The organism is Nocardia sp. NPDC056100, from assembly GCF_042266325.1.
GTDB lineage: Bacteria > Actinomycetota > Actinomycetes > Mycobacteriales > Mycobacteriaceae > Nocardia.
This window is the reverse complement of sequence record NZ_JBHJVY010000001.1, coordinates 1827101-2280377: the sequence shown is the minus strand read 5'-3', so window position 1 is coordinate 2280377 and position 453277 is coordinate 1827101. Positions and strand designations below refer to the sequence as shown.

Here is a 453277-nt window from a genome sequence, read left to right as displayed (position 1 = left end):
ATCCTCGATGGCCCTGGCCAATTCGGCGAAGAACGGATTCGAGTTGTCCGGCACCACCAGCCCCAGCGTCATGGTGCGCGAGGTCTTGAGCGAGCGGGCAACCGCATTGGGCCGGTATCCGAGTTCCTTGACCGCGGCCAGGATTCGCTCCCGCGTCGCCGGGGCGACCCCGCGCGGACCATCGTTCAGGACGTAACTGACCATGGCTTCCGACGTTCCCGCCAGCCGCGCCACATCCCGCCGCGTGACCATATGACCCCGATCAACTCGTGTTGATTGAGGAGTATGCAGCGAATCGGACGCCGCCGGAGCGGATTCGGGAAAACGTTTCAGCAGCGCGGCACGTGGCTAACCGAGCCGGTGGAATCGCGCCTCGAACGGCCGATCAGTTGGGCCGCAGCACCACGAGACCGGGTGTGGTGCCCAGATATTCGCGCAACGGGGTGTCGACCACCTGATACGCGGCGAGCGAGGTGGCATTGCGGAAGACCGGACCATTGGGCGTCGATACGAAGATGCCGACGTGCGTCACATCCAGGCCGGGCTGATCGGCGTAGGCGGCCAGATAATCGCCGGTGCGCAGCTGCGAGATCACCGAATCGGTGACGGCCCCGGCCGGAATGTAGGTGATATTGCGATCGACCGTGGGCAGCCCGGGCAGATACACGCTGCCGTCCGACTTCAGATTGAGGTGCTTGGGAACCGTCACCGCCGCGGGTGTGAGCCCCGCGGTGATATCCGTGGCCGCCGTGCGCGGGGTGTTCGCCCAGTCGGTGAAGAAGTGCTTGCGATTCGCGAAGGCGACCGTGCCATTGGTGTAGCGGGTCTCGGTCAGATTGGTCAGGAAGTCGGCCCGGTTGCTGGAGCGAGTGAGGGCTTCGACGTAGTCGAGGAAGGTGAAGCAGTCCACGCGACGCAGGTCGACAATCAGTTCCTCGGGCTGGGTGGCCGACCCGACCAGCATGTTCGCGCCGTACGGGGTGCCCAGGAAGCGCGCCGACAGCAGATTGATCAGATCACCCTTGGTGGCTCCCGAAGCGGCGGAATTGCGCAGCGCCAGCAGCTCGTCCAGCTTGCTCGCGGAGGCGTCGTCGATGGTCGCGGCGGGCGTGGCCAGGGCGGCGGGACTCAGCAGTCCGGCGCCACCGGCGAGCACCAGAAGGACGAACAGTATGCGGGTGAGGGTGCGCACGTCGCCTCCGGGAAACAGTCGATCGGTGAACGGGTTCGCTCCCCACCGTAGCCGGGTCCGGACCGGTCAGGAATCGAGAAGCGCCGGAACCCGCCTCCGACCTAGCGTTATTCACATGTGCAGCATCTATTTACAGGGCCCGGGCCTGCGGGCCGATGGGGTGCGACGGGTGAGCGTCGCGGTCATCGGAACGGGGCGGGTGGGTCGCGCGGTGGGTTACGCGCTCGCATCCGCCGGGCATTGCGTCGGCTACGGCTCACGCACGCCGGGGCGGGACAGTTTCAGCGTCGCCGATGCGGTGGCGGGCGGTGACGCGGTGCTGGTGGCGATTCCACCGCGGGCCGTCGCCGATTTCGCCCGCGAGCACGCATCGGCGCTGGCGGGCAAGCTGGTGCTCGACGCCACCAATGACGTCATGGGCACCCCCGCCAATGCCGCCGCGATATTCGCCGAATACGCGCCGGACTGCCGATACGTCCGCGCGTTCAACAGCCTCGGCGCGGAGCTCTTCGAGAACCCGATCATCGACGGCGCTCCGGCGGATCTGTTCTTCTCCTGTGCGGAATCGGATCGACCGGAGGTCGAAACGTTGATCACCGCGGTCGGCCTGCATCCGGTCTACGTCGGCGAGAACCATGAATTGGTCGACGGTGTCATGCGGCTGTGGCTCACCCTCGCCATGGGCCGAAACCTGGGCCGCGATATGGCATTCCGCATGGTGACCCGCTGACCTGCGATTGTTCGGCGGCGATTCGGCTCGGCGTGCGCTCCCAGCCAGGCCGGACATAATGCGGCAATGGGTATTTTCAGGCCGACCTGCCCGGTGGGGGAGCTGGAACGGCTCTGGGTCGAGGAAATGCTGAGCTGGTGCGCGGCGCAATTCGGCCCGCGCACCCTGCGCACGCCCGTCGTACTGCCGACCTCGGAATGGTTCCCGGACCCGTACTCCGGGACCGAACCGCAGGTCCGCGCCCTGGTGGACAGCGTCGGCGAGTTCATGGGCGTCCACGGCGATCGCCTTGTGGTGGAGGTCAATTCGGGCCGCGACCCGCTGCCCGAGGGGATGAGCTTCCTGGAGGGCACCGCGAACGGCGAGGCGGGCCACTACCGGCTGGAGCACGGGCGCGCGGTGGTCTCCCTCGATATGGGACGGCTGCGCTCCCAGCTCACCCTGGTCGCGGCGATCGCGCACGAACTCGCCCACGAACGATTGCTGGGTGAGCGGCGCATCGACCGCGACCGCCGCGACGGTGAACAGCTCACCGATCTGGTGACCGTCTACCTGGGCCTGGGTGTCTTCAATGCCAATGCGGCCCTGCAATTCTCCCAGAATCAGCGGGGTTGGCGGTCGCAGCGGCTCGGGTATCTGTCGCAGCCGATGTTCGGCTACGCACTGGCCTGCTGGACGCTGATGCGCGGCGATCCGAAACCCGTCTGGGCCCGGCATCTGGACACCAATCCGCGGGTGTACATGAAACAGGGGCTCAGATATCTGCGCTCCAATCCGGACGCGCTGCCCGATTGGCGCGAGACCCATTGAGCCGCTTGGGCGATGATGGATATGCGCCGCTTGGGCGATGATGGATCGGTGCAGACTATCTTCGATGCGGAATTCGCGCGCGAACCCTGGCCGGTGCTGCGTTCGCTGCGGGACGACGGGGGCGTGCACCGGGTGGCGACGCCGGACGGTCCGCCCGCCTGGCTGATCACCCGCTACGCCGATGTCCGCGCGGGATTGCTCGACGATCGGCTCTCGACGAATCTGCGGTACAGCCGCGGTGACGACTATCGGGGCTTCGCGGTGCCGGAACCGCTGGATGTCTTCCAATCCAGTGAGCCCGGCGATTTGGCGCGGCTGCGCAGCCTGGTCGTCGGCGAACTGCGCCTGGCCGGGGACTGGTCCGAGCGGGCCGCGGAGCTGGTCGGCAAATGCGTGGCGGAGGTGAACGGGGCAGCCGAATTCGACTTCGTGGCGCGGGTGGCGCTGCCGCTGCCCGCCGTGATTCTGGGTGAACTGCTGGGATTGCCCGAGTCCGAACGGGATTCGCTCGCGGCGTGGGCCGAAGCCACCATGGCCCCGGACGCCCGGCCGCGTGCGCGAGACACCCTGTCCGCCATGCAGCGGATTATCTCGGCGGTCATCGCACGCGGTCGCGACGGTGCGGACGACACCATGCTCGGCCGCCTGGTGCGCTCCGGAATCGGCGGTACGGCAGGCGATTCCGGTGAACTGCCAGGATTGCTGTTCTACCTGCTGTTCGTCTGGTACGAGGTGCTGATGGATGTGCTCGCCGGTGCGGTGCTCACCCTGTCCACCCGGCCCGAGCAACTCGCCGAACTGCTGTCGGCCGCGGATCGATCGGTCGCGGTGGATGAGCTGCTGCGCTTCCTGTCCCCGCAGGTGCTGGCGAGTCCTCGTTTCGCGACAACCGATCTGGTGATCGCGGGGCGGTCGATCGCGGCGGGCGAGACGGTGCTGCTCTGCCTGGCCTCGGCGAATCACGATCCCGAACGATTCACCGGCACAGTGGAATCGAACGGTGCGGTGGCCCTGGATGTGCGCCGCGCTCCCAATCCGCATGTGGCGCTGGGGCATGGCGCGCACGCCTGTGTCGGTACGGCGCTGCTGCGCCCGGTGCTGGCCTCGATACTCGGCGAGTTGTATCTGCACCTGCCGCGGCTCCGAGCGGCCGATACCGAACAGAATGTGCCGTGGCGCAGCGGGTTCCGGCATCGCGGCCCACTCACATTGCCGGTGCTGGCCCGATGAGGTGATCGGCGATGAATGGGGCGAGCAACTCTGGTCGCCCCATTCGACTTCGCGTACGAACCGCACGGGAGTCGATGCCCTCCCCTTCGGGGGCAGCGGCTCGTGCGCGATCACGAAGTAGGCATGAGTATATGATCAGGGTCACCGCGACTGTCAACTGCAGGAGACAAGATCAGAATGGTTGCCGCGCAACAGCATCCGTTCACCCGCGCGCTCAATGCGCTGATCGCCGGTATGCATCCGCCCGTGACCGGCCAGGGACGGGACGGGGAGATCACCCATCGGGCACTGGCGGAGAATATCCAGCACACCACCGGCGTCAGTCTGTCGGCGAACTATCTGTGGAAACTGCGCACCGGTCAGACGGTCAATCCGTCCTTCGAAACGCTCGAGGCGCTGCGCGGGTACTTCGGCCTGGACAGCCTCGATCCGCTGACCAATCCAGAACTCGCCGTCGCACGCGCCCGCGAACTCGCATTGATCAACGCGCTCAAGGGAACCGCCGATGCGGCGGCCCTGGAACTGGTGCTGCGGGACGGGCTGGCGCACGGTACCGTCCGAGCCGAGACGGTCGCGGCCATGCTCGATATGCTGCGGCGGATCGAGGCCGAAAACTACGGGGAAGACTTGTGAGCCATGCGGATCGCGGTCTGGGAGGGCGCTGAGCATCCGATGATGGAGCACCGGCGGCTGCGGCGTGAACTGCGCGGGCTGGGACTACCCGGCCGCTTCACGGTGGCGGAACTGGCCGAGGCGCTCGCCCGGCGACGCGGACGGCCACTGCGGTTGCGGCCGGAACCCTTTCCGGTGGCCGGACTTTCGGGCGGACTGCTGGTGACCCGGGATATCGACTTCCTGGCCTATCAGAGCAATACCAGCGAACTGCATCAGGATCACATCGTTTGCCATGAGTTCGGGCATCTGCTCGCCGGGCACGAACCGGTGACGGTGACCGGACAGGACGCGCTGCGCCTGCTCGCACCCAATATCGATCCCGCCGTGGTGCGGCGCATGCTCGGGCGCAGCTGTTCGGCCGAACATGAGGAACGCGAGGCCGAGCACATCGCGGATCTGCTGATGGCACACCACATCACCCGCTGGACGCCGCGCGCGGAATGGGTGCTGCCCGAGAACGCGCCCGCCGATATTCGCGGCCTGCTCGATACGCTCGGACCGGGAATCGACTGATCGCAATGCATTTCGCCCTGGTGTACGGCAGTGTCGGCGTATTGGCGGTACTGGTCTTCGGCTGGCGATTGATGCTGGCGCTGCGCGGCACCCGCTTCGCCTCGCGCTGGGCGGTCGCCGTGGCCATCGCCTGCGCGGCACTGGGTTTCGAGGCGGCGGTACCGCAGACCTACGAGTGGATCGGCCGGATCAGCGGTATCCCGAATCTGGCGACGCTGATCGTGTACTCGGCCATCGCCACCGCGACGCTGGCGCAGTTGGTCTGGACGACCTATCTGGTCGCACCGGACGCCGTCGCGGGATCGGAGGCCGAATCCGCACCGGACACGGCGGTGGCCGGGCCGATCGCGGGGCGAAATGTCAATGCGCGCAGGGTGATTCTGGTCAATGTGGTGGTCGTGCTCGCGATGGTCGCGCTGTTCTGCGCCGCCCCGGTGCACGATGAGCCGCACGCGACCGACTTCGACTATCACTACGCGACCGTTCCGCTGGTCGACGTCTTCCTGGGCATCTACCTGTGCGCCTACACCCTGTCGCTGCTGCGCATCGTGCTGCTGTGCCGCACCTGGCTGCCGCTGGTGCGCGAACAGCCCTGGCTGCGACGCGGTTTGGTGCTGCTGGTGACCGGATCCGCGATCGCCATCGGTTACAGCGTCGGCAAGATCGCCGCGCTGATCTCGGCCTGGGCCGGAGTCGACGCCCGCCGGTTGAATATCGAGATCGCGCCCGCCTTCGCCAGTGTCGGCGCGGCGATCATGCTGCTCGGTTATCTATGCCCCTCACTGCTGCCGCAGGCGATGGCGGCGATCCAGCGGGCGCGGGCGCTGCCCCGGCTGCGTCCGCTGTGGCTGGCATTGCGGGCGGCGGCCCCCGAGGTGGCGGCGGCCGCACCGGTGACCCGGCGCGCGGCGCGGGACCGGCTGTACCGCCGGGTCATCGAGATCCGGGACGGCCTGCTGCTGTTGCAACCGCACCTGAGTCCCGAAATCACCGCGCGCGCAATCGAAATCGTGGACGGCCTGCACGTGCGAAGCGCGGATCGCGAGGCGGTCGTCGAGGCGGCGCGCATCGCCCTCGCGCTCGATGCGTTCGGGCGTGGGGATACCCCGATCGATCGCGGTGAGATCTTTCGCCGGCCCGCCAAGCCCACCTTCCTGGGGGAAATCACCTGGTTGGGGGCGGTTTCGGAGGCATACCGCAAATATCCTGTCGCCGCAGCGGCCGTGGGCGACGCAACTCGCACCTGACGAAATCGCCTGTTACCGCTATCCTTTCCGGTGCGGGCGTGATGTTCGGTATCCCCTTCTCGAACATCACGCCCGTCCAAATGCTTTGACCCGCAGTGTGTTCCGAATATTCGACCGTCACCGCCGAGTTCTCGTAGCCGGGCTGCGGGCCGGTTGCGGCGCTGTGCCCGCATTTGTGCACGGGCACGGTAGCGCACCTGTTCTCCTGGCAATCTGCCCGATGACCGTGCACTCGGGGCCTGGAAGTGTGCAGTGCAATACCGCGCCACACCACCGGAGCACAATGAAGAATCGCACCCCCGCTCGCATCTGCGCGCTCGCCCTGCTCGCCTGTGCGCCGCACGTGGCGGGAATCGCTCAGGCGCAACCGGATTCGGCGACATGGTACGTCAGCGCGGCCGCCGCACCGGGCGGCAACGGCACGGTGGACGCGCCGTTCGATTCGCTGGCGGGCGTCGAGGCGGCTGCGGGGCCCGGGGACACCATTGTCGTACAGCCGGTCGCCACCGGCGTGCGTCCGCTGGACGGCGGTATCGCGCTGAAACCCGCTCAGCGGCTCATCGGCGGCGGTGACGCGGTCATCGGCGCGGCGAATGACGCTCCGCTGCCGCGCATTACGAACAGCACCGGCGTGCATGACGGTGACGCGGTGCGCCTGGCTTCCGGTGCACAGGTGCGCAACCTCGTCATCGACGGCGCGCGGCGGGGCGGTATCTACGGCAGCGATGCCGCCGATGTGGTGATCAGCGGCAACAGCGTGTCCGCCACCAATCAGCAGTGCGCGGACGGGTTCATGATCGGCCCGTTCAGTCTGCCGCCGACCATTCCGCTCGGGGTCGCCATCGATCCGCTGCCGGACTTCATCACGCTGAACAACGGCTGGGCGGGCATCATGACCGATTTCGCCACGGCGGCGGGCACCGTGCGCATCGAGGGAAATACCGTGCACGACACCGCCTGCGGGGACGGCATCGATATTCGCGCCCACGGCGTCAGCCGGGTGACCGCACAGGTCATCGGCAATACCACCCGCGATATCAACCTCGGGTTGGCGAAACTGTCCGTCCTCGCGCTGGGGTTGCAGGCCGATGATGACGCGCGGCTCACGGCCGAACTGTCGGGGAACAGACAGCTCGATATCGCGCCGCCGAGTTCACCGCTCAACCACCTCGCCGACAGCGAAGGGGTGTTCATCAATCCGCTCGGCCGCGCGCGGCTGGATGTCACCGTCGACCGCAACGAGTTCCGCGATGGCGACGGTAATTTCTCCGCCAACGGACTCGAATACGTCACCACGAGCGGTACGCCCGAGAGCCGGGTGACCGTCACCGACAGCACTTTCGACAATGTCAGCGGTGACGTGATCGAGAACTACAACCTCAGCCCGGGCGGCGCTCGCCAATCGCTGACCCTCGACGGTGTGCGCGCCCGGCACTCGTCATTTCCGGGGGCGGCGCTCAATCCGCTGATTCCCGCCAATCTCGGCACCTGCCTGGTGACCACCAACTTCGGCCGCACCGCGCACACCGACCTCACCGTCACCGATTCCGAATTCGGTCAGTGCAGCGCCGACGGGATCGGCCTGATCGGCTACACCCCGACCGGTCCCGGCCCGGCCACCGCCGAACTGGTCTTCGATATTCGGGACAGTTCCATCACCGGTACGGCGGCCAATGGCCTCGCCATCATCAATATCGGTGACACCGATATGCGCGGCAGCGTCACCCGCACCGCCATCGCCGGGGCGGGCGGCTCGCTCATCCACGCCCGCAACAGCGGCGGAAACACCCTTCCGGCGGTGCGGTTCGGGCCGGGCACGCTCGACGGCATCGCCCAGCCCTGCCTCGCCGCCGGCGGTCCCCGCATCGATCTCGCCGCCATCCCGGTGAACTGTCAGCCCTGAGACCTCCGCGCGTCCCCTGCGCGACAGCCCTCCGAAACCTGCCGTTGGCCACGGGGTGCCAGACTCGCCGCGCCACCGCCCGTACCGCTCCCATCGCGGTGCGGGCGGCGGCGGCAATCGGTGGTTTCACCGCGGCGCTTCCGAGTGCGGCGGCGCAGTAGAAATAGGGCTCGAACGTGCGTATTCGCTGGATAATTCGGGGCGCGGCCGTACTCCTGGCCGTAGCCGTCGCCGCGATGACGCCGCAGTCGATCACACCGCTGCCCGTGGCCGCCGCCGATCCGGAAACGAACGCGCCCGGTGATTCGCACGTGGTGAGCATTCACGTCGACGATGTCCGGCACTGGGTCATCACCGTCTTCTCCGCCTCGATGGACAGTGAATTCACCGTCGAGGTGCAGCGCCCCTCCGATACCTCCGTACCGCGCCCGGTGCTGTATCTGCTCAGTGGCGGCAGCGGCGGTGTCGGGCCCGGCTCCTGGGATCGGCAGACCCACGCGACGGATTTCCTGGCCGATAAGCAGGTCAATGTCGTGCAGCCCATCGGCGGCGCGGCGTCCTATTACGCGGACTGGCGGAATCCGGATCCTCGGCTGGGCATCGTCAAATGGAAAACCTTCCTCACCGATGAACTCCCGCCCCTGCTCGATACCGCCCTGGGCGCGAACGGCCGCAATGCCATTGCGGGCGTATCGATGTCGGGCACCTCGGTGCTGCAACTCCCCATCGCCCGCCCCGGTCTCTATCGGGCCGTCGCCGCCTACAGCGGCTGCGCCCAGATCTCCGACCCCCTCGGCCAGGCGTACGTCCGCCTCACCGTCGCCTACAGCGCCGGTGACGCCGCGAACATGTACGGCCCGCCCGGCGACCCCATGTGGGCCGCCAACGACCCCTACCTCAACGCCGAATCCCTGCGCGGCCTCGATCTCTACCTCTCCAGCGGCAACGGCCTGCCCGGCCCCTACGACAAATCCGGCGGACGCGGCCTGGTCGGCGCGGGCCCGGGCGCGCTGGTGAACCAGGTCCTGGTCGGCGGCATCATCGAAGCCGCCACCGACCAGTGCACCCGAATCCTCGCCGACCGCCTCACCTCCCTGAACATCCCCGCCACCGTCAACCTCCGCCCCTACGGCACCCACTCCTGGGGCTACTGGGACGACGAGTTGAAGGCATCCTGGCCGGTGCTGGCCCACGGCCTCGGCCTCTAGCTGAAGGTCTGCCGCATCTTGCGTGAAATCCACTGTCCGGCAGTGGATGTTCCGTGCAGCTCGGGAGCCTCGCCCGCGGCGAAGCCCGAGACGGCATCGAGCGGGGCGTCGTGGTTGGGGAGGTAGAAGAACGGAATCGACAGGCGGGCAGCGGTATTGCCGGATTCGGGGTTGACGACCCGATGCATACTGGAGACCCAGTGACCCGCGGTCCACAGTGACATCAGGTCACCGATATTGACGATGAAGCCGCCGGGAATCATCGGTACGTCCCGCCAGTCGCCGGTTTCGGTCTGTACCTGCAGGCCGCCGATATCGGTGTCCTGGTACAGGATGGTGAGGCTGCCCCAATCGGTGTGCGCGCCGCGGCGGAGCTGACCGGGCAGCGGGGTGCGGTGCTGAGGGTAGTAGTGGTTTACCGCGATCGATGAGACGTGACGATCGAATTTGTCCTCGAAGAATTGCTCGGGGAGGTCCAAAGCCAATGCGAACAGGCGCATTACGTCGGCTGACAGGTCGGTGAGGGCCGCCATGTAGTCGTGCCAGATCGCCTCGAACGCGGGTGGATTGTGCGGCCAGATATTGGCCAGCTTCCAGGACGCCCAATAGTCGCCCAGCAGAGCGCGTTCGGGTTCGGTCAGATCGCCGGTCACATGCGCGGAGAAGACCTCGCAGAGATCCGGCGGGGTCTGGTGGCCGAGGCTTTGCGCGGTCGCGCCGCCCATGCGCCGGAAGCCGGAGACGCCGGGCCGGTGCGCCACCAGGTCTTTCTCGTGATCGGGCAGGCGGAAGAATTCGCGGGTGGTGGTGACCATTCGGTCGATGAGGTCGGCGGGGATGCCGTGGCCGACGATGCTGAAGAATCCCGAGGTTCGGCAGGCTCGGTCGATGGCGGTGGCGATGGCTCGCCGGCCGGGTTCGGTATGCCGGTTCGAGAGATCGATGACCGGGACGAAACCGGCTGCCGGGGTGACGGTTCGGTTCATAGTGGGAATCCCTACTGTGCGTCGGCGAGTTCGGTTGCGGTGCTGGCGGATTCGTTTGCCGGGCGGCGCATCAGGAAAGGGACCAGGAGTGCGCCGAGTAGAGCGATCGCGCCGCTGACCGCGAGGGTGAGTTGGACTCCGGCGGCGGTGGTGGCGGGGTTGTCCAGGATGTGGTGGGTGCGGTGGGTGAAGAGGCCGCCGAGGGCCGCTATGCCTAGGGCGAAGCTGAGTTGCTGTGCGGTATTGAGTGCGCCCGTTGCCATTCCGGCGCGGTGCCAGGGGACCGCGGACATGGCTGCCGAGCTGAGGGTGGCGGTGGCGAGGCCGACGCCCGCGCCTACCAGCAGGGAGCCGGGGATGAGAGCGGGCCAGCTCGCATTGCCGTGCACGAGCAGGGCACCGATCGCGCCGCCGAGGGCGATCAGGGCCAGGCCCGCGCCGATGATCCGGCCGGGATTGTCGCCGTGCAGGTATTTGCCGAGGGAGCCCGAGACCAGGAATGCCATGAGGGACAGGGGGAGTCCCACCGCGCCCGCGGCGATGGGGGTCAGGCCGAGGCTGGATTGCATCCAGATCTGGGTGTACATCAGGGCGGCGAAGGCGGCGAAATAGAGGGTCGCGCCCGCGATGAGCACGCCGGTGAAGAAGCGGTCGCGGAGCAGGGTGAGATTCAATATCGGTTGCTCCGTGCGGATTTCGATCACAACGAAGGCCGCGAGGGCGATGGCCGAGCCGAGCAGCAGCCACCAGGTGAGCGCGTTGGTCCAGCCGTGCTCATTGGCGCGGATGAGGGCGTAGGTCGCGGTGGCGGCGCTCGCGGTGAAGATCGCCATACCGGCCAGGTCGATCCGGTTGCGCTGTGCGCGTTCACCTTCGGTGAGCACCAGCAGGCACAGCGCGATGGCGAGCACGCTGAACGGCAGGTTCACGAAGAAGATCCAGCGCCAGGACGCGATCTCGGTGAGCAGACCGCCTATGATCGGGCCGATGGCCGAGGACGCGCCCGCCACCGCACCCCACATGCCATATGCCGCACCGCGATCCCGGCCCGCGTAAGCGGCGTTCAACAGCGCGAACGTGGTGCAGGACATGGTGGCCGCGCCGATGCCCTGCACGATCCGCGCGGCGATGAGCACCGTGGGATTCGGGGCCAGCCCGCAGATCAGGGACGCCGCGGCGAACAGGGCCAGCCCGGCCAGATAGGTGCGGCGATGTCCGGCCAGATCGGCGATCGCACCCGCGCCGAGCATGAGCGCGGCCATGGCGAGGGCGTAACCGTCCACCACCCATTGCAGTGCACCGAAGGAGGCGTCCAGATCGGTCCGCATATCGGGGAGTGCGACGTTCACGATGGTGACGTCGATCAGCAGCATGAAGGTGCCCAGACACACCGTCAGCAGCGGTAACCATTTACGCAATGTCGTTGTCCTCTCGAAGCATTGATGAGGCGTCGAGTATCGGAATCGAGGACGCATTCGGTCGCCCGGCAGTGGATTCGGCGTACATTTCGTGCTGTGACAGCCGCTCCGATGCCTGAAACCGCCATGCTGGACACGCTGGATGCGCGAATCGTGCATGCCCTGCAGCTGGAACCCCGTATCCCGTTCGCGCATATCGCCGCCGGGCTGGGCGTTGCCGAACAGACCGTCGCCCGGCGCTACCGGCGGCTGCGCCGGGACGGCGTAGTCCGGGTGATCGGTGCGGTCGACGCCCGTGCGCTCGGCGAGAGCGACTGGATCATTCGCCTGCATTGCCGTCCGGACGGCGCGCTCGCGGTGGCCGAGGCACTCGCCCAACGCGATGACGCGGCCTGGATCAGCATCGCCGACGCGGGCGCGGAGATCGTCTTCTCATTGCACCCGCGCAGTCAGCGGGACCGTGACGATCTCCTGGTGCAGCGGTTGCAGCGCAGCGCCCCGGTGCACGACATCACCGCCGCGATGATCCTGCACCGCTTCGTGCGCGGTGATGTAATCGACTGGCGTGGCCGCCAATTCGCCGCGAACGCTGGCGTGGGCGGCGAGTCGATTCCAGGCACTGACGGCGAATCCAGTTCCGGCGCAGCGGAATACGCCGAGGCCGAACTCCGTATCGGAGAGTCGGATCGCGTCCTGCTCGAACTGCTGGCCCGCGACGGCCGCACCAGCTACACCGTGCTGGCCCGGGCCACCGGGATGAGCATCGGCCGCGTCACCCGCCGCATAGCCGCGCTGCGGGCGGGCGGCGTGCTGTACTTCGACCTCGATATCGCGCCCGCCGTGGCCGGTTCGGGCACCGCGGCGTTCCTGTGGCTGCGCGTCGCGCCCGCGCACCTCGAGGCGGTCGGCCGCGCCATCGCCGAACACGACGAAATCACCTATGCCGCGGCCATATCCGGGTCGTTCAATATCTTCGCCGTACTCCAGACGGACAGCACCACCGCGCTCTACCGGTACGTGACCACCGAAATGTCAGCGCTGGAGGGCATTCACGGTTTCGAGCTCTCCCCGGTCCTGCACCGCCTGAAGCAGGCCGGGGCCCGCACCACCGGCGGCAAGCTGGCGCATCCGAAACCACTTGCCGCTCGCCCGGCTCGCACCCGTTCCGCCGCGAAATGATCGACGTACGAAAAACGCTGCGCCTCAACACAGTCCGGCGAGTTTGTAGAGCACCAGTGACCCCGCCACCGCCACATTGAGACTCGATCCGGTGCCCACCATCGGAATCTCCACCGCCACGTGCAGCAGCTCCAAACCCTCGGGCGGAATCCCGTCTCCCTCATTGCCAAGCACCATCACGGTCCGCCGCTTCGCCACCGGCAGATCCGCCAGCCGAATCGATTCATCGGTGAGCTCCACCCCGACCACCGCGGACCCGGCCCGCTGCCGTTCCAGCCAGCGGTCCACCCGGCCGTCGACCCAGTGCACACACTGGTGATGCCGCAGGGTGTTGCCGCGGCTCAAAGCCTCGGGCACCCAGGGCAATCGGGGCACCGCCAAACAGGCTCCCACCGCATCGCAGGTGCGCAGCAGCGTGCCCAGGTTCACCCCGTGTTTGGGCCAGAGCGGGGCGGCGATCAGATGATTCCAGCAACCGTGCGCACCCGGCCGCCGCTGTCTGCGCAACTCACCTCGCGACCGCAGTCGCGCGGCGGTCATCGGCGGGAGGGAACGCTCTTCCCCTGGGAGAAAACAAGTTTCATAGGAACGATGCTTGGCGGCGCATCGGGGCCATCGTCGAGAACAATCGGTGCGTCCACGATACCTCAGGAACCGGCGCGGGCCGCCGCGACGAATTCGCGCATGCGGCCGTGATCCTTCACACCGCGACTGGACTCGACACCGCTCGACACATCCACACCCCAGGGTTGTGCGGCGGCGATGGCCTCGGCCACATTCGACGGGGACAGTCCGCCCGCGAGCAGCCATTGCCCGCTGGGCCGGGTCCGCTCCAGCGCGCCGAGATCCCAGCGCTCGCCGGAACCCGCCTGCGGGGAGTCCAGCAGCAGCCACTCCTCGCCGAACGCGCCGGTGCGCACATCGGTATCGGCGGTCAGCGCGGTCGCGCGCAACAGCCGGAAATCGGAGAGTTCGGCGAAGGCGGCCGCATCGTACGACCCGTGCAGTTGCAGGGCGTCCACACCCGCCGAACGCGCCAGCTCGCCCGCCTCCGCCGCCGAGATACCGTGCACGACACCGACGGACAGCACATGCGCGGGCACCCCGGTCAGCAGCTTGCGCACCTGCTCCACCTCGACCTGGCGCGGGCTCGCGGTGAAGACGAACCCCACCGCATCGGCTCCGGCCGTCACGGCGGTGGCCACATCGGCCTCGGTGCGCAGACCACACAGCTTCACGAACATGCCGAAAACCGTATCCCGGCGCGAGTTGGGCACTGTGCCGGGTGCCGCGGGGTGTTTCTCGGGGGATTCCCCATGGCGGCCGCCCGAATTCGTTGGCAGCGTGCAACACATGAACAAAGTTGTTCGGCGCGTGCGTATTTCGGCGGGCGCGCTGATGGCGGTGCTGCTGGCGGCGGGCGGGGTCACCGGCGTGGCCGCCGCCGATCCGGAACCGGTGAGCGCGGCGATCGATCGGCAGGAACAGGAGCTGTCCACGCGGGACGGCATCGTCACCTCCTACGTCAGCTTCGCGCTCCCGCTGCCCGCCGACGCGCCCGCGCATCCGGCGAGCTGTGACCGGGTCGGATTCCTGCGCTATCGCCCGGCGGACGGTTCTGCGGACCCGGTCGACGCCGCGCACGTGGTGATCCAGCAGCAGGGGTTGCACGGCGGTGCGGTCAATTCCGACAGCGTGGCCTTCAACACCGTGCATTCGGCGATCGCGCAGGGGCAGCGCATCGAATACTGGGCGCTGGCCCGGCGCAGCGCCTGCCTCGACGAAACCCGCGGCTTCGATTACGCGCTGCGCACCGGCAACTACCTCGACGCCGTCGACTACTACTTCAACGGCCTGCCCATCGACGGTGAACGCTTCGCGGGCTTCCGCACCTCCGCGGATCTGCCCGTGCTCGACTACATGGGCTTGGACCGCGTCCTGCGTGACCAGTACGAGGTGATGCTGCACGAGATTCCCGCCCTAGCCGATCGGCAGCGCAAATTCGTCTGCACCGGAATCTCACTGGGCGGCTTGGTCACCGGCTTCTTCTCCGATTGGGATTTCGACGGCCGTCCCGGCGCGGATCAATGCGCCGCCTTCGCCGCGCAGGACTCCATGGTCTCCTCGGACCCGGTCGCGCTGCAGAACACCCCGATACTGCACGACATCACCAATGCCCTTGTCGGCCCACTGGATTCGGTCCTACAGGGCGGATTCAAGGTCAATGTCCTGCCCCGCGTCTTCGGCCCGGTCCCCGGCCTGGGCACCCGCGCCTTCTTCCTGCTGCGCCTGGCCGGACTCGCCGCGCACCTGGACCCCGACGGCGAAAGCCAACTGCTGTCCCATCTTCCGCACGATGCGGATATCGACGGCACCTTGAATCTGCTCGGTGCTCCCACCTGGTCGGCCTTCGCCACCGGCGGTGCGGACGGCTCCGGCACCCTGCGCGACTACCGCTTCACCAATACCGCACTGCTCGGCGTGCTGATCGACAACAACTCTTCCAACTTCTCCCTCTTCCAACAGGGCGTGGGCGCACTGGCGGGCGGGCCGGTTCAGGACAAGACGTTCCCGAATCCGGGTGAGCTGACCCAACTTCCGTTGCTGGGCAACTACCTGCGCATCACCGCCGGAATCCAGCGTCGCGTCGCCCCCACCGACCGCAGTGCTCTCTACACCTGGCGCAACTACAACGACGTCACCGGCGTGCCCTACACCGCTCCCGGCCATGAAGTGGCCGATATCCGTGACGTGGCAAGGCAATTGGCCTCCGGCTCCCCGGGCGGCTATTGGGAGACCTACTTCCCGCTGCGCGTGATCACCGATATCGCTGCCGGTTACGGTGGCGCTCGCAGCGGCGACCGCGCCGTCCTGCGGTACCACGGCATGAGCCGCCTCAAGCCCAATTTCGTTGCCTGGGCGGGCGACAGCCCGGTCCCGCCCGCCACCGGAACCCTCTTTCCCACCCCGGCCCTGGCCACCGTGGTAACCCTCCCCGGCTACAACCACGTCGACACCATCGGCGCGGCCCTCACCCAGAACGACGGCCAACCCGATCACAGCGCCTGGCAGCTGGCCCTGTTCATCCGCGGCCTCGGCTGACCCGGTTTCAGGGCTCGACGGTGACCTTGATGGCCGCGCCGCTCTCGACGATCGTGAACGCGTCGAGCACCTCGGCGAGCGGGATGCGATCGGTGATGAGGTCCGCGACCGGCACCTGACCCGTGGAGATATAGGTGAGCGCGCGCCGATTGTGCTCTGGCGCGGATCCATTGGCCCCGTGGATGTGCAGCTGGCGGTAGTGCACCACATTGGAATCGCAGCTGATGACCGGATTGGTCTTGGGCAGCCCGCCGAAGAAGGAGATGCGGCCATTGCGCGCGGCCATGGCGATGGCCTGCTCCTGCGTGATGTTGGCGGCGGTCGCGGTGATGATGACATCCGCGCCGCGGCCGCCGGTCAGTTCCATGACCCGGGAGACGGGGTCCACGTCGGCGGCGTTGATCACCTCGTCGGGCCGCACCGCGGCCGCTGACAGGGCCAGTCGCTGCGCGTTCACATCGACCAGATAGACCGGGCCGCAACGATGTACGCCGCGCGCGATGCGAATGTGCATACAGCCGATCGGACCCGCGCCGAAGACCACGACGGTATCGCCCGGTTCGATGCCGAGCAGTTCCTGCGCGTTGATCGCACAGGCCAGCGGTTCGGCCGCGGACGCCTCCGGGAATCCGACGTTCTCCGGAATGCGGTTGAGACCGTCGACCCGCAGCACCTGGCTGGGCACGATCATGAACTCGGCGAATCCGCCGTCGTACTGGTAACCGACCGAGGTCTGGTTCTGGCAGACCGCCATCCAGCCCTTCTCGCATTCGTGGCACTTACCGCACGGCACGGCCGCGATGACCTGCGCGCGATCGCCGATCCGCCATTCGGTTCCGTACAGCTCGTTCACCGCCGCGCCCACCTCGACGATCTCGCCCGCGATCTCATGTCCGAGAGTGCGTGGGGGAGTGAGGTTCTGGTGCCCGTTGTGCCGGATCTTCACATCGGTTCCGCAGGTCGAACAGTTGCGCACCCGGAGTTTGATCTCGTCCGGACCGCATTCGGGCTCGGCGATGTCCTCGAGGCGGATGTCCTCGGGTGCGTAAAAGCGCAGGGCCTTCATGAGGCTCTCTTCCTTCCCACCATTGCTGTGAGCTGACCGCTCGAGTCCACCGTAACGGTCATGCGGGCGTAAAGCCACACGGATTTGTGCCCATTTATGCCCGTTCTCTTGTCATTGTGTCCGATTATGCGGTCTACTACCACAAGAGATGTGGCCCGGGTCACATGCTCGGTCGAGTTGTTCAGAGGAAGTCTTATGTCTATCTCCCCACCGGCCACCCGCGGCGGCGCCCGAGTGCGCGTGCAGCGGGTCGGCACATTCCTGTCCAGCATGGTGATGCCGAATATCGGCGCCTTCATCGCCTGGGGCCTGCTCACCGCCCTGTTCATCGAGAAGGGCTGGATCCGGTCCATCACCGATCAGTGGGGCGCGGGCAGCTGGGTCGCGCATATCGGCGGCTGGGGCGACTACGCCAGCGGCGGCATAGTCGCTCCCACCATCACCTATCTGCTGCCGATCCTGATCGGCGCGACCGGCGGCCGCATCGTCTACGACACCCGGGGCGCGGTGGTCGGCGCGATCGCCACCATGGGCGTGATCGCGGGCGCGGATGTGCCCATGTTCATGGGCGCGATGATCATGGGGCCGTTCGGCGGCTGGGTCATCAAGAAGCTGGATGCGCTGTGGGAGGGCAAGATTCGCCCTGGCTTCGAGATGCTGGTGAACAATTTCTCGGCGGGCATCGCGGGTGCGGCGCTGGCGGTCGTCGGCTTCTTCGGCATCGGCCCGCTGGTATCCGCGTTCAGCCGGCTGGCCAGCAATGTCGTGAACTTCCTGGTGAATCACGATCTGCTGCCGCTGACTTCGCTGTTCATCGAACCGGCGAAGGTGCTGTTCCTCAATAACGCGGTCAATCACGGCATCCTGACACCGCTGGGCACCAGCCAGGCCGCCGCCAACGGCAAATCGATCCTCTTTCTGCTGGAAGCCAATCCGGGTCCGGGCCTCGGACTGCTGGTGGCCTTCGCGCTGTTCGGCAAGGGTGCGGCGAAACTGTCCGCGCCCGGCGCGATCATCATTCACTTCCTCGGCGGCATCCACGAGATCTACTTCCCGTACGTGCTGATGAAGCCGAAACTCATCCTCGCCACCATCGCGGGCGGTATGACCGGTGTGCTGATCAATGTGGTGTTCAGCTCCGGACTGCGCGCCCCGGCCGCGCCGGGATCGATCATCGCGGTGTACGCGCAGACCGCCAGCGACAGCTATCTCGGCGTGACGCTGTCCGTACTCGGCGCCGCCGGAGTGTCTTTCGCGGTCGCGGCGCTGCTACTGCGGACCGACCGCGGCGACAGTGATCAGGATCTGGCCGGAGCCACCGCCGCCATGGAGGCGCTCAAGGGTAAGCGCTCCATCGCCTCCGCCGTCCTGACGGCACCCGACAGGATCTCCACCATCGTGTTCGCCTGCGATGCGGGCATGGGGTCCTCCGCCATGGGAGCCTCGGTGCTGCGCAAAAAGATTCGGGACGCGGGGTTCGCCGAAGTCAGCGTCGTCAACCAGGCGATCGCGAATCTCACCGACAGCTACGATCTCGTCGTCACCCATACCGATCTGGCCGCGCGGGCGCGCGAGCGGACACCGTCCGCCATCCACGTGGCCGTGGACGATTTCATGAACAGTCCGGAGTACGACGAGATCGTCGGATTGGTCAGCCGGGCCGGGAAATCCGCCGCCCCGCAGCCACCGGAACCGGCTGCGCCGGAAGCCGATTCGAACGGTGAGATGCTCGCCCTCGATTCCATCGTGCTGTCCGGTGTCGCCCGCACCGGTGCCGAGGCCATCGACGAAGCCGGTGGACTGCTGGTCGCGGCGGGCGCGGTCGACGCGACGTATATCGCGGCCATGCACGAGCGGGAACGTTCCGTATCGACCTTCATGGGCAACGGTCTCGCCATTCCGCACGGCACCAACGAGGCGAAGACGGGTATCCGGCACACCGGGATCTCGGTGGTGCGCTATCCGCAGCCCATCGATTGGAACGGTAAGCCGGTCGAATTCGTCATCGGCATCGCCGGGGCCGGGGACGATCATCTTGCGCTGCTCACCCGCATCGCCCAGGTATTCGTGAACAAGGAACAGATCGAGCGGCTGCGGACGGCGAGCACACCCGCCGAGATCCAGGCGGTGCTCGGCAGCGTGCGCGTCTGAGCGCGCCCACTGTGGCCGGTGGCAGTCGCCACCGGCCACAGTCGTTCAGAGCGGAATGATCGCGGCGGCGGCCGCGCGGGCGGCCCGCGGATCGGACGCAGAGAGCACGGCCGCGGCGGCGCGGCGGCAGTCGTCCATGGTGACCGCCGCCAGCGCGGCCCCCACGGCACCGACCGCCGAAGCCGCCGCCGACAGCGAGGTGATGCCGAAACCCGCCAGCACACCGGCCAGCAGCGGATCGGCCGCGGCCTCACCGCAGACGCCCACCGGCTTGCCGAGCCGCTGACCGGCGGCCGCGGTCTGCGCGACCAGGCGCAGCACCGCGGGCTGCCAGGGATCGGTGAATCCGGCCAGCTGCGGGGACATGCGGTCGGCGGCCATGGTGTACTGCGCCAGGTCATTGGTGCCGATCGAGGCGAAGTCGACCTCGGCGAGGATCGCCTCGGCCAGCAGCGCGGCGGCCGGGACCTCGATCATCACCCCGGGGATCAGGCCGCGGTCCCGGACCTGGGCCGCGAATGATTTCGCCTCCGCCACGGTCGAGATCATCGGGGCCATCACCCACGGGATACGGTCACGCCCCTGCGCCGCCACCGCGATGGCATCGAGCTGGCGATCCATGATGCCGCTGTCCCGCACCGTGATTCGAATGCCGCGCACGCCAAGCGCGGGGTTGGCCTCCGCCGGATGGGTGACGAAGCGCAGTGGCTTGTCCGAACCCGCGTCGAGGGTGCGGACCACCACCTTGCCGTTCGGATAGGCGTCCAGGACCTGCCGGTACAGCTCCGCCTGCTCGGTCACCGACGGCTCGGATTCCCGGTCCAGGAAACACAATTCGGTGCGGAACAGGCCGATGCCCTCGGCCGGGCTGCCGGTGGCGGCGCGCGCTCCGGCACCGTCCTGCACATTCGCCAGCACCTCGACGCGCTGTCCGTCCGCGGTCGCGCCGGGGCCGGACCACTGCGCGGCGCGGGCCGTCGCGACCTGATATTCGGCGACGGCCGTGGCGACCTGCTCGGCATCGGGATGCAGGATGACCCGGCCCTGGGTGCCGTCGACCAGCATGTCGGTCCCGGCGGGCACCTCATCGAGGCCCTCGACCGCGACCACGCACGGAATCCCCAATTGACGGGCGATGATGGCGGTGTGGCCGGTCGGCCCGCCAAGCGACATGGCAAGTCCGACAATCAGTTTCGGGTCGAGCCCGGCGGTATCGGCGGGTGCGAGGTCGGTGGCCAGCAGAATCGCGGGCTCGGCCGGGGTGGGAATTCCGGGTTCGGGCGTGCCCAGCAGTTCGGCCACCACGCGGTCGCGGACATCGCGCAGATCCGTCACCCGCTCCGCCATCAGACCGCCGAGCTTGGTGAACAGCGCCGCGAATTGTTCGGTCGCGGTGATCGCGGCAGCGGCGGCGGGCGTGCCCGTGGCGATCAGTTTCTCGGCCGCGCCCAGCCAGCCGCGGTCGGTGGCCATGGCGGCATTCGCGCTCAGCACCTCCGCGGCCGCACCCGAGGCCGCGCCCGCGCGCAGTCGCAGGCGCTCGGCGACGGTGTCGGCGGCCTGCCGCAGGGTTTCGGCCTGTGCTGCCCGTTCGGACTCCGCCAGCGGTTCGGACCCGATCTCCGGGCGCACCCGGGGCGTGGGCCGTACCGCGAGCCCCGCGACCACCCCGGGCACCGCCGGTGTGCCGTGCAACACCGTCGAACCGTCGTTTTCCTGCAATGATCGCGTCATGATCGGTCTCCTCCACGCCATTCGCGAGCCCGATCCGGCCACGTCATCGGCCCGATCGGTGTGACCCAGGTTACTCGCGGCACTTGACAAAGCAACACGTTCGGGCATAAAACAACACTAAACAACAACGCCATCGGAGGTTCGGATGTACGCCGAGGAGCGGCAGGAGGCGATCGCCGCGCTGGTCGTCCAGCGCGGCCGGGTATCGGTCACCGAACTCTCGGAACAGTTCGACGTGACCACCGAAACCGTGCGCCGCGATCTGGCCGCACTCGACCGCGCGGGCGTGCTCCGCCGCGTGCACGGCGGGGCCATGCCGGCCGCCGCGCTCACCGCCGTCGAGCTCGGCACCGGCGAGCGCGAGCACACCCGCGCGGCCGAGAAGGACCGGATCGCCAAGGCCGCCTTGGCTTTCCTGCCGCCCACCGGCGGCAGCATCCTGCTCGACGCGGGCACCACGACCTCCCGGATCGCCGCCCAGCTGCCCGCCGATCGCGAACTCGTCGCGGTCACCAATTGCGTTCCCATCGCCGCGCGGCTGTGCGGCTACCCGGGCGTCCGGCTGCATCTGCTCGGCGGGCGGGTGCGCGGGGTCACCCAGGCCGCGGTCGGCGCGGAAACCCTGCGCGCGCTCGGCGATCTGCGGGTCGATGTGGCGTTCATCGGCGCCAACGCGTTCACCATCGCCCACGGGCTATCCACCCCCGATCCGGACGAGGCGGCGGTCAAGCGCGCCATGGTGGCCGGTGCGCACCGGGTGGTGGTGGTCGCCGACTCCGCCAAGGCCGGGCGCGAGGACCTGATGCGGTTCGCGCCCATCACCGATATCGACGTGCTGATCACCGATGACGAACTGCGGCCCGCGCTGCGCGATGGACTGTCCGAGAGCGGGATCGAAGTGGTGATCGCATGATCGTCACGCTCACCGCCAATCCCAGCATCGACCACACCGTCGCACTGGCGGAGCCGCTGCGCCGCGGTGACCTGCAGCGCGCCCGCGCGGCCACCTCGTATCCGGGTGGCAAGGGCGTCAACGTCTCTCGCGTGGTCGCCGCGGCCGGGGTGGCCACCATCGCGGTGCTGCCCGGCAGTCCCGGCGATCCGCTGCTGCGGGCGCTGACCGAGACCGGACTCGACTTCCGCGCGGTGCCGTGCGGCGGCCCGGCCCGCACCAATCTGACCCTCACCGAAACCGACGGCACCACAACGAAAATCAACGAACCGGGCACCCCGCTGGCCGAGGACGAGCGGAATGCCCTGGCCGATACGCTCATCGGCCTGGCTCACGATGCCGACTGGGTCGTGCTGTCCGGCTCGCTGCCGCCGCTGGTGCCGCCGGACTGGTACGTCGAACTGCTGCGGCGGCTGCCCGGAACCCGGGTCGCCGTGGATACCTCGGACGCGCCGCTGCTGGCCCTGGCCGAGCATTTCGATTCCGCCGCACCGCGATTGCTCAAGCCCAATGCCGAGGAACTGGCCCAGCTCACCGGGGCCGACCCCGGCGAACTGCACGATCCGGCGGCCGCCGCCCGCGCGGCCGGGGCGCTGGTGGCGCGCGGTGTGGACGCCGTGCTCGCCACGCTCGGCGCGGCCGGAGCCGTCCTGGTCACCGTCGAAGGGGCCTGGTACGCAACCGCTCCCGCGATCACCGCCCGCAGCACCGTCGGCGCGGGTGACTCCGCCCTCGCGGGATACCTGCTCGCGGATCTCGACGGCGCGACCCCCGCGGATCGCCTGCGCCGCGCCGTGGCCTGCGGCACCGCCGCCGCGGCCCTGCCCGGCACCGGCCTGCCCGGCCCGCACCACCTCGATCCGGCCGCCGTGACCGTCACGGCCCTGAACCTCCAGCCACATCGCTGACAGACGCCGTAATCACCTGTCACACAAAGGAGTCGAAATGCCCAGCAAAACCGTCGAGGTAGGTTCCGCGGTCGGCCTGCACGCCCGCCCGGCCAATATCATCGCCGAAACCGTCCAGGCCACGGGCATTCCCGTCACCCTCGCCGTGGCCGGGGGCGACCCGGTGGACGCGGGCTCCGCCCTCATGATCATGACCCTGGGCGCGGCCAAGGGCACCGCCGTCACCGTCGCCAGTGACGACGAGCCCACCCTGGACCGCATCGCCGAACTGGTCGCCACCGACCTCGACGCCTGACCGAATCGTCCGATACCCAAAGCGAAGTCGCATTTGCCTGAAGATTGCAGGCGGGCGTCGAGGGCGGCTGGCAACCGGTCTGAAATGGGAAATCCCGGCTACTGCCCGATGGGCGGTATGCCGGGATTTCTTGTGCGCGAGGCGGGACTTGAACCCGCACGTCCGTGGACACCAGAACCTAAATCTGGCGCGTATGCCAATTTCGCCACTCGCGCTAACGGTACGACCGTCCAAACTTTACCGGGCGAAACGAGGATCGCGAAGCATCGGGTCGGTGTGGCGTACTGGTCGGTAACCCTACCAGGGATTATAACGATTTGATAAATGGCAATGTGAGGAGCCCTCATATTTCCTACACGGGTGTAACCGGCCTCACCAGCGGGTTCAAACATGAGGGAGGGTCATGTTTGCGGGCGTTCTGGTACGGCCGTGCCGAAATACTCGAGGGTAGGTCTTGGGGTGGTAACCAAACATGAGGAGAACCTCATGATTTTGTGGAATCCTCGGCGTCTACCAGGGCCAGTTGGCCGGAGGAACACCTGCGCACCGTGAGCGCGGCCCAGTCCTGTGGGGACGGGGACGCCAGGAGAAGGAAGTCGAAGTCTTGACGATCAACGAGAGCACCGGAACCGGATCGAAGGCCGAACGGGCCCGACAGAACCGGGATAGTGGAGTCAGGTCGTCGCTGCTCGATCGGTTGCTGGGGGGTGCGCCCTACGCGCTGGCCTTCGGTGGACAGGGCGCCGCCTGGCTCACCGAGCTCGAGGAAATCGGGCGGGACAGTGCGCTCGAGCCCGAATTGACCGCACTGGTCAACGAGGCCGCCGCCAAACTGGAACCGGTTGCCGCGCAACTGCTCGTGGTGCGCCCGGTCGGGTTCGACCCCGTCGGCTGGATGCTCGAGGAAGAGCTCGCCGACCCGGATCAGGGGGAGGTGTCGGCGGCGCCCTCCGCGCAGGTGTTGCGTTCCGCCGCGGTCTCCATGCCGGGTGTGTTCCTCACCCAGATCGCCGCACTGCGGGCGCTGCGCCTGCAGGGCCTCGATATCGTCACCCAGGCTCCGGCCGCGGTCATCGGGCACTCACAGGGCCGGATCGCCGCCACCGCCGCGCAGGCGCACGGACAGCGCGATGCCGAACTGCTGGCCATCGCCCAATTGATCGGTGCCGCAGCCGGACTGGTTGCCCGCCGCCGCGGCCTCATGCCGATCGGCGACCGCTCGCCCATGATCGCGGTCTCCAATGTCGACCCCGAGCGTTTGCAGGCCGTCGTCGACGAGGTCTCGCGCGGTGTGGACGCCGAGAAGGCCGCCGTGCTCTCCATCCGCAACGGCCGTCGCCGCGCCGTGCTGAGCGGCCCGGTCGCACAGCTGGATCGAGTTCGCCGCCGCGCCGCCGAGATTCACGATGAGCAGTCCGCCGAGCGCGATGCCAAGAAGCGCGGCGGTTCGGTCTTCGCCCCGGTCTTCGAGGACATTCCGGTCGAGGTCGCCTTCCATCACCCCGCGCTCGCCGAGACCGTCGATCTGGTCACCGGCTGGGCCGGGCAGTGCGGCCTGGACGCCGAACTGGCCGGTGCCCTCGCGCAGGAAGTGCTCGTCGATCCCATCGACTGGGTCGCCATCGTCGATGACACCGTCGCCCAGGGCGCGCAGTGGATCCTGGACCTCGGCCCGGGCGATCTGCTCACCCGCCTCACCGCCGGATCGCTCAAGGGCACCGGCGTCGGCGTGCTCGCCGCCTCCACCCGCCCGGGCCAGCGCAGCCTGTTCACCCCCGGCGCGGCCCCCGAAATCGCCCCCGCCTGGGCCGAATTCGCGCCCAAGCCGGTGCGCCTGCCCAATGGCCGGGTGGTCGTGGAGACCGCGTTCACCAAGCTCACCGGTCGCTCGCCGATCCTGCTCGCGGGCATGACCCCCACCACCGTCGACGCGAAAATCGTTGCGGCGGCGGCCAATGCGGGCCACTGGGCCGAGCTGGCCGGTGGCGGTCAGGTCACCGAGCAGATCTTCGCCGACCGCGTGGCCGAACTGAAGACGCTGCTGCACCCGGGCCGTTCGGTGCAGTTCAACTCGCTGTTCCTGGACCCGTACCTGTGGAAGCTGCAGCTCGGCGGAAAGCGCCTGGTGCAGAAGGCCCGTAGCGCGGGCGCGCCGTTCGACGGCGTTATCGTCACCGCCGGTATTCCGGAGCTGGACGAGGCTGTTGCCCTCATCGAGGAGCTGACCGAGGTCGGCATCACGCACGTCGCGTTCAAGCCGGGCACCGTGGCGCAGATCCGCGCCGTGCTCCGAATCGCCGACGCCGCACCGGATTACGCGGTCATCATGCATATCGAGGGCGGCCGCGCCGGTGGCCACCACTCCTGGGAGGACCTCGACGACCTCCTGCTCGAGACCTACGGCGAACTGCGCGGCCGCGCCAATGTGATCGTCTGCGTCGGCGGCGGCATCGGCACCCCCGAGCGCGCCACCCAGTACCTCACCGGCTCCTGGTCGCAGGGCTACGGCTACCCGGTCATGCCGCTGGACGGCGTGCTGGTCGGCACCGCCGCCATGGCCGCCCTGGAAGCCACCACCACCCCCGAGGTCAAGCAGCTGCTGGTCGATACGCCCGGCACCCCCGACTGGGTCGGCGCGGGCACCGCCATCGGCGGAATGGCTTCCGGCCGCAGCCAATTGGGCGCGGACATCCACGAGATCGACAACTCCGCCTCGCGCACCGGCCGCCTGCTGGACGAGGTCGCCGGTGACGCCGACGCCGTGGCCGCGCGCCGCGACGAGATCATCACCGCTCTCAACGGCACCGCCAAGCCGTACTTCGGCGATGTCGCCACCATGACCTACCTGGAATGGCTGGAGCGCTACGTCGAGCTCGCCGTCGGCCTGGACCGGCGCAGGGATTTCGACTGCGGCGGCGATTTCGCCTCCGCCATCGCCGACGCCACCGCCTCGGTCTGGCTGGACATCACCTGGCGCGACCGGTTCGCGGAAATGGTGCGCCGCACCGAATCCCGGCTCAACCCGGCCGACCGCGGGCAGATCGACACCCTCTTCGCGGACGACGCGGATTTCGAGACCCCGGTCAAGGCCATCTGCACCCTGAAGGAGCAGTACCCGGCCATCGCCGAGGCCGTGCTGCACCCCGCGGATGTCCCGTTCTTCACCAGCCTGTGCAAGACCCCCGGCAAGCCGGTCAACTTCGTACCGGTCGTCGACGGCGATGTGCGCCGCTGGTGGCGCTCGGATTCGCTGTGGCAGGCCCATGATCCGCGCTACAGCGCCGATCAGGTGTGCGTCATCCCCGGCACCGTCGCCGTCGCGGGCATCACCCGCGTGGACGAGCCGGTCGGTGAACTGCTGGACCGCTTCGAACAGGACACCGCCTACTCGCTGGTGCGCGCGGGCGTCGTCCCGGCCGCCGTGGACGGCCGCCGCCGCGCCGCCGTCACCGCCGGTGCCATCGATATCGTGCTGGCCGCACCGGATGTGCAGTGGTCGGGTCGCACCACCGTCAACCCGGTGCACCGCCTCGGTGATCTCGGCGAGTGGACCCTGAACGGACAGGGCGCGATTCACCCGCCGACGGGCGCCACCCTGACCCCGATCGCCGGTCCCGAGGACGATCACGCCTACGTCGAGCTGGCCGTCCCGCTGCTCGGCCGCGACGCCGTGCGCATCCGCGTCACCGTGCCCGTGAGCGTGTACAACGGTGGCGCACCGGTCATCACCGAGGACGATGCCACCACCGCCATGTCGGCGCTGCTGGCCGTGGCCGCCGGGCAGTCGCTGCCCGAGGTCAAGAATGTCGACGGCGCGAAGGTCGCGCACTTCAATGTCGCGTGGAGCCCGGACCTGATCGCCGATCACGCCGGCGTCACCGGTTCCGGCCTGCCGGACAGCCTCAGCACCCTCGGCCGCACCGTGCCCGATGTGCTCGTGGGCGCTTGCTGGCCGGCCGTTTTCGCGGTGCTCGGCGCGACCCGCACCGCCGATGACCGCAGCGTCATCGAGGGCATGCTGGACCTGGTGCACCTGGATCACCAGATCCAGCTCATCGGCGAACTGCCTTCCGCCGCAAGCGTTCTCGCCGTCCGCGCGGAAGCGGGCGAGACCATCGACACCGATATGGGCCGCGTCGTCGAGGTGCGCGTGCGCATCTCCGGCATGCTCGACAAGCCGGAGACCGGCATGTCCATGCCGACCGTCGCCACCCTCACCGAGCGCTTCGCCATTCGCGGCCGCACCGGTGCCGGCGAACTCTCCGATCCGCCGCGCGCCGGTGGCTCGCTGTCGGACAAGACCTCCGACACCCCGCGTCGCCGCCGCCGCGATGTCACCCTGACCGCACCGCGCGCCATGGCCGCGTTCGCTCAGGTCTCCGGCGACCACAACCCGATCCACACCTCCGACGCCGCCGCCAAGCTGGCCGGTCTCGGCAGCCCGATCGTGCACGGCATGTGGCTGTCCGCCGCCGCGCAGCATGCTGTTTCGGCGATCGACTCCGGTGACAAGGTGCCGCCGCGCACCCTCACCGCCTGGACCACCCGCTTCCTCGGCATGGTGCGCCCCGGTGCGCAGATCGATGTGCGCGTGGAGCGCGTCGCGGTGGATCAGGGCACCGAGATCATCGAGGTCTCCTGCCGCATCGAGGGCGATCTCGTCATGACCGGCACCGGCCGCGTCGCACCGCCCAAGACCGTCTACGCCTTCCCGGGCCAGGGCATTCAGACCAAGGGGATGGGTCTGGACGCGCGCACCCGCTCGAAGGCCGCCAAGGAGGTCTGGGACGAGGCGGACAAGCACACCCGCGAGGCCCTGGGCTTCTCCATTCTCGCCGTGGTGCGCGATAACCCGACCTACCTCAAGGCGCGGGGCGTGGAATACCGCCACCCACAGGGCGTCCTGCACCTGACCCAGTTCACCCAGGTCGCCATGGCGACCCTCGGCGTGGCCCAGGTCGCGGAACTGCGCGAGGCCGGTGCCTTCATCGAAGGGGCAATGCTCGCCGGGCATTCCGTCGGTGAGTACAACGCACTCTCGGCCGTGGCCGGGGTGCTGCCGCTGCACGCCGTACTCGAGGTGGTGTTCCAGCGCGGCTCCGCCATGCACGAGCTGGTGCCGCGTAATGCCCAGGGCCTGAGCGACTATCGGATGGCCGCCATCCGCCCGTCGCAGATCGGCATCGCCGATCACGAGGTCATCCCGTTCGTGAACCGCATCGGCGAGCAGGCCGGTGAGTTCCTCGAGGTGGTGAACCTCAACCTGCGCGGTTCGCAGTACGCCATCGCGGGCACCGTCGCCGGACTCGAGGCCCTCGAAACCGAAATCGAGCGGCTGCGTGCCGAAACCGGCGGTAAGCGCGCGTTCGTGGTGATCCCGGGCATCGATGTGCCGTTCCACTCCACCGTGCTGCGCGCCGGTGTGCCGGAATTCCGGATCAAGCTGGAGGGCCTGCTGCCCGCCGACCTGCACCCGGAACTCCTTGTCGGACGCTACATTCCGAACCTGGTGCCGCGACTGTTCAACCTGGAGCGCGATTTCATCCAGGAGATCGCCGATCTGGTGCCGTCCGAACCGCTCGCCGAAGTGCTTGCGAATTGGGATGATTGGGCCGCCCGGCCGACCGAGCTGTGCCGCGTGGTGCTGGTCGAGCTGCTGGCCTGGCAGTTCGCCAGCCCGGTGCGCTGGATCGAGACCCAGGATCTGCTGTTCACCGATGCCGAGCACGGTGGCCTCGGCGTCGAGCGGTTCGTCGAGGTCGGTTTGGCCGCGACGCCCACCGTCGCGAACCTGGCCTCGAACACCCTCAAGCTGCCCGCGTTCTCGGACACCACGGTCGAGGTGCTCAATATCGAGCGCGAAGCCGCCATCGTGTACTCGACCGACACCGATCCCGCACCGGTGGACGAGCCGGAGGACACCCCGGCCGAGACCGCTTCCGCCGCAACGGCTCCGGCCGCTGCCGCCGCCCCCGCTGCCGCCCCGGTCGCCACCGGCGGCCCGCGTCCGGACGACATCGGCTTCGCCGCCGCCGACGCCACCCGCGTGCTCATCGCGCTGTGGACCAAGCTGCGGATGGATCAGATCGGCCCGGTCGACACCATCGAGGGCCTGTGCGACGGCGTCTCCTCGCGCCGCAATCAGCTGCTCGTCGACCTCGGCGCGGAACTCTCGCTGGGCGCGATCGACGGTGCGGCCGATGCCGATATGGGTGCGCTGGCCAATACGGTCGACCGCCTGGCCCGCACCTACAAGCCGTTCGGTTCGGTGCTCTCCGATTCCATCGGCGATCACCTGCGCAAGGTCTTCGGCCCGTCCGGTAAGCGGCCCGCCGCCATCGCCGAACGCGTCAAGAAGGTCTGGGAACTGGGCGACGGCTGGGCCAGCCATGTCACCGCCGAGGTGTCGCTCGGCACCCGCGAAGGCGCTTCCGTACGCGGTGGCGATCTGGGCGGACTGGTCTCCGGTGGCCTCAATGACGGTGCGGCCGTTGACGCCGCCATCGATGCCGCCGTGCAGGCCGTGGCCGCGCGCCGGGGTGTCGCGGTATCCATGCCGTCCGCCGGTGGCGGTGGCGGTGCGACCGTCGACGCCGCCGCGCTCGGCGAATTCACCGAGCAGATCACCGGTTCGAACGGTGTGCTGGCCACCGCCGCCCGCGTGGTGCTGGAGCAGCTGGGCCTGAGCGAGCAGGTGTCCGCGCCGGAAGCCTCCGACGATTCGCTCGTCGATCTGGTCTCCGCCGAACTCGGCACCGACTGGCCGCGCCTGGTCGCTCCCGCGTTCGACGCCCGCAAGGCGCTGCTCATCGACGACCGCTGGGCCAGTGCGCGTGAGGATCTCGCGCGCCTGTGGTTCGGCAGCGATGGCGAGCATGACGTCGACGGTTACATCGGCGCCGGGGAAGCCGTTGCGGCACAGGCCACCTGGTGGCGCACCCGCGCCATGGGCGAGGCCCGCTCGGTACTGGCCGGGCTCTACGGCAAGATCGCCGAGGCCGCGCTGACCAAGGCCGATCCGGGCGTCTGGTCCGATGACATCGCCGTGATCACCGGCGCGAGCAAGGGTTCCATCGCGGCCGCCGCGACCGGACGCCTGCTCGCCGGCGGCGCGACCGTCGTCGTCACCACGTCCTCGCTGAACGACGATCGCATCGCCTTCTACAAGAAGCTGTACCGCGAGAACGCTCGCAACGGCGCGGCCCTCTGGGTGGTGCCCGCGAATATGGCCTCCTACGCCGATATCGACGCCCTCATGGACTGGGTCGGCAATGAGCAGGTCGACAATGCCGGTGGCGCGAAGGTTCTGGTCAAGGAGGCCATGATCCCGACGCTGCTGCTGCCGTTCGCCGCACCTCGCGTCGCCGGTGATCTGGCCGACGCCGGGGCCCGCGCCGAAATGGAGATGCGCGTTCTGCTCTGGTCGGTGGAGCGCCTCATCGGCGGTCTGTCCAAGCTCGGCGCGGATCACAATGTCGAAGCCAAACTGCATGTGGTGCTGCCGGGTTCGCCCAACCGCGGCATGTTCGGCGGCGACGGCGCGTACGGCGAATCCAAGGCCGCGCTCGATGCCGTGGTCGCCAAGTGGCGCGCGGAGAAGACCTGGTCCGAGCGGGTCACCCTGGTGCACGCGCTCATCGGCTGGGTGCGCGGCACCGGACTCATGGGCGGTAACGATCCGCTGGTCGAGGCCGTGGAAGCGGCGGGCGTGCACACCTGGTCCACCCTGGAGATGGCCGATGAGCTGCTCAAGTGGTGCACCTCGCGGGCTCGCATCGTCACCGCGTCCGGACCGCAGCAGATCGATCTGACCGGCGGCCTGGCGCGCGCCAAGCTGGACCTGCCCGCGCTCGCCAAGCAGGCGCGCGAACAGGCCGAGGCGGCCGAGGATGCCGAAGCCGTTGCCGCCAAGACGATTTCGGCGCTGCCCGCACCGCCGACGCTGTCCTCCAAGCTGCCCGTCCCCGAATGGGGTTCGGTCACAGCCGATCTCGATGACATGGTCGTCATCGTCGGCGCGGGCGAGCTGGGCCCCTACGGCTCGGCGCGCACCCGCTTCGAGATGGAGGTCTCCGATCAGCTCTCCGCCGCGGGCGTGCTGGAGCTGGCCTGGACCACCGGCCTGGTCACCTGGGAGAACGATCCCAAGCCGGGCTGGTACGACGTCGAATCCGGTGACTACGTTGACGAATCCGAGCTCGCCGAGCGCTACCACGACACCGTGGTGGAGCGCTGCGGCGTGCGCCGGTACGCCGACGACGGTCAGATGCTGGACAACACCGCGCCGCTGCTCACCTCGGTGTTCCTGGACAAGGACCTGTCCTTCGTGGTGAACAGCGAGTCCGAGGCGCGTTCCTTCTACGCCGCCAACCCGGAGCAGACGGTCGTCACACCCGTCGAGGGCACCGGCGACTGGCAGGTGACGCGCAAGGCGGGCACCGAGATCCGGGTGCCGCGCAAGGCCAAGCTGTCCCGCGTGGTCGGCGGCCAGATCCCGACCGGCTGGGATCCGACCCGCTTCGGCATCTCCGCCGATATGGCGAATTCGGTTGACCGGGTGGCGCTGTGGAACATCGTCTGCACCGTGGACGCGTTCCTGGGCTCGGGCTTCAGCCCCGCCGAGCTGATGCAGTGGGTGCACCCGTCGCTGGTGGCCAACACCCAGGGCACCGGTATGGGCGGCATGTCCTCCATGCGCTCGCTGTACATCGACAACCTGCTCGGTGAGCCGCACGCCAACGACATCCTGCAGGAGGCGCTGCCGAACGTCGCTCTGGCGCATGTGGTTCAGAGCTACGTGGGCTCCTACGGCGGCATGATCCACCCGGTCGCCGCCTGCGCCACCGCGGCGGTCTCCGTCGAGGAGGGTGTGGACAAGATCAAGCTGGGCAAGGCCGATCTGGTCGTGGCCGGTGGTTACGACGATCTCGGCATCGAGGGCATAGTCGGCTTCGGTGATATGTCCGCCACCGCCGATTCGGCCGTCATGTCCGCCAAGGGCATCAGCGATCGCTACTTCTCCCGGGCCAACGATCGCCGTCGCGGCGGCTTCGTCGAATCCATGGGCGGCGGAACGGTATTGCTCGCTCGCGGCACCGTCGCGCTGGAGATGGGCTTGCCGGTGCTCGGTGTGGTCGCGTACGCCCAGTCCTTCGCGGACGGCGTGCACACCTCCATCCCGGCCCCCGGACTGGGTGCGCTCGGCGCGGGTCGCGGCGGCGCGGAATCCAAGCTGGCCAAGGAACTTCGCAAGCTCGGCGTCGCGCCGGACGAGATCGCGGTGATCTCCAAGCACGACACCTCCACCGCGGCAAACGATCCCAACGAGTCCGAGCTGCACGAGCGCCTCGCCGATGCCATCGGCCGCTCGGAAGGCGCTCCGCTGTTCGTGATTTCGCAGAAGACCCTCACCGGTCACGCGAAGGGCGGCGCGGCCTCCTTCCAGATGATCGGCCTGTGCCAGGTGCTGGAACAGGGCGTCATCCCGCCCAACCGCAGCCTGGACTGCGTGGACGAGAAGATGCGGGCGTACCCGCACCTGGTGTGGGTCCGCGAGGCCATGGAGATGGGAGATCGCTTCCCGCTCAAGGCCGGTCTGGTCACCTCGCTCGGCTTCGGCCACGTATCGGGACTGGTGGCCATCGTGCATCCGCAGGCGTTCATCGCGGCGCTGGATCCGGATAAGCGCGAGGCGTACCAGCGTCAGGCGCAGGAGCGTCAGCTCGCCGGACGTCAGCGCCTGACCGAGGCCATGTGCGGCGGCGCGCCGCTGTACGAGCGCCCGGCGGATCGCCGCCTCGGCGGAGACGGCACCCCGGCCAAGAAGTCGCGTCAGCTCGAAGCGGATCTGCTGCTCTCGCCGCAGGCCCGATTGGGTTCGGACGCAACCTATGTCGCGGTCCCGCCGGGACCGGCCTGCCGGTAATCCGGTAATACTCAGCCCGCATAGCTGAACATCCCAACCAGCGGAGCTTACGGAACCGTAGGCTCCGCTGTTATGTATGTTGCAGGAATCTGCACTCATCAGGAATCGAGGAGTCCCGCGCTGTGACAATCCTTGGCATCGGCCTGGATTTGGTTTGCATCTCCGAATTCGCCGAACAGCTGGAACGCACCGGCACCACCATGATCCGGGAGAGTTTCACCGCAGGCGAGCGGCGCTATTGCCAGAGCAAAGGCACCGATCCGGCCCGCAGCTACGCCGCCCGCTGGGCCGCGAAGGAAGCGGTCATCAAGGCGTGGGCGTCATCTCGCTTCGCGCGCAGTCCGCAGATCGGTGACAATCCCTACCCGTTGATCGAGGTGGTGAATGACGCCTGGGGCCGCCCCAGCATCAAATTGCACGGCCTCGCAGCGGAATTCCTGCCCCGGGTGCGAGTTCACCTCTCGCTCACCCACGATGGCGATACCGCCGCCGCCATGGTGGTGCTGGAGGATCCGGGCGAACTAGCCGACCTCATCCAGGGGTGAGGGTGTGCGCTGACCGCCGCTGCGGGATTCCTTCTCGGCGATCAGCAGATACGCGACCATGAGGCGCTTGAGCTCGGCGACGGCGTCCTCATGGCTGAGTCCGTCCTGCACCGAGAAATTCAGCATCGAATAGACCACGTGCACCAGCACCTGCGCCATCATCGAACGGCGGATGCGGGGGGTGCGCGGCATCAGCGAGCGCAGCATCTGCGCCACCGCCTCGGCGAATTCCTTCTCGTGGATCGCCCCGGTGGCCCGCGTCGACGGCGTCGACTGCATGGCCAGCCACACCTCGCGGCGGGACGGATCGGTCATCCACAGATCCGCCAGATGATCGACCAGCGAATTCATATGGCGTAGCCAGTCCATGGACGGGATCTCGCCGTGGAAGTCCTTGAGCTCCTGCGAAACCGCGACCAGGTCCTGGCGATTCAGCTCGCAGACGATCACGTACTTGTTGGCGAAGAACTGGTAGAGGGTGCCGATGGGGACTTCCGCGCGGGCCGCGACTTCCTCACAGGTGAACGACTCGAAGCCGACCTCGACGAGCAATTCGCGCGAGGACTGCAACAGCGCGTCGAACTTGCGTTTGCTCCGTTCCTGCGTCGGGCGGCGACGGGGCATCAGCTCTTGCGGGTCGTCCTGCAACTCCAACGCAGGGTCCGGTCGTCGAGTCGACCTGGTTCCCGTGCGTGCTTCCACGTTCAACAGCCTAGAGGTAGCGACACTCCGATGACACGCTGCGGTAGTTCGTGTGTCCCTCTGTCGGTCCGGAAACTCACCAATCCGCAACCGGGAACGGCGACGAACATTCATCGCAGCTGCCTCCCGGCCGCGTGCTCGCACACTCCTCGGGGGCTTTATCCGAACGCTGTTTTCGTCTCGAGAACCGTGTCCCGGCAAAGGGGACACGACGACGTTGGAAGGCTGATCTGTGGTTGCTTCTGCTGTTGTCCGATCCACGGTGACCATCGGTGTCGCCACCGAGCGCGGCATCGTGCGTGCGGTGGCCCTCGCCGACGACGGCGACAGGCTGCCGGAACGCGTGGTGATGGAACGCGTCGAGCGGATCACCGGCGATACGAAGGCCGATCTGGCCGCGGCGGTCGAGCTGGTGCTGGAGGAGATCGCGGGCAAGCTCAGCCCCGATCGCGATATCGTCGGCGCGGCCGTCGCCTACCGGGACGCCGCCGAGCGCCGGGCCATCGTGACCCGCCTGGCATCGGGCGCGTGGCATGAGGCCTCGCTGGTATCCGCCAAGGCCGCGCACCTGTCCGTGGCCCGCGCCATGACCTGGGTCGACGAATTCGAGGATCTCGCCATCTGCGAGGTGGTGCCGGGTTCGCAGGCCTTCTCGCTCATCGATTCCGAGCGCAACCGGGTGCTGGCCGCGGTCAGCCTGACCGGCGGCGCGACCAATGACGAGGCCATGAGCGCCGCCGTCACCGCCGCCTGGGATCAGTTCGACGCGGCCGGGGTGAAGCCGGACGCGGTGGTGCTGATCGGTTCCGCCGCAACCGAACCCGCCGTCGTCGCCGCGCTCGAAGCGGGCTTCGGCGCACCGGTGATCCCGTGCTCGGTGGCCGCGAACGCACCCGCCATCGGTGCGGCGCTGTCCGCCATGCCGGAGGCCGAATACGCGGGCGAGGCCGCCGAGCGGATTCGCCGGGCGCGCGGCACTGCCGCGCTGTTCGCGGCGGCCAGTGTGCTCGCGGGTGGTCTGGTCGCGGGTGGCGTGTACGCGGCGAGCAATAACTCCAAGTCCGTGCCCGAGCCCATGCTCACCGATGCCCGGGTGTCCGCCGACGCGCGCACCCAGGGCGTCGAACATCCGATCGGCGAGCCGGGTCTCGATACCGGATCCGCGTCACCTGTGGAAGGCGTTCCGGGCGATGCGCCCATGACGACCGAAGCCGCCGCGCCGCTGTCGGCCGAGCCCGCACCGGAGCCGCCCGCGCCGGATGTGGTGACCATCGATCCAGCGACCCTCAACTGGGGTCCGAAGAATCCCGAAGCGAAGCAGATGCGGCCGTCCAAGCCGCTGCTGATGGCGCAGCCGGAGACCGAACCCGCGGCGCTGCAAGCGGATTCCATCATTCCGGCGCCGGCGCATTCGGCCGCGCTCACCGATACCGGTCTCTTCGCGGGCGAGCAAGCACCGCCCGCGCTGGATTCCCCGGAATTCGGGAAATGGTGGGATAACCACTTCCGCATGATGATGCAGTGGGCGGCAGCGCAATTGGTGCCGCGCGGGGTCTAGAGCTGGCCGCCGTCCCCCGCCGCCGCCTGCGCGGGGGACAGGTCCAGGTTCGAGTCCCGGCCCGTTGGGGGCCGGGGCTCTTCCTATTTTCCGGGCTCTATACCGACAGGTCGCGGCGCAACTTCGCCACGTGCCCGGTGGCGCGCACGTTGTACTGCGCGACCTCGATCTTGCCGCTCTCGTCCACCAGGAAGGTGGACCGAATGACGCCGGTGACGGTCTTGCCGTACATGGTCTTCTCGCCGAATGCCCCGTACGCCTGCAATGTGGCCTTGTCCGGATCGGACAGCAGCGGGAAGGTGAGCGCTTCCGCATCGCGGAACTTGGCCAGCTTCGCGGGCTTATCGGGGGAGATGCCGATGACTTCCAGTCCGGCTTCGTTCAATTCGGCCAGGCTGTCCCGGAAATCGCAGGCCTGCTTGGTGCAGCCGGGCGTACTCGCGGCCGGATAGAAGTAGATGATCACCTTGCGTCCGCGGTAATCGCTCAGCGACACCTCCTTGCCATCGGCATCGGGAAGTGTGAAGGCGGGCGCGGCGTCGCCGGGACTGAGTCGATGGTTCTCGGTCATGCGTACTCCTGCGTGAGGTCCCTGCCCCGCAGGGCGGGAGAGCGATGCGGATCTCCGAAATCAAGGATCCGTTCGAACAAATGTGCTAGTTTCTGGCTATGGTCTCCGCTGTAGTGAAGCGGGCATTCCGATTCCGCTTCTATCCAACCGATGCGCAAGCCGCAGAGCTGACGCGCACCTTCGGCTGTGTACGCAAGGTATACAACCTGGCTTTGGCCGCACGCATCGAGGCATGGGATGTGCGTGGTGAAAGGCTTGGCTACAACGCGACTTCGGCGCTGTTGACCACATGGAAGAAGTCCGAAGAACTCGCCTACCTCAACGATGTGTCCTGCGTCCCGCTGCAGCAGGCGCTTCGGCATTTGCAGACGGGCTATGCCACGTTCTGGGACAAGCGCACCCGGCGCCCGCGGTTCAAGTCTCGCAAGAAGTCTCGTGCGAGCGCGGAATACACGAGAAGCGCATTTCGCTACCGCGAAGGACGCCTCATCCTGGCCAAGATGACCGAACCGCTTAACGTGATCTGGTCCCGATCGTTACCTGAAGGTGCAGAGCCCTCAACGGTCACCGTCAGTTGTGATCAGGCAGGTCGATGGTTCGTATCTCTACTGTGCGAAGACCGCAGTGTGCAGCCACTTCCATGTATCGAGAAGGTTGTCGGGATCGACATGGGTCTCGACTCTCTTGTGACGCTGTCGACAGGCGAGAAGTTTCCGAACCCTCGATATGAACGGACTGATCGGATACAACTTGCCCGGGCGCAACGTGCCCACGCGCGCAAGATCCCGGGATCGTCCAATCGAAACAAGGCCCGCCGGAAGGTGGCGCGAATCCATGCGCGCATCGCCGACCGACGTCGCAATCATCTGCATGAAGTGACCACTCGGCTCGTGCGTGAGAACCAAACGCTCGTGATCGAGGATCTCGCGGTACGGAATCTGATCAAGGGTCGTGCGTTGGCCAGGGTCATCTCGGACGCGGGATGGCGTGAGTTTCGGACCATGTTGGAGTACAAGGCGAACTGGTACGGGCGCGAGTTGATTGTGATCGACCGCTGGTTCCCCTCGTCGAAGCTCTGCTCATCATGTGGAGCACTTGCATCCTCGATGCCACTCCATGTTCGAGTGTGGATTTGCGACGAGTGCGGCGTCTCTCATGACCGGGATGTCAACGCCGCGAAGAATTTGCTGGCCGCTGGGTGAGCGGTGACAGTCTGTGGAGAGGGTGTAAGACCTCAACGGAGCACCCCGGGCGGGCAATCGTCGCAGAAGCAGAAATTCGAATCGCGAGGTTCGGAACCCCTTGCCTAAAAAAGGGGGACACCAAGCCGCCACCGTAGTAGACGGGTCGGACGGCATGCGGGCGATACACTCCAGAGCAGGTCGGCAGCCCGGCGTGGCTTGCCGCCTCGAGACAACGGTGCCGCCGGTGCGCGGCTTTCAGACAGGAGTGTGACGTGGCGAGAGATACCGAGGCCATCGAGCGTGAGATCGAGGCCGCCCGGAGCAGGCTCGCGAACACCCTCGACGAACTCGCGGTGCGGGCCGATCCGCAGCGGTTGGCGGACAACACCAAGCAGGCGCTGGTCGCCAAGGTGAACGAGCCGAAGATCAAGTACAGCCTGATCGGCGCGGGCGTGGTCGTGGTCGGCCTGATCCTGATCAAGGTGTTCCGCTGAATCCAGCGAGTTGAGTTCGAATGAAAAAACACCCGGTGCGCTGGCACCGGGTGTTTCTCGTTATCGGGGCGAATCAGACCGTGGGGCAGGCCATTCCGTCGCCGTCGGGGTCCAGGTGCGGGCCGTAACCGGGCTCGCCGCGGAAGAGCGGAGCGTGCCCGGCGGCGCGGGCCTCATCGCAGTTCTTGTAAGCGCCACCGGCGGAACCGGTCTGCGCGAGATTGGCCGAGCCGGTCGCGCCGGAACCGGTGTCGATGGCGGAGGAGCCGGTACCGGAGGAGCCGGTCGGCACATCGGCGAGGGCAAGGGCGGAGGGGGCTGCAAGAATCGTCAGTCCCGCGACGCTGGCGGTGACGAGAAGCCGGCGAACGTTCATGTATTCCTCAATGTCGGCGCAATAGGGTTGGCAGCGGCCCGATTCGGCGCGGATGCCACCGCCGTCGCGTGGGGTGCGACTCGGTGGCCGGTTCGGGTCCGGCGTCTACAGTTCCGGCGCAACGTTGCATTGTCAACCGGATGAGCTATTCATCCAGGTAAATGACTATGCGCCGGGTGTCTGCCGGGAGATGTTCTGCCAGAACATGTCCCATTCGTCCTACTCGGAAATCAACTACGCGCTCGTTGATCTCCGCCCTCGCATTACGACGAACGGACGGTACCGCACTCCGGTTCCCGAATCGCGCGGCGCGTTCGGCAATAGCATTTCTCTAATGCGCGACGGCTGTTAGTGTCCATGTCAACCAAGAGGGGATACTATGTATTCATGACCCGCTGGTTGAGCGAAGAGGAACAGGCGACCTGGCAGTCCTATATCCGTATGCGGCAGCGGCTCGAAGCCGCCATCGCCGCCGGGCTTTCCAAGGACGGCTTGTCCACCTCGGACTATGAAGTACTGGTCGCGCTGTCCGGGGCGGGCGGACAACTGCGCGCCAAGGAATTGGGCGCGGAGATCTGCTGGGACAAGAGCAGGCTGTCCAAGCATTTATCGCGGATGGCCGCGCGCGGCCTGGTCGATCGGTGTCAGGCCGTCGACGATGCCCGCGGCCGCGAGGTCCGATTGACCGAGCAGGGGCGGCGGGCGCTGGAAACCGCCGCACCCAATCACGTGGAATTGGTGCGGCAGTTGTTCATCGACGATATGGGTCCGGCCGAAGCCGCCGCGCTGCGCTCACTGTCCGAGCGAGTGGTTTTGCGCGCCGAGCGCACGGACGTACCCGGAATCGGCTGAGCTACAGCCTCATTTGGATTGGCCCTTCCAATCGCCGAACGGCTCGTCGCGTTCCCGGACCGCTTCGCGGAAACCGGCGGTGGCGGCGCGCAATTGGAAGGCATAACCCTCGCGGGTATGCCGGGAAACACCGTCGAATACGGTGCTGACCATGCCGGAATTCGCCACGCCCTGATTGAGCAGTGCGCTGTTGAGCGCCAGCTTGGCCATGATGAGCTGATTGATCGGCACCAGTGAAATACGGTGCAGCAGTTCCTCGGTGCGCGCGTCGAGTTCGTCGGCGGGCGCGGATTCCACGGCCAGTCCCCACTCCCGCGCCTGCGTGCCGGTGAGGCTGTCACCGGTGAAGAGCAGGCGTTTGGCGCGCTGATCGCCGATGCGATGCGCCCACATACCCGCGGCGGGAATGCCCCAGGTGCGGGTGGGCGGATAACCGATGCGGGCGTCATCGGCGCAGATGATCTGATCGGCGTACAGCGCGATATCGGTGCCGCCCGCGATGGCGAAGCCGTGCACCTTGGCGACCGTCGGCTTATTGGCGTACAGCAGGCTGGCGAAACCGCGGTTGAACCGCGACATCATGGCGTAGTCGACCATGGGATCCCAAGTGCCCCAAGGATTGTGGTTGCTCGCCTGTACGACCGGATCGAGCACGGTGCCCTCGACCGGCTGCGCGCCCTCGGCGGGGGCGAAGCTGTTCTCGGCGAAGATCGACAGGTCGTAGCCGCCGCAGAAGCCCTTACCGCGCCCGCTCACCACCATGACGTGCACGCGCGGATCCAGATCGGCGCGCTCGACGGCGGCCGCCAATTCGATCGGGGTGTCCGCGGTGATGGCATTGCCGTGCTCGGGGCGATTGAAGGTGATCCGCGCGATCCGCCCGGTCACCTCGTAAGTCAGTGTGCGACCGGCGATTTCGCCCTCGGGCTGGGGGCGGCCGGTGAACAGGGAATCGTCGCCGCCGGTCAGATCGTCGCGCCAGGCGGCGGGGCGGGTTCCGGCGTGCTCGGCGGTCGGTCCGGGGCGCTGCGCCGCGGGGCCGGGATGCTGCTCGTGATCGGGGGACACGCAAGCAGTGAACCCCCGTTCATTTCTTGCTGTCAAGGGGTGACCGGCGGCGCGCGGTGTTCGGATGGTCAGTCGGTCCAAGGGCGGACCGGGGGTTTCACCCACAGGATCTTCTCGTCGGCGTGCGCGCGGGCGGCGGCCGGATGGCCGGGATGGCGTGCGGCCCAGGCGTCCTTCTCGGCCAGTAGTTGCGCCACCACCTGCCAGGTCTCATCGGTGCTCGGGGGATTGGTGTCGGCCGCCCGGGCGAGCTTGCGCTGCTGCGCCTGGGGGAGATCCAGCAATTCCGGTCCGGTGATGGCGCGAGCCCAGATGTACGCCGCCAATCGCCGGGCCTTGTCCTCCCGGCTGCGGCTCGCATGATCAGAGTGCGCGTAGTCGGCCATATCGCAACTCCGCAGGTAGTCCACTATGTCGAGCCCGACCCTACCGCAGCGCGCCGACAGTCTTGCCGGGTGATCCGGCGCAACACCGGTGAGCCGCGGGCGGTGTGCGGTTACCGTGGATCGCATGCCGGATGCCGCCGATCTCGTCATCGACCGCGCCACCCTCGCCGATTGGGCGACCGTCACCGCCTGGGCCGATGCCGAGGGCTGGAATCCGGGGCTACGCGACGGCGTGCCGTTCTTCGCGCAGGATCGCGACGGATTCTTCCTCGGGCGGCTGGACGGCGAACCCGTCAGCGCGGTCTCGGTTGTCAACTACGGCAGTGAATTCGCGTTTCTGGGGTTCTACCTCGTCCGGCCGGATATGCGCGGCGCAGGATTGGGCCTGGCCACCTGGAAGGCGGGGCTGGCGCACGCGGGGGAGCGGGTGGTCGGACTGGACGGGGTGCCCGATCAACAGGACAACTACCGGCGCAGCGGGTTCGAACTCGCCTATCGCACTGCGCGTTTCACCGGGATCCCGGCATTGCCCGCACCGGATTCGAGTGTGCGGGTGCTCGCCGAGCGTGATGTGCCGGAACTGCGCGGCTACGATTCCGCCTGTCTCCCAGCCGATCGCCCGGATTTCCTCACCGCCTGGCTGAGCAATCCCGGCCATCGCACGGTGGTGCGGATCGTCGACGGCGTCCTCACCGGCTACGGAACCATTCGTCCCGCACGGGATTCGCATCGCATCGGGCCGCTGTTCGCCGATACCGAGACCGACGCGCGGCACCTGCTGGCCGCATTGGCCGTCGAGGCGCAGGGCGGGCCGGTGGCGATCGATGTCCCGCTGCACAATGCCGCCGCGGTGCTGCTGGCGGAGGAGGCGGGTCTGAAGCCGAGCTTCGAGACCGCCCGCATGTACACCGGTGCGCCCCGAACCCATTCCGGTGACAAGGTTTTCGGCACCACCACGCTCGAACTCGGCTGATCAGATGGGCCGCAGCGAGGCGGCCAGTCGCTGTGCGGCGGCGCGATCGACGGGTGCTTTCGCGCTGCCGAGCCAGCAGACCCACCAGCGCCGGGTATCGGACTGCACGACTGCGGCGTAGACCTCGGCTGCGGGGGTGCCGGGATCATTGAAGTCGACCCGGTAGAAGCACGACTTGCCGGTCACCTCACCGCCTTTCACGTCCAGGACCTCCTGGTCGACGCGGGTGCCGCTGTCCGGGAAGAAGAATTCCCCCATCCCCGATCCCAATGAGCAGGCGGCGCGGGTGTCATCGGGTTCGGCTGCGGCGAACAGTGATTCGTCGAGTTTGCCGAGCAGGATCATGCCGTCCCCGCCGCCCTGCTTCTCCAGTGCGGCCTGTCCGAAGATCAGGTGGTCGTCGCCCTGCTCGGGCATCTGCTGCCAGCCGTCCGGTGCGACGAAACTCATGCCCGCCGCGCTGCTGCGGATCCGATCGGCCTCATCGTGCCTGCGGTGCACCTGATCGACGATCGAATATCCGATCCCGGCCAGCGATGCCACCAATCCCAGTACGCACAGCGCGATCACCCAGCGCGCGGTGCGCGCGGACACCGGCCGCTCGGCGTCGATCTGGTTCGGTTCCACCCCGCGACGCTAACAACAGTGCTGGTCAGGGGCTTTGTGGCGGGTGACGCGGCGCGCCGGACGGGTTTATCACGATCGGGCCACCCGATCACCAGGCCGAGGGTCGCACCCGGCCGGGCGTCACCACGTGGGCGAGCATATTGCGCAGTTCGACGGTCGCGCCCGGCCCGAGCGCCCGCGCCCACCGCTCGGTGAACCGGGCGGCGGCGGTATCGGCGGCGCGGGTGCAGGCCCAGCCGCGCTCGGTCAGCGTGATCACCTTCGCGCGGGCGTCCGAAGGATGCGGATTGCGTTCGGCGTAACCCTTTTTCACGAGTTCCTCGACCAGCTGGCTGGCCGCCTGCTTGGTCACTCCGAGATGTTCGGCCAGCTCTCCGACGGTGGCCCCGTTCGGAGCCATGCGCACGAACGCGAATCCGTGCGTGGGCCGGATATCGGTGAACCCGGCCGCGACGGTGCCGTCGTGAATGGCATCGGTGACCTCGGCCGCCGCCGCGAGCAAGAGCATCGGCAAATCCTGAGCGGGCATGCATGCATCTTGGCACTTGACAAGAAAGACAACAAGCTTGACTATATAGTCAATCTTCTTGACCAAAAGGAGTCATCGAAATGCCAGTCGTCCGCACCGCAGACATCCAGTCCCACCAACTGCACGGCTCCACCTTCACCCCGCTGATCCGCCCCGCCACCGGCAGCGCCGAACTCTGTATCTGGCGGCTGGAAGTGGGCCCCGCCACCACCGGCGTCAGCCACCGCATTCTTCGTGAGGAAGCCTTCGTCCTGCTCTCCGGCTCCATCGCCCTCACCATCGAAGGCGAATCCCACACCCTCACCCCCGGCGACGCCGCCGTGGCCCCCGCCGGCTCCACCATCAGCCTCACCACCACCGACCTCCCCGCCACCGTAATGGTCACCGCCCCAGTCGGTTTCACCGGCGAACTCCCCGACGGCGCCATCGTCGACCCACCCTGGGTCAACTGAACGGGCCGCGATCGGAACTCAGGGTGTGGCGAAGCGGTCCGATGCGCGTTCGATCACGTCGTTCAGTACTTCGCGGGAGCGCATCAGGTCGGTGATGGTGCGGTCGATGCGGGTGCGTTCGGATTCGAGTTCGGTGACCAGTTCGGGGGTCGCGAATTCGTTCGCGCCGCCGTCCGCGTCACGCATACAGGGGAGGATCTGGGCGATCTTCCTACTGGACAGGCCCGCGGCGAAGAGTTCCTGGATGTGGATGACGCGGTCGACCGCCCATTCCGGGTAGTCGCGGTGGCCGCCGGGCGTGCGATTCGCGGCCAGCAGGGTCTGCTCTTCGTAGTAGCGCAGCGAGCGTTCGCTGACCCCGGTGCGTTGCGCCAATTCGCCAATTCGCATCTACTACCTCGTATTTCGCCGAAAGGCTTGCATCTCACATCGGTGTCAGGTTTTACGGTACCGGCATGATCACCGCAGCAGCCACCCGCAGCCTCTTCGAACCGGCCGAGCTGGGCTCGCTCCGGCTACCGCATCGGCTGGCCATGGCCCCGATGACCCGTAATCGCGCGGCGGCCGACGGCACCCCGACCGACCTCATGACCACCTACTACACGCAGCGCGCCGGAGCGGGCCTGATCATCGCCGAGGCCGCCACCCCGAGCCGGGTCGGCCAGACCTACGCCAACATCCCCGCGATCTACACCGGTGAGCAGGTGGCGGGCTGGCGCCGGGTGACCGATGCCGTACACGCCGCCGACGGGCACATCTTCCTGCAATTGCAGCATGGCGGCCGGGTGGGGCATCCCGATAACAGCGGCCTGACTCCCGTTGCGCCGTCGCCCATCCCGCTCACCGATGCCATCCACACCCCGGGCGGCAGTAAGCCCGCCGTGGTGCCCAAGGAACTGACCGTCGACGAAATCCACGCCACCGTAGCGGATTTCGCCGCAACCGCCCGCAATGCCATCGCCGCCGGATTCGACGGTGTGGAAGTGCACAGCGCCAATGGCTATCTGCTGCACCAGTTCCTGTCCCGGAACACCAATCACCGCACCGACGCGTACGGCGGTTCCATCGCCAACCGCATTCGCTTCACCCTCGAGGTCGTCGATGCCGTGGCCGCCGCCATCGGCCCCGATAAGGTCGGCGTCCGAATCTCTCCCGCGGTGACCGCCAACAATATCGAGGAGGGCGATACCGAGACCCTCTACCCGCCCCTGATCGCCGCGCTCGCCGAGAAGCGCCTCGCCTACCTGCATGTGGTCTTCGCCGATCCGGATCAGCCACTCTTCCAGCACATTCGGCAATCCTGGCCCGGCGTTCTCATCGCCAACCCCAATCTGGGCTGGGGTGTCCCGCTTCCGGCTGACGGCGGCAAACACGCCGCGGAACGCCTGCTGGCCGCCGGAGCCGATATCGTGTCGCTGGGTCGCGCCTTCCTGGCCAATCCGGATCTGGTCGATCGGCTGCGCGCCGGAGCTCCCATCAACCAGGTGCGCGATTCCCACCTCATGTATGTCGGCGGCTCGGAGGGTTACACCGATTACCCCACGCTGGCGGAACAACTCCGTGCCGCCTGATTACGCGCCGCGCCGGGCGGGGAAACCGTGCGCCCGTGCCGAGATGACCACCGCGGCAACGGGAGCCAGCAGTAGCAGGACGCTCCAGGGCAGTGCGGTGGCGGAGATCCGGTCGAGCAGCACACCGCCGATCACCCCGCCCAGGGCCATGGCGACATTCCAGAGGGTAACGAGCATGGCCTGGGCCGAATCGGCGGCGGGGCCACCGGCGTCGGCGGCGGCCGTCTGCAACAGGGTGGGGAGGCCGCCCCAGCCCAGGCCCCACAGGGCGGCCGCAAGGTAGACGAGAGCGGGGTGGTGGGCGAGGGTGGCGAGGGTGGTTGCCGCGAGGGCGACCAGGAGCACGCTTGCGATGGTGAGGGTGCGGAGGCGGCGGTCGATGTGTGCGCCGACTAGCCAGATGCCGGCCAGTGAGGCCGCGCCGAAGACGAGGAGTATCGCGCCGGTGGCGTCGGTCATGCCCGCGTGGTCCAGGAATGCGGCGATGTAGGTGTACAGAATCGTGTGCGCCAGTACGAAAGTCAGGGTTACGAAGAGCACCGCGGCTACGCCGGGGACGGTCAGGGCGCGGGTCATCGGCGGGCGTTCGCCGGACGGTTGGCCCGGCTGGTCGGGGACGCCGAGGCCGATCCAGCCGAGCAGGATGACGGTGAGGCCGGTCATGATCAGGAACGCCACCCGCCAGCCGACCGCCTGTCCGATGAAGGTGCCAGCGGGGACGCCCAGGGAGAGCGCGACCGGGATTCCCGCCATCGCGATCGCAACCGCCTTGCCCTGCAGGTGATCTGGGGCCAGCCGACGGGCGTAACCGGCCAGCAGCGCCCAGGCCAATCCGGCCGCCACCCCGGCCAGGAAGCGGGCGGTCATGGTCACGCTGTAGTTCGAGGACAGCGCGGTGACGGTATTGGCGGCCGCGAATCCCGCCATCGCGGTGAGCAGCAGCCGTTTACGGCTCCAGCTCGCGGTGGCGGCGGTCAGCGGAATCGCGGTGAGCGCCGTCCCCAGCGCGTAGACGGTCACCGACTGTCCCGCCGCGGATTCACCGACCCCGAGATCCGCGCTCAGCGCGGGCAATACGCCCGCTGGGAGAGTTTCGGTGAGGCTGGTGATGAACACCGCCTGCGCCAATGCCAGCAGGGCGAACGTATTGAGTTTCGTGACCCGTTGCGGCGCAGCGGATGCGGTGCGCGGGGCCGTATTCGGTGTTGTCATGAACCGAATGCTCGAACCCTCACACGTATGTGAGGGTCAACCCGGATCGCTGTGAGCTACACCATATTCGCGCGGACCCTAGCGTGCGCGCTGTACCCGGGTCTCGTTCCACACCGGCGTGCTGGACTCGTAAACGACTCCGTCGGAGCCGAATACGAGGAAGCGATCGAATTCGCGCGCGAACCAGCGGTCGTGGGTGACGGTGACGACCGTCCCCGCGAATTCGGCGATGGCCTGTTCCAGCGCGTCGGCGGAGGCCAGGTCCAGGTTATCGGTCGGCTCATCGAGCAAAAGCATGGTGACGCCGGACAATTCGAGCAGCAGGATCTGCACGCGGGCCTGCTGCCCGCCGGACAGATCGTCGAAGAGGTTCTCGGCGGCCCGCGCCAGCCCGTACCGATCCAGCACCCGGCTGGCGGCCTCGCGTCCCATCCCGTCGCGATGTTCATCGCCGCTGTGCAGGATCTCGAGCAGGGTGCGCCCGGAAAGATCGGGGCGGGAATGGGTTTGCGCGAAATACCCGGGACGCACCCGGGCGCCCAGCGCGGCGGTGCCGGTGTGCGGCACCGGCGCGATCTCACGATCACTCACCGGGCGATGCTCGATATCGGGATCGGAGCCACCGGCGGCCAGCAGCCGGAGGAAGTGTGATTTCCCGGATCCATTGGCGCCCAATACCGCAACGCGATCGCCGAACCAGATCTCGGTATCGAACGGCCGCATCAGACCGGTCAGCTCCAGCTGCTCGCACACCAGCGCGCGCTTACCGGTCTGCCCGCCGCGCAGGCGCACCGAAATGCGCTGCCGGATCGGGGTGGCCTCGGGCGGCCCGGCGGCCTCGAATTTGGCGAGCCGGGTCTGGGCGGCGTGATACCGCGCCGCGATACCGTCATTGAACTTCGCCTTCTCCCGCAGGCGCAGTACCAGTGCGCGCAGTTTGGCGTTGTCCTCCTCCCAGCGGCGGCGCAGTTCCGCCAGCCGTGCGGTGCGGTCCTCGCGGGCCTGCTGGTACCCGGCGAAGCCGCCGCCGTGTATCCAGGCCGTCGCGCCGTTCACACCGGGTTCGAGGGTGACGATGCGCGTTGCCGCGTTCGCGATCAGCTCGCGGTCGTGGCTGATGAACAGGACCGACTTACTCGATTCGGCGATCGTGCGTTCCAGCCACTGCTTGCCCGGGACGTCCAGATAGTTGTCGGGCTCATCGAGCAGCAGCACTTCATCGGGACCCGCGAACAGGGCCTCGAGAACGACGCGCTTCTGCTCACCGCCGCTCAGGCTGCGCACCGAGCGCCATTTGGCGCGGTCGAAGTCGACGCCGAGGGCGGCCATGGTGACCTTGTCCCAGAACCCCTCGATCTCGTATCCGCCGACGTCGCCCCACCCGGTGAGGGCGTGCGCGTACGCCAATTGGGTTGTCTCGTTGTCGGTTTCGATCATGGCGTCCTCGGCCGCGTCCAGCGCCCGCGCGGCCGCCCCGACGGCGGGGTCCGCCACCGACAGCAGCAGATCGCGCACCGTCGACTCGTCATCGATCTGACCGATGAACTGCCGCATGATGCCCAGTGATCCGGAACGCGTCACCGCGCCCTCATCGGCGGTGAGGTCCCCGGCGATGATCTTCATCAGGGTCGTCTTACCGGTGCCGTTGGGCCCGATGAGCGCGGCCTTCACCCCGTCACCGATGCGGAAGCTCACTCCGCTGAGCAGCTGTCGTCCATCGGCGAGGAAATACTCGATCTCGGAAACGTTCACGTGGGCCACGGGACCCCAGGCAACCGCAAACGCTCAGGTAAAGCAACCCGATTCCGCCGCGAGCGCCGGTACTGCTGGCCGGGCCGCCGCGTTGACGCCGATCGGCGCGGCGAATTAGGTTCGGCATATGCGGGTCTATGCGGACGGTGGCGAGTATCGCTGGAGTGATGTGCCCGCCGACCAGCTGCGCGCGGCGATATCCGGCGCGCTGGACGGGTTCGGGCGCCGCGCCGCCGAACTCGACGGCCGCAAAGCCGCCGCGGTCCTGATCGCGGTCGCCGAATACGCCGGGGGACAGGGTATCTGGCTGACCGAACGATCCCCGGGCCTGCGCGCCCACGCCGGACAGCTGGCCCTGCCCGGCGGCAAATTGGATCCCGGCGAGGACGCGGAAACCGCGGCCCTGCGCGAACTGCACGAAGAACTGAGCATCGCCGTCCCGCGCGATGCCGTGCTCGGGCTGCTCGACGACTATCCCACCCGCTCGGGCTATGTGATGACCCCCGTCGTGGCCTGGCTCGGCGACGCACCCGCACCGACCCCGAATCCCGCCGAAGTGGCTGCGGTGCACTGGATTCCGCTGTCGGAACTGGATGTCGAACCTCGCTTCGTCCCCGTTCCCGGCTCCGATCGCCCCGCGATCCAGCTCCCTCTTCTCGGCGGTCATCTGCACGCCCCCACCGCCGCGATCCTGCACCAGTTCCGCGAGGTGGCGCTGCATCGCCGCCCCACCCGGGTCGATCAGATGGACCAACCACGGTTCGCCTGGGAGTAATCTGCCGCCGGTAACGCCCCGTTCCACGGGCACGACAGTCCCAAGACCGCGTTTGAGGCATCTCGACCGAGAGGGATTCGAATGAGGAAATCGATAGTCGTCAGCACCCGGGTCCTGGCCGCCGCGACGGTGGGTCTGGGTTTCGCCGCCGTAATCGGCTCCGGCACGGCGCAGGCCGCGCCGCAGGATTGCCAGATCACCCGGGATCTGACCGGGGCCACGGCGATCTGCCATGACGACGACGCGCCCGCCGGGCGTGAATACGCTTTGATCGTCGACTGTTTCGGCCTGCACGGTGTGCCCAATGCCTTCCCGTTGATGGCCATCGGCCCGTACAGCGGGTCGTGGAGCGGCTCCTTCAGCCCGTCGGGTCAGGGCACGGCCTCCTGCCTGGGGCCCTACAGCGTGGGGACCGCCACCGGCGCTCACGTGGCCATTTATCGCGACTGACCGGGTGCGCTGACCGTCCGGGTTATTCGACCGGCTCGCGCGGATCCTGTGTCCGGAGCGTGTAGCCTGGACGTCAGCGACGTATATCTACAGTGTAGGTCTACGGAAGGGAGCCGAAATGTCCTCGAACGAGAGCGCCACTTCCGTGGCCGCCGATTCGACCGAATTCTCCTGTGCGGTATGTCCGCACGATCAGGAAGCCCACGGCCGGATCGGACTTCGGTACTGCTCCGCGACCCTGGCGAGCGGACTGGAACGCGCATGCGCCTGTGCTCGCCCGGCCGATCACCAGGACACCTACTACCGTCGATAGGAAGCATGACCATGGCAGTGCAAACGCCCTACGAGCGTCGAGTGATTCGAGTCCGGGATGTGGTGCGGGCCAACTCGGGGCTCGATGAAGAATCCGCGACCGCACTCGCGGTGCGGGTATTGCACGAACTCGACACGATCCCCGAGAAGATTCGCTGATCGGCCGTCCCCGGGGCCGGTGTTTCGGACTCGGGGACGACGGAGGCCGGATCGCGGTCCGGCAACGCGAGCTCGTTGATCAGCCGCCAGGTCTGAAAGTATTGGCGCGGTAGGGAACCCGTGGTGTACGGGATGTCGTACTTATCGCACAGCGCCCGCACCCGCACCGCGATTTCGGCATAGCGATTACTGGGCAGATCCGGGAACAGGTGATGCTCGATCTGGTAGCAGAGGTTGCCGCTGAGGAATGCCAGCGTCGGCCCCGCGTCGAAGTTCGCGCTCCCCAGCATCTGCCGCAGATACCAGTCCGCCTTGGTCTCGTGCTCCAGCGCCTCGGGGGTGAACTTCTCCGCGCCGTCGGGGAAGTGGCCGCAGAAGATCACCAGGTAGGCCCATAGATTGCGGGCGAGATTGGCGGTCACGTTCGCCGTCAGGGTGCGTCGCCAGCGGCGTCCGCTCAGGACCGGCAGCAGTACGTAGTCCTTACCGGTCTGCCGGACCACCTTGCGGATCAGCGCCCTGGTCTCGGCGGTCCGCGCGGCGGGGGTTTCGGCGCGGTCCTGTTCGGAGTAGAGATCGTGCAGGGCGATGCCCCATTCGAAAGTGGCTGCCAGGAAAAGGTTTTGCAGCGGTTGCAGCAGGAAGCGCGGCCGCCACGGCTGGTCGGTGGTGACCCGGATGACGCCGAAGCCGATGTCATCGTCCATGCCGAGTACATTGGTGTAGAAGTGATGCCGGAAGTTGTGCGAGTACCGCCACTGTGAGGACAGTCCGGCCATATCCCATTCCCAAGTGCTGGAACGGATTTCGGGATCGTTCATCCAATCCCATTGGCCGTGGCCGACATTGTGGCCGATCTCCATGTTCTCGATGCTCTTGGCCGTCGCCAGACCCGCCGTCCCGAGGAGCCAGCCGAGCCTGCCCCGGCTGAGGGCGATGGTCAGCCGGGAGGCGGCGTCGAGGGTGCGCTGCAATGCGATGGTGCGGCGGATATAGCGCGCATCGCGGGTGCCGCGCCGCTCCTCGATATCGCCGCGGATCTCATCGAGCTCCCGTCCGAGCGATTCGATATCGGAGGGGCTCAGATGCGCGTACACGGCGACATTGGTGATGGCCATTCTTCAGCCTATGCCGGAAGACAGCGTCTGTCTACATCGTAGAGTTACAACGTAGAATCAGTGCTGACCGGCACCGTTATCGCGCGGCAGGGTTGCGGCGAGACCGGTCAGCAGGATATCGAGCCCGCGTTCGAGTTCGGCCCCGCCGTCATAGGCCGCCAGCGCCGGTGCGAGCCCGCGTAGCAGCGGGAACTCCGCGATCGGCAGCCGATACAGGCCCAGGCGCAGCAGATCATCGGTCTCATCGGGATTCTCCACGATTTCCTGGAGCTCGTTGAGCACATGCCCGTACAGGAAGCCGAATACGGCCCGATAGATGTGCAGGGCGTCCGGACCGGAGAATCCGGCATGCGTCAGCAGCGCCAGGATGTCCTCCAGCGGCCGCAGCACCGCCTGCGGCCGCAATCCCAGCGGCGTCGCCAGCGGCCGGGTCACCAGCAGCGGCACCACGCGCGGATGCTCCAGCGCGAGCTTGCGGAAATCCCTTGCCACCGAACGCAATTGCGACATCCAGTCCGGATCCGTCGCATCCACCGACAACTCCGCGAAGACGACCTCGGCTACACCGTCCAGCACCGCGGCCTTATTCGGCACATGCCGGTAGATCACCATCGGATCCCGTCGCACCGCCTCCGCGAGCCGCCGCATCGACAGTCCGTCCACCCCGTCCCGATCGACAATCCGCAGCGCCGCGTCCAATACCGCCGCCCGGGTGATCGGTCCCTCCACCGGCCCGTCCCCGGTGGAGCCGGATCGGCCGCGGTTGGTCGGCTTGTCAGCCATATCGGATGCCTCCTGCTTCGGAAGTTGGCCACTGTACCTATGCATCGTAGACCTACACCGTTGACAGACCGTTCATGTGACGTTCACCGGCGTCGCGGTGTCGGATCAGCGTCGGAGAATACGTCATTCGACGCTCGCGGCCGGCGCTCGGCCGTCCCTAGCGTCGGAGTCATGGAAGACCCCATTCCCGCTCGGAGCGGACGAATGATCACCTACGACCGCCTCTATATCGGCGGTTCGTGGACCGAGCCCAGCGAACCGGCGCTGCTGGAGATTCTCTCGCCGCACGATCGGTCGCGCATCGGCCAGGCGGCGCAGGCGCATCCGGCCGATGTGGATCGCGCGGTGGCGGCTGCGCACGCCAGCTTCGAGAGCCGGGTGTGGCGCGATACCGCACCCGCCGAGCGAATCACGGTGCTGCGCAAGTTCAATGAGCTGCGTGAAGAGCAAGCCGATCGGATCGCCGAACTCATCACCGCCGAAAACGGTTCCGCCGCATGGTTCACCGGGGCGGGTCAGGCCGCGCTGACCCGGCAGGCGAACGCCTACTTCGCGGCGGCCGAGCAGTTCGACTGGGAGCGCACCCTCACCCCGTCGGATCCGGACGCGCTGGTGCGCAGCGTGGTTCGGCGCGAGCCGGTGGGCGTGGTGGCCGCGGTGATTCCGTGGAACTCGCCGTTCTCCTCCGCGACCTCGAAGATCCTGCCCGCCCTGCTCGCCGGAAATTCGGTGGTGCTGAAGGTATCCCCGGAGAATTCCCTGAGCATGGGCCTGCTGGCCGAGTTGATCGATCGCGTCGAGCTGCCCGCGGGCGTGCTCAGTGTGCTTCCCGCGGAACGGGAAACGAGCGAATATCTGATCTCGCATCCGCTGGTGGACAAGATCGCGTTCACCGGCTCGACTGCCGCCGGTCGGCGGATCGCGTCCATCGCGGGCGCGCAGCTCAAACGGGTCAGTCTCGAACTCGGCGGCAAATCGGCGGCGGTGATCCTGCCCGATGCCGAGCTGAGTGCGGTGATGAACGGCCTGAAGTTCGGTTCGCTGTTGAACAATGGCGAATCCTGTATCGCGCAGACCAGGATCCTCGCGCCGAATTCCCGCTATGCGGAGGTGGTCGCGGCGCTGGCCGCACTGGTCGGCTCGCTGCCGGTCGGTGATCCGCGCGATCCGGGCACCTTCATCGGGCCGATGGTGCGCGGCGATCAGCAGCAGCGGGTTCGCGACTACATCGAGATCGGGATCGGTGAAGGCGCTAGCGCGGTCTGCGGCGGCCCGCACCTGCCGCCCGGCCTGCACGACGGCTTCTATGTCACGCCAACGGTTTTCGCCGATGTGACCCCGGATATGCGGATCGCCCGGGAGGAGATCTTCGGCCCGGTGCTGGTCGTCATCGGCTACGACGATATCGACGACGCCATTCGCATCGCCAACGATTCCGACTACGGGCTCTCCGGCGGCGTGTGGTCGGCGGACCGGGACGCGGCCATCGCCGTCGCGCGCCGGATTCGGGCCGGGACGGTCACGATCAACGGCGCACCCGTCGGATTCGACGGTCCCTTCGGCGGATTCAAGGCCAGCGGGATCGGCCGCGAATACGGCGCGGTCGGCCTGGGGCAGTACACCGAATACCAGACGATCACCGTCCCGGACCGCGGGTAGAGTGGCCGGGTGCTGATCGAGGAAGTCGACAGAATCCAGCCGCCCAGTCGAAGGCGGCGCTTCTCTCACGCATTCGCCCGGTAGTTCACACCGGGATCTTCGCCTTCGTCTGGCTCCGCCACGTCCGAAATCACGTGCGGCCGCTCTCACGAGCAGGAACGAGTCGACGATCATGTCCACATCCCTATCCCCATCCGCTGCCGTTACCCTGCGGAAACTGTCCTTCGAATGGCCCGACGGCACCGTCGCCCTGGCGGGGCTCAACGGCACGCTGGGCACCGGGCGCACCGGTCTGGTCGGTCGCAACGGCGCCGGGAAATCAACGCTGTTGCGCTTGATCGCCGGACTGCTGACCCCGACCTCCGGCAGCGTCGAAACCACCGGCGCGGTGGGCTATCTCCCGCAGACGCTCACCCTCGGCCGCGACACCACCGTCGCGGGTCTACTCGGGATCGCGGACAAGCTCGCGGCATTGCGCGCGATCGAATCCGGCGACACCGCGGACGAACACTTCGAGACGATCGGCGACGATTGGGACATCGAAGCCCGGGCAGATGAATCACTGCACGAAATCGGCTTCAGCGCGGCGGATCTGGACCGCCGCGTCGGGGAGCTGTCCGGCGGTGAGGCCGTGCTGGTGGCGATCACCGGGCTGCGCATCCAGCGCACGCCCATCACACTGCTCGATGAGCCGACCAATAACCTCGATCGCGAAACCCGTGCCAAGCTGGCGGGATTCGTGGATTCCTGGCCCGGCGCCCTCATCGTGGTGAGCCACGATCTCGAACTGCTCGAACGCATGGACGCCACCGCGGAACTGCACGGCGCGGCTCTGGATGTGTTCGGCGGGCCGTACAGCGCCTGGAAGGCGTACGTCGACCAGGAGCAGGCGGCTGCCGTTCAAGCGGCCCGAACCGCCGAACAGGCGTTGAAGGTCGAGAAACGGCAGCGCATCGAGGCCGAGACCAAACTCGCCAGACGCGAGCGCACCGCCCGCGCGACACAGCGGGACGGCGGAATCCCGCGGATTCTCGCGGGCAACCGGGCCAGCCGGGCGCAGGGGTCGGCGGGCGCGCTGCGCGGCACCCTCGATGCCAAAGTGCAAGCGGCCCAGAGCATTCTGGATACCGCGGCAGTGCGGGTGCGCCAGGACGAGCATATCCGTCTCGAACTGCCCGATCCGGAGGTGCCGCGCAGCCGCCGCATCGCGGAATTGGCGGACGGCGACCATCGCATCGTCATTCAGGGACCGGAACGCGTCGCCCTGATCGGCCCCAATGGGGCGGGCAAATCGACGCTGCTCGAGCAGTTGCGTGCGGGGAGCCATCCGGAACGCGGTGTGCTGCTCACCGATCGGGTGGGATATCTGCCGCAACGCCTGGACAATCTGGACGAGCGGGCCGGTGCCCTCGACAATGTGCGCGCGGTGGCGACCACCGTCGCGCCGGGCACGATCCGAAATCAGCTGGCCCGCCTGCTACTTCGCGGCAGCGGTGTGGATCGGCCGGTGTCGACGCTGTCGGGCGGTGAGCGTTTCCGGGTATCGCTGGCGCGCTTGCTGTTCGCCGATCCGCCGCCGCAACTGCTGATGCTCGACGAACCGACCAACAACCTCGACATCGCCAGTGTTGATCAGCTGGTCGAGGCTCTGGCCGACTACCGCGGCGCGATACTCGTTGTCAGCCATGACTTTCCGTTCCTGCGCCGGATCGGCATAGCGACGGTGGTCGAGCTCGATTCCGGCGGTGGTATGCGGCGTCGCGATTCGCTGTAGACGACAGCGCAGGGCCCGGCTGTATCGCGGGGCCCGGCGCTCGCCGTCAGAGGTGGTCGGCGTCGATGATCGCCTGGGCGAACGGCTGCGGCGCTTCCTGCGGCACGTTGTGCCCGATGCCGTCGAGGACGCGGTGTTCGTACTTCCCGGTGAACTTGGCGCGGTACGCCTTTCCGTCCTTGGCCGCACCGTCGAAGTCGCTCGCGATCGTGATGGCGGGCACCGATATCGCCGGTCCGGTGGCGAGCCGCTGTTCGTAGGCGTCGTACTGCGGTTCGCCCGGGGCCAGGCTCAAACGCCACCGGTAGTTGGAGATGACGACGTCCACCTGATCGGGGTTGTCGAAGGCGGCGGCACTGCGGTTGTAGGTGGCGTCGTCGAAATTCCATGTCGGAGAGGCACGTTGCCAGATCAGCCGGTTGAAATCGCGGCGATTGCGTTCATAGCCCAGGCGGCCGCGCTCGGTCGAGAAGTAATACTGGTACCACCAGCCCAATTCGGCCTCGGGCGGCAACGGCTGCTGCTGGGCCGCCTGCTGGGTGATGAGGTATCCGCTCACCGCGACCATGGCCTTGACCCGTTCCGGCCACAGCGCCGCGATGATATCGACCGTCCTTGCGCCCCAATCGAATCCGCCGAGCACGGCCCGGTCGATATGCAGCGCGTCCATGAAGTCGACGATGTCGCGCGCGATGGCCGACTGCTGCCCGTTGCGCACGCTCTGCGCGGAGCGGAAGGTGGTTTCGCCGTAACCGCGCAGGTACGGCACCAGCACCCGGTAGCCGGACGCGGCCAGCAGCGGTGCCACATCGGCGTAGCTGTACGCGTCATAGGGCCAGCCGTGCAACAGGATCACCGGCTGTCCGGTGGCGGGCCCGAATTCGGCGTACGCCACATTCAGCGCCCCGGCATCGATCTTCTTGATCGGACCGAGGCTGGTATTCGCGCCCGATCCGGCCCGCAGGGCCGCACCCGGAACGGTGGTCGCGGGTGCGGGGTCGGTGGAGCAGGCGGTGAGCGAGGCCGCGGCCAGGCCCGCCGCCAGCGCTCCGGTGAAAAGTCCGCGTCGGTTGATGTTCATGGCGGCAACGCTAGGGAGCGCACCGGCCCCGCCGCGTGCGTCGGATGACGTAATCGGTGTCGGTCCGGACGATCAACCGGCGGTTTCGGCCAGGGTGGGCAGCAGCGCCGCCAGATCCCCGCGCGAACTGATGCCGAGCTTGGGGAAGATGCGGTGCAGATGGGTGCTGACGGTCCGATGCGACAGGTACAGCCGCTGCCCGATCTCCCGATTGGTCAGCCCCTGCGCCGCCAATTGCGCGATGCTCAGCTCATGCGGGGTGAGCCGCTCCCGTGCGTCCGGATCGCGGTTCGGGCTGGATTCGCCCGCGCTGCGCAGTTCCAGGCGAGCCCGCTCACTCCACGCGGTGAAGCCCAGGGCGTCGAAAATCTCACGGGCGGTGCGCAAATGCGTGCGGGACTCCACGACCCGGCGCTGTCGCCGCAGCCATTCGCCGTACGCCAGATGCAGGCGGCCGCGTTCGGCGGGCCAGCCGGTGAGATCGGCCGCCAAGGCCGCGGTGAACAGTTCCGCGGCCGACTCCCCGGCCAGAACCGCACGGGCATAGCGCATTCCGATATGCAGGGCGGGCGCGGAGGTGGCCGCCGCCACCGGTTCCAGATCGCGCAGCAGGGCGGTCGCGGCCTCGGTCTGCCCGGCGCGGACCGCGGCCTCGGCGAGTTCGGTGAGGAAGCACGCGCGCAGCGATAGCGAATACGACGGGTCGAGGGGGTCGTGGATGCGGGCCAGATCGGTGAAGGCGTCATCGAATCGGCCCTCGCCGAGTGCGATGAGCCCCCGGGACAGTTGCACGTTCGCCAGTACGGGGCGTGCGCCCGCCGCGAGCGCGATCCGTTCGGCGTCCGTGGCGAGGGTCGCGGCCTCCGGGTAATCACCACGCAGGGCGGCGATTTCGGCCTGGGTCGCGCTGATCGTGGCGTGCATGAAGGGCTGGGCGGTCTCCAGCGCGAAGGCTGCGGACTCCGCCGCGATGGGGGTGGCGGCGGTGAGGTCACCGAGCCGGGTCAGGCTCGACGCCTGGATGGCGAGCGCCCGGGTGAGCAGTCCCAAGCGCCCGGCGGAACGGAAGCCGAGCGCGGCGGCCGCGGCGAAATGCGCTGCCAGGTCGAACGCGCCGACCTGGTAGGCGGCGCTGCTGAGATAGTGATCGGCCTCGGTATCGCGGCCGGTCGTCGCGGCCAGCACCCGGAGTTGGTCCAGGACCTGGTCGCCGCGCTCGAACGGGGCCACGATCGAATCGATGCCGAGCTTGCGATGATCATCATCGGGAATGCCGAAGGAATCGGCGACCGCGAGCACCGCGCGCCGGGTATCGGGTCCCGGTTCGGACCAGAAGCATCGCGCGGCCGCGCCCCAGAGAATGCGCAGCGCGGCATCGTGGAAACCGTCGGCGGCCACCGAGGCGGCCAGCGCGGCCAGTTCACCGATATGCGAAGGGCTTTCGCGCATACCGTCCTCGAATCCGCTGAGCACCCATTTCGCGGTGGCCTCCTGGGCGGCCGTGAGGGGGAGCGCGCGGGCGGCGGCGACCAGTCGTTCGACCGTATCCCGGTGCCCGGAGTCGACGGCCAATTCCGCCGCGCGCAACAGCCGATCCGCGCGGCGGCCGGGCGAAACGCTCAGGGCCGCGGCGCGTTCCAGTGCGACGACCGCGCCGCCGCGATGCCGGGACTGTTCGGCGGCCTGCTCCAGAGCCGCGGCCACGGCTTCGTCCGCGCCCGCCGTACCGGCGGCGCGATGCCACAGTTGGCGATCCGGTGATTCCGCGAGTGCTTCGGCCAGTGCCAGGTGTGCGCGGCGGCGTTCGGCATCGGTGGCCGCCGCCACCAGGGCGGACCGAACCAGCGGATGGCGGAAGGTCACCGTGCCCGAGCCGATGCTGATCAAACGGGCGGTCACGGCCGGTGCGAATACCTCGGTGGTTACCGCGGATGCCAGCAGAATCCCCGTGGCGGTGAGTGTTTCGGCGGCCGAATCACCGTCGTCGAGTGCCGCGACCAGCAAAGCCGATCGCGTCGGCCCGGGCAGTGCCGCGCCGCGTGCGGAGAAAGCCTGTTCGAGCCGCTCGGTCAAGGGCAGGACCGGGGCGGCATCACCGAGATCCACCGCCGCCGTGGGCAATTCGGTCAGCGCCAGTGGGTTGCCGTGCGCCTCGGCGAGTACTCGCCGTCGCAGTTGCGCGGGCAGGTCCGGTGCGATGTCATCGAGCAGTGCCGTCGCGGCGTCATCGGGCAGCGGGCCGAGCCGCAGCACCAAGAGTCCGGCGGTGCGCAGCGGCGACTCGGTGGCGGCGCGCAGGGTGGTCAGCATCGCGACGGCTTCGGAATCGATGCGCCGCGCCACGAAGGCCAGCACCTCGGCGCTGGCCGGATCGAGCCAGTGCGCGTCCTCGGCGACCACCAGCACCGCGCGCTCGGCTCCCGAGTCCGCGAGCAGGGTCAGCGCCGCCATGCCGACCAGGTGCACGCTCGGCTCGGCGGTGCTGTCCGACATGCCCAAAGCGGTTGTCAGCGCGTCGAACTGGCGCGGCGGCAGCGCGTCGAACTCGCGCCGCAGCGGGTACAGGAGCTGATGCAGTCCGGCGAACACCAGGGTGCTCTCGGCTTCCGCCCCGGCGGTGCGCAGCACCCGCAGCCCCGCGGCGTTCGCGGCGGTTACGGTCCGCTCCACCAGGGTCGACTTCCCGATGCCGGGTTCGCCCTCGAGCAGGATGCCGGCGTGCTCGCCGGGGCCGTCCACGAGCGCGGCCAGCTCTTTCAGTTCGCTGTCGCGTCCGAACAACGGCATGGTGACTCTCCTCCCGGTCCCGCGGGTACGAGTCCGGAGGCAGACCCTACCGAAACTGGATTACGTCAAGACAGCGTCATCCGACAGATTCGGCGCACCACCGTCGGAGGCCAAGGTAATTCCATGGCTACCGTTCGTTTTCACCTCATGTCCACGCTGTCTCCCGCCGAAGTCCTGCACGTGCTCACCGACTTCGGCCCCACCCGCCCCGAGGCATGGCCGAGCATCGACGCCGAGCATTTCCTCGTCCACGCCCGCGGCGATGATTGGGCCGAGGTCACCGAGGGCACCGCCGCCGCCTGGGAGCGCGCCCGCTACCAGTGGGATCCGGCGGGCGACACCGTCACCATCACCACCCTGGATTCCAAACTCTTCGGTGCGGGCGGCGGCTGGGTCTTCCGCATCACCCCCGAGCTCTCCGGCAGCCGCGTCGACATCGAATTGACCCGGACCCCAAAGGCATTCAAAGGCAAGCTGCTGGCGGCACTCCTACCCCTGATCGGCCCGTCCTCGCTACGCAAGTCCTTCGCCACCCCACTGCGGGCCGCGTGATGTCGCACACCGAATACCCCACAATCGCAACCCTTTTCGTCTGCGGCCCGATCGCCATGCTGATCTGGTCCGAGACCGCGGTACTGCACGGGCGCGGACCCTCCACGCGCGAACTCGGCTGAGGGGATCGAGACCCGGGCGCACACCGCTCGCCGCCGATACCGTCGCCCTGCGCCGGCAACTCGACTCCGGCGTTGCGGAGGTCCGCGTCGTGAAACGACAAAGGCCCTGACAGTTGAACTGTCAGGGCCTTTCCTGTGCGCCATCAGGGACTCGAACCCCGAACCCGCTGATTAAGAGTCAGCTGCTCTGCCAATTGAGCTAATGGCGCGTGTTTGCTCTGCTTTGGGGCTTTCCTGTCCGGTTGGCCTCTCTGCGGTGCGGAAGAAACATTAACAGGAGGTGTGGCAGAAAGTGAAATCGGTACGTTGAGCTGGGTTTTTGGGGGAGGGGGCGATCTTGCGGGTGGGTGTTAACGAATTGGGGGTTGGTACGGATGAACCGGTCGAGCCCTAGCGGGGGTGCGGTATCGGCGTGTGGTGAGGGCGTACGGCCTGGCAGAATGGTCGGGGCGTGGTCTCGGCCGAACCCCGTGGGCGTGGTGGTCGAGCAGGCGTGGTCGGGGCGAATTCTCCGGGCCGACACACGCACCGAGACATGGAGTGGGGTTGTAATGAGCAATGGTCAGGGCCGTTCGACGCGGTGGCGGGGATCCGTAGCCGTGCTGTCCGTGCTGGCGCTTGCGCTGGTGGGGTGCTCTTCGGGGAACTCGTCGAAGGATTCCTCCTCTGTCGCAATCGATTCCAATCCGGTCAGCGAATTGGTGAAGCCGAAGCTGGTCTCGCCCATCAAGGATGGGCAGAAGGGCGTCTCGCCCGGCGATCCGCTGGTGCTGCAGGTGCAGGACGGCAAGCTCACCAATGTGACGCTCACCAATCCCGAGGGCAAGGCGGTCGGCGGGGAGCTCGCCAAGGACGGCCTGTCCTGGAAGCTGACCGAGCAGTTGGGCTTCGCGCGCACCTACAAGCTGGCCGTGGAGGCCATCGGCCTGGGCGGTGCGAGCACCTCGACCATGAGTTTCAGCACCATCTCGCCGAATAACCGCACCCACCCGTACCTGCTGCCCGCCGAGAACGAAGTGGTCGGCATCGGTCAGCCGGTCGCCGTGCAGTTCGACGAGAACATCCCGGACCGCAAGGCCGCTCAGAATGCGATCAAAATCACCACGACCCCCGCGGTGGAGGGCGCCTTCTACTGGGTGAACAACCGCGAAGTGCGGTGGCGGCCCGAGCATTACTGGGCACCCGGCACCAAGGTCGATATCGCCGTGAACGTGTACGGCAAGGATCTGGGCAACGGCCTGGTCGGTGATACCGATATCACCTCGAGCTTCACCATCGGCGAGGCGACGATCTTCTCCGCCGACGACAACACCAAGATGGTGACCGTCGAGAAGAACGGTCAGGTGGTCAAGACCATGCCGACCTCGATGGGCAAGGACTCCACCCCCACCGATAACGGCGTCTACATCGTCGGCGACCGCTTCGACAAGATCATCATGGATTCCTCCACCTACGGTGTGGCGGTCAACTCGCCCGCGGGCTACAAGACGCCGGTGGACTGGGCGACCCGAATCTCCTACTCCGGCATCTTCTTCCACTCCGCACCGTGGTCGGTCGGCCAGCAGGGCTACAGCAACACCAGCCACGGCTGCCTGAACCTGAGCCCCGCCGACGCCCGCTGGGTGTACGAGAACTCCAAGCGCGGTGACATCACCATCGTGAAGAACACCGTCGGCGGCACGCTGTCCGGTGTGGATGGTCTGGGCGACTGGAATATCCCGTGGACGCAGTGGAAGGCCGGCAACGCCGACGACAACCGCTGATCCATAGACGCGAAGAAGGGCTCCGGCGGTCAAGCCGGAGCCCTTCTTACTGCTCGATCGTGTGCCCCCCGAAGTATCTACAGGGTGGGCAGTCCGAGGCTGCCTTTGCCGTTCAGGCTGTCGCAGCCGAAGCTGGCATTGCCCAGGACGGTGGCCGCACTACCGGTGACCGCGCACAGTGACTTGTAGTCACCCAGCAGCATCTTGTCCAGATTCGGCAGGCCGAACGATCCGGTGCCGGTGGAGCCGGTGGTCGCGAGCCCGCCCGAGCTACCGGTCTTCGCCGATCCCGAGGCTGAGCCCGAAACCGACGCCTCCATGGGATCGTCGCTCTGAGTCTTGCTCGAGGCGTCCGTGAGAGTGATCTCCGCGGAGGCGACCGCGGGAGCGGCGCTCAGAATCGCCGCCGTGGCCAGCAGAGTTGTTACGGTACAACGCTTCACGTAATGGTCTTCCTTGATCGAGCCTGGGTCGGGGGCCCCGACCTCCCCCATGTGAGAAGCAGTCTACGAAGATCAAGTGGTATGCGCCACAAAATCAGGTCCAGTGCTGTTTCAGTCACAATCGGAGTGGGTAGATCACCCGATGCGAGCGATCGCTCGCACGGGCGCTCCATCCGCGCCGGGCAGGTTCAGGGGGAGTAGGGATACCTCCACGCGATGCCCCAACTGCTGTTCGCTCAGCACCCGGTCCAGCGCGGTGAGATTCTCGGCGATCACAGCGTGCGCGCCGCACAGGATCCTATGTGACGGAATGTCTTGCGCCGGAGTCGGATCCACACTCAGCGTATCGATCCCGACGGTCCGGATCCCGGACTCGACCAGGTAGGCGGCGGCCGCCGGATCCAGATACGGATGGGCCAGGTAATCGGGTGTTCCCCAGTGCTCGGACCAGCCGGTGGCGACCAGCACGATCTGCCCCGCGACGATCTTGCCCTCGAAGTACTCCCGGCCGATCGCCGTGCGCGGTCCCAGGCCCCGCGCGTCCACCACCACCGCCGGTCCGAGGAACTGCTCCAGCGGCAGGGCGTCCAGCGCGGGGAGGGCGTCGTCGATATGCATCGGCGCGTCCACATGCGTCCCGGTCTGCGAGCCCATATCCACGTGCAGCACATTCACACCGTCGACGGCGACGGTCAGCGCCGGGCGAATGCTCACCTCGGGATCACCGGGATACACGGGCATTGCGGTCCGCAACGGGACCGACAGGTCGATGATGCGCACGCGCTCAGCCTAGAACCCGAAGCTCAGGCGGTCGCGCCGAACCAGTCCGCGAGGGCCTCGCCCAGTCCCGGCAGCCCGGGTTCATCCGTCGCCCACGCCGCGTAGCCGTCCGGGCGGATCAGGATCGCGGCGGGAACCGGAACCGGGCCCACGGCGGGGATGTGCCACGGCGTTCCCGGGGTTTCGGCGGTGACGATGTCGATGCGGTCACCCCATTCCGAGCTGATCGGGGCCTCGGTTCCATTGAGCAGCAGCAGGATTGGGCGGGCCCGGCGCAGCAGTTCGTAGACGCGGGTGCGGTCGGTGGTCGTCAGGGTGGCGTCGGGGACGCGGCGGCCCGCCAGCGGGTGCTCACACTTGGTTTCGTACTGGATATCCAAGGCGGTGATCTCCAGGCCGAGACGGCGGCGGACCGGATCGGTGGCGATGAGATCGCTCATGACATCGCGCAATGCGTCGCTGTGCGCGCCCGGGCGCATGAGGGCGGTCTGCGCGCGAGTGTTGTGCAGCACGCGGGCGGCGATGGGGTGGCGTTCGGATTCATAGCTGTCCAACAGGGTTTCGGGGGCGGTGCCATGCACGGCGGCCGCGAGTTTCCAGCCGAGGTTGACCGCGTCCTGGATCCCGAGGTTCTGGCCCTGACCGCCCGCCGGATAGTGGATATGCGCGGCATCCCCCGCGAGGAAGACCCGGCCGGTCCGGTAGCGCTCGGCCTGGCGGGCCGAATCGCCGTAGTGGGTGACCCAGCGCGGGCTGTGCATACCGAAATCCGTGCCCGCGAGTTCGGTGAAGTGGGCGCGGAAATCCTCGAAGGTCAATTCGGTGCCGCGCGGCAGCACCAGGTCGTGGCGCTGCACGATGAGCCGGTACCAGCCGGGCTCGAACTGGATGGCGGAGTAGTCGCCCGCGGCGCTGCGGCGGCCGAAGAACGGCGCCGCGGGCGGATCGGCGAGTTCGACATCGGCGAGCATGCCGGTGGCGGTGGCATCGGTGCCCGGAAAGCCGATCCCGGCGAGCTTGCGGACCGAACTGCGGCCGCCGTCGCAGCCGACCAGATAGGCGGCGCGGACGGTGCGCGGATGTGCGCCACCGAGCTCGACCCGCACGCCCGAATCATCCTGCGAGAAGCCGGTGACGGGTGAATCCCACGCCGTGTCGACGCCCAATTCGGTTGCACGGACTTCGAGTTCGCGTTCCATCACCGATTGCAGGATGGCCAGCATGTACGGGTGCTCGGTGTCGAAGTCGCTGAAGTCCAGCGGCAGTCCACCGAAGTGACCGGCCTGCATCCGCCGGCCCTGCGGTAGCAGCCGGTCGAGCAGGCCGCGCTGATCCAGGATCTCCATGCTGCGGGCGTGAATGCCACCGGCCCGCGATTCGCCGGTGCGGGCGGGGAGTCCGTCGACCAGGGCCACCCGGACTCCGGCCAGGCGCAGTTCGCTGGCGAGCATGAGCCCGGTCGGTCCGCTACCGGCGATGACGACGTCCGTGGTCTCCATGACAATCTCCTTAACAACGTTAAACCCTTAACGCCGTTAAGGAGACCAGAACGCTGTTAAGGTGTCAAGGGTGAGCGAGAAACCGGCTGTGAAGCTCGATACCAAGGCCATCGCCCGGGCCGCCCTCGAGCTGCTGGACGAGGCCGGGCTCGACGGACTGACCATGCGCAAGGTCGCCGCCGCGCTGAATGTGCAAGCGCCCGCGCTGTATTGGCATGTCAAGAACAAACGCGAACTGCTCGACGCCATGGCCCAGCACATCTTCGTGGCCGCCGTGGAGGGGCTGGAAGCGCCGCGCCAGGGGGTGGACTGGCGGGACTGGCTCATCGAACTCGCACAGCGGCTGCGGCAGTCCATGCTGCGCTACCCGGACGGCGCGCGCGTGGCCGCGGGCACCTTCATCAGTGACGAAGCCATGTGGCGCACGGTGGAATTGACCCTGCGCACGCTGGAGGACGCCGGACTGGCCCGGGATTCGGCCGAACGCGTCTTCCCCATCCTGCTGCACTACACCACCGGATTCGTCATCGAGGAGCAGGCGCGGACGGGGGTGGAATACGCCGAAAACCCTTATGCGGAGGGACAACTGGAGCAGGCCGTCGATTCCGGCCGCTATCCGCGCACCGCTCGCATGATCGCCGGTTTCGCGGCCGTCGACCCGGATGTGGAATATCTCACCGGGCTCCGCGTCATACTCGCCGGGATCGAGGCCGCGCCGGAGTAGCGGGCGCGCCCGACCGTGAAAACGACTGTTCCGGAAACGGATTCAGCCGCGATCCGATGGGATCGCGGCTGACCGTCTGCGGGACTGTGGAATTCGATTACAGCTTGTCGGCGCGGATGCGGACCGCCGTGCCGTAGGCGCAGATCTCCTGGCCGATATCGGCGAAATCGTTGGCGTCGAAGCGCATTGCCAGTACGGCGTCCGCGCCGAGCTCCAGCGCGTGCTCGACCAGACGCTGCCGGGCCTCCTCGCGGCTGTCGGACAGCATCTTGGTCATGCCCTTGAGTTCACCGCCGAACATGGACTTCAGGCCCGCGCCCAGCTGTGAGCCGAGGTGGCGGCTGCGCACGGTGAGGCCGAAGACATCGCCGAGCACCTCGGTCACCTGGTAGCCGGGCAGATCATTCATGGTGCTGACGATGACGTGGTCGGTCCCGATGCGGGAGTGGTCCTCATTGACGCTCATGGCGTTTCCTCTCGTCGATGCGTACCCCTCGATCCTCGGTAATCGGGGGTGCGCTCGACATCGCCCGCAGGTCCCGAGCCGATCGGTCTCAGGTCCCGAATCGGGTCATCCCCGAGTAGCGCGAAAGTGCGAATCACCCCCCTCATCAGGATGATTCGCACCCTTGGTCAGCTGACGGGCGAGGTTTCCGGCTCGTCCTGCGCGCTCTGCCGCCGCAGCACCGAATGCTTGCGGCTGTAGGCGAAGTACACGATCACGCCCAGCGCCATCCAGACCACGAAGCGCAGCCAGGTCTCGATGGAGAGGTTGAGCATGAGCCACAGGCAGGCCAACGCCGCCAGGATCGGGACGAAAGGAACCAACGGGACGCGGAAGCCGCGCGGCAGATCCGGGCGGGTGCGGCGCAGGATCGGGACGCCGATCGACACCAGCACGAAGGCGACCAGCGTGCCGATATTCACCATCTCCTCGAGCGTGCCGAAATCCACGAAACCGGCGAGCAGGGCGCAGACGATGCCGACGATGACCGTCAGGCGCACGGGCGTGCCGTGCTTACCGGTGCGCGCCAGACCGCGCGGCAGCAGGCCGTCCCGGGCCATGGCGAACAGCACCCGGGTCTGACCCAGGAACATCACCATCACCACCGTGGACAGGCCCGCGAGCGCGCCGATGGAGATGATGTTCTTCACCCACATATCCCCGTGCAGGGCGAAAGCCGTTGCCAGGGTGGCGTTTCCATCGGCCAGCGCGGTGTACGGGACCATACCGGTCAGCACCAGCGAGACCGCGACGTAGAGCACGGTGACGATCGCGAGCGAACCGAAGATGCCGCGCGGCACATTGCGCTGCGGATCGCGCACCTCCTCGGCGGTGGTGGCCACGACATCGAATCCGATGAAGGCGAAGAACACCAGGCTGGCCGCGGCCAGCAGGCCGTACCAGCCGAAACTTGTTCCGCCGGAACCGGTCAGGAAGCTGAACAGCGACTGATGCACCCCGCCCGCCTTCTCCGAGGGCTGCGACGGCGGAATGTACGGGGTGAGATTGGACGCCTTGAAATAGGTCGCGCCGACCACCAGCACCAGCGCGATCACCGCCAGTTTGATCCCGACCGCGATGGCCGACACCCGCGAGGAGAGCTTGGTGCCGGTCGCCAGCAGCACCCCGACCACGGCGATGATAAGTACTGCGCCCCAATCGAAATGGAGCGAACCGAGTTCGAGGATGGGCGGGCGGGAACCCAGTACCTCACCGAGATACTGGGACCAGCCCTTGGCCACCACGGAGACCGCGAGCGCGAATTCCAGAATCAGATCCCAGCCGATGATCCACGCGATGATCTCGCCGAAGGTCGCGTACGCGAAGGTGTACGCACTGCCCGCCACCGGTACGGTCGAGGCGAATTCGGCGTAGCAGAGCGCGGTCAGCCCGCACGCGATCGCCGCGAAGACGAACGCCAGCGATACCGACGGTCCGGCCACCGTGCCCGCCGTGCGCGCGGTGAGGGTGAAGATGCCCGCGCCGATGACGACCGCGACGCCGAAGACGGTGAGGTCCTTGGCCGTTAGATCCTTGCGTAGCTTGGCATCCGGGTCATCGGTGTCCCGGATCGACTGTTCCACTGATTTGGTGCGGAATAACCCGCTGGTGATCGCCACTTCTGGTCTCCTCCTTGAAACTCCGGCGTCGCGGTCAGATGGTCCGCGGGATGGCGTCGAGCCGGCGCTCGGCGAAACGATTCGCCGCCGCCCCGGTGCCGATGCCGGAAGCCTGTGCCGCCGTGATGATGTCGCGGCAGCGGTCGTAGATGGCCGTCACATCGGATTCGATGGCGGCGGGATCGGCGGCGCGCAATTCGCCCGCCACCTGCATGAGGCCGCCGGCGTTGGCGACGAAATCGGGGACCCAGGTGATACCGCGCTCGTTCAGCGACCGTTCCACCTCGGGGGTCGCGAGCTGGTTGTTGGCCGCGCCGCACACCAGTTTCGCCTCGATGGTTTCGGCGGTGGTCGCGGTGAGAATGCCGCCGAGGGCGCACGGGGCGTAGATGTCCACGGGTGCGGTGGCGACGGTGCTCAGCAGGCGCACCGACGGGTGCTGCCGCGAAATACGCTGTAGGGCCGCGTCATTCACATCGGTGGCGCATACCTCCGCGCCGTCGGCAAGCAGCATGGCGATGAGCTCGCCGCCCACCTTGCCGACACCTTCGACGCCGACCGTGCGACCGGCCATCGACGGTGCGCCCCAGACGGATTCGGCTCCGGCGCGCATGGCGTGGAAGACGCCGAGCGCGGTCAGCCGGGCACTGTCACCGGAGCCGCCCGCGGCGGTACTGCGGCCGGTCACGAACGCGGTGTGCTTACCGATGACATCCAGGTCATCGGTATTGGTGCCGACATCGCCCGCCGTGATATACCGGCCGCCAAGGGTATTGACGAACCGCGCGTACGCGGCCAGCAGTTCCTCGGTCTTCATGGTCGCCGGATCGCCGATGATGACGGCCTTGCCGCCGCCCAGATTCACCCCGGCCGCCGCGGCCTTGTAGGTCATGCCCCAGGACAGCCGCAGCACATCCTCCAGCGCCGCCGATTCGCTCGCGTACGGGTAGAAACGGGTGCCGCCGAGCGCGGGCCCCAGCGCGGTCGAATGAATCGCGATGATCGCCTTCAACCCGCTCTTATCGTCCTCGCAGAACACGACCTGTTCATGGCGTCGCGAGCTCAGTTCCTGCGAACGGCCGAAAACGCCTGTCTCGGTGTGCATTGCGGTCACAATCGATTCCTCTCTGAATGCCGCATGGTGGCGGCGGGGTGGTTGCCGCTTGTGGCGGCGTGCCGGTCGCGCCGGGTGTGGCGCTTCCGGGTGTGGATCCCGGCCACAAGCACGCCGGGATGACCAGGGGTGAGTTCGCGCGAAGGTTCCTGGGCGGGCGGACCGCCCCGTCGACGGTGGCCGTCCTCTGGGGGCCCGTCCCTCTGGGGGGACCGTCCCTCTGGGGGGACCGTCCCTCTGGGGGGACCGTCCCTCTGGAGGACCGTCCCCTTGGGGGGCTGTCCCCTTGGGGTGTGCCGCCCCGTCATCCCGGCATGTTCTCGGCCGGGATCCACACTCGCGGTGCGGAAACCTCACGCAGCGGATGTCAGTCGAGGCCCAGGTCGCGCAGACCCGACCAGTACAGGTCGACGTTGGCGAGTTTGACGTCCTCGTAGCCGCGGACCAGGTCGGGGAGGGTGGCGGACGCGGTGGCGGTGTCGTAGGTGTCGGGGGTCAGGGTGGTGGCGAGGCGCTGCACGAGGGCGGTGTAGTGGGCGAGCAACTCGCGCTCCACCTTTCGGACGTGAGCGTATCCGAAGGGGTCCAGGCGGGTCCCGCGCAGCGACTTCCCCTTGGCGAGAAGTTTCAGCGCCACATGGGATTTGGGGCCGAGACCGATCTTCTTCTTGCGGCCCATCGCCCGCAGGATCGGCGGATGCAGTTTGTAGGTGAGGTTCTCGCCGTCGGGCACCTGCTCGCTCACCTGGGCCAGGAAGGCGGGATCCACCAGCAGGCGGGCCACCTCGTACTCGTCCTTGTAGGCGGTGAACTTGTGCAGGCCGCGGGCCACGGCCGCGCTGAACTCGGTGCGCTCGGTGACGGAACGTTCTGCCGCCCACACGGATTGGACCGTGTCCACGTAGCGGCGAGCGACCTTGGCATTCTGATACCGCACCAATTCGGCGGCGCGCAGTTCCACCAGTCGGCGCACCTCACCCTCGAAGCCGGTTCCGGCCAGCAGTTCCGGTGCGAGCGTCGCCGGAGCGCGCTGCGGCGCAATCGGTTCGACCGCGGCGGCGAAGGCGGCGGGATCCGCGATCGCGACCCGGCCCCAGCGGAAGGCGGCGATATTGGCCGCCACCGCGACACCGTTGATGCCGATGGCCTCCTCGATCGCCGCGGCGGGCAACCGGAGTCCGCCGGTCTGGAAGGCCGCGCCGACCATCAGGAAATTCGCGGCGGCGGTATTGCCGAAGAGCTTCTCGGCCGCTGCCAATGCGTCGAAGTGGCTCAGCGAATCCGACACCGCGGCAAGGCGATCCAGCAGTTGCGGCGTCTCCGGATAGCTGACCGACTTGTCGTACACCATGTCACCGGTGGGCGTGCGGCTGGTGGAGGCGATCGCCACTGTGCCGGAAGGGTTTCCGTACTGGAGGTTCTTCGGATCGGCGGCCGTCAGCAGATCGATGGCGATGACGCAGTCCGCGCTGCCCGGGGTGAGCCGGTTCGACGGCTCCAGCGTCGTGGTCGAGAACCGCAGATGCGATACGACCGGCCCGGCCTTCTGGCTCAACCCGATCTGATCCAGGCTCTCGACCTCGTACCCGGCGCGCAGTGCGGCCGTGGCCAGTACCTGGTTGACCGTGACGATACCGGTGCCGCCGATCCCGGCGAGCAGAACATTCTGCGTGCCCACCGGCGCGTCCAGTCCGGGATCGGCCACCGCGGGCGGCTCGGCGCGCTTACGGGACTTCTTGCGTCCCTTGGCATCCGGCACCACCTCGACCGTCACGAACGACGGGCAGTCCCCGTCCAGGCAGCTGTAATCGGTATTGCAGGAGGTCTGATCGATCCGCGTCTTGCGCCCGAATTCCGTCTCGACCGGTTGCACCGAAAGGCAATTGGACTTCACACCGCAATCACCGCAGCCCTCGCAGACCGCCTCGTTGATCACCACGCGGGTATTGCGCACCGGCAGCGTGCCGCGCTTGCGCTGCCGTCGCGCGTCGGCGGCGCAGTGCTGGTCGTAGATCAGCACGGTGACGCCCTCGATCTCGCGCAGCGCCCGCTGCGCCTCGTCCAGCCGGTCGCGATGCCACAGCAGCGTGCCCTTGGCCAGCGCGCGCCGACTGTGCCGCTTGGGTTCATCGGCGCAGATGATGATCTGCTTGACGCCCTCGGTGGTGAGCTTATGGGTCAGCTGCGCCACCGACAGGATGCCGATGGCATCCTGCGCGCCGGTCATGGCCACGACCTCGTTGTAGAGCAGTTTGTAGGTGATGTTCACCCCGGCCGCCACGCACGCCTGCACGGCCAGCTGCCCGGAGTGGAAGAACGTGCCGTCCCCGATGTTCTGGAACAGATGCGGCACATCGGTGAACGGCGCCTGGCCGATCCACTGGCTGCCCTCACCGCCCATCTGGGTGAGTCCGGTGACGGCGCTGTCGCTGCGGCCGGACATGGTCACCAGGGTGTGGCAGCCGATACCGCCGCCGCCGATCGAACCCTCGGGAATCGCGGTGGAGCGATTGTGCGGGCAACCGGAGCAGAAGTACGCGGTGCGCTTGGTGGACAGCACCTCCAGCGAAAGCGCGGGCGGGGCAGCCCTTTTCAGCTCGACGTGTGCGCGCAGCACCCGGCGCAGCGGAGCGAGGAGTCGCCCCGGTGTCAGTTCGCCGTCGGCGGGCATGAGCGGCGCACCGCGCTCGTCCAGCTTGCCCAGAATGCGCGGCGCATCGGCCGTGCCGTACAGGATCTCGCGAATCTGCGTCTCGATGAAGGCGGTCTTATCCTCCACCACGATCACCTGCTCGAGACCCCGGGCGAACGCGGTGACCTGCTGCGCCCCAACGGGATACGGCATACCGATGCGCAGTAGTCGAATCCCGGCGCGATGCAGGGCCGCCTCGTCGACGCCCAGATCCAGCAGCGCCTGCCGCACCGCGTCGAAGGTGGTGCCGGTGGCGGCTATGCCGATCTTGGCGTCCGCCGGATTCACCTCGATGACATCGAGATCGTTCAGCGCCCCGAACTCCCGCACCGTGGCCCAGCGCGGCCCGTACAGATCGGCCTCGGCCAGCACGCTGTCCGCGGGAGCCGCCATCGGCCGCTGCCGGTAGACGAAAGGCTTTCCCTCCCACTGCACTTCGGGAATCGTGAGCGGCAGATCCGCGACCGCGGCGTCCACCGTCCAGGCCCCGTCCGCGACATCGGCTACGATCTTCATGGCCACCACGCAGCCCGAGGCCCGCGACAGCGCGACCCCGGCCATACCCATGGTGATGATCTCTTCCGCATTGCGCGGGAACAGCACCGGCACACCCATGGCCGCCAGCGAGCGCTCACTCACGGCGGGCACGGTGGAGGATTTCGAGGCCGGATCATCGCCGACCAGCAGCAGTACGCCGCCGCGGGCATTGACCCCGTACATATTCGCGTGCCGGATGGCATCGGTGGCGCGATCCACGCCGGGGCCCTTGCCGTACCAGACCCCGATGACCCCGTCATGGGTGGCGCGCCCGGCGGGCAGATCGGCCTGACTGCCCCATACCGAGGTGGCGGCGAGTTCCTCATTGAGCCCGGGTACGAAGGTGATGTCGTGCTCGGACAGCACATTCGGCATGCCGAGCAGCATTTTGTCGACCCCGCCCAGGGGGCTGCCCTGATATCCGGAGACGAAGGTGGCGACTCGGCGGCCGGCGCGGATATCGCGCACATGCTGTTCCACCAGTAACCGTGCGATGGCCTGCACGCCGGTCAGCAGGACCGGTCCGGCGCCGGAGCGATAGCGGTCGGCGAGGTCGTACGGGGCGGCCGGTTCGGCCTGCTGCGATGAGGGGCAGGCAACGCTGGTCATGAACGGTCACCACTCTTTCCACAGCCCAGATCGTGAGCTGCAAACGACAGGGACTAAGCAATCGGTGCTGCGAAATCTGCCGTTAAGGGGTGATCTGTGTCAACAGAAGGGCAAAAAGTTGATCAGACTGCTCAAAAGTGATCTGCGGCACTTCTGCGCGTGCAACATTCTGCTCGAGCGAGGGGAGACCCGGGTCACATCATGTCGGGTTAGCCGGTTTTGTCAGATGCTCGACGAGCGGCAGTGACCGGTACTCGATCGGGGTGGCGAGCGCCAGCATGGTCTCGGTGTGCCGCACCCCGTGAATGGCGTGCACCCGCTGAATGATCCCCAGCAGATCCTGCTGCGACTGCGCCGCGATCCGCACCAGCAGATCCGAACGTCCCGTGGTGGCGTGCACCTCGAGCACGTTGGGGAATTCGCGCAGCGCCTCGACAATCCCGTCGATCTTGTTCTGATCCAGTTCCACCCCGAGGAACGCGTGCACCGCGAAGCCGATCGCCTGCAGATCCACCGATGGCGGATAACCACGCACCGCCCCCGATGCCTCCAGCCGTTTCATCCGCGCCTGCACCGTATTTCGCGCGATCTGCAACCGCTGCGCCAATTCCAGGATCGGCGCTCGCGGATCGGCCGCCAGCTCCGCCAGCAGTGCGGCATCGAGTGCGTCGATCTTGATGGTCATGCCGCATTTTCGCATGGCGGAGGCGGGCAACTCGGGTGTGCCGGGAATGCGGCCGCGTAGGGGAACGGATACGCGGCCCCCGTGCTGTTCCGGGGCGGGCCGGTTACGACACCGCTCCGATGAAGCCGCCGATTGCGGCACCGATGGCACAGCCGAATATGGCTCCGACCAGGAAGAACCAAATGCCGATCACAATGCCGACCAGACAGCCGACCGCTGCCCCGGCCAGTATCGCGCCGCCATTGGCATCGACGGTGTGCACGAAGGGCAGACCCTGGCTACTGGTCGCCGCGGCTGTCGGCCCGCCCACCGGGGTGAGGGTCAATTCCGTGGCACTGGCCAGAGTCGGTGTGACGGAGAGGGATTGACCCACATCCGTCTGCAGTGTCGTCGGTATGGCCCCGACGATCGTGCCGTCGTCCGCGACCACCTGTACCGCGTCCGGGGTCAGCACGAAGTGGCCGGAGGCGAGGGTGACGAGGGCGTTCGAATGATCGGCGGCGAGGGTTGTGGTGTAGCCGACCTGGCCGTCCAGGCCGCTGAGAGTGATATCGGCGAGACCGGCTTCCCCGTGTGCCGTCGCCATGGTGGTTACGGTGGCTGCGATCGCGAGAACCGCTGTGGCCACCAATTTCTTGATGAACATTGTCTTTCCATCCGTCCGGGTTTTCCTTTGCTGTTCCCCCGACGAACGGCACCGGATGTCTGTCGATTATGCGCTTGCGGAGGGTTAGCTGTCGATGGTTTTCCGATCTTGTGAGCGTCAAGGATTGCAATCAGCTCGAGCGGTTGGAAATACGTTGCGGGCGAACCGGATTGAATGGCGTTGTGCAGATCAGCAACGGGACAGCCATCGATGTAGACACCTCGCTGCATCCACTCGACGATCCGGTGCGGGCGTCGCTGCGCGGCGTACACGCCCGATTCGCCACCTGGGTGGGGCGAATCGGCCGCTACGACCCGGAGGTCGCGCGCTTCATCGGCCATCCGCCCGAGCTGGACGAGCAGGACTGGGCCGATCTGGCCACCGTGCTCGGCCCCGGCGGCGGCACCGCCCTGCGCGGCCTCGGCCATGAACTGCCGCCCGGCTGGACCGTGCATCAGGTCCTGGATTCGGTGCAGATGGATGGCTCCGGCCTGCGCGTCGCACACGATCCCGAACTCGACATCCTCACGCCCGCCGACGTACCCGAGATGCTGGCCCTGATCGCCCGCACCGAACCCGGCCCCTTCGCGCCCCGAACCATCGAAATGGGCACCTACCTCGGCCTCCGGGTGGACGGCCGCCTGGTAGCCATGGCGGGCGAGCGCATGCACCCGCCGGGCTGGACCGAAATCAGCGCCGTCTGCACCGACGCCGAATTCCGCGGCCGCGGCCTGGCTTCGCGTCTGGTGCGCGCGGTCGGCGCGGGCATCCGCGAACGCGGTGAAATCCCGTTCCTGCACGCGGTCGCGCACAACACCACCGCGATCAGCCTCTACGAAACCCTCGGCTTCACCCTGCGCAAGCGCGGACAGCTGACTTTGGTGCAGGCTCCGGACTGAGCGGTACCGGCTGGAGATACAGATCAGGCCCGAGGTGTAAACCTCGGGCCTGATCTTTTGGGTGACCGACGGGACTCGAACCCGCGACAGCCAGGATCACAACCTGGTGCTCTACCAACTGAACTACGGTCACCATTGCCGGTTGTTTCCGGCGCGGTAGATCGTATCGCGATCCGCCGCTGAGTACCTAATCGGCTGGTTAAGCGGTATTTCCGGTCGGTTTCCGGCTGAGTTCGGCCGCTACGGCGGCGATCTCGGCGGTGGAGGGGCCGGGGGGAGCCACGAAGGCGGTGCGGCGGTAGTACTGCAGTTCGCGGATGGATTCCTGGATATCGGCCAGGGCGCGGTGGGCCAGGCCCTTCTCCGGCTGGCCGAAGTAGATGCGCGGGTACCAGCGGCGCGCCAACTCCTTGATGGAGCTGACATCGATCATGCGGTAGTGCAGGTGGGCGTCGAGGATGGGCATATCGCGGGCCAGGAAGCCGCGATCGGTGGCGATGGAGTTACCGGCCAGCGGTACCGTGCGCGGGGCGGGCACGTACTGCTTGATGTAGTCCATGATCTGCTGCTCGGCCTCGGCCAGGGTCACGGTGGAGCGGCGGACCTCTTCGGTGAGCCCGGAGCGCGCGTGCATCTCGGTGACCACCGGCGGCATGGCCGCCAAGGCCGTGTCATCGGCGTGAATGACGATGTCCACGCCCTCGCCGAGAATATTGAGATCACTGTCCGTCACGAGTGCGGCCACCTCGATCAGCTTGTCGCTGTCCAGGCGTAGGCCCGTCATCTCGCAATCAATCCACACCACTTTGTCTGACACTCGGGACACGTTAGTCGTTTCCCGGTCGGCGGCCCCCGCGCCCGGCCGCGTCGGGTCCGGTTTGCCACCCGACCGGGCAGTATCCTTTCGGCAAGTTCCGCGATCGTTTGTCGGTTTGGCTAGAGCAGACGGAGGACAGCGCGATGACCACCCCGCAGGAGAAGGCAGCGGCGGCCCGTAAGGCCGCGGAGGAGGCCGCGCGGATCGCGGCGGAGGCGGTGGCGGCGGCCGATGCCGCTGAAAAGGAAGCTGCCGAACAGGAAGCCGCCGATAAGGCCGCGGCCGAGGCGAAGGCCGATACTCCCGCGAAGGCCGACGCCCCCGCGAAAGCCGCCGACGGCAAGGCGGATTCGGGCTCGGCGGACGCGGGCGCACCGGATGAGGTCGCGGCGCAGGGGATCGCGGCCGGATACGCGTTCGAGGGGCTCGCGCTGGAATTGGGCACCGTCATGGTGGACGGGAAGGTGCATCCCGATGCGCGGGTGCGGATTCCGATGAAGACCATGAACCGGCACGGGCTCATCGCGGGTGCGACCGGTACCGGTAAGACCAAGACGGTGCAGGGCATCGCCGAGCAGTTGTCGGCGGCGGGGGTGCCCGTCGTGGTCGCCGATATCAAGGGCGATCTGTCGGGGCTGGCGCAGCCCGGGCAGTCCAATGACAAGATCCTCACGCGCGCACAGGAAACCGGTGATCCGGACTGGAAGCCATCCGGGTTCCCGTGCGAATTCGTCTCACTGGGCACCGAGGGGATCGGGGTGCCGATTCGCGCCACCATCACCTCGTTCGGGCCGATTCTGCTGTCGAAGGTGCTGGGGCTCAACGAGACTCAGGAATCCACACTCGGGCTGATCTTCCACTGGTCGGATCAGAACGGTTTCCCGCTGCTGGATCTGAAGGATCTGCGCGCGGTCATCCAATTCCTCACCAGCCCGGAGGGCAAGGAGGAATTGAAGGGGATCGGCGGTGTGTCCGCGACCACGGCGGGCGTGATCCTGCGCGCGCTGGTGAATCTCGAGGCCGACGGCGGTGACACCTTCTTCGGTGAGCCGGAACTGGATCCGGCGGATCTGCTGCGGGTGGCGGGTGGACAGGGTGTGATCACGCTGTTCGAACTGGGTGCGCAGGCGTCCCGCCCGCAGATGTTCTCCACCTTCCTGATGTGGGTGCTGGCGGATCTGTTCCAGACGCTGCCGGAAATCGGCGATATGGATAAACCCAAGCTGGTCTTCATCTTCGATGAGGCGCATCTGCTCTTCACGGGTGCGTCGAAGGCGTTCCTGCAGCAGGTCGAGCAGACCGTGAAGCTCATCCGATCCAAGGGCGTGGGCGTGTTCTTCTGCACGCAGCTGCCCACCGATATCCCCAATGCCGTGCTCTCCCAGCTGGGTGCGCGCGTACAGCACGCGCTGCGCGCCTTCACCCCGGAAGATCAAGCGGCGCTGTCGAAGACGGTGCGCACCTACCCCAAGACCGCCACCTACGATCTCGAAAAGGCTTTGACCTCTTTGGGAATCGGTGAGGCCGTGGTCACCGTGCTCTCGGAGAAGGGTGCGCCCACCCCGGTGGCGTGGGCGCGCATGCAGCCGCCGCGCTCGCTCATGGACACCATCGGCGACGATGGAATCCGTTCCAAGGCACAGCAATCCACGCTGTACAGCAAGTACGGGCAGACCATCGACCGGCAATCGGCGTACGAGATCCTGGCCGAGAAGCTGGCCAAGGCGGCCGAGGAGGCTCCCGAACCCGCGCCGTCGCGCGGGCGGGCCAAGGCGCAGCCGGTCGATGAATCCATGGCCGAGAAGATCGTCAACAACACCGCTTTCAAGAATTTCCTGCGGTCGGCCGCCACCGTGGCCGGGCGCGAGATCGGCCGCAGTATCTTCGGCACCCGGAAGCGATAGCGGCACTGCCGGTTTCGGCACTCAGTGGCCGATATCGCGGCGCATCAGATCCTCGATGGTTTCGCGGCGGACCAGTTCCCGGGTGCTGCCGTCGCGGACCGCGATGATGGGCGGGCGGCCGACGCCGTTGTACGACGAGGACAGGCTGTGGTGGTAGGCCCCGGTGCAGGGCATGGCGAGCACTTCGCCGGGGCGCAGATCGGCGGGCAGACGGACGTCGGTGGCCAGGATGTCACCGGCTTCGCAGTAGCGGCCCGCGATATTGGCGGTCATATGCGGGCCGGTGGGGTGCCGGTTCGCCACCACGGCTTCATAGCGTGCGCCATAGAGGGTGACGCGGGGGTTGTCGCTCATCCCGCCGTCGACGGTGACGAAGGTGTGGCCGCCTTCGACGTGTTTGATGGACAGCACGCGGTAGAGCGTGATGCCCGCGCGGGCCACGATGGCGCGGCCGGGTTCCATGGCGATCGTGGGACGCGGGAAGGCATAGCGCGCGCAGGCCGCGTCCAGTGAATCCTCGATGATGTCCGCGAGTTCGGCCAGATTCATCTCGGCGTCGCCGGGGCGGTAGGCCACCGCGTGACCGCCACCGATATCGAGCGTGCCGAGGGTGACGCCGTATTCGTCACGGATCCTTGCCATTTCGCCGATCATGCGGCGGATGGCCTCACCGTAGGGGAAGGTGTCGTAGATCTGCGAGCCGATATGGCAGTGCAGTCCGGCGAATTCCAGATTGGGTTGGCGCACAATGCGTTCCACGGCTTCGCTGAGCGCGTGGCTGCCGATGGTGAAGCCGAACTTCTGATCGGCGACCCCGGTGCGCACGGCCGGATGCCCGTGCACGTCCACGTCGGGGCATACCCGCAGCAGTACCCGCTGCGGTGTGCTCGCCAGCGCCGACAGCAGGGTGATCTCGGTCAGCGAGTCGATGACCACGCGGCCGATTCCGCAGTTGATCGCGGTCTCCAGTTCGGCGAAGGGTTTACCGTTGCCGTGCAACATGATTCGCTGCGGATTCACCCATGAGGACAGTGCGACGGCCAGTTCCCCGGCCGAGCACACATCGAGGGAGAGGCCCTCTTCGGTCACCCATTCCGCGACCGCGCGGGTGAGCAGCGCCTTGCCCGCGTAGAGCACCTCGGCGTCCGGGAATTGCCGCCGATACGCCTGGCAGCGGGAGCGGACTTCGGTCTCGTCCAGGATGTATGTGGGGGTGCCGTACTGGTCGGCGATATCGGCGAGCGCGACCCCGCCGACGGTGATGCGGCCGTCGGCGTCGTAGTGCGTTTCCTGCGGCCAGACCGAGGGGTCGAGGCGAGGAAGCATGCCCCCCGACCGCAGCGACGGGAAAATGTCGAGCAGCGTCACGATGTCTCCTGGATGCGTCCCCGCTATTCCGTAGGCGGGGCCGAATCCAGGACTACGCCGGATCGGGCAGCCGGGACGTATCGGCTACGCGTCCTTGACGATCGGTCGCGTGATCTTGACGGTTTGCGCTCAGCTGCCGAGCTTCTTGTAGGCCGCGCCCGCGACCAGCGAGGTGATCGAGCGCGGGCCGAACTGTCCGGCCAGGCTCATACCCTTGCTGATCAGGCCCGGAACCACGCGCATCTTATTGCGGGCCAGGGCGTCGATGGTGATCTTGGCGGTGTGCGCGGCGGTGACCCAGATGAACTCCGGGATCTTGTTGCCGACCTCTTCCTGATCCGGATTGTCGGTGCGCACCGGGCCGGGGGCGAGCAGCGTGACGTGCACGCCGTGCTCCTTCATCTCCCCGCGCAGCGATTCGGCCCAGGTGTTGGTGAACGCCTTGGACGCGGCGTAGGTGGCATTGTTCGGAATCGGCATATTGCCCGCCGCGGATCCGGTGACCAGGATGCCGCCGCTGCCGCGTTTGACCATATTCGGCAGCACCGCGAGCGAGAGGTCGTGCACGGCGACCGCGTTGAGCTCCATGATGTCCCGCTCGTAATCCAGGTCCAGCTTGGCCAGCGATCCGAAGGTGGCGACGCCCGCGTTATTGCACAGGATCGCGATATCGCGTTCGGCCAGTTCCTTGGCCAGCGGCGCGCGCTGTTCGCGATTGGACAGGTCCACCGCGCGCACTTCGGCGGTGATGCCGTACCGCGTGCTCAGCCGGGTCGCCAGCTCCTGCAGCAGGTCCTCCCGGCGCGCGACCAGGATCAGCGAATACCCGCGAGAAGCGAGCTCCTCAGCGAGCGCGACCCCGATCCCCGAAGAGGACCCGGTCACAACGGCACGATTATCAGCGGTAGGCGCAGGCAAGCTCACGACCGAAACCCTACCCACTCCCACCCCGCCCGCACCCTCAGGTGCGGGGCTTGGGCTCCATGAAGGCGATGCCCCAGTCGAGGTGGCCGCGCCACACCGGGGCGATACGGCCGCCCTGGACGGCGGGGCGGGGGTCGCCGATGGGTCCGCCCGCGGCGCGGATGGCCGCCACGGCGGCGTCCAGGTCGGGGGTGAGGAAGGCTACGCCCGCGAGATCGGCGGGCAGGCCGGAGCCGACGGCTTCGATGAAGGGTTCGCCGACGCGGTAGAAGGCCATCTCCGGGCCTTCGGGACCGCGCGGGAAGAAGCGGCGGCGCGGCGGAATGCCCAGTACCGCCGTGAGATTGGCCGCGCCTTCGTCCAGGTTCGGCATCCAGTAGACGACGTGATCGACGATCGTCACGCCGTTCGGGTGCACGGTGTCCGATGCGGAGCCGTTCGAGGCCCGGTCCGGCCGCGCCGGGGCCGGGCGTTGCGCACCGGCATCGGCCGCCAGGTACGGAACGCCGAGAAGCTCTGGGGCGGCGTGTGTTTCGTCGAAACCCCAGGCGGGTTCACCGATGGAGCAGGCGACGTGGCCGATCCGGAATTCATCGTCGGCGACGGTGAAACCCAGGGCCGCCCAGGCCTGCTCGGTTCCGGGCAGGCCCAGGCGGGTGAGGGTGGGCATCAGAGGGCTGCCGCCAGCCGCGTGCCCTGGTTGATGGCGCGCTTGGCGTCGAGTTCGGAGGCGAGATCCGCGCCGCCGATGAGGTGGATCTGCACACCCGCGGCTTTCAAGGGCTCCTCCAGATCCCGGACGGATTCCTGTCCGGCGCAGAGGATTACGTTATCGCATTCGATGACGGTGGGGCGCTGTCGCTTCTCACCGAAGCTGATGTGCAGGCCCTTGTCGTCGATGCGCTCGTAGTTGACACCGCCGATCTGCTCCACACCCTTGGCCTTGACGGCCGCGCGGTGCACCCAGCCCGAGGTCTTGCCCAGATCCTTGCCGAACGAAGAAGCCTTGCGCTGCAACAGCACAACTTCGCGGGCGGCGGGGGAGGGCTTGGGCGCGGTGAGGAAGCCGCGGGCGTTCGGATCGTCGGAGACGCCCCACTCTTCCTTCCACTCGTCCAGCTTGAGGCTGGGATGCCCTTCCACGGTGAGGAATTCGCTGACATCGAAGCCGATGCCGCCCGCGCCGATGACGGCGACCTTCTTGCCCACCGGCTTGCCCTCGCGCACCAGTTCGGCGTAGGTGAGCACCTTCGGATGGTCGACGCCCGGGATATTCGGGATGCGCGGCTTCACGCCGGTGGCCAGGATGACCTCGTCGTAGCGGCCCTCGATGAGCTGCTGCGCGGTGGCGCGGGTATTGAGATGGACGTTGACGCCGGTGATTTCGAGCTGGCGGGTGAAGTAGCGAACGGTCTCGCTGAACTCCTCCTTGCCCGGGATGCGGCGGGCGATATCGAACTGGCCGCCGATCTTGTCATCGGCCTCGAACAGATCCACGTGGTGGCCGCGCTGGGCCAGGCTCACCGCGGCCGAGAGTCCGGCCGGTCCCGCGCCGACGACCGCGAACCGGCGGGTGCGGCGGGTGGGCAGCAGCTTCAGTTCGGTTTCGTGTCCGGCGCGCGGATTCAGCAGGCAGGACACGGTTTTCATCTGGAAGGCGTGATCCAGGCAGGCCTGGTTGCAGGCGATGCAGGTATTGATCTCGTCCGTTCGCGCCTGCTGCGCCTTGCGCGCCCACTCCGGATCGGCCAGCAGCGGCCGGGCCAGCGACACCAGATGCGAATCGCCGCGGGTGAGGATCTCCTCGGCGGTCTCGGGCATATTGATGCGGTTCGACGCGCAGACCGGAATGCTGACAATGTCTTTGACCTTGGCGGTCCACTCCACGAACGCCGCGCGCGGGACCGAGGTCACGATGGTGGGGACGCGGGCCTCATGCCAGCCGATATCGGTATTGATGATGGTGGCGCCGGCGGCCTCCACATCCCGTGCGACATCCGCGATCTCGTCCCAGGTCTGGCCGTTCTCCACGAAATCGGCCATGGACAAACGGAATACGATGATGAAGTCCGGGCCGACGGCCTTGCGCACCTTGCGCACGATCTCCGAGGCGATGCGGCGGCGGTTCTCCGCCGAGCCGCCCCACTTGTCCTTGCGCTTATTGGTGCGCGGCGCCAGGAACTGGTTGATGAAATAGCCTTCACCACCCATGATCTCGACGCCGTCGTATCCGGCGAACTTGGCCAGGGCGGCGCAGCGCGCGTAATCGTCGATGGTCTGCTCGACACCCTTGCTCGAAAGAGCGCGCGGGCGCAGCGGATTGATCGGGGCCTTGATGGAGGAGGCCGAAACACTGCCGGGCATATAGGAATAGCGGCCCGCGTGCAGGATCTGCAGCGCGATCTTGCCGCCCTCGGCGTGCACCGCCTTGGTGATGACGCGGTGCCGGTACGCCTCGGTCTTATTGGTCAGCTTCGCGCCCAGCGGCATCAGCCAGCCGGTGCGGTTGGGTGCGTAACCACCGGTGATGATAAGGCCCACACCGCCTTTGGCGCGTTCGGCGAAGTACGCCGCGAGCCGGTTGGTATGCCAGGCCCGATCTTCGAGACCGGTGTGCATGGAACCCATCACCACGCGATTGCGCAGGGTGGTGAATCCCAGGTCCAGGGGTTCGAACAGATGCGGATAAGCGCTCATTGCCGAGTGCCTTTCGGGTCGGACGCCTGCGACGGGGCTGTGTCGCGCGGCGGGTTGTCTTTGTGCAGAGCGGCAAGAATCTCGTCGCACCAGTCGATGAACCCCTCCTCGACGCGGATGCCACCGCGGAGGACGAGGTACTGGTGCAGGGTGCGGCCGGTGAGCTGATCCGGCGCGGGGTAGTCCTTCTTCTCGAAGGTGCGGTACAGGTCGAGCCGGTGCGCGTGCTCATCGCGATGGCGCTTGATCTCGGCGGCCAGGGCGGGGACGTCGCCGAGTGAGGCGGCGCGCAATTTCACGCCGAGCTCATTGCGCATCGGCGCGGTGTCCATGGGTTCGGCGATCCAGCGGGTCAGTTCCGCGCGGCCGGCGTCGCTGACGGTGTAGACCTTCTTATCGGGGCGGCCCGCCTGGGCGACGGCCTCGGCGGTGACCCAGCCCTGTTCCTCCATGCGCTTGAGCACACGGTAGATCTGCTGGTGGGTGGCGTTCCAGAAGAAGCCGATGGATTTGTCGAAGCGGCCCGCCAGGTCGTACCCGGAACTGGCGCGTTCGGTCAGCGATACCAGTAGCGCGTGTTCGAGGGCCATGCGGCCAGGGTAACTGAGACGGGACGTACTATGCAATTCAGTGCATAGGGAATGTCGTGCCGGAGAATCGTCCGGAAGACACCGATGCGGGGCACCCCGGATAGGATGCCCCGCTGATCCGTATCAGGCCTGACTCAGCGTGCGGCGCGAGCCGCGAGCGCGGCGGCCACCAGTACCGTCACCCCCTCCACGATGGCGGTGGTGCCGACCGCATGCGAGGCGGAGAGCGCGGTGGTTCCGGCCAGGCTCAGGAAGATCGAGCCGAAACTGGCGATGCCGACCACGATGCCCAACTGCACATTGGTGACCAGGATGCCGCTGGCGTCGGCGGCCAGGGCGAGCGGGATCCTGGCGGTGGTGCGGGCCATGAGCGGACTGAAGGACAGGCCGAAGCCGATGCCCATCAGGCCGAAGATCGTCAGCTCGAGCGCGCCGAGGTCGGCGCCGTCGCGCATGAGCAGGCCCATGATCACCATGGTGGCGGCGGCCAGCACCAGTCCCGCCGGAATCATGGTGGCGTGCAACCGTTCCGGGATGAGCTGCCAGTTCAGGCTGGCCAGGGCGAAGGTGATGCCCATGGGCAGGAACAGCAGTCCGGCGTGCAGGGCGGAGTAGCCGAGTGTGCTCTGCAGGTGGATGGCCATCACGAACAGCCAGCCGCCGAAGGTGCACATCACCACGAAAAGCGTTGCGGCGGTGAGCACCAGCCCGGGTGCGCGCAGCACCCGATCCGCGAACAGGGGTTCACCGCCGCGGTGGTGCACCCAGCGTTCCACCAGCCAGAAGCCCGCGAATCCCGCTGCGGCGGCGGCCAATGCGATCCAGGTCCACACCGGCCAGTCCTGCTCGTGACCGAGCACCAGCGGCAGCACCAGCAGCAGGACCGCCGGGGTGAGCACCGCCAGGCCCGCGAGATCCAGTTTGCGATCGGTGCGCGCGGTGCTCGGCAGGATGCGCGGTGCGACGGCCAGCAGCGCCAGCCCGATCGGCACGTTCACCAGAAACACTCCGCGCCAGGTGGTTCCGGCCAGATCCGAGCTCACGATGAGCCCGCCGAGAATCTGCCCGACCACCATGCCGCCGGAGATGACGGCCGCGTACGCCGAAAGCGCCCGCGCCCGAGTGGTTCCCGTGAATGTCCGCTGGATCAGCGTCATCACCTGCGGCACCATCGCCGCCGACCCGATGCCCTGCAGGAACCGGAATACGATGAGCGGCCCCGCACTCCAGGCCAGCCCGCACGCCAGCGACGCGACGGTGAAGATCGCCAGCCCGGCCACGAACATGGTCCGCTGCCCGAACCGATCACCCAGCCGCGCCCCGGTGACGAGCAGCACCGCATACGCGATCACATATCCGGAGACGATCAATTGCAGCCCGGAACCACTGGCGTGCAACGAGGTTCGCATGGCGGGAATGGCGACATTGACAATGGAGGCGTCCAGCACCGCCATGAACTGCCCGAGCAGGATCACGGTGAGAACGGCGAGCGAGCGGCGACCGGTTCCGGCGACAGCCGGAGCCGCCACCACCGGCGGGGATTGGGTCAGGCTCTGAGTCATGCCATGACCATCCGCCGCCCCGGAACCGGGTACCAGGAGCCTGCTTATGCTGGTACTACCACCACCTGGATACGGGTGCGGATTGCGACCAGTATGGAGAAGTGAATCCCGTAACCGGAAATGCCGTGCCCGCGAGCCATCGCGCCGCGCGAACGCGCGAGCGCCAGCGGCCGGTCGGTTCCGGCCCGACGGCAGCCACTCCCGAACTGAGCATCGACCGTGGTGCGGATGCGGCCGGAACCGGGTCCGGCGTGATCGGGGACGACCGTATCGCGGCCGGGGGTGCGCGGCGCGGACGGGAGGCGGGGCCGTTCGCGGCGGACGGGACGATTGTGCGGATGGAGTTGGTTCCGATCGAGAATTCGCCGGCCGTGGCTGTTCCGCAGGATTCCCGGGAGGTGCGCAAGACGCGGCGGGATGAGTTGTCGGCCTTCCTGAAATCGCGGCGGGCGCGGATCACGCCGGGGGAGGTGGGGTTGCCCACCGGATCTCGGCGGCGCACGCCCGGGCTGCGGCGGGAGGAGGTGGCGCAGCTCGCAGGGGTGGGGATCACCTGGTACACGTGGCTGGAGCAGGGCCGCGATATCAATGTGAGCATTCAAGTGCTGGACGCCATTTCGCGCACGCTGTGCCTGGACGGCGCGGAGCGGGCGCATCTGTACCGACTGGCGGATGTGCCGACCATTCCCGCGCCGCAGTTCGATGAGCCGGTGCCGGAGGAAGTGCAGGTCATCCTCGATCACCTGACGCCGCTGCCCGCGGTGCTGCTGTCGGCGCGTTACGACGTGCTGGCGTACAACTCCGCGTATGCCGCGCTGTGCCCGGGTTTTCTGCTGGGCGAGAAGAACATTCTGCGCAAGGTGTTCCTGGCCCCGGAATGCTGCAATCCGTATGCGGCGCAATATGAATACCTGGCTCGCATGGTCGGGTATCTGCGCGCGGCGTATGTGAAGAACCTGCATGATCCGCTGTGGACGGGGTTCATCGATGATCTCGTCACCGCCAGCCCGCTGTTCGCGGAGATGTGGGCGCGTAACGATGTGGCGTTCCCGCTGGGGCGGATTCGGGTGATCCGCAATGTGGTGACCGGCGATCTGGAGATGAGCATGACCAGCATGTCGCTGCCGTCCATCGCGGGGGCGTGGATTCAGGTGCTGACGCCGGTGGACGAGAACGGCTGGACGCGACTGCGCGCGCTGTTGACCATGACCGCCGAGCAGCGGCGCAAGCCCTGGCTGGCGCATTTCGCCGAGGCACACCCGGAGGTCGGCTGAATTCGCCTAAGCTGCGCGCATGGCTGAGGTTTCCGGGCAGGAGACGATCGGGTCGGCTGCCGGGCGGGGGCCGGTGGTGTCGTGGGGGCTGTGGGATTGGGGTGGGGCCGCGTTCAATGCGGTGATCCTGACCTTCGTGTTCTCGGTGTATCTCACCGATAAGGTGGGCAAGGATCTGCCCGGGGGTGTGTCGTCGAGCGCCTGGCTGGGGTGGGCGCTGGGGCTGGCCGGGTTGGTGGTGGCGGTGACCGCGCCGGTGAGCGGGCAGTTCTTCGATGCCACGGCGAAACGCAAACTGTCGCTGGGCGTGCTGACCTCGTTCACGGTAATGCTGATGGCGGCAATGTTTTTCGTGCATCAGAACTACCACTACCTGTGGGTGGGGCTGGTGCTGCTGGGTATCGGCTCGGCGACGTTCGAGCTGTCGCATGTGCCGTACAACTCGATGCTGCGGCAGGTGTCGACGCCCGCCACCGTGGGGCGGGTGTCCGGATTCGGCTGGGCCATGGGCTATTTCGGCGGCATCATCCTGCTGCTCATCGTGTATTTCGGCTTCATCTCCGGTAAGGGCGACTATCGGGGCCTGCTCGGCGTGCCCACCGATGACGGCCTGAATATCCGGCTGGTGGCGCTGGTTGCGGCGGTCTGGTTCGCCGCCTTCGCGCTGCCGCTGTTCCTGTTCGTTCCCGAATTGCCGCGCACCACAGCCGATCCCGGCGCGGATACGCGCAAGCTCCGGGACGCGTATCGCATTCTGTGGCGTGATGTGCGCGAACTCTGGCGTGCCGATCGCCGCGCCGTCGGATTCCTGTTCGCCAGCGCCATCTTCCGCGATGGCCTGGCGGGCGTGTTCACCTTCGGCGCGGTGCTGGCGGTGCGCGTCTACGATATCGCCGACTCCGATGTGCTGCTGTTCGGTATCGCCGCGAATGTCGTTGCCGCCCTTGGCGCGATCACCGCCGGCCGGGTCGACGATCGCATCGGCCCGAAACCGGTGATCGTGGTCTCATTGGTCGCCATGATCGGGTGCGGACTGGTGTTGCTGGTGGTTTCCGGCCCGCTCATGTTCTGGATCTTCGGTCTGCTGCTGACCGTATTCGTCGGTCCCGCACAGTCTTCCGCGCGCACCTTCCTGATCCGGGTGACGCCGCCGGGCCGGGAGGGGCAGATGTTCGGCCTCTACGCCACCACCGGCCGCGCCGTATCCTTCCTGGCCCCGGTGCTTTTCGGCTTCTTCGTCTGGGCGACGGGTTCGGAGCGGTTCGGCATCATCGGTCTGCTGCTGGTGCTCGCGCTGGGTTTGGCCGCACTGCTCCCGGTCCGGCAGCCCGCGCTCTGATCACGGATGGGAGACGGCGTCCGGATCCCACGCGCCCATGCCCAATGCGATGAGGCGTACGTGCAGCACGGTGCGGTCGATGATGCGGGCGCGATCGCGCGGGGTGGCGACCACGTAGTCGGCGATGCGGTCGGCGACGGTGGCGACGATCAGATCGGCGGCCAGCTCCAGATCCTCGGGGGACCAGTGGTCGAGGTTGCGTACCCGGGACAGGTCCACCACGAGTTCTCGGACAATGAGCTGCATTTCGACCGCGATGGCGCCGCGCAGCGCCGCCGAGCCGCCGTGGCGTTCGCGAATCAGGAAGCCCCACAGATCGGTTTTGCTGTCGACCTGCTCGAAGACGAAGCGGACGGTCGCGGCCAGGCGCGCGTCGGGGGTGCGGCGCATCTGCCGCAGTGCCAGCCGGAGTTGGCGCACGCCCTCCTCGACGAGGGTGGTGCCGAGTTCGTCGAGTGAGGTGAAGTGCCGGTAGAACGCGGTCGGCACGATGCCCGCGGACCGGGCGATCTCACGCAGGCTCAGGGCGGCGAAGCCGCGTTCGGCGGCCAGGGCGAGGGTGCCGTCCAGTAGTGCCGCGCGGGTCCGTTCCTTGCGCTCACCCCTGGTTGCTGCCTGCTCGCTCACATCGATGAGCATACATTCGTTCACATTCGTTCCATTCGTGAGATGTCGTGTGGGTCACACGAACTGCCGGTTGAACTCGATGGCCTCCAAGCGGCACACTAGTTGAGTGTACAGATGTGCACCGAAATCAGCGCCCGCTGAGATCGTGCACATCGAAACGTGACAGCGTCGCCCAGCCCGGCGGCGCGACAGGAGGCCAGAATGGTTGGACTCATCGACCTCGTGGAGAAACTGACCACTCCGCATCAGCTGGACCGCTATCTCGAGCTGGTCCGCCCCAACTTCACCCTGCGCGATATGCGCGCCGAGATCACGCACGTGCGCCGCAGCGCCGTCGGCTCGGTGACGCTCACGCTGCGCCCGACCCGGCAGTGGCGCGGCCACCTCGCCGGTCAGTACGTGCAGATCGGCGTGGTCATCGACGGTGTGAAGCACACCCGCTGCTATTCGCCGGTGAACAATGACCGTCGCCGCGACAAGCACATCGAACTCACCATCAAGGCGCATCCGCACGGCCTGGTGTCGAATTACCTGCACGAGAACGCGATTCCCGGCATGGTGGTCGACCTGGCCCCGGCGTCCGGCGTCTTCCACCTGCCCGCCGAGCGGCCCGATCGCATCGTGCTGATCACCGGCGGCAGCGGTATCACCCCGGCGCTGTCCATGCTGCGCACGCTCGCCAGCGAGCGGTATCAGGGCCGGGTGCTGTTCCTGCACTACAACCGTTCACCGGAATGGGTGCCGCATCGCACCGAGCTCGAGGCTCTCGCGTTGCAGCACAACAACTTCCGGGTCGAACTGCTCTACCCCGAGCTCGGCGGCGATGCGAACTTCAGCTATGACGAGCTGGAGCGGCTCGCGCCGTGGTTCCCGTTCGCGCAGACCTACCTGTGCGGCCCGCCCGGACTCATGAAGGCGGTACGCACCGTCTACGAGGCCGAACAGCTGGAAGAGCGGCTGCATTCGGAGGAGTTCACGCTCACCGTCGCGCCTTCCGATCCGGCCACGGCCGAGGGCGAGATCACCTTCTCCGGTACCGGCAAGACCGTCGAGAACAATGGCGCGAGCCTGCTCGAGCAGGCCGAATCCGCCGGTCTCACCCCGGAATACGGCTGCCGCATGGGTATCTGCTTCACCTGCACCGCGGTCAAGCGCAGCGGCTGCACCCGAAATCTACGCACCGGCGAGGTCGACGCGGACCCCGACCAGCCCATCCAACTCTGCATCAACGCCCCCGTCGGGGACGTCGACATCGCTATTTGAGGGGACAGAAATCATGGCGATACTTACCGAGACACCCGCGGGACCCGTCGTACTGAGCCAGGAGCAGGTCGAGGAGATCGGCCGCGCGCTGGACGAGATCCGCGCCCGCGTCACCGACGATCTGGGCGAGCGGGATCGCGAATACATCTACTCGATCATCAAGGCGCAGCGCGGTTTCGAGATCGCCGGCCGCGGTCTCATGTACCTCGGCTTCCTGCCGCCGTTCTGGCTGGCGGGCGTGGCCGCGCTGTCGGTGTCGAAGATTCTCGACAATATGGAGATCGGCCACAATGTCATGCACGGTCAGTACGACTGGATGCGTGAGCCGGGCCTGAACTCGCGGGTCTTCGAATGGGACACCGTCTGCCCGGCCGATCAGTGGCGGCACTCGCACAACTACATGCACCACACGTACACCAATATCCACGGCATGGACCGCGATATCGGCTACGGCATCCTGCGCGTGGACGAGCAGCAGCCCTGGAACCCGCTGCGGCTGGGCAACCCGCTGTACGCGTTCTTCCTCATGGTCGCGTTCGAATGGGGCGTGATGGGGCATGACCTGGAGGTGGAGAACATCATCCAGGGCAAGCGCAAGTGGTCCGATATCAAGGCGCTGGTCAAGGGTCAGGTTCGCAAGGCCGGGCGGCAGGTGCTCAAGGATTACGTGGTGTTCCCGGCGCTGACCGGACCGCTGTTCCTGTCCACGCTGGCCGGTAACTTCACCGCCAATATCGTGCGCAACCTGTGGACGTTCTCGATCATCTTCTGCGGGCATTTCCCGTCGGGCGTACAGACGTTCACCGAGGAAGAGTGCACCGAGGAGACCCAGGGCGAGTGGTACGTGCGCCAGATGCTGGGCTCGGCCAATATCGACGGCAGCCGCCTGTTCCACATCATGAGCGGGAATCTCTCGCATCAGATCGAACACCACCTGTTCCCGGACCTGCCCGCGAACCGGTATCCGGAGATCGCGCCCGAGGTGAAGGCGCTGTGCGAGAAGCACGGTCTGCCCTACAACACCGGTAGCTTCAGCCAGCAGATCGGCTCGGTCTGGGCCAAGCTGTTCAAGCTCGCGCTGCCGCCGGTGCTCGCGGGGAAACCGCAACCCAACGGTGTTATCGTGATGCGCCGGGGGCAGGCTAGCGAAGTGGGCGTGTGAATGATCGGAAAATTCGAAAGCAATAAGGATCTGATCCAGGAACTGACGTCGTCCGGAGCCCGGCACGTCGGCAATATCGCATCGATCATCACCGGAACGGTCGCCGAGGTGACCAAGGAGATCGGCGACTGGATCACCGACGCCATCGAAATGCGCGAGGCGGCCGCGGCCGCCGCACAGGATGCCGCCAGTCAGCGCGCGTCCGCCGCGGATCTCGACGACTTCGATGATGATTTCGACGGCGACGCGGAACCCGTTGCGGCCCAGACTGATTCGCCCAAGGCCCAGCCTGGTGCGGTAAAGGTGGAACCGGAGCCGGAGTTCATCGACGCCGAGATCGTGGAACCGCGTCAGTAGACGGGCAACCGCCTACGGTGCTGTGCCACTTCGGTAATCAGATCCTTATAGCCATCGGCGAGTTCGGCGAGGCGATACCACTGTAGGTGCGCCTCGCTGTCCGCGTGCCGCGGCGGCTCGCCCAGATGCGGGCTGCTGCGCCGCCGCGGGCGGCCGTCCGGATTCTGTTTGCGCACTGCACCCTCCGACCGAGCAGTGTTCAAAGCCTGTTGCGCCGCAACCCATTTCGCCGCCATGCGGTCTATCACCGCGCCGAGCGTCTCGGTGTGCAGTGAGGCCCCGCCGCGATGCGGGATATGGATCGCCACCCATTCGTCGATGCGCGCCACCAGCTCGGTCCGCCGGGCGTCGATATCTTCCACCAGCCCGATATGGTCGGCCACGCGCTGCGGTGTGGCTCCGGCGGCGTGTGCCGCCTCCTGTGCCCGATGCCTGCCCTCATGGCATTGCACCAGGTCGTGGGCCGCGGCCAGCACCTCGCGATCGGGGTGGGCGGCGTCGGAAGGATCGGTGCAGAGTGTGGAGACCGGTTCCTGGAAGGCGCGCAACAGCATTCTGGGCGATGGTAGCTCGGCTCCGTACCCCGTACCGGTGTAGTCCGTTGCCATATTTCCCACCCTTAGCCAGTGCAGTTTGGATGCGCCAGAGCCGAGGAGGTTTCGGGGAGGGGCTCCCCTCGGCTCCGGCGCAGGCCCGCATGCCGGGACGCACAGCCCACCACAAACGGCACGGTGAAGAAACCGGGAAATTCGCGACGGTGCGATGGGGAGACTGTCCGAAATACGGGACTATTTCAGGAAAGCGCGATAGTCGGACGGGCGCAACCAAACGGCGCTCGATCGGCGAACCTGGCGGAGAATCGTTATACAGCATTACAACTGAGTCACGTGGGGGTTGTGAAAGGTGGCTGATCGACACCTCTTCGGGGGTGCATCTGCACGGGCTGGTCGGTCGGTTCCAGGCCGGTGCCGCGTTCGCCTCGATCGAGTCCGTTACTCAGGCTTATGAATAGCTATCGGCGCGGCGCGCCGGGAGCGCTGCGCGCCGCGCTCGATTAGCCTGGGTATTCGTGCCAGCCTATGCGTCCTCACCCGAGCTGCGCTTCGGATTCATGTTCGCGCTGGAAGACCCGGAGCGAATCGCCGAAGTCGTGCGCACCCTGATTGTTCGCCGGCGGGTGTCGGTGTTCCGGCTCGCGCACCTGTCCAATGATGACGGGCCGCCCGAACGCTATGTCGTGAACTGGGCTGCGGTACCGCAGATCTCGGTCACCACCGCCGCGCCGACCCCGGATGAGCTGCGTTCCTCGGGAACGATGCTGGTCAACGCGTTTCTGGGGGAAGACGGTGAAGTGAGCCTGTACGCGGCGGACGGACACGCCCCGAACTAGTGTGTCGGGCGACACACGCCAACTTAGTTACCTCTCAGCAACAGGCAAGGGCGCTGTAAGGGAGCCCCTGCAAGGTGGGTCACGTCGCCGGTCGGAAATCCCGGACGGAGGCGAACCAACAGAGAGGTTGAAAATAATGATCCCGGTCATCATCGATACTGGTAGCGCCGCCCTGAACGGGCTCTTCAACACCGGTAGCGCTGCACTCAGCGGTATCCTCAACACCCTGTTCACCGGCTCCTTCGGCGGCCGTTAAACCTCATCTCCCGGAAGGGTTTTCGGGATACCGCCCCGAGTGCGCACGCACTCGGGGCGGTTTGCGGTCGCGGTGGGGCGGCCGGGGTGAATTCAGAGTGCCAGGACGGGGGAGCGGCGGGCCTGCAGGATTTGTTCCAGTAGGGCAACGAGGATGGTTTTCACCGATTCCCGGTCGCGCGCATCGCAATCCAGCAATTGGATGGACGGGTCGATATCGAGGGCCTCGCGCACCTCGTCGAGTTCGAAGGCCGGTGCGGCCTCGAATCGGTTGACCGCCACCACGAATGGGGTGCGGCGCTGTTCGAAGTAGTCCAGTACCGGATAGCAGTCCTGGACCCGATCGGTGTCGACCAGGATGACGCCGCCGAGCGCACCGTCCAGCAGATCGTCCCAGAGGAATTCGAAGCGTTCCTGGCCGGGCGTGCCGAAGAGATAGAGCACCAGCGAGTGATCGAGGGTGATGCGGCCGAAGTCCAATGCCACCGTGGTGGTGGTCTTTCCGGTCGCGCGGCCGGGGGTGTCGACCCCGACCGAGACCTCGGTCATGGCAGCTTCGGTGGCGAGCGGCTCGATTTCGGAGATGGCGCCGATGAGCGTGGTCTTGCCGACGCCGAAACCGCCGCTGACCACGATTTTCACCGAGGAGGCGAGCGGGGCGGGGGCGGGAATGTCAGAGTGCCCGTACAAGATCCCGGATCCTTTCGATCGCGGAGGTGGACAGTTCACTACCCTGGCTCACCGCGACATGGCCGGCGGCGACCAGATCGCTGACCAGGACGCGCGCCACCCCGACCGGCACCCGCAGTGCGGCGCCGATCTCGGCGATGGAGTGCGGGCGCTGGCACAGCCGCACCACCCGTTCCAATTCGAAACGCAGTGGGGCGGACAGTGCGGCGGGTGAGGCGCGCACCAGGGTTTCGATGCGCAGTCCGTCGACCAGGGGTGTGGTGCGTCCGGCGGTCATCATGAAGGGGCGCACCACCTGTAGGTCGGCTTCCGCGGCTCCGGGCGAGGTGTCGATCTCATCGGCCGCGGCGCCCTGCCGCATCGGGAATCCGGTCATCATCCGGGCGTCGGGCAACCGGTGCGAATCATTCATCGGGCCAGCGATTCTCGCAGTTCGGTGATGAGCGCCGGGGTGAGCAGCGCGCCGGCGCGCTCGGCGAGCACGGCCATCTGATATCCGACCAGGCCCACATCGGCCTGGTGTTCGGCGATGACGCCGATGCAGCTGCCATTGGTCATCGCCGAGACCAGCAGGAACCCCCGCCCCATCTCGATCATGATGAGCCGCAGTCCGTCGAAATCGTAACTGCGCGAAGCGCTTCGACCGAGGCTGGTGAGCCCCGACACCATGGCCGCGAGCCGGTCGGCCCCATTGCGGTCCAGTCCCTGGGACATGGCCATGAGCAGCCCGTCCGAGGAGACCGCCACCGCATCGCGCACACCGTCGGTGCCGCGCACGAAATCGGCCAGCAGCCAATTGAACGCGTGCGGATCGGTGTCGGGGTAGTGGGTCGTCACCTGCGGTCCTCCTGATTCTTCGAGCCGGGTCGAGCCGATGCGCCCGTATCCTGCTGCGGCACAACGCATTCACCGCGCTGATGCCCGGCCCGGAACCCGGCTAGCATGCCGCGCACCGCTTCCGGGGTGCGATCGGCCTGCGGAACGGCGGGCGGGGACGGCGGTGCGGGTTGGGCGCCACCCGGCGTGACACCCGAATTCTCCCGAGTCTTCCGGCTGCGCTTGACGAGACCGTTTCGTGTGCGTTGCACCTGCGGGACGGATCCCGGAACATCAGCCGCCTCCGCCGGTGAGGGCGGCGTCGATCCCGGCGCGGACGCCACACCCGCGATGACGGCCCGCGCGGGGTCCACCGTCGTGCGGCGTCCGGCCGAACCGTCCGGGAATCCGGTCGCGGGCACCTCACCGATCACTTCGGATCCGCTGTGGCGGTTCGACACCGGTTGTCCCGCAGGGGGATCGGCTGGATCCGCGAGCGGGATGAGTTTGACGCCGCTGCCGCCGGTGGGGACCGAGCGCGCGCCGTTGGCGTATCTGTCGCGCGGGTCGGGCGGTTCGATGATGCCGCCGGTGGTCAGGCCGCCGGAGGTGAACGCGATGTGCGCATTGCGGCTCGTTTCACCCGAGGCGGCGAATACCGTTGTGCTGAACGGGAAGTCGCCGGTTGTCGTGGTCGGGTGCGGTTCAATGGATTCCGGGGCGGTCGCCGCGGCCAGTGCTCTGGCGGGACTGTGGCGGCCGTAGCTGGGCTCGGGCATATCGTCGGCGGCGGGAAGTGCCGCGACGGCAGCGTGTTTCGAGTCCAGGCCCGGGGTCGCGGCGATCGGGGGCGGGGCCTGATCGCCCAGCAGGGATTCGGGGATCAGCAGACGCGCCACCACACCGCTGACGGGGGAGACGGTGAGTTCCACTTCGATGCCGAGGCGTTTGGCCAGGCGGCCGACGACGAAGTGGCCGAGGTAGCGGGTGGGGGCCACCAGGAAGTCGGCTTCGCCGCGCAGGCGGGCATTGGCCACGGCGAGTTGATCGGCGGGCATGCCCACGCCGTGATCCACCACGGCGAGCAGATAGCGCGGGCCGATGCGGCGGCCGTAGATCTCCACTTCGAGATCCGGTGGGCTGAAGGCCAATCCGTTCTCGATGAGTTCGGCGAGCATATGCGCGAGCTCACTGACCGCGGATCCGGCGATGGCGGCATCGTCGACGCGCCGCATGATGACGCGGCGGTAGTCGTCCACCTCGGACAGGCCCGCGCGAATGACATCGGTGAGCGGAATGGACTGCGACCAGCGGCGCGGACTGGATTCGCCGACCAGCACCAGCAGGCTTTCGGCATTGCGGCGCATGCGGGTGGCCAGATGGTCGAGCTCGAAGAGGTTGGACAGCGCGCTGGGATCCAGTTCCTCGCGTTCGAAATCGCTGATCAGGCCGAGCTGGCGGCGTACCAGGTTCTGATTGCGGCGGGCCAGGTTGGCCAGTGATTCGGTGGTGTTGCGGCGCAGCCGGGCCTGGGCGGAGGCGAGTTCGAAGGCGGTGGCCTGGACGCGGTCCAGCGCCGTTGCCACCGAGGCGATCTCGGCGCCCGCGGCGGCGTTGGCGCGCACCGGTTCGGGTGGTTCGGGATCCTCGACCGCACTGTCGTGCCAGTCCGCCACCAACCGCGGCAGCCGCTCGTCGGCGACCGCGTCCGCCTCCCGGGCCAGCTCGGCGAGGGGTTGCACGATGGCCCGCACGGTCGTCACCACCAGCGCCACCATGGCCGCCACCGCGAGCAGTGCGGCCAGCGCGTACACGCCGAGCACCGTCGCGGCGTCGCGGCGCAATTCGGCGGCGCGAGCGTGGATCTCATCGCCGATGCCGCGCTGCACCCCGCGTTCGGCATCGATGACCGAGGTCATCTGCCGCCACCAGTCGGCCGGATTCACCGGTTCGGTCAGTGGTCCGCGCACCGATGCGATGGCGATCGATTCGGATTCGGCGGCCCGCACCGATTCATCGGTGCGCATGGCGGTGTACAGCCGGGACCGCTGTTCGGGGGTGGCCTCGCGTTCGAAAGCCGCGACGGCGCCCTGCTTTCCGGCGCGAATATCGAGGAACTGCACGTATTCACCGGGCCCGAACCCGCCCGCGGCGAAGACGCCGTTGAGGAAGCCGCGCTGCTGCGCCGTGTACTCCTTGACGTCGCCGAGCGCGTACAGCGTCTGCAATCCGCGCCAGAGTTGGGTATCGCGGGCGTTGTCCAGTCCGGGCCGCGCCTGATTCAGGGCCAGGATCGCACCGGTGTAGAAGGTGAACGAGGCCGCTCGATCGATATGGCGGGCGTCGACGTCACCGCGATTGGCGCTGAGCCCGGACAGCCGTCCCAGCGCATCGCGCACCTGCGCCGATCCGGGCGCACCGGTGCTCAGCACCCGATTCAATTGTTGCAGCGCGCCATCCACCGCGGCGCGCTGTGCGGTGACCGCGCCGCGCGCGGAATCGTCACCGCCGAGCAGACCGTTGGTGAGACCGCGTTCGCGCTGCGCCTCGTGCACCAGATCCTGCACCGCCAGCGCGAGATCGACCGCGTGCGTGGTGGATCCGGTATCGCGATAGCGCGTCACCTCACCGGAGATGATGACGGTGAGCAGGGCCAGCACCAGCACCACCGAGAGCAGCAGAATGCGCCGCAGTCGGGCGCGAATAGTGCGCGGCCGGATGAATTCCAATGCGGGCGTGAGTTTTACGTTACCGCGCTGCAACAATCGCGCCGGACGCATATTCACACACACTCCTGAAAATCGAGCTTCCGCACTGCCCAGGACCGGGTGCACAGAGAATTACCAGCAAGATGTCAGAGGCAGATGTGGTCTTCGCGTCCAGGGGAAGACAATGGGGTGAACAACATCGAATTCACCTGTCGGTACACGGCCGAATTGCGGCCGTCCGCGATTCGAAATCGCCGCGAATCACGAAAGCGGATGCGCCGCGGCCTCGTAGATGCGCCGCACCACATCCTCGATATCGGGTTCTTCGATGGACAGATCGCGCACCTCGGCCCGCGCCGACACCGCCGCGAGCAATTGCGCCGCCGTGGTGATCTCGGTGTCGAAGGCGAGTCGCTGGCGCATACCGCCGCCCTCGCTGGCGAGCAGTTTCGCGCCCGGCAGATCGGTGAGATCGGTTGTGGGTTCGGCCAAATCGACGGTCAGCACCCGATGCGCGCCGACGGTGGCGGCCAGTCCGGTCAGCGAACCGTCGTAGACCAGGCTGCCGTGATCGACCACCAGCACCCGTTCGCACAGCCGCTCGATATCGCCCATATCGTGCGTGGTGAGCAGCAGGGTGGTGCCGCGGCTGGTGCGCTCATGCCGCAGGAATTCGCGTAATCGCTGTTTGGACAGCACATCCAGGCCGATGGTCGGCTCGTCCAGGATCACCAGTTCCGGTGAATGCAGCAGTGCCGCAGCCACTTCCGCGCGCATGCGCTGGCCCAGTGAGAGCTGGCGCACGGGAGTGTCGAGGGTGCTGCTCATCTCCAGCTGTTCCACCAGCTCGTCCGTGCGCCGTCGCGCCGTGCCCGGTTCCAGCCGGTGAATGGCCGCCAGGATCGAAAACGATTCGCGCAGTGGCAGATCCCACCACAGTTGCGAGCGCTGCCCGAACACCACCCCGATGCGCGCCGCCAGTTCGCGGCGCTGCCGCACCGGATCGAGCCCGCAGGTGCGCAGTCGTCCGGCGCTGGGCACCAGAATGCCGGTGATCATCTTGATGGTGGTGGATTTGCCCGCGCCGTTCGCGCCGATGTATCCGACGGCCGCACCGGGTTCGATCCGGAAGCTCATATCGTCGACCGCGGTCAGCACCTCGCGCCGCCGTCGCCAGCGTCCCTGTTTCCGGCTCAGGACGAAAGTCCTTGTCAGTCCGGCAATGTCGATGATGGGTTCGCTCATCCGCCGCCTCCCTGATAGTGCCTGGTGCCCAGCCGCCACGATGTCAGCGCGATCACCCACACCCACGCCGCCGCCAGCGGGGACGCCCAGGCCAGCCACGTGGTCAGCGGTGGCGATCCGGGCAGATCCAGCAGGGCGATGGTGGGCAGATAGGAGCTGAAGGCGACCGGAATGAGAAATCCGAAGATGAGTTTCATCGGTGTGGGGAATACCGAGGCCGGTTGCATGGACGCGTATGAGCCGCCGTAGGTGAAGGCATTGGTCAGTTCGGCCCCGTCGATGAGGAAGAACTGCACCCCGGCGGCGGTGATGAAGAGTCCGGCGAAGATCGTGATGCCGGATATCAGGGTCACCGTGAAGAGTGCGAGATGCGCTGCGGTCCAGTCGATGTCATTGCGGGCGATGCCGAATCCGAGCACGGTGGCCGCCACCGCGATGCGCGCCACCCGGCGCAATGCGATATCGCTGGTCATGAGTTGCAACAGCAGCGGTTGCGGGCGCAGGTAGAAGGCGTCCAGTTTGCCCATGCGGATATAGGTGGGCAGCGTGTCCGCGTGCCCGACCAGCATGTCGGCGATGGCGAAGCAGGTATTGCTCATTCCGAACAGCAGCAGCATCGAATTCAGGTGCAGTCCGCCCAGTTGCGGCACATTGTGGAAGATCACCCACATTTCGCCGAATTCGACGAGCCCGATCAGGAAGGCGCTGAACACATCGGTGGCGAAGGACAGCGGATAGGCCCGCTGCGCGCGTAGTCGGGAGGCGAGTACGGCGCGATAGGGCGCGAATCGCGAGGGGCGTAGCCCGTCAACCACCCTGCACCTCCAGTTTCCGGCGGCCCGCGCGCAGCAGCAGTTGCCCCAGCGCCGTCAGGGTGGCGAGCCAGAAAGCCTGCGCCAGCACGATTCCCATCGCCGCCATACCGGTGGTGCGGCCGGACAGCACATCGATGGGCCATTGCAGCATGGAGGGGAACGGGGTGCAGTAGGCGATGGTGCGCAGCCAGTCCGGGAACAGGTGCACGGGCGCGAACAATCCGGCCAGGAATGTCCCGCAGATCATGTGCAGGGCCCGCAGTCCGCGCGTTTCCACCAGCCAGAATCCGGCCAGGCTCACCGCGAACATGGACAGGAACGACAGCGCGATGGCCATCGCGAGGCTGAAGATGCCCAGAAGGTACGGTCCGGCGGTGGTGGGCAGCGCCAATCCGAAGGTGAGCGCGCCGACCAGCATGCTGGGCAGTCCGCGCGGCAGCAGCGAATAGGTTGCCCGGCCGATGTATTCGGCCAGGTGCGCGCCCTGGATATCGATGGGCCGCAGGAAGTCGATGGCCACATCGCCGGTGCGAATGCGTTCCACGATATCGGGCAGGGTCCAGAACGCGATGGCTCCGAGCAGCCCCTGGGACAGCCAGATGAACGCGCCGATGGTGCCTCGGTCGTAGCCGCCGAAGCCGTTATTGGCGTGCACGGCGGCCATCAGCACGGCCGCGCGGACGAAGCCGAACACCACGTTCGTGATGAGTCCGGCCAGCATTGCCAGGCGATAGTGCGACTGCCTGCGAAATCCGGCTTTGACCAGTTGCCAGTAAACCCCCACGTCGGCACGCACAAGAAGTTCACCTTACCGGACCCGGCGAAACCGGCAATGCCGCTGCCCCGCAGCGGTTTTCCAGCGAACCGCGAATCCGGGCGAAGGCGCACCGGGTGTTCGCGAGGTCTTCATCCTGAGGGGTTTGCTTCGTCCGGTTCGCCGGGGGTTATGCTCGTGCTGTCCCGGGCGAGACGATCGTCACTTCTGTCCGGTTCGGTGTGTGGCCCGCGCGATGGATTGCGCGAGATTGCCCGGTTTCGCCGAAAACCCTCCGCGGCGCGAGCGATGGATGGTAGAAACGTCACTGTTTCACTTTGCTCCGACGCTAGGACGATCGATGACCGTGGCCGAGACGACTGTTTTCGAGACGCTCGAATCCAACGTGCGCGGTTACTGTCGTGCCTGGCCGACGGTGTTCGACACCGCGCGCGGCTGCTGGCTCACCGATGAGAACGGTAAGGAGTACCTGGACTTCTTCGCCGGTGCGGGCTCGCTCAACTACGGGCATAACAACCCCGTGCTCAAGCAGGCCCTGATCGACTATCTGGTCGGGGACGGCATCACGCACGGGCTGGATATGTCCACCGTCGCCAAACGTCGTCTGCTGGAGACCATCCGCGATGTGCTGCTCATCCCGCGCGGGATGGAGTACAAGGTGCAGTTCCCCGGCCCCACCGGCGCGAACGCCGTGGAGGCCGCACTCAAGCTGGCGCGCAAGATCACCGGGCGCACCGCGGTGCTGAACTTCACCAACGCCTTCCACGGTATGACCCTCGGCGCGCTGTCGGTCACCGGCAATGCCGCCAAGCGCGCGGGCGCGGGCGTACCGCTCATCCACGCCACCCCGATGCCCTACGACGGGTATCTCGAAGGCGTCGACGACTTCTCATGGATGCGCCGCACCCTGGACGACAGCTCCTCGGGCATCGACAAGCCCGCCGCGGTGATCGTGGAAACCGTGCAGGGTGAGGGCGGGGTGAACGTCGCCCGCGCCGAATGGCTGCGCGCCCTGGCCGATATGTGCGCCGCGCGCGGCATTCTGCTCATCGTCGACGATGTGCAGATGGGTTGCGGGCGCACCGGACCGTTCTTCTCCTTCGAGGTCGCCGGCATCCAGCCCGATATCATCACGCTATCGAAATCCATTGGCGGCTATGGCCTGCCGATGGCGCTGGTGCTGATGAAGCCCGAACTCGACCAGTGGACACCGGGCGAGCACAACGGTACGTTCCGTGGGAACAATGCCGCCTTCATCACCGGTGAGGTCGCGCTGCGCGAGTACTGGACCGGTGCGGGCATGGAAGCCGCCACCCTCGCCAAGGGTGAGCACATTCGCACACACCTCACCGCCATGACCGAAACCTTCAGCGGCACCTCCACCCGGGGCCGCGGCATGGTGCACGGCCTGGTGTTCGACGATGCCTCGCAGGCCGCCAAGGTCAGCAGCATCGCCTTCGAACTCGGTCTGCTGGTGGAGACCTCCGGTTCCAATGACGAAGTGGTGAAACTGCTGCCGCCGCTGGTCGCCACCGAGGACGAACTCACCCACGGGCTCGGACTGCTGACCCGGGCGGTCGAGATAGTGCGCGACGCGCACTGAATAACCCGGTGCGCCATGCCGATCGAGCGGCGCACCCCCTGAACGTCGTCACCGCCCACACCGGTGCCGACCCTGATGCCGGGCTCCCAGCTGCGGAGGGAGCCCGGCATCTCCTATTTCCGGATGCCCTCGCGACCGCCGCGCGCTAGCCGAGTTTGCGCAGGAACCATTCCAGCAGTTGCTGTTCGGATTTGGGGCCCAGATGCGGGTCCGCCTGCGGCAGTGCGCAGAAGATGGCGGCGGTATCGAATTCGTCCGGCAGTGCGAGCAGGCACGCACGACCGTTCTGGGTCTGGTCCGGATCCGGATAGCAGTAGTACCGACCGACCAATTTGCCTTCCTGCCGCCAGACCGTATCGCCGCGCTCCGGCCCGCCACCGCAGGCATGGCCTTTCAGCAGATCCAGATCCTGTTGATACAGCTGGGTCGCCGAGGCCCGATCGGCGAAACCGAGGAAGCCGGTCACCGGAAAGCCGTTGGCGTTCACACAATCCACCGTGGCATTCGCGGCCGAACCCTGCGGCACCTCGCCGTGGCGGCAATTCCCGGTGCGCCAATCCTTGCCGAGATCGGTCAGCAGTTTGCGATCGGCGGGGGAGAAGACATCCGGATCGCGGGCGCGGTCGGCGGAGCGGAACTGCCAATAGTCCTGCCGCGCTTCCCAATCGCGCAGCGGCTGATCGGACACATCGTCCCAGAGGTACATGGCCATGGCCGGAATCTCCTCGTTCGTCACGATGAACGCGGGCTTTGGGGCCGGGCCGATCTTGGTATTGGTGTAGCAGCCGCGCCGCCCCACCTCCTTGCCATCGCGCGTGGACGGCGCGTCCACGCCTGGCGGATCACCCGGGCACGCACTGAGTTTGGTGACGTCCAGCACCGAGGTGTAGTACTCGTGCAGTTTGTCGGCATCGCGAAAACGCCAGAACCGGACGCCGGGATTGCCCGCGTGATAGTTCACGGCGCAGGACAGGATCGCCAGACTGTACTCGTCGGGCTCCTCGTGCACGCAGTTCGCGCGATTGAACGCCGGACGTTCGGTGAACGCCAGCAGATCGATATCGGCCTGCGTGAGCGCGCCGGCGTTCGGCACCGCGTGCCCGGTCCGAAGCGGCTGCGCCGCGGCCCATCCCGCGAACCCGAGCGCCGCCACGACCAGCGCGGTGACCGCGCCCAGCAGCACCGGCCGAGACGGGCGGTGGAACCGGCTCGTCACCCGGCGCGCCACGGCGGAGGTTGGGGGCTCCTGCGCTGTCCCCGAACCATTTCCGGGCTTCGGCCGCGGCTCGGAACCGGAACCGCGCTCGGGTGCGGCCGTCGAATCCGTCGGCATATCCCGCGGCGCGGCAGCGGGTTTCGTTTCGTCGCCGCATTCGGAGTCCGCGCCCGTGAGGGTGGGCTCGCCCGGCTCCGGTGGTGCGGTGAGGGCGGCGCGTGCGGCTTCGGCCAGATCGCCCGCGGTGCGGTAGCGCCCGGACGGGTTCTTGGCCATACCGCGCGCGACCACGGGATCGAAGGCCGCGGAGACGGTGGGACGGACCAGGCTGGGGCGGGGGACCGGGTCGAAGAGGTGGGCGCGCATGATCTGTGCGTCCGTATCGCCGATGAAAGGTCGTGTACCGGTGAGGCATTCGAACAGCACGCAGGCCAGGGCGTAGACGTCGGCGGCGGGGGTCAGGTCGCGGGAGGAGAAGCGTTCGGGGGCCATATAGCCGAAGGAGCCGACCGCGGAACCGTCGGCGGTGAGCGTGGCATCGGTGGCGGACTGGGCGATGCCGAAATCCACCAGGTAGGCGAAGCCTTCGGTGGTGAGCAGGATGTTGTCCGGCTTGATATCCCGGTGCAGCAGGCCGTCCGTGTGCGCGGCGTCCAGCGCCGCCGCCACCTGCTCGATGACCGCGACGGCGCGCTCCGGTGTGTCATATCCGATGCGGCGCAGTCGATCACGCAGGCTCTCCCCGTCGACCAGGCGCATATCGATGTAGAGGTGGCCGTCGATCTCGCCGTAATCGTGGATCGGAATCACATGCGCCTCGCGCAGCCGGGCCGCCGCATGTGATTCGCGCTGAAAACGCCTGCGGTACACCGGATCCTCGGCCAGCCGCGCGGGCAGCACCTTGATCGCGACGGTGCGATCCTTGACCGTGTCGTAGGCCTGATACACCTCGCCCATACCGCCGCGGCCGATCAGCCGATCCAGCCGGTAGGGCCCGAAACGAGCCCCGACGACCGGCGCGCGCTCCGGATTCGTCATATCCGCCTCATCCGAAATTCTGCTGGAACCAGGACTGCAGTGCCGCTTCGTCTTTCGGGCCATTCTCCGGGGAATCCTGCGGCAGCACACAGGTGATGACGAACAGGCCGAGTGTGCTGTGCACCGCCACCAGGCAGGTTTGCGCCGGATCGGAGGAGGCGTCGACGAAGCAGAAGAACCGCCCGGCCTGCCCGGAACCCTTGCGCCACACCGTATCGGTTCCCGCACCGCCCCCGCAGGCGTGCCCCGGGAACTGGCTCAGATCCCCCTGGTACAGCACATCGGCCGAACGCTGATCCGGGAAGCCGAAGAAGCTCACCCCGGGCGCGCCGATCTTGCTGCCGCACAACAGGTATGCGTTCGCCAGCGATCCGGGCGGATCGGCATGCCTGCAATTGCCCGCCCGGTAATCCGGGCCGGTATGCGTCAGCAGCGCCCGGTCTTCCGCGCTGAGGAAATCCGGATCCTGGGTGGCATCGGTGTGGAACTGCCCGCCGTTGTTCTTCGCGCGATAGTCGCGGAACGAGGTCTGGTCCGGACCCGCGTAGATATAGACGGCAATCGCCGCCAGTGCGGTATCGGTAACCACCAGGGTCGGTTTGGGCGCGTTCGGGGTTTCGGCCTTATTGGCGAAGCAAGCTTTGCGGCCCACCTCCTTACCGTCGCGCATGGACGGTCCATCGTTTCCGGCGGGATCGGCCGGACAGCTGGTGAAGTGCAGGGTGGACACCATCGTCCGGTAGTAATCCCGCATGGCGTCGGTGCTGCGGAAGCGCCAGAAGCGCGCGGCCGGGGTGGAGGAGGCGGGCACCGCCGCGCACAGGAACACCGCGACGGTGGTGGAATCGGGGCGTTCATGGTTGCAGTTCTGCCGCTTGTACGCGAGACCGTCCACCTTCGCGAGCAGTTCGATATCGGCCGGGGTCAACGCGGTGTCATCGGCCACCGCGATACCGGAATCATGTTTGGACGCCACCGCCCACCCCGCGAAACCCAGTGCGGCGGCGACCAATACGAGCACACCCAGTACCGACACCAGGCGGCGCAGGCGTCCCGCACGCGGACCCGAGCCGCCCGCGCTGGTGACGGTCCGTTCCTGCGCGGCCGTATCCACCGGTGCGGTCACCGCCGACGCACCCGGATCGGCGGGACCGAGCGCCGCGCGCGCGGCGGCGGCCAGTGCGCCCGCGCTGGGGTAGCGCTCCTGCGGACTCTTGGCGAGCCCGCGCGCGATGACCGGATCGAAGGTCGCGGGCACCGAGGCGCGCACCCGGCTGGGGCGGGGCGGTGTCTCGAACAGGTGCGCCCGCATGATCTGGGCGTCGTTCGCGCCGGTGAACGGCCGCACGCCGGTGAGACATTCGTAGAGCACGCAGGCCAGCGCGTACACATCGGCGGCGGGCGTCAGCTCGGTGGCGGCGAAGCGTTCGGGGGCCATGTAGTGATAGGACCCGACCGCCGAACCATCCTTGGTCAGGGACGGATCGGTGGCCGACTGCGCGATGCCGAAATCCACCAGATACGCGAAGCCGTCCCCGGTCAGCAGAATATTGTCGGGCTTGATATCGCGGTGCAGCAGGCCGTCGTGATGTGCGGCGTCCAGGGCCGCGGCGATCTGCTCGATCAGCCCGACCGTGCGCTCCGGCGATCCCGGTCCGGCATCGCGCAGCAGCGCACGCAGGCTGTCCCCGTCCACCAGGCGCATATCGATGAACAGTCGCCCGTCGATCTCGCCGTAATCGTGAATGGGAATCACATGCGCCTCGCGCAGCCGGGCCGCCGCATGGGATTCGCGTTGGAAGCGCTGCCGATACATCGGATCCTGGGCCAGCCGCTCCGGCAGCACCTTGATGGCCACCGTCCGGTCCTTGACCGTGTCGTAGGCCTGATACACCTCGCCCATGCCCCCGCGCCCGATCAACCGGTCCAGCCGATAGGGGCCGAACCTGGATCCGACGGTGAGCGGGTGATGCGGACTCGTCATGGCGTTTCGGCTCCTCGTCGCGGATCCATTGTGGCAGTCCGTGAATCCGGCTGATCAAGAATCACATGGATTACAACCGGTGACGAGCCGGGCGCGGGGCGGCAACCTCGAACGAGGCGGCCGTGGGTTGCGGTCGCCCGGTCCCCGTCCCCCATTCGCCCGAGGTGCTTTCGTGTCCTCAGTTGCCGTACAGGCCCGGCCCATTGCCGTCCGGCCTCGTTTGGCGCGCCTGCCGCGCCCGCCCGCTTCCTGGGTTCGGTTGATCAGTCCGATCCTGTTGGTGGCGCTGTGGCAGGTCGCCAGCGCCACCGGAGTGCTGTCCGAGCGGCTGTTGGCCTCGCCGGTCACCGTGGTGCACACCGCCGGTGACCTGCTGTCCGACGGCACCCTCGTGGACGCGCTCACGGTTTCGCTACAGCGGGCCGCGGTCGGCTTCGCCATCGGCGCGATCGCCGGTATCGCGCTGGCGCTCGCCGCCGGGCTGAGCCGGGTGGGCGAGAATCTGGTCGACCCGATTCTGCAGATGCTGCGCACACTGCCGTTCTACGGGCTGATCCCGCTGTTCATCCTGTGGTTCGGAATCGGTGAACTGCCCAAGATCGTGCTGGTGGCGTTCGGCGTGGCGATTCCGCTGTACCTCAATACCTTTGCCGGAATCCGCAGTGTGGACGGCAAACTCGCCGAGCTCGCGCAGGTGCAGCAGCTCGGGCGGGCCGCGCTCATCCGGCACATCGTGCTGCCGGGCGCGCTGCCGCAGGCGCTGGTCGGACTGCGGCAATCGCTCGGGGTGGCGTGGCTGGCGCTGATCGTCGCCGAGCAGGTCAATGCGGATGCCGGGCTCGGCTACATGATCAACAACGCGCGCGAATTCCTGCGCACCGACGTGATCGTGGTCGGATTGCTGGTCTACAGCGTGCTCGGACTGCTCACCGACGCCTTCGTTCGGCTCATCGAGAGAAGGGCGCTGTCATGGCGACGCGGCTTCCTGGCAACGTAGCGACCGATACCGCCGCCCGAGTTCGCGGTCTGGTCAAGGACTTCGGCGAACGACGGGTGCTGCACGGCATCGATCTGGATATCCGGCCCGGCGAGTTCGTGGCGCTGCTCGGTCGCAGCGGCTCGGGCAAGTCCACCCTGCTGCGCGCGCTCGCGGGACTCGACAAGGCCACCGAGGGTGAGCTCACCGTCCCCGGTGAAGTGGCCGTCGCCTTTCAGGAACCACGCCTGGTGCCGTGGAAGCGGGTCGCCGCCAATATCACTCTCGGTCTGCGGCAACCGAATCCGAAGCAGGCCGCGGCCGATGCCCTGGCCGAGGTCGGGCTGACCGAGCGTGCCGACGCCTGGCCGCTGACCCTGTCCGGCGGTGAGGCGCAGCGAGCCTCGCTGGCCCGCGCCCTGGTGCGGGAACCGGATCTGCTGCTGCTGGACGAACCTTTCAGTGCGCTGGATGCCCTGACCCGCATCACCATTCACAATCTGGTGCTCGAGCTGTGGGGCAAACATCAGCCCGGCGTACTGCTGGTCACCCACGATGTGGACGAGGCGCTGCTGCTCGCCGATCGCGCCCTGGTGCTGGCCGACGGCCGCATCGCCCGGGAACTGCGCATCGAGCTGCCGCGCCCGCGCCGCCGTGACCACCCCGAATTTCTCGCCCTGCGAGCGAACCTGCTCGCGGAACTCGGCGTGACCCCGGAAGGAACCGCATGAAACCCGTCACCAGACGCCTGTTCGCCGCACTGGCGGTCACCACCGCCCTGGTCACCGCGGCCTGCGGCAGTGGTGACGACAACACCAAGGGCGTGAATGCCGATGGCTCGGTGGATCTTTCGCAGGTGACCCTGCATATCGGTGACCAGAAGGGGCAGGCGTTGCAGGCCCTGCTCGAGGTGTCCGGGGAGAGCAAGAACCTGCCCTACAAGCTGGAATGGTCCACCTTCACCGCCGGTCCGCCCATCCTCGAGGCCATCAATGCCGGATCGGTGGATCTGGGCGGCGTCGGCAATGCCCCGCCGGTCTTCGCGGCGGCCGCGAAATCGCAGATCAAGATTGTCGCCAGTTATTCCAGTGGATTGCAGGGCCAGGCCATCCTGGTGCCCAAGGACTCCACGCTGAAGGATCCGAAGGACCTGCGCGGCAAGAAGATCGCCGTCACCAAGGGCAGTTCGGCGCATCAGCACCTGCTGGCCGTGCTCGCCAAGAACGGGCTCACCTTCGCCGATATCGAACCGCAATACCTGCAGCCCGCCGATGCGCTGGCGGCGCTGTCCACCGGACGGGTCGACGCCTGGGCGGTGTGGGATCCCTATGTGGCACAGGCCGAGCACGACGGCAATCGGGCGCTGGTGACCGGTGAGGGCTATGTGCGCGGTGACGCCTTCTTCGTGGCGGGCACCAAAGCCCTTGCCAATAAAGCCAGTTCGGCGGCGCTGAAGGATCTGCTGATCCGCATCCAGCGGGCGCACGCCTGGATCAAGTCCAATCCGGAGACCTGGGCCAAACAGTCCGCCGATATCACCGGCGTGCCCTACGACGTCACCCTGGTCGCGGTGAAACGCGCCTCGTACCAGCATCATCCGCTCGATCAGGCGACCATCGCCGAGGAGCAGGCGGTGGCCGACGCGTTCACCGACGCCAAGCTCATTCCGAGCAAGGTGAACATCGCCGACTTCGTCGACACCCGCTTCAATGACCGCTTCACCTCCTGAGGAGATCGAATGAGCCTGTCATTCCACTGGTTTCTGCCCACCTCCGGTGACTCGCGCGGCCTCGTGGTCGGCGGGCACGGCACCCCGATGTCCGGTGATCGCCCGGCGTCGCTGCACTATCTGAATCAGATCGCGGCGGCCTCGGAGACCAACGGCTTCGAAGCGGTGCTCACCCCGACCGGCTCCTGGTGCGAGGACGCCTGGCTGACCACCGCCATGCTGGCCGGGACCACCGAATCGCTGAAATTCCTTGTCGCACTGCGCCCCGGACTGGTCAGCCCCACCCTCGCCGCGCAGATGGCGGGCACCTTCCAGTGGCATTCCAACGGGCGGCTGCTGCTCAATGTGGTGACCGGCGGCGAACCGGCCGAACAGGCGGCGTTCGGCGACTTCGCCGATAAGGAGACCCGGTACGCGCGCACCGGGGAATTCCTGCACGTGGTGAAGTCGCTGTGGAATTCGCATGAGCCGTTCTCCTTTGCGGGCGAACATATTCGGGTGGAGAACGCGCTGCTGTCCAACCATCCGGACCCGGTGCCGCCGGTGTTCTTCGGCGGATCCTCCGCACCCGCCGGGCCGGTCGCGGCCAAATACGCCGACACCTACCTCACCTGGGGTGAACCGGTGCTCGCGGTGAGCCGCAAACTGGAGTGGATTCGCGGGCTCGCGGTCGATCACGGGCGAAAGCTGGACTACGGCTTGCGCATTCACGTGATCACCCGCGATACCTCGGAGGAGGCGTGGGCGGTCGCGGACAAACTGCTCGCGGGCATCGACCCGGCCGATATCGAACGCGTGCAGGCCGCCCTCGGCAAGAGCGAATCCGAAGGTCAGCGCCGGATGAGCGAACTGCACAACGGCAGCGTCGACCGCCTTGAGATCGCACCCAACCTGTGGGCGGGCGTCGGCCTGGTCCGCGGCGGCGCGGGCACCGCCCTGGTCGGCTCGCACGCCGAGGTCGCCGAACGACTGCTGGAATACGCGAAGGCCGGTATCAGCCAATTCGTGCTGTCCGGCTACCCGCACCTGGAAGAGGCGTACTGGTTCGGCGAGGGCGTCCTGCCCATCCTGGAACGAAAAGGCGTGTGGCAGCACCCGAACCGCCGCCCCGCACCTCCCGCCGCCATCCCCTTCGCGGGCGCGTCCAGCAGCTAGCGGCGGAATTCCTCCACGGGATGGAACTCCGCGGCCCGGTCGCCGACTTCGTTGCGGTACCACCGTTCTCGGCGGTGGCGCTGCACGCGGACGGCGACCGTGTCCAGGCCGGGGATGACGCGGCGCAGGGTTTCCGCGCCGAAGAGTATGGGGGCCTGGGCGATCGGGTGCAGGATCCAGGGGAAGCGGTGTGGCATGCGGTGCCGGGCGTAGGTGCCCGGTGGGAGCCAGAATCCGGTGTAGCCGATCTGTACGCGATAGTTGAACTCGTCCCGAATTCGCTTGGGCCACGGGCTGTCCGGCTTCGGCTCGAAGGCGGGCAGGTACGACTCCACCAGTTCCTCGCCATCCGCGCCCGCGGTGAACGCGCGCTTGACGAAGGCGGCGAACATGAGCTGCACCGATTCCCGGAAATCACGCGGATACCAGGCGGGCTGCACGCCGAGCAGATGACCGACGTACCGCCAGAAGTGCAGCGTCGCTTCGATTTCGGTGATCGTGGTCTGATGCCCGACGCTCCACAGCGCCAGGCCCGGCACCACACTGCCGCCCATCAGGGTGAGTGTCGCATCGCCCACGCTGATCGGCACTCCCCAAGCGGCGTAATCCCATTCGGGCCGTTGCATGAGCTTGCGGCGAATGAAGACGTGCATGATGCGCACCCGCATGGCGGTCTGCCTGCCGCGCGCACCCGGATCAAGGCCGCCCGGATCGGAGACGTCGATCCAGAAGCGCACGGTTTCCAACTGCCGCTTATGCGCCTTGTCCCCGGCGTAGCCGCCCGCGTACGACAGCGGTTTGGCGATCGAACTCTCCGAATACATTTCCAGCGTGCTGGTGGTGGCGAAGCTGAAAACCGATGTGCCCCAGCGCCGGAACACCTTCGCACCCGCCGCGACCAACTCCGGATCGAACCATTCCGGCGGCGTCTCGAACTCCTCGAACAGCCGGACCAGTGTGGCGGGCGCGTCCGGAACCGATTCGATACCGTGCGCCAGCGCCCGATCCAGCATGGCCCGGCCCGCCGCCGGACCGAGTTCGCCCAGGTACACCTCGTCCACGAAAGCCTCCGCCACCGGATCGGCGTGGTAGTACGCCTCGCCGAACTCACGCACCAGCGCATCGGAGGGCTGTGGATCGAATCGGAAGAAAGCGCGCCAGATCCGCCGTGCGCGTTGGACACTGGGATCGTCGCGCCGCTCCCAGTACCGGAATTCCGTCGGAATGCGGCCCGCCGCCGCGACTTCCATGGCGGCCGGAACCTTCTCGCGAGTCATACTTCGAGGATAAAGTGAGTAGATGCTCACCTTCTACTCACTTTTGCGCACCGGGTCGGCGAATGCCTGACAACCCCGCTGTACAGCGCCGGAAGCCGAGTCAGGACCGCGCCCGGGAGACCCGCGAGCGGATTCTGGACTCGGCAGCTCAACTTTTCGCCGAGCACGGCATGGCCGAGATCTCCACCAATCGGATCGCCGCGCACGCGCACATCAGCATCGGCTCGCTCTACCGCTATTTCGACGATAAAGCCGCCATCATCGATGTGCTCCGCACCCGGCTGCTCACCGATTTGGAGGAGCGTTTCACCGAGGCGGTCCTCGGCAGCATCGGCCTGCCGCTGCGCGAATCGGTGGGTTCCAGCCTGCGCGTCATCATGCACGCCGTCGCCGACCGCCGAGATCTGGTGCGCGCCTTGGCCGCCGACGCCACCGTCGCGGGCATCGGCTTCGGCGGCCTCGAACGCCGCCTGCTCCTGCTCACCCGCGCCTACCTACTCCAGCAATTGGGCCCCCGCCCCGACGCCGAACTCGACACCCGAGCCTTCGTCATGGTCAACGCGGGCCTCGCCGCCAGCCTCCGCATGGCCCTGCAACCTCCACCCGGCCTCGACCCGGACCGCATCATCGAGGAAACCGCCACCATGCTCGGCGATTGGCTAACCGCCGCAACCTGATTCGCGTCTGCCGCGGCGAGGGCACATCAGGATCGGCCGGGGCGAATGCTGCCGAGGTGTCAGGCGGCGACGCGGGCGATGACCGGCCGCCACCAATCGAGGGGGTGCACGGTGAGGCCGATGACCTTGCCCGCGTCATCGGCTCGGCGCAGGGTGAGCGCGGCTTCGAAGTCCGGGTCGGCTTCGAAGGCGGTGATCTCGGCCGGAGTCATCGGGCCGCCCTGTGCGATCAGGGTGCGCTGACTCGACGGTGAGAGCGCCGAGGTGTGCGCCGCATCGGTTGCGGCGAGGTAGCGCTTGGCGGTGACGTGCAATTCGACCAGCCGGGCCACCCGGTCACCGAGCAGTTCACGCACCGCGTTCGCGCCGTGCACACCGTGGCCCGCGTCGTCGCCGGGGAACAGTACGTGGCCGATATCGTGCACGAGCCCGGCCACCTGGAGTTCCTCGTCATCGGGGTGCTGCTGCCGCAGGATCTCCGCGCACTGCCGGTCATGATCGAGGATGTCCACCGGATCGCCGCTGCGATCGGGCATATCCCAGGCGTCCTCGCAGTCGGCCAGCAGCGTCATCAGGTCATCCACCGTCGCGATATTCGTCACCCTGGTCACTGTGGCCCAGCATCGTGAACGACGGGTGAAGCCGTCGTATCGGCCCTGCTCGGCACGACGGCGAAGATGGTGGCGGGTCGCTGCGGGGTTGCGGTTGGGCATAGGGTTGTCCTATGACGCTGTCACCCAGGGTGCCCGATCTCGCCGCGCTGGATCTGCTGCTGTCGGTGATCGAACTGGGGAGTCTGGGTAGGGCGGCGAAGGCGCACGGGATCAGTCAGCCGTCGGCGAGTTCGCGGATCCGGTATCTGGAGCAGCTGGTCGGGGTGCCGGTGCTGGAGCGGACGACGCTGGGATCGCGGGCCACGGCGGCGGGGGCGTTGATCGCGGAGTGGGCGCGCGATGTGGTGGAGGCGGCGCAGCGGCTCGACGCCGGCATCGATTCACTGCGGGAGCAGCGGGATTCGCGATTGCGGGTGGCGGCGAGCCAGACCATCGCCGAGTACCTGTTCCCGAAGTGGTTGACCGCCTTGCGAACTCGTATGCCGGATATGTCACTCGCGCTGGAGTCCGGGAATTCGGCGGAGGTGGCGCGGGCGGTGCTGGACGGCCGCGCGGGCATCGGCTTCGTGGAGAGCCCGGCGGTGCCGGGGGAGCTGGAGACGCATCTGGTGGCCCGGGATCGGCTGGTGGTGGTGGTCGCGCCCGGTCATCGCTGGGCGCGCGGGCGGGACATCACCGCTCGGGAGCTCGCCGATACCGCGCTCATCTACCGGGAATCCGGATCCGGCACCCGAATCTCCTTCGAGCGAGCCATGACTCGCGTTATCCCGGACTGGCGGCTCGAGGTCGCGCTGGAACTGTCCTCGACCACCGCCATCAAAACCGCGGTCGCCGACGGTATCGGCCCGGCGGTGCTGAGTTCGCTCGCCGTGGCCGGCGAACTCGCCGAGGGATTACTGGTGTCGCCCGAGGTGACCGGTCTGGATCTGAATCGGGAGCTGCGCGCGGTGTGGCCCCGGGGCCAGCGCCTCACCGGCCCGGCCCGAGACCTCTACAGCATCGCTGGTCGCCCGGCGTAACACCGCTCACTTACCGCGCGCCCGTACGGTTTGCATAGCGAAGGCTCAAGTGCGCCAACGCCTCACGCGCCGGTCGCCAACGGGTTATGGTCACGACATGGTGCGATCAGCCGTCGCCGCCGACCCGGACGAGCCAGACACTCCGGGGTCCGCGCAGCGTCCTCATCTCGAGGTGGTTCCCACCGATCCGGAGGGGGAGCCGCCACCGCAGCCGCCGCTGGGCGCCAATCCGCTGGCCGCGGCCGATATCGCCCGACTACCGGCGGCGGCCCGGCATCGGATCGCCGCCTTCATTCATCTGCAGATCGCCGCGCTGGAGGAGATGCCGGATCCGCTGCCCGACGGCGATCCGAATCCCGAACCCGCACAGTGATTTCGCCGCACACGCGGCAATCGATAGAGCGTTACGCGCAGAAGTAACAGACGCCGTTCGCGGGCAACTGGATGAAACACTCCTGGCACAGCGCCTCGCGCACCGGCTCCGGCTTGACCTCGGCCTGGGGTGTGCTGATGGTCATGCTGCGCTTGGCGGCCACCTTCGGGGTGAGCGGGGGCACACCGCCGTCGGCGGGAATCGCGGCGCCGTAGAACTGGTAGCACTGCCAGCGGGCATAGGCCGCGTGCAATTCCAGATCGACCGGAATCGGCAGCCCCGCCAATTCGAGTACGTATTTGTAAGCATCACCCACGGTGTGGTTCTGTCGCACGCACAGCGCCGGCAGCGGCGGTTCGCCCGCACTGTGGCAGCGCCGGGCCACCTTGCGCAGGATGGCGTCCATCCAGGTGCGTGTCGGGGCCTTGGTGTGCACGCCGGAGACTTCCTGCACCCGCTCGGCGAGTTCGTTCACTGTGACGAAATGTCCGTACCCGGTTGCGGTTTCGGCCAATTCGGCGTGCGCTGCCAGCGCCCAAGCCACTGTCGCCTCACGGAACGGTACCGCGGTGCCGTCACCTGCCCGCCATGCTCCTGCCGTGGTGGCTACGGAATCCTTCATCACCTGTCCAAGTTATCGCGTCGGTTGCCGAACAAGCCAATGGCCTCCCGTATCGCGGCCCATCGGTCGGTGCGAATTCCGGCACGCGATTCGAGGGGGCCGAGAGATCGGTCTGCGATTTACCCGATGCATACCGACCGGTGTGGGGTGAGTTTACTTGCGCGGCAACGAGTTTTACTTCGTCGCACATACTACAACGATAGAATGGATTTGGTTCGGTCCGTCCCGACCCGTGGCTATCCAGCGGCTTTGGTGGCTCCGGACTGTGCCGCTCCAGACCCCGGCGGTTTCGACAGCTCGTTCGAACCTGCCCGAAGGGGGCGTGATGGACGGCACCGAGAACATCAGCGCCGGTATGGGATTCGACGGTGGCGCCGAATTCGATCATGTTTCCCCGAGCGCCCGGGTGACCCACCCCACTGTCATACCGCGCCCGAATTCCGACGCCATCGCCGGTGACGACGATTTCCGGCAATGGACGGTGGTCGCGGTAATAGTCGAAGCCGACCGAGTCGGACTGCTGCCCATCGGCATGGTCATGGCCGCGGACCTGGAACTCGCCGCCGGACAGGTGTGCGATCGATTGCCCGCGCCGGGCGGGGTACCCGGCGCGCGCTACCTGGTCGCATCGCCGTGCACCCTGGAAGTGGATATGCGCGCCGGACGCGTGGTCACCGTGCCGCAACTCACCTGGGTGAACCGCCTGAACTGGGATGAGAACGCCTGGGCGGGCACCGAATGGGTTCCGGCCGAAGGCGGACTGCGCATACTCGACCCCGAACGCTGGCGACCCGCACAGCGCCGCAGCGCCGGATTGTGAACAGCGCAGCGCGCCCAGGCTCCCGGTGGTTTCCGTCATATCGCATAAAGTGGCGCGAATACACCACGGTTCAGCAGCCGTGATCCGGCAGGCCGAACACGGACGGGAGCGAACCATGGTGTTCGACCGGCCGTGTTGTTCCGGCGGAACCCGATGAGCCCCGATCGTTCCGCGGTCGCCCGATTCCTTGCCGTGCTGCGCGAACTCGGCGCGGACGCCGAATCGGCCCCGGTGCACGGAGATCGCCTGTGCAGAGCCAGCGTTCGGGTACTGCCGGTGAGCGAAGCCGCGCTCACCCTCGCCATGCCGGAGAACCGGTGGGAGGTGCTCGGCGCGTCCGGTGCCGCCGCCGCACGGCTGGCTGATGCCCAGGCCGTGGTCGGCGAGGGGCCCGGACCGGAATCGAATCTGGCGGGCATACCGGTGCGCGTACCCGATTTCGGCGGCGCGGTGGCCGGGGGCCGCTGGCCGCTGCTGGCCCAGTGGGATCGACTGCCGCAGACCTTGGCGGCGATCTGCTCGGTGCCGCTGCGCCTGGGCGCGATCCGGGTCGGCTACCTCGATCTCATCGGCGCGGACGCGCTGCTCGGCGATGTCGAGGCGTATAACGATGCCGTGCGGATCGCCGATGTCATCACCACGGTGCTGCTGGCCGCACTCACCCCGCCGGAGCGCAATGGCGGCCGTGAACTCAACGGGCTCGCGCTCGGTCCCTGGTGGGAACAGTCGGCCTCCGCCCGCGAAATCCATCAGGCCACCGGAATGGTTGCGGTGCAATTGGATTCGACGGCTGCGGTGGCCTATGCGAGATTGGTCGGACATGCCTTCGCCACCGGCGCCACGCTCGGTGATACCGCCGCCGATGTGGTTGCCCGCCGACTGCGCTTCCGCCCGGATCCCGACCCCGACCCGGAACCCGTTCCCGAGCGCTGAACCCGCCCGCAGGAACCCGCCCTAGGATTGACGAGAGAAGAGGTGAGCCGAGGATGGCAGCTCGAGACGGTGCGGTGACCGCCGCGCTGGTACGGATGGTGGATACCCTGGTAATCGATTACGACCCGGTGGAGTTGACCCAGGAACTGGTCGACACCAGCATCGATCTGCTGCCCGCCGACGCCGCCGGACTGCTGCTGGCCGACAGTCACGGTGATCTCCAGGTATTCGCCTCCACCTCCGAGGAGACCCGGCTGCTGGAGTTGCTTCAGGTCGAATCCGCCGCGGGACCCTGCTTACAGGCGTATCGCACCGGCGAACAGGTGCTGGTCGAGGACCTCGAACGCGGCGCACAGCGTTGGCCCGCCTTCGCCGAACGGGCGGCCATGGAGGGCTTCCGCGGTGTCTGCGCCCTGCCGCTGCGCCTGCGCAACGATCGGATCGGAGCGCTGAACCTCTTCACCACCCGCGCGGGCTCGCTCGGCCCCGACGATGTGCGGATCGGGCAGGCGCTGGCCGATTTCGCCACCATCGGCATCGTGCACGCCCGCATTCTCGCCGACTCGCTGACGGTGAACGATCAACTCAGCATCGCGTTGAACAGCCGGGTGGTCATCGAACAGGCCAAGGGCATGCTCGCCGAGCGCGCCGACCTCGATATGGACACCGCGTTCGGGTCGATGCGCAAATACGCCCGCGACCACAATCTGCGCCTGGCCGATCTGGCGCGCGGGCTGGTGGATCGCACCGTCGATCTCGAAACCGTTCTCGCGCACGGTATTCACAAGTGATTCCGCTGTACGCGGATTCGCGCCGAGGATTCATTGCGGTTAACTCGCGATGCGGCCTGCGGTAGAATCCATACCGCACGTCGAGTGCTCCGGACCCCGGTGGTCGATTTGCGCACGGCAGGGACAGTGGTTGTCCGCCGACGCGAATATGGAGCACCACAATGCATTTCCGTAAGTACAGTCGTATGTTCCCCTGCACGAACAGCGCGACGGACTCGAATCCCGTTTCAGCGCAGGCGTCTACGCGATCTCCCGTGATCAATGTGCAATTCGGTCATGACGAACCGATCCCCGGCGACCGCGAGCATGACCCGGCTCGCATCGTGAATCAGCAGATCCAGTTCCTCGATGACCTCCGAAACCGCGATCCCGGCGGCGCGGACCTGGGCCGGACTCGATTCTCTGCGGTGCAGGACATCCCGCAGTTCGTACAACTCGACCTCGACGTCGAACAGTTGCCGCACCAGTCGCTCACTGGAATCGGCGAAAATGGCGGTGATCAACGGTGATTGCGACGTCGACCGTGTACCGGTGGGCGCCTGCGGTGCGCCCGATGCTGACAATCCAGGGTCCGACATTTCGTTCTCCTGGGTCGATCGCACGAAATCCCGAGCGACGCTGCGGAACTCGGCGCGAGAATGTCCCCAATACTACGCCCGTCCGTCGCCATGCCGTGGACCTCGTACAGGGTTGCACCACTCTGCCACGGCGGGGGAGGTGAGGGCATGGTGGGCATCGGGGCCGAGCAGGCCGTAATCGCCGCGACGGCAAGATCGATGGCACACGCGCGTCGCGATGCGGCAGCCGATATCGATGCGGATGCAGACGAGGCCGCACCGGACATCGGCTGGCCCGGTTTCCGGCTCGCGGTGAGTTTACTTGTGTGGCAACGCGTTTTATCTTTTCGGACACCGGGCCGCGCTAAGGTCGGAAAGGTTCGGTACCAACGCGCGAATCCGCCCGGGGGGCGCGATGAACAGCACCGGAAATAGCGGTGGCCGTGAGAGATTCGGCTCGTTCCCGGCTCCCGTCGAGGACGATCCCGGCGCTGCCTTCCGGCAGTGGACCGTGGTCGCGGTGCACGTCGACGCCGGACAGGTCGGTCTGCTGCCCATCGGCGTGGTGGTGGCCGCGGACCTCGCGCTCGCCGCCGGGCAGGTCTGCGAACGCGTCCCGGCCCCCGGCTCGATCGCCGGAACGCACTACCTCGTCGCCTCCTCCTGCGCACTGGAACTCGACCAGTTTCTCGGCAGGATCGTCGCGGTTCCGCAGGCCAGCTGGGTCAATCGCATGCAGTGGGCGGGCAATGCCTGGGTTCCCGGCGAATGGCTCCCCGCCGCAGGCGGCCTGGGCATGCTCGATCCGCAACGCTGGCGCACCACCCCGGGTCGCCCCGCGCGCTGAATCCTCTATAAATATGGAGGCGAGTGGATCGGCGGAAGGAACGCGAATGGGGCGAAACGTCGGCGCTGCGGGAGGGTCTGCCGATCGATCGGCCCGGCGCGGGGCGATCTGCGGTGCCGCCCTCGAACTCGCGGCCCAGGGCGGGAATCGGGCCGTCACCCATCACGCGATCGACGATCGGCTCGCAATCGCGCGCGGGTCGACCTCGTATTACTACCGGACCCGGCAGGAATTGTTGCGGGCGGCGGTGATTCACCTCGCCACGACGTCACGGCGGGCGTTCCAGGCCGCGCTGGGCGACGCGGATGCGAGCGTGCCCACGGTGGAATCGGCCGCGGATCTCATGGCGGGACAGCTCGATCTGCTGCTGGGGCCGCGCCGGCCGGACGCGCTCGCGCGCTATGCCCTGGCCGCCGATGCGGCGGGGGATGCGGAGCTGCGCGAGGCGCTGGCGGGCTGCCTCTTCTCGGTGCCCGCGGCCACCGGGCTGTTCGAGGCGCTCGCCGCGGCGGATTCGAAGCAGGTCCCGCCGAGCCGGAAACGGGCCGTGCCGGAGTCGGGTCAGCTGTTCGGCCCGGAGCAAGCCGCGCGGGATCTGGTCAGCCTGCTCGAGGGTCTACTCCTCGATCGTTTGCACGGCACGCGCTCGCTGCTCGGGCTGGAGGCCGGGACACCCGCGAGCCTGGCGGATCTGCGTCCGCCGGTGCTGCGCTGGCTCACCGTGCTGGGCAACGGGATTCGCTAGCGCTCCGGTAGGTGGTGGCGCAGCAGTACCGCGAGCTGATCGCGGGCGTCGTCGAACGGATGGCTGGATTTGAGCGCCCGGCTCTGCACGATCGCGCCCTCGATGACCGAGAGCAGCAGTCCCGATAGCGAATTCGCGGTGCCGCGGTCCAGGCCCGCGGCGACCAGGCCGTCCGCGAGCCGCGCGGTCCATTCGGTGAACGCCTGTCCGGCGGTGGCCTGCACCGAGAGGTCGAGTTCGTCCAGGGCGGCGGCCATCATGAACGAGCCCGCGCGATAGTCGCTGTTCTCCAGTCCCGTTCGCCAGAAGGCGAGCAGATCGTCCAGCCAGCGTTCGGCGGAGGGTGCGCCGGGCAGGGCGTCGGCCATCCGGCTCACATGCTGGTACACCACCCTGGACACGATTCGCGCCGCCGCCTCCACCAGTTCGCCCTTACCGGACGGGAAGTGCTGATACAGCGAATTGCGGGAGGCGTTACTGCGCTTGAGCAGCTCACTCAGCCCCGCCGCGTGCACTCCGTGCTCCTGCACCGTGGCGATGGTGCTCGCGATCAACCGTGCGCGCGGTCCCGCCGTCATGGAAAGTCCTCCAAACCTTGCTTGAACCGATCGGTCCATGTTAAACCTATCCCTGTGAACCGATCGGTTCACTTCGAGAGGATGACATGCCCGCGCACATCGCCACCGCAACGCCGGTAACCCACGCCACCACCCTGGGCCTCGGCGTATACCGTCCCCGCCGCATCGTCCCGAACGCGGAAATCGTCGACCGCATCGATTCCTCGGACGAATGGATTCGCACCCGTTCCGGGATCGAGGCCCGCCACTGGGCCGAAGCCGACGAGACCATCGTGTCCATGAGCACCGCCGCCGCCCGCGATGCGCTCGCCGCCGCGAACATTCCGGCCGAGCAGATCGATGCCGTCATCCTGGCGACCTCCTCGCAGATGGTGCTCGGCCCATCCGCCGGCGCGGTCGTCGCCACCGAACTCGGTATGCACGACACCGCGGCCTTCGACGTCTCGGCGGGCTGCGCGGGCTTCTGCTACGCGCTGGCCAATGCCGCCAATCTGGTGCGCGCGGGCCAGGCCCGGCACGTGCTGGTGATCGGCGTCGAACGGCTGTCGGACCTGCTCGATCCGACCGACCGCACCTGCGCCTTCATCTTCGCCGACGGCGCGGGCGCGGTCGTGGTGGGACCGTCCGATGTCGAGGGCATCGGGCCGGTGGCCTGGGGTTCGGACGGCAGCCAGACCGCGGCCATCAAGCAGGACAAGGACTTCGCGCAATACTTCGCCGAGGTCGCGGCTGCCGAGGCCAGCGGCGGCACCACCGAACGCCCGTACATCCGGATGAACGGCACCGCCGTATTCCGCTGGGCCGTCACGTTTTTGGAGAAGGCATGCCGGGACGCCCTGGACCGCTCCGGGGTCACCGTCGACGATCTCGACGCGTTCATCCCGCACCAGGCCAACAGCCGCATCACCGACGCCCTCACCCGCGCACTGCATATGCCCGACTCGGTGGCCATCGCCCGCGATATCGCCGAAACCGGCAACACCAGCGCCGCGTCCATTCCGATGGCGATGGAACAGCTGCTGCGCACCGGCGCGGCCAAGCCCGGTGACACCGCACTGCTGCTCGGTTTCGGCGCGGGCCTGGCCTACGCCGGTCAGGTGATCACCCTCCCGGCCATCCCCTCCTGACCGCTATCGCTTGCGCCGGGCGACCCACGCGCTCAATAGCACCGTGACCAGGCATACGGCGACGGCCGACTGCGCGAAATAGCTCGACGTGCGGTCGGAGTCGCTGTCCCACCTGACCACGAAGAAATACAGACTGATCGACACCAGCACGGCGGCAATGGCGGCGCCGACCACTCTGATTCCGATCGATGTCCTATTTCCCGATCCCCCCAAACGCATTACTCGACTGTAGCGATGCCGGGACGGTCTCGGGTGCCACGCTTCCCAGCCGGGACGCGGCGGGGAAAGCGCCGTTAGATAGCCGATAAGCTGCTGGAACTATGGCCCTGAGCGCAACGATGCACACCTTCACGATTCAGCTCGCCGATATCGATCGCGGGGTGTACGAGGACCTGGAATTGCGGGTGGCCCGGCATCCCTCGGAATCGGCCGAGTTCATGGTGACGCGCCTGCTGGCGTACCTGCTCGAATATCAGGAGGGGATCGCGTTCAGCGAGGGCGGGGTGTCCGCCACCGATGAACCCGCGGTGCTGGTGCGCGATCTCACCGGGCAGATCACCGCCTGGATCGAGATCGGCGCACCGGACGCCGAGCGGGTGCATCGCGGCAGCAAGCTGGCCGGACGCGCGGCCATCTACACCCATCGTGATCCGGTGAAGGTGCAGGCGCTGTTGGCGGGCAAGCGAATTCACCGGGTCGAGGACATTCCGCTCTACAGTTTCGACCGCGAATTCATCGATGCCGTGGTGGCGGTGCTGGATCGGCGCAACACCGCGTCCCTGTCGATCACCGAACGGGTGCTGTACCTGGATATCAATGGCGCCAGTCTGCGCGGATCGGTGGCGGAACAGCCGATCGGATAGCCGATCCGGCCGGGGACACCGCGGAAACGCCGAGATCGTAAGCGGATTCGGCGTGCTCGGCCTCATCGATGCCGGTGATCTCGGCCTCGTGATCGACCCGGAAACCGATGGTCTTGTGGATGAGCCAGCCGACGATATACGTGGCCACGAACGAATAGAGCAGAACCGCGCCCGCGGCGATCAGCTGCCGTTGCAACTGGGTCCAGCCGCCGCCGTACAGCAGCCCGTTACCGCCCGCCGGATTCACCGTGGCATCGGCGAACACACCCACCAGCAGGGTGCCCACCAGACCGCCCACCAGGTGCACGCCGACCACATCGAGCGAATCGTCGTAGCCGAAGGTGAATTTCAGCCCGACCGCCAGCGCGCAGATCACGCCCGCTGCCACCCCGATCGCCAAAGCGCCCGTCGGGCCGACGAATCCGCAGGCCGGGGTGATCGCGACCAATCCGGCCACCGCGCCCGAGGCCGCGCCCAGGGTGGTCGGCTTACCATCGCGCAATTGTTCGACGATGATCCACGCCAGCGACGCCACCCCCGTCGCGATGGTCGTATTGGTGAACGCCAGCGCCGCGAGATCCCCTGCGGTCAAAGCGGATCCGGCATTGAAGCCGTACCAGCCGAACCACAGCAGCGCCGCGCCGAGCAGGGTGAACGGCACATTGTGCGGGCGCGGAATACTGCGCGGCCAGCCGTGCCGATCACCGATCACCAAAACAAGCGCCAGCGCCGCCGCACCCGCGTTGATATGCACCGCGGTACCGCCCGCGAAGTCGAATGCCTTGAGCCGGTTGGCAATCCAGCCGCCGACAGCGGCGGAATTCCCGGCCGAATCGGTGCCGGTGAACCCGTTCGCGCTGAAAACCCAATGCGCCACCGGGAAATACACCACGCTCGTCCAGCCCACGATGAACACCACCCAGGCCCAGAACTTCGCGCGGCCCGCGATCGCACCCGATATGAGCGCGGTGGTGATAATCGCGAACATGAGCTGGAACATCACGAACGCCATGGTCGGAATCTGATGTCCGGCCGGACCGGACAGCGTGCCGTGCGTATCACGCAGCATCACCTGCGACATACCGCCGATCAGGCCCTGATAGGCGTCGGAGCCGAATGATTCGCTGTATCCGTACAGCAGCCACAGGGTCGTCACCACACCCAGGGCGACGAAATTCATCATGAGCATGTTCAGCACGCTCTTGCCGCCGACCATGCCGCCGTAGAAGAAAGCCAAGCCCGGCGTCATCAACATGACCAGTGCCGCACTCGCCAGCACCCACGCGGTATCTCCCGAATTCACGCTATTACCTCTTATTTCCACGGGATTCGCGTGAAGCATCGAGAGTTACTGTTTCGCCGGTGCGGCTCATCGTGTTTCGGGTCGGTGAATTCGAGCGGCCGCACCGTTCATAGATTGCCGCTATGGCAGAGTTCGGGCGGTCGCGGAGGCGTAGCGGTGCGCCAGGCGGGTGAACGCCGCCGCGAGTTCGGGCGGGCCGACGATTTCGATATCGGCGTCGAATACGCCGAGGGCGCACGCCAATGCGTTCCAGGACCAGGAACCAAGGATGACCCGGCAGCGATTCGGGCCGAGCTCCTCGACAACGCCGTCGCGGGCGAACTCGGCGACGGTCGCGGCGGGGGCGTCGAGAATCACCTCGCCCCGGCACGGCCAGCCGCCGGTGCCGTCCGAGCCCTGGAATCTGCTGGTGACGAAGGCCGCGACCGAACCGCCGGGTAATTCGCGCGGGGCGAACCGGGGACCGTTCGGAATGCGCGGGGTGATGCGGTCGGCGCGGAAGATGCGCCAGTCCTCGCGATCCAGATCCCAGGCCACCAGATACCAGCGGCCGTACCTGGTCACCAGGTGATGCGGTTCGGCCCGGCGCGGGGGAGACTCGAGATCCGTTGCGGGAGAAGCGTAGTCGAAGCGGAGTACTTCACCCGCGTGCACCGCGGCGCTCAGCGTCAACAGGGTCGCGCTGTCCGCCGGAGTGACCGGAGCGGCGACGGTGGTCACCCGAAAGGCGTCGATACGCCCGCGCAACCGCGCGGGCATGACCTGGCGCACGGTATGCAGTGCGCGCAACGCGGCCTCCTCGATACCCGCGCCCGCGGTCGCGGCGATGCGCAGGGCGACGGCCAGCGCCACCGCCTGCTCATCGTCGAAGAGCAGCGGCGGCAATTCCGATCCGGCCTCCAGCCGGTAGCCTCCGTCGGGACCCTTGATCGCGGCGATCGGATAGCCGAGCTCGCGCAATCGATCGACATCGCGGCGCACCGTGCGGGCACTGATATCCAGGCGCTCGGCCAGCAGTGAACCCGGCCAGTCCCGGCGGGCCTGGAGCAGCGAGAGCAGCGCCAGCAGTCGCGCGGAGGTCTTCGGCATGCTGTCCATGCTGCCAGAAGAAGCGGACATATCCTGGCCTCTTCTATCGCTAGAATTCTCGTACCCACTCCGACCGGTAACGGAGCAGTCATGAGCAGCGACACCGTTGCGATACCAGCCCGCCTGATCTCGTTCGAAATACCTTGGCGCTCATCGGAAACCGTGCCGATCATGATCGATATCGATAAGATCCGTTGCGGCTCTTGATGATCGGATGAGGTGTGATGGCCAGAATAGTGATCGTCGGAATCGGCAGCCGGGGCGATGTCGCCCCGCTGACCGGGCTCGGCGTGCGGTTGGCGGCGGCCGGGCACGAGGTCGTCATGGCCGCGCACGAGACCTTCGCGGATATGATCACCGGCTGCGGACTGCGATTCCGACTGCTGGAGTTGAACTTCGGTTTCGAAGGCGAGTACGCGGAGATTCAGCGCAAGACCGTCGCGGCGTTCAATACGCCCGACGGGTTCCGGACCATCGGCGCGGGCTTGATCGCGGCCCTGCGGGATGAGCCCGCGGATCTGTTGCTGCTCACCCCGTACGCCGAATTCGCGGGACTGCCTTTCGCCGAGGCCGCCGGGATTCCCACCATCGCGATGCGTTTGCAACCCACCTGTGCCACAGCCGATTACCCGCCCGCGGTGGCGGGTGTCTGGTCGCTCGGACCGGTCGGGAACCGATGGGCGTCCGATATCGGAGCCTGGCTGGTGGATCGCCGCTACGGCGGGGTGGTTCGCGAATTCCGGCGCGAACTGGGTCTGCCCGAGGTCTCGGTGCGAGAACTGCGGCGTCGGCGCACCGCGGCGGAATGGCCCATCCTGCACGGCTATTCGCCGACCGTCGCGCCACGACCCGCCGATTGGCGTACGGGCCTGGAGGTTTCGGGCTTCTGGTGGCCCGCCCGGCCCACCGGGTGGGAGCCGCCCGCCGATCTCGTGGCATTCCTGGAGGCGGGCCCGGCACCGGTCTTCGTCAGCTTCGGCAGCAATATCAACAATCCGGAGCGCACCGCCGAATTGGGCGAGATCGTCGGGACCGCACTGCGCCGCGCCGGGGTACGCGCCATCGTCCAATCCGGCTGGACCGGGCTCGCGGTCTCGGACGACGATGTCATCACCATCGGCGAAATCCCTTACGACTGGCTGTTTCCGCACCTCGCGGCCGCCGTGCACCACTGCGGTGCGGGCACCTGCGCCGCCGCCCTGCGCGCGGGCGTGCCCACCGTCGCCGTACCGGAGATTCCGGAGCAGCAATTCTGGGCGCACCGGCTGGAATTGCTCGGCGTCACCGCCGGAATCACCCGCCAGCCCAAGCTGACCGCGGACTGGCTGGCGAGCGCGATCACCACCGCGACAACAGATTCCGGCCTGCGTGGCAGAGTCGGCACGGTGGCCGAGCGTCTCGCGGACGAAGACGGTGCGGGCGCGGTGCTCGAGGTCATCGACGGCGTACTCGAGAAAACGGCGACCCGCTGACGGGGCTGTCCTCGACCGCCTGGCTGGGATCTGATCGGTGGCCGTAGGCCGCGGCACGTCCTTCGTACCCCATCCGAATCGACTCGGGCGGCGGCATATATCCGCCTGATCAGGCCGGGTAGACGTGAATCTCGGTGGCCTTCAACGCCGCCCAGAGTCGCATACCGGGTTGGAGCCGCAATTCCGCGACCGCCGCCGGGGTGATATCGGCCAGCACCGGCGGTGCGCCATCCAGTCGGACCCGGGTGGTGTTGGCATGCTGTTCGAAGCCCGCGACGGTGACCGGCCAGGCATTGCGCGGGCTGCCGGTGGGCTGGGTGAGGTGCAATCCGACCGCCGTGGGGGAGAAGGCCGCGAACACTCGTCCCGACGCGGGTTCGGACCCGGTGAGCGTGCCGCCCGCGTCGACCACGATCTCGGTGCCCGTGGCGGTGCCCCGAAACAGGTTGAGTCCCACCAGATTCGCGACGTAGTCGGATCTGGGTCGCCGTGCGATCTCGGTCGGCGCGCCCTCCTGCACTATCGCGCCGTTCTCCAGAATGATGAGCCGGTCGGCCAGCACCATGGCATCGAGGGGGTCATGCGTGACCAGCACCGTATGCCCGGTGTAACCGCGCAGGTGATGGGACAGATCGGCGCGGACCTGCAATCGGGTGCTGGCATCGAGCGCGGCCAGCGGTTCATCGAGCAGCAGCAGGTGCGGTTCGGTGGCCAGTGCGCGCGCCAGCGCCACCCGCTGTGCCTGCCCGCCCGATAGTTCGCGCGGTCCGGATTGCGCGAACTCGCTCAAACCGACTCGATCAAGCCAGGCGGCCGCGCGTTCCCGGGCGGCGGCGCGGCGCATACCGCGCGCCCGCAATCCGAACGCCACATTGTCCAGCGCCGAAAGATGCTGGAACAGTAGGTAATCCTGGAAGACCACGCCGACCTGGCGGCGCTCGGCCGGAATGAACACCGACGGCGGTGCGTCCCAGGTGTTTTCACCCAGGCGAATGGCGCCGCCGGTGAGCGGGGTGAGTCCGGCCAGCGCCCGCAGCGCCGTGGTCTTACCCGCGCCGTTCGGGCCGAGCAGTGCGATCACCTCACCGGGCGCGGAGGTGAAATCGATATCGAGGCGGAACGGCGCGCGCTCGACGCACAGTGCGGCGTGCAGTGTCATACCGACTCCTCGGGCCTCATACCGCGCCTCGAATCCAGCGCTCCCGCAAGGAGATCAGCACGCCGACCGAGACCACCAGCAGCACCATGCTCAGCACGATCGCGGCATCGGGATCGGTTTCCAGCGCGAGGTACACCGCCAGCGGCATGGTCGTCGTCTTACCCGGAAAATTACCCGCGAAGGTGATGGTCGCACCGAATTCGCCCAGCGCCCGCGCCCAGCACAGCACCGTGCCCGCGACCACTCCCGGCAGTACCGAGGGCAGCGTCACCCGGCGGAAGGTGTACCAGGCGGACGCGCCCAAAGTGGCTGCCGCTTCCTCGAATCGGGTATCGGCCGCGCGTAATGCGCCCTCCACCGAGATCACCAGGAACGGCATGGCCACGAACGCCTCCGCCACCACCACACCGGCCGTGGTGAACGGCAGCGAATAGCCGAACCAGTCGTAGATATAGCGCCCGATCAGGCCGCGGCGGCCCAGCACCAGCAGCAGCGCCACACCGCCGACCACCGGCGGCAGCACCAGCGGCACCGTCACCAGTGCGCGAATCAGGCCGCGCCCGGGCAATTGCGCACGGGCCAGCAGCCAGGCCAGTGGAATGCCCAGCACCAGGCAGATACACGTCGCCAGCGTCGCGCAGATCAGTGAAAGCCGCAGCGCCTGACCGACTTCGGCGCTGAACAGTCGTTCGGGCAGCGTGCGCCACGGGGCGCGCACGAGCAGGCCGATCAGCGGGATCAGCAGAAATGCCAATGCGCAGACGGCGGGCAGCATGAGGGCGATCGGCCGCCGCCCCCGCACTGCCCGCCGCCGCGCCGAGGCTCCGGTCACCGGCACGCTCGAAAAGCCGTCACGGGGTGTCGAATCCGGCGTCGGCGAACACCTTCTTGGCCTTGTCCGAGAAAATGAAGGTGACGAACGAGGCGGCCGCCGCGGCATTGGGTGCCTTGTTCAGCGCGGCGATCGGATAGGTGTTGATCGCCTTGCTCGACTCCGGGAAATCGATGCCCTCGACCTTGTCCCCGGCGGCCTTCACATCGGTGCGGTACACCAGCGCGGCATCCACCTCACCGAGCGTCACCTTGGTGAGCGCGGCCTTCACATCCTGCTCACGGGTATCGGGCTGCGGGGTGATCGCGGCGATCTCGAACACCTTCTTCGCCGCCGCGCCACAGGGCACCTGCTCGGCGCACAGCGCCAGCCGCGGCTCGGTCTTGCCGAAATCCGCGATTCCGGTGATATGACCCGGATTGCCCTTGGGCACGGCGATTTCCAGTCGATTGCTGACGAAGGTGGCCGGGGTGCCCTTCACATCGCCCGCGTCGACGACCTGCTGCATATTCGCCGGGGCCGCCGAAGCGAACACATCGGCGGGCGCGCCCTGCGTGATCTGCTGTGCCAGCGCCGAACTGCCGCCGAAGCTGAACACCACCTTCACGCCGGGATGATCGGTCTCGAACTGCTTGCCGAGTGTGGTGAAGGTTTCCGTCAGCGACGCCGCGGCCAGCACCGTCACCGTGCCGGAGAGCTTGTCGGAGTCGGCGGGTGCGCTCGAATCCTTGGAGTCGTTCGAGCTGCAACCGGCCAGACCGGCGGTGAGGGCGAGAGCGGCCGTGGCCGCGATGAAGCTGATCCGCAAATTCGTCACGCAGTAGAGCATATTGCCGTAGGCGCGGTACGCAAGGCGCGTTTTCGCCAGAGAATCGGACAAGATCGACCGGTGGGTTTGTAGGATCAGCTCTCCGGGACCTCGACCACCACATGCGTCGACTTCACCGAGGCGACCGCGACACTGCCGACCTCGAGCCCCAGCTCATCCACCGATTCCCGGCTCACCAGCGATACCAGCCGGAACGGCCCCGCCTGCAATTCCACCTGCGCCATCACCGTGTCCTTGACGATCCGCGTCACGATCCCGCGCATCCGATTGCGCGCCGACACCGCCACCGTGATCCCGGCCTCCGGTTTCTCGGCATTGGCCTGCAGGAACTCCGCGAGCTCGCGCCCGCTGACACCCATCCGCCCGTTCTCCAGCTGGATGGCGTTGAGCCGTCCCTGATCGATATACCGGCGCACGGTGTCATCACTGACACCCATCAGAGCGGCGACCTCGCTGATCCGCAGATTCGACACAACCTGCAGCCTATTGACGTATCCACGGAACGCAAACGACATGGATCCGCCCGGTGACCGTGGTCGGCCACCGGGCGGATCACTCACCCATCCGGGCGTCAGCGCAGGGCGCGACGACCGGTGACGAGGTTGACCAGGAACAGCAGAATCACCGCACCACCCAGGCAGGTGAAGAAGCTGAACCACAGCCCACCGCCCTCGACGTCCACCCCGAACAGCTTCAACAGGAAGCCGCCGAGCAGACCGCCGACGACGCCGACGACGATATTGAGCAGGATGCCCTGCTGCGCATCAGTTTTCATGATCTTGCTGGCGATCCATCCGGCCAAACCGCCGATGATGATCCACCCGAGAATGCCGAGGCCGAGCATGATGCGTCTCCTTAACAGAGGTCGGCGCCGAGGAACCGGCGCTCTGCTCAGCGCATACCCGCAATTCCGCAATCGATGCGCGGGCCCACCATGTTCGTCCCGCCACACCGGGGCGCGCGCGTCGATCCGACCGGCTACACGGGTCTCATCGTCCGAGCGAGGCGCGTAATGCGGTGAGTTCGGCCGCGCGGGGGATCGGTGCGACTGCCGACTCCGGGGCGTCGAAGACCATGACCCGCTGGGAATCCGGGGTGAGCGCGGACCAGCCGGGGTCGCCGGTGGTGGCGAACGCGAGCCAGGCCGCGCGCATGGTGTCCGCGAGTTGTTGCGGCGGGTTCGGGCCGGTGAGGGTCGAGGCTGCGGCGAGGGTGTCGAAGACGAAGGGGAGTTCGAGGGCGTGGCAGGCGTCGAGGTGCTGTATCGGTGTGCGCCAGGCGAATTCGTAGACGAAGGTGGGGGCGGGGGCCTGGGCGCGCAGCTCCGCTATGCGCAGGGAGCTGTCGCGGAAGGCGAAGTCGGTGATGATGGCGGCGTACAGGTCGGCGGATGAGGCGTCGGGGCGGTCGGCCGCGTAGGCGTCGGCGAGGGATTCGTCGAGTCCGTTGCGGCGCAACAGGAATGGCAGGATGTCCGCCGTGATGGCGGCGTCGATGCCCGCGCCGACGGTGAAGAAACGGAATTCGTCGGAGGTCGTTCCGATGAGCAGCGGAATATCGTGGCCGCGTCCGGCGGCGATGCCGTCGATGGGCGGGTCCGGGACCACCTCGTCATCGATGATGGGGAAGAGGGTCATCAAACCCATCCCGTGCCGGATTATCGACGCGCCCCAGCGGTCCGGATTCGGATCCTGCACCATGTCGAGCCCGAGCTGATTCTGTGCCGCGAGCAGCTTTTCCGAGTCTACGGCCGCGAAAGCCGCAGCGGTCGGCTCGATTTCGAGTATCGCCGCCAATGCGGCGGAGACCTTCCGAGCGTCCTCCGCGGTCGCCGCGGTGCTGCCGTTCCCGCTCTGCATCACGGCCTTGCCGAACAACCCCGCGGCGGCGGGCGAGGCCAGCAGCGCCGCGATGCTCATGGCCCCGGCGGATTCCCCGAACACCGTCACATTGCCCGGATCACCCCCGAACCCGCGAATATTCTCCCGCACCCACCGCAGCGCACTCAATTGATCGAGCAGCCCCCGATTGTCCGGCGCCCCCTCGAGCACCGCGAACCCGGGAATCCCCACCCGATAATTGATCCCCACCACCACAACCCCACCGCGAGCCAGCGACGCCCCGTCATATATCGGAATGCTGTTCGCCCCCCGACTGAACGCACCCCCGTGAATCCACACCATGACGGGCAGATCGGTCCCCGAAGGATCCGGCGTCCACACATTCACCGTCAGCGATTCATCCCCGGGCCGAATATGCGTCCCGAGCAACGCCGCAATAGCCGGTGGATACGGAGTCTGCGAGCACGTCGCACTGTATTCAACAGCCGCCCGCACCCCATCCCAAGGCGTCACCGCCCCGGGAGCCGCAAACCGCGCCGCCCCCACAAGCGGTGCCGCATAAGGAATCCCGAGAAACGCCGCCACCCCCTCCAGCGCCCGCCCACTGACCTTCCCCCCGGTCACCTCGACAATCGGTTCCATCGCGGCACGCTCCTAGCCCCTCGAGATCACGTCGCCCCCGACATTAACCAGAACTCGTCCGGCCAGTGCCGGTTTTGCTTTCCGGACAGAACGCACACGCGCGAACGGGCACCCATCTTCGGGGTTTGGCTCCGGCGGTGGGTGGGTACCACTGAGCCTGGCGACGGTGTCGCGAGGATCAGGGTGGAGAGGCGCCCCCGGCAGGAATCGAACCTGCGACCTAGGGATTAGAAGGCCCTTGCTCTATCCAACTGAGCTACGGAGGCAGTGCGGGGCATCTGGGCGATGCGGCCACCAAACACCTTGACCCATATTGATCTCGGTGTCCAGCGACTTGAGTATAGCGAGCGTCCAGGTGGGGTTTGGGGGGTCGGCTGGCAACCGTTCGGCGCGTCGCGTGGGGGTGCGCGGACCGGAGGTCGGGAAACCCCCGGGGAGTTCGGACCCTTACTCCGAACTACCCTGGGCGTATGTCGTCACCGCAGGACTCGCCCGCAGCTACTGGTGTTCAGGTGACTCGGGCGGGGTCGGGCGGGAAGGTTTCGGTGCTCGCGGCCATGGGCGGGGCGGTCGCGGCGGTGGTCGCGGCGCTGGTCGTCGGGCTTTCCTCGGCGCAGGCGCTGAGTCTGCTGGGAATTCCGGATCCGGGGCCGCTGACCACCTACGGGCTGCCGGCCATGCGCGCGGTTGCCGATCTTGCTGCCGCGCTGACCGTCGGATCGCTGCTGTTCGCGGCGTTCTTCGTCCCGCCGCAGGCCGATGGGCTGCTCGATGTGGGCGGGTATCGGGCGCTGCGACGCGCCGGGAACGCGGCGCTGGTATGGGCGGGTGCGTCGGCGCTGCTGGTGCCGTTGACACTTTCGGACACCACCGGGCAACCATTTCTGGACTCGCTGCGTCCGGAGTCGGTGTGGCGCGCCGCGAATCAGGTCGATGTGGCCGGGTCGTGGCGGTTCACGGTGTTCTTCGTCCTGGCCCTGGCTGTGGGCTGCCGTCTCGCGCTGCGCTGGGGCTGGACGCCGGTGCTGCTGTTGCTCTCGGTGATCTCACTGCTGCCGGTCGCGCTGACCGGGCATTCCTCGGCGGGCGGGGCGCATGACATCGCCACCAATAGCCTTATTCTGCATCTGCTTTCGGCGTGTTTCTGGGTGGGCGGATTGTTCGCGGTGCTGGCGTACGCGCTGCGCGACGGCAAATACACCGCGCTGGCCACCCGCCGATTCTCGAAGATCGCGACGATTTCCTATGTGGTGATCGCGATCAGCGGTGTGATCAATGCCTGGATTCGGGTGCCGTGGGCGGATCTGTTCACTACTACTTATGGCCGCCTCGTACTGGCCAAGACGACGGCGCTGATCGTGCTCGGCATCATCGGCTATTTGCAGCGGCAACGTGCCATTCCCGCACTGGAGAAGGATCCGAGCGATCGCGGTGCGCTCATCCGATTCGCCGGAGTCGAATCGCTGATCTTCGCCGCCACCATCGGCCTGGCGGTCGGCCTCGGCCGCACCCCGCCGCCGGAACTGCGCAGTGTCCCGACCCCCGCCGAGGTCGAGATCGGCTACAACCTGGCCGGTCCGCCGAACCTCGCGCGCCTGGCCTTCGACTGGCGGTTCGATCTGATCTTCGGCACCCTCTCGATCGTGCTGGCGGTGCTGTACCTGCGCGGTGTGGCACGGCTCAAGAAGCGCGGTGACGCCTGGCCCGTCGGCCGCACCATCTCCTGGATCGCCGCGTGCGCGGTGCTGCTGATCGCGACCAGTTCCGGGGTCGGCCGCTACGCCCCGGCCATGTTCAGCGTGCATATGGCCCAGCACATGATGCTGTCCATGCTCGCGCCGATCCTGTTCGCACTGGGCGGCCCGGTGCTGCTGGCCCTGCGCGCGCTGCCGCCCGCCGGTCGTGACGCCCCGCCCGGACCGCGCGAGTGGATTCTGGCGGCCGTGCACAATCCGGTGTCGCGCTTCATGACTCAGCCCGTGGTCGCGGCGGTGTTCTTCGTGGCCGGGTTCTACGTTCTGTACCTGGGTGGCCTTTTCGACCAGTTCGTCGGCTCGCACGGTGCGCACCTGTTGATGAATGTGCACTTCCTGCTGAGCGGCTACCTCTTCTACTGGGTCGTCATCGGCATCGATCCCAAGCCGCGTCAGGTGGAGCCGCTGACCAAGCTGGGCATGGTGTTTGGTTCGCTGCCGTTCCACGCGTTCTTCGGTATCGCGCTGATGAGCATGAACACGGTGCTGGGCGGCTGGTTCTATCGCGCGCTGGGCCTGGGCTGGAACAACAATCTGCTCGACGATCAGCACACCGGCGGTAGCCTCGCCTGGGCCAGCGGTGAAATCCCATTGGTGGTGGTGATGCTGGCGCTGCTGATCCAGTGGTCGCGCAGCGATAAGAAACTGGCCACCAGGCTGGACCGCGCCGCCGATCGGGACGACGACGCGGAACTGGCCTCGTACAACGCCATGTACGCCGAGCTGGCCCGGCGTGATCGAGAGGTACGTAAGTGAACGACGTCGCCCAGGCGACCCGGAAGATCAAGCGGCTCTATCGATCCGACGTGCGGCGCGCGCGCCGCCTGCTGCACGGCCAGACCCGCAAGACCCCCGTGTTCCACACCGATATCCAGGGTCCGCGCGGCCCGGTGCCGGTGACCTTGAAGCTCGAACACCTCCAGCACGGCGGCACCTTCAAGGTGCGCGGCTGCCTGAACGCGCTGTTGCAGGCGGACGCCGGGATCACGCACGTGGTGATCGCCTCCGGCGGTAACGCGGGCATCGCCGCGGCGCTGGCCAGCTCGCTGCGCGGACTGTCCTGCACGGTGGTGGTCCCCGAATCCGCCCCGCACACCAAGGTGGCGGCCATGTGGTCGCACGGGGCCGAAGTGCTGTGGCACGGAACGACTTACGCCGAGGCGCACCGCTATGCCAGCCAGCTGGCCCGCGAGCGCAAGGCGATGCAGTTGCACGCCTATGACCTGCCCGCCATCGTGGCCGGTGCGGGTGTGGTCGGGCTGGAGATCGAGGAGCAGGTGCGCGGGCGGCCGCCGGTGCTGGTGGCGGTCGGGGGCGGCGGTCTGGTCGCCGGGATCTCGGTGGCGATCGGGCTGCGCGGCCGGGTGATCGGGGTGGAGCCGCAGGGCGCGCCGACCCTGCACAAGGCGCTGGCGGCGGGGCGGCCGGTGGATGTCGATGTGTCCAGCGTGGCCTCGGATGCCCTGGGCGCCAATCGGATCGGCGATATCGCCATGGAGGTGGCGCAGCGCTATGCGGTGCGATCGTTGCTGGTCAGCGATGATGCCATCGTGATGGCGCGGGAGTACCTGTGGCGCGAGTTCCGGATCGTGGTGGAGCCCGCCGGGGCGACGGCGCTGGCGGCGATCCAAAGCGGGGCCTACGTTCCGGCGGCGGGGGAGCGGCCGGTGGTGGTGCTGTGCGGGGCGAATACCGATCTGGCGACGCTGTAGCCCGGTCGCGGCATTCGGTAGCGCGCTGAACTCGGGTTATCCACAGCGCCGAGTTATCCACAATCGCGGAAGTGGGTCTGTCGCGCGAGTTCTCGCCGGTTCACGCTGGAGTCACGACAGCAGACGAGCCGAATCGGCAAGGGGGACAGCGATGTACGAGGCGAATACTGCGGTGATAGGCCGGGTGGTCACGCATCCGAGCCGGCGGGCACTGCCCAATGGGGAACAGGTGCTCAGTTTCCGGCTGGCCAGTACGACCCGGCGGTTCGATGCCGCTAGCGGGGAGTGGGTCGATGGTGGCACCCTGTATTTGACGGTAACCTGCTGGCGCAAACTCGTGGAGGGTGTCGAGGCGTCCCTGCAGCGCGGTGACCCGGTCATCGCCTACGGTCAACTCCGCTCGAACGAGTACACCACCCGAGACGGTATGGAGCGCAACGATCTCGAGATGCGCGCCACTGCCCTCGGTCCCGACCTGGGCCGTTGCACCGCCCCGGTGCAGCGCAAACACTTCGGCCACGGCGACCGCCCCGAGGCGTCGCCGGCGCCGCCCACAGATGCCGACCGCGCCGGAGAACCGGCAACCCAACACAGTTAGGCTTGCCCATATGGCTGAGTTCATTTACCAGATGATTAAGGTTCGAAAGGCGCATGGCGACAAGGTCGTGCTCGACAATGTGACCTTGAACTTCCTTCCGGGCGCGAAGATCGGTGTGGTCGGCCCGAACGGCGCCGGTAAGTCGAGCGTCCTGAAGATCATGGCGGGACTGGACCAGCCGAACAACGGTGAGGCCTGGCTGGCGCCGGGCGCGACCGTCGGCATCCTCATGCAGGAGCCGGAGCTCAACGAGGAAAAGACCGTTCGCGGCAACGTCGAGGAGGGCCTCGGCGAGGTCAAGGTCAAGCTCGACCGGTACAACGAGGTCGCCGAGCTCATGGGCGTCGAGTACACCGATGAGCTCATGGAAGAGATGGGCCAGCTGCAGGAGTACCTCGACCACGCCGATGCGTGGGATGTCGACTCCCAGCTCGAGCAGGCCATGGACGCGCTGCGCTGCCCGCCGCCGGACGAGCCGGTCACCAACCTCTCCGGTGGTGAGCGCCGTCGTGTCGCACTGTGCAAGCTGCTGCTGAGCAAGCCCGATCTGCTGCTGCTCGATGAGCCCACCAACCACCTCGACGCCGAATCGGTGCTGTGGCTGGAGCAGTTCCTGGCGAACTACCCGGGCGCCGTCCTGGCCGTCACCCACGACCGGTACTTCCTCGACAATGTCGCGGAGTGGATCCTCGAGCTCGACCGCGGCCGCACCTTCCCCTACGAGGGCAACTACTCCACCTACCTGGAGAAGAAGGCCGAGCGCCTCGAGGTGCAGGGCAAGAAGGATCAGAAGCTGCAGAAGCGCCTCAAAGAGGAATTGGCCTGGGTCCGCTCCGGCGCCAAGGCCCGCCAGGCCAAGAACAAGGCACGCCTGGGCCGCTACGAGGAAATGGCCGCCGAGGCCGACAAGATGCGCAAGTTGGACTTCGAGGAGATTCAGATCCCCGCGGGTCCGCGCCTGGGCTCGGTCGTCGTCGAGGTCGAGAATCTGGACAAGGGCTTCGGCGATCGCATTCTGATCAAGGATCTCTCGTTCACCTTGCCGCGCAACGGCATTGTCGGCGTCATCGGCCCCAACGGTGTCGGTAAGTCGACGCTGTTCAAGACCATTGTCGGGCTGGAGAGTCCGGACAGCGGCATCGTGAAGGTCGGCGAGACGGTCAAGCTGAGCTATGTCGACCAGAACCGCTCCGGTATCGACCCGAACAAGAATGTCTGGCAGGTCGTTTCCGACGGGCTGGACTTCATTCAGGTCGGCAATCAGGAAATGCCTTCGCGCGCTTACGTTTCCGCGTTCGGGTTCAAGGGCCCGGATCAGCAGAAGCCGGCCGGTGTGCTCTCCGGTGGTGAGCGCAACCGCCTGAATCTGGCGCTGACCCTCAAGCAGGGCGGCAATCTGATCCTGCTCGATGAGCCCACCAACGACCTCGACGTCGAAACCCTTGGCTCGCTGGAGAACGCGCTGGAGAACTTCGCGGGCTGCTCGGTGGTCATCTCCCACGATCGCTGGTTCCTGGACCGCACCTGCACGCACATCCTGGCGTGGGAGGGCAACGACGACAACGAGGCCGCGTGGTTCTGGTTCGAGGGTAACTTCGAGGCGTACGAGGCGAACAAGATCGAGCGCATGGGTCCGGAAGCGGCTCGCCCGCACCGGGTCACGCACCGCAAGCTCACTCGCGGTTAGACCGACTCGGTCACTGTGCCGTGCCCCGAGTGATCGCGGGCACGGTCTCCAGGTTGTCCCGCGGCCGATCGCGGTCGCGGGACGAGTTACGGCAAACGCGTGGGGTCGATCGGTGATCACCGTGCGTAAGCCGCCGGCCGTTAACTGACGGCTCGCCGTTCACCCGGATGAGCACGAACATGCCCATCGATGAACGGCTATCGAAGAGCGAACTCGACAGTTTCGCGTACGCCCTATTGCGTGAAATGTCTTTTGGTGCAAGGTTTGTCGTGCGCGACCTGGTAGTTCCGGTCAGGTATGGCGAGTGCCGTACCGCCCGGTTTGCCCGAACCGTGCGACGCGTCGTGGCATTGACAGGAATTCAGCCCGGCGCATGCGCCGCCCAGCTACTCTCGGACCGGCGTCACTTGGTTACGGAACCGAATCCCAGGAGTTGGCGAAATGACGGTCTCGTCCGAATTGTCCAGCGCGGCCTGGGCTGCGAGTTTGCCCGCGTCGTTGCGAGGCAACCTCGTATCCCTCGAGGAGGCGTATTTCCGCCACGTCGACGCGGGCGACGCCGACTGCGCTATCCCCGTGACTTCGACTCAAATCTTCCGCTGCCAGATCGATCTGGCGGCCGAGCGCACCCTCGGCACCGCGAATCTGCGTGTCTACCATCCGGAGGACGACGCCGACCTCGGCGCGGCGGTCCAATTGGTCACCGAGGATATGCCGCTGCTGGTCGAATCGGTCACCGCGTACCTGAGCCGCATGGGCGTCAGCGTCAGCGAGGTCGTGCATCCCATCTTCGAGGTCACCCGCGATGCGTCGGGGCGGCTGGAAACCGCTGTCCCGCACGGGGTGGACGGCAATGGCAGCACCGGTCTGCGCGAATCCTGGATGCACGTGCAACTGCATCCCTCCACCAGTCGTGAACAGCTCGAACAGGTCGCGCTGGGCCTGCCCGATGTGCTCACCGATGTGCGCCAGGTCATCGGCGCGACCGGGGCCATGCGCGAGGCGCAGAGCCGGGTGGCCGATGAACTCGACAATGCCGCCAAGGCGGGCGCATCCCCGTTCACCGCAACAGATCTCACCGATTGCGCCAATCTGCTGCGCTGGCTCGCCGACGGTCATTTCACCCTGCTCGGCTACGCGCGCTATGAGCGCAGCACGGTGGACGGCCGGGCCAAGTCGGTCATGGCGCCGGGAACCGGTCTGGGCGTACTTGGTTCGCCGGACGGCACCGATTTCCGCGTCCCGGACAACAGTGGCGCCGCACCGCTGCTCATGCTCACCCAGGGGCTGGTCCCGGCCACCGTGCATCGCGCGGTCTACCCGTACTTCGTCGGCGTCGCCGAAATAGACGAATCCGGCAGTGTCACAGGCGAACACCTCTTCATCGGCGTCTTCACCGTGACCGCCCTGCACGAGAACGTGCTGGACATCCCCGTTATCGAACGGCGGGTGCGCACCCTCATCGAGGCCAGCGGTTTCGATCTGGATTCGTTCTCCGGTCAGCAGATGCTCGAGGTCATCCAGTCCTTCCCGCGCACCGAACTGTTCTCTTCCGACGGTGCCGCCCTGCGCCGCACCGCCAGCGCCGTGCTGAATGTCGGTATGCGCCGCCAGGTTCGGCTCTTCATGCGGATGGACGGCTACGGCCGCTTCGTGGCCTGCATGGTGTACCTGCCGCGCGACCGCTACACCACCCGGGTCCGGCTGGAAATGCAGGACATCCTGGTGCACGAGCTCGGCGGCGACTCCATCGACTATTCGGCGCGCGTTTCCGAAAGCGACCTCGCCAGTGTGTATTTCACGGTGCGGCTGCCCGATGAGGGCGCGATCGCCGATACCGATGAGCCCAACCGGCTGCGCATCCAGCATCTGCTCGCCGAGGCCACCCGCACCTGGGAGGACCATCTGCGCGATGAGGTGGCGACCTCCACCGTGCTGGATCCGTCCGTGGTGCAGCGCTATGTCGACGCCCTGCCGGAGAGCTACAAGGAGGATTTCGGCGCCGCCCGCGCGGTCGCCGATATCGTTCGGCTGCAACGGCTTCAGGACGGCGGCATCGACCAGTACCTGTACCGGAACGGCGATTCCGACCCCGGCTCCTGGCGCTTCACCCTCTACATCGGCGGTAACGGCATCTCGTTGAGCCAGGTGCTGCCGGTTTTGCAGAGCCTGGGCGTCGAGGTCATCGATGAGCGCCCGCACCAGCTGGAATTCGATTCCGGTCCCGAGCAGTGGGTCTACGATTTCGGCCTGCTGGCCCGCCCGGAACTGCTGCGCGCCGCCCTCGATCGCAATATGGACGCCGAACTGGTGGAGTCCTCCGCCCGGTTGAGTGCCCTCGACGATCAGGTGCGCGGTCTGCGTGAGCGTTTCACCGCCGCGTTCGAAGCGCTCTGGTACGGCCGCGCCGAGGCCGACGGGCTGAACGAACTGGTGCTGCGCGCCGATCTGCACTGGCGCACCGTCTCCATCCTGCGCGCCTACGCGAAATACCTGCAGCAGGCCGGATTCCCGTACAGCCAGGCGAATATCACCCGCGTGCTGCTCGCCTATCCGGATGCCGCACGCATGTTCGTCGACCTCTTCGCCGCGCTCTTCGATCCCGATTCCGCCGACGAGAGCCATGCCCGCGATCTGGAAGGCGCCATGCGCCACCGCATCGACGAGGTGGTGAGCCTGGACGCCGACCGCATCCTGCGCGCCATCCTCGGGCTCATCAAGGCCACCCTGCGCACCAACTACTACGTCACCGATGCCGAGGGCCGCTCCCGCGACTACCTCTCCTTCAAGGTGGAGCCGCGCGAGATCGCCGAATTGCCCAAGCCGCGACCGCAATTCGAGATCTTCGTGTACTCGCCCCGGGTCGAGGGCGTGCATCTGCGCTTCGGTCCGGTGGCGCGCGGCGGATTGCGCTGGTCCGACCGCCTGGAGGATTTCCGCACCGAGATCCTGGGCCTGGTCAAGGCACAGGCGGTGAAGAACGCGGTCATCGTGCCGGTCGGGGCCAAGGGCGGTTTCGTGGTGAAACAGCCGCCGCTGGCCACCACCGATCCGGTGAACGATCGCCAGGCCCTGCAGAACGAGGGCGTTGCCTGCTACCGCACCTTCATCTCCGGTCTGCTCGATGTCACCGACAATGTGGATCGCGCTACCGGACAGGTGATTCCGCCCGCGCGGGTGCGCCGCCTCGATGACGATGACACCTACCTGGTGGTCGCCGCGGACAAGGGCACCGCCACCTTCTCCGATATCGCCAATGATGTGGCGAACCAGTACGGCTTCTGGCTGGGTGATGCGTTCGCCTCCGGTGGTTCGGTGGGTTATGACCACAAGGCCATGGGCATTACCGCTCGCGGCGCGTGGGAATCGGTGAAGCGGCATTTCGCCGAAATGGATATCGACACCCAGACAACGGATTTCACCGTGGTCGGTGTCGGCGATATGAGCGGCGATGTGTTCGGCAACGGCATGCTGCTGTCCCGGCATATCCGCCTGGTGGCCGCGTTCGACCACCGCAATATCTTCCTGGATCCGAATCCCGACGCCGAACGCTCGTTCGTCGAACGCGAGCGCATGTTCGCACTGCCTCGTTCGTCCTGGGCGGATTACGATCGTTCGCTGATCAGCGAGGGCGGCGGCGTTTTCGACCGCACCGTGAAATCCATTCCGATCAGCGCGCAGGTTCGCGAGGTGCTCGGCCTGGCCGCCGATATCACCGCGCTGTCCCCGCCGGAATTGATGCGCGCCATTCTGACCTCACCGGTGGGTCTGCTCTGGAACGGCGGTATCGGCACCTACATCAAGGCCAGCACCGAGACCAATGCCGAAGTGGGCGATAAGTCCAATGACGCGATCCGGGTGAGCGCGAATGAATTGCGCGTCAAGGTGATCGGCGAAGGCGGCAACCTGGGCGCGACGGCCCTGGGCCGCATCGAGTTCTGCCGCCTCGGCGGCAAGATGAACACCGACGCGCTGGACAATTCCGCGGGCGTGGACTGCTCGGACCACGAGGTCAATATCAAGGTGCTGCTCGACGGCGTGGTGTCGGCCGGGCAGCTGCTGCCCGCCGAGCGCAATCCGCTGCTGGCCTCCATGACCGATGAGGTCGCCGCACTCGTCCTGCGCGACAACGTCTCCCAGAACTACCTCATGGGCATGTCCCGGGCCGAGGCCCCGCGCATGCTGAACGTGCACCAGCGCGTGATCGAGGAACTGGAGACCCGCCGCGGCCTGGACCGCGAACTCGAGGCGCTGCCCAGCGATGCCGAGATGAAGTCGCGCCAGGAGCAGGGCGCGGGCCTCACCTCGCCGGAACTGTCCAATCTCATGGCGCACGTGAAGCTTTCGCTCAAGACCGATCTGCTGGCCAGCGATCTGCCGGACAGCGCGCACTTCTCCGCGCGGCTGCCGCAGTACTTCCCGACACCGCTGCGCACCCGCTTCGGCGCGGCCATCAAGAAGCACCGGCTGCGCCGTGAGATCACCACCACCATGCTGATCAACGAGATGGTGGATCTGGGCGGCATCACCTACGCGCATCGGCTCAATGAGGAGATCGGCGCGACGGCCTCGGACGCGGTGCGCGCCTTCACCGCCGCCACCCAGATCTTCGGACTGCACACCACCTGGGATCGCATTCGCGCCGCCGATATCTCGACCGGTATGAAGGACGCGCTCGAACTCGAGACCAAGCGCACCCTGGATCGCGCCTCGCGCTGGCTGCTCAACAACCGCCCGCAGCCCATCGCGGTCGGCGCGGAGATCCACCGGTACGCGCAGGAGGTGCGCCAGCTCTCGCCCAAGGTGTCGGGCTGGCTGCGCGGACATCACATCGACACGCTGAACGAGCAGTCGCGGGCGATCATGGCCCAGGGCGCGCCGTCCGAGTTGGCGACCGAGGTGTTCGGGCTGCTGAACCTCTTCCCGCTGCTCGATGTGATCGATATCGCCGATATCACCGATCGCTCGGGTGAGGAGGTGGGTGCGCTGTACTACGCGCTCAACGATCACCTCAAGATCGATTGGCTGTTGCAGGCGGTCAGCCACCTGGAACGCGGTGATCGCTGGCACGCGCTCGCCCGGCTCGCACTGCGCGACGATATGTACGGATCACTGCGCTCGCTGACCCTCGATGTGCTCTCCGCCGGTGACCCGGAGGAGACGGCCGAGGAGAAAATTGCATACTGGGAGTCGAAAAATCAGTCCCGTCTGGGTCGCGCCCGCGCCGCCCTGTCGGAACTGTTCGAATCCGGAACCCACGACCTGGCCACGCTGTCCGTTGCGGCGCGACAGGTACGCAGCATGGTGAGCGGGGTGGGCGCCCAATCGGAGGTACCGCGTTGACGAGTGTCGGTTCATTGAGTGACCAGGGCAAGACGCAGGCGCAACCCGCCCGCTTCCACACCAGGGTCGAGGTGCGCTGGTCCGATATGGACGCCTTCCAGCACATCAACCATGCGCGCATGGTGACCCTGCTGGAGGAGGCTCGCATCCCCTGGTTGTTCACCGATGACCGGCCCACCGTGCGGTTGCGCTCCGGCTGCGTGCTCGCGGATCTGCGCGTGCAGTACAAGGGTCAGCTGCGGCATGAGGATTCACCACTGGATGTGTCCATGTGGATCGATCGCATGCGCGCGGTCGACTTCACCGTCGGCTACGAGGTGCGGGCCGCGGGTGCGGACCCGGCCTCCCCGCCCGCGGTGATCGCCTCCACCCAGCTCGCCGCCTTCGATATCGACACCCAGCGACTACGCCGCCTCGACCCCGCGGAACGGGATTACCTGTCGCTGTGGCTGGCCGACTGAGCCTCACCACAGTGACGTTCGGCGAACACACCCTGCACGTGCCGGATCCCGCGGAACGCGAGAATCTGGCCGCTTTCATCACCCATGCGGTGCGATTGGATCCGGGCGCGGTCATTCGGCTGCGCCGGCGCGGGGATCGCTATGTCTCCGCCTGGGCCGGAACCGGTTTCGAGGCGCTGGCGGTGCGCACCCTGGTGGCCGAACTCGGCACCGACGATGTGACCGTGAGCGGTGACACCGTGCTGTCCGGGCTGCACGGGCCGGGCTCGGCGCAGCCGTTCCCGCTCGGCTACGCCATGGATTCGGCGTGGCGCAGCGCGCTGCCGCCCGAATCGGGGTTCGTGCACATCGATGACATACCGGCCCGCATGCTCGTCGAATTGGCCGAGCGCGGTGCGGAATTGGCGCAGGAGCACGGGTCCAGCCACGGCCCGCCCGCCTCGCTGCTGGATCAGACGGTGCTCACCGTCTCCGGCGCGGGGGAAGAGGTCGAGGTGCCCATGCGCGTCGTATTCGCGCTGGCCGCAATGGATTTCATCCCGCACGGCGGTGAGAAGACCGACTCGCGTCGCATTTCGGTCGATGAGATCGTGCGGGTGCGGGCCGCCCGCACCTGGCTGCGCCTGGACGCCCGCTACGGTTCGGTGGCCCGCCGTCGCGGTCCCGCGATTCCGCTGCTCTCGCACTGACTTTCGCGTGTCGATCGCTGCCATCGATATGCCGATGGCAGCGATAGAATTCCCGATTGGCCGGTGCAGTCCGCCGTGGCTACCTTGAGCGCATGAGTGATATCGGCATCGTGACCGAATGGATCAATATCGAGGTCGATGGCGCGGTGATGGCTGCCTTCCTGGCTCGGCCGGAGGCGCCCGGTGACTATCCGGGAGTCGTTGTCGGACACGAGATCTACGGTCTGCACGATTCGGTGCTCGCCGCCGCCGAGCGCCTCGCGGCCTTCGGCGTGACGGTCCTGGTCCCGGATCTCTTCTATCCCACCGAACCTCGTGCCCACCTGGACTGGACCCCCGAAGGCCGGGAACGCGGACTGGAATTGCTGCGCACCCTCGACCGCCCGGGCGTGCTGGCCGACATCTCCGCCTGCCTCGAGGAACTGAAGCGCCGCAATGCCACCTCGGTGGGCATGGTCGGCTTCAGCGCGGGCGGCCACGTCGCCTACTACGCCGCCACCCAACTCCCGCTGAACGTCGTCGCCGCCTTCTACCCCGGCTGGCTCACCAACACCGAAATCCCGCTCTCCACACCGGAACCCACCATCGAGTCCACCGCCGGAATCACCGGCCGAGTCCTACTGTTCTTCGGCGGCCTCGACCCGCTCATCGACGCGGAAGCCCGCGAAGAACTCGAAAAAGCCCTCTCCGACAACAACATCGACCACGAACTCATCGTCTACGAGGACGCCCCGCACGGCTTCGTCTACCCCGGCCGCGACTGGTACCGCCCCGAATACGCCGAGGATGCCTGGACCCGCCTGGTAAACCTGCTGCGCGCCTGAGACTTTCGTCAGTGCACGCCGAGCATTCGCAGTCCCGCGGTGACAACGGCCGCCGCGAGAATCACCACCAATAGCGGCGCTCGCCGCCACGCCAGCACGGCGGCGGCGAGCACCCCCGCCGGAAGCGCCAGCCCGAAATCTCCGGACCCGGACGGCACCAGCGTGGTGACCGCCAACGCCGCCAGCAGTACTACCGAGGCGATCTCGAGCAGCTTCACGGTTCGCGGCGAGACCTTCACGCGGCTGCGCAACGCCGGTCCGGCGAATCGGAAAGCGTAGGTGCCCACGGCAAGTGCGATAACTCCGACAAGCAGTGTGCTGGTCATCTGGGCCCCTCTCGCGGGATTCGTTCCGGTGGTCGTTGACATCGGGTTCTGGGGAGCAGCTCTACTGCGAGCCGGAAAAATGCTGCGCCGCAGGGGGTTAGGTGTGTGTGCCGCTCGATACCATTGGCGCGGACCTCATCTCGGCTTTGTTCGCGGTAGCGCGCATGTCCACATCGGTCGAGTCGACCGCCCCGGCGCGGCCGGTCATACCTGCGGTGTCGCTCGTCTCGGCGGGCATGTTCGTTCCGGGGGTATCGACCGGATCGGCGGAATCGGCCTCTCCCGCGCGCCTCACGACCAGAAGTACGGCGGTCAGTGCGAGTAGGACCGGCAGGCCCGCGCCCAGGAAGGGGGTGGAGATCGCGGCGATGGCCGCTCCGGCGAGTGCGGCGGTGCGAGTGAGTCGATCGCGCAGGGCGGGCAGTACCAGGGTGATGAGCACCGCGGGGAAGACCGCGTCCAGGCCGAAGGCGTTGGGGTTGGGGACGACCGAGCCGAGCATCGCGCCGACTGCCGCGCCCAGTGGCCAGGCGGCCAGCACCGCGAGGCCGCAGAGCCAGTAGGCGGCGCGGCGGCGGGTGCGGTCGGGCTGGGCCAGGGCCATGGCGACCGATTCGTCGTTCATGACGTGGGTGCCCACGAGCCGCCGCCAGCCGGTGCCGACGACGTCGGGCACGGATAGCCCGTAGGGCACGTGCCGGGCGTTGACCAGCAGTCCGGCCAGCACGGCCGCGATCAGGCTGCCGCCCGCGGTCAGAATGCCCAGGAAGACGAATTCGGATCCGCCCGCGACCACGGCCACGCTCAGCAGCATGGGTAGCCAGGTGGGGAATCCGGCAGTCACGGCCGTAGCGCCGTAGGACACGCCGATCATGGCGACCGCCAGGCAGATCGCCGCTATCCCCGTCAGTACACCCCGATCGAGTGTTCGCCATATCGAACGCATGCCGTCTATAGTGAACGCATCTCGTTCGCTAAGTCAAAGGATTCCCGTCGCCGACGTTCGGCCATGTCGTCGTGCCCATGACCAGGCGATTTATCCGCGGTGTAGTTCGATCCGGCGTTGGAAACTCCGTCGCACCTGTACGCCGGACCCGCGTGGCCGAAGTCGTGTTCCCGGTCCCGCGCCGGTACTGTGTGAAGCCGATATGACCGTGTCCGACAGCCCCTCCGCCGCGTCTCCGCAAGAGGCGATCGCCGCTGCCCTGCGCCGTGAGCGCGCCCGAGCCGGGCTCTCGCTGACCGAGGTGGCGAAGAAGGCCGGAATCGCGAAATCGACTCTCTCGCAATTGGAGTCGGGATCCGGAAATCCCAGCATCGAGACCTTGTGGGCGCTGTGCGTGGCGCTGGATATCCCGTTCTCCAGGCTGCTTGATCCGCCGCGGCCGATGGTTCAGGTGATCCGCGCGGGGGAGGGCGCGATGCTCGCCTCATCGCAGTCGGAATATCGAACGACGCTGCTGGCGGCTTCTCCGCCCAATGCGCGGCGCGATATCTACCGCATCAAGGCCGAGCCGGGGCACTCGCGTGACTCGGATCCGCACAGTCACGGCGTTGTCGAGCACATCGTGCTCGGTGGCGGGCGCGCGAAAGTCGGTCCGGCCGATGCTCCGGTGGAGCTGAATCCGGGGGACTACATCTGCTACCCCGGTGACTCACCGCATGTGTTCGAGGCGCTCGAGCCCGGCACCTGGGCACTGCTGGTCAGCGAATACAGCTGAATCGGGTGGGCGTCTGTGTCAGGCGGCGCCTTCGCCGAGGTACTGCAGCCAGGTCGGGTCCAATTCCGAACTTGCGGTGAGTAGTCGCCAATGCGGACCCTTGGGGGACACCAGTTGATGGTGCAACGTCCAGCCCAATTCGCTGAGCAGTTTGTCGGCCTTGCGGTGATTGCAGGGGGCGCAGGAGGCCACGCAGTTCTCCCACGAGTGCGCGCCGCCGCGGCTGCGCGGGATCACGTGGTCGATGGTCTCGGCCTTGCCGCCGCAGTACGCGCAGCGGTATCGATCTCGGTGCATGAGCGCGGCGCGGGTCATGGGCACCCGGGCGCGATAGGGGACGTGCACGTAGGTGCGTAGTCGAATCACCGAGGGGAGCGCCACCGAGGTGCCGGCGGAATGTACGACCGGACCTTCGGGATTGTCGTGAACGGTATGCGCCTTATCGCAGATGAGCAGTACGACGGCGCGGCGCGCGGATAGCGCGGTGAGCGGCTCATAGGTGGCGTTCAGGAGCAGAACGCGACTCTTGCTCCAGCTCAGGCCGGGAGTGACATCGGCCGGGCGATGCGCGGAATGATCATGATGCGCATCCGGATAGGAATGTTCGGACAAGATGTGCAGCGGAGTAGCCCCCGACCCACGATTGTGGACATCGGCGGGCTGGAGTTGTCGGTGCGTGCGCGCCTCGTGCCGGGCGCCGTGCCGCTGCTTCATGGGCTATACCCCGAATTCGTATTCGTCCGATGGTGTGGTAATCGGCAGACTGCCACCCAGTTGACCATGGAACGGCGCACATTGCACGGTGATTTCGCACATTGTCGGGCACAAACGGATGAACGACACATGACGGTATGAAACACCGCCCGCGACCAGCCGGTTCCCGCAAGATCATCCCGTCTCGACCCCGCCCCGGGCCGTGCGATATCGACGCGACGGGCACAATGGGGGCGTGACTTCCGGCGAGCAGACAGCGACCTCCTTCTATGAGGCGGTCGGCGGGGCAGCGACCTTCGAGCGGATCGTTGCCGCTTTCTACCGGGAGGTGGCAGCCGATGAGGTGCTGCGCCCGCTTTACCCCGAAGAGGATCTCGGGCCCGCCGAGCGCCGCTTGCGGATGTTCCTGGAGCAGTACTGGGGTGGCCCGCGCACCTACGGTGAAGAGCGCGGACATCCGCGTTTGCGGATGCGGCATCACCCCTTCAAGGTCGGTCCGATCGAGCGTGATGCCTGGCTGCGCGCCATGCATATCGCGGTCGCCGAGATAGAGCCCGCACTGCTCGACGACGCCCACCGCAAACAGCTGCTCGACTACTTCGAGATGGCCGCCAATTCGCTCATGAACTCGCCCATCTGAATTCGTGCCGCAGAAGTTGTAGGCCCCCAGAGCCTTTCCGGTTCCACGGCTCGCCCGCTGATCATTTGCTGAATCTGGACAAGTGTCGTCGTCACCCCCTCGAGTGTCGGCGGGCTGAGGCACCATTACGGCTGTGACCGACAACTTCGCCGCCGTGCCCGGCGCTGTTCCTTCCGCCGTGCCGGATGCGCTGTTTCCGCAGCCGCCGTGGTGGCGATCCGCGGTGTTCTATCAGGTGTATCCGCGCTCGTTCGCGGACTCCGATGGTGACGGCGTCGGTGACCTGCGCGGATTGCGCGACAAGATGGGCTATCTGGAGTTGCTGGGGGTGGACGCGCTGTGGATCTGCCCGGTCATGCGCTCGCCCATGGCCGATGGCGGCTACGACGTCTCCGATCCACGCGATATCGATCCGCTGTTCGGCGGGCTGGCCGCGCTGGACGATCTGATCGATGAGGCGCACCACCGGCATATCCGGGTCACCATGGATCTGGTGCCCAATCACACCAGCGATCAACATCACTGGTTCCGCGCGGCGCTGGCGTCCGCGCCGGGGAGTCCCGAGCGCGCCCGCTACTGGTTCCGGGACGGGCGCGGGCCGGATGGCAGTGTGCCGCCGAACAATTGGCCCGGTATCTTCGGCGGCCCGGCCTGGACCCGCGTCATCGAGGCCGATGGCAGACCCGGGCAGTGGTATCTGCATCTGTTCGCGCCGGAACAGCCGGATCTGAATTGGGAGAATCCGGAGGTGGCAGCGGATTTCGAGCAGACCATCCGGTTCTGGCTGAATCGCGGTGTCGACGGATTCCGTATCGACGTCGCGCACGGAATGGCCAAACCCGCTGGTCTACCCGATATGGAACTGCCCACCCGGCCCATCGGCGATGACCATTTGGTGGTGCACGACGATGATGATCCGCGCTTCAACAATCCGGGCGTGCACGAGATTCACCGCCGCCTGCGCCGGGTTATGGACGAATATCCGAACGCGGTGTCCATCGGTGAGGTGTGGGTCGACGACAACATCAGATTCGGCGAATACGTCCGTCCCGATGAGCTACATCTGGCATTCAATTTCCGATTAGCGGAGACGCCGTTCCATCCCGACAGAATCCGTGACGCCGTGGACAATTCGCTGCGCGCGGTCGCGGCGGTCGGCGCGAGTCCGACCTGGACGCTGTCCAATCACGATGTCGAGCGCGAGGTCAGCCGGTACGGCGGCGGGGCGCTGGGGCAGGCGCGGGCGCGGGCCATGATCATGCTGGAGTTGGCGCTGCCGGGCAGCGTATTCATCTACAACGGTGCGGAATTGGGTCTGCCCAATGTCGACGATCTGCCCGAGGAGGCGCTGCAGGATCCGACCTGGGAGCGTTCCGGGCATACCCAGCGCGGGCGGGACGGCTGCCGGGTGCCGCTGCCCTGGGAGGGGGAGCGGCCGCCGTTCGGATTCACCTCGGGGACGCCGTGGTTGCCGATGCCACCGCAGTGGTCGGGGGTGACGGTGGAAAAACAGTTGGAGCGTTTGGACTCCATGCTGTCGCTGTATCGGATGGCGATCGAATTGCGGGCCGAGCGAAAGGAATTCATCGGGCCCGGACTGGAGTGGTACGGAAGTCCGCCCGGTTGCTTGGCATTTCGGCGTGAAGGCGGGCTGTTGTGTGTGCTCAATGCCACAGATGCGGCGATTAGTCTGCCCGCGGGTGAGGTGTTGCTGACGAGCGCTCCGATTAGCGCTGGAAAACTTCCGGCAAACTCGACTGCGTGGCTTGTTTGAGCGGAATCACGACGACACGTGCGCGCACACGCTCACCGGTCGGTCGCGACGATCCGGGCATCGATTACCGTTGGGCTGTGAGCATTCTCCAGACAGTGCTGATCTACGTCGGCATCCCGCTTGCGATCTATTTGGTGATCGCCGGATTGTCGTTCCTCGGTAAGCCGCTGCCCGGCAAGAAGCCGGACCACTTCGCGCTGGGCGCCAAGTGGACCCAGCCTCCCGTGCTGTGGAGCGCGACGGACGAGGTGACCGGTTCCGGTCATCACGACAATGCTGAGTCATCGCATGGCAACCATGCTGCTATCGAATCCGCCGCGGCGGACCTGATCGGAGGCCGGGCAAGTGGCAAGTTCTAATTGGCCCGCTGTGAACGAGGCCGAGCTACCGCACGGCTACGCCGTCACCGTCAGCGGGCGCGTCTCCGGCGTGCACGAAGCCGGCGATGTGTTCAGCGAGGTGCCGTTCACCGATCACGAGCGCCTGCTCATGGATAACGCGCTCACCGATGCCACCCGCGCCACCAAGGTGCGGTTCAACATCTTCATCGGTGATCTCGGCGCGGATTCCGGCGCCGGCGCGGACGCGGTCTTCCCCGGTACCCCCGAGGCGGCTCGCTCGGTGCTGATCGCCGTCGACCCGAACGCCCGCGCCGTCGAGGTCCGCTCCGGCCGCGATGTCGCCGAGCGCGCCAACGATCGCGTCTGCCAGCTCGGTTCCACCGCCGCCCAGAGTTCCTTCCGCCAGGGCGATCTCATCGACGGCCTGGTCTCCGCGGTGCGCGTCATGGCCGCCGCCATCGGCCGCGTCTGACATTCGCACCGGCGTCGCGAATACGCGCGACGCCGGACCCTTTCGCACCCCTTCCGTCTCCGCGCCCCGGCATGCCCGGTGCCCGCAGAGGGAAGGGGTGCGCTGCTTCGTTCTGCTCAGAGCAGAACGAAGCGCGCCACGGGGCCGGGCCGACTTACGCTCGGACCATGTCCGAGCTGCCGCGTCTCCATTCCATCCCCGGCGGACTTGCCGAGCGGTCCGAAGCACCACGCCCGCAAGCCGTCGGCGAGACGCGCGGTGAACTGACTCGTCCGGCGCTGCAACCGGTCGCCGGTGACCCCGGGAAGCGTCCCGAATCCCGCCGCGCGAATGAGCAGCCCCGGACTCTGCGCGCGGTTCGCGAACCGCTCTGGCGCGAAGTGCTCGGCGCGGAGCTGCGGGCCATGCGTCAGGCGAACGGCGAGAAGCTCGTCGAAACGGCTGGGCGCGCGGGCATCTCGCCGCAGTACCTCTCCGAGGTCGAGCGCGGCCGCAAGGAACCCTCCAGCGAAATGATCGCCGCCCTGGCCGGAGCCCTCGGCACCGATCTGATCGGCCTCACCGAACAGGTAGCCAACGCCCTGCGCCGCCAGCGCCTGGCCGCGATCCCCGCCACCCCACGTCCCGCGCCGGTCCAGCGTCCGACCGCTCAGGCATACAACGCCTTGCTCCTGGCCGCCTGACCCGCCGCCGGATACCACCGGCAACCTCGACTTCGATGGGAGGCAGGGGTATTCGATCGGGAGCGGCCAAGTGGTCAAAGCGTCTCCATCGCCGGTTCTGCCTTCGCTCGCCACTCCGGCATTCATTGTTGGATCTCGGTGACCTCGTGGCAGTCTGCTTCGCCGCCCTCGGGCGCGCGGCGTGCCCCGCTGGTGACTCGCGGAGCGCGGGGCTACACCGCTTCCTCGTCGCGCCCGGTGGGCGGTGAAATCAGGCTCGGGGGTCCAGGATTCGGTCCACGAGGCCGTAGGCGAGGGCGGCTTCGGGGGTGAAGACGCGGTCGCGGTCGGTATCGCGGCGGAGGGTTTCCAGGGGTTGGCCGGTGTGCAGGGAGAGGATGTCCTCGACCTGGCCGCGCAGGCGCACCACTTCGTCGGCCTGGATGATGAGGTCGGGGATGGTGCCGCGGCCGCTGATCGCGGGCTGGTGCAGGACCACGCGGGCATGCGGGAGCATGGTGCGCATACCCTTCGCCCCGCCCGACAGCAGTACCGCGCCGACCGCGATCGCCTGTCCCACACAGGTTGTCGCGACGGGAGCCGAGATGTGCTGCATGGTGTCGTAGACCGCGAGCATGGCGGTCAGGTCGCCGCCCTCGCAGTTGACGTACAGGTTGATCTCCTGGCCCGGACTGTCGGCCTCCAGGTGCAGGAGTTGGGCGATCAGCGCGTTGGCGACGCCGGAATCTATTGGGGTGCCCAGATATACGATGCGCTCGGCCAGTAGATGCGAGTAGACGTCCATGATGCGCTCGCCGCGCGGATGCTGGGCGATCACATTGGGGATGGTGTAGCTGCTCATGCCGAGATTCCCATCTTCTGCTTCTGCGGGATGATCTGCCAGAAGGATTCGACGATCTCGTCGATGAACCCGTACTCCTTGGCCTGGGTCGCGGTGAACCACCGATCGTGCAGCGAGTCCTCGTAGATCTGGTCGAACGGCTGCCCGGTGTCCTGCGCGATCAGCCCGAGCACGGTCTGCACGGTGTAGCGCAGATCATCGGCCTGCACCTCCACCTCGACCGCGCTGCCGCCGATACCGGCCGACCCCTGATGCATGAGGATCCGCGCGTGCGGCAGCGCGAACCGCTTCCCGGGAGTCCCCGAAGACAGCAGGAATTGCCCTGCGCTGCAAGCCAATCCGAGCGCCAGCGTGGAAACGTCGCACGGCACCAGCCGCATAACGTCCCGGATGGCGAGCATCGCGGGCACCGACCCGCCCGGCGAATGAATCCACAGCGAGATCCCCGTCTCGGGATCCTCCGCCGCCAATTGCAACAACTGAGTCATCAACAGCGACCCGTTGTCATCATCCAGCCCGCCGTCCAGCACCAGAATCCGCTTGGCGAAGAGCTGTTCCCGTGTGCGCCAGTTGAACATCGGCGTCTTCTCGTCCTGTGCCATGACTCCACGGTGCCGCACCGGCACCGCGATTTCCGCCGGTGCTGCCCACAGCGGATCCGCTCACAGCAGCGTGAGCGCCTGCGTGCCCCGAAAAGCCCGCAGCCCCTCTCGCGCGAGGCGAAAGGGGCTGCGGGACTTCGGTTTACGGGCTAGCCGCGGTCGAAGGCGCGGGCGCGCAACGAGCGCTCGATGCCCGCTTTGCCTTCCACCACCAGGCGGCGGAGGGCGGGCGGGAGGTCGCCGGAGAGGAACTTGTCGGCGACCGCCACGGCCTCGTCGGAGATGGCCCAGTGCGGGTAGAGGCCGACCACCACGGTCTGTGCGACTTCGCTGGAGCGGCGATCCCAGACGGACGGGATTTCGGCGAAGTAGCGTTCGACGTAGGGGGTCAGCAGGTGTGCCTGGCCGACGGGTGCGAAGCCCGCGACGATGGCTCGGGCGGTGATGTTCGGGACCGAGTCGTCGTCCATGACCGTGGCCCAGGCTTGCGCCTTGACCGGGATCTGGGGGCGGGCGGTGGCTGCGGCGGCGGCTTGGCGGCGGCCCGCGGCGGTGTCGTCGCGGGCGAGTTCGCCGTCGATGACCGGGGTTTCGGTGCCGTCGTTGTCGATATCACCGGCGGCGGCGAGGGCCTGGATGAGTCGCCAGCGCAGGTCGGTGTCGACCACGAGGCCGGGCAGTCCGGCGGCGGCATCGCCTTCGAGGACCTGACGCAGCGCCTCGATGTGGCGGACCGACAGGTGCGCGCCGGTGAGGGCGTTCACGAAGGCCAGCTGGTAATCCGAACCCGGCTCGGCGGCCCGTGCCAGCGACAGCAGGCGGTCGGCGAACTCCGGCCAGCCGGTGTCGGTGGCCCAGTTCGGGTCGGCGTAGGAGGAGATCGCGGTGTGCGCCTGCATGAGAAGGCGTTGCACCACACCGATTTCGGTCTCCGAGCCGACGCCGCGCTGCACCAGCGCCACGAAATCGCGGGCCCGCATCTCGGCCTGCCGGGTCATCTCCCAGGCGGCCGACCAGGCCAGCGTGCGCGGCAGCGGTTCGGCGATATCGGCGATGCGATCGACCACGGTCTCGAGCGAGCCGGAGTCCAGTCGCACCGAGCAGTAGGTGAGGTCGTCGTCATTGACCAGCACCAGCTTGCCTTGCGCGACACCGATCAGCTCGGGCACCTCGGTGCGCTCGGCCGGATCGATATCGAGCTCGACGCGCTTGGTGCGCACCAGCTTTCCGTCCTGATCGTCGTACACGCCGATGGCCAGGCGATGCGTGCGCCGCTCACCCGCGCCCGGCTCCGCGCCGTCCTGGATGACGGTGAACGAGCTGTACTTGCCTTCGCCGTCGACGGTGAACTCCGGCCGCAGGATATTCAGGCCGGTAGTCTTGAGCCACTGCGCGCCCCAATCCGACAGGTCACGTCCGGACGCCTTCTCCAGCGCGCCCACCAGATCGTCGAAAGTGGCGTTGCCGTAGGCGTGTTCGGTGAAGTAGTCGCGCAGACCCGCCAGGAACGGCTCCTGCCCGACGTACGCCACCAACTGCTTGAGCACCGAAGCGCCCTTGGCATAGGTGATTCCGTCGAAGTTCACCTCGACCGCGTGCAGATCCGGGATGTCCGCGGCGATGGGGTGCGTGGACGGCAGCTGATCCTGCCGGTACGCCCAGGACTTCTCCACATTCGCGAAAGTGGTCCAGGCATTGGTGTATTCGGTCGCGCTCACCTGGCACAGCACCGAGGCGAAGGTGGCGAACGATTCGTTCAACCACAGATCGTCCCACCACTTCATGGTGACCAGATCGCCGAACCACATGTGCGCCATCTCGTGCAGCACGGTCTCGCAGCGGCGCTCGTACGAGGCGCGAGTCACCTTGGAGCGGAACACATAATCTTCCAGGAAGGTGACCGCGCCCGCGTTCTCCATTGCGCCCGCGTTGAATTCGGGCACGAACAGCTGGTCGTACTTGCCGAAGGCATAGGGCACACCGAAATTGGTGTGATAGAAGCCGAAGCCCTGCTTGGTTTCGGTGAAAAGCCGTTCGTGGTCCATGAATTCGGCGAGCGAGGCGCGGCAGTAGATGCCCAGCGGGATATCGCCGTGCTCGTCGACGAAGGTGTCGGTCCACTTGGCGTACGGTCCGGCGATGAGCGCCACCAGGTAGGTGCTCATGCGCGGGGTGGTGTCGAAGGTGTGCTCGACGACCGCGCCGATGCTCTTGGTCGAGGTCGTCGCACCGTTGGAGATGACCTCCCAGTCCGCGGGCGCGGTGACGATCACGTCGTAGGTGGCCTTGAGGTCCGGCTGGTCGAAGCACGCGAACATGCGTTTGGCATCGGCGGTTTCGAACTGCGAGTACAGGTACACCTTGTTATCGGTGGGGTCGACGAAGCGGTGCAGGCCCTCGCCGGTGTGCGAGTACTCGGCATCGGCCTCGACGACCAGTTCATTGCGCGCGGCCAGCCCCGTCAGGGTCAGGCCCTTGGATTCGTCGTAATCGCTCACATCGACCGCGACGCCGTTCAGCACGGCCGAGCGCACGCCCGCGCCGACGAAGTCGATGAAGGTGCTCGCGCCCGGCGTCGCCGTGAATGTCACCGTGGAACGCGAGAAGAACAGGTCACTGGTCGCCGCTTCGGCGCTGGTGGGCTGCCCGGTCAGGTCCAGTTCGACGCGGTAGTTATCCACCTGGACCGTCGCGGCGCGCTCGATCGCCTGCTCGCGGGTGAGATTCGGTGCGGACAAGGGTGCTCCTTCGCTCTCGCAAGTGCTGCGGGCGGCGCTGCCCGCCGTAAAGCCAACGTGCCCACAATGCCATGTCGGCGCAGCGCATGGCAGGCGCATGCCTCGTCCCGGCGGGTGCGTAGGAGACAGGAGCGCCTCGGTAGGCTGTGCGGCGGCAGCGATCCAGTCTGAGGAGGACAAAGTTGAAGCACATTCACGCCGGTAAGGTGCGCGACCTGTACGAGGACGGCGATTCGCTGATCCTGGTCGCATCCGACCGGGTGTCGGTGTACGACGTGGTGCTGCCCACCCCGATTCCGGACAAGGGCGCGATGCTCACCCAGTTGTCGAACTGGTGGTTCGGGTTCTTCGACAGCATTCCCAATCACATCGTCTCCACCACCGATGTGCCCGCGGAGTTCGCCGGGCGCGGGGTGCGGGTCAAACCGCTGAAGATGCTTAAGGTCGAATGCGTCGCGCGCGGGTACCTGACCGGTGGCGGGCTGGCCGAATACAAGCGCAGCGGCACCGTATCCGGTATCGCGCTGCCGCCTGGACTGGTGGATGGCGACAGGCTGCCCGAACCGCTCTTCACCCCCTCCTCCAAGGCCGATGAGGGCCACGATGAGCCCATCTCGTTCGCCGATGTGATCAACCAGGAGGGCGAGGAGGTCGCGAACAAGCTCCGCGACCTGACCCTGGAGATCTATTCGCGCGGTGCGGCGCACGCCGCCGAGCGCGGTGTGATCATCGCCGACACCAAGGTCGAATTCGGCTGGGACGGTGACGTTCTCACCCTCGGCGACGAAGTGCTCACCTCCGATTCCTCCCGCTTCTGGCCCGCCGACGAGTACGCGCCCGGCCGCCCCCAGGCGTCGTTCGACAAGCAGTACGTGCGCGACTGGTCCACCGGCACCGGCTGGAACAAGGAGTACCCGGGCCCCGAGCTCCCCGCCGAGGTCGTCGAGGTCACCCGCCAGAAGTACATGCAGGCTTACGAACTCATCACCGGTACACCCTGGGTGAGCATCGCCAAGTAATTCAGGCCGGGACGCGGTCGGCTGCCAGGAAGTCCGAAACGTGTTCCGCGGCTTTGCGTTCGAAGTCGGCGAAGTGGGCGTCGCGGGCCGCACCCTGGACCGCGTCGCCGATTTCGAGTTTGCCCTCGGCGTCCAGACGCTGGGGGCGTTCCTCGGCGTCGGGCAGGACCACTGTGCGGGAGTCGGAGACACCGCAGTAGTACGCGATCGCGCCGCTGAGCTGGGTGTCGAGCATGGTCTGGATGGCCGGGATGATCATGTCGTCGGCGGTCGCGCCCGCCAGCCCGAGCCACAGCATCCGCTTGCCCGCGAGTTTCGGCTTACTGCGCCCGTAGGCGAAACCGTAGTTCCAGACGCGGTCGACCCAGCCTTTGAGCAGGGCGGGCGCATAACCCCAGTAGATGGGGAAGACGGGGATTATCAAGTCGGCGGCCAGGATTCGGCGCATATGGTCTTCGACCTCGGGGGAGTAGGTCTTGTCGCGGTCGTTCCAGTCGGGCTGATCCGCGGTGTTCATGCGCGGGTCGAAACCCTCGGCGGTCAGGTCGAGCAGGTCGACCGCGTATCCGGCGTCCTCGAGCTGGGTCGCGGTGCGGCGGGCGATATGCGCGGTCAGCGAATCGGCGCGATGATGTGAGACGACGATGAGAGCGGTACGACTATCGTTGTGCGACAAGGGAATTCCTCCTGATCGAGCGGTGGTCGTGCGGTGCTGCATCCAGTACACCGGTTGCGGCGTGGACGATCCATGGGTGATCCACTCCGATCGATAGGAATTCGTCTACGCTCGAAGCGTGGACCCCTTGAGTCAGCTGTTGAGCGGAATTCGCGCCGAAGGGTCGGTCGTCACGCACGCGGTGCTCACCGCGCCCTGGACCATTCGCTTCACCGACGGTGCGCCCATGACCATGATCACCGTGCTGCGCGGCGGCGGCACCCTGGTGCTGGCGGACGGCACCCGGCAGTGCCTCGCCGCCGATGACACCGTCATCGTGCGGGGTCCCGAACCGTTCCACTTCACCGATCGCCCCGAATCACTCGGCGTACCGCATACCGAGTACGAGATCGCCTGCTTCACCGAAGTGGACTGCACCGCAGCGGATTTGAGTGGAATCAATTGGGGTGAGGACTCCGGGGAGGCGACCGCCCTGCTGGTCGGCGCGTACCGCGCCTCCTCGCGCCGCCACGAACGCCTGGTGCGCGCCCTGCCGCCCGCGCTGGTCATCCACGAGGACGCCGAGATCTGCCCGTGGATGGAAGCGGTCGCCACCGAGGCGGTCAGCCACAGCGCGGGCTCGCAGGCCATGATGGACCGCCTGCTGGACTGGGGCCTGGTGTGCACCCTGCGCAGCTGGTTCGAACAGGCCGGGGCCGATGCGCCCGGCTGGTATCGCGGCGTCGAGGATCCCCTGGTCGCCCCCGCTCTGGAAGCCATCCACGCCCGTCCCGGCCTGCCCTGGACGGTGGCCACGCTGGCCGCCCAGGCGGGCGTCTCCCGCGCCCTGTTCGCCAAACGCTTCACCGCGATCATGGGCACCCCGCCCCTGGCCTACCTCACCGAACTCCGCATGGAGGAGGCCGAAGAACTGCTCACCGCGACCGATCTCACCGTCGCCCAGATAGCCAGATCCCTCGGCTACGCCGACGCCTTCGGCTTCAGCGCCGCCTTCAAACGCCACCGCGGCCTGAGCCCCACCGGCTTCCGCGCCGCCGCCTGACCGGCGAGATCAGTGCTGTTCGCGTAGCAGTGCCGCTCTGAGTGTCAGGTAATTGCGTTCGGGAGTGCTGGTGGTGCGTCCGGCGGCGGCCGTGTACGCGGTGATCGCCGCCGTGTAATCGCCTGCCATTTCATGGAAGTGGCCGCGTACGGCGTCGAGCCGGTGTGAACCCTTCAGTGGCGCTTCGAGAGTCGCGGCGAGTTCCAGCCCGGCCTGCGGACCGTCGACCATCGCCAAGGCCACCGCGCGATTCAGCGTGACCATGGGATTGGGTGCGATGCGTTCGAGTCTGTTGTACAGCGCCAGGATTCGATCCCATTCGGTGTCCTCGGCCCGTCGCGCCTGGGCGTGCAGCGCGGCGATGGCGGCCTGGATCTGGTACGGCCCGGTCAACCCGCCCGCCAGTGTTGCGGTGATGAGCCGGACGCCCTCGGTGATGGTCGCGCGCTCCCACCGCCCGCGATCCTGTTCGGCCAGCGGAATCAGCTCACCGTGCGCCCCGGACCTGGCGGCCCGCCGCGAATCGGTCAGCAGCAGTAGCGCCAAGAGTCCGGTGACCTCGGAATCATCCGGCAGCAGCCGATGCAGCGCACGGGCGAGCCGAATCGCTTCCGCGGAAAGGTCATTGCGCCGCAGCTCGGTCCCGGTACTGGTATGCCCCTCGGTGAAGATCAGATAGAGCACCTGCAACACCGTGCCCACCCGTGCCCGCCATTGCTGTGGGTAACCGGATTCCCCTGTCTCCGAGCTGCTTTCGCCGGACTCGAAGGGCCGATCCACCGCTGCCAGCCGCTTCTTGGCCCGCGAGATGCGCTGCGCCATAGTCGATTCCGGCAGCAGGAAGGCGCGGGCGATCTCCTCGGTGGAGAGCCCGCCGACGGCGCGCAACGTCAAAGCGATGGCGCTGGCCGGGGACAGTACGGGATGGCAGCACAGGAAGAACAGCGTCAGCGTGTCATCCCGCTCATCCATGGCGTCGGAGAGTTCGGCCGCGGCGGGCACTTCGCGCAGCATGGTCGCGGTTTCGCGATTGCGCCGCGCCACTTCGGCGCGCACGGTGTCGACGAGCCTGCGGGCCGCGACCTGGATCAGCCAGCCGCGCGGATTATCCGGAGTGCCCTCGTCGGGCCACTGGGTGGCGGCCGCCAGCATGGCCTCCTGCAGGGCGTCCTCGGCGGTGTCGAAATCCCCGTAGCGCCGGGTCAGCACCCCGAGGACCTGCGGTGCGAGTGTGCGCAGCAGGTCCTCGACCTCATAGGTGGTGGAGCCCATCGAACCGGGTCACAGATCGCTGGTGGGTGCGCTCATCACCGCGCGCACCTCGATGTATTCGCCGATCGGCTTACCGCCCGGGCCGGGTCCGGCAGAGGCCTGGGCCGCGATCTCCAGCGCCCGTTCCCGGCTGTCGACGTCGATGAGGTAGTACCCGGCGAGGAATTCCTTGGTCTCCGGGAACGGCCCGTCGGTGATCACCGCGGCGGATCGTCCGTCCGAGCTGACCAGCACCGCGTCATCGGGTCCGGCCAGCCCCTGCGCGTCCACCAGCTCGCCGGACTTGGCGAGTTCCTCGCCCAGCGCGCGCTGAAAATCGATGTGCGCCTTGATTTCCTCGGGCGTCCACTCGTTGATCGGCGTATCGCAATGCGCATTGGCCCCGTAGGTCTTGAGCAGCATGTACTTCATGGTCGACTCCTATGTTCGGTGCGCCGGGCGGGCGCGTTCACGGACGGGTCGGAGCCCGGGCCGCGAATTCGACACGGTTGCTCGAACGCGATGAGTGACGGTCGTCACAGCGGAATAGAGGTGTCGGCCAGCCGGTCCGGATCGACCGCCTCGCCGCCCAGGATCAATTCCTTGATCCGGTCGCCCGCATCCCAGATATTCACGTTCATCCCGGCGAGCACCCGATTACCGGAGTCCAGCCAGAAGGCGATGAATTCGCGCTTGCCGAGATCGCCGCGCACCACCACGCGCGCGGTCTGCTTGGCGGTCGCGTAGCCGGTGTACTCCATGCCGAGGTCGTATTGATCGGTGAAGAAGTACGGCAGCCGGTCGTAGACGGCGTCCTTGCCGAGCATGGTCGCCGCCGCCACCGCGGGCTGATTGAGCGCATTTGCCCAGTGCTCCACCCGAATTCGGCGTTCCAGCACCGGATGCTGTTGATCGGCGATGTCCCCGACGGCGACGATATCGGGATCGCTGGTGGCCAGGCTCTCATCCACCAGGACGCCCTCGCCGGTGGCCAGTCCGGCATCGACCGCGAGTTCGATATTGGGTCGCGCGCCCACCGCGATCAGCACCGCGTCGGCGGGGATGACGGTGTCATCGGCGAGGCGGACCCCGGTCGCGCGCCCGTCGGCGACGGTGATCTCGGCGACCTTGGTCGCGACGCGCAGATCGACACCGTGCTCGCGATGCAGATCCGCGAAAACCTGCCCCATCTCCGGCCCGAGCGCGGTCTGCAATGGCACGTCCAGCGATTCCAGCACCGTCACCTCCAGCCCGGCAGTGCGGGCGGCGGCGGTGACTTCCAGCCCGATCCAGCCCGCCCCGATCACCACGAGTCGGCCGGCGGCACCGAACATTTCGAGGATCGCCTCGGAGTCCTCGGCGGTGCGCAGCGTGTACACCCCGGCCGCATCGGCTCCCGGTATCGGCAGCTTGCGCGGCCGGGATCCGGTGGCCAGCGCCAATTTGTCGTAGGTGATCGTCGTATGATCCGGCAGCGTAATGGTTTTCGTCGCCCGATCCACCCCGGTCACGGTGGTGCCGAGCAGCACCTCGACGTGATGATCGCGATACCACTGCGACTGTTCCACGATCGCGTCCGCAGGTGTTTTCTTACCCAGCAGGCAGTCCTTGGACAGCGGCGGCCGCTCGTACGGTAATCGCTCCTCCGCGCAGACGAGGGTGATCGTCCCGTCGAAATCATTGGCGCGCAAGGCCGCCGCGAGCTTGGCCGCTGCCAGCCCACCACCTGCGATGACAAACCTGGATGCCGTGGTCATGTGTGACCTTCCTGCGCCGCCCATCCGCGGCTGCCGACGACGAAGGCTGATATTCCGACCCTAACCCGCAGAACATGCCCCTCGGCGGAAATATCGGTAAGAAGGTGCATTGTTGCCCATAGTGGCGGCCATGCCCGGCCGACGAATGCGAAAGGGATTACTCGTGAGTGACACCAACAAGGACCGGGTCGACTTCTGGTTCGATCCGCTGTGCCCGTGGTGCTGGATCACCTCCCGCTGGATCCTCGAGGTCGAGCAGGTCCGCGATATCGATGTGAACTTCCACGTGATGAGCCTGTCGGTGCTCAACGAGGGCCGCGACGGCCTGCCGGAGCAGTACAAGGAATTGCTCGCGACCGGGTGGGGCCCGGTGCGCGTGGCCATCGCCGCCGCCGCGAAGAACGGTGACGAGGTGCTGCCCGCGCTCTACACCGCGATGGGCACCCGCCTGCACAATCGCCGCGCCGAATACGAGACGGACGGCCCGCGCGAGGACCTGCTCACCAAGGTGATCGCGGAATCGCTGGCCGAGGTGGGCCTGCCCGCCGAGCTGGCCGAGGCGGCCACCAGCACCGAATACGACGAGGCGCTGCGCGTCTCGCACCACGCCGGTATGGACAAGGTCGGGCCGGATGTCGGCACGCCGACCATCCACATCAACGGGGTCGCCTTCTTCGGGCCGGTGCTGTCGCGGATTCCGCGCGGTGAGGTCGCGGGCAAGGTGTGGGACGGCGCGGTCGCGCTGGCGTCCTACCCGCACTTCTTCGAGATCAAGCGCACCCGCACCGAGGATCCGCAGTTCGACTGATTTTCGCATCGGGCCGCCGGAATACGAAGGGCCCGCCGGAAACGGCGGGCCCTTGGCGTCGCTACTGCTCGAAATAGGTTGTGGCGGAACCATATCCGGTCGGTGGCGGCGGCTGCTGCTGCGGATAGCCGCCGTACGGTGCGGGCGGTTGCGCGAGCGCGGGCGGGGCGGGCCGCAGGAACAACTTGCCGTGTCTGCTGCGATCGCGCAGCGCCCACATGCGCCAGGTCAGCACCGGATGGCTGGACAGCGCGTTCACCACCCAGACGAAGAAACCCTTCTCCTGCGGTGCGCGATCGGCCATCTCGTCGAATCCGACAATGGCATTGAGGTATTTGCCGCCCGCGAGCGTCTGCATCGCGCCGGGCGCGCCCAGATGCCGATTGCAGTAGCCGTGATTATCGGCCGTGTACTCCTGCGCGCGAATCAGCGAATTGCCCAGGATCGGCAGGAACGGTCCCAGGAACATGCCCAGCTGCCGCCAATAGGAGACATGCCCCGCCGCGATATGCCCGACCTCGTGGCCGATGATGAACGCCAAAGCGTCGGGTTGCCGTGCCGCACCGCCGATTTCGAACAGATCGCTGTACACCACCACGTAGCGGCGGAAACCGTGACCGGAGGCGAACGCGTTGATCTGACCATTGCCGAGCACCACGTACGCGTCCGGAACCGTCTGCATTCCGAAACGCGCGGCGGCCTCCTGCACCATCCGATAACCCTCGGGGAACTGCGTCGGCGACATTTTCACGCCGTTCACCCGCTGCGTCGCGTAATTCACACCGCGGCCGAACCACAGCAGCGGCGGCGCGAACGTGAACAGCAGCACATATTGATTCAGGCTGCCGGTCAGCAACAGCAGCAGCGCGAACATATACGCGAGCACGGTCAGCACGACCACGACCGCCAGCAGCGGAATCTCCCAGCTGTGCCGGGCGGGCATACCGAATGGGGACAGCCCGCGGGTCGGCTGATGCGGGGGGACCTGCGGCGGTGAATAGCCGGGCTGGGCAACCCATCCCGGCGGGCCGACCTGCGGATTCCATCCGGTCATCCCCGTGACCGGATTCCACCCCGGATGGCTCCCCGTGACCGGATTCCCCTGCTCGGCGTTCGGCGGCTGCGACTGATCGTCGGACGTCATGAGCAAACTCTATGCGGACGGGGGAGCCGGGCGCAGGAACAGCTTCCCGTGACGGCTGCGATCGCGCAGCGCCCACATCCGCCAGGTGTTCACCGGATGACTGGCCTGCAAGTTGGTGAGCCAGACGAAGAATCCGGTTTCGGTGAAGGCGCGGTCCGCCATTTCGTCGAATCCGACCATCACACCGAGGTATTTGCCCGCGGACAGCGTGGTCATCGCGCCGGACGCGCCCAGGAAGCAATAGCTGTAGCCGTGATTATCGGCCGTGTACTCCTGCGCGCGGCTCAGCGCCGGACCGAGCACGGGCACGAATTGCATGAGTATGGTGCCGAATTGCCGCCAATACGAGGTGTGGCCCGCCGCGATATGACCGACCTCGTGACCGATCACGAAGGCCAGCGCCTCGGGTTGCCGTGCCGCACCGCCGATTTCGAACAGATCGCTGTTGACGACCACGAAACGCCGGAAACCGTGACCGGCCGCGAAGGCATTGAGTTGCCCATTGCCCAGCACCACATAGGCATCCGGGACCTTCTTCATACCGAATCGTGTCGCCGCCTCCTGCACCATGCGATACGCGTCCGGGAATTGTGTCGGCGACATCTTCACCCCCGACACCCGCGCCGAACCCCACTGCGAACCGCGCAGGAACCACACCAGAATCGGCGCGAACGCCAGAATCGACAGGTACAGATTGTCGGTACCGCGGCTCACCTCGAAAACCGCGTAGGGATAGGCGAATACGGTCAGCACCACGACCAGCACCAGCAGCGGGATCTCCCAGCTGTGCCGGGCGGGCAACCCGAATGGGGACAGCCCGCGCGTCTGCGGATCCATCGGCATGCGCGGCGGCAGCTGTTGCGGGCGCGTCTCATCCGGCGCGACCGGACCCCAGCCGGGCGGGCCGGTGGCCGGATCCCAGCCGGTCATCCCCGATACGGGATTCCAGGCCGGGCCGTTGACCGTGGTCCGGGCGGTCAAAGCGGGCATTCGTTCTTGGCGGTCATCGGACGGCATGGCGCACCTTCGCATCGGAGGCCGGAAAGTTGGCACCTGTTATTCGCGCTCCCGCTCACCCACCGTTAATGGCGGATCGGCGCTCCTGAGAGAATCCCTGCCATGCGCGTATACCTGGGTGCCGATCACGCCGGCTTCGAACTGAAGAACCACGTCAAGTCCCACCTGGAGGGCCAGGGCCACGAGGTCGTCGACTGCGGCGCCCTCGAGTACGACGCCCTCGACGACTACCCGGCCTTCTGCATCGAGGCCGCCCGCCGCACCGTCGCCGATCCCGGCAGCCTCGGCCTGGTCTTCGGTGGCTCCGGCAATGGCGAGCAGATCGCCGCCAACAAGGTCCCCGGCGCTCGCTGCGCCCTGGCCTGGAGCGTGGAAACCGCTCAGCTCGCCCGCCAGCACAACAACGCCCAGCTGATCGGCGTCGGCGGCCGCATGCACAGCACCGAGGAAGCCCTCGCCATCGTCGACGCCTTCCTGGCCGCCGAATGGTCCGATGAGGCCCGGCACCAGCGCCGCATCGACATCCTCGCCGAATACGAGAAGACCGGCGTCGCCCCCGCCGTTCCCGCGTACTGAGTTCCGCCACCCCGGAATAGGCCACGCCGCCGCGAACTCTCGTTCGCGGCGGCATTCCTGTTTTCCCCAGAGAGATCGGTGAGTTCGTGCCCGAAGGCCACACACTGCATCGCCTGGCAAAGCTGCACCAACAGCGCCTGGCCGGTGCACCCGTGCGGGTATCCAGCCCCCAGGGCCGCTTCGCCGCCGAGGCCGCCCGCCTCGACGGCCGCGTCCTCACCAGCGCCGAAGCCTGGGGCAAACACCTACTGCACCACTACGATTCGGGCCTCACCGTCCACATCCACCTGGGCCTCTACGGCAAATTCTACGAATCCCCGGTCCCCATGGGCGAACCCGTCGGCGAAGTCCGCCTGCGCATGTACGGCCCCGGCCGCAAAGACGCCCCCTACGGCATAGACCTGCGCGGCCCCAACACCTGCGAAATCCTCCTCGCCCCCGAAATCGACACCCTCACAGCCCGTCTCGGCCCCGACCCGCTCCGCGGTGACGCCGACCCGGACCGCGCATGGCACCGCATCAGTCGCTCCCAGCGCCCCATCGGCTCCCTCCTGATGGACCAGAAGGTCATCGCGGGCGTAGGCAACGTCTACCGCGCCGAAGTCCTCTTCCGCCACGGCATCTCACCGACGCGCCCCGGCAAACAGTTGACCCACGAAGAGTGGCAAGCGATCTGGACCGACCTTGTCGCCCTCATGAAGGTGGGCGTCAAACGCGGCGTAATGGTCGTAGTCCGCCCCGAAGACGACCACGGCGCACCGTCCTACTCCCCGGACCGCCCCCGCACGTATGTCTACCGCCGGGCGGGCGAACCCTGCCGGTTGTGCACCACCACGGTCCTGCACTCGGTCATGGAAGGCCGAAACCTGTTCTGGTGCCCCACCTGCCAGCCCAGCTGATCGCGTCTCTGCGGTTATTGCAGGCAGGGGGTGGTGGTGTCGGAGGCGGGGACGACCGTTGTCTGCACCGAGGTGGAAGGCGCGCGGAAGAAGCCGCTGCCTGTGCCCAGGTCGGTCAGCTTCGAGCTGCCGAGTTGGATCAATGTCACCGCGACTTCGGTTCGGTCACCGGAGAGGGTCAAGGTGTGGCGACCGGTTGTGGTTGGTGTCCAGTCGACTCGGCTGATGTGGTAGTCGCTCCAGTGGACAGGTATCGATACCCCATTGTCGGTGACTTCGATGACGTCCCTGCCCGGCGTGATAGTTGAGAGCCACAGCCGATAGGTCTGATTGACGTGGCATGGCGCGCCCTCCAGCGGGCCGGTGTGAATCTTCGTTTCGGAGGCTTGGGCCGATGGTGCGGCGATCACCATGCCGAGTGCGGCGATGGCGAAAGCTGTTGTGAGCGTGGACTTCATTGATCTCTCCCCGTGTAGATCCGGCGGCGCAAATCTAGCAGTTGTGAACTGAATGTGTTTCACATTTGAGTTGGAATCAGCGTGATTTCCACGGGGTGGAAAGGGCGTTGTCAGGGGTGGGGTGGGTTCGGAGAGTGGGTGGGCGTTGTTGGGCACTCATGGAGGCTGGAAGTTGACCGTCATTCGGCAGGTTGAAGGGGCGGGGGAGGTGTCCTCGCTGCGGCCGTTGTTGTTCACCGTTTATCTGCCCGCTACGGCGTATGGGATCGGGATGGGGGCGGCGGCTCCGGTGATGGCGTTGACGGCGTTGAGTTTGGGGGCCTCGCCCGCCGTGGCGGGACTGACCGTGGCGCTGGTGGGGTTGGGGCAGGTGCTGGGGGATATTCCGGCGGGGCAGGTGGTTTCGCGGCTGGGGGAGCGGCTTTCGATTGCTCTCGCGAGTTCCGCGGGGGTGCTCGGAGTGTTGGCGTGTCTGCTCGCACCGAGTGTGCCGGTGCTGTGTATGGGACTGGTGGTCGTCGGACTGTCCAATGCCGTATGGGGATTGGCTCGGATGAGTTATCTGTCGGAGGTGATTCCGTTCGAGCGGCGGGCGCGGGCCATGGCGTTGTTCGGCGGGGCAATGCGGCTGGGGAGTTTCCTCGGGCCGTTTCTCGGTGCGGCGGCGATTATCGGATTCGGTACGCGCGGTGGGTTCGTCGTTCAGTTGATCGCCATCGCGGTGGCCGGATATCTCATGACGAGGCTGCCTGATCCGCAGACCGCGAACTCCGGGATCGATAAGGTGGCGCCGCTTTCGCTGCTGAGCATCGGTCGTGCCCATCGCACGCTGCTGTTCACCCTGGGTGGCGGATCGCTGCTGATGGGTGCGGCGCGCTCGGCGCGTGATGCCATATTGCCTTTGTGGGCAGACCATCTCGGGGCGAGCGCCGCGACGGCCGCGCTCGTCTACGGGATCGGGGCGGGGTTGGACGTCCTATGTGCCTATCCCGCAGGGCATTTGATGGATCGCTTCGGCAGGCGATTCATCGCGGTGCCCTCGCTGGCCATTCTGGCGATCGGGTATCTGATTGTGCCGCTTGCCGATTCGATCGCCATTCTCACCGTGGCCGCGATCGTCATGGGAATCGGCAATGGCATCGGCAACGGCGTCATCATGACCATCGGCGCCGATGTCGCCCCGGCCGCCACCCGCGCCGAATTCCTGGCCGCCTGGCGATTGACCCACGACTGCGGCTTCTTCATAGGTCCACTGCTGGTCAGCGGCCTGGCCGCACTCGCACCACTCGCGGTCGCGGTGGTGACCCTGGGTGGCGTATCGGCCCTGGGCGCGGTGGCGATGGGCCGCTACATCCCCGTGTACATCCCGTGGCCGGGCCGGAATCAGTGCTCGCAGAGCGAGAATTCCCGCTCGTAGATCTCCTCGTTGTGTTCGTCGACGAAGAACTTCCGTTCCCGCATGAGTTCTTCGCGATAGCCCTCGGCCTCGGCCCGCGTCATGGTCGAGGTCGGTGACCCCGGTTGTTGCGGTGGCACATCGGAGGTCGAGGTGATCGTCACGGAGGGATCGACCAGGAAGAACGCCAGGATCTTGCGATGCCCCGGCCGGGTCGGATCCGCGAGTCGGAACGGTGCGACGCGATGCTGGAGGATATTCGGGAACGCCAGGCAGCGGCCCGTATTCGTCGATACCGATCCCAGCACCTGACTCATCGGATCCTCATCGCTGAGGCCGTAGACATCCTCCATACCGTTGCCGTCGTTCTGTTCGTATTCCGGATCGTCGATCGACGCGCGGAAACTCAACTGGCTCTCGGTGATGTTGTCGCTGTCCCAGTAGTAGATACCGGTCGAGACGATGCGCTCGTTCATCATCCCCTCGACATGCCAACTGCCACCGGCATATTCGGGGCTGTCCGGGGTGAGGTGAATCGTGGCGAGTTTGACGATGACCTGGAGTCGCCGCCCCCGCAGATCGACGCGAACGAAGTCGTCCGGTACGGCCGGTGGAGCGAATTCGGGAGCGTCCGGGATGACCGGACGACGGATATCCCACCATTCGTCACGCGCGGCATCCCAAGCGGCCCTGGCCTCTTCGTCGTTCGGATCCTCGGGCTCGACCGGCTTCCCCGGGGCATTGTCGTACCAGGTGTACGGATCGACCTCGATCCGCACCGGCCGCGGATACCGCAGATCGGTCAGCACATTCTCGAACAACGGCAGCAGCCGCGCGAACAGCACCGGCAGCACCGCGTCGAGTTCGCGATGAGCTACCGGATCCACATTGTTGACGTACGACGCGAACACCGCACCGCCATCGGAGTCGATATCGACATCGGTGGGCAACCACTGGAACTTCTCCGAATACGCGTACCGCGCAATATCTTTCCCCCGCTGCGGCCAGGCCGCCGCATCCACCCCGCTCACCCCGCGCACCAGGCAGAACAGCGACGGATGCACCAGATCCAGCACCTGCCCATTCGACCCCGGATGCCAATCCCGCTCCCCCTCGGGCACCTCCTCCAGCACCCGAACAGCCTCCCGCAGAGCATTTCTCAACTCATCGCCGATCAAGCCATCCGACTGCCACACCCCGTCGACCCCGGAAACCTCCACCCCCGTCCGCTCATCACGCAACGACGCGTAATACGCCAATTCCGCGACCACATAACGGATCTGAGCCGCGCTCAATCCCTGCTCCGCCGCCTCCCGAGCCCACCTCCCGACAATTTCGGCATCGCCCATCTTCACGAACCACTGCGCCTTGGCCCGAATCCCCGCACTGAACCGCATCATCGCCAGCTCCGACACCGCCCTCGCGGGCGCCACCGGCATCAAATGCGATTCCACGAAAGGCAATGGAAACCCGGATAGCTCGGTCATGGAAATCCCCCCGAAGTGCGATGGCTAACTAGCTGATATCCGCTGTCGAGACGGTCCGGGTGCGCAGTGCGACCAACCACCACAGTCCGAGTGCGAGCAGTGCGATGGTGGTGATGATGTAGATATCGCCGAAGATGCTTTGCCACCAGGACCATTTCAGTTCCTGATGTCGGCCGTTGGGCACGATGCCCGGGCCGATCAGGAAGGGGAGGGTGAAGGCGGCGGTGAGGGCGGCCGGGGCGCGGCCGGGTTGGGTGGTGGCCCAGGCGATGGCGGCCACTATCGCGGGGCCCGCCCAGATCCAGTGGTGGGTCCAGGAGACCGGTGAAATCAGCAGCAGGACGGCGGCATTCACCAGTAGGGCGGCTACGGAGTAGACGGTGAGTGCGGGCTGATCGGCGAGGGATTCGGCCTTGAAGAGGTAGTGCATGAGGATCGCGCCCGCGCCCACCACGACCAGGCCGGTGGCGAGCCAGGCGATGGTGGCCGCCGAATGCGTCAGGCCGAGGCGGAAGAACAGGCCCTTGATCGACTGGTTGCCGACGTAGTCGGGGGAGCCGATGCGGTTGGTGTCGGTGACCGCGTGGAACCAGTAGTCGCGGGATTCGCGCGGGAAGAGCAGGAAGCCGCCGAGTACGACCGCGATCGCGGTTGCCGCGGAGGTGGCCGCGGCCTTCCAATCCCGGCGCAGCAGGAAGTAGAGGATGAAGGCCGCCGGGGTCAGTTTGGTGACCGCGGCGATGCCGATGAGCACACCGCGCGGCCAGCGCGGTTTCTCGGTGAGGCAGTCCAGCGCGACCGCGGCCATCAATACGAGATTGATCTGCCCGAACCACAGTGTGGTGCGGACGGGTTCGATGGCCAGCAGCGCGAAGACCGCCGTCGTGGTCAGCGTGAATTTCGTGCGCACCGCCAGATCGGGGCGAATGCGCGAGAGCACCAGCCAGATCGTCACCCCGAGACAGGACAGCGAGCTCGCCGTCACCAGGATTTCCGCCAGCCACAGCGGCGTCACCGCCAGCGGAATCATCAGGATCGCGGCGGACGGCGGATAGGTGAACGGCAGATCGGTATGCCCCGCCACCGGCAGGGTCGGTCCGTACAGGGTGCTGCCGTGCAGCCAGGCGCGGGTGACGACCCGATACACCTGCAGATCCAGGAAGCCGTGCATGCGCGAGAACAGCATGGCGATGCCCACCGAGAGCAGAATTCCGATCGCGAACGGAACGCGCGGGATATTTCTCAGGTCATCGGACTTCGCTTTGCGCAGCACTCCCCGCTGCCCCGTCCGCATGGTGATCATTCGGCAGACACTAACCCTTCGGCCTTCGCATAAGTTGTCCGGATTGTATTGCGGGAGTAGCTAGTTGATGACCACGGATTCCCGCGCGATCCGGCCGCCCCAGTCCGCCAGGCGACCGCCAGGGGGACTGAACCAGGTCGCATAGAAGACCAGCGAAACTACGGCAAGCGAGCCCAGCACGGCAAACCCGGCCACCACCGGATACGCGGACATGGTCACCGGCAGGAAGCGATAGGACAGCAATAGCCCCGCGAACACCGTCACCCCGAGCGTGACGATCCGCACCCGGTACCGATTCCAGCCGCGATCGGGCTCCCGCAGCGCCGACTCCACCGTCAGGCACAGCACCGCGCCCGCCACCAGATCGCAGCCGTAGTGATAGCCGAAACCCAGGGTCGCCAGCAGCGTGCACACCAGCCAGGTCGCCCCCGCCCAGCGCAGCCAGCGCGGACCGCCGCGCGAATGAATGAAAAGCGCCGTCGCCCACGCGGTATGCATGGACGGCATGCAATTGCGCGCGGTGACGGTGTCGAACAGCAGCGGTTTCGGCATGGAGGTCAGTGCGGGCAGCACATGCGGCCAATCGCCGATTTGCAGACCGTTGCCCTCGGGTCCGTACGCGAACACCGGCCCGACCACGGGGAACAGCACATAGCCGAGCGGCCCGACCACGCCCAGCACCAGGAACGTCCGCAGCAGATTGTGCCGCGGCCACGGACTCGTCGTCACATTGCGCAGCTGCCACACCGCGATCGCCACCGCCGCCACCGGCAACTGGATATAGACGACATGCAGAATCCCGGACGGTATCGGACCGAGCGCGTCCAGCGCCCGCCCGACCAGCCACGCGGGCTCACCCAGCGCGTGATCGGCGAGCTGCACGTACTGATCCAGCACCCGCGGCCCGGCGATGACGCTGACCATCAGCCAGGTGTCGGCGACCTTCGAGGCCATGATGAGCAGCACACCGAACGCGATGGCGTGCAACGCCGTCCGTCGCCGCTGCCCGTCCCAGCGCGAGGCGGCGATCGCCAATCCGGTCAGTGCCAGCGTCGGCCCGGTCCCGATCGACACATGCCAGCCGCACAGCGCTTGCAGGCCCAGGGTCAACAGGTCCAGCACCGCCGCCGCAACCAGGCTGACCACCCGGATGCGCGCGGTCACGCCGACGCAGGCCAGTCCCAAACCCGCCCAGGAAACGAACGCCGACTGCGGATTCGCGAAATAGTCGTCGATCAGACTGTGCAGCGGTCCCAGCACCCCGTGATCGGAGGCCCACCACTGCGCGGCGATCAGCAATATCGCCGCAACGGCCACCCCGGCGGCAGGCAGCACCCGCGATCCCGCCCCGTTGCCGGACGACGACGGGCCGGAAATCTTCACCTCGTGGTCGACCAGCACCGTCAATCGATAACACAGGCCAAACGGAGGCACAACTTCCGGTTACCGCCAGACGTACAAGCGACCGACCAGCACCCGAGCGCGGTTCGGGGAGCGGGCTAGATGCCGCCGCCGTCGAAGCTGTCGAAACCACCGAAATCGCCGTAGTCGCCGAAATCACTGCCGCCGAGATCGGATCGCGGGTCCGCGAGGCCCGCATCGGTGAAGCCCGGATCGCCCGTGCCGTAGCCCTGGTCGCCGTACCCCGGATCGCCGTATCCCTGATCGGCGCCGCCCGAGTCGTAGCCCTGATCCCCGTTGTCTCCCGCGTCCAGCCCGGCCTGATAGCCGTCGCCGTATCCGCTCTCGAAGGCGGCCGCGTTGTAGTCCACCCCGGACATCCCGCTGAACAGCGCGTCGAACAGCAGTACCGAGCCGACGCCCCACGCGCCCGCGACAAGCGCTGTGCGCCACCAGGGTTCGGAGTACCAGCCCGCGGGGACCGGACGGCCCGCCACGCGTCCGCCCGGGTAGTAGTTCGGTGTCTGCGCGGAGGGATCGGCAGACGCCTCGATGCGGCGGCCGTCGAATTCCACGGTGCGATCCTCGGTGACCTTGCCCGCGCTGCGCTGACCGTCGAGTTCGGGGACATCGGGCCCCGGATCCATTTTCATGGCCGAACGGGCGGCACGGACGTAATAGAGGCCCTCCAGCGCGGTCTCCTTGGCGAGCCGGGCCTGCGCCGGCGTGGTGGCCTGCTCGATCTGGGAGCCGGCGGCGTTGAATCGTTCGCCCGCGTCGGCGAGCGCCTGTTTGGAGGGTTCGTCATTGCCGGTCAGGTTGTAGACCTGCCCGCCGAGGCGCTCGATGACGCGCCGGGCGTCGGCTTTCGCATCGGCGAGTTGGGTATTCGCGCGGGATCGCTGACCGCGGCTGACGATGAGCACCGCCAGCAGTACGACGATCAGCAGAACGAGTAGTACGACAACCGTAGCCACGCGAACCACCCTACGCGGCACCGATTGCTGTCCAGTTGCTATAACTCGCCGCACGTTCGTATGCGCAGCTCGGTCCGGTGCGCGCGGGCTACTCGGCCTCGCGACGCCGGGCATGAGAGGTGTCGATCACTCGCCACACGGCGGCGTGGACTGCCTCCGTCCCGGACGATCCGGACGGTGGCGAATTCGGCGCTGTTTCCCCCGCGCCGAGGCTCGTCCCCAGGTCGCTCAGCCCGCTACCGCGGCGAATCTGCCGGTGGTGGTTGCTGAGTCGACCTCCTCTGGGTCGAGCTCCGATATGGCGAATTGCCGCTTTCCTGCGGTTTTGGCGGAATACATGGCACGGTCGGCGCTGCGCAGCAGATCGGCGAAATCGCAGTCACGGCCGGGCGGGCAGAACGCGGTGCCGACACTGGCCGAGGCCGGTACCGGACCCGCCGCGGTGTGCACGGGTTCGCACAGCGCCGCCAGCACCCGCATGGCCAGCTCACCCAGGGCATTGCGGCGGGCGGGCAGCGCGACCACGAATTCGTCACCGCCATAGCGCGAGATGACCGTTTCGGCCGGGCACGCGGCGCGCAGTCGTTTGGCGATGGTGACGAGCACCTCATCGCCGACCGAATGCCCGTAGCCGTCATTGATCTGCTTGAAATCGTCGAGATCGATGAGCAGCAGGCCGATGCCGCGCGCGGGATCGGTGGCCATCACCCGTACCCGCTCCTTGAGCAGTGAGCGATTGGCCAGATCGGTCAGCGCGTCATGGGTGGCCTCGTGCCGCAGTCGCGTCTGCAGCGCCGCGATTTCCTGCACCCGCACCGACACCGCCTCGGACAGGCTGCGTTCCTGCTGTGCGAGCGCACGCTGCTGCAGCGCCTCGGCATAGCTGTCGATGGCCTGGCTGGCGATGAACGGCCAGCGGGTGGCGATCAGCGATCCCGGTTCGCCCGGTGCGAGCCCGAGCAGGGCGCGGCTGGCGGGTGCGAGCATGCGGGTGCGCTCGAACGGTGATTCGGCGAGCCGCCGCCCGATACTGCGGGCCGCGGGCACCGGAAACGGTTCGGACCCGGCCAGTTCCAATAGCTCACCGATGATGCGCCCGAAGATGCGTTCCACATCCTCGGGTTCGAGTGCGGGCACGGTGGAACCGGTTCCGCCGGGATGTACCGCCCGGACCCATTCCCGGATGGTGGCCGTCACGACGGCGGTGGTGCGGGCGTCGATGCGGATGGGCATGCGCGCTCACCCTGCGAACGTGACGTCTGGCCCGGCGTGGCCGGGACCGGTGCTGCCGGCGATGGTGCTGCTCGCGCCGGTGTTGCCCTTCGGATCGAACTCACTAACTCGCGGTTGGCATGTGTGGTGCACGCTCACCGCCCCCTTTCCAGATACCCCCGTCCGGACAAAAAGGATCCTAGCAAGCCACCCGGCATCGAAAACCCCTGTTTCAGAACGGGTTCCCGACACCTCGCGAATGGCGATCGGATGTGTGATCGTTCCTGGGAGCCAGGCGTTACACCCAATTTCCGCGAGTCTTCCCGACGCGCCGACGCTCCGCCCGACCGGCGGGAATATGCCCGTATCCAGCCCGATTGGCATTGGATGAGTGAGATTAGGTACAGTGCTCAACGCACGCACCGGCAGTCTCGGGGTGCACGCGGGTGTAGTTCAATGGTAGAACTTCAGCCTTCCAAGCTGATAGCGCGGGTTCGATTCCCGTCACCCGCTCTTCTCCCGTCTGGGAGCTTCGGCCCAGGCCGAACTGGTCACGGGGTGTAGCGCAGCTTGGTAGCGCATCCGCTTTGGGAGCGGAGGGTCGCAGGTTCAAATCCTGTCACCCCGACCATCTTTCGATTCCACCAGCGGTATCCGCCACAGCAGGGTGGTGCCTTGCGATTCCAGTCCGGGTGAGATTTCCAACACCCCGTTTCGGGCCGCCGCGCGTTCGGCTAGGTTGCGCAGTCCGCCGCGGTGGGGAGCGTCGCCGAGGCCGATTCCATTGTCCGCGACCGATACTCGCAATTCGCCCATATCGGCAGTGATCGTGATGTCTACCCGGGTTGCATCGGCGTGCCGGACGGCGTTGGAGAGGGATTCGCGCAGTACGGCCAGGAGTTCGTGCGCGGTTTCCGGATCGATGGCATCGAGTGCGCCGTACTGCCGCAGCGCCGGGGTGAAGCCGAGATGCCGCGCGGCGGAAGTGACCAGATCGGTTATCTCGCCGGGTAATCCGCCGGGAACGGGCGTGGGGGACTGGATGGAGAAGATCGTCGCGCGAATGTCCTGAATGGTGTCGTCCAGGGCGGAGATCAGGCGTTCCAGGCGTTCGGTGACCTCGGGGGCGGGATGCAGGCGCAGCGCGGCCTGAGCGGTCAGACCGGCGGCGTAGATACGTTGAATGACCGAATCGTGTAGATCGCGGGCGATGCGATCGCGATCCTCCATGACCGCGATCTTGATCGAATCCTCGTGGCGGCGAACGGCATCGCGTTGCACCTGTTCGAACATGCGGGCATTGGTGATCTTGACCGCCGCGACCACCGCCAACGCCTCGATAATGCGTTCGTCCTCCGCGGTGAAGATGCCCGCGCGGGTGTCGGCGAGATACAGATCGCCCAGCACGCGACCGCGAATGCGCACCGGCACACCGAGAAAGGCGCGCATGAGCGGATGCCCGGGCGGCCAGCCCTCGAAGGCGGGATGCGTGGTCAGATCGTCCAGCCGCACCGGTTGATCACCGGCGAGCACCACTCCGAGCAGGCCGCGGCCCTTGGGCCAGGAGGGCATGCGCCGCACGGTGTCCTCGTCCATACCGATCTGCACGAATTCGGCGAGGCGGCGCGGACCCGAGTCATCGGGTGCCAGCAAACCCAGCGCACCGTATTGCGCGCCGACCAGCCGGGTGGCGGCGGCGAGCAATTGCCGTAGTACGACAGCCACGTCGAGGTCGGTGACCACGGTGTAGATGGCTTCGACCAGATCGTGCAGGCGTTCGCTGGGCGCGGTCAATCCGCGCAGCTCCGCCGGAACCTGTCCTTGCTCCGCTGGAGTCATACCCACTGGATCGGTCGGCATACCGGAAGGTTACCCACGAGCTACTTCGGGACATTTGTCTCTGTCGGCGGGTGTCGGCTCCGGACAAGCATGGAATCGGAGCAATTCAGACATCTGGACAGGCTGGCGAAGGAGCTCGTGATGACCATGATCGGAACCACACCCCGAATCGGAGCCTGGGATGGCTTCCGCGGCGGCCTGTGGCGGGACGCGATCGATGTGCGCGACTTCATCCAGCAGAACTACACGCCCTACGAAGGCGATGACAGCTTCCTGAGCGGACCCACCGCGCGGACGCTCGGCCTGTGGGCCGAGCTCGGCGCGCTCTTCCCCGTCGAACGCGAACGCGGCGTCTACGACGTGGATCAGCACACACCCTCCACCATCACCTCGCACGCGCCCGGATACATCGACAAGAACGCCGAACTCATCCTCGGCCTGCAAACCGACGCCCCGCTCAAGCGCGCCATCATGCCCAACGGCGGCTATCGCATGGTGCAGAACAGCTTGCGCGCCTACGGAATCGATGAGGATCCGCGGGTCGCGGAGATCTTCACCGACTACCGCAAGACCCATAACGCCGGTGTCTTCGACGCCTACACCGAGGATATTCGCGCCGCCCGCAGTGCGGGCCTGATCACCGGCCTGCCCGACGCGTACGGGCGCGGGCGCATCATCGGCGACTATCGCCGCGTCGCGCTGTACGGCGTGAACCGGCTCATCACCTCGAAGATGGCGGATCGCGCCGCCCTGGACGAGCGCTGGGCCGATGACGAAACCATCAGGCTGCGTGAGGAAGTCAGCGAGCAGATCCGCGCGCTCATGGAACTCAAGACCATGGCCGCGTCCTACGGCTTCGATATCGCCCGCCCCGCCGCGACCGCGCAGGAGGCCATCCAGTGGCTGTACTTCGCCTATCTGGCGGCGGTCAAGGAGCAGAACGGCGCGGCGATGTCGTTGGGGCGCACCGCGAATTTCATCGACGTGTATCTGGAGCGCGATCTCGTGGCCGGTCTGATCACCGAGGAGCGCGCCCAGGAACTGGTGGACGATTTCGTCATCAAACTGCGTATCGTGCGCTTCCTGCGCACGCCCGAATACGATGAGCTGTTCTCCGGTGATCCCACCTGGGTGACCGAATCGATCGGCGGGCTCGGTGCGGATGGGCGGCCGCTGGTGACCCGCACCAGTTTCCGGTATCTGCAGACGCTCTACAACCTGGGCCCGGCCCCGGAACCGAATCTGACGGTGTTCTGGTCGCCGCGACTTCCCGAGGGGTTCAAGCGTTTCTGCGCCCGGGTGTCCATCGACACCAGCGCCATCCAGTACGAATCCGATGAGCTCATGCGCCCCCGCTTCGGTGACGACACCGCCATCGCGTGCTGTGTCTCGGCGATGGAGGTGGGCAAGCAGATGCAATTCTTCGGCGCCCGAGTCAATCTGGCGAAGACGCTGCTCTACGCCATCAACGGCGGGCGCGATGAGCGCACCGGTGAGGTGGTGGCGCGTGGCTTCGAACCCTTGACCGCCGAGGTGCTGGACTACGCCGAGACCGATGCCGCCTTCGATCGAATGATGGATTGGCTGGCATCGACGTACGCGCACGCGCTCAATGTCATTCACTACATGCACGACAAGTACGCGTACGAGCGTATCGAGATGGCATTGCACGACACCGCTGTTCGCCGCACCATGGCGTGCGGTATCGCCGGACTCGCGGTCGCGGCGGATGCGCTCTCGGCCATCAAGTACGCGAAAGTGACTGTGCTGCGCGATGACACGGGACTGGCGGTCGATTACCGGATCGACGGGGAATTCCCGGCGTACGGCAACAATGACGACCGGGTCGATGCCATCGCCGCCGGACTGGTGGAGCGTTTCATGCGCAAGATCCGCCGATTCCCGGCCTATCGCAATGCCGAGTACACCCAGTCGGTGCTCACCATCACCTCGAATGTGGTGTACGGCAGGAAGACCGGCAACACCCCGGATGGGCGGCGCGCGGGCGAACCCTTCTCACCGGGCGCGAATCCCATGAACGGGCGCGATACGCACGGCATCGTGGCCTCGGCCATGTCGGTGGCGAAGCTGCCGTACGAGCATGCGCTGGACGGTATTTCGCTCACCACCACGGTCACGCCGCAGGGGCTGGGCCGTACCGCCGAGGAGCGGATCGGCAATCTGGCGGGCGTGCTGGACGGGTACACCGCCACCGGCGGCTTCCATATGAATGTGAACGTGCTGGATCAGGCGACGCTCACCGATGCCATGGCGCATCCGGAGAAGTACCCGCAGTTGACGATTCGCGTCTCGGGTTACGCCGTGAACTTCGTGCGGCTCACCCGTGAGCAGCAGCTCGACGTCATCAACCGGACCTTCCACGCGAGTCTGTGATGACCACCGCGCTCGCGCCGGTCACCGGTTCGGTCCACTCCTGGGATATCTCCACGGGGGTGGACGGGCCGGGTACGCGCTTCGTGACATTCCTGAGCGGCTGCCCGCTGCGCTGCCTGTACTGCCAGAACCCCGATACCTGGCTGCGCGACAACGGGATTCGGCTCGGCAGTGACGACATACTGGCCGAGACGGCCAAATACGTGCCGTTCATCGCGGCCAGCGGCGGCGGCGCGACGCTCAGCGGCGGCGAACCGCTCCAGCAGCCGCGATTCGCGACCGCGCTGCTGCGCGGCTTCCGGGATCTCGGCCTGCACACGGCCCTGGACACCTCCGGCTATCTGGGTGGGCTGGCCGGTGACGATCTGCTCGATGCCACCGATCTGGTGCTGCTCGATATCAAGGCGGGGCAGGCGCAGACGTATCGGCGGCTCACCTCGCGCTCGCTGGAACCGACGCTGCGGTTCGCCGAACGCCTGGCCGCGCTGGGTAAACCGGTCTGGCTGCGCTACGTGCTGGTTCCAGGGATCACCGACGCGCCCGCGGAGATCGGCACCGTGGCCCGGTTCGCCGCCGGTCTGGGCAATGTCGAACGGGTCGACGTACTGCCCTTCCACACCCTCGGCCAGGCGAAATGGGAGGCGCTGGGCCGCCGCTTCGTGCTGGCCGAAACTCCCGCCCCCACACCGGAACAGGTCGAGGACGCCCGCGCCGAATTCCGCGCGTGCGGGTTGACCGCCTACTAGAACCTCGCCGGGCCGACGATGTCCCGGCGATCAGGGGCAGCGCGGCGGATGGCGCATGCGGATCGCCGCCCGCCGCGCCCGCTCACCGCTCGAGCGGTACGGACCTGCGAGGATGCTCCGGTGGACAGTTCAGGAAAGATCAGCGTCTTCCTGCTCGACGATCATGAGATCGTCCGCCGCGGCCTACAGGATCTGCTGGAGGCCGAAGGCGATCTCACCGTGGTCGGCGAAGCGGGCACCGCCGCCGAGGCCCTGCGCCGCATCCCCGCCGTCCGCCCCGACGTGGCGGTGCTGGACGTCCGCCTCGAAGACGGTGACGGCATCACCGTCTGCCGCGACCTGCTCTCGGACCTCCCCGACCTCAACGTCCTCATGCTCACCTCCTTCGCCGATGACGAAGCCCTGCTCGGCGCGGTGCTCGCGGGCGCGAAAGGCTATGTCCTCAAACAACTCCGCGGCCCGCAACTGGTCGACGCCATCCGCCGTGTAGCCGCCGGAGAATCCCTCATCGACCCCGCCGCCGCCAAGGACCTCACCGCTCGCCTCGCTCGCACCCCGGAGATAGCTTCCCCCCTGGCCGCCGCCGACCTCACCGACCGCGAACGCCAAATCCTCGCTCTCATAGGCGAAGGCCTGAGCAACAAACAAATAGCCGCCCGAGTCTTCCTCTCCGAGAAAACGATCCGCAACTACGTCTCAGCCCTCCTCGCCAAACTGGGCCTATCCCGCCGCTCCCAAGCCGCCATCCTCGCCGAACACCTCCGCCACGAACACGGCGACAACTGGGCCAACTGATCCGATCAGGCGTGCGGCGAACCGATCCGCCAGAATCTACTCCCGGCTCGATCGCGGTGTGGGACTCGGCGCGAAACGAGTGAGCCGCAAGCTGTTGCGGCTCGCCGTACTTGCCGTTCGTGCAACCCGTCAACGACTTGGCGCACGCCACAGCTTCGCGCCCGCTGGGGTGCGAGAACGGGGTGGCGGGGCGATACCGATCACGCCGGCGGGTCGGTGGGGCGAAAATCGTGGGTATGACCGAGCTTTCGCTGACCGATGCGCGCCGGGACGAGTTGGGTGCGCTGCTGGGGGACGAGGGGCGGCTGCGGGGTGAGTTCCCGAAGGTGGCCGACTATCTCGATACCGCGCCCAGATTGCCGGGTACCGGGGACGCGGCCGCCGATGCGGCGTTCGATCTGCGGTTCGTGCACTTCATGACCGGTGGGGAGGAGATCAGCCGGAATCCGTACTGGGACATCGTCGGGCCGTCGGTGTCGGAGCGGGACGGTATGGCGGTGGTGGACGGCGGGCGGAGCAATGGGAGCGCTCGGCTCGGCTATGCGCAGACCATTCTGCAAGCCGTGTACGCCTATGCGATTCCCGCGCCGCAGACGCTGCGCTGGGCGGCGGAGTTCTGCGCTGGGCGGTCGGTGCTGGAACTCGGTGCGGGACGCGGATATTGGGCCGCGCAGCTCGCGGGTGCGGGACTCGAGGTCGCCGCCTATGACTCCGAGCCGCCGGATCGCACCGTGAATCTGTCGTTTCCCGGAGCATCCGGGCAGCGCGATACCTGGTATCCGGTAGGCGATCTCACCGACTGCGCGGCGCGCGTGTCGGATAGGTCCGGTGAGGTGCTGTTCCTGTGCTGGCCGCCCGGCTGGGGCAGCACCATGGCCTCACAGGCGCTGACGGATTTCGTCAGCGCCGGTGGCGAGCGGGTGCTCTTCATCGGCGAGCCCAAGGGCGGCAAGACCGGTGACGACGCCTTCTTCGAGACGCTCGCCGCCGACTGGCGGCTGGAATCCGAAGACGCGCACTATGTTTCGTGGTGGAACCTATCGGACGTCGCACAGGGCTGGGTGCGCAGCTGATGCGGCGCCGATGGGCGAAAAGACGCTCATACCAGCGAGTTTCGTCCAACCGGGCCGCGGGCGCGATCGATCCGCCCGCAGGTGCATACCCCTTGGGGCGGGTAGCGGTCAGGCCGTAGGGACCGGTTCGGTTGTCGGCTGGGGGTCCGCGGGTTCCGGGTCGGGGTCCAGGCTCATGCGGAAGACGAAGGCGGAGTAGCGGTCCAGGGGGAAGGAGATGTCGCAGGCCATCAGGACTCGGTCGTCGCGGGCCAGGAAGCGTTGGCGGACGTGTTTGACCAGGGCGCCGTCGGGGGTGTTGAGCCAGGCGGCGTGGGTTTGGGCGGGGAGTTGGTCGGCGATGGTCTCTTCCAGGAAGGCCGCGCCTTCGGTGCCCTCGGTGTCCAGTGGCTGGTAGGCGTCGGAGATGGAGATGGGGCGGCCGTCCTCGCTGGCGCGGGTGGTGATCTGGGTGATCTCCTCGCCGAGGTGGACGCCCAGGATTTCGGCGAGGGTCTCGGTGGCGCTCAGGCGTTTGCTGGTGCGCTCGACCTTCACCTCCCGGTCCGTCTCCTGGCCGAAACTCGTTTCCGGACTTTCCATTTGGCGTTCGGGCGCGAGTCGCACCAGGTCGATGCGGTCGGCGACGAAGGTGCCGCGGCGTTCGACGCTGCGCACCAGGCCCTGGCTGAGCAGTAGTTTCACCGCGTGCCGCACCACGATCTGGGAGACGCCGTTGCGTTCGGCGATCTCGGCGTAGCTCGGTAGCTGGGTGCCGGGCGGCAGTGCGCCGGTGCGGATCTGGCGTGCGTACTTACCTGCGATGGCCACGTAGGCGGGTTCTGGCATGTGCTCGGTCCTTCGAATCACGTTGTCCCCGTTCTCAACAATATTCCGTATACCCAGTTGCGGATGTGCAGTTGTGGATATACTCAACTGGATATACGCATTCGGTCCACGGGTAGATCGAGGGGGCGTCATGAAGTTTCGGCCGACCGCAGTCGGATATCTGCGCAGTGATGTCAGCGGCCTCCGGCAGGCCTGGGATGAGGACCAGATCCGCAAGCGCGCCCAGCGCCTGGGCTACGACTTCGCCAAACTGGTCATCGCGGACGCCCGCTCCGGGCGTCACCTATTGGCCGGTCTGAAGACGATCACCACTCGCCTGGACGCCGAAGCGATCATTGTTCCCAGCGCGCGGCATTTCGACGGGGCGACGGTGCCCGATGACCTGGTGCAGGTCGCCGATGTCATCACCGTCGATCCCGAGGAAACGTACGCGCGCTGGGCAATTCGGCCCCCGGCGGGTTTTCGCTGACTAGTTCGGCTGCGCCGCGGGCTGTGCCTGCGGCGCGGTGGTCTCCGGTGCTGCCACCGGTTTATCGGCCCACTTGGAGGTGCCGGCCGGAGCCTGCAGCGTGGTGAGCAGATCGATGCCGGCGGCGATCAGCGTCGGACCGCCCACCGCGATCGAACCGAGGATGCCGCCGATGGTCGCGCCCGCCATGAATCCGGGCAGGCAGCCCGCGGCGATGGTGGCCAGGCAGCCGATGGTCGCGCCGAGTGCCGTGCCGACGAAGGTGCCGATGGTGGTAGCCAGGCCGAACTGGGTGCTGAAGAAATTGAGCGCGCGCGTGTCCTCATTCGCCGATGCGATGGGTTTCACGGTGATCTGCTGATTGGCGTCGAGGCCCGCCGGTTTGTCGGGCGTGAGCACCAATACGGTGTTATTGCGCTGAATTTCCGGTTTGACCGGAACGTCGACCCCGGCCAAATGGAATTCGAGTGGCAGCGTGAGCAATACGCCGCCCCGCTCATCTTTCACATTGACCACGTCCACCGTTCCGGCGGGGTCGGCGCCGGGGGTGTGGGAGAGCTCGAAAGTGCCGCCCTTGAGAGTGGTGACGACCGTTTTGTCCACCAGCTTCGCGGAATACGAAACATTCTGGGGTGCAGCGGGCTCGGCGTTCGCCAGGCCGGTTGCCGCGGTCAGTGCGCCGATTACGAGGGAAGCTGCCGCGGTGGAGCTGCGGAACGCCATGCGGTATCCAATCGTCATCAGGTTCAGGCAAAATCCAACCAGCGAAGCTTAGTGGAATACGCAGGGGCCGACCGGGTTTCGGTCGTAAAGGATTTCTGCGAGGAATGTCCGGAATTACCGAAAGAACTATTCACCTGACCGGTTTGCTGGCGTATCGCCGCACCGGATGCCCCGAATGTGCGCATACGTCCCGAACGAGGCACACTGCGCACATGACCCTCAGGTACAGCGCGGGCGTGCTGCTCTTCCGTCGCACCCCCACCCTCGAAGTACTGCTCGGCCATATGGGCGGACCGCTCTGGGCCAAGAAGGACGCGTCCGCCTGGTCCATCCCCAAGGGTGAGTACGAACCCGAGGAAGAGGAGCAGCGCGCCGCGGCCGCACGCGAATTCACCGAGGAACTCGGCCTCCCCGTCCCCGACGGCGACTGGCTCGCCCTCGGCGAAGTCACGTACGGCAGCGGCCGCAGCCGCAAACAGGTCACCGTCTGGGCCGTCGAAGGCGACCTTGATCCGGCGCTGGTGGTACCCGGCACCTTCGAGATGGAATGGCCGCCGCGTTCGGGCCGGATGCAGGAGTTCCCGGAGATCGACCGCGCCGAATGGTTCCCCCTCGATATCGCCCAGGAGAAGCTCGGTAAAGGCCAGCGGCCCTTCCTGGACCGGCTCGCCGAACTCGAAAACCAAGCCTGACCTGCCCGGACCGGTGGCTCACAGCAACCTCGCAGGCTGATCCCAGCTGAAGCCGTGGCGCGGTGGCGAGGGTGGATCGCATGATCGATACAGCTACTGCGCCGGGGTCCGGCGGTGCGCCGCCCGCGGCGCCGACGCGAGCGGGTCGGCGTCCGGCGACCACGCCCGGACCACTGCGGCGCGAATACGTCTGGCTCGCACTGCTGCTGGTGGGCACCGGAGCCGCGTATCTATGGAATCTGACCGCCAGCGGGTGGGCGAATTCGTTCTATGCCGCGGCCGTGCAGTCCGGAGCGAAGTCGTGGAAGGCGTTCTTCTTCGGCTCCTCCGACTGGGCCAACGCCATCACCGTCGACAAGACCCCGGCGTCGCTCTGGCCGATGGAGTTGTCCGCCAGGCTATTCGGCTTCAGCAGCTGGACCATGCTGCTCCCGCAGGTGCTGCTCGGGGTGGCGTCGGTGGCGCTGCTGTGGGCGGTGGTGCGACGGCACTTCGGGGCGAACGCCGGACTGCTGGCCGGACTCGCACTCGCGGTGACTCCCGTTGCGGCACTGATGTTCCGGTACAACAACCCGGACGCGCTCCTGGTCTTCCTGATGATCGCCGCCATATGGGCCATGCTGCGGGCGCTCGACGACGGCCGCTGGCGCTGGCTGGTGCTGTGCGGACTGCTCGTCGGATTCGGTTTCCTGGCAAAGCAATTGCAGGTCGGACTGGTCCTGCCCGCGCTCGCGCTCACCTACCTCTTCGCCGGTCCGCCCAAGCTCGGCAAGCGCATCGCGCAGCTGTTCGCGGCCGGTGCCGCGATGGTGGCGGGTGCGGGCTGGTGGGTGCTCATCGCCCAACTGTGGCCCGCCTCCGATCGCCCGTATTTCGGTGGCTCCACGAACAATTCGATCATCGAGCTGACCCTCGGATACAACGGCCTGGACCGGCTCGGACTCGGCTCCGGGAGCGGTAAGCCCGGCGGCGGCGGTACCCCAGGCGGCGACCCGGGTGGTATGGCCGCCGGTGGCGATCTCGCCTCGGGCGGCGATATGCCGCAAATGCACGGCGGCTTCCACCCGTTCGGCGGCCAGGCCGGAATCACCCGCCTGTTCAACGAGACCGTCGGCGGTCAGATCGCCTGGCTCATCCCGGCGGCGCTGATCCTGCTCGTGGTGGCAATCATATTGCGCGGCAAGGCACCTCGAACCGATGGCAAGCGCGCCGCGCTGCTGCTGCTCGGTGGCTGGGGGCTGGTGACCGGGCTGGTGTTCAGCTTCATGGGCGGCATCTTCCACGAGTACTACACGGTGGCATTGGCTCCGGCGCTCGCCGGAACCATCGCAGCCGCCGGTGCCGTGGTGTGGCCGCACCGCGAACGCCCTTGGGTGCGAGCGACACTCGTGCTGAGCGTGGCGCTGACCGCCCTGACAGCTTTTGTACTGCTCTCGCGCACACCGGATTTCGTGCCCTGGCTGCGCTGGGTGATCGTCGGCGTAGCAGTGCTCGCCGCAGCCGGTCTACTGCTGCGCGGCGGCCGCACGCTGACCATCGCGACCCTATTCGCCGCGCTCTTCGTCGGCCTGGCCGCGCCGACCGCCTACGCCGTGGAAACACTGCGCCTGCCGCACACCGGCGGCATCGTGAAGGCCGGTCCCGAAACCGATTCCGGCTTCGGGAAGTTCCCCGGTACGCACGGCGGCGACCAGGCGTCCGGCAGTCCGATGGGCGGTGAGGAGAAGCCCGGCGACAAGACGCTGGCTCTGCTCGAACAGGACGGTTCGTCGTACACCTGGGTGGCCGCCACCGTCAGCTCCAATAACGCGGCGACCTATCAGCTGGCCGCGAACTACCCCGTCATGGCGATCGGCGGCTTCGGCGGCGGCGACGCCTCCCCGACCCTGGCCCAGTTCCAGCAAGACGTCACCGAGGGCAGGATTCACTACTTCATCGCAGGTGACAGTCGTGGACCGGGCAGCTCCAGCACCTCGGAAGGTTCGAAGATCACCGCCTGGGTAAAAGATCATTACACCGCGACCGAGGTGGATGGGGTCACGCTCTACGACCTGACCGCGACCCCGAAGGCCGGGTGATATGAGGGGCGGTACGGGCCGGGTTGACCGGCCCGTACCGGTCAACCCGCTGCCGGTGTGGATCCCGGCCACGAGCACGCCGGGATGACGGGACTTTTCAGCGAGGTGGCGGACTAGAGCCTCGGATCGATGGGCTCGGTTTCCAGGGCCAGGACAGCGAAGACGGCCTCGTGGACGCGCCAGAGGGGTTCGCCGGTGACGAAGCGGTCCAGGGCTTCCAGGCCCAGGGCGTATTCGCGCAACGCCAGGGAGCGTTTGCCGCCGAGGCCGCGCTGGCGCAGGCGGGTGAGGTTGGCGGGGCGCAGGTATTCCGGGCCGTAGATGATCCGGAGGTATTCCGGGCCACGGCATTTCACGCCCGGCTGGACCGGACGCCCACTGCGGGTGCCGGATCCGGTGACCAGCGAGCCGGTGGGTTTGACCACCATGCCCTCGCCGCCCGCCGCGGTGAGTTCGATCCACCACGCGGTGGCCGCGGCCTCGCTGTCCGGGTCGGACAGGTCGACCGAGACCCGCCGGGTCGGGGTGAACAGTTCCGGATCGGCCTCGATCAGCCGATCGATGCGTTCCAGGTGCCAGTTGTGCTCGCGCACGGCGTAATTCGCGCCCTGGGCGGCCAGGATCTGGAACGGGGCCAGGCGCACGCCGTCGAGACCGTCCACGGGCCAGCAGTAGCGCCCGTACGCGGTCGTGAAGGCCGCCGCGTCGGCCTCCCGGTCCCGGGTGCGGTCGGCGAGATCGGTGACGTCCAAACCTCTCGCACCGGCGGCGGCCAGCACCTGGGCCGCCGCGCCCAGCGAAGCCCGGGCGGCCGCCCCGACCGCCGCGTACTGACTGCGCAGCAGTCCCAGCGCCTTGGCCGACCACGGCAGCAGTTCGGTGTCCAGGGCCAGCCAGTCGGTGCCCAATTCCTCGAAGAGCCCGGCCTTCTCGGCCGCGGCGCGCACCCGTGCCAGCAGCGTCTCGGCCTGTTCCGGATCGTCGAAGAACGGCCGCCCGGTGCGGGTGTACACCGCGCCGGTACTGCCGTCGTTCACGCCGAACCGATCGCGGGCGGCGTCGGCGGAGCGCGCCAGCACCACGACCGCGCGCGATCCCATGTGCTTCTCCTCGCACACCACGGTCTCGACGCCTTCGGAGCGGTAGTACTCGAACGCCTGCGCCGGATACTCCAGATATCCGTCGAGAGTCGATGTGGCGCAAGGTGACATGGTCGGCGGCAGGTACACCAGCCAGCGCGGATCGATGGCGAACCGGCTCATCACCTCGAGCGCCGCGCTGGCCGCGTCCTCCTGCACGCTCACCCGGGACAGATAGCGGGTCTCCACCACGCGGCGGCCGATCACATCGTCCAGGTCCAGTACGGCCGGATCGCGATGCACCATGCCGATGCCGGGCACCACGCTCGGCGTCTCCAGCGGTCGCGTCGGTTCGTACCAGACCTGTTCCGCCGGAACGGAAACCGGCTCGCGCTCGGGATAGCGCAGCGCGGTGAGCCGCCCGCCGAACACCACACCGGTATCCAGGCAGAGCGTGTTGTTCACCCACACCAGCTCGGCCATGGGCGTGTGCCCGTACAGCACCAGCGCTTTGCCGCGATAGTCATTGGCCCACGGATAGCGCACCGGCAGCCCGTATTCGTCTGTCTCACCGGTGGATTCGCCGTACATGGCGAATTCGCGCACCCGCCCGGAGGCGCGGCCGTGGAACTGTTCCTTCAGCCCGGCGTGCGCCACCACCAGATTGCCCTCGTCCAGAACGTAGTGGCTGATCAGACCGCGCATGAATTCCCTTGCGGTCTTGCGGAATTCGTCATCCTCGCCGTCCAGCTGCGCGAGCGATTCGGCCAGCCCGTGCGTGGTCCTGACCTTGCGCCCGTCCAGCGCCCGCACCAGTTTGAACTCGTGGTTTCCGGTGACGCACAGCGCGTTTCCGGCTTTCACCATGCCCATGACCAGCCGCAGCACACCCGGGGTGTCGGGACCGCGATCGACCAGATCGCCGACGAATACCGCGGTGCGCCCGTCCGGATGCCGCGCGTCCACCGCGCGCCCGGCGGTATCGCGGGTCAGCGCGTAGCCGAGTTCGCCCAGCAGCGTCTCCAATTCGGAACGGCAGCCGTGGATATCGCCGATCACATCGAACGGCCCGGTCAGATCGCGGCGATCGTTCCAGAGCCGCTCGTTCACGATGGTGGCCGCGTCGATCTCGGCGGTGCCGTGCAGCACGTGCACGCGCCGGAAGCCCTCGCGTTCCAGGAAGCGCAGACTTCGCTTCAGATCGCGCTGCTGCCGCGCCACCACATGCCGCCCGAAATCGCGATCGGGCCGGGAGGCATTGCGGTCCGCGCATTCCCGCTCGGGCACATCCAGCACGATCGCCACCGGCAGCACATCGTGCGCCCGCGCCAGCTCGATCAATTCCTGCCGCGCCTTGGGCTGCACATTGGTGGCGTCGATGACGGTGCGCAGCCCGCGCCGCAGCCGGACACCGGCGATGTGATGCAGCAGCGCGAACGCGTCGGGCGTGGCCGCCTGATCGTTCTCGTCATCGCTGACGATGCCGCGGCAGGCATCGGAGGACACGATCGCCGTCTCGCGGAAATGCTTGCGCGCGAAGGTGGATTTACCCGATCCGGTACTGCCGATCAGCACGACCAGGCACAGTTCGGGAATGGAGAGCTCAGCCATTACGCCGCTCCCTTCTCATCATTCGCGGCCCTGGTGAAGACCGCCATCTGCGTGGGCGGGCCGAGCTCCTCGTCGGGTATCCCGACGGGCTCGAATCGCACCCGATAGCCATAGGTTTCGCCGACTCGGGCCGCCCAGTCACCGAATTCGGCTCGGCTCCATTCGAATCGGTGATCGCTGTGCCGGAAAGCGCCGTCCGCCATGCCCTCGTAGAGCGCGTTGTACTCCCCGTTGGGCGTCGTCACGATCACCGCACCGGGTGCGGCGGCACCGAATACGGCCTGCTCCAACGCGTTCAGTCGAGGCAGGTCGACATGTTCGATGACCTCCATGAGCACCGCCGCGTCGTATCCGCGCAGCGAGGCGTCGGTATAGGTCAGCGCCCCCTGCCGCAGCGCCACCCGGCGCGTCTGCCATTCCGGCAGCCGTCGCATCCGGCGCTCCGCGATTCGCAATGATCGAACCGAGACATCAACGCCGACAATCTCATTGAACGACTTCTCCGCCACCAGCTCGCGCAGCAGCGCGCCTTCTCCGCATCCGAGATCCAGCACCCGCTGTGCCCCCGTGGACCGCAGCGCCTGGAGCACCGCCGCCCGCCGCATTACCGCGAGCGACTGCACCGGCGCATCGGCCACGATCGGATCGGCGGATGCCGCGGTGCTGCCGGTCGTACCCGTATCGCTCGAGGCGTCCGCCTCCACGATGACATCGGTTGCGGTGCCGCGGGATTCGTCTTCCTCGGACAGTACGGCGGCAGCGGCTTCCGCTGTGGCCGCTGCCACTTCCCGCGCGAGGTCGTCGATATTGACGTCCACCGCACCGAACGACTCTGGTTCGAGATCGTCCAGTTCGGCCAGCCGCGCCAGCGCCGCGCGCACCAGCGAGTGCCGCCGCGCCAGATAGCGCCGGGTGATCCAATCCCGCGCCGGATGGGTGTTGAGCCAGCCCGCGCCGAAGCGCAGCAGTTTGTCGATCTCCGCGGTGTCCAGGAAGTAGTGCTTGCTGCCGTCGAGCACGGGCAGCAGCACGTACAGGTGCGACAGGGCGTCCGAAAGCCGAAGCGTGCCGGTCAATTCCAGCCGCAGATAGTGCGAGTCACCCCATTCCGGGAAGGCCGGATCCAGCGGCAGGGGAGTGGCCCGCACCGTCCACCCGAGCGGCCCGAAGACCTGTTCGGCGGCCTCGGCCCCGCCCTTGCACGGCACCGCGGGCAGTTCGATGCGCAGCGGCAGCGCGGTCTCCGCCAGTTCCGGCCGCTGCGCGCACCGCCCGTGCAGCGCGGAGCCGAATACCGACGAGATGGCGACGGACAGCAGCGATGACGCCGCGTACGGCCGATCGTTCACATACTGGCCGAGGCTGAATTCCGTTACCCCCTTGGTCTTTCCGCGCACCAGCCGGACCGGATCGATCTCCAGCAGTAGCGCGGCGGTGCAGCGATCGGCATCGGCCTCGGGATAGAGCACATGCGCCACCCCGTAGGACTGTTCGAACGTCTGCACCTTGCCGGGGTTCTTGTGCAGCAGATATCCCAGCTCGCTCGCCGCCCATTCGGCGTCATCGGGTCGGGTACAGGTAATCGTCAGCAGCACCCGTCGAATGCTTCCGTACCTCGACAAACCGGGCAAACACATTTCCGTTCATCTACCCGGCCGCTATTCCCGCGAACCCGCGTCGTGTTGGGCCTCGACGCCGGAATTCGGGACAACCGTGTAGTTTCGGCCCGGTGCCGCACGCCGTGCGGCGTCGGGTGATTCGGTGCGAGGAGCGGGAATGCGCGTTGCGGGCAAAGCCGGTGTGATCGGTGCGGTGGCGGCGGCGGTGCTGTTGATGGCGGGCTGCGGCAGTGGCGATGACACCAAGGCGGCCGCGACGACCACGGCCAAGGCCACCTCCCCGGCCGCGGCGCAGACCGCGTCGAAGGGCCGCGAGTGCACCGCCGACGACATCAAGGTCGACGGCGGTTTCGGCACGGCCCCGACCATCACCATCCCGGACAGCTGTGATCCGCCCAAGACGCTGATCACCAAGGACCTCACCCCGGGCAGCGGCCCGGGCGCGCAGGCCGGTCAGAAGCTGACCATGAACTACACCCTGCTCACCTGGTCCGATAAGAAGAAGCTGGACAGCTCCTTCGATCGCGGTGAGCCCTTCGCGCTGACCCTCGGCGCGGGCGAGGTCATCAAGGGCTGGGATCAGGGCCTGGTCGGCGTGCAGCAGGGCGCGCGCCGCCTGCTGATCGTGCCGCCGGACCTGGGTTACGGCGCGGGTGGCCGCGGTATGAAGCCGTACGAGACGCTGGTCTTCGTGACCGACGCCGTCAAGGTCGGTTAGCTGACCGAAGGCCGTCCACCAGGGGGTTGCGACGGCCGGGACGCCGTACCCGTCCGGTACGGCGAGCTTTGCCATGACCGGTTATCAGGCCGCATCGACCGTCGACTAACCTGGTCGGGATGCCTGTGGGGGGAATGAACATCATTCCACGAACGAACAAGGAGCATGTCCGTGAAGAGCACCGTCGAGCAGCTGAGCCCGACCCGGGTCCGGATTAACGTCGAGGTGCCCTTCGAGGAGCTGAAGCCGGATTTCGACAAGGCATACAAGGCGCTCGCAGGGCAGATCCGCATCCCCGGCTTCCGTCCGGGCAAGGCGCCCGCGAAGCTGATCGAGGCCCGCGTCGGCCGCGGCGCCGTGCTGGAGCAGGTCGTCAATGACGTCCTCCCCAAGCGCTACAGCGATGCCGTGATCGCCACCGAGGTCAAGGTCATCGGCCAGCCGGAGATCGAGATCACCAAGATCGAGGACGGCGAAGAGCTGGCGTTCACCGCCGAGGTCGACGTCCGCCCGGAGATCACCCTCCCCGACTTCTCCGCGATCGCCGTCACGGTTGATCCGATCGAGGTCGAGGACAAGGACATCGAGGAGCAGCTCACCTCGCTGCGTCAGCGCTTCGGCACCCTGACCGCGGTCGAGCGCGAGATCGCCGACGGCGACTTCGTCTCCATCGACCTGTCGGCCACCGTCGACGGCGCCGAGGTCGAAGAGGCCTCCACCACCGGTCTTTCGCACGAGGTCGGCTCCGGCCAGCTCATCGAGGGCCTCGACGAGACCCTGATCGGCCTCAAGGCGAGCGAGTCCAAGGACTTCACCTCCAAGCTGGTCGCCGGTGAGCATGCGGGCAAGGAAGCCGTCATCACCGTGACCGTGCAGTCGGTCAAGGAGCGCGAGCTGCCCGAGGCCGATGACGAATTCGCCCAGCTGGCAAGCGAATTCGACACCATCGACGAGCTGAAGGAAGACCTCAAGGGCCGCGTCGAGCGCTCCAAGAAGGTCGAGCAGGCCGGCGCCATCCGCGACAAGGTGCTCGAGAACCTGCTCGAGACCGTCGAGATCCCGCTGCCCGAGAAGGTCGTCCAGGCCGAGATCGACGCCGTGCTGCACGACGCCGTGCACGGTTTCGACCACGACGAGGCCAAGCTGGCCGAGGCGCTCGAGGCGCAGGGCTCCTCCCGCGAGGAGTTCGACAAGGACACCAAGGAGTCGGCCGAGAAGTCGGTCAAGACCCAGCTGCTCCTGGACGCCGTCGCCGAGGCGGAGAACACCCAGGTCGGCCAGGACGAGCTGTACGAGCGGATCATCTTCCAGGCGCAGCGCTACGGCATGTCGCCCGATCAGTTCATCCAGCAGATCCAGCAGGCCGGTCAGCTGGGCGCGGTCTTCGCCGATGTGCGCCGCGGTAAGGCCCTCGCGGGTGTGGTGGTCCAGGCCACCGTCACCGATACCGCGGGCAATGCGGTCGACACCGCGGAAATGTTCGGCAACCCGGCCGAAGAGGCCGAGGAGATCTCCGCCGAAGAGCTCGCCGAGGTCGCCGATGCCACCGAGGCCGAGGCCAAGTAAGTTTGCGCTGTGAGCGAAGCAGGGCGGTACCGGGAGTTCGGTGCCGCCCTGCTTCGTTAGTGTCTGTGTCAGCGAATCAGTAGGGGCTTGGTGGGACCGAGCCGGTGAGAGAGGGCAGGTATCCGTGACAATCAATCAGGCAGGGGTGCATATGACATCCGCGACTGCTGGTCTGAACCTCAGTGATTCGGTGTACGAGCGCCTGCTGCGCGAGCGCATCATCTTCCTGGGCAGCCAGGTGGACGACGACATCGCCAACAAGCTGTGCGCTCAGATCCTGCTGCTGTCGGCCGAGGATCCGGAAAAGGACATCTCGCTCTACATCAACTCGCCGGGTGGATCGGTCACCGCGGGTATGGCCATTTACGACACCATGCAGTTCGCCGAATGCGATATCCGCACGGTCGGTATGGGTTTGGCCGCGTCCATGGGTCAGTTCCTGCTCGCCGCGGGCGCCAAGGGCAAGCGTTTCGCGCTGCCGCACTCGCGGATCATGATGCACCAGCCGTCCGCCGGTATCGGTGGTTCGGCCTCCGATATCGCCATCCAGGCCGAGCAGTTCGCCTACACCAAGCGCGAATTGAATCAGCTGCAGGCGCTGCACACCGGCAAGTCCGTGGAGCAGGTCACCGAGGACGCCGACCGCGACCGCTGGTTCACCCCGACGGAAGCGCTCGAGTACGGCTTCATCGACCAGGTGATCACGCACGCGCGCCAGGCCAACGGCGCTTAATCACCGCCCACCACACAGACTTTGGAGACGCATATGTCGAGTACGTTCGACCCGCGGTCCGCGGGCATCACCTTCGCGGCGGCCGGTGCCTCGCTGCCGCAGGCGCGCTACATCCTGCCCCAGTTCACCGAGCAGACCACCTACGGCGTCAAGACCTCGGACCCGTACAACAAGCTGTTCGAGGAGCGAATCATCTTCCTGGGCAACCAGGTCGACGACATCTCCGCGAATGACATCATGGCGCAGCTGCTGGTGCTGGAGTCGCAGGATCCGGACCGCGACATCACCATGTACATCAACTCGCCCGGTGGCTCGTTCACCGCGCTGATGGCCATCTACGACACCATGCAGTACGTGCGCGCCGATGTCGTGACCGTCTGCCTGGGTCAGGCCGCCTCGGCCGCCGCCGTGCTGCTGGCCGCCGGCGCCCCCGGTAAGCGCGCCGCGCTGCCGAACGCCCGCGTGCTGATCCACCAGCCGTCGACCTCGGGCGGTATCCAGGGTCAGGTCTCGGATCTGGAGATCCAGGCCGCCGAGATCGAGCGCATGCGCCGTCTCATGGAGACCACGCTGGCACGGCACACCGGTAAGGACGCGGACACCATCCGCAAGGACACCGATCGCGACAAGATTCTCACCGCCGAAGAGGCGAAGGAGTACGGAATCGTCGACACGGTGTTCCAGTACCGCAAGCTCAGCGCACAGAAGTGAAGTGGGCGGGTGGCGGGGCCGGTGCGTCTCCGCCACCCGGACAGGGGTGAGTCCACGCACATGTCCGATGAGAAACGTGCCCAAGTTGTCGACCTCGGTCGCGGATAACGGGTACGGTCACTCTAGGGACCTTTGCTCGTGGTTGTCGGCACCCGCCGCACCGGCCGTACCCGCAATCGCCGGGGGCGGCATACGCTTTATAGGTGGCACTTCGCCGGCAGCCGGGATAGATGGTTGCACGCGGACAAGGAAGTAGGGACCCAGGAGATGGCGCGCATCGGTGATGGCGGCGATCTGCTCAAGTGCTCTTTCTGTGGGAAGAGTCAGAAGCAGGTCAAGAAGCTCATTGCGGGACCAGGGGTGTACATCTGCGACGAGTGCATCGATCTGTGCAACGAGATCATCGAGGAGGAGCTCGCTGAAAGCAGCGAGGTCAAACTCGATGAGCTGCCGAAGCCCGCGGAAATCCGCGACTTCCTCGAGCAGTACGTGATCGGGCAGGACGCCGCGAAGAGAACCCTGGCTGTCGCTGTGTACAACCACTACAAGCGAATTCAGGCCGGCGATAAGGGCCGCGACTCCCGAGGCGAATCGGTCGAGTTGATGAAGTCCAATATCCTCATGCTCGGCCCGACCGGCTGCGGTAAGACCTATCTGGCGCAGACGCTGGCCAAGATGCTGAACGTGCCGTTCGCCATCGCCGACGCCACCGCGCTCACCGAAGCCGGTTATGTCGGTGAGGATGTCGAGAACATCCTGCTGAAGCTGATCCAGGCCGCGGATTACGACGTCAAGCGCGCCGAGACCGGCATCATCTACATCGACGAGGTCGACAAGATCGCCCGCAAGTCGGAGAACCCGTCCATCACCCGCGATGTCTCCGGTGAGGGCGTACAGCAGGCGCTGCTCAAGATTCTCGAGGGCACCCAGGCTTCGGTGCCGCCGCAGGGCGGTCGCAAGCATCCGCATCAGGAATTCATCCAGATCGACACCACCAACGTGCTTTTCATCGTTGCCGGTGCGTTCGCGGGTCTGGAGCGGATCGTTCAGGATCGAGTCGGTAAGCGCGGCATCGGTTTCGGCGCCGAGGTGCGCTCGAAGTCCGAGATCGACACCGCCGATCACTTCGCCGAGGTGATGCCCGAGGATCTGATCAAGTTCGGTCTGATCCCCGAGTTCATCGGCCGTCTGCCGATCGTCGCCTCGGTCACCAACCTGGACAAGGAATCTCTCGTCCGCATTCTGGCCCAGCCGAAGAACGCACTGGTCAAGCAGTACGTGCGCCTCTTCGAAATGGACGGCGTCGACCTGGAATTCACCCAGGACGCACTGGAAGCCGTTGCGGATCAGGCGATCCTGCGCGGTACCGGCGCCCGTGGCCTGCGCGCCATCATGGAGGAAGTCCTGCTCCCGGTCATGTACGACATCCCCAGCCGCGACGATGTCGCCAAGGTCGTCGTCAACGCCGACACCGTGAACGACAATGTGCTGCCGACCATCGTGCCGCGCAAGCGTCAGTCCCCGGAGCGCCGCGAGAAGTCGGCGTAACCCGCACAATCCGCAGCCGGCCCCGCGAGACCACCTCTCGCGGGGCCGTTTTGTGTCCGCGTCACCGAATGGCGATTCCGCGATTCCCGCGAACGCTGTGCCACGATCACTGAGTGCTGCCGCTTACCCGCGGTTACGCGGGTGGCGACCGGCAGGCCCGGTCCACGCGCGGGTGACTTCGGCTGCGAAGGAGGCGATGCGGTGCTGCATCTGCGAGTGATCTGCCCGGCCGCCCGAACCGATCGAGTGCTGGAAGTGCTCGCGGCCGAACCGGCGTCCACCAATGTGAGCGTGCTGCGCGGCGCGGCCGTGGCACCGGCGGGCGATCTGATCGAGGCCGATGTCTCGCGGGCCATCGCGGATGAGCTGATCGTCGCGCTGCGGGCACTGGATCTGGTTGAGCTGGGCGCGATTACGCTCGACGCGACGGGGACGGTGCTCTCGGCCGCCGCGCTGCGGGCGGAACGGGCCGCACCCGGCCGTGCGGACGAGTCGGTGGTGTGGGAGCAGATTCGCAATCAGGTGCATCGGGCGTCGGAGCTGACCCCGACCTTCTTCGCCTTCCTGACCATCGCGTTCCTGCTGTCGGCCGTCGGCGTCACCACGGCGTCACCGCTGACGCTGGTCGGCGCGATGGTGGTCGGCCCCGAATTCCAGCCTCTCGCAGCGCTTTCGGTGGGGCTGGTGCGCCGCGACCGGCAGTTGATCCGGCGCTCGCTGCGCACGCTGGCGCTCTCCTTCCCGGCGGCCATGCTGGTCACGGGCGCGGCGACGCTGCTGTGGATCCGGCTCGGCTGGATCGGGGTGGCGGATGTGGAGAACGCCCGCAATTTCGACTTCATCTACGAAGTCGGCCCGTTCTCGCTGGTCGTGGCGCTGCTGGCCGGTGCGGCGGGCATGCTGGCGCTGGTGACCTCGACCTCGGCGGTGCTGGTGGGCGTATTCATCTCGGTGACCACGGTCCCCGCCGCCGGGTTGGCGGTGGTGGCGGCCATCGCGGGCAAATGGCATGTGGCGGGGAGTTCGATCGCCCAGCTCGCCATCAATCTGGCGGGCATCGTGCTGGCCGGAGTCGCGGTGCTGCTGTTGCGGCCGCGCGCGACCCGGCGCGGTTGACTTGTTTCGTCGAGCTCAGCGCAGTGGTACGCGCACATCGCCGCCGCCCTCGCGGGTCAGGCGGGTGCGGACCTTGACCAGCGACGGGGTGGGGGCGAAGCCGCCCGCGAACAGGGCCTCGCCCTGACGGAACCATGGTGAGCGTTCGAGCAGCGCGGTGGGGGCGTACCCGAAGTAGGTGCCGAGTTCGTCCAGGTCGGCGGGGGAAGTCATCTTCATGAGCGCGAGGTTGTCGCATTGGGACAGGATGCCCGGGTGCACTTTCGAGGGGCGCTGGGTGGAAAGCAGCAGCCAGAGGCCGAATTTCCGGCCCTCCGCGGCGATTTGGATGAGGCGTTCGCGCACCGCGACGGCGATGGGCGAATCCAGGTGCGGGGACGCGAGATTGTGGGCCTCGTCGATGACCAGCAGCACCGGCCGGCGTTCCTCGCGGCGCGCCCAGAGATCATCCAGCAGTGCCAGTGCGACCACCAATTGTTGTTCGGGAGTGGAGAATCCGCCGAGATCGAGCACGGTCACATCGGGGCGGGTGTCGACGATCTCGGTGACCGGGGCGTCCCGTCCGGCCCAGACCTCCCAGTCCAGCAGGCCCAGATTCTCCACCCGCTGGGCGAGGCGGCGCTGAACCGGACTGTCCGAGGCCAGCATGGTGGGAAGGATATCGAAGAGTTCACCGGATTCGATGAGGGTGCGCAGGTGGATGAGCTCGTTGAACTCCTCCCGGTCCGCGACCGGATCCAGGTGCAGGATGGCGGCTTTCGAGGTGAGCGGCATACCGAGGAAGGCCGCTCGCAGGCGCGATCCCGGCCCCGCGTGCGGTCGCAGTACGCGAATATCGCGCTGCCGCAGCGCATCCGCGGTACGGCCGTCCGCGTCGGGGTGCAGTTCCCCGAGTCGGATGAAGTCCGAGTTCGGATCGAAGATCACCACCGGCAGCGCGGTGTGCGCGATGAGCTGTTCGAGCACGACGCCGAGCGCATAGGTCTTGCCCGAACCGCTCTGCCCGCACCAGAAGGTGTGCCGGTTGAATCGCTGCGGGAGCAGTCGCGCCGGTCCGCCCGGCTCGGTGAGGTTGACGCCCACCTCGAGCACCGCCCCGGTGGTGTCGTGCAGCGCCTGGACGGTCCGCGCGTCGGCCGCCTCGATGCTGCCGCGCTCGAAGGCGTGGCTGGCGCGGGTGTCGATCCCGTCCGCGCCGAGTTCGCCGACCAGTCGTCCGCGCAATCGCACGGGTGTGGTCTCGGAGCGTTCCTCGACCAGCGCGAGCTGTCTGCGGCCATTACCGCCGACGATCACGATGAGCGATCCGGCGACGAACGCGCTACCGGCCGCGTCTCCGACGATGAATGAGCGGCCATCGTCGGAGCGGGCGGACAGTGCTGCGGAATCGGCTGGCATGATCCGATCCTGACACACTGGCTAATGCATAGCTATCAATTGCGGTCAGGCCCAGGGCACCCGGCAGGAATCCCGGCTGAAGCCCTGATCGGTGATGCCGAGCGCGTGATAGGCGCGGGCGCGGGAGTTCTCCAGCGCGATCTGATAGGTCAATTCCATGACGCCCTTGGGGCCGAAGCGATTCCGGAGATCGGCGACCTGTTCGTCGGTGACGGTGGGCGGGGTGGCGGTGACGGCATCGGCGTAGGCGATGGCCGCGCGTTCGTCCTTGCTATAGGCCGGGTTGGTCCGGAAGTCCTCGATATGGCGGAGCTTGTCGATATCGAGGTCGTCCAAGCGCATGAGCATGGTGCCGAAATCCACGCACCAGGAGCAGCCGACCGTGCGCGCCACCTGATAGACCGCGATCTCGCGGATATTCGCCGGGAGCATCGTACTGGCGCGTTCGACCAATCCCTCGTGGATGGAGGCGGCTAGGAACAGCCGGGGATGATTGGCGGAAACGGTGAATGGTTCCGGCACCTCGCCGAAGCGGCGCTTCATGTACCAGTACAGGATTCGGGTCAGCGGTCCGGCCTGCTTCGGGCCGACGACGGGGATGCGGGTGACGCCCATGGTGGTCTCCTTCGATCCGCGGGTGCTATCCCTTGGACGAGAGACCGCCGTCGAACGTGACGCTCAGCGGGCTGTGAACCAGCTCACTCCACCCCGAATACCGGTCGATATGTATGGAATCGGTGACGATCGACGAATCGATCGCGCCCGGCCCGGGAATCGCCGTTGACTCCCCGTGGTTCGCCGTTGAACCTTTATCCCTTTGCTTGAAAATCGGCGCTCGCTCTTCACCTGTTACGACGGTGCGGGCCACCGAAATTCATCGCGGCGGACGCGATCCCGACCGGGAGCGACGCGGGAATTTCAGGGTGAACGGCGCGGGCTCCGGAATCGGGCGGCGTTCGCGCGGGGCGACCAGAATGCAGGCCAGGCCCAGGGCGGGCAGCACGATGGCGGCGATCACGCTGAGCGTGAAGCTGACCGTGCTCATCGCATCGGGCCGGTGGAAGGTGTGATAGATCAGGTGCGGGACGCCGAAGACGAGCCAGCCGAGTCCCGCGGCGCGCGCCAGCAGACTGTCCATGAACCACAGCGCGGCGCAGGTGACCGCGGCCGCGCCCAGGAAGAACGCGCCGACATCGGAGGCCAGGTGATGGTTGTACGGGCCGTCGACGGCGATCCAGCGCATTCCGAAGCCGGGGAAGCTGGTGTACCAGGAGTGCGGCGCGAAGACCGCCCAGGCGCCAACGATCAGCCCCTGTAGCGCCAAAATTCCGAGCATGATCTGCAATGCCAGCCAGCGTCGCCGGTTGATTTCCAGGCGCATGCGCACCCGGATGCCGTTCTCGCTGCCGTGCAAGGAGATTCGCATCGGCCCTCCCGTTCCGTTGCCGAATCATTCAGTGCTGACACCGTAATTCGGCAATCGGAAGGGGGCAAGCGGCCCGGTGTGACTAGGCGGGACCCATGGCCATATTGTCCGGTCCCCAATAGGCGCGCATGAGGACGATCTTGCCCTCATCGTCGAATTCCATGATGTCGATGGGCGAGAGCGTCATCTGCTGATCGCCGAAACCGCCCACCAGCGTGAACGATACGGCGGCATGCTTGCCCGCGACCTTGATATCGAGCAGTTCGGTGGTCTTGTTCTGCATATGCTCGAGCGCGGCGTACATCTCGCGAATGGATTCATGGCCCTTGCGCGGCTCACTGCCGACCGGATCCTCCACCACGGCATCGGCGGCGTACAGCTGCACGATGTCGTCGGTCGGCCCGCTGGCCACCAATTTCACATACTGCTCGACCACATCGCGAACCTGCGCTGCCATGGCATCTCCCATAAGAATTGAAACGTGTTCTAGGTCGGAGAGTAGCAGCCGACCGGGCTCGCGCGCCCCCGTCAGCCCCACTCTGCGGAACTCGCTCCGGATCAGACGGCGATGCGGCGGGTGGCGGTGTACACGTTCATGGATTCACCGCGCAGGAAGCCGACCAGGGTGAGGTCGGATTCGGCGGCCAGGTCCACGGCGAGCGAGCTCGGGGCCGAGACCGCGCCGAGCAGCGGGATACCCGCCATGACGGCCTTCTGCACCAGTTCGAAGGAGGCGCGCCCCGAGACCATGAGCATGAGATCGTGTGCGGGAACGCGGTTTTCGCGCACCGCCCAGCCGATCACCTTGTCCACGGCATTGTGGCGGCCCACATCCTCGCGCACCACCAGCGCTTCACCGTCGAGGGTGAACAGGCCCGCGCCGTGCAGGCCGCCGGTGGCATCGAAAAGCACCTGGCGGGAACGGAGTTCGGTGGGCAGCGTGGCGAGCACGCTCGGCTTGACCTCGACGCCGTCGGCGGGGATGGGATGCCGGGTCAGGGTGCGCACCTCGTCCAGCGCGGTCTTACCGCAGAGGCCGCAGGCGCTGTTGGTGAGGAAATTGCGCGGGCGCACCTCGACCGGCCGGCGGAACTGGACGTCGAGCACGTTGTAGGTGTTCTGGCCGTTCTCATCGGTTCCGGCGCAGTAGCGGGCGGTGACGATGTCCTCGGCGGTGGCGATGATGCCCTCGCTGAACAGGAAACCGTGGATCAGATCGATATCCGCGCCGGGCGTGCGCATGGTGACGGTCAAAGACTCACCGCCGGTGCGGATTTCGAGCGGCTCCTCCACCGCGAGGGTGTCGGGCCGGTCGATCACACCGGTCGGGGAGATGCGCAGGGTGCGGCGGCGGGCGGTTACTCGGCTCACGACGTCCTATGTCCTATGGATATGGCGCTCGAAGCGGACGGTGACGGCTTTGGAGACGGGGGTGTTCGATCGGCGCGCGACATGGTCGAGTGCGACGAGCGGATTGGTCTCCGGATAGTAGGCGGCGGCATTACCGCGCGGGGTGGCGTAGCCGACCAGGCGGAATCCCTCCACCCGGCGTTCGCTGCCATCGGTCCATTCGGAGATGACGTCCACGAGATCGTCCTCGGCGAAACCCAATTCGGCGATGTCCTCCGGGTGGACCAGCACCACGCGACGGCCATTGTGGATACCGCGATAGCGATCGTCCAGGCCGTAGATGGTGGTGTTGTACTGGTCGTGGCTGCGCAGGGTCTGCAGGATGAGGCGGCCTTCGGGCACCGGCAGCCAGTGCAGTTCGTTCACCGCGAAATTGGCCTTACCCGTGGTGGTGCGGAATTCGCGGGCGTCGCGCGGTGGATGCGGAAGCTGGAAACCGTTGCGGCCCCGCACTTTCGTGTTGTAGTCGGCGCACCCGGGCACCACATCGGCGATGGCGTCGCGAATCCGGTCGTAATCGCCGCGCAGTTGCGCCCAGGGCACCGAATGCCCGGGGCCGAACAGCGCCTCGCCGAGTTCGCACACGATCGCGACCTCACTGCGCAGTTCGGCGCTGACGGGCTTCAGGCGGCCGGTGGACAGGTGCACCATGGACATCGAGTCCTCCACCGAAACCTGTTGGCGCACACCACCCTGCATATCCTCGTCGGTGCGGCCCAGGGTGGGCAGGATGAGCGCGGTGCGGCCGTGCACCACATGGCTGCGATTGAGTTTGGTCGAGACCTGCACGGTCAGTGCGCAATTGCGCAGCGCGGCCTCGGTGACCGCGGTATCGGGGGTGGCGGAGACGAAATTGCCGCCCATGCCGAAGAACACCTTGCCGCGCCCGTCCCGCATGGCGCGAATGGAATCGACGGTGTCCCAGCCGTGTTCGCGCGGGCTGGTGATGCCGAACTCGCGGTCCAGTGCGTCCAGGAAGGCGTCGGGCATCTTCTCCCAGATACCCATGGTGCGATCGCCCTGCACATTGGAATGCCCGCGCACCGGGCAGACGCCCGCACCAGGTTTGCCGATCATGCCGCGCATGAGCAGCAGATTGGTCGCCTCCTCGATGGTGGCGACGCCGTGCACCTGCTGCGTCAAACCCATTGCCCAGCAGATGATCACGGCCTCGGATTCGGCCAGCAGCGCCGCGGTGCGATCGAGGTCGGCGCGGGTCAGACCGGTGGCCTCCTCGACGATGCCGAGATCGACCGCGCGCGCCTGCTTCTCGTATTCGGCGAAACCCGCGGTGTGCGCATTGACGAATTCGTGGTCCACCACCGTGCCGGGCTCGCGGTCCTCGGCCTCGAACAGCAGTTTGCCCAGGCCCTGGAACAGCGCCATATCGCCGCCGAGCCGGATCTGCAGGAAGTCGTCGGCAATGGTGATGCCGGAGGTGAAACCCTTGATGGTCTGCGGATCCCGGAAGCCGATCAACCCGGTCTCGGGCAGCGGGTTGACCGCGATCACCTTGGCGCCGTGCGCCTTTGCCTCACCCAGCGCGGACAGCATGCGCGGATGGTTGGTGCCCGGATTCTGCCCGGCCACGATAATGAGATCGGCCTTCTTGAAATCGTCGATCGTCACCGAACCCTTGCCGATGCCGATCGAGGAGGTCAGTGCCGCGCCCGAGGATTCGTGGCACATATTCGAACAGTCCGGCAGATTATTGGTGCCGAAGCTGCGCACCAGCAGCTGATACAGGAACGCGGTCTCATTGGCAGTACGGCCGGAGGTGTAGAAGACCGCCTCATCGGGGGAGTCCAGGCCGCGCAGCTCATCGGCGATGATGCGGTAGGCGTCATCCCATGCGATGGGGGAATAGTGCGTATCGCCGGGGCGCAGCACCATCGGATGGGTGATGCGGCCCTGCTGGCCGAGCCAGTAGCCGGATTTGCCGTCCAGATCCGCGATGGAGTGCTCGGCGAAGAACGCGGGGGTGACGGTGCGCAGCGTGGCCTCTTCGGCGACCGCCTTGGCCCCGTTCTCGCAGAATTCCGCGGGGCGGCGGGTGCCGGTCGGCTCCGGCCAGGCGCAGCCCGGGCAGTCGAAGCCGTGGCGTTGATTCAGCCTGGTCAGGGTGCGGGCGGTGCGGATCACGCCCATTTCCTCGACGGCGCGTTCCAGGGCCACCGTCACGGCCTTCACGCCCGCCGCCTCGGTTTTCGGAGGGGTGACGGTCAGCGCGGCCTCATCGATGTCTTTTTTCGGCGCGGCACGATGCATAACGGCCATTCTCCTCTTGCGCGGACCCGGGGTACCGAAGTGGTCCTATGAATCCTAGGCCGGTGAACACTCGGCGGCTCATCCGCGATATAGGGAGCACGGGAAACACGCGCGCGACGGGGGGCGCTGGGCCGTACCATCTAACCAGCGAGGTTACGCCGGATGGACACACCAGTAGTATTCGGTCCGCGTGCCGGCGAACAGCACCGGCGTGCGAAATTTCCACGCGGCGTACGGAATTCGGGCCGCATCCCAGGACTTCTCGCGGCGTTCTGCGCACTCGTCGCCATGGTGCTCGCCGCCGGGATCGGTGCTGCCGAACCGATTCCCGCGCCCGCGCAATCGGTCGGCGCACTGTCCGCCGATCGCCTGCCCGCCAATAGTCCTCCCGCCCTGCTGGATTCGCCGGGCACGACCACACCCGCACCACCCGGCTACAACGGCTGCACCACCTCCGACTGCACCGGCACCCACGACGGCAACCCGCAGCCCGAATACTGCCCCGACGGCTCGGTCAAACCGCGCAGCGGCAAATGCCCCGCCACACAACCCGAATACTGCCCGGATGGGTCCGTGAAACCCGCCAGCGGCAAGTGCGCACCCGTCATCGAATACTGCCCCGACGGATCCGTGAAACCGTCCAGCGGCAGCTGCCCGAAGCCGGTCGAGTACTGCCCGGACGGTTCGGTCAAGCCCGCCAGCGGCAAATGCGCGCCGGTGATCGATTATTGCCCGGATGGTTCGGTGAAACCGTCCAGCGGCAGCTGCCCGAAGCCGGTCGAGTACTGCCCGGACGGTTCGGTGAAACCCGCCAGCGGTAAGTGCGCGCCGGTGATCGATTATTGCCCGGATGGTTCGGTGAAGCCGTCGAGTGGGGTGTGTCCGAAGCCGGTCGAGTACTGCCCCGATGGTTCGGTGAAGCCCGCGAGTGGGGTGTGTCCGTCGACGACGCCGCCGGAGAAGTGTCCCGACGGTTCGGTGAAGCCCGCAAACGGGGTGTGCCCCACGACCGCTCCGCCGGAGAAGTGCCCGGATGGTTCGGTCAAGCCTGCGAACGGGGTGTGCACGACTACGCAGCCACCCGAGAAATGCCCCGACGGGTCGGTGAAACCGGCCAGCGGTAAATGCGAGACGGGTGGCGGGAACCCCAATCCGGGGGGAGGGAATCCGAATCCCGGTGGTGGGAAGCCGAATCCGCCGGTCACCACGCCGCCGCCCACCGAGGATCCGGGTCAGAGCGTTGTGCCGCAACCGAATCCGACTACGCAGCCGCCGAATCCGGAGACTCCGAAGCCCGCCGGGTCGAATGATGTGTTCCCGGTCAATTCCGGGCTGTCGCTGAACCCGGTCGCGGTGTCTCCGGGTGCTTCGGTGACCGTGACCGGGCGCGGCTGCGATGCCAACGCGAATGTGAAGCTCTCCATCGGCGGTGTCGGTGCGGGTGATACGCGTGCGCGGGCCGACGGCGGGTTCGACGCCACCTTGCCAACGGGCGCAACCGAAATCGGCCAGCATCAGGTGACCGCCGAATGCGGACCCAAACTCGCGGCGGACCTGGACGTCGTGCTGGTCAGCCAGGTGGGCGGCGATGCCGGTACCGCCACGGTGCTGCTGTTCTTCCTGCTCATCGGCGGCTGGTTCTTCGGCCATCGCCTGGTATCCCATCTGCCCGCCCGGAGGCCCAGATGACCGTCCGCAGCCGCAGCCGTGCCCTCGCCGGGGCGCTGGCTGTATTCCTCTCTGCCGCAGTATTGTTCGGTCCGGCCGCAGCGTTCGCGGCGGATGGCGTGCGCGCCAACGCCAGTATCGAGGGGCGAGCCATCGCGGGCGCGGATGCCCGCAATCCGGTGCGCCTGGACCCGGCCAAGGTCAGCCAGGTGACCGTCGAGGTGGTCAACGGCACCGCCAAACCCGTCACGGTGCGCCGCGTGGATCTGGCCGGGCATATCCTCGGCCTGAACTTCTTCTCCTACTCCACCTCGGTCGAATTGACCGTCGCCGCAGGCAAATCCGGGAAGCTCACCTACCGCTTGGACCCCGCCGGACTCGACGGCCAGGCCACCGGCCTCATCGGCGCGGACCTCACCCTGATCGGCTCCGACGGTAAACCCCTGACCAACACCCACACCGTCGTCGACGTACGCGGCTCCCTGGTCTCGGTCTACGGCCTCTTCGGCATCATCCTCGCCGTCCTCACTTTGCTCGCCATCGCCGACGCCGCGTTGACCGTTGCCAGACACCGCCTTTCGGCCAACCGCTGGCAGCGCGGCCTGCGCCTGCTCGCCCCCGGCATAGGAATCGGCCTCATGATCGGCTTCACCGCCTCGGTAGTCCGCTGGTGGGTCCCCGGCACCGCCCTCTGGCTCTCCCTGGCCGGTGCCACCGCCGCCCTCTTCTTCCTGGCGGGCTACCTCTCACCCACCCCCCGAACCGCCAGCGATCTCGAACTCGACGCCGAAGACCTCGCCGCCGCAAGAGAACTCGACGCCCACGGCTACCCGGCAGGCTCCTCCGACCTGGCCACCGCCCTCCCCGGTGCAAGCGGTAACCACCCCGACATGGCCGGAATGTCCGCCAACCCGGGCGGTGGCTACGCTCCCGCCGGTGCGGTCGGCTACGCCCCGGGCGGTGTGGGCGGCTCCGTTCCGGGTGGTGTGGTCGGATCCGTCCCGGGCGGTGCACGGGGTTTCAACTCCGGCGGTTCGCCCATCCCTCGCTCGAACACCTATCAGCCCGGCCGAACACCCAGCCGCCCGATGCCGATAGTCGGCATGCGGCCACCGCCCTCCGGCGAAATCCCCAGGCCCACGGGCGCTCCCGACCTCCCCACCACCGCAATACCCGGTTCCCCGGCCTTCCGCGCCGCGCCCGCACCCCAGACAACGGGCCGAGGCCCCGGCGGCACACCGATTCTCTCCCCCGACGAACTCGAGACTCTCGGCTATCCGGCGGGCAGCGCGCGCGGCCGACAGTCGACCGCACCTCCCACCGGAACACCTCCCGCCCCAAGGGGTTCCGGCTCCGAAACGCCACCCGCTGCCAAAGGCGGCACCAATCCCAGCGCGCCGATCGAGGCTTCAACCCAAGCGGCGCACGGACCACATGCCCCAGCCGAATCCAAGCCCGACCTGCGGAAGCCGGATCGACACGCCACTGAGAATGCTGCGCCCCCGGCGTCCGCGAAAGCCTCTCCGAACCCGTCGGAACCTGCGGAAACGATGGTGTCCCCGGGTTCGGAAAACCCGGCGGGCGCAGCCGAGACAGTCATGTCGCCCGCAGCGGAGAGCCCTCCGGGCGAGAACGTAGGACCTGCGGCACCTCGGGAGTCGCAACGGAAGGTGGTGCGGCCCTCGGGCCCGGTGGAGGAGGAGACCATCGGGCGCAAGCCGGTCGCAGCGGCCGAGTCGGTGTCGCCCACCGCGCCCGCGGGGCCGCAGCAGAAGGTGGTGCGGCCCGTGGGGCAGGTGGAGGAGGAGACGATTGGGCGGGAGGCGGTGGGGCGGAAGCCCGTGCCTGCCGGTGAGGATGAGCCGACTATTCGGAATGGGCCGGGGGAGTGGCGGTTTCGGCCGGGAGGGGCGGGGCGATGAGTGTGCGGGATTTGGGTCAGGGGGATATCGAGCGGGTGCGGGCCGCGTTGCCCGCTTATGTGGTGGAGGGGCAGGTGGGGCGGGGCGGGTGCGGGGTGGTGCTGGCGGGGACGCATCGCGGGTTGCGGCGGCGGGTGGCGATCAAGCAGATTCCGCCGCAGTTCGCCCATGACGCGCAGGTGCGGCGGCGGTTCGTGGCCGAGGCGCGGGTGATGGCGGCGCTGGATCATCCGCACGTGGTGCCGGTGTACGACTACATCGAGCATGAGGATATGTGCCTGCTGGTGCTGGAGTACCTGCCCGGCGGAACCGTCGAAAGTCGTTTCATGACAGCGGGATTCGAGGCGACGGCGGCGGTCGCGGTGGCGCTGTCCTGCGCCGCCGGACTGGACGCGGCGCATCGCAATGGCATTCTGCATCGCGATGTGAAGCCGTCCAACCTCATGTTCTCCGCCAACGGCACGCTCAAACTCACCGATTTCGGCATCGCCAAGATCGTCGGCGGTGAGGACACCCTGGTGACCAGGGCCGGTGAGATCATCGGCACCCCCTCCTATATCGCCCCCGAACAGGTTCGCGGCCAACAACTCTCACCCTCGACCGATGTATATGCCCTGGCCACCATGCTCTACCAACTCCTGTCCGGCACGCTGCCCTTCCCGCCCGGTCAGGACGCCATGGCCATGCTCTTCGCCCACGCCTACGGCGAACCCGTCCCGCTCGATTCGGTGGCCCCGACCGTCCCGCAGCCCATCGCCGAAGTCGTCATGCGCGGCCTCGCCCCCGACCCGATCGAACGCTTCGACACCGCCGAATCCTTCGGCATAGCCCTGGCCGAACCCGCCGTCCACTGCTGGGGCGCGAATTGGCTCACCCCCGTGGGCATTCCATTGATCGGCGCGGACACGATAGTCGCCGCCGCCACCGGCACCCCGCGCCCCTTCACGCCCCCTCCCTTCCCCGCCGACCCGTATCGCTCCGGCGGCCGCGATCGCACACCGAACCCCGTCCACCCCGGTCAGGACGTAACCCGGGATTCTCCACAGCCATCGGAAACCCCGGCCCCCCATGAAGTTCGCCCAGGCTTCGGACGCGGCTTCCGCCCCACCCCGAATCCCTCCGAAGGTTTCGACTCCGGTCCGCGAACCCCGCCTTCGGGCAATCGGGAGGATCCCACTGTCCGTGCGGGACAACCGTTCCCGGGGACCGGGCCGTCTCCCACCCGGGTGGGCGGCCCGTTCGATCCGACACTGCGGGCCGGACAGTCGCGGCACCCGCAGGATGGAACACGGGGCGATTCGGTCCCGCCCCTGCCTTTCGGGAGTGAGTCCGGTGGCGGTACCGGCGGATCGTCGGGAGGACTGCGCGGCGCGCGGAATGGACCACGGCCCGGGCAGACCGGGGGGAACACTCCCCGAGTGCGGCCGCCGGATCGGGCTCGGGCCGTAGCGGCGGCCGGGTGGATCAGTGGGCCGCTGGTGCGGGTGCGGCCGCTGGAACCCATTCGGCACAACGGGGTTCGGCTGGTCGATGTGGATCGTAAGGATTTGGTGCCGGTGCAGCGGGTGGTGACGCTGCGGTCGCCGCGGCTGCCGTTCGTGGCGGCCGCGGTACTGGGCGGTGCTGTGGTCGCGGCCGCGGTGCTGGGGATCGGGGCCGGTTCGGCGCGGGATGTTCCGGCCGGGGCCGTGCGGATCGCGGGGGTGGATCCGGCCGCGGTGAGCCGGGTGGATGTGGACCTGTCCAAGCCGATTCCCGTCACGCTCAACGGCGTCGACGCCGATTCGGTGAGGCTCTCGCTGAAGGTGCTGGGGGCGACGGTCGGAGGTGCGGCGGCCGATATGAGCCCGGGAACCGAGGTCGAGGTCTCGCCACCGGTGAATCCGTATGTGCTCGCCGGAAATCAGACCGCCGAATTGACGTTGTTCCGCAATGGATCCCAGGTGCAGTCCTACGAATTCGGCATGCACTCCACCCAGCGCGCCACCACGACGGCCACCGCCATCGGCACCCTGCTATTGATCCTGTTCGCCGCCGCCTACGCCGAATCCAACGCGCGCACCCTGCGCAGAGGCAGTTCCCGCATCGCCGCCACCATCGGCTTGACCCTCAGCACTGCCGTACTCGGCATCGCGGCGGTTGCCGCGGCCTGGGTACTGCTGGGTCGCGAGCCCACCTTGGCGACCGTAATCGTCTGTGCCGCAGTGGGAGCCGGGGCCGGGGCCGCCCTGGCGACCGGCTGTCGCCGCGTCGGCAAACGCTTCCGTTACGTCCGAGTCCTCCGTATGCGCGAGCGTGCCTAACTGGCGCGAATGCCGCGGTGGTGGATCCCGGACACAACCATGCCGGGACGGCAGGGGCCGGTCGGGTCAGCGGCGGTTGGGGTTGGGCTGATAGGTGAGGATGCGGTCGCCGACGCGCAGGCTCCAGCCGGGTTTGAGCTCCATGGGGCGCTGCCCCACGCGGATCCATTCCTGCGCTCCGGGAGCCGCGACGTAGGTGCCGCCGGGGGTGGCGGCGTCGCGGATCAGGACCAGGCCCTTATCGATGAAAACGTGGGCGTGCACACGGGATACGTGGCGGTCGCGGGGGATGACGATCGGTGCGGCGGCGGCACGGCGCACCGATTCGTCGATCATCGGGTCGCGGCCGATCACGTAGGGCCGGTCCAGCGGGTAGATCGCGCCGTCGGCGGAGGTGAGCGCGCCGGGCCGCCCGCCGATCTTATCGGTCTCCGGTTCCACGTGTCCCGCAATGGGTTTCCCTCGCGGAGCGGAATCTTCCTCGGCGGCAGCGGCTTTCGCGTCGTAGGCGGCGGTGGGAGGCTGATCCTCCGCATCCGGGCGGGTCTCGGCTTCGGCGGCATCCGGAGAACTGTTGTCCCGCACCGGTGTCGCGATATCCGATACGGCGGCCCGCTCACCCGAGGCCGGATCGGCGATCGGTATGGCACGACTTGCCTTCGCGGCGGCGGCTCGCGATTCCTCGGCCTCGAGGGCGGAGATGGCCTGGGTCTCCTCCGGCGTCGCCCCCGGCGTGGTCGCGGCTCTGCGGCGCACCGCCCCGGAGTCACCGGGGATCGCACGCCCGGGCTCGGAATCACCGGACGATGGCCCCACCGCGGCGGCACCGCCGTTCACCGGGCGAATGGGCTCCGAACCACCGGCCCCGGCGGCGTTCTCACGTCGCGGTGCCTCCGACCCGGGAGTGGAGAACCGAGTGTGCGACGGCGTCGGCGTGGATGTCCGTCTGGTCGCGTCATGGGTGGGTGTGGCCGGACTGGTTTCGGGCGGCGGCGGTTTCGGGATGGATGCCGTCGTGGTGCGCAATGGCGGGGTGATCCCGCTGGGCGGGGCGTTCATGATGAATCCGCCCGCCGCGGCGACTCCGGAGCGTAGATCGGTGTGCGGGACCGCGTTACCCGGATCACTTTCCGCGCTCACGGTCAGTTTGCGCACCGGATCCCGCAGGATTTCATCGACCCAGGTCATGGCCCGCGCCCCGGATAGATGCCGGGAACCCTCCGGCCCGTCGACGATCGCGCGCACCGGTCCGCGCAGCAGCACCAGAATTCCCCCGGAGGTGGGCGCGACCACCCCGAATGACGGCGGTTGCGCGGACCCGCTGCTGAATACGGTCGCCGCCAGCCGCTGCGCGATCGCTATCCCGGGATCGGCCGCGGTCGCCGCCGTCTCGGCCGCGCCGAGTATGCGTTCGGTGGACGGGCTCGTCCCGGCCAGGAAGATGACGACATTGCCGAACCGCGCGACCAGCCCATCCCCGCGCATCAGCCCTACGGTTGTCGGAATCCGCCCCATTCGCGCCTCCTTATGTCCGGCGCCCACAACATCGCAGCCCAGCATAGGGTGCTCCCCGCCCTCCCCGCATCGGTCGGGAAAACAGCCGACCGGTCCACCGAAGGGCGACACGGGACTCGCCGGATTGTCGGAATACTCCGCGCGAGCGCATTCGGGGCGCGAGGATCGGGGGAACGCGCCGGTGCATTCGGTTCCGGCACACCCGATGAGGACCGAATCCATATGGGCACGATCACCAGGAATACGCGCGTCACCCGCTCGTCCGCCGGGAATCAGCGCGCTGCGGGGCACGTCGGCGGAGATCGGCGGGCCGCCGGGTCTGCCGTCAAAGGGCGTATCGCCGGGCCGCTCGCCGTGGCGGCGCTCGCGATCGGCGTCACAGCGCTGGCCGCGCCCGCCGGTGCGACCGCCACCCGGGTCGGCGCGGAACCCGGCCTGAGTTTCGGCTCCGCGAGCAGCTACGGCACCGGTTGCGGTTACATGATCAACGCGTACGTGGACGACCCGTCGACTCCGGTCGTCTTCTACGACAACGGCATTCAGTTCGCGGTCGCGCGGCCCTCCGGTGCGCTGGCTCAGGCCCGCTGGACTCCGGCCACGGTCGGCCCGCATCGCATCACCGTCGTACAGCACAGCGCCCCGGGCGAGGATGTCGTCCCGTGGCTGGACCTCACCGCCGCGACCGGGCTCAGCAGCGGTTCGGGCTGCTACGTCGTCGGCGGCTAGGCCGAATCCGCACCATGTGGGCCGCATCCGGTGCGAGCGAATCCGCACGATGCGGGCGCATCCGGTGCGAGCGGGACTGCTCGCGGGCACCGGTCGCACCGGCTCCCGCGCAGTCGCGGCTGGATCAGGGCCGGATGAAAGCGGCCTCGGCGGCCGGGGTGGCGGCCTTGCGGTCGCTGTCCACCAGGCCGATGCGGGTGCGGCGGTCCAGCAGATCGTCGATATCGAGTGCGCCCTCGTGGGTGGTGGCGAAGACGAATTCGGCGGCGGTGACATCGATTCCGGGGGCGACCGGGGCGGCCAGTGCCGGATCCCGGTCGATCAGTTCGAGAATGTCGGTCGCCTCGCTGCCGTAGCGTTCGACCAGGCGATTGGGTGCTTCGATGCCATCGCGGGCCTTACCGGACACCGCGCCGATCAGCGGGAGATCGCGGGTGCGGCACGGGCTCGCGGTGAGGTGCGCGTGCGCGATGGCCGCGTCCACGGTGTCCTCGGCCATCTTCCGATAGGTGGTGAGTTTGCCGCCGACGACGGTGATCAACCCGGTGGGTGAGGTCAGCACGGCGTGCTCGCGGGAGATATCGGCGGTGCTGTCGTCACCGGTGCGCAGCAGCGGGCGCAGCCCCGCGTAGGTGCCGCGAATATCGTTGCGGGTCAATGGTTCCCGCAGCACCGTATTGACGGTGTCGAGCAGGAAGTCGATCTCGGCCTCGGTGGCGTGCGGGACGTCCGGGACCGGGCCGGGCGCTTCCTCATCGGTGAGCCCCAGGTAGACGCGATTGTGCGCGGCGGGGAAGGCGAAGATGAACCGGCTGGTGCTGCCGGGAATCGGCACCGTCAACGAGGCGGTCAGCCCGCCGAACGCGGCGGCGTCGAACACCAAGTGGGTGCCGCGCGATGGCCGCAATTCGATGCTCGGATCCACCTGATCGGCCCAGACGCCGGTCGCATTGATCACCGAACGCGCTGTGACGGTGCGGGTTTCGCCGGTGAGCCGATCGGTCAGCACGGCCGAGGTGCCGGTGACATCGCTCGCCGCGACCCGGGTGAGCACGGATGCCCCGTGCAGCGCCGCGGTGCGCGCGATCGCCACCACCAGCCGCGCGTCGTCGACGAGCTGCCCATCCCAGGCGAGCAATCCGCCGCGCAATCCGTCCCGCCGCACCGTCGGCGCGAAGCGCAGGGCTTCCGCCGCCGCCACCAGCCGCGAACGCGGCAGCACCGATGCCGAGGTGCCCGCGGTCCGCCGCAGCACATCTCCGGCCAGGAACCCGATCCGCACCAATGCCTTCTGTGCCGCACCGATATTCGGCAGCAGCGGCACCACCTGCGGCAGCGCCCGGGTCAGATGCGGCGCGGTGCGGGTGAGCAGGATATCCCGCTCCACGGCGCTCTCATGCGCGATGCCCACCCCGCCGCTGGCCAGATACCGCAGCCCGCCGTGCACCAGTTTGGAACTCCACCGGCTGGTCCCGAACGCCAGGTCATGCTTGTCCACCAGCACCGTGCGCAGCCCGCGCGAGGCCGCGTCCAAAGCCACACCGGCCCCGGTGATTCCGCCGCCGATCACCAGCACATCGATGGTCTCGTCGCCGAGCGCCGCCCATTCCCGTTGCCGCCGAGCGGCGTTGAGCGCCGAGCTGGGCCGAGCCGAAGTGCCGTTCATGGGAAGACCTTTCGCCGTGGAGCGGTGGAGAGGACCGGAGTCAGATAGCCGGTGATGGCCCGGCCGAGTTCGATATCGAGCTGATCCGAATCGAGGAAATCGGTGACGGTGCCCGCGGATTGGACGGCGGACTGCGCCAGCAGCAACAGCATGGCGGCGAGCTGTTCGGGTTCGCCCTCGCGAATCGACCCGTCCCGCTGGCCTTCTCGAATGGTTTCGGCGAACAGCCCGATCAGCGCGCGCTGATTGCGGCCGAGCCGTTCGAAGACGTAGGTGAGCATGACATCGGCGTCGGTGCGGAAGATCTTGGCGAACAGCGGATTCCGCCGCATCATCGACCCGCCGCCGACGATCGCGCCCACCAGTCGCTCGCGCGCGGTGCCGCCGTCGGGGATGGCCTCGGCGATGATCTCGCGCAATTCGCGCACCAGCAGATCCGCGACCAGCGATCCGGTATCGGCCCAGCGCCGGTACACGGTCGGCCTGCTCACGCCCGCGCGCCGCGCCACCTCGGTGAGCGTGGTGCGCCGCACGCCGAATTCGGCCACGCAGGCGCGCGCCGCGTCCATGATGGCCCGGTCGACGGCGGATGATGGTTCGGTCGAGGCCACGGTTGCCGCCATCCTTGGGAGGGTTTCGTTACTGCTTGACATTCTATGTCAGACTGTAACGCATGGTCGACACACGAGCAGCCTCCGCATCCACGGAAAACCCGGGCGAGCCGCAAGCCCGCGCGAGTATGGTGTGGGACGCCTGGGGCTCCCCGTCCGGACACAAACCGTTGCCCGAACAAATCCGGGGACTGCTCACGCAGGTATTCGGGGTATCCGGTGAGCCGGCGACCCGTCGCGATGAGGGCGACGTGCCGCTGCGCGCATCGGCCCTGTCCCCGGAACAGCAAGCCGGGCTCGGCGCGGTGGTCGGTACGGACAATGTGTCGCTCGACCACCGCGATCGCCTGCGGCACGCGGGTGGCAAGAGCACCCCCGATCTGCTGCGCCGCCGCGATACCGCCCCGCAGGACGCCCCCGACGCCGTCGTCTTCCCCGCCGACCACGACGAGGTCACCGCCCTGCTCGAATACTGTTCCGGCAGCGGCATCGCCGTGGTTCCCTTCGGCGGCGGCACCAGCGTCGTCGGCGGATTGGACCCGGCCCGAGGCATTTTCGGCGCGGTCATCGCCCTGGACCTGCGCCGCCTGGACACCATCACCGAGGTGGATCCGATCAGCGGCACCGCCACCCTGGGCGCGGGCCTGACCGGTCCGCGCGCCGAGGAACTCCTTGCCGAGCACGGACTTTCGCTCGGCCACTATCCGCAGAGCTTCGAATACGCCACCATCGGCGGCTTCGCGGCCACGCGTTCCTCGGGTCAGGCGTCGGCCGGATACGGCCGCTTCGACGATATGATCCAGCGGCTCCGAATCGCCACGCCCGCAGGCGATCTCGATCTGGGCCGGGCCCCCGCCTCGGCCGCCGGACCCGATCTGCGCGAACTCTTCTCCGGTTCCGAGGGCACCCTCGGCATCATCACCGGCGTCACCCTGCGCGTGCATCCCGTACCGGAAACCACCGCGTACCAGGCGTGGTCCTTCCCGGACTTCGCCACCGGCGCGAACGCGCTGCGCACGGTCATCCAGGCGGGCGCGGCACCCACCGTGATGCGGCTGTCCGATGAGGCCGAGACCGGCCTGAACCTGGCTCGCGCCGGGGATATCGGCGGCGCACCCGTCGGCGGCTGCCTGGCGGTCACCACCTTCGAGGGCACCGCGGCGCATGTCGCGGCCCGCAGCGCCGAAGCGACGGATCTGCTCACCGCCGCCGGTGGCACCGCCCTCGGCGAGAGTCCGGCCCGCGAATGGGAGCACGGCCGCTTCGCCGCCCCCTATCTGCGAGATGCCCTGCTGGACGCCGGAATTCTGTGCGAGACCCTCGAAACCGCCACCGTCTGGTCCAATCTCGCCAATCTGAAGGCGAAAGTCACCGCCGCGCTGACCGATTCGCTCACCGCGCAGGGCACGCCCGCCCTGGTCATGTGCCATATCTCGCACACCTACCCGACCGGCGCGTCACTCTACTTCACCATCGTGGCGAAGCAGGCCGATGATCCGATCGCACAGTGGGCCGCGGCCAAACACGCCGTCGGCGATGCCATCGTCGCCGCCTCGGGCACCATCACCCACCACCACGCCGTCGGCGCGGATCACCGCCCGTGGATGACCGCCGAAATCGGCGATCTCGGCGTCCAGGTGCTGCGCGCGGTGAAGAATGCCGTGGACCCCGCCGGAATCATGAACCCTGGGAAGCTCATTCCGTGAGAGAGATTCGCTCCGTACTGCTGGTGACCAATCCGCTGTCGGGTCACGGTAAAGGCGTGCAGGTCGGGATCGCCGCCGCCAACCTGTTCGCCGAACGCGGCATCCAGGTCATCGAGATCAGCGGTGATTCGGCGACAGATACCGAGAACCGGGTGCGCGCCGCGCTCGCCGATCCGGCCGCCCGGCCCGATGCCGTGGTGGCGGCGGGCGGTGACGGCCTGACCTGCGTGGTGTTGCAGGCGCTGGTCGGCACCGGTGTCCCGCTCGGGCTGGTGCCCGGCGGCACCGGCAACGATCTGGCCCGCGAGGTCGCCATCCCGGACGAGACGGCCGCCGCGGTCGACGTGGTTCTGGGCGGTAAGACCCGCGTCATCGACCTGGGCACCGTGCAGGCCGAGGCCGCCGCGCGCCCGATATGGTTCGCGACGGTCACCGGCACCGGCCTCGACGCCCGAGTCACCTTGCGCGCCAACCGAATGACCTGGCCCAAGGGTCCGCTGCGCTATACCGTGGCCGCCTTGCTGGAGCTGGTGGGCAAGCTCGCGGTGCCGTATCGCATCGAATTGCACGGCTCACCGGATCATCCGGACGGCACCGTGATCGAACAGGACGCCATCATGGTCGCGGTCGGCAATACCCGCACCTACGGCGGCGGCATGCTCATCACCCCCGACGCGGTCATCGATGACGGCCTGCTCAACCTCACGGTCGTCGGAGCCATGCCGCGCCGGGATCTGTTGCGCCTGCTGCCCGCGTTGTCGGCGGGCAAGCGCATCGAGCATCCGGCCACCACCCAGTACACCGCCGCGCGCTTCACCCTCACCGCCCCGGACGCGCCCGCGACCGCGGACGGCGATCCGGCGGGCATGCTCCCCGCCACCTTCATCGCACATCCGGGTGCGCTGGAGATCCTGGTCCCCTGAACCGAATTCAGGCCGGGAAGGATACCTCGGCCAGTTCGGTGACGGCCGCGCGATCCAGGATGACCACCGATTCGGGCGCGGGATCCGGCTTCACACCCGCGCCCGCCCGGTCCATCAGCCGCTGCCAGCGCATGCAATGCCATTGGAAGCTGAGCTGGCTCACGGTGCGGCCGCGAGAGACCTGACCGGCCCGCGCCAGTTCGGCGGAGGCATCGATCATGACCAGGTGCACGGGGCGGCCCACACCGCGTGCCCACGCCGCGACCAAGCGCCGCACCCAGTTCCGGGTACCGCAGTCGTGAATGATCACCGGTCCGTCCGCGCGCCGCAGCGCGGTCCGAATCCGCAGGTAGTGCGTGAGGTGCACGATCGGCAGCAGCAGCGGGTACGGCACCGCGCGCAACCGGCGCTGCCACCATTTGCGCGACTGATGCGAATCCACCAGCAGTGCGCCCACCGGACTCAGCGCGGGCTCGACCGCATCGGGGTAGTCGCCGAACAGTTTTCGCAGGGCGGTGCTCTTACCCGCACCCGGCACACCGGTGAAGATCACGGCGGCGCTTGCGGGATAACGCAATTCGCGAATGGCATGGCCGCGCAGATCGTGCACCCGATGGGGCGTCATCGTGCGCGGCCTCGGATACGGAGGGTCGTTATCGGCCTGTAAGGCGGGTTCCAGCGGGGGATTCACCCTTCAAGCATCGGTAACGGACACCATTCGGACAACCGGGATTTCCCCTGATTTTTCCCGAAGAGCCATCGCGGGGTCACCACCGCACCGGCAGGGTGCGCAGGCCGCCGGTGAAGACATCGTCGCGCATGATCAGGGTCTGCTTGTCCACCGCGAGCCGCATATCCGGGAATCGTGAAACCAATTGCCCGAAGGCGGTGTGCAATTCGATCCGGGCCAGCGGTGCGCCGATGCAGTAGCGCGCGCCGTATCCGAAGGTGAAGTGCGTGCCCTGCTGGCGGGTGAAATCCACCCGGCTCGGCTCGGGGAAGACCGTGGGATCGTGATTGGCCGAGGTGAGTCCGAGCAGCACCAGATCCCCGGCTGCCACCCGCACCCCATCGATGTCCAGATCGGTGCGGGCATAGCGCGGCAGATTCGTCGGCTCGCAGGCGCGCAGCAGTTCCTCGGTGGCGGAAGGCAATAGCGCCGGATTGTCGTGCAGTGTGCGCCACAGTTCAGGATCGGCCAGCAGCATGAGCGCCCCGACACCGATATGCACCACCGAGGTCTCATGCCCCGCGAACAGCAGCATCATGGCGAAGGTGGCGATCTCCTCCTCGCTCAATTCCGGATCGGCGCACAACCGCGAGGTGACGTCATCGCCGGGATCACGACGCTTGCGCTCCACCGACTTCCGGCAGTACTCGAACAGCTCCGCCACGCCCCATTCGACCTTCGCCCGATCCCGCACATCGCCTACCGCGGTCACCCACTCCCGGAATCGATCCCGGTCGTCATAGGGCACCCCGAGCAATTCGCAGATCACCAGCAGCGGTAGCGGCAGCGCCAGCGCGGTGTGCAGATCCGCCGACGAACCCTGTGCCGCCATCTCATCGAGCAGCCGCGCGGTGATGGCCTCCACCCGCGGCTGGAACTCCCGCATCCGCCGCACCGAGAAATGCGGCTGCAGAATCGATTTCATCCGCAGATGATCGGCGCGCTCACTGGCGAAGTTCCCCACCGGACCGCCGAAGAACGCGGATTCACCCATCCGCGAGGCGGTTTCGGGACTCGGGTGCGAACGCCCCAGATTCGGCTCCGCGAACAACTCCCGCACCAGGTGATACCCGGTCGCGAGCCACGCCGGATCCCCGGTCGGCGTCCGCGTCGCGCTCATCCCGGCGACCGGACAACCCGGCGACGGGACCTCGGAGAGCGGCGGGTCGGAAAGCGTCATGCCGAAATGCCTTTCAGTGCTGGGGAATCCGCGTCCGTGAGCGATCCGGAGGCTTCGCGGACCTTCGCCAGGGCGGTGAGTATGTCGTCGATATCGCTGCGGTCACCGAGCAGCACGCTGTGATGCATGAGCAGGGTGTGATCGCGGTAGTCGTGCGCGCCGGAGAAATCCCGGCCGGTGGCGCGCACCGCATCCCAGAGCCGGGCGAAGCGCGGTTTGGTATGTGCCCGTAGCAGATTGCCGCTGGGCAGCGGGACGCGTGGCGGGTAGACCTTGGTGCCCAGCTCGGCGGATAGCGCGGCCGCGATCCGGTCGACCGATGCCCCACCGAACGTCCCCGGTGCGAATCGAATGCCGTACTCGTAGATCGCGCGCCGATCCACCTGCGCGGGAACGGGAATCGAGGACAGGCCGGGTATCCGGGTCAGACCGTCCTCGAGTTCCGCCGCCCGAATCTCGCGCCGTGCGTGCTGATCATCGAGCCGCGGCAGTTGATCGAGCAGCACCCCGGCCGTGAGCTCGGACATGCAGTAGTTGCCGCCCATGATCTCGCCGAGCTCGACCAGTTCGTATTCGCCGGGTGCGGGCGCGTCCTCGGTGTAGCCCCGGGAATCGGCGCGCAGCATGAGCATGCGCCGATACAGCTCGGGGCTATCGGTGATGGCGGCTCCGGCCTCGCCCGCCGCCAGGGATTTGGCCGCACCGAGGCTGAACACCCCGATATCGCCGAAGGTGCCGACCGCGCGCCCACCCCAGCGCGCACCGTGCGATTGCGAACAATCCTCGATGAGCCCGGCACCCGCCGCCCGGGTCAGTTCGGACAACTCCACGATCGGTGCGACCGTGCACGCCAGATGAACCGCGATCACCGCCCGGGTGCGCGCGGACCACCCGGCCCGCACCTGATCGACAGCCAGGCAACCGGTTTCGGGATCCACATCCACCAGCACGGGCAGCGCGCCGACCCGCAAAACGGCCGTGGCCGGGGCCACCCAGGTCAGCGCGGGTACGATGACCTCATCACCCGGGCCGACGCCCAGCGCCTCCAGCGCGATGACCAGCGCGCTGGAGCCGTGATCGACGCTCACCCCGTACGCCGCGCCGTTGTAGTGCGCGAACGCCTCTCCGAAGAGCCGCTCCCGAGACTTCCCGCCCCCGGGTGCGTACCAGCTCACCGACCAGCGCGAAGACCGCAGTGCGGCAAGCAGTTCGGTCTCGGTGCGGACGTCGTACTGCGGCCATACCGGCCAGTCCCGCGCCCCGCGCACCGGTGCGCCGCCGTGTATCGCGAGCATGATCAGACGCCCTGATGCCGTGTGCGGCGGGCAGATCCATGCGCCGCCGGTATCGCGGCGGCGGTCAGTCGTCTCCCGGCCATCGACGCGGCCGGGGAGGGCTGGGCGATCACCTCCAGCGCCTCGCGAATCTCCTGGATCGAAACATGCACCAGCGGAAGGTCACCGGTCATGGCGGGGCGGCCGAGCCCGCGCAGCAGCACGAACGGCAGCGATTCCGGCCGCGCTTCCAGATAGCCCTTCTTATTGTCGTCCTGCGCCACCGCGAGCACATCCGCCACCGAAACCGTCGGCGGCAGGCACGGTTCCACACCCAATCCGGTGATGATCTCGTAGTGCGCGCTCACCTCGTCATCGCCGAGCCAGCCGCGCGCGTGCGAGATGTGCGCCGCCACCAGCATTCCCACCGCTATCGCCGCGCCGTGCGCTATTCCGGCCGATCCGCGTACCCGGTGATCGCAGATTTCAATGGCGTGCCCGACGGTGTGCCCGTATTCGAGCACCAATCCGGAGCGTCGCTCATGCGTATCGTTGCGCGTGACAGCGGATTTGGCCTCGATACTGGCATCCAGCAGCCAGGTGAGCGCGGCGGGCGCGGCCAATTCGCCGGCCGCGATGATCGCCCGCAGCCGGTCCAGCGCCGCGGGGCGAATGGCCAGGCAATTCTTCGCCATTTCGCAATAGCCGGAACGCAATTCGTCCAACGGCAGTGTCGCGAACAGTCGCACCTCCGCGTACACGGCCGTCGGCGCGTAATAGGTGCCCAGGTGATTCTTGCCCACCGGACTGTTGATCGCCTGTTTCAGCGACAGCACCGAATCCATCGCGGCGATGGTGGTGGTCGGCACATGCACCAGCCGCACGCCCCGGAACAGCAGATTCGCCATGAGCCCGGCCAGATTTCCGGGCACGCCGCCACCGAACGCCACCACCACCGAACGCCGGGTCGCCCCCGCGCGCAGCGCCCGCTCCAGATGATCGGTGAGACAGGCCAGCGTCTTCATGGATTCGCCCGCCCGATGACTGAGCACAATCGCCGGGGTGCTGCCGGACAGGCGCTCGATAATCGGCCGATACAACCCGAGCACCGTATCGTCGGTGACGAAAACGAGTGTGTCCGCCTGTAATCCGGCAATCCCCTCGGCTATATCCGCGAGGCAGTCCTCGCCGAAGGAATACGAATACGATTCCGCGCCGATCGAAATGGCGCGCGATGTGATGCCCATGGTCTCACTCCTGCCCGGTCTCGCCTGCCCCACAGGCAAATATCGGCGCGCGGCGCGCGGCTCGGCAACCGCTGGGATACCCCAGTCAGGATGTGCCCCGCGCCCCGGTACCACTCGCCGGGACACCCGCTTGCCCGGGTGCCACTGGCAGGGGTAGCGCGGGACTCTTCCAGGGCTGGGGGAGTGCGGCCCGGCCCGGTAGGGTGCGATCCGGGGGCAGGAGAGAGCGGAGAACTGTTGTCCGACAATGACATCGCGGTCGAGGCCGCGGATCTGCGCGCTCCCACCCTGGCCGAGTTCATTCGGGAGCGGCGCAGCGGGCCCACCTCCGCGCATCCGGCCGGACTGACCCGCAAACAACTCGCCGAGGCCACCCACGCCAGCCTCGGCTATATCGCCAAGATCGAACAGGGCGAGGCGCTCAATCCCGGTCCGGCCATTCTGGATTCGCTCGCGAATGTGCTCTGCCTGGACTCCGCCGAACGCGTGCACCTCTACCACCTGGCGCAGCAGCGGCCCACCCCGCCGATCCCGGAATCGCTGCGGCCCAACAGCATTGCCGCGGGCACCGTCCGCACCACCCTGGACGCCCTGCTCCCGCATCTGGCCGCCGCCCTGGACGAGGGCTGGCGCGTGGTCGACTGCAACAGTGCCTTCGACGCGGCCTTCCCGGGCCTCGGCCGGGGCGGTCACGTACTGCGCTGGCTCTTCACCGATCCGCGCGCCCGCATAGTCATAGAGGAATGGGAACAGGAGGCCCGCCTCATGGTCGGCCGCTTCCGAGCCTACGCCGCCGATGCCGCCGACCGCGACGAAATCGAGTCACTGCTGGCCGAACTCGGCGAGCACGCCGACTTCCGCCGCCTCTGGGAGGACGCGCACGTGCGCATCGGCCGCCCCGAATCCCAATTCCGCCTGCGCAATCCGGAGACCGCCACCGTCTTCGACGTCATCGTGCAGCGCTACCGCAGCACCACCCCGAAATTCGCCCACCAACTGTTCATCGGACTGGTCGGCGCCGCGTGATCACTCCGCCGGGCCGGTGCGCGCGAGTCTCGGTTCACGATCGCGTGATTACTCCGGCAGCCCGTCGAGAAATTCGCGCAGCAGGGTGTTCACCTCGTCGGCGTGGGTGAGGTTCGGGGACATGGCCGCCCCGGCGATGGTGTGCACCGTCGTCGGCACGCCGAAGGCCCGGGCCATGCGCAACACCTCGTCCGCATCGGCGGTCTGATCCCCGACGCCGCGCAAAACGATTGCCGGACAGGTGATCTCGCCGAGCAACCCGAGCACCGAATCGCGGTTGATCAGGCAGTCCGCCGAGAGTCGCAGCCGGGTGCGATCCCCGGCCAGCCATTTATCGCGCCACGGCTGTTTATCGTCATCGGTGCCGCCCACGGTGAGCGCGGACACCATTTTGATGATCGGGGTCAGCGGCGCGCTCCCGGCCCAGGCGTCCAGGACCTCGCGGTATCCGGGTTTGCGGCGCGCGGGCATGGCATCGGCGGTGGAACCGATCGCGATCACTCCCCGCGATCGCGGCCGGGCCAGCAGCGCCATCCGGACCGCGGTGAACGCCCCGTGCCCGACCCCGCCGACCACCGCGCGCTCGATGCCGAGCTGATCTGCCACCGCCCAGGTGTCGCGCGCCAGATCCCAGTAGCTGAATGGTGTTCCGTCGTCCTCGGACAGGCCGTGCCCGCGCGAATCGACGCACACCACGCGGTAGTGCGGGGCGAGTGCGCGCTGCTGCGGCGCGAAACTCTCCTCGTCCATGAAGAAGCTGTGCCCCAACAGGACCGGCGGTCCGTTCCCTCCCGTATCGGTGTAATGGATCTTCGCTCCCCCGCGAGCTACGAACGGCATCTTCGGACCTTACGACAGTCCTCCGACGCGCAAGCCCGACTCCGAGTGTGAAATGTAATGCAGTCACTCACCTCGCTGACATGCGAAAACCGCTGGCCGCCAGTGATATTCGGGTCTTGCCCCGAATGCCTCCACCCGCGTACGCAGCATCCCTGCGGGTAGCGAAGGCCATGCGGCGCACGCAACGCAGTTGCAACGAATTGTGGCCTACCCTGGCCCATTTGGGTCAGAACCTGAGAATTGCTTATGGAATCCGAGGTCCCGGCCGAAACGGCGGTAGGCTTGCTCTCGAAGGCGAGGCCTTCGGTGTCCCTCATCCGCCGAAGGTCTCGCCCTTCGGCTGTCCGGGGTCCTGCTCCTGCGTCGTCCGGGTCGGGACGCCACACAGCGGCGCTGTCAAGCCCTGCCGGGCCCTCAATTAGAATCGCACGGTGACCAGCACAGCCTCTGAGAACCCGCGTAATCGTGCCGATGCCCTCCCCAAAAGCTGGAACCCCAGTGAGGTAGAGGCCGACCTGTACGAGCGCTGGGTAGCCGCTGGTTACTTCTCCGCCGACGCGAACAGCGCCAAGCCCGCCTACTCGATCGTGCTGCCCCCGCCGAATGTGACCGGCACCCTGCACATGGGCCACGCCCTCGACCACACCCTGATGGACCTGCTCACCCGCCGCAAGCGCATGCAGGGCTATGAGGTGCTGTGGCTGCCGGGCATGGACCACGCCGGTATCGCCACCCAGTCCGTGGTGGAGAAGCAGCTCGCCGTCGACGGTAAGACCAAGGAAGACTTCGGCCGCGAACTCTTCATCGATAAGGTCTGGGATTGGAAGCGCGAATCCGGCGGCGCGATCCAGGGCCAGATGCGCCGCCTCGGCGACGGCGTCGACTGGAGCCGCGACCGCTTCACCATGGACGACGGGCTCTCCCGCGCCGTGCAGACCATCTTCAAACGCCTCTACGACGCCGGTCTGATCTACCGCGCCGAACGCCTGGTGAACTGGTCGCCGGTGCTCGAGACCGGTATCTCCGACCTCGAGGTCGACCACAAGGAGGTCGACGGCGAACTGGTGTCGCTGCGCTACGGCTCGCTCAATGACGATGAACCGCATGTGATCGTGGCCACCACCCGCGTGGAGACCATGCTCGGCGATACCGCGGTCGCAGTGCACCCGGATGACGAGCGGTACAAAGCGCTCATCGGCACCACCGTCTACCACCCCATCACCGGCCGCCAGATCCCGATCGTCGCCGACGATTACGTCGACCCCGAATTCGGTTCCGGCGCAGTCAAGATCACCCCCGCGCACGACCCCAATGACTTCGAGCTCGGCCTGCGGCACAACCTGCCCATGCCGACCATCATGGACAAGACCGGCAAGATCGCCGACAGCGGAACCGAATTCGACGGTATGGACCGCTTCGAGGCCCGGCTCAAGATCCGTGAGCGGCTCGAGGCCGAGGGCCGCGTGGTCGGCCGCAAATACCCGTACAAGCATCAGGTCGGCCACTCCGAACGCTCCGGCGAACCTATCGAACCGCGCCTGTCCATGCAGTGGTGGGTCAAGGTCGAGGGCATCGCCAAGGCCGCGGGCGACGCCGTGCGCAACGGCGATGTGAAGATCCACCCGGCCAGCCAGGAACCGCGCTGGTTCGACTGGGTCGACAATATGCACGACTGGAACATCTCCCGGCAGCTGTGGTGGGGTCACCGCATCCCGATCTGGTACGGCCCCGCCGGTGAGATCGTCTGCGTCGGACCGGATGAGCAGGCCCCCGAGGGCTACGTGCAGGACCCGGACGTGCTCGACACCTGGTTCTCCTCGGGACTGTGGCCCTTCTCCACCATGGGCTGGCCGGACTCCACCGCCGAACTCGAGAAGTTCTATCCCACCAGCGTGCTCGTCACCGGCTACGACATCCTGTTCTTCTGGGTCGCCCGGATGATGATGTTCGGCATGTACGTCTCCGAGGACGAGGCGCTCACCACCGGCAAGCCCGCCGATCAGAAGCAGGTCCCCTTCCAGGACGTGTTCCTGCACGGCCTGGTCCGCGACGAACACGGCAAGAAGATGTCCAAGTCGCGCGGCAACGGCATCGACCCGCTGGACTGGATCGACGAATACGGCGCGGACGCAACCCGATTCACCCTCGCGCGCGGCGCCCAGCCCGGCGGCGACCTGTCCGTCGGCACCTCGCACGTGACCGCCTCGCGCAGCTTCGTCACCAAACTGTTCAATGCCACCAAGTTCGCGCTCATGAACGGTGCGCAGCCGGGCGAACTGCCCGCCCGCGACACCCTCACCGATACCGACCGGTGGATCCTGGACCGCCTCGACGAGGTGCGCGCCGAAGTCGACGCCAGCTTCGACCGCTACGAATTCGGCAAGGCCTGCGAAGCGCTCTACCACTTCGCCTGGGACGAATTCTGCAGCTGGTACCTGGAATTGGCCAAGGTGCAGTTCGCCGAATCCGAGGAGCGCGCCGCCTCCACCCGCATCGTGCTCGGCAATGTGCTCGACGCGGTGCTGCGCCTGCTGCATCCGGCCATCCCGTTCGTGACCGAACAGCTGTGGCTCGCGCTCACCGGCGGCGAATCCGTGGTCGTGGCCAGCTGGCCGCAGGCCACCGGCATTGCCGCGGACCAGGTTTCGGCCACCCGCGTCGCCGACGCCCAGCGCCTCATCACCGAGATCCGCCGCTTCCGCAGCGATCAGGGCCTGTCCGACAGCCAGAAGGTCGCGGCCAAACTCATCGGCCTGGACGGCGCGGATCTGCTGGCCCAGCAGGCCGAGGTCACCAACCTGGCCCGCCTCACCGCGCCCGGCGACGATTTCGCCGCCACCGCCTCGGTCGAGGTGCGATTGAGCGGTGCCACCGTCACCGTCGAGATCGACACCTCCGGGACCGTCGACCTGGTGGCCGAGGCCCGCCGCCTCGAAAAGGATCTCGCCGCAGCGCAGAAGGACCTGGCCACCACCACGGCCAAACTCGGCAACGAGGGCTTCCTGGCCAAGGCTCCCGACGATGTGGTCGCGAAGATCAAGGCGCGCAAGGAAATCGCCCAGTCCGAGGTCGAGCGCATCGGCGCACGGCTCACCGAGATCGCGAAATCGGGGGAGGGCAAGTGAACAGCGAGCCCGAACGCCAGTACGTCGAAGGCCCGATAACCACCTCCCCGGTGGACCTGGCCGAAATGGCGCTGGTCGAAGCCGAACTCGACAAGCGCTGGCCGGAAACCAAGATCGAGCCCTCGCTCACCCGCATCTCCACGCTGATGGATCTGCTCGGATCGCCGCAAAGCGGTTATCCCGCAATCCATATCGCGGGCACCAACGGCAAGACCTCGGTCACCCGCATGATCGACGCCCTGCTCACCGCCCTGCACCGGCGCACCGGCCGCATCACCAGCCCGCACCTGCAACTGGCCACCGAACGCATCGCCATCGACAACGCGCCCATCCCGCCCGGGCGCTACGTCGAGCTGTATCGCGAACTGCTGCCGTACCTCGAGATGATCGACAAGCAGTCCGCGGCGGCGGGCGGCCCGGCCATGAGCAAGTTCGAGGTGCTCACCGGTATGGCGTACGCGGCCTTCGCCGAAGCGCCGGTGGACGTCGCGGTCGTCGAGACCGGAATGGGCGGCACCTGGGACGCCACCAACGTGATCGACGGACAGGTCGCGGTCATCACCCCGATTGGGTTGGACCACACCGACTTCCTGGGCCCGGACCTCACCTCCATCGCGGGGGAGAAGGCCGGAATCATCAAGAAGGCCCCCGCCGACGAACTGGTGCCGCGCGATACCGTGGCCGTCATCGCCGAACAGCAGCCCGAGGTCATGGAGGTGCTGCTGCGCCGCGCCGTCGAGATGGACGCGGCCGTCGCGCGTGAGGGTTCGGAATTCCGATTGCTCGCGCGCCGCGTCGCCATCGGCGGTCAGGTGCTGGAGCTCCAGGGCCTCGGCGGCGTCTACGACGACATCTTCCTGCCGTTGCACGGTGAGCATCAGGCCAAGAACGCCGCGCTGGCGCTGGCCGCGGTCGAGGCGTTCTTCGGTGCGGGCGCGTCCCGCCAGCTCGATATCGATGCCGTGCGAGCCGGATTCGCCTCGGTCGCCAGCCCCGGCCGGATGGAACGCATGCGCAGCGCGCCGACCATCTTCATCGACGCCGCGCACAATCCGCATGGCGCGCAGGCCCTCGCGGCAACGCTCACCAGCGAATTCGACTTCCGCAAACTGGTCGGCGTCGTCGCGGTGCTCGGCGATAAGGACGCGGGCGGCATCCTGGACGCGCTGGAACCGATCCTCGACGAAATCGTCGTCACCGAGAACGGTTCGCCCCGGGCCCTTCCCGTCGACGATCTGGCCAACCTCGCCGTGCAGCGCTTCGGCGATGAGCGGGTGGCCGTCGCGCACGATCTGCCCGACGCCATCGAAACCGCCATCGCCTTGGCCGAAGAGGGCGAGAGTGGCGAACTGGTCTCCGGAGCGGGCATCGTGGTCACCGGGTCGGTCGTCACCGCCGGATCGGCCCGTTCACTGTTCGGAAAGGATCCCGCATGAGCGACGTGGCGCCCGAGGGCGTGCCGGAGCCCAGCACCGACCCGTGGAAGGGCTTCCGGGGCGTCATGGCCGGAACCCTCGTCCTCGAGGCCATCACCGTCCTGCTCGCGCTACCCGTGGTCGGCGTGGTCGGCGGCGGCCTGAAATGGTGGTCCGTCCTCTACCTGGTCGGCCTCGCGGTGCTCATGTTCCTGGGCGCGGGCGTACAGCGCCGCCCCTGGGCCATGTCCTTCAACCTGGCCACCCAGGCGGCCCTGCTCGCGGGCGGTTTCATCCACCTGTCGATCCTGATCATCGGCGTGGTCTTCGCCGCGGTCTGGCTCTTCATCCTCTTCCTGCGCGCCGATGTGCGAAAGCGAATCGCCGGGGGGTTGCTACCGAGCCAGCGCGTGTCCGAAGCCTGAATCCGGTCGCTTTTCCCGCATGAATTTTCTCCCTGGTAAAAGCCATATACGCTTTGCGCCGTGACTGAGCAGACTTTGGTACTCATCAAGCCCGACGGCGTGGCCCGCGGCCTGATCGGGGAGATCATCACCCGCATCGAGCGCAAGGGTCTGAAGATCGCGGCGCTGAAGCAGGTGATCGTCTCCGAGGAGATCGCCGTCGCGCACTACGCCGAGCACCGGGAGAAGCCGTTCTTCGGCTCGCTGATCGAATTCATCACCTCCGGCCCGGTCGTCGCGGCCGTGCTCGAAGGCCCGCGCGCCATCACCGCCTTCCGTCAGCTCGCCGGCGGCACCGATCCGGTCGAGAAGGCCGCCACCGGCAGCATCCGCGGCGACTACGCCCTGGAGACCCAGTACAACCTGGTGCACGGCTCGGACGCGCCCGAATCCGCCAAGCGGGAAATCGCGCTCTGGTTCCCCGAATTCACCCTCTGAACCGGTCCCGACTCCCGGGACTCTCGTGCGCCGCTGCGGGGGCAGCGGCGCAGTGTGGGATACTGGCATCGGAAGTGGTCCCTGCCCGCCATGTGCGGTGGGTGCTGGCCACCTCTGATTGACACCACGGCACGACGGACGATCATCGCTGCCGCCGACGGCTTCAAAGACTCGGTTGTCGGCTAGGCACGCTGGATGAACGCTCGTGACGTGGAGTTGAGCCAAACCACACCCAGGCGCCACGTGACCAGTTAGCCCGAACGACGAGATACAAGGTGATAACGGGCACGCGGCGCGCAGACCATTGATCTCGCGCCCGCAGGACGCGAGGCGAAGACAGTGTCCCCGCGTCGGCCGCGTCACTCCGTCACTCTTCGGAGGGACGCGCCCGGGGGCCCAAGGAGATTTCGTGGCCGAAAAAGAGCCGCACGAAGCAACACAGGTGAACGCCGACGGGGAGGCCGCGGACACCCTCCCGGCCACCGAACAGTTGCCGGAACGGATCCGAGTGCACGCACTGGCGAAGCTGCTGGGAACCACCAGCAAACGTATCCTGGCCCACCTGACCGAGATGGGCGCGCAGGCGCGCAGCCCGCAATCGAGTCTGGACCGCACGGTCGCCGAAACCGTCCGCGACGCCTTCGGCCCGCGCTCGGTCGAACCGCCCGCCACCGTCGACGCCGCCATCATCGCCGGTGATGAGCTGGCCGCCGACGAACTGGCCGCCGAAGAGGTGGAAGCCGCCGAGGCCGCGATCTCCCAGCCCGAGATCGCCGCACCCGCCGAAACGGCCGCACCTACGCGCAAACGCGCCCCCAAACTTTTCACCAGCCCGTTCCAGCAGCCGGAACTGCCGGTCGACGAGCCGATCGTGTATCAGCCGTCCGCACCCGTGGCCGCGCCGCTCTTCCTGTCGCCGGATCTCGCCGCCGCCGAGGAAACCCGCCGCAAGATCCGGTCCGAGCGCAAGCCCAGGACCGAGGACAAACCGCGCGAGGAAGCCCCCCGCGAACAGCAGGCCCGCGAGGACGCCCCGCGCGAGGACAAGGTCCGCGCCGAGGACAAGACCCGGGTCGAGACCAAGGTCGCCGAGGAGAAGGCGGCCGAGGACACCGCCTCCGACGAGGGCGACGACGAGCAGGACTGGGAGGACGACGGCACCCGCCAGGAGCGCGGTGACGGCGCGTCCCGGCGTCGCCGTCGCGGTCGTCGCGGTCGCGGCCGGGGTCGCGGCGAACAGCATCCCGATGACGAGAACGGCGAGATCGATCCCGAGATCGAGGATCAGATCCGCGCGGACGCCGAGGCCGAAGCCGAGGATTCCGAGGACGACGCCGATGATTCGGCCGTGCCCGAGGGTTCGAGCAGCCGGCGTCGCCGTCGCCGTCGTCGCCGCAAGGGTGGCGAGGACACCGATAACGAGCCCGAGGTGGCGGACGACGATCCGCCGAACACCGTTGTGCACGAGCGTGAGCCGCGCAGCAAGCGCCGCGCCGCCGCCAAGGAGAGCAACCCGGACGAGGTCCAGGGCATCAGCGGTTCGACCCGCCTCGAGGCCAAGCGCCAGCGTCGCCGGGACGGTCGCGAGGCCGGTCGCCGTCGCCCGCCGATCCTGACCGAATCCGAATTCCTGGCCCGCCGCGAATCGGTGGACCGGGTAATGGTGGTGCGCGACAAGCACTTCCCCGATCATCCGAGTTCCACCACGCAGGTGGCGGTGCTCGAGGACAGCATTCTGGTCGAGCACTTCGTGACCAGCACCGGTTCGGCGTCCATGGTGGGCAATGTCTACCTGGGCAAGGTGCAGAACGTGCTGCCGTCCATGGAGGCCGCCTTCGTCGATATCGGCCGCGGCCGCAATGGCGTGCTGTACGCGGGCGAGGTGAACTGGGAGGCCGCCGGTCTCGGCGGTAAGGAACGCAAGATCGAGCAGGCGCTCAAGCCGGGTGACACCGTGCTGGTGCAGGTCTCCAAGGATCCGGTGGGCCATAAGGGCGCGCGCCTGACCACGCAGATCAGCCTGGCCGGTCGCTTCCTGGTGTACGTGCCGGGCGGTACCTCGACCGGTATCTCGCGCAAGCTGCCCGATACCGAGCGCAAGCGGCTCAAGGAGATCCTGCGCGATATCGTCCCGCAGGATGCCGGTGTCATCATCCGCACCGCGTCCGAGGGTGTCAGCGAGCCCGAACTGGCCCGCGATGTGGAGCGTCTGCAGCAGACCTGGCGCACCATCGAGGAGCAGTCCAAGCAGGGTTCGGGTGCGCCCAAGACGCTGTACGAAGAGCCCGACCTGCTGGTCAAGGTGGTTCGCGATCTGTTCAACGAGGACTTCTCCAAGTTGATCATCGAGGGTGAGCGCGCCTGGACCACGGTGGAGAACTACGTTCGCACCGTTGCCCCGGATCTGCTTGTCCGCGTGGAGAAGTACGAGCACCAGAATGTCGACGTGTTCGGCAGTCTGCGCATCGACGAGCAGTTGGCCAAGGCCCTGGATCGCAAGGTGTGGCTGCCCTCGGGCGGCACCCTGGTGATCGACCGTACCGAGGCCATGACCGTGGTCGACGTCAACACCGGCAAGTTCACCGGTGCCGGCGGCTCGAACCTGGAAGAGACCGTCACCCGCAATAACCTGGAGGCGGCCGAGGAGATCGTGCGCCAGATGCGGTTGCGCGATATCGGCGGCATGATCGTCGTCGACTTCATCGATATGGTCCTCGAGTCGAATCGGGATCTGGTGCTGCGCAGGCTGACCGAGGCCCTGGGCCGCGATCGCACGCGTCATCAGGTCTCCGAGGTCACCTCGCTGGGCCTGGTTCAGATGACCCGTAAGAAGCTGGGCACCGGTCTGGTCGAGGCGTTCTCCACCACCTGTGAGCACTGCCACGGCCGCGGCCTGATCGTGCACAACTACCCGGTCGAATCGGCTCCGGCCGAGGAGGGCGTGGGTCGTCGCGAGGGTTCGCGCCGCCGCCGCAAGGACCGTGGCAACGCCGCGCCCGAGGCTCCGGCCGTTGTCGAGGCCGCCCCGGTGGTCGTCGAGGAGCCGCGCGAGAACAAGGAGAAGGCCGCCGCCAAGCGGGCTCATCCGGTCGCGCTCGCCATGGCCGCGCACCACGACGATGATCTCCATCACGCCGAGGGTCACGACGACGAACAGCACGATGTCGCCGATGAGGTCGCCTACGCGCAGCAGGCGCTGGCCGATGCCGCGGTAGCGGGTGCGGAAGCGGTCGCCGCCGCCAATGCCGGGGCGAGCACCGCTGACGAGACCGCTACGGCCAAGGCGTCGACGAACGGCACCGCCGCGCATGCGGCCGATACCGCTTCGCACGCAATCGAATCCGAGGTGCTGACCTCCGCCGCGGACGCGGTGGTGGAGGAGGAGGCCATCGAGGCCGCCGCCGAAGCCGCCGTGCTGGTGGAGCAGGCCCAGGCCGCCGAGTCCACGCCGACCCCGGATCCGGTTGTCGCCGAGCCGAAGTCGGCCGTCGAGCCGAAGCTGGCGGTCGCCGCACCGGAGGTGACCGAGAAGGTTTCGGCCGAGCCCGGTCGCCGGGCCGGACGCCGCCGGGTGGCGCGTGCGGTCACCGCTCCCGCCTCCGCCAGTGAGGGCGCGGTATTCGTGCTCTCCAGCGCGGATCAGCCGCAGACGCCGAGCCTGTCCCTCGCGGATCTGACGCCGGTGGAGGTGACCCCGCGGGCCCGCCCGCGCCGTCGTGCCGCCGGACGCCCCGCGGGCGCCCCGGAGGGCGAGAACTGACGTCAGAGCTCTGACATCGAGTCGAGGTGGCCCCGCCGTTGCTACGGCGGGGCCACCCCCGTTCCGGGGCCCCGCACGGCCGATCCGGCGGGTGTGACGGCGTACGCCAGACCCCCAGGCCAGGCCGGTTTCCTCGCCGTTCACGGGCGCGGAACCCCCGGTTTGGACCGCTCGGGCCGGTCCTGTAGTCTTGGACAGTCGCTGCCCCCGGCGACAGCGCTCTGCTGTGCAGCATGATTCAGCAAATGCGCTGTGTGTACGAGGGTCCGGTTCAAATGTGAACCACAGGCCCGAGGCGGCGGTGAATACCAGACCAGTCATTCGGCGGTTTCCGGTGCAAAGCCGGAGGATCAGCCGTGTAGTACTACAGGAAGAAGGGCAGCCGACCGATGGCAACGTACGCAATCGTCAAGACCGGCGGAAAGCAGTACAAGGTCGCGGTTGGTGACCTGGTGAAGGTCGAGAAGATCGAGGGTCTGCCGGGCACTTCCGTGTCGCTGGCGCCGGTGCTGCTGGTTGATGGCGCCGAGCTGACCACCGATGCTGACAAGCTGGCGAAGGTCTCCGTGTCCGCCGAGGTCGTCGAACAGACCAAGGGCCCGAAGATCCGCATCCACAAGTTCAAGAACAAGACCGGCTACCACAAGCGTCAGGGCCACCGTCAGAAGCTGACGGTCCTGAAGGTCACCGGCATCAAGTAATCCGACTTGGGGTTCGTCACCCCGGCACGAGGAGTTTGAAATGGCACATAAGAAGGGTGCATCCAGCTCGCGCAATGGTCGCGATTCGAATGCCCAGCGGCTCGGCGTCAAGCGTTTCGGCGGCCAGGTCGTCAAGTCCGGTGAGATCCTGGTTCGCCAGCGCGGCACGCACTTCCACCCCGGTGTGAATGTCGGCCGTGGCGGCGACGACACCCTGTTCGCCCTGGCGGCGGGCGCGGTGCAGTTCGGCACCAAGCGTGGTCGCAAGACCATCAACATCGTGGTTCCGGAGCCGGTGTCGGCCTGACGCCGTCACGGAGCTAATCCACACGCACTTCGCGACGCGGGTCAGGGTTGAAATAGCCCTGGCCCGTTTTGCTGTTTTTACATAGTTCGCTCATGACACGTGCCGATCCGGCCGTGCGATCGCAAGACGACTGTCCTGAAGGAGGATGATCACCGATATGTCCAAATTCATCGACCGTGTCGTACTGCACGTGCGTGCGGGCAAGGGTGGGCACGGCTGTTCCTCGGTGCGCCGGGAGAAGTTCATGCCGTTGGGTGGACCCGATGGCGGTAACGGCGGCAATGGCGGGGATGTGATCCTCGAGGTCGACGGCAATGTGCACACGCTGCTGGACTTCCACTTCCACCCGCATGCCAAGGGCGGCAACGGTAAACCGGGCGAGGGCAATGATCGCAGCGGTAAGCGCGGCGACGGTCTGCTGCTGAAGGTGCCGGACGGCACCGTCGTGATGAGCACGGACGGTGAGATTCTGGCCGATATGGTCGGCGTCGGCACCCAGTTCATCGCCGCTCGCGGCGGCCGCGGCGGGCTCGGCAACGCCGCGCTGGTGTCCAAGGCGCGCAAGGCTCCCGGTTTCGCACTGCTCGGTGAGGAGGGCCAGGAGCGCGAGCTGATCCTGGAGCTCAAGTCGGTGGCGGATGTGGGCCTGGTGGGCTTCCCGTCGGCCGGTAAGTCCTCGCTGGTGTCGGTGCTGTCGGCGGCCAAGCCGAAGATCGCCGACTACCCGTTCACCACGCTGGTGCCGAATCTCGGTGTGGTGCTGTCGGGTGAGACGAGTTTCACGGTCGCCGATGTGCCGGGTCTGATCCCGGGCGCGAGTGAGGGCCGCGGTCTGGGCCTGGACTTCCTGCGGCATCTGGAGCGCTGCGCCGTGCTGGCGCATGTGGTCGACTGCGCGACCCTGGATCCGGGTCGCGATCCGATCTCCGATATCGACGCGCTCGAGGCCGAGCTCGCGGCGTACCAGCCCGCGCTCAAGGGCGATGAGGGACTGGGCGATCTGGCGGACCGGCCGCGCGTCGTCATTCTCAACAAGGCCGATGTCCCCGATGCCGCCGAGCTGGCGGAGATGGTGACCCCGGAGCTGAAGAAGCGCGGCTGGCCGGTGTTCACCATCTCGGCGGTGAGCCGGGAAGGCTTGCGGCCGTTGACTTTCGCGCTCGCGGACCTGATCAAGGAATACCGCGACGCGCATCCCAAGGCCGAGGCCAAGCGCGCGATCATTCGCCCGGTTGTCAAGGGCGACAGCGGTTTCAAGGTTATTCGCGATCCCGAGGTCGAGGGCGGCTTCATCGTCAGCGGTGAGCGGCCGGAGCGCTGGGTGGCGCAGACCCAGTTCGACAACGAGGAGGCCGTGGGTTACCTGGCCGACCGCCTGGCGCGCCTCGGTGTCGAGGAGGAGCTGGTCAAGCTGGGTGCCGAACCGGGCGCACCGGTGACCATCGGCGATTTCTACTTCGACTGGGAGCCGCAGATCTCCGCCGGTGTGGAGACCATGATGACCCGTCGTGGCGCCGACCCGCGCCTGGATCAGACCGAGCGCATCGGCGCGGCCGAGCGCAAGCACGCCTCGCGGGCGCGCCGCGGCCTGATCGACGACGAGGGCTAGCAGTAACCGCCCGCACCGGATTCGCGCGAATACCGGTGCGGGTGATAGGGATTCGAAGCGGCGGTACCGTACCGCGGGCGAATTGAGGTGTGGTGCAGTGAGTTCGAGTATCACGCGGGCCGAGTCCGAGCTGAGCGAAGCGCGGCGGGCGATCGCGACGGCGCGCAGCGTGGTCGTCAAGATCGGCTCCTCGGCGCTGACCAGTCTCGCGGGCGGTCTGGAGACCGAGCGGCTGGACCGGCTGGCCGATGCCGTCGAGGCGCGGATGCGGGCCGGTTCCGATGTGGTCGTGGTGTCCTCCGGGGCCATCGGCGCGGGTATCGCGCCGCTCGGATTGTCCAAGCGGCCCAAGGATCTGGCCACCAAGCAGGCCGCCGCGAGTGTGGGCCAGCTGGCCCTGGCGCACGCCTGGGGCACCTCGTTCGCGCGCTATGACCGCGTGGTCGGCCAGGTGCTGCTCAGCGCGGGCGATTTCGGCCGCCGCGAACACCATCGCAATGCCCAGCGCACCCTGGACCGGCTGCGCTCCCTGCACGCCATCGCCGTGGTGAACGAAAACGACACCGTCGCAACGGAAGAGATCCGTTTCGGCGATAACGACCGGCTCGCCGCACTGGTGGCGCACCTGGTCGGCGCGGACGCCCTCATCCTGCTATCGGATGTGGACGGGCTCTACGACGGCGACCCTCGCAAGGGTTCCGCCAATTTCATTCCCGAGGTTCGCAGCAGTGCCGATCTGGATGGCGTAATCGCCGGTAGCGGAGGCGCTTTGGGCACCGGCGGCATGGCCTCGAAGCTGGAAGCCGCGCGGCTGGCCGCCGACGCCGGGGTGCCGGTGTTGCTGGCCGCCGCATCCGATGCCGCCGCCGCGCTGTCCGGCGCGACCGTGGGCACCGCCTTCGCCGCCCGCCCGGTCCGCCTCTCGGCTCGTAAATTCTGGGTCCGCCACGCCGCCGACAGCCGGGGCGCGGTGCATATCGACGCTGGTGCGGTACAGGCCGTCGCCGAACGCCGCCGCTCCCTGCTCGCCGCCGGAATCACCAAGGTGGCCGGGCGTTTTCACGGCGGCGATGTGATCGACCTGATCTCCCCGGACGGCGCGGTCGTCGCCCGCGGGGTAGCCGCCTACGACAGCGACGAACTCGAATCCATGAAGGGCCGCTCCACCGGCGACCTCCCCGAGAACTCCCAGCGCCCCGTCGTGCACGCCGACGACCTGGTCAAGGTCTGACCGTTCAGCGTGCCCGGGTGCGCAGGCGCTCGGCGAGTTCGAGGAAGACGAAGACGTTCGGGATGGCGTTCGCCGCCACCTTGGTGAGCGAGAGCCATTCCCCGGCGACGCGAATCGCTATGTAGCCCTTGTCGACTCGGATCTCCTGCACCTCGCCCCAGGGCACCGAGCGGTTGTGCGCGCGAATCGCGCCGTGGCTCAGGGTTATCGAGCCGAACTCCAGGGATTTCCCGGTTTCGGCGGCGGCGAGGGCGAGCGGCAATTGCGCGGCCGTCACCCGCCGCCGGATCTCCGGTCCCCAGTGCTCGGCTCCGACGAATCGGTCCGTGATGAGGTAGTCGGCCCCGGACGGATCGGTCAGCTGATAGCGGTAGGTCCAGGACACGCCGGTCTCGGAGCCGTACATGCGGTGTGAGACGCGGGTGATGTCCTCGATCACCGACACTGTCTCCCAACGGAATACGTGCGTCCGCCCGCCGCTCTGCACCACCGCGCCGTGCTCGAACAGGCTCAGCTGCGCATCCCGGAATTGCGATCCGGTGCTCTGACTGCCCGTGTACTTCACCCGTGCCGCGGTGTGTTTGGGCGAACTGATGAACTGCCGCAGCCACACCAGCCCCGCGACGCCGAGGAACAGTATCGCGACCGCGAGCGCGCTGCCCGCGCCGTCGGTGATGAAGCTGGCGATGACGATCACCCCGAGAATAGCGAGCGGGATACCGTAGATCCACGCGCGCGAACCCCCGAACCAGCGGTGTGGATGGGTCGAGACATGTTGCCCGAGGCCATGTTTCGCAGCGGCAGCGATGATGAGCGGAGAAGGTTCGTCGCGCTGCCGCCCGCCCGATTCCGCCGCCCCGGACCGCTGCCGCGCCTCGTTCGACGCGTGCGCTGCCTGTGACCCGTCATCGTGCGAGGCGGACGCCTGTCGTTGGTCGTCGCGTGGGGTGGATGCCCGTGGTGCCTCGGCCTGCGGGGTGGATGTAGATGTGTCGTCGGCCGGGGTGAACGGGCTTGTGCCGGTCGGGGTTCCGATACCGCTCGGTGGGACGTCCAGGAGGCGTTGGTCGCCGATGGCACCGGTGAGTACCCCGGTCAGCAGCGCCGCGCCGATGGCCGCGGACTCGTCCGGATGCATGCCCCGGTAGGGTTCGCCGCCGAGTTCTGTCATCAGCGCGGTGAAGGCGGGCATGCGGCTGGCTCCACCGACCGGTATCACCCGGTTCACCTCGCGCATCGAGAGTCCGGCGTCGGCAAGCGCTTTCGCGATTATCGCCCGGCAGCGGTCGAGCAGGTCCGTGGTGAGTTCGACGAAGTCCGCGCGGGTGATGTTCTCGGAGAGGAACATCGGATCTCCGCCGCCGTCGGTGGCGATATGGGGCAGGTTCACGGTGCTGGTCGCGGCGCTGGAAAGCTCGATCTTGGTCTGCTCGGCGGCTACTCGAATACGCTGTAGCGCAAGTGGATTCGCGCTCAGGTCGACGCCGGTACGGGCGAGGAACCGCCGCGTGATCGAGTCCGCCAGGCGCTGATCCCAGTCATTGCCGCCGAGCGTGTTGTCCCCTCCTGTCGACCGCACCGAGGTAACGCCATCGCCGATCTCGCACAGCGCGACGCTGAACGTACCCGCGCCGAGGTCCACCACGAGTGCGATCTCCCTGTCGGGCCGGGTGTGCGCCGCGTAGGCGAGGGCGGTCAGGCTGGTTTCGCCGACCAGCCGCAGCGCTCGCAACCCCGCGAGTTCGCAGGCTTCGAGGGTGGCGCGGCGTTCGGCCTCGCCGAGGTGGGCGGGTACGGCCAGCACCACATCGGTGAATTCCTCGCCGAGCGCGGTCTGGGCGTCGCGTTTGAGTTTGCGCAGTACGCAGGCCGCGATTTGGGGTGCGGTGTAGGTCTTTCCGTGATCGGTGAAGGTCCAGTCGGTGCCGAGGCGGCGTCGTACCCCGGCGGCGGTCTGCCCCGGATGCTGAATGGACCGGTCGACGGCTTTCTGCCCGACGATGACCGAGCCGTCGTCATTGAATCCGACAACCGCCGGGGTGTATTGCGCGCCCTGGGCATTGGCGAGGATGCGGGGCCGCCCGTTCTCCAATACGCAGACAACCGATTTCGAGGTCCCCAGATCGATCCCCACCACGCGCGTCATCGCTACCCCCTGTGCGGCGGGAGGTTCCGCGGCTCCCGCCGATGATCATGTGCGAAAGCGACTGTGCCACAGATCCGGAATCGTCGACAATGGGGCAGGTGGCGGTGATTTTCACCGACCGGTCGGTCCCATATACCGCATTTCCGTGCGTGTCGGCACGGCGCGGCGAGCGAGGGGCATCGGAAGGCCATGGAAAGGGCAGTGGGCGGGCGAGCTTTTCCGCGCATCCTGGAAGTTGCACCCGGTGCCGCATCGTAGATGTGCCCTTCGCCGATAGCGGTTGCCTGGATCCGGCGCGGTCCGCCCTTGCCGCGCCGGGCTCGCGGTCCGGCGACCGCCCGCGGCGCCGGGTGCGCCCGCACCGCCGTGGAGGTAGGTATGTACATACCGCAACCGGACGACACGCAGTTGTCGTGGGCGAGTGGCCGTGACAATGTCCTCGCTCGCCGTGACGACGGCTTCGCGCATCGTCCCCTACTGCCCGACTGGCATGAGCTGCTGGCCGCCTTCTGCGGCCATATCGGTGACCAGTCCGATGATCATCCGGTCACGCGCTGGGCCCGTGGCCTGGCCGAACTGCATTTGGAACGCAATGCCGAACGCGGCGATCCGGGTGCGCCGGACCCGAGCGGCATCGACGAACGCCGTGCGCAGACGGTCACTTTCATCGATGAGTGGGTGACCAGGCGGGCGCGCCGCCGGGAAACGCGCGGCGAATCGCTCGGATCCCTCATCGACGCGATGGCGGCCGCGCATGTGCGCGCGGTGCATCTGCTCAAGACGGTGGACCGGGTATCGGACCAGCAGGTGCACGCGGCCTGGTACGACCTGGCGGAAATGGCCGCCGGGTGGACGGACCGGGCGGCGAATGTGCTGGGCGCACAGGAACGAAGATCGGCGTAGCGCGCTTGATTGAGCCGCGTGATGCGGGGTAGTGCGTGGAAGACTCCCGGTGGCAATTGGGTGCGCCGGGGTTGGGATGCGAAGTCGCGGTGTTGGAATGCTCTGGTGCGGCGGTTGTCCGAGCAATCCGGTGCTATGACGCGCAGCCCTGCCAGCGGTGATCGGCGCAAGGGGGCCGATCACCGCCGGGGGAGGATCAGCGTGCGGGGCGCGCTTCCAGGACGCAGTCCGGGGCGGCGGTGTGCACGGTGCGGGTGAGGATGAATCCGCTGCGGGCCAGTAGATTCCGGAATTCGGCTTCGGTGCGCTCCCGGCCGGTCGCGTTGACCAGCATCTCCAGGTCGATGAATTTTCCGGCGTGCGGCCGCTGATGTTCGGGCAGCACGATCTCGATGACGAGCAGGCACGCATCGGGTTCCATGGCGGCGCGCACGGTGCGCAGAATGCGTTCGGCCTCGTCATCGGACCAGTCGTGGATGATGTGTTTGAGAATGTAGGCGTCCCCGCCCTTGGGCACCGCTTCGAAGAACGAACCCTGTTCGACCGAAAGTCGTTCCGCCAGTCCGAGTTTCGCCACCTGCGCGGGCAATTCCGCGACCACCTCGGGCAGATCGAAGATGATGCCGCGCGCGGCGTCGGTGCGGCGCAGGATATCGGTGAGCAGACTGCCCTGTCCCGCGCCGATATCGACGAGCGTTCCGAATCGCCCGAAATCGTATGCGGCGAACAGTGGTTCGGCGGACAGCGTGCTGATGCTGGTCATGGCCCGGTCGAACATATCCCCGATATCGCGGTGCGCGGCGGCGTATTCGAAGAACGGCATCCCGTCCAGCGCGGGTCCGACCGACTGTCCGGTGCGCACCGCGTCCGCCAGATGCGTCCAGTGATTGCGGTGGAAATCCGATCCGAAGAACAGGATCACATCGCGCAGCGTGACATCGGCGTCACTGCGCAGCGCCTGTGACATCCCATTGAGCGCGTAGGAACCATTGCGCCGCTGGCTGAAGATATCGAAGCTGATCAGCAACCGCATGAGCCGCCGCAGTCCGTCCTCGGACACCCCAAGTGCGCGGGCCAGTTCATCCGGTTGCTTGGGTCCGTCGGCGAGCGCGTCGGCGACCCCGAGCGCGGCGGCCGCGTGGATGCCCTGGGTGAGGAATCCGGTCATCTGCAGTTCGAGTAGTGCGATATGCCCGGGAACCAGCCGCCTGTGCAACGCGGCCAGTCCGTCGCGAAACCAGCCGAGGGCGCGTACCAGGGGGAGCGGCGGAACTGATGCGGAACTGGATGTCATGGTGGACTCCAACCGATTTCAGGCAGCGGATGCGTCGAGCCTACCGCCGGGCTTCGAGATTCTCGGTCATGCGTTCGAGCACGGAGACCGCGGTACGGTATTCGTCGTCGGTGACGCCCGCGAGGGAGACCTCGCGGAAGGTGTCGATACTCGCGCCGACCTTGACCAGCCGTTCCCGGCCGTCATCGGTGAGCGCGAGCCGCTCGGCGGCCGGGCGGGCGACCCAGCCGTCGGTGAGCAGCAGGGTGACGGCGGTGTCCAGGTCGGCGGCTTCGGCATTGGCGACCAGGATGGTGTGCACCTCGTCGTCCGCCACGTCCTTGCCGTCGCGGACGACATTGAGGACCTGCCAGGCGAGCCGGGTGAGGCCGAATTCGGCCAGGGTGCCGTTCATGTAGTGGGTGATGGCGCGATCGGTGCGATTGAGCCAGTAGCCGATGGGCTTCATGACGATCATTGTCCTTCAGTGTGATTCGGCGGCGGCGTGTTCGGGCAGCAGCCGGTAGGCGAGACAGCAGGTCAGGGCTAGCGCAGCGACGACCAGCAGGCTGGCGGACGCGCCACCGGTGGTGTGGAAGTAGACGGTGGTGACAGCGGCCGCGCCGATGCTGTTGGCGAGTTGCTGCACGGCGGTGAGCGCGCCGCTGGCACTGCCGGATTCGACGGGATCGATATCGCCCAGGGTTACCCGGAAGATGGTGCCGAAACACGCGCCGAGGCCGAGGCCGGTCAGCAGCACGGGAGCGATGAGCGCCCAGCCCGATAGCGTCGAACCGTAGTGGTGGATGAGCGCGTACAGCATCAGGCTGCCGGTCAAGGTGAGCAGCAGGCCGATGAGTACGAGGGTGCGGCCCAGGCGTGCGAGCAGCTGGTGGGTGGCGATGGAGGCCACGATGATGCCGATCGAGAGGGGGACGAGCGCGAGCGCGGCCTGTGTGGGAGTGCGGCGCAGCACATCCTGGAGATACAGCGAAAGCACATACAGCAGGCCCGAGGTGGCGGCGAAGTAGATCAGGCCCAGGAGCAGGCCCGAGGTGAATCCGCGATTGCGCAGCAGTGAGGGTTCGATGAGCGGTGCGGCGGCATGCCGCTGGCGCAGGCAGAACCCGCCGAAGAACAACAGTCCGGCGGTGAGCGCAAGGATCGGGCGTGCGGTCCAGCCGTGCGCCGGGCCGTCGATGAGGCCGTAGAGCACACCCAGCATGGCGGCGGCGAGCAGTGCCGAGCCGAGCCCGTCGACGACGACGGCGCGGTCACCGGAATCGCGGGGGAGCAGCCGGATCGCGAGCACCGTCGCGAGAGTGCCGAGCAGGATATTGATCAGGAAGATGGCGCGCCAGCCGAGCCCGAGCAGGTTCGCGTCGATGAGGAATCCGGCCAGGATCGGGCCGCAGATGGCGGACAGGCCCAGCGCGGGTGCGAAGACGCCGAACGCCTTGCCGACCTCGTCGCGGGGGAAGACCGCTCCGAGAATGCCGAAGCCCTGCGGGATGAGCAGTGCGCCGAAAGCGCCCTGAAGCAATCGGAAGCCGATGATCGCGGCGGGGCCGAGGGCCAGCCCGCAGGCCACCGAGGCGAGGGTGAAGCCGATGATGCCGATCAGGAACAGTCGGCGGCGGCCGAACTTGTCACCGAGTCTGCCGCCGACCACCAGCAGCACGCCCATGGCGAGTGCGTAAGCCGCGCCGAGCCATTGGATCAGGGCCGTGCCGCCGCCGAGATCGGCGGCGATGGTGGGGGCGGCGATATTGGTGATGGTGGAGTCGAGCAGGTCGAGTATCGAGGCGAACAGGATGACCGCGAGCACGGCCCAGCGGGCGCGGCTTGTCATGGGGGACGGGTCCGCCGGTGGGACGGGTGACGTATCCGGTTGCACGGTGGGCGGTGTGGACGGGGTGTTGGCGGGCCGGGCGTGTGGCGGAGTTGCCATTGGAATGCCTTGGGGGAGTGGGTCTCACCGTGGTGAGGCCGGAATCAATTGGGGGAGAACGCGTCCGCGTGCTCGTGCGCCCACTGGGCGAAGCTGCGAGCGGGCGTGCCGAGCAGAGATCGCGTGGTGTCGGCGATGGGCTCGGGGCGTTCGGAGGTCGAAGCCCAGTACGCGAGCAGCGAATCGGCCATGGCGGCGGGCATGTGCTGGGTGAGCTGAGCGCGGGCGGCGTCCGGGGTGATCTCGACGATCGGGATATCGCGGCCGAGCACCTCGGATATCGCGGCGAGCTGAGCGCGGAAGGTGAGCGACTGTTCGCCGGTGACATGGTATGTGCCACCGCGCAATTCGTGTCCGGTGAGCGCGGCGTAGGCGATATCGGCGATGTCATCGGTGTGGATGGGCACGATCGCGGCGTCGGCGTAGGCGTGCTCGATGGGCAGGCCGTTGCTGATGAAGTACGCCCAGCCGAGGGCATTGCTGGCGAACGCGCCGGGGCGCAGCACGGTGGTGGCGATATCGGAGGCGGCGAGCGCGTTCTCGACATTCAGGTGGTGCGCGGCGAGCGAGTCTTCGGTGGCGGTCGGGCTCAGCACCGCGGAGGAAGACACCAGCACGATGTGCTCGACTCCGGCGGCGTGGGCGGCGGTGATGAAGGCGTCGATACCGGCGGGCTCGGCGTAGAGCAGCACCTGGGTGATGCCGGCGAGCGCGGCGTCGAAGGTTTCGGGGGCGTTGAGCCGGAGTTCGGTGACGTCCACTCCGGCGGGGACGGTCAGGGCACTCGGATCGGCGCTGGCGGCGCGGACGGGCAGTCCGGCGGTGCGCAGTTTGGCGATGAGCGACTGGCCGATCTTGCCGCGAGCGCCGGTGACGAGGGTGGTCATGGGATTCTCCATCGGGTTGGCATTCTGTGTCTGTGTACATATGCATGCTGTCATGCACACAATTGTAAGTCAACACATGTCTTCGATCTGGCATGGATATACGATGTGCATATGACCGCCAAGGACACCCGCACCCCCGATGACCTGCTCAATGCCGTGGGACCGGCATTCGGCAAACTGCGCCGCACCTCACTGCTGGAGGTCGAGAACCCCATCTCCGCAAAGGATTTGAGCCGCACGCTGGTGCTGAATCTCATCCAGGAGCACAACGCTCAGCCGGGGGCGGAGGTGACCGTCGGCAAGGTCGCCGAACTACTCGGCACCGATCCGTCGGTGGCCAGTCGTATGGTCAGCGAGAACATCAAGGCGGGCTATCTGATTCGCGCCGCCTCGCAGCAGGACGGCAGGCGCACCGTGCTGGAGTTGAGCCCGCAGGGCGAGGAACTCATGACCCGGTTCCGCAAGCATCAGCGCGATGCCTACGACTACATCACCGCCGACTGGCCCGAATCGGACCGCCTGGATTTCGCCCGGCTCATGCTCCGATACGTCGATTCCCTGGAAGCGCTGAAGGATCGAGGGCTCGCCAAAGACGCCTAGCCGCCGACCCCGAGGCTGCCCGGCTCAGGAGGGTGTCGCCAGGGCGAAGGGTAGGACGGCGTCCGCACCGGCGGCGCGCAGGGCGCGGGTGGCCATGGTGAAGGTCCAGCCGGTGTCGGTCAGGGCGTCGACCAGCAGGATGGGGCCGTCCACCTCGGTGAGATCGGGTGTCTCCCAGGCATTGTCGAGCGCCGCGACGCGGTGCGCGGAGTTGACCGCGGAGACCGGCGGGAGATCGGGGCGCAGATAGAGGGTGCCCAGATCGCGCAGGCGGCCGATCTCCGCCAGGCGGGCGGCGAGTGAGGTGGTGAGCAGGCGGCGACCGGGGGAGTCCAGGGCCAGCACCGCGGTGGGGCGTTCGGCCCAATCCCATTCGCGCAGCACGATGGTGCAGGCTTTGAAGACCTCGTCCGGAACGGGTGCGTCGGGTGCGTCCAGCAGTGCGCGCAGGCGCTGACCCCAGCCGAGATCGCTGAGGCGGCCGAGCACCCGGCCGGTCTCCGCGCCGTGAGTGATCTTGCCGGACAGCGAGATTCCGAGTTTCGACATGCCGGTGGGCCACTGCTTGCGCGGCGCGAGATCGATGCCGGGGCGGTCCAGGCGGGTGCGGATGGCCGCCAGATCGGCGGCGTCGACCGTGGTGTCCTGACTGGTTCCGGTGCAGTTGTCGCAGCGCCCGCAGCCGGGGGAGTCGGCGCGCAGATCCGGATCGTCGAGTTGGCGGCGCAGGAAGTTCATCCGGCATTCGGCGGTGGACTGATAGTCGATCATGGCCTGCTGCTCGGCATTTCGGGCGATGCTCAGGCGCTCATAGCGTTCGGTGTCGTACTCCCAGGGCTGTCCGGTATCGATCCAGCCGCCGCGCACCCGCTGCACCGCGCCGTCCACATCGAGCACCTTGAGCACCATTTCCAGGCGGGAGCGGTTCAGCTCCACCAGGGGTTCGAGGGCAGCGGTGGACAGTGCGCGATCGAGATTCAGCGCGGCCAGCACCGAGCGCACGATGTGCTCGCGGGGGAAGGCCACCGAGGCGAAGTAGCTCCAGATCTGGCGGTCCTCCGGCCCGGGCAGCAGCACCACCTCGGCGCGTTCGGTACCGCGCCCCGCACGCCCGACCTGCTGGTAGTAGGAGATGGGCGAGGACGGCGCGCCCACGTGCACCACGAAACCGAGATCGGGCTTGTCGAAACCCATACCCAGCGCGGAGGTGGCGATGAGCGCCTTGACCTCGTTGTTCAACAGCGCGGCCTCGAGCGCCTCGCGTTCGGTGGGGTCGGTCTGACCGGTGTACGCCGCCACATGGTGACCGTGTGAGTTCAGCACATCGGCGAGATCGTGCGCCGCCGCCACGGTGAGAGCGTAAACGATGCCGCTGCCGGGCAATTCGTGCAATTTGCGACTGAGCCAGGCGGTGCGTTCCACCGCGTCCGGAATGCGCACCACGGACAGGTGCAGCGATTCGCGGTCCAGGCCGCCGCGCAAAACCAGTGTGTCGGTGCCGATCTGCGTCGCCACATCGGTGACCACGCGGTCATTGGCGGTCGCGGTGGTCGCCAGTACCGGCACATCGGAGCCGAGATCGGCGATGAGCGTGCGGATTCGGCGATAGTCGGGCCGGAAATCATGCCCCCAGTCCGAGACGCAGTGCGCTTCGTCGATCACGACGAGTCCGGCGTCGGCGGCCAGTTTGGGCAGTACGGCATCGCGGAAGTCGGGATTGTTGAGCCGCTCGGGACTCACCAGCAGCACATCCACCTCGCCCGCCGCGACCTGGGCGTGGATCTCGTCCCATTCGGTGACATTGCCCGAATTAATGGTCGCCGCAACGACTCCCGCGCGTTCGGCGGAGGAGACCTGATTGCGCATGAGCGCCAGCAGCGGTGACACGATCACCGTCGGACCGCGCCCCGCCGCGCGCAGCAGCTTGGCCGAGATGAAGTACACCGCCGACTTACCCCAGCCGGTGCGCTGCACCACCAGGGCCCGCCGCCGCTGCACCACCAGCGCCTCGATGGCCACCCACTGATCCTCGCGCAACCGCGCGTTCGGCCCGGCCAGCTCACGCAACAGCCGTTCGGCATCGGGTCGCAGCTCGCTGGAGGTACCGGTTCGGGTCGCGTCGGTCGAGGTCACGCGCTCCATCGTGCCTCACCGCACCGACACGACCCAGCTCCAACCCGACTTCGCACCCCGCCACGCTGTGTGTTCCAGGCGTGTCCGGCGAATCGCGGTCGGCATGTGCCCCGGTCGTCGATGGGAATTACGCGTGCGCCGCCGCGAGGTGTGCGTCGACCATGGTGCGGATCAAGGTGTCGATCGGCAGCCAGGGGAAGCTGGGGCGATCCTGGCGCAGCGTGATCATGCCGTGCATGGCGGCCCAGAGGCATAGGGCCGTGGCGTCCGGGTCGGTGCTGCCGCAGTCGGCGGCCGCGTCGATGAGCAGTCGCATGGTCGGCAGCCCGGGGAGCTGCCCCTCGGTGGGTTCCCATCCGGGTGTGCCCGCGGTGCCGAACAGGACGCGGTAGTGACCGGGATTCCGGGTGCCGTAGTCGACGTAGGCGTGGCAGATGGATGAAAGCCGTTCGGCGGCATTGCCTTTCGGAACCGCATCGCGCGCGGTCTCCAGCGTCTCGCGCAATTCGGCGAACCGGACCTGGTACACCGCCGTCAACAGCTCGCGCCGATCGGCGAAATGCAGGTACACGCTCTGCGGTGCGATCCCGGCGGCGCGGGCCACCGCGCGCAGTGACAGCGCTTCCTGCCCGTCCAGATCTTCCAGCAGCGTGCTGGCCGCCGTCACCAGCTCTGCGCGCAGCAGTGCGCCCTCGCCGCGGCGATTACGGCTGCGAATGGGTTTGTCCGACACCTTGACAGCGTACCAAGACAGCCGTCTACTTACACCCGTAAGCAGACGGCTGTCTTGTTAAGGAAGAACCCATGCTCACAGTCACCCGCGTCGTCCACGCCAGCGTCCTGCTCGATTTCGGCGGCGCGCGCATCCTCACCGATCCGTGGCTCTCCGAACGCCGCTTCTACTACCAGGGCGAACCGCGCGGTATCGCCACCGCCGCCGACCTGCCCGAACTCGCGGGCATCGTCATCAGTCATGAGCACTACGACCATTGCGATCTGGCTGCCCTGATCGAATATCCGGACAGGACAGTGCCTTTCGCTGTGGTGCCCGGTCTGGCCGCCAAGGTGCGCGCCGCCGGTTTCGCCAACGTGACCGAACTCGCGCCCTGGCAGACCACTCACCTCGGCCCCGTGGAGGTGACTGCCGCACCCGCGAAACACGGTGTCCCCGAAGTGACTTTCGTGCTGCGCGCGGATGGCCACACCGTCTATTTCGGCGCGGACACCCTGCGCATCGCGGAACTGGATGAGGTCGCCCGCCGCTTTCCGGATATCGATCTGGCCCTGCTCCCCATCAATGGCCTGCGCATCCGCCCGCTGCTGAATCACCAGGTCGTCATGGACGCGGCCGAGGCCGCCGACCTCACCCGCGCCCTGCGTCCCCGCCTGTCGGTGCCCATCCACTACGCCTTCACCAGCGGCCCGATAGGGGATCGCGTCATGACCAAATCCGATCGCAATCGCCCGGATCTCTACCTCGATGCCGCCGCCGATCTGGCCCCGGATACCAAGGTGCACATCCTGGATCCGGGCATATCGCTCACCGTGTGACCAGCTTCGTTGCGGCTCGGTCAAGATCGCGCACAATCCCCGGTGGTGGCGGACAATGAGGTGCCGGAACCGCGCGGTCTTCCGGTGACAGGGAGACGGTCATGCCGGAGAAGTTTCCGTCGCCCGCCGGGTGGACGCCACCGGGGGCGCAATTTCGCAGTAGCGGAGGGGTTTCGAGGGCTCTCACCGGCGCGCTCGTCTGCCTGATCCTCACGCCCATCGGCATTGTCTTCGCCGCCCGGGGCGCGGCGGATATGCGCCAGTGGGGAATCCTGGGTGACTTCGCCGACCGTCTCGGCTCCACCCTGCAAATCCTGTTCGGCGCGGCCCTGTTCCTACTCGTGGCAGCCCTGGCCGCCTACTCTCCGGCGGGAACCATTGTGGCGGGCCTGATTTGGGGCGTGCTCCCCGGCCTGCTGCACCTGATCTTCCCCGACGACACCTTCCGCATCATCGGCGATCTACCCCGCATCAGCGACGACCTGCACGTGGCCCTCTACCAATGGCTGCAATCCGGCTTCCCGCTGATAGTGGGAATCCTTCTGATCGGTGCGGGCGTGGCCACCACCCTGCGCCGCCGCTGACCGGCACCGAACCCGTTCCGGCGCAACCGAATCCGATTGCGCCGGAACACCCCTCACCCCTTCACGCACAGCACCTGCCGCAGCGTATGCACCACATCCACCAGATTCCCCTGCGCCGCGATCACCTGATCGATGTCCTTGTACGCACCCGGAATCTCATCCACCACCCCCGCATCCTTCCGAGACTCCACCCCCTCGGTTTGCTTAATGAGATCCGCAACAGTGAACTGCCGCTTGGCCGCATTCCGACTCATCCGACGCCCCGCCCCATGTGAAGCCGAGCAGAACGAATCCGGATTCCCCTTCCCCCGAACCACATACGACCGAGTCCCCATCGACCCCGGAATCAACGCCAAATCCCCCTTCCCCGCCCGCACCGCACCCTTACGAGTGACGAGCATGGGAACCCCGTCGATAATCTCCTCCGCCACATAGTTGTGATGGCAGGAAATGGGCTTGTCGAAAACAACGTCGCGTTCGGAGAATTCCTCGCGCACCGCCCTGCACACCAGCGCCAGCATTACCGCTCGATTGCGGGCCGCGTATTCCTGCGCCCACGTCAGATCGCGGCGGTACGCATCCATTTCCGGTGTACCGGAGACGAATACGGCGAGGTCCTTGTCCGGCAGGTCCCGGTTATGCGGGAGCACGCGCGCGACGGCCATATGTCGCTCGGCCAGTTCCTTACCGATATTCCGGCTTCCGGAATGCAGCAGAATCCATACCTGCTGCTCCGAATCCAGACAAACCTCGCAGAAGTGATTCCCTCCGCCCAGCGTGCCCATCTGCTTGTGCGCCTTGGACTCTCGCGACTGCACCGCCGGATCCAGTGTCGCGAAGCCCTTCCAGAACCGATCCCATCCGGCGCGCTGCGAATTGCTGATCTGGTGCCCGGAGACCTCAGCGTTCAGCCGATTCACATTCACCGAATCATCGTGTGCGGCAAAGCCGACCGGCACCGCCGCCTCGATCCGGGTGCGCAGTGCGTGCAGGCTGTCGGGCAGATCGCTCGCCTTCAGTGAGGTCCGCACGGCTTCCATTCCACACCCGATGTCGACGCCGACCGCCGCGGGCGAGACCGCGTCCCGCATCGCGATGACGGACCCGACCGTCGCCCCCTTGCCGAGGTGCACATCCGGCATGACCCGTACCCCGTGCACCCATTCCAGCGCGGCGATATTGCGCAGCTGTTGCAGGGCGGCGGGCTCGACCTCGTGCTCGTGGGCCCACATGAGCGTCTGCGCTCGAGTTCCGCGCAGCTCTACGGGAAACATTGGACATTCCTTCCTTCGGATTGCCCTTCACCGTAGGTGCCCATCCGCCGGGGCGCACCGCATTTTCGGCGGGCATACGCCCCGGAACAGCTCAGGGTTCGACGAAATCTGCTGCTGGGAACGGAGACCACCGTGCGAATGGTCAGCGATTCGCGATTGAATAGTTCAGCGGGGACGCAAACCATCGAGTATGACGGCGAATCCCCGTTCGCGTTGCGCGGCATCCATGGCGTCCAGATGTACGGCGATGAAGAAACCCTTGAGGACCGACATGAGGTCGCCGAGTTCGATATCGCCGCGCACCGCCCCGGCCTGCTGTGCGCGAGTCAGCAATTCGCCGATGGTGGACTGCAGCTCGCGCGTCGGGCCCGCGTAGGTGTGCGCGCCCTGCGGTCCGAGCGCATCGGCGAGATCGCGTTTGACGCCTCCGCCGGAATCCATCTGCCGCAGGAAGGCGAAGAAGGCCGCGCCCGCGTCGTCGGCGGTGAGCGCGGCGCGGGCGCGCCCGGTCATGCGGTCGACGCGGTCCACGATGGCGGCCTCGAAAAGTGCTTCCTTGGTGGGGAAGTGGCGGTACACGGTGCCCGCGCCGACGCCCGCGCGCCGCGCTATCTCGTCCAGGGGTACCGAAATGCCCTCCGCGGCAAAGGCTTCCTGCGCGGCGGCGAGCACCCGCTCGCGATTGCGGCGGGCGTCGGCGCGGAGCGGGCGTTCGGTCATCACCGGCAGCCTACCCATTGACAACCGGGGCGAGCGCCCCGAATACTAATCGGGGCGTACGTTCCGTTTAATTCCGAATACTTCCCAATCCCGTGGAGACCTCATGTCCACTGCCGTGGAAACCCCTCGTGAACTGGTAGAACGACTCTTCAACGGCCTGCCGGACCGTAATCCGGACGCCTTCGCCGCACTGATGGCCCCCGATGCCGTCTTCGAAATCCCCTTCACGATTCCGGGAATGCAGACCCGCTTCGAAGGCCGCGACGAGATTCGCGAGCATCTGGCCCGCTGGTGGTCGGGCAGCGTCACCGAGGTGCAGGTGCACGCCATCGACGCGGCCATCTACGAAACCACCGATCCCGGACTGTTTTTCGTGGAGAACGATGTCGAGCTCACCCGCAAGGGTGAACCGCGCGTCCGGGTGCGCACCTCGGTCAATGTGGTCCGGGTGCGCGACGGTCAGGTCGTGCTCTTCCGTGACTACATGGACACCGCGCGCCTGCTCGCGCTGTCCGGGAGGCTGCGCGAACAGGTGTGACCTGGATGACCCACTCGATCGCGTGCAAACAGTTAGTGCATTAACTATTATGGCCCTAACGGTATGGATCGAGGAGGGCTGAGCTGTGGAGTTGGATGTCGAGGATCCGCTGCGGTTGGACCGGCAGGTGTGTTTCGCGCTGGCCGTCGCCAATCGCGCGGTGCTGGCCGTCTACCGGCCGCTGCTCGAACCGATGGGTCTCACGCACCCGCAGTATCTGGTGATGCTGGCGCTGTGGGGAGAGGCCCCGATGTCGGTGAAGGATATCGGCGAGGCCATCCAACTCGATTCGCCGACGCTGTCGCCGCTGCTCAAGCGGCTCGAAGCCGCCGGGTTCATCACCCGGCGGCGGGACGCGCACGATGAGCGCAATCTCGTCATCGATCTGACCGCGGCCGGGCGCGAACTGCGTGCGCAGGCCGAGAGGATTCCACCGGCGGTGGTGGAACGGCTCGGCGTCAGCCTGGCCGATCTGGAGGATCTGCGCGAGGTGCTCAATCGCGTGAATCAGGCGGCGCGCCGATCGGTGCTGTCGGACACGAAGGGAACCCGGTCATGAAGCATCCCAATCCGGCGCAGTGGATCGGCTATTCGTGCGGTATGCGACTCCCGGATGAGCTCCAGGAGTGGGTCCGCAATGATCTGACCGGAAAGTTCGCGGTGCCACGGCATTTGGTGCGCGGCATGTTCCCGCTGCTGCCGATCTTCGCGGCGTTCCTGCTGTTCCCGGGTGAATTGTGGTTGCGCGCCAGCATGATTCTGCTCGCCGTGCTGCTGGCGGGGTTCTACATCATCGCGTACATGCCGATGAACCGCGCGCATCGACTGGAAAAGCACGGCCTCCCAGCAGATTTGGAGAACCCGACGCGAGCTTCACAACGCGCGGCAGAACGCGCGGCGTACGAGGCCCGCTACGGGCGATAGCCGAAAATGGCAGCGGCCGAACCTATTCGGTCGCTGCCATTGGCGTCTACTGTGCGTTCTTGGTGCAGGCTGAGGCGATGACCTTGGCCGCGCGCGGGCTGGCGCTGCCGAGGTCGGGGAACGGCGGGTTGCTCTCGCCGAGCCCGGCGACCGCCGCACCTTCGGCTTCTTCGCGGGTACCCGCTGCGGCCCAGCCGAATGCGCCGTCCGCGCCCTGGGCGAGCGCACCGCACCCGTCGGTGAAGCGGAAGACGATTTCGCAGTCGTAGTTGGCGCAATCGCGGATGGCGGCGGCGTCCGCGGTCACCTTGGTGTTCTCGGCGGTGACGACGCCGCCGTTCTTGAGCTTGGAGACCGCGATCGCGCCGTAGTACTGCGGTGCGGCGTGCGCGGTGGCGGCGGCCAGGGCGCAGGACATGGTCACGGCCGCGGTGAGTGCGGTGATTCGAGCAACCGACAAGAGAATTCCTGACGTTTCAGAAACTGGGCGAACGAGGCCGATAGTAGACGATCGACCTTGCCCGCCTGGTCGGCTTGGGTGAACCGAATCAGTCGCGCACGGCACGCGCGGGTAGCAGCCCGAACGGGTCCGGATGGATCTGCCGCGCGAAGTCCATCACCTCCACCGCGTGCGGGCGCAGCCGCAGCAGTACGAAGTCGTCACCGTCCGGTCCGGCGGGGAAGAATTTCTCGAAGCCGTTGATCCAGCGCTCTTTTCGCGTGGCGAGGTCATCAACGATCTCGGTGGTGGCGTGCACGCTCACATAGGCCGGGGTGTCCCGGTCCTGCACCGCGTAGGTCACCCTGGGGTGCACGGCGATATCGGCGGCCTTGCGGGATTTCGGGCTGGTGCCGATCCAGATGGTCCCGTCGTCGTCGAGGCCGACGTGCTGCACCAGCCGGGCATTGGGGATCTCATCGCCGATGGTGATGAGGAAGCCGTAGGTGTTGGCGCGCAGCAATGCCGCGGCGACCTCGAATAGTGCGGCGGTGTGCGGACCCTCGGACATCGCGTTCTCCTGTCACTCCATATAGATCGATTGCTCTATATGGAGTGATCGTACTACTTCGTTCAGGAGAGCGCTTTGCGCAGGGCCGTGAAGGCGGAGCCATTGGCCTGCCGGGTCTCCGGAAGGTGCCAGGCCATCGTCATGAACCCGTGGATGGTCCCGTTCCAGCGATGGATCTCGGTCGGCACCCCGGCATCGCGCAGCAGTCGGCCGTAGTGCTCATCCTCATCGCGCAGCGGATCGAACTCGGCACTGGCGATATAGGCGGGTGGCAGTCCCGTCAGATCGGCGAGCAGCGGATTGGCGTACGGGTCCGACGCATCATCGACGGAGTTCAGGTATTGCTGCCAGTACCAGCGTATTTGGGCCGAGGTGGTGAAGTAGCCGGTGGCGTTCTCGGTATGCGAGACCGAATCGCAGGCCGGATCCAGCATGGGATAGAGCAGCAGCTGGAACGCGATATCCGGACCGCCGCTATCGCGGGCCTGGATGGCGGCGACGGTGGCGAGGGTGCCGCCCGCGCTGTCACCGGCCACCGCCAGCCGCGCCGGATCACCGCCGAGGGCTTCGGCATGGTCGGCGACCCAGCGCAGCACGGCGTAGGCGTCATCCGAGGCGGCGGGGAAGCGGGCATCCGGTGCGCGGCGGTAGTCGACCGAAATGACAATGACCCCGGCCTCATTCGCCATGACACGGCAGAACTTATCGTGACTCTCGAGATTGCAGAGCACGAACCCGCCGCCGTGATAGAACACCACGACTCCCGGCGTCCGCTCGGTGAGCGCGGGCCGATAGATCCGCACCGGCACCTCGGGTGCGCCATCGGGCCCCGGCACCAGCCAATCCTCCACCCCGCCAACGGGAATCGGCTCGACGGCGGGCGGCGCGGGTCGCGCGGCCAGGAATGTCCGCGCCTCGGCGGCATCGACCACCTTGGTGCCGAGCTCGGGGAAAGCGGCGGTGGCCGCATCGGTGAAGGCTTGCCATTCCGGCGACAGGGGCATCGCGGACTCCTGGGATGGGCTTGGGGGACTGTGGGTTTCGGGTAAGTGGAGCGCCGCCCGCTTCGCAGGCGCGGGCGGCGCTCCCGCCATGAGGTCTGAACTACATGCCGCGCGGAATGAACTTGCCCGCCGCCAGGCCGCCGTCGATGGAGACCTCCGCACCGGTGATGTAACCGGCGGCATCGGAGGCCAGGAAGGCGACGAGTTCGGCGACTTCCTCGGGCAGCCCGCTGCGCTCCAGCGGCAGATTGGGGAAGCTGCCCGGACCGGTGGTCAGGTACGGAACCATCGGGGTGGCGATGGGTCCGGGGTAGATGGAGTTGACGCGAATCTGGTTCAGCCCCAACTCGAGTGCGGCGACCTTGCTCAGTCCGCGCAACCCCCATTTGGAGGAGCCGTACGCGGCGTGGTTCATCAGCCCTTCGAGCCCGGACTGCGAGGAGATATTGACGATGGACCCGCCGCCCGCCGCGATCATGGCCGGAACCGCGGCCTTGATACCGTTGAACGCGCCGACCAGGTTCACCTTCAGAATGCGTTCCAGCTCAGCGGAATCGGTCTCCATGAGCGGCTTCATAATGTAGATCGCCGCATTGTTGACCAGCACGTCCAGCTTGCCGAACGTCGAGACCGCCACGGCCACGGCCGCATCCCAGCTCTCCACGTCCGAGACATCGTGCTTGACGAAACGCGCTGCCTCGCCGAGGGATTCGGCGAGTTCCTTACCCTCGGTCTCCAGGACGTCGGTAATGACGACCTTGGCGCCGCGCTCGACGAACAGTCGCGCTTCCGCCGCACCCTGTCCGCGCGCCGCGCCGGTGATCAGGGCGACTTTGCCGGTGAGATCAGCCATGTGGAGCTTCCTTCTACTAGATCTGTTTGCTACTGAAAGTGGGGAATGACCTTCTCGCCCCACTGGCGAATGGTTTCCATGCAGGCGTCCTGCGGCACCGTGCCCATCTGGATGAGGCACAGAATCTCGTCCGCCCCGGCCGCCCGCAGCCGCTCGACGTACGCGATGGCGTCGTCGGCGGTGCCGTAGGCGTGATCGGTATTGAAGATGGCGGTGGACCCGGATTTCACCGGAATCTTGGCTTCGTGCAGGTAGGCGACGTGTTCCTCGGCGGCCGCGCGCATATTCGCGATCTCGTCGGCGTCCGGGTCCACGGCCTCGTCCGGTACCGGTCCCGCACCGTAGTAATGCTTGATGGCCTGTGCGAAGAACCGCTGTCCGCGCGCGCCGATCTGCCGCGCGCGTTCGCGATCATCGAGCACGATGGTCGGGCACAGTGCCGCGAAGTGATCGTTCACCACGGTGGACACGAACCGCTCCCCGGTGCGCTCGGCGATGGCGGTGTCATAGATGCGGCGCAGTTCGGCGATCTCCTCGACACCGCCGAAACCCAGTACCAGCGCACCGATTCCGTAGTCGGCGGCGAGTTTCAGGGTGTCCTTGCGGGTGCACGCCATGAACAGCGGCGGATGCGGGCGCTGTACCGGACGCGGCAGCAGATGATGCGGCTCGATATCCAAAAGCTCACCGTGATAGGAGAATTCGCTCTCCGGATCCTGCCAGGCGGCAGCGATCATCCGCAGCGATTCCTCCACCTCCTGATGCGTGCGATCGGGATCGACTCCGCACATGGAGGTTTCGACGGCGGTGGATCCGCGCCCCGCGCCCAGGTTCAGCCGCCCGCTGGACAGCACATCGAGCATGGCCGCGCGTTCGGCGGCCCGCACCGGATGATTGAAATTGAACGGCATGCACACCACGCCGTGCCCGATGCGTATCCGCTCGGTCTTGGCGGCCACCCAGGTCAGGAAGATCTCCGGCGCGCTCATATGCGCGTACCACTTGAGCCCGTGGTGTTCGACCGCCCATACGGTGTCGAAGCCGACCTGATCGGCGAGCACCGCCTGTGCCACGGAGTCGTGCAGCACCCGCGCCTCATGGGCCGCCGTCGGGTCGGCCATCTGCGCCTCGAAGATCATCGAGAACTTCATCCGGGTGCTCCCTACCGCCTATCCGGCCGCTATGCCTAACCGGAATAGTTCAGGACTCAAACCCTCAGGTCATTCGGATGTCTCAGTGGCCGGGACCACACCGTGCCGCACCCCGGCCCCGGTCTTAGCGTCGGTTCAAACGCTGAGGAAGGACGGGATTCGGTGGGACAGCTGGACGGGAAGGTCGCGCTAGTCACCGGCGGTGCGCGAGGCATGGGAGCCGAGCATGTGCGCCGCTTCGTGGCCGAGGGCGCGCGGGTGGTGTTCGGCGATGTGCTCGATGAGGAGGGTAAGGCCCTCGAAGCCGAGCTCGGCGACGCCGTGCTTTTCGTGCATCAGGATGTCACGAGCGAAAGCGATTGGCAGGCAGCGGTTTCCGCGACGATCGCGCAGTTCGGCCGCCTGGACGTGCTGGTCAACAACGCGGGCATCCTGCGGTTCAAGAAGCTGCTCGAGATGACCCTCGACGAGTGGAACCTCATGCAGTCCATCAATGTGACCGGGTCTTTCCTCGGTATCAGGACCGCCGCGCCCGCCATGATCGAATCCGGAGGCTGCTCCATCGTCAACGTGTCCTCGGTCGAGGGGTTCGTCGGCGCGGCCGGCCTGTCCGCCTACAGTGCGAGCAAGTTCGCGCTGCGCGGGCTCACCAAATCCGCCGCGCGGGAGCTGGGGCATTCGGGTATCCGGGTCAACTCCATCCATCCCGGCGGCATTGCCACCCCCATGACCGCCTCGGTCGCCGGTGCGACCGGTCTGGACGGCAATTCCTTCTTCTCCGATCTGCCCATTCCGCGCTGGGGTCAGCCGGTCGAGGTGTCCGAAGTGGCACTCTTCCTGGCCTCGGACGCCTCGAGCTACTGCACCGGCGGCGAATTCGTCGTCGACGGCGGCATGCTCACCAGCTGCGGCTATTAAGGACTGATACTCAATGGAATTCGAATTCGACGTCGTCGTCGTAGGTTCCGGCGCGGCCGGTATGACCGCCGCGCTGACCGCCGCCTATCGCGGGCTGTCGGTGACCCTGATCGAGAAGAGCCGGTTGTTCGGCGGCTCCACCGCGCGCTCCGGCGGCGGCATCTGGGTGCCCAATAACCCGGTATTGCAGGCCGCGGGTGTGCCCGACAGCCCGACCATGGCCCGCACCTACCTGAAAGCCGTTGTCGGCGATCGGGTTCCGGAGGCCAAGCAGCGGGCGTTCCTGGACAAGGGCCCGGAGATGTTCTCCTACATCGGCGCTCGCTCGCAGCATTGGGAATTCGTCTACGACCGCGGCTATTCCGACTACCACCCGGAGTTCCCGGGCGGTCTGGCGCAGGGCCGCAGCATCGAACCCAAGGTGATCGATGGGCGGCTGCTCGGCGGCGATCTGCACAAGATCAACCAGCCGACCATGTCCGCGCCCAAGGGCATCGCCATCACGGTCAGCGACTTCCACGATCTGAATATGATCGCCCGCACCTGGGCCGGTAAGAAGACCGCGGTCAAGGTCGGCGCGCGCACCGCGCTGGCGCTGGCCAAGGGCGCGCTGCCGTTGAGCCTGGGCAAGGCCCTCGCCGCCCGGCTGTGGCTGTCGCTGCGCGATGCCGGGGTGCCGGTGTGGCTGAATACCCCGCTGACGGAACTGATTTCCGAGGGCGGCGCGGTCGTCGGCGTGGTCGCCGAGCATGAGGGCAAACAGATCACCATCAAGGCGCGCCGCGGTGTGGTGCTGGCAGCGGGCGGTTTCGAGCACAACCTGGAAATGCGTAAGCAGTACATTCCCGGGCCGCAGTCCACCGAATGGACCGTGGGCGCGACCGAGAATGTCGGCGAGGGCATTGTCGCGGGCCAGAAGGCCGGTGGCGCAGTCGATCTCATGGATGACGCCTGGTGGGGTCCGTCGGTGCGCAGCCCCGAGGGCCGTCCGCCGTTCTTCTGCCTGGCCGAGCGTTCGCAGCCGGGCGCGATCATGGTCAATGACAATGGTGAGCGCTTCGTCAACGAATCCGCGCCGTACGTGAACGTGGTGCACAAGATGTACGAGCAGGAGGCCGCCGGGGTCGGCAGCATTCCCGCGCATTTCATCTTCGATCAGAACTTCCGTGATCGGTACCTGTTCCTGGGCAACTTCCCCAAACGTCCACTGCCGCAGGCGTATTTCGACAAGGGCATCATCAAGCAGGCCGATACCCTGGCCGAGCTTGCGGGCAAGCTGGGCATTCCGGCGGATAAATTGCAGGCCACCGTCGAACGCTTCAACGGTTTCGCCGAGAACGGCCGCGATGAGGACTTCCTGCGCGGTGATTCGGCGTACGACCGCTACTACGGCGATCCGACCGTCAAGCCGAACCCGACCCTCGCACCGCTCACCCGCGGCCCGTTCTACGCGGTGGAAATGGTGCCCGGCGATCTCGGCACCAAGGGTGGTCTGGTCACCGACGAGCACTCCCGCGTGCTGGACGACAACGGCGCGGTGATCACCGGTCTCTATGCGGCGGGCAATAATTCGGCCGCCGTCATGGGCAATGACTACGCCGGTGCGGGCGCGACCATCGGACCCGCGATGGTCTTCGGATACATCGCCGCCAACCATCTCGCCGATCTGGAAGAGCACTGATATGGGACGCGCCGGCACCAAGAATGTGATCGTCACCGGCGGTGCGCGCGGTATGGGCGCGGCGTTCGCGCGCAAGCTCGCCGCCGAGGGATCCAAGGTCGTCATCACCGATGTGCTCATCGAGGAGGGCACGGCGCTGGCCGCCGAACTCGGTGAGGACGCGCTGTTCCTGCCCCTGGACGTGACCGACGAGGCGGCCTGGAACGATGTGGTCGCCACCGCCGAGGAGCGGTTCGGGCCGGTATCCGGGCTGGTCAACAATGCGGGCATCGTGCACGTCGATCCGATCGAGAAGCTGTCCGAGGCGGACTACCGCAAGGTCATCGACGTGAATCAGGTCGGTGTCTTCCTGGGTATGAAGGCCGTGGTCGGTTCCATGCGCCGCGCGGGCGTCGGTTCGATCGTGAATATCTCCTCGACCGGCGGGCTGATCGGATACTCCAACATCCTGGGTTACGTCGCCTCGAAGTGGGCGGTGCGCGGTATGTCCAAGACCGCCGCGCAGGAATTCGCGGCCGACAATATCCGCGTCAATTCCGTGCACCCGGGCATTGTCGCCACCGAGATGGTCGCGACTTCCGAACGCTCCCAGTCGATTGCGGCCAAGCAGCCGATCGCGCGACCGGGCACCCCGGAGGAACTGGCCAATCTGGTCCTGTTCCTGATTTCCGACGAGTCCTCCTACAGCACCGGGTCGGAATTCATCGCCGACGGCGGCTTCACCACTCAGTAAAAGGAAACGCTATGAAGGACTTCCACGGCAAAGTCGCCGTCATCACCGGCGCCGGTGCCGGTATCGGCCGCGCCCTGGCCCTCGAACTCGCCCGGGGCGGAGCGCAATTGGCGCTCTCGGGCCGCAATATCGAGAGTGTCGCCGAGACCGCGGCGCTGTGCGAGCAGGCCGGTGCGAAAGCCCGCGCCTACAAGCTGGACGTCACCGATCGCGCCGCGGTGTACGCGCACGCCGATGATGTGATCGGCGATTTCGGCAAGGTGAATATCGTCGTCAACAATGCCGGCGTCTCGCTGACCGCCAATGTCGAGGATGTCTCCTGGGACGACTTCGAGTGGATCTTCAATATCAATTTCTGGGGAACGGCCAACGGCACCAAGGCTTTCCTGCCGCACGTCATCGCCTCCGGTGACGGGCATATCGCCAATGTGTCCTCCATGTTCGGCCTGGTGGCCTGCCCGAGCCAGAGCGGTTACAGCTCCTCGAAGTACGCCATGCACGCGTTCACCGACGCGCTGCGCCAGGAAATGATCATCGCGGGTCACAATGTCGGCGTCTCGTCGGTGCACCCGGGCATGATCAAGACCGAAATCGCTTGGAAGGCACGGGCTTCGGCCAACCGCGACCGCGACGCCCTGGCGTCGAACTTCGACAGCCTGGCCAAGACCTCGCCCGAACAGTGCGCGCAGATCATCGCCAACGGTATGAAGAAGAACAAGCCGCTCATTCTGATCGGCACCGACGCCAAGGCCATGAACTGGATGCGCCGCCTGCTCGGCTCGGCCTACATGAAGCCGCTGACCGCGCAGATGCGCAAGGAGATCTGACACCGGCCAGCAGCCCGGGCCGGTTTCCCGCAGCCCCGCACCCCGCCCGGGTGCGGGGCTATCGGGGCAAGGCCCGTAGCGGGCCGGTACTCGGATAACTGGAGGCAGTCGATGCGCATCGGCATGCTCATGCCCTATTTCGATGGTTTGGTCACCTCGGGTCAGTTCCTGCGCGAATTCGCGGCCGCCGCGGAGGAATGCGGCCTCGAATCGGTGTGGACCGTGGAACACGTTGTGGTGGCACAGGATTACGAACCGCTGTATCCGTATTCGCCCGATGGGAAGATGCCCGGCGGCGATCTCGGCGTACCGATGACCGATCCGCTGGAAACGCTGGCCTTCCTGGCCGCCGCCTCCAGCACCCTGAAGCTCGGCACCGCCATGGTGGTGGCCCCGCTGCACAGTCCGGTGGTGCTGGCCAAACGGGCCGCGACGCTGGACCGGCACTCCGATGGACGCCTGCTGCTCGGGCTCGGAATCGGCTGGCAGAAAGAGGAATACGCGGCCATCGGGGTGCCGTTCGAGGAGCGCGGCGCGCGGCTGGACGATTGCATCGGTGCCATGCGATCGCTGTGGACGCAAGCGCCGGCGAGCTACTCCGGCACCCATATCGGCTTCGAGAAGCAGTTCTGCCTGCCGCAACCCGAGCGCTCCATCCCGATTGTGCTGGGCGGCAACAGCGCTCCCGCCGTGCGCCGAGCCGGGCGGGTCGGTGACGGCTGGTTCCCGTACACCATCACGCCGGAGGATTTCGCCCGTGGCGCGGACCGGATCCGGGAAACCGCGCTCGCCGCGGGGCGTTCCGAGGATGCGGTGGAAATGACGGCCTGGCCGGGTTCCTGCGATTTCACCCGCGAATTCGATATCGACTTCGTACGCCCGTATGTGACGGCGGGCGTGAGCCGGATCGTGCTCACCCCACCGCTGTTCGGTCCGCAATCGCTGGTGAACGGCGTCGAACACCTCGCCGGGTATGTGGATCGGTACCGCAATGAGATCGAGGCGAAGCTGTGAGCGCGGATAACGCCGTGCGCGTGCTGGATCGCGTGATTCTGCCCGCCGACCAGGTCGAGGATTGGCTGGCCCGCTGGCGGACGGACTACCTGCCCGGGGCCACCGCTCGCGGTCTGCTCGGACCGCAACTGCTGCGCGAACACGCGGGCACCGATGCCGTTGCCCTGCAAATCATCTGGGAACTTCCCGGAATCTACGACTTCTACGGTATGCGCGCCGCCGCCGCAGCCGATCCGGCGGTGACCGAATTCTGGGCCGCCACCGATGCGCTCGCCCTAGGCCGGGAACGGCATGTCATGGCGGTACAGGAGGAACAGCTATGAAGCGCTGGGTGATTTTGAGCGAACTCCCCGCCGGGGACCATCCCGAGACGAGTCTTGCGAAACTGGCCGCGCTCGCGAGCGGGGTGCACCGGTGCTCGGTGGGCGCGGAGCTGCCGGGCAGCACCGGCGGACTCGGCGCGGTCTGGGATGTGACCGCCGAAACCGCACCCGCGCAGTTGATTTCGGAACTGCCGGGAGCCGTGGATGTGGTGCCGCTGATCCCGGTGGCCGAACAGATCGTGCCGCTGGATCAGCCGCGGCGGGTGAAGCGCACGCTGCTGCTCACCGTGCGTCCCGGAACTCCCGCTGACGCCGTGGCGGAGTTCGAACAGGATCTGATGGGGATGCCGTACCACATCGGATCCATCAAATCCTGGGCCCTGAGCCGGGTCGGCGGTGACAGTCGCTGGACCCATGTCTGGGAGCAGGAGTTCACCGATCCCGATGGGCTGAACGGGGAATACCTCGCGCATCCGTATCACTGGACGAGTGTGGACCGCTGGTTCGATCCGGAGATGCCGGGCGCGATCGTGGAACCGGCGATCGCGCATCTGTACCGGTGGGCGTCGGGGCCGGTGCTCGGGGTCTGATCCGCCGCCGAACGCCGCGAAGACGTTCGGTCAGGCCGGATTTCGCAGTTCACCCTTGACGACCTTGCCGCCGGAATTGCGCGGCAGGCGTTCGGTGAAGACCACCTCGCGGGGGACCTTGTACCCCGCGAGGCGGGTGCGCGACCATTCGATGATGTCGGCCGGATCCGGATCGGCGTCATCGTTCGGTACGACCACCGCACGGCCCACCTCGCCGAGACGGGGGTCGGGGACGCCGATCACCGCGACGTCGTGAACGGCGGGGTGCTGCAACAGGACTCGTTCGATTTCGGCGGGGTAGGCGTTGAAGCCGCCGACGATGAACATGTCCTTGAGGCGATCGGTGATGCGCAGGTAGCCGTCCGGGGCGAGGGTGCCGACATCGCCGGTGTGCAGGTAGCCGCCGGGGTCGATGACGGCCGCGGTGGCCTGCGGATCGTCGAGGTAGCCGCGCATGACATTGGGGCCCTTGACGATGATCTCGCCTGGTTCGTCCGGTGCGGTATCCGCGCCGCTCTGGTCGACAATGCGGATCTCGGTGCCGGGCAGGGCTTTTCCGGCCGTATCGGAGAGCAGTTCGGCGGGGGCGTCGGGCGGGCAGATGGTGACCACGCCGATCGATTCGGTGAGGCCGTACGCGGTGAACACGTAGGGCACACCGAGATCGGTGCGGATTCGTTCCACCAGTTCGGCCGGTATGGGCGCGCCGCCGGTGCCCGCCAGCCGCAGCGAACCCAGCAGGAAGTCGCTGTGGTCGGCGCGCAGCAGATCGGTGAAGAGCGTTGGCGGACCGGCCAATACGGTGATCCGCTCATGTTCGATGAGCCGCAGCACGGCTTCGGCGTCGAAGCGTTCGATCGGGATCATGGTGGCGGTGCGCAACAGGCAGGCGATGATGCCCGCCTTGTATCCGAAGGTATGCGAGAACGGATTGACCAGCAGATATTTATCGCGCGGCCGCAGTGTCACCGCATCGGCCCAGAGCGCGAAAACCTCCAAAGTCTGCCGGTGCGTGGCCAATACGCCCTTGGGCGCGCCCGTGGTGCCGGAGGTGAACAGGATGTCGGAGATGGATTCCGGATCGATCTCCGCCCGGCGCTCGGTGATCGCGTCCGGCGGCACCACCGTGCCCGGCGCGAGAAAACCCGCCCAGGAACTGATATCCCAGTGCTCGGCCGCCGCGCCCAGGGCATCATCGAGCAGGATCAGATGTTCCAATGCCGGTAGCGGATAACCGGATTCGGCCAGCATCGCCGGATAGTCCCGGTCCAGGAATTCCTGCACCGTGCACACCGCTTTCGCGCCGCTGCGGGTGAGCACCTCGGCGGCCTCGGGTCCGCGCAGCCGGGTGCTGATCGGCACCAGCGTCGCCCCCGCGCCCAGCATGCCCAGCGCGGTCACGATCCACCGCAGGCCATTGGGCGCCCACATGCCCACTCGGTCCCCGGTCTCGATCCCCGAGGCGATCGCCGCCCGGGTCACCGCATCGACCTCCGCGGCCAGTTCGCCGAAGGTGAGCCGCCCCACGGGCCCCGCCACCGCCACCGCATCGGGATAGCGCCGCGCACGATCCGCGACCAGGGCGGGGATGGTCGAGACCGGGGCGTTCGCGGAGCCGCCGCCGATGGAGTCCGCATACCGCCGATCCATCCGCCCATCCTGCCCCAACCCCCGGTCCCCGATGCCCGTTTTCACAGTGCCATCCCGCTGACCGGCCGTGCCATCGATTCGTGTCGCCGTAGGGGTTCCGGTGATCGGGATGCGGGTTGGGGGTGAGGGGGGTCACGCGGCACGCTCGATGGCAGAGAGATTGCCGCAGCTGTTGGCGTGCGGTGTGGCCCGGCAGGCCGCCGGTGAGCGGCGAGCGCGGAGTGCTGATGAATTCAGAACATCGAAGGAGTGACATGACCGCCGGAGCGGAGCTTGCGCAGCGACCCGATGTGGCGGCCGACGCCGTGACCGTCGTCGAACTCGACGGCGCGGTCGAGCTGTCGCGGCAGCGGATCGGCGGCAAGGCGTGGAGCATCAATCACATGCGGGCCCTCGGGCTGCCGGTGCCGCCCGCGTTCGTGATCACCACGGCGGGCTGGGCCGATTACACCGAGCGCGGTGCGATCGCGGCGGAGATCTGGGAGCAGGTGCGAGCGGGCATCGCCGGGATCGAGCGCGGCACCGGCCGGCGGTTCGGATCCGCCGAGCGGCCGCTGCTGGTGTCGGTGCGCTCGGGCGCGGCCATCTCCATGCCCGGCATGATGGATACGGTGCTGAACCTCGGTATGACCGATGCCGTGCAGCGCGCCCTCGCCGAGGAGACCGGCAACCCCGGCTATGCCGATGACACGCGTGCGCGCTTCGTGCACCAGTACCGCGAAACCGTGCTCGGCGATGCGAACGGCATCGTGCCGGTCGATCCGTGGGAGCAGTTGCGCGGGGCCATCGAGGCGGTGTTCCGATCGTGGGATTCCGCGCGCGCCAAGACCTATCGCCGTAATCGCGGCGTGCCGGACACCCTCGGCACCGCGGTCACCGTGCAGGCCATGGTGTTCGGCAATCTCGATGCCGAATCGGGCACCGGCGTGCTGTTCAGCCGCAACCCCAATACCGGCGACGGACCGGTCTACGGCGAATGGCTGGTCGGCGGCCAGGGCGAGGATGTGGTCTCCGGCCGCCTCACCCCGCGCCCGCTCGATGAGCTCGCCGCCACCCAGCCCGCCGTGCACGCGCGTCTGATCGCCGCCACCGAACTCCTCGAGCGCGACGGCCGCGATATGCAGGACATCGAATTCACCGTGGAATCCGGAAACCTCTGGATGTTGCAGTCCCGCGCCGCCAAGCGGTCCGCGCGGGCCGCGGTGCGCACCGCGGTCGCCATGGTGGCCGAGGGTCTGATCAGCGCCGATGAGGCCCTGGATCGCATCACCGCCGATCAGGTGCGCGAGGTGCTGCGCCCGGCCTCCGGTGACACCACCGGTCGCGAACCCCTCGCCCGCGGCGAATCCGCCTGTCCCGGACTGGCTTCCGGTGTGGTCGTGACCGATCCCGATGAGGCCGAGACCCGCGCCGAAGCCGGTGAGGACGTCATCCTGGTGCGCCCCACCACCAGCCCGGACGATCTGCACGGCATGATCGCCGCCCGCGCCATCGTCACCGAATTGGGCGGCACCACTTCGCATGCCGCGCTGGTGAGCCGTGAACTCGGCCGCCCCTGCGTGGTCGGCTGCGGTCCGGGCGTGGTGGCGGCACTGGTCGGCCGCACGGTCACCGTCGACGGCGGGGCCGGACTCGTACTGGACGGCGAGATCGTCGCCAAGCCGGTCGAACAGGTCATTCTCGCCGATGTCGCCCAGCTGGCGCAGTGGGCGGGCGTGCCGGACGATCAGCTCGCCCAGCGACTCGAAGAGCGTGCCACCGGATCGGAACCCACCGAGCAGGAACAGGTTTCGACCGCGCACGCCCCCATCACCGAACTGGCGCTGCTGCGCCTGGTCGGCATCAAGGGCCGGGTGAACGCCGACAACCTCGCGCTCAGCCTGTTCGCCGACGCGGCCGAAATCGCCACGCACTGCGCCGGTCTCGTGGACGCGGGCCTGTGCGCGAACACTCCCGCTGGTTTCCGCCTCACCCCCGAGGGCCGCCCTCGCCTGGAACAGCTCCTCACGGAGGAGCGCGGTACGGTCGACGCCGCCGCCCTCACCGTCGCCTACGACGAATTCTGCGTCTACAACGCCGATCTCAAGGTCATCATCACCGACTGGCAGATGAAGGATCCCGCCACGGTCAACGATCACGGCGATACCGATTACGACGCGGCGGTGCTCGCCCGCCTGGCCGACACCCATCGCGCCCTGCGCCCCCTGGTACAGCGCCTGGGCACCCTCGCCCCGCGCCTGTCCCGCTACGCCGATCGCCTGGACCGCGCCGTCGAGCGCATCGCCGAAGGAGATCACACCTACGTGGCCCGCCCCATCATGGACAGCTACCACACCGTGTGGTTCGAACTGCACGAAGATCTGATCGGCCTGTGCGGTCTCACCCGCGCCGAGGAAGCGGCGGCCGGTCGTGCCCACTGATCCCGCGGCCGCCATGGCCGTCTCGCGCTGGATCGACTTCGCCGAGATCGACAATGTCCGCGATCTCGGTGGGCTTCCGGTAACCGGCGGCGGCACAACCCGTTACGGCGTCGTATTCCGTTCCAGCACATTGCAGCAGGCCACCCCCGCGGACCTGGGTCAGCTCCTCGAACCACTGGGCCTGCGCACCATCATCGATCTGCGCCTGCCCGACGAGGTGGAACGGGAGGGTTACGGCCTATTCGCCGACGCCGCGGTGCACATCGCCAACCTGCCGATCCGCAAATCGCCCCAGTCCTCGCTGGCCGCACGGGATCTCGTCCCGGATAAGACCCGGGTCGACCTCACCGACCTCTACGGCCAGTTGCTGGCGGGCAGCGGTGAACACATCGTCGCCGCCGTCCGGCTGATCATCGATCCGGAGCGCCGCTCGCTACTGTTCCATTGCGCCGCGGGCAAAGACCGCACCGGCGTCCTGGCGGCGATCCTGCTCGACGCGGCGGGCGTGCCCGCCGAGGTGATCGCCGCCGATTACGCCCTCACCAATGAGCGTATGCAGCGCGTTCGCGACCGCTTGGACGCCCTGCCCTCGTATGCCGGTCTGCCGCAGGCGAATACCGGCATCCTGGCCATCACCCCGCAGGTGATGCTCGGTTTCCTGGAGAACCTGTACGCCGATTACGGCGGTGCGGCGAAATGGCTGCTCGCGAACGGGCTTTCGGAGGATGAGCTGGAATCCTTCCGCGCGGCCATGGTCGAACCCGCCTGACGCGCCCTATGCGGGGGTGATGCGGACTTCACCGTTTCCGCCCGGGAGCATGACCGGCAACAGTTCTTCGGCGGCCGCGTACACCGCCGCTTCCTCGGCCGGGGTGAGGGGATGCCACGGCGTCACCCGCAGGGTGTCGCCGTCGAGATCCCAACGGCCGTGCACGAATCCGTCGACCAGGTACATCGGCACACCGCCCGAGGCGATCTTGGCGATGCGGGCGCGGTCGGCATCGCTGATCACCCGGCTGCGGTCCTTGTGACCGAGCAGGGCATTGTCGAACGCGGGCAGGAAGCGGACGGGAACGGGCAGGTCCGCATCGGCCAGCGGGGCATCGGGCAGGTCGAAGAGTTCGCGGCCGGACTCATCGCGGAGTACGCGCAGGCGAGGCCGTAGCCGCTCCATCACCTCGGCCAGCTTGGTTGTGCCGGACCAGGATTGGACGTCCGCGACGGTGGCCGGGCCGAAGGCGGCCAGATAGCGCAGGATCATGGTGTCGGGAGCCGGGTCGTCCAGGGGTGCGCCCAGCCATTCCTCGGCGAGACTGATCGAGACGCGGCGGTTGCGCCACGCACCCCACGCGCCCGCCTCCGGGTTGTGCACGACGGGGGTGAGCAGGCCGAGTGCCGCGGGCAGGCGTTCCGGATACGGGGTGGGGAAGCGCTCGGCCAGGGTGCGGCTGATCTCGGTGCGGGTCAGGGTGCGGCCGGTCAGGAGATTCCTTCCGGCGGTGCGCAACTCGGTGTGGTCGAGGTGTTCGACCGCCTCGCGGTAGTAGGCGAGCCGCAATTGGGATTCCACCGCGGGGCGGACGGTGGGGTAGAGCCAGCGGTAGTCCGCCGCCGTGGCCAGGTGCACCGTGCGGCGAATCATGGTGGCGCGCACGATGGTCCGATCCCGGAGCAGTGCATCCAGTTCGGCGGTGCGGAAATCGGCGAGCCGGGTCCACAGGCCGATGAACGGCCAGTTCGCCTCCTGGCCCTGTACCGCCACCAGATGCCGGATGAGCTCGGCGGCGGGCATGGTGACCCGTTCGGTCAGCAGCTGGCGCGTCAGCAGGGTCCGGTTCAGGCGGCGCGGCGAGATCTCCGTCATGAATCCATTGTCGAACCTAATTAGGTCAGATTGTGTCCTAGCTCGACAGAAGTTTGCGGCCCGCATGCCGGCTGTGCATCTGCGAGTTCGAATGTGCTGGCGCGCAACGAGAGTCGCAAAGAATCTTGATCCGGCGAGTTCGATGAGCTGTCATGCTGGGTCGGTGTCGACGATTGCGCTGTACTACCCCCGGATGCGTTTTCAAAGCGAGGACTGGCTCAAGCTGGCCATGCTGACCTGGGACCAGGTGGGGCGGATACGGCCTCGACTGGCCATGGACGCCGACTCCGACCTGGTGCGGGAGCTGGCGGCGGAATCGGACTTCCTGTTCGATCTGGAGCCGAGTGAGCGGGAACTGGACACGGTGGGCCGGGTGTTCGGTGAGATCGTCGAGCTGGGCGGTGCGAGCCTGCGCGAGCGCTTCTCGGTGGCGAGCGCCCCGCAAGCGCCCCCGCAACCGCACTCGGCGGGCCTGCGCGCCAGATATCCCGGGCTGACGTGGGTCTACGCGGGCGGCGCGGGCCGCAAGATGACGCATCACCTACTGCTCTCGCTGGTCGACGCGGAATTGGCGATCGTCCAGGAGCAGGACGGTGCCACCCACGTCGGACTGCATCCGGCCTTCGCGCGCATCTATCTGACCGCCCTCGCGGACGCGGTGACCGAGAACGCCCTGCTCTCGCCGGTCACCGACGAACTGGATGTGCACAGCGCCGTCGGCACCCTGGACCGGCTCTATGAATTGCTGCTGGTGAAGGGCACGACCCGCCCCGCCATCGGCGATGTCGATCACGCGTACATCCACATCGCGGTCGAGGCGGTACTGCGGCCGGTGAATATCGCCGAGGTGCCCGTCCGCCGACTGATCGACTTCCGCGAACGCCATGCCGCCGAATTGGCGGCCTTCCGAAAACACGTGGGCTCGCTCGCGGAAGAACTGGCGCGCATCGGCGCGATCGAGAATCCGGTGGCCGCACACGCGCATCTGCACAGCGTCTACCGCACCACCACCAAACCGCAGCTCGATGAACTACGCCGCGCCCTACACGGATTCGGGCTCGAATCCGGTACCGGCATGCTCGGTCTCAAGGTCGATCTCACGGGCGCGTCCGGCACCGTGGTCGGCGGCTTCGCCGCTGCGGCCGGACAGCCGGTGGTGGCCGCGGCCGGACTGACCCTCACCATCGCCCCGTACGTGGCGGGCCGCCTCAAGGCCAGGCGCACACTGCGCGAACAATCCTCGGTGGCCTACCTGCTCGCGGTGGACCGCGATCTCGCGAGCCGATCCCTCTTCAAGCGCCGCTGAATCCCGCACACTGAAACCATGACCCGGGGGATTACGGCAGGACGGTTCCGGCGGATCTTCGAACCCGAGCGCGCGGGCGGGCACTGGTATATCAACGACCACACCGTGATCCGGGATACGGCCGGGCTGTGGCATCTGTTCGGAATCACCCATCGCGAACCCGCGAACCCTTTCGATGAAACGGTTTTCGCGCACGCCACCGCCAAGCGCCTGAGTGGCCCATGGGCACAGCGGATTCCGGCGCTGGCCGTCGATCGTGATCGCGGTGAGACCCATTTGTGGGCACCGTTCGTGGTACGCCACGACGATCGCTACTTCATGTTCTACGATGGCGGCGGCCCGGATCGCACCGCCACGGGTATGCGCCTGGCGACCTCCACCGATCTGTTCGCGTGGACGCGTCACCCCGAACCGCTGTTCCGGGACGGCTATGACGCCCGCGACCCCATGGTGCTGCGCATCGGCGGCGAATGGGTGATGTACTACTGCGCCACCGCTTCTCCCGAGGGCGGCAATCACGTGGTGGCCTACCGCACCAGCACCGATCTGCTGCACTGGGGTGAGCGCCGCATCGCCTACACCGATCCGGCTTCCGGCACCGAGGCGGGGAACACCGAATCACCCTTCGTACTGCGCGACGGCGATGACTGGTACCTGTTCATCGGCCCGCGCCCGGACTACACCGGCACCGAGATCTTTCACGGTGACAGTCCTTTTCACTTCCGGCCCGCCGACCGAGTCGCGCACGTTCCCGCCCATGCCGCCGAGGTGGTGCACGACGGCGGGCAGTACTGGATCACCCATGCGGGCTGGGGTCAGCGCGGAGTCTGGCTCGCGCCCTTGCGGTTCCCGCGCACAGTCGATCTTCCGGATTCGGGCGTATGAGGCCCGGGGAACTGGGATTCTGAAGGGGAGTCGAGTGTCCACCCAGTGTGGGGAGGCAAGGCAATGGCCCGGATCGGCGTTATCAGCATTTCCGATGGTCGTGACTATGTGCACGGGGGCATCGTCGGATTCATTCGTACGACCGAAGATCGGCTGGTAGCCGAACTCACCGCGGCCGGTCACACGGTGGTGCGGGGGCGCGAACCGGTGGGCGGCAATCGGCAGGCGGTCGCGGTGGCCCGGCAGGTGCAGGCGGCCGGGGTCGATCTCACCGTGCTGCACTACGCGGTCTGGGCATTCCCGCATTTCACCATGCTGGCGGCCGGACAGCTCACGAGTCCGCTACTGCTGCTGTCGAATATCGATCCGGTGCAACCGGGCATGGTCGGCATGCTGGCCGCCGGCGGCGCACTGGATCAGATCGGGCGGGCGCACACTCGACTGTGGGGTGATCCGGGCGATGCCGAACTCATCGCCGCGATCGGTATGCGCGCCGCGGCCGCCGCCGCGGTGGAAAGCCTGCGCGGCACCACCTTCGGGCGCATCGGCGGGCGGCCCATGGGTATGAACACCGCCGTCGCCAATACCGATCAGTGGCAACGGATTTTCGGCGTCGACGTGGAGGAGATCGATCAGTGGGAGATCGTGCGCCGCGCCGATCTCGCCGACGCCGGTGAGGCCAAGGGCGCGCGAGAGTGGTTGGAGCGCACTACCGCCGGGGTGCACTACGACGGGGTCAAACTGACCCCGGAACTGCTGGAGCGGCAGATTCGCTCGTACCTGGGCATGCGCGATCTGATCGCCGAGTGGAATCTGGACTTCTCCGGAATCAAGGGGCAGCCCGAGCTCACCCAGTACTTCGCCACCATGGATGTCACCGAGGCGTTCCTGAACGATCCCTACGACTGGAACGGGCCGAAACAGACCCATGTCTGCGCCACCGAGGCCGATATGGACGGTGCGCTCACCATGCAGCTGCTCAAGCAGATCAGCGGCACCCCGGTGCTTTTCGCCGATGTGCGGCACTATCACGCCGATCGCGATATCTGGGATCTGTGCAATTCCGGACAGCACGCCACCTGGTTCGCGGCCCGCAGCGCCGATCCGGCGGAGAACCTCGCGCGCGTGCACCTGTACCCGGAGGTGTTCTTCTTCCCGGCGGGCGGTGCGTCGGTGCATCATCTGGCCGCGCCCGGGCAGATGACCCTGGCCCGCCTCACCCGCAAGGACGGGCGGTATCGAATGCAGTTGATGCTCGGCGATTTCGAGACCTACGACGAGGCCACCAATGAGGAGCTGATGAAACAGTCCACCCGGGAATGGCCGCACGCCTTCGCCCGGTTGGACGCGCCCGCCGGGGATTTCCTGTCCCGCTTCGGGGCCAATCACATTCACGCGGTGCCGGGTGATCATCGGGCGACGGTGCGGGCGGTGTGCGAGCTGCTAGACATCACCCTCGACGAATTCAGCAGGGCGGGCTGACCCATGCTGCTCGGCATCGATATCGGGACCTCGGGATCCAAGGGCGTACTCGTCGACCACGACGGCATGGTGACGTTGCGAGCCGAACGGCCGCACGGTGTTTCGACGCCCCGGCCCGGCTGGGTGGAACATGACGCTGAGACGGTGTGGTGGGCGGATTTCCTGGCCATCGCGCGCGAACTGGTGGCGGCGTCCGGCGGGGCGCGGATCGACGGTATCGCGGTGAGCGGTATCGGGCCCTGCCTGCTGCCCGCCGACCGCGACGGGCGGCCGTTGCGCCCGGCCATCCTGTACGGCGTCGATACTCGCGCGGGTATCGAAATCGAGGAACTGACAGCGGAATTGGGTGCGGACACGGTGCTGGAGCGCTGCGGTTCACCACTCACCAGTCAGGCCGTGGGACCGAAACTGCGCTGGCTGGCCCGGCATGAGCCGCAGGTGTGGAAGCAGACCCGAATGCTGTTGATGGCCAGTTCATTCCTGGTGCATCGACTAACCGGGCGCTATGTGCTCGACCATCAATCGGCCAGTCAATGCGTGCCCATGTACGACCTGATGGCCCGCACCTGGGCCACCGACTGGGCCGATTCGGTCGCCCCGGGCCTGCCGCTGCCCGAATTGGCCTGGCCCACCGAGATAGTCGGCCGCGTGACCCCGGAAGCCGCCGCGGTGACCGGACTTCCGGCCGGTCTGCCGGTCACCACCGGCACCATCGACGCCTGGGCCGAAGCCGCGGGCGTCGGCGTTCGCGCGCCCGGCGACGTCATGATCATGTACGGCACCACGCTGTTCCTCACCCAGGTGCTCACCGAGCCCAGCCCGCATCCGGGCCTGTGGACCACCTGCGGAACCTGGCCCGGCACATACACATCCGCCGCGGGCATGGCGACCTCGGGCGCGGTGACCGACTGGTTCCGCACCCTGTCCGGCGGCGAATTCACCGATCTGGTCGACGAGGCGGCGAACGTTCCGCCCGGCAGCCGCGGTCTGCTGGTGCTGCCCTACTTCGCGGGCGAGCGCACCCCGCTCTTCGATCCGGACGCCCGGGGCATCATCGCGGGCCTGACCCTGACCCATGAGCGCGCCGATATCTACCGCGCGATCCTGGAGGGCATCGGCTACGGCGTCCGGCACAATCTCGAAGCCATGACCGTCGCGGGCGGTACGCCGACCCGTTTGGTTGCGGTCGGCGGCGGCACCAAGGGCGGGCTGTGGACCCGGATCATCTCCGATATCACCGGTCTCCCACAGCAACTCCCCGCCGACACCATCGGCGCGTCCCTCGGTGATGCCCTACTGGCGGCAGAGGCGATCGGTTTGGATACCTCCGGCTGGAACCCGATCACCACCACCATCGAGCCGGATCCGGGCAATACGGCTCGATACGCGCCCTATTACCGCCATTACCGCAGCCTCTACGAATCCACCCGGGCCACCACGCATTTCCTCGCGGCCGAACAGCACCTCGCCGCCGGATGAATCGCTCGCGTCCGGCGGTGTGCCACAGGGTGATCCGGCGGGACCGACGGGAATCAGGCGGTGTGCGAGAGGATCTCGGGCACGACGGCATCCCAGGTGTGCGAGGGGAGGGTTTCGTGGCCGGTCCGCTCCAGCGGTACGAAGCGCGCGCCGGGAATCTCGGCCGCCAGGGCACGGCCGTGCTCGATCGGGAAGAGCGGATCCTCATCGCCGTGCAACACCAGGGTGGGGATCGCGATGTGGCCGAGGCGATCTCGCCAGGGCCGCCCGGCATCGATGAGATACGGATTGGTGAGCTGGGCGGCGATATTCGCCGCGCGGTCCACCACGAGCTCGGCCTGCGCGCGCTGCGCGGCGGTGTCGAACGGCCGGGAGTGCGCCGCGAACGGGCGCATACCCTCGACCAGATAGTCGACCACCGCATCGCGGTCGGCCCAGTCCGGAGCCGGTTCCTCGGCGGCGAAATACTTCTCCAGCTCCGGCGAGATACCGGGCAGATCCGATTGGGTATGGCCCGGACCGCCCGGTGTACCGGAGGCGATGGTGAGGCTCGCGACGCGTTCGGGATGATCCAGCGTGAGCAACTGCGCGACGGCCGAGCCCTGTGACATACCGACCAGATGCGCCCGGCCGATCCCCAGTTCCCGGATGAGCGAGGCGGTATCGGCCACCAGATCGTCGAGCCCGTAACCGGGTTCGCCCACCGGGAAGGTGGTCGAGCGCCCGGCATCGCGGCTGTCCACCCGCACGACATAGCGTCCGCCCGCCACCAGCCGCTCGACGAATCCCGGTTCCCACGCCAGTAGCGATTCCCCCGCACCGTGCAACAGCACGATGGCCGGATCGCCCGGATCCCCGGCGCTCGCCACGCACAGGTCGACGTCGTTCACCCGGATGATCCGTTCGAGAGAACCCATGACCACTCCTCGATCTCGTTGCAGGTATGGGGGACAGTAGCTTTCACCACCGACAGGTTCGAGCCTTCCGGCGTGCCCGCCCCGCTGCGCCGCCGCCCCGGTTCCGATAGTTCAATCGCCGGTTACCCGCCGGTTGCGCCCGCGCTCGGATCGGCAGACAGGGCGCTCCGGAAGTGGTACAACTTGCGCCGTGGCATGGACGTTGCGGCTCAATGAGCAAGAAGAGGCTGCGCTACATGCGCAAGCGGCACTGGAGGGTAGATCCAAGCAGGAGATCACCCGGGACGCACTGCGCACCTATCTGGAGCGCCAGCGCACCTGGGAGGAATTCCTCTCCGACGATCCGGTGGTGTTCGGATAGGCATCGGTGTGGATCCCGGCCGAAAGCGTGCCGGGATGACGGATGGTCACACCCCGATGCGGTTGGTGGCTCAGTTGTAATAGGCGTCTCGAATAGTTGCGTAGCGTTCGCGGATCGTCGCGCCGGTCGCCGGTGTTGCGGTGTGGAATTCGGTGGCCTGCGGAATCGGCCAGCGCGGCGGGAGCGGTCCGCCGCGCAAAGCCCAGGCGGCCTGGCGGGCCGCGCCGATGGCCACGTATTCGCCCGGATGCGGCACCGCGACGGTGCGGCCGAAAATGGTGGCCGCCGCGTGCGCGATGAGGCGCGAGCGGGCGGCCCCGCCGATGAGCAGAATGCGCCGCGGGGTGGTGGGCAGCCGGTCGAAGGCATCGGCGATATTGCAGAGCATGCCCTCGATGGCGGCCCGCGCCAGATGATGCGGGCGCATGGTCGCCGGGCGCAGGCCGTGCAGGCTGCCGGTGGCGTCCGGCAGATTCGGCGTGCGCTCACCGGTGAGATAGGGGAGCAGGGTCAGCCCGTCCGCACCCGCCGGGGATTGTGCGGCAAGCACTTCCAGCCCGGAGATATCGGTGCCCAGCAGGGTCGCGGTGGCATCCAGGACGCGTGCGGCATTGAGCGTGCACACCAGCGGCAGGAACGCTCCGGTGGCGTCGGCGAAACCGTTCACGGCTCCGGTGGCATCCGCACTCGGCCGCATGGACCGGGTGAAGATGGTGCCGCTGGTTCCCAGTGACACCACCACATCACCGTCGGCGATGCCCAATCCCAGTGCGGCGGCGGCATTGTCACCGGTTCCGGCGGCCACCAGCCGCCCGCCCGGCGTATGCCCGGCCACCTCGGCCGGATCGAGCACCCGGGGCAGTCCGGGCGTGCGACCGCGTAAAGCCATGGCCAGCAGGTCGGTCCGATAGTGCCCGGTGGCGGGGGACCAGTACCCGGTCCCGGACGCCTCACCGCGATCGGTGGTCGGCTCCTCTTCCGGATGCCCGCCGCGCAACTGCCAGGTCAGATAGTCGTGCGGCAGCAGCACCCGCACGGTGCGATCCGCGAGTTCGGGTTCGTGATCGGCGAACCAGCGCAGTTTGGCCACGGTGTGCGCGGCCAGCGGCACACTGCCGACCGCATCGGCCCACGCCTGCGGTCCGCCCAACTCCGATACCAACTGCGATGCCGCCTCGGCCGAGCGAGTGTCGTTCCACAGCAGCGCGTCCCGCACCGGCACACCCGCCACGTCCACCGCGACCAGCCCGTGCTGCTGCCCCGCGACCGCGATCGCCTCCACATCCCGCATCATTCGATCGCAGGCCGAACGTAGCGCATCCCACCACAGCGCGGGCGCTACTTCCGTTCCCTCCGGATGCGGTATCTGCCGCTGCCGCAACACCGTTCCGGTGTCGGCGTCGCACACCACAAGTTTGCAGGATTGCGTCGAAGAGTCCACTCCGGCAACGACCGTCATTGGCCCCTACCCGTCCCTATCGTGCCGCCCGTCCGGGATGCAGCTGGATTTTGCGGCCGGTGCCCGCGCGGAAAGTCCGCAGGGCATCACCGAATTCGTCGAGCGCGAAATCGTGGGTGATCATGGTTTCGGCGTCGATGACGCCTTCGCCGAGCAGATCCACGGCTCGCCCGAAACTGTGCAGGACCGCCATCGAACCGACAATGGTGATCTCGTCGTTGTACACGCGGAACGGGGAGATGACAGCGCGCGCGTCGGCCGCCGCCACCCCGAATTGCTGATAGGTGCCGCCGCGCCGCACCCGCGATAGGCCGTCCTCGATCGCGGCAATCGTTCCGCTGCAATCGATGACGATCTCCCAGCCCTCCGGCCGATCCATATCGTCGGCGGAGACGGCGGCCGCGTCCGCGCCGAGCGTGCGCGCGACCGCGAGCCGATCGGCATTGGTATCGGCCATCGATACCGACGCCGCCCCGGCCGCGATCGCCAATTGCAGCATGAGCAGACCCATGGTGCCCGCACCGTAGATCAGATAGTGCGAGCCGAGTTGCCGTGGCAGCACATCGAATCCGTGCACCGCGCAGGAGAGCGGTTCCACCAGTGCGCCGTGTGCGGCGGACAGATGCCCGGGCAGCCGATAACAGTTGGCGGTGGGCACTTTCACGTACTCGGCCATCGCGCCGTCGACGGTATCGCCGATGGCGCCCCAGTTCTCGCAGAGATTGCCGCGCCCGATCGCGCAGTAATGACAGCGCCCGCAGAACAGCGAGGGATCGACGGCCACCCGATCACCCACGCGCACTCCGGCGGCACCGGACCCGAGAGCCACGATCTCCCCGGCGAATTCGTGTCCCGGGATGATCGGATAGGGCGTCGGCGGGAATTCCCCCTCGACGATATGGATATCCGTACCACAAATCCCGACCGCATCGACTCGGACCACCGCTTCCCCCGCCCCCGGCGTGGGATCCGGCACAGTTTCGACCGAGAACTTCGCGGGCTTCTCGACCACTAACGCGCGCATACAAATACCATGCACCCGATCACCGCCCGGTCGGCGCGTTTTACCCAATAGCAATCACATCGTCGATCTCATTTCGTCCTGATTGCGGGCGGAATTAGGGGGATCGGGGGATCAACGAACCGATTGGTACCACAGTGCGGTGGTCGAAACATGGGCGTATTCGAGCGGAAGATAGTGCCCGTCCTCGCGCCAGCCCAGCGCCTGCACGGTGGCGCGCAGACCGTGTTCGAAACAGATCGGATCGGGAATGTGCCAGCGGTACATGCCGAATCGCTGCTGCGGCTCGTAGATGCGATCGCGCGGCTGCACCTGCACCAGGCCCAGATACGGTGTCGAGTACGGCAGTTGCGCGCCGTTGAGATCGAAATTCCAAGCGCCGCCGAAATAATCCTCGGTACCGGTGCCGCAGATGGTCGGGAATTCGTCGTCGTCATCGAGATAGAACTTGAGCTCGCCCTCACCCCACCAGCCGGGCACGCGCGGTTCGATCGCCAAATAGGTGCCCACATAGCGGCCCGCCGCGCCCGCGACTTCCACGAGCGGATGCACCGCGGGGGAACCGAGCGGATCACTACAGCGCCAGCGCGCGTGCAGATATCCGGCACTATCGGGTACGTCTTCTTCCAGATAGGTGATCTGGTAGTACACCGGCACGGTGCGTTCCGCGCCATTGTGCAATGTGATGAGCGCGTGCGCGCCGAACGGCATGGGCCAGTAGCTGTTCAGGCCGCCCGCCGGGGCCACCACGATCATCTGCGAATTGACCAGTGCCAGTTGCTCCCAGCCGTTGCAGAAGAAATCGCCCAGCGGCACCGCGATCGCGGCCTCGGGTGAGCCGTCCCAGTACACCTGAAGGGTGAAGTCCCGCAGCAGGGTGCGATCGGTGGTGAGCCAGATATGCCGGATCACACCGGGTCCGGTGATATCGGCGAGGGTGACGGTTTGTCCGGGTTCGATATCGACCGAGGGCGAGACCTTCCAGCCGCGGCCCAGTCCGGCGGCCGCGTACGCCCCGGTTCCGGAGATGGCGCGCCCGCCCGCACCGGGCTCGCCGGTGGGGTTCTCCGCGCTGATCGAGCGGGTGCGCCGCCCGTCGAGCTGCCAGATCTCCTGCACCGTGCGAATTTTCGCACGTACCGGGGGCGCGTGTCCCGGACATGCGGTCTTCGGAGTGTCCCCGTCACACGCGAATGCCGGCGCCATCCCACACGTGGCGCCGGCATTCGGTGGTTCGGCGACTAGCTACCGAAGGACCCGGTGGAGATGCCACCCTTCTCGATCAGCTTGTCCTGCAGCAGCTTCACGGTCTGGGCATCGACGCCCAGGCCCTTGGCGATGAAATCGTTCATCGAACCGTAGGACGCCACGGCCTGGGTCAGCGCCGCGTCCAGGTAGTCCTGCTGCACACCCAGCACGGGCTCGAACAGGGTGCGGTCCTTGACCAGGCCCTGGGCGACCAGTGCGTCCAGGGTGGCCTTGTTGCTGCCCGCCAGGCGATCGTTGGACAGCAGGAAGTTGTTGTTGATCTGCGCCTGCGGGGTGCCCAGGATGTTCATCAGGAACGCGGTCATCAGACCGGTGCGGTCCTTACCGGCGGTGCAGTGGTACAGCACGCCGCCGGAGGTGGTGGCGATCTCCTTCAGCGCCTGTCCGAACTGACCGCGCGAGGTGGCGTCGGTGATCATCCACTTGTAGTAGTCGCGCATGTACTGCGCGCCCTTGCCATCGCCGAGCGCGGCCTGCTGCGCGTCCGGACCGCCCTGGACGAGCTTGCCGAAGAACACGTAGAAATCGTTGGCCGGATCGTAGACGGGCAGCTTGAGGCTGGTGATCCCGGCGGGCAGCGGCTTATCCGGGTTGGCGCCGCTTTCGGTCGGGCTGCGGAAGTCGATCACCTTGGTGATGCCCGCGGCGGTCAGGGTCGACAGATCGGCGTCGGTGAGCCGGTTCAGCGCGTCGGCGCGGAACACCAGGCCCGCCTTGATCTTGCCGTTCTGCGCGGTCACGCCGCCGATGTCACGGGCATTGGGTGCGGCCTGGAGTTTGAAGTCCACACCGATCGGGGCCTGATGCGCGATCGCGATCGGGGCCGCCGTCGCGGGGGTCATCGCGATCGGGAAGACGGTGATCAGCGCGGCGGCCACACCTGTCAGGGTGCCGCGTACTGCGCGCGAAATCGTCACTATCGATTTTTCCTTTCCATCACGGGCCGGATAGTGGGTATCCGGCCCGGGTTCATGGGCCCGCTCGTGGCTTGCCCGGAGCCTGCTCGCCCGGATGCCGGGCCAGAGCAGGTTCATAGGCATCGTCGACGGGATCGTGTACGGCCGATGAGATCCCGGCGAACTGCTCGGTGGCCGGGCATCGGGTCCCGGTGAGCGGGAATCGAATTGCGACGGCGCGGCTATTCGGCGTCGGTGAGCAGGGTGATGGTGCCCGCGGCGCCGTCGACCCGCACCCGCTGTCCGTCCTTCAGGCTGGTGCTGGCGGTCTTGGTGTCGACCACGCAGGGCACGCCGAATTCGCGGGCCACGATCGCGGCATGCGATGCGGCGCCGCCGATATCGGTGACCACCGCGCCCGCGTAGCCGAACATGGCGGTGTGGCCGGTATCGGTGACGGCGGCGACCAGGATGTCGCCGGGCTCGATATCGTCGTCCAGCGACAGCACCTTCTTGACCACGCCCTCCACCACGCCGGGGCTCACACCGAGACCGGTGAGGGTCTCACCGACCGGCAGTGCGCCGGAGATCTCCTCGGGCTCCCAGACGCCATTGATCACATCGGGCATGCGCAGGCCCTGGAACTTGATCCGCTCCGCGCGGCGGCGAGCCACCCGCTCCTTCAGATCGGCGGGGGCCCAAAGGATTTCATCGAGGGTGAGGAAGGCCGAATCCTCGATCTCGGTGAGCTTGCCCGCCTTGATCAGGCGCGCCGCGCGCTCCTGGGTGACCAGGCGCAGGCAATTGGTAACGCGCACAACGGCATCGCGGGCGCGCTCGCGGTAGACGGTCGCGCCGACTGCCATCTTGGCGGTGCGGCTCGTCGGGTCGGCGACCGGTTCCCGGTGCGGCGCGGGCATTTCCGCGGCGCGACCGGCGGCGGTCACCAGCAGTTCGGGGCGATCGCCGAAGGTGGCGTTGATGAGTTCGCACTCACCCGGGCCGCGATGGCCGATCCGGGCCAGCTCCTGATCCAGGGCCTTGGCGAACTCCGGCGACTTCTCCCGGGCCGCGCCCACATCACCGCTCTTGGCGATGTTCTGGAGTCCGGAATCCTTGCGGCACAGGGCCGCCAGGCGTTCCACGGCCAACATGGTCTTGGCTGATTCGAGGCGCTCCAGATTGATCTTCACCTCGCCCTTGTGCGCGGCGGTGGCGGCCCCGGTCATCATGACGCCGATGGAGGCGGCCTGCCACGCCTGGTTCAGGCGGTCCCGCCACAGCAGCGCGCGGGCGTGCAGCTGCTCGTCGGTGAGCTCGGAAATACGGTCGCGGTCAAGGGCTTCCGCGTGCGAGGCGGCGTTGATCAGCTCCGCGGTCTTGCGGAAACTCAGCGCGGTCGCGCCGACCCGGCCCAGCGCCTTGAAGGTGCCCAGGCGAGCCGCGAAACCGCTCGCCATGGCCGGGCGGCCCTTGGGGTGCAGTTCCACATCGCCGATGGCGCCGTAGACATCGCGGCGCACGCTCTCCTCATCCCAGCCCGGCATATTCTCCGCGGAGAACACGCCGATGGAGGCGTTGATGTACATATTGTGGCCCATGACGCCGGTCACCCGGGACACCCAATGTTCCAGTGCCACACCCTCGATGGCGATCATATGGCCCATCGCCTCATTGCCCAGGCGGATCGCGCCCGCCTGCAGATCGATGGTGAGCGGGGTGAGCGGACCGGGCAGCGCCTCGGAGGTGTTGGTGGCGGTGAAGACCGGGATGCGGTCGTCCATCAGATCATCGAACTCGCCCTGAAGTCCTTCGGGGGCAGAGGTTTTCAGCTGGTAGCCGTCCGAGGTGGGCGCGTTCTGCGGCACCACGTGCGCGGGCAGCGGAATCGCGCCGCGCCGGTTCCGGATGCCGGAGCCGGAGGCTTTGCGCCCGTGCAGACCGCGCACCACATCGGCGACCGTCTCGCGGGCGGTCCAGCCGTACCGGAAACCCCACTCCTCACGGGCGGCGACGGTATCGACCGGGGTGCGGTTCGCGGCCGAACGGGGCAGCCACGCGGAGTATTTGACGCCTTCGTCGGCGAGCGCCTTGCGCACGTCATCGCCGGAGACCTCGCCGGGAGCGGCCAGGCCGACGGTGCCGGTGCGCTGGGAGAGCGCGGCCAGTACCAGGAAGCGCTCCAGATCGTCATAGTGCAGCACCTGCAATGCGGCATTGCCGCGCGCACCGGCCAGATTCTCCAGTGCGCGCCAGCTGCCGCCGTCGATGCGGCGACCGGCGACCAGGGCGGTACGCACGATCACCGCGTCCACGCCGCTACCGGCCACGATCCGCTCGACCGACGAATCCGAGCCCGCCGCAACGGGAATCACCAGGCGCGCACCGGTGGCCTGCGCGGCCGCGACGATTCCGGCGACCGCACGGCCCGCCAGATGCACCACGGCATCCGCACCGGCGGCGGCGCGGGCGCACACCTGCGCATCGGCCAGATCGCCGACGATCACCTCGACGCGCGGGTCCACGTAACGGTTGCGCTGCCGGTCCAGGCCGACGACCTCGTGCCCGGCGGCCAGCAGCATGCGCGCCACAGACCGTCCGCTGGGCTCGGTGACTCCGGTGACCAGAATCCGCATTGACTCTCCTCCAACTCGTGCGGCGACCCCAACCACAGTGACGCCGTTCACACACCATCCCCAGTGCGCTGCCCCGGGACCGGTCACAGTCCCGGTCAACGGGATAGACGAGTCGGTGAGCAAGATGGGGCGCTATGTCCGACCGGTCCGAGCGGGCACCGTGCAGGCATGACAGCGCGCAATTCGGTCACGCCCCGGGCGGCCGGCGAGGTGAGCACCTACGACATCGAGACCGATGTACTGGTCATCGGCTACGGCGCGGCCGGTGCGAGCGCCGCGTTCGAAGCGGCGCGCACCGGTGCGCGGGTGCTCATCCTGGACCGCTCCGGCGGCGCGGGCGGGGCCTCGGCCATGTCCGGCGGTGAGATCTACCTCGGCGGCGGCACCCCGATCCAGGTGGCCTGCGGTTTCGACGACACCCCGGAGGCCATGGCGGCCTTCCTGAAAGCCGCCATGGGCGCGGGCGCGGACACGGCGAAGATCGAAGAGTACAGCGCGGGCAGCGTCGAGCATTTCCACTGGCTGGTGGATCGCGGCGTGCCCTTCAAGCCGAGCATGTGGGACGCGCCCACCTGGGTGCCGCCGACCGATGACGGGCTCATGTGGCTGGGTGAGAACAGTTGGCCCTTCACCGAATTGGCCGCACCCGCCCCGCGCGGGCACCGGCCCACCGCCGCGAACTTCGGCGGCAAACTGCTGATGGAATGTCTGTCCGCGGCGGCTGAATCCGCGGGTGCCACAGCGCTTTTCGACACCCAGGCCACCGCGCTGATCGTCGCAGACGACGGCGAGGTCGCGGGTGTGGTCGCCCGGCAGTACGGGAAGGAGATCACCATCCGCGCCCACCGGGGTGTTGTCCTGACCACCGGTGGTTTTGTCGATAACGACGCCATGCTCACCGCGCACGCCCCGGAATTGCTGGGCCACACCAAGGTCAGCGCGGGCACCGATGACGGCAGCGGCATCCGCATGGCCCAGGCGCTCGGCGCGGCCGTGCGGCATATGTCCTCCGGTCAGGTCGGCATGTCCCTGATCCCGGGGCTCGCGGCGCGCGGCATGGTCGTCAACGCGCGCGGTCAGCGCTTCATCAATGAGGACACCTATCCGGGTCGCATCGGTCAGGCCGCGCTCTACCGCAACAATATGGGCGGCGCGTGGGCGGGCGGCGATTCGGCGGTCTGGGTGATCGTCGACGAACAGGGCTTCGAGGACGTCCCCGAACCCCAGCGCTGGGGCGTGCAGCCCACCCATGTCGCCGAAACTTCCGCCGAGCTCGAACAACTCACCGGCCTGCCCACCGGATCGCTGACGGCCACCATTGCCCGCTACAACGAATCCGCTTCGGCCGGAACGGATCTCGATCTGCACAAGGCGTCACGCTGGCTGCGGCCGCTGACCGCGCCCCTGGCCGCGATCGATGTGAAGGCAGGTATCCGCCCACCCGCCGAAGCGGGCGACCGGCGCGGCACCGGGGCCTCGGTCTTCACCCTCGGCGGCCTGCACACCGACCTCGACGGCCACGTCCTGGACCTGAACGGCGACCGCATCCCCGGACTGTTCGCGGCGGGCCGGGCCGCCAACGGCCTGCACGGCTTCGGGTACATCTCCGGCACCTCCCTGGGCGACGGCACCTTCTTCGGCCGCCGCGCCGGAACCGCCGCCGCCCGCACCGAATAATTCGCGGGCGGCTTCCGCGCAATCGCGGAGCGGGGGTTCTACAGTCCGCTGTTCTATCGGGATCTGATCGGCGATCCCACCGTACTGTCGCTGCCGATGTTCATGGAGGAGCTGTGCTGGGGCTGTGCGGGCATCGGATTGGCGATTGTGATGCCCGCACTGGCTCTCTCCGCCATCGGCCGGGCCGCCACCCCCGAGCAGATGCTGCGATGGGCACCCGAATGTTTCGGCACACCCGGGGATCTGAAGCTCGCGGCACTGGCGATCTCCGAACCCGAGGGCGGCAGTGATGTGCGCAATCTGCGCACCAGGGCCGCCGCGGCCGCGCTGAATATGCGCGACCGCGTTCCGGAGCCGGTCAAGCGGGCCGCCCTGAGGATCTTGCGCCCGCCGCGCTGATCACCTGATGACGACCAGCGAGGTCGGCGACGGATCCGGGACGGCGGGCTCGGGCGTGACCTCCATGACGGCTTCGGCGACCGCGAGCCGCACGTTCAGTCGCGGTGGATTACGCAGACCCGAATCACCTTGCAGCAGTAGGCGAACCGCCGCCCACGGCATATTCACATCGGCGAACGCGGTCTGGAACAGCCCCGCCGACGGTCGTGGATTGGCTTCCAGCAGAACGGGTTCGCCCTTGTGGAACCGCAATTGCACATTGGTCAGATAGGCCAGTTCGAAATGTTCGACCAGTCTGCGCGCGATGGCGACCGCCTCCGGATCCTCCAGCAGCATGCGGAACCGCCCCTGTTTGGAACGCGGAATGCCAACCAGCAGTTCACCTCCCGGCGCGGACAGACAGTCGATGCTGATCTCCGGCCCGTCCAGGAACGGCATGACGAGCAATTCGGGGACGCGCTCGCCCGTATCGGCGGCCCGCCGCATGGCATCGGCGACCGCCGCGACCGAGGCCGTCGGCATGGGCGGGGCCAGCAGATCCGCCATGCTCAACGGCCGATCCTGCAGAATGCGGAAGCCGAAGGCCGAATACTCGCCGCTGGGCTTGACGCACAGCGACTCATCGGTGAGCGAAAGCTCCTCGACGGCCGCGAGCAAGCCCTCCGCATCGTCCACCGCCCGCCACGGCGGCACGGGAATGCCTGCCGCACCGGCGGATTCGTAGGTGGAGACCTTATTGGTCAGCACCTGCACCGCCGCCAGCGGCGAACACATCAGGCTGGTGCCGATCGCGGCGAAGTCCGCACTGCGGCCCGCGAGGGCGGTGAGCCGGCGCGGCGGGATGAGCACATCGATTCCGTGTTCGCGGCAGAAATCCAGCGCGAACTCGGCGTACTCGTCATCCCCGACATGCCGCGGTTCGACGACCGGCACATCGCAGACCGAGAGCGCGACCGCTCCCGGATCCACGTTTCCGGCGTAAATGGTGACATCGACCCCATCGGGGTTTCCTCGTAGCAAACGCATTACCTGGGCGCTGACAGCCCCGGCACTGCTCAGCCAAATCCGAAGCGTTATAGCAACGCTCCTCTCTACTTCTACTGCGGCCGAGCGGTGCGAACCTTGGCGCGATCGGGTGGTGCGCGGATCGTAGCCCGGTTCGGTGACGATCGGATTTCGACGAGAAAGACCCCCGGTTTCCCTGCCGCTCAACATCTGCCAAATGCCTGCGGGCGAAAACCAACCTCTGTGCGAGCACGCTACTACGAACGGTGCTGGTCCGCCTTCCGATCCGGCCCGGGCGGCCGTATCGAAATCGATTCGGTATCAACACATTTGGATCGAGGTCCGATCGCGCTCGCGGAGGCGGTCCGAGGACCCGGCGTGTCGCGTAGCCGGAGAATTGCCGGGGGCGGGAAGACTCGGGGTATGACTACCGAGCCACGGCAGGGCGAATCGGTGCCCACGCGGATCTGGGGCTGGCTGCGAGCGGCCGAACACGCGGTCCGGCCGAACTATGCCGGGGTGGTGGTGGCCGCCATCTTCTTCGCATGGTCGGTATCGCCCTCGCTGCTGCCGCGTGAGTGGATCTTCCAGGGGCTGGTGAGCGGGATCAGCGCGGTCATCGGCTACGGGGTGGGATGCGTACTGGATTGGGCGTTCCGCAAATGGGTGTGGCCGCGGCTGCCCGCCGCGTGGCGCGAGCGGGCGGGACGCTGGCAGCCCTCGGACCGGGCGCGGCAGATCATCAAGCTCGTCATCGTGGTGGGCGCGGCCGTCGGGGCTGCGGCGGTGCTGGCGCGCTCGGCCCGCTGGCAGCGCGACCTCGAGGTGCTGATGGGTATGGCTCCGACCAACACCTCGAGCTATCTGCGCACCGAACTCGTGGCGGCGGCGACGGTGGCGCTGGTGATCGGTGCGTATCGCGCGGTGCGATGGCTGTTCCGGCTGCTGATCCGGGTGCTCAATATCGATTGGCGGATTCCGCGCGGTATCGCGGTGCCGGGCGCGGTGGTGGTGATCGTGGTGCTTTCGGTGCTGCTGTTCCAGGGTGTGCTGGCGAAAGCCTTTTTCTCCGTGGCGAATTCGGCGTTCAGCGTGCGCAACAGCAATACCTCGCCGTCGGCGGTGCAACCGCAGTTGCCGGAGCGGTCGGGGAGTCCGCAATCGCTCGCGCCGTGGAATACCCTCGGCTCGGAGGGGCGCTGGTTCGTGTCCTATGCTCCGACCGCGCAGCGCATCGCCGAGGTGACGGGAAAGCCTGCGCGCGAACCGATTCGGGTGTACGCCGGGCTGGAATCGGCGAAGACCGAAGAGGACATCGCGAACCTGGTGGTCAAGGAACTCGATCGCACCAATGCCTGGGATCGTCAGGCGCTGGTGGTGGTGACGACCACCGGCACCGGCTGGGTGGATTCCACCACCGCCGCCTCCATCGAATACATGTACGGCGGGGACAGCGCGATCGCCGCGACGCAGTACTCGTATCTGCCGAGCGTGCTGTCATTCCTGTCGGATAAGGAGAAGGCCGCCAATGCCGGTCGGCTGGTGGTGCACGCGGTGCATGAGCGCTGGGCGCAACTGCCGCCGGACCATCGGCCCAAACTGCTGATCTACGGCGAGAGTCTGGGCTCGCAGGGCTCCGAGGCCGCGTTCACCGGACTCGATGACATTCGCACCCTGGTCGACGGCGTGCTCTGGGTCGGTCCGCCGAATTCGAATCGGCTCTGGACGCAGATCACCGAACGCCGTGATCCCGGCACCCCCGAAATCCTGCCCATCTACGCGGATGGCCTGGTGGTCCGCTTCGGTGCGACCGCCGCTGACCTCGAACGCCCGGACCGGCAATGGCTCTCGCCCCGCGTGGTCTACCTCCAGCACGCCTCGGACCCCATCGTCTGGTGGTCACCGGATCTGCTCTTCACGCAGCCCGATTGGCTGAAGGAACCCCGCGGTTCGGACGTCTCCAAATCCATCCGCTGGTGGCCCGTCGTCACCTTCTGGCAGATCAGCGCCGACCTGGCCCACGCCCAGAAGGTCCCGTCGGGCCACGGCCACCGCTACGGCACCACCGTCCTGGACGGCTGGGCCGCGGTAACCCAGCCCGCCGACTGGACCCCCGACCGCGTGCAGCGCATCCGCCAAGCCCTCGACGAAGACATCACCTGGGAGTACGCCCACAAATAATGCGAAGCGGTGTGGCATTTACCTGCCGCCGATTCCGTTGACCGGGACTTTTCGACTCGGCATAGTGTCGCGCGCCATAGCGTCGGGTGCAGGAACCACTGCACGAGGAGGAAACACCCGCATGACTAACAAGGTGCTCGATCGGGTTCGCGATCTGCTGCCCGCTATCCGGGAACGCGCGGTGCAGGCCGAAGAGCAGCGGCGGGTGCCCGACGCCAGCATTGCCGAACTCACCGAGGCCGGGGTGTTCCGCATGTTGCAGCCCAAGCGTTTCGGCGGCGATGAGGCCTCCCCGGTGGACTTCTATCAGGTGGTGCGCGCGGTCGCGACCGCCTGCCCGTCCACCGCGTGGGTGACCTCGGTGCTCGGCGCACACCCGTGGCAGCTGGCCCTGTTCGACGATCGCGCCCAGCAGGATGTCTGGGGCGTGGATCCCGATGTGCGGGTGTCGTCCTCCTACGCGCCGACCGGCAAGCTCACCGCCGTCGAGGGCGGGTTCGAGATGTCCGGCCGCTGGAGCTTCTCCTCGGGCTGCGATCACGCGCAGTGGGTGTTCCTCGGCGCGCTGCTGCCCACCGACAAGGGCATGGACTACTTCACGGTGCTGGTGCCGCGCACCGACTATGTCATCGACGATGTGTGGCAGGTGTCCGGCCTGTCCGGCACCGGCTCCAATGACATCGTCATCGAGAAGGCGTTCGTCCCGGCCTACCGTCTGTACTCCGCCACCGATCAGGCGAACCTGATCGGACCCGGCCAGGAGGTGAATACCGCTCCGCTGTACAAGATCTCGTTCGGCAGCGTGTTCTCCAACACCATCACCGCCCCCATCATCGGCGCGGCCGAGGGGGCGTACGAGGCGCATATCGAGCGTCAGCGTGAGCGCGTGCGGCTGTCCTACGGCGGCCAGAAGGTCTCCGACGATCCGTTCGCGCATGTGCGAATCGCCCGCGCCGCCAGCGAGATCGACGCCGCGATTCTCCAGATGGAGCGCAACACCACCGAACAGCTGCGCTATGCCGAAGCGGGCGAGGAGATTCCGTTCGAGGTGCGCCTGCGCGCCCGCCGCGATCAGGTGCGCGGCACCGAACGTGCCCTGGAGGCAATCGATCTGCTGTTCAAGAACTCCGGCGGCCACTCCATCAAGAAGCCGAATCCGATCGAGCGGCACTGGCGCGACGCGCACGCGGGCAGCGTGCACGCCATCAATGACGTGGAGCGCGCGCTGGCCATGTTCGGTAAGGGAGCGATGGGCCTCGAGGTCACGGATCGGATGCTGTAAATGACTCTGACCGTTGAGAATACCGAGCGCTGGGTCACCGTCGACGGGCATAAGCTGCGGTACCACGAGGCGGGCTCCGGCGCGCCCCTGGTACTGCTGCACGGCTCCGGCGCGGGCGTCTCGGGCTGGGCCAATTTCGGCGACAATCTGCCGATCCTGGCCGAACACTTCCGCTGCCTGATCCTGGATCAGCCCGGCTTCGGCGCGAGCGGCCGCCCGGAAGTGTACGAGCGCAACTACCTTCGCATCGCCGCCGACGCCGTGATCGGACTGCTCGATGAGCTCGGCATCGAAAAGGCGCATCTGCTCGGCAATTCCATGGGCGGCGGCGTGGCGGCCATGATCGCGCTGGATCATCCGGGCCGAGTGGATCGCGTCGTGCTCATGGCCCCCGGCGGCGTCGGGGTCAATGTGCTCGGACCCGAACCGTCCGAAGGCATTCGGCGGTTGATGGAGTTCAACGCCAACCCCACCGATGAGCGCGCCATGGGCTTCCTGCGCGCCATGGTCTTCAACGAGGCCACGCTCACCGAGGATCTCGTCGCCACCCGGCTGCAGGCGGCGGCCGATCCGAAGGGCCAGGCCGCCCTGCGCGATGCCTACGCCACCTTCTACAACCCGAAAATGGCTGAGCCGCTGCCATTGTGGGCACGACTGAAGTCCCTCCAGCACGAGGTGCTCATGCTGTGGGGCCGCGATGACCGCGTCACCCCCGTCGAGGGTTCGCTCTTCCCCGCCCGCCAGCTCCCCAATGCCGATCTGCGCATCTTCTCGCGCTGCGGTCACTGGGTGCAGGTGGAGCGCAAGGACGCCTTCGAACGCGCCGTGATCGATTTCCTGAACCACGGCCTGTAGTCACCCGCCATCGATTCTCGCGCCCGTCCCGATTCCGGGGCGGGCGCGAAGTCGTTCGCGAAAACCCGGTATCGCGTCGCCGGGACCGCCGGTAACGTCCCCTCATGACCTGGATCGCCCCGGATGTCGAACGCACCACCCAACTGCTCGTCGGCGATGAGCGCGCCGTACTGCAATCGCTGCTCGATCGCGGCCGCACCATTCTGCTGTGGAAATGCCAGGGCCTCAATGGAACCCAGCTCTCCGCGCGCAGCGTCGAACCCTCCACACTATCGCTGCTCGGCCTGCTCCGGCACCTGACCGAATGCGAGCGCGGCTGGTTCCGCATTCGCGCCGCCGGTGAACAGCTCGACTACCTCTACAGCTCCGAGACCAATCGGGACGGCGATTTCGACGATACCGATCCCGATGCCGCCGAAGCCGACTACAACCGCTTCCTGGAAGAGATCGACCTGTGCGACAAAGCGGTCGCCGACCTGCCGCTCGACTACACCGTGCCGCATCCCCGCACCGGCCTGGACATGTCCCTGCGCTGGATCTACCTGCATCTCATCGAGGAATACGGCCGTCATGACGGTCACGCGGACTTCCTGCGTGAACGCATCGACGGCGTGACCGGGTACTGATCGCGATTTCACCGGCCGTGTCCGAAACTGGAGGACAGCTTCGACGTCCCCTGTGAATCGCGCCGTCCGGTGCGATCAGCCGGAAAGGAACAGTCATGAAGTACATGATCTTGGCTTACGCCTCACAGCGGGACTACGACGGAATGGCGGGCGGAACCACCGAGACGCCGGCGTGGACGTCCGAGGAATTGGCGGCCATGACCGAATTCATGTCGGCGGCCAATCAGGAGCTGGCCGACTCCGGCGAACTGATCGAGACTCGCGGTCTCGCCGCACCGGTGCACACCCGGCGGGTGAGCAACGGTGACGGAGCTCCCTTCGTCACCGACGGTCCATACGCCGAAACGCAGGAGGTACTGGCCGGATACTGGATCGTGGAATGCGAAAGCTTGGACCGCGCAACGGAAATCGCGGTCCAGCTGGGTAAGTGCCCGGCCCCCGGACATCTCGCCGGTCGCGGCTACGCCGATGTCCGCCCGATCGTGGACGGCGCGACCGAACTGGTCTTCTGAATGACCTTCGTCCCCGATTCGGACCTGCGGCGGCTCACGCCGCAGGTCCTGGGCGCACTGGTACGCCGCTACGGCCATTTCGACACCGCCGAGGACGCGGTCCAGGAGGCGCTGCTGGCGGCGGCGACCAGATGGCCGAGCGAGGGCGTACCCGATGATCCGCGCGGTTGGCTCATCGCGGTCGGCGCGCGCAAGCTCACCGATCTGCTGCGCGCGGAACAGGCGCGCCGCCGCCGCGAGGACCGGGTCGCCCGCTGGGAACCGCCGCCGCGGGTCACCGATGGCACCCCGGTCGATGACACCCTGATCCTGCTGTACCTGTGCTGCCACCCCGCATTACCGCCCGTTTCCCAGGTGGCGTTGACGCTCCGCGCGGTGGGCGGCTTGACCACCACCGAGATCGCCCGGGCGTTCCTGGTGCAGGAGTCGGCCATGACCCGCCGCATCACCCGCGCCAAGGCGACCATCAAACAGAGCGGACTGCCGTTCGCCGCCCCGGCCGCCGCCGAGCGCCCGGACCGGCTCACCTCGGTCCTGCACGTGCTGTATCTGATCTTCACCGAGGGGTATGCCGCGACCACCGGCCCGGCGCTGCATCGCGTGGAGCTGTCGGCCGAGGCGATTCGCCTGGCGCGCATGGTTTTCCAACTGCTCCCGGAGGATGGAGAAGTGGCCGGGCTGCTCGCCCTGATGCTGCTCACCGATGCCCGTCGCGACGCTCGCACCGCGTCCGACGGCACCCCGGTCCCGATGGCGGAGCAGGACCGAACCCGTTGGGACGCAGCCGCTATCGCCGAAGGCATCGCACTGATCACCGCGGCTCTCCCGCGCGGTCCGGTGGGTCCCTATCAACTCCAGGCCGCCATCGCGGCCCTGCACGATGAGGCTCCCACCTACGATGCCACGGATTGGCCGCAGATCACCCTGCTGTACGAACAACTGCTGGCTCGCACCGACAACCCGGTCATCGCCCTGAATCACGCTGTCGCCGTGGCGATGTCCCGTGGACCGCGACAAGGATTGGACCTGCTCGACAAGCTTCGCTCCGACCCGCGCTTGGCGCAGGACCATCGCCTGCACGCCGCCCGCGCTCACCTGTTGAACCTGCTCGGCGATCCCGAGGCCGCGCGTGCGGCGTTCGGCAGGGCCGCGACGCTGACGACCAACCTGCCGCTACAGCGCTATCTGCGCGCACAGGCCACCGCGTGAACCATTGACCGAGGCATCGTGTCTCACTACTGTGAGTGGGACATCACGTCTCATGTGGAGCACATGCCGACTGGTAGGGAGCCCGGTTATGGCCGCCGATGTCGATTCCGCGATCCGTCCCTCGAGAATGCATCCACCGAAGTGGACCCCGGCCTTCATTCGATGGCACGGCACCCCGATCACCTGGCGGCAGTCCACCCGCCTGGCGCTGGGAATCCTGCCGCGGGTGCGCGATCACACCGTGCTCGACTACGTGGCGAGCCTGCCCGGTGCGGACGATGTCATGGTGGCGCGGGTGCCGTTCAAGAGATTCGTGGTGATCCGCAGTCCGGAACTGGCGCGGCAGATTCTGGTGACCAACCAGAACAATTACGCCAAGAGCCCGGAGTACGACATGCTGGCCGTCGCCTTCGGCCGCGGCCTCGTCACCGATATGAACGATGAACTGTGGCAGCGCAATCGGCGGCTGGTGGGTCCGATCTTCGGTAAGCGCAATGTGGACGGCTTCGCGCCGGTGATGGTGGCGGCCGCCCGGGACGCCGTGGCGCGTATTCGCGGTCTCACCGAGCAGACCGGGACCGTGGATGTGAATGCCGAAATGAACCGGCTCACACTGGATGTCACCGCCCGCACCATGTTCGGCACCGATATCACCGGGCCCATGTCGGAGGTGGTGCTGGCGCGGCTGCTCCGATTCTTCGGCCGCGGCTTCATGACCAATGCCAGTCATCCACTGCACAATTTCGCGGTCTGGCTGCACCGGCGCACCGGCCGGGACGGCGATGCCGCCAACTCGCGCTGGTCGATTCAGGTCATGCGGGCCGCCGGTTGGGTGATCGAACCGCGTGCCATGCGCGATCTGCGCCATGCCGAGAACGTGGTGGACGGCTTGATCGCCGCACATCGCGACGGGCGCATCGACCGCAAGGACAATCTGCTCGCGCTGCTCATGGACGCCGCCGATCCCGAAACCGGTTACCGCTACAGCGATCAGGAGATCCACGATGAGCTGATGACCTTCATCGGAGCCGGAATGGAAACCACCGCAACGGCTTTGACCTGGGTCTGGCAGCTGCTCGCGGAGAATCCGCGGGCGCGCGAACGGCTTTACGCCGAGGTCGACTCGGTGCTCGGCGATCGGCCCGCCACCGCCGCCGATCTGGAACGACTGCCGTGGACCCAGGCGGTCATCGCCGAAACCATGCGAATGCTGCCGCCGGTCATCGGCCTCGCCCGCACGGCGAAGGAGCGGGACACCCTCGCCGGATATTCGATCGAGCCCGGTACGACGGTCGCCATCGTCATTCACGGTGTGCACCACCACGAACGGGTGTGGGACCGGCCCGATGACTTCGATCCCGGCCGCTATCTGCCGGAAAACCTGGAGCGCGAACAGAAACGCGCCTCCATTCCCTTCGGTGCGGGTAAACGCATGTGCGTCGCATCGGGTTTCGCGAGTATGGAGGCGACCCTGGTGGTCGCGACCTTCGCACAGCACCTGCGATTCGAGGCCGTCTCGCCCGAACGGGTCCGCCGTCAGATCTCCTTCACCGGCGGTCCCGACGGTCCGCTGACCATGCGCCCGCGGTTCCGCGCGGAACCGGAATCCGCGAGCCGCGCCGTATAGTCGGGTCGTGGACCTGCCGATGGACCTGCGAAAACGCCGTAAGCAGTCGCATAAACGGCGCTGGAGCGAACACAATTCGACCCGGCAGACCCTGATCCTGCAAGCCGCCGTGGAGCTGATCGAGGAGCACGAGTCCGGCGCGGAGATCTCCATCCAGCAGATCGCCGAGCGCGCCGGACTGGCCCGCTCGGTGCTCTACCGCCAGTTCGACAATCGCGAGGATCTGGACGCCCGCATTCGCGAATTCATCCGGCAGCGCGCGATCGAACAGTTCGAATCCGCGATGGTCCTCGATCCCGCCAAGACCGTCGGGGAGACCCTGCTCGATCTCATGCGCACGGTGGTGGGCTGGGCCGCCGACCATCCCAAGCTCTACCGGTTCGAGCAGAGCGGACGGTTGCACGGTCACAGCGCACCGCAATCCGGCGCGGTCGTCGGCAGACAGCGGCTGGCCGAACTGGTGTGGCAGCGGTTCTCCACCGTGACCGCGGTGCTCGGTATCGATGTACGGCCCTTCCATCCGCTCGCGCACGGCGTCATCGGCCTGGTCGAGGGCGTCGTCAACCAATACATCGTCGCCCCGGGCGATTCCGGCCGCGCCGATCCGGAAGCCATCGCCGAACTCCTGGCCACCTCGGTATGGCACCTGTTCTCCGGCCATGCCGCCGACAATGGTTACCGCTTCGACCGCGATGCCAATGCCGCCGCACTGCTCGGCGGCCTGCTCGACACCGCCGCCGACGGAAAGCGTCCTCCCGCCGCGGAATCCGGCCGGTAGCGCCTCCCGCCGCGGACCTCTCGGGAACGGTAACTTGTGTCGATGACCGATGCGCCGCTCGACCATCCCGGCCCGGACCGCATCGGGCGGGTGGGCGCGCTGGCCTGGGTGTCGATCATCCAGTACTTCGTATTCCTGTTGGTGGTGCAGGCGCACTGGACGACCCCGTACAGCTGGATTCGCAATGCCATCAGCGATCTCGGGGCCGAGACCTGCTTTCATTCCGAATCTGTCGAGGCGTGGGTGTGCTCGCCGTGGCATCGGGTCGCCAACGTGTCCTGGGTGATCGCCGGTGCCTGTATGACGATCGGAGCGCTGGCCCTCTACCGCCTATTTCCGCGAAACCGGCTGTCTCACATCGGGTCTGGTCTCTATGGCGTGGCCGGTATCGGATTGATCGTGGTGGGGTTGAACCCCGAGGACGCCAATTCGCACCTGCACGGAATCGGCGCGGTCATCGCCATCGCCGGTGGCATCGCCGCCATGCTGTGCCTGTCGATCGCACTGCGCCGCGCCGGGCAGTGGCCGCCGGTGGCCCGGACCGGGATCGTGCTCGGGGTGGCGGCCACCTGCGGATTCATCGTGATGGCCGCGCGGGTCGGCGGACCCGCGCTGTTCGGCCTGTGGGAACGCATCGCCGCGTTCCCGGTGCTCATCTGGCTCATCCTGTGCGGCGGGTACATCCTGGTCGGCTCGCGCAGCGCGGTCGCCATTCCCGAATGACGGTGCGGCTCAACCCAGAATGAGCGCGGCCGCGTGCTCGCCGATCATCATGGTGGAGGCATTGGTATTGCCGCCGACGATGCTCGGCATGATCGAGGCGTCCGCGACCCGCAGCCCTTCCACCCCGCGCACCCGCAGCGTCGGGTCCACCACCGCGCGTTCGTCCACGCCCATGCGGCAGGTGCCGACGGGGTGGTAGACGGTGGTCGCCCGGTTCGGGACCTCGGCGGCCAGTTCGGCGCGGCCGGGATACTTTGTGCCGGGCTCGATTTCGGTGTCGACCAGGCCGTCGAGTGATTTCGCGGCCATGATTTCGCGGATCAACTCCATGCCGTGCACCAGCGTGTCGAGGTCGCGCTGTTCGGCGAGATAGTTGGGGTCGATGGCGGGCGCGGCGGCTGGGTCGGCCGAGGTCAGCCGTAGCGTGCCCCGACTCTGCGGGTAGATCAGCGTCGACATGATGGTCAGCGACCGGCGCGGGTCCGGGGTGTGCCGGATCGGGGCATCCTGATTCGGGCCGGGGTAACTCCAGGGGAGTACGTGCAATTGGAGATCGGGCACCTCGGCCGCATACGGGGTGCGCAGGAACGCGACCACCTCGAACACGCTGCGTGCGAGCCAGGTGCTGTTGTTGCGCAATGACTCTCGCAGCAGTGCACTGGCGAAGTAGCCGGGCGACGACCGCCGCACGGCGGTGGGCATGGCGAAGGTCATCGGCACGAACAGGTGATCGTGCAGGTTATCGCCCACCGGCAGATCGGCGACGACATCGATATCGAAGGCGCGAAGGTGATCTGCGGGGCCGATGCCCGAGAGCATGAGCAGTTGGGCCGAGCCGAAAGTGCCCGCGCTGACGATCACTTCGCGCTCGGCCCGCAGTGTCTCGGTGCCGCGCTTGGTGCGGACCTGTACGCCGATGGCCCGTCCGTTCTCGATCAGAATGCGTTCGACCTGTGTATTCGGCAGCACCGTAAGGTTTTTCGGCCGATCGTCGAGATATCCGACGGCGGTGCTGGAACGCAGCCCGTTGCTATTGCTCTGCTGGAAGAGCGAAACGCCCTCCTGCTCCGCGCCGTTGTAGTCGGGATTGACCGCCGCACCGGTGGTTTCGGTCAGCGCACCCATGAACGCCTCGGACGCGCCCGTCAGCTCGCGCGCCCGAATCACCTTGATGGGACCGGATTCCCCGCGGAATTCGTTCGCACCGTCCTCGAACGATTCGAACTTCTTGAAGCTCGGCAGCACATCGTCATACGCCCAGCCGGTATTGCCCTCGGCGGCCCAGTCGTCGAAATTGCGCCGATTCCCGCGCACGAAGACCATGCCGTTGACCGAGCTGGAACCGCCGACGACCTTGCCGTGCGTCTGCGGTACGCGCCGCCCGAGCGCGTGCTTCTGCTCGACGGTGTAGTGCCCCCAGTCGATGATCTTCTTCAACTGCGGTACGGCGTGCATCGGCCCGATCATCCCGGGCTTGCGCACCAGCCTGGTGTTATCCCGCCGTCCCGCCTCGATCAGCGTGACATTCGCCCCGGTATCGGCCAGCCTGCGCGCGATAATCGCTCCCGCACTGCCGGAACCGATGATGATGTAGTCCGCCGTCGCCACGATCAGCCCTTCTGTCAACACACTCCACGCCGCGCCCCTGCGGCGAAACTGGAACGTGTTGCGAAGCTACTCCGAAAACGGCCGCGTGGTAACCCGTTTCAAGGTCAGAGATCGTGTTCGTGCGCCCAGGCCGCCACCTGGGTGCGGGAGGTGAAGCCCAGTTTGGTGAGGATGTGCTCGACGTGGGTTTCGGCGGTGCGGATGGAGATGACCAGGTCGGCGGCAATGCGCTTATTGCTGTGCCCGGCGGCCACCAGGCGCGCCACATCCTTTTCGCGGCGGGTCAGCACGTTCGTCTCCGACACCGCGGCGGGGGTTTTGCGGGGTGCGCGCTTGGGTGCGGCGGGTTCGGGTTGTGCGGAGACGACGGTGCGGCCGAGGGCGTAGTCGATGGCCTCGGGCAGCGGCATATTCGCGCCGGAGCCGAAGGCGGCGCGGAAGGCGTCCTCGCCGAGGGCGTCTCGGACCTTGAGTCGTTCCTTATCGCCGACGGCGACCGTGATGGTGTGCGCCAAGCGAATGGTGCTGCGCTGCAAGGATTCCGCCGCGCCGAGCAACCGGGCGGCGCGGGCGTAGTCACCATTGGCCGAGACGGTCCAGGCCAGCCCTTCGAAAGCGGAGGAGAGCCAGACGCAGCGGTCGAACAGGGCCAGCTGTTCGATCGCGCGGCCGTGGAATTCGGCCGAGGCCGTCAGATCGCCGAGCCGCCAGTGGTCGATGCCGACGGTCCACAGGGCCAGGCCGCCCAGCAGGTGTGAGCCGCTGGCGGTGGTCAGCTCCAGGAAACGGTTCGCCAGTTCGGTGCGGCCGGGGGCGTCCAGCACCATGGCGCACATGAAAGCGAAGGCGTGACTGTCCATTTCGATCGCCTGCTGATTGGTCTCGACCGCCAATTCGATGGCGGTGCGGCCCAATTCCAGCGAGCGCTGGCGGTCGCCCTCGGCGAAGGCGAGCAGCGAGCGGTCCAGCGCCGCCTCCGCCATGATCTCCGAACCCTCCAGCGTGGCAGCCAATTCCAGGCATTCCTGCACCAGGCGCGCGGCGGAGACCTGATCGCCGAGCAGGGCGGCCAGCGATGCGGCCGAGGACAATGCCTTGGCGCGTTCGGCGGTGGGCTCCGGATTGCGTTCCAGGGCTTCGGTGAGCCAGCGGTAGCCCTCGGACAGGAAGCGATTGTGCTCCCAGAACGGCCGCAGCACGGTCACCGTGGCAATGGTCTCGAGCGGTTCGTCCTCGAGCCCGGAGCGCAGCGCCGCACGGAGATTCGCGTGTTCGCGGGTGAGTTCGCGGAACCACTGCACATCGTCGGCGGTCCAGTACGCGGTCTGCCCGCGCAGGGCCAGATCCCGGTAGTGCGCGCGATGGCGGGCGCGCACGGCGTGGATATCGCCGCGTTCCAGCAGCCGGTCGGCCGCGAACTGGCGGATCGGCTCCAGCATGGAATAGCGCGCCACATCACCGTCATAGCGTTGCGCGACAACGGATTTGTCGACCAGTCCGGTGAGTGCGTCGATCAGCGAACCCCGGCCGAGATCGCAGACCGCCTCCGCCGCCTCGATATCGAATCCGCCCGCGAAGACCGAAAGCTGTTCCCACAGCGACTGTTCGGCGGGTGTGCAGAGGTTGTAGCTCCACCGGATCGCGCCCTCGATGGTCTGCTGCCGTTCGGGCGCGGTGCGCGGTCCGGCGCTGAGCAGTCCCATGGTGTCGTCCAGCCGGTGCAGGATCTGCTCCGGGGTGAACATGCGCAGGCGCAGCGCCGCCAATTCCAGGGCGAGCGGCATACCTTCGAGCCGCCGGCAGATCTCGGCCAGCACTTCCCGATTGCCCGGTGTCGCTTTGAATTCCGGATTCGCGGCACTGGCGCGCTCGATGAACAGTTGCAGCGCGTCGCTCTCATCCCCGGTATCGGCTTCGGGAATGGTGAGCGGCGGCACCGGCATCACCTGTTCGCCGGGAATGCCCAGCACTTCGCGGCTGGTGGCCAGCACCCGCACATCCGGGGTGGTGGCGATGATCCGCCCGACCAGCGCCGCGCACGCCTCGATGAGATGCTCGCAATTGTCCAGAATCAGCAGCAGTCGCTTATCGGCGAGGAATTCGGTGAGCCGAGGCAGCGGGGCGGTGGACTCATCGCGCAGGTTCAGCGCCTCGGCCACGCTGAGGGTGACCAGGTTCGGATCGTGCAGGTCGGCGAGCTCGACCAGCCACACCCCATCGGGGAACGCGCGCGCGACCAACTGCCCGATCTGCCGGGACAACCGGGTCTTGCCCATACCGCCGGGACCGAGCAGGGTCAGCACCCGGGTGGTGGGCAGTAGCCGTTTGGCGGTAGCCAGCTCGTCGCGGCGGCCCACAAAGGAAGTCACCTCGGCAGGGAGGTTTCCATTGACACGCCGCGCCATGAGCTCCAACCTATGTGATCTGTCACGCTCCCTGCTACCACCGGGGCATAAACGCAGTTCGCGTCGTCTGGTAAGTGTTTGTCAAGCGCTGTTGCGGACCCGGCTAGACTGCGTTGGTGCCGCCGAAATCGCGTCGCGCCAAGCTCGCCGATGTGCACGCTCTCGCCGAGGGCATGCCGCACGTGACCACCGTGCGGGGGCCGGTCGCGGACAATCCGGTCTATCAGGTGGGCGGGAAATCCTTCATCTTCTTCCGCACACCGCGACCCGATGCCGTCGATCCGGAGACCGGCGAGCGCTATCCGGACGTCATCGTCTTCTGGGTGCCGTCCGAATCCGATAAACAGGCCATGGTCCAGGACCCGGAGTCGCCGTTCTTCACCACACCACATTTCAACGGGCATCTCTCGGTGCTGGTGCGTTCCTCCCGGCTGGGTGAGCTGAGCCTGGCCGAGCTCACCGAGGTGATTCAGGACGCCTGGCTCTCCCGCGCCTCGCCCACTCGCGCGCGCAAGTGGCTCGCCGAGCATTCCTAGCATTTCGTTTACGGCGCAGTGGTTTTCACCGGCGTCAGGGCGGTGCGTAGCGCGTCGAGGATCTGGGCGCGGCCGACGCGTCCCTCCCGGGTGGGCGTGAGCGGGTAGACGTGCACCAGTCCCGCGCCCTCGTGGTACTCGACCTCGACGCCCGCCAGGCGGGCCTTGTCGACCAGCAGCCGGGTATCGGGCAGCACGATGTCGCGGGTGCCGCTGAACACCGTCAGCGGCCCCAGCCCGCGCATCTCACCGAGCAGGGGACTGACCCGCGGATCGGTCAGCGGCAGCTCACCGCGCCACAGGTCGATGAATACCCGGGTGCCCTCCTTGCCCAGCCACGGATCATCGGGCAGCACCACATCGATATCCGGATTGCTCAGCGACAGTTCCAGGGCGGGGGAGATCAATACCGTGCGCGGCAGCACCACCTGATGCTCGTCCCGCAGCACCTGCGCCGCGGACAGTGCGATCTGCCCGCCCGCGGAATCACCGGCCAGGCAGACCTCTCCGTACCGGGACCTGTTGTCCAGCACCAGTTTCGCGACCGCCTCGATCACCTGTCCGGCGGTGCCGAACGGCACCAGCGGATAGATCGGCACGGTCACCGTGGTGCCCGCCTCGGCGGCGATATCGGCGGCCAGCTGCCAATGCTGCGGTGCGATCTCATTGACCCACGCGCCGCCGTGCATATAGACCACGTTTCCGCGCGGCCGCCCGGTGCGCGGAATGATCGTGTAGATCGGCCAGCCCCGGCTGTGATCCACCGACACCACCACATCCGAGCGCAGCCGTCGCGGCGGACCGTAGGTCTTGGGCCGCAGACTCCGCTCGCGCAGATGCTTGCGCGCGGGCTCGACGGTGAGGAATGGCCGATTCGCGCGAATAACGCGCAGGTAGGCGGGAACTACCCGGCGGCTCAGAAAGCTCGCCCGAGATGCGTGGAACGCCGTCATGCGGCGACCATACCGTCGCGGGGGCTATGCCGGAGGCACCTTCATTTCACTCACCAGCCAACGGCCGTCCGCCTGCTCGTCGAGCTGGGCCAGCGCGGACATGGAAGTCGAGTGCGTCTCATTGGCGATGCTGGCCACCGTCTGGTTCACGAACACCAGCACCTCGGCGTGGTGCGCGGCCAAGCTGGTGAGCCCGCAGCGCGTCTCACCCGGCTTGCTCCGCGTTTGCGCCTGGGTCAGGAACGATCGCAGCGACGGCCAGTTCTGGATGAACGTCTGCCGCCAGTCCCCGGTGGAAACGTCCAGCATGGCCGCGCGGTATTTGTCGAGATCGGTGAAGTCATAGGTCGCCATCTGCACCGCGAACTCACACGCCGCCCGCCGCGCCTTCTCCCGCCGGTCCGCCGCCGCGTTCAGATCCGAGACATCCTGCCGCAGTTGCTCTTCGGTGTCCGCGCCGCGCCGCGCCGACTGATGCTCCCCGGAATACAGCAGCAATAACCCGATGGCCGCCGCCACACAGATCAGCGCCAACCCGGCCGATATCCACGACACCGCCACCGGCGACCGCAATCCCCGATTCCGCCGCGGCCCCGGTGCCTGCGGGCCGTACCCCGGCATCGACATGGCAGTTCTCCTCGTCATGACCCTGCCGAGATGCTATCCCGCCCGCACCGGCGATAGCGGCCGCGGCGGGGAACAGCCTGTGCCGCTTACTTGGCGACCGGAGTCATATCGCTCACCAGCCAGCGGCCGTCGGGCTGCTGCCGCAGCGACACCGTCATCGGAATGACGTTAGTGACCGGATTCGGGTTGACGTTATTGGTGACGGTCTGCTTGGTCACCACCAGCACATCGGCCGTGCTGGCCGTCAGTACCATTGTCCCGCAGTGGATCTCGGTCGATGTACTGCGGGTCTGCGCGGAGGTCATGACGTCGCGCAGCGAGGCGCTGCTGTCGTCGAAGGTCTTGCGCCACGAATCGGTCGAGCCGTTGTCGACATCCCGGAAGTAGCTATCCAGGTCGGTGAACGAATAATTGCCCATCACCGACAGGAAGTGACATGCGGCCTGCTGGGCGGTATCGCGCCGGTCGGGCACGGCGGTGAGCGCGGAGATCTTGGTGTCGCGATCGGACACCTGGCCCTGGAGATCCGAAACTTTGTCGCGCTCACCGCTGTACAGCACGGAGGCCGTGATCGCTCCGGCCAGGAACAGCACCGCGAACACCCCGGCGATGATCGCGACGACGAACGCGGTCCTGGAGCGTTTCGGCGCGGTCGGAAACGGCTGCTGCGGAATTGGATACTGCGCCGGTGGTACCGGAGACTGCGACACGTGCTCCCCCTCGTGGTGACTGTGCCGAGATGCTAACCCGCGGCGTCGATTTGCTCGAGGTGGTGGCTCATGCGGTCGCGTTTGGTGCGCAGGTAGTGCACGTTGTGTTCGGTGGGCTGGGTCTGTAGGGGGATGCGGGCCGTTACCAGGATGCCGTGGGTTTCCAGGCCGGATTGTTTGGCGGGGTTATTGCTCATGAGCAGGACCGATCGCACGTTCAGGTCGGTGAGGATGCGGGCGGCCGCGCCGTATTCGCGGGCGTCGATGGGCAGGCCGAGCTGGACATTGGCATCCACGGTGTCCGCGCCCTGATCCTGAAGTTCGTAGGCGCGCAACTTGTTCAGCAGTCCGATGCCCCGGCCCTCCTGGCCGCGCAGGTAGACGATGAGGCCCCGGCCCGCAGCGGCCACCGCCTCCAGGGCCGCGTCGAGTTGTTCACCGCAGTCACAGCGGCGGGAGCCGAAGGCGTCGCCGGTGAGGCATTCCGAATGCACCCGGACCATGGTGTCGTCCCCGGCGGGATCGCCGTACACGAGCGCCAAATGCTCTGTGCCGGAATGCTCGTCGGCATAGCCGACCACCCGGAAATCGCCGAAGCGGGTGGGCAGGCGGGTCTCGACCACGCGGGAGACGCCGTTCTCCAGACTCTTCCGGTGGGCGATCAGGTCGGCGATGGAGATGATCGGGATGCCGTGCTCGCGCGACATGATCAGCAGCTCCGGCAGTCTCGCCATCGAGCCGTCGTCATTGACGACCTCGGCGATGACACCGGCGGGCCGCAACCCCGCCAGCCGCATCAGGTCGACAGCGGCTTCGGTATGACCCGGGCGGCCCAGCACCCCAAGGGGATTCGCGCGCAGCGGGAACACGTGACCCGGTCGCGACAGTTCCTCGGGTGTGGTGCGGGGATCGGCGAGCACCCGCATGGTGCGGGCGCGGTCTGCGGCCGAAATCCCGGTGCTCACACCGGAAATCGCGTCCACGGACACGGTGTACGCGGTCCCCTTGGGATCCTGATTGACCGCCGTCATGGGCGGCAGCTGCAACCGATCGAGATCCTCGCCCGCCATCGGCACGCACACCACACCGCTGGTGTGGCGCACCAGGAAGCCGATGTTCTCCGGCGTCGCGAATTCGGCCGCGAGGATGAGATCGCCTTCGTTCTCGCGATCCTCGTCATCCACCACGAGCACCATGCCCCCGGCGGCGATGGTGGCCACCGCGGTCACAATGGCATCGAGTTCACCGGTCATCGTCGACCACCTCTCTGTTATGCCTAATAGAAATATGCGGGGCGCGGAACAGCGAGGTGGGGTCCCGGTCACCGGATGGCAATACCGCCCGAAGACAAAAAATATGGCCCGGAGGCAGAAGCCTCCGGGCCATACAACCGGCCGCGAATCAGTGCGCGGTACCGCCCGTTGCGGGGGAGCGACCGGCCTTCATGATGATCGCGCCGACCAGCGCGAGCGCCGAGGTGGCCGCGATCACGTAGAAGCTGATCTCATATCCCTTGTCGGCGAACAACATCGGGATTTCCTTGGTGACCGTGGGCGCGCCCATCACCGTCACATCCGCCTTCACCGGATTGGCGTTGAGGAAGGCGGTGGCGACCGCCAGACCCAGGGCCGCGCCCATGGCCTGCATGACGCCGAGCATGCCCGCGCTGATGCCCTGCTGTTCCGCGGGCACCGCCTCGACCATGAGATTCGGTGTGGCCGCGTAGTAGAGGCCGAACGCGATACCGAATACCGCGCTGATCGCGGCCTGCATACCCCAGCCGTGCGAGGTCGCGCCGTAGGCCAGCGCCGCTCCGACGAAGATCACCAGTGCGAACACCAGCGGCTGCCGTCCACCCGAACGCCGGATCCACAGACCGCCGAGGAAGCCGAACAGCATGGCGATCAGGGATTGCGCGAGGGTGATGTGCGTGGCGAACTTCAGCAGGCTGAACCCGTCACCGTACGAGTAGCCCGGCTGCAGTTGCACATCCACCATATTCGGCGGCAACTGTGAGTAGACGGCCTCCGGCGGCACCTTCACCGCACCCGGCGGCAGTTCCACACCCGGCGGCAGCGCGGCCTTGGCCTGCGCTTCGGCCTGCGCCTGCGCCTGTGCCAGCGCACCGGCCTTGACCTGATCCCAGGTGGCGGTCTTGACCTGCTCGACAACCTCCGCCGACGGCGGGGACTGCGTCATATAACCGGTCGCGTAGGACTGGTAGCCGATCATGAACGAGGCCAGCAGCGCGATGAACAGCAGCACGCTCACGCGCGGGGTGAACAGCAGCTTCATATCCATGATCGGCTGCGAGACACGCTTTTCCACGATCGGGAACAGCGCCAGCAGCGCGAGGCCGCCGATCAGCCAGGCCAGCGAGGTCGGCTTGCTCCAGCCCCACTGCTGCCCGTTGTCCAGGTAGATCAGGGTGAGCACCAGACCCGCGCCGAGCAGGGTCGCACCGGCCAGGTCGAGCTTCTGCGGCACCCGCAGCTTGGACTCCGGCACGATCGCGATCACCAGCGGAATCATCACGACGGTGAAGGCGAACAGGAACCAGAAGATGGCGCGCCAGCTGTGGCTCTCCACGATCCAGCCGCCGATCAGCGGTCCGGCCAGCGCGGAAACGCCGAGGCCGGTGGAGGCGACACCGAGGCCGACCGGAACCAGCTTGCGCGGCATCAGGTCTCGAATGAGGCCGTACGAGATGACCGCCGTCGCAATGGCGGTGGCCTGCAGGCCGCGGCCGATCAGGAACAGGCCCCAGTTGCTGGTGACGGCGCAGATGGCGCAGCCGATCATGAACAGCACACCGCAGACCAGGAACATCCGCTTCTTGCCGACGATGTCGGAGAGCTTGCCGATGATCGGCGAGGTGGCGGCGCCGACGACGCCGAAGATGATGATGGCCCAGTTGATGTTCGCGCCATGGCTTGGGAACGTCGGTGCGATTTGGCGCAGCGCGGCCGAGACCATCACGTACTGCATGGGCGCGACCTCGGTGAACAGCACGATCACCGCGAGGACGGAGAAAATCCGAAGCTTTGACGCACCGTCGAGGCGACCGGTGTCGTCGATGGTGCCGGTGGGCACCTCAGGGGCGACGGAGGTGGACATATTGCGTCCTCCAGTGGGTAGGTAACACGATTGGTGAACCGTGTCACAGCCCGGGGCCGCCGCCTATGGACTAATCCGCTCAGTGGGAATTCTTCGAATTCTCTCTACCAGTGGCTTTCTTACGGCTACGCTGCTTCGCCAGCTTGTCCAGATCGGTCAGCAGGTCCTGCGCGAATTCGCGTTCGGCCTCGTAATGGCGTACGCACCACCGCAGTACCGCGCTCGGGTACGCCCACTCCGGATTGGCGTCCGCGCCGTCCGCGTCGATCTGCGCGCGGCGCTGCATCTTCTCCGCGTAATCGATGTGCTGGGTGAGGATTTCGCGCATGCGATCGGGTTCGGCGAGATGGCCCAGCCAAGCCCGCAGCATCACACTGTGTTTGAGCACCGGGGCTTCGACGGGGGAGTGATTCACCCAGTGCGAGGCCGCTTCCCGGCCGCTGTCGGTAATGGCGTACATGCGTTTGCCGCGCATGCCGTCCTCGGAGACCACGGTGCGCGAGGTGGCGTAACCGTGCTTCTCCAATCGTTTGAGTTCGGCGTAGATCTGACTGAACGACGGACTCCAGTAGAAGAACTGCAGGGACCAGTCCGCCCACTTCTTGAGGTCGTAACCGGAGAGTTCATCGGCGTGCGAGAGCATGCCGAGTACCGCCCAGGCCGTGGTCGGCAGCTCCGGAATCGCCTGCGGCTCTTCGCCGTTGGTGCCGTGCGCCGCGCCATCGGTCATGGATGAAGGGAATCGCCCCCGCATAGGACTGCCTTTTCTGTGCAAGGAAAGGAAGAGGAACCGATCGGATCAGCGCCAGTGCGCGCGACGCGGGAACAGCGTGCGCCCGGCCTCGTGCGCGACCTCGAGCACGACGCGGGCCAGCCGGTCATAGCTCATACCGTCGGCGCGACCCGAGAGCGACAGTGCGGCGGGCGCGGTGCCCCGGCCGCGCAGTGGCGCTGCGACACAGGCGATTCCGACCACGGCCTCTTCGCGATCGATGGCGACGCCCTGGCGCATGCGGATCTGCGCGAGTTCGCGCGAGAGCGCCTCGGGCTCGCAGATGGTGCGCGGGGTCAGGCGGGGCAGCCGGTTGCGCAGGGCGGCCTCGGCGATATTGGGCTCGAGACAGGCGAGCATGGCCTTGCCGACACCGGTGGCGTGCGCGGGCATGCGGCCGCCGAGCCGGGTGGGCAGGCTGGCGGCGAAGCGGCCGCCGGCCTTGTCCAGGTAGACCACATCGCGACCGTCGAGCACCGCGAGGTGGCCGACCATGCCGGTGCGCTGGCTCAACTCGTGCAGCAGCGGGCTGACGGCATCGCGAATCTCATTGTGGTCGGCGGTGAGTCCGCCGAGTTCGAGGGCGCGCATGCCCAGGCGGTAACCGCCGGAGGTGTGCGCGAGCCAGCGCAGCTTGATCATCTGATCGAGGATGCGGTGCACGGTCGAACGCGGCAGACCGGTGCGCTCGACCAGGCCGAGCAGGGTGAGCGTGGGGGTGGAGGCGTCGAATGCGTCCAGAATGAGCGTCATCCGCTCGATCATCGAGACCGGAACCTCGGCGCCGGAGTTACGAGACTCCTTGGCGCGCACGGGCGAGTGAGTGTTTCGCGCTTCCGCCGAGGGGAGCATGGCGACGGACATTTGAGCCTCCGTTGGTGCAGACATCCAGTCTAGGGATATGCCGATTAGGTATGTATCGAGTTCGGACCTTGTGCTACCCATCACAGTGCCTTGGGCCACACCGGAGGGAATCGGGAGAACTACGTAGCTTTTGTCCCGTTCTACGGATTCATGTCTCGGTGACCGAACCCCGATATTGACGCCTCCCCGCGCTGACCTGCTGTTATGACTGGCAGCCATATTTCGAACCGAAATAAGAGGGAGTCACCGTGGAACCGGTGCTGGAGGTGGATCGAGTGTCTACGGAGATCGATCCGGCCGCGTTCAAAGCAGTGCTCGGGCGCTTCGCCTCGGGGGTCACTGTGATTACCGCCATTGACGGAGGCGAGCCGGTTGGCTTCGCATGCCAGTCCTTCGCATCGCTGTCCATCGATCCGCCGCTGGTGAGTTTCTTCCCCGCGCGCACCTCGAGCACCTGGCCGCGCATTCGCCGCGCCGGGCGCTTCACCGTCAACATCCTGGCCGACCACCAGGATCAGATCTGCCGCCAGCTCGGTCGTCCCGGCGCGGACAAGTTCGACGGGGTCGAGTGGATTGCCTCGCGGAACGGTTCACCGCTGCTGACCGGTGCGCTGGCAACCATCGATTGCGAACTCCACGATGAGGTCGACGGCGGTGACCACACCGTGGTCATTGCCCGCGTGACCGGTCTGAACGAGCATTCCGAGGCCACCCCGCTGCTCTTCTACCGCGCGGCCTTCGGTCGTCTCGCACACCAGTAGCAACCTCCCGGCCAGTGGGACAGCCATTGTCACCGGCGTCACATCGGCCGCAACCATCAATACAAGGCAAGGGAGAGGAATTCACATGACCACCACTGACGGTGCCACGGAAGTGCGAGTGATCGACGCGGGCGCACCGCCCACCCGATTCGCGCGCGGCTGGCACTGCCTGGGGCTGGCCGACTCCTTCCGGGACGGAAAGCCGCACGCCATCAAGGCATTCGGCACCGAGATCGTGGTGTTCGCGGCCGAGGACGGCAGCCTGAACGTGCTCAATGCCTACTGCCCGCATATGGGCGGCAATCTGGCCGACGGCACCGTCAAGGGTGATTCGCTGGCCTGCCCGTTCCACGATTGGCGCTGGAACGGTAAGGGCAAGTGCACCGGCATTCCGTACGCGCGCCGGGTTCCGCCGCTGGCCCGCACCAAGGCGTGGCCGACCATGGTCGAGAACAAGCAGCTCTTCGTGTGGAACGACCCGGAGGGCAAGCAGCCCCCGGCCGAGGTCGCCATCCCGCGTATCGACGCCGCGTTCGACGAGCAGTGGACCGACTGGACCTGGAATTCGATGATCGTGGACGCCAACTGTCGCGAGGTCATCGACAACGTCGTGGATATGGCGCACTTCTTCTATGTGCACTACGGGTTCCCGACGTTCTTCAAGAATGTCTTCGAGGGTCATACCGCCAGTCAGTACATGACCTCGGTCTCGCGCGAGGACATGATGGGCGCGACCGCTAAGGCATTGGGCGGCAAGAACGTTCTGCAGTCCGAGGCCGCGTACTACGGCCCCTCCTACATGATCGATTACCTCAAGAGCGAGAGCGCCAACGGCCTCGTCGTCGAGGGCTACCTGATCAACTGCCACTACCCGATCAACGAGAACCAGTTCGTGCTCATGTACGGCGCGATCGCCAAGAAGCCCTCCGGCGTCTCGCCCGAGCAGGCCGATGAGATCGCCGAGAAGTTCGTCGGCGGGCTCGGCAAGGGCTTCGAACAGGACGCGAATATCTGGAAGCGCAAGTCGCGCATCAACAATCCGCTGCTGTGCGAGGAGGACGGGCCGGTCTACCAGCTGCGTCGCTGGTACGAGCAGTTCTACACCGATGCCGCGGCCGTCACCGAGGAGATGACCACCCGCTTCGAATTCGAGGTGGACACCACCCGCGCGGTCACCGCCTGGGAGGCCGAAGTCGCGGACAACCTGGCCAAGCGTGCCGCCGCCGAAGCAACGCCTGAAAGGCCCTGCCATGGATAAGGTTTCGTGCCGGTCCTGCGGGACCTGCGTGCTGGTGGAGAAATTCAGCCCCCAGCACACCAGCGTGCAATGGAACAACGCCGCCGTGGCGGCCTGCACGGAGCTCTCCACCACCGGCCTGAGGTCGCACACCTGCCACGCCCTGCGCGACAGCATCGACGCGGCGGTGGCGGCGGGCGAGCTGGGTTCGAGCACCCGCGATGTGGATGTGCTGACCCGCGGCCGGACCTTGGCCTGATCGAAATACACAGCACAGGAATGGAACTGGCGATGACCGTGACCGACATCGAACCGGATACGACCGAGCTCGAGGCCGAGTTGGAGACAGCGCAACAGGCCGGTGGCATCGCGTCGGTGCGGATCGTGCGCGTGGTGCGGGAGACCGACGACGCGGTGTCGCTGGAGCTCACGCCGGATGACGCCCATGCGGGGCGGTTCGGGTACAAGCCGGGGCAGTTCCTGACGCTGCGCATTCCGAGCGAGCTGACCGGGTCGGTGAGCCGGTGCTATTCGCTGTCCAGTGCGCCGCACGAGGATGGGCCGCTCAAGGTCACCGTCAAGCGGACGATCGACGGCTACGGCTCGAACTGGTTGTGTGACAACGCTGTCGAGGGCATGTCCCTCGAGGTGCTGCCACCCGCCGGACTGTTCACGCCCGGTTCGCTGGATATCGATCTGCTGCTGTTCGGCGGTGGCAGCGGTATCACCCCGGTGCTGTCCATCCTGAAATCCGCACTGGCGCAGGGCACCGGACACATCACGCTGGTCTACGCCAACCAGCATGAGAACTCGGTGATCTTCGCCGCTGAACTGGCGGAACTGGCTGCCGCGCACCCGGATCGGCTGCTGGTGCTGCACTGGTTGCAATCGGTGCAGGGCCTGCCCACGGTGGAACTGCTTGCCGCGCTGGTCAAGCCGTGGGCCGGGCGTGAGGCGTTCGTCTGCGGACCCGCGCCGTTCATGGACGCGGTGAGCGCCGCCATGACCTCGCTCGGCGCGGATCGCAAGCGCGTGCATTCGGAGAAATTCGTCTCGCTGTCCGGCAATCCCTTCGAAACCGACGGCACCGCCGTCGATATCGACGCCGCCGCGGCCGATGGTGACAATGCGACCGTCAAAGTCGAACTCGACGGTGAAAACCACGAATTCACCTGGCCGCGCAAGCAGACACTGTTGGATGTGCTGCTCGCCAAGGGCTTGGAAGCACCTTTCTCCTGTAAGGAAGGCGCGTGCAGCGCGTGCGTGTGCCGAGTGGTCTCCGGCGAAGTCACCATGCGGCGCAATGAAGTGCTCGAAGACGCCGATCTGGAAGACGGCTATGTGCTGGCCTGCCAGGCGGTTCCGGTGACCGACGACGTTTCCGTCACCTATTCCTGAGATATCGAGGAGTACAAACATGGCTGCTTTCAGCTCTCTCGGCTACGTGCGGGCCCGCATCGCGGATGTGCAGGCGTGGCGCGAATTCGCGTTCGACACCATCGGTTTCGCCGAAGGCACCGGACCCAATCCGGAGTCGATCTACCTGCGCACCGATGAGCACACCTACCGCCTGGAATTGGTGCCCGGCGAGCGCGATGAGGTCATCGCGGTCGGCTGGCAGGTCGCGGACACCCGCTCGCTCGCCCTGGTGCGCGAAACCCTGGAGAAGGCCGGAATCGCCGTCGCCACACTGAGTGTCGAGGATGCCGCGAACCGGCACGTCGAGGAGGCCATCAGCTTCGTCGATCCGTCCGGCTTCACCATCGAGGTCTTCCACGGCCCGCTGCTCGATCACACCCCGGTGCTGACCAAGCACGGCGCGCGTTTCATCAACGGTGATCTGGGCCTGGGGCATGTGGTGCTGCCGGTGCGCGATATCGAGGACGCGCGCAAGTTCTACACCGAGGTACTGGGTTTCGCCTCCCGCGGTTCCTTCCGCGTCGGGCCGCCCGGACATCCCATCTGGATCCGCTTCATGGGCGTGAACCCGCGCCATCACAGCCTCGCGCTGATTCCGGGTAGCCGCCCGGACGGACCGGGCATCGTGCACATCATGGTCGAGGTCGATTCGCTCGACGACGTGGGCCGCGCGCTGGATCGCGTCACCAAGGCGGGCTACCACCTGTCCTCCACGCTGGGGCGGCACACCAACGACAAGATGATCTCCTTCTACGTCCGCACCCCCGGCAACTGGGATCTCGAATTCGGTTGCGAGGGAATGCTGGTCGGCGACGACTACGTCGCCGAGGAGATGACCGCGGACAGCTACTGGGGCCACGAATGGGCTAGGGGCTGACCCGCCCGCACAGACCCGGCCGCGCCTCCGCCAGAGCCCCGGCGGGGGCGCGGCCGTTTCGGAGCACAACTGAATACATCGCAAAGGAGCGTCGAAAGTTGTCTCTGCCCACTGCATCCGGACCCACGCGGTTCGGATTCTTCATCGCGCCCTACCACCCGTTGAACGGCAATCCCACCTTGCAGATCCAGCGGGATCTGCAATTGGTCGAGCTCGCGGATGAGCTCGGATATCAGGAAGCCTGGGTCGGCGAACATCATTCCGCCGGAATGGAAATCATCGCCGCACCGGAGGTCTTCCTCGCGGCGGCCGCCGAGCGCACCAGCCGAATCCGGCTGGGGACCGGTGTGAATTCGCTGCCGTACCACCAGCCCATGATGCTGGCCGATCGGCTCTGCCTGCTCGATCACCTCACCAAGGGCCGCGTCATGATGGGCATCGGCCCGGGGCAGCTCGCCTCGGACGCCTCCATGATGGGGGTGCCGCAGCCGCGCCAGCGCGACATGATGCACGAATCCATGGACACCATCGTGCGATTGCTGCGCGGGGAGGCCGTCACCGCCAAGACGGATTGGTTCGAGCTCAATGAGGCTCGGCTGCAATTGCTGCCGTATCAGCAGGGCGGACTGGAAATGGCGGTGGCATCGACCATTTCGCCATCGGGTTCGGTGCTGGCCGGAAAGCACGGCGCGGGGCTGCTGTCCCTCGCGGCGTCGGATCCCTCGGGATATGAAGCGCTGCTGCCGAATTGGAAGGTCTACGAACAGGCCATGGCGGCGAGCGGGCACACCGTGGATCGGGCGAAATGGCGGCTTGTCGCGCCCATGCATATCGCCGAGACCCGGGAACAGGCGCGCCGCGAAGCCGAATGGGGCGTAGGGCATTTGGTGGATTACATCAAACGGCTCAGTGGGATGGATGTGCCGTGGGGCGATACCGCCGCCGAGGCGATCGAACAGTGGACCGGTCCCGGCTTCCCCGCCTTCGGCCGCGCCACCATCGGCTCACCCGATGACGCCATCGAGGCCATCGAAGCGCTCGCCGAACAGTCCGGCGGATTCGGCACCTTCCTGGTGCTGGCGCTCAATGTCGCCGATCCGGAAGCCTCCCGACGGTCGGTGAAACTGTTCGCCGAGCACGTGATCCCGCATTTCACCGGCGCGAATCGCAGTCGCATCGCCTCGCTGGACTGGGCCAACGCGAACAGCGAACGCCTCATGTCCGGTATGCGCGCGGGTGTGGAAGCCGCGTTCGAACGGCACGGCCAGGCCCTGGCAGCTGCCCTGACACCCGCTGAAGGGAAGTGACATGCGCGCGGTAGTTATGCGCAATCGCAAGCTGATCGTCGATGAGGTGCCCGATCCGGTGCCCGGTCCGGGCCAGGTGCTGGTCGAGACGATCGCCTGCGGTATCTGCGGCTCGGATAAAGCCGCCCTCGATTACACCGAGGAGTTCTTGCAGGCATCCCGCGACAGCGGTGTGCCGACCTTCCTGTTCGATCCGTGCCGCGACATGGTGATGGGTCACGAGCTGTCGGCCCGGGTCATCGGCGCGGGACCGGACACCCCATTCGTGGAGGGCCAGAACGTCGTTGCCCTACCCTGGGCGCTGGATTCGGCCGGTGGCATCCACGGTGTCGGCTACTCCAACGATTTCCCGGGCGGCTTCGGCGAGCGAATGGTGTTGCAGGCCATGGCCTTGGAACCCATTCCCGAACATGTGCCCCCGCACGTGGCGGCGATGACCGAACCGCTCGCCGTCGGCTTCGGCAATGTGGCGCGCACCGGTATCGGACCCGAGGGCACCGGCATCGTCATCGGTTGCGGCCCAGTCGGTTTGGGCGCGGTGGCCGCCCTGGTCGAACGCGGCGTAGCCCCCATCGTCGCCTCCGACCCGTCCAAACTCCGCCGCGAAGCCGCACTGCGCCTGGGTGCACACCGCGTGGTGGATCCGGCCGCGGAAGACCCCGTCGAGGTATGGCAGGAATTGGCCTCCCCCGGCCAGCAACTGCACGTCTGGGTCTGCGCCGGCGTCCCCGGCCTCCTCAACGACCTCATGTACAAGGTCCCCAGGGAAACCAAGATCCTGCAAATCGGCTCGATCATGACCGACGACGTCATCCGCCCGATCGTAGGCATCTACAAAGACATCTCCCTCCAAATGTGCATGGTCTACCCCCACGAGGAATACGCCAAAACCCTGCACCGCATAGCCGACGGCGTAATAGACGCCGAATCCCTCATCACCACCCAGGTCGGCTTCGACGCCGTCTCCGACGCCATAGATTCCCTCCGCCACCCCGACGACCACATCCAAATCCTCGTCCGCCCCAACCTCTAACCCCCGAACAGCGCAGACCCGATGCCAGACGGGTCGGCGTTGTCGGGTGCACCACTCAGTCCGCGACGACTACAGCCCGCACGAGTCGGCACAAATCCGCAGGATGCAGCGAGTCGGTGCGCCGCCAAAGTGCCGGATCGACCGCGTCGCGCTGCGAAACATGTTCCGCCACAGTGAATCCATGCTTACCCAGCAGTTCGGAGAGCGTCTCGGGGGAGTAGTAGCTCAACCATGGCTCGCCCTGTTCAGCGGCGGCTGGAAGTGCGAATTCGGCGTAGGCGGTTCCTGATTCGTCGCGCAGTTCGGCTGGCAGCGCGTACTCCATCACCAGTTCGGTGCCGGGCGCGAATCCCCTGAGGACCGCCAGCGTCGCCGCGATCGCCGATTCGGTCAAATACATGCTCACCCCGAGCCAGCTCACCAGGGCGGGCATTTCGGGATTGAATCCGTGCGCGGCCAATTCCGCTGTGAGGTCATCGCGCTCGAAATCCACGCCGACGAATCGTGCGGCAGCACCATCGATTCGCGCGGCCGCGAGCAATTCCCGCTTCCATTGTTGGGTGGCAGGATGATCCACCTCGAACACCGCGATCTCCCGGGCGAGCGGAGATCGGTAGGCGAAGGTATCGAGCCCCGCGCCCAGAATCACATACTGCCGGAAGCCCGCACTCACCCGCGCTTCGGTGTAGCTGCTGCGTGCGTTGACCTGCGCGCGCGTCCCACGCAGCACCACATGATCACCGAACTGCCGGTGATACCCGAGCACCTCTTCAGCGCGCGCACCAAGCAATTCGGCCGCCAGGGTGTCGCGAAACAGATACGGCTCACTATCCACCACAAGATGCGCCGCGCGCCCACCCGCCGCCATCATCGCGGTCCTACTAGGTCCGCCATCCATAGAATTCTCCTGCACCATCGTCGGGAAAACCGATGTTAGACAGGAAAATTGGAATTCGCATTCATCATATCACACGAAAATAAATATCCGATAACACAATTCGCCCGTTTCAGTCGGTGAAGGTGATTCGGACGGTGATGGGGGTGGTTTGCAGGGCGGCGAAGGTGTTGGTGACGAGGGGGGCCAGGAGGGGGTGGGGGGCGAAGGTGCGGGCGCGGGCTACTACGTCGTCGTCGGGGAGTAGGGCGGCGGTGCCGGTGCGCCATTGGTTGCCTTGGCGGACGCGGATTTCGGGGTTGGCGGTGAGGTTGGCGCCCCAGCCGGAGCGGGTGCCGTGCTGGGAGATTACCCAGGCGCCCTTGTCGTCGAAGAGGACCGAGACGGGGACGCGGCGGGGTTGGCCGGATTTGCGGCCTACCGTTTCGATTTCGGTGGCCAGGGCGGTGCGGACGCCGACTCGGCTCAGGGCGCGGACGGTGGGGTTCAGGACGTAGCGGCCCATGGCGCGTTCGCGGCGGAACTTGGTGGCGTTCTTGTCCGGGGCGGAGCCGGGGGAGCGTTTGCTGCGCAGGGCATCGAAGCCGTTGCGGCGCAGCATGGTTACCGCGGTGCGCCAGGGGGAGCGCTCGGGGTCCGGATCGCTGCCCGCGCCGAGCAGATGCAGCTGATCGGTGTGCCACTGCAGGTCGAGCGCGCCGTCGAATGCCTTCAGGCCGTTATTGGCCGCCAGCTGCGGCGGCAGTTTCAGGGAAATCGCGGGGGCGTGCAGGCGATCCGCGCCATTGAGGAGATCGGCTGCGGCGGAGGGGATTACGGCGGCGGGGCGGCCCAGGCCGACCAGATCGCAGTTGCCCTCGGCGATGGCCTCGGACATGGCGGCGTGCGAGCGGAAGCCGCCGGTGACCGCGATCGGCACCGCGCCCGCGGCCTGGCGGGCGGATTCGGCGTATTCCAGGAAGTACGCCTCGCGGGCCTTGGTGCTCGCCGCGACCGTGCGCGGGCGATTCAGCATGGCGGGGGATTCGTAACTGCCGCCGCTGATTTCGATCAGATCCAGGCCCTCGGCGGAGAGCTGCTCGATCACCAGGCGCGATTCGTCCTCGGTGAAGCCGCCGCGCTGGAAGTCGGCCGAATTGAGTTTGATGCCGACGCCGAAACCGGGGCTGACCGCGCCGCGAATGCTGCGCACCACCTCGAGAACGAAGCGGCGACGACGCTCGGCGTCGCCGCCCCAGCCGTCGGTGCGCTGATTGGACAGCGGAGACAGGAACTGCGACACCAGATATCCGTGCGCGCCGTGCACCTGCACGCCGTCGAATCCGGCGGCCTCCGCAACCCGCGCCGCGGTGCCGAAGCGGCGGATGATGTCGTGGATCTCGTCCTCGGTGAGCGCGCGCGGGGTGGGTACGCCCGGAATGCTGATGCCGATGGCCGAAGGTGCGACCGTGCGATTGCGGGTGACCAGCGGATTGGCCTGGCGGCCCGGATGATTCAACTGCATCCAGAGCTTCGCGCCGCCGTCTTTGCCCGCTTTGGCCCAGCGGGTCAGTGCTTCGAGGTGTCGTTCGTCCTCGATGGCCACATTGCCGGGTTCGCCCTGGTGGCGGCCGTCGACCATGACATTGCCGGTGACGATCAACCCGTACCCGCCGGTGCTCCAGCGCGCGTAGAGTCGTTGCAGCCGTTCGTCGGGGGCGAGGGCGGAATTGCCCAGTCCCTCGCTCAGCGCGGATTTCATCAAGCGGTTCGGGAGTACCTGGCCACTGGCCAGCGGCAGGGGATCGTGCAGGGTTTTAGTAGGCATGGGTGACCCCGATTCGTCGTCGAGTCAGTGGCGGCGGTCTACACTGGCAATGGTAGACCAATCGGTATATCTCGGACGGTAGTACACCGATCGGTATACAGCAAGAAAGGATGTAGTCCATGGGAGCCCGCGACCGCCTCATCGACAGCGCCATCGCCCTCATGCGCTGCAAAGGGATCGCCGGAACCGGAATCGCCCAATTACTCGAGCACAGCGGCATCTCCCGGCGCTCGGTCTACCTGAACTTCCCCGGCGGCAAATCCGAACTCATCGCCGAGGCCACCCGCACCGCCGGTCAGGCGTCGAGCGCGCTCATGCGCACCCTCACCGCGGGCACCGACCTGGCCACCGTCATCGCCGCCTTCCCCGCCATGTGGCGCGAGGTCGTGGTCGCCAGCGATTTCACCGCGGGCTGCCCGATCGTGGCCGCGGCCCTGGGCCGCTCGGAGTCTCCGGAGGCCGCAGATGTGGCGGGGGAGACCTTCATCGAATGGGAAGGCATCCTGGCCGAACGCCTCGAAGCCGAATCGGTCGCCCCGGAGACCGCGCGCTCCCTGGCCACCACCATCGTGGCGGCCGTCGAAGGCGCGGTCGTCATGTCCCTGGCCACCCGCTCCACCGATCCGCTGGAGCGCGCCGGAAAACAACTCGCGGACCTGGTCAGCATGCATACCGGCAAGAAGATCTCGGCCGCCTGAAGCCCCCGCGTGAACCGGTACGGACGCCGGGATCGCGCGAGCATCGGGATCAGCGGGACAGTAGCCGCTCGATCTCGCGCTGCGTCGGAATCGATACGCTCGCACCGAGTTTCGTGGTGGCCAGCGCACCCGCCGTGCACGCCCAGGCCAGCGCGATCTCCGGACCCTCGTGCCAATGCGCCGCGAGCGCACCGGTGAACGTATCCCCGGCTCCGGTGGTATCGACCACCTCGACCCGAACTCCCGGCTGCGGCAGCGTGATTCCGTCCGGACCGCGATAGATCGCCCCGTCCGCGCCCAGCGTGGTGATCACATGCGGAACACAATCCAGGACCGCGCCGAGCTGAGCCGCCTCACCCTCGTTCACCACCGCGATATCGATCTCGGCCCACAGCTCATCCGGAAGTTCGCGCACCGGTGAGGGATTCAGAATCACCACGGTGTCATTGGCCCGCGCGTGCCGAGCCGCCCGCAGCACGGTTGGCAGCGGAATCTCCAACTGGCACAGCAGTACATCGGCTTGCGCGATGGCCTCGAGATCCCCGACATCCAGCGCTGTCATCCGGGCATTGGCCCCGCCCACCACGATAATGCTGTTCTCGCCACCGGAATCCACGATGATCGCCGCCACCCCGCTGGCCCCGCTCAATCGCCGCAGTCGCGAAACCTCCACTCCCGCATCGGAAAGCACCCCGCGCAGCTCATCGGCGAAAACGTCATCCCCGACCGCGCCGACGAACCCCACCGAGCCACCGGCCCGCCGCGCCGCGATGGCCTGATTCGACCCTTTCCCGCCGGGCACCAGCGCGAAGCTCTCCCCGGACACCGTCTCGCCGGGTTCCGGCCGCCGCCCCACGGTCGTCACCAGATCCATATTGATGCTGCCCACCACCACAATCCGCGCCATGAGCGTCACGGTAGTCGCCGAAGTGTTGACAACCGTGCACCTTCTTCTTTATCTCTTCGCAAGAGAAGAAAAATCTTCTAGGAAGTTAAATTTTCCCTGTTCGATCCGGCCACCGAGCCGCAGGCCGAGCGCTGAGCGCGCGATGCCCGTATCGACTATCGCGTTACTGGCCGGTACCCGTGGATTCGGTTCGCCCGCCCGGGGATTGGACGCCGCGACCGGGTTCCAGCGGGGGAGCGCCGATCGCGCAGTGCACTTTGCACTGCGGTTCGGCGGCGGGCGGCGCGGTGGCCAGCGCGTCATCGCGCACGGTGAAGAAGGTCAGTACGGCCGCTGCCACCACCAGCACCACGCAGGTCAGCAGGGCGATGCGGAAGCCGTGCTGGAAGGTCGAGGGATTGCTGTAGGCGTCGCCGGTGAGCCCCGCCAGCGGCGGAATCGCCGCCACCGCAAGCAAACCGGCCGCACGCGCCACCGCGTTGTTGACCCCGCTGGCCACGCCCGCATGCCGTTCGTCGGCGGTGGCCAGCACGGTGGCGGTCAGCGGTGCGACCGCCAGCGTCAGGCCGATACCGAACACGATGGCGGCGGGCAGCACCACGGTCACATACGAGGAGTGCTCACCGATGCGGGTCATCAACAGCATGCCGAGCGCGGCCAGCAGCACACCTGCGGTGATCGGCTTACGCGGGCCGATCTTCTGCGCGAGCGCACCCGCCCGCGCCGAGAACAGCAGCATGAGAATCGTGCCGGGCAGCAGCGCGGTGCCCGCCGCGATCGGACTGAAGCCCGAAACCACCTGCAAGGTGAGCACCAGCAGGAAGAACACCACGCTCATCCCGCCGTACAGCACGAAGGTGACCGCGTTGATCGCCGTGAACTGCTTGGAGGCGAAGACATCCACCGGCACCATCGGCGAGGGGCCGTCATCGCGGGCCGAGCGACGGCGTTCGAGCAGTACGAAGGCGATTCCGGCCGCGACGCCCAGCACCGCGCTGCCGATCACCAAGGCCAGGTTGGCATCTCGTTCCGGTGCGGTGGTGAGCGCGTACGTTATCCCGGCCAGGCACAGCGCGGCCAGCGCCGCGCCGAGCACATCGAATTTCCCGTGCGCGCGCGAATCGTAGGTCTCGGGCACATGTTTGGCGGCGACGGCGATAACCACCAGCGCCAGTGGGACATTCAGCAGGAACACCCAGCGCCAGCCCGCGTACTCGACCAGATAGCCGCCCAGGAACGGGCCGATCGCGCCCGCCACACCGCCGAGCCCCGACCACGCTCCGACCGCGCGGGCACGATCCTGGGGTTCGAAGGACGCCTGGATGATCGCCAGCGACCCGGGCGTCAACAGCGCCCCGCCGACGCCCTGTAGCGCCCGCGCCGCGATCAGCATCGAAATATCCTGTGCCGCACCGCAGAGCGCCGAGGCCAGCCCGAACCAGATGACGCCGATGATGAATACGCGGCGGCGGCCGTACCGGTCGCCGAGCGCACCGCCCAGCAGAATCAAACCCGCGAGGGTGAGCGAATAGGCGTTGACGGTCCACTGCAATCCGGCCATCGAGGCGCCGAATTCGTCACCGATCCTGGGCAGCGCCACATTCACGACGGTGGCGTCGAGCATCGCCATTCCGGAACCGAGCACCGTTGCCAGGAGAACCCAGCGTCCGGCAGCGGACGAGAGACGAATGCTCGCGGTCATGTGGTCACGGTAGCCCGCGCCGCCGATACTCGCCGGTCGCGGGAAATAGTCCGGGTCGGCCGGTGTGTACGGCCCGGGACGAGCGGCGGGGAGTTCGGGTCGAGACCGCCGCGCCACGTGGCCCGCCGGGTCGCCGAAATAGCCGTTCGGGCCGGGTATATAGGCAGTACCCGGCGGTAAGTACGCTGTAGCCATGACTGTCTCGACCACCACTGAACTGGACGACGTCCGCGAGGTGGTGCATGCCGCGGCGCGCCGAGCCCGGGTGGCGTCGCGCACGCTCGCCCAGCTCACCACCGCGCAGAAGGATGCCGCACTGCACGCCGCGGCCGACGCGCTGCTCGCCGCCAAGGATCGTCTGCTCATCGCCAATGGCGAGGACATCGAGATCGCCCGGGCCGGAGGCACCGCGGAAGCCCAACTCGACCGGCTGCGCCTGACCGAGGCCCGCATCGACGGCATCGCGTCCGGACTGCGGCAGGTCGCCGGGCTGCCCGATCCGGTGGGCGATGTGGTGCGCGGTTCGACGCTGCCCAATGGCCTGGAGATCCGGCAGACGCGCGTCCCGCTCGGCGTGGTCGGCATGGTGTACGAGGCTCGCCCGAATGTCACCGTCGACGCCTTCGGGCTGACCTTGAAGTCGGGCAACGCGGCGCTGCTGCGCGGTTCCTCCTCGGCGGTGCGCTCGAATGTGGCGCTGGTGACCGTGCTGCGCGAAGCGCTTGCGGCGCAGGGCCTTCCGGAGGACGCGGTGCAGTTGCTGCCCGCCGACGACCGTTCCAGCGTCACCCATCTGATCCAGGCGCGCGGACTGGTCGACGTGGTCATTCCGCGCGGCGGCGCGGGCCTGATCAACGCCGTGGTGCGCGATGCCCTGGTGCCGACCATCGAGACCGGCACCGGTAACTGCCATATCTTCGTACATCGCGATGCCGATCTGGATATGGCCGAATCGATTCTGATCAATGCCAAGACCCGGCGGCCGAGCGTCTGCAATACCGCCGAGACGGTGCTCATCGACGCGGCCATCGCCGAGACGGCCGTACCGCGCCTGATCAAGGCGCTGGAGACCAGCGGCGTCACCATTCACGGTGATCTGCCCGGTCTGGTGCCCGCCACCGATACCGACTGGGCGGATGAGTACCTCTCCCTCGATATCGCGCTGAAGGTCGTCCCCGATCTGGATGCCGCCGTCGAGCACATCAATCACTGGGGCACCGGCCACACCGAAGCCATTGTCACCGGCGACCTCAAGGCCGCCCGTGAATTCACCGGCCGGGTGGACGCCGCCGCCGTCATGGTCAATGCTTCGACTGCGTTCACCGACGGTGAGCAGTTCGGCTTCGGCGCGGAGATCGGCATCTCCACGCAGAAATTGCACGCGCGCGGCCCCATGGGCCTGCCGGAACTGACCTCCACCAAATGGATCGTGTGGGGCGACGGCCAGATCCGGCCCGTCTAGCACTTCGAGGAAAGGCAGCACCCGTGGCTTCTACAGCACCGATCCAGGAGCCGATCTTCGCATCGGTCGACGATGTGATCGAACGCCTGGCCGGAACCGGCTACCTGGCCGATAAGGCCACCGCCACTTCGGTTTTCCTCGCGGACCGGCTCGGCAAACCACTGCTCATCGAGGGTCCGGCCGGTGTCGGCAAGACCGAGTTGTCCAAGGCGGTCGCCGAGGTCGCGGGCGCGGAACTGGTGCGCCTGCAATGCTATGAGGGCGTGGACGAATCGCGTGCGCTCTACGAGTGGAATCACGCCAAGCAGATCCTGCGCATTCAGGCGACCTCGGAAAACGATTGGGCCGAAACCAAAGCCGACGTCTTCACCGAGGAATTCCTGCTCTCGCGGCCGCTGCTCACCGCCATCCGGCGCACCGAGCCGACCGTGCTGCTCATCGACGAGACCGATAAGGCCGACGTCGAGATCGAGGGCCTGCTGCTCGAGATTCTGAGCGACTTCTCGGTCACCGTCCCGGAATTGGGCACCATCACCGCGACCCGCAAACCGTTCGTGGTGCTGACCTCCAATGCCACCCGCGAGCTGTCCGAGGCTCTGAAGCGGCGCTGCCTGTACCTGCACATCGACTTCCCGGATGAGGATCTCGAGCGCCGCATTCTGGCCAGCCGGGTGCCCGAGCTCAAGCCCGCCGTGGCCGCACAGCTGGTGCGGGTCGTGCATGTGCTGCGCGGTATGCAGCTCAAGAAGCTGCCCTCGGTCGCCGAGTCCATCGACTGGGCGCGCACGCTGATCGCCTTGGGCGCAAAGGATCTGGACGAGAAGACGGTGCGTGCGACGCTCGGCGTGGTGCTCAAACATCAGGCCGACCATCTGCGTGCGCAGTCCGAGCTGAAGCTGGCCTGAGATGGCCGGCTCGTCGAACAAATCCCGCGGGCTGGTCTCCGCGGCCATGCGCGCGGTGAGCGGTGCGCCCGCCGCCAAACCACCCACGACATCCGAGCCCACCGCCGAGTACGGATTCTCCGGACATCTGGTGGGGTTCGTGGAGGCGTTGCGCGCCAGGGGGATTCCGGTCGGGCCGTCCGAAACCGTCGACGCCGCACAGGTTGTCACCGTGCTGGATCTGATGGATCGGGAAGCGCTGCGGGAGGGGCTGGCGTGTGCGCTGCTGCGCCGCACCACCCAGCGCGCCACCTACGACGGCCTGTTCGATCTGTGGTTCCCGGCCGCACTCGGTGAGCGCGTCGGGGCCGAAGAGGTCGAGATCCCGTTGAAGCCCAATGGGGCCGTCGACATTATCGAGCTGCGAAAGATGCTGGCGGAGTTGCTGGTTCAGGACCCGTCCGGTGAGCAGGAGCGTCAGCTGCAGGCGCTGGCGGCGCAGATGGTCGAGCAGATGGGCCAGTATCAGGCGGCGGGCGGTCCGTCGTTCTCCGCGTATCAGACGTTGAAGGATCTACAGCCCGAAATCCTGGTGGCCAAACTGCTCGCCGGTCTCACCGCGGGTATGGACAACTCCGATTTCGACACCGAGGTCGCCCGGCGCACCGCGCGTCAGCGCATCAAGGGGTTCCGCGGCACCGTCGAAGCCGAAACCCGCCGCCGCGTCGCCGAGCGCATCGGCCGCGAGCGCGTCGCCACCTATGGTGTCGCGCGGCAGGCCGAAGACGCCGACTTCCTGCGCATCTCGCAGAACGAACTCGACGATCTGCGCCGCTCCAGTCAGCGCCTGGCTCGAATCCTGGCCTCCCGCTTGGCCGCTCGTCGTCGCCGCTCCCGTCGCGGTGAGATCGATCTGCGCAAGACGCTGCGCAAATCCATGTCCACCGGCGGTGTTCCCATCGACCTGGTGACCCGCAAACCCCGGCCCGGCCGCCCCGATCTCGTTCTGCTGTGCGATATCTCGGGGTCGGTGGCCGGTTTCTCCAGCTTCACCATGGTGCTGGTGAACGCGCTGCGCGAACAGTTCTCCCGCGTCCGCATTTTCGCGTTCGTTGACCGCTCCGACGAGGTGACCAAGCTCTTCGACTCGGTGACCCCGCTGGATCAGATCACCCGCCGCATCTTCACCGAAGCCGATGTCGTGGGCATCGAAGGCCACTCCGACTACGGCTCCGCCCTGGAAGGTTTCGCCGAGAACTTCCCCGACGCCGTCACCAGCCGCACCTCCCTGCTCATCCTCGGCGATGCCCGCAACAACTACCGCGATCCGGCCCTGGGCACCCTGGCCGACCTGGTAGCCGTCGCCAAACACGCCTACTGGCTCAACCCCGAAGCCGAAAAGATGTGGGGCACCGGCGATTCCGCCGCCAAGAAATACGCGGAAGTGATCGAGATGCACGAATGCCGCTCCGCCCGCCAACTCACCGCCGTAGTCGGCCGCCTACTACCCGTCTGAGGAGCCACCCATGGATCTCCTGACCTACTGCCTCGCGAAACCCGGTGCCTGGCAGGACGAACCGTGGGAGGGCGATGTGGTCGCCAAGGTGGGGGACAAGATCTTCGCGTTCGTCGGGAGCGGGGCGGCTGTGACGCTCAAGTGCGGTAGTAAGCCCGAGGCCGATGAGCTGATCGCCATCTATCCCGATGATGTCTCGCTCTCGGCGTATATCGGGCGGTACGGGTGGGTTTCGGTGAAGGTCGGGGGCAAGGTGCCCGAGGACGAGTTGCTCGAGCTCATCGACGCCTCCTACGACGCCATCGTCGCGAAGCTGCCGAAGTCCAAGCGGCCCTGATCTGCGTCGTTGGTGGGTCATTGGTGATTCATTGGCGGGGACCGGGAATGTACCGGGCAACGCCGGAATTGGTCCGGCCGCGCCGATCCGGAGCCTGATATGCGACGCCGTGCCCTCGCCCACCTGCTCACCGCCGCCGTGCTGGCGGGGCTGACCGCATCCGCCGCGACGGTGATCGCGCACGCCGACACCGGGTTCCGCATGTCGGAGTACACGCTGACGGGGAGCAACTACAAGGTCTCCGTGCCGCGTACCGATATCGACGGTGTGGACGGGCCCTACCTCGCCGCGCGCGATGAGTTCAACAGTTCGCTGCGCGGGGCCGCCGACGGGTACATCGCCAAGGTCACCCCGACGCTCAACCTGTCCACCTCGGTGAACTTCACGTACGTCGGGCCGCACCTCTTGAGCGCCAAACTCGGGGTCAACTACTTCGCCGAACACGCCGCACATCCCTACGAGGACTTCACCACCCACACCACCAGCCTCGACAGCGGTAAGGCCATTCAACTTCAGGATGTCTTCACGGACTTGAACGCGGGCTTGACCGTGCTGTCGAAGCAGGCCGCCATCCTCGTCCCCAAGACGAACGCGGGTGACACCTACTACAAGGACGGCATTCTGCCGACCGTCGACAACTACCGCAATTGGGCGGTCGATTCGGGTGGCATGCGGATCTACTTCGGTGAAATCGGTTCGCACGCGGCCGGAAACATCGTCATCACCGTGCCGTGGTCGGCCCTGTCGTCGGTGTTGTCTCCGCAGATGAAGGCACTGGTCGCCTGATCCCGAGACCTCGATGTCACACCCCGGCACGCTGCGTCGTCCTCTTGATGAACCGGCCCGAAACGAGGGCCCATCAACAGAAATCGAGAAGACGCCATGAACACCGCCTACATCATCGTCACCATCGTCGCCGCCGCCTGGGTCGGCTTCTCGGCGTTCTCGCTGCTGCGCAAGGCGCCGTTCGTGGTCGACCCGCTGATCGAATACGGTGTGCCGCAGTCGTGGTGGGCTCCGCTGGGAGTGGCCAAGGCCCTCGGCGCGATCGGCCTGATCGTGGGCCTGTTCATTCCCGCCATCGGCATCGCCGCCGCCATCGGCCTGATCCTCTACTTCGCCGGTGCGGTCATCACCGTCCTGCGCGCCCGCTCATACAAGACCGTCGCCTTCCCACTGCTGTACCTGATCCCCGTAGCGGTCGCGGTGGGCCTGGGCGCCGCCGCCTGAGAACGCCCGCGGTCTCCGATCCGAACCAACGCCGACCGGGTAATGGTGGCGCGGCTGTCTCGCCGCCACCATTACCCGGTCGCCGTCATTTCACCTGTGGCACAGGCTATCCCGAGATCACAAAGCTCCCGTGCCCGGCGATATGCGGCTGATCGGTATCGATGGTGACCTCGATCCGCCCCGGCACCTTCCCGGTCCACACCGGAACCCACAGCGCGGTATGACTACCGTCATCCCCCAGCGGCACAACCGGATTGACCGCACTCGCCCCGGTATCAAGATTCCACCAACTCACCGTCGCATTAACCGCACATCCCCCGGAACCCGATGCGAGCGTGGTGAATTCCGCCCGAATCCACATCACCTGATCCCCATAGAAATCCCGCGCCGGATCATAAAACCCCCGCACCTGCCCGAAACAGGGCACCAATCCTCCGCCGAGAGTCATCGCGGGATTCACGGTGGTGACCGGATCAGCCCACGAAGTCCCCGTCGCACCCACCAAACCGACAACCAAACCGACAGCCCCAAGCAGAGATCGACTCCAAGCCACAAACACCTCCAGGATCGATGTGCAAAACCCGACCCTACGAGACAACCACTTCTGACGTTCCGGCCGAGTGGATATCTCGATCGTCAGTGGGTGAGTTCGCCTGTGGTCAGTTGGAACTGGGTGCCGTCGGGGGATTGGCCTGCGGCTACAGAGTGTTGGGTGGTGCCGTTGCTGCTTATGGCCCAGAAGGTCATGGTTAGTTGGCCTTTGGGGGTTTGGCAGGTTTGGGTGGGTGGGGAGAGTTCGGCGGTGTTGCCATCTGCTGACAGGGTCCAGGTGCAGCCGTTTTCGAGGGTTGCTACGTGGATTTGGTTGGCAGGGGCCGGGGTGATGTGGATTGTGCCGGTTTGGGGGGTGGGGGCGGTGAACCAGTTCAGGGTGTTTACGCCGGTTAGGACGTTCGCGGGGGTGTAGGTCCAAGTGCCGGTTAGGGATTGGAGGGTTTCCTGGCGGGGGGTGGTGTTTGCGCGTTGGCGTTCGCCTCTGGGGAGGGTGAAGCCTATGTCGCCTAGTGGTTGGTGGCTGATGGCGTGGATGGTTTCGGAGGCGTGGTCGCCTTGGAATCGGATGTTCCAGACAGTCATGGTGTAGGACGAGCCGATTACCTTGTTGAAGCAGGATTGGGTGGGGTCTCGGAGGGCGAAACCGTCGGGGGCGGGGATGAAGTGCCAGGTGCAGCCCTGGTCGCTGGTGCCGGTGACACCGCCGGGCTCGCGGGCGAAGGTGACCGTGCCGATTTGGGGGAATTGGACGGGGACGGGGATGTCCAGGCTTGCGATATTCGTTCCGGCGGCGCGGTCGGGGTGGGTGTAGTTCCAGACGCCGAGGTAGGAATCGATGGGGTCGGCGGCGGAGGCCGGGTGGGGGATGGCGTTGGTTGCCAGGACCCAGGCTGTGAGGGCTGCCGCTGTGAGGAAGACGCGTAGTCGGCGGCGAAGAGTGTTGTGGCCCATGATGGTTCCGTTCGAGCTACGGGAGTTCGTTGGTGAAATCCCACTAGAGGCAAGGACGGGGCACGGGTCCGGGAAGTTACCGGCGGAATCGGTAACTATTCGAGGGGCTGTCTCGTCCTGGAGATGTGACCGTGTCTGACGCACTCATCAACACTTGGCGGGCCGATCGCGCCTATCTGGTCGATCTGGCGTATCGCATGCTGGGGACGGTGGATGAAGCCGAAGACGCTGTGCAGGAAGCGTTCATGCGGTTCGCGCTCGCCGCGCCGGGCAGCATCGAGGATCCACGGGCCTGGCTCACGGTGGTGACGAGCCGACTCTGTCTCGATGTGCTGCGCAGTGCCCGGGTGCGCCATGAATTCCCGGGCGATCCGGCGGTGGCGCTGGCGGCGTTCACCGATCCCGCCTCACCCGCGGACCGCGTAACCCTCGATGACGAAGTGCAATTGGCGCTACTGCTCCTACTGCAACGGTTGAGCCCGGCCGAGCGGGTGGCCTTCGTACTGCACGATGTCTTCGGCATGCGGTTCGAGGACATCGCCGAAACCCTCGGCAAGCCGGCCGGTACCTGCCGGCAATTGGCGCGGCGGGCCCGGCTCAAGATCGCCGCCGAAGCGGGGCTGAATTTCATCGAGAAGAACGAGCATCGGCGTGTCACCGAACGCTTCATCGCCGCCTGCGCGGGCGGCGACCTCACCGAACTGCTCGACGTCCTGCACCCGCAGGCGTGGGGGCGGGTCGCCTTCACCGCCGAGTCCGGACTCGCACCCGTCATCACACAGGGTCCGAACAATGTGGCCGACAACCTGATCCGGTTCTACGGCCCGCACACCACCCTGGTCTCATACCCCGCCGCCAACCCGGTACTGCTCGCCTTCCGCGAGCAACGCCTGTTCGCGGCACTGAAGCTGACACTGGCCGACGGCCTGATCCGGCGCATCGACACCACTGTTGACCCCGGGCGAGCCGCCGCTGCGCCCGGTTCCGGATAGCCCCCGGTAAGCTCGGGTTTTGTGCATACGAACGGGCGCCGCAAGCTAGGGGTGATGGGCGGCACCTTCGACCCCATCCACCACGGGCACTTGGTCGCGGCCAGTGAGGTGGCTAATCGGTTCGCGCTGGACGAAGTGGTTTTCGTCCCGACCGGGCAGCCCTGGCAGAAGGCCGACAAGTACGTCAGCTCCGCGGAAGACCGCTATCTGATGACCGTCATCGCCACCGCGAGCAATCCCAGCTTCTCGGTCAGCCGCACCGATATCGACCGCGGGAAGAAGACGTACACCGTCGACACCCTGCGTGAGCTGCGCGAACAGTATCCCGAAGCGGATCTCTACTTCATCACCGGTGCCGACGCGCTGGCCAGCATCCTCACCTGGCAGGATTGGGCCGAACTGTTCGAACTGGCGAAATTCGTCGGAGTGAGTCGTCCGGGGTACGAATTGAACATCGACCATCTGGCCGACCATCTCCGCAACTACCCCGCCGACGCCGTCACCATGATCGAGATCCCGGCGTTGGCGATCTCGTCCAGCGAATGCAGAAGGCGGGCCAGTGAAGGCCGGCCGGTGTGGTACCTCGTCCCCGACGGGGTCGTGCAATACATATCTAAGCGGCACCTGTATGTGCCGGACAGCAACGGGAAGGTAGCAACAGGGTGAGCGCATCCGTCGAAGCGGTGAAGATGGCAACGGTGGCCGCATTGGCGGCCGACGAGAAACTGGCATCGGACGTCGTGATTCTGGACGTGTCCGAGCAGCTGGTGATCACCGACTGCTTCGTGATCGCGTCCGCGCCCAATGAGCGCCAGGTCAACGCGATCGTCGACAATGTCGAGGACAAGCTGCGCGAGGCCGGATACAAGCCGGTGCGCCGCGAGGGCACCCGCGAGGGCCGCTGGGCGCTGCTCGACTACGTCGAGATCGTCATCCACATCCAGCACAATGACGAGCGCGACTTCTACGGCCTGGAACGGCTCTGGAAGGACTGCCCGCAGGTGCCGGTCGCAGGTCTGGAAGATCAGCGCGCGAAGGCCGCCGAGGCCGGAGACGACGAGGCCGGAGCCGAGTAGTGAGCAAGCTTGCCGGCGTCCGCCGTTTGATCCTGTTGCGGCACGGGCAAACCGAATGGAACGCCACCGATCGCATGCAGGGCCAGATCGACACCGAACTCAGTGATGTCGGCCGTCGCCAGGCCAAGGACTGCGCACCGGATATGGCGTCCAGCGATGTCCTGGCCATCATCTCCTCGGACTTGCGGCGCGCGCACGACACCGCGCTGTGCGTCGGTGAACACGCCGGACTGCCGGTGACCACCGATATCCGGCTGCGCGAAACCGATCTCGGACAGTGGGAGGGGTTGACCCATCACGAGGTCGACGCCCTCGCACCCGGAGCGCGCAAGGAATGGCGGATGGACGCCACCTTCACCCCGCCCGGTGGTGAATCCAAACTCCAAGTGGGCGCTCGCGCACTGCCCGTGGTGCACGAACTGTTCACCGAGCGCCCCGACTGGCCCGGCCGTACCATCATCCTGGTTGCGCACGGCGGATTGATCGCGGCGCTGACCGCGGCGATCCTCGACCTCCCGCCGGTGAACTGGCCGGCCCTGGGCGGGCTCGCCAACACCAGCTGGGTGCAGTTGACCAGCCACGGTCCGAGTCTCGACCGGCCCGGCTGGCGTCTCGATGTATGGAACGCGCTGGCGAAGGTAGCTCCCGATGTCCTCTGACACCCCCGAACAGCAAGCCTCCGGCGAACGGCCGGTGCTGCTGGTCATCGCCGACTCGCTGTCCTACTTCGGGCCCAAAGGCGGGCTGGCGGCGGACCATCCGCGCATCTGGCCGAATCTCGTTGCGGCCGAACTGGGCTGGGATGTGGAATTGGTGGCGCGCATCGGGTGGACCTGCCGGGACGCCTACTGGGCGCTGATCGGCGATCCGCGGGTGTGGGCGACCGTGCCGCGCGCGGGAGCGGTGGTATTCGCGACCGGCGGCATGGATTCGCTGCCGTCGCCGTTGCCGACCGCGTTGCGCGAGCTGATCCGTTATGTGCGACCGTCTTTCGCGCGGCGGCAGGTGCGCACCGCGTACAACTGGGTGCAGCCCAAGCTTTCCCCGCTCGGCTGGCCGGTGGCGCTGCCGCCGTCGGTGAGCGTCGACTATCTCGAGCAGTCGCGAAACGCGCTGGCGGGGTTGCGGCCCGAGCTTCCCATGGTGGCGGTGCTGCCCTCGGTGCATCAGTGCGATGCGTACGCCCGGCATCACAGTGGACGCGAACCCATGGTCAAGGCGGTCACGAAATGGGCTGACACCCATTCGATTCCGCTGGTCGATCTCGGAGAAGCCGTGCGCGAGAACGTCTTCCACGGTGAGGCCAATCTGGACGGTATCCACTGGGGCTGGGAAGGGCACGTCGCGGTGGCGCAGGCCATGGTCAAGGCGCTCTCCGAGGCGACATCCCGCGAGGTTCGGACTGCATGACGGGCTCGTACGGCAGAACGAGCCCGCTCGGCTCGAATCGCGTGAAAGGCATTGCGCGCGAGGGGGATCGCTAGCCGATGCCCGTGGTGGTGGTCACCGATTCGTCGGCCAGCCTGCCCGCCGAACTCGCCAGGGAACTCGGCGTGCTCGCGGTGCCGCTGCACATCCTCGTCGACGACCGGGAAATCCGGGAAGGTGTGGACGAGTGCGATATCGACTACAGCTCGTCCACGGTGACCACCTCGGGGGCGTCACCGGGTGATCTGAAAGCGGTGTACGAACAGGCACTCGAACTCAGTGGCGGGGATGGCGTTGTCGCCGTGCATATTTCGCGGCAGCTGTCCGGCACCTGGGAGGCCGGGCGGCAGGCCGTGCGCGATATGGACTCCGACAAGGTGCGACTGGTCGATTCACTCAGCGCCGGGCTGGGCACGGGCCTGCCCGTGCTGGCCGCGGCTCGCCGGGCGCGCACCGGTGCGCCGCTCGATATCGTCTACGACGCGGCCGTCTCGGCCGCCAGTCGGGGACGGGCGTTCATCGTGGTCAACCGCACCGAGCAATTGCGCCGCGGCGGCCGATTGAGCACGGCGGCAGCGTTCTTCGGCACCGAGCTGGTTACCAAGCCGATCCTGCAGATCGTCGACGGACGGCTGGAATTGCGCGAGAAGGCCCGTACCCGGTCCAAAGCCTTCGCCAAACTCGTCGCGGCGGCGGTGGACGCGGCCGGAGACGACGGCGCCACCGTTGCGGTGCAGCACCTCGGCGCGGAGGAAGCGGCGAACACCGTCGCCGGTCAACTCCGCGATCTGATCCCCGGCATCCGCGAACTCATCGTCACCGAGTTCGGGCCAACTCTCGGAGTACATCTCGGCATGGGCGCGGTCGGCGCGCTCGTCGTGCCGGGCGGCTGCGGCTGACCAGCGCTAACCCGAGCGGAATCCGGTTGTCCACAACCGGAAATCCATCCACAGGCCGACCGAAACCCCAGGTCGCTCCCACGGCCTGATCCGGCGCGACCCATACCGTCGCTCCCATGCCGAAAACCGACGAACGCAGCGAGGTCAGCCGCCGCCTCGGCGGCCTCACCCACCCCCAACCACCCACCGCGCCAGCAGAATTCGCGCCCATCCCACCCCATCCACCCCGCTGGAACGACGATTCCCTCACCCCGCCCCGCCGCACGGTCAGAAGTTGCGAATCCGACGGCTGGGACACCGACCCCGCCGAGGCCGGGCACTCCGTAGACCGGGACGAGTGGGCCCCTTCGGACCGCGAACGCGGCGGTTCAAGCGGATCATCAACTCCCGCATGGCTGTCCGAACCCTGCGGTCCCGTCTCGCTCTGGCATGAACGCCTGGTCCCGGAGCGGTTCCGAGGCACCCGCTGGGACCCGGGTCCGCGCGGCGCGGTCGTTCTGACCGCCGTCGCGGTGGCGGTCGTAGTACTGGCGGCGCTTCTCACCTTCCGGGAAAGGCCGGTGGCGCAGGCGGTTCCGCCGATCACTGTTGCGGGCGAGAGCGCCATCGCCGATTCGGATGCCGGTGGTGGCGCGTCCACGACGGGTCGGGCCGGCGCTCCCAAACCCGCCGTGCCCAGAACCACCGCGCCCGCACGAGTGAATCCGCCAGGCAGTGGTTCGGCCGCGCAGCTTCCGGCTGGATCGAATCCGCCGGGCGGTGCATTGGCCGCGCCAGCTCCTGTCGGCGGATCGAACCCACCGGGTGGCGGGCTCGCAGCGCAAGCGCCCGCCGCTGAACCGAATTCAGACCCCGAGGTGAACGGGCACCCCGCCAATACCGGCGAAGTGGTGGTGAGCGTTATCGGCCTCGTCGAGCACGGCGGCCTGCGCCGCTTTCCGCCCGGAGCCCGCATCGCAGACGCCCTCAAAGCGGCCACCCCGCGCCCCGAAGCCGACCTGTCCGGCCTCAACCTGGCCCAGCACCTCTGCGACGGCGACCAACTCATCGTGGGTCGCACCGGCCCCCGCCCGGGCACCCAACAGGTTGGCAGCAAAGTAATCAACGGCACCGGAACCCCTTCGCCCGCATCCACATCCCCCGGCGCAACCCGCACCACCGGCCCACCGCAAAAGGTCAACCTCAACACCGCGACCGAAGCCCAACTCGACACCCTCCCCGGCGTAGGCCCGGTCACCGCCCGCGCCATTCTCACCTGGCGCACCCAGCACGGCCGCTTCACCTCGATAGACCAACTCGCCGAAATAGAGGGCATCGGCCCCGCCCGCCTCAACCGCCTCCGCCCGGTGGTGACCGTATGACCGTCGGTGAGGATCGTGAGCGCGGTATCGAAGTCGGCGGCGATGCGGGGGAGCTGCCCGACGAGCTGGATGCTCGGTTGGTTCCAGCGGCGTTCTGTTGTTGGGGCGCGACGATTGTGGCTCTCGTCGGTGGGTGGCGGGTCGGAGTGTGCACCGCGGTGGGGTGTCTGTTGCTCGGGGTTGGGGTGTGGGGGTTGATGATTCGGTCGGGTGGGTGGCGAAAGGGTGTGGGGTGGGTGATGTTGGCGGCGTTTTCGGTGGGGGCCGGGTTTGCGGGGGCGGGGGCTTGGCATGAGTGGCGGGTTGCCGGGCATCCGTTGCGGGCGGTGGGGAAGGGGGAGAGGGTTGAGATCACGTTGATTGTGGCTGATGATCCGAAGGTGTTGGTGCAGAAGAAGTTTGGGGGGAGGAAGGTGATGTTGCGGGGGGATTTGGTGGAGTTTCGGGCGGGTGGGGAGGTGGTTTACGCCGGGGGAGCGGTGGTGGTGTTGGCGCCGGAGGTGGGGTGGCGGGGTTTGTTGCCGGGGCAGCGGGTGGTGTTTCGGGCTCGGGTGGCCAACGCTTTACGGTCGGATTTGACCGTGGCCATGTTGCGGGCCGAGGGTGCGCCGGTGGCGGTGGGGCGGCCGCCGTGGTGGCAGCGGGCGGCGGGGCGGATGCGGGAGGATTTCGGGACCGCGGCGCAGCGGGCGTTGCCCGGGGATGCGGCGGGACTGTTGCCGGGGTTGGTGATCGGGGATACGTCGCGGCTTCCGGAGCGGGTGCGGGAGAGTTTCCGTGAGACGGATCTGGCCCATTTGACCGCTGTCAGCGGGGCGAATATCACGATCTTGCTTGCGGCCGTGCTGGTTTCGATGCGCGCGTTGACCGTCGATCCGCGGGTGGGGGCGGTGGCGGCGGGGATCGCGCTGGTGATGTTCGTGATTCTGGCGCGGCCCTCGCCGAGTGTGCTGCGGGCCGCGGTCATGGGTGCGGTGGCCTTGCTCGCGCTGTGTACGGGTCGGAAGAAGCAGGCGCTGCCCGCGTTGTGTACGGCGATCATCGTCCTCCTGGCCTGGTCGCCGCGGTTGGCGATGGATGCCGGGTTCGCGTTATCGGTGTTGGCGACGGCGGGGCTCATCGTGCTCGCGCCCGGGTGGTCGGATTGGCTTCGCGCACACCGGTGGTGGCGCATTCCGGCTGACGCGTTCGCGGTGGCGGCCGCGGCGTTCGTGGTCACCACGCCGGTGGTCGTCGCGTTGACCGGGCACCTCAGTCTGGTGGCGATCGTGGTGAATGTGCTGGTGGAGCCGGTGATCGCGCCGATCACCATCGTGGGTGCCGTCGGTGCGATGCTGTCCTGCTGCTGGACGCCGCTCGCGGAGCTCGTGCTGTACTGCACGGCCCCGCCGCTATGGTGGCTGCTCACCGTGGCCGAGCGGTTCGCGGCCCTGGGCGCTTCGGTCACGCTGCCCACCGGTATCCGTTCCGGTGTGGTCGCGGCCGTGGTGTGCGCACTTCTCGTCGCCGGGCTCCGGCCGCGCGCACCGCGCCCGGACACACCCTCGTAGCCGGGGTGCGGGGTTGTCGGGGTGGGCTCGTAGGATCGCGGGGTGAGCCAACGACCAGCGCCCCTGCATCTCGTGCTCGGTGATGAAGAATTGTTGATCGAGCGGGCGGTGTCGGGGATCACCGCGCAGGCGCGGGCTGCTACGTCGGAGCCGGATTCCATGCCGGTGGACCGGCTGCGGGCGGGGGATGCGAGTACCGCCGAGTTGGCCGAGCTGCTGAGTCCTTCGCTGTTCGCCGAGGATCGGGTGATCGTGCTGGAGGCGGCGGCCGAAGCGGGTAAGGATGCCGTCGCGGTGGTCACCGATGCCGCGTCCTCACCGCCCGACGGCGTGGTGCTGGTGATTCTGCATTCGGGCGGCGGGCGCGCCAAGGCGCTCGCACCGGCATTGCAGAAGATGGGCGCGGTGGTGCATCAGGCCGCCAAGGTCGCCAAGGCCGGCGAGCGGATCGAGTTCGTGCGCAATGAGTTCCGCGCCGCGAATGTGCGCGCCTCGGCCGATGTGGTGCAGGCCATTATCGAGGCGGTCGGCAACGATCTGCGTGAATTGGCCGCTGCCACTTCACAATTGGTCGCCGATACCGGCGGCAAGGTCGATGTCGCCGCCGTGCACCGCTACTACTCCGGCAGGGCCGAGGTCACCGGATTCGATGTCGCCGACCTCGCTGTGGCGGGCGACCGCGCCGCTGCCATGGAGGCATTGCGCTGGGCCACCGACCGCGGTGTTCCGGCGGTGCTGCTCGCGGACGCGCTCGCGGATTCGGTGCACACCATCGCCCGCGTCGGTTCGGCGGGCCGCGGTGACCCGTTCAAACTCGCGGGCGATCTTGGCATGCCCCCGTGGAAGGTGAAGAAGGCGCAGGGCCAGGCGCGCGGCTGGACCGGAGTCACCATCGGCCAGGCCCTCAAGGTCGTCGCCGGGCTCAACGCCGACGTCAAAGGCGGTGCGGCCGATACCAATTACGCCCTGGAACACGCCCTCGCACGGATCCTCGACCTCCGAGAATCCGCCTCCTGAGCGGAACGGCCTGGGGGGAAGCACTCTCGCCGAGCCGAATCCACCGGCGGATGCGAACGGCCCGGCGGGAATCACCTCCGCCGAGCCGAATTCATCGCTGCTGCCGCGAACGGCTCACGGCTCCCAGGTGATTTGGCCGCCCTCGAACTGCTGGGCCTTACCGTCCTTGTAGTTGTACTCATCGCTGGTCGGGTAGCCGTAGCGGCCGTTCTCCGAACCGTTGCGAACCCAATCGTCGCGGATCGCGCCCCAGATGGTGCGGGTGCCGCCCTTCTGCGAGGTGTAGATCGCGCCACCCTCGAAGAGCTGATAGCGGCCGTCGCCCTTATTGGTCTTGGCCTCATCGGAGATCGGGAAGCCCAGCGGGCTGTTCTCCCATCCGGCCGCGGCGTACTTATCGCGGATCGCGCCGCTGATCACATGCGTGCCCGAACCGATGGACCAGTAGATCGACCCGCCCTGGAAGTGCTGGAACCGCCCCGGCTTACCGGTCGCGCCCTCATCGGTGGTCGGGTACTTCAGCGCACCGGACTCCGCGCCCACCCCGCGCCACTTGTCCCGGATCGCGCCGCCGATGGCATGCGCGTCGGTCGCGGGCGTCCAGTAGATGGAGACGTTGTTCGCGAATTCCTGCTTCTTACCGCCGGCGGCGGCATCGGTTTCGGGTCCGGTCGGATCACCGAAGAACCCGGGCCCGCCCGCCCCGTCGTATTCGACCTCGATCGCCCCGCCCACATCGAACGGTCCGATCGGCCGGGCGGCAGCGGTGCCCACTCCGGTCGCCAGCACGGCCGCGACCGCGCCCGCGGCCACCACCGCCCTGGTCCAGGACGAATTCTTCGGACTCAGCGATGTCAAGAGATCTCCCAATGCAGCTGGTATGTACGTCCCCCGACGTTCCGGTGGCCCCTGCGGCCAACCGCAGCCATCTTGCAGGGAACCGCGCGACTCGGCAAGTTCCCAGGTTCGTGAAACGACAAAACCACCGTGGTCATCGTGGCCACGGTGGTTGTTCGAAGCATGATGCCGGTACGTATACCGGGGTGATCAGCCGAGCTTGTTGAAAGCCAGCGACAGCGCCGACTTCTTGTTGGCGGCCTGGTTGGTGTGGATGACACCCTTCGAGGCGGCCTTGTCGAGGCTCTTGCTCGCGGACTGCAGCAGCTCGCTCGCCTTGTCCTTCTCGCCCGCCGCAGCGGCCTCGCGGAACTTGCGGATCGAGGTACGCAGCGCGGACTTCACCGACTGGTTGCGCTGACGCGCAAGCTCATTGGTACGGATCCGCTTCATCTGGGACTTGATGTTGGCCACGCTTGTTTCCTCGTGTTCCTTCGTTTGGTGGTTTATGCGGGAAGCAAAGTCTTCGGGCGCACTACGCAGCCTGTAGCGCAGCACCGACGGTCGAGGTTACCAGGCAACGTCCGGGGTATGAAATCGACCCTGCCCGAAATACCCCCGATACGAGAAATTTATCCCGGTCCAACTGCGTGTTGCTCCTGCGTGATGGACTATTTTTGCATGACCCCCGCCGCAGCCGCACGAGCGGCCGCGGCCGCTCCCATAACGAACGGCCGCGCCGAGTTCAACGGTGCGCACACAGGAGTCTTCGAGGGATACCGCCCCGGGCGTTATTCGAAGGCTTATGACGAGATGTTCGACCCCTCCGGCCGGCCCCGCGCGCCCTATCGGGGCATCTTCGCGGCGCTGGCCACCATCGACGCGTCCGACCTCGCGGCGCGCGCCGAGGCGCTGGCCCGGGCCTTCGTGGATCAGGGCATCACCTTCTCGCTATCGGGCCAGGAGCGGCCGTTTCCACTGGACCTGGTTCCCCGGGTGATAGCCGCCACCGAGTGGACCAAACTCGAGCGCGGCATCAAACAGCGAGTGCGGGCCCTCGAGGCCTTCCTCGCCGATGTCTACGGTGAGCAGACCATCCTGCGCGATCGGGTCATCCCGATGCGGCTGGTCACCTCGTGTGCGCACTTCCATCGCGAGGCCGCCGGGCTCATCCCGCCCAATGGTGTGCGGATTCACGTCGCGGGCATCGATCTGATCCGTGATGAGCACGGCGATTTCCGGGTGCTCGAGGACAATCTGCGCTCACCGTCCGGTGTGTCGTATGTGATGGAGAACCGCCGCACCATGGCGCGCGTGTTCCCCGATCTGTTCGCCTCGCATCGGGTGCGCGCGGTCGGCGACTATCCGAGCAATCTGCTGCGCGCCCTGCGCTGTGCCGCCGCGGCCAATGAGGCCGATCCGACCGTGGTGGTGCTCACCCCCGGCGTCTTCAACTCCGCGTACTTCGAACATTCGCTGCTGGCACGGCAGATGGGTGTGGAATTGGTCGAGGGCCGTGACCTGTTCTGCCGCGACGGCGTCGTCTATATGCGCACCACGGCGGGGGAGCGGCAGGTGGACGTCATCTACCGCCGCATCGACGATATCTACCTGGACCCCATGCAGTTTCGCCCCGATTCCATGCTCGGCGTCGCCGGAATCCTGAACGCCGCACGCGCGGGAACGGTGGTGCTGGCCAATGCGGTCGGCAACGGCGTCGGCGATGACAAACTCATCTACACCTATGTGCCCGCGTTCATCGAGTACTACCTGGGCGAGAAACCGATTCTGCCCAATGTGGATTCGTACCGCTGCTGGGAACCCGAGGAGCGCGACGAGGTGCTCGATCGGGTCGCCGAACTGGTGGTGAAACCGGTGGAGGGCTCCGGCGGCTACGGCATCGTCATCGGACCGGACGCCACCCCTAAGGAATTGGAGGCGATACGCCGCAAGGTGCGTGCGGATCCGCGCGGCTGGATCGGCCAGCCCGTGGTGCAATTGTCCACGGTGCCAAGCAAAATCGGGCCGAAGCTGGCCCCGCGGCATGTGGATCTGCGGCCGTTCGCGGTCAATGACGGTGAGGACATCTGGGTGTTGCCGGGCGGATTGACCCGCGTGGCGCTGCCGGAGGACTCGCTGGTGGTGAACTCCAGCCAGGGCGGCGGGAGCAAGGACACCTGGGTGCTGGCCGCGAGAACCTCGGGGGCGGAACGGGAATTGTCCGGGGATCAATTGGTGAGCGAACAGCTCATTCCGGGGGATCGCGATCAGGCGCGAGAACCCTCGCCCGCACGGGCGAATCAACAACAGCAATAGCAAACAACAGCAATAGCAACGGCGCTGCTGATGGGTGGAATTACAGCGTTAGGCGGTTGAATTATGTTGGCGCGCAATGCCGAATCCCTCTTCTGGATCGGCCGGTACATCGAACGCGCCGAGTACACGGCGCGAATACTCGACGTCGCGGTGCATCAATTGCTCGAGGATGCCACGGTGGACCCGGATCGAACGTCGCGAGTTCTGTTGCGGGTCTTGAGCATCGAGCCGCCCGAAGAGGAACTCGACGTCTGGTCGGTGACCGAACGCGTCGCCTTCGGCCGGGACCACGGCGGTTCCATTGTCGACTCGATCAGCAGGGCCCGCGAGAACGCCCGGGGGGCAAGGGAAGTCGCGTCCACCGAAATGTGGGAATGCCTCAACTCCACCTACAACGGGCTGGCCGCGGCCGAACGCGCCGCGCGGGCGCTCGGGCCGCACGAGTTCTGCCACTACATCACCGATCGCGCCGCCATGTTCGCCGGACTCTCCGATTCCACGCTGAGCCGGGACGACGGCTATCGCTTCCTGCTCTTGGGCCGTTCCATCGAACGCGTGGATATGACTGTGCGGCTGTTGCTTTCACGTGCGGGTGATCGCACCTCCTCACCCGCGTGGGTGACGGTATTGCGTTCGGCCGGAGCCCACGACCCCTATCTGCGCACCCATCGCGGCGTGCTGGACGCCAATCAGATCGCCCAATTCATCCTGCTGGACCGGCTTTTCCCGCGTTCGGTCTTCCATACCCTGCGGGTGGCCGAAACCTGTCTGCAGGAACTGGATCAGCGGCCCAACAGCCGTTTCGCCGCGCGACAGGAAGCGCATCGACTATTGGGCCGGGCGCGCAGTGAATTGGAATTCCTCCCCGCGACCGTCCTGCTCGAAGACCTCCCCAGCCGCCTGATCTGGTTGCAGGAAACCTGCCACGAAGTGGGAGAAGCGGTGGCGCTGCAATATTTTCACGCCGAGTCCTGGGTGTCCTGGACCGGACTGCACGGCCGCAACGGCAGCCGGATCGAGGAAGCGGTATGAGCTGGCGCATGCGGGTGGTGCACACCACCGGATATGTCTACGACGCGCCGGTATCGCGTTCGTTCAACGAGGCGCGCCTGACCCCGCGCGCCGACAGCAGGCAGAACGTCATCCTCAACCGGGTCGAAACGGTGCCCTCCACCCGGTCCTTCCGCTACGTCGACTACTGGGGCACCGCGGTGACCGCCTTCGACCTGCACGCCCCGCATACCGAATTGGAGGTCACCAGCTCCTCGGTGGTCGAGACCGAACCCTTCGCCGGACCCGCCGAGGAACTCTCCTGGGAGGAACTGCGCGCCGGGGATATCGCCGACCGCTTCGACGAATTGCTCACCCCCACCGCCTATGTGCCGCGCGAACGCCGCCTCGCCCCGGTCGCCCGCCAGCTCGCGCGCGGCGTCCCGCCCGCCAAAGCCGTTGTGCGCGGCGCGGAATGGGTGCACCGGGAAATGAACTACCTGGCCGGAACCACCTCGGTGCACACCTCCGCGGTCGAGGCGTTCGCGGAAAGACAAGGGGTTTGCCAGGATTACGCGCACCTGACCCTGCTGCTGTTGCGCGCCATGGGAATTCCCAGCCGCTACGTCTCGGGTTACCTGCACCCGGACCCCACCGCCGAAGTGGGGCGCACGGTAGCCGGGCAGATGCACGCCTGGGTGGAAGCCTGGACCGGGCAATGGTGGGGCTACGACCCCACCAACAACATTCCCGTCACCGAACAACACGTATCCGTCGGAGTAGGCCGTGATTACGCGGATGTGCCCCCACTCAAAGGTATCTTCAGCGGAAGTGGGTCGACTGATCTGGAAGTGGAAGTGGAGGTCACTCGACTCGCGTGAGGTCAGAACACAGGTGCTCTCCCATCAGGGCGGGTCGATCCGGGAAGGTGGCTGATGTCTCCCACAGCGCAGGAAGTCGTCGAAGAACTGGGCGAGATGGAACCGATCTCGCTGAGCCGGAAACTCTTCGCGGAGGGCTTCGGCACCTTCGTACTGGTGCTCGGCGGCGTGGGCACGGCGGTGCTGGCCGGGGAGCGCGTCGGTGCGCTCGGTATCGCCCTGGCCTTCGGATTCACGCTGCTGTTCCTGGTGTACGCCATCGGGCCGGTCTCGGGCTGTCATGTGAATCCGGCCGTGACGGTGGGTCAGCTACTGCTGGGCCGGGTGTCGGCCGGGGTGGCGCTGGCGTACATGGTCGCGCAATTCGTGGGCGGGTTGCTCTCGGGCGCGGTGATCTACGCGATCGCCAAGAACCTGCCGTCCTATGACCGGGCCAAGGATGGACTGGCCGCCAACGGCTGGGGCGCGCACAGCCCGTCCAAGGTCGAACTGGCCGGGATCACCACCAATGGCTACGGTCTGGCCGCCGCCATCACCGTCGAGGTGATTCTCACCGCGCTGCTGGTGTTCGTGGTGTTGGCCTCCACTGATCAGCTCTCGGATGTGCCGCTGGCCGGGTTGTCTATCGGTATCACGCTGGCCGTCATCCACCTGATCTCGATCCCCGTGGACAACACCTCGGTGAATCCGGCGCGCAGCCTCGCGGTCGCGTTCTTCCAGGACGGTGCGCCCGCACAGCTGTGGGTGTTCATCGTCTTCCCGCTCATCGGCGGCGTGCTGGGGTCCCTGGTCTACGGCCTGATGTTCGGCCGCTCGCGGAACATGGTGAGCTGACACCTCTTCGCGATTACCATGCCCCCGTTCCTGTGGAACGGGGGCACGGTGCGTAGAAGGGGAGAATGCCTCGCGAGGAGAGGCGTCAGCGGGTGTTCACGAGGAGGGCGTATTGGGCGGCGGCGCGCTGGCGGGCGGTTTTCTCGTCCTGGCCGCTGACGACAGCCCAGTAGCGTCCGTCCATCAGGAAGCAGCGGTAGCGGGTTTCGCGGGCGTTGTCGGGGACGTCCTTGCCTCGGAAGCAGGCTGCGTCGGGGACGCCGGCGGGGGTCGCGACCGGGGTGTCGCCGTTCGCGGTGGCGGCCGCGACGACGCGGTCGTGCATGCTGCGCGTGTGTGCCAGGTCCGATAGGCGCATCAGCCACCAGTCGCCGATGAAGGCCGCGCGCTCGATCGGATCGGGTTCGAATTTCTCGGCCGCGCCACCCTGGCCGAACAGGTGCGTGATACCGCGCGGACCGTAGACCACACCGGTGCCGTGCGCGAACCCGAACCAGTTCGCGTCCGCCGGGGTGCCCGCCTGATTCGCGGCCGGATACGGCCATGTGGTGGCGTCGGGATGCAGCAGGCGGCGCAACATATCGTCGCCGTCGAAAGGCATGGCGGACAGCTTGTCCGGTGCGGTCGGCACGAATCCGTCCAGCAACGGGAGCTCCGCGGCCAGGGCCGCGCTCGCGCGTGCGCTCAATGCCGCCGCGTCCACCACCCGATCGGCCGCGTACACCACGACCACGAATGATTTGTGCGCCAGCGCGGTCACCAGTACGGGCGATCGCTTGCGCGAAATGCCGTAGGCGTCATCGAATCCCGGGATGGCGATCCGGATGGTGTCCGGATTGCGGGCCATATCCGCCGCCGCGATCCGGCCCGCGACGAGCCTGGCGATCGGATCCGCGCGGAAGTTCAGCACGGTCATGCGCAGGATCTTGGAATCGCCGACCGCGGGCGGGCTCGCGGGGCTGTCGGTCCCGTTGACCGCGTAGCCGGCGATCATGCCGTACTGGGCGATCGGCTGTAGCGCTATCTCCGGCGCGAGCACCGCGGTGCGCCCGGGCGTGGGCAACAGCGCCGAGCCGCCGTAGCTCAGATCCTTGTCGAAATCGGCGGGCTTGACCACTACCTCCGCCAGTCGCGCGGATTCCATGACACGCCCGTACGTGTCATTGTCATTGGCGGGCACGGCAATCGGTTGTGCGGATAGTTCGCCCATATCGAGCGCGGCCAGGTTCGGGGTGCTCTGCCGGGCATTGCCGGGCACGACCTCGCCACCGCAACCGCCGAGCATTCCGGCCAGCACGGTCAGACTCGCCGCACAGGCCATCGCGCGCCGCCGCGCGCGCTGCCGGAATTCGTCGTTCGTCACACCTGGTCCTCGCTAGATCGGGGCGTCCGGCCACCATTGGTCGTAGAGTTCACGACCGGATTTCGCCCCGGTGAATCGCATTGTGCAGAAATTGCGTGCGGCGCCGTCGAAACGGATGTCCAGCTGTCCCTTCGGGCTTCCGTCACTGTCGAAGGTCTTCCACTGCGCCTGACCGGTGCCCGAGGCGCGCGACCAGGACTCGCCGTCCTGCGGATTGCCGGTCGGCTCCAGGCCGCGCATGGCCGAGCGATCGGACGCGCAGGTCAGCCACAGCGATACGCTGCCGGTCGAACAGACCAGGACGGGTTGATCCAGTACATCGTCGAGCGGAACCGCCCTATCCCTGTCATCGGAGGCGGTGCACCGCAAGCCCTGATAGCCGCGAGCGGCGGGCGTGGCCGGAAGCAGTGCGGGGAAGGCGTCGACCATGAAACCGAAAGCGTGCCAGGGTGATCCGGCGCTCGCGGTGGGGCCGGGGGCCGGACCGCCGGAACCGGTCATGCGGCTGATCGTCACGATCGTCGCTGCGGCGATCACCGCCACCGTCGCCGCGATCGCGATGAGCAGGCGCGGGCGGCGGCGCCGGGGCGGTGCGGACGCGTGCCCATGCAGCGCCGCCACCGCCGCCTCGGCCAATTCACCGCAACTGCGGTAGCGGTCGGCCGGTTCGTACGACATGGCGCGCGCGACAACGGAATCCAATGCCTTGGGAATACCCGGGACGATGGTGCTCGGCGCGGGACGCGGGGCCGTCAAATGCGCGTGCATGACCGCGGCGGCCGTCTCGCGCGGGAAAGGCACGGTCCCCGTGAGCAATTGGTGCAGCGTCCCGCCCAGCGCGTACACATCGGTGCGCTCGTCGAGTCGCCCGCCGCCGATCTGCTCGGGCGCGGCGAAGGCCAGCGTGGCCAGCACCCGGCCCACCGCCGTGAGCGCCACGGATTCCGTTATCGCGCGGGCGATTCCGAAATCGGTGACCAGCACCCGGTCCGCGTCCGTGCCCGGCTCGATGAGGATATTGGCGGGTTTCACATCCCGATGCGGCAGTCCGGCGCGATGCGCGGCGTCCAGGCCCCGGGCGGCTCCGGTGATGATGGCCACCGCGCGTTCGGCGGGCAGCCCGCCCTGCTGTTTCACCAACTGCGCGGCATCGCATCCGTTGACGAATTGCATGGCGATCCAGAGCATGTCGCCCGCATCGCCGCAATCGTAGATCGACACGATATTCGGATGATCCAGCCGCCCGGCCAGTTCGGCCTCGCGCAGGAATCTGGCCCGGAATTCGGCATCGGCCCCGTCCGACAGGATCTTCAGCGCGTCCTGGCGCGGCAGCCGCGGATGCCGGGCCAGGTACACGCTGCCCATACCGCCCGCGCCGATCCGCCGTTCGATTCGATACCCGGCCACCACCGCACCCGGCTCCAAGGCGCGCACCCGCGGCCCTACCGGTTCCGCACCAGTAGCGCGTACTGCGCGGCGGCCCGCTGGTGCACCGATTTCTCATCGGTCGCGTTCACGATCGCCACGTAGCGGCCGTCCTGGACGACGCAGTAGTAGACCGGCACGATCTGTTCGTGCCGAAGACATTTCGCGTCCGGCACGGGCGGATTCGCCAGGGGGGTCTGCATCTGCCCGTACCCGGACTCCTCTTTCGCCAGGCGGCGGGCGGCGGTCGCGTCGCGCAGCCGGAACAGCCAGCCGCGATCGATCAGGGCGATGCTCTCGATGGCGTCCTCGGCGATACCCGCCGCCGTGCTCGCCGCCGGCAGGGCCAGCCGGGAACCATTGGGGCCGTAAACGACTCCGCTCGGTTCGAGGTAGCTGCCCTTGCCCGCGATAGTGGACCCCTGAATCTTGGTGATATACGGGTACGACCATTCGCCACGAGTGGTCGGCACCATGCGCCGCAGCATGCCGTCCGCATCGAACCGCAGCTTGGGCAGGTCCGCCACCGGGGTGGGCTGGAATCGGTCCAGGCGCGGCAGTTCGACGGCGATCGCCTTGGACGCGAGCCTGGTCAGCTCACCCAGATCGGGGTTCGGATACCGCACGAAAATCGCCACCACATAGGTCCCGTGCGCGAGCACGAATCCGATCGTCGGCACCGTGGGCCGCCAATGTCCGCGTGCCGCAGGGTATTCCGGCAGGGTGACCGGTGCGTTCTCGGGATTCACCGCGAAATCCGCCGCCTCGATCTCGGCGGCCGCGGACTGCGCCGCCGTGGCGTCGGGCAGCCGCAGCACGGTGATACCCACCGACCAGGGCGGATCATCGGCCGGGCAATTCTTCGGCGGGCAGCCGTTCACCGAATACCCGGCCAGCATCCCGTATTTGGTCAGGATCGGCACCGCGACATCGGCCAGAATGCCCATCGTGTCGGCCGGGCGCGGCAGCGGCAGCGGGAAGGACGGGCTCAGCGACGGGTCCACCTCGCGCGGATCGGTCACCGCTTCGGCCATGCGCGCCGATTCGATGAGGCGACCGTATTTGTCCTTGGAATTGCTCGGTTCGGCGAGCGTCTCCGCACCGAATTCACCGAAATCCAGTGTGCTCAGGTCGATATCGGCGGTGGTCGCGGATCCGGGCACCGTGCGGGCGCCCCACAGCAGCACCGCGATCAGCATTGCGACCACGATGAAAGCGAGCGCGCCGAGCGCCGTGCGGTTAGAGCGGAGCATCGGGCCACCAGGTGTCGAGCAGAGTCTGACCGGTCACCGTGATGCTCCAGAGGTCGATGACGCAGAAATTGCGGGCCGGATCGTCGAACGCGATGCGCACATTGCCCTGCGGTACGCCGCCGCCATTGCTGTCGCCCCAGGCGATGCGCCCCGCGCCACTGTCGCGGGTCCACAGCTTGCTACCGGCGACGGCGATCGGCGATCCGATATCCGGCATGGACAGGCGGCTCGATAGACAGTGCACCCAGATCATGTCCACCGGATCGCCGTCACCACTGCACACCAGCCAGATCTGCTGCCGCTGTACATCCAGCGCCGCCGCCGCGCCCTGCTCATCCTTGGTCTCGCACCACAGACCGCCGTAGCCGCTGGTCGTCGGAGTGCGCGGCAGCAGTTTCGGGAAGGCCGCGACGGCGAATCCGGCCACGCCCCACGGGCCGCTGTCATCGGTGATCGGAGCCGCGGAAACGGTTGCGGGGGAGGACTTCTCGGGATGGTTGGTGCCGAGCACGAATGCGGTGGCCGCGATGGCGAGTACCAGGGCGACGGCGGCGACCGCGCCCGACAGCAGGCGTTTGCGGTATCCCGCCGGGTGCGGGACGGGCGCGACCGCCTCACCTCGCAGCGCCGCGCCCGCGGCCTCGGCGAGCGCACCGCAGCTCCGATAGCGCTGATCCTGTTCCTTCGCCATCGCCCGCGCGATCACCCGATCGAACTGTTTGGGCAGACCGGGCACGACTTCGCTGGGGCGCGGCGGCGGTTCCATCAGATGCGCCTGCATCACCGCGACGGCCGTCTCGTGCGGGAAAGGCTTGGCGCCGGTGAGCAATTGGTACAGCGTCGCGCCGAGGGCGTAGACATCGACGCGATGGTCGAGGGTTTCGCCGCGCAGCTGTTCGGGGGCCGCGTACGCGACCGTCGCGAGCACCTCACCGGCGGCGGTGAGCTCGGTGGATTCGCCTATGGCGCGGGCGATTCCGAAATCGGTGACCAGCACCCGATCCGGTCCGTCCGGATCGGGGGAGACGAGGATATTGGCGGGCTTGACATCGCGATGCAGCAGTCCCGCCGCGTGCGCGGCGTCCAGACCGCTCGCGGCCTCGGTGACCACGTGCACCGCGCGTTCAGGCGGTAGTCCCGCCGGGAACTCGCGCAGCAGGTCGGCGGCGTCCGCGCCCTCGACGAACTGCATTGCGATCCAGAGGGATTCGTCCTCCACACCGCGATCGAGGATCGCCACCACATTCGGATGCGCGAGCCGGGCGGCGAGTTCGGCCTCGCGCAGGAAGCGCGCCCGGAACTCGTCATCCGAACTGCTGGTGTCGGACAGCACTTTGAGCGCGATCTGGCGGGGCAGTCGCGGGTGGCGCGCCAAGTACACCGAACCCATACCGCCCGCGCCGAGCTTGCGTTCGATCCGAAAGCCCGCGAACACTTCTCCCGCCCGCACGGACAGAGTGTCCGTTTACCGACCGGTCTCGTCAATACCCTGCGATAAATATCGGCTAATGCCAGTGGTATTCGGCGCACAGGCGATGCGCGACGCGGTCGAAGATCTTGCGCGGCACGATCGCACCCTCGCGCCGGATACCGTCCTCCGGTACATCGAGCACCCGATCCAAGCGCACCCAGCTGGAGCGTCCCGCGTGGTCCCACGCGCCCGGCCCGATACCGACCCAGTTGGGGTGATGCTCATGATCCTCATTGGAGGACAGCATCAATCCCAGCAGCGTGCCGCGCTCGCGCCCGACCACCAGCACCGGCCGGTCCTTCCCATTATTGGGGTCTTCCTCGTAAGGCACCCAGGTCCATACGATTTCGCCCGGATCGGCACGCCCGTCCAGCTGCGGGCTGTACACGATCTGCCGCGCCCGCTCCCGCGACGGCACTCCCGCCGACGACGTCGGCCGCACCTTCACCGGCGCGGGCTTGGGCGAGATCGCGCGCGCCGCCCGCCCCCACACCGAGGACCCGGCCACCCGCTCGATCAACTTCGGTCCCTGCTGCTTGACCAGATGAGAACCCTGCTCTTTAGCCACGATCCCCAACTGCTTCCCCAGCGCGTTCCACCTGCCAGCCATGCGGGGAGCATAGTGGCGTCGCGCCCGGTTCTCATCCGGGCCGGATTCGCCTGTGCGTACGGGGATTTCGCGGTACCGTCCGACGATTCGAAATCGACATGTTTCACATAAGGGGAATTGCGTGATGACCAAACGATTCGCGAGCCTGTGTGGGGTGGTGGCCGCAACCGTGTCAGTACTCGCGCTGGCCGCGCCGAACGCCTCGGCGACCGTGAACAACCTCACGATCAATCATGAGAGCTACCAGACTCCGGGCACTTTCGTGCTGGACGCGTTCACCGATGACCTGGGCCCGGTGTGGTTCCTCGACAACGGCACGGTCATCTCGGGGAGTCCGATGACACCCAAGCGCATCATCGACGAGACCGCGCCGTGCCCTGGCTCGTGCTGGGTCGGAATCACCTGGTATCCGAAAACGCTGGGGACCCACCACATCGTGGCCCAACAGCGCGCCGCCGACGGTTCGGTGCTCACCTCCCGGGCGGCCGACGTCAATGTCACCACGCTGCCGAGCAGCGGCAGCTCCGATCTGCTCACCGGCAGCGCCGGGTAGGCAACGGTCGAGCCGGGGCGCGGTGCACCCCGGCACGCACCGTAGACTTCGGGGTTGACATGCCGCTGGTTTGCCATGCCGAGGAGTGACTCCGATTAGCAGTTTCGCCGATACGACGTTCACTGATCCGTCCAAGATCAGGAACTTTTGCATCATCGCCCACATCGACCACGGGAAATCGACCCTGGCCGATCGCATGCTGCAACTCACCGGTGTGGTCGAGGAGCGGGCCATGCGCGCGCAGTACCTGGACCGGATGGATATCGAGCGGGAACGCGGTATCACCATCAAGGCGCAGAACGTGCGGCTGCCGTGGCAGGTCGACGGTGAGGACTATGTCCTGCACCTGATCGATACGCCGGGGCACGTCGACTTCACCTATGAGGTGTCGCGTGCGCTGGAAGCCTGTGAAGGCGCGATCCTGCTGGTCGATGCCGCACAGGGCATCGAGGCACAGACGCTCGCCAATCTGTATCTGGCGATGGACAAGGACCTCACGGTCATTCCGGTGCTGAACAAGATCGATCTGCCGGCCGCGGATCCTGATCGGTACGCCGCCGAGATCGCGCACATCGTGGGCTGTGAGCCCGAGGATGTGCTGCGGGTCTCCGGTAAGACCGGCGTCGGCGTGGCCGAACTGCTGAATGAGGCCGTGCGCGTGGTGCCGCCGCCCGTCGGGCAGGCCGACGCTCCGGCGCGCGCCATGATCTTCGACTCGGTGTACGACACCTATCGCGGTGTCGTCACCTATGTGCGTGTGGTGGACGGCAAGCTCACCCCGCGTCAGAAGATCAAGATGATGTCCACCGGGGCCACGCACGAACTGCTCGAAATCGGCATCGTGTCACCCGAACCCAAGCCCACCCAGGGGCTGGGCGTCGGCGAGGTGGGTTACCTCATCACCGGTGTGAAGGACGTCCGCCAGTCCAAGGTCGGTGACACCATCACCAGCGCCCGCGACGGCGCGACCGAGGCGCTCACCGGATACCGCGAACCGCGGCCCATGGTCTACTCCGGGCTCTACCCGGTCGACGGCTCGGACTACCCGAACCTGCGTGACGCGCTCGACAAGCTCCAGCTCAACGATGCCGCGCTCACCTATGTGCCGGAAACCTCGGTGGCCCTCGGGTTCGGCTTCCGCTGCGGCTTCCTCGGACTGCTGCACATGGAGATCACCCGCGAACGCCTCGAACGCGAATTCGGGCTCGACCTGATCTCCACCGCGCCCAACGTGATCTACCGCGTGGTCATGGAGGACGGCACCGAACACGTCGTCACCAACCCCTCGTACTGGCCCGAGGGCAAGGTGAAGGAGATCTACGAACCCATCACCAAATGCACCGTGATCGCGCCGAGCGAATTCATCGGCACCATCATGGAGCTGTGCCAGGCGCGGCGCGGTGAGCTGCTCGGCATGGACTATCTGTCCGAGACCCGCGTCGAGATGCGGTACACGCTGCCCATGGCGGAGATCATCTTCGACTTCTTCGACTCGCTGAAATCCCGCACCCGCGGCTATGCCTCGCTCGATTACGAGGAGGCGGGCGAGCAGGCCGCCGCGCTGGTCAAGGTCGACATCCTGCTGCAGGGTGAGGCCGTGGACGCGTTCTCGGCCATCGTGCACAAGGATGCCGCGCAGGCGTACGGGCACAAGATGACCACCAAACTGCGCGAGCTCATTCCGCGTCAGCAGTTCGAGGTGCCGATTCAGGCCGCCATCGGATCCAAGGTCATCGCGCGCGAGAACATCCGCGCCATCCGCAAGGACGTGCTGGCCAAGTGCTACGGCGGTGACATCAGCCGTAAGCGCAAACTGCTGGAGAAGCAGAAGGAAGGCAAGAAGCGGATGAAGACCATCGGCCGCGTCGAGGTCCCGCAGGAAGCCTTCGTGGCGGCGCTGTCCACCGACTCGGCCTCGGACGGCAAGGCCAAGAAGTAACTCTCGGAGTCGAGAGAAACAATCAGTGCCCCGCTGCCTGATGGCAGCGGGGCACTGTTGTAGATGGGGTGGGGTGGGCCGCCTGACGGCCGCGAAGCCACCGTGGGGCGGCGGGCTCGACTGGCGAAAGCTTCGCGATGCAAGGCTTGCCATGCGAGGTTTGCGAAGTTCGGGTTGGGCTGTGGGCGTGCGATTTCCGAGGTGATTTGCCGGTCGGGCACACGGTTGGCTTTGCAGGGGGATTCTGGGGCTTCCGTACTGATATGCAGGGTGACAAGCTATGTGTCGCACGGCTGTACACACCGGCTCCTACCTGGTGGATGTGACAGACCGGGTATCCGGAAATAGGGTGTGAAACGAGTTTGAAGACGGCGGTCCGCCAGCGGCGGACCGCCGATCCTTGAGAGCGGGAGCCTGTATGACGCGTGAGCGGCCTATCGACGACGACGCATCCGGGACGGGCGACGATTACGCGGGCGATACCGCGTACCAGATCGCCAACGGTGTGGCGCGCACGGCGAGGGCTGGCGCGTATGTGACGGGTGGAGCGCTCATCGCCTCCGCGGGGACGCGCAGCGGCGACGGTCCGGCTCCGGCCATCGACCATGACAGCCGCAATGTGAGCTGGCAGCAGGCCAACGATCCGCAGCCGGACGTGCCGAGCCCGACCCTCACCTTCCCGGACCTGACCGCCGACCAGCTCCCGCCCGCGCACCTGCCCACCGGCATGCTGCCGGTCGCCGCGCAGGACAATCAGCACTACGGCACCGATGCCGGACTGCTCCCGGCCGATTACGGCTCACAGCCTTCCGCCGATACGAGCATGTCCGGATTCAACGGCGTCGGCATTCCGGACACCGATCTGCCGCTGTCCTTCCGGCTGCCGGACTATCAGCAGCAGCCCGGATACGAACTGCCCAACGGCGGCGGACCGGTCGACTCGAATCAGCCCTGGGACCCGCAGCAGCCGGGCAACGGCGATTCGGAATGGCAGCTGCCCGATACCGGCGGCTCCGATGGCGGCTGGCATCTGCCCGATACCGATGGCTCCGGTGGTGGTTGGCAGATCCCCGGCGCCGATGGTTCGGGCTGGCAGCTGCCCGGCGCGGACGGTTCGGGCTGGCATATCCCGGGCGCGGACGGCGGCGGCGGTTTCGGCTGGCAGATGCCGGGCGGCGACGGTGGCCACGGCTGGCAGATTCCGGGCGGCTTCAAGCTACCCGGCGCGGACGGACACCTACCCGGGATGGGGAACCTGCCCGGAGCGAGCGATCCCATCGGAAGTGGTTCGCACGGCGGCATTTTCGACGGTATCGGCGACGGCCCCATCGGCATCGCGATCGACACCAACTGGGCCGTGAACATGCATGTCGGCCTCGACGGCGTGCACTTCGAATCCAACCTGCAGGTCAATATCGGCGTCGGCAATGTCGGCCATCAGCTCGATCAGTTCACCCAGGATATGGGTCAGGGCATCGGGCACATCCCGAACGGCATCGACCCGAACGGCAATCCGCTGCCCGCCGGTTCCGCGCCCTGGGGCAGCGATGCCGTGAACCCGGGCACGCAGACCACCGGCGCGAATCCGCCCGGCCAGCAACCCAATTCGGCGACCGCGTCGGCCACCGACCCGCACGGCGCGACCCCCGGACCACACAGCGGTGTGCCGGGCGCGCAGGTACCGGGCGTCGACCCGCACGGTCCCGGAGCCGGTGCGCCGGGTGCGGGTATCGGTGCGCCGGGTGCGCACGGTGCCGGAACCGGTTCGCACGGAACGGGTTACGGCTCACACGGCGCGGGAAGCGGTGCGCCGCTGGGTGGTTCGACCGGTGCACCCGGTACGGCTCCCGGCTCCTCCTTCGGCCTGCCCGCTGCCGGGACGGGTGCGCCCGCACCCGCCTATGTGGCCCCGGCCGCACCCGCGCCGATCGCGAACCCGGTCGCTCCGGCCGCGCCCATCGTGGTCGCCCCGGTGGTGCCCGCCGCCGTCGCCCCCGTCGTGGTGGCTCCGGTCGCGGTGGCGCAGCCGGTGGTCGCGACCCCGTTGCAGACCACCATTCAGCCCGATGCCGCACAGCATCCCATCGCGAATCTGCTCACCCCGCCCGGCCAGTCGCCGCTGTACGCCTCGGCGGCCCAGGCGCCCGCGCTCTTCGAACACCACGGCAATCATCCGGTGCTGCTGGCCAATGGCGGCCATCCGGATGTGAGCGCGATCGCCAAGCCCACACCGGTGACCACCGAACCGGGCACCACCGTGCCCAAGATCAGCGTGCCGCCCAAGACCGATCCCGCGCTCACCACGGTGCCCCCGGTACCGGTGACCACCAAGATCCCGGGCATCACCGATCCGACCACGACCAAGCTGCCCGGTATCACCCTGCCGACCACCACCGCGCCGCACACCACGGCACCGCACACCACGGTTCCGCCGGTCAGCACGGATCCGGATACCGGCACCACGCGTCCGAACACCGGCGGTGACACCGACGGCCACGGCACCGCGCCGACCATCACCCCGCCGAGCGATACCGTTCCCACGCATCAGCCGCCGGTCACCAACCCGTCCCATCCGAGCTCGGACGGGACGGTGCCGACGGTAGCGCCGACCGTACCCCCGGTGACGCTGGATCCGCCGGCGGCCACCGTGCCCGCGGTGCCGACCGGACAGCCGCAGACCAATCCGCCCAAGCCGCAGGACGCGCCCAAACCGGCGAAACCCATTGCCGAGGTGAATGATTCGGGTCAGCACCTGATGCCGATCGCGGACGATTCCGCACTGCATCCGGTCTACCTGATGCATGACGGCGGCCTCGGCAGCCACCTCATCACGGACGGCAGTCTCACCGACAGCCACTTCCCGGTGCATGCCGCGTTCGACCATACGCTGCTGTGAGCGGTGTCGAACGCCTTGTCGCAGTGAAGAATCCGGACACGATGGGCCCGTTGCTCGGGCTGCTCGACGAGCTGCTGGAGCCGGTGCACGCCGCGGGCCGCGCGGATCTGGCCGGACGGCTGGGCATCGCGCGCGCCCGGCTGTCCGATCCCCGGGTGCGCCTGGTCGTGGTCGGTGAGTCCAAGAGCGGAATGAGCACGCTGGTCAACAGTCTGATCGGCGCGCCGGTGAGCGCGACCGACAGCCCGTCCAGCGTGCCGGTGATCGCCGAGTACGGACCGCATTCCAGCGCCACCCTGGTGCGCGCCGGTAGCAGCGGCGGTGTGGCCGAACGGCAGTCCGTCGATCCGCGGCAGGCGGTCGCCGAATCGGCCGCCGGTGGTGTGCTGCGGGCCGAATTCACCGAGCCCAGTGCGCTTTTGGCGGAGGGCTTCGTGCTGCTGGACGCACCGGGTTCGCCCGCGGACACCCCGGCCACCTGGTCGCTGCTGGCCGTCGCGGACGCGGTGCTCTATGTGGCCGATGCCGCGCGGCCGTTCACCGCCGGGCAGATCGGGCAGCTGCAACGCATTCAGCAGGTGTGCCCGACGGTGGTCTGCGTGCTCAACAAGATCGATCAGTATCCGCAGTGGCCCGAGGTGCAGCAGCATGATCGGCGGCTGCTCGACGCCGCCGGACTGGCCTTCGCCGTCGCGCCCGCTTCGGCGCGGCTGCACGAGCACGCCCGCTCCACCGGCGATCAGCAGATGGATCTGGAATCCGGTGTGCCGCAACTGCTCGATCATCTGCGCGACTATGTGCTCGGCAATGCCGACGCCGTCGCCGCCGATGCCGCGGTGCGCGATATCGGGCTGATCAGCGATCATCTCGCGCTCGCGCTGCGCACCGAGGCCGAGACGCTGCGCGATCCGCGCCGCTACGGCGTCATCACCGAACAGCTGCGCCGCACCCGCGAGGAGGCCGAACAGCTGCGTCAGCGCACCGCGAACTGGCAGGTCACCCTCGCCGACGGCGCGGGCGAATTGATGGCGGACACCGAACATGATCTGCGCCACCGGCTGCGGAGCCTGATCCGCGATGCCGAGGCCGACATCATGAAGCGCGATCCGGCCCGGCGCTGGGCCGAGTTCGGCGCGGACCTCGATGCCAAGATCTGCGAGGCGGTGGAGGAGAACTTCGTCATCGCGCACTACCGCTCGGTGGAGCTGGCCGAGCAGGTGGCGGCCAAGTTCCCGGACCGCGGTATCCCGACACCCGAACTGCGCCTGGACAATCCGGGCGAGGTCGGCGAGGTGCTGGAACCGGTCACCTCGCTGGATAAACTGGACAGCGCCAAACCCGCTGTGGCGCAACAGTTCCTGAATATGCTGCGCGGCTCCTACGGCGGCGTCCTGATGGTCGGCCTGGCCACCAGCCTGCTCGGCATGTCCCTGGTGAACTGGTACTCCGCCGGTGCGGGCGTACTGCTCGGCGTCAATGCCCTGTGGGACGACCGCAAATCGCGCAAACAGCGCCGCCAGGCCGAGGCCAAGGTCGCCGTCGCCCGCCTCATGGACGATGTGATCTTCCAGGTCAGCAAGGAATCGCGCTACCGCCTGCGCGCGGTGCAGCGCAATCTGCGCGACCACTTCACCGAAATCGCCAATGAGACACTGCGTTCGGTGGACGCCTCACTGCGCGCCGCCGAGGAGGCCGCCGCCGTGCATTCGGGCGCGCGCCGCGAACAGCGCCTCACCGAAATCGAGTCATCGCTGGTGCGCCTGCACGATCTGCGTGAGCGCGCCGATGCCCAGGGCGGCGGAAACCCTTCGTACTGAAGGGTTTCCGCGCCGGTCAGGACCGGCCGGGGTGGGCCGGGTTGAACTGGCCGGAGTGGTGCGATTCCTCGGCGCGAATGACGTGCATGACCGCGTTGATCAGCGCCAGGTGGGTGAACGCCTGCGGGAAATTGCCGAGGTGGCGGCCGGTGCGGGTGTCGATCTCCTCCGCGTACAGCTTGAGCGGGCTGGCGTAGCCGAGCAGTCGTTCGCACAGTTGGCGGCCACGCGCCAGCTCGCCGATCTCCACCAGGGCGGACACCAGCCAGAACGAGCAGATGGTGAAAGAGCCCTCCTCACCGGACAATCCGTCATCGGTGGTGTCGGTGCGGTAGCGCAGCACCAGCCCGTTCTCGGTGAGTTCATCGGCGATGGCGAGCACGGTGGCGCGCACCCGATGATCGGTGGGCGGCAGGAAGCGCAGCAGCCCCACCAGCAGCAGGGAGGCGTCCAGATTGTCGCTGCCGTAGGTCTGGGTGAAGACCCCGGCCTCGTTCACGCCATTGTCGAGCACGTCCTGCCGGATCTCGTCGGCGATGTCATGCCACTTCTTGGCGTAGTCGAATTCCCCGTGCCACTCCGCGAGTTTCGCGCCGCGATCCAGCGCCACCCAGCACATCACCTTGGAGCAGGTGAAGTGCTGCGGTTCCCCGCGCACCTCCCAGATGCCGCGATCGGGATTGCGCCAGTTCTCGATCGCCGCCTGCACCTGCCGTTCCAGCATGGGCCACAACGTCTCCGGGACCTGCTGCCGCGATTTCACGTGCAGGTACACCGAATCCAGGATGGTGCCCCAGATATCGTGCTGTTCCTGGTTGTACGCGCCATTGCCGATGCGCACCGGCCGTGCGCCGTCATATCCGGACAGGTGCGAAAGCTCGGATTCGGTGATCTCGCGTTCGCCGCCGATACCGTAAAGCACCTGTAGCGGAAGGGCTTTGCCGTTCCCCTCGGTGGTGACATCGTGCAGGAACGCGAAGAAATCATCGGCCTCGCGATCCAGGCCGAGCGTGTACAGACCCCACAGCGCGAACGTCGAATCGCGCACCCAGGTGTAGCGGTAGTCCCAATTGCGTTCCCCGCCGGGGGTTTCCGGCAGTGAGGTGGTGGCCGCCGCCATCAGCGCGCCGGTCGGCGCGTAGGTGAGCCCCTTCAGCGTCAGCGCGCTGCGCTGGAGATACCCGCGCCACGGATGATCCGGGAAGCGCCCCAGCGTGATCCACTGCCGCCACGCCTCGGTGGTGGTCCACATCTTCTCGGCGGCTTCCTCGAAGGTCTTGGGCGGCTCCAGATCCGACCAGGACAGCGCCACGAAGACCTGATCGCCCTCCTTCATGCGGGTCCGGGCGCGGGCCTCGCGTCCCTCCAATCCGAGCCGCAGATCGGTGGTCAGGGTCAGGGACGGGCAGCCCTCGCGCTCGCTCGAGGCGGTGGCCTGTTCGTACACGTCACCGCTGTACTCCCAATTGGCCGCGCCCAGGTGGTAGTCGAAGGCGGGTTCACAGCTCATCTCCAGCTCGACCACGCCGTTCACGCATTTCACCGTGCGCAGCAGCATGTGCTCGGCATCCCAGTCCATCGGGGTGCGCTTATGCGAGCGGCTGCGCGAGCGATTGTTGTGCCACGGCCCGAGCACCAGGGCATCGCGCACGATGAGCCAGCCGGTCTCGGTCTGCCAGGTGGTCTCCACGATCAGCCCGCCGGGCAGATAGCGCCGTGCGGCGGGCACATTGCGCCCGTACGGCCCGATCCGGAAGTGTCCGGCGCTGCGGTCCAGCATGGACCCGAAAATGCTGGGGGAGTCCGGTCGCGGCACGCACATCCACTCCACCGACCCGTTGCGGGCGATCAGGCAGTTGGTCTCGCAATCGGACAGGAACGCGTAATCGTCGATGGGCGGGAACGGCGAATAATGGCCGGTCCCGGTCGCCGAGGGCAGGAATCCGTCATTGAGCGGGGCATCCGGCCTATCGGTCGAATCCCGCGGCGGGTCGAGTGAATCGCCGCCGAGCGTGCCGGTCTCGCTGCCCAGTGGCCGGGTGTCGGACTCCGGTTCGTCGTAGGACTCCATGTACATATCTTCTGTCCAATCAGCCCGAATCGTCCACCATCACGTCTTCGGCCTAGGCTGATGTCGTGCATCGGATCGCAGGATGGTGGGACGGCGTCGAACTATGGGTGGCCGGCCTGCCGTTCGTCCCCCAGTTCGCCGTGGTGCTGGCCGCCATGGTGCCGGTTTGTTTCGCCATCGCCTACGTGCTCGATCGCGTGCTGCGGGTTGCACTGCGCGCGCTGGGCCGGGATCGGGTGGCTGCACAGGAGGCCGCGGCGCCCGCCGCGCAGCCCCGTCGTATGCGTAAGGAAGCCGCCTGATGCCCCGCTCTCGTGTGCAGCTCGCTTTGATCGCGCTGCTCGTACTGGTCGTCGTCGCTTGGCTTTTCGCGCGCTGAGTTGGTCGGTTGTTCATCGGCTGAATCGCCACTAGTGGCCCACATTGTCGGATGCTGCGCGTACGCTCCTGCACCATGTCAACAGATGAAGGCTTGGAACTGGAGACGTTGCTGTCCGAGGAGGATTTCGAGGAGGAGCCGCGTCTGATCGCGACTCACCTCGCGGGCCCGGACGAGGTCATCGAAATGGTGAAGGCGGCGCAGCTGCTCGGCCTGGGCGTCCGCCTCGTCAATCGCATCCGCCCCGATGAGGAGGATGCCGAGAGTGCCACCGAAGAGTGGATTCTCGACATCCTGGAAGCCCCGCCCGTTGTCGAAGGCGACGAGTAACCCCGTCAGTTCCTCGTTTCCCCGTCCCGCCATTCGCTGAAACGCTTCCCGATCTTCGAAACCGTTTCGCCCACTTCCTGACCCACCGTGCCGACCGCGGATCCGACATCGCGTCCGAGGTTGCGCACGGTGCGGATCAGCGGATCCTCGGATTGATCGAAGTTCTGCCGGTACGCCCGCGCCGCCTCCTTGACCTGATCGCTGATCTTCACGTTCCGGTCGTGCTCGCGCAGCGGGTACTGCCCGGACAGAATCCGGTCGTAGTCACCGCTGGTGATCCAGCGCCGCAGTTCGGCCGCGCGCAGCACCGAGAACGGGTGCGTCTGCAATTCCAGATTCAGCAGTTTCAGCACGCCGTCGCGCAGATCGCCGGTGCGGTCGTAGTCATCGGCCTGCGCCAGGAACGCCGCATGGCTCATCTGATCCACGCGCGAGCCGCCCGCCAGCTTCATATGCACCCGCACGGACGCGTCGACGTCCTGTCCGCACAGCAGTCCCGCGCGGTCCCCGGACAGTTCGGATTTGCGGCTCCACTCCATCAGCGCCGCCACGATCGCGCGTAAAGCCCAGCCGCCCACCGGAACCCAGCCGATGCCCGCGGCCAGATTCATCAGATGCATGAGCATGGTCCGGTACACCGCGTGCCCGGACAGCGCGTGCCCGAGCTCATGCCCGACCGCGAAGCGCAGCTCCTCGGGATCGAGCAGATCCAGCAGTCCGGTGGTGAGCACGATGAACGGCCGGTCCATACCGATGGTGAAGGCATTGGCCGTGGGGTCCTGGAGCACGAACAGCTCCGGGGTGGTCTTGGCGTCCAGGATGCGCACCGCGTCCGCGCGCAGATGGTGAATGTTCTTGAATTGCCGCTCGTCCACCCGCACCGCGGAGGCCAGGTACAGCAGCCGGTGCTGGCGTTCGGCGAGCAGTCCGGACAGCGTGCGCAGCAGTACATCGAAACCCGAGAGCGAGCGCAGCGTGACCAGCGCGGTGCGGTCGGCCGGATGCTCCCAGGCGCGGGTCGAAATGCCGGGGAACTCCCGGCGAACTCGATCAGGACTTGTCATAGGTAGATCCCCCGTGTGCATACTCACAGTGATTCGCGGCCTTACCGGCCGCTCTGCTACAGTCTGCCGCGTGTCGTCGAGTGTTGTGCCCCAGGTCCGCCATGAATTGGCGTTGATCGCTGTGGGCTGCCTCGTGGTCGCGGACATTCACTGTCGCTGATTGCCGACCGGGCACCGCTGCATGTCTGAAGTAGACTGGCGCGCGCACCTTTCGCAGTAGTTCCCGGATCCCAGACGGTCCCGATTCCTCATCTCGGACCGCAGCGCCACCGTCGCTTCGTAACGACGGGTCTACGGCATCACCTCATTACCCGCCTCCCCGGTATGCACCCGGCGGGTTTCTCGAAAGGTCCACCCCGATGTCTCGCAACTCCCGGCTTTCTCGCCGATCTATCGCCGTCGCCCTGACCGCGGTCGCAGCCACCGTGCTCACCGCGTGCGGTGGCGGCGCGAGCGATACCTCCGACAAGGGCGCAGCCGACGGCAGCGGCGGCACCCTGAACCTCTACGCCTACGCGGTCCCGAAGCCGGGCTTCGACAAGGTGATCCCGGAGTTCAACAAGACCGATGCCGGTAAGGGCGTGCAGTTCCAGGCGTCCTACGGCGCCTCGGGCGATCAGTCCCGCAAGGTGAAGGACGGCGCGGAAGCGGACGTCGTGAACTTCTCCGTCGAGCCCGACGTCACCCGCCTGGTGGATGCCGGTCTGGTCGACGCGAGCTGGAATGCGGACGCCAACAAGGGAATTCCCTTCGGCTCGGTCGTGGTCATCGCGGTCCGCAAGGGCAACCCCAAGGGCATCAAGGATTGGGACGACCTGCTCAAGCCGGGTGTCGAGGTCGTGACCCCCAACCCGTTCTCCTCGGGTTCGGCCAAGTGGAACCTGCTCGCGCCGTACGCGGCCAAGAGCGAGGGCGGTAAGAACCCGCAGGCCGGTCTGGACTACCTGTCGCAGCTGATCACCCGCGATCACGTGAAGGTGCAGCCGAAGTCGGGTCGTGAGGCCACCGAGACGTTCCTGCAGGGCACCGGTGACGTGCTGCTGAGCTATGAGAACGAGGCCATCTTCTCCGAGCGCAACGGCGATCCGATCGAGCATGTGATCCCGCCGACCACCTTCAAGATCGAGAACCCGGTCGCGGTCCTCAAGAACAGCAAGAACGCCGCCAAGGCCACCGCCTTCCGCGACTTCCTGTACACCCCGGCGGGCCAGAAGGCATGGGCCTCGGCCGGTTTCCGTCCGGTCGACCCGAAGGTCGCGGCCGACTTCGCCAAGGACTTCCCGACCCCGCAGAAGCTGTGGACCATCGCCGACCTCGGCGGCTGGAAGGCCGTGGACAAGGATCTGTTCACCGCGAACACCGGAACCGTGGCGCAGATCTACGACAAGGCCACCAAGTAGTCGAGTGACCTGGCACACAAGCGATACTCGATACCGTGAGTGACAGCAGCACGAGCGCCGGGACCGATCAGGGTCCCGGCGTTTCGGTAGACAAGAAACCCAAGCCGGGCCGGTCCTGGCTGCGGGTGACCGGGTCGGTCGGCCCGATCGGCATCGCCACGTCGGTGCTGTGGCTCAGCATCATCGTGTTGCTGCCGCTGGCGGCGCTGACCTACACCTCCTTCGATGACGGCTGGTCCGGCTTCTGGGATGCGGTCACCGCGCCGTCGGCGATCGATTCGCTGAAGGTGACGATCTTCGTTTCGGTGATCGTCGCGGTCGTGAACGTCATCATGGGCACCCTGATCGCCTGGGTGCTGGTGCGCGACGAATTCCCGGGCAAGGGGATCGTGAACGCGCTGATCGATCTGCCCTTCGCACTGCCCACCATCGTGGCCAGCATCGTGCTGCTGGCGCTGTACGGGCCGCGCAGCCCGATCAACGTGCATCTCAATGCCACCCAGCCCGGCATCATCGTGGCGCTGGCGTTCGTGACGCTGCCGTTCGTGGTGCGCTCGGTGCAGCCGGTGCTGATCGAGGTCGACAGGGAGGTGGAACAGGCCGCCGCGTCGCTGGGCGCGGACAACTGGACCACCTTCCGGCGCATTCTGCTGCCGACCCTGGCCCCGGCCATCATCAGCGGCGGCGGGCTCGCGTTCGCCCGCGCCATCGGTGAATACGGGTCGGTGGTGCTCATCGGCGGCAATATTCCGCGCGAGACGCAGATGGCCTCGCAGTACATCCAGCAGCAGATCGAGATCGACCGGCCGGTCAACGCCGCCGCGGTATCGGTCGCGCTGCTGGTGATCTCGTTCGTATCCCTGCTGGTGCTGCGCTTGTTCGCCGACCGGACCGCCCGCAAGGAACAGGAATCGCGATGAAACTCGCTCCGTGGACGCGGATTTCGCTGCGCACCATCGCGCTCACCTATCTGGGTGTGCTGCTGATCCTGCCGCTCATCATTATTTTCTGGCGGACGTTCGAGCGCGGTGTGGGTGCGTTCTTCGATTCCATCACCACCCCGGCCGCGCAGTCGGCGCTGCAACTGTCGCTGTTGATCGTGGCGATCGTGGTGCCGATCAATGTGGTCTTCGGTGTGCTCACCGCGCTGGCGCTGGTGCGCGGAAAGTTCCCGGGCCGCAACCTGGTTCAGGGTCTGGTCGATCTGCCGTTCGCGGTTTCCCCTGTCGTGGTGGGTGTTTCGCTCATCCTGCTGTGGGGTGCGCACGGCTGGTTCGGCGGGCTGGAGAATCACGGCATCAAGGTGATCTTCAATCTGCCGGGCATGGTGCTGGCCACCATCTTCGTGACGCTGCCGTTCGTGGTGCGCGAGGTGGAGCCGGTGCTGCACGAGATCGGCGACGATCAGGAGCAGGCCGCCGCGACTCTGGGCGCCTCGCGCTGGCAGACGTTCTGGCGCATCACGCTGCCCGCCATCCGCTGGGGCCTGACCTACGGCATCGTGCTCACCGTGGCGCGTGCGCTCGGCGAATTCGGTGCGGTGATCATGGTGTCCACGGCGCTGCCGGGTAAATCGCAGACGCTGACGCTGCTGGTGCACGGGCGATACACCAACGATCACAACACTTTCGGCGCGTACTGCGCGGCGACCCTGCTCATGGGAATCGCCCTCATTGTCCTTCTTCTGATGACTCTCCTCGAACGCAAGCGGGGCACTGCCAAATGATCACCGTGACCAATGCCAACAAGCACTACGGGACCTTCGCCGCGCTCGACGATGTCAGCCTGGACATCCCGTCCGGTGAGCTGACCGCGCTGCTCGGGCCGTCCGGATCGGGCAAGTCGACGCTGCTGCGGTCGATCGCGGGACTGGAGACGCTGGATTCGGGCATCGTCACCATCGCCGAACGCGATGTGACCAATGTGTCGCCGCAGAAGCGCGATATCGGATTCGTCTTCCAGCATTACGCGGCGTTCAAGCACATGACCGTGCGCGACAATGTGGCGTTCGGGCTCAAGATCCGCAAGCGGCCCAAGCCGGAGATCAAGAAGAAGGTCGACGATCTGCTGGAGATCGTCGGACTCGACGGGTTCCAGCATCGGTATCCCGCACAGCTTTCCGGCGGTCAGCGGCAGCGCATGGCGCTGGCTCGCGCGCTCGCGGTGGATCCGCAGGTGCTGCTGCTCGATGAGCCGTTCGGCGCGCTGGACGCGAAAGTCCGTGCGGACCTGCGCACTTGGCTGCGGCGACTGCACGAAGAGGTGCACGTAACCACCGTGCTGGTCACGCACGACCAGGAGGAAGCCCTCGATGTGGCCGACCGCATCGCGGTCATGAACAAGGGCCGCATCGAACAGGTCGGCACCCCGGAAGACGTCTACGACCGTCCGGCAAACGATTTCGTCATGTCGTTCCTGGGCGCGGTGGCCAAGCTGAACGGGCATCTGGTGCGCCCGCACGATATTCGCGTCGGCCGCGATCCCTCCATGGCCTTGGCCGCGCACGAGGGCACCGCGCAGTCGGCGGGCGTCACCCGCGCCACCGTGGAACGAGTCGTGCACCTGGGCTTCGAGGTCCGCGTGGAACTGCGCAACGCCGCCACCGGCGATATCTTCACCGCCCAGGTCACCCGCGGCGACGCCGAGGCGCTGCACCTGGCCGAAGGTGAGACCGTCTACGCCCGCGCCACCCGGATTCCGGAACTGCCGGTGGCCGAGCCCGTCAAGGCGCTCTGACCGCACACGCCCCACCGTCATCCCGGCGTGCCGGCACCACCCGTCATCCCGGCGTGTTTTTGGCCGGGATCCACCGGTATCGGTGCGACACGCCGGGCGTGAGGGTGCGAACCTTTCCTGGAGCTTTACCAATCGGTGATCGATGCGCGACGCTGTTGGCAGCAGTGGATACCGACCACTCGTTCCGCGATCGACCGATGGAAGGCCCGCACATGGCCTTGACCGAATCCGAAGCCCGGGTGCTCGCCGCCCTGTCGCGGCCGGAATTCCCGGCCGCGCTCACCGTCCGGCAACTCTGTGCCGCAACGGGTCTCACCGCCGGCGCGACCCGCCGCGCACTGCACGGCCTGTCCCATACCGGCCTGGCCCTGTCCACCCTGCACAGTCCGGCCACCTGGCAGGCGACCCAGCGCGGTCGGCTTACCATCCATACGCCGATCTATCGCGACTACCTCACCCGCAGGAGGCCACCGCCATGCTCGCCGCATTCTCGATCACCCCTATCGGTGCAGGTGAAGACGTAGGCGAACCGGTGGCCGCGGCCATTCGCGTGATTCGCGAAAGCGGGCTGCCCAACCGGACATCGGCCAGTTTCACCGAGATCGAAGGCGAATGGGACGAGGTCTTCGCCGTCATCAAGAAGGCCACCGATGCCGTGCTGGCGGTATCGAACCGGTGCAGCATCATGGTCAAAGCCGATGTCCGGCCCGGATATGACGACATGCTGACCGCCAAGGTCGCGACCGTCGAGCGCTACTTGAACGACTGAATGAGCCGAGGCCGCGAATTCCGTGGAATTCGCGGCCTCGCTCCCCGATGAGGAGGCGGGGTTCAGGCGGGAATCGGGTCCTGGGGCTCCGGTTCCGCGGGCGCGGGTTCGGTTGCGCCACGGGCGATGTCACCGAGCTTGGTGTGGTTCAGCAGCAGGTTCAGTGTGAAGGCGGTGGCGGCGGCCAGTGAGATACCGCTGTTCAGCAGGATCTGCGCCGAGGTCGGGAACTTGTCGAACATGCCCTTGGTGAGCACCGGAACCAGGCCGACACCGATGGACACCGCGACGATGCTGAGGTTCACCCGGTCCGAGAGATCCGCGCGGCGCAGGGTGTCGACGCCGATCACCGCGATGGTCGCGAACAGCACCAGACCCACGCCGCCGACCACCGGCTGCGGGACCGCCGCGACCACCGCGCCGAAACGCGGTACCAGGCCCAGGATTATCAGCAGCGCACCGCTGACCGCCGTCACATAGCGGCTGTACACCCGGGTCGCGGAGACCGCGCCGACATTCTGATTGAAGACCGTATCGATGAATGAGCTGAAGACACCGGCCAGCACCGCCGAGAGCCCGTCGCCGATCAGGCCGCGCGCCACATCGCCGCGCTCGAGCTTCTTACCGGTGATCTCGCCGATGGCCAGCATGCTGGCGGTGGATTCGGCGAAGACGACGGCCATCACGATGCTCATGGCCACCACCGCGGCGATGGGGAATTGCGGTGCGCCGAAATAGAAGACGTGCGGCGCGCCCAGCCAGGCCGCGTCCGAGACGCCGTCCAGTTTGATCAATCCCATGGGGATGGAGATCAGCACACCGACGATCAACGCGATGAGAATGCCCAGCTGCGACCAGATGCCGCGGCCGAATACGGTCCCGACCAAGGCGATGAGCAGCACAGCAGCGGCCAGCACGATATTGGAGATCGCGCCGAAGGACGGCGCTTTCGGATTGCTGCCCACAATGAGCCCGCCCGCCACGCCGATGAGCGATACACCCACCACCGTCAGTACGGTTCCGCTGACCAGGGGTGGGAAGAACCGCACCACCATGGCGAACGGCCAGGCCAATGCGATGCCGACCAGACCGCCGATGAGCATGGAACCGTAGACGGCGGGCAGGCCGTACTGCTTGGCGATCAAGATCATCGGGCTCATCGCCACGAAGGTCGCGCCGGTGATGATCGGCAGCCGAGCGCCCGCGATCCGGCCCAGCCCGAGGCTCTGAATGAGCGTGATGATGCCCGCCACCAACAGGTCCGCGCTGATCAGCAACCCGACGGTGGCCTTGTCCAGCCCGGCGGCCGCACCGAACACCAGCGGCACGGTCACACAGCCGGTGTACATGATCAGCACGTGTTGAATACCGAAGGCCAGCAGTCGATGCCAGGGCAATCGGGTGTCGACGGGATGGGGCGTGGTCATGAAGGCTCCTTGCGGCGCGTGCGGTTGATTCAGGCTAGGCAGTCGTCGCCGGGCGGCGGTTTGTTCGAAATGCCAAGCGGAGCGCGGATCGCGTGCGGTGTTTTGTCTTCCGAACCAGCGTGTGCGGCGGCGTCGATCCGCCACAGTGGGGCAAGGTGTTCATCGACCACGGGAGGCGACCATGACCGAGTTGACCGGCAAGATCGTGCTCGGCCCGCATCAGTATGGCAAGGCCGAGAACCGGGTGGTGCGCATCTATCGCGACACCGCGCGGCACAAGATTCGCGATCTGAACGTATCGTCCTGTCTGCGTGGGGCTTTCGACGAGGCGCATACCGCCGGGGATCAGGGCGGGGTGCTGCCCACCGATTCGCAGAAGCAGACCATCTTCACCTACGCCAAGACACACGGCGACGGCAGTATCGAACAGTACGGGCGGGCACTGGCCCGGCATTTCGCCGATGACATCGCGACGGTCGAGTCGGCGCGCATCGAGATCGAGGAATTCGCGTGGCAGCGGGTGCCGGTGGACGGCACCGGCCACGACCACACCTGGACCCGGGTCGGCCCGGAGGTCCGCATCGCCGCCGTCACCGTCACGGGAACCGGTGCCGCACAACGGGAATGGGTGATCGGCGGTGTCAAGGATCTGGTCATCCTCAAATCCACCGGTTCGGAATTCGCGGGCTTCCTCACCGACGAATTCACGGTCCTGGAACCTTCTTACGACCGCATCCTGGCCACCAGCCTCACCGCCCGCTGGCGCTTCGCCACCGATCCGGACGACTGGAACGCCACCTATGAGGGCATCCGCGCGGTCATGATCGCGAAATTCGCCACCCTGCACTCGAAAGCGTTGCAGCAGACCCTCTACGAAATGGGCCGGGCCGCCCTCGAGGCCTATCCCTGTCTCGCCGAAATCCGCATGTCCGCCCCCAATAAACACCACTGGTCCTTCGATCTGTCCCGCTTCGACGTCCCCAACAACGGCGAAGTCTTCTACGCCGACGACCGCCCCTACGGCCTCATCCAAGCCGCCGTCCTGCGCGAAGACGCCCCGGACGCGGGCACCGCCTGGGAGCCCTACACCGGCGCGGTCTGATCGCACCGTCACCCCGGCCGACCTGCTACGCCGGGGTGGCGTGCGCGGTGAGGGTGCGCATGGCGAGGTAGAGGTCGAGGCGGTCGTCGAGGTGGCCGAGGTCGCGGCCGGTGAGTTCCTCGATGCGGCCGATGCGATAGCGAACCGTGTTGAGGTGCAAATGCATTCGGTCGGCGGCTTGCCGCCACGAGCCCTCGCAGCCGAGGAAGACCTCCAGGGTTTGCAGTAGGTCCGCGCCGGTTCTGCGGTCGTAGTCCAGGACCGGGCCGAGGACGCGTTCGGCGAAGCGGCGTTGCAGTCCACCCGGGACGGCGGTGAAAAGCCCTACGGCCGTATCGATATCGGCGATGCGGATGCTCACCGGTGCGTCGTCATCCCGTGCGGCGGTGGCGGCCGCCGCCGCGGCGGCGATTGCGCCGGAAAGGGATTCGTCCCGCTGCTGCGCGCTGACCCCGAAGGCGATGCGGACGCCCCTCGCGCCCGGTTCGGCACCGCCGTCGGAATCGATCGGCCGCGGGTTGCTGAGAGCGGGAGCCAATCGGCCGATACGGCGGCGCAGTACCTCCGCCGTATCGTCCTGGGTGCCTTCGGCGATCGCGACGAGCCTGCCCTCGCGATCCACCGAGGTGGTGACGCCGGGCAGGGCATCGTGCAGTGCGGCACGCACTTCGGGAAGCCCTATGACGGTACGGGTTTCGGCCGGATGGAGTTCGCACACCACGGCGACCGCGCGCGCATCGGGGCGGTCGGCGGGTGCGGTGGGGAAGCGGTCGATGAGTTCCCAGTCCAGGTGCAGGCGATCCATACTGCGCTGGCGGTAGAGCTCGGCGATGGCGGCGAGGTCGGCGGCGAAGACCTCGGGTTCGGGGGCGGCGGGACGAATCACCAGGTACCAGGCGGTGATTCGATCTCCCGCGCCGACCTGGAGCACGCGCATCGCACCGGTGGTGACGGCGGGCAGGCGGGGCGCGGTCAGCGCGGTGGCGACGATGCGGTCGAGGTCGTCCTCGGAAATCGGTGCGGTTCCGGCGATTACGCGGCCCGTGGCGGTCACCACCCAGGCGGCGACCTCCTGTTCCAGGGCGATATCGGCGATCAGGTCGCCGATATCGCTGCCGCCCGCGACGGCGGCGAGCAGTCGGCGCTGGCGGTCCACCCGGGATTGCACGCGCCGCCAGCGCAATTCGGCGGCCTGTTCGGCGAGGTATTCGATGATGCGGCTGAAGGGCACGCTCTGCGGTGCGGACAGCAGGGGCAGGCCGTGCCGTTCGCACGCGGCGATCACATCGTCGGGGACGTGACCGTGCAGTGCCTGACCCGCGATCAGTCCGGCGATTCCGGCTTCGGCGAGCATGCCGATATAGCGGTCCGAATCCGCCGCGGCCTGCCGCCACACCAATCCGGTGCACACCAGCGCGCCCTCGGTCACGAAGGGCCGAGGGTCGGGCATATCGGTCGCGCATACCCGTGCGACCGGTCGGTCCAGTTCTGTCGTATCGCCGTGCAGCAGTCGCATTCGCAATTGCGGCGCAGCGAGTATGTCCCGCACCAGCACGGCGCACCTCCCGTGTTCGGTCCGAATGTCCGCCACGCTAGAACGCGGGTATTTCCGCGCCGTTTCATCCATGCTGCGTCCGCCGCACCGGCCCTCGGTAGGGTGGACCGAATGAGTCGGCGCATCCCCGTTCTGATCGTGGCCGGATTCCTGGGCGCCGGTAAGACGACCCTGCTCAACCGCCTGCTGCGCAATCGTGAGCTGCGGATCGGCGTGGTGGTCAATGACTTCGGCGCGGTGAATATCGACGCCATGCTGGTGGCCGGTCAGGTCGACGCCATGGTGTCGCTCGGCAACGGCTGCGTCTGCTGTGCGGTGGACGTCACCGAACTCGATGACCTCTTCGATCGGCTGGCGCATCCGAAACAGCGCATCGATGTGATCGTGGTCGAGGCCAGCGGTCTGGCCGAACCCCGCAATCTGATTCGCATGGTCACCGGCAGCGATAATCCGCGCATCCGCTACGGCGGCCTCATCGAACTGGTGGATGCCGAGCACTTCGCCGAAAGCCGCGCTCGGCACCCCGAACTCGACACGCATCTGCGCATGGCCGATCTGGTCGTACTCAACAAGGCGGACCGGGTGGCCCCCGAGGCGCTGGCCGCGCTGCGCACCGAGATCACCGACCTCGTCGGACAGGTCCCGGTCTACGCCACCTCGCACGGCCGGATCGAACCCGCGCTACTGTTCGACATCCCGGAGCGTCCCGCCACCGAACTCCGTGCGGGCCAACAGCTCAGCTTCGACGAATTGCTGCTCGAGCATTCGGACGATGAGCACGACGACCATCAGTGCGACGGCGACCATGACCATGCGGGGCATCGCCACCTGCACGACGCCTACGAGAGCGTCTCCTTCACCAGCACCGCCGATCTGAACCCGCGCGAACTGATCGCCGTACTGGAGGACCCGCCCCCGGGTCTGTTCCGAGCCAAAGGCATTCTCGCCTTCGCGGTGCCGGAGGATTCCCGGAAGTTCCTGCTGCACATGGTCGGCCGCCACATCACCATCGAGCCGACCACCTGGTCCCGCAACGAACCCCGCACCAGCAGTCTGGTACTGATCGGCCCAGGGTTGGACGCCGACCTGATCACCAAGCGCCTGGAATCCACCGTTCACACGGCCCCGGAGCCGCTGGACGCCCACGCGCTGCTGCCCATCTGGCGCTATGTGGCCGCCACCGAGGATTAACCGCAGGCGTTCACCCATTCGGAGAGGCCGTCGGTGAAGAGCTGGCGCTTCCAGATGGGGACTTCGTGTTTGATGCGATCCACCAGGGTGGCGCAGGTGGCGAAGGCTTCGGCGCGATGCGGAGAGGCCACCGCGACAGCTATTGCCAGATCGCCGATGGCCAGGGGGCCGATGCGGTGGATGGCGGCGACCGGGAGCCCGGAGGATTCGGCGACCTCGGCGCAGACGCGGCGCAGGAATTTCGCGGCGTCGGGGTGGGCGGAGTATTCGAGGGCCGAAACCGCCTGGCCGCCATCGTGATTGCGGACGGTGCCGGTGAAGACCACCACCGCGCCGTGCTCCGGCCCGATCACGGCCTTCTCGACCTCGGCCGGGTTCAACGGCTGATCGCTGATGTAGGCGAGCAATTCGGTGCCGTCACTCATGGCTGCCTCCTCCGGCCACCTGGGCCAGCAGATGTTCGAGAAGCGGTGTCAGGACCGCGATTCCATCCTTCACGCCGCCGGGGGAGCCGGGCAGGTTCACGATCACGGTGCGGCCCGCGAGGCCCGCGACGCCCCGGCTCAGGGCCGCGAGCGGGAATTTCGCGGTGCCGCGCTGGCGAATCGACTCGGCCACACCGGGGAGTTCGCGATCCAGCACGGCCAGGGTGGCCTCGGGGGTGCCGTCGGTGGGGGAGGCCCCGGTGCCGCCGGTGCTGATCACCAGCGCCGGTTCCGCCGCGAGCGCCTCGGACAGCCCGTACGAGATATCGGCGTCCGCGTACACGAGTGGCCCGCGCACCGAGAAACCCTGTTCCCCAAGCCATTTCGCGAGCACCGGCCCGGTGGTGTCCTCGCGCGAACCGGCCGCCGCACCGGTGGAGGCCACCAGCACCACGGCGCTCTTCCCGGTGCCGTACGCGGGAGTCGGAGTGAGGTGCGGAGCCCCCGCCGTGCCGGAATCGACGACGTGCGAATGCTGTCCGTGCGCACCATGATCCGTAGCGTGGCGCACCGCGCTGTCGCGTGAAGTCTCAGCGAGTTCGCGCTCGCGCACCCAATGTCCGTGCTTGCCACCGTCTTTGGTGAGCAGGCGGACCGCGTGCAACGAAGCGGCGGGATCGACGGCCTTGATCATGTCGTGCAGGGTGAGGCCCGCGACGGCGACGGCGGTGAGCGCTTCCATCTCGACGCCGGTGGGGCCCTTGGTCTTGGCGACGGCCTCGATGGTGATGGTGGTTTCGGTGAAATCGAAGCTCACGTTCACCGAGGACAGCGCCAGCTGATGGCACAGCGGAATGAGCTCGGAGGTCTTCTTCGCGCCGTTGATCCCGGCCAGCCGGGCGGTGGTCAGCACATCGGCCTTGGGCATACCGTCGGCGCGCACCAGCCGGACCACCTCGGCGGTGGTGTGCAGCTCACCGGCCGCGACCGCGATCCGGGCGGTGTCGGCTTTGGCGCTCACATCGACCATGCGCGCGCGGCCTTCGTGATCGACATGCGACAGCTCACTCATTCCACCAGCCTTCCACAGCCGTGCGCACCGCGACATCAGAGGGCAGCACAGATCGCACCCCGGCAATCGGGGTTCGTTCGGGTGGATCTACAGGGGCCAGGTGCGCACGATCGTCCCGGCGGCGATGTCGGTATCGGCGGCGGGGATGTCGATCAGCACATCGGCCCGGGCCATGGTCGCGATCAGATGTGAGCCCTGACCGGCCAATGGCTCGACGCCCTCGGGGGTGAGCAGTCCGCGCAGCAGTTGGCGTTTACCGGCGGGGGAGTGCAGCGCCGCCAGCACCGGAAGCTCCGAGCTGACGATCGGCGGCAGCCCGCCGAGCTCGCGCAGGATGGGGCGGGCGAACATGTCGAACGACACCACGGTGCTGACCGGGTTGCCCGGGAAATTCAGGATCGGGGTGCCGTCGACCACGGTGATGCCCTGCGGCCCGCCGGGTTGCATTGCGACATGGCCGAATTCGCCGCCGAGCGTGCTCAGCACCTCCTTCACCACCTCGAAATCACCCATCGACACCCCGCCGGAGGTGAAGACCAGATCGGCGGCGGCGACCGCTTCGTCGAGGCGGCGGCGGAATTCGGCGTGATCGTCGGTGGAGTGCGCGATCGACACCACCTCCGCGCCGTTCTCGGTGAGCGCGGCGGCCAGTGCCAGCCCGTTCGAGTTGTAGATCTGTCCCGGCAGCAGCCGCAATCCGGCCTGGACCAGCTCATCGCCGGTGGTGATGACCGCGGCCCGCACCCGCCGGTACACGGGCAGTTCCGGCAGTCCGACCGCCGCCAGCGCGGCGATATGGCGCGGCTTCAACAGCGTCCCCGCCGCCGCCAGCAATTGCCCGGTGCGCACGTCCGTCCCGGCCTCGCGCACGAAATCACCTGCGGCGCGGCTTCTTTCGATGATCACCGCATCGCCCTCGACGCGCGTGTGCTCGACCGGCACCACGCAGTCCGCGCCCGCCGGAATCGGCGCTCCCGTCATGACTTTCAGCGCACCGCCCGCGGGCAGCGTTGCCGCGCCGGTGTTCCCGGCCGCCACCACACCCGCCAGCGGCAGCGTCACCGGGACGATCGCCACCGATTCCGCGCGCACCGCGTAGCCGTCCATGGACGAATTCCGGAACACCGGCAGATCCAGGGGGGAGTACACATCGGCGCTCAAGCGCCGCCCGAGCGCATCGGCCATCGGCACCGCTTCGGTCTCGCGCGCGGCCAGTGGTCGCAGCAGATCCTCGATGCGTTGCCGGTGGTCGTCGACGGAACGAACCGGGGCCAGAGCATGCCGGGAACTCATGTCGGTGAGCCTATACGCGCCCTCGATCCGGACAAGCCGGGTCGTCGATCCGGCGGGGGGCTTGCGCGGGCGGACATAATGGTCGAATGACCGTGGTCGCTATGGGGATGCCCGCCGTACGTACCGGGCAGCCTTCCCTCGATGGCCGCCCGGACACTCCACTGCTGTTGGATCGATACGGTCGCATCGGGCGTGACCTGCGGGTATCCATTACCGAGAAGTGTTCGCTGCGCTGTACGTACTGCATGCCGGAAGAGGGTTTACCGCCCATTCCGGCCGACGAGTTGCTCACCGCCGCCGAGATCGTCCGGCTGGTCACCCTCGCCGTGCGGGAGCTCGGCGTACACGAGGTGCGCTTCACCGGCGGGGAACCGCTCATGCGCCGTGACCTGGAGAAAATCATCGCGGGCTGCCGGGCCGAACTGCCGGGCACACCGCTGGCCATGACCACCAACGGCGTCGGGCTCGAACACCGCGCGAGCAAACTCGCGGCAGCCGGGCTGAATCGCATCAACGTCTCGCTGGACACCGTCGATCGCGAAGGCTTCGCCGCCCTCACCCGACGGGATCGACTGGACTCGGTCTTCGCGGGCATCCGCGCCGCGCGCCGGGCCGGACTGACCCCGATCAAAGTCAATGCCGTGCTGATGCGGGAAACCCTCGCGGGCGCGGGCGATCTGCTGCGCTGGTGCCTCGACGAAGGGTGCGATCTGCGCTTCATCGAGGAGATGCCGCTCGATGCCGATCACGAGTGGGCGCGCGCGAATATGATCACCGCCGCCGAACTGCTCGAGGTGCTCGGCGCGCGTTTCACCCTGACCGAGACCGATCGCGATGATCCCTCGGCCCCCGCCGAACGCTGGCTGGTGGACGGTGGTCCGGCCACCGTCGGCATCATCGCCTCGGTGACGCGCAGCTTCTGCTCGGACTGCGACCGCACCCGCCTGACCGCCGACGGTCGGCTGCGGTCCTGCCTGTTCAGCGATCAGGAGTACGACATTCGAGCCGCATTGCGCTCGCACGCCTCGGATGCCGATATCGCCACGCTGTGGCGCGGCGCCATGTGGAACAAATCCGCGGGACACGGTATCGACGCCGTGGGTTTCGTCCCGCCCACTCGAACGATGGGAGCCATCGGTGGTTGAGGTTCGCTATTTCGCCGCGATCGCGGATGCGGTCGGCAAACCGGGCGAACTGCTCGAATTGCCGTCCGGTGCGACTGTCGGCGATCTGCGCAGCACGCTCGCGCACACCTACGGACCGAAACTCGAGCCGATGCTCAAGGTGTGCGCGTACCTCATCGGCGATGAGCTCACCCGGGACGCGACGACCGTGCTGTCTCCCCGGGTGGACGTGCTGCCCCCGTTTGCCGGAGGCTGAGCGCCGCACCCGATGACCATGAATAGGTCATCTGACCAGCAAAAAGGTTGGTAACGAATCATTCGCCATCCCGATATCCGGACTGTCCAGTCCCTCTGATCGGGAGGTGTCGCGATGGCGCGACTGTTGCCCGCTCTACTCCTCGGCGCATTCATCATCGCCGCCGTCTCCCTGGCCACCGGCAGTTCGGTCACCTCACTGCACTGTGAACAAGCAAGAGTGGCGGTCGCACCCGCCGCACAGCACTGAGATTCCCGAAAACGAAAGCGCCCGCCGCATTCTCGAATGCGGCGGGCGATGTTCGATAGAGCCTATTTCCACCAGGTGTCGAGCGGAGTCACCGGAACCGCGCGCTTGTGGCGGGTGTTCCGGAAGATCGACTCCAGGCGTTCGGCGACCTCGGGCTCGACATCCTTGCCCTCGAGGTAGTCGTCGATCTGGGAGTACTTCAGCCCCAGGGCTTCCTCGTCCGGCAGGGCCGGGCGATCGTCCTCCAGATCGGCGGTCGGCACCTTCTGCCAGACGCTCGGCGGTGCGCCGAGCTCCTGCAGCAGGGCCGCGCCCTGGCGTTTGGTGAGTCCGGTCAGCGGGGTGATGTCCACACCGCCGTCACCGTATTTGGTGAAGAACCCGGTGACCGCCTCCGCCGCGTGATCGGTGCCCGCCACCAGCAGATTCAACTGTCCGGCGATGGCGTACTGCAGCACCATGCGCTCACGCGCCTTGATATTGCCGCGCACGAAATCGCGCAGCCGGGTGGCGCCGCCGAGCAATTCGTCGATGCCGTACGCGGCCTCTTCGGCGGCGGCGTCGGCACTGGGCTTGACGTTCACGGTGACCGAGCGATCCGGCTTGATGAAGCGCAGCGCGATTTGCGCGTCCTGCTCATCGGCCTGCTTGCCGTACGGCAGTCGCACGGCAACGAAGGTGGCGTCACGGCCTTCGGAACGCAGTTCCTCGGCGGCGAGCTGACACAGGCGACCGGTCAGCGTGGAGTCCTGGCCGCCGCTGATACCTAGCACGAAACCCTTTGCGGGCGTAGAGCGCAGATAGTCCTTGAGGAAGTCGATGCGCCGCCGCACTTCGGTTTTCGGTTCGATGGCGGGCAGCACGCCGAGTTCGGCGATGATCGATTCGCGCAGGTCTCCCATACGTTCACTCTACTGCGCGGTGATCTTCCCCGGCGGGCGGAACGACTCGGCGCACCAGGGCTTCCCAATTATCGCCGACCTGGGCGAGGGTGAAACCGAGCTGCCGAGTCTGATGCAGCACCAGGCCCGCGTCCAAGGGTGCGAGCAGGGCGTCGGCCAGTAGCGAGATCTCGCCCGGAATTCCGGCCTGGCGCAACAGGATCGACACGTGCGTCTTGGTCAGGTTGTAGGGCGGACCGGCGTAGCGGTCCGGACTGCTGATGGTGGCGGCGCGCAGCACATCGCCCTCGATCTCGGTCAGGGTGAGGCGGGCGCGGCCGTAGGCCACCAGTCGCTCGAGCGGCGGTGCGCCCGGTCCCAGCGGTGGCGGTCCGAACATGTACGCGGCCTGCAGATTTCGATCGGATTCGTCGAGCAGCGCGTACATCAGTCCGGCGCGATTGCCGAAGCGGCGGAAGACCGTGCCCTTGCCGACCCCGGCCTGTTTGGCGACCGCGTCCATGGTGAGGGCGTCCGCGCCGTCGCGGCGCACCAGTTCGACGGCCGCGTCCAGCAACAACTTTCGGTTGCGGGCGGCGTCCGCGCGTTCGGCGGGTTCGCTGTCGACGATCGACAGCGCGGGCCCGATGCCGAGCGGTTGGGCCAGGGGTACGGGCGTACCCGCGCCGGGGGGTTTGGCCGAGCTCACAGTGAACCTCAAATCGCCGGGATGAAAGTGGACCGTGGTCCGGTTAGATGCTACCGTAAGCGCCGCCCAGCGCCAGAGAGCATCAGGAGTTAATGCCATGACGATCAAGATTCTCGCCATTTCCGGTGGACTGCGCGCCGCCTCCACCAATACCGCGCTGCTGCGCGCGGCGCAGCAACTCGCCCCGGAGGGCGTCGAGATCGAGATCTACGACGGCATTCGGGACCTGCCCTACTTCGATGAGGATCTCGAGGGCGATGTACCCGCCGCGGTGGTCGAGCTGCGCGAGCGGATCCGCGACGCGGACGGCGTGCTCATCGCCAGCCCCGAGTACAACTACAGCATTCCGGGTGCGCTGAAGAACCTGCTGGACTGGGCTTCTCGCCCGTACGGCCAGTCCTTCCTGACCGATAAGCCGGTCGCCATCATGGGCGCGTCGGGTTCGCAGTTCGGCACCGTGCGCGCGCAGAACCATCTGCGCGATGTCTTCCACTGGCTGGATTCGCAGGTCGTGACCAAGCCGGAGGTGCACGTGGGTGCGAACTACACCCGCTTCGACGAGCAGGGCAACCTCACCGATGAGACCAGCCGCGGCCTGATCGCCGGACTGATCGCGGCCCTGGTCGTGCAGATCCAGAAGTCCCGGACGGTCGGCGCTGCCGCCTGATCCGCTTTTAATTCCAGTGAGGCCAAGGCTTTTCAGCCTTGGCCTCCGCTCGTTACCGTCCGAATCAAGGTGCGCAGGAGTTTTGCCTCGAAGGGTGTCGCAGGTCATAGCTTTGCCGCCGCCACCCCGGAATAAAAACGGACCGCAGTCCGGTTATCTCGGAGTACGAATACCGCCACTGGATACAGACCCGCAGGAGTGATCACCATGTCGCAGACCCGCATCATCGCCCTCGTCGGCAGCCTCCGCGCCGCCTCGATCAACCGCCGCCTCGCCGAGGCCGCCGCGCAGACCGCGGCCGGCGATGTCGAGATCACCATCTACGAGGGTCTGGGCGATATCCCCTTCTACAACGAGGATCTCGATGTGGCGGGCCAGGTTCCGGCCACCGCCGCCGCCCTGCGCGAGGCCGTCGGCGCGGCCGACGCGGTACTGCTCGTGACCCCCGAATACAACGGCACGCTGCCCGCGGTGCTCAAGAACGCCATCGACTGGGCGTCCCGGCCGTACGGCGCGGGTGCGCTCAAGGCCAAGCCGTCGGCCGTGATCAGCGCGTCGATCAGCTCGAACGCGGCCAAGTGGTCGCATGACGACGCGGTCAAGTCGCTCGGCGTGGCGGGTTCGAAGGTGGTCGAGGAGGCGTCGCTGAACTTCGGCACCATCGGCCAGCGCTTCGGCGAGACGCATCCGGCCGACGATGCCGAGGCGCTCACCCAGCTGGCCGCCACCGTGCGCCTGCTCGCGGAGACCGCGCAGGCCCTCGCGGAGACGGCGCAGGCCACAGTCAACGTCTGAGCAACTATCGGGTGACTCCAGCGGTAACCGCTGAATCCAGTGTGAGGCCACGGCTTTTCAGCCGTGGCCTGCCGCATTTCCGGGGTGCTCCACGCTACCTTCAGCTGATGAAGCTACCGAGTGGCAACTCATCGTGGAGTCGCTGCCTGCTGACCGCCGCGCTGGCAGTTTCCGCCACCGCCGCCGTGGTCACCGCGAGCGATGCGACCGCCGAGGCCAATGTCCGCCTGTACCTCGGCAATTGGGCCGGATACGTGGTGAAGGGTGATTTCCGGGAGGTCAGCGCCACCTGGACGCAGCCCGAGATCTCCTGCACCAATGAGGGCACGCTGCAACGGATCGTGCCCTGGGTCGGACTGAACGGCGCGAACGATCTGAACGGTCAGGTGGCATTACCGCTCATGCAGACCGGGGTGGAATCGCTGTGCGCCAGCGATGCCGCCTTCTACGCGGCGCTGCCCGGATTGCAGTTCGAGAATCTGGCCGCGGATCTGTCCTATGCCGATCCCCGGCTCTCGGGCGCGATCATGCGCGCGGGTGACACGGTCTCCAACGCGCTCAGCGGTGCGATGGACGGGGTGTGCGCGACGGGCATGCTGAGTGGAATGTGCACTCCCGAAAAGGATGTCGACGGGTGGTGGGAGGCGTATCCGGCCGCGCCGGTGAGCTATGACGATGTCGCGGTGCGGCCCGGTGATGTCATGCGCTCGACCGTCGGCTGGGATGGCCACAACTATGTGATGACCCTCGAGAACCGCACCGGCAATTGGACGCGCACCACGACGCGGCCGTCCGACGCGCCCGCGCGCACCGCCGAGATCGTGATCGAGGGGCACCTCGACGCGGCGCTGCCCGGATTCGAGCCGATCACCTTCACCGACATCCAGATCGACGGCAAACCGCTCTCGGCCTATGACGCCCAGACCTACGGCATCGCCGCGACGAATCGTTTGCTCGCGCCCGGTCCGGTGGACGGCTCCAGCTTCACCATCGGCTGACGCGGTGTGCGCCATCCCGGCGTGTTGTGGACCGGGATCCGCGACACGCCGGGGCGGTGCCGGATTTCGCTCCCCGGGAGCCGGATCCCGCGCCACGCGCGAGATCGGATAACCCCACCTCGCGCGTGGCGGGTGGGACACGCGGGAAACGTGTTGATCAGGGTGAATGGTGTGTTTGCCGGAAGTGTGCTGGATGCCGAAATTGTGATCTGCGCCTCAGTCGTGTCGGGTTGCGAATCGAGCGTCCTGGCACTTCGTTCACTCGAATTTCACCTTTGTGGTTCGCAACATGTCGTGTTGGATGAATCTGTCGGCCACTAGGTGTAGTGTCTTGGGAGCTGGAAGGGCACGCGGCGAGACCCTCGAAGGGAGCCGCGCGACCAGGGACTTCGGTCTCGCGTCCAGGGGTTTGCGCACTTACTACATGGTTCTTGTTTTCAGCCGTGCACTGCATCGGATCTAAGGCAAGGAGAAGGGGAGATACCAATGACCATCACCGTTTACACCAAGCCCGCTTGTGTGCAGTGCAACGCAACGTACCGTGCCCTCGACAAGGCCGGTGTCGCGTACGACGTCATCGACATCTCCGAGAATCCCGAAGCCCGCGATTACGTGATGGCGCTCGGGTACCTCCAGGCTCCCGTCGTGGTCGCCGGTGACGCCCACTGGTCCGGCTTCCGCCCGGATCGGATCAAGGCGCTCGCCGAGTCCGTCGCCGTCGCCTAGCGGACCGAAGCGGCCGATCAACGGTCGGCCGCTATGCGCGTTCGCCCGAGCCGAGAGGAGTCGAGATGGCTGAGTTGTCCACGGGGACAGCGAATCTGGTCTACTTCTCCAGCGCATCGGAGAACACGCACCGCTTCGTGGAACGGCTGGGCATTCCCGCCGTCCGCATACCGCTTCATACCGCCGACTCACTGCGAGTCGACGAACCCTACGTGCTGATCGTCCCCACCTACGGTGGCGGTCGGCACGTTCTGGGTGGTGCGCGGCCCGATAAGGAGTTCGTCCCCCGTCAGGTGGCCAAATTCCTCAACGATCCGCACAATCGCGCACTGCTGCGCGGCGTCATCGCGGCCGGCAATACGAACTTCGGTGATACGTACTGCTTTGCGGGCGAAGTGATTTCGCGCAAAACCGGAGTGCCGTACCTGTATCGCTTCGAACTCATGGGAACTGCCGAGGACGTCGAGCGCGTCCGAGAGGGATTGGAATCGTTTTGGCAACGACAACCGCACCGGTCGGAAAGAATGCCCGCGTAGAACGCCCCGTCAGCGGTGAATCCACCGCGGGGCTGGACTACCACGCGCTCAACGCGATGCTGAACCTGTACGGCCCCAATGGCGAGATCCAGTTCGACAAGGACCGCGAGGCCGCGCACCAGTACTTCCTGCAGCACGTCAATCAGAACACGGTCTTCTTCCACAACCTGCGCGAGAAGCTCGACTACCTGGTCAAAGAGAACTACTACGAGACCGAGGTGCTCGACCAGTACAGCTTCGACTTCACCAAGAAGCTGTTCAAGCAGGCGTACGGCAAGAAGTTCCGCTTCCCGACCTTCCTCGGCGCGTTCAAGTACTACACGAGCTACACGCTCAAGACCTTCGACGGTAAGCGCTACCTGGAGCGTTTCGAGGATCGCGTCTGCCTGGTCGCCATGACCCTGGCCGCCGGTGACGAGACCCTCGCGCAGGAACTGGTCGAGGAGATCATGGACGGGCGTTTCCAGCCCGCCACCCCGACCTTCCTGAATTCGGGCAAGAAGCAGCGCGGTGAGCCGGTGTCCTGCTTCCTGCTGCGCATCGAGGACAATATGGAGTCCATCGGGCGCTCCATCAACTCCGCGCTGCAGCTGTCCAAGCGCGGCGGCGGTGTCGCCCTGCTGCTGAGCAATATTCGTGAGACCGGCGCGCCGATCAAGAAGATCGAGAACCAGTCCTCGGGCGTCATTCCGATCATGAAGCTGCTGGAGGACTCGTTCTCCTACGCGAATCAGCTGGGTGCGCGCCAGGGTGCGGGCGCGGTGTACCTGCAGGCGCATCACCCCGATATCTACCGCTTCCTGGACACCAAGCGCGAGAACGCGGATGAGAAGATCCGCATCAAGACGCTGTCCCTCGGCGTGGTCATCCCGGACATCACGTTCGAGCTGGCGAAGAAGAACGAGGACATGTACCTGTTCTCGCCGTACGACGTGGAGCGCATCTACGGCGTGCCGTTCGCCGATATCAATATCACCGAGAAGTACTACGAGATGGTCGACGACAAGCGAATTCGCAAGTCCAAGATCAAGGCTCGCGAATTCTTCCAGACCATCGCCGAGCTGCAGTTCGAGTCGGGCTACCCGTACATCATGTACGAGGACACCGTGAACCGGGCGAACCCCATCAAGGGCAAGATCACCCACTCGAACCTGTGCTCGGAGATCCTGCAGGTCTCCACCCCGTCGCTGTACAACGACGATCTGTCCTACTCCAAAGTGGGCAAGGACATTTCGTGCAACCTGGGTTCGCTGAACATCGCCAAGACGATGGATTCGCCGGATCTTGCCAAGACGGTGGAGACCTCGATCCGCGCGCTCACCGCGGTGTCGGATCAGACGCATATCAACTCGGTGCCCTCGATCGAGCAGGGCAACAACGAGTCTCACGCCATCGGCCTCGGGCAGATGAACCTGCACGGCTACCTCGCTCGTGAGCGCGTGCACTACGGCTCCGAAGAGGGCATCGACTTCACGAACATCTACTTCTACACGATCGCGTACCACGCGGTCCGCGCCTCGAACCTGATCGCCAAGGAGCGCGGCCGGGCGTTCGGCGGCTTCCCGGAGTCCAAGTACGCCAGCGGCGAGTACTTCGACAAGTACACCGATCAGCTGTGGGAGCCCAAGACCGATCGCGTCCGCGAGATCTTCGCCGAGGCGGGCGTGCACATCCCCACCCAGGAGGATTGGCGCGAGCTCAAGGCTTCGGTCATGGAGTACGGCATCTACAACCAGAACCTGCAGGCCGTTCCGCCGACCGGTTCCATCTCGTACATCAACCACTCCACCAGCTCGATCCACCCGATCGCCTCGAAGATCGAGATCCGCAAGGAAGGCAAGATCGGCCGCGTCTACTACCCGGCCCCTTACCTGACCAACGAGAACCTCGATTACTTCCAGGACGCGTACGACATCGGCTACGAAAAGGTCATCGACACCTACGCCGCCGCCACCCAGCACGTGGATCAGGGCCTGTCGCTGACCCTGTTCTTCAAGGACAGCGCCACCACCCGCGATGTGAACCGCGCGCAGATCTACGCCTGGCGCAAGGGCATCAAAACCCTCTACTACATCCGCATCCGCCAAATGGCTTTGGAGGGAACTGAAGTAGAGGGCTGCGTGAGCTGCATGCTCTGAGGTCACAACCGCACTTACGAAACACCGCATAGTCGAAACGAAGAGGACGCCCCCGGTGAAAACCGGGGGCGTCCTTTTTCGTCGTGGATCGTCCCGGCCTTCGAACGAAGTCATTGTGAGGTCTCCAGAACCTGACGCGGGCGCTGTCGGGGGAGTGTGGCGATGATTACGCTCGCCTGTGTCACGGCATCGGAATCAGATGCGCGGCCGATCCCGTGATCGGAAATCGCACCGGGACAAGTGTTTTGGAGGTGAGGACGGGTCCTTCTCCTGCCCCCGTGAAAGAGGGACCGCTGAATAGATCTAAATCGGAAGTCCGGTGCGGCGTAGCCGCGGAGATACCGGGTACCCACCCGCCGAGCAGCACACCTCGCAGCCGCTCGGCGGGTTTCCGCAAATCAACTCCAGATCCGGTTCGGTATGCGAGGGCCGCTGTGAGGAGAGCCCCCGTGGTGCGGGAATCGAACGGAACGACCGAGAAGCGGATGCCGACGGGTGCGCTGCTGCGCCGTGCGGGAGTGGGGGTGGCGGTAGCGCTGGCCTTGGCGGCGGGGCTGCCCGCGGGCGGTGTCGAAGGCGCATCTGCGCCGATCGCGCTGCGGTCGAACGTTATTCGGGTGGAGCCCATCGGACCGCATTGGGAGCGGGTGTTCGTCGCCTCCGCGGCCATGGACCGGGCGGTGGCGGTGGATGTGTTGCGCGGCACCGGAACCGGTCCGCGAGCCACCCTCTATCTGCTCGATGGTGTTGACGCCGAACAGGTTTCGGATTGGCTCACCAAGGGCGGCGCGGCCGAGTTCTTCGCCGACAAACCGGTCGATGTGGTGCTGCCGTCCGGCGGCACCGGCAGTATGTACAGCGATTGGCAGCGGCCGGACGCGGTACTGGGCTGGAACCGCTGGGAAACCTTTCTGACCGGGGAATTGCCCGGTGTCATCGAGCCCTATCTGAATTCGAACGGCCGTCGCGCCATCGCGGGCGTATCGATGGGCGCGCAGGGCGCGATGATGCTCGCGCACCGGCATCCCGGTTTCTATCGGGCCGTCGCGGGAATGAGCGGTTGCTATTCCACGATGGACAGCGCGGGTTCGGCGGCCACCACGCTGACGGTGGCCTCGCGCGGTGGGAATGTGGTCAATCTGTGGGGCCCGCCGGGAAGTAAGGAATGGCGTACGCATGACAGCACCCTGGGTGCGGAAGCCCTGCGCGGCATGGTTATTCACCTATCGGCCAATACCGGAATACCGACGGTCCCGGATATGACGGACCTGGTGCGCGCACCGGATCCGGTGAAGGCGCTGCAGGAAGCAGGCGGCGGTGTGGTGCTGGAGGCGGGCGCCCGGTTGTGCACCGAACTGTTCGCGAAACATCTGAGCGATCTGGGAATTCCGGCCACCGTGCATTACGAGGACACCGGAATTCACGGCTGGGCCGATTTCTCGGCCGAACTCGGCCCGGCCTGGCAGACGCTGGCGACCGCGCTAGTGCCGCAGGCCGTTCCGGGGTAGCCGGCGCAGGCCGGGCCGAATGCGGCCGTCGACGGTGACGATGAGTCCGGCCCGCACCGCGGCCGCGGCGAAGGCGGCGGCCTCGGGCCAGGTGGCCGCGTATTCCATGGCCAGTTCCGCACCGTCGTCGGGTCCGCCGAGGTAGACGGTGACCCGGTGGGTGAGGGCTTCGCCGGAGCTGTCGTATACGGGCCTGCCTGCGGTGATGCTCGTGCTCTCGGTGGTGCTGGTCATCTCGGCTCCCCATCGGATTGTTCCTGTAACCGACCGTAACTGGAACCTGTTGCATGGGAGGCGATTCCGCGGGGTGCTTGGAAGGTTCACAAGCCCGTCGCGACTCTTCTTGTCATTTGTCGGAACTGGAATGGCCGGTGCTCACAACAACTTTCGAGAGCCGTTGTGATCTTTCGGAAGGTTTTCCGCAGCTCTCCCGGACCCATGCGTTTTCGCTCTAGGCTGCGCGGGGAGATCCTGCGTTCAGCCGGAGAGAGGAAAAGACCCGGATGAGGATTCGAACTCACCACCGACATCGACTACGACTAGCGGCGCTCATCGCGGTGGGATGCGCTTTCGCCCCGGCGGTGGCGGCCGCCGGACCGGTCTACCCGATCGCGGACCCGGACCCGTTCTACGCCGCGCCCGCCGATATCGGCAACCACCAGCCGGGCGATGTGCTCGCCGTGCGCGCCATGCCCGCGCTGCCGCAATTCCCGAATACCGATATCAGCCTGGTGGAATTCCGATCCACCAGTTCCGAGGGCCAGCCCATCGCGGCCACCACCACCGTGCTGTCCCCGCGCAATCGCGCCGCGGACGCGCCCATGCTGTCCCTGCAGCAGATCATCAACGGCCTGGGTTCGCAGTGCGCGGTCTCGCGCGTGCTCTACACCAGCGATCCGAATCTGATGATGCGCGAGGCTCCCGCGTGGAATGTGGTGCTGCAGCGCGGCTGGAGCATCGCGCTGCCGGACCACCTCGGACCCCACTTCGCCTATGGCGCGGCCAAACTCGGCGGTCAGATCACCCTGGACGGCATCCGCGCGGCGCAGCGCGTCCCGGAATTGAAGGTGCAGCACAGCCCCGTCGCCATGGCGGGTTATTCGGGCGGCGGGATGGCGACCGCGTGGGCGGCGGCGCTGGCCCAGTCCTACGCCCCCGAATTGCATATCGCCGGTGCGGCCATGGGCGGCGTGCCGATGAATCTGGTGACCATGCTGGAGGCCATGGGCCTGAACCGGCATCCGGTGTTCGGCCTGGCGATGGCGGCGGGTCTGGGCCTGGAGCGCGAGTATCCGGATCGATTCCCGCTCAGCGCCCAGCTCAATGATCGCGGTCTGGCCATTCGGGACAAGCTCGCGAACAGCTGCACCAACGATATTCTCACCGCGGGGGCGGGGGTGGGCGCCATGGATGTCGCCAAGACCACCATCATGACCGAGGATCCGACCGCGCGCGGCGTGGTGGAGGAGAACAGCCTCCAGTTGTACCCGGGTGTGCCGAATATGCCGGTGTTCGAATGGCATTCACCGATCGACGGGTTGATCCCGATCGATGCCGTGGTGGACACCGTGCACCGGTATTGCGCCTCGGGGGTGAAGGTCTGGTCCGAACAGGTGCCGGTGCCCGATCATCTGACGGCGGCCGTGCTCGGCCTGCCCGCCGCGGTGTCCTGGCTCGAGGCCAGGCTCACCGATAAGCCGGTGGTCAGCAATTGCGCGTGACTCACCCCGCCTGATACGTCCGGGCGACCAACGCGGACCGCAGGTACCACAGCCCTGCGGCCTGCGTCGGGTCGAAGCCCGTCAACTGCCCGATCCGTTTGAGCCGGTAATCCACGGTATTGGTGTGCACGTGCAGGATTCGCGCCGTGCGCTGGCGATTGAGGTTGTTGCTGATATGCGTGCGCAGCGTCTCCAGCAGTTCCGGATGCAGATCCAGCGGATCGAGCAGTGAGCCCAGATGATCGCGGCCCGGACCGGGCCGGGTGAGCTGATATTCCAGCGCGAGTTCGTCGAAGCGGAACAGCCCGCGGGTGAGCCGCAGCCGGTGCACGATGTCGAGCAGTTCGTGCGCCTGATCGGCGGCGTCCGGAATCCCCTGCGGCGTAGCGGAAATCATGGTCGCCGCGATCGGTACCCGGGCCGCCCGCGATAGTCGTTCGATGAGTTCGTCGAGTTGATCGTCGGCGAGCGCGTCACCGGGCACCAGGATGGTGCCGCCGTCCACGCTCAGCAGGGACAGCACCTTGGCGGCGTATCCGTGCGCCAGTTCGGCCTGTAGCCGTCGCAGTTTGCGCCGGGCCACCACCGCGCCCTCCACGGTCGGTGAGTGCTCCTCCGGATGCTCCGGGATCGACACCGCCAGTACGTAATACGATTCCGCGATCTCGATACCGCATTCGCGCGCCATGGTCGAGGTGCTGTGCCCGCCGAGCAGCGCCGAGGTGAGGGTGTGCACCGCGGTGTGGTGTTCGCTGACCACCGAGCGCAGTTCCCGCACGTAGGCGAGCGAGACCGCGCAGGTCATCCGGTCCAGCAGTTCCACCACCATGGCGGCGCCGCCGATGATGCTCTCCATATCCCCGGCCGCGACCACCAGTTCGACATCCCCGTCCGGACTGTCCTGTCGCATATGCCGGGACATGGCATTGGCGATCACCAGATCCGAGCCGATCTTGAAGCCCTCGTGGATGGCGTGATGGATGGTGTCGATGGGGATGCCCTCGCGCGCCCACTGCGCGGCGGCCTCCTCGAGCCGCTTGGTCTTCTCCGGCAGGTCTTTCCCGTCCAGCATGCCCACCGCCAGTTCCAGGCACATGCGGGTGATGGCGGTGACGTCACCGTGAATGGCATCGCCGGGCAGGGTGCCGCAGGGTGCGACGGTCTCCACGAAATGCCCGACCATATGCCGTGCCAGCGGACCGACGTCCTGCAGTGGCGAGGACATGGGGGTTCCGGAGATGATCAGCCCGGCGCGGGCCGGAATCTCGACGGCCATAGCGCTCCTTCCACTACCGGGGGCTAACCCTCCGGTAACGAAACGCTAACGTATGACGGCCCGCAGAGGGGGAAGTTGGCCGCGAGCTGTGATCCGCCGCAATGTCGGCCCGGCGATTCGGTGACATCTCACAAAACCCGACCGTCCAGCCGATCCAGATGCGCCGTCGCGTTGTAATCGACGCGGGTGAGCCCCGCGCCGGTGCGCGCCCAGCGGCTGATGGACCCGTTGCGGATCTGATTCCGTTCGATCGCGAGGATGGCCTGCTCATCGAGTCCCTCGATGATGTACCGGGTCATGACCACCACGATGTCATGGGCGAAGATGAGCACGTGCCCGTCCAATTCGGGCAGTAGCGTGCGCAGCCGCAATGCCACGTCGGTCCAGGATTCCCCGCCCGGCGGCCGATAGTAGAAGCGCCCCAGTCGTTCCCGCCGCGCCTGTTCGCCGGGATAGCGCCGCCGCCACCCCAGATCGGTGAGCCCCTGCAGCGTCCCGATATCCCGGTCCCGCAACCGCTCATCGCTCCGCACCGCCGCGGGTCCGATGAATTCCAGTGCGAGGGAGGCGGTTTCGCGCGCCCGCCGATACGGCGAGCACAGCACCGTCCATTCGCGATCGGACTGCCCGGCCAGCCAGGCCCCGACCGCCGTCGCCTGCCGGCGGCCGAGATCGGTCAGCGGCACATCGGGATCCCTTGTGCCGTCCCCGAATTCCTCGGCGTCGGTGCCCGCGAGCAGTGCGGCGGCGGCATTGCTCGCGCTCTCGCCGTGCCGGATCATCGTGAGCGATTGCAGAGTCATGGGAGCCCCAGATTACGCCGCCGGGGCCGCCGCATCGCGGTAAGCGCGCTATCGGGCCGGAACCCCGACGGTGATATCGGCCGGGGGCAGCCACAGTGTGGCGATGGTGCCGCCGCCCACCGCGGGTTCGATGGCGGCATTGCCGCCGTGCGCCTGCGCCACCCACGCGACCAGGGCCAATCCAATGCCATTGCGGCCGGTGCGGCCCGCCGACCCGCGATTGAACGGGCTGGCGGACATGACCGGATCGACGCCGGGGCCGTGATCGCGCACGCTCACCCGGCCCTCGGCGATATGGATCTCCACCGGGGCGGAACGGTTGACCGCGCCGTGGGTGAGCCCGTTCTCCAGCATGTTCCGGATGGCCAGGCTCAGCAGTTGCGGATCGCCGACCACCACCGACGGATGCGCGGTGACCACGATGCGGTCATCGGCCGCTTCCTCGGCGACGGCCTCGGCGAGCTGGTCCAGGCGCAGCATGGTGCGCTCGGGTTCGGCTATGCCGGTTTGCATTCGGGCGCGCGCGAGCAGACCGGTGACCAGGCGGGCCATCCGGTCGGCGAGTTTGCGGGCCTCGGCCAGGGTCTGCTGCACCTCATCGGGTTTCGGGCGGGATTCGGTGAGCAGTTTCAAAGTCGTGAGGGGCGTGCGCAATTCGTGCGCGGCGTCGCCGAGGAACTGTTCGTGCTCATCGAGCATGTGCAGGGCCTGGCGCTGACTGCGGCCCGAGAGCAGATAGGCGACGGCGGTGGCGGCCAGCACCAGCAGGGTGCCGCCGATCAGTAAGGCCCACACCAGCATCAGATGGTCGTCCGGGTTGTCCATGGCATCGTCCGCGGCCAGGATGACGACGATATTGTCCCAATCCGTCCAGTAGACAGGGGTTCCCGAGACGGTGACCGGGCGGCCGGTGATGGCGGTCGAATTCCGCAGCAGCGATCTGTACAGCGTGCCTTCGGAATTGTCCTCGACCTGTGTTGCCAGCGTGGACAGTTCGCTGTCGGCGGGCATCAGCGAGCGCTGATAGGTGTGCGTCTGTTTCCACGGCTGGCCCTGCTCGCGCACCAGTACGACGACCCCGGTGCCGCCCTGCGCCAGTTCGTCGTCGATCACCGTGGACAGATCCAGGGTGTTCTTCTCATCGTGCTGGATGGCGCGGGCCAGACCGCCCGCCACCTTCTCGACCTGCCGATCGGCTTCGATGGTGCGTGCGTGCGAATCGATGGTCGCGGCAACACATCCGAGCACCAGTACGGTGGTGGCGGTGATGATGGTGACCAGTCCGGTCATCAGCCAGCGCGCCCGCCGCAGTCGCGCCACGGCGGGGGAGCGATGTGAATTCACGCCACCCCGCCCAGCAGAAAGCCGGTGCCGCGCACGGTTTCGATGACGCACGGTTCACCGAGCTTGCGGCGCAGCTTGGCCACCACCGCGTCCACCACATTCGATGCGGGCTCGGCCATTTCGTCCCAGCAGCATTCGATGAGATCGGTGCGGGTCACCACGCTGCCGAGCCGGGTCGCCATGAGTTCGAGCACGGCGAATTCCTTGGGCGTCAACGCGAGCATGATGCCCGCGCGGGTGACCCGGCGGCGCATGAGGTCGATATCGATGTCCGCCACCGTGATTCGGGCGGCGGTGGGCTGATCGCGGCGGCGGCACAGCGCGCGCACCCGCATCACCAGTTCGGGCAGTGCGAAGGGTTTGGTCAGATAGTCGTCCGCGCCCTGTTCGAATCCGGCGAGCCGGTCGTCCAGCCCGTCCCGGCCGGTGAGCATGAGCGCGGGCATGGTGTGCCCGGCGTGGCGCGCCCCGGCGACCAGATCCAGGCCGTCGCCGTCGGGCAGGCCGCGATCCACGACCAGGCAGTCGTAGGTGTTGATGGTTATCTTGAAATCGGCGTCGGCGATATCGAAGGCGTGGTCCACCGCGAACCCCGCCGACCGCAACCCATCGGTCACCTCACGACCGAGTTGCTGGTCGTCCTCCAATACCAAAACGCGCACAGGGCCAGACATTAAGCCATTTCGGACACCCACCCAACGCATCGGGTGCGGTCATGACCGCGAAATGATCGGAAAATTATGCGCCGTTCATTCACCGTCATCGAGCCTCTCACGGAACCGCCGGTGCGGACGCGGTTGTGATCCTCGACTCCCGCCGCGCCAGGTGTCGCTACACCGTGCGGCGGGTCGTCGCCACGGGCTGTATCCTGCACAGGGATGCTTATGTACACCCGCGGTTCGGCGGGTGATTCTTATCGGTGCACGACGGCTTCGAGGAGGTGGGTCGCATGCGTAGCGAGCCCCCTAGTCGAAGGCCGCGCGGCGCCGCCTCCTCGTACTGCCGGTAGTTCTCTGCTGCGACGGGTCGGTGCCCCGCGGTGTGACCACTTGTGTCCATCCGTTCACCCTTGACTCGCCTTCCGGCTGAGGTTCCGCCATGACGCAGACCGATCTGCCCGTCGTCTCGACGCTGCCCCCTGTTCTCCCGACGCTGCCCGAAAACAGCCCCGTCGCCGTGGAAACGCTACGCGCACAGGGTGTTTCGCTCCGCGATATCGTCGACTGCCATCATGTGGCGGCGACCATGGAATGGCTGGACAATCATCCGCCGCATGTCATCGCCGATGAACTCGCGCGCATGGACGCGGTATCGGCGGTGATGGCCTTCCGGCTGCTGGACAAGGATCGCGCCCTCGATGTGTTCGAGGAGCTGGAACCGATCGATCAGCAGCAGATCCTGCACGGTCTGCGCGATCAGAGCTTCCGCGATCTGGTCGAGGAGATGGATCCCGACGATCGCGCCCGCATGTTGCGCGAGGCTCCGGCCAAGGTCGCCAAAAAGGTGCTGGCGGGCCTGAGTTCGGAAGAGCGCCGCATGACCGCCACCCTGCTGGGCTATCCCGAAGGTTCGGTCGGGCTGTACATGACGCCGGAAGTCGTTGCGCTGCCGCGTAATCTGCCGGTGTCCGCCGCCCTGCAAACCGTGCGCGCCAAGGGCGCCAACGCCGAAACCGTCTACACCCTGCCGGTGGTGGACGCGGGCCGCCGCCTCATCGGCATTGTGGAACTGCGCGAGCTGGTGCTCTCCTCGCCCGATGCCATGATCGCGGATCTCGTTGTCTCCGAACCGGTTTACGCGCGCGCCACCGATTCGGCGGAGAAGGCGGCCCGGCTCATGCAGGGCGCCAACCTGATCAACCTGCCGGTGGTCGACAGTGAGGACCGGCTGGTGGGCCTGCTCACCATCGACGATGCCATCGAGGTCATCGAGGCCGCCGATTCCGAGGATGTGGCGCGGCAGGCGGGCACCACGCCGTGGGCCGGTCATTACATGGCGGCGGGCGTCTTCCAGTTGGCGCGCTACCGGGCGCTGTGGCTGATGCTGCTGCTGGTCGCGGCCACCCTCACGGTCACGGTGACCGATTTCTTCGAGGGCACCCTGGAACAGGCCGCGCATCTGGCGCTGTTCATTCCGCTGCTGATCGGCGCGGGCGGCAATGCGGGGGCGCAGGCCGCCACCACCTGCGTGCGCGCGCTCGCGGTCGGTGAGGTGCGGGTGTCGGACCTGTTCAAGGTGATCTGGCGCGAATGCCGGGTGGGCCTGCTGCTGGGCTGCATGCTGGCCGTGGTCGGCATGCTCATCGCCGGGATGTTCGTGGGCGCGAAAATCGGTGTGGTGGTGGGCATCACGCTCATCGTCATCTGCGGCTGGGCGGCCACCATCGGCGGCACCATGCCGCTGCTGGCCAAGAAACTGCGCATCGATCCGGCTGTGATCTCCGCCCCGATGGTCACCACACTGGTCGACGCGACCGGGCTCGTGATCTATTTCATGACAGCGAAATTGGTTCTCGGCATCTGATCGGCGGACGGTTGAAGACACAAGGGCTTGTGCTGCGCACTGAGGCTCTCCCCCAGTAGTAGTGTTCAAGCCACGAGGATGGGTGAGCTGAGAGGATGACGGTGGACCACACGACCATGCGTGTAACCAAGGTGATTGATCGGGTATCGGCGATCAACTGGAACCGCGTAATCGATGACAAGGACGCGGAGGTCTGGGACCGGCTCACCGGAAACTTCTGGTTGCCGGAGAAAGTGCCGGTCTCCAATGACATTCCGTCATGGGCCACGCTGACCCCCAGCGAGAAGCAGCTCACCATGCGGGTCTTCACCGGCCTCACGCTGCTGGACACCATCCAGGGCACGGTCGGCGCGGTCAGCCTGATCCCGGATGCGCTGACCCCGCACGAAGAAGCCGTCATGACCAACATCGCCTTCATGGAGTCGGTGCACGCCAAGAGCTACAGCCAGATCTTCTCCACGCTGTGCTCCAGCCGCGAGATCGACGAGGCTTTCCGCTGGTCCGAGGAGAATCGGAACCTGCAGCGCAAGGCCGAGATCGTGCTCGAGTACTACAACGGCGAGGATCCGCTCAAGCGCAAGGTGGCCTCCACCCTGCTCGAGTCCTTCCTGTTCTACTCCGGCTTCTACCTGCCCATGCACTGGTCCTCGCGGGCCAAGCTCACCAACACCGCCGATATGATCCGCCTGATCATTCGCGATGAGGCCGTGCACGGCTACTACATCGGCTACAAGTTCCAGAAGGGCCTGGAACTGGTCTCGCAGGCCGAGCGCGACGAACTCAAGGCGTACACCTTCGAGCTGCTGTTCGAGCTGTACGAGAACGAGGTCGAGTACACCCAGGATCTGTACGACGAGGTCGGGCTCACCGAGGACGTCAAGAAGTTCCTGCGCTACAACGCCAACAAGGCGCTGATGAACCTCGGCTACGAGGGCCTGTTCCCCAAGGACGAGTGCGACGTCAATCCGGCCATCCTGTCGGCGCTTTCGCCCAACGCCGACGAGAACCACGACTTCTTCTCCGGCTCGGGTTCGAGCTACGTCATCGGCAAGGCGGTCAACACCGAGGACGAGGACTGGGAGTTCTAGTCCACTGAAAAGCGAAGCCCGGCAATCCGATCAGCGGATGCCGGGCTTTCGTCTGTGTGACGACGCGGTGTGACGAACGCGAAATTCAGTCGCTCACATAGGCGTTGAGCATCTTCAGATCCTCCAGGATGGCGCGGGCCGCGGTAATGCCCGAACCGTGCCAAATGCTGTCCTCGACAACGAATTCCCGGCGATCCGAGACCGCGCTCAGCGATTTCCAGTCATCGCCGTGCATGATCGATTCGGCGTTCTTCTGACCGTCCTTGCCGTCGAACATCAGGAAGATGATGTCGCCCTCGACCTTGTTGCGATCGGTCTCGCTGCCCAGGCTCGCCACATCGTAGGAATTACCGCGCTGGGACTGCGGGCGCTGCACCCCGGCATCGCCGAGCACGAGCCCGGCGAAGCTGTTGCCGCCCTGCACCTGGATGACCTTCGGATCGAAGCGCAGCACCGACGCCTGGGTCAGACTGGCGGACTGCGCGTTTCCGGCATCGCGCGCGGCGGTGCGGTAATCCTCCAGGGCCTTGGTGGCGGCGGTCTTGCGATCCAGGGCCGCGCCGTAGGTGCTGAACTCGGCCTGCCAGCCGTTCTCCGAACCCGCGAGCACGGTGGGGGCGATCGCCTTCAACGCGTCGTACTGCGCGCTGTCCGCACTCGAGCCGAGGATCAGATCCGGTTTCAGCTCCGCCACTTTCGCCGGGTCCGGCGCGGTGACGGTGCCGACCTGGGGGATCAACAGCACGCCCGTGCCCAGGTAGGAGGGTTGCGGGGTGGGACCGGAAACCGTTGCGGCCCCGACGACTCGCTCCCACAGGCCCAGGGCGCAGACCGCGTCCAGGGCGGCGGTGGACAGCACCACAACGCGTTTGGCGTCGGCGGGCACCTCGGTGATTCCGGCGGTGTGGTTGACCGGGACGGTGCCCGCGCTCGCGTCGGGGGAACTCGGCAGTGCGCACGCGGCCCGGGTATCGCGCTCCAGACCCACCACGCCGGCCCCGGCGATATTGGTCGTGGTGCGCACGATCGAGCTCATGGCATCGTCCGTACCCTTGCCACACCCCGCGAGTAGACCCGCCGGTAGCACCGCGGCAGCGGCCAGAACAGCGCCCCAGGTGCGCAAACGGCGCACGGGGGCGGCAGTGGAGGCGAACGTGATTCGGGTGGAAGCGGACTCGCGCACCGGCATGGCTGGCAGCGTACATCCGGCGACCCCGACACCCAATTACGACACAGAGTAGGACCAGCCCGCGACCGCTGTGGGAGCACGGTTTACGATCCTTGAAGCGCTAGGCCCCCCGTCGTTCGTCATGCAGCGAACTGGACGCCGGAAGACCCGCGTACGAACGACCAGTAGGCACCTGTTCAGGAGGATTTGTGACTGCCGTAGAGCCACAGCCAGTCCGTCAAGTGGAGGCGGCTCGGCCCTACCCACAGCGGGTGGGTCCCAAGGGTTCGTTTATCTACAAGATGGTCACCACGACGGACCCGAAGGTCCTGGGCGTCATGTACCTCGTGACCGCCATGTCCTTCTTCCTCGTCGGCGGACTCATGGCGCTGCTGATGCGCGCCGAGCTGGCTCGCCCGGGCATGCAGTTCCTGTCGCCCGAGCAGTTCAATCAGCTGTTCACCATGCACGGCACGATCATGCTGCTGTTCTACGCGACCGCGATCGTGTTCGGCTTCGCCAACATCATCCTGCCGTTGCAGATCGGCGCACCCGATGTGGCGTTCCCGCGCCTGAACGCGTTCAGCTACTGGCTGTACCTGTTCGGCGGCACCATGGCCACCGCCGGTTTCATCACCCCCGGTGGTGCGGCCGACTTCGGCTGGACCGCGTACACCCCGCTGTCCGACATCGTGCACTCGCCGGGCGTCGGCGCCGACCTGTGGATCCTGGGCCTGGCCGTCTCCGGTCTGGGCACCATCCTCGGTGGCGTCAACATGCTCACCACGGTCGTCTGCCTGCGCTGCCCGGGTATGACCATGTTCCGGATGCCGATCTTCACCTGGAATATCGCCGTCACCAGTGTGCTTGTGCTGCTTGCCTTCCCGCTGCTGACTGCGGCGCTGTTCGGCCTGGCGTACGACCGCCACCTGGGTGGTCATATCTATGACCCGGCGAACGGCGGTGCGCTGCTCTACCAGCATCTGTTCTGGTACTTCGGTCACCCGGAGGTCTACATCATCGCGCTGCCGTTCTTCGGCATCGTGTCGGAGATCTTCCCGGTCTTCAGCCGCAAGCCGATCTTCGGTTACACCACACTGGTTTACGCGACGCTCGGCATCGCCGCGCTGTCCATCGCCGTGTGGGCGCACCACATGTACGCCACCGGCGCGGTGCTGCTGCCGTACTTCTCCTTCATGACCTTCTTGATCGCCGTTCCGACCGGTGTGAAGTTCTTCAACTGGATCGGCACCATGTGGCGGGGTCAGCTGACCTTCGAAACACCCATGCTGTGGTCCATCGGCTTCCTGGTGACCTTCCTCTTCGGTGGTCTGTCAGGCGTCATCCTGGCCGCCCCGCCGATCGACTTCCACGTCTCGGACACGTACTTCGTTGTGGCGCACTTCCATTACGTGCTCTTCGGCACCATCGTGTTCGCCACCTTCGCGGGCATCTACTTCTGGTTCCCGAAGATGACCGGCCGCATGATGGACGAGCGCCTGGGCAAGTGGCACTTCTGGGCCACCTTCGTCGGCTTCCACACCACCTTCCTCGTCCAGCACTGGCTGGGTAACGAAGGTATGCCGCGCCGCTACGCCGACTACCTGCCGACCGACGGCTTCACCACCCTGAACACCATCTCCACCATCGGTGCCTTCATCCTGGGTTCGTCGATGCTGCCGTTCATCTGGAACGTCTTCAAGTCCTACCGCTACGGCGAGGTCGTTACGGTCGACGATCCGTGGGGCTACGGCAACTCCCTGGAGTGGGCGACCTCCTGCCCGCCGCCGCGGCACAACTTCTACGAGTTGCCGCGCATCCGCTCCGAGCGTCCGGCGTTCGAACTGCACTACCCGCACATGGTCGAGCGCATGCGCGCCGAAGCCCATGTCGGCTGGGGCACCAAGCCGCACACCGTGCACGAGCTGGAGAAGGCTGACAAGTAGCAGCCCGACCCGAATCACCGCGATGGCGGCCGTCTTTCGACGGCCGCCATCGGCGTATCCGGGGTAGGGACGACTGACCGCGGCAGCCGATTCCGGTATAGAAATGTGGAGTGACCGAACGCGATCCGATGCCGGAGCCCGAACTGTCCACCGCCTGGTCGCGGGCGATCGGACTGCGGTTACCCGTGGTGAACGCACCCATGGGCGGGGTCGCGGGCGGGCGATTCGCGGCGGCGGTCACCCGCGCGGGCGGGCTCGGCATGATCGGTATGGGCGGTGCGGGATCGCCCGCCGCGCTCGCGGCCGAGCTGGCGCATCTCGACGGACTGTCGGGGTCGTTCGGAATCGGCCTGGTGGACTGGGTGATTCGCAAGGAGCCCGAACTGCTCCCCGCCGCCATCGCCGCAGGTCCAACCCTGATCTCGGTGAGCTTCGGTACCGATCTGTCCTGGGTGGGGCGGCTGCACGAGGCCGGAATCCTCGCGGCCACACAGGTTTTCAGCCTCGACGACGCCCACCGGGCCGCCGACGCCGGGGTGGATGTGCTGGTCGCGCGGGGTTTGGAGGGCGGCGGTCACGGTGCGGTGGAAGTGGCGACGCTGCCCCTGCTCGAATCGATCGTGGCCGAGGTGCCGGTGCCGGTGCTCGCCGCGGGCGGTATCGCCACCCCGCGTGATCTCGCGGTCGCCCTGGCCGCCGGGGCGAGCGGGGCGTGGCTGGGCACCTGCCTGGCCGCCTGCACCGAATCCCTGCTCGCCGAGCCGGAGCGTCAGGCCATGGTGGCGGCGCAGGGCCGGGACGCGGTCGTCACCCGCCTGTTCGATGTGGCCAAGGGCTTGCCGTGGCCCGCGCACTTTCCCGCGCGTCTGCTGCGCAACGCCTTCACCGACCGCTGGTCCGAGCGCACCGGTGATCTGCCCGATCAGGCCCGCGCCGAATTGCGCGCCGGGCTCGAATCCGGCGACCACGACATCGTTCCGGTGTACGCGGGCACCGGTGTCGGCGCGATCACCGAGGTCCGCCCGGTGGCCCAGGTGCTGGACGAGCTGTGCTCGGGTGCGGCGAAACTGTTGTGAACGGATGGCGGCACCGGGCCGCTCACGCCTCGGCACCGCCGCTGATCCGCCCGCGCTGACCACCGCATGTCCGCGGACCGACGTGCTCGCCCCGCGGTGCGGCGGGCGAGCGGTCCCGCTGTGATCTCCGTGACGGTGGGTGGCGCGAGCCGGGGACGACTTACCTGACAGAATGGACGCGCCTCACCGCATGTCATGCGGGGGGAGTCGCGAGAACGGGAGTTTCGATTGAGCACGACGTCTGACACGACGGTTCTGGTCACGGTCACCGGACCCGACAAGCCGGGCGTGACGTCGGTATTGCTCGCGGCGCTGTCCAATAATGCCGTCAGCCTGCTCGATGTCGAGCAGGTCGTGATCCGGGGGCGGCTGACGCTGGGTGTGCTGGTGTCCTGTCCGTGCGATCCGGAGGGTTTGCAGGATCAGCTCGAGGACGCGATGGCCAGCGTCGGCATGAACGTGGATGTGGAGATCGGGGCGGATTCGGTCGCGGGTGCGCGACTGTCGACCCACGCCGTGGTGGTGCTGGGCAGTCCGGTCACCGCGCGCGCGTTCAGCGCGATCTCGCGCAAGCTCGCCGAACAGGGCGCGAATATCGATTCCATTCGCGGTATCGCCGACTATCCGGTGACGGGCCTCGAGCTCATGGTCACCGTGCCGCCCGCGGCGGGGGCCGAGACCACGCTGCGCACCATGCTGGCCGTGGTGGCCGCCAAGGAGAGCGTCGATATCGCGGTCGAGCGGGCCGGACTGGCGCGCCGGTCCAAGCGGCTCATCGTGTTCGACGTGGACTCGACCCTGATCCAGGGCGAGGTCATCGAAATGCTGGCCGCGCACGCCGGTGTCGAGGATGAGGTGCGCGCCGTCACCGAGGCCGCCATGCGCGGTGAGATCGATTTCGCGGAATCGCTGCGCCAGCGCGTGGCCACCCTCGCGGGGCTGGACGCGTCGGTCATCGACGAGGTCGCCGATCAGATCGAGCTGACCCCGGGCGCGCGCACCACCATTCGCACCTTGCGCCGCATCGGTTTCCGCTGCGGTGTGGTGTCCGGCGGTTTCCGTCAGGTCATCGAACCGCTCGCGCACGAGCTGGAATTGGACTTCGTCCAGGCCAACACCCTGGAGATCGTGGACGGCAAGCTCACCGGCCGAGTGGTCGGCGAGATCGTGGACCGGGCCGCGAAAGCGGTCATGCTGCGCCGCTTCGCCGCCGAATCGGGTGTGGCGATGGAGCAGACCGTCGCGGTCGGCGACGGCGCGAACGATATCGACATGCTCAATGCCGCGGGTCTGGGCATCGCCTTCAATGCCAAGCCCGCGCTGCGCGAGGTCGCCGATACCGCGCTCTCGCATCCGTTCCTGGACGCGGTGCTGTTCATCCTCGGCGTCACCCGCGCCGAACTCGAGGCCGCCGACGCCCAGGACGGCGGTATCCGCCGGGTGCCGCTGCCCCGCTAGACACCAAAACGTGTTGGGCCGCCTGCACGATCGGCGGCCCTCCCGTCGGTAGCGTGATCGCAATGCTTCGATCACGACGATGGGAGGCTGTCCGTGCGGATGCGCATACCACTGGCGGTAGTGATGCTCGGGCTGGCTCTGGCCGGATGCGGTGGTAACGACAACCCGAATGAAGTGCGGCCCACCACAACCACTTCCGCCGCCCATCACGTGCCAGATCCGGTCGTCGCCGCCAAGGATCAGGACGGTAAGGACATCCCCCTGACGGTGGGTCAGGGCCTGACCGTGAAGCTGGCCGCCAACCCCACCACCGGATACCTGTGGCAGCCGGCCGAACTGGACCAGAACATCGTCAAGCAGGACGGTGGTATGGAGTACGAACAGGATCCGAGCCCCAACGGCATGGTCGGCGTCGGCGGCACCGCGATCTTCCGGTTCACCGCGCAAGCTCCCGGCGCGACCCGGCTGGTGCTCGAATACCGGCGGCCGTGGGAGCAGGGCATCGATCCGGCCGAACGTTTCACCCTGAATCTGAAGGTTACGTAATCGGGGCTGGGTCAGGGCTTTTCGAAAAGTGATTACCCTGGCTCAGAGTTGTCGTGTGATGAGGAGTGTGATGCCGGTGTCCAGTGTCGAATCCACCATCGATGCCGGGTTCGTGGCCCGGCACGCCGAACTGGCACAGGGCTACGGCGGTGGCGGCGATCCCGAGGACCCGGCGCTGGTGCAGGCCATGCAGATGGTGCTGCACATTCCGAAGATCGATCCGCCCCGGCGCAGCGCACTGCTCGCGGCGGCCGCCACGGCGGTGGTGGCGCTATGCCTGGACGAGCGGGTCGGCGACGGCGGTGAATGGGAGGAGCGCTATCTCACCTGGAAGCGCTCCCGAATTCGCAAGGTGGCCAGGCGGGCTCGCGGCGCGCAGTGGCTGGCCGCGCAGGAGGTGCCGGGGGTGACCGTCGAATTCGAGGGCGCGCAGGCGCGGGCGCTGGTTCCCGGTGCGGTCGGAGAAATCGACCCGCGGATCAAACGCCTTCAGATCGGCGGCACCGAATTGGAAGTGGATGAACCGATCTCGATCGATCCCGGGTATCCCACGCTATGGGTCGACGCGAAATTGGGTATGACAGTGGGTAAGGCCGCCGCGCAGGTAGGGCACGCGAGCATGCTGCTGGCCGGGTTCATGCCGGTAGGGCAGGCGCATGCCTGGGCCACACGCGGTTTCCGATGCACTGTGACCGACGCAGACCCCGAGCACTGGGCACGGTTGCTGCGGCGAGTGGCCGAGGGTACCGCGATCGCGGTGCGCGACGCCGGATTCACCGAGGTGGCCCCCGGCTCGATCACCGTGATCGCGGTACCGCCTAACTGAATAAGGCGAATGCCCGAAAGTGTCCACGCCGCGAACCGTTCGGTCCGCACACTGGCCTATGTGCGCTGGGGTATCGACTTCACCGAGCTGCAGGAGAAGGATCGGTGCACGAGTTTCCGCAGGAGGAAACACGATATGACGACACTGCTGATTGTTCTCATTGTCTGGGTTGTGCTCTCGATCCCGGTGGCACTGCTCCTGGCCCGCATGTTCCGCTCCACGGGCGAGGACGCGCGCGGTCGTGGCCAGACCCATAACCGGCACCGCCAGGGTCATGCGCGCAGCCCCGAGGAACCGGAGCTATCCCGCGGATCGAGCTCCGGATACGGTGCGGGAGAAGGTGACACGCATCGAGTTTTCCCACCACGTTGACGAGCGTCCAGGGCGGTGGGCCAAGATGGACCCCGTGCCGCAACCGGATCCCGATCTGCTCATCGACTTCAACGATGTCACCGTCCGACGTTCGGGCCATACGCTCGTCGGACCGGTCACCTGGCAGGTGGAACTCGACGAACGCTGGGTAGTGCTGGGCCCCAACGGCGCCGGCAAGACATCACTGCTGCGCATGGCCGCCGCCGAGATGTTCCCCACGTCGGGTGCCGCCAATCTGCTGGGGGAGACCCTCGGCAAAGTGGATATGAACGAACTACGACCGCGCATCGGCCTGTCCTCGGCCGCGATCGCCGGGCGCATTCCGGTCGATGAGAAGGTGTCCGATCTGGTGGTGTCCGCCGGATACGCGGTCCTGGGCCGCTGGCGGGAGCGCTATGACGACATCGACACCGATCGCGCCGTCGACATTCTGGAAAGCCTGGGCGCGGAACATCTTTCCGATCGTGCCTACGGGACGCTGTCCGAGGGTGAGCGCAAACGGGTGCTGATCGCCCGCGCGCTCATGACCGATCCGGAACTGCTGCTGCTCGATGAGCCCGCCGCCGGGCTGGATCTGGGCGGGCGTGAGGAATTGGTGGAGCGGCTCGGCGATCTGGCGGCCGATCCGGACGCGCCCGCGACGGTGCTGGTCACCCATCACGTGGAGGAGATTCCGCCCGGGTTCACGCACGGCCTGCTGCTCAATGAGGGCAGTGTGGTGGCGCAGGGGCTGCTCACCGATGTGCTCACCGCCGAGAATCTGAGCGAGGCGTTCCGGCAGTCGATCGCGCTGGACAAGATCGACGGCCGCTATTTCGCGCGCCGCGCACAGCGTTTCGGGCGGCACCGCAACCGCTGAGTCCGGCACCGCAACCGCTGAATCCGGTACCGCAACCGCTGGATCCGGTTCGCGCTTGTCCGGCGCGCTGCCATTGCATCGGTTGCCGACAGCGGGCAAACTGTCGGCAATATCTCCAGTTTCAGCGTTGAACTGGTCTGTCGATGCAATCGCCGACGCATCGCCACTCTGTGGCGAATGTTCGGCGCGGGCGGAGGGAGCAGGGGTGGGTCGCACACTCGGGATCGTGGCGCTCATGGCGGTAGCGCTGGCGGCGGCGGCCTGTGCCGCGGATCCCGCACCGCCGCACAAACTCTCACCCTCGGAATCGGCGGAGGGCTTGGCGCCCGCCGCGATTCCCGCCGAATTGGTCGGCAAGACCGTACAACTCACCTATGACAGCGGGTCCGGCGGCACCGCGACCTTCGGCGGCGACGGGCGCACGCTCACCTATGTGGCCGCCGATACCGGGCGCAAGACCACCTCGCCGGTGGCGGTGGCCGCCGTGGAACCCGGCATCTTCCTGGTCACCTGGACCGATGACGCCAGCGCCGCGGTGATCAGCCAGGTGCAGGACTTCCGCACCGGCAAGGTGCGCGGCACCTGGTCCCGCCAGGACGGCGCGACCGCACCGGTCGCCATCGAAACCCGCAGCGGCTCGGTGCACCTGATCGATTGAGTCACTCCCGATCGCAGCGGCACAGCGCCCGGATGACGATGCGCGCGGCATTGGACGGGGTGCGATTGGCATCGTGCGCGACCGCGAGATGCCAGGGAATGGGCGTGCCCGCGCGTTCGGACCAGACGATGGAATCGGTGGTCGCGGCGGTCGAGCGCGGTATCAGCAGGACGCCGAAATCCTTGGCGGCCAATTCCATCGCGAATACCTGATCGGCCACTTCGATCACGCTGTCGCGTTCGGGGAACAATGCGTCGGCCACGCCGCGAATACCCCAGCCGGGCGCGAAATCGATGAATCGGATACCCGCCAGATCCGCCGCGTCGAAGGGGCGGCCCGCCAGCGGATGGCCGGGCGCGGTGCCCAGCACAATGGTCTCCGAGCTGATCGGATACATCGTCAGCCCCTCGATCTCCTCGGTCATCCCGGCGACCAGCGCGATCTCCAGACTGCCGTCGCGCAATCCGGCGATATTGCCGCGCACTCCCGAAATATTCTGCCGCATTTGCAAAGTCACCTCCGGATAGCGCACGCGCAGTTCCGAGATGATGTTCGCGTAATCGAGGGTGTGGATATTCATGAAATTGCCGATCACCACCTCACCCCGCACCTGACCCCGGGCCCGGTCGATGCCGTCGGCGATATCGTGCCTGGCCCGCAACATGATTCGGGCCGGTGCCACGGCCTCGCGCCCGGCGTCGGTGAGTCGCAGCCCGTGCGGGGTGCGATCGAACAGCCGCGCCCCGAGTTCGCGCTCGAGTTTGGCGACGCTGGTCGACACCGCCGACTGCACCAGATTCAGGGTGCGCGCGGCGGCGGTGAACGACCCTTCCTGCTCGCAGGCGAGGAAACATTCGATCTGCCGGATCTCCACCGCGCCAGTCTATCGATTCCGTAGATGGCTCCATCAAAACTCATCGCTTCCATTGATGCGCCTCAGATCGGACCATGAATACGTGACCATTTCGCCCGCTCGTCCTGACGCCCCGGACGCCGTGTCCTCGCCGCTGACTCGCCTGACCGTGCTGGTGTTCGCGGTCACGGCGGGTTCGTCCGCCGCCTGCCTCTACTACCTGCAACCGCTGCTGCACCAGGTGGCGAGCGATCTGCGCGTCTCGTCGGTGGCGGCGGCCCTGCTGGTCAGCGCGGCGCAGGTGGGCTACCTGAGCGGTGTCGCACTACTGGTGCCGCTCGGGGATTTCCTGGAGCGGCGGCGCATGGTGCCGGGACTGCTCGCTGTTTCGGTTGTGGCGCTGGGCCTTTCCGCCGCCGCGCCGAATCTGCCGCTACTGCTGCTCGGCGTGTTCGCCACCGGTGTCACGGCGTCGGCGGCACAGGTGGTGGTGCCGTGGTCCTCGGCGCTGGCAGATCCGCATAAGCGCGGCGAGATCGTCGGTACGGTCATGAGCGGGTTGCTGCTGGGAATCCTGTTGTCGCGGGTCATCTCCGGAGCCATCGCCGAATTCGCGGGCTGGCGCGGGGTGCTGCTGGTGGCCGCCGCGATCCAGCTGATCATGTCGATCAGCGTGTACCTGCTGGTGCCCGCGACCGGGCGGGCGGCAACCGAGGAGAGCTATCCCGAGGTGCTCGCCTCGGTGCTGGGCCTGATTCGCGAACACGCGGTGCTGCGACAGCGCATGGCGCTGGGATTCCTTGCCATGGCCTGCTTTTCGGGCATGTGGACCGGTTTGGCGTTCCTGCTCGCGGGTTCCGGGTCCAGTTCGTACCACTATTCGGAATTCGTCATCGGCCTGTTCGGGCTGGCCGGTGTGGCCGGTGCGCTGGGCGCGCCGATCGTGGGACGCCTGGCCGATCAGGGCCGGTTGCGCATGGTGACCACGCTGGTGTGGGTGACCGTGCTGATCGGATGGGGGCTGCTGGCCTGGGGCGGGATCAATGTGTGGGTGCTGATCATCGCCCTGCTGGTGTTCGATTTCGGCGTGCAGGGCATCCAATTGTCCAATCAGAGCGCCATTTACGCGCTCGATCCGGCCGCGCGCAGTCGGCTCACGACCGCGTACATGGTCACCTACTTCCTGGGCGGCGTGGCCGGTTCGGTGACGGCGGGTTCCGCGTACCAGGCCGGGGGATGGGGTCTGATCTGCGGAATCGGTATCGGTGCGACGGTGCTGGCGCTCGCGCTCTGGGGGATGTTCGCCAGGCGCCCTAGCAACCGTTAGGGTGCGAAAGGTGAGTGAGACTGTTCCCGCCGTCGCGCCCGTCAAGGACGCCTCCACGGTGATGCTGGTGCGCGATGGCGCGCGCGGACCCGAGGTTTTCCTGCAGCGGCGCGTCGTCGGCATGGCCTTCGCCGCCGGTATGACGGTGTTCCCGGGTGGCGGCGTGGACCGCTCAGACGCCGCGGTGACCCTGGAATGGGCCGGGCCGGACGCGGATTGGTGGGCCGAGCGCTTCGGCACCGATGCCGGGCGCGCGCAGACCCTGGTGTGCGCGGCGGTGCGCGAGACCTTCGAGGAATGCGGTGTGCTGCTCGCGGGGCCGACCGCCGATACGGTCGTCACCGACACCTCGGTCTACGCCGAGGCGCGCGGGCAGCTGGAGCGCCGCGAACTCTCCTTCGCCGAATTCCTGACCCGCGAGAACCTGGTGCTGCGCGCGGATCTGCTGCGGCCGTGGGACAACTGGATCACCCCCGTGGTGGAACCGCGCCGCTATGACACCCGCTTCTTCGTGGCCGTGCTGCCCGAGGGACAGCTCGCCGACGGTGCCACCACCGAGGCCGATGTGGTCACCTGGTGCACCCCCGACGAGGGCATCGACCGCTGGAAGCAGGGCCTGGACGTGCTGCTGCCGCCGACCTGGACCCAACTGGTGGCGTTGCGCGAATTCGATTCCACCGCCGCCATTCTGGCGGCGGTCCGGACCATCGATCCGATCATGCCGATCTATGACCCCGAGGCGAAGCTCGCATTGGCGTTCCCGCACGCGGACCGCTACTTCGCCGATCTCCCGGAGAACGCCCGCCTGCGTGGTTCGCAGCGCCCGGAGTGAGAGCGCGTCCGGTTTCACCCGTGGCGCGCGGCGACCGGTGTCGGACCGGGCGGTTGGACGGAAGTAGGGTGACCGCTGTGGCCGAATTCGTGACCGTGGACCGGGGTGTGGCGGAGGGCATTGCCGTGCTCCGCATCGCGCGCCCGCCGATGAATCTGATCGATCTGCAAGTGGCCCTCGAGGTCGCGGCCGCTGCCGACGAGATCGCCGCGGACGCGAGCGTCTCCGCGGTCGTCGTGTACGGCGATGAGCGGGTGTTCTCCGCGGGCGATGAGATGGCCGAACTGGCCGGATTCACACCCGAGCAGGCCGAGGCCGTGGTCAAGGATTTCCAGGCGGCGCTGAGCTGCCTGGCCCGGCTGCCGCAGCCGACGGTCGCGGCCATCAGCGGTTATGCGCTCGGCGCTGGACTGGAACTGGCGCTGGGCGCGGATCGCCGCATTATCGGTGACAACGTGAAACTGGGCCTGCCGCAGATCAAGGCGGGCCTGATCCCGGTCGCGGGCATCCGCCGCCTGAGCCTGCTCATCGGCCCGTCGCAGGCCAAGGATCTGGTCTACAGCGGCCGCTTCGTCGATGCGAAGGAAGCCGCGAAGATCGGCCTGGTCGACGAGGTCGTGGCCCCCGATGACGTCTTCACCGCGGCCCTGCGCTGGGCGCGGCAATTCACCGGCGGTCCGGCCCTCGCCTTGGCTGCCGCGAAGCGGGTCTTCGAGGCGGGTACGCACGGGCATGATCGCGCGCGCACCGAGTGGACCGCGCTGTTCGGCACCGAAGATCAGCAGGTTGGAACGCGTTCTTATTTGGCCGATGGTCCAGGTGCGGCCTCGTTCACAGGCCGTTAGCCGGGCCGATAACCGGCCCCACCGGGGTATTCATTAGGCTGCCCTGTTATGACCGTTCGTCCTGAAGACCCCGCGCCGAACCCGCACGCCACCGAGGCGGAGGTCCAGGCCGCGTATTCCGACAACAAGCTCGCGCAGGTGCTCTACCACGATTGGGAAGCGGAGACCTACGACGACAAATGGTCCATCTCCTATGACGAGCGCTGTATCGAATACGCGCGCGGCCGCTTCGACGCGGTCGTGCCGGATGCCCCGCTGCCGTACGAGCGGGCTCTCGAACTCGGTTGCGGCACCGGCTTCTTCCTGTTGAACCTGATGCAGGGCGGTGTCGCCAAGCGCGGTTCGGTCACCGACCTGTCCCCGGGCATGGTCAAGGTCGCCACCCGCAATGGCCAGAACCTGGGCCTGGACGTGGACGGCCGGGTCGCCGACGCCGAAACCATCCCGTACGAGGACGACACCTTCGATCTGGTGTGCGGACACGCTGTGCTGCACCACATTCCGGATGTGGAGCTGGCGCTCAAGGAGTGCCTGCGCGTACTCAAGCCGGGCGGGCGTTTCGTCTTCGCCGGTGAGCCGACCACCATCGGCAATATCTACGCGCGCCGCCTGGGCCAGGCCACCTGGAAGGTGACCACCGAGATCACCAAGCTGCCGTTCCTCAAGGACTGGCGTCGCCCGCAGGAGGAGCTCGACGAGTCCTCGCGCGCGGCCGCCCTCGAGGCCGTCGTCGATCTGCACACCTTCGATCCGTCGGATCTCGAGGCCATGGCGCGCAGCGCCGGCGCCGTCGAGGTGCAGGCCAAGACCGAAGAGTTCGCCGCCGCCCTGTGGGGCTGGCCGGTGCGCACCTTCGAGGCGGCGGTGCCCGCCGAGAAGCTCACCATCGGCTACCGCATGGCGCAGTACCGCGCCTGGCTCGGCTTCAGCTGGCTGGACGAGAAGGTCATGCGCCATATCGTGCCCCGCCAGTTCTTCTACAACGCCATGATCACCGGCGTGAAGCCCGGCGTCTCGGCCAAGTAGGACCGAAACCCGGTGGGCTACGCCTTCTCTCGTGATGACGTCGCCCACCTGGGCAGCGCGGCCGGTGCGGCCGCGCTGGCCGAGGTCGGCGCGTTCGCGCTGACCCCGGCCTCGCTGCTGCGGGATCTGGAACAGATCCGCCGCGCGCACGGTGACCGCGCGGCCGCCCTGGTGGAGACCGTCCGCCTGCGCCGCCGCGCCACCGCCAAACTCTCCGATGCGGGGGAATGGCTGTTCACCGATGACGCTCTCCAGCAGGCCACGCCGACGGCCGTGGCCCGGCATCGCGCCGAACGCCTGAAGGGCCGCAGCGTCCACGACGTGACCTGTTCCATCGGAGCCGAACTCGCCGAATTGGCGCGGGTCTGCCCGGCGGTCATCGGCAGCGATCTCGATGACGTCCGGCTGTCCATTGCCGCGCACAATCTCTCGAATGCCCGGAATGTATTGCTGGCCAAGGCCGATGCGCTGCGGCCGTGCAGTACCGCCGAGGTGGTGATCGCGGATCCGGCCCGCCGCGCGGACGGCCGCCGCACCCACGATCCGGCGAAACTGCAACCGCCGCTGCCGGATCTCCTGGCGGCGTACGCGGGCCGGGATCTGGCCGTGAAGTGCGCTCCCGGACTGGATTTCGACACCCTCGCCTGGGCGGGGGAGATCGAGGTCGCGTCCCTGGACGGTGCGGTGCGCGAAGCCTGTCTGTGGTCACCGGGACTGGCGGAGGCGGGCGTAACCCGCCGCGCCACAGTGCTTTCCAGCTCGCGCCCGCCGGAGATCCTGACCGATGCCGAACCGGACGATATCCCCGAGCGCGAGCCCGGCGCATGGATCATCGATCCGGACGGTGCGGTCATCCGGGCCGGACTGGTGCGGCACTACGCCGCCAAACACGGTCTGTGGCAACTCGATCCGCGTATCGCCTACCTCACCGGCGATACCGTTCCCGAGGGGATGCGCGGCTTCCGCATCCTCGACCGCATGGAGTTCCGGGAGAAGCCCTTGCGCGCCGAACTGCACCGGCGGGACTGCGGCCCACTGGAAATCCTCACCCGCGGTGTCGATCTCGATCCGGACGCGCTGCGAGCCAAGCTCAAACCCCGTGGGAAACAACCGCACTCACTGGTTATTACCCGGATAGGCAAGACCGCCACCGTCTTTCTCTGCGACACTCCGTAGCCGGTACAGCAGGTAGATCACGCCACCGCAGCCGATCGCGATGCCCAGGGCGGCATAGGCGGGCACCGGATCGTGCGGCGCGGGGGCGACCCGATACCACCCGGGGGAGTAGCTGACCCGGCCGAACAGGCGACCGCGCAGGGCCACCGCGGCGGACGGCACGAACAGCGCCCCGATGGCCACCACCATGCTGGTCGCCAGGGCCGGGAGCGCGGCCGCCACGCTGTAACCGCCGACCAGGCCGATGCACACCACCCCGAGCACCGAACTCACCTGCCCCGGCGTGGTGACCAGCGCGAGAATCATGGCGACCAGCGCCATCGCGAACGACAGCGAGATCGCCACCGGCGGCAGCGGCCAGCGCCGCGCCGCGGCCAGCCCCAGCCCCACCGCCAGGATGACCAGCGCATCGGCCCACCACGGGCGCGGTACGGTCACCGTCGCACTCGCGGCGGCGGCGAACGCCACCAGCAACAGCACCGGGATACCGTCGCGCCCGGGCAGCATGAACGCCGAGATCGCGCTGCCCGTGATGACCACCAGCACCGCGATCACCACGACCGCCGGATGCGCACCGCTGTGCGAGAGCCATTTCGAGGTCATCGCCACACTGAAGATCACGATCGCGCCGGAGACGACGGTCGCGAGCGATACCCGCTCATCGGGCGGGGCCACCGGAAATCCGATCGCGCGAATGAGCAGTCCGAGCCCGATCAACACCAGCGCCAGCACGATCAGCCAGACCGGTGGCGCGTCACCGAGTACGCGCTCGATCGGATTGAGGTCGCCGCCGGCCGCGGGCCGCTGCACGATATTGCCGAGCGCGGCCGAGCTGATGACGCCGAAAAGGTAGACGCTCGTGGCCTTTCGGCTCGTCCACACCACCGGTGCGAGACTGCCGACGATCACTCCCGCCCACAGCGAATCGATGAAATTGAACGTGGTCAGCGAATCGATGTCGACCCACGGCAATCCGGCGTGATTGGCCAGAATGCCGAGCAGCCCCAGGGTGGTGGCGAACCAGGCCGCGCGGGCGCTGCCGATGCCGACCACCAGCGCCGCCGCGAGCACCGCGACCATGGCACCGGATTCCATCGCGCGCGGCACGCTGCGAATCATGAGATCGACCTTGTAGGGCGGTAATCCGTACCAGCCGTAGCTGACCGGCATCATGATCGCCAGACCCGCCGTGGCCGTCGCCGTGTACACCGCCGAGACGCGAACCAGCATGTTCCAGCGGATCTCTATGCCCCAGAGGGTGCTCCGGCGATTCATCCGCATCCCTTCGATCGGCGATCCATCAGCTGATCCACGCGCCGAGCATCAGGAAGGCCGCGATGAGCACGGCCAGGATCGCCAGCAGCGGGGCGATGAACCGCAGATAGGTGTCGTAGCCGACCTTCGCCAGCGCGAGACCGCCCATGATGACCGCGCTGGTCGGAATCCACAGGTTCATGAAGCCGTTCGAGGCCGCCCACGCCGTGACCACCAATGACGTTGGCACACCGGCGAATCCGGCCAGCGGCGCGAGCACCGGCATGGCCAGGGTGGCGTGCCCGGAGGTGCTGGGGATCAGGAAGGCCAGCGGCAGGTTCACCACCCACACCAGTTCGGCGAACAGTGCCGAGGAGGTGCCGGTGACCGCGTTCTGCACCGCGTGCAGCACGGTATCGGTGATCTTGGAATTGTTCATGATCACCGCGACGCCGCGGGCCAGCGCCACCACCAGCGCGGGCGCGATGAAATCGCCCGCGCCCTGGGTCAGCAGCGAGGTGAGTTTCTTCTCCCCGAGCCGGGCGATCACCCCGACAAGCACCGCCGCGGCGATGAACAGCGCCGACAGCTGCGGGAAGGACCAGCCCAGTTCCCAGCGGTACGGTTCGGCCTTCGGATCACCGGAGATGGCGCTGGACCACGGGATCACCGAGAAGATCATCAGCGCGAAACTCAGTGCGAGCACGGCCAATACCGCGCGCTGGGTGCCGGTCAGCGGCGGTACCTCGCCGGGTGCGCCGCCGGATCGATCCCCGGGCAGGAAACCCACCAGCGATGTCGCCGGATCGCGCCGCACCCTGTGCCCGTAGCGCAGCACATAGCCGATGGTGACCGAGGTGAGCACCACCAGCATGGCCGTGCGCAGCACGATGCCGTCGCCGATGGACACCCCCGCCGCGGCCGAGGCGACACCGGTGGCGAACGGGTTCACCGTCGAACACAGCGCTCCCACACCGGAACTCAGCAGGATCGCCGAACTGGCGACGAGCCGGTCATAGCCCAGCGCGAGCATGAGCGGCACGATCAGCCCGTAGAAACCGAGCGTCTCCTCGGCCCAGCCCTCCACCGAACCGAGCAGGGCGAACAGCGCCATGATTCCGGCGACCAGCAGCCAGCCGCGATTGCGCAGCCGATGCGCCAGCAGCGCGATACCCGTATCGAGGGCCCCGGTGGCGAAGACGACGGTGATGAACGCGCCGATGGCCAGGACGAACAGGAACACCCCGACGCTGCCGTAGATCGCGCCGACCGCCGAAGGGGAGACCTGCCCGGTCTGCGGATCCTGCACGCCGTAGAGGCCGTTGACCGGGGCCATGAAGAAATCGGAGATCCGTGCCATGAGGTCCTGCGGCGCGGGGACGCGGTGATAGGTGTCGCGCAGCGGATTGCCCGCCGCGTCCCGGTCGTAGACGCCGCTCGGAATGATGAACGACAGCGACCACACCACCAGCAGCACCGCGGCGAGCACCGTTATGGCGCTGGGGAATTCGAATTTCCGGCGGTGCCTGCCACCGGCATCGGGCACGGCGTCCGGGTCCGATGCCGGATCGGCGGCGGACTCGGCGTCCGGATTCGGTGAGCCGGAGGTCATGTCGATCACCCTCCCAGCCCCCGGTCCGAACCCCTCGGAGCGACGCGCAGCTACTTCTGCGCGACCCGCTGTGGGCGGGGAACAAGGTGCTCCAATTGAGGTGGTTTAGGCTTCAGGCAACGCAGTGGCAAACCTGTCCGGATCATGGATCGCTCTCGCCTTCGGGAGCGGCACACCCGAAGGGACCTGCTGGATGACCCAGTCCGAAACGATCGCCGCTCACCCTGTCCGAGTGATCAGGCATCTGTGGATACCGATGCGCGACGGTGTGCGCCTGGCGGCGCGGGTATGGCTGCCCGCCGATGTCGATACGGCGCAACCGGCGATCCTGGAGTACATCCCCTATCGCAAGAACGACGGCACCGCCGCCCGGGATATCACCCTGCATGCCGCGTTCGCGCGCGCCGGATATGCCGCCGTGCGCGTGGACAGCCGGGGCAGCGGCGATTCCGAGGGCATCATGCTCGACGAGTACCACGCCGTCGAACTCGACGACGGCGTGCAGGTACTGGCCTGGCTCGCCCAACAGCCCTGGTGCGACGGCAATCTCGCGATGATCGGCAAATCCTGGGGCGGCTTCAACGGTCTGCAGATCGCCGCCCTGGATCCGCCGGAACTGAAGGCGATCGTCACCGTCTGCTCGACCGATGACCGCTACGCCGATGACGTGCACTACAGCGGCGGTTCGCTACTCGCCTCGGAAATGCTGCCCTGGGCCGCCACCATGCTCTGCTACAACGCCCGGCCCCAGGACCCGGCCGTCTACGGAAACGATTGGCGCGCGGCCTGGTTCGACCGCATGGAACGCACCCCCGCCTATATCGGAGCCTGGCTCGAACACCAGCGCCGCGACGCGTTCTGGAAACACGGCTCGGTCATCGAGAATCCGAGCGCCATTCGCGCCGCCGTGCTCACGGTGGGCGGCTGGTCCGATCCCTACCGCGGCGCGGTGCTGCGCCTGCTCGCCGAACTCGACGCTCCCGCAAAGGGTTTGATCGGCCCCTGGGCGCACACCTACCCCCACCAGGCTGCCCCCGGTCCCGCCATGGATTTCATCGGTGAATGCCTCCGCTGGTTCGACCACCACCTGCGCGGCATCGACAACGGCGCGAACACCCTCCCCGCCCTGCGCGCCTGGATGCCCGATCCGGCCCCCTTCGGCAGCGATATCGAAGAACGCCCCGGCCGCTGGATCACCGAACCATCGTGGCCCGCACCCGATATCAAGCCCCGAACCTGCGCGCTCACCGGCAGCGCGCTCACCCTGGGCGCGGCCACCGCAGCCAATTCGAACCGTGGATCGGGGACTACTCCCGCGGCTGGCTCGAATGGCGGATCGGGTAGCACTCCCGCTGTCGGTTCGAATAGTAGATCGGGTAGTGCTCCCGCTGTCGGTTCGAATGACGGATCGGGCAGTAGGACCGTCGGCGGGTCGAATGGCGCACGCGCACAACTGGTTTCCGCTCGCACCGTCGGAGCTGCGGCGGGGAGTGTGCTTCAGTACGGCGATCTGGCGGGCCGCCCCGAAGATCAGGCCGGTGACAATGGCCGCTCGCACACCTTCACCTCCGCGCCGCTGGCCGAGCGGCTCGAGATCCTCGGCCTACCCGAGGTGGAGTTGACCGTCTCGGCGGATCGACCGTGTGCCCAGCTGGCCGTGCGCCTGTGCGAGGTCACCGCCGACGAGTCCGCGCGCCTGGTCACCACCGGCGTTCTCAATCTCACCCATCGCGAATCGCATGAATTCCCAGCGCCTTTGATCCCGGGCGAGGACTACCGCGTCCGCGTGCCGCTGGTCGCCACCGGTCACGCCTTCGGGCCGGGCAGCCGTATCCAACTCGCCATCTCCGCGTCCTATTGGCCCTGGCTCTGGCCCTCACCCGAACCCGTCACCGTCGCACTGGCTCTGGATGACGCGATCCTGCGCCTACCCGTACGCACCCCGGCTCCTGATCGCGACGGCGACCCCGAACCGCCACCCCGCCCCGATCCGCCCAGCCCGCTGGACTCGGTCGAGGTCCCCGCGACGAAATCCGTACACTGGGACGCGATCTCGCACACCCAAACCGTCGAGATCACCTACTCCGACGGCACCACCGTGGACCGCACCGACGGCCTCACCCGCACCGAAACCGAACTCAACCGCTTCACCCTCACCGAAGGCGACCCGCTCTCGGCCCGCGTCGAATGCGAACGCACCGACGCCATCGGCCGCGCCGACTGGGATACCGAGATCCGCACCCGCAGCGTAATGACCTGCACCGCAACCGATTACCTGGTAACCAACCAGCTCATCGCCCTCGAACACGGCGAACAGGTCTACACCCGCACCTGGACCACCACGGTCCCGCGCGATCTCACCTGATCGGCCATCAGATGCCGTCGATGGCGGCGACGGTGAAGGGTGCGGGGGTGCCCGCGCCCATGGGTCCGCCGCGATCGAATTGGGAGATCACCACCAGGGCGCGGTCTCCGGCGTGCGCGATGGTGGTCGGAATGGCAAGGGCCGCATCGGTAATGCGCTGCTGCTGGGTGGCGGTCGCGCCGTTATCGCTGATCTGCCAGCGGCTTACGGTGTTGTCCTTGTTCTGTACGACCCAGAGGGTGTCGCCGCGCATTTCGAGACCGTCGCCGTTGATCATGCTGCCGCCGTGCTGAGCCACCTCGGTGACGGAGCGGTCGGCGTCGAGGGCGACCCGGTAGAGCTTGCCGGTGCCCATATCGACGACCAGCAGGTAGTGCCCCGCCGGATCGGAGACGATGCCGTTCAGGAGCATGGGGGATTGCGCCGCCGGATCTTTCGCGGAGCCGAGATCGGCGAACGGGCGCAGTTCGCCCTTACCGCCGTGTGCCATGGCGTCGGTGAGTTCGGCGGCGGTGATGCGGTAGACGATCGGGGCGACACTGTCGGTGAGGTAGACGCTGCCTTCCGGGGTGATGGTGAGATCGTTCACGAAGGGCTGGCCCGCGGGGAGTTCGAAACTCGCCAGCCGGGCGCGAGTTCCGGTGTCATACACCGTGACTCCGCGGGTGTGGTCGATGACCCATAGTCGCCCGGCGGTATCGACCCGCAACCCGTTGGCGGTCTGACGGCCGTCCGTGCCCGCGGGCAGAAAGATCTCGGCCTTCGAATTCTCCTTGTGCGCAAGGTAGATCGCGCCATTGGTGAACGATCCGACATACACATCCCCATTGCGTGCGTCCACCGCGATCCCTTCGGGATACGCCTCGGCATCGGGCAGTTCGTACGCGGTGCTGATGCGCGGCGCGGCGGCGGGCGCTGCCGCTTCCTGCCCGTTGGTGCAGGCGGCCAGCACCAGCAGTAGTGCGGTGGCGGGCACGGCGACGCGGAGTCGGGTCACGCGGGACATGGTTCGGCCTTCCGGTACGGATCGATAGAGATAACACCGTAGTTCGGACACGAACATAGATTAGAGTTCTAATGATCGTCAAGATTCGAACAACCAATAGAGTCGACTACCATGCGTGGGGTGACGTCGATGCCTATCTCCGAGCGCCTGGGCTCGTACATCAAACGCGCCGAACAGGCCCTGCAGGCCGCGAAGTTGCCCGCGCTGAAACCGGCGGGCGTCACCGTCCCGCAGTACGCGGCCCTATTCGTGCTGAGCGAGAGCCCTGGAATTTCGGCGGCCGCACTGGCCCGCCAATGCGGTGTCACCCCGCCGACCATGAATACGGTGCTGGCCAATCTCCAGGACCGCGGCTTCATCGAGCGCACTCCGCACGAATGGCATAGGAACGTGCTGGAAACCCGCCTCACCGATGCGGGCGCGAAAGTACTGCGCGATGCGGATAAACGCGCGGTGCGGGTGGAGCGCGCCCTCGCCGACGAATTCACCCCCGCCGAACGGGAGACGCTGTCCGCATTGCTCGAGCGCGCCGCCGTTCGGCTGGACTCGATTCGTCCGGAATAGCCTCGGGTTACTGCTTACCGGGCTTGAACACGAACAGTTCGCCGATGCGGGTCGCCACCACGATTTCGCCGTTCGCGCCGATGGTGGTGCCGACGGTGGTGCCTTCCGCGCCGGGCAGTTCATGCGAGTCGACGGTCGCGCCGGAGTGCGTATCGAAGGTGACCAGGGTGAGGTTGTCGCCGATCGGGGCGACGGTGTAGCCGGTGCCGCCCGCGGTTTGCACGGGACGGCCGCGCAGGGCGAGATCCTTGCGCTCCCAGACGATTTCGGGGGCGTCACCCTTGTCTCGCAGTGCCATGAGATGGCCGTCGTCCCCGGCGGGGATGAGCAGGCCGTCGGCGACCGAGACCGAGCCGCGGATCGGGAAGCCGAGTTCCTGAACCCATTTGGTCTTGCCGTTGGAGGCGTCCACGGCCATCAGGTGATTGTCGTTGTCGCCGACGTAGAGGGTGGAACCGTCACCGGACAGGGTGGGGCTGGTGGCGCTGCCGCCCGCGAGCATGGTGGCGGTCCAATCCTTGCGGATCTCCCTACCGTCATAGGTCAGCGCCACCAGATCGGCGCTGCCCTGACCCGGTCGCCACACCGTGGCGTAGAACCGGCCCGACTTCTCGTCCACCGCCGACACATTCGCGACCGGGCACTGCGGTCCACCGGTCGAGCAATCGTCCAAACCGGTGAAATCCGGCGGACGCGGCAGATCCGGGAACTTCAGATAGTCCGGATCACCGAGCAGCTGGAAGGTGGAGACCTCGCGATTACCGGTCTGGCGGCTGAGTACATCCACCTGACCCAGCTGGGTCACGGTCAGCACCTTGCTGTCCCCCGTGAACTGCACCGAGATCGGCACGCCCGCCTGCGGTGTGCGCCAGCGCGGCTGGCCCAGCGCGTTCAGCGAGGTCACTCCGCCGTCATCGCCGACGTAGATATTGGTGGTGCCGTCCACGGCCATACCGCCCGCAATGGCGCTGATGCCCATGGGATTACAGAACCGCTTGCGCCCGGTCGGCATGAGGAACGAGAAGATGGCGCAGGACGGCGTGCGCGTGGTGACCACGATCTGACCCTCCGGCCCGACCAGCGCGGGCGCGGCCAGCGGCCCGCCCACCGGACGTGACCAGCTCAAAGTCAGCGCGCGCGATCCGGTGACCGGACTGGTCGCGCTATTGCGGGCATCGTGGAAGGCCAGCGGCCAGCCCTTACCCGCACCGACCTTGATGTCGTCGACAGTGGTACTGCCGCAGGCGCTCAGCGCCAGCACACCGACGGCCGCCAGCGCGAGCGCCCGCGTGCCGGATCGTAGCCAGGCCGGCGCGAGACGATCCGATGTGCGCGAGCCCTGTTCGTCACGTCCGGTCTGCCGCCTGCCGCTTCGCACCTGCTGGTGTCCCTTCTGCCAGTACGGAGTCACTGAAATGCCGTGGGGGCTGACGCAGCACGGTGGTCGGGCTGATGCAGCCGCAGCACAGCCTACTTCGCCGTTTTCCGCCCGGGCCGATACCCCGTGCGGAGCGTCCGAACGCGTGGCACCCGGCGGGTCCCATACCGCGCTAGCGCGGTTCGGTCCCGGTGATCCGGGAGGCGTACACCGCGAGCCGCACCCGATTGTCGCGCCCGGTCTTCTCCATCAGATTGGCGATATGGGTTTTCACGGTGGTGACGCCCAGGTGCAGGCGATCCGCGATCTCCTGATTTCCGAAGCCCTCGCCGACCAGCGCCAGCACCTCGCGTTCGCGCGGTGTCAGATCCGGTGCGGCGGTATCGGATTCGGTGGCCTCATCGCGGGTGGTGACGACGCGATCGACCAGGCGGCGCAGCAGGGGAGGGGAGAACAGCATGTCGCCCTCGGCGGTGCGGCGGATGGCCGCGAGCAGATCCGCGGGCTCGGTGTCCTTGACCAGATAACCCGTCGCGCCCGCCGCGAGCGCGGGGAAGAGATGATCATCGTCATCGAAGGTGGTGAGCACCAGGATCTTCGCGCGCGCACCACCGCGCACGATCGATTCGGTGGCGGCGACACCGTCCAGACCGGGCATGCGCAGATCCATGAGAATCAGATCCGGGGTGAGTTCGGCCGCGAGCCGAATGGCCTCCACACCATTGGCGGCCTCACCGACCACCCGGAGATCCTCGGTGGATTCGATGAGCATGCGCAGCCCGGCCCGAACGAGCCGTTGATCATCCACCAGCAGTACCGAGATCACGCGACACCCTCCCCGGTCATGGTCGGCAACCACGCCTGAACAATCCATTCCGAGCCGCTCGACCCGGCGGTCACCTGCCCGCCCGCGAGTTCGACCCGCTCCCGCATTCCGATAATGCCGTGCGCGCCCGGCGGATTCGCGGCGTCACCGCGCCGGGCCGCGACCGTACCGCTGCGCACCCGCACCGAGATGCCCGCATCCGCCGCGTCGATGGTGAGCCGCACCGGCACCGCCCGGTCGGCGTGCTTCATCACATTGGTGAGCGATTCCTGCACCAGGCGCAGCAGGGTCAGGCGGCCGATGGCGTCCAATCCGTCGGTGCCCGTGCGGATTTCGGCGTCGACGGGGAAACCGGCGGCGCGCACGCGATCGGCGGCCGCCTCGATCTCGGTGCGCAGCGCGGCCGAATCCACCAGTGCCACTTCACCGAGCGCGGGATCGCGCAGCGCCGTGAGCAGGCGGCGGATATCGGTGAGGGCATCGGAGGCGGTGCCGTGCACATCGTCCAGCACCGCGTGCACGCGCGGATCGGCATCGGCGACCACATGCCGGGCGACGCCGATGCGCAGCACGATCGAGGCCATGTGATGGGCGACCAGATCGTGCAGTTCGCGGGCCAGCGCACCGCGTTCCACGAGCCGGGTGCGCTGTTCGGCTTCGGCACGGCGGTTTTCGGCATCGGCGGCGCGCAGGCGCAGGCTCACCGCGAGTTCGCGCTGCCCGCGCAGATACAGCCCGAGCAGCACCGCGAGTCCGACATACGCGCACACCTCGAGTACCGGGGTCGCCCGCGACACCGTCTGATCGTGATAGCCGCTGCGGCCCAGCAGGACCGCGATCGCCCAGGCCGCCGTCGCCAGCACCACGATCGAATTGCGGTGCGAGCGCCGGATCACATCGACCAGGGCGACCGCGCCGAGGAACGGGACCAGCCCGGACAGACCCCACGCCGGAATCCGGAACATCGGGATCGCGAGCGCCGAGATGAGCAGCGACGCCGTCAGCGGCCAGCGCGCACCGAGCACGAACAGCACGCTGGCCGCCATGGCGAGCAGCCAGTAAACACCTGGCACTCGGTACTGGCCGGGGAAGGTGCTCGCCGCCAGCAACAGTGGGACCAGCAGCACCGGCAGGCCGCGCACGATGGCCGCGACGCGCTGCCGATCCGGGGTCTCTATCACGCTCCCACCGTAGGCGACGGGGCCAGCGAAGCGTGCGCCGACCGGGCCGGGCGCCGCGGCATCGATGCTGGTTAGCACGATTCCCGCATCCCCACAAGGTCCGCCGGGAGGAGTGCGGGCGGTCGATCTCGGACCCCGCGCAGGATCGAAGGCAATCGCCTGGCAATCGAAGCTGGAGGAGTCGTCGATATAAGGAGCAGTCGTGGTCTCGAGGCGAGGCTTTCTCACCGGATTCGCCGTGTCATCGCTGGCGCTCACCGCCGGATGCGCGAGCGGCCGATCCGGTGTGCCGTCATCCGGAACCGGGGCCGAGGGAACCCGCCCGCTGCCGATTCCGCCGCTCGCGCCCGCCACCGTCGGCGCGGACGGGGTGCGCCGCTTCACCCTCGAAGCCAAGGCGGGCAGCACCGAGATGCGCGCCGGACAGTCCACCCCCACCTGGGGATACAACGGAGCCATCCTCGGCCCGACACTGCGGGCCAAGCGCGGGGAACAGGTCGCGTTCACCATTCACAACGCGCTGGCCGAACCGACCACCGTGCACTGGCACGGAATGCACGTCCCCGCCGCCTGCGACGGCGGCCCGCATCAGACCATCGAACCCGACGGCGTATGGCAGCCGAGCTGGACCGTGGAACAGCCCGCCGCCACCCTCTGGTACCACCCGCATCCGCACGGCAGTACCGAAAAGCATGTCTACCGTGGGCTTTCCGGCTTCTTCCTGCTCGACGACGCGGACTCCGACCGCCTGGAGCTGCCGAAAGACTATGGCGTGGACGATATTCCGCTGGTCATTCAGGACCGCCGTCTCACCGCCGACGGCGCGCTGGACGAATCCGATCCCAGCGATATCGGCTTGCTCGGCGATCTCATCATCACCAATGGCATTGCGGGAGCACATCTGGACGTCACCACCGAGCGGGTCCGCCTGCGCGTCCTGAACGGGTCGTCCGGTCGCCTCTACAACCTGGCCTTCTCCGATAACCGCGAATTCCAGCTCATCGCCACCGACGGCGGCCTGCTCACCGCGCCGGTTCCGCTGCGGCACATCCAGATCAGCCCCGGCGAACGCGTCGAACTGGTGGTGCAGGTGCGCGCCGGTGAACCGGTCACCCTGCGCACCCTGCCGATCGAACAGCGCGCGGGCATCAAGAAGCCCGCAGCCTTCGGCTTCGACGACACCTTCGACATACTGCGCCTGCGGCCCGCCGGGAAGCTGAAAGCATCGGCCCCCGTACCGAATTCACTGGTCGCCATCCCCGCCCTGGTCGCCGCGGGCACCCCGGCCACCCGCACCTTCGACCTGCGCTGGCACATGATCAACAACCAGCGCATGGATATGAACCGCATCGATATGACCATCCCGGTCGACACCACCGAAGTCTGGACGGTTCGCAACAGCGACGACTGGCCGCACAACTTCCACGTCCACGACGTCCAATTCCAGATCACCGCCATCGACGGCCAGACCCCGCCCCCGGAACTCGCCGGCTGGAAGGACACCGTCTACACCACCCCCGGCCCCGCCTACACCCTCGCCATGCGCTTCGCCGGTCACACCGACCCCACCTACCCGTACATGTACCACTGCCACCTCCTCATGCACGAGGACGCGGGCATGATGGGCCAATTCCTCATCCTCGCCCCCGGCCAGCAGCCCACCCCGATGACGATGGATATGCCCGGCATGGCAGGCCACGACATGCCCGCCACGACTACCCCCGGCACGGGCGGCCACGACATGCCCGGAATGACCATGCCCGGCATGGGAACTCACGGCGGGCACGGCTGACCCACGGAAGGGGAGATCAGACGCGCGAGGCGAGCATCGCGGTGCCGAGCAGCGAGGCGCTGATCGCGTCGCCGGCGTACACCCGCATCTCCGCCTCGTATTCGGCGATTGCGCGCACCGGATCGTCCTGTCCCGCAGCCAGTGCGGTCGCCAGGACCGAGGCGTCGCGCAGCGCGGTATTCGCGCCGAGTCCACCGGCCGGGCTCATGACGTGGATCGCGTCGCCCAACAGGGCCACGCGGCTGCTGGATCGAGCTTCCAGGGGAGCCGCGCTGCGAACGGTCGTGGCCGCGAACGCGTTTCGATCCGCGGCGGCGAAGACCTCGCGCAGCGCGGGATGCCAGTCGGCGGTCGCACGCTCGATCGCCGCCAGCACCTCGGCGGTATCCGCGACGTCATCGATTCCGAAGCGGTCGCGCGGGCCGAAGATCGCCCAGTACAGATAGTCCGGGACCGGCGTCAGCCCGGGCGTGAAGTTCGACTGCCGGAAGGTCATCGAATCCAGCACCGCGACGAACCCGTCCGCGAACACCACCGAGGTTCCGGTGAGCAGTGCGACGGGCACGGTTTCGCCGAGCGCACCCGTGAGCACCGTCTTGCCGTACCCGCAGAACGCGCCGGTATCGGCCGGTTCGGCATGCGGCAGCAGTTGCCGCCTGACCGCCGAACGCACTCCGTCGGCCCCGACGATGACATCCGCGTCCACCGTTGTCCCGTCCTCGAAATGCGCGGTCACGCCGTCATCGGACTCGCTGATGTGGTGCAGCGCCCTGCCGAAGTGCACCCGATCGGCGATTCCACGCAGCAGCACCTCGCGCAGTGTCAGCCGGTGCACGCTCAGATCCCCCGGCCCGTCCTCGGAGTCGATCTCATCGACTTCCGAAGGCCGCCAGGTCTCGACCGCACGCCCGGCGGTATCGCGCAGCCGGGGATCGAGGAATCGCCCGCCGGTGGTGGTGACCGCGCAGGTCGCCCGGAACAGCTCGTATTGGTCGGCGCTCAGGCAGTCGGCCAGTCCGCGCTGTCCGGTCTCGTCGATCCGAATGCGATATCCCTGGGTCCGGCTGTCCACGCCCGGATCCCGTTCGTAGACCTCGCACTCGATCCCTCGCGCGCGCAATCCCTGGGCCAGGCAGAGTCCGCCGAGCCCCGCACCGATGATCGCGATCCGCCCCATACCGATACCTCAATCTCCATTAGCGCTCCGTCACCGCACGAACCGTGCGAATTCACCCTGCGCGCCCCCGCTTGCGCCCGCCTTGCGCCGCGCTGGCATCGAAAAGCGGCCGGAATTGGCGTCCCCGCGTCGTCGCGCGCGAGACACAGGTCATATGGTGTGAGGCGAGATTGCCCGATCGGGCGGCAGTATCGGCCCAGCGGAAAACAGGGAGCAGTTCGTGACGAGCATGTGGGGCGCACCGTTGCGCACGCGGTGGCGTGGGTCGCGTCGAAACGATCCGGAACAGGCGCGTTTCCTGACCGTGGCCTCGGCCAAGTGGATGCTCGCCAATCGTGCCTACACGCCCTGGTACCTGGTGCGGTACTACCGCCTGTGGAAGTTCAAGATGGCCAACCCGCATATCGTGCTGCGCGGCATGGTCTTCCTGGGCAAGAACGTGGAAGTGCACGCCACCCCCGATCTGGCCCGCCTGGAAATCGGCAAATGGGTGCATATCGGTGACGGCAATGCCATTCGCTGTCACGAGGGCTCGCTGCGCATCGGCGACAAGGTGGTGTTCGGCAAGGACAATGTCGTCAACACCTACCTCGATATCGAGATCGGCGAATCCACCCTGGTGGCCGACTGGTGCTACATCTGCGATTTCGACCATGTCACCGATGACATCAACATGCCCATCAAGGATCAGGGCATTGTGAAATCCCCGGTCCGCATCGGCCCGGACACCTGGATCGCCGCCAAGGTCACCGTGCTGCGCAGCACCCGCGTCGGCCGCGGTTGCGTGCTCGGCGCGCATGCCGTGGTCAAGGGCGATGTGCCCGATTACGGCATTGCCGTCGGCGCGCCCGCGCGCGTGGTCAAGAACCGCAAGGACGCCTGGGACGCGGCCGCGGAGGCCCGCGAAGCCCATATGGCCGCCCTCGCCGATATCGAACGCAAGAAGAACGGCGTCGCCGCGTCATGACCAGCTATGCCGCCTTCCTGCGCGGGATCATGCCCGCGAATCCGAATATGAAGAACGAGAAGTTGCGCGCGGTCTTCGAGGGTCTCGGGTTCACGAAGGTGGCATCACTGCTCAGCAGCGGCAATATCGTGTTCGAAAGCCCCGAAACCGATGTGCCGGAACTGGAATCGCGGATTCAGGCGGCATTGCAGGCCGAACTCGGCATCGGCGGCGGCACCATCATCCGCAGCCGGGAACAGTTGCGGGAGTTGGTCGACTCCGACCCGTTCACCGGGCTGACCCATTGCCGCGAAACGTATTTGACGGTCACCTTCGTCAAGGACACCGCCGCGGGCCCGCCCGGGGCACTCGATGACACCACCGCGAAGGCGGTGCGCGTGCTCGCCTTCGACAAGCCCGCCGCCGCGGTGCTGTCGGTCATCGACAACACCGATCCCAGCACCACCAATTTCATGGCCTGGATCGAGAAGAGCTACGGCAAGGAAATCACCACCCGCACATTTCTCACCGTGCAGAAGACGCTGAAGAAGCTGGGCTGATCAGTCGCGGACGATCAGATCGGCGGTGAAAACCGCTGAGGGCGGGTTGATTCCGGTTCGAATTCGATCGATGAGCAGGCGAGTCGCGGCAACCGCCTGCTCTTCGCGTTTGGTGTCTATCGCGGTCAGCGGCGGCTGGCTCAGGCGTGCGATCATGCCGTCGGCGGTGACCAGGGCGATATCGGAACGCCCGGCCTCGGCCAGGGCCGAGGCCACCCCGCGCGCGATCGAATCCAGCGGGGCGTAGACGCAGTCGGTGTCCGGGAACCGTTGCAGCAGTTCGGCGGTCGCGATACGCCCCGCCGCCACTCGCGCCTCACCCGCATCGGTGATCTGCACCCGGGGCGTAATGCCTTCGCGCGCACACCAATCCAGGAAGGCGTGGTGGGTTCCGGCGGCGGTCTGACGTTTGCTCGCATCGACGATGAGGGCGGGGCGGGTGTGCCCGCGCGCCCGGAAATGCGTCATGGCGCAGGCGACGGCGCTGGCGCGGTCCAGGGAAACCGTTGCGACACCGTCATTCTCGGTGTCACCGCTGATGACGACCACCGGCATACCGCGTTCGGTGAGCGCGGCGACCAGTCCCTCGGCCGGATCGGGATCCACCAGCAGCACCCCGTCCACCGCGAGCTGCTGTACCCAATTCCGTTGATCCGCGGGCGGAACCAGCGTGAGGGCGTATCCCTGGGCGAGGCTTTCGGTGGCCGCCGCGGCCGCCGTGCGCATGTACCAGTCCAGGCGGCTGTCCCGATCCGCGCTCTCATCGGTCATGAGCGAGGCGACGATGGCGAGGGTATTGCCCGCCCCGGTGCGCAGCGCGCGGGCGCGCGGATCGGCCTGATAGCCGAGGGCCGCAGCGACCTCCCGAATGCGCTCGCGGGTGCGCGCGTCGATACGGCCCTTGCCGTTGAGCGCGTGTGACACGGTGGCGACCGAGACTCCGGCGGCGCTCGCGACATCGCGGATGGTGGGTCGCGATCGGGCCACCGGGATTCCTCCTGATCGAGCGTGAACGGTACGGCGTCCGATGCTACACGCTGTGCTTAAACGTTTTGGCAACAGACTTGTAAAACGGATTCACGCCACCGAAACGTGTGGCGCGCAAGCTGATCCGCAACGGTGCAAAAACGTTTTGGCACCGGGATCGGAGACAGCTGATGGCACCTCGCACCGTCTTCACCGACGCCGTGCTGTTCCCCGTGCACGATGACCGCCGCCAGCCGTATCGCGGCTGGTTCGCCGTCGACGGCGCGGGCCTGATCACCGATATCGGCGCGGGGAAGTATGTGCCGGGCGCGCAGGCCGACACCGTGGTGGAACTGCGCGGTGCGCTGGTGCTGCCGGGTTTCGTGTCCGCACACAGTCACCTGTGGCAGAGCGTATTTCGCGGCGTCGCCGACGGGTGCACCACCATGGGCTGGATCGACAAGTTGCACAGGCGATTCGGCGCGGCCCTGGAACCCGGCGATATGTACGCCTTCACCGTGCACGGTCAGCGGGATCTGCTGCGTCAGGGCATCACCACCGTCTGCAATCACACGCACGAATTCGGCGACGGCCCGGCCGAACAGTGGCAGGCCGCGCTCGACGGCGCACAGCGCACCGTCTACTCGTTCTCGCCGCCGCTGTGGCGCACGGCCGACGAAAGACTCAGCGAGCTGGACAAATTCCTGCACCTGAGCGCCGACGACCGGCACCGGGTGCTCGCGCTGTCGATGAACACCACCGCGCTGCACAGCGTCGAGCACATGCGACGGGAGAGTGAAATACTGCGCGAACTCGGTGTCGGCCAGCACGCGCACTATCTGGAGGATCCGACAGTCGCTGTCGCGCAGCAGGATTCGTTCGACGATCTGCTGGCGGGCGGCCGGGTGGGCGCGGATACCGTATTCGCGCACTTCATCCACACCACCCCGCGCATTCGCGATACCGCCGCCCGCGCCGGTGCCGCCATGGTCTGGAATCCGCTGTCCAATGGCCGCCTGGGGTCCGGAATCGCCGATATCCCAGGCTATCTCGCCGCAGGACTGCGGGTCGGCATGGGTGTGGACGGTCAGGCCAGCGCCGATGTCGGCGACCCCTTCCAGAACATGCGCACCGGCCTGTACCTGCTGCGCGCCGCCGCCCGTGATCCGAAAGCCCTTGCCGCACGCCGCATTCTGCGGATGCACACCCTGGACAGCGCCGCCGTCCTCGGCGTCGACGACCGCGTCGGCAGCCTCGAAATCGGCAAGGCCGCCGATTTCGTGGTCTGCGATCCACCCGCCCCCTACGCCCACCTGCCCGCCGATCAGCTGTGGTCGTTCGCGGTCCTGGCGCTGTCCGCCGCCGATATCACCGAGGTCCGCATCGGCGGCGTGCGCGTCAGCACCGGGCCCGCCGATCGCGACCGCGCCCTGGAAAGCGAATGCTCCCGGCGCATTTCCCGTCTCTATCAATCGGTCTGAACCGTTCACCGAAGGAGCCATCCCATGTCCGCACCCGTGGATTCCCTGCCCATCGAACGATTGGCCGCCGATCTCGGCGATATCGAATATTCGGTGGATGAGCGCGTACTGCGCGCCAAGAGCCGTGACCGCTTCGCGCAGAGCCCGCTGCTGCGCGAGGTCATGCGCGGCCTGACCGCCGATATCTATATCGCCCCCGTCTCGAAGGAGGAGCTGCGCATCGCGGTGGGTTCCTGTGCGCGCCATCGCATTCCGATCACCGTGCGCGGCGGCGGCACCGGCCAGTTCGGCCAGGGCGTGCCGCTGACCGGCGGCGCGGTCATCGATGTCACCGGCATAGTCGGCGTCCTCGGTCAGCGACTCGGTACCGTGCGCGCATTGTGCGGCACGCTGATCGCCGATATCGACGCCGAAATCCGGCCCACCGGATGGGAATTGCGCATGCACCCCTCCACCACCCGCAAGGCCACCATCGGCGGCTATGTGGCGGGCGGGCATGCCGGAATCGGCAGCTGCCAGTGGGGGATTCTGCGCGATCGCGGCAATATCACCGCCATCGAGGTGATGACGGTGGAGGAGGAGCCGCGTCTGATCGAGCTCACCGGCGACGCGGTGAATATCGCGCATCACGCGTACGGGGCGACCGGCATCATCACCGAGATCGAACTGCCCACCGCGCCCGCCTGGAACTGGCAGGAACTGGTCATCGCCTTCCCGGAGTTCGCGCAGGCCGTCCGCTTCGCCATCGATGTCTGCGAGAGCGAGGGCGTACTCAAGAAAGTCGTGTCGCCGCAACAGCATCCGCTGCCGACGCTGTATCCCGATCTGTCCCGGCTGATTCCCGAGGGCCACTCCATGGTGCTCATGATGGCGGCGGAACAGAGCATGCCCAATGTGGCCGATCTGGTCGCCGATAATTCCGGCGCGATCGTGAGTCGCTGCGATGAGGGCGCGGGCTCGTATCGCCTGCCGCTGTACGAATACACCTGGGGGCATTCGATGATGCACTTCCAGCGCAAGAACCGCGGCCTCATCGGCCTGCTCGCGCTGTATCCGCAGGACGGGCTGTACGAATCGATCCTGCGGGTGTGCGAGGATTTCGCGGATCTCGGGCCCACCCACGTGGAGATGAAGCGTTTCGACGGCGGGCTGTCCGCGCAGGGATCTCCGGTGTGGGAGTTCGAATCCCAGGAACATCTGGCCGAGGTCACCCGGCGGCTGCAGGCGGCCGGGCTCTCCATCGCCAATACCCACACCCCCACCCTGCTCGCCAGCGGTATGAAACCGTGGGCGGCCGCCGAGGCCGAGTTCAAACGCCGCGTCGACCCGTATCGCCTGCTGGCACAGGGCAAGTCGGACGATGAGGTGGAGGACGACCTCACCCGCTCCACCCAGCTCCCCAACAGCGGCTGGTCCTACCGCCTCACCGATTCCATCGGCGAATCCGGCACCGCCGCACTCGATCCGGCTCCCACCGCCGCGAATGGCGTGACTCCGGAGTCGGCCCGATGAGGGCGCGTCGAACCCCGGGCATATCGGCCCGGCTGACCGGAATCGTTGCGGCACTGGGTATCGCGGTGGCCGCCTCGCTCACCGCCTGTTCCTCCGACACCCCGGCCGCCACCGCCTTCGACGGTCCCATCGGCGCGGTGAACCTGCGCGAGGTCTGCCCCGCCACCGTCGTGGTGCAGAGCGGCTGGAATCCCGAGGCCGAGTTCGGTTTCCTCTACAACCTGATCAGCGCGCACCCGAGTATCGACGCCGGGCGCAAGGCCACCACCGGACCGCTGTTCGCACACGGTGAATACACCGGGGTGAACCTGGAGATCCGCGCGGGCGGTCCGGCCATCGGATTCCAGCCGGTCATGTCCCGCATGTACCAGGACCACGACATCACCCTCGGTTTCGTCGATACCGAACAGGCCGTGTTCGCCTCCGCGACCGCACCGGTCACCAGTGTTTTCGCCCCCATGACCAAGAGCCCGCAGATGATCATGTGGGATCCGCAGACCTATCCGGGGGTCAAGACCATCGCCGATCTCAAGGCCGCCAAGGCCAAAGTGCTCTACTTCCAGGGCGAGGCGTATATGAACTATCTAGTCGGCGCGGGCGTCCTGGACAAGAGCCAGACCGATTCCAGCTACGACGGCACCCCGTCGTATTTCGTTGCGGCGAACGGTAAATCGGCACAGCAGGGCTTCGCGAGCACCGAACCGTACGTGTACGAACATCAGGTTCAGGCGTGGAACAAGCCGGTGGCCTATCAGCTCATCGCGGATGCGGGCTTCCCCACCTACAAGTCCACCATGGCGGTGCGCAGCGGTGAGCTCGCCCAGAGTTCGGCCTGCCTGAAGAAACTGATTCCGGTCCTGCAGCGCAGCGTGATCGACTATCTCGCCGCCCCGGACGCGGCGAACAAGGTGATCGTCGATTCGGTCGCGGCCTACAACACCGGCTGGACCTACGATGCGGACAATGCCCGCTATGCGGTGCGCACCATGCTCGCCGACGGCATCGTCGGCAATGGAACCACCGGCGCGCTGGGCGGTTTCGACCTCGCGCGGGTCGGCAGGATCCTCGAGGTCACCAAGCCCATCTTCACCGCCGACGGCGTGGCTTTGGCTCCGGACCTCACCCCCGATCGGCTCGCCACCAATGAATTCATCGATCCCGCAATCGGATTGAGCAGCTCATGACGCGCCCCTCCCGGATACTGGCCCCGATCGCGGTGCTCGCCGCCCTGATCGGGGTCTGGTACCTCATCACCTACGTCGTACTGTCCCCGTCCCGCCGCTTCCTGATGCCGCCCCCACAGCAGGTGATCACCCAGGGCATGTTCGGACCGCATTCGGACCAGATGTGGAATGCGCTGGGCCGCACCGGCATTGTCGCGCTCACCGGATTGAGCATCGCCGCCGTGCTCGGCATCGCCTGGGCGGTGCTGATGGCGCAGTTCCGCTGGGCCGAGACCGCGCTGTTCCCCTATGCGGTGATGCTGCAATGCATTCCGATCCTGGCGCTGGTTCCGCTCATCGGCTTCTGGTTCGGTTTCGGCTTCCAGGCCCGGGTGCTGGTCTGCGTGCTGATCGCGCTGTTCCCCATCGTCTCCAATACCGTCTTCGGCCTGAAATCCGTCGATGCCGCGCACCGGGACCTGTTCGCGCTGCATCACGTCGGCAGGCTCACCAGGCTGCGAAAACTGGATTTCCCGGCCGCCCTGCCCGCACTGTTCGCGGGGCTGCGGATCTCGGCGGGTCTGGCGGTGGTCGGCGCGATCGTCGGCGATATCTTCTTCAAACAGGGCGATCCGGGCATCGGGATTCTCATCGACACCTACCGCGCCCGCCTGCAATCACCGCAATTGTTCGCCGCGATCATCGTCGCGTCCCTGCTCGGGGTCGGCGTCTTCACCGCTTTCGGCAGTCTCACCAGGCTCGCGGTCGGGAGTTGGTATCAGCCTGCTCGCGAATGACCCGCGCCATGATCGCTCCCGCTACGCTGATGCGGTGACTTCCGGTCTCCGCACAGTGCTGGCCGCCGCGGCCGCGCTGACCCTCACCGGCGCGCTCGCCGGAACCGCGCACGCGACGCCGCCGGACGGTGTCAGCGCGGTGATCCTGTCTCGCACCACCATCGGCGATATGGATTACATCCTGCGCGAAATCACCATCGCGCCAGGGGGTTCCACCGGCTGGCACTATCACGACGGCACGCTCTACGCCGTCTTCCGGCAGGGGCAGCTGTTCCACTACGACGCGAACTGTGAACAGGACGGCGCGGGCGGTCCGGGTACCCCGATCGTCGAGCGCGCCGGTAGCGGCAATGTGCACGTCGAACGCAATCTGGGCACCGAACCGCAGATCCTGGATGTGCTCTATGTGCTGCCCGCCGGGAGTCCGCTGTCCGAGGACGCGCCGAACCCCGGCTGCCCCTTCGAATAACGCCTACAGCGCGGCGTACACGGCCTCGATCAGCTGATACGCGCGCCGATCCCCGGCCAGCCAATCCCGGCGCAGATTCGGGATGAAGGCCATGGCGATACCGTTGTCGATATCGCCGATGCCGACCGCTCCACCCGCACCCGGATGGCCGAATACGGTGCGGCGCGCGGATTCCGGGACGATGAAGTTCTCACACGGGCGCATGAAGCCGAGGCCGAACGCGCTCTCCAACCCGAGCGCGGCGTCGACGCCGCGCACCTGTTCGCGCACCGCCACCTGAAGCAGTTCGGGGCGAAGCAGGCTGCCGCGCACCAGATCTCGATAGAACTCGGCCAGCGCCCGGGCGGTGGTGAACATGCCGACCGCGGGCCAGCCGCCCGCCTGCACCTCCGGACCGTTGTAGGAGCCCCCGGGTGCGGTGGTGCCGCGCAGCAGCATCGACTCCGGATCGCGGAAGATCTCGGCCAGCCTGGCCACCGTCGCGGCGTCCAGGGGATCGGTATCGGACCAAACCTGTTGTGCGGCAGGGGGGAATTCGCTGCGCGCGGTGCGTTCGCGCACCGCGGCATCCGCGCCGATATGCAGTTCCGCGCCCAGGCGCGCGCGGGTGTACGCGCCCACGGTCGAATCGGTATGGCGGCGAACGAGTTCGCCGACCAGCCAGCCGAATGTCAGTGCGTGATAACCGTGCCGGGTGCCCGGCTCCCATTCGGGTGTCTGTGCCGCGAGCCGCGCCGCCATCGCCCCGGCATCGGCGGCCTCGGCCACCGATACCGGTCCGTCGAAGGCGGGCAGTCCGGCCTGATGGCTGAACAGTTCGACCGTGGTGGTCGATTCCTTTCCGGCGCAGGCGAATTCGGGCCACCAGCGGGCGACCGGTTCATCCAGGCGCACGCCGTGTTCATCGGCGACCTGGAGTGCGGCGGTCGCGGTGACCGCTTTCGTGCAGGAGAACGCCACGCACGGGGTATCGCGCTCCCAGGCCCGCCCGGTCCGCGAGTCGGCGAGCCCGCCCCAGAGATCGACCAGTAGCCGATCACCGGCGTAGACCGCGACGCCCGCACCCAGGTTCGATCCGTCCGCGAAGCTCGCCTCGAAGACCTCGCGCACGCCCCGGAACGCCGGATCGGCATAGCCGTCGACTCGCACATCCATGCGGAGAATTAGAACACGTTACAGTTCTGTGCCGCCAGTGATCCCATGGGAAAGTCCGGCGCGCGGCGCGCCGGACTCAGTACGGCTGGTTCGGATCCCGTTCCGGCAGTGGGCGTTCCACGATGACCGGGCGGCCGATCGGATTGCGCACCCCGCGCTTGGCGGACTGGTAGACCAGCGCGGTCTCCTGCGCCACCACATCCCAGGCGAAATCGGCGGTCAGGCGTTCGCGCGCGGCCCAGGCCCGATCCTGCGCGGCGGCCGGATCGTCGAGCACGGTGCAGACCGCCTCGACAATGCCGTTCACATCGGCGGGTTCGAAGGACGCGCCGGTGACGCCGTCGGTCACCAGATCACCGAGACCACCGGCGGTCGAGGTGACCAGCGGAGTGCCCGCGGCGGCGGCCTCGAGGGCCACGATGCCGAACGGCTCGTACCGGCTGGGCAGCACGATCGCGTCGGCGCTGTGCAGCCAGCCGAGCAGATCGGTGTGATCCAGGCGGCCCACGAAATTCACCGCGCGCGCGACCCGATGGGCACGAGCGCGCTCGCGCAGCCAATCGATCTGGGTGCCGATACCGGCGACGGTCAGTGTCGCGCCCGGATGCGCCTTGCGAATGCGCGGCAGCGCGGCGATCGCGTCCTGCACGCCCTTCTCGTATTCGAGCCGCCCGACGTACAGCAGTCGCGGCGGACCGGACAGCGGTGCGCGCTCGCGGAAGGTCCACGAGCTCACGTCGATACCGTTGCGGATCACCGTGACCGGCGTCCGCTCGGGGTTGTAGAGCCGCTCGACCTCGTCCTTCATCGACTCAGAACAGGTGATGAGCGCATCGGAATCGTGCGCCAGCCACCATTCGACCGAATGCACCTGCTTGTTGACCCGGCCCGACACCCAGCCGCTGTGCCGTCCGGCCTCGGTGGCGTGAATGGTCGACACCAGCGGCACGTCATAGTGCTCGGCCAGCGTGATCGCCGGATGCGCGACCAGCCAGTCGTGCGCGTGCACCACATCGGGGGTCCAGCCCTCGCCGATGCCCGGCTTGTTCAGCGCGATGCCCGCGCGCACCATGGCGTGTCCCATGGCCAGGGTCCAGGCCAGCATGTCCGTGCCGAAATCGAAGACCGGCGGGTCCTCGGCCACCGCGACCACCAGCACGCCGTCCTCGATGAACGAGTGCGTGGGGTGCGTGGTGGCGTCACTGCCCATGGGGCGGCGCGCCAGCACGACGACCTCGTGCCCGGCGGCGGCCAGCTCGGTGGCCAGGTGATGGACGTGGCGGCCCAGCCCACCGACTACGACGGGTGGGTACTCCCACGACACCATCAAAATCTTCATTGGGGTCCTTCTGAAGCGGGGCCGAGCCTGCGCGCGTCGAGCGCCGGGAAGAATCCGTCGGCCGCGTACCATCCTGCCGCCAACTGCTCCGCTTTGGCGAGTTGTCCGGCCGCCACCGCGGCCGCGATCTCGCGCACGGCGTGCGCGTGTTCATGGGCTCGGTCACGCGCGTAACCCGCCGCGGAATCCTTGGAAACCATGAACGCCCAGTCGCTGGAGACGGTCAGAATCGCCTCGCGCAACAGCTGATCCGCGACCCGGTCGCGCAGCCCGCCGAAGCTGGATTGCCCATCGCCGGAAGGGATTTCGACGCGCATCTTGTCCAGGGTGTCGAGCGCGAGCCGCACGATTTCGGCATTCAGATCGACCAGATCCTGGACCTGATCCCCGGCCCACACCCGCCAATCCTTGCCCGAACCCCATGACGAGTCGCTGAGCTGCACGGATTCCCCGACATAGCCGTTGGCGCGGGCATCGGCGAGGGTGCCGACATTGATGCCCGCCTCGGGCAGCGCGCGCAGCACCTGCTCCAGCCACTGCGGACCCTCATGCCACCAGTGGCCGAAGAGTTCGGTATCGAATGCGGCCACGACCAGGGCAGGACGGCCGATGCGCGCGGATTCGGAAATCAGGCGCTCGCGCACGGTCGCCACGAAATCGGCGACATCGTGCTCGATGGCCGCCGCGGCGAGCGCGGGATCGTAAGGGGCCTTTTCCGGACCGGACACCGTCTTGCCCGTCACCCGGGACGGTTTGAGACCGGTGGCGTGATCATAGTGATGGAAATCACGGTACGCGGCATGCCCCGGATACCCGGATTTCGGCGACCAGACGCGATAGCTGACGTGCAGATCGCGTCCGAACGCCACCACATCCGAATCCCACACCGGGCGGCCCAGGGTGGTGTCACCGCGCAGTGCGGGACCGTCGACCATGAAGTGCGTCACACCGGCGGCGTCGTATCCGCGTTCCATTCCGGGCGTGAATCCGCATTCGGGGGCCCAGATTCCGGTGGGGGTGTGACCCCAGCGCTGCCGGGCGTCGGCCAGGCCCTCGCTCAGCTGATAGGCGCGCAGGCGCTCATCGAGCAGCGGCTGGAACGGATGCGCCAGCGGACCGCCGAGCAGTTCGATCGCCTCGGCATCGATGAGTTCGCGCCACACCGGCGACGCGCCGTGCCGCCACCGGGTTTCGAAGTCCTCGAGGGATTCGCTCGCGAGCCGATGCTCATGACTGCCCAGTGCGACATTCCCGGACATGGACGCCTCATCGGCGCGCAGTCGCCAATTGCCGAGCCAGTGATGCATACCGGACAGGCTGTGCGGGTCATCCAGCTGCGCCGCGAGCACCGGCGTGATGCCCAGGCTCAGCAGATGCGAACGCCCTTCCGCCGCAAGGGTTCTCAGCACCTTCGCGACGGGAAGATAGGACGCCGCCCAGGATTGGTACAGCCATTCCTCGCCGACCGGCCAGCGCCCATGATGCGCCAGCCACGGCAGATGCGAGTGCAGGACCAGCGTGAACTGGCCCGGCACGGGAGTCGCCTTACCGCTCACGGTTTCACCGCGATGGCCACCAGATCGAGGCTGGCGTCGATATCGGAGTCGGAATCGGCGAGCAGTTCGAAGTCCTCGGTGCGCACCGCGGCGACGTCGGCGGCCAGCTCCGCGGGCCAGGGCTCACCCGCGATGGCGCGCTCGATCTGCGCGTCGATGATCGACCCGCCCCACTTCTCATCGAGCGCGGTGATGGCCGCGCCGTGGAATACGCCCGCCATCAGCTCGACCTGGAAACCGGCCTCGACGCAGAGTTCGGTCAGTTCGGCGGCATTGAGTTCGCGGGTGTGGAACGGATTCAGCGGGGTGTCGCGGCCGGGCGAGAAGGTGATCCGGTTCGGCGTGCTGATCAGCAATTTTCCACCGGGCTTGAGGACCCGCAGGCATTCGCGAATGAACTGCGACTGATCCCAAAGGTGTTCGATGACTTGGAAATTCACCACGACATCGACCGATTCGTCGGCCAGCGGCAGATCGGCGAGATTGCCCTGCACCATTTCCACGGCCGGGTACTTGGCGCGCACATGCGCGACGGCGCTGTCGTCGTAATCGAGTCCGGTCACCTTTTCGGCAACCCCGGCGATCATATTGGCGCCGTAGCCTTCTCCCGATCCGGCCTCGAGCACGGTCTTACCGGCGCAGTGCTCCAGCAAACGCGCATAAGCGATTTCGTGCCGGCGGAACCAGTAGTTCTCCTCGGCAATACCGGGCACCGTCCGTTCACCGGTCAAAGGCAGCGGATCGGTGTGGTTTTCGGTGGGTATCACGGCCTCGCTCATTGGATCGACGTTAGCGGTTGCCCATATCACAGCGACGACCGGATCGGCCGATGGAGAACATCACAGCCTAAGTTACCCACGAGTAACTTAACGTAGGGTAATCTCCAGCGCGAGCTACTTGTGGACGTACGGCCAGCAGATCGTGCGACCGCCACACCCGTGCCATCAGAACAGGAGGTCGACGAAGACCCATGCCGAACATCGTCGTACTGATCAAGCAGGTTCCTGACACCTGGTCCGAGCGCAAGCTGACCGATGGTGACTACACCCTCGACCGCGAGGCCGCCGACGCCATCCTCGATGAGATCAACGAGCGCGCCGTCGAAGAAGCGCTGCTGATCAAGGAGGCGCAGGGCGGCGAGGTGACCGTGCTGGCCATGGGCCCGGCCCGTGCCACCGAGGCCATTCGCAAGGCGCTGTCGATGGGTGCCGACAAGGCCATCCACATCAATGACGACGCGATCCACGGCTCGGACGCCGTGCAGACCGCCTACGTGCTGGCCGCCGCTCTCGGCCAGATCGAGGGCATCGAGCTCGTCATCGCCGGTAACGAGGCCACCGATGGTCGCGCGGGCGCGGTTCCGGCGATCATCGCCGAGTACCTGGGCCTGCCGCAGCTGACGCACCTGCGCAAGCTGACCGTCGACGGCGACCGCATCTCCGGTGAGCGTGAGACCGATGAGGGCGTCTTCAAGCTCGAGGCCTCCCTCCCGGCCATCGTCTCGGTCACCGAGAAGATCAACGAGCCGCGCTTCCCGTCCTTCAAGGGCATCATGGCCGCGAAGAAGAAGGAAGTTCAGACCTTCACGCTGGCCGATCTGGGCGTCGACCCGGAGACCGTCGGCGTTGCGAACGCCGGCACCCAGGTGACCGGTGTGACCCCGAAGCCGGCGCGCACGGCGGGCGAGAAGATCGTCGACGAGGGTGAGGGCGGCCAGCAGATCGCCACCTACCTGGTCGGTCAGAAGATCATCTAAAGCCCCCGAGCCCAACGAACTTCAGGAGAGAAAGACAATGGCAGAAGTACTTGTGCTCGTGGAGCACGCCGATGGTGCGCCCAAGAAGGTGACCACCGAACTCATCACCGCCGCCCGTGCGCTGGGTACCCCGGCCGCCGTCGTGGTCGCCGCCCCCGGCACCGCCGACAAGCTGGCCGACGCGCTGGCCGCCGCCGGTGCCGAGAAGATCTACGTCGCGGAATCCGATGAGGCCGAAGGCTTCCTGGTGACCCCGAAGGTCGACGTGCTCGCCGGTCTGTCCGAGTCCGCCGCCCCGGCCGCGATCCTGGTCGCCGCCACCGCCGACGGCAAGGAGGTGTCGGGCCGCCTTGCCGCGCGCATCGGCTCCGGCCTGCTCGTCGACGTCATCGCGGTCGACGCCGACGGCACCGCGCAGCACTCCATCTTCGGTGGCGCGTTCACCGTGGCCGCCAAGGCCACCGGCGATGTGCCGGTCATCTCGGTGCGCCCCGGCGCCGTCGAGGCGGCCCCGCAGGCCGGCGCCGGCGAGAAGGTCGTCGTCGAGGTTCCGGCTCAGGAAGAGGGCGTCACCAAGGTCGTCTCGAAGGAGCCGGTCGCCGGTGGCGATCGTCCCGAGCTGACCGAGGCCGCGATCGTGGTCTCCGGTGGCCGTGGCGTCGGTTCGGCCGATAACTTCGGCAAGGTCGTCGAGCCGCTGGCCGACGCCCTGGGTGCCGCCGTCGGCGCTTCCCGCGCCGCCGTCGACTCGGGTTACTACCCGGGCCAGTTCCAGGTCGGTCAGACTGGTAAGACGGTCTCCCCGCAGCTGTACATCGCCCTGGGCATCTCCGGCGCGATCCAGCACCGCGCGGGCATGCAGACCTCGAAGACCATCGTCGCTGTCAACAAGGACGAGGAAGCCCCCATCTTCGAGATCAGCGACTACGGCATCGTCGGCGACCTGTTCAACGTCGCCCCGCAGCTGACCGAGGCAGTGAAGGCCCACAAGGGCTGAAACGCTTCGCGCTGAGCGCACTTCGATCGGCCCCCGGCTTTCGAGCCGGGGGCCGATTGGCATTTCCGGCCTACCCGCCGGGACCTGGCCGAGCCGGACATGTGAAGATCGTCAGGCTTGTCGAGGTTCGCGAGGTGTTGCGCCGTGGGGCGACGTGGAAGAGAAGAACCGTCGGACGGGCGTGCCGATGCCGGGACGGCCGATGCCCCCGGACTGCCCGGATTGCCGGATATCGTCGCCGCGTTCCATTGGGACCTGGCCGAATGGCTCGGCACCGATGCGCTCCCCAAGGTGTTCGACCGCATCTCCGGTGCGCTGGACGAGGCGTTCACCTCGGTGGTGACCACCGGGCACGCGGTGGATCGCGAGACCCTGTTGGGCGGACTGTGGTCGGCGCGAAACCTGCAGCCCGGGTTGGCGATCGAGATCTCCGAGGTCCAGGAGATCGCCCGCAGCGGCAATCTCATCGTGCTGCGCTTCGTGGCCGAGAACATCGTCGGCGAGGCCAAGACGCGCCGGACGGTGACCGCGGTCCTGGTCACCGACGGCCGCACCTATCTCTGGCGGACCGTGCACGAGACCGCGGTTCCGGACTGATTCCGACGATGTCCGCGCCCGCGCTGCCACAGCTTTTGGGGGCAGTGCGGTTTCGTCGAGTCCCATCCTGTGAAATGGCAATGCTTTAGATTTTGGGCACCGCGAGATTCGCGGACCTGTATCGAAAGTTGTTGTGCTATGCGCTCTCTCGTTATTTCCGGATTCGCCGCCGCGACGCTCCTGATCGGCGCCGGGGCCGCCACCGCCGCCCCTGTCCCGCTCCAGCCCGCGGACGCCACCGCCGCCCAGGTCGCCGATCTGACCACCGGGAGCACCGGCATCGACTTCCTCACCGGCTCGGCCCGTTCCAGCCTCATGAACGGCGACTGGTTGTCGGGTTCGGCCGCGCCCATGGTGCTCGGCTCGCTCGCGCTGGGCTGCATTCTGCGCAATGTCTGCATGGGAAACGGCTAGGCCCATGACCGCCGGAGCGCGGTGCTCCGGAAATCTGGCAGGCTGGATTGATGTCGATCATGCTGCCGCCCGAGGTCGCGGAGAATATCGCCGAGGTGTTCGAGGAACGCGGGCGCCAATGGCTGGCGGATTTGCCGAAGGTGATCGCCGAGCGGTGTGCCGCTTGGGAATTGGAGGTCATCGGTGAGGCGTTCGGGGGCGGGACGCATTCCTATGTCGCGCCGGTGCGGCGGGCGGACGGATCGGTCGCGGTCCTGAAGATTCCGGTGATCGATCCGGAGAACCTGGGCGAGGCGGCGGGGCTGTACTGCTATCGCGGGGAGGGCGCGGTGCGACTCCTCGAATTCGACCCCGGCACGAATTCGCTGCTGCTGGAATGGGCGAAGCCCGGTAGTCCGCTGCTCGTGCAGCCGGGCTTTCCGAGTTTGGAAGGGCGGCCGGAGAATATCGGCCTGATCGAGCAGGCGTGCGCGCTGTATCGCCGATTGCGGCGCGAGCCCGCGGATGTGCCCGCCGAATTCCCGCCGCTGCCCGAGGCGGCGGGAATGGTGGCCGAATGGGTGGAGATGTTCACCGCGCCGGAAGCCGATATCGCACAGGTGATTCCGGATCGGCTGCTGGTTCGCGCGCGGGAATGGTGTGAGCGGCTGGCGGTGCCGGACGGTCCGCTGCTGGTGGTCAATCGCGATACCCATCTGGGCAATATCGTTGCCGCCGAACGGGAGCCGTGGCTGCTCATCGATCCCAAGGCGTATCTGGGCGAGGCCGCGTTCGACGCGGGCTTCCTGGTGATGATCCAGGTGCAGAGCGATCCGGTGGCCGAACACGCGGTGGCGGTGGTGGATCGGACCGCGGTCGCGCTCGGGGTGTCCGCCGAGCGGGCGCGGGGCTGGGCGTTCATGCGCGCCATGGAGGAGATCGTCTGGGCCGTCGAGGATGACGAGCCCGACGATCTGCGACTGCATCTCGCGGTCGCCCACGCGCTGATCTGACCGTCAGCGGTTGTGCTGATCCTTGTTGACCAGATAGCCGACGGTGGTCGGAATGAACAGCGCCAGACCCCACGGCACCGCCACCCAGAACGGCCAGAAGTAGCCCATACCGGTGGCCAGCCAGATCAGCGTGACCAGGATGCTCACGAAGACCCAGGGCGTCCACATGATCTTGACCCAGGTCGGGAAGACGCCCGGATCCTTGGCGCTGGCGGGTCCGGATTTGGAATTGCGCTGTGCGGGAAGGTCGGACAGCACCGGCGTCAGTTCGCCGTAGGTCTTGGCCGCGTAGACCTGCTGCACACGCTCGTCGAATTCGTGCAGATTGATCCGGCCGTCATCCATGGCCGACCGCAGTTTGGTGACTATCTGTTCGCGGTCGGCATCGGAGGCCCGCATGTTCTCCTGGCTCACGATCCTCAGCGTAGGGCGGCACGCGGCCGTTCGCTGCCCCGATTGTGCAGGGGAGTAGGAAAATTCACGCGCAGTGCAGGGCGGCCAGCAAGGTGGTCAGGATGGGGGAGGGGCGAATATCGCTGCGCACCACCGCCGATACCGGAATTCGCAGTGGATGTCCGGTGAGCCGCAGCGTCGCGATGCCCTCGGTGTGCGAGTCCGCGTACAGGATGGTCCAGGCGTCCGGCCGATTGATGAGTTCCATGGTGGCGGTGTGGTCCGGCGGAATGGGCGGCCCGTACGCGGGACCGGTGGGCAGATCGGCGAAGGCCGAGCGCACCACATTGTGCAGCAGCACCTGATCGTGTTCCCCGGGTAGTAATAGCGGATACGCACCGAGCATGGCGAGCGTCACATCCGTGCGCCCGGCCAGGGGGTGCGCGGTGGAGGTGGCGATGACGAGGTCTTCCACCCAGAGCTTCTCGACGGTCAGTCCGGGCTGATCCACGCTGCCCCGGATGAGAGCAAGATCACAGTCGCCGTCCGCGACCGCCTGAATGCGCTGGCGGAACGGTTTGATGACGAATTCGATTTCCGCACCCGGATGCGCTTCCCGCGCTCCGGCGATGGCGGAGAGCGATCTTGTTGCGAAGCTCATATTGGCGGCGAGGCGAATTCGTGGGCCGGAGGCCCGTACAGCTGCGCGAATGGCGGATTCCAGGCTCAACATTTGCTTCGCAAGGGGAAGTAGCCGAGTGGTCGCGTCGGTGGGTACGACCGATCTTGTCGACCTTTCGAAGAGGGGTACGCCAAGATCGCGTTCCAGTCGCGCGATCTGATGGCTGATCGCTGATTGCGAAATGAAACAGCGGGTGGCCGCGCGGCTGAAGCTGAGCTCCTCGCATACGGCCACGAAGTAGGCCAGCTGTCGCAGCTCCACGGCACTTCTCCAATTCATGATCAATCTAGATAAGAGTCATATTGATTATGCGCCCTGACCCCTGGAACATTCACGTTCCGAATCGCGGTTACTCATGAGAGAAGGAGGCTGTCATGTCGTTCGCGGGTGCGGGTGTAGAGACCGTAGAGGTCGTCATTGTTGGTTCGGGCTTCGGTGGGCTTGCCGCCGCCAAACAGCTCAATAAGTCGAAGGTTCCCTACGTCCTTATTTCGAGTACCCCCGAACACCTCTTCCAGCCGCTGCTCTACCAGGTCGCTACGGGTGTGCTGGGCTCCGATGAGATCGCCCCGCCCATCAAGAACATCCTCGATCATCACCGCAACGGTCAGACCCGCGTCGGCAAGGTGACCGCCATCGACGCCGAGAACGCGATCCTGACCTACGAGACCGCCGAGGGCCCGAAGCAGATCCGCTACGGCTCGCTCATCGCGGCCACCGGCGCCAGCCAGTCCTATTTCGGCCGTGACGATTTCGCGGACAAGACCTACTCGCTCAAGACCATCGACGATGCGAAGGCGCTGCGCGCGCAGATCGATCGCGTCTTCACCGAGGCCAAGACCGCCGATCCCGAGACGCGCCGCCGCCTGCTCAGCTTCGTGGTGGTGGGCGCGGGCGCGACCGGTGTCGAGGTCGCGGGCCAGCTCAAGGAACTCGCCAAGCGGTACTACGACACCGATGATTCGGTGGTCCTGGTCGAAGGCGCGGGCGTGGTGCTTCCCCCGTTCGGAGGCGGACTCTCGGAGTACGCGAAGGGCTCGCTCACCAAGAGCGGCGTCGAGGTGCTGACCGATACCTTCGTCACCGATATCGACGAGGGCAAGGTCACCGTCAAGAGCAAGGACGGGGTGGAGCGCGGTATCGCCGCGGAGACCGTGGTGTGGTCGGCGGGCGTGCAGGTGGGCGGTTTCGCCGAACTGCTGGCCGAGGCCACCGGCTGCGAAACCGACCGTGCCGGAAGGCTGCTCATCAATCCGGACTGCACCGTCGGCGGTCACGCCGATATCTACGCCATCGGCGATATGACCTCGCTCAAGGGCTATCCGGGCCAGTCGCCGGTGGCGATGCAGGAGGGCCGCCACGTCGCGGACATCATTCGCGGCAAGAAGCAGGCGGCCACCGAATTCAACTACTGGGACAAGGGCAGCATGGCGGTCATCAGCCGCTTCAGCGCCGTCACCAAGCTGAACGACAAGATCAAGTTCACCGGCACCCTGGCCTGGTTCACCTGGCTCGCCGTCCACCTGTTCTACCTGGTCGGCTTCCGCAACCGCTTCGCCGCGGTGTTCTCCTGGCTGGTCGCCTTCATCGGCACCGGCCGCCCCGGTTTCGCCGAGGTCGAAAAGACCACGGAGGCAAAGGCTCTGGAACCGCCTCGCGCGGCCTGACCCAGCCCCCGTCCCGAGCCGCCCGGTAGTCCCCACCGGGCGGCTCCTTTGTGCCCGAAACCTGTCGGTGCCCCTCGGTAAGCTGCGGTTATTCGATGGGGAGGAGATTCGAATGGGGAACGGAACTTTCTGGGAGCGAGAGCAGTTGGCGCCCGGCACGCCGGAAACTCAGCTGTGGAAATCGTTTTCGGCGGCGTTGGGTCGGACGTTGTTCAACCTTCCGGCGCAAACCCACCTGTTCCTCACCGCGCGTGAGTTGTCGGCGCAATTCGTGCGGGGAAGCGATGAGCTCTACTGCGAGGTCGTGGTCGACGTCGGTGAGCGGGAGGCGGCGGCCGTGGGGGCGTGGCTGACCGCACAGGGCTGGGACGAGCCCGATCCCGATGCTCCATACAACTGGCGTCGCGGATTGCCATGCACCGCGTTGGTTTCCGACTATGAGCAACTGGCCACGCTCGTGGTAGCGGTGCAGCGTGAAGTCCAGAGGTTATGGCTGCCAGTGGAATTGACGGCGGAGACCCGGACCGTCGATGCGCGGCAGGCGACTTCGTCTGCGGTCGCGGATCCGCTCGCCGATGTGTATCCGTTGCTGAAGCCGGGCAGCTGGCCTGATGCCGCGCATGCGCCGCACTTCACCTTCGGGTCGGAGCAGCAGCGCATCGTCGTCTCCTACGCACACGATCGGCCCGATTCGTATCAGGCGATCCTTGATGGTCATCCGGAGGCCGATGATGAGCGGTTGCCGGCTCGGGCCATGGCCAATCTTGCCGCGCTGCACTACAAGTGGCAGTTCACCGAGTTGCAGTGGCTGCGCATCGCCCACTTCTCCGGGTACGACTTCGCCGCAGAGAAGCTGTTCGATCCGGCCGCCATGCGCGAGGCGCATCGACTATTGGGAACCGGGGAGATGATCGTCTCGGTGCCCCGACGCACCGTGCTCTACGCCTTCCCGCACAGCACCCTGGACACGATGGAGTCGACGCAGCAGATGCTGCGCTTGGTCGAGCGCACCTATGCCGACGATTCCCACGGCCATGCCGTGATCACCCCGCTGCTGTTCGTGGTGCGGGACGGTATGCCGGTCAGTGTGCTGGATCCCGCTGACCAGGCTCCCGCCCGCAGGCATCATCGGGCGCGCTAACCTGCGGATATGGCTGTTCCTACAACGCGTTTGCTGGTGTTGGCGGTGGTTCGACTCCTGGGACCGGTGCACGGGTATGACGTGCGCCGGGAATTGTTGTCCTGGCATGCGGATGACTGGGCGAATGTGAAGCCCGGGTCGGTGTACGGGGCGTTGAATACGCTGGCCCGGGATGGGCTCATCTCGGTGGGGGAGGTGGGCCAGGAGGGGGCGCGGCCGGAGCGGACCACCTATCGGCTGACGCCGGAGGGGGAGAAGCAGTTCGCGGAGATGCTGCGCGATGCGCTGTTCGAGGCCGATCAGGTCAAGCATCCGTATTTCGCGACGGTGGCGCTGTTCCCGCACGCGCCGAAGGATGACGTCATCGCGGCGCTGCGCAGCCGGATCCTGAAATTCGAAGCGGCACTGGTGTTTCTGGAGCGGGAGGAGGAGCGGATTCTGGCGGGCAGCGGTAAGCCCGAGGAGGCCGAGCCCTATCACGTGGCCGATGCCATCCGGCTGTCCGCCGATCACACCCGGGCGGATCTGGAGTGGTCGCGGCGCACGCTGGGCCGCATCGAGCGCGGTGAGCTGGATGTGTGGACCGACGGTAAGGGCGGTTCCTGGTCGGTGCCGACGATCAGTTAGTCAAGATTTAATAGTCAAGCTTGACTATTCAAAATATCGTTTCTACCGTTGGGGTGTGGAAACGACACTCGAGCGACGCCACGGCACCGAACCGGCCATCCGGGTTCGCGGTCTGGCTCGCACCTTCAAAACCAAAACCGGTGCCGTGCAAGCGGTTTCCGGGATCGACTTCGATGTGTACGACGGCGAGATCATCGGGCTGCTCGGGCCCAACGGCGCGGGCAAGACCACCACGCTGCGGATGATCTCGACCCTGCTGGCGGCCACGGCGGGGGAGGCCACCGTGGCCAGGGCGGATCTGCGGACCGCCGCGCGCACCGTGCGCTCCCGCATCGGCTACGTCCCGCAGGGCGGTTCGACCTCGGACTATGAACTGGTCGACGATGAATTGATGCTGCAGGCAAGGCTTTTCGGACTATCCAGGGCCGAGGCGATGACCAATACGGCGGAATTGGCCAAAGCCCTGGAGTTCGACGGGCTCGGCCGCCGCAAATGCGGTCAGCTCTCCGGCGGGCAGCGGCGGCGGGTGGATATCGCCCTGGGCATGGTGCACCGCCCATTCCTGATCTACCTGGACGAGCCGACCACCGGCCTGGATCCGCAATCGCGCGCGAATCTGTGGGACCACATTCGGCGACTGCGCGATGAGGGCACCACCGTCGTGCTGACCACGCACTACCTCGAGGAGGCCGACGCCCTGTGCGATCGGGTGCTGGTCATGGATCACGGTGAGATCGTCGCGCAGGGCACGCCCGAGGAGCTCAAGCGGCGCATCTCCGGCGACGTGATCAGCCTCGAAATCGACAGTGACAGTGCCGATCTCGCCATGGAGATCGCCGAAGCCGCGGTTGCCGTGCGCAGCCGGTTGCGCACCGATGGGCATGAGAACGGCCATGCCGGAACGGTGCTGGTGCATCTCACGGTGGATCAGGGCGATGCCGCGGTGGTGCCGCTGCTGCGCGCGCTGGGCGATCGGGGCATCACGCCCGGTGCGCTCACGGTCAAACGCCCCAGCCTCGACGACGTCTTCCTCACCCTCACCGGCCGTTCGCTCCGGGAAGGAAACCACTCATGACATTCCTGCGCGATACCGGTCTGGTGTTCTGGTCCCAGCTCCGGTCGAATCTGCGAAATCCGGTGTGGGTCATCATCGGATTGACCCAGCCGATCCTGTACCTGGTGCTGTTCGGCCCGCTGTTGAAGGGTGTGGCCGGATCGTTCGGCGCGGACCCCTGGAAACTGCTCACGCCCGCCCTGGTCATTCAGATCGGCCTGTTCGGGGCCATGTTCGCCGGTTTCGGCATCGTCGGTGAATTGCGCGCCGGTGTGGTCGAACGCCAGCGGGTCACCCCCGCCCCGCGCGGTGCGCTGCTGGTGGGCCGGGTGCTCAAGGATATGGCGGTGCTCATCGTGCAGGCGCTGGTGCTGGTCGGTGTGGCAATGGCGGCCTTCGGTCTGCGCCCGGATCCGCTCGGCCTGGTGCTGTCGGTGCTGCTGATCTCGGTCATGGCGGCCGGACTCGCCTCGGCGTCGTACGCCCTGGGCTTGTGGGCCAGGGAGGAATCGACCCTGGCCTCGGTGCTGAATTCGGTCTCGGTGCCGATCATGCTGCTGTCCGGGATTCTGCTGCCGATGAATGTCGGCCCGACCTGGTTGCAGAATATCGCGAAGGCGAATCCGTTCTCGCACACCGTCGATGCCGCCCGCGCCCTGTTCCGTGGCGACTTCGGTTCCGCCGACGTCTACGTCGGCACCATTGTCACGGTGGCCGTTGCCCTGCTGCTTATGGTGATCGGAGCGCGCAGCTTCGCCCGCGAGAACGCGTGAAAGACCTTGACCTGAACTTAGGTTCAGGTTTCACGATGGGATCATGACCAAGCAGAAGAGAGCCCTGATCACCGGGGCGTCGGCGGGATTCGGGCGCGCGGTCGCGCTCGCACTCGCCGAACAAGGGTGGCAATTGATCATTACCGCGCGCGGGGCGGCGGAGCTGGAGAAGGTCGCCGCCGCGACCGGAGCGCGGGCGGTGGCCGGGGATATCGCGGATCCCGGTCACCGCGAACAGCTGGCCGCGGCTTTGGGATCCGATCCGCTGGATCTGGTGCTCAATAACGCGAGCGCGCTCGGCCCGAGCCCGCTGCCGACCCTGGACCGGATCGAGCTCACCGACCTGAGCGCGATCCTGGACACCAATGTCGTTGCGCCCCTGGCGGTGCTGCAACTGACCCTGCCGCTACTGCGCGCCGCCGATGGCGTGGCGGTGAACATCAGCTCCGACGCCGCAGTCGGCGCGTATCCGGGCTGGGGTGGTTACGGGTCGTCCAAGGCGGCGCTGGATCAGCTCACGGCGGTGCTGGGCGCGGAGCAGCCCGAGCTCCGGATCTACAGCTTCGACCCGGGCGATATGCGCACGGCCATGCATCAGGCGGCCTTCCCCGGCGAGGACATCTCCGATCGCCCGGAGCCGGAAACCGTGGTGCCCGCCCTGCTGCACCTGCTCGGCACCCGCCCCGCGAGCGGCCGCTATGTGGCCTCCGAACTCCCGGTGTCGTCATGACGGTCGAGCTGGAAGCGGTGGAATTCACCCTCCCGGACGAGCTGTCCGCGACCAGTCCGCCCGAGGCGCGCGGGCTCGCGCGCGATGAGGTGCGCCTGCTGGTCAGCGACGGCGGCGCGGTGACGCACGCCCGCTTCCGGGAGCTGCCGGATTTCCTGCGCCCGGGAGATCTTGTGGTGGTGAACAATTCGGCCATGGTCAACGCCGCCGTCGCGGCTCGATACGGCGAAGACGCGGTCGTGCTGCACTTCTCGACCCGGCTGGACGACGGCGGCTGGGTGGTGGAACTGCGTGACCCGTGCGGTACACCGTGGGCCGGAACATCGCCGGAAGCCGGTGCGCGCGTGGGCATTCCGGGTGGTCACCGGGCGGTGCTGCGCCGCCCGTGGTTCCCGGGCGCGGACCGCCTGTGGATCGCCGATATCGACACCGATGTGCCCGCCCTGCTGATCCGGTACGGCAGGCCGATCACGTATTCCTATGTCACCGAACGCTGGTCCGCCGACTACTACCGCACCGTTTTCGGCCGCGAACCCGGCAGCGCCGAAATGCCGAGTGCGGGCAGGCCGTTCACCGATGCGCTGATCACCGAATTGGTGGCCCGCGGTATCGGCCTGGCGGCGATCACCCTGCACACCGGCGTCTCCTCGCCCGAGACCGGTGAACCGCCGAACCCGGAACGTTTCGCGGTACCCGACCTGACCGCCGAACTGGTGAACCTCACGCACGCCATGGGCGGCCGGGTGGTGGCGGTGGGCACCACGGTCACCCGCGCCCTCGAATCCGCCGTCGGGGCAGACGGTCTGGTGCACGCGGCATCGGGCTGGACCGAGCTGGTGCTGGGCTGTCACCATCCCGCACGCGTCGTGGACGGCCTGATCACCGGCTGGCACGCACCCGGGGCGTCACATCTGCATCTGCTGGACGCGGTCGCCGGACCGGAGGTGGTGCGGCACGCCTATCGCATCGCGCTGGACACCGGATATCTGTGGCACGAATTCGGCGATACCGCGCTGCTGTTCGCGGACCGACCCGGCGCGGACGGCCCCGCGGACGAGGCGTAGAGTCGCCATCTCCGGCGCTTGCGGGGCACTCGATTCGAGGGCTCGGACGGGGGTCGTACCCACTCGGGATACGAGCATTAGTCCTGGTAGGGAACGTTTCGTGGCGGTCGGATGAACGCGCGGTGTGGTCTGCGTCGCGTTCACCGGACTGGCATCGAGACGCCATCCGGCGGTCGCTCCGGCGCAGTCTGGGACTGGCTTGATCAACCGTATGACCACCAAGGCAGCGTCGACTTCCAGCCTGCTCCCACGCGAGTCATATGTTGCTCCGGAGCCGCCCCGCACCACCGGCCGCTCCCAGTACTCCCTGGTTGTCGCCTCCGATGCCGAGCATCGGGAAGCGGCGCAGCGCCTGCGGTATCAGGTGTTCGCCGCCGAACCGGGCTTCAGCATTCCCGACAATGGCACCGGCCTGGACGCCGACCGTTTCGATGAGCATTGCGATCACCTGCTGGTGCGCGATGAGCTCACCGAACAGTTCGTCGGCTGCTACCGCATGCTGCCCCCGGATAAGGTGACCGCCGCCGGCGGCTACTACACCGCGACCGAATTCGATTTGGCCGCACTGGATCCCACCGGTAACCGGATCGTGGAGATGGGCCGCGCCTGCGTGGTGCCCGATCACCGCAACGGTTCGGTGCTGACCCTGATGTGGGCGGGCATCCTGCACTACATCCAGCTCACCGGTTACGACTGGATCATGGGCTGTGTTTCGGTGCCGATGCAGGCCACCCCGGCCGACGCGCCCGGTGTGAATGTGCGCGGCGTGCGTGATCTGCTGCTGAAAAAGCATGCGCTGCAGGCTGATCGGCATGTGCGCCCGTACAACCCGGTCGTGGTGGACGGTCGCACCCTGGACGAGCTGGAAGCCCCGGCCCGCCCGAAGATGCCGCCGCTGCTGAGCGGTTACCTGCGCCTGGGCGCGGAGATCTGCGGTGAGCCCGCACACGATCCCGAGTTCGCCGTCGCCGATTTCGTCGCCCTGTTGGGCCTGGACACCATCAACACCCGCTACCTCGAGCGCCTGCAGGGCGCGGTGGCCACTCTCGAGCGGTGATGACCCATGATGCCCGAATGCCCGCCCGCCGCCCCGACCGCGCACGCCTGGATGCCGTCCAGCCCGTGCGGACCCGAATGCGTCGAAACCGCCCCTGAGGCAGGCCGATTCCGTTTCGCGGCCCGTATCGCGGGCATCGGCGCGGTCGCCGTCTCCTTCCCGATCGCCTATCTGGCGACGCCGCGCCGCTACCGGGCCCGGCTGCAAACGCGCTATGCCCGGACCCTGTTGTCCTGCTGCGGGATTCAGGTCCGCGTCGTGGACAAGCGCGGCGGTGTGCCCGCACCGCGGGGCACGCTGGTGGTGGCCGGTCATATCGGCTGGACCGATATCATCGCGCTGTCGGCGGTGCAGCCCACCGCCTTCGTTGCCCGCGCCGACATGATCGAGTGGCCGGTGCTGGGCGATATCGCCCGCAAGGTGCGCGTCATCCCCATCGAGCGCGAACGCCTGCGCGAACTGCCCGGGGTGGTGCGGCGCATCGGCGATCGGCTCGCCGCGGGTGAGCGCATCGGCATCTTCCCGGAGGGCACCACCTGGTGCGGTCGCGCGCACGGCCGCCTGCGGCCCGCGCTCTTCCAGGCCGCCATCGACACCGATACCCCGGTGCAGCCGATTCGACTGCGCTATCTGGATCGGCACGGGGAGGTCTGCACCGTCCCGGGTTTCGTGGGCGTCGACACCATGGCCGATTCGTTCCGCCGCGTACTGCGCTCGCGCGGTGTGGTGGCCGAGTTGGTGCTGCAACCCCTGGAACAGCCCGGAACCGATCGCCGTGAACTGGCGAATCGGTGCGAGCAGGCCATTCGCGGTGACGCGGTGGATCGTGCCTTCGCCGATATCGTCGGCCGCGACGAACCCGGTTCGGACCGTACCGAATTGACCGTGCAGGCCCCCGAACACCGGCATCCGAAACTCCCGGTCCGGGTCTGACGGGCGGTTCGCACAGACCGCACGGCACGCGAACTCTGTCACCGCGTGCCGTGCGCGCAGATTTCGGGTAGCTGCGAGCCGGATGTTTGCGAAGATGGCGACATGTCTGAAGCGCCCGGGCGTCTTCGCGCCATCCACAATGCCGCTCTGCTGGTCGAATTCGCTGCCCAGCGCGGGCTGGCGCTGCGGAATGTGCTGTCCGGAACGGGTATTACGCCGGATGATATCGCCGATCCGGACGTCATGATCACCTGTGAGCAGGAGTTCGCGCTCATGCGAAATATCGTGGCGGGCACCGACGACGAACCCGGTCTGGGTTTGCTGGCGGGCATGCTGTGTCATCCGACCAGTTTGGGGATCTGGGGTTTCGCACTCAGCACCAGTGCGACGCTGCGGCAGGCGCTCGAACTCGGCCTGCGCTATCTGGACCTGTCCTTCGCGGCGGGTGAGATCCGGCTGGAAGCCAAAGGCGCACAGGTGGAGATCATTCGCGACGACAGTGCGGTGCCGTCCGAATTGCGGCGCTTCACCCTGGAGCGGGATATGGTCGCCATCGGCATCACCCAGCAGGATCTGCTGCCGCTGCGGCTGCCCGCCGTGCGCCTGGAACTGGCCCTGCCCATGCATCCGATGTACGAGGCGGTCTCCACCCTGCTCGGCGTCTCGGAGATGGTGTTCGACGCCGCCCGCTCGGCGCTCACGGTGCCCGCCGCGGCGCTGGAACTGCCGCTGCCGCAGGCGAATCCGGCCAGTATGAAACTCTACGAGGAGCAGTGCGCCGAGATCGTGCAGCGCCGCCGCAATCGTTTCGGGGTCAGCGAACAGGTCCGGGAGTTGCTCATCCACCGGCACGGCCTGGCCGAACAATCCGATATCGCCGCCGATCTCAATATCAGCGTGCGCACGCTGCGCCGCCGACTCGCCGCCGAGGGCACCACTTTTCGTGAACTCAGCTCCGAGACCATCGGCCTGCTCGCCGAGGAATTGCTCAGCACCGGCCTCACCGTGGAGAGCGTCGCCGACCGCCTCGGCTACGCCAGCGTCTCCGCCTTCGGCACCGCCTTCCGCAGCTGGCGCGGTCAAACCCCGGGCCAGTACGCCCGCGAGAATCGCCTGTTGACACCGCTGCGCATGCACCGCTGACCGCGCCGCCGCGGGTGCCCGAGTCGTTTCGTCCGGGTCGGACCGGGAATAGCCGGGTGGACGAAAGGTGATACCCGGTGGCAATTTTTCTTCAGCACCCGGACGGTTCCGCGCTCGAATGCGTTGCGGTGGCGTTGGGTTGGGACGCCGAGCGCACCGTCGCGAACAGGATCGACCTGAATATCGCGGCGTTGCTGTTCGGTGGTGACGCGTTATTGGATGTGGTTTATCACGAGCAATTGCTCTCACGCGATGGTTCGGTCCGGCATACCGGGGACAACCAGACCGGCGAAGGCCGGGGCGACAACGAGATCATCTCGTTCAATCTGGCTCAGCTCGCACCGGAGGTGACGTCCATCATCGTGGTCGTGACCTCCTACACCGGTCAGAGTTTCGAGGATATCGACAACGCGTACTGCCGCCTGCTCGACGCCGACAATTCGAACGAGATCACCCGGTGCGTACTCACCGGCGGCTCCTATACCGCCCTGGTGATGGGCAATCTCTTTCGCACACCGGAATTCTGGGCCTTCGACGCCATCGGAGCCGGAATTCCCGCGGTCCATGTGGCCGAAGCCGTTCCGCACGCGGCCGCGTATCTCGCGCCCATGCCGTGAATGCGACGACACCAGTCACCGAGCGACGCGCGAACACCGTGCACCAACTTCCGGCGCGGCCCCGGGTGTGACATGGTGAGCGTCCGAAGGAGGATGCGATCGATGTCCAGCGGGCACACGCGGCACCGGGAACTCACGGTGCTGCTGGTCGAAGACGATAAAGCCGACGCGATGCTGGTCGAGGAACTGGTCGCCGAGGTCGCGCTGGAGGTGCGACTGGACTGGGTACGCAGCCTCGCCGTCGCCTGTGAGCGATTGGCCGTGGCGGCGCCGGACTGCGTCCTGCTCGACCTGCACCTGCCCGATTCCGATGGGCTCGAATCGCTCGCGCGCATCAGGGCGGTCAACGACGACGTTCCGGTGGTGGTGCTGACCGGGCTCGACCAGGAGAGCAACGGTTCGGCCGCGGTGGCCGCCGGTGCGCAGGACTATCTGGTCAAGGGCCGGGTCGAGGCCGAATTGTTCGGTCGCGCAGTGCGATACGCGATTCAGCGTAAACAGGCCGAGCGTTCGGCGGTGGCGCTGCGGGCCGGGCAGATGCGGGCGCTGGAGAACGCCCGCCTGGAACGCGGCCTGCTGCCCACCCCGCTGTTCCGCGGCGATCCGATCGTCGATGTGGTGTCCAGATATCGGCCCGGCCGCGCGCATTCGCTGCTCGGCGGTGACTTCTATGACGTGGTGCAGCAGTCCGACGGCGCGGTGCACGTGCTCATCGGTGATGTCTCCGGGCACGGGCCCGATGAGGCCGCCACCGGGGTGGCGCTGCGATTGGCCTGGCGCACATTGGTTTTCAGCGGTATCACCGGGGCCAGGCAGTTCCAGCTGCTCGATGAGCTGTTACGCGCCGAACGCACCGGACCGCATACCTTCGCCACCCTGACCACCCTGACCCTGCTGCCCGGCAGCCATACGATCCGGGTGATGCGGGCCGGTCATCCCGGCATGCTGGTGCGCACCGGCGCGAGCGTGTCCTGGCTGGAGGTGCCGGGCGGACCGGCGCTCGGATTCTTTCCGGGACAAGCGGATTGGCCGATCCACGAGCATTCGGTGCCGCCCGGCGCCGGCCTGGTGCTGTTCACCGACGGACTGTTCGAAGGGCATACCGGCCCGGGGGACGAGCGCCTGGGCGAACAGGGGCTGCTCGCGCTGGCGCGCACGGTGACCGCCGAACGCCCGGACGATTTCCTGGACGAGCTCATCGCCCGCGCCGAGGCGCTGGCCGAACAGCGCGGCGGTCTGGCCGACGATGTGGCGGCGATGTACCTGCGCTGGACTGCGGACAGCCGATGAACAAAACCGATCGGGTGCTGAACCGCACCGCGCATATGACCGTGCAGTCCTGGTTCCAGCTGGTGCTCGCGCTGATGGTGATCGTCGCGGTGGCCGGTTCCGGGGTGGCCGGGATCGCCATCGGACGCACCACGGCCGTCTCGGACCGCCTGCTCACCCAGATCCAGCCCGCCGCCACCGAGGCGTACCGCCTGCAGGCCGCACTCGCCAACCAGGAGACCGGGATTCGCGGCTACACCATCGCCGCCGATCCGCAATTCCTGGCGCCCTACACCGATGGCAGGCAGGACGAGGCGCGGTCGGTGGCACGGCTGCGCGAACTCCTGTACGACCGGCCCGAGCAGCTGGACGATCTCGACGCGGTGGAACGAGCCGCGGACATCTGGCGCCGGGATTTCGCCGAGCCGACGCGTGCGGCCGTGGTCCCGGGCCTGCCGCGCCCACTGGACAGCGTCGCCGCCGCACGCGGCAAAACCGCGTTCGATGACGTGCGAGCGCGTTTCGCGACCCAGAGCACGCACCTGGCCGCGGCCGCCACACAGGGCAACCAGGATCTGATGCGGCAGCGCACGGTGCGCAATGCCGCACTGGTCGGCATGGTCACGGCCTTCCTGCTGACCGGCCTCGCGCTCATGATGCTGGTGCGCCGTCTGATCGCCCGTCCGCTGCACGCCCTGCGAGTGGCGACCGAACGAGTCGCGGACGGCGATTTCGGCCACCGCATAGCCATTTCCGGACCCGCCGATCTCGCGGCGGTCGGCGAGGCGGTCGAGGGTATGCGCCGCCGGATCGTCGCCGAACTCGAATCCAGCCGGGTCCAGGAGGCCACACTGGCCGAACTGGCCGCCGATCTGGACGCGCAGGCGATGGAATTGCGCCGCTCCAATGCCGAACTGGAGCAGTTCGCCTACGTCGCCTCGCACGATCTGCAGGAGCCGCTGCGCAAGGTGGCCTCGTTCTGTCAGCTGCTGGAGAAGCGGTACGGCGATCAACTCGACGATCGTGCGAAGCAGTACATCGAGTTCGCGGTGGACGGCGCCAAGCGCATGCAGGTGCTCATCCAGGATCTGCTGACCTTCTCCCGGGTGGGCCGGGTGGACGGCGATTCGGTTAGAACCGGACTGGATCGGGCACTCGATCGAGCAGTGGCCAACCTGGCCTCGGCAGAGGACACCGGCATGCACCTGGATCGCCCGGATAAGCTGCCCGAGATCACGGGCGATCCGACGCTGCTGATCATGCTGTGGCAGAACCTGATCGGGAACGCGATCAAGTTCCAGCGCCCCGGTGTGCCGCCGATCGTGCGGGTCGGCTGCGAACCCGAGCCGGGTGAGCAGCCGGGATGGCGATTCTCGGTGGCGGACAACGGTATCGGCATCGCACCCGAATTCGCCGATAAGGTTTTCGTGATCTTCCAACGGTTACACAGCAGGGACGAATACAGCGGAACCGGAATAGGATTGGCGCTGTGTAAGAAGATCGTGGAGTTCCATGGCGGCCGGATCTGGATCGATCCGGACTACACCGGCGGAACGCGTTTCTACTTCACGCTCTTCGACGCTTCGCCGCGATCCGAGGAATCCGCAGCCCCCGAGAAGGAGTTTCGCGCGTGACGCAGCTGGCCCGGCCCATCGACATCCTGCTCGTCGAGGATGATCCGGGTGATGAACTCATCACCCGGGAAGCGTTCGAGCACAATAAGATCGGCAATACCCTGCACGTGGCGCGGGATGGCGCGGAGGCGCTGGACTTCCTCTATCAGCGCGGCGCGTTCGAGGGGGCCCCGCGCCCCGATCTGATTCTGCTCGATCTCAACCTGCCGAAATACGACGGCCGCGAGGTGCTCGGGCGCATCAAGGAGGATCCCGAGCTTTCGCACATCCCGGTTGTCGTGCTCACCACCTCCGCCGCCGAAGAGGACATTCTGGGCAGCTATCAGCTGCACGCCAACGCGTATGTCACCAAACCGGTGGATCTGGATCAATTCGTGCTGGCTATCAAACAAATCGACGACTTCTTCGTCCAGGTTGTTCGATTGCCCGGACGGTCGTGAATTCCGATCCAGGCGATCGCGTAGCATTCCAGAACGGAGGGTGACATGAATAGTGGTTCCCCGCAATCGTGTTCGGCCCCGACTACGGTCGGACTCCGGGTGTCCGCCACACCGGATCAGCTGGTCATGCTGCGCGCGCTCGCCGAAACCGTCACCTATATCGCCGATTTCGGCATCGACGAGGTCAGTGATATCCGGCTCGCCCTGGACGAGATCGCGACCGTGGTGATCGGCGCGGCGGTGCCCGGTTCCGCCCTCGACTGTGACCTGACCTATGACGAGCACGGACTGTCCGCCCGCATCGCGGCGGTCACCGCCGCGATGATCGACGCGGACGGCCGCGGGCTCGGCTGGCATATCGTGCGCACCCTGACCGATTCGCTCGATATCGATCAGGGGCCGTATGCCATCCCGCAGCGCGGGTACCCCCTCGTCATCGAATTCCGGCGACTTCGCCAGCACGCGCGAGGGCCCGGCCGACCGCACACCTAGGCGGATTCATGAGCAGTGACACCGGCGACGCCCCGTCGGACCCCTTCCTACATCCCGCGTTCTTCTATCGCGACAGTCATGAGTACCTGTCGGGCACAATGGAATTCATCCGTGCCGGGCTGGCGAACGCCGAACCCGTCGCGGTCGCGGTGCCCGCGGAGAATCTGGACCTGCTGCGCGATGCGCTCGGCGCGGACGCCGGGGCGGTGCGACTGCTCGATATGTCGGTGGCGGGCCGCAATCCCGGCCGCATCATTCCCGGGGTATTGCGCGCCTTCACCGATCGCCATCCGGACTCGCGGGTGCGGATCATCGGCGAACCGATCTGGGCCGGGCGCTCGGCCCTGGAATATCCGGCCTGCGCCCAGCACGAGGCGCTGATCAATACCGCGTTCGCCGGGCGCGCGGCGACGATGCTGTGCCCGTACGATATCGCGCGACTCGATCCGGGGGTGCTGGACGACGCGCTCATGAGCCATCCCACCAGCATCGACACCGGCGTCGAGAGCATCAGCCCGAGTTACGATCCCGATCGCGTCGTGGCGGCCTACAACCAGGCGCTGCCCGAACCGCCCGCCGCCGCCGGCGTACTCGACTTCGACGAGGCGTCCCTGGCGGATATTCGGTACGCCGCCACCGAATTCGCCCGCGACGCCGGAATGAGCAGTGAGCGCGGCACCGATCTGGAACTGGCCGTGGCGGAGGCGACGACGAACTCGGTGGTACACGGCGGCGGGCGCGGCATCTTCGCGCTGTGGTCGGCGGGGCGGCAGATCATCTGCCAGGTCCGCGATCGGGGATATATCGCCGATCCACTGGCCGGGCGACTACCCGTTCCCGGTTTTCACCGCGGCGGCCGTGGCCTGCTCCTGGTGAATCAGCTGTGCGATCTGGTCCGCATGCATACGACCCCGCTCGGCACCACGCTGCAAATGCATTTCGCCCAGTGAGGGATGCGGGCCCCGTTCTCGGCTATTCGCGCGATGAATCCTCGACCGCCAGAGCCGCTTCCAACGTCTCGTAGACATCGAGCAGCTCGTCCATCCCGGTCAGTTCGATGGGGCGCCGCACCGGGAACGAACCGACCACGCGCACCGTGCGATCACCGGCGGATTCCAGCGCCTGCACCAGCACACTGAGCCCGGCCGAACCGAAGAAACCGACCTCGGACAGATCCAGCACGATCAACTCGGCACCGGTGGCCAGCGCCTCGCTCACCCCGGCCGACAACTTCGGCGCCGACACCATATCGACCTCACCGGCGGCGGCCAGTACCACGGCTGCTCCGGCGGATCTGGTCTGCACCGTCAGTTCACGGGTTTCACTGCTCACCGATCGTTCCCCTGTCGCACCGTCACGTCGCCACCTCCGAAACACATTGGGCGTCGCACGACCGGGCTGGTCCCGCCGACGCGGTAACAGTACCCGTGCGACGGGATCTCCAGCAAAGGTACGCAACCGATTTCGCGCACACCATGATATCGGGGCGAACGGTCACCCGGACGCGGGCCGCGCGGGGGCGTGGGAACGCGGTATCCGGGCTGATCAGAAGTAGTGACTGCGCCCGCCGATCGGCCGTCCGACCGCACCGAGCAGCATCAGCACCGCGCCGACCACGAGCAGCACCACGCCGATGGTGGTCAGAATCGGAATGCCGAGCAGAATTCCGGCGAGCAGGACGATGATTCCCAGGACTATCATGAGAAAACCTTTGAACGGGTGAATATGACACCCACGCTTTTCCCGGCCCACCGCGCGTCAAACACGTGATCATCGCCCGGGACAAGCCATTCGGCGGTCCGCCCTCATCGCACCAGCCGCCCCAGCAGCGCCGCGGCGGTCGCGACACTGAGCGCGGCGGCGCCGATCAGCACGCCGAAATCCAGCCACAGATTCGCCGGGGTGCCGATGAGCAGACCGCGCAGCGCGTCCACCTCATAGCTGAGCGGATTCACCTTGCTCACCGCCTGCAGCCAGCCCGGCATCAGATCGGTCGGATACAGCGCGTTGGAGGCGAAGAACAGCGGCATGGTGATCGCCTGGCCGATACCCATCAGCCGATCCCGCGCCTGCACCAGCCCGGCGATGGTCATGGACAGGCAGGCGAAGAACGCGGTGCCCAGGAATACCGCGGGCACCGTCGCCAGAATGCGCAGCGGATTATCGGTCAGCCCGACGCCCATGAGCAGGGCGACGATGACGATCACCACGATCTGCGCGACCGCGCGAATGCCCGCGGCGAAACACTTTCCGGTGATCAGCGCCGCGCGCGGGGTGGGGGTCACCAGCAGTTTGGTGAGAATGCCCGCATCGCGATCCCAGATGATCTGGATGCCGTAGAAGATCGCGATGAACAGCGCCGACTGCGCGATGATGCCGGGCGCCAGGAAATCCAGATAGGGCACCGAACCGGTGGGCAGGGTGTGCAGGCGCGCGAAGGTGGTGCCGAAGATGACCATCCACAGCACGGGCTGGATTGCGCGGGTGAGGATTTCGGTCTGGTCATGGCGCAGCTTGCGCACCTCCACCAGGGCGAAGGTGCCGATCCGGGACGCCAGCCGGGGGACGCGCCGCCAGCCGCGCGGCGCCAGGATCGGGGTGAACGGGGGCTGATCAGCCCATACGGGCGGCCGAGCGGCGAGTGCTTCGGACATTGCGCATGGCTCCTTCGGTGGTGTCTTCGAGCTGTTCGCCCGCGTAATGCCGGAACACGTCTTCCAGGGTGGCCTCGGGTGCGACGGCCGCCTTCAGCTCCGCCGGTGATCCGGTGGCGCGCAGAATTCCCTTGTGCAGCAGGGCGACTCGATCGCACAGTGCGTCGGCCTCGGCCATGTAGTGGGTGGTGAGCAGCACGGTGGTGCCGTATTCGGCGCGCAGTTCGGCGACGCGTTCCCAGACACTGTCGCGCGCAATGGGATCCAGGCCGACGGTGGGTTCGTCCAGCACCAGCAGCGCGGGCCGGTTCACCAGTGCCTGCGCCAATTCCAGGCGGCGGATCATGCCGCCGGAGTAACCGCCCGCCAGCCGGTCGGCCACCTCGGTCAGATCCATCGCCTCGAGCGCTTCGCCCACCCGGCGGGCGCGATCCTTGCGGGGCAGATCGTAGAGGCGGGCGAACCAGTCCACGTTCTGCCGTCCGGTCAGCCCGGCCTCGATCGAAAGCTGCTGCGGCACATAGCCGAGGTTGTAGCGGACGTCGGCGGCCCGGGTGCGCACATCGAGTCCGAAGATCCGCACCGTGCCGGATTGGATGGGGGTCAGCGTGGTGAGCAGTTTGATGGTGGTCGATTTGCCCGCCCCATTGGGGCCGAGCAGGCCGAACACCTCACCGCGCGCGATGCTGATGGTCAGGTCGTCGACGACGGTATGGCTGCCGTAGCGGTGGGTCAGGCCCGCGCATTCGACGGCGGGCGGGGAGTCTGTCATCTGCTTTCGCCTCGGTTCTGCTCGTAGTCGTGCAGCACATCGGTCAGCCGGGTCATGGCCCGGAGTCCGGCGTGCAATTCATCCCGCTCCGTCGCGGTGAGTTGTTCGAAGGCGCGCGCCACCACCGTGATTCGCTGCTGCCGCGTCGCATCGGCGATGCGCTGGGATTCGGGGGTGAGAGACAGGCGCATGGTGCGCCGGTCCTGCGGATCGGGTTCGCGCACCAGCAGACCGGTTTTCACCAATTCGGTGACCAGGGTGGAGACGCTGTTGGCGGCCGAACCGAGTTCGGCCGCTGCCTCTTTCACCGAGATGCCGGGTCTGCGGCCGACCAGGCGCAGGAACTCCGATTGGGTACCGGAGAGCGCGGGCTCGTCGAAGGTGCGCCCGGCCAGGCGGCCGACCTGACGGCGCAACCGCCCCATGGAGCTGAACAGCAGGGTGAACAGCTCGGCATCGGCGTCATCGGGGAGCGTCGCCTCGGGGCGCGGGTCGGCCATGCCCGCAATAATACCTCTGTTTCAGAGGTATTTCAGTTCGTACGTGAGTCGTACCCCAGCGGGAGCTTGTTCGGCGGCCGGTCGATGACCGTGTCGTCATCGGGCACGCGCCGCTCCAGGAAGGTGACCTGCCCGGTGGAGGACACCAGGGTCAGGGGGTAGGTGGGCCCGCGCTCGCGGTCGGCGACGATCGCGTCCGCGTTGTCCTGGTAGAGCCCGAGCGTGCTCTCGGGGTAATCGAGCATCCACTGCGGATAGGTGATCGTGGTGTGCACGCGCCGCTCGTCGAGCCACAGGATGACGATGGTGGTGGTGCCGGTCGGCTCCACCCAGGCGAGCTTGTACAGATCCGCGCCCAGCCGCACCATCTTGGCCGGTTGATCCTTCGACCAGCGGCCGAACATGGGCCCGATCAGGCAGCGGAATTCCACCGTCTCCGCATTGCGCACGTACAGCTCGTATTTCCAGCCGTTGTCGTAGGCGTAGATGAGATGACTGCCGATGAGACCGGAGAGATCCCCGGTGGCGGGCGAGCTCGACGGGATGGACGTACCTGCGCTCATCGGTAGCTCCTTGCTCGGAAGGCTTCCCTGCGAGTATCGAGTTCCGCTGGCCAGCGTAACCGCGAAAGTCCCGCGGCCTGGGGTTTTCCCGGTCGAGCCCGGGTCGGCGCACCGCCCGGCGATTAGAACGTGTTCCTGTTATCGTCGAGCGGGCGTCGCACGCGTGTGCTCGACGCGCCCGAAAGTCCTTGGGAGGGAAGCGCTATGCCGTTCGTGACCACCGGTGACGGAGCCGATGTGCACTACCTGGACACCGGCGGCGATGGTCCGGCGGTCATCCTGGTGCACGACATCCTGCTCGACGCCACCCAGTGGCGACCGCAAATGGCATCCCTCGCACCCGATTACCGGGTGATAACCATCGACACCCGCGGGCACGGCGAAACCCGCGATCCGGGAACACCCTTCGACTACACGCGGCTGGCGCAGGACTGCTGGGCCGTCGCCGACGCACTCGGACTCGGTGCGGTCGTGCTCGGCGGCCTGTTCCACGGCGGCATCGTCGCGCTCCAGGCTGCCCGGCTCGCACCCGCCCGCGTGCGCGGCCTGCTGCTGATCGGCACCCGCGCCGACGCCTACAACCCCGAGGAATACGCCGGGTACAAATCGATCCTGCTCAAGCAGTGGGTGCTTGGCACCGAACCGCTGGAGCCGATCGCCCGCCTCATCGCGGCGCAGATGATCGGCGGCGACACCGAACAACAGCGCTACTGGCTGGATATATGGGAGCGCTCGGACCGTAAACGGCTCGAACAGGCCATCATCGCGCTGCTCGAACGCGAAGGGATCGAGAACGATATCGCCGACATCACCGCCCCGGCCCTGCTCCTGCACGGAGCGGGCGATGTCGTCCACACCGAGGCTCGGATGCGGAAACTGGCCGGGCAGTTGGGCGGATCGACCCGCGTCGAAACCATCGACGCCGAGCGCATCACCCACACCATCACCTGGACCCACCCGCACCTCACCGACCCGCTGATCCGCGAATTCCTCGACGCGCTCTAACTCGCATGCTTCTCTCCACCCCGCGCGACCTCGCGTGTCGTTCGCCGTGCGCTGGCATATTCGCAGCAATCCTTAATGGTCGTCAGCTCCGACTACTGCGCGAGCGAAACTTCGAGCGAAGGAGAAGGGTTACGTGGAGGTCGTCGCAGTCCCGGATGAGGAAATTCTCATCACCGCGGTTCCGGATCCGGTTGCCCACGCGCTGTCGGTCGTCGGCCGCCGCTATCGCGTCGCCGACCATTACGAGGTGGGGCGCGAGAAGGTGCGCGAGTACGCGCGCGCCGTACAGGATGCGCATCCGGTGCACCGCGTGGACAGCGTGGCGGCCGAGTTCGGCCACCCCGGACTGGTGGCCTCGCCGACCTTCGGCGCGCTGCTGGTCGGCGCGGTGCAGGACGCGCTCGGCGAGATTCTCACCGGCTACGACCTCAGTTCGACGATGCAGACCGATCAGACCTTCGAGTATCTGCGGCCGATCGTCGTCGGTGACCGTCTCACCAGCAATGTCTCCCTGCATTCGTTCCGTCAGGCGTTCGGTGGTGATCTGCTCGTGGTCGAGAACATCGTCACGAATCAGCACGAACAGATCGTGCTCAACGCGCGCACCGGTCTGGTCGCCCGCTCCGCGCCGTCGGAGGCGAATGCCGGAATCGTGGAATCACTGTCGAAGATCATGCGCCAGCCGACCACTCGAATCCGGGCGGTGACCCCGGCCCCCGACCTCCCCGACGCATCGAGTGCCCCCGCATCGCCGAGCATCCACACTCGTGCCGCGCATACGGTCTCGGAGGGCGATCGACTACCGGACCGCATCGTCGATCTCACCCTCGGCGACCTGGTCAACTACGCCGGTGTCGCCGGTGACACCAACCCGATCCACTGGCACGGCGGCGCCGCCCGCCTGGTCGGCCTGGACGGCACCGTGGCCCACGGCATGCTGACCATGGCCCTGGCGGCGGGATTCGTCACCGAATGGCTGGGCGACCCGACCGCGCTGCGCCACTACAGCGTCCGCATGACCAGCCCCGTCCCGGTCACCGCCCAGGGCCCCAGCACCATCGAATTCCAAGGCCGCGTAAAACAATTCGACCCCGGCACCAATCAGGCCGTCATCGCCCTCACCGCCATCCACGCCGGGCGCAAGATCTTCGGCCGCGCCACCGCGACCGTGCAACTCGCCGATCATCGGGCGTGAGCGGAATCGCGGCCGCCCCCCCCCCCCCGGGCGGGGGGGGCGCGCACCACACCCACGGTGGTGTAAACCAACGACCCCCCCGCCCC

General features: G+C 67.1%; 420 protein-coding genes, 6 tRNA genes and 2 pseudogenes (1 of these 428 only partly in view). 242 read left to right on the top strand and 186 right to left on the bottom strand.

The annotated features are described in order from the left end of the window. Positions 1–252 carry the start of a LacI family DNA-binding transcriptional regulator gene (locus ACFC0O_RS10590; protein ID WP_364629047.1) on the bottom strand. It extends 789 nt beyond the left edge of the window, so only the first 252 of its 1041 coding nucleotides appear in the window; the start codon lies at positions 250–252; its stop codon lies beyond the left edge, outside the window. Between the two features lie 133 nt (positions 253–385). Further along, a complete protein-coding gene (locus ACFC0O_RS10585) occupies positions 386–1192 on the bottom strand; it encodes a DUF1460 domain-containing protein (RefSeq protein ID WP_375955549.1) in 807 nt (268 codons plus the stop codon). A 115-nt stretch (positions 1193–1307) separates the two neighbouring features. Between ACFC0O_RS10585 and ACFC0O_RS10580 the strand changes: the two genes are divergently transcribed. The 8 genes from ACFC0O_RS10580 (at position 1308) to ACFC0O_RS10545 (ending at position 9508) form a co-directional block, all read left to right on the top strand. Next, positions 1308–1922, top strand: a complete 615-nt coding sequence (locus ACFC0O_RS10580; protein ID WP_375955547.1) for an NADPH-dependent F420 reductase — start codon at positions 1308–1310, stop codon at positions 1920–1922. Between the two features lie 66 nt (positions 1923–1988). Next, the gene (locus tag ACFC0O_RS10575; protein ID WP_375955546.1) at positions 1989–2732 is read left to right on the top strand and encodes a hypothetical protein; all 744 of its coding nucleotides are present in this window, start codon (positions 1989–1991) and stop codon (positions 2730–2732) included. Between the two features lie 48 nt (positions 2733–2780). After that, the gene (locus tag ACFC0O_RS10570) at positions 2781–3962 is read left to right on the top strand and encodes a cytochrome P450 (RefSeq protein WP_375955545.1); all 1182 of its coding nucleotides are present in this window, start codon (positions 2781–2783) and stop codon (positions 3960–3962) included. Positions 3963–4139: 177 nt separating this feature from the next. Continuing rightward, the gene (locus tag ACFC0O_RS10565; RefSeq protein ID WP_364629061.1) at positions 4140–4595 is read left to right on the top strand and encodes a hypothetical protein; all 456 of its coding nucleotides are present in this window, start codon (positions 4140–4142) and stop codon (positions 4593–4595) included. A gap of 3 nt (positions 4596–4598) precedes the next feature. Next, the gene (locus ACFC0O_RS10560) at positions 4599–5150 is read left to right on the top strand and encodes a hypothetical protein (protein ID WP_375955543.1); all 552 of its coding nucleotides are present in this window, start codon (positions 4599–4601) and stop codon (positions 5148–5150) included. Between the two features lie 5 nt (positions 5151–5155). Further along, entirely contained in the window at positions 5156–6397 is a 1242-nt protein-coding gene (locus tag ACFC0O_RS10555) for an MAB_1171c family putative transporter (RefSeq protein ID WP_375955541.1), read from the top strand. 283 nt (positions 6398–6680) lie between these two features. Next, on the top strand, positions 6681–8300 hold the full coding sequence (locus ACFC0O_RS10550; protein ID WP_375955540.1) for a hypothetical protein: 1620 nt from the start codon (positions 6681–6683) through the stop codon (positions 8298–8300). A 236-nt stretch (positions 8301–8536) separates the two neighbouring features. Beyond that, entirely contained in the window at positions 8537–9508 is a 972-nt protein-coding gene (locus ACFC0O_RS10545; RefSeq protein ID WP_375956101.1) for an alpha/beta hydrolase, read from the top strand. Here the strand turns inward: ACFC0O_RS10545 and ACFC0O_RS10540 are convergent. Together ACFC0O_RS10540 and ACFC0O_RS10535 are read right to left on the bottom strand one after the other, a co-directional pair. Then, positions 9505–10494, bottom strand: coding sequence for an isopenicillin N synthase family dioxygenase (locus ACFC0O_RS10540; protein ID WP_375955538.1), 990 nt, complete (start codon positions 10492–10494; stop codon positions 9505–9507). The genes ACFC0O_RS10545 and ACFC0O_RS10540 overlap by 4 nt on opposite strands. A gap of 11 nt (positions 10495–10505) precedes the next feature. Then, a complete protein-coding gene (locus ACFC0O_RS10535; RefSeq protein WP_375955537.1) occupies positions 10506–11912 on the bottom strand; it encodes an MFS transporter in 1407 nt (468 codons plus the stop codon). Positions 11913–12008: 96 nt separating this feature from the next. On the opposite strand from ACFC0O_RS10535, the gene ACFC0O_RS10530 reads away from it, so the two are divergent. After that, positions 12009–13091 carry an Lrp/AsnC family transcriptional regulator gene (locus ACFC0O_RS10530; protein ID WP_375955535.1) on the top strand — a complete coding sequence of 361 codons (1083 nt, stop codon included), beginning with the start codon at positions 12009–12011 and terminating at the stop codon, positions 13089–13091. A gap of 24 nt (positions 13092–13115) precedes the next feature. On the opposite strand, the gene ACFC0O_RS10525 is transcribed toward ACFC0O_RS10530, so the two are convergent. Further along, positions 13116–13631 (bottom strand): TrmH family RNA methyltransferase, encoded by a 516-nt coding sequence (locus ACFC0O_RS10525; RefSeq protein WP_375955534.1) that lies wholly within the window; start codon positions 13629–13631, stop codon positions 13116–13118. A gap of 107 nt (positions 13632–13738) precedes the next feature. Then, a complete protein-coding gene (locus ACFC0O_RS10520) occupies positions 13739–14335 on the bottom strand; it encodes a phosphoribosylanthranilate isomerase (RefSeq protein WP_375955532.1) in 597 nt (198 codons plus the stop codon). A gap of 109 nt (positions 14336–14444) precedes the next feature. Here ACFC0O_RS10520 and ACFC0O_RS10515 point away from each other — a divergent pair, with 109 nt between their 5' ends. Next, positions 14445–16193, top strand: coding sequence for a hypothetical protein (locus ACFC0O_RS10515; protein ID WP_375955531.1), 1749 nt, complete (start codon positions 14445–14447; stop codon positions 16191–16193). A 7-nt stretch (positions 16194–16200) separates the two neighbouring features. On the opposite strand, the gene ACFC0O_RS10510 is transcribed toward ACFC0O_RS10515, so the two are convergent. Further along, on the bottom strand, positions 16201–17259 hold the full coding sequence (locus ACFC0O_RS10510) for a zinc-dependent dehydrogenase (RefSeq protein WP_375955529.1): 1059 nt from the start codon (positions 17257–17259) through the stop codon (positions 16201–16203). 195 nt (positions 17260–17454) lie between these two features. On the opposite strand from ACFC0O_RS10510, the gene ACFC0O_RS10505 reads away from it, so the two are divergent. Beyond that, on the top strand, positions 17455–19410 hold the full coding sequence (locus ACFC0O_RS10505; protein ID WP_375955527.1) for a PTS mannitol transporter subunit IICBA: 1956 nt from the start codon (positions 17455–17457) through the stop codon (positions 19408–19410). A 45-nt stretch (positions 19411–19455) separates the two neighbouring features. On the opposite strand, the gene ACFC0O_RS10500 is transcribed toward ACFC0O_RS10505, so the two are convergent. Next, positions 19456–21144: a phosphoenolpyruvate--protein phosphotransferase gene (locus tag ACFC0O_RS10500; protein WP_375955526.1), complete on the bottom strand. Its 1689-nt coding sequence runs from the start codon at positions 21142–21144 to the stop codon at positions 19456–19458. Positions 21145–21289: 145 nt separating this feature from the next. On the opposite strand from ACFC0O_RS10500, the gene ACFC0O_RS10495 reads away from it, so the two are divergent. From ACFC0O_RS10495 to ACFC0O_RS10485, 3 genes are read left to right on the top strand one after another with little or no spacing between them, the layout of a single operon-like run. Continuing rightward, positions 21290–22057, top strand: a complete 768-nt coding sequence (locus ACFC0O_RS10495) for a DeoR/GlpR family DNA-binding transcription regulator (protein ID WP_375955524.1) — start codon at positions 21290–21292, stop codon at positions 22055–22057. Further along, a complete protein-coding gene (locus ACFC0O_RS10490; RefSeq protein ID WP_375955522.1) occupies positions 22054–23004 on the top strand; it encodes a 1-phosphofructokinase family hexose kinase in 951 nt (316 codons plus the stop codon). The genes ACFC0O_RS10495 and ACFC0O_RS10490 overlap by 4 nt, the downstream gene beginning before the upstream one ends. A 37-nt stretch (positions 23005–23041) precedes the next feature. Continuing rightward, positions 23042–23299: an HPr family phosphocarrier protein gene (locus tag ACFC0O_RS10485; protein ID WP_375955520.1), complete on the top strand. Its 258-nt coding sequence runs from the start codon at positions 23042–23044 to the stop codon at positions 23297–23299. Positions 23300–23432: 133 nt separating this feature from the next. Here ACFC0O_RS10485 and ACFC0O_RS10480 read toward each other — a convergent pair. Next, positions 23433–23514, bottom strand: a tRNA-Leu gene (locus ACFC0O_RS10480). A 389-nt stretch (positions 23515–23903) separates the two neighbouring features. Here ACFC0O_RS10480 and ACFC0O_RS10475 point away from each other — a divergent pair. Both ACFC0O_RS10475 and ACFC0O_RS10470 read left to right on the top strand, forming a co-directional pair. Continuing rightward, on the top strand, positions 23904–33224 hold the full coding sequence (locus ACFC0O_RS10475) for a fatty acid synthase subunit beta domain-containing protein (protein ID WP_375955518.1): 9321 nt from the start codon (positions 23904–23906) through the stop codon (positions 33222–33224). A 122-nt stretch (positions 33225–33346) separates the two neighbouring features. Beyond that, positions 33347–33769: a holo-ACP synthase gene (locus ACFC0O_RS10470; RefSeq protein ID WP_309231616.1), complete on the top strand. Its 423-nt coding sequence runs from the start codon at positions 33347–33349 to the stop codon at positions 33767–33769. On the opposite strand, the gene ACFC0O_RS10465 is transcribed toward ACFC0O_RS10470, so the two are convergent. Beyond that, entirely contained in the window at positions 33746–34393 is a 648-nt protein-coding gene (locus ACFC0O_RS10465) for a TetR/AcrR family transcriptional regulator (protein ID WP_364632705.1), read from the bottom strand. The genes ACFC0O_RS10470 and ACFC0O_RS10465 overlap by 24 nt on opposite strands. A 310-nt stretch (positions 34394–34703) precedes the next feature. Between ACFC0O_RS10465 and ACFC0O_RS10460 the strand changes: the two genes are divergently transcribed. Then, positions 34704–36029, top strand: a complete 1326-nt coding sequence (locus ACFC0O_RS10460; RefSeq protein ID WP_375955516.1) for a hypothetical protein — start codon at positions 34704–34706, stop codon at positions 36027–36029. A gap of 97 nt (positions 36030–36126) precedes the next feature. Here ACFC0O_RS10460 and bcp read toward each other — a convergent pair whose 3' ends face one another. Continuing rightward, entirely contained in the window at positions 36127–36600 is a 474-nt protein-coding gene (gene bcp / locus ACFC0O_RS10455; RefSeq protein ID WP_375955514.1) for a thioredoxin-dependent thiol peroxidase, read from the bottom strand. 98 nt (positions 36601–36698) lie between these two features. Between bcp and ACFC0O_RS10450 the strand changes: the two genes are divergently transcribed. Both ACFC0O_RS10450 and ACFC0O_RS10445 read left to right on the top strand, forming a co-directional pair. Beyond that, entirely contained in the window at positions 36699–37802 is a 1104-nt protein-coding gene (locus ACFC0O_RS10450) for an RNA-guided endonuclease InsQ/TnpB family protein (RefSeq protein ID WP_375955512.1), read from the top strand. Positions 37803–38056: 254 nt separating this feature from the next. Next, positions 38057–38278, top strand: coding sequence for a DUF3618 domain-containing protein (locus ACFC0O_RS10445; protein ID WP_067574554.1), 222 nt, complete (start codon positions 38057–38059; stop codon positions 38276–38278). A 73-nt stretch (positions 38279–38351) separates the two neighbouring features. Here ACFC0O_RS10445 and ACFC0O_RS10440 read toward each other — a convergent pair whose 3' ends face one another. Then, positions 38352–38654: an excalibur calcium-binding domain-containing protein gene (locus ACFC0O_RS10440; protein ID WP_364629103.1), complete on the bottom strand. Its 303-nt coding sequence runs from the start codon at positions 38652–38654 to the stop codon at positions 38352–38354. Positions 38655–39041: 387 nt separating this feature from the next. On the opposite strand from ACFC0O_RS10440, the gene ACFC0O_RS10435 reads away from it, so the two are divergent. Continuing rightward, positions 39042–39506, top strand: a complete 465-nt coding sequence (locus tag ACFC0O_RS10435; protein ID WP_364629106.1) for a MarR family winged helix-turn-helix transcriptional regulator — start codon at positions 39042–39044, stop codon at positions 39504–39506. Positions 39507–39515: 9 nt separating this feature from the next. Here the strand turns inward: ACFC0O_RS10435 and ACFC0O_RS10430 are convergent, their stop codons facing one another. Together ACFC0O_RS10430 and ACFC0O_RS10425 are read right to left on the bottom strand one after the other, a co-directional pair. After that, positions 39516–40574 carry a crotonase/enoyl-CoA hydratase family protein gene (locus ACFC0O_RS10430; RefSeq protein WP_375955509.1) on the bottom strand — a complete coding sequence of 353 codons (1059 nt, stop codon included), beginning with the start codon at positions 40572–40574 and terminating at the stop codon, positions 39516–39518. 68 nt (positions 40575–40642) lie between these two features. After that, a complete protein-coding gene (locus ACFC0O_RS10425; protein WP_375955507.1) occupies positions 40643–40960 on the bottom strand; it encodes a hypothetical protein in 318 nt (105 codons plus the stop codon). A gap of 124 nt (positions 40961–41084) precedes the next feature. On the opposite strand from ACFC0O_RS10425, the gene ACFC0O_RS10420 reads away from it, so the two are divergent. Continuing rightward, positions 41085–41933 (top strand): GNAT family N-acetyltransferase, encoded by an 849-nt coding sequence (locus ACFC0O_RS10420; protein WP_375955505.1) that lies wholly within the window; start codon positions 41085–41087, stop codon positions 41931–41933. On the opposite strand, the gene ACFC0O_RS10415 is transcribed toward ACFC0O_RS10420, so the two are convergent. Further along, positions 41934–42560, bottom strand: a complete 627-nt coding sequence (locus tag ACFC0O_RS10415) for an APA family fibronectin-binding glycoprotein (RefSeq protein WP_364629116.1) — start codon at positions 42558–42560, stop codon at positions 41934–41936. A gap of 88 nt (positions 42561–42648) precedes the next feature. Then, positions 42649–43089: a MarR family winged helix-turn-helix transcriptional regulator gene (locus ACFC0O_RS10410; RefSeq protein ID WP_375955504.1), complete on the bottom strand. Its 441-nt coding sequence runs from the start codon at positions 43087–43089 to the stop codon at positions 42649–42651. Positions 43090–43169: 80 nt separating this feature from the next. Here ACFC0O_RS10410 and ACFC0O_RS10405 point away from each other — a divergent pair, with 80 nt between their 5' ends. Next, on the top strand, positions 43170–43541 hold the full coding sequence (locus ACFC0O_RS10405; protein WP_375955502.1) for a cupin domain-containing protein: 372 nt from the start codon (positions 43170–43172) through the stop codon (positions 43539–43541). A gap of 18 nt (positions 43542–43559) precedes the next feature. Here ACFC0O_RS10405 and ACFC0O_RS10400 read toward each other — a convergent pair whose 3' ends face one another. Continuing rightward, positions 43560–43931, bottom strand: a complete 372-nt coding sequence (locus tag ACFC0O_RS10400; protein ID WP_375955500.1) for a MerR family transcriptional regulator — start codon at positions 43929–43931, stop codon at positions 43560–43562. 65 nt (positions 43932–43996) lie between these two features. On the opposite strand from ACFC0O_RS10400, the gene ACFC0O_RS10395 reads away from it, so the two are divergent. Next, positions 43997–45112: an alkene reductase gene (locus tag ACFC0O_RS10395; RefSeq protein ID WP_375955498.1), complete on the top strand. Its 1116-nt coding sequence runs from the start codon at positions 43997–43999 to the stop codon at positions 45110–45112. Here the strand turns inward: ACFC0O_RS10395 and ACFC0O_RS10390 are convergent, their stop codons facing one another. After that, positions 45113–46324 carry an MFS transporter gene (locus ACFC0O_RS10390; protein ID WP_375955496.1) on the bottom strand — a complete coding sequence of 404 codons (1212 nt, stop codon included), beginning with the start codon at positions 46322–46324 and terminating at the stop codon, positions 45113–45115. Between the two features lie 78 nt (positions 46325–46402). After that, positions 46403–48085 carry an ABC-F family ATP-binding cassette domain-containing protein gene (locus ACFC0O_RS10385; protein ID WP_375955494.1) on the bottom strand — a complete coding sequence of 561 codons (1683 nt, stop codon included), beginning with the start codon at positions 48083–48085 and terminating at the stop codon, positions 46403–46405. A 118-nt stretch (positions 48086–48203) separates the two neighbouring features. Here ACFC0O_RS10385 and ACFC0O_RS10380 point away from each other — a divergent pair, with 118 nt between their 5' ends. The 4 genes and pseudogenes from ACFC0O_RS10380 to ACFC0O_RS10365 form a co-directional block, all read left to right on the top strand. Beyond that, positions 48204–48851 (top strand): NUDIX hydrolase, encoded by a 648-nt coding sequence (locus ACFC0O_RS10380; protein WP_375955493.1) that lies wholly within the window; start codon positions 48204–48206, stop codon positions 48849–48851. A gap of 81 nt (positions 48852–48932) precedes the next feature. Continuing rightward, a complete protein-coding gene (locus ACFC0O_RS10375; protein WP_375955491.1) occupies positions 48933–49301 on the top strand; it encodes a hypothetical protein in 369 nt (122 codons plus the stop codon). 118 nt (positions 49302–49419) lie between these two features. Continuing rightward, positions 49420–49614: an RGCVC family protein gene (locus tag ACFC0O_RS10370; RefSeq protein WP_375955489.1), complete on the top strand. Its 195-nt coding sequence runs from the start codon at positions 49420–49422 to the stop codon at positions 49612–49614. Continuing rightward, a pseudogene (locus tag ACFC0O_RS10365) lies at positions 49563–49709 on the top strand (hypothetical protein); the annotation flags it as partial. The gene ACFC0O_RS10370 and the pseudogene ACFC0O_RS10365, both read left to right, overlap by 52 nt. Here the strand turns inward: ACFC0O_RS10365 and ACFC0O_RS10360 are convergent. Then, positions 49643–50890, bottom strand: a complete 1248-nt coding sequence (locus tag ACFC0O_RS10360) for a fatty acid desaturase family protein (protein WP_375955487.1) — start codon at positions 50888–50890, stop codon at positions 49643–49645. The pseudogene ACFC0O_RS10365 and the gene ACFC0O_RS10360 sit on opposite strands and share 67 nt — an antisense overlap. A gap of 57 nt (positions 50891–50947) precedes the next feature. Beyond that, on the bottom strand, positions 50948–51673 hold the full coding sequence (locus ACFC0O_RS10355; RefSeq protein ID WP_375955485.1) for a TetR/AcrR family transcriptional regulator C-terminal domain-containing protein: 726 nt from the start codon (positions 51671–51673) through the stop codon (positions 50948–50950). A 204-nt stretch (positions 51674–51877) separates the two neighbouring features. Between ACFC0O_RS10355 and ACFC0O_RS10350 the strand changes: the two genes are divergently transcribed. Beyond that, positions 51878–53332, top strand: coding sequence for an aldehyde dehydrogenase (locus tag ACFC0O_RS10350; protein ID WP_375955483.1), 1455 nt, complete (start codon positions 51878–51880; stop codon positions 53330–53332). 172 nt (positions 53333–53504) lie between these two features. After that, a complete protein-coding gene (locus tag ACFC0O_RS10345; RefSeq protein ID WP_375955481.1) occupies positions 53505–55106 on the top strand; it encodes an ABC-F family ATP-binding cassette domain-containing protein in 1602 nt (533 codons plus the stop codon). Positions 55107–55152: 46 nt separating this feature from the next. On the opposite strand, the gene ACFC0O_RS10340 is transcribed toward ACFC0O_RS10345, so the two are convergent. Together ACFC0O_RS10340 and ACFC0O_RS10335 are read right to left on the bottom strand one after the other, a co-directional pair. Further along, the gene (locus tag ACFC0O_RS10340) at positions 55153–56187 is read right to left on the bottom strand and encodes an alpha/beta fold hydrolase (RefSeq protein ID WP_375955479.1); all 1035 of its coding nucleotides are present in this window, start codon (positions 56185–56187) and stop codon (positions 55153–55155) included. A gap of 72 nt (positions 56188–56259) precedes the next feature. Beyond that, a complete protein-coding gene (locus ACFC0O_RS10335; RefSeq protein WP_375955477.1) occupies positions 56260–58974 on the bottom strand; it encodes an AAA family ATPase in 2715 nt (904 codons plus the stop codon). Between the two features lie 123 nt (positions 58975–59097). Here ACFC0O_RS10335 and ACFC0O_RS10330 point away from each other — a divergent pair, with 123 nt between their 5' ends. Together ACFC0O_RS10330 and ACFC0O_RS10325 are read left to right on the top strand one after the other, a co-directional pair. Continuing rightward, the gene (locus ACFC0O_RS10330) at positions 59098–59526 is read left to right on the top strand and encodes a hypothetical protein (RefSeq protein WP_375955475.1); all 429 of its coding nucleotides are present in this window, start codon (positions 59098–59100) and stop codon (positions 59524–59526) included. Beyond that, the gene (locus tag ACFC0O_RS10325; protein ID WP_375955473.1) at positions 59526–59648 is read left to right on the top strand and encodes a hypothetical protein; all 123 of its coding nucleotides are present in this window, start codon (positions 59526–59528) and stop codon (positions 59646–59648) included. Before ACFC0O_RS10330 ends, ACFC0O_RS10325 begins: the two co-directional genes overlap by 1 nt. A gap of 136 nt (positions 59649–59784) precedes the next feature. On the opposite strand, the gene ACFC0O_RS10320 is transcribed toward ACFC0O_RS10325, so the two are convergent. Next, positions 59785–59857 (bottom strand) — tRNA-Lys (locus ACFC0O_RS10320). Between the two features lie 342 nt (positions 59858–60199). Here ACFC0O_RS10320 and ACFC0O_RS10315 point away from each other — a divergent pair. Then, positions 60200–61411: an Ig-like domain-containing protein gene (locus ACFC0O_RS10315; protein WP_375955472.1), complete on the top strand. Its 1212-nt coding sequence runs from the start codon at positions 60200–60202 to the stop codon at positions 61409–61411. 77 nt (positions 61412–61488) lie between these two features. Here the strand turns inward: ACFC0O_RS10315 and ACFC0O_RS10310 are convergent, their stop codons facing one another. The 3 genes from ACFC0O_RS10310 to ACFC0O_RS10300 form a co-directional block, all read right to left on the bottom strand. After that, complete coding sequence (locus ACFC0O_RS10310) at positions 61489–61905, bottom strand: hypothetical protein (RefSeq protein WP_375955470.1); 417 nt, start codon at positions 61903–61905, stop codon at positions 61489–61491. An 84-nt stretch (positions 61906–61989) separates the two neighbouring features. Beyond that, the gene (locus ACFC0O_RS10305) at positions 61990–62634 is read right to left on the bottom strand and encodes a cyclase family protein (RefSeq protein ID WP_375955468.1); all 645 of its coding nucleotides are present in this window, start codon (positions 62632–62634) and stop codon (positions 61990–61992) included. A gap of 23 nt (positions 62635–62657) precedes the next feature. Continuing rightward, positions 62658–64133, bottom strand: a complete 1476-nt coding sequence (locus ACFC0O_RS10300; RefSeq protein WP_375955466.1) for an FAD-dependent monooxygenase — start codon at positions 64131–64133, stop codon at positions 62658–62660. 70 nt (positions 64134–64203) lie between these two features. Here ACFC0O_RS10300 and ACFC0O_RS10295 point away from each other — a divergent pair, with 70 nt between their 5' ends. Beyond that, positions 64204–64857, top strand: coding sequence for a TetR/AcrR family transcriptional regulator C-terminal domain-containing protein (locus ACFC0O_RS10295; protein WP_375955464.1), 654 nt, complete (start codon positions 64204–64206; stop codon positions 64855–64857). A gap of 97 nt (positions 64858–64954) precedes the next feature. Here the strand turns inward: ACFC0O_RS10295 and ACFC0O_RS10290 are convergent, their stop codons facing one another. The 6 genes from ACFC0O_RS10290 to ACFC0O_RS10265 all read right to left on the bottom strand — a co-directional run bounded on the left by ACFC0O_RS10290 (position 64955) and on the right by ACFC0O_RS10265 (position 73264). After that, positions 64955–65323, bottom strand: a complete 369-nt coding sequence (locus ACFC0O_RS10290) for a YbjQ family protein (RefSeq protein ID WP_375955463.1) — start codon at positions 65321–65323, stop codon at positions 64955–64957. Positions 65324–65490: 167 nt separating this feature from the next. After that, the gene (locus ACFC0O_RS10285; protein ID WP_375955461.1) at positions 65491–66981 is read right to left on the bottom strand and encodes an amino acid permease; all 1491 of its coding nucleotides are present in this window, start codon (positions 66979–66981) and stop codon (positions 65491–65493) included. 34 nt (positions 66982–67015) lie between these two features. Continuing rightward, a complete protein-coding gene (locus tag ACFC0O_RS10280) occupies positions 67016–68086 on the bottom strand; it encodes a Glu/Leu/Phe/Val dehydrogenase (protein ID WP_375956098.1) in 1071 nt (356 codons plus the stop codon). A gap of 376 nt (positions 68087–68462) precedes the next feature. Beyond that, a complete protein-coding gene (locus ACFC0O_RS10275; protein ID WP_375955459.1) occupies positions 68463–71933 on the bottom strand; it encodes an indolepyruvate ferredoxin oxidoreductase family protein in 3471 nt (1156 codons plus the stop codon). A gap of 199 nt (positions 71934–72132) precedes the next feature. Then, positions 72133–72618 carry an Lrp/AsnC family transcriptional regulator gene (locus ACFC0O_RS10270; RefSeq protein WP_375955457.1) on the bottom strand — a complete coding sequence of 162 codons (486 nt, stop codon included), beginning with the start codon at positions 72616–72618 and terminating at the stop codon, positions 72133–72135. A gap of 103 nt (positions 72619–72721) precedes the next feature. Further along, on the bottom strand, positions 72722–73264 hold the full coding sequence (locus tag ACFC0O_RS10265; RefSeq protein WP_375955455.1) for a hypothetical protein: 543 nt from the start codon (positions 73262–73264) through the stop codon (positions 72722–72724). A gap of 182 nt (positions 73265–73446) precedes the next feature. Here ACFC0O_RS10265 and ACFC0O_RS10260 point away from each other — a divergent pair, with 182 nt between their 5' ends. After that, positions 73447–74163 carry a GNAT family N-acetyltransferase gene (locus ACFC0O_RS10260; RefSeq protein WP_375955454.1) on the top strand — a complete coding sequence of 239 codons (717 nt, stop codon included), beginning with the start codon at positions 73447–73449 and terminating at the stop codon, positions 74161–74163. A gap of 60 nt (positions 74164–74223) precedes the next feature. Here ACFC0O_RS10260 and ACFC0O_RS10255 read toward each other — a convergent pair. Together ACFC0O_RS10255 and orn are read right to left on the bottom strand one after the other, a co-directional pair. After that, positions 74224–74296: transfer RNA gene (locus tag ACFC0O_RS10255), tRNA-His, on the bottom strand. Positions 74297–74362: 66 nt separating this feature from the next. Continuing rightward, positions 74363–74980 carry an oligoribonuclease gene (gene orn / locus ACFC0O_RS10250; RefSeq protein WP_375955452.1) on the bottom strand — a complete coding sequence of 206 codons (618 nt, stop codon included), beginning with the start codon at positions 74978–74980 and terminating at the stop codon, positions 74363–74365. A 143-nt stretch (positions 74981–75123) separates the two neighbouring features. Between orn and ACFC0O_RS10245 the strand changes: the two genes are divergently transcribed. Then, entirely contained in the window at positions 75124–76884 is a 1761-nt protein-coding gene (locus ACFC0O_RS10245) for a helicase HerA-like domain-containing protein (RefSeq protein ID WP_375955450.1), read from the top strand. Between the two features lie 21 nt (positions 76885–76905). On the opposite strand, the gene lysA is transcribed toward ACFC0O_RS10245, so the two are convergent. From lysA to ACFC0O_RS10215, 6 genes are all read right to left on the bottom strand, one after another. Continuing rightward, positions 76906–78252: a diaminopimelate decarboxylase gene (lysA, locus tag ACFC0O_RS10240; protein WP_375955449.1), complete on the bottom strand. Its 1347-nt coding sequence runs from the start codon at positions 78250–78252 to the stop codon at positions 76906–76908. A gap of 129 nt (positions 78253–78381) precedes the next feature. After that, positions 78382–79176: a mycolate reductase gene (gene cmrA, locus ACFC0O_RS10235; protein WP_364629215.1), complete on the bottom strand. Its 795-nt coding sequence runs from the start codon at positions 79174–79176 to the stop codon at positions 78382–78384. Positions 79177–79213: 37 nt separating this feature from the next. Then, a complete protein-coding gene (locus ACFC0O_RS10230; protein ID WP_375955446.1) occupies positions 79214–79846 on the bottom strand; it encodes a hypothetical protein in 633 nt (210 codons plus the stop codon). Continuing rightward, positions 79846–81873 (bottom strand): FAD-dependent oxidoreductase, encoded by a 2028-nt coding sequence (locus ACFC0O_RS10225; RefSeq protein ID WP_375955444.1) that lies wholly within the window; start codon positions 81871–81873, stop codon positions 79846–79848. Before ACFC0O_RS10225 ends, ACFC0O_RS10230 begins: the two co-directional genes overlap by 1 nt. Further along, positions 81870–82463, bottom strand: a complete 594-nt coding sequence (locus ACFC0O_RS10220; protein WP_375955442.1) for a PadR family transcriptional regulator — start codon at positions 82461–82463, stop codon at positions 81870–81872. Before ACFC0O_RS10220 ends, ACFC0O_RS10225 begins: the two co-directional genes overlap by 4 nt. A gap of 134 nt (positions 82464–82597) precedes the next feature. Further along, complete coding sequence (locus tag ACFC0O_RS10215) at positions 82598–84025, bottom strand: MFS transporter (RefSeq protein WP_375955440.1); 1428 nt, start codon at positions 84023–84025, stop codon at positions 82598–82600. 101 nt (positions 84026–84126) lie between these two features. Between ACFC0O_RS10215 and ACFC0O_RS10210 the strand changes: the two genes are divergently transcribed. Next, a complete protein-coding gene (locus tag ACFC0O_RS10210) occupies positions 84127–85299 on the top strand; it encodes a helix-turn-helix transcriptional regulator (RefSeq protein ID WP_375955439.1) in 1173 nt (390 codons plus the stop codon). A gap of 19 nt (positions 85300–85318) precedes the next feature. Beyond that, the gene (locus tag ACFC0O_RS10205) at positions 85319–86638 is read left to right on the top strand and encodes an MFS transporter (protein WP_375955438.1); all 1320 of its coding nucleotides are present in this window, start codon (positions 85319–85321) and stop codon (positions 86636–86638) included. Here the strand turns inward: ACFC0O_RS10205 and ACFC0O_RS10200 are convergent, their stop codons facing one another. Beyond that, positions 86639–87277: a TetR family transcriptional regulator gene (locus ACFC0O_RS10200; RefSeq protein ID WP_375956095.1), complete on the bottom strand. Its 639-nt coding sequence runs from the start codon at positions 87275–87277 to the stop codon at positions 86639–86641. 189 nt (positions 87278–87466) lie between these two features. Between ACFC0O_RS10200 and ACFC0O_RS10195 the strand changes: the two genes are divergently transcribed. Genes ACFC0O_RS10195 through ACFC0O_RS10185 form a run of 3 tightly spaced genes read left to right on the top strand, consistent with a single transcriptional unit; the run spans position 87467 to position 90047 of the window. Then, positions 87467–88528, top strand: a complete 1062-nt coding sequence (locus ACFC0O_RS10195; protein ID WP_364629242.1) for a ferredoxin reductase — start codon at positions 87467–87469, stop codon at positions 88526–88528. Positions 88529–88541: 13 nt separating this feature from the next. Further along, positions 88542–89690, top strand: a complete 1149-nt coding sequence (locus ACFC0O_RS10190) for a fatty acid desaturase family protein (RefSeq protein ID WP_375955436.1) — start codon at positions 88542–88544, stop codon at positions 89688–89690. Further along, positions 89691–90047 (top strand): hypothetical protein, encoded by a 357-nt coding sequence (locus ACFC0O_RS10185; RefSeq protein ID WP_375955435.1) that lies wholly within the window; start codon positions 89691–89693, stop codon positions 90045–90047. Here the strand turns inward: ACFC0O_RS10185 and ACFC0O_RS10180 are convergent. After that, on the bottom strand, positions 90041–90601 hold the full coding sequence (locus tag ACFC0O_RS10180) for a DUF4254 domain-containing protein (RefSeq protein ID WP_375955434.1): 561 nt from the start codon (positions 90599–90601) through the stop codon (positions 90041–90043). The genes ACFC0O_RS10185 and ACFC0O_RS10180 overlap by 7 nt on opposite strands. A gap of 515 nt (positions 90602–91116) precedes the next feature. On the opposite strand from ACFC0O_RS10180, the gene ACFC0O_RS10175 reads away from it, so the two are divergent. After that, positions 91117–91437 (top strand): hypothetical protein, encoded by a 321-nt coding sequence (locus ACFC0O_RS10175; RefSeq protein ID WP_364629254.1) that lies wholly within the window; start codon positions 91117–91119, stop codon positions 91435–91437. Between the two features lie 348 nt (positions 91438–91785). On the opposite strand, the gene ACFC0O_RS10170 is transcribed toward ACFC0O_RS10175, so the two are convergent. The 7 genes from ACFC0O_RS10170 to ACFC0O_RS10140 all read right to left on the bottom strand — a co-directional run bounded on the left by ACFC0O_RS10170 (position 91786) and on the right by ACFC0O_RS10140 (position 98762). Next, positions 91786–92385 (bottom strand): ATP/GTP-binding protein, encoded by a 600-nt coding sequence (locus ACFC0O_RS10170; RefSeq protein ID WP_375956092.1) that lies wholly within the window; start codon positions 92383–92385, stop codon positions 91786–91788. Continuing rightward, entirely contained in the window at positions 92366–92794 is a 429-nt protein-coding gene (locus ACFC0O_RS10165; protein ID WP_364629257.1) for a DUF742 domain-containing protein, read from the bottom strand. Before ACFC0O_RS10165 ends, ACFC0O_RS10170 begins: the two co-directional genes overlap by 20 nt. Beyond that, positions 92791–93219 carry a roadblock/LC7 domain-containing protein gene (locus tag ACFC0O_RS10160; RefSeq protein WP_364629260.1) on the bottom strand — a complete coding sequence of 143 codons (429 nt, stop codon included), beginning with the start codon at positions 93217–93219 and terminating at the stop codon, positions 92791–92793. Before ACFC0O_RS10160 ends, ACFC0O_RS10165 begins: the two co-directional genes overlap by 4 nt. After that, positions 93216–95978 carry a nitrate- and nitrite sensing domain-containing protein gene (locus tag ACFC0O_RS10155; protein WP_375956090.1) on the bottom strand — a complete coding sequence of 921 codons (2763 nt, stop codon included), beginning with the start codon at positions 95976–95978 and terminating at the stop codon, positions 93216–93218. The genes ACFC0O_RS10160 and ACFC0O_RS10155 overlap by 4 nt, the downstream gene beginning before the upstream one ends. A gap of 189 nt (positions 95979–96167) precedes the next feature. After that, entirely contained in the window at positions 96168–97151 is a 984-nt protein-coding gene (locus ACFC0O_RS10150) for an ATP-binding cassette domain-containing protein (protein WP_375955432.1), read from the bottom strand. Beyond that, complete coding sequence (locus ACFC0O_RS10145) at positions 97148–97966, bottom strand: ABC transporter permease (RefSeq protein WP_375955431.1); 819 nt, start codon at positions 97964–97966, stop codon at positions 97148–97150. Before ACFC0O_RS10145 ends, ACFC0O_RS10150 begins: the two co-directional genes overlap by 4 nt. Continuing rightward, the gene (locus ACFC0O_RS10140) at positions 97959–98762 is read right to left on the bottom strand and encodes an ABC transporter permease (RefSeq protein WP_375955430.1); all 804 of its coding nucleotides are present in this window, start codon (positions 98760–98762) and stop codon (positions 97959–97961) included. Before ACFC0O_RS10140 ends, ACFC0O_RS10145 begins: the two co-directional genes overlap by 8 nt. A gap of 319 nt (positions 98763–99081) precedes the next feature. Between ACFC0O_RS10140 and ectB the strand changes: the two genes are divergently transcribed. Next, positions 99082–100344 carry a diaminobutyrate--2-oxoglutarate transaminase gene (gene ectB, locus ACFC0O_RS10135; RefSeq protein WP_375955429.1) on the top strand — a complete coding sequence of 421 codons (1263 nt, stop codon included), beginning with the start codon at positions 99082–99084 and terminating at the stop codon, positions 100342–100344. A gap of 145 nt (positions 100345–100489) precedes the next feature. Here ectB and ACFC0O_RS10130 read toward each other — a convergent pair whose 3' ends face one another. Then, positions 100490–102598: a protein kinase gene (locus ACFC0O_RS10130; RefSeq protein ID WP_375955428.1), complete on the bottom strand. Its 2109-nt coding sequence runs from the start codon at positions 102596–102598 to the stop codon at positions 100490–100492. 7 nt (positions 102599–102605) lie between these two features. Further along, positions 102606–104582 (bottom strand): serine/threonine-protein kinase, encoded by a 1977-nt coding sequence (locus tag ACFC0O_RS10125; RefSeq protein WP_375955426.1) that lies wholly within the window; start codon positions 104580–104582, stop codon positions 102606–102608. Between the two features lie 172 nt (positions 104583–104754). On the opposite strand from ACFC0O_RS10125, the gene ACFC0O_RS10120 reads away from it, so the two are divergent. The 4 genes from ACFC0O_RS10120 to ACFC0O_RS10105 are packed head-to-tail and all read left to right on the top strand — an operon-like array spanning position 104755 to position 108442. Then, entirely contained in the window at positions 104755–105579 is an 825-nt protein-coding gene (locus ACFC0O_RS10120) for an ABC transporter permease (protein WP_375955424.1), read from the top strand. Further along, on the top strand, positions 105552–106289 hold the full coding sequence (locus ACFC0O_RS10115) for an ABC transporter ATP-binding protein (protein ID WP_375955422.1): 738 nt from the start codon (positions 105552–105554) through the stop codon (positions 106287–106289). The genes ACFC0O_RS10120 and ACFC0O_RS10115 overlap by 28 nt, the downstream gene beginning before the upstream one ends. Continuing rightward, the gene (locus tag ACFC0O_RS10110; RefSeq protein WP_375955420.1) at positions 106286–107287 is read left to right on the top strand and encodes an ABC transporter substrate-binding protein; all 1002 of its coding nucleotides are present in this window, start codon (positions 106286–106288) and stop codon (positions 107285–107287) included. Before ACFC0O_RS10115 ends, ACFC0O_RS10110 begins: the two co-directional genes overlap by 4 nt. A 9-nt stretch (positions 107288–107296) precedes the next feature. Next, complete coding sequence (locus tag ACFC0O_RS10105) at positions 107297–108442, top strand: LLM class flavin-dependent oxidoreductase (RefSeq protein WP_375955418.1); 1146 nt, start codon at positions 107297–107299, stop codon at positions 108440–108442. Here the strand turns inward: ACFC0O_RS10105 and ACFC0O_RS10100 are convergent. Next, positions 108439–109719 (bottom strand): oxygenase MpaB family protein, encoded by a 1281-nt coding sequence (locus ACFC0O_RS10100; RefSeq protein ID WP_375955417.1) that lies wholly within the window; start codon positions 109717–109719, stop codon positions 108439–108441. The genes ACFC0O_RS10105 and ACFC0O_RS10100 overlap by 4 nt on opposite strands. A 62-nt stretch (positions 109720–109781) precedes the next feature. Between ACFC0O_RS10100 and ACFC0O_RS10095 the strand changes: the two genes are divergently transcribed. Continuing rightward, on the top strand, positions 109782–110396 hold the full coding sequence (locus ACFC0O_RS10095; RefSeq protein WP_364629293.1) for a TetR/AcrR family transcriptional regulator: 615 nt from the start codon (positions 109782–109784) through the stop codon (positions 110394–110396). Positions 110397–110455: 59 nt separating this feature from the next. Here ACFC0O_RS10095 and ACFC0O_RS10090 read toward each other — a convergent pair whose 3' ends face one another. After that, the gene (locus tag ACFC0O_RS10090; protein ID WP_375955415.1) at positions 110456–110998 is read right to left on the bottom strand and encodes an HD domain-containing protein; all 543 of its coding nucleotides are present in this window, start codon (positions 110996–110998) and stop codon (positions 110456–110458) included. 122 nt (positions 110999–111120) lie between these two features. Here ACFC0O_RS10090 and ACFC0O_RS10085 point away from each other — a divergent pair, with 122 nt between their 5' ends. Further along, a complete protein-coding gene (locus ACFC0O_RS10085; RefSeq protein WP_375955413.1) occupies positions 111121–112029 on the top strand; it encodes a LysR family transcriptional regulator in 909 nt (302 codons plus the stop codon). 97 nt (positions 112030–112126) lie between these two features. Continuing rightward, the gene (locus ACFC0O_RS10080; RefSeq protein ID WP_375955411.1) at positions 112127–112402 is read left to right on the top strand and encodes a hypothetical protein; all 276 of its coding nucleotides are present in this window, start codon (positions 112127–112129) and stop codon (positions 112400–112402) included. A gap of 31 nt (positions 112403–112433) precedes the next feature. On the opposite strand, the gene ACFC0O_RS10075 is transcribed toward ACFC0O_RS10080, so the two are convergent. Then, positions 112434–113024 carry a hypothetical protein gene (locus tag ACFC0O_RS10075; RefSeq protein WP_364629305.1) on the bottom strand — a complete coding sequence of 197 codons (591 nt, stop codon included), beginning with the start codon at positions 113022–113024 and terminating at the stop codon, positions 112434–112436. A gap of 325 nt (positions 113025–113349) precedes the next feature. Between ACFC0O_RS10075 and ACFC0O_RS10070 the strand changes: the two genes are divergently transcribed. From ACFC0O_RS10070 to ACFC0O_RS10060, 3 genes are all read left to right on the top strand, one after another. After that, positions 113350–113844: a hypothetical protein gene (locus ACFC0O_RS10070; RefSeq protein WP_375955410.1), complete on the top strand. Its 495-nt coding sequence runs from the start codon at positions 113350–113352 to the stop codon at positions 113842–113844. Between the two features lie 153 nt (positions 113845–113997). Then, entirely contained in the window at positions 113998–114777 is a 780-nt protein-coding gene (locus ACFC0O_RS10065; protein WP_375955408.1) for an ANTAR domain-containing protein, read from the top strand. Between the two features lie 53 nt (positions 114778–114830). Next, positions 114831–115568: a GAF and ANTAR domain-containing protein gene (locus ACFC0O_RS10060; RefSeq protein WP_375955407.1), complete on the top strand. Its 738-nt coding sequence runs from the start codon at positions 114831–114833 to the stop codon at positions 115566–115568. Between the two features lie 227 nt (positions 115569–115795). Here the strand turns inward: ACFC0O_RS10060 and ACFC0O_RS10055 are convergent, their stop codons facing one another. Beyond that, positions 115796–116146 (bottom strand): hypothetical protein, encoded by a 351-nt coding sequence (locus tag ACFC0O_RS10055; RefSeq protein ID WP_375955405.1) that lies wholly within the window; start codon positions 116144–116146, stop codon positions 115796–115798. Positions 116147–116540: 394 nt separating this feature from the next. Between ACFC0O_RS10055 and ACFC0O_RS10050 the strand changes: the two genes are divergently transcribed. Together ACFC0O_RS10050 and ACFC0O_RS10045 are read left to right on the top strand one after the other, a co-directional pair. Beyond that, positions 116541–116972, top strand: coding sequence for a hypothetical protein (locus tag ACFC0O_RS10050; RefSeq protein ID WP_375955403.1), 432 nt, complete (start codon positions 116541–116543; stop codon positions 116970–116972). 46 nt (positions 116973–117018) lie between these two features. Further along, a complete protein-coding gene (locus tag ACFC0O_RS10045) occupies positions 117019–117717 on the top strand; it encodes a TetR/AcrR family transcriptional regulator (RefSeq protein ID WP_375955401.1) in 699 nt (232 codons plus the stop codon). Here the strand turns inward: ACFC0O_RS10045 and ACFC0O_RS10040 are convergent. Then, positions 117714–118295 carry a TetR/AcrR family transcriptional regulator gene (locus ACFC0O_RS10040; protein ID WP_375955399.1) on the bottom strand — a complete coding sequence of 194 codons (582 nt, stop codon included), beginning with the start codon at positions 118293–118295 and terminating at the stop codon, positions 117714–117716. The two genes, ACFC0O_RS10045 and ACFC0O_RS10040, sit on opposite strands and share 4 nt — an antisense overlap. Positions 118296–118381: 86 nt before the next feature. On the opposite strand from ACFC0O_RS10040, the gene ACFC0O_RS10035 reads away from it, so the two are divergent. Continuing rightward, the gene (locus ACFC0O_RS10035) at positions 118382–119422 is read left to right on the top strand and encodes a beta-ketoacyl-ACP synthase III (RefSeq protein WP_364629328.1); all 1041 of its coding nucleotides are present in this window, start codon (positions 118382–118384) and stop codon (positions 119420–119422) included. Positions 119423–119425: 3 nt separating this feature from the next. On the opposite strand, the gene ACFC0O_RS10030 is transcribed toward ACFC0O_RS10035, so the two are convergent. Continuing rightward, the gene (locus tag ACFC0O_RS10030; protein WP_375955397.1) at positions 119426–119641 is read right to left on the bottom strand and encodes a hypothetical protein; all 216 of its coding nucleotides are present in this window, start codon (positions 119639–119641) and stop codon (positions 119426–119428) included. 101 nt (positions 119642–119742) lie between these two features. Here ACFC0O_RS10030 and ACFC0O_RS10025 point away from each other — a divergent pair, with 101 nt between their 5' ends. Further along, positions 119743–120285 carry a YaeQ family protein gene (locus tag ACFC0O_RS10025; protein ID WP_364629334.1) on the top strand — a complete coding sequence of 181 codons (543 nt, stop codon included), beginning with the start codon at positions 119743–119745 and terminating at the stop codon, positions 120283–120285. Here ACFC0O_RS10025 and ACFC0O_RS10020 read toward each other — a convergent pair. Together ACFC0O_RS10020 and ACFC0O_RS10015 are read right to left on the bottom strand one after the other, a co-directional pair. Continuing rightward, positions 120236–121627, bottom strand: a complete 1392-nt coding sequence (locus ACFC0O_RS10020; protein ID WP_375955395.1) for an ammonium transporter — start codon at positions 121625–121627, stop codon at positions 120236–120238. The two genes, ACFC0O_RS10025 and ACFC0O_RS10020, sit on opposite strands and share 50 nt — an antisense overlap. 81 nt (positions 121628–121708) lie before the next feature. Further along, complete coding sequence (locus ACFC0O_RS10015) at positions 121709–122677, bottom strand: helix-turn-helix transcriptional regulator (protein ID WP_375955393.1); 969 nt, start codon at positions 122675–122677, stop codon at positions 121709–121711. Positions 122678–122901: 224 nt separating this feature from the next. Here ACFC0O_RS10015 and ACFC0O_RS10010 point away from each other — a divergent pair, with 224 nt between their 5' ends. Further along, the gene (locus ACFC0O_RS10010) at positions 122902–124149 is read left to right on the top strand and encodes a glycosyltransferase (RefSeq protein ID WP_375955391.1); all 1248 of its coding nucleotides are present in this window, start codon (positions 122902–122904) and stop codon (positions 124147–124149) included. A gap of 109 nt (positions 124150–124258) precedes the next feature. Here ACFC0O_RS10010 and ACFC0O_RS10005 read toward each other — a convergent pair whose 3' ends face one another. From ACFC0O_RS10005 to ACFC0O_RS09975, 7 genes are all read right to left on the bottom strand, one after another. Continuing rightward, positions 124259–125308: an ABC transporter ATP-binding protein gene (locus ACFC0O_RS10005; protein ID WP_375955389.1), complete on the bottom strand. Its 1050-nt coding sequence runs from the start codon at positions 125306–125308 to the stop codon at positions 124259–124261. A gap of 16 nt (positions 125309–125324) precedes the next feature. Then, positions 125325–126083, bottom strand: a complete 759-nt coding sequence (gene modB / locus ACFC0O_RS10000) for a molybdate ABC transporter permease subunit (protein WP_375956087.1) — start codon at positions 126081–126083, stop codon at positions 125325–125327. 76 nt (positions 126084–126159) lie between these two features. Next, positions 126160–126957 carry a molybdate ABC transporter substrate-binding protein gene (modA, locus tag ACFC0O_RS09995; protein ID WP_375955387.1) on the bottom strand — a complete coding sequence of 266 codons (798 nt, stop codon included), beginning with the start codon at positions 126955–126957 and terminating at the stop codon, positions 126160–126162. 86 nt (positions 126958–127043) lie between these two features. Beyond that, entirely contained in the window at positions 127044–127442 is a 399-nt protein-coding gene (locus ACFC0O_RS09990; protein WP_375955385.1) for a molybdopterin-binding protein, read from the bottom strand. A gap of 98 nt (positions 127443–127540) precedes the next feature. Further along, on the bottom strand, positions 127541–127813 hold the full coding sequence (locus tag ACFC0O_RS09985) for a GlsB/YeaQ/YmgE family stress response membrane protein (RefSeq protein ID WP_375955383.1): 273 nt from the start codon (positions 127811–127813) through the stop codon (positions 127541–127543). 145 nt (positions 127814–127958) lie between these two features. Then, positions 127959–129452 carry a carboxylesterase/lipase family protein gene (locus ACFC0O_RS09980; protein WP_375955381.1) on the bottom strand — a complete coding sequence of 498 codons (1494 nt, stop codon included), beginning with the start codon at positions 129450–129452 and terminating at the stop codon, positions 127959–127961. Positions 129453–129644: 192 nt separating this feature from the next. Continuing rightward, a tRNA-Arg gene (locus ACFC0O_RS09975) sits at positions 129645–129718 on the bottom strand. Between the two features lie 204 nt (positions 129719–129922). Between ACFC0O_RS09975 and ACFC0O_RS09970 the strand changes: the two genes are divergently transcribed. From ACFC0O_RS09970 to ACFC0O_RS09935, 8 genes are all read left to right on the top strand, one after another. Continuing rightward, entirely contained in the window at positions 129923–131962 is a 2040-nt protein-coding gene (locus ACFC0O_RS09970; RefSeq protein WP_375955379.1) for a cytochrome c oxidase assembly protein, read from the top strand. Next, a complete protein-coding gene (locus ACFC0O_RS09965) occupies positions 131959–132918 on the top strand; it encodes a threonine/serine dehydratase (protein WP_375955377.1) in 960 nt (319 codons plus the stop codon). Before ACFC0O_RS09970 ends, ACFC0O_RS09965 begins: the two co-directional genes overlap by 4 nt. A gap of 151 nt (positions 132919–133069) precedes the next feature. Further along, a complete protein-coding gene (locus tag ACFC0O_RS09960) occupies positions 133070–133516 on the top strand; it encodes a single-stranded DNA-binding protein (protein WP_364629379.1) in 447 nt (148 codons plus the stop codon). A gap of 10 nt (positions 133517–133526) precedes the next feature. Beyond that, the gene (gene ettA / locus ACFC0O_RS09955; RefSeq protein WP_364629381.1) at positions 133527–135203 is read left to right on the top strand and encodes an energy-dependent translational throttle protein EttA; all 1677 of its coding nucleotides are present in this window, start codon (positions 133527–133529) and stop codon (positions 135201–135203) included. A 441-nt stretch (positions 135204–135644) separates the two neighbouring features. Continuing rightward, positions 135645–140546: an NAD-glutamate dehydrogenase gene (locus ACFC0O_RS09950; protein ID WP_375955374.1), complete on the top strand. Its 4902-nt coding sequence runs from the start codon at positions 135645–135647 to the stop codon at positions 140544–140546. 14 nt (positions 140547–140560) lie between these two features. Then, positions 140561–141007 carry an acyl-CoA thioesterase gene (locus ACFC0O_RS09945; RefSeq protein ID WP_375955372.1) on the top strand — a complete coding sequence of 149 codons (447 nt, stop codon included), beginning with the start codon at positions 140561–140563 and terminating at the stop codon, positions 141005–141007. 11 nt (positions 141008–141018) lie between these two features. Further along, a complete protein-coding gene (locus ACFC0O_RS09940) occupies positions 141019–141696 on the top strand; it encodes a hypothetical protein (protein ID WP_375955371.1) in 678 nt (225 codons plus the stop codon). 92 nt (positions 141697–141788) lie between these two features. Beyond that, on the top strand, positions 141789–142520 hold the full coding sequence (locus ACFC0O_RS09935; RefSeq protein ID WP_375955369.1) for a dienelactone hydrolase family protein: 732 nt from the start codon (positions 141789–141791) through the stop codon (positions 142518–142520). An 8-nt stretch (positions 142521–142528) separates the two neighbouring features. Here the strand turns inward: ACFC0O_RS09935 and ACFC0O_RS09930 are convergent, their stop codons facing one another. Together ACFC0O_RS09930 and ACFC0O_RS09925 are read right to left on the bottom strand one after the other, a co-directional pair. Continuing rightward, entirely contained in the window at positions 142529–142846 is a 318-nt protein-coding gene (locus ACFC0O_RS09930) for an AzlD domain-containing protein (protein WP_375955367.1), read from the bottom strand. Between the two features lie 97 nt (positions 142847–142943). Next, positions 142944–143792: an AzlC family ABC transporter permease gene (locus ACFC0O_RS09925; protein ID WP_375955366.1), complete on the bottom strand. Its 849-nt coding sequence runs from the start codon at positions 143790–143792 to the stop codon at positions 142944–142946. A gap of 202 nt (positions 143793–143994) precedes the next feature. Between ACFC0O_RS09925 and ACFC0O_RS09920 the strand changes: the two genes are divergently transcribed. Continuing rightward, positions 143995–144567: an XRE family transcriptional regulator gene (locus tag ACFC0O_RS09920; RefSeq protein WP_364629400.1), complete on the top strand. Its 573-nt coding sequence runs from the start codon at positions 143995–143997 to the stop codon at positions 144565–144567. A gap of 18 nt (positions 144568–144585) precedes the next feature. Here ACFC0O_RS09920 and ACFC0O_RS09915 read toward each other — a convergent pair whose 3' ends face one another. After that, a complete protein-coding gene (locus ACFC0O_RS09915) occupies positions 144586–145281 on the bottom strand; it encodes an HNH endonuclease (RefSeq protein WP_364629402.1) in 696 nt (231 codons plus the stop codon). A 235-nt stretch (positions 145282–145516) separates the two neighbouring features. Between ACFC0O_RS09915 and ACFC0O_RS09910 the strand changes: the two genes are divergently transcribed. From ACFC0O_RS09910 to ACFC0O_RS09890, 5 genes are all read left to right on the top strand, one after another. Beyond that, a complete protein-coding gene (locus ACFC0O_RS09910; protein WP_375955363.1) occupies positions 145517–145921 on the top strand; it encodes a globin in 405 nt (134 codons plus the stop codon). A gap of 178 nt (positions 145922–146099) precedes the next feature. Continuing rightward, positions 146100–147695: a glycoside hydrolase family 13 protein gene (locus ACFC0O_RS09905; protein WP_375956084.1), complete on the top strand. Its 1596-nt coding sequence runs from the start codon at positions 146100–146102 to the stop codon at positions 147693–147695. Between the two features lie 77 nt (positions 147696–147772). Beyond that, positions 147773–148054 (top strand): hypothetical protein, encoded by a 282-nt coding sequence (locus ACFC0O_RS09900; RefSeq protein ID WP_364629408.1) that lies wholly within the window; start codon positions 147773–147775, stop codon positions 148052–148054. Continuing rightward, positions 148041–148508: a DUF5130 domain-containing protein gene (locus tag ACFC0O_RS09895; protein WP_375955361.1), complete on the top strand. Its 468-nt coding sequence runs from the start codon at positions 148041–148043 to the stop codon at positions 148506–148508. Before ACFC0O_RS09900 ends, ACFC0O_RS09895 begins: the two co-directional genes overlap by 14 nt. A gap of 347 nt (positions 148509–148855) precedes the next feature. Continuing rightward, on the top strand, positions 148856–149191 hold the full coding sequence (locus tag ACFC0O_RS09890) for a helix-turn-helix transcriptional regulator (protein ID WP_364632717.1): 336 nt from the start codon (positions 148856–148858) through the stop codon (positions 149189–149191). Between the two features lie 250 nt (positions 149192–149441). Here ACFC0O_RS09890 and ACFC0O_RS09885 read toward each other — a convergent pair whose 3' ends face one another. From ACFC0O_RS09885 to pepN, 3 genes are all read right to left on the bottom strand, one after another. Beyond that, positions 149442–150032, bottom strand: coding sequence for an ATP-dependent Clp protease proteolytic subunit (locus ACFC0O_RS09885; protein WP_364629414.1), 591 nt, complete (start codon positions 150030–150032; stop codon positions 149442–149444). Next, positions 150029–150634, bottom strand: coding sequence for an ATP-dependent Clp protease proteolytic subunit (locus ACFC0O_RS09880; protein ID WP_364629417.1), 606 nt, complete (start codon positions 150632–150634; stop codon positions 150029–150031). Before ACFC0O_RS09880 ends, ACFC0O_RS09885 begins: the two co-directional genes overlap by 4 nt. 149 nt (positions 150635–150783) lie before the next feature. Continuing rightward, complete coding sequence (gene pepN / locus ACFC0O_RS09875) at positions 150784–153372, bottom strand: aminopeptidase N (RefSeq protein ID WP_375955359.1); 2589 nt, start codon at positions 153370–153372, stop codon at positions 150784–150786. Positions 153373–153554: 182 nt separating this feature from the next. Here pepN and ACFC0O_RS09870 point away from each other — a divergent pair, with 182 nt between their 5' ends. Continuing rightward, positions 153555–154391: a phosphoribosylaminoimidazolesuccinocarboxamide synthase gene (locus ACFC0O_RS09870; RefSeq protein WP_375955357.1), complete on the top strand. Its 837-nt coding sequence runs from the start codon at positions 153555–153557 to the stop codon at positions 154389–154391. Position 154392: 1 nt separating this feature from the next. Here ACFC0O_RS09870 and ACFC0O_RS09865 read toward each other — a convergent pair whose 3' ends face one another. After that, on the bottom strand, positions 154393–155067 hold the full coding sequence (locus tag ACFC0O_RS09865) for an NAD(P)H oxidoreductase (RefSeq protein WP_375955355.1): 675 nt from the start codon (positions 155065–155067) through the stop codon (positions 154393–154395). A 118-nt stretch (positions 155068–155185) separates the two neighbouring features. On the opposite strand from ACFC0O_RS09865, the gene ACFC0O_RS09860 reads away from it, so the two are divergent. Beyond that, positions 155186–156109 (top strand): AraC family transcriptional regulator, encoded by a 924-nt coding sequence (locus ACFC0O_RS09860; protein ID WP_375955353.1) that lies wholly within the window; start codon positions 155186–155188, stop codon positions 156107–156109. A gap of 9 nt (positions 156110–156118) precedes the next feature. On the opposite strand, the gene ACFC0O_RS09855 is transcribed toward ACFC0O_RS09860, so the two are convergent. The 3 genes from ACFC0O_RS09855 to ACFC0O_RS09845 form a co-directional block, all read right to left on the bottom strand. Then, the gene (locus ACFC0O_RS09855; RefSeq protein ID WP_375955351.1) at positions 156119–157381 is read right to left on the bottom strand and encodes an RNA polymerase sigma factor; all 1263 of its coding nucleotides are present in this window, start codon (positions 157379–157381) and stop codon (positions 156119–156121) included. Positions 157382–157390: 9 nt separating this feature from the next. Continuing rightward, positions 157391–157792, bottom strand: coding sequence for a YciI family protein (locus ACFC0O_RS09850; protein WP_375955349.1), 402 nt, complete (start codon positions 157790–157792; stop codon positions 157391–157393). A gap of 104 nt (positions 157793–157896) precedes the next feature. After that, a complete protein-coding gene (locus ACFC0O_RS09845; RefSeq protein WP_375955347.1) occupies positions 157897–159117 on the bottom strand; it encodes an NAD(P)/FAD-dependent oxidoreductase in 1221 nt (406 codons plus the stop codon). A 163-nt stretch (positions 159118–159280) separates the two neighbouring features. On the opposite strand from ACFC0O_RS09845, the gene ACFC0O_RS09840 reads away from it, so the two are divergent. Further along, on the top strand, positions 159281–159925 hold the full coding sequence (locus ACFC0O_RS09840) for a DsbA family protein (RefSeq protein WP_375955345.1): 645 nt from the start codon (positions 159281–159283) through the stop codon (positions 159923–159925). Positions 159926–159986: 61 nt separating this feature from the next. Here ACFC0O_RS09840 and ACFC0O_RS09835 read toward each other — a convergent pair whose 3' ends face one another. Together ACFC0O_RS09835 and ACFC0O_RS09830 are read right to left on the bottom strand one after the other, a co-directional pair. Beyond that, complete coding sequence (locus tag ACFC0O_RS09835) at positions 159987–160979, bottom strand: M48 family metallopeptidase (RefSeq protein WP_375956081.1); 993 nt, start codon at positions 160977–160979, stop codon at positions 159987–159989. A 99-nt stretch (positions 160980–161078) separates the two neighbouring features. Beyond that, positions 161079–161999: a M48 family metallopeptidase gene (locus ACFC0O_RS09830; RefSeq protein ID WP_375956079.1), complete on the bottom strand. Its 921-nt coding sequence runs from the start codon at positions 161997–161999 to the stop codon at positions 161079–161081. Positions 162000–162188: 189 nt separating this feature from the next. On the opposite strand from ACFC0O_RS09830, the gene ACFC0O_RS09825 reads away from it, so the two are divergent. Next, positions 162189–162662, top strand: a complete 474-nt coding sequence (locus tag ACFC0O_RS09825; RefSeq protein WP_364629447.1) for a ribose-5-phosphate isomerase — start codon at positions 162189–162191, stop codon at positions 162660–162662. A gap of 86 nt (positions 162663–162748) precedes the next feature. Continuing rightward, positions 162749–163561, top strand: a complete 813-nt coding sequence (locus ACFC0O_RS09820) for an Fpg/Nei family DNA glycosylase (protein WP_375955343.1) — start codon at positions 162749–162751, stop codon at positions 163559–163561. Between the two features lie 14 nt (positions 163562–163575). Here ACFC0O_RS09820 and ACFC0O_RS09815 read toward each other — a convergent pair whose 3' ends face one another. Further along, the gene (locus ACFC0O_RS09815; RefSeq protein ID WP_375955341.1) at positions 163576–164019 is read right to left on the bottom strand and encodes a hypothetical protein; all 444 of its coding nucleotides are present in this window, start codon (positions 164017–164019) and stop codon (positions 163576–163578) included. Between the two features lie 172 nt (positions 164020–164191). On the opposite strand from ACFC0O_RS09815, the gene ACFC0O_RS09810 reads away from it, so the two are divergent. Further along, complete coding sequence (locus tag ACFC0O_RS09810; RefSeq protein WP_375955339.1) at positions 164192–165436, top strand: MFS transporter; 1245 nt, start codon at positions 164192–164194, stop codon at positions 165434–165436. On the opposite strand, the gene ACFC0O_RS09805 is transcribed toward ACFC0O_RS09810, so the two are convergent. The 5 genes from ACFC0O_RS09805 to ACFC0O_RS09785 form a co-directional block, all read right to left on the bottom strand. Next, positions 165403–166902, bottom strand: coding sequence for a DUF4246 domain-containing protein (locus tag ACFC0O_RS09805; protein WP_375955337.1), 1500 nt, complete (start codon positions 166900–166902; stop codon positions 165403–165405). The genes ACFC0O_RS09810 and ACFC0O_RS09805 overlap by 34 nt on opposite strands. A gap of 28 nt (positions 166903–166930) precedes the next feature. After that, positions 166931–168205, bottom strand: coding sequence for a glycosyltransferase family 87 protein (locus ACFC0O_RS09800; protein ID WP_375955335.1), 1275 nt, complete (start codon positions 168203–168205; stop codon positions 166931–166933). Between the two features lie 60 nt (positions 168206–168265). Then, the gene (locus ACFC0O_RS09795) at positions 168266–169540 is read right to left on the bottom strand and encodes a phosphatase PAP2 family protein (RefSeq protein ID WP_375956076.1); all 1275 of its coding nucleotides are present in this window, start codon (positions 169538–169540) and stop codon (positions 168266–168268) included. A 164-nt stretch (positions 169541–169704) separates the two neighbouring features. Continuing rightward, a complete protein-coding gene (locus ACFC0O_RS09790; RefSeq protein ID WP_375955333.1) occupies positions 169705–170583 on the bottom strand; it encodes a DUF1542 domain-containing protein in 879 nt (292 codons plus the stop codon). Between the two features lie 228 nt (positions 170584–170811). Beyond that, complete coding sequence (locus ACFC0O_RS09785) at positions 170812–171816, bottom strand: GGDEF domain-containing protein (RefSeq protein WP_364629462.1); 1005 nt, start codon at positions 171814–171816, stop codon at positions 170812–170814. Positions 171817–172237: 421 nt separating this feature from the next. Here ACFC0O_RS09785 and ACFC0O_RS09780 point away from each other — a divergent pair. Both ACFC0O_RS09780 and ACFC0O_RS09775 read left to right on the top strand, forming a co-directional pair. Further along, a tRNA-Gly gene (locus ACFC0O_RS09780) sits at positions 172238–172308 on the top strand. Between the two features lie 41 nt (positions 172309–172349). After that, positions 172350–172426 (top strand) — tRNA-Pro (locus tag ACFC0O_RS09775). On the opposite strand, the gene ACFC0O_RS09770 is transcribed toward ACFC0O_RS09775, so the two are convergent. Further along, positions 172405–173655, bottom strand: a complete 1251-nt coding sequence (locus ACFC0O_RS09770; protein ID WP_375955331.1) for a GAF domain-containing protein — start codon at positions 173653–173655, stop codon at positions 172405–172407. The genes ACFC0O_RS09775 and ACFC0O_RS09770 overlap by 22 nt on opposite strands. A 120-nt stretch (positions 173656–173775) precedes the next feature. Here ACFC0O_RS09770 and pflB point away from each other — a divergent pair, with 120 nt between their 5' ends. The 4 genes from pflB to ACFC0O_RS09750 all read left to right on the top strand — a co-directional run bounded on the left by pflB (position 173776) and on the right by ACFC0O_RS09750 (position 178642). Further along, the gene (pflB, locus tag ACFC0O_RS09765; RefSeq protein WP_375955329.1) at positions 173776–176028 is read left to right on the top strand and encodes a formate C-acetyltransferase; all 2253 of its coding nucleotides are present in this window, start codon (positions 173776–173778) and stop codon (positions 176026–176028) included. After that, positions 176028–176774 (top strand): pyruvate formate-lyase-activating protein, encoded by a 747-nt coding sequence (gene pflA / locus ACFC0O_RS09760; RefSeq protein WP_375955327.1) that lies wholly within the window; start codon positions 176028–176030, stop codon positions 176772–176774. The genes pflB and pflA overlap by 1 nt, the downstream gene beginning before the upstream one ends. Before the next feature lie 120 nt (positions 176775–176894). After that, the gene (locus tag ACFC0O_RS09755; protein ID WP_375955326.1) at positions 176895–177569 is read left to right on the top strand and encodes a response regulator; all 675 of its coding nucleotides are present in this window, start codon (positions 176895–176897) and stop codon (positions 177567–177569) included. 236 nt (positions 177570–177805) lie between these two features. Then, complete coding sequence (locus ACFC0O_RS09750) at positions 177806–178642, top strand: hypothetical protein (RefSeq protein ID WP_375955324.1); 837 nt, start codon at positions 177806–177808, stop codon at positions 178640–178642. 108 nt (positions 178643–178750) lie between these two features. Here ACFC0O_RS09750 and ACFC0O_RS09745 read toward each other — a convergent pair whose 3' ends face one another. Further along, positions 178751–179470, bottom strand: a complete 720-nt coding sequence (locus tag ACFC0O_RS09745) for a GntR family transcriptional regulator (protein ID WP_375955322.1) — start codon at positions 179468–179470, stop codon at positions 178751–178753. 130 nt (positions 179471–179600) lie between these two features. Here ACFC0O_RS09745 and ACFC0O_RS09740 point away from each other — a divergent pair, with 130 nt between their 5' ends. Beyond that, the gene (locus ACFC0O_RS09740) at positions 179601–179939 is read left to right on the top strand and encodes a hypothetical protein (protein ID WP_364629470.1); all 339 of its coding nucleotides are present in this window, start codon (positions 179601–179603) and stop codon (positions 179937–179939) included. Here ACFC0O_RS09740 and ACFC0O_RS09735 read toward each other — a convergent pair whose 3' ends face one another. Then, the gene (locus ACFC0O_RS09735; RefSeq protein ID WP_375955320.1) at positions 179940–180680 is read right to left on the bottom strand and encodes a hypothetical protein; all 741 of its coding nucleotides are present in this window, start codon (positions 180678–180680) and stop codon (positions 179940–179942) included. Positions 180681–180874: 194 nt separating this feature from the next. On the opposite strand from ACFC0O_RS09735, the gene ACFC0O_RS09730 reads away from it, so the two are divergent. Together ACFC0O_RS09730 and ACFC0O_RS09725 are read left to right on the top strand one after the other, a co-directional pair. Beyond that, entirely contained in the window at positions 180875–181354 is a 480-nt protein-coding gene (locus tag ACFC0O_RS09730; RefSeq protein ID WP_375955318.1) for an NUDIX domain-containing protein, read from the top strand. An 80-nt stretch (positions 181355–181434) separates the two neighbouring features. Continuing rightward, positions 181435–183432 carry an ArnT family glycosyltransferase gene (locus ACFC0O_RS09725; protein WP_375955316.1) on the top strand — a complete coding sequence of 666 codons (1998 nt, stop codon included), beginning with the start codon at positions 181435–181437 and terminating at the stop codon, positions 183430–183432. Between the two features lie 113 nt (positions 183433–183545). Here the strand turns inward: ACFC0O_RS09725 and ACFC0O_RS09720 are convergent, their stop codons facing one another. Continuing rightward, positions 183546–186122 carry a polynucleotide kinase-phosphatase gene (locus tag ACFC0O_RS09720; RefSeq protein WP_375955314.1) on the bottom strand — a complete coding sequence of 859 codons (2577 nt, stop codon included), beginning with the start codon at positions 186120–186122 and terminating at the stop codon, positions 183546–183548. Beyond that, positions 186122–187717 carry a 3' terminal RNA ribose 2'-O-methyltransferase Hen1 gene (locus ACFC0O_RS09715; protein ID WP_375955313.1) on the bottom strand — a complete coding sequence of 532 codons (1596 nt, stop codon included), beginning with the start codon at positions 187715–187717 and terminating at the stop codon, positions 186122–186124. The genes ACFC0O_RS09720 and ACFC0O_RS09715 overlap by 1 nt, the downstream gene beginning before the upstream one ends. A 181-nt stretch (positions 187718–187898) precedes the next feature. Between ACFC0O_RS09715 and ACFC0O_RS09710 the strand changes: the two genes are divergently transcribed. The 6 genes from ACFC0O_RS09710 (at position 187899) to ACFC0O_RS09685 (ending at position 194133) form a co-directional block, all read left to right on the top strand. Further along, the gene (locus ACFC0O_RS09710) at positions 187899–188459 is read left to right on the top strand and encodes an FKBP-type peptidyl-prolyl cis-trans isomerase (protein ID WP_375955311.1); all 561 of its coding nucleotides are present in this window, start codon (positions 187899–187901) and stop codon (positions 188457–188459) included. A gap of 171 nt (positions 188460–188630) precedes the next feature. Then, on the top strand, positions 188631–190025 hold the full coding sequence (tig, locus tag ACFC0O_RS09705) for a trigger factor (RefSeq protein ID WP_375955309.1): 1395 nt from the start codon (positions 188631–188633) through the stop codon (positions 190023–190025). 151 nt (positions 190026–190176) lie between these two features. After that, positions 190177–190758 carry an ATP-dependent Clp protease proteolytic subunit gene (locus ACFC0O_RS09700; protein ID WP_364629492.1) on the top strand — a complete coding sequence of 194 codons (582 nt, stop codon included), beginning with the start codon at positions 190177–190179 and terminating at the stop codon, positions 190756–190758. Positions 190759–190791: 33 nt separating this feature from the next. After that, a complete protein-coding gene (locus ACFC0O_RS09695) occupies positions 190792–191469 on the top strand; it encodes an ATP-dependent Clp protease proteolytic subunit (protein WP_364629495.1) in 678 nt (225 codons plus the stop codon). Positions 191470–191736: 267 nt separating this feature from the next. Then, on the top strand, positions 191737–193017 hold the full coding sequence (clpX, locus tag ACFC0O_RS09690; RefSeq protein WP_364629498.1) for an ATP-dependent Clp protease ATP-binding subunit ClpX: 1281 nt from the start codon (positions 191737–191739) through the stop codon (positions 193015–193017). Positions 193018–193218: 201 nt separating this feature from the next. After that, on the top strand, positions 193219–194133 hold the full coding sequence (locus ACFC0O_RS09685; RefSeq protein WP_375955306.1) for a DUF389 domain-containing protein: 915 nt from the start codon (positions 193219–193221) through the stop codon (positions 194131–194133). Positions 194134–194148: 15 nt separating this feature from the next. Here ACFC0O_RS09685 and ACFC0O_RS09680 read toward each other — a convergent pair whose 3' ends face one another. The 7 genes from ACFC0O_RS09680 to ACFC0O_RS09650 form a co-directional block, all read right to left on the bottom strand. Next, complete coding sequence (locus ACFC0O_RS09680; protein WP_375955304.1) at positions 194149–195531, bottom strand: ATP-binding protein; 1383 nt, start codon at positions 195529–195531, stop codon at positions 194149–194151. Positions 195532–195576: 45 nt separating this feature from the next. Continuing rightward, complete coding sequence (locus tag ACFC0O_RS09675; RefSeq protein WP_375955302.1) at positions 195577–196146, bottom strand: carboxymuconolactone decarboxylase family protein; 570 nt, start codon at positions 196144–196146, stop codon at positions 195577–195579. Positions 196147–196171: 25 nt separating this feature from the next. Then, positions 196172–196399: a hypothetical protein gene (locus ACFC0O_RS09670; protein WP_375955300.1), complete on the bottom strand. Its 228-nt coding sequence runs from the start codon at positions 196397–196399 to the stop codon at positions 196172–196174. A gap of 6 nt (positions 196400–196405) precedes the next feature. Beyond that, a complete protein-coding gene (locus ACFC0O_RS09665) occupies positions 196406–196957 on the bottom strand; it encodes a hypothetical protein (RefSeq protein ID WP_364629507.1) in 552 nt (183 codons plus the stop codon). A gap of 82 nt (positions 196958–197039) precedes the next feature. Then, positions 197040–197414 carry a nuclear transport factor 2 family protein gene (locus ACFC0O_RS09660; protein WP_375955297.1) on the bottom strand — a complete coding sequence of 125 codons (375 nt, stop codon included), beginning with the start codon at positions 197412–197414 and terminating at the stop codon, positions 197040–197042. Between the two features lie 101 nt (positions 197415–197515). Further along, a complete protein-coding gene (gene fdhD, locus ACFC0O_RS09655; RefSeq protein ID WP_375955295.1) occupies positions 197516–198328 on the bottom strand; it encodes a formate dehydrogenase accessory sulfurtransferase FdhD in 813 nt (270 codons plus the stop codon). 6 nt (positions 198329–198334) lie between these two features. Continuing rightward, positions 198335–200635: an FdhF/YdeP family oxidoreductase gene (locus ACFC0O_RS09650; RefSeq protein WP_375955293.1), complete on the bottom strand. Its 2301-nt coding sequence runs from the start codon at positions 200633–200635 to the stop codon at positions 198335–198337. 162 nt (positions 200636–200797) lie between these two features. Here ACFC0O_RS09650 and ACFC0O_RS09645 point away from each other — a divergent pair, with 162 nt between their 5' ends. The 3 genes from ACFC0O_RS09645 to ACFC0O_RS09635 are packed head-to-tail and all read left to right on the top strand — an operon-like array spanning position 200798 to position 206528. Further along, the gene (locus ACFC0O_RS09645; RefSeq protein ID WP_375955292.1) at positions 200798–202324 is read left to right on the top strand and encodes a hypothetical protein; all 1527 of its coding nucleotides are present in this window, start codon (positions 200798–200800) and stop codon (positions 202322–202324) included. Further along, positions 202321–204225, top strand: coding sequence for a hypothetical protein (locus ACFC0O_RS09640; protein WP_375955290.1), 1905 nt, complete (start codon positions 202321–202323; stop codon positions 204223–204225). Before ACFC0O_RS09645 ends, ACFC0O_RS09640 begins: the two co-directional genes overlap by 4 nt. Continuing rightward, positions 204222–206528 (top strand): protein kinase, encoded by a 2307-nt coding sequence (locus ACFC0O_RS09635; RefSeq protein WP_375955288.1) that lies wholly within the window; start codon positions 204222–204224, stop codon positions 206526–206528. Before ACFC0O_RS09640 ends, ACFC0O_RS09635 begins: the two co-directional genes overlap by 4 nt. A 66-nt stretch (positions 206529–206594) precedes the next feature. On the opposite strand, the gene ACFC0O_RS09630 is transcribed toward ACFC0O_RS09635, so the two are convergent. After that, complete coding sequence (locus ACFC0O_RS09630) at positions 206595–208043, bottom strand: FHA domain-containing protein (protein WP_375955286.1); 1449 nt, start codon at positions 208041–208043, stop codon at positions 206595–206597. 222 nt (positions 208044–208265) lie between these two features. Between ACFC0O_RS09630 and ACFC0O_RS09625 the strand changes: the two genes are divergently transcribed. Next, positions 208266–208769: a hypothetical protein gene (locus tag ACFC0O_RS09625; protein ID WP_375955284.1), complete on the top strand. Its 504-nt coding sequence runs from the start codon at positions 208266–208268 to the stop codon at positions 208767–208769. 124 nt (positions 208770–208893) lie between these two features. Here the strand turns inward: ACFC0O_RS09625 and ACFC0O_RS09620 are convergent, their stop codons facing one another. Both ACFC0O_RS09620 and ACFC0O_RS09615 read right to left on the bottom strand, forming a co-directional pair. Next, positions 208894–210435 (bottom strand): FAD-dependent oxidoreductase, encoded by a 1542-nt coding sequence (locus ACFC0O_RS09620; protein ID WP_375955282.1) that lies wholly within the window; start codon positions 210433–210435, stop codon positions 208894–208896. After that, positions 210432–211058 (bottom strand): TetR/AcrR family transcriptional regulator, encoded by a 627-nt coding sequence (locus tag ACFC0O_RS09615; RefSeq protein WP_364629537.1) that lies wholly within the window; start codon positions 211056–211058, stop codon positions 210432–210434. Before ACFC0O_RS09615 ends, ACFC0O_RS09620 begins: the two co-directional genes overlap by 4 nt. Before the next feature lie 116 nt (positions 211059–211174). Between ACFC0O_RS09615 and ACFC0O_RS09610 the strand changes: the two genes are divergently transcribed. Together ACFC0O_RS09610 and ACFC0O_RS09605 are read left to right on the top strand one after the other, a co-directional pair. Further along, complete coding sequence (locus ACFC0O_RS09610; protein ID WP_375956073.1) at positions 211175–212752, top strand: FAD-binding oxidoreductase; 1578 nt, start codon at positions 211175–211177, stop codon at positions 212750–212752. Next, positions 212749–213675 (top strand): diacylglycerol kinase family protein, encoded by a 927-nt coding sequence (locus ACFC0O_RS09605; RefSeq protein ID WP_375955280.1) that lies wholly within the window; start codon positions 212749–212751, stop codon positions 213673–213675. The genes ACFC0O_RS09610 and ACFC0O_RS09605 overlap by 4 nt, the downstream gene beginning before the upstream one ends. 7 nt (positions 213676–213682) lie before the next feature. Here the strand turns inward: ACFC0O_RS09605 and ACFC0O_RS09600 are convergent, their stop codons facing one another. The 4 genes from ACFC0O_RS09600 to ACFC0O_RS09585 all read right to left on the bottom strand — a co-directional run bounded on the left by ACFC0O_RS09600 (position 213683) and on the right by ACFC0O_RS09585 (position 218106). Beyond that, a complete protein-coding gene (locus ACFC0O_RS09600; RefSeq protein ID WP_375955278.1) occupies positions 213683–214300 on the bottom strand; it encodes an AAA family ATPase in 618 nt (205 codons plus the stop codon). 142 nt (positions 214301–214442) lie between these two features. After that, positions 214443–215585 (bottom strand): cytochrome P450, encoded by a 1143-nt coding sequence (locus ACFC0O_RS09595; RefSeq protein ID WP_375955276.1) that lies wholly within the window; start codon positions 215583–215585, stop codon positions 214443–214445. Then, positions 215582–216880, bottom strand: a complete 1299-nt coding sequence (locus tag ACFC0O_RS09590) for a DegT/DnrJ/EryC1/StrS family aminotransferase (protein WP_375955274.1) — start codon at positions 216878–216880, stop codon at positions 215582–215584. Before ACFC0O_RS09590 ends, ACFC0O_RS09595 begins: the two co-directional genes overlap by 4 nt. Before the next feature lie 2 nt (positions 216881–216882). Next, positions 216883–218106, bottom strand: coding sequence for a hypothetical protein (locus ACFC0O_RS09585; protein WP_375955273.1), 1224 nt, complete (start codon positions 218104–218106; stop codon positions 216883–216885). 237 nt (positions 218107–218343) lie between these two features. On the opposite strand from ACFC0O_RS09585, the gene ACFC0O_RS09580 reads away from it, so the two are divergent. After that, positions 218344–219132 (top strand): helix-turn-helix domain-containing protein, encoded by a 789-nt coding sequence (locus ACFC0O_RS09580; protein WP_375955271.1) that lies wholly within the window; start codon positions 218344–218346, stop codon positions 219130–219132. Positions 219133–219180: 48 nt separating this feature from the next. On the opposite strand, the gene ACFC0O_RS09575 is transcribed toward ACFC0O_RS09580, so the two are convergent. Further along, a complete protein-coding gene (locus ACFC0O_RS09575) occupies positions 219181–219972 on the bottom strand; it encodes an alpha/beta fold hydrolase (RefSeq protein ID WP_375955270.1) in 792 nt (263 codons plus the stop codon). A gap of 431 nt (positions 219973–220403) precedes the next feature. Between ACFC0O_RS09575 and ACFC0O_RS09570 the strand changes: the two genes are divergently transcribed. The 9 genes from ACFC0O_RS09570 to proB all read left to right on the top strand — a co-directional run bounded on the left by ACFC0O_RS09570 (position 220404) and on the right by proB (position 233022). Then, a complete protein-coding gene (locus ACFC0O_RS09570; RefSeq protein ID WP_375955268.1) occupies positions 220404–223097 on the top strand; it encodes a valine--tRNA ligase in 2694 nt (897 codons plus the stop codon). 65 nt (positions 223098–223162) lie between these two features. Beyond that, the gene (locus ACFC0O_RS09565) at positions 223163–224533 is read left to right on the top strand and encodes a bifunctional folylpolyglutamate synthase/dihydrofolate synthase (RefSeq protein ID WP_375956070.1); all 1371 of its coding nucleotides are present in this window, start codon (positions 223163–223165) and stop codon (positions 224531–224533) included. Beyond that, positions 224530–224937: a DUF4233 domain-containing protein gene (locus ACFC0O_RS09560; protein WP_375955266.1), complete on the top strand. Its 408-nt coding sequence runs from the start codon at positions 224530–224532 to the stop codon at positions 224935–224937. Before ACFC0O_RS09565 ends, ACFC0O_RS09560 begins: the two co-directional genes overlap by 4 nt. Before the next feature lie 60 nt (positions 224938–224997). Further along, positions 224998–225414, top strand: coding sequence for a nucleoside-diphosphate kinase (gene ndk, locus ACFC0O_RS09555; protein WP_364629563.1), 417 nt, complete (start codon positions 224998–225000; stop codon positions 225412–225414). Between the two features lie 409 nt (positions 225415–225823). Continuing rightward, positions 225824–229174: a translation initiation factor IF-2 N-terminal domain-containing protein gene (locus ACFC0O_RS09550; RefSeq protein ID WP_375955264.1), complete on the top strand. Its 3351-nt coding sequence runs from the start codon at positions 225824–225826 to the stop codon at positions 229172–229174. Positions 229175–229563: 389 nt separating this feature from the next. Continuing rightward, positions 229564–229875: a 50S ribosomal protein L21 gene (gene rplU, locus ACFC0O_RS09545; protein WP_067568881.1), complete on the top strand. Its 312-nt coding sequence runs from the start codon at positions 229564–229566 to the stop codon at positions 229873–229875. A gap of 40 nt (positions 229876–229915) precedes the next feature. Further along, positions 229916–230182 carry a 50S ribosomal protein L27 gene (rpmA, locus tag ACFC0O_RS09540; RefSeq protein WP_364629570.1) on the top strand — a complete coding sequence of 89 codons (267 nt, stop codon included), beginning with the start codon at positions 229916–229918 and terminating at the stop codon, positions 230180–230182. A gap of 157 nt (positions 230183–230339) precedes the next feature. Further along, positions 230340–231791, top strand: a complete 1452-nt coding sequence (gene obgE / locus ACFC0O_RS09535) for a GTPase ObgE (RefSeq protein WP_375955261.1) — start codon at positions 230340–230342, stop codon at positions 231789–231791. 130 nt (positions 231792–231921) lie between these two features. Beyond that, on the top strand, positions 231922–233022 hold the full coding sequence (proB, locus tag ACFC0O_RS09530; protein ID WP_375956067.1) for a glutamate 5-kinase: 1101 nt from the start codon (positions 231922–231924) through the stop codon (positions 233020–233022). A gap of 4 nt (positions 233023–233026) precedes the next feature. On the opposite strand, the gene ACFC0O_RS09525 is transcribed toward proB, so the two are convergent. After that, on the bottom strand, positions 233027–235168 hold the full coding sequence (locus tag ACFC0O_RS09525; protein WP_375955259.1) for a DUF6585 family protein: 2142 nt from the start codon (positions 235166–235168) through the stop codon (positions 233027–233029). Between the two features lie 378 nt (positions 235169–235546). Between ACFC0O_RS09525 and ACFC0O_RS09520 the strand changes: the two genes are divergently transcribed. Next, positions 235547–236071 (top strand): DUF4254 domain-containing protein, encoded by a 525-nt coding sequence (locus ACFC0O_RS09520; protein ID WP_375955258.1) that lies wholly within the window; start codon positions 235547–235549, stop codon positions 236069–236071. Positions 236072–236267: 196 nt separating this feature from the next. Here ACFC0O_RS09520 and ACFC0O_RS09515 read toward each other — a convergent pair whose 3' ends face one another. Genes ACFC0O_RS09515 through ACFC0O_RS09500 form a run of 4 tightly spaced genes read right to left on the bottom strand, consistent with a single transcriptional unit; the run spans position 236268 to position 240182 of the window. Continuing rightward, positions 236268–237365: a methyltransferase gene (locus ACFC0O_RS09515; protein ID WP_375955257.1), complete on the bottom strand. Its 1098-nt coding sequence runs from the start codon at positions 237363–237365 to the stop codon at positions 236268–236270. Between the two features lie 40 nt (positions 237366–237405). After that, positions 237406–237822 (bottom strand): MarR family winged helix-turn-helix transcriptional regulator, encoded by a 417-nt coding sequence (locus tag ACFC0O_RS09510; RefSeq protein ID WP_375955255.1) that lies wholly within the window; start codon positions 237820–237822, stop codon positions 237406–237408. Between the two features lie 6 nt (positions 237823–237828). After that, positions 237829–239295 (bottom strand): MFS transporter, encoded by a 1467-nt coding sequence (locus tag ACFC0O_RS09505; protein WP_375955253.1) that lies wholly within the window; start codon positions 239293–239295, stop codon positions 237829–237831. A gap of 44 nt (positions 239296–239339) precedes the next feature. Further along, the gene (locus tag ACFC0O_RS09500; RefSeq protein WP_375955251.1) at positions 239340–240182 is read right to left on the bottom strand and encodes an NAD(P)H-binding protein; all 843 of its coding nucleotides are present in this window, start codon (positions 240180–240182) and stop codon (positions 239340–239342) included. 111 nt (positions 240183–240293) lie between these two features. Between ACFC0O_RS09500 and ACFC0O_RS09495 the strand changes: the two genes are divergently transcribed. Continuing rightward, positions 240294–240782 (top strand): MarR family winged helix-turn-helix transcriptional regulator, encoded by a 489-nt coding sequence (locus tag ACFC0O_RS09495; protein ID WP_364629591.1) that lies wholly within the window; start codon positions 240294–240296, stop codon positions 240780–240782. Between the two features lie 24 nt (positions 240783–240806). On the opposite strand, the gene ACFC0O_RS09490 is transcribed toward ACFC0O_RS09495, so the two are convergent. Further along, positions 240807–242924: a RecQ family ATP-dependent DNA helicase gene (locus tag ACFC0O_RS09490; RefSeq protein WP_375955248.1), complete on the bottom strand. Its 2118-nt coding sequence runs from the start codon at positions 242922–242924 to the stop codon at positions 240807–240809. A 118-nt stretch (positions 242925–243042) separates the two neighbouring features. Continuing rightward, the gene (locus tag ACFC0O_RS09485) at positions 243043–243648 is read right to left on the bottom strand and encodes a TetR/AcrR family transcriptional regulator (protein WP_375955246.1); all 606 of its coding nucleotides are present in this window, start codon (positions 243646–243648) and stop codon (positions 243043–243045) included. A 71-nt stretch (positions 243649–243719) separates the two neighbouring features. Between ACFC0O_RS09485 and ACFC0O_RS09480 the strand changes: the two genes are divergently transcribed. Together ACFC0O_RS09480 and ACFC0O_RS09475 are read left to right on the top strand one after the other, a co-directional pair. Beyond that, positions 243720–244466, top strand: coding sequence for an MBL fold metallo-hydrolase (locus ACFC0O_RS09480; protein ID WP_375955244.1), 747 nt, complete (start codon positions 243720–243722; stop codon positions 244464–244466). A 101-nt stretch (positions 244467–244567) separates the two neighbouring features. Next, on the top strand, positions 244568–245050 hold the full coding sequence (locus ACFC0O_RS09475) for a hypothetical protein (protein WP_364629602.1): 483 nt from the start codon (positions 244568–244570) through the stop codon (positions 245048–245050). Between the two features lie 53 nt (positions 245051–245103). Here the strand turns inward: ACFC0O_RS09475 and ACFC0O_RS09470 are convergent, their stop codons facing one another. Together ACFC0O_RS09470 and ACFC0O_RS09465 are read right to left on the bottom strand one after the other, a co-directional pair. Then, complete coding sequence (locus tag ACFC0O_RS09470; protein WP_375955242.1) at positions 245104–246324, bottom strand: RtcB family protein; 1221 nt, start codon at positions 246322–246324, stop codon at positions 245104–245106. 165 nt (positions 246325–246489) lie between these two features. Continuing rightward, on the bottom strand, positions 246490–247044 hold the full coding sequence (locus ACFC0O_RS09465; RefSeq protein ID WP_375955240.1) for a TetR/AcrR family transcriptional regulator: 555 nt from the start codon (positions 247042–247044) through the stop codon (positions 246490–246492). 103 nt (positions 247045–247147) lie between these two features. Between ACFC0O_RS09465 and ACFC0O_RS09460 the strand changes: the two genes are divergently transcribed. The 3 genes from ACFC0O_RS09460 (at position 247148) to ACFC0O_RS09450 (ending at position 248506) form a co-directional block, all read left to right on the top strand. After that, on the top strand, positions 247148–247582 hold the full coding sequence (locus tag ACFC0O_RS09460; RefSeq protein WP_375955238.1) for a nuclear transport factor 2 family protein: 435 nt from the start codon (positions 247148–247150) through the stop codon (positions 247580–247582). Positions 247583–247673: 91 nt separating this feature from the next. Next, a complete protein-coding gene (locus tag ACFC0O_RS09455) occupies positions 247674–248141 on the top strand; it encodes a MarR family winged helix-turn-helix transcriptional regulator (RefSeq protein ID WP_375956064.1) in 468 nt (155 codons plus the stop codon). After that, complete coding sequence (locus tag ACFC0O_RS09450; protein WP_364629613.1) at positions 248138–248506, top strand: DUF5313 family protein; 369 nt, start codon at positions 248138–248140, stop codon at positions 248504–248506. Before ACFC0O_RS09455 ends, ACFC0O_RS09450 begins: the two co-directional genes overlap by 4 nt. 46 nt (positions 248507–248552) lie before the next feature. On the opposite strand, the gene ACFC0O_RS09445 is transcribed toward ACFC0O_RS09450, so the two are convergent. From ACFC0O_RS09445 to ACFC0O_RS09425, 5 genes are all read right to left on the bottom strand, one after another. Then, complete coding sequence (locus tag ACFC0O_RS09445) at positions 248553–248966, bottom strand: DUF4189 domain-containing protein (RefSeq protein ID WP_375955235.1); 414 nt, start codon at positions 248964–248966, stop codon at positions 248553–248555. A gap of 88 nt (positions 248967–249054) precedes the next feature. After that, positions 249055–249516, bottom strand: a complete 462-nt coding sequence (locus ACFC0O_RS09440) for a pyridoxamine 5'-phosphate oxidase family protein (RefSeq protein WP_375955233.1) — start codon at positions 249514–249516, stop codon at positions 249055–249057. A gap of 62 nt (positions 249517–249578) precedes the next feature. Continuing rightward, positions 249579–250520 carry an alpha/beta hydrolase gene (locus ACFC0O_RS09435; protein WP_375955231.1) on the bottom strand — a complete coding sequence of 314 codons (942 nt, stop codon included), beginning with the start codon at positions 250518–250520 and terminating at the stop codon, positions 249579–249581. Positions 250521–250620: 100 nt separating this feature from the next. Beyond that, a complete protein-coding gene (locus ACFC0O_RS09430; RefSeq protein ID WP_375955229.1) occupies positions 250621–251373 on the bottom strand; it encodes an SDR family NAD(P)-dependent oxidoreductase in 753 nt (250 codons plus the stop codon). Between the two features lie 29 nt (positions 251374–251402). Beyond that, complete coding sequence (locus ACFC0O_RS09425; protein WP_375955228.1) at positions 251403–252524, bottom strand: LLM class flavin-dependent oxidoreductase; 1122 nt, start codon at positions 252522–252524, stop codon at positions 251403–251405. A gap of 162 nt (positions 252525–252686) precedes the next feature. Here ACFC0O_RS09425 and ACFC0O_RS09420 point away from each other — a divergent pair, with 162 nt between their 5' ends. From ACFC0O_RS09420 to ACFC0O_RS09390, 7 genes are all read left to right on the top strand, one after another. Next, positions 252687–253442, top strand: a complete 756-nt coding sequence (locus ACFC0O_RS09420) for a glucose 1-dehydrogenase (protein WP_375955226.1) — start codon at positions 252687–252689, stop codon at positions 253440–253442. Positions 253443–253455: 13 nt separating this feature from the next. Further along, complete coding sequence (kstD, locus tag ACFC0O_RS09415) at positions 253456–255123, top strand: 3-oxosteroid 1-dehydrogenase (protein ID WP_375955224.1); 1668 nt, start codon at positions 253456–253458, stop codon at positions 255121–255123. 1 nt (position 255124) lies between these two features. Then, on the top strand, positions 255125–255856 hold the full coding sequence (locus tag ACFC0O_RS09410; RefSeq protein WP_375955222.1) for a glucose 1-dehydrogenase: 732 nt from the start codon (positions 255125–255127) through the stop codon (positions 255854–255856). Positions 255857–255867: 11 nt separating this feature from the next. After that, the gene (locus ACFC0O_RS09405; protein WP_375955220.1) at positions 255868–256683 is read left to right on the top strand and encodes an SDR family NAD(P)-dependent oxidoreductase; all 816 of its coding nucleotides are present in this window, start codon (positions 255868–255870) and stop codon (positions 256681–256683) included. A gap of 111 nt (positions 256684–256794) precedes the next feature. After that, entirely contained in the window at positions 256795–257697 is a 903-nt protein-coding gene (locus ACFC0O_RS09400; RefSeq protein ID WP_375955218.1) for an LLM class F420-dependent oxidoreductase, read from the top strand. Then, positions 257694–258020: a hypothetical protein gene (locus ACFC0O_RS09395; RefSeq protein WP_375955217.1), complete on the top strand. Its 327-nt coding sequence runs from the start codon at positions 257694–257696 to the stop codon at positions 258018–258020. Before ACFC0O_RS09400 ends, ACFC0O_RS09395 begins: the two co-directional genes overlap by 4 nt. Then, positions 258017–258610, top strand: a complete 594-nt coding sequence (locus tag ACFC0O_RS09390) for a Dabb family protein (RefSeq protein ID WP_375955215.1) — start codon at positions 258017–258019, stop codon at positions 258608–258610. The genes ACFC0O_RS09395 and ACFC0O_RS09390 overlap by 4 nt, the downstream gene beginning before the upstream one ends. Positions 258611–258640: 30 nt before the next feature. On the opposite strand, the gene ACFC0O_RS09385 is transcribed toward ACFC0O_RS09390, so the two are convergent. After that, on the bottom strand, positions 258641–260260 hold the full coding sequence (locus ACFC0O_RS09385; protein WP_375955213.1) for a FadD3 family acyl-CoA ligase: 1620 nt from the start codon (positions 260258–260260) through the stop codon (positions 258641–258643). Between the two features lie 254 nt (positions 260261–260514). On the opposite strand from ACFC0O_RS09385, the gene ACFC0O_RS09380 reads away from it, so the two are divergent. Beyond that, positions 260515–262680 (top strand): pyruvate, phosphate dikinase, encoded by a 2166-nt coding sequence (locus tag ACFC0O_RS09380; RefSeq protein ID WP_375955212.1) that lies wholly within the window; start codon positions 260515–260517, stop codon positions 262678–262680. Continuing rightward, a complete protein-coding gene (locus tag ACFC0O_RS09375; protein WP_375955210.1) occupies positions 262670–263449 on the top strand; it encodes a tyrosine-protein phosphatase in 780 nt (259 codons plus the stop codon). The genes ACFC0O_RS09380 and ACFC0O_RS09375 overlap by 11 nt, the downstream gene beginning before the upstream one ends. A gap of 6 nt (positions 263450–263455) precedes the next feature. Here the strand turns inward: ACFC0O_RS09375 and ACFC0O_RS09370 are convergent, their stop codons facing one another. Beyond that, a complete protein-coding gene (locus tag ACFC0O_RS09370; RefSeq protein ID WP_375955208.1) occupies positions 263456–264544 on the bottom strand; it encodes a winged helix DNA-binding domain-containing protein in 1089 nt (362 codons plus the stop codon). Between the two features lie 163 nt (positions 264545–264707). Between ACFC0O_RS09370 and ACFC0O_RS09365 the strand changes: the two genes are divergently transcribed. From ACFC0O_RS09365 to ACFC0O_RS09350, 4 genes are all read left to right on the top strand, one after another. Beyond that, positions 264708–265850, top strand: a complete 1143-nt coding sequence (locus ACFC0O_RS09365; RefSeq protein WP_375955206.1) for a DUF6236 family protein — start codon at positions 264708–264710, stop codon at positions 265848–265850. An 18-nt stretch (positions 265851–265868) separates the two neighbouring features. Next, positions 265869–266735, top strand: a complete 867-nt coding sequence (locus ACFC0O_RS09360) for a glycosyl hydrolase family 32 (protein WP_375955204.1) — start codon at positions 265869–265871, stop codon at positions 266733–266735. A 63-nt stretch (positions 266736–266798) separates the two neighbouring features. Then, positions 266799–268217: an L-fucose/L-arabinose isomerase family protein gene (locus ACFC0O_RS09355; protein ID WP_375955202.1), complete on the top strand. Its 1419-nt coding sequence runs from the start codon at positions 266799–266801 to the stop codon at positions 268215–268217. A gap of 3 nt (positions 268218–268220) precedes the next feature. Then, a complete protein-coding gene (locus tag ACFC0O_RS09350; protein ID WP_375955200.1) occupies positions 268221–269696 on the top strand; it encodes an FGGY-family carbohydrate kinase in 1476 nt (491 codons plus the stop codon). A 53-nt stretch (positions 269697–269749) separates the two neighbouring features. Here ACFC0O_RS09350 and ACFC0O_RS09345 read toward each other — a convergent pair whose 3' ends face one another. Beyond that, positions 269750–270613 carry an alpha/beta fold hydrolase gene (locus ACFC0O_RS09345; RefSeq protein ID WP_375955198.1) on the bottom strand — a complete coding sequence of 288 codons (864 nt, stop codon included), beginning with the start codon at positions 270611–270613 and terminating at the stop codon, positions 269750–269752. 190 nt (positions 270614–270803) lie between these two features. Between ACFC0O_RS09345 and ACFC0O_RS09340 the strand changes: the two genes are divergently transcribed. Beyond that, positions 270804–270974, top strand: a complete 171-nt coding sequence (locus tag ACFC0O_RS09340; RefSeq protein ID WP_364629662.1) for a CopG family transcriptional regulator — start codon at positions 270804–270806, stop codon at positions 270972–270974. 70 nt (positions 270975–271044) lie between these two features. Here the strand turns inward: ACFC0O_RS09340 and ACFC0O_RS09335 are convergent, their stop codons facing one another. From ACFC0O_RS09335 to ACFC0O_RS09315, 5 genes are all read right to left on the bottom strand, one after another. Next, positions 271045–272433, bottom strand: coding sequence for a xylulokinase (locus ACFC0O_RS09335; RefSeq protein WP_375955196.1), 1389 nt, complete (start codon positions 272431–272433; stop codon positions 271045–271047). Between the two features lie 16 nt (positions 272434–272449). Further along, a complete protein-coding gene (locus ACFC0O_RS09330) occupies positions 272450–273457 on the bottom strand; it encodes a zinc-dependent alcohol dehydrogenase family protein (protein WP_375955194.1) in 1008 nt (335 codons plus the stop codon). A 111-nt stretch (positions 273458–273568) separates the two neighbouring features. Then, positions 273569–274573, bottom strand: coding sequence for a glycoside hydrolase family 172 protein (locus ACFC0O_RS09325; RefSeq protein ID WP_375955192.1), 1005 nt, complete (start codon positions 274571–274573; stop codon positions 273569–273571). 122 nt (positions 274574–274695) lie between these two features. Beyond that, positions 274696–275640: a tyrosine-protein phosphatase gene (locus ACFC0O_RS09320; RefSeq protein ID WP_375955190.1), complete on the bottom strand. Its 945-nt coding sequence runs from the start codon at positions 275638–275640 to the stop codon at positions 274696–274698. A 221-nt stretch (positions 275641–275861) separates the two neighbouring features. Next, the gene (locus ACFC0O_RS09315; protein WP_375955188.1) at positions 275862–278255 is read right to left on the bottom strand and encodes a PEP-utilizing enzyme; all 2394 of its coding nucleotides are present in this window, start codon (positions 278253–278255) and stop codon (positions 275862–275864) included. Between the two features lie 168 nt (positions 278256–278423). On the opposite strand from ACFC0O_RS09315, the gene ACFC0O_RS09310 reads away from it, so the two are divergent. Beyond that, on the top strand, positions 278424–279932 hold the full coding sequence (locus ACFC0O_RS09310; RefSeq protein WP_375955186.1) for an FAD-dependent oxidoreductase: 1509 nt from the start codon (positions 278424–278426) through the stop codon (positions 279930–279932). Between the two features lie 24 nt (positions 279933–279956). Next, positions 279957–280247, top strand: a pseudogene (locus ACFC0O_RS09305) (acyl-CoA dehydrogenase); the annotation flags it as partial. Positions 280248–280331: 84 nt separating this feature from the next. On the opposite strand, the gene ACFC0O_RS09300 reads toward ACFC0O_RS09305, so the two are convergent. Further along, positions 280332–281357: an ATP-grasp domain-containing protein gene (locus ACFC0O_RS09300; RefSeq protein WP_375955184.1), complete on the bottom strand. Its 1026-nt coding sequence runs from the start codon at positions 281355–281357 to the stop codon at positions 280332–280334. 402 nt (positions 281358–281759) lie between these two features. Here ACFC0O_RS09300 and ACFC0O_RS09295 point away from each other — a divergent pair, with 402 nt between their 5' ends. The 9 genes from ACFC0O_RS09295 (at position 281760) to ACFC0O_RS09255 (ending at position 291129) form a co-directional block, all read left to right on the top strand. After that, positions 281760–283517, top strand: coding sequence for an alpha/beta hydrolase (locus tag ACFC0O_RS09295; RefSeq protein WP_375955182.1), 1758 nt, complete (start codon positions 281760–281762; stop codon positions 283515–283517). Between the two features lie 121 nt (positions 283518–283638). Continuing rightward, on the top strand, positions 283639–284799 hold the full coding sequence (gene hsaA, locus ACFC0O_RS09290) for a 3-hydroxy-9,10-secoandrosta-1,3,5(10)-triene-9,17-dione monooxygenase oxygenase subunit (protein ID WP_364629691.1): 1161 nt from the start codon (positions 283639–283641) through the stop codon (positions 284797–284799). Then, a complete protein-coding gene (locus ACFC0O_RS09285; RefSeq protein WP_375955180.1) occupies positions 284800–285654 on the top strand; it encodes an alpha/beta fold hydrolase in 855 nt (284 codons plus the stop codon). A 104-nt stretch (positions 285655–285758) separates the two neighbouring features. Beyond that, positions 285759–286280: a DUF664 domain-containing protein gene (locus tag ACFC0O_RS09280; RefSeq protein WP_375955178.1), complete on the top strand. Its 522-nt coding sequence runs from the start codon at positions 285759–285761 to the stop codon at positions 286278–286280. Positions 286281–286375: 95 nt separating this feature from the next. Continuing rightward, a complete protein-coding gene (locus tag ACFC0O_RS09275; protein WP_375955176.1) occupies positions 286376–286792 on the top strand; it encodes a YciI family protein in 417 nt (138 codons plus the stop codon). Continuing rightward, the gene (locus ACFC0O_RS09270; RefSeq protein WP_375955174.1) at positions 286793–288001 is read left to right on the top strand and encodes an RNA polymerase sigma factor; all 1209 of its coding nucleotides are present in this window, start codon (positions 286793–286795) and stop codon (positions 287999–288001) included. An 88-nt stretch (positions 288002–288089) separates the two neighbouring features. Continuing rightward, positions 288090–289628: a cytochrome P450 gene (locus tag ACFC0O_RS09265; protein WP_375955172.1), complete on the top strand. Its 1539-nt coding sequence runs from the start codon at positions 288090–288092 to the stop codon at positions 289626–289628. A 7-nt stretch (positions 289629–289635) separates the two neighbouring features. Then, entirely contained in the window at positions 289636–290406 is a 771-nt protein-coding gene (locus ACFC0O_RS09260) for a TetR/AcrR family transcriptional regulator (RefSeq protein ID WP_375955170.1), read from the top strand. Between the two features lie 42 nt (positions 290407–290448). Next, on the top strand, positions 290449–291129 hold the full coding sequence (locus ACFC0O_RS09255) for a DUF998 domain-containing protein (protein ID WP_375955168.1): 681 nt from the start codon (positions 290449–290451) through the stop codon (positions 291127–291129). A 9-nt stretch (positions 291130–291138) separates the two neighbouring features. Here the strand turns inward: ACFC0O_RS09255 and ACFC0O_RS09250 are convergent, their stop codons facing one another. Next, positions 291139–292755: a GMC family oxidoreductase gene (locus tag ACFC0O_RS09250; protein ID WP_375955167.1), complete on the bottom strand. Its 1617-nt coding sequence runs from the start codon at positions 292753–292755 to the stop codon at positions 291139–291141. A gap of 86 nt (positions 292756–292841) precedes the next feature. After that, a complete protein-coding gene (locus ACFC0O_RS09245) occupies positions 292842–295142 on the bottom strand; it encodes a LuxR C-terminal-related transcriptional regulator (RefSeq protein ID WP_375955166.1) in 2301 nt (766 codons plus the stop codon). Positions 295143–295315: 173 nt separating this feature from the next. Between ACFC0O_RS09245 and ACFC0O_RS09240 the strand changes: the two genes are divergently transcribed. Then, entirely contained in the window at positions 295316–295678 is a 363-nt protein-coding gene (locus ACFC0O_RS09240; protein ID WP_375956061.1) for an MmcQ/YjbR family DNA-binding protein, read from the top strand. Between the two features lie 8 nt (positions 295679–295686). On the opposite strand, the gene ACFC0O_RS09235 is transcribed toward ACFC0O_RS09240, so the two are convergent. The 7 genes from ACFC0O_RS09235 to ACFC0O_RS09205 form a co-directional block, all read right to left on the bottom strand. After that, on the bottom strand, positions 295687–296631 hold the full coding sequence (locus ACFC0O_RS09235; protein ID WP_375955164.1) for an alpha/beta hydrolase fold domain-containing protein: 945 nt from the start codon (positions 296629–296631) through the stop codon (positions 295687–295689). A 24-nt stretch (positions 296632–296655) separates the two neighbouring features. Further along, on the bottom strand, positions 296656–297258 hold the full coding sequence (locus ACFC0O_RS09230) for a hypothetical protein (protein ID WP_375955162.1): 603 nt from the start codon (positions 297256–297258) through the stop codon (positions 296656–296658). A gap of 86 nt (positions 297259–297344) precedes the next feature. After that, on the bottom strand, positions 297345–297968 hold the full coding sequence (locus ACFC0O_RS09225) for a hypothetical protein (RefSeq protein ID WP_375955160.1): 624 nt from the start codon (positions 297966–297968) through the stop codon (positions 297345–297347). Between the two features lie 32 nt (positions 297969–298000). Continuing rightward, complete coding sequence (locus ACFC0O_RS09220) at positions 298001–299221, bottom strand: bifunctional 3,4-dihydroxy-2-butanone-4-phosphate synthase/GTP cyclohydrolase II (RefSeq protein ID WP_375955158.1); 1221 nt, start codon at positions 299219–299221, stop codon at positions 298001–298003. A 148-nt stretch (positions 299222–299369) separates the two neighbouring features. Continuing rightward, positions 299370–301085: an MFS transporter gene (locus ACFC0O_RS09215; RefSeq protein WP_375955156.1), complete on the bottom strand. Its 1716-nt coding sequence runs from the start codon at positions 301083–301085 to the stop codon at positions 299370–299372. A 79-nt stretch (positions 301086–301164) separates the two neighbouring features. Continuing rightward, positions 301165–301815, bottom strand: a complete 651-nt coding sequence (locus tag ACFC0O_RS09210) for a PadR family transcriptional regulator (RefSeq protein ID WP_375955154.1) — start codon at positions 301813–301815, stop codon at positions 301165–301167. 69 nt (positions 301816–301884) lie between these two features. Continuing rightward, positions 301885–302721 carry an IclR family transcriptional regulator gene (locus tag ACFC0O_RS09205; RefSeq protein ID WP_364629731.1) on the bottom strand — a complete coding sequence of 279 codons (837 nt, stop codon included), beginning with the start codon at positions 302719–302721 and terminating at the stop codon, positions 301885–301887. A 275-nt stretch (positions 302722–302996) separates the two neighbouring features. Here ACFC0O_RS09205 and ACFC0O_RS09200 point away from each other — a divergent pair, with 275 nt between their 5' ends. The 7 genes from ACFC0O_RS09200 to ACFC0O_RS09170 all read left to right on the top strand — a co-directional run bounded on the left by ACFC0O_RS09200 (position 302997) and on the right by ACFC0O_RS09170 (position 309355). Then, a complete protein-coding gene (locus ACFC0O_RS09200) occupies positions 302997–303482 on the top strand; it encodes a flavin reductase family protein (protein WP_375955151.1) in 486 nt (161 codons plus the stop codon). Between the two features lie 85 nt (positions 303483–303567). After that, positions 303568–304740, top strand: a complete 1173-nt coding sequence (locus ACFC0O_RS09195; RefSeq protein ID WP_375955149.1) for a Rieske 2Fe-2S domain-containing protein — start codon at positions 303568–303570, stop codon at positions 304738–304740. Further along, positions 304733–304978, top strand: coding sequence for a hypothetical protein (locus ACFC0O_RS09190; protein WP_364629740.1), 246 nt, complete (start codon positions 304733–304735; stop codon positions 304976–304978). Before ACFC0O_RS09195 ends, ACFC0O_RS09190 begins: the two co-directional genes overlap by 8 nt. 32 nt (positions 304979–305010) lie before the next feature. After that, positions 305011–306117, top strand: a complete 1107-nt coding sequence (locus ACFC0O_RS09185) for a 2Fe-2S iron-sulfur cluster-binding protein (protein WP_375955147.1) — start codon at positions 305011–305013, stop codon at positions 306115–306117. A gap of 19 nt (positions 306118–306136) precedes the next feature. Further along, positions 306137–307015 (top strand): VOC family protein, encoded by an 879-nt coding sequence (locus tag ACFC0O_RS09180; RefSeq protein ID WP_364629745.1) that lies wholly within the window; start codon positions 306137–306139, stop codon positions 307013–307015. 98 nt (positions 307016–307113) lie between these two features. Next, the gene (locus ACFC0O_RS09175; RefSeq protein WP_375955146.1) at positions 307114–308322 is read left to right on the top strand and encodes an LLM class flavin-dependent oxidoreductase; all 1209 of its coding nucleotides are present in this window, start codon (positions 307114–307116) and stop codon (positions 308320–308322) included. Between the two features lies 1 nt (position 308323). Continuing rightward, positions 308324–309355: a zinc-binding dehydrogenase gene (locus ACFC0O_RS09170; protein WP_375955144.1), complete on the top strand. Its 1032-nt coding sequence runs from the start codon at positions 308324–308326 to the stop codon at positions 309353–309355. A 55-nt stretch (positions 309356–309410) separates the two neighbouring features. Here the strand turns inward: ACFC0O_RS09170 and ACFC0O_RS09165 are convergent, their stop codons facing one another. Then, a complete protein-coding gene (locus ACFC0O_RS09165) occupies positions 309411–310253 on the bottom strand; it encodes a class I SAM-dependent methyltransferase (RefSeq protein WP_375955142.1) in 843 nt (280 codons plus the stop codon). 109 nt (positions 310254–310362) lie between these two features. Then, on the bottom strand, positions 310363–312057 hold the full coding sequence (locus tag ACFC0O_RS09160; RefSeq protein ID WP_375955140.1) for a nitroreductase family deazaflavin-dependent oxidoreductase: 1695 nt from the start codon (positions 312055–312057) through the stop codon (positions 310363–310365). A gap of 119 nt (positions 312058–312176) precedes the next feature. Between ACFC0O_RS09160 and ACFC0O_RS09155 the strand changes: the two genes are divergently transcribed. Next, the gene (locus tag ACFC0O_RS09155) at positions 312177–312755 is read left to right on the top strand and encodes a TetR/AcrR family transcriptional regulator (RefSeq protein WP_375955138.1); all 579 of its coding nucleotides are present in this window, start codon (positions 312177–312179) and stop codon (positions 312753–312755) included. 49 nt (positions 312756–312804) lie between these two features. On the opposite strand, the gene ACFC0O_RS09150 is transcribed toward ACFC0O_RS09155, so the two are convergent. Further along, positions 312805–313662 carry a ribokinase gene (locus ACFC0O_RS09150; RefSeq protein WP_375955136.1) on the bottom strand — a complete coding sequence of 286 codons (858 nt, stop codon included), beginning with the start codon at positions 313660–313662 and terminating at the stop codon, positions 312805–312807. 163 nt (positions 313663–313825) lie between these two features. Continuing rightward, positions 313826–315364, bottom strand: coding sequence for an MFS transporter (locus ACFC0O_RS09145; RefSeq protein ID WP_375955134.1), 1539 nt, complete (start codon positions 315362–315364; stop codon positions 313826–313828). Between the two features lie 193 nt (positions 315365–315557). Between ACFC0O_RS09145 and ACFC0O_RS09140 the strand changes: the two genes are divergently transcribed. The 6 genes from ACFC0O_RS09140 (at position 315558) to ACFC0O_RS09115 (ending at position 320793) form a co-directional block, all read left to right on the top strand. Further along, positions 315558–316826 carry a glutamate-5-semialdehyde dehydrogenase gene (locus ACFC0O_RS09140; RefSeq protein WP_375955132.1) on the top strand — a complete coding sequence of 423 codons (1269 nt, stop codon included), beginning with the start codon at positions 315558–315560 and terminating at the stop codon, positions 316824–316826. After that, the gene (locus ACFC0O_RS09135; RefSeq protein WP_364629771.1) at positions 316787–317731 is read left to right on the top strand and encodes a MoxR family ATPase; all 945 of its coding nucleotides are present in this window, start codon (positions 316787–316789) and stop codon (positions 317729–317731) included. Before ACFC0O_RS09140 ends, ACFC0O_RS09135 begins: the two co-directional genes overlap by 40 nt. A 46-nt stretch (positions 317732–317777) precedes the next feature. After that, positions 317778–319226, top strand: coding sequence for a VWA domain-containing protein (locus ACFC0O_RS09130; RefSeq protein ID WP_375956058.1), 1449 nt, complete (start codon positions 317778–317780; stop codon positions 319224–319226). A 10-nt stretch (positions 319227–319236) separates the two neighbouring features. After that, a complete protein-coding gene (locus ACFC0O_RS09125) occupies positions 319237–319563 on the top strand; it encodes an MmcQ/YjbR family DNA-binding protein (RefSeq protein WP_375955130.1) in 327 nt (108 codons plus the stop codon). A 99-nt stretch (positions 319564–319662) separates the two neighbouring features. Beyond that, complete coding sequence (locus ACFC0O_RS09120) at positions 319663–320349, top strand: RsiV family protein (protein ID WP_375955128.1); 687 nt, start codon at positions 319663–319665, stop codon at positions 320347–320349. Positions 320350–320445: 96 nt separating this feature from the next. Next, on the top strand, positions 320446–320793 hold the full coding sequence (locus tag ACFC0O_RS09115) for a DoxX family protein (RefSeq protein ID WP_364629782.1): 348 nt from the start codon (positions 320446–320448) through the stop codon (positions 320791–320793). A gap of 106 nt (positions 320794–320899) precedes the next feature. Here the strand turns inward: ACFC0O_RS09115 and ACFC0O_RS09110 are convergent, their stop codons facing one another. Next, entirely contained in the window at positions 320900–321241 is a 342-nt protein-coding gene (locus ACFC0O_RS09110; protein WP_375955126.1) for a hypothetical protein, read from the bottom strand. Between the two features lie 188 nt (positions 321242–321429). After that, entirely contained in the window at positions 321430–322299 is an 870-nt protein-coding gene (locus tag ACFC0O_RS09105; RefSeq protein ID WP_375955124.1) for a hypothetical protein, read from the bottom strand. A 125-nt stretch (positions 322300–322424) separates the two neighbouring features. Here ACFC0O_RS09105 and sigI point away from each other — a divergent pair, with 125 nt between their 5' ends. The 9 genes from sigI to holA all read left to right on the top strand — a co-directional run bounded on the left by sigI (position 322425) and on the right by holA (position 330622). Continuing rightward, complete coding sequence (gene sigI / locus ACFC0O_RS09100) at positions 322425–323291, top strand: RNA polymerase sigma factor SigI (protein WP_375955122.1); 867 nt, start codon at positions 322425–322427, stop codon at positions 323289–323291. A gap of 21 nt (positions 323292–323312) precedes the next feature. Next, positions 323313–323957: a nicotinate-nucleotide adenylyltransferase gene (gene nadD / locus ACFC0O_RS09095; protein WP_375955120.1), complete on the top strand. Its 645-nt coding sequence runs from the start codon at positions 323313–323315 to the stop codon at positions 323955–323957. After that, positions 323954–324367 (top strand): ribosome silencing factor, encoded by a 414-nt coding sequence (gene rsfS, locus ACFC0O_RS09090; RefSeq protein WP_375955118.1) that lies wholly within the window; start codon positions 323954–323956, stop codon positions 324365–324367. Before nadD ends, rsfS begins: the two co-directional genes overlap by 4 nt. Next, a complete protein-coding gene (locus ACFC0O_RS09085) occupies positions 324367–325026 on the top strand; it encodes a histidine phosphatase family protein (RefSeq protein WP_375955117.1) in 660 nt (219 codons plus the stop codon). Before rsfS ends, ACFC0O_RS09085 begins: the two co-directional genes overlap by 1 nt. After that, positions 325016–325777: a diglucosylglycerate octanoyltransferase gene (octT, locus tag ACFC0O_RS09080; RefSeq protein ID WP_375955115.1), complete on the top strand. Its 762-nt coding sequence runs from the start codon at positions 325016–325018 to the stop codon at positions 325775–325777. Before ACFC0O_RS09085 ends, octT begins: the two co-directional genes overlap by 11 nt. Before the next feature lie 77 nt (positions 325778–325854). Then, positions 325855–326694 (top strand): DegV family protein, encoded by an 840-nt coding sequence (locus ACFC0O_RS09075; RefSeq protein ID WP_375955114.1) that lies wholly within the window; start codon positions 325855–325857, stop codon positions 326692–326694. A 116-nt stretch (positions 326695–326810) separates the two neighbouring features. After that, positions 326811–328055: a helix-hairpin-helix domain-containing protein gene (locus tag ACFC0O_RS09070; protein WP_375955112.1), complete on the top strand. Its 1245-nt coding sequence runs from the start codon at positions 326811–326813 to the stop codon at positions 328053–328055. Positions 328056–328471: 416 nt separating this feature from the next. Continuing rightward, entirely contained in the window at positions 328472–329605 is a 1134-nt protein-coding gene (locus ACFC0O_RS09065) for a ComEC/Rec2 family competence protein (RefSeq protein ID WP_375955110.1), read from the top strand. A gap of 42 nt (positions 329606–329647) precedes the next feature. Further along, entirely contained in the window at positions 329648–330622 is a 975-nt protein-coding gene (gene holA / locus ACFC0O_RS09060; protein ID WP_364629820.1) for a DNA polymerase III subunit delta, read from the top strand. 114 nt (positions 330623–330736) lie between these two features. On the opposite strand, the gene ACFC0O_RS09055 is transcribed toward holA, so the two are convergent. Both ACFC0O_RS09055 and rpsT read right to left on the bottom strand, forming a co-directional pair. Further along, a complete protein-coding gene (locus ACFC0O_RS09055) occupies positions 330737–331480 on the bottom strand; it encodes an LGFP repeat-containing protein (protein ID WP_375955108.1) in 744 nt (247 codons plus the stop codon). A 189-nt stretch (positions 331481–331669) separates the two neighbouring features. Further along, positions 331670–331933, bottom strand: a complete 264-nt coding sequence (gene rpsT, locus ACFC0O_RS09050; protein ID WP_375955107.1) for a 30S ribosomal protein S20 — start codon at positions 331931–331933, stop codon at positions 331670–331672. Positions 331934–332140: 207 nt separating this feature from the next. Here rpsT and ACFC0O_RS09045 point away from each other — a divergent pair, with 207 nt between their 5' ends. From ACFC0O_RS09045 to ACFC0O_RS09030, 4 genes are all read left to right on the top strand, one after another. Next, positions 332141–333775 carry a circularly permuted type 2 ATP-grasp protein gene (locus ACFC0O_RS09045; RefSeq protein WP_375955105.1) on the top strand — a complete coding sequence of 545 codons (1635 nt, stop codon included), beginning with the start codon at positions 332141–332143 and terminating at the stop codon, positions 333773–333775. A gap of 63 nt (positions 333776–333838) precedes the next feature. Continuing rightward, positions 333839–334807 (top strand): alpha-E domain-containing protein, encoded by a 969-nt coding sequence (locus tag ACFC0O_RS09040; protein WP_364629830.1) that lies wholly within the window; start codon positions 333839–333841, stop codon positions 334805–334807. Continuing rightward, the gene (locus ACFC0O_RS09035; protein ID WP_375955103.1) at positions 334804–335646 is read left to right on the top strand and encodes a transglutaminase domain-containing protein; all 843 of its coding nucleotides are present in this window, start codon (positions 334804–334806) and stop codon (positions 335644–335646) included. Before ACFC0O_RS09040 ends, ACFC0O_RS09035 begins: the two co-directional genes overlap by 4 nt. Positions 335647–335700: 54 nt before the next feature. Next, the gene (locus ACFC0O_RS09030; protein WP_364629836.1) at positions 335701–336480 is read left to right on the top strand and encodes an aquaporin; all 780 of its coding nucleotides are present in this window, start codon (positions 335701–335703) and stop codon (positions 336478–336480) included. Between the two features lie 85 nt (positions 336481–336565). Here the strand turns inward: ACFC0O_RS09030 and ACFC0O_RS09025 are convergent, their stop codons facing one another. Genes ACFC0O_RS09025 through ACFC0O_RS09005 form a run of 5 tightly spaced genes read right to left on the bottom strand, consistent with a single transcriptional unit; the run spans position 336566 to position 342602 of the window. Continuing rightward, positions 336566–337843: a hypothetical protein gene (locus ACFC0O_RS09025; RefSeq protein ID WP_375955101.1), complete on the bottom strand. Its 1278-nt coding sequence runs from the start codon at positions 337841–337843 to the stop codon at positions 336566–336568. 12 nt (positions 337844–337855) lie between these two features. After that, positions 337856–339277 carry a serine/threonine-protein kinase gene (locus tag ACFC0O_RS09020; RefSeq protein WP_375955099.1) on the bottom strand — a complete coding sequence of 474 codons (1422 nt, stop codon included), beginning with the start codon at positions 339275–339277 and terminating at the stop codon, positions 337856–337858. An 8-nt stretch (positions 339278–339285) separates the two neighbouring features. Then, positions 339286–340521: a hypothetical protein gene (locus ACFC0O_RS09015; RefSeq protein WP_375955098.1), complete on the bottom strand. Its 1236-nt coding sequence runs from the start codon at positions 340519–340521 to the stop codon at positions 339286–339288. Further along, positions 340508–341971 (bottom strand): serine/threonine-protein kinase, encoded by a 1464-nt coding sequence (locus tag ACFC0O_RS09010; protein ID WP_375955096.1) that lies wholly within the window; start codon positions 341969–341971, stop codon positions 340508–340510. The genes ACFC0O_RS09015 and ACFC0O_RS09010 overlap by 14 nt, the downstream gene beginning before the upstream one ends. 55 nt (positions 341972–342026) lie before the next feature. Continuing rightward, a complete protein-coding gene (locus ACFC0O_RS09005) occupies positions 342027–342602 on the bottom strand; it encodes a type II toxin-antitoxin system PemK/MazF family toxin (RefSeq protein WP_375955094.1) in 576 nt (191 codons plus the stop codon). A gap of 124 nt (positions 342603–342726) precedes the next feature. Between ACFC0O_RS09005 and ACFC0O_RS09000 the strand changes: the two genes are divergently transcribed. From ACFC0O_RS09000 to ACFC0O_RS08985, 4 genes are all read left to right on the top strand, one after another. Next, positions 342727–343155 carry a hypothetical protein gene (locus tag ACFC0O_RS09000; protein ID WP_375955092.1) on the top strand — a complete coding sequence of 143 codons (429 nt, stop codon included), beginning with the start codon at positions 342727–342729 and terminating at the stop codon, positions 343153–343155. 85 nt (positions 343156–343240) lie between these two features. Beyond that, positions 343241–345094, top strand: coding sequence for a translation elongation factor 4 (lepA, locus tag ACFC0O_RS08995; RefSeq protein ID WP_375955090.1), 1854 nt, complete (start codon positions 343241–343243; stop codon positions 345092–345094). A gap of 418 nt (positions 345095–345512) precedes the next feature. Beyond that, complete coding sequence (locus ACFC0O_RS08990) at positions 345513–347990, top strand: hypothetical protein (RefSeq protein WP_375955089.1); 2478 nt, start codon at positions 345513–345515, stop codon at positions 347988–347990. Further along, positions 347987–349807 carry a hypothetical protein gene (locus ACFC0O_RS08985; protein ID WP_375955087.1) on the top strand — a complete coding sequence of 607 codons (1821 nt, stop codon included), beginning with the start codon at positions 347987–347989 and terminating at the stop codon, positions 349805–349807. Before ACFC0O_RS08990 ends, ACFC0O_RS08985 begins: the two co-directional genes overlap by 4 nt. 16 nt (positions 349808–349823) lie before the next feature. On the opposite strand, the gene ACFC0O_RS08980 is transcribed toward ACFC0O_RS08985, so the two are convergent. Beyond that, complete coding sequence (locus tag ACFC0O_RS08980) at positions 349824–351878, bottom strand: glycoside hydrolase family 15 protein (protein ID WP_375955086.1); 2055 nt, start codon at positions 351876–351878, stop codon at positions 349824–349826. Between the two features lie 65 nt (positions 351879–351943). On the opposite strand from ACFC0O_RS08980, the gene ACFC0O_RS08975 reads away from it, so the two are divergent. Together ACFC0O_RS08975 and ACFC0O_RS08970 are read left to right on the top strand one after the other, a co-directional pair. Continuing rightward, on the top strand, positions 351944–352180 hold the full coding sequence (locus ACFC0O_RS08975) for a hypothetical protein (RefSeq protein ID WP_364629863.1): 237 nt from the start codon (positions 351944–351946) through the stop codon (positions 352178–352180). A gap of 152 nt (positions 352181–352332) precedes the next feature. After that, positions 352333–352587 (top strand): hypothetical protein, encoded by a 255-nt coding sequence (locus ACFC0O_RS08970; RefSeq protein WP_364629866.1) that lies wholly within the window; start codon positions 352333–352335, stop codon positions 352585–352587. Between the two features lie 5 nt (positions 352588–352592). Here ACFC0O_RS08970 and ACFC0O_RS08965 read toward each other — a convergent pair whose 3' ends face one another. Next, on the bottom strand, positions 352593–353651 hold the full coding sequence (locus ACFC0O_RS08965) for a M48 family metallopeptidase (RefSeq protein ID WP_375955083.1): 1059 nt from the start codon (positions 353649–353651) through the stop codon (positions 352593–352595). Positions 353652–353721: 70 nt separating this feature from the next. Between ACFC0O_RS08965 and ACFC0O_RS08960 the strand changes: the two genes are divergently transcribed. From ACFC0O_RS08960 to ACFC0O_RS08930, 7 genes are all read left to right on the top strand, one after another. After that, positions 353722–353811 carry an Ms4533A family Cys-rich leader peptide gene (locus tag ACFC0O_RS08960; RefSeq protein WP_324192512.1) on the top strand — a complete coding sequence of 30 codons (90 nt, stop codon included), beginning with the start codon at positions 353722–353724 and terminating at the stop codon, positions 353809–353811. A gap of 199 nt (positions 353812–354010) precedes the next feature. Then, entirely contained in the window at positions 354011–355051 is a 1041-nt protein-coding gene (locus tag ACFC0O_RS08955; RefSeq protein WP_375955081.1) for a sulfate ABC transporter substrate-binding protein, read from the top strand. Between the two features lie 35 nt (positions 355052–355086). After that, positions 355087–355971 carry a sulfate ABC transporter permease subunit CysT gene (gene cysT, locus ACFC0O_RS08950; RefSeq protein ID WP_375955079.1) on the top strand — a complete coding sequence of 295 codons (885 nt, stop codon included), beginning with the start codon at positions 355087–355089 and terminating at the stop codon, positions 355969–355971. Beyond that, a complete protein-coding gene (gene cysW / locus ACFC0O_RS08945) occupies positions 355968–356777 on the top strand; it encodes a sulfate ABC transporter permease subunit CysW (RefSeq protein WP_375955078.1) in 810 nt (269 codons plus the stop codon). Before cysT ends, cysW begins: the two co-directional genes overlap by 4 nt. Beyond that, entirely contained in the window at positions 356774–357787 is a 1014-nt protein-coding gene (locus ACFC0O_RS08940; protein WP_364629880.1) for a sulfate ABC transporter ATP-binding protein, read from the top strand. The genes cysW and ACFC0O_RS08940 overlap by 4 nt, the downstream gene beginning before the upstream one ends. A 212-nt stretch (positions 357788–357999) precedes the next feature. Beyond that, a complete protein-coding gene (locus ACFC0O_RS08935; protein ID WP_375955077.1) occupies positions 358000–358311 on the top strand; it encodes a hypothetical protein in 312 nt (103 codons plus the stop codon). Then, complete coding sequence (locus ACFC0O_RS08930; protein WP_375955075.1) at positions 358263–358556, top strand: MTH1187 family thiamine-binding protein; 294 nt, start codon at positions 358263–358265, stop codon at positions 358554–358556. Before ACFC0O_RS08935 ends, ACFC0O_RS08930 begins: the two co-directional genes overlap by 49 nt. Positions 358557–358618: 62 nt before the next feature. Here ACFC0O_RS08930 and ACFC0O_RS08925 read toward each other — a convergent pair whose 3' ends face one another. Beyond that, the gene (locus tag ACFC0O_RS08925; RefSeq protein ID WP_375955073.1) at positions 358619–359983 is read right to left on the bottom strand and encodes a uracil-xanthine permease family protein; all 1365 of its coding nucleotides are present in this window, start codon (positions 359981–359983) and stop codon (positions 358619–358621) included. 181 nt (positions 359984–360164) lie between these two features. Between ACFC0O_RS08925 and pucL the strand changes: the two genes are divergently transcribed. Further along, on the top strand, positions 360165–361085 hold the full coding sequence (gene pucL / locus ACFC0O_RS08920) for a factor-independent urate hydroxylase (protein ID WP_375955071.1): 921 nt from the start codon (positions 360165–360167) through the stop codon (positions 361083–361085). Between the two features lie 25 nt (positions 361086–361110). Here the strand turns inward: pucL and ACFC0O_RS08915 are convergent, their stop codons facing one another. Next, positions 361111–362640 (bottom strand): PucR family transcriptional regulator, encoded by a 1530-nt coding sequence (locus tag ACFC0O_RS08915; RefSeq protein ID WP_375955069.1) that lies wholly within the window; start codon positions 362638–362640, stop codon positions 361111–361113. 111 nt (positions 362641–362751) lie between these two features. Between ACFC0O_RS08915 and ACFC0O_RS08910 the strand changes: the two genes are divergently transcribed. Further along, positions 362752–363831, top strand: a complete 1080-nt coding sequence (locus ACFC0O_RS08910; RefSeq protein ID WP_375955067.1) for a CobW family GTP-binding protein — start codon at positions 362752–362754, stop codon at positions 363829–363831. Here the strand turns inward: ACFC0O_RS08910 and ACFC0O_RS08905 are convergent. From ACFC0O_RS08905 to glp, 3 genes are all read right to left on the bottom strand, one after another. Further along, on the bottom strand, positions 363828–364256 hold the full coding sequence (locus tag ACFC0O_RS08905; RefSeq protein WP_375955065.1) for a molybdenum cofactor biosynthesis protein MoaE: 429 nt from the start codon (positions 364254–364256) through the stop codon (positions 363828–363830). The two genes, ACFC0O_RS08910 and ACFC0O_RS08905, sit on opposite strands and share 4 nt — an antisense overlap. Next, entirely contained in the window at positions 364249–365328 is a 1080-nt protein-coding gene (gene moaCB / locus ACFC0O_RS08900) for a bifunctional molybdenum cofactor biosynthesis protein MoaC/MoaB (RefSeq protein ID WP_375955063.1), read from the bottom strand. The genes ACFC0O_RS08905 and moaCB overlap by 8 nt, the downstream gene beginning before the upstream one ends. 87 nt (positions 365329–365415) lie before the next feature. Next, the gene (gene glp, locus ACFC0O_RS08895; RefSeq protein WP_375955061.1) at positions 365416–366621 is read right to left on the bottom strand and encodes a gephyrin-like molybdotransferase Glp; all 1206 of its coding nucleotides are present in this window, start codon (positions 366619–366621) and stop codon (positions 365416–365418) included. 86 nt (positions 366622–366707) lie between these two features. Between glp and moaA the strand changes: the two genes are divergently transcribed. The 3 genes from moaA (at position 366708) to ACFC0O_RS08880 (ending at position 368250) form a co-directional block, all read left to right on the top strand. Then, positions 366708–367766 carry a GTP 3',8-cyclase MoaA gene (gene moaA / locus ACFC0O_RS08890; protein WP_375955059.1) on the top strand — a complete coding sequence of 353 codons (1059 nt, stop codon included), beginning with the start codon at positions 366708–366710 and terminating at the stop codon, positions 367764–367766. Continuing rightward, positions 367759–368001: a MoaD/ThiS family protein gene (locus tag ACFC0O_RS08885; RefSeq protein WP_364629912.1), complete on the top strand. Its 243-nt coding sequence runs from the start codon at positions 367759–367761 to the stop codon at positions 367999–368001. Before moaA ends, ACFC0O_RS08885 begins: the two co-directional genes overlap by 8 nt. Before the next feature lie 114 nt (positions 368002–368115). Next, the gene (locus ACFC0O_RS08880; RefSeq protein ID WP_375955057.1) at positions 368116–368250 is read left to right on the top strand and encodes a hypothetical protein; all 135 of its coding nucleotides are present in this window, start codon (positions 368116–368118) and stop codon (positions 368248–368250) included. Between the two features lie 62 nt (positions 368251–368312). Here the strand turns inward: ACFC0O_RS08880 and nadE are convergent, their stop codons facing one another. Continuing rightward, entirely contained in the window at positions 368313–369152 is an 840-nt protein-coding gene (nadE, locus tag ACFC0O_RS08875; RefSeq protein WP_375955055.1) for an ammonia-dependent NAD(+) synthetase, read from the bottom strand. A gap of 4 nt (positions 369153–369156) precedes the next feature. Continuing rightward, positions 369157–369798, bottom strand: coding sequence for a TetR/AcrR family transcriptional regulator (locus ACFC0O_RS08870; protein WP_375956055.1), 642 nt, complete (start codon positions 369796–369798; stop codon positions 369157–369159). A gap of 139 nt (positions 369799–369937) precedes the next feature. Between ACFC0O_RS08870 and ACFC0O_RS08865 the strand changes: the two genes are divergently transcribed. The 7 genes from ACFC0O_RS08865 (at position 369938) to ACFC0O_RS08835 (ending at position 377208) form a co-directional block, all read left to right on the top strand. Further along, complete coding sequence (locus tag ACFC0O_RS08865) at positions 369938–370507, top strand: NADPH-dependent FMN reductase (RefSeq protein WP_364629921.1); 570 nt, start codon at positions 369938–369940, stop codon at positions 370505–370507. A 207-nt stretch (positions 370508–370714) separates the two neighbouring features. Continuing rightward, positions 370715–371302 carry an NAD(P)H-dependent oxidoreductase gene (locus ACFC0O_RS08860; protein ID WP_375955054.1) on the top strand — a complete coding sequence of 196 codons (588 nt, stop codon included), beginning with the start codon at positions 370715–370717 and terminating at the stop codon, positions 371300–371302. 107 nt (positions 371303–371409) lie between these two features. Beyond that, complete coding sequence (locus ACFC0O_RS08855; protein WP_375955052.1) at positions 371410–372300, top strand: G1 family glutamic endopeptidase; 891 nt, start codon at positions 371410–371412, stop codon at positions 372298–372300. 486 nt (positions 372301–372786) lie between these two features. Continuing rightward, a complete protein-coding gene (locus tag ACFC0O_RS08850) occupies positions 372787–373026 on the top strand; it encodes a redoxin NrdH (protein ID WP_364629929.1) in 240 nt (79 codons plus the stop codon). Positions 373027–373091: 65 nt separating this feature from the next. Next, on the top strand, positions 373092–373562 hold the full coding sequence (gene nrdI, locus ACFC0O_RS08845; protein WP_364629932.1) for a class Ib ribonucleoside-diphosphate reductase assembly flavoprotein NrdI: 471 nt from the start codon (positions 373092–373094) through the stop codon (positions 373560–373562). Between the two features lie 32 nt (positions 373563–373594). After that, complete coding sequence (gene nrdE / locus ACFC0O_RS08840) at positions 373595–375700, top strand: class 1b ribonucleoside-diphosphate reductase subunit alpha (RefSeq protein WP_375956052.1); 2106 nt, start codon at positions 373595–373597, stop codon at positions 375698–375700. Positions 375701–376149: 449 nt separating this feature from the next. Further along, entirely contained in the window at positions 376150–377208 is a 1059-nt protein-coding gene (locus ACFC0O_RS08835; protein ID WP_375955050.1) for an alpha/beta hydrolase, read from the top strand. Here the strand turns inward: ACFC0O_RS08835 and ACFC0O_RS08830 are convergent. Continuing rightward, complete coding sequence (locus ACFC0O_RS08830; RefSeq protein WP_375955049.1) at positions 377182–377442, bottom strand: hypothetical protein; 261 nt, start codon at positions 377440–377442, stop codon at positions 377182–377184. The two genes, ACFC0O_RS08835 and ACFC0O_RS08830, sit on opposite strands and share 27 nt — an antisense overlap. Before the next feature lie 269 nt (positions 377443–377711). Here ACFC0O_RS08830 and ACFC0O_RS08825 point away from each other — a divergent pair, with 269 nt between their 5' ends. Further along, entirely contained in the window at positions 377712–378929 is a 1218-nt protein-coding gene (locus ACFC0O_RS08825) for a lipase family protein (RefSeq protein ID WP_375955048.1), read from the top strand. A 1-nt stretch (position 378930) separates the two neighbouring features. On the opposite strand, the gene ACFC0O_RS08820 is transcribed toward ACFC0O_RS08825, so the two are convergent. The 4 genes from ACFC0O_RS08820 to ACFC0O_RS08805 form a co-directional block, all read right to left on the bottom strand. Beyond that, positions 378931–380205: a PucR family transcriptional regulator gene (locus ACFC0O_RS08820; RefSeq protein WP_375955046.1), complete on the bottom strand. Its 1275-nt coding sequence runs from the start codon at positions 380203–380205 to the stop codon at positions 378931–378933. Positions 380206–380333: 128 nt separating this feature from the next. Then, positions 380334–381008 (bottom strand): histidine phosphatase family protein, encoded by a 675-nt coding sequence (locus tag ACFC0O_RS08815; protein ID WP_375955045.1) that lies wholly within the window; start codon positions 381006–381008, stop codon positions 380334–380336. Between the two features lie 48 nt (positions 381009–381056). Continuing rightward, the gene (locus ACFC0O_RS08810; protein ID WP_375955043.1) at positions 381057–382352 is read right to left on the bottom strand and encodes a sensor histidine kinase; all 1296 of its coding nucleotides are present in this window, start codon (positions 382350–382352) and stop codon (positions 381057–381059) included. Beyond that, positions 382349–383014 (bottom strand): response regulator transcription factor, encoded by a 666-nt coding sequence (locus tag ACFC0O_RS08805; protein ID WP_364629953.1) that lies wholly within the window; start codon positions 383012–383014, stop codon positions 382349–382351. Before ACFC0O_RS08805 ends, ACFC0O_RS08810 begins: the two co-directional genes overlap by 4 nt. 436 nt (positions 383015–383450) lie before the next feature. Between ACFC0O_RS08805 and mgtE the strand changes: the two genes are divergently transcribed. Both mgtE and nrdF read left to right on the top strand, forming a co-directional pair. Next, positions 383451–384875: a magnesium transporter gene (mgtE, locus tag ACFC0O_RS08800; protein ID WP_375955041.1), complete on the top strand. Its 1425-nt coding sequence runs from the start codon at positions 383451–383453 to the stop codon at positions 384873–384875. 116 nt (positions 384876–384991) lie between these two features. Beyond that, entirely contained in the window at positions 384992–385963 is a 972-nt protein-coding gene (gene nrdF / locus ACFC0O_RS08795; RefSeq protein WP_364629959.1) for a class 1b ribonucleoside-diphosphate reductase subunit beta, read from the top strand. 85 nt (positions 385964–386048) lie between these two features. Here the strand turns inward: nrdF and ACFC0O_RS08790 are convergent, their stop codons facing one another. After that, positions 386049–387152: an ABC transporter substrate-binding protein gene (locus ACFC0O_RS08790; RefSeq protein WP_375955039.1), complete on the bottom strand. Its 1104-nt coding sequence runs from the start codon at positions 387150–387152 to the stop codon at positions 386049–386051. A gap of 188 nt (positions 387153–387340) precedes the next feature. Between ACFC0O_RS08790 and ctaD the strand changes: the two genes are divergently transcribed. The 8 genes from ctaD to ACFC0O_RS08750 all read left to right on the top strand — a co-directional run bounded on the left by ctaD (position 387341) and on the right by ACFC0O_RS08750 (position 394872). Next, positions 387341–389077, top strand: a complete 1737-nt coding sequence (gene ctaD / locus ACFC0O_RS08785; RefSeq protein ID WP_375955037.1) for a cytochrome c oxidase subunit I — start codon at positions 387341–387343, stop codon at positions 389075–389077. 128 nt (positions 389078–389205) lie between these two features. Then, on the top strand, positions 389206–390153 hold the full coding sequence (locus tag ACFC0O_RS08780) for an NAD(P)H-dependent flavin oxidoreductase (protein ID WP_375956049.1): 948 nt from the start codon (positions 389206–389208) through the stop codon (positions 390151–390153). Positions 390154–390348: 195 nt separating this feature from the next. Then, on the top strand, positions 390349–391611 hold the full coding sequence (serB, locus tag ACFC0O_RS08775) for a phosphoserine phosphatase SerB (RefSeq protein WP_375955035.1): 1263 nt from the start codon (positions 390349–390351) through the stop codon (positions 391609–391611). Between the two features lie 99 nt (positions 391612–391710). Then, positions 391711–392157: a protease inhibitor I42 family protein gene (locus tag ACFC0O_RS08770; protein ID WP_375956047.1), complete on the top strand. Its 447-nt coding sequence runs from the start codon at positions 391711–391713 to the stop codon at positions 392155–392157. Positions 392158–392227: 70 nt separating this feature from the next. Continuing rightward, positions 392228–392983, top strand: coding sequence for a peptidyl-tRNA hydrolase (locus ACFC0O_RS08765; protein ID WP_364629974.1), 756 nt, complete (start codon positions 392228–392230; stop codon positions 392981–392983). A gap of 9 nt (positions 392984–392992) precedes the next feature. Beyond that, on the top strand, positions 392993–393355 hold the full coding sequence (locus tag ACFC0O_RS08760) for a hypothetical protein (protein WP_375955033.1): 363 nt from the start codon (positions 392993–392995) through the stop codon (positions 393353–393355). Between the two features lie 25 nt (positions 393356–393380). Beyond that, positions 393381–394214: an ABC transporter ATP-binding protein gene (locus ACFC0O_RS08755; RefSeq protein ID WP_364629979.1), complete on the top strand. Its 834-nt coding sequence runs from the start codon at positions 393381–393383 to the stop codon at positions 394212–394214. Positions 394215–394419: 205 nt separating this feature from the next. Then, on the top strand, positions 394420–394872 hold the full coding sequence (locus tag ACFC0O_RS08750) for a MoaF N-terminal domain-containing protein (protein ID WP_375955031.1): 453 nt from the start codon (positions 394420–394422) through the stop codon (positions 394870–394872). Between the two features lies 1 nt (position 394873). Here ACFC0O_RS08750 and ACFC0O_RS08745 read toward each other — a convergent pair whose 3' ends face one another. After that, positions 394874–395746 carry a LysR family transcriptional regulator gene (locus ACFC0O_RS08745; RefSeq protein ID WP_375955029.1) on the bottom strand — a complete coding sequence of 291 codons (873 nt, stop codon included), beginning with the start codon at positions 395744–395746 and terminating at the stop codon, positions 394874–394876. Positions 395747–395828: 82 nt separating this feature from the next. On the opposite strand from ACFC0O_RS08745, the gene ACFC0O_RS08740 reads away from it, so the two are divergent. The 5 genes from ACFC0O_RS08740 to ACFC0O_RS08720 all read left to right on the top strand — a co-directional run bounded on the left by ACFC0O_RS08740 (position 395829) and on the right by ACFC0O_RS08720 (position 400931). Further along, the gene (locus ACFC0O_RS08740) at positions 395829–397052 is read left to right on the top strand and encodes an MFS transporter (RefSeq protein ID WP_375955027.1); all 1224 of its coding nucleotides are present in this window, start codon (positions 395829–395831) and stop codon (positions 397050–397052) included. Between the two features lie 10 nt (positions 397053–397062). Then, entirely contained in the window at positions 397063–397884 is an 822-nt protein-coding gene (locus ACFC0O_RS08735) for an NUDIX hydrolase (protein ID WP_375955025.1), read from the top strand. Positions 397885–397961: 77 nt separating this feature from the next. Beyond that, a complete protein-coding gene (locus tag ACFC0O_RS08730; RefSeq protein WP_375955023.1) occupies positions 397962–398729 on the top strand; it encodes an enoyl-CoA hydratase-related protein in 768 nt (255 codons plus the stop codon). A gap of 48 nt (positions 398730–398777) precedes the next feature. Continuing rightward, complete coding sequence (locus tag ACFC0O_RS08725; protein WP_364629992.1) at positions 398778–399755, top strand: class I SAM-dependent methyltransferase; 978 nt, start codon at positions 398778–398780, stop codon at positions 399753–399755. Between the two features lie 12 nt (positions 399756–399767). Further along, positions 399768–400931: a class I SAM-dependent methyltransferase gene (locus tag ACFC0O_RS08720; RefSeq protein ID WP_375955021.1), complete on the top strand. Its 1164-nt coding sequence runs from the start codon at positions 399768–399770 to the stop codon at positions 400929–400931. On the opposite strand, the gene ACFC0O_RS08715 is transcribed toward ACFC0O_RS08720, so the two are convergent. Together ACFC0O_RS08715 and ACFC0O_RS08710 are read right to left on the bottom strand one after the other, a co-directional pair. Further along, a complete protein-coding gene (locus ACFC0O_RS08715) occupies positions 400872–402206 on the bottom strand; it encodes a hypothetical protein (RefSeq protein WP_375955019.1) in 1335 nt (444 codons plus the stop codon). The genes ACFC0O_RS08720 and ACFC0O_RS08715 overlap by 60 nt on opposite strands. A 25-nt stretch (positions 402207–402231) precedes the next feature. After that, positions 402232–403797 carry a YfcC family protein gene (locus ACFC0O_RS08710; RefSeq protein ID WP_375955017.1) on the bottom strand — a complete coding sequence of 522 codons (1566 nt, stop codon included), beginning with the start codon at positions 403795–403797 and terminating at the stop codon, positions 402232–402234. 232 nt (positions 403798–404029) lie between these two features. On the opposite strand from ACFC0O_RS08710, the gene ACFC0O_RS08705 reads away from it, so the two are divergent. Beyond that, positions 404030–406162 (top strand): CocE/NonD family hydrolase, encoded by a 2133-nt coding sequence (locus ACFC0O_RS08705; RefSeq protein ID WP_375955016.1) that lies wholly within the window; start codon positions 404030–404032, stop codon positions 406160–406162. 7 nt (positions 406163–406169) lie between these two features. Here the strand turns inward: ACFC0O_RS08705 and ACFC0O_RS08700 are convergent, their stop codons facing one another. Continuing rightward, positions 406170–407168 carry an SMP-30/gluconolactonase/LRE family protein gene (locus tag ACFC0O_RS08700; RefSeq protein WP_375955014.1) on the bottom strand — a complete coding sequence of 333 codons (999 nt, stop codon included), beginning with the start codon at positions 407166–407168 and terminating at the stop codon, positions 406170–406172. A 111-nt stretch (positions 407169–407279) separates the two neighbouring features. Between ACFC0O_RS08700 and ACFC0O_RS08695 the strand changes: the two genes are divergently transcribed. After that, on the top strand, positions 407280–407732 hold the full coding sequence (locus ACFC0O_RS08695) for a MarR family winged helix-turn-helix transcriptional regulator (protein WP_375955012.1): 453 nt from the start codon (positions 407280–407282) through the stop codon (positions 407730–407732). A gap of 7 nt (positions 407733–407739) precedes the next feature. Here ACFC0O_RS08695 and ACFC0O_RS08690 read toward each other — a convergent pair whose 3' ends face one another. The 3 genes from ACFC0O_RS08690 to ACFC0O_RS08680 all read right to left on the bottom strand — a co-directional run bounded on the left by ACFC0O_RS08690 (position 407740) and on the right by ACFC0O_RS08680 (position 411117). Continuing rightward, on the bottom strand, positions 407740–409110 hold the full coding sequence (locus ACFC0O_RS08690; RefSeq protein ID WP_375955010.1) for a PQQ-binding-like beta-propeller repeat protein: 1371 nt from the start codon (positions 409108–409110) through the stop codon (positions 407740–407742). A 172-nt stretch (positions 409111–409282) separates the two neighbouring features. Next, on the bottom strand, positions 409283–409936 hold the full coding sequence (locus ACFC0O_RS08685; protein WP_375955008.1) for a response regulator: 654 nt from the start codon (positions 409934–409936) through the stop codon (positions 409283–409285). Then, positions 409933–411117 carry a sensor histidine kinase gene (locus ACFC0O_RS08680; protein WP_375955006.1) on the bottom strand — a complete coding sequence of 395 codons (1185 nt, stop codon included), beginning with the start codon at positions 411115–411117 and terminating at the stop codon, positions 409933–409935. Before ACFC0O_RS08680 ends, ACFC0O_RS08685 begins: the two co-directional genes overlap by 4 nt. A gap of 202 nt (positions 411118–411319) precedes the next feature. On the opposite strand from ACFC0O_RS08680, the gene ACFC0O_RS08675 reads away from it, so the two are divergent. Then, the gene (locus ACFC0O_RS08675) at positions 411320–412909 is read left to right on the top strand and encodes a multicopper oxidase family protein (protein WP_375955004.1); all 1590 of its coding nucleotides are present in this window, start codon (positions 411320–411322) and stop codon (positions 412907–412909) included. 16 nt (positions 412910–412925) lie between these two features. Here ACFC0O_RS08675 and ACFC0O_RS08670 read toward each other — a convergent pair whose 3' ends face one another. Continuing rightward, positions 412926–414086 carry an FAD-dependent oxidoreductase gene (locus tag ACFC0O_RS08670; protein ID WP_375955002.1) on the bottom strand — a complete coding sequence of 387 codons (1161 nt, stop codon included), beginning with the start codon at positions 414084–414086 and terminating at the stop codon, positions 412926–412928. A 220-nt stretch (positions 414087–414306) separates the two neighbouring features. Between ACFC0O_RS08670 and ACFC0O_RS08665 the strand changes: the two genes are divergently transcribed. Then, complete coding sequence (locus ACFC0O_RS08665) at positions 414307–415053, top strand: acyltransferase (protein ID WP_364630022.1); 747 nt, start codon at positions 414307–414309, stop codon at positions 415051–415053. Then, the gene (locus ACFC0O_RS08660) at positions 415050–415592 is read left to right on the top strand and encodes a DUF1697 domain-containing protein (protein WP_364630025.1); all 543 of its coding nucleotides are present in this window, start codon (positions 415050–415052) and stop codon (positions 415590–415592) included. The genes ACFC0O_RS08665 and ACFC0O_RS08660 overlap by 4 nt, the downstream gene beginning before the upstream one ends. Here the strand turns inward: ACFC0O_RS08660 and ACFC0O_RS08655 are convergent, their stop codons facing one another. Further along, positions 415593–416579 carry a LacI family DNA-binding transcriptional regulator gene (locus tag ACFC0O_RS08655; protein ID WP_375955000.1) on the bottom strand — a complete coding sequence of 329 codons (987 nt, stop codon included), beginning with the start codon at positions 416577–416579 and terminating at the stop codon, positions 415593–415595. It lies immediately after the preceding gene. A gap of 170 nt (positions 416580–416749) precedes the next feature. On the opposite strand from ACFC0O_RS08655, the gene ACFC0O_RS08650 reads away from it, so the two are divergent. From ACFC0O_RS08650 to ACFC0O_RS08630, 5 genes are read left to right on the top strand one after another with little or no spacing between them, the layout of a single operon-like run. Beyond that, positions 416750–418039 carry an amidohydrolase family protein gene (locus tag ACFC0O_RS08650; protein ID WP_375954998.1) on the top strand — a complete coding sequence of 430 codons (1290 nt, stop codon included), beginning with the start codon at positions 416750–416752 and terminating at the stop codon, positions 418037–418039. A 24-nt stretch (positions 418040–418063) separates the two neighbouring features. Further along, complete coding sequence (locus ACFC0O_RS08645) at positions 418064–419551, top strand: FAD-binding oxidoreductase (RefSeq protein WP_375954997.1); 1488 nt, start codon at positions 418064–418066, stop codon at positions 419549–419551. Next, positions 419548–420735 carry an ABC transporter substrate-binding protein gene (locus tag ACFC0O_RS08640; RefSeq protein WP_375954995.1) on the top strand — a complete coding sequence of 396 codons (1188 nt, stop codon included), beginning with the start codon at positions 419548–419550 and terminating at the stop codon, positions 420733–420735. The genes ACFC0O_RS08645 and ACFC0O_RS08640 overlap by 4 nt, the downstream gene beginning before the upstream one ends. Beyond that, entirely contained in the window at positions 420732–421511 is a 780-nt protein-coding gene (locus ACFC0O_RS08635; protein WP_364630040.1) for an ABC transporter permease, read from the top strand. The genes ACFC0O_RS08640 and ACFC0O_RS08635 overlap by 4 nt, the downstream gene beginning before the upstream one ends. Before the next feature lie 34 nt (positions 421512–421545). Next, the gene (locus ACFC0O_RS08630; RefSeq protein WP_375954993.1) at positions 421546–421980 is read left to right on the top strand and encodes a cupin; all 435 of its coding nucleotides are present in this window, start codon (positions 421546–421548) and stop codon (positions 421978–421980) included. 3 nt (positions 421981–421983) lie between these two features. On the opposite strand, the gene ACFC0O_RS08625 is transcribed toward ACFC0O_RS08630, so the two are convergent. From ACFC0O_RS08625 to ACFC0O_RS08610, 4 genes are all read right to left on the bottom strand, one after another. Then, a complete protein-coding gene (locus ACFC0O_RS08625) occupies positions 421984–423135 on the bottom strand; it encodes a serine hydrolase domain-containing protein (protein WP_375954991.1) in 1152 nt (383 codons plus the stop codon). 76 nt (positions 423136–423211) lie between these two features. Next, positions 423212–424474 carry a glycosyltransferase family 4 protein gene (locus ACFC0O_RS08620; RefSeq protein ID WP_375954989.1) on the bottom strand — a complete coding sequence of 421 codons (1263 nt, stop codon included), beginning with the start codon at positions 424472–424474 and terminating at the stop codon, positions 423212–423214. Then, positions 424471–426030, bottom strand: a complete 1560-nt coding sequence (locus ACFC0O_RS08615; RefSeq protein ID WP_375954988.1) for a 1,4-alpha-glucan branching protein domain-containing protein — start codon at positions 426028–426030, stop codon at positions 424471–424473. Before ACFC0O_RS08615 ends, ACFC0O_RS08620 begins: the two co-directional genes overlap by 4 nt. Then, entirely contained in the window at positions 426027–426809 is a 783-nt protein-coding gene (locus ACFC0O_RS08610) for a class I SAM-dependent methyltransferase (protein ID WP_375954986.1), read from the bottom strand. Before ACFC0O_RS08610 ends, ACFC0O_RS08615 begins: the two co-directional genes overlap by 4 nt. A 191-nt stretch (positions 426810–427000) precedes the next feature. Here ACFC0O_RS08610 and ACFC0O_RS08605 point away from each other — a divergent pair, with 191 nt between their 5' ends. From ACFC0O_RS08605 to ACFC0O_RS08585, 5 genes are all read left to right on the top strand, one after another. Further along, positions 427001–427786, top strand: coding sequence for an electron transfer flavoprotein subunit beta/FixA family protein (locus ACFC0O_RS08605; protein ID WP_364630058.1), 786 nt, complete (start codon positions 427001–427003; stop codon positions 427784–427786). Between the two features lie 37 nt (positions 427787–427823). After that, positions 427824–428783, top strand: coding sequence for an electron transfer flavoprotein subunit alpha/FixB family protein (locus ACFC0O_RS08600; RefSeq protein WP_364630061.1), 960 nt, complete (start codon positions 427824–427826; stop codon positions 428781–428783). A 144-nt stretch (positions 428784–428927) separates the two neighbouring features. After that, positions 428928–429380, top strand: coding sequence for a hypothetical protein (locus ACFC0O_RS08595; RefSeq protein WP_375954984.1), 453 nt, complete (start codon positions 428928–428930; stop codon positions 429378–429380). Between the two features lie 138 nt (positions 429381–429518). After that, positions 429519–429794, top strand: a complete 276-nt coding sequence (locus ACFC0O_RS08590; protein ID WP_375954982.1) for a hypothetical protein — start codon at positions 429519–429521, stop codon at positions 429792–429794. A gap of 50 nt (positions 429795–429844) precedes the next feature. Further along, on the top strand, positions 429845–430786 hold the full coding sequence (locus tag ACFC0O_RS08585) for an aminoglycoside phosphotransferase family protein (RefSeq protein ID WP_375954981.1): 942 nt from the start codon (positions 429845–429847) through the stop codon (positions 430784–430786). A gap of 3 nt (positions 430787–430789) precedes the next feature. Here ACFC0O_RS08585 and ACFC0O_RS08580 read toward each other — a convergent pair whose 3' ends face one another. Further along, positions 430790–431200: a DUF1707 domain-containing protein gene (locus ACFC0O_RS08580; protein ID WP_375954980.1), complete on the bottom strand. Its 411-nt coding sequence runs from the start codon at positions 431198–431200 to the stop codon at positions 430790–430792. Positions 431201–431264: 64 nt separating this feature from the next. Then, a complete protein-coding gene (locus ACFC0O_RS08575) occupies positions 431265–432122 on the bottom strand; it encodes a LysR family transcriptional regulator (RefSeq protein WP_364630076.1) in 858 nt (285 codons plus the stop codon). A 113-nt stretch (positions 432123–432235) separates the two neighbouring features. Between ACFC0O_RS08575 and ACFC0O_RS08570 the strand changes: the two genes are divergently transcribed. From ACFC0O_RS08570 to ACFC0O_RS08495, 16 genes are all read left to right on the top strand, one after another. Continuing rightward, on the top strand, positions 432236–433528 hold the full coding sequence (locus ACFC0O_RS08570; RefSeq protein ID WP_364630079.1) for an NAD(P)/FAD-dependent oxidoreductase: 1293 nt from the start codon (positions 432236–432238) through the stop codon (positions 433526–433528). Between the two features lie 112 nt (positions 433529–433640). Further along, positions 433641–434669: a hypothetical protein gene (locus tag ACFC0O_RS08565; RefSeq protein ID WP_375954978.1), complete on the top strand. Its 1029-nt coding sequence runs from the start codon at positions 433641–433643 to the stop codon at positions 434667–434669. 9 nt (positions 434670–434678) lie between these two features. Beyond that, positions 434679–435296: a PadR family transcriptional regulator gene (locus ACFC0O_RS08560; RefSeq protein ID WP_375954976.1), complete on the top strand. Its 618-nt coding sequence runs from the start codon at positions 434679–434681 to the stop codon at positions 435294–435296. A gap of 55 nt (positions 435297–435351) precedes the next feature. Next, positions 435352–436371, top strand: a complete 1020-nt coding sequence (locus ACFC0O_RS08555) for an ATP-binding cassette domain-containing protein (RefSeq protein WP_375954975.1) — start codon at positions 435352–435354, stop codon at positions 436369–436371. Continuing rightward, complete coding sequence (locus ACFC0O_RS08550) at positions 436368–437123, top strand: ABC transporter permease (protein WP_375954973.1); 756 nt, start codon at positions 436368–436370, stop codon at positions 437121–437123. Before ACFC0O_RS08555 ends, ACFC0O_RS08550 begins: the two co-directional genes overlap by 4 nt. Positions 437124–437166: 43 nt before the next feature. Then, positions 437167–437853 (top strand): SDR family NAD(P)-dependent oxidoreductase, encoded by a 687-nt coding sequence (locus ACFC0O_RS08545; RefSeq protein WP_375954971.1) that lies wholly within the window; start codon positions 437167–437169, stop codon positions 437851–437853. Further along, on the top strand, positions 437850–438917 hold the full coding sequence (locus ACFC0O_RS08540; protein ID WP_375954969.1) for an S-adenosylmethionine:tRNA ribosyltransferase-isomerase: 1068 nt from the start codon (positions 437850–437852) through the stop codon (positions 438915–438917). The genes ACFC0O_RS08545 and ACFC0O_RS08540 overlap by 4 nt, the downstream gene beginning before the upstream one ends. A gap of 211 nt (positions 438918–439128) precedes the next feature. Further along, positions 439129–439974 (top strand): GNAT family N-acetyltransferase, encoded by an 846-nt coding sequence (locus tag ACFC0O_RS08535; protein ID WP_375954967.1) that lies wholly within the window; start codon positions 439129–439131, stop codon positions 439972–439974. A 6-nt stretch (positions 439975–439980) separates the two neighbouring features. Then, positions 439981–440907, top strand: coding sequence for a lysophospholipid acyltransferase family protein (locus ACFC0O_RS08530; RefSeq protein ID WP_375954965.1), 927 nt, complete (start codon positions 439981–439983; stop codon positions 440905–440907). Positions 440908–441009: 102 nt separating this feature from the next. Then, on the top strand, positions 441010–442050 hold the full coding sequence (locus tag ACFC0O_RS08525) for an AraC family transcriptional regulator (RefSeq protein ID WP_375954963.1): 1041 nt from the start codon (positions 441010–441012) through the stop codon (positions 442048–442050). A gap of 77 nt (positions 442051–442127) precedes the next feature. Next, a complete protein-coding gene (locus ACFC0O_RS08520) occupies positions 442128–442667 on the top strand; it encodes a TerD family protein (RefSeq protein ID WP_375954961.1) in 540 nt (179 codons plus the stop codon). 102 nt (positions 442668–442769) lie between these two features. Next, positions 442770–443957, top strand: coding sequence for a PP2C family protein-serine/threonine phosphatase (locus ACFC0O_RS08515; RefSeq protein ID WP_375954959.1), 1188 nt, complete (start codon positions 442770–442772; stop codon positions 443955–443957). Then, positions 443954–445570 carry a CHASE3 domain-containing protein gene (locus ACFC0O_RS08510; RefSeq protein WP_375954957.1) on the top strand — a complete coding sequence of 539 codons (1617 nt, stop codon included), beginning with the start codon at positions 443954–443956 and terminating at the stop codon, positions 445568–445570. Before ACFC0O_RS08515 ends, ACFC0O_RS08510 begins: the two co-directional genes overlap by 4 nt. Then, complete coding sequence (locus tag ACFC0O_RS08505) at positions 445567–446010, top strand: response regulator (protein WP_364630122.1); 444 nt, start codon at positions 445567–445569, stop codon at positions 446008–446010. The genes ACFC0O_RS08510 and ACFC0O_RS08505 overlap by 4 nt, the downstream gene beginning before the upstream one ends. Positions 446011–446055: 45 nt before the next feature. Continuing rightward, entirely contained in the window at positions 446056–446502 is a 447-nt protein-coding gene (locus ACFC0O_RS08500) for an anti-sigma factor (RefSeq protein WP_364630125.1), read from the top strand. An 8-nt stretch (positions 446503–446510) separates the two neighbouring features. Beyond that, the gene (locus tag ACFC0O_RS08495) at positions 446511–447452 is read left to right on the top strand and encodes an anti-sigma factor RsbA family regulatory protein (protein WP_375954954.1); all 942 of its coding nucleotides are present in this window, start codon (positions 446511–446513) and stop codon (positions 447450–447452) included. Positions 447453–447474: 22 nt separating this feature from the next. Here the strand turns inward: ACFC0O_RS08495 and ACFC0O_RS08490 are convergent, their stop codons facing one another. The 6 genes from ACFC0O_RS08490 to ACFC0O_RS08465 form a co-directional block, all read right to left on the bottom strand. Further along, the gene (locus ACFC0O_RS08490; protein WP_364630131.1) at positions 447475–447834 is read right to left on the bottom strand and encodes an STAS domain-containing protein; all 360 of its coding nucleotides are present in this window, start codon (positions 447832–447834) and stop codon (positions 447475–447477) included. A 213-nt stretch (positions 447835–448047) separates the two neighbouring features. After that, complete coding sequence (locus ACFC0O_RS08485; protein ID WP_364630134.1) at positions 448048–448203, bottom strand: DUF6131 family protein; 156 nt, start codon at positions 448201–448203, stop codon at positions 448048–448050. 104 nt (positions 448204–448307) lie between these two features. Continuing rightward, positions 448308–449156 (bottom strand): ABC transporter permease, encoded by an 849-nt coding sequence (locus tag ACFC0O_RS08480; RefSeq protein WP_375954950.1) that lies wholly within the window; start codon positions 449154–449156, stop codon positions 448308–448310. Continuing rightward, a complete protein-coding gene (locus ACFC0O_RS08475) occupies positions 449116–449928 on the bottom strand; it encodes an ABC transporter ATP-binding protein (RefSeq protein WP_375954947.1) in 813 nt (270 codons plus the stop codon). Before ACFC0O_RS08475 ends, ACFC0O_RS08480 begins: the two co-directional genes overlap by 41 nt. Continuing rightward, the gene (locus ACFC0O_RS08470) at positions 449925–450428 is read right to left on the bottom strand and encodes a MarR family winged helix-turn-helix transcriptional regulator (protein ID WP_375954945.1); all 504 of its coding nucleotides are present in this window, start codon (positions 450426–450428) and stop codon (positions 449925–449927) included. The genes ACFC0O_RS08475 and ACFC0O_RS08470 overlap by 4 nt, the downstream gene beginning before the upstream one ends. 32 nt (positions 450429–450460) lie before the next feature. Continuing rightward, positions 450461–450991: a phenolic acid decarboxylase gene (locus tag ACFC0O_RS08465; RefSeq protein ID WP_375954943.1), complete on the bottom strand. Its 531-nt coding sequence runs from the start codon at positions 450989–450991 to the stop codon at positions 450461–450463. A 204-nt stretch (positions 450992–451195) separates the two neighbouring features. Between ACFC0O_RS08465 and ACFC0O_RS08460 the strand changes: the two genes are divergently transcribed. Then, on the top strand, positions 451196–451996 hold the full coding sequence (locus ACFC0O_RS08460) for an alpha/beta fold hydrolase (protein ID WP_375954941.1): 801 nt from the start codon (positions 451196–451198) through the stop codon (positions 451994–451996). Between the two features lie 133 nt (positions 451997–452129). Beyond that, positions 452130–453191 carry a fused (3R)-hydroxyacyl-ACP dehydratase subunits HadA/HadB gene (locus ACFC0O_RS08455; RefSeq protein WP_375954939.1) on the top strand — a complete coding sequence of 354 codons (1062 nt, stop codon included), beginning with the start codon at positions 452130–452132 and terminating at the stop codon, positions 453189–453191. Positions 453192–453277 lie beyond the last annotated feature (86 nt).

What these genes read in the sequence shown, in the direction of transcription:
- ACFC0O_RS10580 (WP_375955547.1), top strand. Translation starts at nt 1,308, where the DNA reads ATGTGCAGCATCTATTTACAGGGCCCGGGCCTGCGGGCCGATGGGGTG.
- ACFC0O_RS10575 (WP_375955546.1), top strand. Translation starts at nt 1,989, where the DNA reads ATGGGTATTTTCAGGCCGACCTGCCCGGTGGGGGAGCTGGAACGGCTC.
- ACFC0O_RS10565 (WP_364629061.1), top strand. Translation starts at nt 4,140, where the DNA reads ATGGTTGCCGCGCAACAGCATCCGTTCACCCGCGCGCTCAATGCGCTG.
- ACFC0O_RS10560 (WP_375955543.1), top strand. Translation starts at nt 4,599, where the DNA reads ATGCGGATCGCGGTCTGGGAGGGCGCTGAGCATCCGATGATGGAGCAC.
- ACFC0O_RS10555 (WP_375955541.1), top strand. Translation starts at nt 5,156, where the DNA reads ATGCATTTCGCCCTGGTGTACGGCAGTGTCGGCGTATTGGCGGTACTG.
- ACFC0O_RS10550 (WP_375955540.1), top strand. Translation starts at nt 6,681, where the DNA reads ATGAAGAATCGCACCCCCGCTCGCATCTGCGCGCTCGCCCTGCTCGCC.
- ACFC0O_RS10545 (WP_375956101.1), top strand. Translation starts at nt 8,537, where the DNA reads ATGACGCCGCAGTCGATCACACCGCTGCCCGTGGCCGCCGCCGATCCG.
- ACFC0O_RS10540 (WP_375955538.1), bottom strand. Translation starts at nt 10,494, where the DNA reads ATGAACCGAACCGTCACCCCGGCAGCCGGTTTCGTCCCGGTCATCGAT.
- ACFC0O_RS10525 (WP_375955534.1), bottom strand. Translation starts at nt 13,631, where the DNA reads ATGACCGCCGCGCGACTGCGGTCGCGAGGTGAGTTGCGCAGACAGCGG.
- ACFC0O_RS10520 (WP_375955532.1), bottom strand. Translation starts at nt 14,335, where the DNA reads ATGTTCGTGAAGCTGTGTGGTCTGCGCACCGAGGCCGATGTGGCCACC.
- ACFC0O_RS10515 (WP_375955531.1), top strand. Translation starts at nt 14,445, where the DNA reads ATGAACAAAGTTGTTCGGCGCGTGCGTATTTCGGCGGGCGCGCTGATG.
- ACFC0O_RS10510 (WP_375955529.1), bottom strand. Translation starts at nt 17,259, where the DNA reads ATGAAGGCCCTGCGCTTTTACGCACCCGAGGACATCCGCCTCGAGGAC.
- ACFC0O_RS10505 (WP_375955527.1), top strand. Translation starts at nt 17,455, where the DNA reads ATGTCTATCTCCCCACCGGCCACCCGCGGCGGCGCCCGAGTGCGCGTG.
- ACFC0O_RS10500 (WP_375955526.1), bottom strand. Translation starts at nt 21,144, where the DNA reads ATGACGCGATCATTGCAGGAAAACGACGGTTCGACGGTGTTGCACGGC.
- ACFC0O_RS10495 (WP_375955524.1), top strand. Translation starts at nt 21,290, where the DNA reads ATGTACGCCGAGGAGCGGCAGGAGGCGATCGCCGCGCTGGTCGTCCAG.
- ACFC0O_RS10490 (WP_375955522.1), top strand. Translation starts at nt 22,054, where the DNA reads ATGATCGTCACGCTCACCGCCAATCCCAGCATCGACCACACCGTCGCA.
- ACFC0O_RS10485 (WP_375955520.1), top strand. Translation starts at nt 23,042, where the DNA reads ATGCCCAGCAAAACCGTCGAGGTAGGTTCCGCGGTCGGCCTGCACGCC.
- ACFC0O_RS10465 (WP_364632705.1), bottom strand. Translation starts at nt 34,393, where the DNA reads ATGCCCCGTCGCCGCCCGACGCAGGAACGGAGCAAACGCAAGTTCGAC.
- bcp (WP_375955514.1), bottom strand. Translation starts at nt 36,600, where the DNA reads ATGACCGAGAACCATCGACTCAGTCCCGGCGACGCCGCGCCCGCCTTC.
- ACFC0O_RS10450 (WP_375955512.1), top strand. Translation starts at nt 36,699, where the DNA reads ATGGTCTCCGCTGTAGTGAAGCGGGCATTCCGATTCCGCTTCTATCCA.
- ACFC0O_RS10440 (WP_364629103.1), bottom strand. Translation starts at nt 38,654, where the DNA reads ATGAACGTTCGCCGGCTTCTCGTCACCGCCAGCGTCGCGGGACTGACG.
- ACFC0O_RS10435 (WP_364629106.1), top strand. Translation starts at nt 39,042, where the DNA reads ATGACCCGCTGGTTGAGCGAAGAGGAACAGGCGACCTGGCAGTCCTAT.
- ACFC0O_RS10425 (WP_375955507.1), bottom strand. Translation starts at nt 40,960, where the DNA reads ATGGCCGACTACGCGCACTCTGATCATGCGAGCCGCAGCCGGGAGGAC.
- ACFC0O_RS10420 (WP_375955505.1), top strand. Translation starts at nt 41,085, where the DNA reads ATGCCGGATGCCGCCGATCTCGTCATCGACCGCGCCACCCTCGCCGAT.
- ACFC0O_RS10410 (WP_375955504.1), bottom strand. Translation starts at nt 43,089, where the DNA reads ATGCCCGCTCAGGATTTGCCGATGCTCTTGCTCGCGGCGGCGGCCGAG.
- ACFC0O_RS10405 (WP_375955502.1), top strand. Translation starts at nt 43,170, where the DNA reads ATGCCAGTCGTCCGCACCGCAGACATCCAGTCCCACCAACTGCACGGC.
- ACFC0O_RS10400 (WP_375955500.1), bottom strand. Translation starts at nt 43,931, where the DNA reads ATGCGAATTGGCGAATTGGCGCAACGCACCGGGGTCAGCGAACGCTCG.
- ACFC0O_RS10395 (WP_375955498.1), top strand. Translation starts at nt 43,997, where the DNA reads ATGATCACCGCAGCAGCCACCCGCAGCCTCTTCGAACCGGCCGAGCTG.
- ACFC0O_RS10390 (WP_375955496.1), bottom strand. Translation starts at nt 46,324, where the DNA reads ATGACAACACCGAATACGGCCCCGCGCACCGCATCCGCTGCGCCGCAA.
- ACFC0O_RS10380 (WP_375955493.1), top strand. Translation starts at nt 48,204, where the DNA reads ATGCGGGTCTATGCGGACGGTGGCGAGTATCGCTGGAGTGATGTGCCC.
- ACFC0O_RS10375 (WP_375955491.1), top strand. Translation starts at nt 48,933, where the DNA reads ATGAGGAAATCGATAGTCGTCAGCACCCGGGTCCTGGCCGCCGCGACG.
- ACFC0O_RS10370 (WP_375955489.1), top strand. Translation starts at nt 49,420, where the DNA reads ATGTCCTCGAACGAGAGCGCCACTTCCGTGGCCGCCGATTCGACCGAA.
- ACFC0O_RS10360 (WP_375955487.1), bottom strand. Translation starts at nt 50,890, where the DNA reads ATGGCCATCACCAATGTCGCCGTGTACGCGCATCTGAGCCCCTCCGAT.
- ACFC0O_RS10355 (WP_375955485.1), bottom strand. Translation starts at nt 51,673, where the DNA reads ATGGCTGACAAGCCGACCAACCGCGGCCGATCCGGCTCCACCGGGGAC.
- ACFC0O_RS10350 (WP_375955483.1), top strand. Translation starts at nt 51,878, where the DNA reads ATGATCACCTACGACCGCCTCTATATCGGCGGTTCGTGGACCGAGCCC.
- ACFC0O_RS10345 (WP_375955481.1), top strand. Translation starts at nt 53,505, where the DNA reads ATGTCCACATCCCTATCCCCATCCGCTGCCGTTACCCTGCGGAAACTG.
- ACFC0O_RS10340 (WP_375955479.1), bottom strand. Translation starts at nt 56,187, where the DNA reads ATGAACATCAACCGACGCGGACTTTTCACCGGAGCGCTGGCGGCGGGC.
- ACFC0O_RS10335 (WP_375955477.1), bottom strand. Translation starts at nt 58,974, where the DNA reads ATGCCGTTGTTCGGACGCGACAGCGAACTGAAAGAGCTGGCCGCGCTC.
- ACFC0O_RS10330 (WP_375955475.1), top strand. Translation starts at nt 59,098, where the DNA reads ATGGCTACCGTTCGTTTTCACCTCATGTCCACGCTGTCTCCCGCCGAA.
- ACFC0O_RS10325 (WP_375955473.1), top strand. Translation starts at nt 59,526, where the DNA reads ATGTCGCACACCGAATACCCCACAATCGCAACCCTTTTCGTCTGCGGC.
- ACFC0O_RS10315 (WP_375955472.1), top strand. Translation starts at nt 60,200, where the DNA reads ATGAGCAATGGTCAGGGCCGTTCGACGCGGTGGCGGGGATCCGTAGCC.
- ACFC0O_RS10310 (WP_375955470.1), bottom strand. Translation starts at nt 61,905, where the DNA reads ATGGGGGAGGTCGGGGCCCCCGACCCAGGCTCGATCAAGGAAGACCAT.
- ACFC0O_RS10300 (WP_375955466.1), bottom strand. Translation starts at nt 64,133, where the DNA reads ATGGAGACCACGGACGTCGTCATCGCCGGTAGCGGACCGACCGGGCTC.
- ACFC0O_RS10290 (WP_375955463.1), bottom strand. Translation starts at nt 65,323, where the DNA reads ATGAGCGTCAATGAGGACCACTCCCGCATCGGGACCGACCACGTCATC.
- ACFC0O_RS10280 (WP_375956098.1), bottom strand. Translation starts at nt 68,086, where the DNA reads ATGCACACCGAGACAGGCGTTTTCGGCCGTTCGCAGGAACTGAGCTCG.
- ACFC0O_RS10275 (WP_375955459.1), bottom strand. Translation starts at nt 71,933, where the DNA reads ATGACCAGCGTTGCCTGCCCCTCATCGCAGCAGGCCGAACCGGCCGCC.
- ACFC0O_RS10270 (WP_375955457.1), bottom strand. Translation starts at nt 72,618, where the DNA reads ATGACCATCAAGATCGACGCACTCGATGCCGCACTGCTGGCGGAGCTG.
- ACFC0O_RS10265 (WP_375955455.1), bottom strand. Translation starts at nt 73,264, where the DNA reads ATGTTCATCAAGAAATTGGTGGCCACAGCGGTTCTCGCGATCGCAGCC.
- ACFC0O_RS10245 (WP_375955450.1), top strand. Translation starts at nt 75,124, where the DNA reads ATGACCACCCCGCAGGAGAAGGCAGCGGCGGCCCGTAAGGCCGCGGAG.
- ACFC0O_RS10230 (WP_375955446.1), bottom strand. Translation starts at nt 79,846, where the DNA reads ATGCCCACCCTCACCCGCCTGGGCCTGCCCGGAACCGAGCAGGCCTGG.
- ACFC0O_RS10225 (WP_375955444.1), bottom strand. Translation starts at nt 81,873, where the DNA reads ATGAGCGCTTATCCGCATCTGTTCGAACCCCTGGACCTGGGATTCACC.
- ACFC0O_RS10220 (WP_375955442.1), bottom strand. Translation starts at nt 82,463, where the DNA reads ATGGCCCTCGAACACGCGCTACTGGTATCGCTGACCGAACGCGCCAGT.
- ACFC0O_RS10215 (WP_375955440.1), bottom strand. Translation starts at nt 84,025, where the DNA reads ATGACTCAGAGCCTGACCCAATCCCCGCCGGTGGTGGCGGCTCCGGCT.
- ACFC0O_RS10205 (WP_375955438.1), top strand. Translation starts at nt 85,319, where the DNA reads ATGGCTGAGGTTTCCGGGCAGGAGACGATCGGGTCGGCTGCCGGGCGG.
- ACFC0O_RS10200 (WP_375956095.1), bottom strand. Translation starts at nt 87,277, where the DNA reads ATGCTCATCGATGTGAGCGAGCAGGCAGCAACCAGGGGTGAGCGCAAG.
- ACFC0O_RS10195 (WP_364629242.1), top strand. Translation starts at nt 87,467, where the DNA reads ATGGTTGGACTCATCGACCTCGTGGAGAAACTGACCACTCCGCATCAG.
- ACFC0O_RS10190 (WP_375955436.1), top strand. Translation starts at nt 88,542, where the DNA reads ATGGCGATACTTACCGAGACACCCGCGGGACCCGTCGTACTGAGCCAG.
- ACFC0O_RS10185 (WP_375955435.1), top strand. Translation starts at nt 89,691, where the DNA reads ATGATCGGAAAATTCGAAAGCAATAAGGATCTGATCCAGGAACTGACG.
- ACFC0O_RS10180 (WP_375955434.1), bottom strand. Translation starts at nt 90,601, where the DNA reads ATGCTGTTGCGCGCCTTCCAGGAACCGGTCTCCACACTCTGCACCGAT.
- ACFC0O_RS10165 (WP_364629257.1), bottom strand. Translation starts at nt 92,794, where the DNA reads ATGAATGATTCGCACCGGTTGCCCGACGCCCGGATGATGACCGGATTC.
- ACFC0O_RS10155 (WP_375956090.1), bottom strand. Translation starts at nt 95,978, where the DNA reads ATGCGTCCGGCGCGATTGTTGCAGCGCGGTAACGTAAAACTCACGCCC.
- ACFC0O_RS10150 (WP_375955432.1), bottom strand. Translation starts at nt 97,151, where the DNA reads ATGAGCGAACCCATCATCGACATTGCCGGACTGACAAGGACTTTCGTC.
- ectB (WP_375955429.1), top strand. Translation starts at nt 99,082, where the DNA reads ATGACCGTGGCCGAGACGACTGTTTTCGAGACGCTCGAATCCAACGTG.
- ACFC0O_RS10130 (WP_375955428.1), bottom strand. Translation starts at nt 102,598, where the DNA reads ATGACGAATCCGGAGCGCGCGCCGGTCGTCGGGGCTCGTTTCGGGCCC.
- ACFC0O_RS10125 (WP_375955426.1), bottom strand. Translation starts at nt 104,582, where the DNA reads ATGACGAGTCCGCATCACCCGCTCACCGTCGGATCCAGGTTCGGCCCC.
- ACFC0O_RS10115 (WP_375955422.1), top strand. Translation starts at nt 105,552, where the DNA reads ATGGCGACGCGGCTTCCTGGCAACGTAGCGACCGATACCGCCGCCCGA.
- ACFC0O_RS10110 (WP_375955420.1), top strand. Translation starts at nt 106,286, where the DNA reads ATGAAACCCGTCACCAGACGCCTGTTCGCCGCACTGGCGGTCACCACC.
- ACFC0O_RS10105 (WP_375955418.1), top strand. Translation starts at nt 107,297, where the DNA reads ATGAGCCTGTCATTCCACTGGTTTCTGCCCACCTCCGGTGACTCGCGC.
- ACFC0O_RS10100 (WP_375955417.1), bottom strand. Translation starts at nt 109,719, where the DNA reads ATGACTCGCGAGAAGGTTCCGGCCGCCATGGAAGTCGCGGCGGCGGGC.
- ACFC0O_RS10095 (WP_364629293.1), top strand. Translation starts at nt 109,782, where the DNA reads ATGCCTGACAACCCCGCTGTACAGCGCCGGAAGCCGAGTCAGGACCGC.
- ACFC0O_RS10085 (WP_375955413.1), top strand. Translation starts at nt 111,121, where the DNA reads ATGACGCTGTCACCCAGGGTGCCCGATCTCGCCGCGCTGGATCTGCTG.
- ACFC0O_RS10080 (WP_375955411.1), top strand. Translation starts at nt 112,127, where the DNA reads ATGGTGCGATCAGCCGTCGCCGCCGACCCGGACGAGCCAGACACTCCG.
- ACFC0O_RS10075 (WP_364629305.1), bottom strand. Translation starts at nt 113,024, where the DNA reads ATGAAGGATTCCGTAGCCACCACGGCAGGAGCATGGCGGGCAGGTGAC.
- ACFC0O_RS10070 (WP_375955410.1), top strand. Translation starts at nt 113,350, where the DNA reads ATGGACGGCACCGAGAACATCAGCGCCGGTATGGGATTCGACGGTGGC.
- ACFC0O_RS10065 (WP_375955408.1), top strand. Translation starts at nt 113,998, where the DNA reads ATGAGCCCCGATCGTTCCGCGGTCGCCCGATTCCTTGCCGTGCTGCGC.
- ACFC0O_RS10060 (WP_375955407.1), top strand. Translation starts at nt 114,831, where the DNA reads ATGGCAGCTCGAGACGGTGCGGTGACCGCCGCGCTGGTACGGATGGTG.
- ACFC0O_RS10055 (WP_375955405.1), bottom strand. Translation starts at nt 116,146, where the DNA reads ATGTCGGACCCTGGATTGTCAGCATCGGGCGCACCGCAGGCGCCCACC.
- ACFC0O_RS10050 (WP_375955403.1), top strand. Translation starts at nt 116,541, where the DNA reads ATGAACAGCACCGGAAATAGCGGTGGCCGTGAGAGATTCGGCTCGTTC.
- ACFC0O_RS10045 (WP_375955401.1), top strand. Translation starts at nt 117,019, where the DNA reads ATGGGGCGAAACGTCGGCGCTGCGGGAGGGTCTGCCGATCGATCGGCC.
- ACFC0O_RS10040 (WP_375955399.1), bottom strand. Translation starts at nt 118,295, where the DNA reads ATGACGGCGGGACCGCGCGCACGGTTGATCGCGAGCACCATCGCCACG.
- ACFC0O_RS10035 (WP_364629328.1), top strand. Translation starts at nt 118,382, where the DNA reads ATGCCCGCGCACATCGCCACCGCAACGCCGGTAACCCACGCCACCACC.
- ACFC0O_RS10030 (WP_375955397.1), bottom strand. Translation starts at nt 119,641, where the DNA reads ATGCGTTTGGGGGGATCGGGAAATAGGACATCGATCGGAATCAGAGTG.
- ACFC0O_RS10025 (WP_364629334.1), top strand. Translation starts at nt 119,743, where the DNA reads ATGGCCCTGAGCGCAACGATGCACACCTTCACGATTCAGCTCGCCGAT.
- ACFC0O_RS10020 (WP_375955395.1), bottom strand. Translation starts at nt 121,627, where the DNA reads ATGCTTCACGCGAATCCCGTGGAAATAAGAGGTAATAGCGTGAATTCG.
- ACFC0O_RS10015 (WP_375955393.1), bottom strand. Translation starts at nt 122,677, where the DNA reads ATGCCGAAGACCTCCGCGCGACTGCTGGCGCTGCTCTCGCTGCTCCAG.
- ACFC0O_RS10010 (WP_375955391.1), top strand. Translation starts at nt 122,902, where the DNA reads ATGGCCAGAATAGTGATCGTCGGAATCGGCAGCCGGGGCGATGTCGCC.
- ACFC0O_RS10005 (WP_375955389.1), bottom strand. Translation starts at nt 125,308, where the DNA reads ATGACACTGCACGCCGCACTGTGCGTCGAGCGCGCGCCGTTCCGCCTC.
- modB (WP_375956087.1), bottom strand. Translation starts at nt 126,083, where the DNA reads ATGCTGCCCGCCGTCTGCGCATTGGCATTTCTGCTGATCCCGCTGATC.
- ACFC0O_RS09985 (WP_375955383.1), bottom strand. Translation starts at nt 127,813, where the DNA reads ATGCTCGGCCTCGGCATTCTCGGGTGGATCATCATCGGCGGTTTGGCC.
- ACFC0O_RS09980 (WP_375955381.1), bottom strand. Translation starts at nt 129,452, where the DNA reads ATGGAACCGATTGTCGAGGTGACCGGGGGGAAGGTCAGTGGGCGGGCG.
- ACFC0O_RS09970 (WP_375955379.1), top strand. Translation starts at nt 129,923, where the DNA reads ATGTCGTCACCGCAGGACTCGCCCGCAGCTACTGGTGTTCAGGTGACT.
- ACFC0O_RS09960 (WP_364629379.1), top strand. Translation starts at nt 133,070, where the DNA reads ATGTACGAGGCGAATACTGCGGTGATAGGCCGGGTGGTCACGCATCCG.
- ettA (WP_364629381.1), top strand. Translation starts at nt 133,527, where the DNA reads ATGGCTGAGTTCATTTACCAGATGATTAAGGTTCGAAAGGCGCATGGC.
- ACFC0O_RS09950 (WP_375955374.1), top strand. Translation starts at nt 135,645, where the DNA reads ATGACGGTCTCGTCCGAATTGTCCAGCGCGGCCTGGGCTGCGAGTTTG.
- ACFC0O_RS09935 (WP_375955369.1), top strand. Translation starts at nt 141,789, where the DNA reads ATGAGTGATATCGGCATCGTGACCGAATGGATCAATATCGAGGTCGAT.
- ACFC0O_RS09930 (WP_375955367.1), bottom strand. Translation starts at nt 142,846, where the DNA reads ATGACCAGCACACTGCTTGTCGGAGTTATCGCACTTGCCGTGGGCACC.
- ACFC0O_RS09925 (WP_375955366.1), bottom strand. Translation starts at nt 143,792, where the DNA reads ATGCGTTCGATATGGCGAACACTCGATCGGGGTGTACTGACGGGGATA.
- ACFC0O_RS09920 (WP_364629400.1), top strand. Translation starts at nt 143,995, where the DNA reads ATGACCGTGTCCGACAGCCCCTCCGCCGCGTCTCCGCAAGAGGCGATC.
- ACFC0O_RS09915 (WP_364629402.1), bottom strand. Translation starts at nt 145,281, where the DNA reads ATGAAGCAGCGGCACGGCGCCCGGCACGAGGCGCGCACGCACCGACAA.
- ACFC0O_RS09885 (WP_364629414.1), bottom strand. Translation starts at nt 150,032, where the DNA reads ATGAGCAGCTACACCATCCCCAATGTGATCGCCCAGCATCCGCGCGGC.
- ACFC0O_RS09880 (WP_364629417.1), bottom strand. Translation starts at nt 150,634, where the DNA reads ATGGCACAGGACGAGAAGACGCCGATGTTCAACTGGCGCACACGGGAA.
- ACFC0O_RS09855 (WP_375955351.1), bottom strand. Translation starts at nt 157,381, where the DNA reads ATGGGCTCCACCACCTATGAGGTCGAGGACCTGCTGCGCACACTCGCA.
- ACFC0O_RS09850 (WP_375955349.1), bottom strand. Translation starts at nt 157,792, where the DNA reads ATGAAGTACATGCTGCTCAAGACCTACGGGGCCAATGCGCATTGCGAT.
- ACFC0O_RS09845 (WP_375955347.1), bottom strand. Translation starts at nt 159,117, where the DNA reads ATGACCACGGCATCCAGGTTTGTCATCGCAGGTGGTGGGCTGGCAGCG.
- ACFC0O_RS09835 (WP_375956081.1), bottom strand. Translation starts at nt 160,979, where the DNA reads ATGACCGGATGGAATCCGCAGGTCGGCCCGCCGGGATGGGTTGCCCAG.
- ACFC0O_RS09830 (WP_375956079.1), bottom strand. Translation starts at nt 161,999, where the DNA reads ATGACCGGCTGGGATCCGGCCACCGGCCCGCCCGGCTGGGGTCCGGTC.
- ACFC0O_RS09825 (WP_364629447.1), top strand. Translation starts at nt 162,189, where the DNA reads ATGCGCGTATACCTGGGTGCCGATCACGCCGGCTTCGAACTGAAGAAC.
- ACFC0O_RS09815 (WP_375955341.1), bottom strand. Translation starts at nt 164,019, where the DNA reads ATGAAGTCCACGCTCACAACAGCTTTCGCCATCGCCGCACTCGGCATG.
- ACFC0O_RS09805 (WP_375955337.1), bottom strand. Translation starts at nt 166,902, where the DNA reads ATGACCGAGCTATCCGGGTTTCCATTGCCTTTCGTGGAATCGCATTTG.
- ACFC0O_RS09800 (WP_375955335.1), bottom strand. Translation starts at nt 168,205, where the DNA reads ATGATCACCATGCGGACGGGGCAGCGGGGAGTGCTGCGCAAAGCGAAG.
- ACFC0O_RS09785 (WP_364629462.1), bottom strand. Translation starts at nt 171,816, where the DNA reads ATGCCCATCCGCATCGACGCCCGCACCACCGCCGTCGTGACGGCCACC.
- ACFC0O_RS09770 (WP_375955331.1), bottom strand. Translation starts at nt 173,655, where the DNA reads ATGCCGACCGATCCAGTGGGTATGACTCCAGCGGAGCAAGGACAGGTT.
- pflB (WP_375955329.1), top strand. Translation starts at nt 173,776, where the DNA reads ATGACCATGATCGGAACCACACCCCGAATCGGAGCCTGGGATGGCTTC.
- pflA (WP_375955327.1), top strand. Translation starts at nt 176,028, where the DNA reads ATGACCACCGCGCTCGCGCCGGTCACCGGTTCGGTCCACTCCTGGGAT.
- ACFC0O_RS09750 (WP_375955324.1), top strand. Translation starts at nt 177,806, where the DNA reads ATGACCGAGCTTTCGCTGACCGATGCGCGCCGGGACGAGTTGGGTGCG.
- ACFC0O_RS09745 (WP_375955322.1), bottom strand. Translation starts at nt 179,470, where the DNA reads ATGCCAGAACCCGCCTACGTGGCCATCGCAGGTAAGTACGCACGCCAG.
- ACFC0O_RS09740 (WP_364629470.1), top strand. Translation starts at nt 179,601, where the DNA reads ATGAAGTTTCGGCCGACCGCAGTCGGATATCTGCGCAGTGATGTCAGC.
- ACFC0O_RS09735 (WP_375955320.1), bottom strand. Translation starts at nt 180,680, where the DNA reads ATGACGATTGGATACCGCATGGCGTTCCGCAGCTCCACCGCGGCAGCT.
- ACFC0O_RS09730 (WP_375955318.1), top strand. Translation starts at nt 180,875, where the DNA reads ATGACCCTCAGGTACAGCGCGGGCGTGCTGCTCTTCCGTCGCACCCCC.
- ACFC0O_RS09725 (WP_375955316.1), top strand. Translation starts at nt 181,435, where the DNA reads ATGATCGATACAGCTACTGCGCCGGGGTCCGGCGGTGCGCCGCCCGCG.
- ACFC0O_RS09720 (WP_375955314.1), bottom strand. Translation starts at nt 186,122, where the DNA reads ATGGCTGAGCTCTCCATTCCCGAACTGTGCCTGGTCGTGCTGATCGGC.
- ACFC0O_RS09710 (WP_375955311.1), top strand. Translation starts at nt 187,899, where the DNA reads ATGCGCGTTGCGGGCAAAGCCGGTGTGATCGGTGCGGTGGCGGCGGCG.
- ACFC0O_RS09700 (WP_364629492.1), top strand. Translation starts at nt 190,177, where the DNA reads ATGACATCCGCGACTGCTGGTCTGAACCTCAGTGATTCGGTGTACGAG.
- ACFC0O_RS09695 (WP_364629495.1), top strand. Translation starts at nt 190,792, where the DNA reads ATGTCGAGTACGTTCGACCCGCGGTCCGCGGGCATCACCTTCGCGGCG.
- clpX (WP_364629498.1), top strand. Translation starts at nt 191,737, where the DNA reads ATGGCGCGCATCGGTGATGGCGGCGATCTGCTCAAGTGCTCTTTCTGT.
- ACFC0O_RS09680 (WP_375955304.1), bottom strand. Translation starts at nt 195,531, where the DNA reads ATGCCAGCCGATTCCGCAGCACTGTCCGCCCGCTCCGACGATGGCCGC.
- ACFC0O_RS09675 (WP_375955302.1), bottom strand. Translation starts at nt 196,146, where the DNA reads ATGGGCGTCACCCGCATCCCCGTCGTCGGCCCGAAGCAGGCCGGACCG.
- ACFC0O_RS09665 (WP_364629507.1), bottom strand. Translation starts at nt 196,957, where the DNA reads ATGCGAATCTCCTTGCACGGCAGCGAGAACGGCATCCGGGTGCGCATG.
- ACFC0O_RS09660 (WP_375955297.1), bottom strand. Translation starts at nt 197,414, where the DNA reads ATGGCAGCGCAGGTTCGCGATGTGGTCGAGCAGTATGTGAAATTGGTG.
- ACFC0O_RS09650 (WP_375955293.1), bottom strand. Translation starts at nt 200,635, where the DNA reads ATGCATCGTGCCGCGCCGAAAAAAGACATCGATGAGGCCGCGCTGACC.
- ACFC0O_RS09645 (WP_375955292.1), top strand. Translation starts at nt 200,798, where the DNA reads ATGGACACACCAGTAGTATTCGGTCCGCGTGCCGGCGAACAGCACCGG.
- ACFC0O_RS09640 (WP_375955290.1), top strand. Translation starts at nt 202,321, where the DNA reads ATGACCGTCCGCAGCCGCAGCCGTGCCCTCGCCGGGGCGCTGGCTGTA.
- ACFC0O_RS09635 (WP_375955288.1), top strand. Translation starts at nt 204,222, where the DNA reads ATGAGTGTGCGGGATTTGGGTCAGGGGGATATCGAGCGGGTGCGGGCC.
- ACFC0O_RS09630 (WP_375955286.1), bottom strand. Translation starts at nt 208,043, where the DNA reads ATGGGGCGGATTCCGACAACCGTAGGGCTGATGCGCGGGGATGGGCTG.
- ACFC0O_RS09625 (WP_375955284.1), top strand. Translation starts at nt 208,266, where the DNA reads ATGGGCACGATCACCAGGAATACGCGCGTCACCCGCTCGTCCGCCGGG.
- ACFC0O_RS09620 (WP_375955282.1), bottom strand. Translation starts at nt 210,435, where the DNA reads ATGAACGGCACTTCGGCTCGGCCCAGCTCGGCGCTCAACGCCGCTCGG.
- ACFC0O_RS09615 (WP_364629537.1), bottom strand. Translation starts at nt 211,058, where the DNA reads ATGGCGGCAACCGTGGCCTCGACCGAACCATCATCCGCCGTCGACCGG.
- ACFC0O_RS09610 (WP_375956073.1), top strand. Translation starts at nt 211,175, where the DNA reads ATGGTGTGGGACGCCTGGGGCTCCCCGTCCGGACACAAACCGTTGCCC.
- ACFC0O_RS09600 (WP_375955278.1), bottom strand. Translation starts at nt 214,300, where the DNA reads ATGACGCCCCATCGGGTGCACGATCTGCGCGGCCATGCCATTCGCGAA.
- ACFC0O_RS09595 (WP_375955276.1), bottom strand. Translation starts at nt 215,585, where the DNA reads ATGACGCTTTCCGACCCGCCGCTCTCCGAGGTCCCGTCGCCGGGTTGT.
- ACFC0O_RS09590 (WP_375955274.1), bottom strand. Translation starts at nt 216,880, where the DNA reads ATGCTCGCGATACACGGCGGCGCACCGGTGCGCGGGGCGCGGGACTGG.
- ACFC0O_RS09585 (WP_375955273.1), bottom strand. Translation starts at nt 218,106, where the DNA reads ATGGGCATCACATCGCGCGCCATTTCGATCGGCGCGGAATCGTATTCG.
- ACFC0O_RS09575 (WP_375955270.1), bottom strand. Translation starts at nt 219,972, where the DNA reads ATGCCGTTCGTAGCTCGCGGGGGAGCGAAGATCCATTACACCGATACG.
- ACFC0O_RS09565 (WP_375956070.1), top strand. Translation starts at nt 223,163, where the DNA reads ATGGCGCTGGTCGAAGCCGAACTCGACAAGCGCTGGCCGGAAACCAAG.
- ACFC0O_RS09560 (WP_375955266.1), top strand. Translation starts at nt 224,530, where the DNA reads ATGAGCGACGTGGCGCCCGAGGGCGTGCCGGAGCCCAGCACCGACCCG.
- rplU (WP_067568881.1), top strand. Translation starts at nt 229,564, where the DNA reads ATGGCAACGTACGCAATCGTCAAGACCGGCGGAAAGCAGTACAAGGTC.
- rpmA (WP_364629570.1), top strand. Translation starts at nt 229,916, where the DNA reads ATGGCACATAAGAAGGGTGCATCCAGCTCGCGCAATGGTCGCGATTCG.
- obgE (WP_375955261.1), top strand. Translation starts at nt 230,340, where the DNA reads ATGTCCAAATTCATCGACCGTGTCGTACTGCACGTGCGTGCGGGCAAG.
- ACFC0O_RS09525 (WP_375955259.1), bottom strand. Translation starts at nt 235,168, where the DNA reads ATGACGCGCGTGGTGGGGATCGATCTGGGGACCTCGAAATCGGTTGTC.
- ACFC0O_RS09520 (WP_375955258.1), top strand. Translation starts at nt 235,547, where the DNA reads ATGTACATACCGCAACCGGACGACACGCAGTTGTCGTGGGCGAGTGGC.
- ACFC0O_RS09515 (WP_375955257.1), bottom strand. Translation starts at nt 237,365, where the DNA reads ATGACATCCAGTTCCGCATCAGTTCCGCCGCTCCCCCTGGTACGCGCC.
- ACFC0O_RS09510 (WP_375955255.1), bottom strand. Translation starts at nt 237,822, where the DNA reads ATGATCGTCATGAAGCCCATCGGCTACTGGCTCAATCGCACCGATCGC.
- ACFC0O_RS09505 (WP_375955253.1), bottom strand. Translation starts at nt 239,295, where the DNA reads ATGGCAACTCCGCCACACGCCCGGCCCGCCAACACCCCGTCCACACCG.
- ACFC0O_RS09500 (WP_375955251.1), bottom strand. Translation starts at nt 240,182, where the DNA reads ATGACCACCCTCGTCACCGGCGCTCGCGGCAAGATCGGCCAGTCGCTC.
- ACFC0O_RS09495 (WP_364629591.1), top strand. Translation starts at nt 240,294, where the DNA reads ATGACCGCCAAGGACACCCGCACCCCCGATGACCTGCTCAATGCCGTG.
- ACFC0O_RS09490 (WP_375955248.1), bottom strand. Translation starts at nt 242,924, where the DNA reads ATGGAGCGCGTGACCTCGACCGACGCGACCCGAACCGGTACCTCCAGC.
- ACFC0O_RS09480 (WP_375955244.1), top strand. Translation starts at nt 243,720, where the DNA reads ATGCTCACAGTCACCCGCGTCGTCCACGCCAGCGTCCTGCTCGATTTC.
- ACFC0O_RS09475 (WP_364629602.1), top strand. Translation starts at nt 244,568, where the DNA reads ATGCCGGAGAAGTTTCCGTCGCCCGCCGGGTGGACGCCACCGGGGGCG.
- ACFC0O_RS09470 (WP_375955242.1), bottom strand. Translation starts at nt 246,324, where the DNA reads ATGTTTCCCGTAGAGCTGCGCGGAACTCGAGCGCAGACGCTCATGTGG.
- ACFC0O_RS09465 (WP_375955240.1), bottom strand. Translation starts at nt 247,044, where the DNA reads ATGACCGAACGCCCGCTCCGCGCCGACGCCCGCCGCAATCGCGAGCGG.
- ACFC0O_RS09460 (WP_375955238.1), top strand. Translation starts at nt 247,148, where the DNA reads ATGTCCACTGCCGTGGAAACCCCTCGTGAACTGGTAGAACGACTCTTC.
- ACFC0O_RS09450 (WP_364629613.1), top strand. Translation starts at nt 248,138, where the DNA reads ATGAAGCATCCCAATCCGGCGCAGTGGATCGGCTATTCGTGCGGTATG.
- ACFC0O_RS09440 (WP_375955233.1), bottom strand. Translation starts at nt 249,516, where the DNA reads ATGTCCGAGGGTCCGCACACCGCCGCACTATTCGAGGTCGCCGCGGCA.
- ACFC0O_RS09435 (WP_375955231.1), bottom strand. Translation starts at nt 250,520, where the DNA reads ATGCCCCTGTCGCCGGAATGGCAAGCCTTCACCGATGCGGCCACCGCC.
- ACFC0O_RS09430 (WP_375955229.1), bottom strand. Translation starts at nt 251,373, where the DNA reads ATGGCTGATCTCACCGGCAAAGTCGCCCTGATCACCGGCGCGGCGCGC.
- ACFC0O_RS09425 (WP_375955228.1), bottom strand. Translation starts at nt 252,524, where the DNA reads ATGAAGTTCTCGATGATCTTCGAGGCGCAGATGGCCGACCCGACGGCG.
- kstD (WP_375955224.1), top strand. Translation starts at nt 253,456, where the DNA reads ATGGAATTCGAATTCGACGTCGTCGTCGTAGGTTCCGGCGCGGCCGGT.
- ACFC0O_RS09410 (WP_375955222.1), top strand. Translation starts at nt 255,125, where the DNA reads ATGGGACGCGCCGGCACCAAGAATGTGATCGTCACCGGCGGTGCGCGC.
- ACFC0O_RS09405 (WP_375955220.1), top strand. Translation starts at nt 255,868, where the DNA reads ATGAAGGACTTCCACGGCAAAGTCGCCGTCATCACCGGCGCCGGTGCC.
- ACFC0O_RS09400 (WP_375955218.1), top strand. Translation starts at nt 256,795, where the DNA reads ATGCGCATCGGCATGCTCATGCCCTATTTCGATGGTTTGGTCACCTCG.
- ACFC0O_RS09390 (WP_375955215.1), top strand. Translation starts at nt 258,017, where the DNA reads ATGAAGCGCTGGGTGATTTTGAGCGAACTCCCCGCCGGGGACCATCCC.
- ACFC0O_RS09385 (WP_375955213.1), bottom strand. Translation starts at nt 260,260, where the DNA reads ATGGATCGGCGGTATGCGGACTCCATCGGCGGCGGCTCCGCGAACGCC.
- ACFC0O_RS09380 (WP_375955212.1), top strand. Translation starts at nt 260,515, where the DNA reads ATGACCGCCGGAGCGGAGCTTGCGCAGCGACCCGATGTGGCGGCCGAC.
- ACFC0O_RS09370 (WP_375955208.1), bottom strand. Translation starts at nt 264,544, where the DNA reads ATGACGGAGATCTCGCCGCGCCGCCTGAACCGGACCCTGCTGACGCGC.
- ACFC0O_RS09360 (WP_375955204.1), top strand. Translation starts at nt 265,869, where the DNA reads ATGACCCGGGGGATTACGGCAGGACGGTTCCGGCGGATCTTCGAACCC.
- ACFC0O_RS09355 (WP_375955202.1), top strand. Translation starts at nt 266,799, where the DNA reads ATGGCCCGGATCGGCGTTATCAGCATTTCCGATGGTCGTGACTATGTG.
- ACFC0O_RS09350 (WP_375955200.1), top strand. Translation starts at nt 268,221, where the DNA reads ATGCTGCTCGGCATCGATATCGGGACCTCGGGATCCAAGGGCGTACTC.
- ACFC0O_RS09345 (WP_375955198.1), bottom strand. Translation starts at nt 270,613, where the DNA reads ATGGGTTCTCTCGAACGGATCATCCGGGTGAACGACGTCGACCTGTGC.
- ACFC0O_RS09335 (WP_375955196.1), bottom strand. Translation starts at nt 272,433, where the DNA reads ATGACGGTCGTTGCCGGAGTGGACTCTTCGACGCAATCCTGCAAACTT.
- ACFC0O_RS09330 (WP_375955194.1), bottom strand. Translation starts at nt 273,457, where the DNA reads ATGCGCGCGTTAGTGGTCGAGAAGCCCGCGAAGTTCTCGGTCGAAACT.
- ACFC0O_RS09315 (WP_375955188.1), bottom strand. Translation starts at nt 278,255, where the DNA reads ATGCGGATTCTGGTCACCGGAGTCACCGAGCCCAGCGGACGGTCTGTG.
- ACFC0O_RS09310 (WP_375955186.1), top strand. Translation starts at nt 278,424, where the DNA reads ATGACAGCGCGCAATTCGGTCACGCCCCGGGCGGCCGGCGAGGTGAGC.
- ACFC0O_RS09300 (WP_375955184.1), bottom strand. Translation starts at nt 281,357, where the DNA reads ATGCGTTTGCTACGAGGAAACCCCGATGGGGTCGATGTCACCATTTAC.
- ACFC0O_RS09295 (WP_375955182.1), top strand. Translation starts at nt 281,760, where the DNA reads ATGACTACCGAGCCACGGCAGGGCGAATCGGTGCCCACGCGGATCTGG.
- hsaA (WP_364629691.1), top strand. Translation starts at nt 283,639, where the DNA reads ATGACTAACAAGGTGCTCGATCGGGTTCGCGATCTGCTGCCCGCTATC.
- ACFC0O_RS09285 (WP_375955180.1), top strand. Translation starts at nt 284,800, where the DNA reads ATGACTCTGACCGTTGAGAATACCGAGCGCTGGGTCACCGTCGACGGG.
- ACFC0O_RS09280 (WP_375955178.1), top strand. Translation starts at nt 285,759, where the DNA reads ATGACCTGGATCGCCCCGGATGTCGAACGCACCACCCAACTGCTCGTC.
- ACFC0O_RS09275 (WP_375955176.1), top strand. Translation starts at nt 286,376, where the DNA reads ATGAAGTACATGATCTTGGCTTACGCCTCACAGCGGGACTACGACGGA.
- ACFC0O_RS09270 (WP_375955174.1), top strand. Translation starts at nt 286,793, where the DNA reads ATGACCTTCGTCCCCGATTCGGACCTGCGGCGGCTCACGCCGCAGGTC.
- ACFC0O_RS09265 (WP_375955172.1), top strand. Translation starts at nt 288,090, where the DNA reads ATGGCCGCCGATGTCGATTCCGCGATCCGTCCCTCGAGAATGCATCCA.
- ACFC0O_RS09255 (WP_375955168.1), top strand. Translation starts at nt 290,449, where the DNA reads ATGACCGATGCGCCGCTCGACCATCCCGGCCCGGACCGCATCGGGCGG.
- ACFC0O_RS09245 (WP_375955166.1), bottom strand. Translation starts at nt 295,142, where the DNA reads ATGGCGCGGCGTGTCAATGGAAACCTCCCTGCCGAGGTGACTTCCTTT.
- ACFC0O_RS09240 (WP_375956061.1), top strand. Translation starts at nt 295,316, where the DNA reads ATGCCGCACGTGACCACCGTGCGGGGGCCGGTCGCGGACAATCCGGTC.
- ACFC0O_RS09235 (WP_375955164.1), bottom strand. Translation starts at nt 296,631, where the DNA reads ATGACGGCGTTCCACGCATCTCGGGCGAGCTTTCTGAGCCGCCGGGTA.
- ACFC0O_RS09230 (WP_375955162.1), bottom strand. Translation starts at nt 297,258, where the DNA reads ATGTCGATGCCGGGGTACGGCCCGCAGGCACCGGGGCCGCGGCGGAAT.
- ACFC0O_RS09220 (WP_375955158.1), bottom strand. Translation starts at nt 299,221, where the DNA reads ATGACCGGTGAACTCGATGCCATTGTGACCGCGGTGGCCACCATCGCC.
- ACFC0O_RS09215 (WP_375955156.1), bottom strand. Translation starts at nt 301,085, where the DNA reads ATGTCCACCTCCGTCGCCCCTGAGGTGCCCACCGGCACCATCGACGAC.
- ACFC0O_RS09210 (WP_375955154.1), bottom strand. Translation starts at nt 301,815, where the DNA reads ATGACCGATGGCGCGGCGCACGGCACCAACGGCGAAGAGCCGCAGGCG.
- ACFC0O_RS09205 (WP_364629731.1), bottom strand. Translation starts at nt 302,721, where the DNA reads ATGTCCGTCGCCATGCTCCCCTCGGCGGAAGCGCGAAACACTCACTCG.
- ACFC0O_RS09195 (WP_375955149.1), top strand. Translation starts at nt 303,568, where the DNA reads ATGACCACCACTGACGGTGCCACGGAAGTGCGAGTGATCGACGCGGGC.
- ACFC0O_RS09190 (WP_364629740.1), top strand. Translation starts at nt 304,733, where the DNA reads ATGGATAAGGTTTCGTGCCGGTCCTGCGGGACCTGCGTGCTGGTGGAG.
- ACFC0O_RS09185 (WP_375955147.1), top strand. Translation starts at nt 305,011, where the DNA reads ATGACCGTGACCGACATCGAACCGGATACGACCGAGCTCGAGGCCGAG.
- ACFC0O_RS09180 (WP_364629745.1), top strand. Translation starts at nt 306,137, where the DNA reads ATGGCTGCTTTCAGCTCTCTCGGCTACGTGCGGGCCCGCATCGCGGAT.
- ACFC0O_RS09170 (WP_375955144.1), top strand. Translation starts at nt 308,324, where the DNA reads ATGCGCGCGGTAGTTATGCGCAATCGCAAGCTGATCGTCGATGAGGTG.
- ACFC0O_RS09165 (WP_375955142.1), bottom strand. Translation starts at nt 310,253, where the DNA reads ATGGATGGCGGACCTAGTAGGACCGCGATGATGGCGGCGGGTGGGCGC.
- ACFC0O_RS09160 (WP_375955140.1), bottom strand. Translation starts at nt 312,057, where the DNA reads ATGCCTACTAAAACCCTGCACGATCCCCTGCCGCTGGCCAGTGGCCAG.
- ACFC0O_RS09155 (WP_375955138.1), top strand. Translation starts at nt 312,177, where the DNA reads ATGGGAGCCCGCGACCGCCTCATCGACAGCGCCATCGCCCTCATGCGC.
- ACFC0O_RS09150 (WP_375955136.1), bottom strand. Translation starts at nt 313,662, where the DNA reads ATGGCGCGGATTGTGGTGGTGGGCAGCATCAATATGGATCTGGTGACG.
- ACFC0O_RS09145 (WP_375955134.1), bottom strand. Translation starts at nt 315,364, where the DNA reads ATGACCGCGAGCATTCGTCTCTCGTCCGCTGCCGGACGCTGGGTTCTC.
- ACFC0O_RS09140 (WP_375955132.1), top strand. Translation starts at nt 315,558, where the DNA reads ATGACTGTCTCGACCACCACTGAACTGGACGACGTCCGCGAGGTGGTG.
- ACFC0O_RS09135 (WP_364629771.1), top strand. Translation starts at nt 316,787, where the DNA reads ATGGATCGTGTGGGGCGACGGCCAGATCCGGCCCGTCTAGCACTTCGA.
- ACFC0O_RS09130 (WP_375956058.1), top strand. Translation starts at nt 317,778, where the DNA reads ATGCGCGCGGTGAGCGGTGCGCCCGCCGCCAAACCACCCACGACATCC.
- ACFC0O_RS09125 (WP_375955130.1), top strand. Translation starts at nt 319,237, where the DNA reads ATGGATCTCCTGACCTACTGCCTCGCGAAACCCGGTGCCTGGCAGGAC.
- ACFC0O_RS09120 (WP_375955128.1), top strand. Translation starts at nt 319,663, where the DNA reads ATGCGACGCCGTGCCCTCGCCCACCTGCTCACCGCCGCCGTGCTGGCG.
- ACFC0O_RS09115 (WP_364629782.1), top strand. Translation starts at nt 320,446, where the DNA reads ATGAACACCGCCTACATCATCGTCACCATCGTCGCCGCCGCCTGGGTC.
- ACFC0O_RS09110 (WP_375955126.1), bottom strand. Translation starts at nt 321,241, where the DNA reads ATGACTCTCGGCGGAGGATTGGTGCCCTGTTTCGGGCAGGTGCGGGGG.
- ACFC0O_RS09105 (WP_375955124.1), bottom strand. Translation starts at nt 322,299, where the DNA reads ATGGGCCACAACACTCTTCGCCGCCGACTACGCGTCTTCCTCACAGCG.
- octT (WP_375955115.1), top strand. Translation starts at nt 325,016, where the DNA reads ATGTCCTCTGACACCCCCGAACAGCAAGCCTCCGGCGAACGGCCGGTG.
- ACFC0O_RS09075 (WP_375955114.1), top strand. Translation starts at nt 325,855, where the DNA reads ATGCCCGTGGTGGTGGTCACCGATTCGTCGGCCAGCCTGCCCGCCGAA.
- ACFC0O_RS09070 (WP_375955112.1), top strand. Translation starts at nt 326,811, where the DNA reads ATGCCGAAAACCGACGAACGCAGCGAGGTCAGCCGCCGCCTCGGCGGC.
- ACFC0O_RS09065 (WP_375955110.1), top strand. Translation starts at nt 328,472, where the DNA reads ATGTTGCGGGGGGATTTGGTGGAGTTTCGGGCGGGTGGGGAGGTGGTT.
- ACFC0O_RS09045 (WP_375955105.1), top strand. Translation starts at nt 332,141, where the DNA reads ATGACCCCCGCCGCAGCCGCACGAGCGGCCGCGGCCGCTCCCATAACG.
- ACFC0O_RS09040 (WP_364629830.1), top strand. Translation starts at nt 333,839, where the DNA reads ATGTTGGCGCGCAATGCCGAATCCCTCTTCTGGATCGGCCGGTACATC.
- ACFC0O_RS09035 (WP_375955103.1), top strand. Translation starts at nt 334,804, where the DNA reads ATGAGCTGGCGCATGCGGGTGGTGCACACCACCGGATATGTCTACGAC.
- ACFC0O_RS09030 (WP_364629836.1), top strand. Translation starts at nt 335,701, where the DNA reads ATGTCTCCCACAGCGCAGGAAGTCGTCGAAGAACTGGGCGAGATGGAA.
- ACFC0O_RS09015 (WP_375955098.1), bottom strand. Translation starts at nt 340,521, where the DNA reads ATGCTCCGCTCTAACCGCACGGCGCTCGGCGCGCTCGCTTTCATCGTG.
- ACFC0O_RS09005 (WP_375955094.1), bottom strand. Translation starts at nt 342,602, where the DNA reads ATGGCTGGCAGGTGGAACGCGCTGGGGAAGCAGTTGGGGATCGTGGCT.
- ACFC0O_RS09000 (WP_375955092.1), top strand. Translation starts at nt 342,727, where the DNA reads ATGACCAAACGATTCGCGAGCCTGTGTGGGGTGGTGGCCGCAACCGTG.
- ACFC0O_RS08990 (WP_375955089.1), top strand. Translation starts at nt 345,513, where the DNA reads ATGACGCGTGAGCGGCCTATCGACGACGACGCATCCGGGACGGGCGAC.
- ACFC0O_RS08980 (WP_375955086.1), bottom strand. Translation starts at nt 351,878, where the DNA reads ATGGAGTCCTACGACGAACCGGAGTCCGACACCCGGCCACTGGGCAGC.
- ACFC0O_RS08970 (WP_364629866.1), top strand. Translation starts at nt 352,333, where the DNA reads ATGTCAACAGATGAAGGCTTGGAACTGGAGACGTTGCTGTCCGAGGAG.
- ACFC0O_RS08965 (WP_375955083.1), bottom strand. Translation starts at nt 353,651, where the DNA reads ATGACAAGTCCTGATCGAGTTCGCCGGGAGTTCCCCGGCATTTCGACC.
- ACFC0O_RS08955 (WP_375955081.1), top strand. Translation starts at nt 354,011, where the DNA reads ATGTCTCGCAACTCCCGGCTTTCTCGCCGATCTATCGCCGTCGCCCTG.
- cysW (WP_375955078.1), top strand. Translation starts at nt 355,968, where the DNA reads ATGAAACTCGCTCCGTGGACGCGGATTTCGCTGCGCACCATCGCGCTC.
- ACFC0O_RS08940 (WP_364629880.1), top strand. Translation starts at nt 356,774, where the DNA reads ATGATCACCGTGACCAATGCCAACAAGCACTACGGGACCTTCGCCGCG.
- ACFC0O_RS08935 (WP_375955077.1), top strand. Translation starts at nt 358,000, where the DNA reads ATGGCCTTGACCGAATCCGAAGCCCGGGTGCTCGCCGCCCTGTCGCGG.
- ACFC0O_RS08930 (WP_375955075.1), top strand. Translation starts at nt 358,263, where the DNA reads ATGCTCGCCGCATTCTCGATCACCCCTATCGGTGCAGGTGAAGACGTA.
- ACFC0O_RS08925 (WP_375955073.1), bottom strand. Translation starts at nt 359,983, where the DNA reads ATGACCACGCCCCATCCCGTCGACACCCGATTGCCCTGGCATCGACTG.
- pucL (WP_375955071.1), top strand. Translation starts at nt 360,165, where the DNA reads ATGACCGAGTTGACCGGCAAGATCGTGCTCGGCCCGCATCAGTATGGC.
- ACFC0O_RS08910 (WP_375955067.1), top strand. Translation starts at nt 362,752, where the DNA reads ATGAGTCGGCGCATCCCCGTTCTGATCGTGGCCGGATTCCTGGGCGCC.
- ACFC0O_RS08905 (WP_375955065.1), bottom strand. Translation starts at nt 364,256, where the DNA reads ATGAGTGACGGCACCGAATTGCTCGCCTACATCAGCGATCAGCCGTTG.
- moaCB (WP_375955063.1), bottom strand. Translation starts at nt 365,328, where the DNA reads ATGAGTGAGCTGTCGCATGTCGATCACGAAGGCCGCGCGCGCATGGTC.
- glp (WP_375955061.1), bottom strand. Translation starts at nt 366,621, where the DNA reads ATGAGTTCCCGGCATGCTCTGGCCCCGGTTCGTTCCGTCGACGACCAC.
- moaA (WP_375955059.1), top strand. Translation starts at nt 366,708, where the DNA reads ATGACCGTGGTCGCTATGGGGATGCCCGCCGTACGTACCGGGCAGCCT.
- ACFC0O_RS08880 (WP_375955057.1), top strand. Translation starts at nt 368,116, where the DNA reads ATGGCGCGACTGTTGCCCGCTCTACTCCTCGGCGCATTCATCATCGCC.
- nadE (WP_375955055.1), bottom strand. Translation starts at nt 369,152, where the DNA reads ATGGGAGACCTGCGCGAATCGATCATCGCCGAACTCGGCGTGCTGCCC.
- ACFC0O_RS08865 (WP_364629921.1), top strand. Translation starts at nt 369,938, where the DNA reads ATGACGATCAAGATTCTCGCCATTTCCGGTGGACTGCGCGCCGCCTCC.
- ACFC0O_RS08860 (WP_375955054.1), top strand. Translation starts at nt 370,715, where the DNA reads ATGTCGCAGACCCGCATCATCGCCCTCGTCGGCAGCCTCCGCGCCGCC.
- ACFC0O_RS08855 (WP_375955052.1), top strand. Translation starts at nt 371,410, where the DNA reads ATGAAGCTACCGAGTGGCAACTCATCGTGGAGTCGCTGCCTGCTGACC.
- ACFC0O_RS08850 (WP_364629929.1), top strand. Translation starts at nt 372,787, where the DNA reads ATGACCATCACCGTTTACACCAAGCCCGCTTGTGTGCAGTGCAACGCA.
- nrdI (WP_364629932.1), top strand. Translation starts at nt 373,092, where the DNA reads ATGGCTGAGTTGTCCACGGGGACAGCGAATCTGGTCTACTTCTCCAGC.
- ACFC0O_RS08830 (WP_375955049.1), bottom strand. Translation starts at nt 377,442, where the DNA reads ATGACCAGCACCACCGAGAGCACGAGCATCACCGCAGGCAGGCCCGTA.
- ACFC0O_RS08825 (WP_375955048.1), top strand. Translation starts at nt 377,712, where the DNA reads ATGAGGATTCGAACTCACCACCGACATCGACTACGACTAGCGGCGCTC.
- ACFC0O_RS08820 (WP_375955046.1), bottom strand. Translation starts at nt 380,205, where the DNA reads ATGGCCGTCGAGATTCCGGCCCGCGCCGGGCTGATCATCTCCGGAACC.
- ACFC0O_RS08815 (WP_375955045.1), bottom strand. Translation starts at nt 381,008, where the DNA reads ATGACTCTGCAATCGCTCACGATGATCCGGCACGGCGAGAGCGCGAGC.
- mgtE (WP_375955041.1), top strand. Translation starts at nt 383,451, where the DNA reads ATGACGCAGACCGATCTGCCCGTCGTCTCGACGCTGCCCCCTGTTCTC.
- nrdF (WP_364629959.1), top strand. Translation starts at nt 384,992, where the DNA reads ATGCGTGTAACCAAGGTGATTGATCGGGTATCGGCGATCAACTGGAAC.
- ACFC0O_RS08790 (WP_375955039.1), bottom strand. Translation starts at nt 387,152, where the DNA reads ATGCCGGTGCGCGAGTCCGCTTCCACCCGAATCACGTTCGCCTCCACT.
- ACFC0O_RS08780 (WP_375956049.1), top strand. Translation starts at nt 389,206, where the DNA reads ATGCCGGAGCCCGAACTGTCCACCGCCTGGTCGCGGGCGATCGGACTG.
- serB (WP_375955035.1), top strand. Translation starts at nt 390,349, where the DNA reads ATGCGGGGGGAGTCGCGAGAACGGGAGTTTCGATTGAGCACGACGTCT.
- ACFC0O_RS08770 (WP_375956047.1), top strand. Translation starts at nt 391,711, where the DNA reads ATGCGCATACCACTGGCGGTAGTGATGCTCGGGCTGGCTCTGGCCGGA.
- ACFC0O_RS08765 (WP_364629974.1), top strand. Translation starts at nt 392,228, where the DNA reads ATGCCGGTGTCCAGTGTCGAATCCACCATCGATGCCGGGTTCGTGGCC.
- ACFC0O_RS08760 (WP_375955033.1), top strand. Translation starts at nt 392,993, where the DNA reads ATGCCCGAAAGTGTCCACGCCGCGAACCGTTCGGTCCGCACACTGGCC.
- ACFC0O_RS08755 (WP_364629979.1), top strand. Translation starts at nt 393,381, where the DNA reads ATGGACCCCGTGCCGCAACCGGATCCCGATCTGCTCATCGACTTCAAC.
- ACFC0O_RS08725 (WP_364629992.1), top strand. Translation starts at nt 398,778, where the DNA reads ATGACCGTTCGTCCTGAAGACCCCGCGCCGAACCCGCACGCCACCGAG.
- ACFC0O_RS08715 (WP_375955019.1), bottom strand. Translation starts at nt 402,206, where the DNA reads ATGAATCGCCGGAGCACCCTCTGGGGCATAGAGATCCGCTGGAACATG.
- ACFC0O_RS08710 (WP_375955017.1), bottom strand. Translation starts at nt 403,797, where the DNA reads ATGACCTCCGGCTCACCGAATCCGGACGCCGAGTCCGCCGCCGATCCG.
- ACFC0O_RS08700 (WP_375955014.1), bottom strand. Translation starts at nt 407,168, where the DNA reads ATGTCCCGCGTGACCCGACTCCGCGTCGCCGTGCCCGCCACCGCACTA.
- ACFC0O_RS08695 (WP_375955012.1), top strand. Translation starts at nt 407,280, where the DNA reads ATGCGTGGGGTGACGTCGATGCCTATCTCCGAGCGCCTGGGCTCGTAC.
- ACFC0O_RS08670 (WP_375955002.1), bottom strand. Translation starts at nt 414,086, where the DNA reads ATGGGGCGGATCGCGATCATCGGTGCGGGGCTCGGCGGACTCTGCCTG.
- ACFC0O_RS08660 (WP_364630025.1), top strand. Translation starts at nt 415,050, where the DNA reads ATGACCAGCTATGCCGCCTTCCTGCGCGGGATCATGCCCGCGAATCCG.
- ACFC0O_RS08650 (WP_375954998.1), top strand. Translation starts at nt 416,750, where the DNA reads ATGGCACCTCGCACCGTCTTCACCGACGCCGTGCTGTTCCCCGTGCAC.
- ACFC0O_RS08645 (WP_375954997.1), top strand. Translation starts at nt 418,064, where the DNA reads ATGTCCGCACCCGTGGATTCCCTGCCCATCGAACGATTGGCCGCCGAT.
- ACFC0O_RS08640 (WP_375954995.1), top strand. Translation starts at nt 419,548, where the DNA reads ATGAGGGCGCGTCGAACCCCGGGCATATCGGCCCGGCTGACCGGAATC.
- ACFC0O_RS08635 (WP_364630040.1), top strand. Translation starts at nt 420,732, where the DNA reads ATGACGCGCCCCTCCCGGATACTGGCCCCGATCGCGGTGCTCGCCGCC.
- ACFC0O_RS08625 (WP_375954991.1), bottom strand. Translation starts at nt 423,135, where the DNA reads ATGGATGTGCGAGTCGACGGCTATGCCGATCCGGCGTTCCGGGGCGTG.
- ACFC0O_RS08620 (WP_375954989.1), bottom strand. Translation starts at nt 424,474, where the DNA reads ATGAAGATTTTGATGGTGTCGTGGGAGTACCCACCCGTCGTAGTCGGT.
- ACFC0O_RS08610 (WP_375954986.1), bottom strand. Translation starts at nt 426,809, where the DNA reads ATGAGCGAGGCCGTGATACCCACCGAAAACCACACCGATCCGCTGCCT.
- ACFC0O_RS08605 (WP_364630058.1), top strand. Translation starts at nt 427,001, where the DNA reads ATGCCGAACATCGTCGTACTGATCAAGCAGGTTCCTGACACCTGGTCC.
- ACFC0O_RS08600 (WP_364630061.1), top strand. Translation starts at nt 427,824, where the DNA reads ATGGCAGAAGTACTTGTGCTCGTGGAGCACGCCGATGGTGCGCCCAAG.
- ACFC0O_RS08590 (WP_375954982.1), top strand. Translation starts at nt 429,519, where the DNA reads ATGCGCTCTCTCGTTATTTCCGGATTCGCCGCCGCGACGCTCCTGATC.
- ACFC0O_RS08585 (WP_375954981.1), top strand. Translation starts at nt 429,845, where the DNA reads ATGTCGATCATGCTGCCGCCCGAGGTCGCGGAGAATATCGCCGAGGTG.
- ACFC0O_RS08570 (WP_364630079.1), top strand. Translation starts at nt 432,236, where the DNA reads ATGTCGTTCGCGGGTGCGGGTGTAGAGACCGTAGAGGTCGTCATTGTT.
- ACFC0O_RS08565 (WP_375954978.1), top strand. Translation starts at nt 433,641, where the DNA reads ATGGGGAACGGAACTTTCTGGGAGCGAGAGCAGTTGGCGCCCGGCACG.
- ACFC0O_RS08560 (WP_375954976.1), top strand. Translation starts at nt 434,679, where the DNA reads ATGGCTGTTCCTACAACGCGTTTGCTGGTGTTGGCGGTGGTTCGACTC.
- ACFC0O_RS08550 (WP_375954973.1), top strand. Translation starts at nt 436,368, where the DNA reads ATGACATTCCTGCGCGATACCGGTCTGGTGTTCTGGTCCCAGCTCCGG.
- ACFC0O_RS08545 (WP_375954971.1), top strand. Translation starts at nt 437,167, where the DNA reads ATGACCAAGCAGAAGAGAGCCCTGATCACCGGGGCGTCGGCGGGATTC.
- ACFC0O_RS08540 (WP_375954969.1), top strand. Translation starts at nt 437,850, where the DNA reads ATGACGGTCGAGCTGGAAGCGGTGGAATTCACCCTCCCGGACGAGCTG.
- ACFC0O_RS08535 (WP_375954967.1), top strand. Translation starts at nt 439,129, where the DNA reads ATGACCACCAAGGCAGCGTCGACTTCCAGCCTGCTCCCACGCGAGTCA.
- ACFC0O_RS08530 (WP_375954965.1), top strand. Translation starts at nt 439,981, where the DNA reads ATGATGCCCGAATGCCCGCCCGCCGCCCCGACCGCGCACGCCTGGATG.
- ACFC0O_RS08525 (WP_375954963.1), top strand. Translation starts at nt 441,010, where the DNA reads ATGTCTGAAGCGCCCGGGCGTCTTCGCGCCATCCACAATGCCGCTCTG.
- ACFC0O_RS08515 (WP_375954959.1), top strand. Translation starts at nt 442,770, where the DNA reads ATGTCCAGCGGGCACACGCGGCACCGGGAACTCACGGTGCTGCTGGTC.
- ACFC0O_RS08510 (WP_375954957.1), top strand. Translation starts at nt 443,954, where the DNA reads ATGAACAAAACCGATCGGGTGCTGAACCGCACCGCGCATATGACCGTG.
- ACFC0O_RS08500 (WP_364630125.1), top strand. Translation starts at nt 446,056, where the DNA reads ATGAATAGTGGTTCCCCGCAATCGTGTTCGGCCCCGACTACGGTCGGA.
- ACFC0O_RS08495 (WP_375954954.1), top strand. Translation starts at nt 446,511, where the DNA reads ATGAGCAGTGACACCGGCGACGCCCCGTCGGACCCCTTCCTACATCCC.
- ACFC0O_RS08485 (WP_364630134.1), bottom strand. Translation starts at nt 448,203, where the DNA reads ATGATAGTCCTGGGAATCATCGTCCTGCTCGCCGGAATTCTGCTCGGC.
- ACFC0O_RS08480 (WP_375954950.1), bottom strand. Translation starts at nt 449,156, where the DNA reads ATGTCCGAAGCACTCGCCGCTCGGCCGCCCGTATGGGCTGATCAGCCC.
- ACFC0O_RS08475 (WP_375954947.1), bottom strand. Translation starts at nt 449,928, where the DNA reads ATGACAGACTCCCCGCCCGCCGTCGAATGCGCGGGCCTGACCCACCGC.
- ACFC0O_RS08470 (WP_375954945.1), bottom strand. Translation starts at nt 450,428, where the DNA reads ATGGCCGACCCGCGCCCCGAGGCGACGCTCCCCGATGACGCCGATGCC.
- ACFC0O_RS08465 (WP_375954943.1), bottom strand. Translation starts at nt 450,991, where the DNA reads ATGAGCGCAGGTACGTCCATCCCGTCGAGCTCGCCCGCCACCGGGGAT.
- ACFC0O_RS08460 (WP_375954941.1), top strand. Translation starts at nt 451,196, where the DNA reads ATGCCGTTCGTGACCACCGGTGACGGAGCCGATGTGCACTACCTGGAC.